Origin of the sequence: Bdellovibrio bacteriovorus, from assembly GCF_048286975.1 — a bacterium.
Lineage (GTDB): Bacteria > Bdellovibrionota > Bdellovibrionia > Bdellovibrionales > Bdellovibrionaceae > Bdellovibrio > Bdellovibrio bacteriovorus_H.
In genome coordinates this window covers 1075897-1537269 of sequence record NZ_JBLVRT010000001.1, presented here as the reverse complement: position 1 = coordinate 1537269, position 461373 = coordinate 1075897, and the positions used below count along the sequence as shown (strand labels likewise).

Genomic DNA, 461373 nt, shown 5'->3' with positions numbered 1-461373 from the left:
TGTACCGCTTGGGACAGAAAATTCAGGAACAATACCACCGCCCTCAGGATATCGAGTGGGCCGTGGAAAGTGGCAAGATCTATATTCTGCAAACCCGTCCGGTCACAAGCCTTGATCAGGATCTGATTGGTTATCCGAATCTTTGGGACAACTCGAACATCATCGAATCCTATGGGGGATTGACGTCGCCACTGAGTTTCAGCTTCGCGCTAAGAAACTACAAAGCCGTCTATGTGCAGTTCTGTGAGGTTCTGGGGGTTCCCAACGACATCATCAAGGACATGGACTCGTACCTAAGCTATATGCTGGGGTCTTTGAACGGACGCGTTTACTATAATCTGTTTAACTGGTACAAGCTGGTCGGTGTCTTGCCGGGCTTTAAACAAAACCGCGAGTTCATGGAAACCATGATGGGTGTTTCTGAAGCACTCAGCGATGAAATCGCCAATCGTATCAAGCCCCATCCTTCCTGGGACACTCCGGTGGGCCGCCTGCGCAAGGCGATCACGGGCTTTAACTTTATCAAATACCACTTCACTATTCAGACAGTCGTTGATGACTTCCTGACCACCTTCCACAAGGACTATGACCGTTTCCGTGCCATGCCGCTAAAACGCATGCGCGGAGATCAGTTGATCCGCGTGTACATGGATGTGGAAAGAAACATGCTGGGCCGCTGGAAGGCGCCGATCATCAATGACTTCCTGTGCATGGTGCACTTTGGTCTTTTGCGCAAACTGACGACCACCTGGCTGAAGGAACTTGATTCCACCATTCAGAATGATCTTCTGGCTGGCGAAGGCGGACTGGAAAGTGCCGAACCCACCAAGGCGTTGTTGCGACTGGCAGCAAAAGCCAACCAGAATGAAGGCCTGCGCAAACTGATTGAAGAAACCGATCCGAAAGAAGGCCTTGAAGCCCTGAATCAGTCTCAATACACCGAGTTCTATAAGCTGGTGCTGGACTATCTGGATCGCTTCGGCTTCCGCTGCATGAGCGAAATGAAACTGGAGGAGATCGATCTTCTGACCGACCCAAGCTATCTGTTTGTGTGTCTGAAGAACTATCTGAAAGCCGGTCAGGTTGAGGCCCATGACGACACCCACGAAAAGAATCTGCGCCAGCAGGCCGAAGCCAAAGTGGCCGGGCATCTGACGGGAATAAAACAGAAAATCTATTTCTGGGTTCTGAAACACGCCCGCAAAGCGGTGAAAAACCGCGAGAACACGCGCTTTGCCCGCACCCGCATTTACGGGATTGCGCGCACGATCTTCCAGACTATCGGTGAAGACCTGGCATCTTTGGGTGCTCTGGAGAATCCACGCGATATCTTCTGGCTGACCATCGAAGAGGTCTTTGGGATTTACAACGGCACCCTGCCGTCATTCGATCTGAAAGCCTTCGTGGAACTTCGCAAGAAGGACTATGCCCGCTTCACCGAAGAAACCGACCCGCGTGTTATGACCCGTGGAGCGGTTTATTGGAACAACACATTTATCAAAGAAGAAGACCTGTCTCAGGCCAGCAGTGAAACTGGCGACTGGGATCTGAAAGGTCTGCCGTGTTGTCCGGGGGTGCTTGAAGGTGTGGTGAAAGTCATCATCAATCCAAGCGACAACCTGGATCTGAATGGCGAGATTCTGGTCACTGCCCGAACCGATCCAGGATGGGTTCCACTGTATCCGGCGATTTCAGGTCTGCTGGTGGAACGAGGAAGTCTGCTTTCGCATTCCGCCATCGTGGCCCGAGAAATGGGAATCCCGGCGATCGTCAGCATCCCAGGACTGACCAAGAAACTGAAAACCGGAATGCGCGTGCGGATTGACGCCAAAGCCGGAACCATCAAAATCCTGTCAGAATAGCGACGCTGCTTCAGCTTGCGCACCTGCTGGTGCTCCAGCACTGCCGGCGAAGCCGAAAAAAAAAGGGCTGCGAAATTTATCGCAGCCCTTTTGCTTTTTGGGGAAAGCATTTTTAGGGACTAAAGTTTCAAGGTACCAAGTTCAAACTGTTCAAGACCTTTGAAGATCATTTTCAGCTGATCAGAGAACACTGTGGACTTGCGGGAATCCAGATCCACCGTCGTGCAGGGAACTGCACCAACAAGTTTCTTCAAAACTTTACACTTCACAGTGGTGGAGCAACTGGTGTTGTTGCAGGCCACAGGTGTTCCATTAAAGAAGCTCAATGTCGGGTTGGTCATGAAAGCTTGAGTGTCAATAGCCTCAGAACAAGCTCTGCGGCGAACGCCGGACTTGTCAGAAGGACACATCCAGTCCTTCACCGCATCAATAATATCTGCACGGGAGGACTGCAAAGTCAGTGGCTTCACAGTTGGAGTTAACAATGTGAAGTGAATCATCGCTTGAGGAATCAAAGCATCTACCGGAGAGAACACTTTATAGAAACCCAAACCACGGCTGAATGTACCGAAGGAATCAACATAAGGAGAGTTTACTGGCTTCAAACGCAGACATTTTTTAGTCGTGCATTCCAGCGTCTGCTGGGTGATGCGGGACGTAGTGCCGATGCGAGTCAGGTTTTCTGGATAGTAGCCAACATCGTGATAGTACCAGTTGCCGTCAGTCATCATCTCTTGGAAATCAGAAGATGCGAAAGAACCAAACACCGGGCGACGCCACATTTTTGCCGCCGCCGGGGCCAACAGCCAACCCGAGTTGCAGGAATGGAACACCACAAAGGCATTCGGCGCCAAAACGCTGCCCAGTTGTGCGAACTCTTCGTCTTCATGATCCAAACGGTCTCGTTTGTCCTGAAGGCGGAAACCATTATAGGTATTGGCATGTCCATAGAACTGTAAAGAAGAAATCGGCGCATTCAAATACTGCAGAGCCAATACCAGGCGTTCTTTACCCAGATCGTCGTTGTCAGCCTTACGGAAGCCAAAGCCTGCATTAGCCAGCATCGCGCTTTCCGCGGACAGGGATTCATTCACCGCGCTGATAATCACGCGCTGTCTTTGTGGGAAACGGTCACGGGAGACTTTAGCGCCAATGATCGCGGACTGAAGGAACTGTGTCCCCTGATCATTACCAAATCCCGCTACAAATACGTCAGTAGGAACGCCTGCACGAAGCTTCGCCGGTTCAGAAGCAATCAGATAGGCCGCACTTTTTTGCGCCCAGGAACCCGCCACAAAGGCCAGAGCTCCCACAAGAAGCTTGAATTTCATTTAGACCTCACAAGTTAAAAACAGAGGCCACGTTCTACCACAAACACGAGGCGATCTGAACATTCTGTGATAATTCACAAAACCGCCTGAAAAGAGTTCAGTAAAACGTCACATTGTCAAAAACTTAGACAGCAAAGCCCGTTGTAAAGCCTGCGTTTTCCCTCTGAAATGGGCATAACTCTCGCACCTGTCCCCGTGTGACTTAAAAATGGAGATTATATGAAAATTCTGAAATCGCTTGTCCTTGTAGCTTTGAGTCTTTCCGCCGTGAACGCTTCCGCTTATGGCCTGGAGTGCACGACTCAGTCCCATATCATGGATTATTTAACTTTAGACCGCGATGGCGGTGAAGAAACCATCACTGTGAACTATCTGAGCGAGCAGAAAGAGCGCTTCCTGGTGATCAAGCACACCAACGATCACATCGTGGCAGTTAAAGGCCAAGTCAGCGAATCCAACCCTAATAAAGTGGAATTGCTGCTGGATGCCTCTGGAAACGGTCAAATGGCACTATACGGAAAAGTAGCCGATGTGAGCTGCAGCGAAAAATAAACCAAAAAAAGAGGGAACCTAGTGGTTCCCTTTTTTATTCTAAGATTTTCTAAAGATATGGAATTGGTACACGCCAGTTCCATCTTTGTTTTGAGCCCAGACATTCTTGTCGCCGAGCTCTTCCCACCCCTTCAGATCAATCGCCGTTGGCGCACGCATGAAGGATCGGATCACCATCTGGGTGCCGGCTTTGCTGTCTGTGTTCAGTCTTTGCAAAATCTGATTGGCATCACGCTGTTCAAGGTAAGAAATCGTGTCAGACAAAGAGATAAAGTCATAGGCATGCTTTGGCAGTTCTTCCAGAAGGTTGCCGTGCAAATAGCGCACTTCGGTTTTGGACTTCTTCACCGCCGCGACAATGTGTTCGTGCGCTTCCAAGGGAAGGCCTTCTTCATAGGCAATACGACCCAGGAAAAGGATCTGCATGAAATAGTTTTTGCGAACCAACTGCGTGCGGAAGATACGATCAAACTCTTCCATGATAAACTGCCACGGGGCCCGCTGCTCGGTTTTGTGATCGGCACGACCACTGAAGTGGCCTTTGTACAGATACTTGTTAAATACAAATTCACTGGCAGCTACACGGATGAAACTGTTCCAGCGGATTTTCGGCCAGTGCTTTTCATAAAGCTCGATTTGCTCGGACAAAGTTTGTGCGGCAAAGACCTTGCTGAAATCACACTGCAAGACATCACGGAAAAGATACCCCAGCTTCTGGAAATGGGATTCCCAGCGGCCCAACAGAATAAATCCACGCGGCTTCCAGCCTTCCACGCGATCTTGCCAGTAACTGGTGGCTGCAGCAGATAAGGTCAAACGCTTGAACAGCTCTTCACGACTGTCGCCTTCATCATGGCCGCCTTGTAAAGCCCCACGATAACCCATAAGGAACAGGTATTCCTCATAGGTCAAATTCTTCATGGCCTGCAGGCGCAGCTCGCACAGGTAAAGCTGACTGACCGACATGTCGATGACATCCAGATATTTCGGATTCTTTGCAATCAGCGGCAGACAGCGAGCCCCGGATCCGGCGATGCTGAATACGCGGTTGGCGCCTTCGGGCAACAGTTCAAATTCAATGCGCGTATCTTCGTTGGACAGGGTGTAGTTCAAATCAGAAAAGTATTCTTTTGCCATTGCTGACTCCCGTTAAAAAGGCAAACTGCCGGTAAATTCCAAACGCAAGCCGACGACATAACCGCCGGTGATTTCTTCATACATATCGTAAAGCCCGCCGTCTTTCCCCTGATAGCTCTGGGCAAAGATGGTGGAGGTAAAATAGTCCGTCCAGTTATAACCATAACTGGCGTTCATAAAAAGATCCTTGGTGGTGTCGTTCTGATAAAGCTGGAAAAACACGTCATGACGGTTTGGATTCCACTGCGCACTGACGTAATAAGACACTTGAGTTTGGGTCCCCGTCAGTGTGTTGACTTCATATGCCGTCACCTGTGGCAGCACCACCCAGTTCCCCAGGAACAGATCCATCCCCACCGTACCAAAGCTGCGATCACTTTTGATCGTGTCCGGCAAGGTGGTGTCGTCGACATAGCCGTACTCAAATTTGGGAACTGCGGTTTCAAAGGCATAGTTGGCGGTGAAACCATAGTGATTGCGATTCAGAATCTGCGCTGACACCAGCGACAGACCAAAACCTTTGACGTCCATCTTCAAACGGCCACCAAAACTGGTGTTTTTTTCTTCCACAGGCTCTGGTGCCGGGATGGGGTAGGTGGACTCTGCCACATCCCCGATTCCGACCAGATCCAAAGACCACGTTTCACGGGCATAAGAAAAAGACGCCCCGGTCGGATGAGTCAGCTGATCCTGGAACGGATCAAAGAACAATCTTGCCCAGCGACGGCCCGACCATACATCGAGAGAAGGCAGGGACCACATTTCACTCCAACGGATGGCCTGACGACCCACACGCACATAGAATGAATCCAGTTTGAATTCCAGATAGGCTTCCTGCAAGTATCCTTTGGACGGAGACCGGCGGATATAGGCCTGATCTTCATTGCCTTCAAAGTCGCCGAAGCCTTCAATGAAGATGCCGAAGGGCCCCAAGTTGCTGTTGAGTTTGCCTTTCAGAATCAAACGATTGGCAAGTTCGTCCTCCTGACCACGGATATACTCATAGCGAGGCGCAAACACCAGGTCTGCCCTCGCCCAAGGAGTCATCATCAGAAGCGTCAGAAGAACCAGAAATCTCACTTATTTCATGCTCTCCATATTGCGGACCGTGAAGAAGGAGTCACTGAAGTCCTTCTTGTCCATGGAAAGAATGCGGATGTAGCTGATTTGTTTGTTGGTGTCTTCGATTTTCAAAGTCGTTGGGCGAACTGCACCCGAGATGCTTTTATAGTCTTCAAAGCTTGCGCGCTTCAGGACCGTTTTACCGTTCAAACCCAGATATTCCGCACGCAATGGAGCAAAGCTCCCTTTCTTAAGCCACAGGCGAACCCACGCATAAGTCAGGTTGTCTTTATTGCCCTTCAAAAGCAGCTGAACTTCGTTGGCGTTTTCGCTTTCTTTGGTCACATCATAGTCACCATACCAGCGGGTGCGGGAAATATCCCCGTTCGCCACCTGACCGGAAAGCTTTTGCGCCAAAGAAAGGCGCATGGAACGCTTCAGATTCGGAACATAGGCATTGAAATCACGATCCAGCATCAGCATGTTGCGGCCCTTGTCGCGGGCCGGTTCTTTGGTGACGATCAGGGTTTTGTCCTGACCTTTCAAATAAACCTGGAACACCGAGGTGTTTTCAGAGGTCTCGACCTTGATTTTCATTTCATAGGATTCAGCAGGGTTGCGGATATTGTCCGCTTTTTTCACCCATTCAGCGGGATTTTCCGCCAGGGCATGCAAAGAGAATAACAAGCTGCTGATCGCCAAAAGTGTCTTCATGACATCTCCTTATTTTTTTCTTTTAGACAACGCCAGTTCACGGGTCAGTTCGATTTCCTTGTCAGTGATGATTCCGGTATGCCCCTGGATCGCCGCCAGTTTGACCCCGTGGCGTTTCGCCATCTGATATATCTGTTTTACTTTGTGCCACTCGATATCGCGGCCCATGGTGAACGGTTCATACTGACCTTCCAAAGTCAGCAGCGCTGTTTCCGCCAGACACGCATACACGGTGTTCCCCGGAAGACCCATATCAAAATTCATTTCCACTGGACCCGGCAAGACCACTTCACCGGATTCAATAATCAAAACATCCGGACGCTGTTTCGCATCTTCAATGTCGAAATCCAGAGGACGAGAACAATCACACACCACCGCGCCTGGCTTCAAGCGCATGACATCGACAATCTTGTGATCAAACGCCGAAGTCGCTGTCACCAGGACATCCGCATCCGCCGCCAGGTCATTGGCATCGGTGGTGATGATAACTTCACAGTTTGGTGACATCTGCTGGATTTCCTGGCGCAGCTCTTCCAGACGGTTGAGTCGTGGAGCCACCAGACAAAGGCGTTTAAAGATCATCGACAGCAACTTCGCCGAAACTTTACCGATGGAACCGGTCGCCCCGATCACCATCGCCATGCCATCGACATAGCCCGTGTTCGGATCCTGTTTCAACAGGCGCATTTTCTGCACCACATCGGCCAGGGCCCACAAGGTGGCCGAGGCACTGAGGCTGTTCCCGGTGGTGACGGGAATCGGGCTGTTTTGATTGATGGTGATTCCCTGATCGCCCACAATTTTCGTGTAAGCGCCAAGGCCGATCATTTTCGCCCCGCGATTGGCGGCATCGTAACAGATGCTTTCAATCTTGCGATAGATCACTTCCGGGTCCGAATTCTTCAGCACCTTCGGGGTCGCTGGCAAGGCATAGATAATCCCGTTGATTTCCTTGCCGTTGCTTTCACTGATGATGTGCTTGATATGACCATAGACGAACGGCGGCGCTTTCGCAGCCATACGGTCAAACGGATCATTCCAGGTTTTTGGCATGTGCTTCAGCACGCCCAGTCCCGGCACATGCATAAAGTCATTATGAGAAAGCGCATGAATCACGAAGGCAAAATCCGGCTCCGGCTGGCTGAAGACCTTATTTCGAACCGCATTGAAACCTTGAGAGATCTTTGTCTGCGTGGATGAGTTTCTGGTCATCACGTACTTGCGCGCCACCTGACGGATCTCGACGTCCTCGGTGATGAGCTGTTCCCATTCTTCGATGGACAAAGCCGCCGTGCGTTTGTGCGACAAGCGCAGCATGGCATCCAGAACGGAATAGTTCATGTACGGATGCACCCGGTAGTTTTCCGGAAACAGATTGATGATACTGCGTGGGGAATACTTTTTGGCTTCTTCCTCCATCGCCGGGTGCGCCGACCAGATCACCAGATCCTTGCCGCGCACAAAATCCGTCGCCTGATCGAACAAAAGCAACATCGGCAGATCACAGAACACGTACTGCACATTTTCAACCTGCGCGGCCAAAGAAGACCGGCTGATCTTTTGCATCTTGGTTTGCGCCAGCGGCGTGTTTCGCTTCATGTCTTTGATGTTCGCCACATTCAAAGCCAGCTTGGAAAGAGTCATCAAACCCGGGAAGGGCTGAATCATCCATGGCAGACCCAATAGCGAGTACGCATCGCCGATATAGACTGATTTGCGGTAACGGTGACGGATGTATTCTTCAAGCTCGGTGCAAAGAACAGCTGTTGGGAAGAACGTCCCGCGTTCCGGCTGAATGATGCCGGATTCGATATGTTTCACCAAAGAATTGATATTGGCGATTTCACGCAAACCCGTCCCGTCACATAGAGGCACCGGAGAAGGCGTTGCCATGATTTCCAGGTATTGCCGGTGAACGTAGCTTTTCTGATCCAGCTTGATCACTGGTGGCAAGCTGGTCAAGGCGAAGGCATCCACCTGATTGCGCAGGGTTTCGATCAGTCTGACAACCGCATCAACCGAGAAGTTGGCACTGAAGCGCTGAACTTCATAGTGATCCCCGGCAAAGTCAAATTCATAAGCGGCATCCCAGTGCGGGCGTCCGAAACTGATCTCAGCGATTCGATACGTACGCTTCATATCCGCTCCAGAATTTTTGTTCGTATTGGAAGAATTCAGGACACCATGTTTCACCCAGGATTTCCCGGGTGCTGGTGGTGTCATAAATCGGGAAGTTCATAAGATAATGCAGTTCTTCTTCCGGGAAACGTGCGATGAAACTGGAAAGCTTCAGCACCAGGGCTTCGGAAATCTTATCGACCAGGATCACTCCTTTGTGAGGAATTGCCTGGGACTTCAAGGCCGAAAGATAAAGATCACGAACCGCCAACCCCTGATTCGGGGTCACATGGAAGCTGTGATACCCCTGAGGTTTGGTCTGCACCGCCCACTCACAGAATTTCACAATGGCTTCAGCACACTTGTCGACCGGAACCAGCGGCAAACGGGTTTTGTCATTCCCCGGAAGAGGCAATGACGTCGGAATGGATTCAACCACCGAACGAATTTTATTAAACGCTTCCGCCGCATGATAGGGACCGTCAATGCGCTCAATGCTGCCGGTCTTGGTATCCCCGACCAAAACCCCCAGGCGCAGATTGATGCGACCCGTGGTGTGAACCATCGGCCAGTTTTGCAGGACTTGTTCGCCATGGGCTTTGGATTCCGAATAAGCATCCGGAAAAGTCTTTTGGAAGTTCAAATCGTTGGGTTTCACCACAGTCAAAGGGGAATTGATTCCCGCTGCCACGGTGCTGGTGTTTACGAAAAAGGGAATTTCAAGAGCTTCGGCGACTTTCAGAGCCGTGCCCATGGCCGAGATATTGTGTTGATAGCAATCCACTTTGGATGCGGTCAGCTCATACAGTCCAGCCATGTGCAGAAACAGGGCGTATTTCTTTTTGCGTAAAGCATCCAGATCCAGGCCTGCATTCCACTGACAAAGGTCCCCCTGGACTTCGGTCTTGCCTGAACGGGACAACACGTCCACTTCGAATTTTTCGCGAAGCAAAGGAATGACCCGTTTACCCAGGAAGCCTGTGCCTCCGGTAACGAGAATGCGTGGTTTGGTCACGATGACCTCCGAATAGAACTATTGTCGGACCATGACTGGCAGTCCGTGATGCAGGCAACGAACTGTGATTTCCTGAACATCTCTGAGAAGGATCTCGCCATCCCCAAAGAAAGTCAAAGCACGCTCGGGATTCTGGCTCTTTAGTCTGAACTCTTTGAGTTCAAAAGACTTAAAGACCGGAGATTTCTCGACGGAACCGCGACGAAGATGGTAAGCCGCCAAAGTGTGCCCAGGAATACTGTTGGTTTCAGAAAGCAGCAGGTTCACCGTGCCGTCTGTATTGGAGGTAAACGGCGCCGGGACAAAGCTGGATCCGATCTTTTGCTGATTGTTGATCAGAACGATCGGAGACGATGTTTCGACATTCACTTTTCCGGGAATTTCGATTTCCAGACCCCAGCCTTCAGGATTCCAGGTGCGAATCGCTTCGGCGGTCATCATGGAATAAACACTCGGCCCCATTTTTTTGACCGCGTGATAGCTTTTTTGTGCAAGGAAACGATAGGCTTTGGCAGACTTGGGACAGTTAGCCAGCGTCTGCAGATGAGAACGGAATTTATTGGCCAGTTCGGCCGCTTTGGCCGGAAGCCCCAAGCCTCCGTTAGTCAGCATGTAAGCGACTTGTTCACCCGAGCTGACTTCGATCACGTCGATGTTTTTCACAACACCTTCAAAGATGTTGCGAACCGCGGTATCAATTCTGGTGGATACACCGATTTCATGGGCCAGATCGTTCGCTGTGCCGGATCGAACGATGGCAATCGGAGGAATCTGCGCACCGTTTTGATATTTCATGATGGCCTGAATCGCCACATTGATAGTGCCGTCGCCACCGCAGATAATAAAGTAGTCCGTTTTCTTCGCTTGTTCTTCCTGAACAAAGTCAAACATCTCTGTCATCGTCGAAGGACGACAGAAACGCAGATCGCAACGGAAGAGCGCTTCACGCACTTTCGCCTCGATCAACTCTGCATTCACAGAGCCTGCTTTGGAATTAACAAGGACGGACACTCTCATATTATGGGTTCTCCGAGAGGACTATATAGCAAACCTCATACCCAAGTTGTATCAACCTGAGAAGCATTCAATTGGATCTCACAGGAATTAATCTGCCCCAAAACGTCATTTTGGCACCGCTGACCAAAAAGTGTTCACTTTGAGACAACACGCACTCAGATCTGCTGGCTACCATTACCGAAACGTCATCTTATGAGGACTCCTTGTATCTCGTGGAGCACTAAAAGCACCAAAAGTACTCTGATTATCTTGAGCGCTCTTTAACAAATCCCGAAAAGTATTATGAAACACGACGTAAAAACCTCGTAAACGGCACGTAGAAGGTACGCACTATGTTCAAGAAAACCTCAACTTCGCTCGCACTTCTCATTCTGGCCTTAACCACGTCGGCATGCACGATGAGTCTGGATCGCTTCGGCCAGCTTATTTCCCCATCCATCGGAGACGATGATCCAGCGCCTGCGGTCTCGGTTATTAAAGGAACCTTTCCTCTGGGACAACCGGCCTTCAATCTTCAGCACAAATCATTTTTGAGTGCCGCACCCGGAAACAAGTTTGTTGGTGCCTCTCTGTTTGACCACAAAATTTATGTTTTCACTGCAGAGGGAAAAACACTGAAAAGCATTTCTCTTCCTGTCGCCTCGAAGTGGCCGGATGGTGAAATAACCTCTTTGGGAGTGGACTCTACAGGCTTGATCTATGTTGGTCTTGTAGAAAGAAGCGGGGGCACCGCAGTTCGCGAATACATTCAAAAATACAATCTTGATGGAGTTTCTCAGGGTGTCTTTAAAGACTTTGTTCAAGAAGGCGGCACCTTCCCTTCTGCCCAAGACATTGCATTTGATTCTTCTGACAACGTTTATCTGGCTTTGAGCTATTTCTACCAGATTCGCAAATACAACAAAAGCACCGGCGCCCAAATGGCGGCTTACGGAGCCGGCACATCCGGCAGCGCTGATGGCGAATTTTGGGGTAACACCAAATTCACTCTTGATTCCTCTGGGAACGTTTATGTCGTGGATACCTGGTCAGATCGACTGCAAAAATTTCTGCCCAACGGAAGCTTCGACAGCAAGGTCACCTGGCCGACACAAATCCTGCCGGTCGCACCAGCAACGGTTGCATCCAGCAACGTCGCTGACCTGACACTTTTATCCAATGGCAACTTCCTGATCAGTCAAAGCGACAGCAACGGCTATCTTCTTTCATTTGATCCGACCGGAGCCTTGCTCTTTATCACTGATGGAAGCGCCGGAGCCACACAGTTCACGAGCAGCCCCGTTGTCTTTGCCGAAGCTGGAAATGAAGTCTATGTCATGAACAGTTCTACAACCCGAGTTTACAACAAAACCACCGGAGCTTTGGCCCGCAAATATGATCCCACCTTGTCAAATGCACTTGGACTGGCCCGAGACACCCTGGGTAACACTTATGTCAGCGATATGGGTGGCATCAAGCGCTTTGACACTACTGGGTTCAGTGACCTGTCCTTTGCGGCAGGCACTATGATGTACGATATCGACATCGACAGTCAGGGGATCATATATGGTTCAAACCTGCTTACCGGTAAGATCATGAAGTACAATCCGGACGGAACATCGGCTGGCGAGATCACTCCAACAGGCACAACGTACTTCCTGGATATCGTTTACGACAAAACGCTGGAAGCCGATGTTATCTATCAGACAGATGCCACCAATGGTGTAATTCGAAAGCTCACCACAGCGGGAGTGGAAATTGGAACCATTGGAGCAGGACAGATCATTTCACCCATCAGTGTTGCGGCAACGAGTGATGGTGGTGTGATTGTTTCAGATGCACAAAATACGGGTCCAGGCGCCCCATTCCGCGCATTGGTGAAAATCAACCCGGATAACAGTGTAGCTTGGACAATCTTGCCGGGTGCCGCAGGTAATATCACCACCATCTTCGGCATTGCCGTAGACAAAGACGGCAGTATTTTAGCAGCGGATGCCGCTGGAAATAAAATCGTTCGCTTCTCTGCTGACGGCGCGCACATGACCACCTATGGTCAGGCCGGTGCTGCCGCGGGCGAGTTTGCAATGCCAGTCGACATCATGGTCGACGCTGGCAGCAACTTCTATGTTTCAGAGGCCGGCAACAGCCGGGTGCAGAAATTCAGCTCATCTGGAGTCGTGCAGGCAGAATAAAAAAAGCGGCTTAAAAAGCCGCTTTTTTCGTTTTATGTGGAACGCAGAAGTTCCGGAATTGATTTCTTCAACAGCTTTTGGACCGGCCACAAGCTTGCCAGAACCGTCGCGATCATCGGCAAGAGCAAAGCCTGCAGATAGTGGCTGGGCTGAATATCCAGGAACACAAAGAACTGACGAGTGATCCCTGGGGCCGGTGGCATCGGAATCCCCTGACGAAGCAAGGTCGCATCCACCAAAATCGCAATACAAATCCCCAGGAAGCCGCCCAAAATGCCGAGCAAGCTGTTTTCGATCATCAGGATCTTGAACAAGCGACTGCGTTTTTCTCCGTTCGCACGCAACGCTCCCATCTCCCCCGCTCTTTCCAGCAAGCCTGTGGAAATCACATTGAAAATCCCCATCGCCACAATCACCAGAATGATCGAACGGATGAACGAGAACTGCGCATTCAGGAAGTCCACCGAGTTCTGATAGTAATTTTTATCCAGAATCTCAAACGGCACAGCTTCCAAAGACGGATTGGCTTTGCGCAAATCCGCATCCACAGCCTTCCACGCCTCAACCCCTTTTGTCGCCAGCGAGAACATCTCGACACGAGTGGTATCAAGCAGCGCCTGCGCCTGCTTCAAATCCACACGATAGAAGGAATCATCGATGACTTTTTTACCCGTGAAGAAGATCCCCGCCACCGTCAGGTCCGCCCCGTTCAGCTGACCATTCACCGTCTGGGTCAGCAAAGTCACCACATCACCCGTTTTTGCGTCGATGCTTTCTGCCAGGCCTTTTCCAAGGATGATCTGATCCTGACCTTGCAGGTCATGGCCTTCGATAAAGTTCATTTCAGTGAAGAACTTGTTTTCACGCTCTGGAATCACGCCCTCACCTTTACCGCCCAGGGTGATGCCACCTTTGACGATGAAAGAATAGAAGGACACACGCGGGAAGACTTCGGTGACAGAAGCAGAACTGCGAATCTGCTTTTCGATTTCATCGGCGTTTTCAAACCACAATTTCCACGGGGTTTCGTGAACTTTACCGAAGTAATTCTGCGGGAACACCTGACCGTAACCATAGTATCCATGAATCACGTTTTCACGGTACTGATTCATAACCCCGGTGTTAAAGCCCTGATAGATCAACAAACCTGCAGCGCCCAAAGCCACCGTACAAAGACTGGCCCACGTGCGGCGAGGATTTCTGAACAGATTGCGCCAGGAGATTTTCAACAGTTCCAACATTATTTAGCCTCCTGGTTTTTCGTGTTGTCGATCATGCCGTCTTTCATGCGATAAACGGATTTGGCGAAACTCACCAGGTGCGAATCGTGAGTCGAGAAAATGAAACTGGTGTTTTCAGACTTCTGCAGTTCTTTGAAGACGTTGATGGTTTTTTCTGCGGTCACCGAATCCAGATTCGCCGTCGGTTCATCAGCCAGTACCACCGCAGGCTTTTTGGCAATCGCTCGCGCAATAGCCACACGCTGACGTTGACCACCGGAAAGTTCCAGCGGTTTTTTCTTGGCGTGATCGGCAAGACCCAACAGATCCAAGGTTTCCATCGCCACCTTGTGGGCGTTGGCGTGGTTGTAACCCAAAGAAGGCAGGAAATAAGACGTATTTTCAAGCACCGTCAACGTCGGGATCAAATAGAAAGACTGGAAGATGAATCCAACCTTGTGCAGGCGCACGTTTTCTTTTTCAGATTCAGGAAGATGAGTGACGTCTTCACCCGCGAACTCAAGGTGTCCATTGCTGGGAGTATCAATCAAACCCAAAAGATTCAGCAAAGTGGTTTTACCCGTTCCGCTCGGACCCACGATGCAGGTGAAACAGCCTTTTTCCAGTTCCAGATCAATGCCTTTTAGAACTGGCACTTGTTTGCCGTTCCAAAGGTATGAATATTCCAGGCCCTTAAGACGATACAGAGCACTCATGTTGCTGACTCCTTGAAGTTAAAGATAGAAGCGGAAGCCGATGGCGATAAAGGCGCCGGACAGATTCAAGTCACGCTGCTCGCCCGCAGCCGTGGTGACTTTGTCACCGCTGCTCACCGGACCCTTAAAAGTGGTGACAGATTTCGTGTATTCCAGATTTTCGATATTCAACTGCCGATAGCCCATTTCCACAACAATGGTGGTGGTGTCGGTCAAAAGACCTTCATAACCCAAAGAGGCATTCAGCAAAGTGCCGGAGCCTTTGGCTTCAACATCATGGTTGGAAACACCCGGGAAAGCTGTCTGCCCGTCGGTCGTCAGGGTGTAGCTGTTCTTCATGGTCACACTGGCAGCGCCCACACCCAAAGCCACAAAGGAGCGGGATCTGGCGTTGCTTTGCAAATTGAATTCAACGCCAAGCTTCGGGGCATAGCCCAGAATCTGACTGTCGGCGGTATACAGTTCTGTTTCAGAAGCGTTGGTCGCCGAAGAGCCTTCAATCGCGCTGGGCCTGATGATCTCAAGACCGAAACGCAAACTCATGTACTGGCGCGTATACAGGAAACCGAACTCGCCGCTGTAATTGTAACCGGAACCACCGCTGTAACTTAAACCGGTGGCTTCACCGTCGAAGGCTCCCGTACCAATCGCGGAAGGCCCCGCCGACACGTCAAAGTAGGCGGCGAAAGTTTCGTTGTTGATATTGAAAACACGGGCCTGCGCCGAAGTTGCAGAAATCAGCAGTGCCGCGAAAAGAAGTCCCCGCACGATCACGACTACTCCGTGATCAGGTCAATGACGACCTTGCTGGTGCTTTTTTTACCCGCGACCTGATAGACACGAACTTTGGTGTTCTTTTTCAGATCCAGAGTCAGATTCAAAGAACTGTCGACAGGATCCAGGCTCATGTTGGTTTTCACCACGGCCAAAGAACCTTTCAGTCTTTCGGTCAGACGTTTTTGATCGATATTGGCATTCGGCATCTGAGCAAAGTCCACCACCAGACGCTGAGGATTTTTCTTCAGCTCTGCATAGTAATAACCCGGCCAGCCGCGCAGCATGCCGCCGTTGATATCACCGACATCAATCACGATACGCTCGACTTTTTTTCCCGCATCCGCAGTACGGCGAACATCCATCAAGGTGAAACCGGTTCCGGCAAGACCACCGAAACTGACACCTTCACCAGAAAGAATTTTGGAAGCAGCAGGTTTGCTTTGTTGTTTGGAGATGGCTGCTTGAGCAGGCAAAGCCAATAGAGCGGCCAATACACATCCAATGTACTTCATCATGATCGACTCCTTTCGAACACATCCCTTAAGCCTAAAGGGGAACACCCCTTCTGCCAACCCTAAATCCCCATTTTTACCCCCCTCGCCCCGTCTCAAACCTGGAACCTTTCGCGGCGCAGGGTGACGCTTTTGGGCCCTGCTTTTGTAAAAACGAGCCCTGAAATCGAATATAAGGCTCCTGAATAAAAACTCATAAGGCACAGAACTTGGAGTCCTAGGCATTGTTGAAAGATTTTTTAACCTTGGAGTGCTTTATGAAAAAGCTCATAACATTGGTTCTGACGGTATTTGCGTTGGCAGCCTGCCAACCGGATAACAACGGTGGAAACAACACCGTGACTAACCCCGGTCAGATTGCGACCACACCGTTGCAGCTAAACTGCATCAACGGAACTTCGTATTGTAATAACACCGCTTATTACAACTATTCGGGTTTCATCCCTTATCCAGGCCTGTACAACTATGCCTACAACTATTCGACTATCTTTGCTCAGCAAGGGTTCTGTGGTTGTCCGAATGGGTATCTGCCAACTTACAACGGCACATTTGGTTTGGGCTGCGTTCAGCAACAGCTGATCACCCCTTACTGGAATGACTATTTCTTCTGGTCTTACGGATACGGCTGGGGCTTCGGCTACATGTCCATTCCGTCAGCTCCGCAGATGACGATCAATCATCCGCAGTATTCCAATATTCCAACGAATTCTAACAGCTTCTCCAGCTGCTCTCAGACCCTCACTCAGAGCTGCGTTTTGAGCCAAGGGAACACTTGCGGTGTCGGGGCGACATGCCGTCAAGTTCTGTCCGGTTCGAATCTTGGAGTTTGTGTTAAAAACTAGAGAGGCGCGGCACTTCTCGACCGTTTTAACGGACTAATATGCCGCATCATACGCCCCCTTTGGAATAACCACCAAAGGGGGCTTTCCATTTTTACCCGAAGAGAATTTTAGACGGCGGCCTTGGGGAGAGGGGGAAGGCTTTCTTGGAGCACGGGCTCCTGCCCTCTGCCGGCGCTCGCTTCGCGACCATCCCTGGGCCGGAGGCCCCAATAAAGCCTCCCCCCTCTCCCCAATGCCTCTTTCCCGGCTTGTTCGGGTAAAAAACTTGAAATCCCCCTTTGCTGGTCACTCCTGCATTATTCACGGTCCTCACAGTTTGGGCGCTGGGTGGTCTTTTCGTCGGGGTTTGGGAGTTAAAAAGTACTGTCGTTTGACCCGTCTGGTGGCGTCGGGTTGAGTCATTTTTTTATCCGGGTTTTTCGCTTTATTTCGCAGGGGTTTCATGGAAGAAAAGAAGGGTGTTTTTACTCTATCCATGGAGGTTCCTATGAATACGACTAATCCTCTTTTGCAACCCTTCAAAAACAAAGATCAGGCAGTGCCTTTTGATTTGATCAAAGTTGAGCACTATGTGCCGGCGGTTGAAGAAGCCATCAAGATGGCTAAAGAAAATGTGGCTAAAATCAAAGCCAATCCGGCGGCTCCGGATTTTGAAAATACCATTGTGGCTTTGGAAGCGGCCAGCGTTCATGCTGATCAGATTTCCACGATCTACAGTAACCTGGAAGTGGCTCATGCGGATGAAGCGCTTCAGGCTTTGGCTAAAGATATTTATCCGATGCTGACGGCTTTAAGCTCTGACATCTCTTTGGATTCTGAGATCTTTGCGCGTGTGAAAGCTGTTTATGACAAGCGTGAATCTTTGAACCTGAATCTGGAACAGACTCGTTTGTTGGAAAAGACTTACTTGTCGTTCACTCGCAATGGGGCTTTGTTGAATGCGGCTGACAAAGAGACCCTTCGTCAGATCGATCAGGAGCTTTCTGTTCTTGGTCCGAAATTCTCTGAGAACGTTTTGAAAGCGACCAATTCTTTCGAAATGCTTTTGGATAAAAAAGAAGATGTTGATGGTTTGCCTGAAGGCACACTTGAAGGTGCGGCGGCTTTGGCGAAAGCCAAAGGTCACGACGGCAAGTGGATGTTCAATCTGCAGATCCCTTCTTACCTTCCGTTCATGACTTATGCAAAAAACCGCGCGCTTCGCGAGAAAATGTGGAGAGCGTTTTCTTCCAAAGCCTTCAAAGGTGAATTCGACAATCAGGCCAACGTTCTGAAAATTGTTGAGCTTCGTGACAAGCGCGCGAAAGTTTTGAAATTCACCACGCATGCTGATTTCGTGTTGGCAGAGCGTATGGCGAAAAACCCAAAAACTGTTATGGACTTCCTGAACAAACTTCTGGCGGCTTCCAAGAACGCGGGCCTGAAAGACGTTCAGGAACTGACAGAGTTCGCGAACAAGCTGGATGGCCTGAAAGAGATCAAACCTTGGGACGTGGCTTATTATTCTGAAAAGCTGAAGGAAGAGCGTTACGCTTTCAACGAAGAGGACCTGCGCCCTTACTTCAAACTTGAAAACGTGGTTGAAGGTGTGTTTGCTCACGCGAAGAAGCTTTACGGCCTGACGTTCAAAGAAAACAAAGAAATCCCGGTCTATCACCCGGAAGTGAAAGCTTACGAGATCTATGAAGATGCTTCTGGCAAATACATGGGTCTGTTCTATACGGATTACTTCCCGCGCGAGACCAAAAAAGGCGGCGCTTGGATGACTCAGTTCCGTTCACAGGGTCTGATCGACGGCGAAATGAAACGCCCGCACGTCAGCATCGTGTGCAACTTCACGCAGCCGACTCCGACCAAGCCGTCACTTTTGACGTATGACGAAGTTCGCACGCTCTTCCACGAATTCGGTCACGCTTTGCACGGTATGCTGTCTGAGTGTACATATCCTTCCCTGAGCGGTACCAATGTCTATTGGGACTTCGTGGAGCTTCCTTCCCAGATCATGGAAAACTGGGTGGGTGAAAAAGAGGGCCTGGACATCTTTGCCCGTCACTACGAAACCAACGAACCAATGCCGGCGGAGCTGATCGAGAAATTGAAACGCTCCCAGAAATTCCAGGCGGGTTACATGTCCTGCCGTCAGTTGCAATTCGGTCTGATGGATATGGCATGGCACTCAACCGATCCGGGCACTATCAAGGACGTGGATGCGTTTGAAGAGCTGGCAACGGCCGAAACCCGTCTGTTCCCGAAAGTGGATGGCGCGAATTCCTCTTGCAGCTTCGGCCACATCTTTGCTGGCGGTTATTCTGCGGGTTATTACTCTTACAAATGGGCAGAGGTTCTGGATGCGGATGCCTTTGAGTACTTCAAGGAAAAAGGCCTGTTCAATCAGGAAGTGGCCAAGAAGTTCAAAGACAACGTTCTGAGCCGTGGTGGCACCGAGCACCCGATGGATTTGTACAAGAAATTCCGCGGCCGTGAGCCGGATCCAAACGCTCTTTTGCGTCGTGATGGACTGATTTAATGAAGAAGAGTTCGATGGACAAAGAACACAAACAGAGCAAGCTGGTTTTGAAAGAAAACGGCAGCATTGGTTTGGTCTATCGCCTGGAGACTGCGCAAGCGGTCTCTTTGGCTAAAAAGGTCGCGGAGTTTTTGAAAGAACGCGGCTTTGACGTCTTCACCTGCCCTGATCAGAAAGTGGTTGCGGGCACGAAGGCGGCGAAAACCAAAAAGCACATGGACGATCTGAAACTTGTGATCGTTCTTGGCGGTGACGGAACCTACTTGCGTGCCGTTCGTTTGCTGGAAGGTCGCAGTGTTCCTATTCTGGGCTTTAACATGGGCTCTTTGGGGTTCCTGACGGCTCACAGTGCGGATTCCTGCTTTGATATCATCGAAAAAACTCTGGAAGGGAAAATGGTTCAGCGTCCGCGCTCCATGATCTATTCCAAAATTCTGCGCAAGGGAAAGGTTCGTGCCGAGTACCATGCGCTGAACGACATGGTGATTGAAAGGGGCTCGATGTCCCAATTGATCAACACGGCGATTTATTCTGAAAAGTTCCTGGTAAGTCAGGTGAAGGCCGATGGTTTCATCGTGGCCAGCCCTTCGGGTTCCACGGCGTACAATCTGGCAGCCGGTGGCCCTATCTGCCATCCGGAATCCCCGGTGTTTGTAGTGACTCCGGTGGCGCCGCACAGCCTGACTTCCCGTCCGTTGTTGTTCCCGGATGACCGGGAGCTTTCTTTCCGTCTGGAGGGTAAAACCCAGAAGGCCCACTTCATCGTGGACGGACAGAAGATGACGGAACTGACGGCCGATGACGAAGTCATCATCAGCCGTTCCTGTTATGACCACTGGATGGTTCGTGAAGCCAATCACAACTATTTCCATTTACTGCGCGAGAAACTGAAATTCGGCGATCGAAACTGAGCTTAAGGAAAGATTATGTTACTTGAGTTGAAAGTGTCCAATTTTGCGATTATCGAAAACCTTCATGTCTCTTTCAAAGAGGGACTGAACATCATGAGCGGTGAAACCGGGGCCGGTAAATCCGTTCTTCTGAAAAGTCTGTCCCTGTTGATGGGTGGCAAAGGTTCCAGCGACACCATTCGCACAGGCGCCACCCAGGCGACCATCGAGGGTTCATTTGATATTTCCTCCCGCCCCGACATTCAGAAAATGCTGCACGATATGGGCATTGAAGCGGATGAGCACACTCTGATCGTTCGCCGTGTGCTAAGCTCTGGCGACAAATCCAAAGTGTACCTGAACGGCAGCCTGAGCACCCTGAACAGCCTGCGCGATATCGTGGCGCCGATGGTGGAACTGGCGGGTCATTCAGCTCCTCTGATTGAAATGACCGGTCAGCATGAAAACCGCAACCTGATGTCCAAACACTATCATCTGGATCTTTTGGATCAGTACGCGGGCACCTGGGACAAACGTTTGCTGTTCACGGAAAAATTCAACCGCTATCACGCGATCTTTGCTGAAATCAAAAAACTTGAAAGCGATGCCAAACAAAAAGCCCAGCGCCTGGATTTTTTGACTTATCAGCGTGATGAAATCGCCAATCTGGATCTTTCCCCGGGCGAAGACCACGAACTGGAAGTCGAAGTCAAAAAACTGAAGAACTCAAACCGCATTGGTGCGTTTGTGGATCAGGCGGAATCGGCTCTGTACACAGACGATGATTCCGCGATCAGCCGCCTGAATGCGATCCTGAAAAAAGGCCTGGAGATTTCCAACGTCGACCCGCAAATCGCGGCGAAACTGGAAAACCTGGAACAGGCCAAGACTTTGATTGATGAAAGCATCTATGATCTGCGCCAGTACGCAAACAAGATCGATGCCGACCCCCAACGTCTGGAAGAAGCCGAAAGCCGCCTGAGCGATCTGCGCAAGCTGCAGAAAAAATACGGCGCGACCGTCGATGACATCCTGAAGGCTTTGATGGAGATGGAAATTGAAATCTCCAATCTGCAAAACTCTGAAAGCCGCGTCGAATCTTTGAAAAAAGAAGCTGCTGTTATTTTGAAAGAGCTTGAAACCCTGGGTGCGGATCTGCACAAACGCCGTCAAAAAGGAGCCGAGCTTCTGGCCGACAGCGTGAACGCAGAACTGCTGGATCTGAACATGAAAGGTGTGACCTTCCACGTGATGACCGAAAAGCTGCAGGAACTGGCGTCCACGGGCTTGAGTGATGTCGAGTTCCTGAGCCAAACCTCCAGCAAAGACGCCAAACGCCCTTTGGCGAAGTTTGCTTCAGGTGGCGAGCTGAGCCGTATTCTTCTGTCTTTGAAGCGTGTGGTGGGTTCCAGCAATCAGCCGCGCACTTATCTGTTTGATGAAGTGGATACCGGCGTGTCTGGCGAAACGGCAGAAAAAGTCGGACGCAAGCTGCGCACGATTGCCAAAGGACAACAGGTTGTCTGCGTGACTCACCTTCCTCAGGTGGCGGCCTTCGGGGATATTCACTTCTTTATCCAGAAGTCCCCGCAAAAGGATTCTGTTTCTATGGTTGTGTCAGAACTCAAACAAAAAGACCGAGTTCAGGAAATCGCCCGCCTTATCAGCGGTGAAAAGATCTCCAAAACATCCCTGGCCCACGCCGAGCAACTCTTGGCAGAAGCCAAACAAAACTAGCTGGTCCACACTCCGACCCTGTCGGAGTAGAACAAAACCAAAGAAAGGCTGCCCACAAAGCAGCCTTTCTTATTTGTAAGTTCCCCCCTCCGAAGCCGATCCCCTACCATTGAAGCCTACACTCATATTTTAAGGAGAACGGACTATGATTCTTGTTATGGGAGCTACAGGTCACATCGGTTCAAAAATCACCACTCACCTTCTTGCCAACAGCCAACAAGTGCGCTGCGTGGCCCGCAAGTTCCCGAACAAAGACGCCTTCCGTGGCGCCGAGCTGGCACAAGGGGACGCCAATGACGTCAGCTTTCTGATGGACTGTATGCGCGGCTGTTCTGCCGTGTTTACGATGATTCCACCGGACATGAGCGCCAAAGAAGTGCGCTTTTACCAGAACAAATTCGGTGAGGTGATCGCCGAAGCCATCGAAGAAGCCGGAGTTAAAAAAGTCGTGAATCTTTCCAGCGTCGGTGCGGACCTTGAAAGCGGCACGGGCCCGATCCTGGGACTGCACGACCAGGAAGAAAGACTGAACTCCATCACGCGCGCGGACATCGTGCACCTGCGTCCGACCTACTTTATGGAAAACCTGCTCAGCGGAATTCCCAGCATCCTTTCAATGAACCGCTTCTTCGGCACGATGTCCGGCGAAGTGCCGATTCCAATGATCGCCACCCGAGATATTGCCGCCCGAGCTGCGTTCCTGCTGATGCATCCAGAGTTCAAATCCCACAATGTCGAGTATCTTTTAGGAGAGCGCGATGTGACCTTCGACGAAGCCCTGCGCATTATTGGCCAGGCCATCAAAAAACCCGACCTGGAATACGTCGAAGTCCCAGAACAGGAAATGAGAAACTACCTGATCGGAGCCGGCCTGACTGAGGACTGGTCAGATGCCATGCTGGAAATGAGCCGCTCCTTTAACAACGGCTCGATCGCCGGCACCATCAGTCGCGATAAAAAGAACACAACCGCGACGTCTTTGGAGGAATTCGCCAGAACAACATTCCTGGATGCTTACACACGTGCCCAGCGCACTGACGCAGACAGAAAATCCCGCCCATCCTCGGAGCGTGAGGCCAGACCGTAAGGTCTTGTGCTTCCCAACTCCCGGAAGATGGTGATAGCCTTTTCGAATGAAAAAAAGTGTATTGGCTATCGCACTTCTGGGAGTTTCCTGCATGCACAAAAATTATCTAGATTATCCGAAACCTGAAAAGATCAAAACTGAGCTGTCCAAACACGGTGACATCCGTATGGACGACTATTTCTGGCTGCGTGAGCGCGAGAATCCAAAAGTCGTCGACTATCTGAAAAAAGAAAACGCCTACACGGCCGAGATGATGAAACCGGCTAAAGAGCTTGAGGAAAAAATCTTCCAGGAGCTGAAGTCCCGCGTGAAAGAGGACGAATCATTCGTCCCGGCCAAAGACGGCGACTATTGGTACTCCGCCCGCTATGAAGTGGGTCAGCAGTATCCCTTGCACACCCGCCACAAAGGCAGTCCGACAGGCCCGGAAGAAATTCTGATCAATGTTCCGGAGCTGGCAAAAGGGCACAGCTACTTCAGTTCAACCGGTCCGCGCATGAGTCCAAACCACAAAATGATGGCTTATGCCGTGGATACCGTGGGTCGTCGCTTCTATACGATTCATTTCAAAGATCTGACCACCGGAAAAGTTCTTGAAGACAAAATTGAAAATGTCACTGGCAATCTGAGCTGGGCCAATGACAACGAAACGATCTTCTATACTGAACAGCATCCCGAAACCCTGCGTTCCGAAAAGATTTATCGCTACAACATCAAAACACACAAAAAAGATCTGGTTTACCACGAGAAAGACGACACCTTCAGCGTTTACGTTTACAAGTCCTTGTCAGAAAAGTTCATCTTCATCGGTTCTTACAGCACCCTGACGACTGAAACACGCTTTATGTCTGCGGACACCCCACAAGGGACTTTCAAGGTGTTCAATCCGCGCGAACGTGCGCACGAATACTCGGTCACTGATGGCGGTGACAAGTTCTATATCGTTTCCAACAAAAACGCCCGCAACTATAAACTGATGGTGGCGGATCTGGATCACACGGAAGAAAAGCACTGGAAACCTTTGATCCCGCACCGTGAAGACACTTATCTGGAAAGTGTGACGGTGTTTAAGAACTTTATCGCTCTGGATGAACGCCACAACGGCCTGACTCAGGTGCGCATTGCGGATCGCAACGCCCAGAATCCTTATGAATTGAAATTCGCGGATCCAAGCTATCTGGCGTCTGTCGGTGACAATCGTGAATACGACACTGAATGGCTGCGCTATAATTATGAATCCATGCGCCTGCCGGATTCTGTTTATGACCTCAACGTCAAAACCAAAGAACAGGTTTTGAAAAAAGTGAAAGAGATCCCGAACTACAACGCCGATCTTTACAAAACCGAGCGTGTGTTCCTGACTGTTCGTGACGGCACTAAAGTTCCAGTGTCCCTGATCATGAAAAAAGACTTCAAGAAGGACGGCAAGTCCTCGATGCTGGTTTACGGCTATGGATCTTATGGCGCGAATATGGACCCTTGGTTCAGCAGCAGCCTGTTCAGCCTGGTGGATCGTGGTTTTGTCTATGCAAAAGCCCACATCCGCGGAGGCTCGGAAATGGGTCGTCACTGGTATGACCAGGGCCGTACCCACTCCAAGATGAATACCTTCAATGACTTTATCGACGTGACGGAAGCCTTGATCAAAGACGGTTATTCTTCGCCCGAGCACACTTTTGCCATGGGCGGAAGTGCCGGGGGTCTTTTGATGGGTGCGGTGATGAATCTGCGCCCGGATCTTTACAAGGGCATGGTTGCCCAGGTGCCATTCGTGGATGTGATTTCAACGATGCTGGACGATAGCATTCCACTGACCACCAGTGAATACGACCAGTGGGGCAATCCGAACGTGAAAGAAGACTACGATTATATTCGCAAGTACTCTCCTTACGACAACGTCAAAGACCAGGCATATCCGAATGTTTTGGTGACGACAGGTTTCCACGATTCTCAGGTTCAATACTGGGAGCCGGCGAAATGGGTGCCGAAGCTTCGTGAACACAACAAGGGGACTTCGATGATTCTGCTGAAGACCGACATGGAGTCAGGTCATGGAGGCGCTTCCGGCCGCTTCGATCAGTTGAAAGAAACGGCCACGGAATATGCGTTTATTCTGATGGTTAACGGAAATAAGAATTAGTCTCTTACGTCCTGCACGATGATCAGCGCACTGAAAGTGTTGAACTTCACAGTTTCGCCGGTCTTCTGGCTTGTCCAGTACTGAGAGTTGATGTACTTCACGCTGCCATCCTCATTCAACACCGGAGTTCCGTCCGGATTGATTTCAGGGATGGTGGCGCGCTCAGTTTCCTTCACACGGTTAAACAACTCTTCAGCGGTTTTTGCATCCTGACGGGTGCAACCACCGGAAGCGCGGCCTCCAAGATAGTCCGTGTATTTCTTGTAAACTTCGTGCAAAGCCAAACCGTTGTCCACGTCATAGAAGATCGCAAACGGCATGGATGAATCCCATGAGCTGGAATGGTGATCTTTGGACAGGAACTTCGGTGTGTAATAGCCTGTCGGCGTCTGAGACCAGTAAGATTTCGCCGGAGCGCCCGTGCACTCTTTGTTTTTACGTTTCAGCTCCAGACCTTCACGGCCTGTGGAAACTTTGGAATTGATCACAACACGGCCATACTCATACACGCGCATTGTCTGAGCGGTACGACCCTGTTCAGCCTTGTTGATCACGATCACATAACGGAAATCGCGCAGCCAGGGCTTGGAATAGAAATCCTGCTCACTGAAGGCCTGCTGCTGACGCAGGTATTCCGGCAGACGCGGCGTAATCGCTTTTTCATATGAATATACCTGGCTGTATTCCTGGTCTTCATACTTACAGTCATTAAACGCGTTTTTCACCTTACCCCAGAAAGAGGCCGAGGCGGATTGACTGACCACCAGAGCCGCGGCAACGACTCCGTACTTCATAACGTTCTTCATAATCACTCCGTTCTTTTTATGAAAAGACGAATTTCATACAGCAAAGACTTTGCCACATTTTGAGACACTGAACTGGAAACTGGGGGCTTTGAATGGAAAAGGCCCCTGAATGGGGCCCTTAAAAGTCACGTCGTAAAGAAGTTCAACAGCGGCTGTTTGGGGGCCTTAAAAACCCTCGATGGTACCCACCTGGCGGTCGTCATCAAAGGGAATCACGTCACTGGCGGCGGACTGTTTCGCAACCTTCTTTGGCGGAGCCGTTGGAGAGTGGGAAGCTTTCACAACCGGAGTTTTTTTCATGGTGCCTGCTGCAGCCACTGGCGCTACTGCAGTCACTCCGCCCTTACCGTGGATCACGTCATTCAATTGGGACGTCAGCTTCTGGGAGGTCGCCGCCATCGTGTCGATTTCGGCACTGGATGCGGCAATTTCTTCAGCGGATGCAGCATTGCTTTGCGCAGCCTGATCCAGTTGATTCATGGCTTTGCTGATCTGCTGAATGCCGGCTGTTTGCTCGGTGCTGGCGGTGGCAATTTCATTATTCAAATCCGCAACCTTCTTGACTGAAGTAACGATGTTATCCAGAACCACGCCGCTGGAGCTGGCGATCTGACCGCCCTCTTCCACTTGTTGTACGGATTGTTTGATCAGCTGAGTGATGTCTTTGGCGGCAGAGGCACTTCGTTGTGCCAGGGCACGCACGGCTTCGGCCACGACGGCGAAACCTTTGCCTTGTTCTCCGGCGCGGGCAGCTTCCACCGCGGCATTTAGCGCCAGCAGGTTTGTCTGGAAGGCGATATCATCGATGACATGAATGATCTCTTCAATTTTGCGGGATGAAGCGGAGATCTGATCCATGGAGGAAATAAGTTTTGAAATCTCGCCCTGACCTTTTTCCGCCACTTCGCGGGATGAGGCCGAAAGACTTGCCGCCTGTTTTGCATTGTCTGAATTCATCTGCACCATGGAAGAAAGCTCTTCCAAAGACGCCACGGTTTCTTCCAAAGATGCTGCCGCTTCCGTGGAGGACTGTGACAGACTCGTGCCCGCACTGGTCATCTGGGTCACCGCCCCCGCCACATGATTGCTGGCATTGGTCAGTTGTTCAGAGATACCGGAGATCTCTTTGGACATGCGGGACGCAATCCACAACAGGGTTCCGGAAATGAGAAGATTCCCGATAATAGTCGTCAGGATATTCCACATCTTAACAGACTGCTCGGCCTGAGAAGCCAGTTGCCCTTCGGTGGCCGCTTTACTTTCATAAATTTTCAAAGCCGCGGCTGTAAATTCACTGACCGGCACGCCAGCCACCGTGTAATCGCCACGCAGAAGCTCTTCCGCCCTTTCCAGACTGGTGGCTTCTTTGGCTTTCAGTTTTTTCAGAATGTCATCCATGATAGCCAAAATCGCGGGGAACTTATCCTGGGCTTTTTCGAACAGAACCTTTTCCTCTTCGGTGAAAGACGTTTTGATGTATTTTTCATAATCCTTGCGATAGGAATCCAGCGCCTGCTCGGCCATCGCCAGTTCACCATCAATGTCTTTGCCCGCTTTGAAAAGGCTTAAGGCAGAATAAGCACGAAACCCAAAAGCATTTCGCGAGATACGCATATCCGTCAGAATCAGAATGTTGGGAATGATCTCATTATGCGAACTCTTCAGAAGTTCATTCACACGACCAACGCCGTTAACTGAAATGACCCCCACCATGCAGAAGGCCACAACCGGAAGGGCTGCTGCGAATAAAAGCTTGCCTTTAATACCGCGAAACCAGGATGTGATGTTGCCCATAGATGTAAGAACCTCCAATACGTTCTGATCTACTCTTCGTTTTGATCGGAACTTTACTGAAGGGCTCAGGGTTGTTTCTTAAAGGAAGGTAATTTTTTGGACCTGGTCGGTGGAGACAGCTCTCGCCTGTTCAGGCGAGAGCTTGTGATTTATGCAAAGAACTAGACCAGCTTGCGAAGCACGTAATGGAGGATGCCCCCATTTTTGTAGTACTCAAGTTCGACGGCCGTATCGATACGAGAGCGCACTTTCACATCCTCTTTCTGACCGTTGGCGCGATGAATGGTCAACGTCAAATCCTGCTGAGGCTTCATTCCCGATTCAATTCCGGAAATATCGAAGGTCTCTGTGCCATCCAGATGCAAAGTCTTGCGATCTGTGCCCGGATGGAACTGCAAAGGCAATACGCCCATACCGATCAGATTGGAACGGTGAATTCGCTCGAAACTTTCCGCAATCACAGCTTTCACACCCAACAAGCGAGTGCCCTTGGCTGCCCAGTCACGGGAAGATCCTGTGCCGTATTCTTTACCCGCGATCACCACCAAAGGCGTCATCGTGGACTGGTATTTCACGGAAGCGTCGTAAATGGCCAGGGTTTCGCCGCTTGGCACATACTTCGTCATGCCGCCCTCCACACCCTGAAGCATTTCATTCTTGATGCGAATGTTGGCAAATGTCCCGCGCACCATCACCTCGTCATTACCACGACGGGATCCGTACGAGTTGAAGTCATGAGCTTCCACTCCATGAGACGTCAAATAACGTCCTGCCGGAGAATCTTTCTTGATACTTCCCGCCGGAGAAATATGGTCCGTCGTGATGGAATCACCCAGGATCGCCAAAGGACGAGCCCCCTTCACATCATGAACCGCTTCCGGCTTCAGGCCCATGCCTTCAAAGTACGGAGGATTCTTGATGTAGGTGCTTTTTTCCCAGCTGTACACCTGAGAGGAAGTCGTGTTAATTTTCTGCCAGTCTTCCGTGCCCGCGAAAACATTTCCATAACGAGTGTCGAACATTTTCGTTTCAACCGTCTTGTTGATGGTGTCCTGAATTTCCTGCGTGCTTGGCCAGATATCTTTCAGATACACCGGCTTACCGGCAGAATCTTCACCCAGAGCATCCTTGGTGATGTCGATCATCATATTGCCAGCCAAAGCGTGCGCCACCACCAGCATCGGGGACGCCAGATAGTTCGCCTTCACGTGCGGATTGATACGACCTTCAAAGTTGCGGTTTCCGGAAAGAACCGACGCCACAACCAGATTCCCTTTTTCGACTGCCCCTGCCACCGGCGCATCCAGCGGACCGGAATTTCCGATACAAGTCGTGCAACCATAACCCACAAGATTGAAACCCAGCTTATCCAGATAGGTCTGCAAACCTGCGCGCTCAAGATAATCCGTCACCACCTGAGACCCCGGAGCCAGGGATGTTTTCACCCACGGCTTCACGGTCAGGCCTTTTTCCACGGCTTTCTTCGCCACCAAACCGGCACCGATCATCACGGATGGATTGGAGGTGTTCGTGCAACTGGTGATTGCGGCAATCACCACGTCCCCGTGGCCCAAAGAATAATTTTTAGATTCAACGGTCACCGCCGAAGCTGATTTGGTCGTTTTGTCGGCTTCAACCTGGAAGCCCGCAATCAGCTGTTTCTTGAAATCTTCAGCAGCTCCTGCCAGTACCACGCGGTCCTGCGGGCGCTTCGGTCCTGCCAGGGACGGCACCACCGTGGACATGTCCAGATGAAGAGTGTCGTTGAAGTGATAGTGCTTTTCAGCTTCTTCCGAACGCCACAAACCGGTTTCTTTTGCATAGGCTTCAACCAAAGCAATCGTCGCAGCATCACGACCGGACAGACGCAGATACTTCATTGTCTGTTCATCCACCGGGAAGAATCCACAGGTCGCGCCGTATTCAGGCGCCATGTTGGCAATCGTCGCCCGATCGGCCAAGGACATGGACGCCAGACCCGGGCCATAGAATTCCACAAATTTTCCGACCACACCTTTTTTACGAAGCATTTGCGTGATGGTCAGAACAAGATCCGTCGCGGTCGTGCCTTCTTGCATCTTGCCGTCCAGCTTAAATCCGACCACTTCCGGAATCAGCATGCTCAGAGGTTGCCCCAGCATCACCGCCTCCGCCTCGATACCACCGACACCCCAGCCCAGTACGGCCAGACCGTTGATCATGGTGGTGTGACTGTCTGTGCCCACCAGCGTGTCCGGGAAGGCGTTGGCACCATCCGGCCCCTGATTGGACCAAACTGTTTTACCCAGATATTCCAGATTCACCTGATGACAAATACCTGTGCCCGGCGGAACCACTTTGAAATTCTGGAACGCATTCTGCCCCCATTTCAGGAAGACATAACGCTCGTGGTTTCGCTCAAATTCCATCTTGACGTTTTCATCAAAAGATTTCGGCGTACCGAAAGCATCAACCATCACCGAGTGGTCAATAACCAAATCGACCGGCACCAGCGGGTTGATCTTTTTCGGATCGCCACCCAGAGCTTTCATTGCATCACGCATCGCTGCCAGATCCACAACTGCCGGTACGCCGGTAAAGTCCTGCATCAGCACTCGCGCCGGGAAGAATGAAATTTCACGCGTCAGGGATTCGCTGCTCAGGCTCAACAGGGAATCAATGTCCTCTTTGCTGACATGCAGCCCGTCTTCGTGGCGCAGAAGGTTTTCCAAAAGGACCTTCAGCGACACTGGAAGCTTTTTGACATTGGGATGCTGGATTTTTTGAGCGTTGAAAATGGTGTAGCTCTGAGAGCCCACCTGAAGTTTCGATTTCGTCTTAAAACTGTCTTTGGATTGAATGAACATGAGAGGCTCCTTCCTCTCAATTCCACTCCCCTCTTAAGAATTTATCAAGCCAAAAAGCCCCGATCTGGGTTTTCACATCGCTGACTTTCCCCTCGAGAACAAGCTGCATCAGATCTGTTGGTTTTACTTCGACAACCTCAATAAACTCGCCCTGATCCAGACGCTGTTCGAGCTGAGTCAAATCCTTGGCCAGATACAAATCAATGTGCTCATTTGAATAGCCGATGACAGGATGAATTGTGGTCAGGAACTTCCATTCTTTGGCTTCATAGCCGGTTTCTTCCAGAAGCTCGCGTTTTGCTGTCACCAGGGTTTCCTCGTTGTGATCCCTTTTGCCAGCCGGGAACTCGAGAAAAACTTTCTTTACCGCGTGACGGTACTGATGAATCATCACCACATTTCCATTCGGCAAAAGCGGAATCATCATCGCGGCACCGGGATGCAGAATGTATTCACGGGTGTAAGTGCGCCCGTCCGGAGCCTGCACCTGATCCTGTTCAATTTTGAGGTATCTTCCTTTAAAAATCTGACGCGTGGAAAGCGTCTTTTCTTCCAAATGCTTCATGATGTTCAGAGTCTCATACAGAAACGCTGAAGTCGCTTTCATTTCGTCTGGACCAAAGATGGTCCCGCCTTTTGTCCAAAAGGTGTAGAATGGTTGTTGCTCATAGATGTTGAATTGAAGAGTGTTGTATAGACTTGTGTTAAATCAAATTTGAAAGATCAGGAGGATCACTATGAGAGCTTTGACCAAAGTGGGACTATTCGTGTCCACTGCAGTTCTTGCTTCGCTAATGTTTGCTCAGGATGCAAACGCTCAACGCCGCCTCAGTCGCGGTCCCAGCCTTTCAGGCGACATGTCTTTGGGAATTGGTTTGTCGACTGTGTCTGCCGGACAAAATGACATGAACTCCCTGATTGATGCCGCTCGTGCGAGCGCCGCCAATGCTGACACCAAATCCCTGGGCAGCGCCTGGGAATTTTATGCCAACTGGTCCTACCGCTTTAGCGGGACTTCCTATGCATTTGTCTTCCGTCCATCCTACTTCATGCAAAGCACTGAAGGCTCTGGCACAGACGGAAGCTACGACTACAAACTGACGGGTTTCACTGTCTTCCCGATCTTCCGTGTGTATCCTTTGGAAAACTCTTTCATCAAATTTTACATGCAGACAGGTCTGGGTTACGGCAGCCTGAGCGGTGAAATCACCGCCGGAACCAAGAACCTGGATTTCAAAGGCAGTGCCTTTGGTGCCATGGGTGGTATCGGTGTGGACTTCTGCTTCACCGACGCTCATTGTCTGACAGTGGAAGGCAACGTCCGTTACATGCCCATTGAAAGAAACCTGACAACCGGAGGCAACTGTACCGGAGCCAGCGACATCCCGGGCGTCAGTCAATGCGGTGGCGACTCCGAGGTCGAGCGCAATGGCAAGGACCTTTCCACGACCATGTCCGGTGTGCAGGGCCTGATCGGTTATACGATGAATTTCTAGCAAGACTCCTGTCTTGTTTCAGTACTGATCCGCTCAAAAGCCACCTCAACGAGGTGGCTTTTTTTTATTCCCAGCCTGAGACGCCCAACGACTTTAGAAGTCCCTGATTTTTGCCGATATTTTACAAAGCATGAACACACGGGACGTGAATAAAATCGCCATATTAGGGATGATCGTGTCGATCCTCTCTGCCTGCTCGGACGCCAGTCCGACAGTGTCGATTCTGCGTTCTATGGAAAGTCTTGAGTTCAATCCAAGTCACGTCGTCACCTCCAGCCTGAACAGCGTGCCGTTGCAGGCCTCTTGCGCCAACTTCATCGGCAATATTGATATGAGCCTCGACGGCGGAGTCACCTGGATCACGCCGACCAGTTATGACGTCACGGCTTCGTCATCCTGTGTGAACGGCAAGTTCACCGTCAATCTGTCCAACCTGAAATCACCGTGGAGTTCTTTGGCGATCTCACCCGGACAGACCCTGAAGGTAAAATTCCGCGCACAACCGCGCAAAAACAACTTCTTCTACAAAGAAGTCACAGTGCTTTACTCGCCGTCCTCGACGCGCAGTCAGGAAATTCTGATCGGCAGTGCGGAACAGGCTGGCGGGGGTTATCGCGTGAAAAGCCGTCTTCGTCATCAGCAACAGCATGTCGCCAGCGGCGGCAACTTTAAAATCAAAGGGAGAATCACAGAATGAAAAATCTGATTCTGCCCCTGATGCTGATTTTATCAGGCCTTGCGGCACATGCGGCTTCGCCTTCTCCAGGTCCCTTATTCACGTATGAGGGTCTGCTGACTGACGCCGGTGGCACTCCTATCACCACGACTCAAACCGTTCTTTTGCAGATTATCTATCCGTCCACTTGTGTGGTGTTTGAAGAAACCCACAGCATCACCCCTGGTTCCAGCGGTGAGTTCAGCGTGATTGTCGGTAGCGGCACGCGCGCAGATTCCACCGGCAACACCGCCGATCGCATCTTTGCATCTTCCGGCAGCGTGACCTGTGCCGACACCAGCACCGTGACGGCCTCGGGATTCACGACGCGTTCTTTGCGCGTGCGTGTTGGTGGAACCGATCTGACGCCGGATGTGGCAATCAATACGGTTCCGTTCGCGATCAATGCCGCGCGCCTTGCCGACAAGACCGCCGCAGACTTTGTGCAGATCTCAGCCTCGACAACTCAAACCAATGTCGACAGTGTCTTTAGCCGCTACGGAACTTTGAACAGTGTTTTGAATTTGTTTGGCACTGCCGGCACCAATGGTCAGGTTCTGATCGGCAACGGCACGGGCTATACACCCGCAACTTTGACGGCTGGTTCCGGAATCAATATCACCAATGGAGCTGGCAGCATCACGATTTCAGCCAGCGGCGGCGGCGGTTCGGTCACGGCAGTCACGGCTCAATCACCTTTGGGTGTCGCAGGAACCGCAGCTGTTCCGGATCTGTTCATCAGCCAAGCCAATTCAACCACCAATGGTTATCTAAGCTCGGCAGACTGGCAGGCCTTTAACAACAAACAAGGCAAAACCCTTTCCACTGGAAATATCTGGGTGGGTAATGCCGGTGGTTCTGCCGCCGAAGTGACCGTCAGTGGTGACGCCACTTTGAATTCTGCAGGAACACTGAATCTCGCTAACGTCGGCACCGCTGGCACTTATGCCAAGGTCACCACGGATTCAAAAGGGCGGGTGACTGCGGGCACGGCCCTTGCCCCTGCTGACATTCCGTCTTTGGACTGGAGCAAAATCACCACGGGCCTTCCCGGGACACTTTCCGGGTATGGAATTGTGGATGCTGTGAAAAATTTCGGTGGCGCAACGGGGATAATGACTGGCCTGGATGCCGCCCGTCCCACGGCTGGTAATGCCGGCCTTCTCTACATTTCTTCGGACAGCCACCAGATCTATCGCGACAATGGTTCCACCTGGAGCACTTTGGGTGGCGGTGGTGCTGCAACACCGATCAGTCTTACCACTCAAGTCACCGGAATTTTGCCTGTCGTGAATGGTGGTACCGGGGCTTCCTCTGTGGCTGGCGCCATGTCAGCACTTTCCCCTCTGACGAACAAAGGGGACATCCTTGTTCACAACGGCACCAACAACGTGCGTCTGCCTGCGGGCAGCAACGGGCAGGTCCTGACTGCGGACACCGCCGATACAAATGGTGTGAAGTGGATTTCAATCCCCACCGGCACCGTCACGAATGTGGCAGGCACCCCGCCGGTGACAGTTTCCAACAACACCACAACTCCGCTGATCTCAGTAAGTGATGCCACGGCCAGCACCAAGGGCGTCGTCCAGATCGGAAGCGGTCTGAACGTCAGCTCAGGTGTCGTCAACGTGAATCCGGGATCATTCCCGTCGATGGTACCAGTGACAAAAGGCGGTACCGGAACTGGCACCCTCGCAGCGAACAAAATGCTGATGACCAATGCCTCGGCCAGCGCCTTCACTGAATTTTCGTGCGGCATCGGTCAGGCCATTGCCTTTGACGGTGCAGGTGTTGCCGGTTGTTCCAACTATAGCTCTTTGGGTGTGATTGTAAGTTCTGGCAACTCATTGGGCATCCCGATGGTCGTCGGTACCAACGATGCTTTCAGTCTGTCATTTGAAACCAATAACACGACCCGAATGACGATCGACGATTCCGGGCGGGTGGGTATTGGTATAACCAACCCGGCCACTCCCCTGCATGTGATGGGATCCGGCGAAGTTGCGCGCTTCGTGACTTCAGCCACAGGTGGTGTTGTGATTGACTCCACAGCACTGAACTATAATCCGTCTTTGATCTACAGAAAAACCAACGTCAATCGCTGGTCGATGATGGTGAATGCAGCCTCTGAAACTGGATCCAACATGGGCTCCAATTTCAGCATTCTTCGTTATGATGACACGGGCGCCACTCTGGGCGCAGCGGTGACCATTGATCGTGCGACCGGGAACTTCGGTATCAACACCCCTGCACCAACTTACACTCTTCATGTCACGGGAACTGCCGGATTGAGCACCGGTACTGCGTGGACCAATGCCTCGGACCGACGCCTGAAAGACGTCCACGGGGACTACGAATACGGTCTGAATGAAATTCTGAAACTGCACACCGTTCGTTATAACTACAAATCCGGAAATGCCCTGAGCCTTCCATCTGATGTGCCTATGACTGGCTTCATCGCCCAGGAAGTGCAGCAGGTCATTCCAGATGCAGTAAAAACCCGTGCGGATGGATATCTGGAATTGAATGTGGACCCGATTCACTGGGCCACAGTGAATGCGGTAAAAGACCTTCATGGCATGTGCAAAGTCACACAGGAACAACTGAACACCATCACTCGCAAAGTGGCTTCGCTGGAAGAAGACGCTGCTGCGAAAGACCTGCGCATCAAAGCGCTGGAAGATGAAAACAAAAGTCTCAAAAAAGATCTGGAACTGATCAAAGCCAAACTCGGCCTGCAGTAATCTCAATTCGAAACTTCAAAATCATACCATTATCATACGACGTGCGGGGGATGCTTCCGCATTTTTTACAATTTTGTTAATCTTATATATAGCTGATTGTTGAGGTACGTAATGACTAAATCACTATTCATGGCTGTGCTTTTGGCGTCCCCGTTTGCTCTGGCCAAAAAGCAAAATGAACCGAATATTCGCGCACGCGGGCTGCTAAAAAAAATCACATGCAGCTATCATGGCAGCGGCAAAACTCCGACGGGCGAAAGCATCGGTCCGGTGGAATTTGCCGATCCGGAAAAAACGGTGTGTGAACCCCTGGGCAGTGGTTCTGCCAACAACAGCGAAAACGGACTGTTTGCCAAACTGTTCGTAAAAAGCCCCGAGATGCCCGGTCAGGTCAAAAGCGTGATGGACTATTACAACAAGGGTGTGAAACTTGAGCAGGATCTTTACTTCTCGGATGTGAATGTTCCGACGCGTGTTTTCACCGAAGGCTTTGCCACGAAAAATGGCGAAGTGCTGGTGGATGCCAGCGGCACCAAGCTGATTGAAAATTTTGCCATCGAATACACCTCCATCCTGAAACTTTCAGATCAGGATCGTGAAGGTCACTATGAAATTTCATTGCTGTCTGATGACGGCGCCCGTCTGTTTGTGAAAGAGGGAGACGTATGGAATGAACTGGTGAACAACGACGGCGTGCACCCGACCCGCCTGGGCTGCCCCTACCGCACTGTGGAAATGAAAAAGGACACCGAGCTGCCGATTCGTATTCTGTACTATCAAGGGCCGCGCTATCACATTTCCAATGTGATGATGTGGAAGCACCACAAGAAAGCCCAAAGCTGGAAGAGTCCCTCGTCCCACTCTCTGTGCGGAGTCCAGAGCAACAATTTCTTCTATAACCCGAACAATGGGAAAAAACAGGCGGCGGTGAAGTTCCTCGAGGCCACGGGCTGGGATGTTGTTGCTCCGGCAAACTTCCATATGCCTCCACTAAAGCCGAATCCTTGTGTCGAGCCAGACTTTGCCATGAGCGACTTCAAAGTGGCTTCCGTGGCTGCACCCAATGCAGAAATTACCTGGTCAACAAACTTCCCGTCCACAAGCCAGATCTACATCGTCAATATCTTCACGGGCGAGGAAATGTACACCACGGTTGATAGCGAGATGGTCACAAGCCACAAAGCGGTCCTAGGCGGACTGATCCACGGCTTGCAGTATCAAATCCAGGCCATCAGCGTGGATGCCAAGGGTAAAGAGGTCCGCAGCCCTGCCATCATGCTGCTGCCATAAGCTTATCATTCCTTCCGGGAATACTAAGTTTCCACCTGCATACTTGCCAGTCCCCCGGTTTTTAAATAGAAACCGGGGCCATGAAAGCACTTCCTTTCCTTCTTGTTCTATTCCTTTGCCCATCTGCCTGGTCTTTGCAATCGGCTTTTCTTGGCTCGGTTGAGGGGTTAAGCATTCCCAATTCGCACGAAGTGTATAACGACGCCAATGGCGCTCGTGTGGTGCGTGGGATGGAGCCCAGAAGCAAGGCCCAGATTCAGGAACTGCTGGATTCCGGCATCGAAGAAGTTCTGATCTTTAAAACCGACACCAAAGGCGAAGTGGCCAAGGAAATCATCCAGCTGCAAAATGCAGGGCTTTCTGCCACGGCGATCACTCATATACCCTTTCCTTGGAAAGACCTGTATGACTACAAGTCCGCCTGCCGCATGACGATTGAAGCTTTAAAAACAATCGAAAAGTCAGTAAAGGCCGGAAGAAGCATTTACTTCCACTGCACCGTGGGTGAAGACCGCACGGGGTATCTGGCGGGTCTGTGGGGCCTATGGACCGGAGAGTTTGAATCCGCAGCGCAAGCGTTCAAGTCCGAGATGTGCGCACGGGGCTATGAAGCGGGCAATCCACGCAAACCATACAAAGAAGTTGTCGCCAAGATTCGTGAAACACTGACACCGACCTATCTGAAAATAGCCATGGTGCTGGCAGAAGCCCGCGCACGCGGGCAGAACTTGCACGGGTCCCTGTGCAATCAGGAACCCGTGATTGAAAACGCAGCGGCTTTCCGCTGCGTCAGCAAAAGAAACTAAAACATGGTGTTTGTATTGGCGGCCTTTTCCGGAATCGCCTGAATCACATCCCAGTGTTCAACGATTTTGCCGTCTTCCACGCGGAAGATATCCACGATCGCACGACCGCGATCGTCTTTGTTCTGTTTGGACAAAACATGCAAAACCACCAGGTCGCCTTCCGCAATCACACGCTTGATTTCACTGCGCGCCTCGGGATTGGCTTTGAAGTGCGGAATGAAATACCCGGTGAACGGCTTCACCCCATCCGGCACCAGGGGATTGTGCTGAATGTACTTTGAGCCAAAGTACTTGTCGGCGGCTTCCTGCACTTTGTGATCCCGGAAGACCATGTTGTAGAAATCCGTGACAATCTTTTTGTTTTCTTCCACGGTGGTTTTCTTCGCCATTGCCGGAAGAGCCAATGACAGAATCAATGCGGCAGTAATTGCTTTAAATGCTTTCATGTAGGGGCCTTTCTAGTAACCGACGGTGAAGCGTTGTTTAAGGTGCTGGGGCTTTTCCAGTTCATCGACCATCGCCACCGCATAGTCTGCCGTCGAAATGCGGCTTTCATTTTTCGCATCAAAGACCGGATTGTCTTTGCCAAGACGGAATTTTCCCGTGCGAGGCCCTGGCTCGATCATCATGGCCGGGCTGAAGAAGGTCCAATCCAGATCATTTTGGGTGCGGATGAAGTTCAGTACTTCGCGCGTTGCACGGGCGCCGTCTTTCCATTCCGCCGGGAACTGAGGTGTGTCCACCAACTGAACCCCCGGAGAAATCTCCAAAGACCCGGCCCCGCCCACAATCAGCAGACGTTTGATGCCGGCTTTTTTCGTTGCAGCTGCATAGGATTTCGCGCCAGTCACACTCATGTCAGTTCCTGGATTATAGGCACTCACAACAGCGTCCTGACCCTTCAGAATTTCTGCCAGTTTGTCCGTGTCAGTGACATCGGCTTTTTTCACCAGCAGGTTTTCGCGGGATTTGATTTTTTCGGGATTTCTGACAATGGCGGTGACTTTGTGTCCACGGCTTAGCAGTTCTTCCAAAATGTCGGTTCCGATAAATCCGGAAGCTCCGATTAGTGCTACATTCATGGTTTTCTCCTTTGTTAAGTAACCATATTTGTTACAGTTTAATGCAAAAAAACAGAAGCCCTAGTCGACCTTGTGAACCAGATCCGAAAGCTTCGTCTGCTTCAGCTGATCTGCCACGCAGTCATTCACTTCCGAAAATACCGGCGTCAGCAGCTTCGCCATGCTGGTGCTGACAGGACATCTTGTATTGGGCCGGTTCGGGTTGAAAGCAAATACGTCGGATTCACCGACCGCCTGATAAATGTCACGCAAGGTGATCTTCTCTGCCGGTCGGGCCAGTTCGACTCCGCCGCCTTTTCCCTGATGACAAGTCAGCAGACCCGCTTTGGAAAGCTCGGCCATCAGACGGCGCACCACCACCGGATTGGTGTTGACGCTTCCCGCCACAATGTCACTCTTCAGAAGCTCGCCTTTAGGGGCATCGTGAGCGACCAGGGTCATAATATGAGTCGCTACTGCGAATCTGCTATTAGCTGCCATACTGTAACTATATTAGTTTCATTTAACCCCGTCAAGAGGTCATTTATCAGCCCCCGCGGTTGAGGGGCATCCCTGTTGATTTTTTACCTGGGACCTGATTATCTGTCCCATATGGAAACAAAATACTTATCAGGTTTCGGAAATCATTTTTCCACAGAAGCTCGCCCGAACTCTTTGCCTCAGGACCAGAACTCTCCGCAAAAGGCCCCGGCGGGTCTGTATCCTGAACAACTGAGCGGCACGGCCTTCACAGCTCCTCGCCATTCCAATATGTTTTCCTGGCTTTATCGCATCCGCCCGTCCGTGATGCACAAGCCTTTTGCCCCACTGAAGGATCTGACCTCCAAAACCTTCTTCAAGCCTCAGCACATCAATCCCAATCAAATGCGCTGGAATCCGCTGGCTGAAACTTCCGCGAAACAGGATTTCGTGGAAGGCATCCGCACAGTGTGTGGCACAGGCTCTGTGCACGAACAACGTGGTTTGAATGCGCACCTTTATTCTTTCAACAAGTCCATGGACACGCGTTACTTCATGAATGCGGATGGTGACTTCCTGCTGGTTCCGCAAAAAGGTGCTTTGCATGTAAAAACCGAAATGGGCTTTATGGAAGTTGAACCCGGCGAAATTGCGCTGGTTCCCCGCGGAATGAAGTTCCAGGTAAATCCACTAAAAGACGGCACCACTTGCACGGGTTATATCGGTGAAAACTTTGGTGCAGCCTTCAGACTGCCGGATCTGGGCCCGATTGGCGCCAATGGTTTAGCTCACCGTCGTCACTTCCTGACTCCGGTGGCGGCGTTTGAAGACAAAGAAGGAAAGTTTGAACTGGTCGGCAAATTTGCCGGTGAACTGTGGGGCGCTGAAATCGGTCATTCGCCACTGGATGTGGTGGCATGGCATGGAAACTTTGTTCCATTCAAGTATGACCTGCGCAAGTTCAACACCATCAACACCGTCAGTTACGATCATCCAGATCCATCCATCTTCACTGTGCTGACTTCACCAAGTGAAGTTCCGGGCACCGCGAACGTGGACTTTGCGATCTTCCCACCACGCTGGATGGTGGGTGAACACACCTTCCGCCCACCGTACTTCCACCGCAACTGCATGAGCGAGTACATGGGTTTGATCTATGGCGAATATGACGCGAAAACCGCTGGGGGCTTTGTTCCTGGTGGCGGCAGCTTGCACAACTTCTATTCCGCCCACGGACCGGATGTCGATGCCTTCGAAAAAGCCAGCAACGCGGATTTGAAACCGCACAAGATCGAAGCCACCATGGCCTTTATGTTTGAATCCCGTTCACCGTATATGGTGACGGACTTCGCGATGGGGAAAGACTTCCTGCAGGGCGATTATCAAAACTGCTGGCAGGGTTTTAAAAAGTACTTCAAATAAAGAAAAAGCCGGGGAACCCGGCTTTTTCTTTATGGATTGATGATGTCCATTTTCTTTTGAATTTTAACGGGTGTCATATGGCCGTTGCCGGATTCGGTGTACCCGATCAGTTCGACCGTGGCGGTGACTTTTTCGGGGCTGCCGATTGGCAAGCCGCCACACTTGATCGGGCAGGTCAGATCCAGAATTTCGTTATTGGTCATGCGCACCGGGATGCCAATAGCATCCAACTGATAATCAGAATAGGTGCAGGTGTAAGAACGAACCGATGATTTGAACGTCACCTGAATCATTGCCGGAGCAAAGAATTCACCACTGCGGTTGGCGATACGAATCTGTGGAATATCAATGTATGGCGAAGCGATATCACGGCGATTTGATCCGTCCTGATAAGCCATACAGCTGATGGAGTTGGAGTGAATGACGAAGGCCTCTTTTTGCACTGTCATTTCCACAAATGCCTGAGTTGTCATTGCGAACAATAATACCAAAGCGCTGACGGTTAATCTCATAAATCCTCCTCAGAAGGCAGATACACCCATTCGCCGACGCCATTTCGCAGGCAAAAAACTTTCACGCGCTCTTCAAACCACGATCCCAGATTCACCGAGCGAACCGAGTGGCCGTTGATGGTTTCGGTGTGATCGTCAAACACGTGCATGTGTCCAGAGACAATCAGATCAAAAGGTTTTTCCGCATAGGCCACCGGAGTGTGCTTGCGAATCATCGTGATCAGTTCACCTTCATTGGAAACACGATAGTGGCCGCTGCGTTCGCGGCTTTTTTTACTGGCTTTGTTACCTATATGATCCCAGAACTTGCCCGGCAGAATATTTCCCAAAGGTTTGATGTAAGGATTGCGAATGATGCTGCGGTATTTGAGATATTTCTCATCATTCATATTGATCAGATCCCCGTGCTCACAGCGCACGCGAACCCCGTCGATCAGATAATACTGAGCCTCGACAAAAACTTCGATCCCCAGACGTTTTTGGAAGTAACCTTCCACGTGAACGTCGTGGTTTCCTTCGATGAACGTGATGCGGGCCCCGGCTTTGCGAAGTTCCCCAAGGGTCTGCATCAAAGGCTCGAACTTTTTGGCGAAATAAGTGTGCCCTCCCACCCACAGATCGAAGATATCCCCGAGCATGAAAAGGTGAACTTGCTTGGGATTGCCCTCCAGCAAAGAACGCAAAAAGCGCAACAGGATTTTCCCATTGCGCTCTTCAGCGGTTTTCAAGTGAATGTCGGATATGAACCAGGCTTCCACTATTCTTTATTCAGATCGAATCCTTGTTTCTTGCGGATGAAGGCAGGAACTTCAAGATTCTGGCTGGAGAACGGAGAGCTCAGGACTTCACGAGCCATGCGGCGCGCTTCTTCCAAAGACTGCTGTTCGTGATCCACGTTCATGGACAGTTGTTCCGGGTTGTTGTGCTTGGATTTCAAGTCCTGGCTTTCTTTGAAAGCGCGGGCTTTAGCCAGCAACATGTCACGCGGAGACAAAGATGATTCCACTTGCGGCTGGATCGGGGTCGCAACTTCCTGCTGTACAGGGGCTTGCTGAGCCTGAACCGGCATCTGAGGCATCATGTTTTGTGCTGCCTGCTGAGCCATTTGTGGAGTCACGGCAGCTACAGGGGGAACAACCACAGTCTCAGTAACCTGAGGAGCTGCCTCTGTCTGCTGTGGTTGAAGCGTAAAAGACTGAACCTGAGTCTGAACCGCAGTGATCGGCGGAAGTTCAACCGCTGGCATCTGAGGCATAACAGGCATTTGTGGCATAGTCGGCATTACCGGCATTTGCGGGAACTGCGGCATTTGTGGCATCTGCGGCATTTGAGCCATCTGCTGCGGCATTTGAGGCATTTGCGGCATTTGCATATTCATGCCACCGAAGTGAGCTGCGTTCTGGTTCAGGAAATTCTGCATTTGATTTACCTGAGCCATGTCGTTCACAAGTTTCACATCGTGAGCATCGAAACCAGTTGCGATCACAGTTACACGAACTTCATCACCCATGCTTTCATCGATAACCGCACCAAAGATGATTTCTGCATCTTCATGAGCAGCTTCAGTGATCAGAGTGGAAGCTTCGTTCACTTCATACAAAGAAAGGTCCGAACCACCAGTTACGTTGATGATGATGCCAGTAGCGCCATCGATCTTTACGTTCTCAAGAAGTGGAGAAGAGATCGCCGCTGTAGCCGCTTCAACCGCACGGTTGTCACCTTTAGCTGCGCCAGTACCCATGATTGCAATGCCTTTGGAAGACATAACAGTGCGGATATCTGCGAAGTCCAGATTGATAAGACCGCGGATGTTGATCAGATCAGAGATACCTTTAACTGCCTGAAGAAGAACTTCGTCAGCTTTTTTGAAGGTTTCCAGAAGCGGAGTTCTTTCCGCAGCGATGGAAAGAAGCTTCTGATTCGGGATCACGATCAGAGTGTCCACGTTTTCTTTCAGTTCAGACAAACCGCCTTCAGCGTGTTTGCCACGTTTTTTACCTTCGAACAGGAAGGGTTTGGTAACAACACCGATAGTCAGTGCGCCAAGCTCACGCGCAATCTTCGCAACGATCGGAGCGCCACCAGTCCCAGTTCCGCCACCCATACCCGCAGTGACGAAGACCATGTCGGAGCCTTCCAATTTTTCAACGATTTCATTGTAGGATTCGATTGCAGCTCTGCGACCCACATCCGGATTTGCACCTGCACCAAGACCTTTTGTAAGGTCAAGACCCAACTGGATCTTATTCGGAGATTTGCTGGCGTTCAGGGCCTGGATATCTGTATTGGCAACGATGAATTCCACACCAGTCATACCGGATTCGATCATTGTAGCAACCGCGTTGCTACCGCCACCGCCGACGCCCACTACTTTAATATTTGCACCAATATTGATATTTTCTTCCAATTCAAACATTTGATCCTCCCCACAGAATCATCCGCCGTCGCCGAGGCTTGGGCGAACTCAGGCTATAAATTTAAAAAATCTGTCCAAAAAATTCTTTGATCTTCTTGGTGATCCCGTCCAGTGATTCACCAATGTTCACTTCCTGTTGCTGCTGGTGCGTCTGAAGCAGATCTTTTCTCTGCCCCAATGCATACTGCAACAGTCCAACAGCGGCGGAGAATTCTCCAGACTTCACCACATCCGTCAGACCACCGATTTCACGAGGAGCCCCTCTGCGAACCGGAATATCAAAGATAAACTCTCCCATTTCGATCAGACCATCCAGGTTGCTTGCGCCCCCGGTAAGAACAATCCCGCCACCAAGCATTGGCATCAGGCCGCTCATACGAATATCATTGGCAATCAGGTTCAGAGTTTCCTCTGCGCGAGCTTCAATAACATCCGCAAGGTCTTTGCGAGGAATCACGCGGGATTTTCTTCCGCCGACACCCTCGACCTCAACAGTTTCATTTTCATTCACCATAGAAGCCATGGCACAACCATGCTTCTTTTTCAGCTCTTCCGCCGCGAACTGTGGAGTTCTCAACCCCACCGCCACGTCGTGAGTGAAGTGCTGGCCACCCACTGGAATTACAGAGGAGTGAGCCACACTGCCGTTGACGAAGTAAAGGGCGTTACAAGCGCCGCCACCCATGTCAACCACGCACACACCCAGATTCTTTTCATCGTTGGACATCACCGCCGTTGCGGATGCCAGCTGGGAAAGAACCAGGCCTGCGATTTTCAAACCGGCTTTTTCAACACATTTTACAGTATTATTGATAGCACTCTGACCGCCGGTCACGATGTGCACATTGGCTTCCAAGCGGATCCCGGACATGCCGATAGGATCCGTGATCCCGTCCTGGCCGTCGACTTTGAATTCTCTTGGAAGTACGTGAAGAACAGAACGATCCGTCGGAACCGCAACAGCCTTGGCAGCTTCGATAACACGATCAATTTCAGAGGCCGTGACTTCGCGGTTCTTGATCGCAACCATGCCCTTGGAATCAAATGAAGAAATATGCGAACCAGCAACGCCCACCCACACTTCGGAGACGGTGTAACCGGACATCAATTCTGCTTCTTCTTTGGCTTTTCTAATGGAATCAGTCGTGGCTTCGATATTGACTACGACACCCTGGCGGATCCCTGTATTGGGAGCGGTGCCCACGCCTGCGACTTCGATTTTTCCTTCGGGATTAACTGTGCCGATGACAAAAGAGACCTTGGTAGAACCAATGTCCAAGCCAGCCAATACCGGAGCTTTGGGTTTTGATGTACTCATCCTTAAGTCCTCACGGATGCCTAAACTATAAAAGTTTCAGGAAAGACCACCCGTTAAAATCATTTTAAGGGGCTTCTAAGGGGGCATCTACCCGACTTTGATCGGTCTTCCAGACTTAAGCTTAGGGATCCTTACGCAACCTGACAAGGACTTTCTTTGACAGATTCGCGTCTATGACGCGCGCGTCAAACTGGCGGGATTCGAGATAATCGACGACTTGGCTGACTCGTGCAGACTTCAAAGACACTTGGTCTTCGCCCATCTTCACCTGGATTCCAGTTTTGATCATGGTCATCCAGAAGCCTTCTTTATTGTCGTAACGAATTTCAGAAATTGTTTTTCTGCTGAACGATCCTTCAGCAGGAATTTGTTCAACCACATCAACAGCCTTCTTGCGAAGTTCTGTTTTTTTCACAAAGCCTTCTCCGTCAAGCAGCACAACATCAGGAGCCTGCTTGCTTTCAACCGGATCCAGGAAAGTTCCATCTTTAATGATGGGAACAAGCTTTCCACCCTTGGCCATGAACAGAAGCTTCACTTCATGCGGGCGCACGCGCACAGACAAAGTCGTCGGCCAGCTTCTTTTGATATTCAAACCATCCACCCAGTTCAGGGCGTCGACTTCACGGGATACTTTTTTAAGTTTGATATTCCAAAGTGAAACACCTTTGTAACGGGCAAGACTTGCCTCCAGGCGATCGACGTGAGGGCGTAAAAACTGCTCCTGCCCCGCGGGTGGATTTTCAAGCACAACCTCGACCGAACGAATGTTGAAAAAGCCGTTTTCATTCAGATAAAAGAGCGTTCCCGCAAGTGCTGCAGGCAGAACAATGAATCCAAAGATAAGTTTCAAAACGAGCTTCTTCACAGTCGGAAATCCTCTGCTGTCGTGAATTTTAGATTAGCAACAAGATCGCCAACAATGAAACGCTGTCCGCAAAACAAGACCAAGGTCTTTCACTGGACCTTCATGCACTTACGTTTTCAACACGCAACAAAACGAGCTTTAGTCCATATTGTTTTCAACCTCATTACCGATAGATAGCAGGTGAAGGAGACTGTATGAAATTTGGCAGCAAGGTCATTTTAAACGTCGCTCTGTCCTGCGTGGTCTGCACGCTGGCAGCCGTCGGAATATCCTCTTCCAAGATTCATGAACAGGGACGCGACCAACTGGTCGACAAATCCCAGGCCATCCTTTCACGCCTAGAATCCATGCGCGGCTACGTCGCCACCTCAGGAAACCTGAAAGAGGACTTCACTGCCGCCGTTGAAAAATATCCGGACGGCAACCTTCCTGAAGACGTGCGCAAACAACTGTTGCGCAAAGTTCCTATTGTGGCCTCCATGGCGGTGGGTTTTGAAAATGCCGAAAAAGACGGATATAAGTTCCGCGTTTTCACCGCAGCCCCGCGCCGCGAATCCAACAAAGCCACTGCCTCGGAACTGGAAATCCTGAAACGTTTTGAGGCCGACCCGGAACTCAAAGAAATTGTCGCCGGTGATGATCACGAAGTTGTGGTCTATCGCCCTGTGCGCCTTTCTGAAGCCCAAGGCTGCCTGCTGTGTCACGGACATCCGTCCAAAAGCCCCTGGGGTAACGGCAAGGACATCCTGGGCTACCCGATGGAAAACTGGAGCGACAACAAACTTCATGGCGTCTTTGCCGTGACATCTTCCACCGAACGCGTGGCGGATGCCGCCATTAACACGACATATTCAATCCTGTTATGGGCCCTGCTGATCACCGTTGTGATCCTTGCTGTTTCCTATGTGCTGTTGCGCTCACCGCTGGGAGCCCTGCTTGAAGCCATCAGTACTTTGAATCGCGCCGGAACCCAGGTGTCCACGACCGGCAACGAAATCTTCAGCTCCAGCCAAAGCCTGAGCAATTCAGCCGTCAAAGCGGCCGCCTCCATTGAGGAAACATCCGCTTCAACAGAAGAGGTTTCGAGCATGGTGAAAATGAATTCCCAGCACGCCTCCAAAGCCCGCGATCTGGCGCACACCGCCCAGGAAAAAGCGCGCATCGGTGAACGCGAGGTTCAAAAGCTGACCACGTCAATGGACGAGATCACTTCCAGTTCCAAAAAGATTGAGGAGATCATCACCGTGATTGATGACATCGCCTTCCAGACAAATCTGCTGGCATTGAATGCATCGGTGGAAGCCGCTCGCGCTGGCGAGCATGGAAAAGGTTTTGCGGTTGTTGCCGAAGCGGTTCGCAGCCTGGCACAACGAAGCGCCACCTCCGCCAAAGAGATTTCCAATTTGATCAACGACAGCGTTGAAAAAATTGAATCCGGTCACGAAGTGGTTCGCTCCAGCGCAGATTCTTTGAAAGAGATCGTGACCACCATTGAAAAACTGTCAGCCCTCAATACCGAGATTTCTGGCGCCAGCTCTGAGCAGGAACAAGGGATCTTGCAAATTAACAAGGCTTTAACAGATATGGATAAGATCACTCAAGCCAATGCCGCAGCCGCAGAAGAATGCGCAGCTGCTTCAGAAGAGCTGACACGCCAATCATCCGTCATGGAGGAAGCAGTCCAGCAACTGAATGTTATCATTAACGGAAATGCGGACCAGAGCGCTTCCTGACCCAAAAATAGACAAATGATGACGGGAATCATAGACCCATCCAGTTAAAGTGCTATCCTTCAAAACAAGGAGGATAGCATGACCACTCACTCACTTCTTATTGCCGACGAATTGGAACACAAGGACGAAGCATCCTTGAAACGATCCCAAGTGAACCGTCGCTTTGCCTCGGACCTGTCTGTCCGCCTGAATTGCCCGGTGTCTTTGCTGTATATCAAAACCCTGAAAGACATTCCCGGACGCCTGGCTCTGTCTTATGCTGAAAAAGCCAAAGTCATCAGCCACAAACATCACCAACTGGCGCCAGTGATGAACAACTTCGCAGTGCCCGGAAAGCTGATTGTAAAGTTTGGTTCACCAGTCAAAGAAATCTCTGATGCCGTCAAAGACACCAACAGTGTTGAAGCTCTGATTGTCGGATCACGCGCATTGAAGGGCATGGACCGCTTCTTCCTGGGAAGTGTTGCCGAAGAAGTTGTGCGCAACGTAAAACGGCCGGTCTACATCCTGGGTCCCGGCACTCAGCGTGACGACTACAGCCTGCCAACAAAAAAGGACCTGCGCATTGCCATCGTCACTGATCTGACAAAGAAGTGCCGTGCCTCTGAAACCTATGGCGTCAGCCTTGCAAAACGCCTGGGGGCTCACGTGGTGCTTTATCATTCGGTGGCAGAAACTCTGCGCACTGTGGAGCAGTACATGTTTGCCGCAGGTGAAGCAACTCCAAGCATTGATACCATATACGCCGACATCAAAAAAGATGCACAAAACTCCATGGAGAAAAAGCTGGAACGCCTGCGCACCAAGGGCATTTCCTGCGAAGGCCTGATCGAACAGGAAAAAACTCCGCTGGTGGATACGTTCCTCGCAGGCCCTGCTGGAAACTGCGATTTGATCTGCATGGGTGATGAAAGTCACGGCGGACTGCTGGGCACACTGCTGGGATCCAACCTTCGCGACATGATTGCAAAATCCCCCGTACCTGTGATTGTTGTGAGATCTTAACAGCTCGACCTTTTATTACAAATTCATTGTCCAGGGCAGGTGACTCTTTCACCTGCCCTTACTAGTTCAAATATAACGGCACGCCGATTGAGCTGTTAAGAAAAACCCCCCGTCCGGTGGAGATGGCTTGTCACATTTGTAAGGAAGATTACAGAACCTTCGTTCGATAAGAACCTCATTCCAATTAAACAAGAAAAGGAACAAGAGGTTTCATGTGAAGTTCAGCACAAAAGTTATGATCAGTATTGGCGCTGCTTGCGTGATTTGCACGACCGCAGCTGTAATCGTGGCATCATCACGCATTTCGCACGAAGGCGAATCCCATCTGGTGGAAAAATCAGAAGCTATTCTTTCCCGTCTGGAAGCAGTCCGTTCTTACGTGGCCTCCCAAGGCGGATTAAAGGGCAGCATTGAAAAAGCCATCGCCGATCATCCGGACGGCAATCTGTCCAAAGAATCCAAGCTGGCCATCCTGAAGCAAGTTCCTATCTTTGCCGCGATGAAAGTCGGTGCCGAAGGGGCCCAAGCCGAAGGCTACACCTTCCGCATCTTCTCTGGTGAACCACGCAATCCAGACAATCGCGCCACTCAGGAAGAAATGGAGATCCTGAAAAAGTTCGAAGCCGATCCAAAGCTGGAGGAACTGACGGCGGCTACGGACAATCACGTGATCGTATACCGTCCTGTGCGCCTGTCTTCAAATCAAGGCTGCATGAACTGCCATGGCGCCCCTTCCCAGTCCCCGTGGAAAAACGGCAAGGACATTCTGGGTTATCCAATGGAAGACTGGTCTGACGGAAAACTGCATGGCGGCTTCGCCGTGATTTCAAGCAAAGACAAAGTGAAAGCCGCAGCCGCGGATGCCACCATGTACATCGTCCTGGTTGCGGTGGGTTTATCCATCCTTGCCATGGGGCTGGCCTTTGTGGTGCTGAATCGTCCGATGAAGGCTCTTTCCGGTATCGCGGTCAAACTGAAAGAAACCGGTACCAGTGTTGCGCAAGCCAGCTCTGAGATCTCAAAATCCTCTCAGGATCTGAGCAGTGCCGCCACCACAGCTGCAGCGTCCATCGAACAGACCACCTCGGCGACCGAGGAAATGTCGAGTATGATCAAACTCAATGCCGGTCACACCAATGAAGCCCGCTCCCTGGCAGAAACAGCTCAGGTGAAGGCGCGCCATGGAAAAGACGAAGTTGAAAAACTGATTCTTTCCATGGATGACATTGCAAAAAGCTCAAAGAAGATTGAAGAGATTATTTCCGTCATCGATGACATCGCTTTCCAGACTAATTTGCTGGCATTGAATGCCGCCGTGGAAGCAGCCCGCGCTGGCGAACAGGGTAAAGGCTTTGCGGTGGTTGCCGAAGCTGTGCGCGCTCTGGCACAAAGAAGTGCCACCTCCGCCAAAGAGATCGCCACCCTGATCCAGGACAGCGTTCACAAAATCGAAAGTGGCCACGAGGTCGTCCAGGCCAGCGGCACGATGCTTAATGAAATCGTGGTGCAGATCGAAAAGCTGACAGCGCTGAATATTGAAATCTCAACGGCAAGCTCCGAGCAGTCCCAGGGGGTCAGCTCGATCAACATGTCCATCAACGAACTGGATCGCGTGACCCAGAACAACGCTTCGGCCGCAGGTGAATGTGCCTCTGCCGCAGAAGAACTGGCGCAGCGGTCCCGGCAGATGGATTCGATGGTCCAAGACCTGATTTCGGTCGTTGAAGGCCGCAAAGCCGCCTGATTTACAACGCCAAAAAGGGTGTCTCAAATCGAGACACCCTTTTTTTCGTCTTCCCCATTTTGTCATGTGCGCAAGCTGTGGACGCTCTTCTTTGCCTGATTCTTAACTGACACTGGACGGGACTTTGCAGTTTTTGCGAGTATGAAACTCAAAGCCCTCTTCTGCCTTGGAATGCTGTTTATGCTTGGGAGCCCTTCTGTTGAAGCGGCCACCAAGCGCATTTGCACGATGACCCTGAATTCCGCCGATGAAAAAGAGGCGCTCAGGCAGCTCTATGCCTCCCAGGATGTTGAAATCACGGAGCTGGTTCCGTCGGAAGGCAAGAATCCCCGCTGGCTGCAAAACGCGTGTGAGTCCGGCATCCAGTGCGACGTGCTTTTGATTTCCGGCCACTTTGGAGGCGTGTTCTTTGGTGAAGGCAACAGCACCACTCTGGATTTGAAAGAAATCGAAAGACTGAGCTGCGAAAACTCCTGCCCGGGAATTTTGAGCAAACCCAAGGATGTCTTCCTGATGGGTTGTAACACACTTTCCAGCAAAACCCCGGACAAACGCTCTATCGAAGAATATGTGGAAGTTCTGATCAAGAACGGCTTCCCCCGTGATCTGGCTGAACGCGTGGCCTTTTCCCGGTATTCAGAATACGGCATGAGCATCAGTCAGATTTTCTCTTCAGCTTTTAACAACGTGGAACGCCTGCATGGCTTCACCAGTACTGGCCCCATGGGAAAAGTCGCAGGTCCGCTGCTTAAGAAAGCTCTGCGCGACACCAGCGCACAGACCCTGTTCACAAAAGGCCCTGACACAAAAAAACTGAATCAGCTTTTTTCCGGAATGAGCTATCGTATCGTCACGCCCAAAACTGAGTCCGACCCGAACTACAAGGCCCTGACTTGCAATGCGTATTCTGAAAGCATCAACGAAAACCGCGAAGCCATTGGCTTCCTGTCCAAAAAACTGCACCTGAAAAAATACTATGAACCGCTTTTGGAGGCGACCCAGAATCCGTTGTTCATGTCCCTGCTGCAGGACACCCTGCGCTCCTCCCCGGATGCGACCCGCAACTTTGAAAACTTCTTCCTGGAAATTGGTTCTGCCCGATCTTTGCCTTTGAAAATGAAAATGCAATTCCTGGATCTGCAGGCAAAACTTGGTCTTTTGCCTGAGATGGTGAAAGCCGAGCAGCAAGTGCGCCTGATCCGTCAGCGTCTGGCAGATGGTTTGAACTTCATCGTGACTGATCAGTTCTGCGCAATGAAAGACCTGCTGAAGAATACCGAGCTGAAAGCCGGCTGGCTTCACTACACTTCGGATGCATGGCAGTTCATCCCACGCCTGTCCCAATGCTTTGGCACCTATGACATGGGTATCGAAGGGCTGCTGAAAGAGATGATGTACAGCAACGAATCACCGATTCGTCGCGAAGCCCTGCGCGCACTTAAAGGCCGCCTGTATTCTCATGACTTCAGTCAGTTATTGAAAGCCTCTGCTCAATGGCCACAGCGCGACCGCCTGGACATGAGCTACAGCATCGGGTTGAAAGCTCCGACGGAAATGCTGCCACCAATGGTTGAAACTTGTCTGGTGAAAGCAGCTTCTGGAGACAATGCCGAATCCCGCGATGGTTATCGCTGGTACTGCTATAATCAGTTTGAACCGTTGATTGACAATCCTTTGAAGTGTCATCTTTTCGCCCGCAGTTTCGAAACACAAAGTGTGACCGGTGTGGACTGGAATTGCCTGACCCGATTTAACCACGATATCCACCTGGGGTCGTGTCTTGAAGCGGCCGATCGCAATGCCGATGTAGAGAGTTCCGACAATGTTCGCTGGTACTGCTGGTCCAAATTGTCTGAACAACAACAATTAAGCCGGTCCGAATGTCTTGCTTTGGCCTCTTCAATGAAAATTCAAGGCAACCGCTTCAAAGCCAACTGGAATTGCATGAATCGTATCGCAAATTGACCTCGGGGCCTGCCGGGTTTACAAAGTAAACTCTGGAGGCCACGCATGAAAAACACCCTGCTCTTTTCTTTTTTGCCACCGGCTTCGGTCCTTGAACGCGCACTCAGCCAGTTCAAGGCCACCATTTCCGCCAAAGAACTTTCCGTCGAAGAAATGCTGGATCAGGTTCACAAGATCCAGCCGGCCGCCATCGTCGTGGTCCCGCGCCAGAGAATCACCGCTGAAGTTATCAAAGCCCTGCCGGATTCTGTAAAGATCATCGCCACCTCCAGTGTGGGTTTTGATCATCTGGATATCGCGGCCGCCAAAGAACGCGGCATCCTTCTGAGCAACACCCCGGATGTGCTGACAGAATGCACGGCGGATCTGGGCATGATGCTGCTTTTGAACGCCTGCCGTCGCGGACGAGAATATCTGTCCATCATGCAAGAGGGCTGGAGAAAAACCTACAGCCAGACCGACATGCTTGGCCTGCAAGTCAGTGGAAAAACTTTGGGCATTCTGGGTATGGGTCGCATTGGACGTGCCCTGGCAGACCGCGCCCGCGGTTTTGGCATGAAGGTCATCTATTGCAACAACAAACGCCTGCCGCCGGAACTGGAAAAGGATGCGGTGTATTTCAAAAACTTCCACGACATGCTTCCGCATTGTCACATCATTTCTTTGAATGCACCCAACACACCGGAAACCAAAGGTATCATGAACAGCAAAAGCTTTTCCCTGCTGCCTAAAAACGCTGTGCTGGTGAATGTGGCTCGCGGAACTTTAGTGGATGAGGATGCTTTGATCAAAGCCCTTGAAAGCGGACACCTGTTCGCGGCCGGACTTGATGTGTTCTGCCACGAACCGGACTATAATCTGCGCCTGCGGGACTTTCCGAATGTGTTTTTAACTCCGCACATGGGAAGTGCGACGGTGGAAACCCGATCCGCCATGGGTCACCGGGCTTTGGACAATGTCACCGCGGCGCTGGAAGGCCAACGCCCCGGGGATTCTTTGTACTAAAGCTGATTCAGGACATCCAGTCCCAGCTTCCAGCCGTCTCCGGCTCCGAGGGTGACAAAAACGTCGCCCTCTTTCAGCATTCCCAGAATTTTCTGGGTCGCTTTTTCATCACGCACAAAGTACTGAGCGTGTTCGTGTTTCATTTCTGAAGCCAGCTTTTCACTGGTCACGCCTGGAATCGGTGCTTCACCTGCTGGATAGATATCTGTCAGCAGAACCTGATCGGCTTCCATAAAGGCTGTGGTAAAGTCATGCCAGCAATGTTGGGTGCGGGAATAACGATGCGGCTGGAAGAACACCACCAGTCTTTGTTTCGGATACTTTTCACGAAAAGCCTGCAACACCGCGCGCACTTCTGTCGGGTGGTGGCCATAGTCATCATAGACTTTGATGCCTTTTTTCTCGCCTTTGAAGTGGAAACGACGGTCCACACCTTCATAGCGCTGCAGACCCTTGGCACAAGTTGCAAACGGAATCCCGGCTGCCACACCTGCACAGATTGCCGCCACGGCGTTCAGGGCATTGTGACGACCCGGAACTTTCAAATTGAATTCTCCTACCAGGTGCTTAGTGCCCAACAGACGATCGTTGCGGTGAACCGCATAGTGCCCCTGCTCGCCCGTCACAACCAGATCGTTCTTTTCATCAAAGCCATAGAACAGAATTCTTTTCGGGAAATTCTCAAAGATCTGGCGCACCAGCGGGTCATCGCCACAGACAATGACTTTGCCATAGAAGGGAACTTTCATGGCGAAGTCATGGAAGGACTTCTGCACGTTTTCAAAGGTCTTGAAGTGCTCCAGATGATCCGAGTCAATATTGGTGATGATCGCGATTTCCGGAGACAGCTTGTGGAAGCTGCCATCGGATTCATCGGCTTCCGCCACCAGCCATTCACCAGAGCCCAGCATCGCTGTGGACTTGATCAGTTCAAAGCGGCCGCCGATCACAATTGTCGGGCTTAAATTCGCTTCCAGGAAGATCGCAGAGGTCATGGAAGTAGTCGTGGTCTTACCGTGCGTCCCGGCCACCGCGATACCGCGTTTCAGGCGCATGATTTCAGCCAAAGCCTCAGCACGCGGGATCAGGGGGATCTGGCGGGCGCGGGCTTCAGAGATTTCGGGGTTTCCGTACTGAATCGCACTGGAATATACCACGACGTCGGCTTCACCCACGTTGCTGGATGCGTGGCCTTTGAACACCTTCACGCCCAGTTCTTTCAGTCTTTCGGTGTTGGCGTTTTCCGCCTGATCACTGCCGGATACTTTCGCACCGATATTGTGCAACAGCTCCGCGAGGCCGCACATACCGATGCCTCCAATACCTACGAAATGGAATTTGGCGTGCTGTAACTTCATTGCAGGATTTCCTTTGCGATCACGGTCGCAGATTGAGGGATGTAGAAGTTCTTTATATTCCGAACCATCTGATCACGCAAAGCTTTATCGGCCCGCAAAGATTGGACTTCTGAAATCAACCTTTCCGGCGTTAAATCTTTCTGCAAGATCATACGACCGGCATTTTTTTCCACAAGGCTTTCCGCATTCTTTTGCTGATGATCGTCCGCTGCGGGCAACGGCACAATAATTGGAATGATGCCAAAGGCTGCCGCCTCGGCAATAGAACTGGCCCCACCACGGCAGACAATGATATCCGCCCACTGATAGTACTTTGCCATATCATAGATGAACTCAAATGGCTGCACCTCACAAGGCGCGTTTTTGTATTTATCAGTCACGCGCTGAAGATCCGCACTGCCCAACTGATGAACGACAGAAAGATCCTTGACCCAGTCACCACCGCTCATCACCGCGTCACTTAGACAGTTGTTGATGATACGGGAACCCTGACTGCCGCCAAACGCCAGCAGGTGGAACTTTTGATTGTCGGAAGAATCATGCACGGCCGCTTCAATTTCAGCCCGTACCGGCATCCCGGTCTGAATGATGCTATCACCCTTCAGATGCTTTTTGGCTTCGTCGAAAACCACAAAGCACTTGTCGACAAAGCGGGACAAGATACGGTTGGCCATGCCTGGCATCGCATTGGGCTCCCACACCGCCGTGTTAAAACCTATAATGCTGGCTGCCAGTACAAACGGACCGGAAGCGTAACCACCCACACCGATAACATACAAAGGCTTCAACTGGCCCAGCAGACGGATGGACTGCCACAGACCCACTGGAATCTTAAGCAGGGTTTTCAGTTTCTGAATCGGACTTTTCACATTCAATTGACCGGACTCGATCAGGTGCAGAGGGAAACCCTCGCGAGGAACAATCTTGCTTTCAAGACCACGAGCCGTGCCGACAAAGTGCACTTCGATGCTGGGATCCAGCTTTTGCAAAGCCCGGGCGATGGCAATACCCGGATAGATGTGTCCGCCAGTGCCTCCGCCGGCGATCACGATATTTTTCTTAACAGTCATTTTAATTTTTCACCTTTGAAGCTGTCCAACGGGAACCAAAGCGACGGGAAAACTTGTCTTCTTCGAAAGAGTTCTCGATGTTCAGAATTAGCCCAAACATAAAGCACAAGGACACCAAAGAGCTTCCACCGTAACTCAGGAACGGCAGAGTCAAACCTTTGGTGGGAAGAAGTCCCATCACCACCCCTGCATTGATAAACACACTCAAGCCAAATGTCACTGACAAACCCAGAGCCAATGCTCTTTTGAATGGCTCCTCAGCTTTGACCGCAATCTGCATTCCGCGGAACACAACAAAACCGTACAGTGCCAAAATCAGAACAAAACCAACAAAGCCCATCTCTTCACCCAATACCGCCAGGGTAAAGTCCGTGTGCGCTTCCGGAAGGAAGAACAGTTTCCCCTGTCCTTGACCCAAACCTGCTCCGGTCAAACCACCGGAATGGAAGCTCAGCATACTTTGAATCACCTGGAAGCCTTTTTGTGCCGGGTCCGCCCAAGGATCCAGGAAGGCCAGAACGCGGGCACGGCGATAAGGCACACTCATCACCAGGAAGTAGAAGGCCGGGATCATCACCGCCACTGCGCCAATGATGTATTTCCACTGCAAACCAAACGCAAACAGCAGGGTCACCGCCACCATCACAATGATGGCAAAGGTTCCAAAGTCAGGTTGTTTCAACAACAGTGCCATCGGTGCCACGAGCGCTACAAAAATCCAATGCCACTTAACACGACCCAGGAAGTTTTCCTGACGACACAATAAGCTTGCAAACCACACACTGAAGGCAATCTTCAAAAGCTCACCCGGTTCAAAGCGCACACCGAAAGGAAGTTGAATCCAACGGATCGCACCACCAACACGAACCCCCAGGCCCGGAACGAAGGTTGCCAAAACACCCAGGGTCGCCACGAACCACAACGCCCAACCGTATTTTTCAATGTAGCGGAAGGGAATGTGGATGGTTGTCACCAGAATACCCATGGCCAGAACCGTAAAGATCAATTGTCGTTTGAAGAAGAACAGACCGTCGCCGTAGGATTCGATCGCGAAGATGAAACTGGAGGAATAAACTTGAACCAGCCCGATTCCCAAAAGAGTGATGATGGCAAGAAACAGGCTGCTGGACAGATATCTCAACATAAACGTGGACTCCCCGAGAAAGTGGCTTCACGAGCCACTTTCTAAGTTAATCAGAAGTCCAGATTAAGGTCTATCGGGTCGGAAAAAAGCTGGACCCGATTACTCGGAGATCACTTCAGCGTCAGACTGCTCAGCTTCCTGTTTGGAAGGTGTCACTGGAGCTTTTTTCGGAGCAGCAGCTTTGCGCTCGCCACGTCCGGCTGTAGCGCAGCAATAGATCACACCGTTCTGATCGGAAGTGTTTTTATAGTTGGTGATGGAGAAGTTGCGGTTGGCGTCGCAGCGGTTGGCCATTTTCATGCTCAGCTCGACATCTAGATCGTGGTAAACGTCGCCACTTAGGAATTCACAGAACATGCCTGTGCTGGCTGCCATCTTTTCACGCTGTTCCTGACGGGCTTTGAAAGATCCGGAAGCACAACCGGAAAGAACCAATACGCTTGAAGAAAACAAAAGGAAAAGACGACGAGACACGGGAGCCCTCCTGGCAATGTTAATACTCAAAGGGCCTCATCCTCGAGGCCCTTTGCTTGTTTCTTGATTGTAAATTATCAGTGAAACTTTCTCACGATTTCTTTGAAATAATCGCCGCGTTCTTCGAAACTGTCAAACATGTCAAAGCTTGAGCAACCCGGAGAAAGCAGGACAACGTCCCCGATTCTCGACTTTTGGTAAGCGATCAAAACCGCCTCCTCAAATGTACCAATCAGGAAGGTTTCAGAGAAGTCACCAAGGTCGCGATTGATACGCTCTTTGGCTTCCCCGACCAAGATCAGGGTTTTTACCTTGCGTTTCACGGACGTGCGCAAAGGCTCATAATTCAGATTCGTATCTTTCCCGCCGGCGATCAGGATCACGTTTTCATCGAAAGTGTCCAAAGCGCGCAGGACCGCATGCACGTTGGTGGCCTTGGAGTCGTTGTAGAACATCACTCCACCCACTTTGCGCACGTACTCGATACGGTGAGGAAGACCGGTGAAAGTGTTGATCACTTTCTGAACCGCTTCACGGGTTGCACCATGTTCACGGGATGCCAGGATCGCCGCCATGATGTTTTCCACGGAATGTTTACCGCGCATTTTCATGCCCTTGATGTTGAAGCTTTCGATCTCTGGACCGGTGCGAACACGGATTTCGTCGCCGATATTCACAGCGCCACCGATGTTCATGATTTGAGGTTCCAAAGCCGGTTTGCGGGAGAAGTAGAAGATACGACCGCGCTGAACCGCCGGATCACGAGCCAGTTCAACAACCGCGTTGTCATCCGCATTCAGAATGCTGGTGGTTGCCTGGTTGGTGTTTTTGAAGATACGGCGTTTTGCGTTCACGTATTCTTCCATGGAACGGTAACGATCCAGGTGGTTTTCAGCCAAGTTCGTGAACACGATGTTGCCCGGATTGAAAGTGTCACAGTGTTCAAGCATGAAGCTTGATACTTCCGCGATCACAACCTGAGCTTTGTCATCCAGACGCAGGTAATCCACCAGCGGCTTTTCATTCGCCCCACCAACCCAGGTTCTTACACCGGATTCAGTCAGGATCGCCTCAGTGATTTTCGCCACTGTGGTTTTACCGTTGGTACCAGTCAAACCAATGATCGGCTCTTTAATGAAGCCGGCAGAGAATTCGAACTCACCAGTGATCTTGATACCTTGAGAACGGGCATAATCAAAGATCTTCAGATTGCTTGGAACACCCGGGGAAAGAATCACCAGATCCTGCGCAATGAAGGTTTTCGGACTGTGGCCGCCCAGTTCAAACTTGATTGGCAGCTCACCCAGTTGCTCCAGCTGAACAGAAAGTTCCGGCTTGGATTTATGGTCTGTCACTGTCACTTGTGCGCCATGTTTGGTCAGGAAATGAGCCAGGGAAACCCCTGTCTTGCCCAATCCCACAACCAAAATGCGTTTGTCTTTTAAATCGCTATACTCTTTATACATCTTCTTACCTCAACTTCAGAGTGGCCAAACTTAATACTGCAAGCAAAATGGAAATGATCCAGAAACGAACAATGATCTTGGTTTCGGTCAATCCGCCCAATTCAAAGTGATGATGAATCGGCGCCATTTTGAAAACTCTTTTACCGGTCATTTTGAAAGAGATCACCTGAGTGATCACTGACAATGCTTCGACCACGAAAACCCCGCCCAGGACAAGCATCAACAACTCATTTTGAGTGATGACAGCCATGGAGCCAAGGAAACCGCCCAGAGACAACGAACCCACGTCCCCCATGAAGACTTGCGCCGGATACGCATTGAACCAAAGGAAGCCCATACCCGCCGCCACGATGGTCGCCGCAACGATGCTCAGTTCCCCTGCACCCACCACGTGGGGGATTTGCAGATAGTTCGCAATCGAGAAATGGCCCGTGACGTAAGCAAACAGACCCAAAGTCGCCGCCGAGATCATCACCGGAACAATCGCCAGTCCATCCAGACCGTCAGTCAGATTCACAGCGTTCGCGGTACCAACAACAACCAGGGCAGCGAAGATCACATAGAAGTAACCCAGATCAATGGAAACAGATTTCATGAATGGAATGGTCACTGCGGTACTCAGACCATGGAAGTGAACCAGTGCCAGCACCACAAGTCCGCTGATCAAAAACTCGCCAGCCAGACGGATTTTACCGGACAGACCTTTGGAGTTCTTTTTGCTGACTTTCAACCAGTCATCCATGTAACCGATCAAACCAAAGCCCCAAGTGACAATCAGAACACCCCATACCAGCGGGTTCATCATATCCACCCACAACAGGCACGGAATCAAAGTGGAAAGCAGAATCAGACCGCCACCCATGGTTGGTGTGCCGGCTTTCTTTTTATGAGTCTGAGGACCATCATCGCGAATCGCCTGGCCAAAGTGCTTCAACTGAAGACGTTTGATAAAATGCGGACCCCACATCCAGCACAGCAAGAAGGCTGTGAAGAAGGCAATGAAGGTTCTGACCGTGATGTACCTGAATACGTTCAGTGGCGAGAACTCATCTGCCATTGAATAAAGCCATTGGTAAAGCATGCTGCGCTGATCCCCTGTTGTGACCTAAAAATTAAAATTTGCTAGGAACTTAAAGGATTTAGCATATTCACTGGACAAAAATCAAGCGGAAGTTTGTAAGTATATGTAATCACTGGTTTTTAATTAATTATCTGTGATATGACAGGGCTCATGTTTACTGCCCCTGAAAGTGCTAAAATAAGGTCATGCAAGGAGGTCGTTGTGAAAATTGCGTTGAAAGACCATATGACCCGAAAACTCGTCACTGTCAGTAAAGACGCGACAGCTGCAGAAGCGTTGCGCCTGATGAACAACTATTGGATTCGCCATCTTCCGGTACTGGATGAGGAAGAGGATTATATCGTCGGCATGCTTTCAGAGCGGGACCTGCTGCGCTCTCCGCACACTGAAACTCCCGTGGGAAAATTAATGAGTTCCCCTTTAAAAACTTTTCCTATCGAAGCGCCCATGAAAGCCGTGGTCGATGCGATGATCGAAGAAAAGGTTTCAGCCTTTCTGATCACCAAAGATGACGAAGTTGTGGGGATTGTGACTTCGGAAGACCTGCTGGTGCTGTTGGATCAGATTCTGAAAAAAGATGAATCCTCTGATGCCCCATGGGTCCTGGGAGATTTGTTCTCAAATCCCCTTTTACAACGAACCGCCTATCTTGTCGGACAAGCGGGCGTCTGACCTTTTATTGTTTTTCCGCGAAATCGAGAGGCTCACACGGGAAGACGAAGCGCTCCAGCTTTGTCCCGCGTGAAGCTTTGACCACTGCGATGTCGCCGGTTTTAAGAAATCCTGCCAGATCCTGGCCGGATGAATCTTTATAGTCCTTTTCAATCAGCGCCAGGTTTTTATATCCGGCGCTGCTCAAACCCTTGGCAAAGGCATCAGCGTCATCGCCGATAAAATAAACTTTATCAAAGCCAGCTTGCCCGACCCAAGTGCCCAGCTCTTCATGCAGACTTGCCGATGCGGATCCCAATTCACGCATCTGACCAAACACGCCGACCTTGCGGCCCGGAACGGTCAGAAGCTTCATGTTGTCGATCAAAGCTTTCATGCTGTCTGGATTTGCGTTGTAAGCATCAAAGATCATCTGCGCACCGGATTTCAAGTGCACCAGCTGGTTGCGTCCCCAGTTGGTTTTGCAAGCAGGCAGCCCCGCCCACACCTGTGCCGGAGTCATCCCGACCGCCAAGCCCACACTGGCAGCCGCCATCAGGTTCGTCAGGTTCTGCGCTCCAAACACCTGAACACGTGCAGTTCCAGCTTCACCACCGATAGAACCCTTGATGGAGATTTCATTCATGTTCATGGATGAAATCATCAGGTGCACATCGGCACGCGGATCTTCGGAAGAGAATGTCAGGATGCGTGCTTTCGGAAATTTTTCGCGCGCCTTCACGTACATGTTGTGAGTCTGCGTATTATCCAGATTGTAAATTCTCACGGTTTGGTCGCCGGCGGCTTCATAAATTTCTTCTTTGGCTTCAGCCACCTTTTCGATGGTACCGAAGAATTCCATGTGCGCACGACCCACCATAGTGCAAACCACCACATCGGGTTCGGCAATATGCACCAGCTCAGTAATCTCACCGGCGTGATTCATGCCCATCTCGATGATCGCCACGTCTTTATTCGGCGGCAGCTGCAGCAACGTAAAAGGAACACCCCAGTGATTGTTGAAGCTTCCTTTGTTGTAGTGAACATCCATGGAGGAACCCACCAGCGCTGCGGTGAATTCTTTGGTGGTGGTTTTACCGTTGGAACCGGTGATCCCGACAATGCGGGCACTGGATTCATGACGGGCCCAGTTGCCAAGTTTTTGCAAAGCTTTGAGGGTGTCGGGAACCACTAAGATGGTGGTTTTGTCTTTCAACTTTTCGGTGTGGGCATTTTCTTCGTGCACCAGCAAACCGGCAGCACCGGATTCAACCGCTTTATCCAGAAAGCTGTGGGCGTCAAACGCCTCACCTTTAAGCGCGATGAAAAGCTGTCCCTGTAACTGCGCGCGGGTGTCTGTGCCGATACCAGCGAAATTGGTTTCTTTCTGGCTCAGGATTTTTGCACCTGTGACTTTAACGATGGTTTGCAGGTCCATGGCTCTCATGCTTATCTCCCTTGCAAGGCCTCTTCGGCCACCTTCACATCACTGAAGGGGAACTTTTGTGTCCCGATAATTTGATAGTCCTCGTGCCCTTTCCCGGCGATCAGAATCACGTCGCCTTCCTGGGCCCGTTTCAGGGTCTGAGTGATGGCATCCTTGCGGTCCACCACAGTTGTGGCTTTGGCTTTGCTGGACCCACTGACACCAGCCAGAATATCCTGAATGATGCTTTGTGGATCTTCCGTGCGCGGATTATCAGACGTGATCACCACTTCGTCGGAATACTTCAAGGCCATTTCAGCCATCAAAGGGCGCTTGCCTTTGTCACGATCCCCGCCGCAGCCAAAGATCGTCCAGATGCGCGCTTTGGATTGCAGGTTTTCACGAACCTTGTTCAAAGCCGTCAGCACATTTTCCAGCGCGTCCGGTGAATGAGCATAATCAACGAAGACAGAAAGATTCTTATCATTCGGCACGGACTGCAAACGACCCGGCACACCCGTAAAGCGGTCCAAGGCCTCGATGCAGATATTCAACGGAAGGCCCGCAGACAGTCCTGCACCCAATGCCGCCAGAGCATTCATCACATTGTGTGTGCCTGACATCGGCAGACGCACTTCACCTTCCCCGACCGGGGTCCACACTTTGAAATGGGTCAGGGCAAAGTCCATCTTCAAAACTTCATAGCGAATGTCAGAATCTTTTTCACCGTAAGTCCACAGCACCGCCGGATCCGCCACACGCAAACGACGGCCGAACTTGTCAGCGGTGTTCACGATGGCAAAACATGGACGCTTGTGAGTCTTCCACAGCAAATCCGTGAACAGGCGCTGTTTCGCCTCCAGATAGCTTTCCATCGTGTTGTGATAATCCAGATGATCACGCGTCAGGTTCGTGAAGATCACAGTATTGAAAGGAACACTGTCCACACGGCGCTGATCCAGAGCGTGCGAGGAAACTTCCATCGCCACGGCCAATGCTCCGGCAGAGCGGAACTCACGCAGACGCTTTTGCAAAAAAACCGGATCCGGCGTGGTCATTTCGGAAGGCCATACCTGATCACCCAGATGGTGATTGACCGTGCCGATCACCCCGGTGGGAATTTTGCCATGATTCAAAATGGCTTCGGCCATATACGTGACAGAAGTTTTGCCATTGGTGCCAGTCACGCCGACGCAGAAAAGCTCCTGCCCCGGATCCCAATAAAACCGACTGGCCAGAACATCCAGCACTTCACGCGAGTTTGGCACCTGCAACACAACCCCTTCATAACCTTCAGGGATTTTCGCTTTGTCTTCCACCACCAGGGCCGCGGCCCCTTTTGCGACGGCATCAGGAATAAAAGTGTGCCCGTCCAGTTTGTTACCACGAATCGCGACAAACACCGAACCCGGCACCACGAGGCGCGCGTCGTTGAAGACCCCTGTCACTTCAATATGAGAGAATGCGTTTTCAGGAATCCCCGGCAGAATGGAAAAGAGATGTTGCAGTTTCACGCACTAAGAGTAACTTAGGTCTCAGATATGAGACAACTCGGAAAACTACATTGCCAAGAAATAAATCATAACGACGATGCGCCATGGGTCATCTTCTTCCACGGCTACGGTGCTGATGCCAACGATCTGTTTTCACTGGGGGAAATCATCCCCACAAAGAAGACATACAACTGGTTATTTCCAAATGGAAATCTGGAAGTGCCCATCGGCCCGGCCTGGATGGGACGCGCCTGGTGGACAATTGACATGATGGAAATCCAGCGTGCTCAAGAGCGCGGCGAACACCGCGACTTCAGCAACGACACCCCTAAAGGTATGAGCAAAGCCTATGACCTGGCCATGGAAATGATCCGTCAGATGAAAGTTCCATGGAACAAAATCGTACTGGGCGGATTCAGCCAGGGCGCGATGCTGGCCACAGAAATCTATCTGCGTGCACCGGAGACTCCGAAGGGTCTTGTGATCATGTCCGGAACACTGGTTCATCAGGACGAATGGAAGCAGTACGTTCCCAATCGTGCGGGCCAGCGATTCTATCAAAGCCATGGCATCAACGATGCGGTTCTGGGCTACAAACAGGCACAAAAGCTTGAGACCCTGTTAACCCAAAACGGCATGAAAGGCTCCCTGCAAGGGTTCCGGGGCGGTCACGAAATTCCAATGCCGGTCATCACCCAAATCGGGGAATATCTGAGCACTATTCCATAAGGACTGTCCCGGGTTGAGACGGAAACATTTCAGTTTCTTGCAACTCGGGCTTTCTGCTTCAGCCCCCTACAGAAAGCTCCGTTAGAGAGAGCATGAGCATTCTGATCGTACTGGCATCTCTCATTCTTACCGGCTGTGGCGGCATTACCGCCATTCTGGGCTCCTCCGACAGTCCCACTAAAACACCACCCACCAAGGTTATTTCCCTGGATGCCACGAACTATGTCGTTGCCTATGATGGCGAAGGCTCGGTCACTTTTGGATCCAGCGAAATCACTCTGGCGCCAAAGCCTGCAACGGCCGCCAATCAGACTCACGCAGCCCTGGTGTTTATCAAAGAAACTGTCGACACTCCCGTACAGGATTTCGAACTGACGGTGGATCTGGCCACCAGCCAGCAACTGCGCCAGAACACCGCCGCGAATGATTGGGAAGTTTTCTGGCTTTTCTTTGGCTACAAAGGCAACATCACTGACAAAACCACGAACTACTATATCTCCAAACCATCCACCGGGTCCGAACTGGGACTGGCGCACGGCGAACTGGGGCAGAAGTTTTTAGGCACCGACAGCGCCAGCAAAACCTCTGTCGGCGGCCGACACAAGTTTAAATTTGTGCGCAAGGGGACCTCGTTCAGCGTCTATCGCGACGACCGGCTTTTTTATTCTTACACTGACGGAACCTTCCCTGCCGCCCTTTACACTGGCAAAGGAGCTTTGGGGTTTTACTCTGAAGATGCCGAAGTTAAAATCTATTCTGTGCAACTGAAACGACTGGACAGCGGTACAGTGGCTTCGGAAGTACTGCCGCTGCTAACTTCCAACACGCTAGAGTCTCGATCGCCACAATCCGTTTCCACATTAAACACCACGGTCACAAACTCTGCCCAGACCGGCGATCTATTCTGGTCCTGCAACTATAAGAAAATCACCGGCGAAGTCACCGGTCTTGCCAACACCGACTGTCTTTCTGTCGGAACCATCGGCAGTGATGGTGTGTTTTCCTGGGTGCCGTCACTGGATCAGATCGGAACCTGGATCTTTAACTTTGAAGCTTCTGAAAAACGCGGGGGCTTTGGCAGCAAAGCCTTCCAGGTGCAGGTACGTCCCGATTGGACCAGCAACTCGCAACTGTTCTTGTTCGATCCCGAATTTTCCATCAGCAAAACTCTGGATGCCACAAACATCCTGACCACCCGGGCACCCGCCAGTGCCGATAACAACAAGACGGTGAACTGGCCAGCCTTGACCACGGCGGACTTGATTGATCTGTCGGGCTTAAGTGAAGCCACCCCTTGGCGCAATGACGGGGTGTCCTTGAAAAACGCCCTGCACTTTGATGCTCTTCATGATGATCAGGGCTTGCCGTTGAGTGTTGCCGGTCTTGGAACGACTCAAGAACTGCGCCTGTCATACTGGTTTAAACGTGACAACACAGACAGTAAAACGGCCGTACTGGCCAATCACTCCAACGGCACTTTGCAAAGTCGCCATTGGATCGGTGTGATCTCCAGCAGCTATACTGACGGAGGCTCGGAAGTCGTGTGTGATGACCCGAATGCAGCCAACAGCGGATGGATGTTCGTAACGACCCAGGTGACCGCCGGCAAGCTGAAGACTTTCGTCAGCGGCCGCGAAGTGTGCAGCCAGAATCTGCCGGCCACTTATAACTTTGCGTCACCTTTGCGGTTGGCGCCTCGGGTTCAAACCTTCTTCCCGTTCGCAGGTCAGATGTCTGAAATTGCCGGCTACACCCAGTCCACGCCAACAGAAATCTTTCATGACTTCACTGCAACAGCTGAACGCTATCGTCCGGTGAAGGTTGGCGCCATCACATCCAGCGATCTGGTTTTGCACTGGGATGCTGCCAATGCCGATCGCGGAATGGCACCATCAGCAAGTGCGCCCGGCTGGCTGGGTTGGTTTGATCTCGCCCCGAAAGCATTGGCGAAAACTCTGGGTGGTTTTGATGGCAACGCCTCTTCGGGTTTTGTTACACCAACCGCAGCGACGGCTCACATGCAGTTTGATGGTGTTGATGACTATATTCAGGTGACCTCACAAGCAGAGCTTTCAACTCTGGGGCCGGCGTGGACCATCGAAGCCTGGTTGCAACCCGGATCTGCTTTGGGTGTGGACAATAACTATGCTCCGAATGACGTGCGCCACGACTTGTTTAAAACCATCTTTGAAAAAGCGTTGTACGACAACGGCAACAAACTTTCCCATGGCCTGGGATTACGCATTGGAAAAGACAATACCGTCGACGCCTTTTACGTCAACAACTATGGTTCGACCGACACCGTCCATGGCGGAATCAGCCTGAATGCCAACCAGTGGTATCATGTTGCCGTCAGCTTTGATAAAGCCACATCAACATTAAAAAGTTACGTCAACGGCGCGCTTGAAAGCTCGAAAGTTGTGAATATCAAGCAGGACTCCAACAACGTGGTTCAAAGCGATGGCGATGTTATTGGCGGGATGTCCGATGCCTTTGTCGGTATTCCTTTTGACGTCGATGGCCGGCGCCGCTTTAATGGAAAGCTGGGAGTGTTGCGCGTTTACCAGAAATCCCTGGCAGACAGTGCCTTGAAAGCCCACTGCCTTGCGCAGAAAGACCGCTACGGCGTGACCTGCGACTGATCCTTCCCAATTGCAACGTGACAAAAGAAAGGCATGAGTCAATATAAAGCCATGAAGAAATTTATTCTCATGGCCATGCTGTTGTCCGCCTGTGTTGCCTCTGCTCACCGTCTGGTACTGGAGGAGCCTGCCGAAGTTCAGAATCTGGACGAGGGCGATTTCAATCTGGGTGCAGTGTTGTTTTCCGCCCCCGGCGCTGACAATAAAAAACTGCTAGAACATCCCGCTTACAATTCTCTGGTTGCAGATTTGGAAAAAGATCTGGAAGCCCTCAAGACCCAGGATTCCAAACTGGGTGTCGGCATGAACTATGTCCACCGTCTGTTTGATATTCGCTGGCTGAAGACTCCGTCCGCCCGATTTGAACTGGTGGGCGTCGTCAATCGCATGGATCGCGCCGTTTTTAATCCCGGCACCTGTGGCGAGGTCCGTTTGATCTATCGTCTGTCTTATGCAAAGACTCAGAATCAAACTTTGATTCAATCCCGCCTGCCGATGACCATCAATGCCGTATTTAAGCTGCCAGCCTCCTCCAACTGCCAAGCGATTGCAAAGCAGTGGTCTTCCCAACAGAAACCTCCTCTAAAAAGCTGGGTGACGCTGGCGAACCTAAAATCACTGGAAGCGAATCTTCAGGCCGTGCGCTGGCCATCGACCATTCGTGGCGACATGGGTGGGCATGCAGAATACTTCCTGCGCGTATACAAATTGAAAAATAAGACATTGGTTCCTTCGCCGATGGAAAATACGCCCGATGTCGCCCGCCTGCAAAACGATTCAGCGTTGCGCACAGAACTGCTGACTTGGATTTCTACAGCTGAAAACATCAAAGCTCTGGACGCTGGAACCTTGAATATTCCGGAAAAGTTTCTGACCAACAAAAGCTCTTCATTTGCTTTGCATGGAATGAACCGTCTGGCCAACCGTCCGTTTGATCAGATATTCAAAAAAGAAGACTTTAAAAATCTAAAGCTGTCCGATCTGGAAAACATTTATGGCCCTTCCTCGTTTCGTCGCCGCCTGAATGATCTTTCCTGTGCGGGCTGTCACCAAGGCCGCACGATTGCAGGCTTCCACTTTCTGGGGAAAGATCCGCAATCCACAATCTTTGCGAATTCTATTTTTTCCTCCCAGTCCCCGCACATGATGCAGGAACAAAAGCGCCGTCAGGTTTACTTCCAGAATATCTTCCACGGGAAAACACCTGACAGCTCCCGCCCGTTCTCGGAACGTGACCCAAAAACTCCGGGTGCGATGAACGCCCACTGTGGCCTGCCGGGTTCGGAATACCAGGCTTGGACTTGTGCTGCGGGTTTGAAGTGTGTCGCCGTGGTGAATCCTGAAACTTCTAAAGAGATCGGCGAATGTCTGCCGGAACAGCCGATGGCGGGCAATCCTTGTGAGCCCGGAACAGTCACTCAAACGGCCCACTCACATAAAGACCAAATGACAGCCTCTGCTCGCAGGGCGTGCGCTGGCCATCATATTTGCCAAACCACGAAGGTGGGATTCCCGGGCGGCATGTGTTCAGGCGGTTGCGAAAATCTGAGACCGGGTGAAGCGTGCGGAGCGATCGCGATTCTTCAAGGATTCAATGACTGTCTGGCACGCAATCGTCCGTTCGGAGAATGCCTGGCACAAAACACCCGTCCGGCGGGACTGCAAGCTTGTGACGACAAGACATCCTGCCGTGCCGATTACATCTGTAACAAGACCCAGTCGGGAAAAGGCGTCTGTATTCCACCCTACTTCCTGTTCCAGCTGCGTGTGGACGGCCACCCCAAACCAATCTAAGTTTCTTTTCACAGACGAAGGGCCCATTGCGGCCCCACTGTCTGCACCCTCATGCGGTACCTACGACCAGACCGATTCTTGCTCGGTGGAATGGCCAAAAATCCTTGATAATCTATGACCCTATGTTCAATTCAAAGGCTTCCAAGGGCAAAAAATTTATCGACCAGCAGGTTATCAAGCTGGCCGACGGCGAAATCCTTTTCCGCGAAGGGGATCTCAGTCGCGAAATGTACATCGTGCAAAAAGGCGCCGTCGAAGTCTTTAAAAGAGTCGAAGGCCAAACGATGATCCTCAGTCGCATCGACCGCGGCAGCATGGTGGGCGAAATGTCATTGCTGGAATCCCTGCCAAGATCTGCGTCTGCGCAGGCCGTGGGTGAAACGACCCTGCTGATGTTTGATCCGGGAAGTTTCTTGCTGAAAATCCGTCGTGATCCGACATTTGCTTTTGAGCTGATGAAACAGCTAAGTGGTCGCATCCGTCAGACCAATGAAAAGCTGATCACGCTGATGGCGGCAGAACAGTTTTCAAAAAATGCTCTGCAAGAAATCACGGAATCCTCTTTATGATTATTGATGTCACCACAGAAAAGATGGTGGTTATTTCTGATCTGCATCTGGGGAATCCCTTTTCCGAAGCCAAAAAATCCCTGATTGAGTTTCTGTATTGGGCAGCGGAAAACAAGTACGATGTCTGCATCAATGGCGACGGACTTGAGATTGCCCAGGTGTCTTTTCGTAAAATGGCCGAAGACGTACCCGAAGTTTTTCGGGCGGTAAAAGCCATCACCAAAGCCGGCAACCGCGTATTTTACGTCGTCGGCAATCATGACATCGTTCTGGAAAACTTTCTGGAAGACTGGGGTCCTTTGACTCTGGCGCCATTTTTAAACGTTCGGTGTGGCAAACAGCGCATCCGCATCGAACACGGGCACCTGTATGACCCCTTCTTTGTAAAGCGCCCGGATCTGTACGAATTTTTGACCTGGCTGGGTGGCTTTGCCCTGATGGTCAGCCCACGAATTTACAAAGCCTGGATTAAGTTTGAAGAAATAAAGTCCCGCCTGCGCCGTCGCTTCCGCGGAAGCAGCGAAGTCCCGTGCCTGCCCGGAGAACATCCGGACTTTGTGATCGCGGCCGAAGAAATCTGTTCCCGCGGCTTTGATGCCATCATCTTTGGTCACACTCACCATCCCGGCACCATTGATCTGCCCCAAGGAAGGTATTTCAACAGCGGTTCCTGGATGATTTCGCCGACCTATATCGGCATTACAAGCCAGGATGTGGTTCTGACTCAGTTTGAAGCTGATAAGGGGCTTTAGCCGCCACTAAAGGCGGCGTGTGGGATCACCGAGTTCCGCCAGAATATCCCATCCGAACTTTTCCAGCTTGGAATCCCCGATGCCATAGATGTTTTTCATCTCATCAAGAGTGCGTGGGTTTTTCACCGCCAGTTGGCGCAGGGTCAAATCACCGAAGACCACGAAGGCTGGCACATCCAGCTCTTTCGCCTTTTCACGTCTCCAGCGCTTCAGAAGCTCCATGCGTTTTTCCTGAATCTCATCCAGCACGATATCGTCGGTGTTGGTGATTTTTTTGGATTTGCTGGAGGCCTTTTTCAGTTTGGTGACAACCTGATCCATCTTCGCCAGCGGAGTCACAGACTTCTGGATACGACGACTTGATTTCGGATCACAACTGTCACAATGCCCACAGCGCTCGATGCGCTGGGAGTCTTTGTAGTAAGTAAGAATCTCGGCGTGACGACACTCTCCCCCTTCGGAATAGTTCACTAGGGCGTCCAGATTTCTCCAGCGCGCGTCTTTGATTTCATCCGGTGCTTCCGAGCTGTGAATGAAGAAGGACTGAAGACCTTTGTCTTTCTTGGAATACAAAGTCAGACAGGTCGAATGCTCGCCGTCACGGCCCGCACGTCCCATTTCCTGATAAAGAGCATCGATATTGGCAGGAATCTGGAAATGCACCACCAGACGCACATCCGGCTGATCGATACCCATACCGAAGGCATTGGTCGCCACCAGAATGCGCAGCTCCCCTTTGGCGTAAGCTTCCTGGGTGCTGGTGCGAGTTTCGGAAGTCAGACCGGCATGATAGTAGCCCACAGTTTTACCGAACTTCTTTTGCAGGAAAGCCGCAATACTTTCAGTGACCTTGCGAGTCCCACAGTAAACGATGATGCGCCCTTCAGGGGTTTGTTTGATACTTTGAAGCAGCAAAAGAAGCTTTACGTCTTCGTCTTCACACAGCTCCACCTGATAGTACAGGTTGGAACGGTAGAATCCGTGAACCATGCGCTCGGGCTTTTGCAGCTTCAGATGCTTGGAAATATCATCCAAGACGGTCGGTGTCGCCGACGCGGTCAGTGCCAGCACGGGAACATCCGGGCACAGCTTTTTCAAAACATTCAGCTGCGCATATTCTTCACGGAAATCGTGCCCCCACTGGGACACGCAGTGAGCTTCATCAATCGCAAAAAGGCCGACCTGACGGTTTTGCACCCAGCGATGGAAGCCCTCTTTCTGAGCGCGCTCCGGGGAAAGATACAACACGAAAGCGCCGCCCTTGTTGATCTCGGCGAAGACCTCACGTTTGTCGTCATCACTTTGTCCGGAGTGCAGGGCGCCTGCCGGAATACCATAACGGCGCAAAGAAGCCACCTGATCCTTCATCAAAGCAATCAGTGGGGAAATAACGATGACAAGCTTTTGTGTGGCAACCGCCGGATACTGATAGCACAGGGATTTTCCACCACCCGTCGGTAGAACGGCCAGAACATCACGGCCACCCATCACCGAATCGATGATCTCTTTTTGCCCGCGACGGAAACCGGAAAGATTGAAGTATTTTTTGAGCTGGTTTTCCTGCGGACTGGCGGCGATTTCCATAAACGACACTTTCATTCAAACACCCCTTGATTTCAACAAGATTGCACGGCTTCTTGTGCTGCCGCGCAAACAGGCAGCAAGAACAAGGCGAGGCCCTAAGTGCCCTGAATCCTTCGGAAGTTCCCGGGCGTTTCCGAATTCCAGTCGGAAAAATTTTGCAAGACCTGCCCCGCAATTTATGCGAACCTATAAATCCGAAGGAGTTTTTATGAAGGCATTCTCATTTCTAACAATTCCTGCCCTGCTGCTGGGTTGTTCCTCCCCTGCCCCGAAAGAGGCTCCAGCCAAGGAAGCCGCGCCAGTCGCAGCGGATCCTTACCCGGACAAGGCCGTCTGTTTTTTGCTGATTGATGCCCAAACCGGCCAGATTCAGAAATCCATTAATGAGGAAAACTGTCAGGTGCAGCGTCCGGCGTGTTCGACTTTCAAGGTTCCCTTGGCGGTGATGGGCTTTGATTCCGGCATTCTGAAAAATGAAAGCACGAAATTCAAATGGAACGGCAAAAAGCACTCCATCCCCGAGTGGAACAAAGATCAGACGGCCGCTTCGTGGATGAAAAATTCCACCGTGTGGTATTCCCAGGTCTTGACCGGCAAGATGGGCTTTCAAAAGCTGCAAACGTATCTGCGCAAGTTTGATTACGGCAATCAGGATATTTCCGGCGGAATCAAAACCGCGTGGCTGACTCCGGCCTCTTTCACCCCGGATGAAAAAGGCTTCTCTCTGCGCATTTCAGGATTTGAACAAACCGACTTCCTGAAAAAACTTTTGTACGATAAATTGCCGGCGACCAAACGCTCGCAGGAACTGACCAAGAAAATCATGTTCCTGGAAAAGACCCCGAAGGGTTATGACTTCAGCGGAAAAACCGGATCGGGCTATACGGATGAAGCTCAAAAACGCCGCATCGGCTGGTTCGTGGGATTCATCAAAACACCTGATCGCCAGTATGTTTTTGCAACAAACTACATCGACACCGTGGACGTGGAAAACGCCGAATTCGGCAGCCGCCTCGCCAAACAACTGACCATCAATCTGCTAAAAGAGGAAAACCTCTGGTAAGAAAAAAGGTACCTGCTTACTTTTTCCGAAGCGGCGCATCTGGCGCAATGCTTCTGCAAAAGTAAGCAGGTACCTTTTGGTTATTTCATGATGACGGTGATTTCTTTGCTTTCAGGGACTTGGGAGCCGGCGGTTGGGAAGACTTCGCTGACCGTGCCTTGCCCTACGAACTTCACTTTCAAATCCTGACCGCTGACTTTGCGAAGAACTTCGCGGGTCGTCAGGTTCATCAGATTTGGAACGGTATCGCCCGTTTCAATGTTGGTCACTTTATCCAGTTCGGTCGCAGTCAGAAGCGCTCTTGGAGCTTCGGCTTTCTTCACCACTTTGGGTTCGGAAGCCACTCGGCGGACTTTTGGATTCACCGTGGATTCTTCAGCCAGCTGCAAAGGAGCAATGCCTTCTTTACGAACCGCATAAGATGCGATTCTTGAGAACACCGGAGCAGCGACCGTTGCCGCATAATAAGATTTGCGCGGAGAATCCACCGCCACATAGATCACAAATTTTGGATCATTGGCTGGAATGAAACCACCGAAGCTAGAGATATAAGCTCCACGAAGGTACCCACGTCCGTTCGGATTTACTTTTTGAGCAGTCCCTGTTTTACCGGCCACCATGAAACCATCTACGCGGGCGTTGCCGCCCGTGCCGCCCTTGGTGGTCACACCCAAAAGCATCGCGCGCATTTGAGCAGCTTGTTCAGGGGACAGAATGCGGCGGATGGGTTTTGGCTGAACTTCAACCAACTCGCCTGTTTCAGCATCACGCATGCTTTGGACAATGTACGGTGTATTCAAAACACCACCGTTGGCAATCGCCGCAAATGCATTGGCAATTTGCAAAGGTGTCGTGGAAATCCCGTGGCCGAAGGAGATATTGGAAAGCAAGTGCTGTCTCCAAGGAAGACCCTGCACCATGCCGCGGGCTTCACCCGGCAGATCCACACCCAGGCGCTGGCCGAATCCGAAATCAAGCAGGCCCTGGCGCAAACGCTCCTGACCCATTTTGAAAGCGATCTTGGTGGTACCGACGTTGGAAGACACTGCCAGGATCTCAGAAACAGTCAGGTCCTCGAACTTCTCTCTGGTTTCGGCTTCTTTGATGATGCGGTCGCCGACTCTGAAGCTGCCTTTTTCACAATAGAACTTGGTGTTGGGCTGAATCAGGCCGTCACGCAAAGCTGCGGCGATCACAAAAGCTTTCATCGTGGACCCGGGCTCAAATGCATCGGTTACGATTTTATTACGGCGATACTCTGACGGGGCCTTGGCAGCTTTGTTCACATCAAATGTAGGCGCAGATGCCAATGCCAGAATTTTGGAAGTCTTCGCATCCAGAATCACACCCACCGCGTGGTCGGCTTCAAACTGGGAAACCGCATTGGCAAGTTCACTTTCAAGACGGTACTGCAAATCGGAATCCACAGTCAGTTTCAGCTCAGTTCCTTCCGGATTTTCGATGAACATCAAACCGTCGTTGATCAATGGACGCCCACGGGCATCACGCTTCACCATGACTTTTTTCTTGTTCCCCATCAACGCCTGATTGTAACCAAGCTCCAGACCTTCAAGTCCCTGCCCTTCGCTGCCAAGGAAACCCAGGGTTTGAGCCAGCAAAGTTTCATTCGGATAAACGCGGCGCCATTCCTCAACAAAAGAAAGACCACGGATGTCCCAGGATTTGATTTCGTCGGCTTTATCCTGTTCCAGCATGCGCTGAATCCACACGAAGCGGCGGTTGCCGTCTTTGATCTTTGCGTAAACGGATTCAGGAGACTGATTCAGAACTTTCGCCAGCTTCTTCGCCACTTGTTTGCGGTTTTCCAAAAGTTTCGGATCGGCATACAGTGAATAAGCCGCCGCCGACATGGCAAGGTCACGGCCATTGCTGTCAACAATCGCCCCACGGCGCGCGGGCAAAGAAACCTTGGTTTGGAACTGACGGTTCTGCAAAGCATTCAAACGGTCGTTGGGAAGAAATTGAAGATAGGCTGCGCGCATCGCCAAAGCGGACCACAACACCAGAATTCCGACGAAGATGACAACAATACGTGATTTCAACTTACAGATCCTTTTTTGCGATGCCTTTTTCAGCCACAGTGTTCATCTCAGAAGCCAGCGGGCCGGTCAGATGAATGATCTGATTGGCCTGAACCTTTTTAAGAGTGAATTTTTGCTGAGCCACGGAATCCAAAAGCTGAGGACGCGTGATTTTTGCCAAAGAGATTTCCTTGGTGCGTTTTTCTTCCCAGACTTTTTTGTGTTCGCGGGTCAGTTTCAGAACGCTGTATCCCATACGGCGTTCTTCCATCTGCAGGAACACAATTGAAAACAAAGTAAAGATGACAATAAGAATACTGAAGAAAGGTTTAAGCTGCTTAAAGTTTTGTGAGCTCATCCTGAGCACTCCTCTCGAATATTCTCAGCTTCGCAGAGCGTGAGCGAGAATTTCTGTCACACTCTTCCTGAGTGGGAACAATTACTTTCTTAGTCACCGTGCGGCCCAGATCCTCGGACTCACGGAAAATATTTTTTACGATACGATCTTCCAGAGAGTGGAAAGAGATCACCGCCAGTCGCCCGCCGGGATTCAGCGCGCGAATCATTTTCGGAATCGCCTCTGCCACCACTTCCAGTTCAGAATTCACCGCCAGTCGCAAAGCCATGAAATACTTCGTGGCCGGGTGATGGCCTTTAACCTGCCATCCATCCACGCGTTCAATCAGCCCTGCCAGGGCGCCTGTTGTCTGGAATGCTTTTGTTTTGCGGTCATTGACGATCGCACGTACGACTCGGGAAGGGCGATAGACCTCGCCGTATTCCTTGAAGATTCGAATGAGCTCATCCTCAGAAGCCGTATTAATAAGCACCTCAGCTGTCAGTCCCTGCTGCTGGTTCATTCTCATATCCAGGGGGCCGTCGTTATAAAAACTAAAGCCTCGTTCTCCCTGGTCCAATTGCGGAGAACTCACACCTAGATCTAAGAGCATCATATCAAAGTTATTTAGATTGTGTTCTGAAAACTGCGTGAAATTACCATGGATTACGTTTAACTGGCCCTTCTCGACTTCAGTCTGGAAACGGCTTTGCGCATAGGCAATCGCAGTCAGATCTTGGTCCATGACCGTGGCTTTCATCTGGGGGTACGCATACTTCATCGCCATATAGTGACCACCCCGGCCAAAAGTCCCGTCGAAGTAATGCAGCTCTTTCTTTTCACGCAGCGGATAGAACGCGCCCAGCACTTCCTGCAGTAAAACCGGATAGTGTTCAGGGGAAAATTCAAACGGAAGCTCGACCTTTGGCGGGATCACTTCTTCCTGACGTTCAATTCTTTCACCTGATTTGGGTTTGTACTTCTTCATGGGGCCGCGCTTTCACTATAGTTTTCGGGCTATTAGATGATTCAAGGTATGAATTATTCTATTGAGCGTCAAGTCGCTTTGCCTTAACCTGTTTTTAAGGCTTCTTCGTATTGAAAAGGATTTCGATGCTTATCAACTGCCCCCGCTGTGGTTTTCAACAACCTAAAGACAAATACTGCGCGCAGTGTGGCGTTGATATGGAGAGCTTTAAGCCGGCGACTCCTCCAGCCTGGAAACGTTTTTTTGGAAATCCGTTAATTCAATTGTCTTTGGTGGTTGTCATTGCCGGCGGTGTCGGCATCACTCTTTACAAAAAAGGCCAGCAAAACCTGGAACGCCGGGTGAGCTATCTGAAATCAACGGTGCAAATCAATTCCGCCGGCGGTCCTGTTGACGTGCCCCCGACAGAAGACAGCGCCAACTTTGCCAATCAAGACACCCAAGAATCGACTCAGTCTTCCGAAGCTGCTGACGGGACCATAGATGCTTACAAAGTAGAACCGCCCCCTGCCGCAGCGACGACCGTGGCTGCCGCGGCTGCACCGGAACTGACCGATCGTACGAGCCGCGCCGTTGCCAAAGCCGGAGCCCACCTGATTGTCTATTACACTGAAGTTTCCCGCGGACGCCTGAACGCCATCTTTGGTGCCAGCCGATCCACCGGGCAGTTTATGAATTTCAACGAGTACTCAGCTGGCATCCTGCCGGACTTTGAGAAAAACGTGATGAACCGCCCTGACATCAAGATCCTGCACAAGGAAGACCGTCCCTTGACGGCCTCCAGAACTTTGCAATGGTCTTACACCTTGAAGGACCGCAGAAATCCAGCCATCGAAATCGGCCTGACCACGTTCTTTGAACTGAATGACTTTGATAACAACAACCTGCGCGGCAACTTGGAAATCCAGAGAAACTGGCGCGAGCCGGCTCCGGGGGGCGGGTTTGAACTTCAGCGCAAGTCTTTCCCGGCGATCTTTGAAATCGGCGGCGAGACTGGTTTTTTCATGTCTGGCGTGATGCCTCCGATGTCCAACATGGGCCCGGAAGAAGACCAGCTGATGAACTTTGAAATCTACAAGATCCTGCGCTCCCCCCAGTTTCGTTCCGGCGAGAGCGACTTTGTGATCTTTGTTGAGTTCGAAAAAGGCAACTGATTCACCAAAGGCAGCAGCATGGCATTTCAACAGGAACTGAGTCACCACTATGGTCCTCAGGTACACATCATTGACAGCCCTTTCCTTAACGGTCTTTTAGCCAAACTCTGCCACCCCGACACTTATCAGCCTGAAATCAACCGCATCGTGGAAGTGCTTTACACCCACATGATTTCCATCACGATCAACAATGAATTTGCGATGGAAAAGTTCGAACAAGAAACCCGCATGACCGCCATGCACCCGGATAAAAAGCTGTCTGGCCTTCGCATCAACCCGGGGCAGAAAGCCGTCAGCGTGAACCTGGCCCGCGCCGGAACCTATCCCAGCCACATCTGTTACAACTTCCTGCACTTTTCTTTACCCGGAAAAAACGTTCGTCAGGACCATATCTTTGCGGCCCGGGTGACAAACAGCAAAGACGCTGTGACCGGAGCCGAGTTCGGCGGCATTAAGATCGGGGGCGATGTCAAAGATGCCCATGTGATCTTCCCAGACCCCATGGGGGCCACGGGCAACACCATGGTGACCGCCATCGACCACTACAAGACCCATATTGAAGGTCCGGCCCGCAAGTTTATAGCCCTTAACCTGATTGTGACGCCCGAGTATTTGAAGAATGTACTGGCTGCACACCCAGAGGTCGTAATCTATGCCTTAAGACTTGACCGGGGACTGTCCCCTCAGGCAGTTTTAGATGCAACTCCCGGACAATTTTGGGATCAAGAACGCGGCCTGAACGAAAAGCAATACATCGTTCCCGGCGGCGGCGGCTTCGGCGAAATCATGAACAACTCCTTCGTGTAGTTGGAGAAAGGGCGACCATGACAAATCTTTCCTTGAAACCTTACCTTACTGAAGAGCAGATCCAGCAAAAAGTGAAAGAGATTGGGGCTACCCTTTCCAAGAAATTCAAAAACGAAAAGGTCGTTGCGATCTGCGTTTTGAAGGGCTCTTTCATGTTCTACTCTGATTTGGTTCGTAACATCGAAGCTGACATCACTTGTGAATTCTTCGGCGTGGCGTCTTACCACGGTGGCACTTCTTCCTCTGGCGAAGTGAAAGTGACTCTGGACCTTGCTGGTCCGGTTGAAAACTGCCACGTGATCCTGGTGGAAGACATCGTGGACACAGGTCTGACCATGAACTATCTGAAAAACGCCATCCAGTCCCGCAAGCCAAAATCTTTGACGACTGTTGCATTGCTGGAAAAACCGGATGCATTGAAAGTGAAATGTGACATTGATCACGTGGGCTTCAAAATCGCCAACGAATTCGTTGTTGGTTACGGTTTGGATTATCAGGGTTACTACAGAAATCTTCCTTACATCGCGCAAGTTCAGAACTTCCAGTAAGCAAGACGACTGCAGAAATAAAAAAAGGAGCCCACAAGGCTCCTTTTTTTATTTCAGGATCTGCTGCTGATTAGAACTTGCAGTTCATTTCAGCCAGAACTTTTTCTTTAAAGATCGTCTTCACTGAATCCAGGGCGTAACCCAAAGAAATATCCTTCAGATCCGGGGACACCTTCAGCATCAGCACTTGGTAGTCCTGACCTTCCGGTCCCATCGCCGGTAGTTTCTCTTTCTTCGTCAGCACACCATCACGGTAAGTGATACTTAGTCCCGGACGCGCCACCAGCACGCCTTCTTTCAATGGTAACTGAGCGGCAGCAATACGGATGGAATCCTGAATCCCTGTTTCTTTATCTGAACGCAAAGAAACAACCACGGCACCTTTGCCGTCTTTTTGTTTTTCCACGGAATAATCACAAGACGTCGCATCTGTGTTCAACAGATTGGAAAACCCAAGGACCTCTTTCGTGGATTTGGAAACTTCTGTCGCAGCGAAAGTCACGGTCCCAAAAAACAGAATAACGGCGCTAATGGCAAAGATGTGCTTTTTCATAGGGCGCAGTATAGGGGTGCTTGAGGCCCCTTTAAAGAGGCAATAAACGGCCCTTCAGAAACCCTAAAGAGCCTTCTAATTTCATATACTTAGCCACCATGAAAAAGCTGCCTGTCAAAACTTCACACAGGCCTTTTCAAAGCTTTTAGCGCATCAGAATACCGACACCGAAAAGTACGTACAAAAGCGACGACCCGTAGTTGATCCACTTCATCTTGATTTTTTGAGTCAGCTTTTCACCAAAGGCCACGGCCAATCCGTCAGCAAACATCATCCCCGCCGTCGTCCCCAGGGTGACCAGGACGATGTTTTGATATTTTGCCGCCAAGGCCACCGTGCTGAGCTGGGTTTTGTCGCCGATTTCTGCGAAGAAGAACAACACAGTCGTTGTCCAGAAAGCACCCCACTTCATATTTTCAGAATTGGAGTCGTCCTTGTCTGGAATCAGAATCCACAAAGCAAAACCAAAGAACGTCAGCGCCAAAGCCCAGTTCAGCCATTGCCCCGGAACGGTGGCCGCGATCCATTCGCCCGCCCAGGCGGCCAGAGCATGATTTAGAACGGTGGCGGTAAAGATGCCGGCCATCACGTGCCACGGTTTTTTGAATTTCGATGCCAAAACCAATGCCAATAGCTGAGTTTTGTCGCCCATTTCTGTGGCGGCCACCAGTAAGAATGAATTGATGATTGCTTCCATTTGCCCTCGATACGGTTATGACCGTGGGGGCTTGCTTCAAAAAGAAAACGAGACCACACGGTGCTTTGTTAAAAAAACACTCGTGTCAGTCTCGTCAACAGAAGGACTTTTGGGGTCCTTAGGCATTTAAACCGGAGTTCATCACTCAGTATGTCGGTTTAAATCAAATCTTGGGAAAGATTGCGACTACTCCCTAACTACTCGGCCAACTTACGAAGGCCGCAGATGAAAGTCAAAAGAAAACTCCCCCGCAACTTGATGTTGCGTCTGACATTCTACACCTTGGCGAACCGGGCTGAATTCTCTATAACTGGGGGGATGAAGACTTCTCTAAAAACACAGTTAATTCGCTCGCTTGTCGCGGCTCTGACGGCCTTGGGGCTTTTGGCTTTTCTACTTTGGTACACTCAGCGTCCGCCGACATTGGGGGGCGACTTTGAACTGAACCACAACGGAAAGGCGTGGCAGTTTTCTGCAAACGCGAAAAAGGTGAATCTTCTTTATGTTGGTTACGCGAAATGCCCGGATGTGTGCCCGATGGCGCTCAGCTATTCAGCGCAAGCCTTAAAACAACTGACAGACAAAGAACGTGAAAATGTTCAGCTGATCTTTATCAGCGTGGATGCAGAAAATGACACGGCAGAATCGGTGTCTGTTTACGCTCACCAATTCAATCCGGAATTTATCGGCCTGACAGGGACCACGGCTGAAATCGATGCCGCGATCAAACCGTTTGGCGCCAGCTACATCGTGGAAAAAGATCCGAAGTCTTATCTGGGCTATTCGATCTCGCACACCGACCGCGTATTTGTTTTGAATAAAAAAGGCATTGTTGTCGACAGCATCCAAAGCCCGCGCTCTGCCGATGAAATTACAACCAAAATTAAGGAGAACCTATGAAAGCCATCGTACTTGCAGCTTTGACAGTGGCACTGAGCCCTGTTGCGTTTGCCGCGAAATCCACCGTCACTATTTCAGACGCCCGCATCTTTGCGCCGATCAAAGGCACCAATGCAACAGCAGGTTATGGCGTGATCACGAACACGACCGACAAGGAAGTGACTGTCACGGTTGAAAAGATCGAGCCGTTCAAAGCAGTTGAGATGCACGAAACCGTGGAAAAAGACGGTCGCATGTCCATGCAGAAAGTGGAAAAGCTGACCATCCCGGCGAAGAAATCCGCGGAACTAAAACCGGGCGGCAACCACATCATGCTGTTTGACCCAACCCGCGAAGTCAAAGCTGACGAGACACTGAAAGTATCCTTGAAAGTAAACGGCAAGATTGAATCCTTCGAATTCAAAGTCATCCCCCGCGTGGAGACCAAGAAGGACGAACATCATCACCATCACTAGTTCCAACAGTGATTTAAATAAAAAAGGCGGAGCATTCACTCCGCCTTTTTTTGTTTTTTAGACCTAGCGCAGGTCAAATAGTAAGAATTCGGTTTCCTTCAAGGCTTTGATCTTCAGGTTTTCTTCTTCCACCACCAGGGCATCCCCTGATTTCAGAATTTGACCGTTCACTTCCAGTTCGCCGTCGGCCAGTTGCAGCCAGGCTCCCCGTTTGGAACGCAGAGCGAATTCCTGCTCATACCCTTCGGTAAAAACCGACGCATACAGATCCGCATCCTGGTTGATCTTCTGACTGCCCTCGCGGCCGTCTTTGGAAACGATCAGTTTGAACTGATTCAGTTTCTGTTCACGGGTGAAGGACTGCTGGGTGTAACCCGGAGTCGCTCCAACCACGTCAGGCATGATCCAGATCTGGAACAGCTGAAGGTCCTCCGTCTCGGACGGATTGTATTCGCTGTGGCGCATACCGGTTCCGGCGTGCATCGTTTGAATTTCTCCGGCTTTGATCTGACCGACGTTGCCCAGACTGTCTCTGTGCTCCACGGCGCCTTTCAGCACATAGGTGATGATCTCCATGTCACGGTGCGGGTGCGCTGGGAAACCGGAGGATTTTGCAATCCAGTCCTGATTGATCACACGCAAGTCCCGGTAACCCATGAACTTTGGATCGTAGTAGTCGGCGAAAGAAAATGTGTGCATGGATTTCAGCCAGCCACCGAACTCTGCATAGCCTCTGTCCTCGGATTTGCGTTGATACATCATAATGACCTCCCACTTGAAACGGAGACTTGGTTGATTGTTGTCTGCTTTAGCTTGGGCAGGAACTCCATTTCTTCGTAAATAATATTACACAACTAGACGATCTAAAAAAATTATAATTTTTTGATTAACATGATCTAATTTTTTGATATACTTTTTGAGGTATGACACTGGATCAACTGCAAGTACTTCAAACCATAGTTAAATCGGGAAGCTTCCGGGCTGCTTCCCAGGAACTGCATCGCGCGCAAAGTGCGGTCAGCTATGCCATGCGCACCCTTGAAGGTGAGCTGGGCTTTAAAATCTTCAGCCGCGACCAGTACCGCCCGACATTGACCCCGCAGGGCCGTGCTTTCTTAAAGAAAGCCGACGACCTGATCCTTCAGTTCACTGAGCTGGGGGAAACTGCAGAATTATTGAAAAGAGGACATGAACCGATCATCCGTCTGGCCGTCAGCGCTCTGTGGCCCCTCCCGAACTTGGTCAGTGCGCTGAAGGAATTCTCCTCCCGTTTCCCCCAGACGGAGATCAAAATTATCCACGATGTTCTGAGTGCCGATGAACATCTGCTGGAGGATCATGCCGACATTTCCTTAGGCACAATTTTCAACGACAAAGGGCTTCTCATCACTGAGGAGCTTTTCACTGTGAACATGGTGATGGTGTGTGCCGCCAAGCATCCGCTGGCGAAGCTGAAAAAAGCCACCACCGAGGATCTGAAAAAATATCCTCAGATTGTTCTTTCCAGCACAGTGAAAAGCTCCAATCGCTCGGGAGGTGTTGTGAATCCCGCCAACACCATCAGCGTTCAGGATCTGCAAACGAAGAAGGCCTTCTTAGAGGGCGGTTTGGGTTACGGACGCATGCCAGATTTCGCAGTTAAAGAGGAAATCAAGCAAAAATCCCTCGTGACACTGGGGCAAAAAGCGATCCCGCTTCATGCCAGCATCGGTCGACACTCCGCGAAGGAGCTTGGCCCGTGCGGCAAATTCCTCTGGGACTATTTTTCACGTGGACAAGGCAAGAAGCTAAAATAGAATGTTCAGCGACACAGGGACCATAACTTTCCCACAGTACGGTACCCGCAAGGAGGCAGAATGAAGCAGTATCACGATCTCATCCAAACAGTTCTAGAACATGGCGTGAAAAAAGAGGACCGCACAGGCACCGGCACTATTTCCATGTTCGGTTATCAGATGCGCTACAATCTGCAAGAGGGCTTCCCTCTGCTGACCACCAAAAAACTGCACACGCGCTCGATCTTTCATGAACTGCTATGGTTCCTGAAGGGTGAAACCAACATCAAGTATCTTCACGACAACAAAGTGACGATCTGGGATGAATGGGCTGATGAAAACGGCAACCTGGGCCCGGTGTACGGAAAACAATGGCGCTCCTGGGAAACGGCTGACGGTCGCACGATCGATCAGATCACCAACGTGGTTGAACAAATCAAAAAGAATCCGAATTCCCGCCGCATGCTGGTGGTGGCGTTCAATCCGGGCGACGTTGACAAGATGGCTTTGCCGCCATGTCACGCCTTCTTCCAGTTCTATGTGGCGAACGGAAAGCTTTCCTGCCAGCTGTATCAGCGCAGTGCTGATATTTTCCTGGGCGTGCCGTTCAATATCGCCAGCTACGCTTTGCTGACTCATATGATCGCACAAGTATGCAACCTTGAAGTGGGCGACTTTGTTCACACGCTGGGTGATGCGCATCTTTACCTGAATCACCTTGAACAGGCGAACCTGCAACTGACCCGTGAATTCCGTCCATTGCCTCAGTTGAAACTGAATCCGGCAAAGAAAGATCTTTTCGACTTCACTTACGAAGACATCGAAATCATCGGTTACGATCCGCACCCGGCTATCAAGGCTGAGGTGGCAGTATGATTTTGACTCATGTGGTGGCTTGTTCGCAGAATCGTGTGATCGGCGCGCAAGGGGGCCTTCCCTGGAGTCTGCCCGAGGACATGAAGTTCTTCCGCGACACCACCAAGGGTCATATCATGATCATGGGGCGCAAGACGTTTGATTCTTTCAACGGCCGCGCCCTTCCCAACCGCTATCACATTGTGGTTACACGCGACCCGTCCAAACAAAGCTTTAACTCCACCGAATCAAGTCCTGTGGTTTTCGTTGCTTCCATCGAAGAAGCCGTGAAACACGCCGAACCTCTGACGGCAAAATGGGGTGATGAAGTTTTCATCATTGGTGGTGGCGAGATCTACAAACAAGCCATGCCAATCACGGACAAAATCTATCTGACGCTGATCCATCGCGAATTTCCGGGGGACACTTATTACCCTGAAATTGACGAAAAGGTGTTCACTCAGACAGAGCGACGTGACATCGAAACGCCTATTCCTTTTTCGTTTCTGACTTACTTGCGCAAGTAGGGTCCAGAATCAAGTCCCATCTTGAGACTGATTCAATTTGGACTCTACCAATGCGATATTTTTTCCGAGAATAGAGTTAAGACGCTAATCCCGGAGTGCCTTATGAGCTCAACAACCGCAAAACGATTCAGAACCAAAGAGATGGCTTCGATCGAAGTGTACGGCCACATCGGCATTCTGGTGGCCAAGCTTCGCAATATCTCGCAGACCGGTGCCTTTCTGGAAGTCTCGCAAGGAGACTACGTCCCGCAAAAAGGGGACCTGCTGAACCTTACAGTCAAGTTAGATACTGTCGATCGTACGCACAACGTGGCGGCCGAAGTGATCTGGAGCAAAGGACTGGGCCTGGGCATTTGCTTTATCAACAAGGATCAAATCCTTGAAAGAATGATGGCCAAAGCCGGAGCCTTCTAATAAGATCTCTGCATCATGCAGATCCAAAACTCTCACGACCTCAGCTCTTCCAACACACTTCAATTGCGCTCTCAAGCAGAACGCTTTGTCGAGCTGTACACCCCTGCGGATCTGTCCACCCTGCTGATGAATCCTGACCTGAAGAAACTGCCTTGGAAAATCCTGGGTGGCGGCAGCAATCTGGTTCTGCCTTCTCAAATCGAAGGCCTGGTACTGAAAGTATCTAACCTCGGTCGCAAGCTGATTCACGAAGATCCGGATTACTGGTTCGTCAAAGCCCAGGCCGGAGAAGTCTGGAACGACTTCGTTCAGTGGACCCTGGAAGAAGGCTATTGGGGCCTAGAGAATCTTTCTTTGATTCCTGGCACAGTGGGTGCGGCCCCGATCCAAAACATCGGCGCCTACGGCGTAGAGGTTAAAGACACCCTGTGGGAAGTCCACGCCCTGGATTTGCAGACTGGTGAACCCAGAGTCTTCAGCAATAAAGAATGTCAGTTTTCGTACCGCGACAGCTACTTCAAACAAGAAGGCGCGGGCCGCTATCTGATCTGGGATGTGACCTTCCGTCTGCCAAAGAAAAATGTGCTGCACTTGGAATACGGCGACATCCGCAAAGAAGTTGAGCGCAACAACTGGCCTCAGGATCCCCGTCACGTGGCCCAGGCCGTGATCAACATCCGCCAAAGCAAACTGCCGGATCCAAAAGTGATCGGCAATGCAGGAAGCTTCTTCAAAAACCCCATCGTCAGCAAAGAGCTGCGCGATGGCCTGCTTTCAAAACACAACGACCTGGTCAGCTTCCCGTACGAAGACCGCTATAAACTTGCGGCCGGCTGGCTGATTGATCGCGCCGGCTGGAAGGGCAAAAAGCTGGGCCCGGTGGGCATGTATGAAAAGCAGGCGCTGGTTCTGGTGAACCACGGTGGCGCGACCGCTGATGACGTATGGAAGCTGGCTCGCCAGGTGTCTTCTGACGTTCACTCCCAATTCGGCGTCGAAATCGAAGCCGAACCCATCCGGTGGTAACAGACATTCTTCACGACAACCTCAGTGCATGTATTTTTCTGCAATAAGGACCGCAGATCCCCGTGGAGCGCTTCTGTGGTCCTTCACCTAGACCTTAGTCTCAGCTCCCCTACCAAAGCCTTGTACCCTAACACATAAACCTCTCACAATATGGTATCTGAGTTCTGCCTCAGAAGCCCAAGGAGGGGTTATGAAGAAGACCACCATGTGGATGGCGGCTGTTGCCATTTCCGCTATCAGCTTTTTGCCGCTGCAAAACGCACAATCCGTAGATACCACTCAATATTGGATGAAGGTTCGCGCTGAAGACAAATTCCAGCGAAGCCTGGTTGCCAATACCGGCGCCTCCATCGAAGCGACTCGTGAAGACTACGTGATCGCTGTCGGCAGCCTGGAAGAAAAAAACGCGGTCGAAGAACTGGGACTGCTTGAAGTCAGCTTCCCGATGACCGACGCCATGGATTTCCCAGCGAAAGATGCCGCTTTCCATAACTATGCGGAAATGACCGACAAACTTAGAACTCTGACGTCCCGGCACACCGACATTTCCCAAATGAATTCCATCGGAAAGTCACTTGAAGGCCGTGACATCTGGGCGATTCGCATTTCCGGCGATCTTGCCAATGCTGACACCTTGCCAGCGGCGATCTTTATGGGGGGTCACCACGCGCGTGAACATCTGTCCATTGAGCTGCCACTGTACTATGTGGAATACCTGCTGACCGAATACGCCAACGGCAATCCGCGCATCCAGCGTCTGGTCAATGCGCGTGATCTGCACTTCATCCCGATGGTCAATCCGGACGGAGCTGAATTTGACATTTCCACGGGCAGCTATAAATCCTGGAGAAAAAACCGCAGACAAAACAGCAACGGAACTTACGGTGTGGATCTGAACCGCAATTATGGTTACGGCTGGGGCGGCGGTGGAGCCAGCACCAACCCAAGCAGTGACACGTTCCGTGGACCTGCGGCCTTCAGTGAACCTGAAACCCAAGCGATCAAACGCTATGTGGAATCCCACGAAAACATCACAAGCCTGCTTTCTTTCCATACGTTCTCGCAGTTGATTCTTTACCCTTGGGGTCACCAGTATGAAGGTATTTCCAACACTCGTGACAAACAAGTTCACGAAGTGATGGCAAAAAAGATGGCGGAGTGGAATGGCTATCAGCCACAGCAGTCTTCCGGTCTGTACATCGCCAGCGGGGACACGACAGATTGGTCTTACGGTGAACACAAGATTATTTCTTTCACCTTCGAACTTGATCCGGCCAACAGCGGCTGGGGCTCTGGTGGATTCTATCCAGGTGCGCAGATCATCCCGGAAGTGCAAAGAAAGAATCTGGAACCAGTCCTTTACATGATCGAGTACGCGGACAATCCTTATCGCGTGCTTGATGGCAATGGTCCGATCTTCAAACCCTAGTTTATTGAATCAAAATTAACTCTGAAAAAGGCGGCGCAAGTCGCCTTTTTTATTGCCGTTCAACATGGAATCCGTGACATAAACTTAGCGAAGGTCCAAAAAAATCCAATTGGACTGTCAGAATAAGCCCGACCGACTTCATGCTTGGTGTATGCCAAAGATCAGCTATCAAATCATTCCGCTTCACCATGTGTGCGATACTCAAAAAGAACTTCTGAACGAAGTTTACGGACTGTGGGAGGACACCTTCGGGCGCGTCCTGAACCGCGCCGGAGTCGAACTGGATCACGACGACTTCTTCCGATGTCATGCTGCCGGAGTACTGCTGTATAAAAATGAAATTGTCGGATTCAATCTGTTCACCACATTCGATCTGAATCTGCGTGCTCATCAAAATCACAACTATTTCAAAGAACTCGATCCGCAGTTTGTGAAGTCGGTCACCAAACAGGGCAACAAAATCATGACCATGGAATATTTCACGCTGGCCCCGCTGTGGCGCAAGCAGTCCCAGGAAATCCCCTGGGGTGAAATTCTAACGGGCCTGGGTTTGTTTTATATGGATCAGTCCCCCGCGGACTTTGTCGTCGGAACCCCGCGCGTGGACTTAAAAGTCGATTCGATGTGCGAGCGACTGGGAGCCACCATCCAGGGCCACGTCGAAAAAATGAACTACAAATGCGCCATTGCCGTGTTTGAGAAAAAAGTTGAGAGAAGCTTTGAAAACCCGCTGACTCACCACTGGGTGCGCAAGCTGTGGGAAAAGTACACTCACCACAAGGCCGAAAAGCTGCAAAAACAACAGCAAATGGTCAACACCGCCGAAAACTCTGCCTCACCGCCTCCATTTGAGCTGACCCTTGCCGAGGCGGCCGCGTAAGACTACACTCTAGGCCATTCTCATACCCGGAGGTATTGAAGTGGCCTATCACGTTCACAGCGACAAACCGTATTTCGACCTGATCATCGGAGACAAAACCTTTTCATCCTGGTCCATGCGTGCGTGGCTGGTGGCGGTTCAATCCGGTTTGCCATTCCGTGAAGTCAACATCACTCTGGATCAGCCAAAAACAGCGGCGCAAATCGCCAAGTTTTCTCCATCCGGCAAAGTGCCTGCGCTGAAGCAAGGCAAGATTGTTCTGTGGGACTCTTTGGCAATTGCTGAATACCTCAATGAACTTTCCCCTGAGGCAAAACTATGGCCTGAAGATATCGGCGCCCGCGCCCTGGCTCGTGCTTACGCGGCGGAAGTGCATTCTGGCTTTGCCTCTTTGCGCTCGCAACTGAGCATGGACCTGAAACACTCTGAAGAAGTCCGTCACCTGACTCCGGGAACTATCACCGACATCAACCGCATCCTGGAAATGTGGACGACCGCCTTGAAAGTCAGCGAAGGTCCTTACCTGTTTGGTGACTTCTGCATTGCCGATGCGTTCTTTGCACCGATTGTTTTCCGCTTCCTGTCTTACAAAATTCAGATCAAAGACAAGATGGTCAAAGCCTATATGAAGAACATCCAGGATCACCATGGGGTGCAATTCTGGGTCGAGGAAGCTTTAAAAGAAAAGACTCCCCGTAAAGTCTTTTGACACTCGGGAAAAGCTTTCATAAGCCCCCCACTGCCCCTTTACATATAGATGCGAAAAGGTGAACTTCTGTCCCATGAAGTTCACCTTTTTTTCTTTCCTGCTTGTTCTGGCAACAAACTCCGAGGCCCTGGCCGCGCGAGTGATTGTGATGATGAAAGATGAATCATCCTTTGAGCGCACCCTGAACACCCGTGGCACCTGGTCCCAGTCCTTGCCCGGCACGATTGAAAAAAGCCTGCCGCACATCAAAACCTTCATTGTCGACACTAAAAACCCCGCAGATCTTGAGCGCATCAAAGCGGCTCCGGGCGTTGCCTATGTTGAAAAAGAATACTTCCATCCGGCACCTCCGCGTGTCAGCGAAGGTGATGAACTTGCAAACACCGATGTTGTTTCTCCGGGGACCCCTTGGGGGCTGGCAGCCATCAGAGCCCCGCAAGCCTGGGAAAGATCCAACAAGGGCGACGGCGTCAGAGTTCTGGTTTTGGACAGCGGCATGAATGCCAGTCACCCGTCTTTGGCTCCGAACTTTGAAAGAGGTCGTAACTTCACCGAAGACTCCGAACCGAATGACTTCCACGACAGAACCGGTCACGGCACCCACGTGGGTGGCACCATTGCCGCGGCAGAAGACGGCAACGGCTTTTCCGGTGTGGCTCCCAAAGCAAAACTGCTGGCGGCCAAAGTCTGCGTGGACTCGGGATGTTCAAACACCGCAATCGTTGCCGGAATCTCCTGGGGCATTTCCCAGGGCGTGGATGTGATGAATCTTTCACTGGGAAGTTCTGGTGGATCTCCAGCAGAAAAAGCAGCCTTGTTGGAAGCGGACCGTGCGGGCATCGCTGTTGTGGCAGCCACGGGCAACTATGGCATCAACGAAGTCTTCTTCCCGGCATCTGCTCCTACTGTGATTGCAGTGGGTGCAGTGAATAGAAATTTAAAACACGCCGTCTTTTCCCAGTACGGCCCGGAAGTTTCTGTCGTGGCACCGGGAGTTCAGATCGTTTCCACCATTCCTGTGGGTTCAGGGCGCTTCAGCACCCTGACCATTGGTGAAAACAGCTCCCCGCAGAAGGCCTATCATCTGAAAGGCACCGCTTTGCCACTCACAGAGATTGCAAAAGCCGTGGTGGACTGCGGCGATGGTGAACCCGCCGACTTCGCAGGAAAAGACGTCAAAGACAAACATGTGCTGGTCACTGTCGGTGAAACCCCGATTGAAGATCAGATCCGCAATGCCATGCGCGCCGGCGCAAGCAGTGTGATTGTCGCCAATAACCGACCAGGCCTGATCGACACGCGCCTTTTTGAAAAAGACAATATGCTGTTTGCGGTGGGCATTTTTGTGGAACAATCCGTGGGTCAAAAAATCCGTGCAGCCATCCATACAAATCCTGAAACCATGATCGGACTGAAATCAGAGTTGACCAGTTTCAAGGAAACTTTCGGGACTTCGATGGCGACTCCGCACGTCGCGGGTGTTGCGGCGCTCATGAAGGCTGCCAACAAAAAAATAAAGCCTTCAGAATTAAAGGCTTTGCTGATGAAGACAGCCACGCCAATGACGCCGAACAATGACAACCGCTATGGCGCGGGTTTGGTCAACGCAGAAGCCGCCGTCAATTCCGCTTTAGATTTTAAATAATCCTTTTGGCCGCCATCTTAACCAGCGCTTTGTCAGTCATGCGTTTTTTCACTGCGCGCAGCAAGCTGTCCAGATTCACTTGAACATTGTCATTGGTGTCGACACAGACTCCACCCACCCATGTCTGATCATTTACCACATGAACGTCCTGATGGCTGGCGGCGGTCACATCCACCTTGCCCCCGTCAATTTTGATTTCTGCAGAAACTGACTCAACCGTGCCATCACCAAATTCGGATTCATCCCAGTCCACTTTGATAACGTGGGAATTGCTGACCTTGATCAGACAAAGTCCGGTCTTGCGGTTGATGATATTGATGTCCCCGCTGCCAGATGACTTTTTTTCGCTGAAAAGACTGTCCAACGCCCCGGCATACACATCCGCCGAATTCATGGACGCCAACACCAGGTCTTTCAGGTCGTCCGACTTCTGCAGCTGCTCCTGCGGCACCAGCTCCTGGATCCAGGATTTAAACTGGGAATCCGGCAGTTTCTGCAGCTTCTGAATCAGCGTCTTGGAATGACCATGATAAAGGGCCGCCAGTTGCACACGGAAATCCGAAATCGGATTGAAGAAGCTCCAGTTTTCCAGAACCTTCATGCCCATTTTGTCTTTCTGACTGCCAAAGTGAGCAAATACTTTCATGATCGCACGGGGAGTGCTGGCCTGCGATTGCGTCAGCAGCACATCGCCCGAGTTCCAAAGCTGCAGCAGATCCTTGGCTTTGATCTCGCGGTCCTCAGGCAGATTGATTCGCAGGGTCTGTCCGTCCAAAGCCAGCACACCTTCGGAACCTTCGACATTCAGGGCACTGATTTCAACGCGATTGAAGTTGAACAACAGCCCGTTCTTTTTTCCGAAGTTGCGTGCGTGGAAGTAGGCCACGAACTGCAGGGCCTCATGGGCATTTCGGCGCAGCAGCTTCTCGGCTTTGCGTTTTCCCACCAGGAAGTAAGAGTCTTTGATGATACGAAAGGTTTTCCCAGATCCGTCCAGACGAGAGCCGACCATTTCAACAGCGGGCATCTGATCCTGGGGGAAGTACTTGCTACGGAAAGAGGACAGGTCCCCCTCACCCACAGGCAGTTGATAGCTCTGGCTCAGGCGATGATAGTAGTCTTTGAAGGTCTGCTCGGCTGCGGGCACCAGCGAGGGGATCAGAGTCGTATTCAGGCACGACAGCATCTGCTGTTCATCGGGAAGAATGCAGGATTCCTGGTTTGAGGCGAAAGCCGCCGAACCGGAAGTAATCACCATGCCCGCCACGAATAGCTTTAAAAGACCTGTCCTTGCGCCCATGATCTGACCTCTCTTTATTATATAGAGGTCTTACAAAGCAAAGCCTGTGCCCCCTATTGGCTCCTTTAAGATGTTATGAATTGATTTGATTTGCACAGCTGACTATTTTCGCTTCCAAAGAATGTCGACTGTCAAATTATGAGACAGTCATTTGATTTTATAATAATCCTATTTGCTTATAGAACTGGCCGGAACCTTGCTTTAAAGGCCAGTGCTATTGGAGTGGGAACATGATGAAGCTCTTGTTGGTTGTAGCTGCTATTATCGGATTGGGTGCTTTCCAGACGGAAGCCGCCCCTCTTTGCCATGTGGCGAAGTCCACGAAGCTTGCCATGGATCAGCGCGATGATCTGCGCCTGAAGTGTTTAAAACAAAAAAAGAACCAGGTCTCTGTCACTCAGTGTTTGAGTGTGGCTTCATCCATGGAATATTCCACCAATGCGGAAGAAGCCCGCCTGGTGTGCCTGTATGACCTGCGCCAACAGCCGAATCTTAAAGAGTGCCATTCCATCACCAAGCTGATGGAATTCCCGGATTCAGGCGATGAAGCACGCTGGGAATGTCTGCGCAAGTTCAACCGAACTATCACCAAAAAGCAATGTCAGAAACTGGCGAAATCCATGAGCTACCCGGCCAATGAACAACGGGCGCAATTGTACTGTGACCAGGAGCTGCAGTAGTATTGTCCGGTTTTGAAACGAGAACTAGGCATCGCATTTTTCCCGGTCTAACATAAGTATGTGGGTAAGACGTTGCTGGGATCTTTTGTTACAATCTGTTTTCTGCTGACTGCAAGCTGCAGTGGTGGCAGCTCCGGTTCGGACTCAAGCTTTCCTTATTCCACCGCCAAAAACTACTTCAAAAGCACCGCCACAATCTCAATGGAAATTTATTATGAAACAGGCTCTGAGCCCTTCACCGGGGCCACCGCTGGCGGCATGAACTATTGGGACATACTGGAAGACAACTTGACGGCGATCTTCCAGTATCGCAGCACTCCTCCGACAATCACTGTTCCCAAAACCCTGGCCGAGATGACTTCTATCCCCGCCCAGGGAAAAACCGAATGGACCGGTATCGACATCGTCAATCTGCACAAGCAGTATCACGGCCAGCTTCCCAGCAGCAGGGACTCGCGCTTCTATCTGTATTTCCTGGATGGCAATTACAGCACAGGGTCCGGCCCAGAAACCGGCGTCATCGGAGTCAGCCTGAGCGGCACCCCGATCATTGCCATCTTCAAGGATGTGGTTCGCAGCTCAGGCATGAATCCCAACGGAGTTGTTCCAAGATACGTTGAACAAAGCACGCTGGTGCACGAAATGGGTCATGCCTTGGGATTTGTGAACAACGGGGTTCCGATGGTAACGGCTCATCAGGACACCGCTCATGGGGCGCATTCCACCAACACCGACTGCGTGATGTACTGGATGAACGAAGGCGCTTCGGACCTTTCCCAATTCCTGCAGAACTATATAAGTTCCGGCGACACAGTGATGTGGGGTCCCGAAGTTCTTCAGGATGCTCAAGGTTATAGCGAATAAATCCTCGTATTTTTCTTCATTATTTATTTACAAACATTACAGAATTGCAAAAAACCAGACTTGCCCCCGCGTCCAGTCCCCCCTATTCTGTCCTCATGGAACTAGGTCCTCAGAAAGGGTTTTCGTTGAACATGATGTCATCTGAAGAAAAAACGAAGAAAACTAAGATTATTGTAAAGGCTCCCACACAAGAACGTTCTCGCCAGACAGTCGCGACAATCCTTGATGCCTGCTCCCGCCTCTTGGTCAGTGAAGGTTTCTACTCAATCACGACTGACAAAATCGCCAAAGAAGCAGGCGTCAGCATCGGTTCTTTGTATCAGTTCTTTGGCAACAAAGAGTCTGTGGTTCAAGCAGTTGTTAAAAACATCCTTGAAGAAGACAAACGCATCTTCAGCGAAAAAATGCGCGCTATTTCCCCACTGCCACCTGAGCAGCGTGTGAAGGGAATGATTGAACTGGCTGTTGAAACCACTCGTCGCAACTCGGAACTTCGCTCTAAACTGACCACCATTCAGTACTATGTTGCCGAAGCTGCTTATATGTCCGAGACAATCCGTTTCTTCCAGGAAGTTGTCCGCTACAACCTTCCTCAGATCCCGGGCCGCGACATGGAAAAGATCTCTTACATCATGGTTAACGCCTTCATTGGCCTGACCAACACAATGGCGATCGATAACCCAACCGCCATCCACGATGCAGCCGTTGTTGAAGAGATCTATCAGCTCTTCCACAAGTATCTGGATCTGGGCGGTCCCGCTCCGGTAGCTGCGGTAAATCGCAATAAAGGCGATTTCATCTAAGTCATCCGCACATTCGAAAATAAAAAAGCCGGGATTGTCTCCCGGCTTTTTTTATTTCCAATTTCCAAGCTCTGATTTCTATTTTCTTTTATCTTCCATCGCCACCATGCGGTCACGGCGGGCCAGAGTGATCAAAGCGACATTGTATTTGTCCTTTGGAACCGCGATCACCGTCTTAGCCGGAATCGGGTGCCCTTTGCGGGCCTTGAAAGTCAGATGCGGATTGAATATCTGGGCCTTGCGATCATCACCATCAAACCAGCTGACGATCTCTTTATACTTTACAGACACCGGAAGCTTCAGATCCTGTGAATCCAAAGGCTTGGACCACACAACAGAACCGAAGTACTTGCCCGCATTCTTTTCCACTTCCAGTGCCGCCAGGAAGCTTGCATAGAAGTTACGGGACGCAAATCCAAAAGTCTTGCTGGATTTTACATCCGTCACCAACTGACCCAGCTCCCGCGTGCCGTACTTTTCAGTCAGCTTGCGCACTCCGGTTGGACCGTGATTGTAACCAGTCACCGCCAAAGGCCAGGAATTCAGCATGGAATAGTTCTGACGAAGAAGTTTCGCCGCCAGTTTTGTCGCTTCCATCGGATGATTGCGGTTGTCCACCGTCGGAGAAATCATTTTGTATGGCTTTGCCGTGTAAGGCATGATCTGCCAAAGACCACTCGCACCCACTTTGGAGCGGGCCATGATATTGAAAGAGCTTTCAACAAATGCCAGACGCGTCAGCTCCACCGGAACCTTGGCATCGCGGAAGATTTTTTCCATGTCTTCAAGATAACGACCGGAATAGAAGATCGCATCCTGCATGCGGTCTTTTTGCCCCAGCTGGAAGCGCAAGCGATCCGCAGCTTCCGGAGAATTCAATTTCAGGGCAATTTCTTTTTTCACTTCATCAACGCGCTTTTGCTTCGCACGCTCTGTGGTCAGGCCCGTCAGATCCACGATCTCGTAAACCTTCTCAACATTCTCAGAATCGTGAATCACACCCTGATTGGTGGAATACTTGGTGTAGATATCAATCCAGAACTGAACTTGTTTGTCCATGCCCTTTGGGATAGAGAACGCGGATTCATGATAACCCAGCGATGCCGTCTGATCAGAGAACACCGGAGCACGCCATGGACGACTTTCTTCCGGACTGCGACCCAAAACCTGTGGCACAACTTGCTCAGCAATATTTCCCTGTGCCATTGCCACAGGAGCGCCTAACATAAAAACGTATAGAACTGAGACACTGAGTTTCATCATGGGAGGTCCACCTTCCACCATTTCAATCGGCTTATTTTACAAGATAGATAAGTAAATTATCAAAAAACGCGCGAATCTTCGTCTCATCCGTGGAACCGTTGTAAACGAAAGAGAAAGTCACAACTCGCCCGTCCTCCAAACCCGCATAACCCGCTAATGAGACCACGCCCGTCAGGAATCCCGTTTTCGCACGCACCCAGCGTTCTGCCGGGGAATTCTTCATGCGTTTTTTAAGCGTGCCATCAACTCCCGCGATCGGCAAGGAAGTCAGGAACTCCGGCTGGACCCGGAAATCGTTGCGTAAATGCTGCAGGACCTTCCACATCGCGAAAGATGACAGCTTGTTCTGTCGCGACAAACCTGAAGGAGACTCCAGATTGTATTGTTCTGCCGGCACCCCCAGACTTTGCATGTGCTCATTGATAACAAGCACGCCATCCGCCAGCGTCGCACCCTTTGTTTTTTTCACCGCACCCAGATTCTTGGTCAGCATCTCGGCAACGTAGTTGTTTGAAAACTTGTTCATGTCGGCAACCATTTGTTCAATCGGTTTACTTTCCGATTCAGCGACCAGTTCGGCCTTCTCTGGTGTGACACCGTTGCGGATCGTACCGGTGAGTTGAATTCCTCTTTGCGCCAGAAAAGCCTTCAGATTGTAGCCTGCCCAAAGGTCCGGTTGCGTGATGTTCTTAAAGACCACCACTTCCTTCAAACCCTGACCAATACTGCCGCCGACGTGAATCACATCTCCCGGGAACTTCTTGTCTTCATCACGATCCGCCAGAAGATTGTTCGCCGAACCACCCACCGTTTTGGCTTTGTTCACCAGACGGATATAGTCATTTTCCGGATCAATCGTAACATCTGCGCCGTTACCTGCGCCATTTGCACGCACAAAAATGTTCACTGAATTCCAGTTAAAGCTCATCGCGCCGACCGGTGCATCGTAAGCACGATCCACGCGCTCTTTCTGTCGACTCATGTCGTAACGAACACTGTCGAACAGAGAATCATCGACGACGATATCCCCTTCAATTTTTTTGATTTTGGTTCTGGTGAAAGCATTCACCAGATACCACATGTTTTCAGATACAAATGAAGGATCCCCACCGCCTTTAAGGTACAAAGTCCCCTTCAAGGTTCCGTTTTTCAGCTCGCCGCTGATCAAAAGCTGAGTTTTAAATTTAGTCCCCGGAGGAAACGAAGCCAAAACCGCGGAAGCTGTCGCAATTTTCGAAATGGATGCCGGGACCATCATCTTGTTCCCATTCACATCCAGAAGAGTTTTCAGTTCTTCCCCTTCACCAATCGTCGCATAAATACCCAAATCTTTGGTGTTCACGCCGTACTTCTTAGCCAGCCCCTCAAACTCTTTGGAAATATCCTTAAACTTATCATCCGCGTGAACGTTGAAAGAAATCATCGCAACGACCAAAGAAATCAATAAAGCTTTCACTCAACTCTCCCCATAAAAACCAATCCGGAAACCGTTCCAAATCACCTGCAGAAAACGCAAGTCCGACAACGCAGTCAGATGAGCCTTTTTCACGCGTTCTGGACGATGGTAATGTTCTTAGTTTTCTTTCGCAAGTCTTGGAGTCACTTGTTAGACTGAAGTTCATGAAAAAACGTGAATGGCTAATTGTGATTCTGCCACTTCTGGCGACGTGGTCCTTGGACCGCATCACCAAGATCTGGGCGACGGGAATCACGCAGTTGAAATCCTATGGTCCTGTGCACTTCGTTCTTCATCATAACCATGGGGCTATGCTGGGGCTGTTTTCGGATTTACCGTCTGTGCTGCGTATCGTGTCCCTTTCCACTGGCGGCGCGTTTTTGCTGGCGACTTATGCTCTGATCCAATACTTGCTTCCCATCAAGTCCCTCACTTTGCGTTCCGGTCTTTCCATTTTGATTGGCGGAATCATTGGAAACGTCACTGACCGGATCATCTGGGGCTACGTGGTCGATTTCATCGTTGTCGGCACACCGTCCCTGTCCAGTCCGGCATTCAACGTGGCCGATGCCCTGCAATGGGTGGGTTATGGCCTGATCGTGTATGCGATCATCCGCGAGGGTGAACTGCTGTGGCCCGAAAACAACGTGCGCAAACAGTATTGGGTGAACATGCCTTTCCAGCTCAAATACTGCTTCATCCTGATGGGTGTGGGTTTAAGTCTGACGCTGATCTGCTCGGTGTTTTCCTATACCTACATGCGTGTGACGATTCAGGAACTGGTGGGCAACAACGCCTTTTTGCTGAACAAATTTCTGGTACCGTTTGTGATCACCTTTATGATCATCTCGGTTGCGTTCTGTGCGATCTTGTTTGCGGTGGGCCGTTTGATTTCCCACCGCATCGCCGGTCCGCTTTATGCCTTTGAACGCTTCCTGAACCAGGCCCTGGAAGGCAAAGCGGATGCCCATCTGAAACTTCGAACCGGCGATGAGTTCAAACATCTGGAAGAACTGGCAGATGAAATCAATAAACGTCTGCACCAGATTAAAAAAGAACGTACCGTCAATGTGATCGAATACAAAGAAGAGGGCTAGCCCCTCTTTTGGTCCTGATTTCCGCGTAAATCCACAGGTTTTCCCTCTGAATTCCGATAAACAAACCATGCGCAGTACATTGATCGCAATCCTATTTTTGACGGTGTTCCCTTTGGCAGAGGCTCTTGCCGAGAACTGCAGTATTTCCAGCATCCAAACGCAGGCCAAGCAAATCGCTCAAGGCTATCAAAAATACGATATGTCGATGGAGATCGACTCACTGACCAGCCGCATGCAGCGATGCAAGATTCCCAGCCGCAGACTGGGGGTGCCTGAGACTTTCTATCCGACCCTGCGCACTCAAACCCTTCGAGCTGAATTCAACCGTATCCAGGTCGATATGGAACAATATGCGAACACGGGCCGAATCAATGAATTTGTCGAGGCCTACACCGCCTATGGTAAAGAGCTGGGGTTTCCTCCGAATATTCTGAAGTCCTTCACGAACGGTCTTAAAGCCAAGGCTGAAAAATCCTATGCCCGCGAAAAGCAGTCCTGCAAACCCATGGACGTCAGCAAAGAAATGGGTCCCGTGCGAAATCAGGATTCCATCGGCTGGTGTTATGCATTTGCAGCCGCGGATGTACTGTCCTTCAAACTGAAAAAGAAAATCTCTGCGGCGGACATTGCCGTAAACTATAACGACAGCCTGTTCAACACCGGCGCCAAATATGTCGGCGTCAAGGCCGGCAGTCTTGAGGGCGGCTTCCCTTCCAGTGCGCTGGAAGGGGCCATCGAAAAAGGCCTGTGTCTGGAAAAAGACTTTCCCAGCGAGGACAACATCAACGGCGAATACCAGGAGCTGATCACCCAGATCGACAAACTGGGACGGGATGAGATCACCTCGTGGTCGACCCCCAACTGTGAAAAAGTCTATCAGACCTCGCGCCGCCTGTTCCCGAATGTAAGCACCAAGGACCTGGAACAAATCCTGAAAACCTCCTCACGCGCGGATTTCATCGACCAGATGGCCAACCGCACATGCAAACAGCGTATCAAGACAGACTTGAAAGTGTCTTCCCCGTGGACCTTCCGTGAAAAGTCCTTGGGTGATGAAATTGACGAGCAATTGAGCGCCAAAAATCCGGTTGTCCTCAGCTATGATGCCACTGGCCTTACCGACCGCCGGGACTATTCCGAGCTGGGCATGCATGCCAGTGTGCTGGTCGGTCGCAGATTCAATGAAAAATCCGGACAGTGCGAATATCTTCTAAGAAATTCCTGGGGCCGCAGCTGCGGTTACTATGATCCTTCTTATCAGTGCAAAGAAGGCAACATCTGGATTCCGAAAGCGGACATCGTAAAACGAGGCAAGGGTGCAACTTATGTTAAGTAGTCTGATTCTGTTTCTGACAACGCCTGTGTTTGCCGCGGATCTGACCTGCCAAAAAGGCAGCTTCCGCATGCCGTACAATGCTGAAACCAAAGTCGTTGAAGCGCAGACTTACTGCTTCAATGAAGACCGTACCGAGCTTTACTCCAAAGACTGCCAAAACCGCAAATGCACGGCTTTCACAGTCGATATCGAAGTTAAGACAGCGGACATTCTGGATCAAAAAAGCAATCCGGGCTTCAATCTGTGCCGCAAACTGGGTGGCAAGCCGGAGTTGCTGGAGTTTGAAGCGTCGAAAGAATGGTTCGCCCTGGATCGCTGTGTCTTCAAGGACGGCTCCTTTGTGAGCACCGGTGAACTGGTGCGCCACTATCTGCGCCCACGCAAATAGTTCGAACCCAAAAGCCCTCAGTTCGGTTTTATCCCTATTTCAGCCAACTGTCCTGAGGCTCACATTCCTTGGCATCGAATCCAGCAGGTATTTGCTACATCCTGAGGCAGCGATCCCCCTGGATTTATAAGGTTTTTTGAAGTCGCACTGGCTTTTGCAATAGCCTGTGCTATACCCTTCGCCATGAACGAAACCACGCCTCTTAAAGCCGTCCTTGTCGGTATCCAACTTCAACGCACTTCAGATCAGGAACTCAAAGGGTCTTTGACGGAACTTTCCCGTCTGGTCACCACTCTGGGGTATGAAGTTGTCGGCCAGATGTCCCAGCGTCGCAGTTCGACCAAAACCGCCACCGTCCTGGGTGATGGCAAATTGAAAGAACTGGCCGAGTGGACCGGCGGCACGGGCAAAATCAGTCCAAACTTCACCAAGAAAAAACACAAGGCCGCTTTGCGCTTTAAAAAAGACGAAGAGGAAGATGACTTGTTCGGCGATGACGTCGAAGAAGTTTTCGAAGTCGAAGAGGGTGCTGAGGATATGGACTCTACCGGCGACACGACACCTCAGGAAAAAGCTCAGGTTGTGGTTATTGACTGCGACCTTTCGCCTTCCCAATTGCGCAATCTTGAAAGCGCCACCGGCGCCCAGGTTCTGGACCGCACCGGGGTGATCATTGAAATCTTCAGCCGTCACGCCCGCACGCGTGCAGCCCGTCTGCAGGTTGAAATTGCGCGTTTGACGTATGTGGCTCCACGCATGCGTGAATCCACCGCTGGCGATGACCGTCAGGGTGGTGGCGGTAAAGGGGCCGGTGAAACCAGCATCGAGCTGGATCGTCGTAAGATCCGCGACCGCATCAAGGAACTGAAGCAGGAACTGGCTTCCATTTCCCAGGAGCTGGACACCCGTCGCGCGCGCCGTGAACAGGAACTGACCCTCGCCCTGGTGGGTTACACCAATGCCGGCAAGTCCTCGTTGATGCGGGCATTGACCGGCAGTGATGTGCTGATCGCCGACAAGCTGTTTGCAACCCTGGACACCACCGTTCGTATTCTTTATCCGGAAACCAAACCCAAAATTCTGGTTTCAGACACCGTGGGGTTCATCAAAAAACTTCCGCATGATCTGGTGGCGTCTTTCAAATCCACACTGGATGAGGCGGCGAATGCGTCGTTGCTTCTGTACACCGTGGACTGTTCCGATCCGACATTCCGCTCACAACTGGAAGTCACCCGCACCGTCCTGGCAGAGGTCGGCGCGCAGGATATTCCAAGCAAGCTGATCTTCAACAAGCGCGACCGCCTGAGCCCTGAAGAAGAAGCCGAACTGGCAAAAGAATTCCCGGAAGCTCACTTCATGTCGGCGAAAAACGCGGATGATGTGGCGACCCTGCATTCCATGCTGGTAAAACACTTTGAAAACGAGATGGTCGAGGAAGATGTTCTGATCCCCTACACCACTCAGGGTGCCATCGGTGAAATCCGCGGCAAAATGCGTGTACTGAACGAGTCCTATGAAGCCAACGGCGTGGTTCTGAAAATCCGCGCGCACCGCGAAGACCTGCAATCCATGAAAGAGCGCTATGGTCTGATTCCGGGTAAAGGTAAAAAGAAAAACAACCTAAGCTGGAACATCGACGAAGATTAGATCCTCGGGGCCGGCCTCACCACCGAGGGTGGGGCTCCCAAATTGAGACGAGCAACAGTTTCTTTCAAAACACGACAAGCGTTCTAAACTAGCAATCGCCTTTTACCGAATAGTTCACGAGCACTGCCTCCTGGAACTTTCGTGTAAAGGCGATAAATGACTTCATTACTCTGGCTTCTAATATTCAGTCTTGTCATTACTGGCTGCTCCATTGATGCCAGCATCCTTTCGTTCGACAGCTCCTCTGCAAGCCCGCCTTCACTCACACCAGACACAGACACATCATTGGTATTTGGCGACAACGGGTTTGTTAGATTTAAGCTGAAAACCGGCGGAATTCCCGGCGAAAACGATTCCAACGCCCTCACGGTTCAGGCCGATGGCAAGATCCTGCTGGCGGGTTATGCCGATGTTATTGACGGAGAAGATTTTGGAATCCTCCGTCTGAACGCTGATGGCACCCTGGACACCAGCTTTGCCGGAGACGGCAGCTGGACTTATGCTCCCGGAATAAACAACTTTGACAACCTAATGGATATCACCACCCAACCCGACGGAAAAATCCTGGGTGTGGGCCTGAGCAATGAAGGCAGTACGTCGTCTATTGCCCTGGTGCGACTCAATTCCGACGGCACTCCGGACGTCAGCTTTGGCACGGTGGGCTTCTCGTATCTTAACCTGCCTTCGGCGACAGAGAGCGAAGGAAAGAAAATACAGCTTTTGGCCAACGGAAAAATTCTGGTCGCTGGAATAGCTTTTGTCTCTCCTTACAACCAGATCTTTGTGGCCCGTTACAATTCAGACGGAAGCCTCGACACCACTTTCAACTCTGGATCGGGTTTCAATATTTTGACAATCGCCGGACGTAACAATGACGTTTACGACCTTAAAACCGACAGTCTGGGAAGAATCATTGTCAGCGGTTATACTTGGCCTACCGGAGACCTGAGCGGTGTGATCGCCCGTTTGAGCAGCGACGGAAGCCTTGATACGGCGTTTGGTGGCACCGGGATTGTCATCACCAACCGCAGCAGTTCGGCGAACGACAGCATCTACAGTATCCATCCTCTAAGCGATGGCAGCATCCTCGTCGCGGGAGCCCTGACCACGGCTGGAAACTCCAATTGTTATCTTTCAAAATACACAGCTGCAGGAGCGGTAGACGCCACCTTCAACGGAACAGGAATTTCTGTTGTGGACTTTGGAGGAAGCGATGTTTGCCGAGGCATGGATGTCATGAGTGATGGCAGCATTATGATGAGCGGGAACAGCGCCAACAACTTTGTTGCAGCGAAACTGACTGCCGCCGGGGCTCTGGATGCCAGCTATGGTGCCAGCGGACTCGTCAGTGTCGACGTCACGGGCAACACAAAGTACGACTACATGGCAGACTCGCACCTGCTCAGCGACGATAAGCTTCTAATTGCAGGTTATACGTTTACCGACAATGAAGAGTACTCCGTGGCCCGACTCAACCCTGACGGCAGCCTGGATACCACACTGAACGGCACTGGAACCGGATACTATGACATTGAAGGGGACCCCTACGATGCCATTGCCTGCATCACACTGCAGCCTGATGGAAAAGTTCTGCTCGGAGGCGCATCACAGAGCAATGACTGGGGCAAAACAGCTGTGGCACGCCTGAATCTTGACGGCACTCTGGACTCTTCATTCGGCAGCAATGGCTCCACCCTGGCTTATCCCTTGCCCAACGAGTACGCTTCCTTCGGCAATGTGCACGTCCTGGCAAACGGAAAAATTCTTGCGTCCGGAGACGTGGATGGAAACTTCCTGCTGGCCCGTTACAACACAGACGGCACCCTCGACACCACATTCGCGAGTGGAGCAGGATTTGTCCTGACAAGCTTGACCGCCGGAACCACTGAGTCTGTTTCCAGCATGCTGGTGCAGCCTGACGGAAAAATTGTGCTTATCGGCAGTGAAGATAACAACATCGCTCTGGCCCGGTACAATCCGGATGGCTCACTGGACGGCAGCTTCGGCACCGGAGGAACTTTGCTTTTGGATCTGGGCGATGTCGACCGGGCCCAAGACGGACGATATTTAAGTGACGGCAAGCTGCTGATTGCGGGCAAAACGCAAAATATGTTCATGCTTCTACGCCTGAATTCAAACGGAACTCTGGACACGACCTGGGGCTCTGGCACGGGCTATCTGACAACAAATTTTGGCGGCACAAATCACGTCCACGTAAAAATGGCGATTCTGCCGGACGACCGAGTCATTCTGGCAGGACAAGTGGACTCCCATTTTGGAGTGGCTAGATACAACGCCGACGGCAGCCTTGATTCCAGCTTTGGCACAACGGGCTCCACTCTTGTGACCATCGCAGGCAGCACCGCTGAGGACTTCTATGATATGGGCGTGCAAAGCGATGGCCGAATACTGCTTGCTGGCGGTGCGGTTCACGGAGCCCTCTATAAAGCGATAGTATTACGACTGAATACGGATGGCAGCCTCGACTCTGGCTTCGGCACAGCCGGAGTGGTTGTGGAACAACCTGCCGCCGAAAACTTTGAGTCTGACTTCAGGGCGATTGCGATAAACTCCGATGACAGCTTCTATGTCGCGGGTCTTCAGCACAAACACCGTAACTACAGCATCGTCTATAAATTCGGAAAAAACGGCACGCGCTAAGCGCCTAGATCCAAATGACCTGGGCATCGCTGATACGATTCAGATAATAGCGTTTGGCCGCCTGATCCTTGTGGCAGAACGCCTGCAGGTAATCCCCGTCCGGATTTCTGACAATGCCAATCGGGGTCACACGACGGGTGGAACCTCGGTCTGATCCGCCCTCGTAAACCATATCGACATCTTTTTTGGTCTGAATCGCTTCGATGATGGACTTGAACTGAGGTGCACTGAGTGACGCCAGGGAATAGTCCTTCCACCACAGATTTTTTCCCTGACTTTTGATGGCTCCGGCCAAAGTCATTTCCGGTGGCATCTTGGCAAAACAAGCCAACCCCACGTGCAGACAGGCTTTTGCATCGTCATAGGCCCGGTGGGCCTGGCCCCCGTCAATGTTCAGATGTCTGACCAGAGTCTGCAACTTGTGGTTTTCCACGCCATGAATCCATTTGCGCGAAAGCAGGCTGGTGCACAATGCCGGTTCCGGCAACAACGGCAGCTGATTCTTTTCAAAATCAATGGCCATGAAACCCAAATCAAAGGGCGCATGGTGGGCCATCACAATCGCCCCTTTGAAGAATTCATGGATCTCGCGGATCTTTTCGGTGATCAACGGGGCGTCGGCGACCATTTCGTTGGTGATGCCGTGAATCCCGATGATGAAATCAGTCATCGGCTCGCGCGGCTTGAAAAGAAACTGCAAGCGGCCGACTTCTTCACCCTTGTACCACTTCACGGCGCCAAACTCGACCACGTCATGCCCGACCGGATAAGCTCCGCTGGTTTCAGTATCAAAGGCGACATATGTGTATTCATTCAGTGGCAAATCAAGATTCATAGCGGGCCAATCTACCTTTCTTGGGGCTGTTGGTCCAGTTCCCCGTGCAGGCCCCGCGCGAAAACTTTGTTTTTCCGGCAGGACTAAGTCACAATTAGGCGAACTATCTATGCGAAGATACATTGCTTTTACCATTATTCTGATCAGCACTTTGGGGGCCTCCGCCGCCAAAGCCAGCACATCTCCAACCTTTGCGCTGTCCGGTGATGTGAGCCTGCTTTCACACTATGTGGAACACGGGCTTTCCCAATCCGACAATTCCCCGGCTTTGCAGGGATCGTTCTGGTTCAACTTTGGATCTCAATTCCGTCTGGGAGTTTGGGGTTCGAACACGAACTATGAACATGGTGACGACCACTTCAACCTGCGCATGAATGCAGAAGTGAAAGTGGACTTCTCGCAAAACGCGTCGATGGAAATTGGTTACACCAAAAGTCAGTACTATAACGGTGGAGACCACAACGGCGATCTGCTCAGCCTGCACCTGAATCTGTGGAAGTCGCGCATCATGTACGACACGAATTCCAACTGGGAGGCGACCCATGAAAAATCAGAACGTTTTGGTTTTGGCAATATCATGGATGTTTTTGGCGGCTGGAAATGGAACAACGAAATCGGCTATAACACACCGGACGTTGAAACGATCAATCCGTACTTTGATGCTCGAACCGGACTGGGTACAAAATGGGGTGTGATTTTCTTTGAAGGAGCCCTCACCGCGACCAGTGAAAGCTCCCAATTTGACGGGGCTGGCGACTATTTCTTTATTCTGTCTGCATCGACGGATCTGTAATTCCCGTCTCTTCTTTCAGGTCCTGATCCACTTGCTGTTTCAGGTCCTTCTTTTCAGCCTCTTTACGGTTGCTGATCTGATTCACAAAGCTGTCATACACAGACATATCCACACGGGAAGGACCGAACAGGGTTTCGAGCTTGCGCGGCTTGTGACCGTCGGAAGTGATTTCCTTCTGCGCGATCTTCACCCGGATAAAACCAATCAGCTTGGCTGGATCAATTTCACCGCGTTTTTCCTTCACACTGATACCACCTGTGACATTCACTGTGTTGTTTTCAAGTGAAGCCAGGATCTTGGCGCGAACAATATCAAAGCGCTCGGAAGCCACCTTGTTTGCAGACATCACACTGCCATCCGGAACCGCCTGAATAAACAGACCCGAAGTCAGTTTGATATCCGCATCCTTCAAACCGGTGGTGATGCCTTTGATCTTATCCATGACCTTTACAAAGTTTGCATTCGGCGTGGATGTGCCACGCTCAAACAGCATGTAGTCAGGAATATCAAAGTCATACCCGTCCGGAGTGACCGTGACGTTCTTCGCCACATCTGTCATCTGGTCCGCAAGATAAGCCGCCACCACTTTTGTGGAGCCCATATCCAGCAGGTTCGGAGTTTTATCTGCCGGTTCCATGAAACTCTGGAAGGCCTTCAACGGCTCATTCAGAATATCCAGGAAAAGTTTTTCCAGAGTGATTTCAGCACCGAAGTTCTGGAAGTTGTATTCAATAACAGAAGGTGTGGAGAAATAGTCAGAAACCGCTTTTTTGGTTTCCTCACTTTGCCCCACCAGCCACATAACCAGGAAGAACGCCATCAAGGCCGTCATAAAGTCGGCCAAGGCCACCTTCCAGGAACCCCCGTGGTGACCACCGCCAGAAACTATGATCTTTTTGATAACGATCGTCTGTTTCTTTTCTGCCATGATTATGCCGCTTTCTTGATTTCTTTGGTAGCCTTGTCGACTTCCTCGAAGGATGGACGCTCTTCAGGCATGATCGAGCGACGTGCGTACTCCACACATACAATTGGAGGTGCGCCACGCTGCAAAGCCACCATCGCAGCTTTGATACACTGAAGATAGCGACCTTCAGCATCGATATCCGCCGTCATTTTTGCCGCCGTTGGAGCGATCAGACCGTAGGCACAGAAAACCCCCAACATCGTTCCAACAAGGGCGCCCGCAACCAAGGCACCGATCTTTTCAACCCCTTCGGTCAAGTGGGCCATCGTTTTTACGATACCCAAAACCGCGGCAACGATCCCCAGACCCGGGAAACCATCGGCAACAGTCTGTACGGCGTGAGCCGCCATGTGTTCTTCGTGGTGAATTGCTTTGATGTCCGCATCCAGAAGGTCATCAACATCATACGGGGACATCTCTGCTGACAGCGTGATTTTCATCGTGTCGCAAAGGAAGTGAACCGCGTGATGGTTGTGCATGAAACTTGGATAGGCTTTGAAGATGTCACTCTTGTCCGGTTCCTCGATGTGTTTTTCGATACCTTGAGGACCTTCCTTACGAAAAGCCTGGAACAACTGGAACATCATCTGCAACAACTCAACATAGTCCTGCTTTTGAGGACCCTTTGCCGTCATTGCTTTGATGCTCAGCTTGAAACCGGATTTGATAATCTTCATCGGGTTGGCAATGATATATGCACCCAATGCCGCTCCCCCGATAATCATCATTTCAATAGGGGCCGACTTGATAATCACGGACATGTTACCGCCGGCTATGAGGAAGCCGCCGAACACCATCACGAATACAATTAATATACCTACAAAACCCATAAGATATGACCTCTCAGTTTCTCTATCGGACCGAACTGTGTTAATATTGAGTCAGTCACAAATAAACTTGCCCATGGTCCGTAGAGATACTAAGAGGAAACTCATGAGAATCAGCCTGTTTTACGTTGTAGCCATCCTGCTTTCCCTGATCGCAAGTCCAAGGTCTTGGGCTGATGATCCCAACGACACGGACCCATTGCTTGCTGACACCAAAGTCGTGCCCTACGAATGGAGCCCGGGTCAGGGTGGCAATATCGAAATTAAAATGACGCTCCCCGAAGGATATCACGCCTATGAAGACAAATTCAGCGTGGTGATTCTTGAGCCGGATGGTTTCAAAGTGGCCCCGTTCAAGATTGAGCCGATCGTTCAGTGGCATGACAAGTTCTCAAAAAAGATGCGCAGCGGGATGGAAAAAGCCGCAACGCTTACCGCACATATTGAAGCGCCTCACCGTTTCTTAAAAAAGCACACCAAAATGAAAATGGAGCTCACCTATCAGGCGTGTTCGGATCAGTTCTGTCTGTTCCCAACAACAAAGCTGATTGAAGTTCCGATTGTCGTGACTATGGTGGAAGGCGAAGCCCAAATTCAAGAGGCCGACGTGCAACCAATGGTTGCGCCAACGGAGTTCTTCGATACTGCCAATTTCCAGAAGTATCTGGGAAGCAGCATGATCGCGGGTTTGATCTTTGTGTTCTTCGCCGGGATCTTCACCAGCTTCACTCCGTGCATCTTCCCGATGATCCCGATCACACTGGCCGTTCTGGGCAATCATTCCAATGAAAGAACCCGTCTGCAGAACTTTTTCACCAGCTGCATTTACGTTCTGGGAATTGCCACAACATATTCGCTGCTGGGACTGGCCGCCGCTTCCAGCGGTGGCCTGTTTGGAGCAAGCCTCGGAAGTCCCTATGTCCTAACGGTTGTCTGCGCGATCTTCCTGGCAATGGCGCTGTCCATGTATGGCCTTTATGATCTGCAAGTACCGGCCTTCCTGCGCAACAAGCTGGGACGCGGAACCCAAAAACAAGGTGTCATCGGAGTTTACCTGACAGGACTGTTTGCCGGAATTGTGGCAAGCCCATGCGTCGGTCCGGTCCTGGTGGCAATTTTGACTTATGTGGCCTCTACGCAGAACAAGATGATGGGCTTCCTGTACCTGTTCGTTTACGCGCTGGGCTTGGGTTTGATTTTCATCGTGCTGGGTCTGTTCAATCAGCTGGCCAATTCCCTGCCTCGCTCCGGCCCGTGGATGAATGCGTTTAAGTTCATCCTGGGAACCCTGATGCTTTCGGCGTTCTATTACTATCTGGAACTGCTGCTGCCTGCGCGCTGGTTCGACGGCGCCCTTGCGATAGGTCTGATTGTCCTGGCCAGCATCTATGGAGCCTTCCTGCCGGTAAAAGGCCAAAGCGCCCTTCGCCACATTCAAAAAGGTCTGATGCAGGCTTTGCTGGTGGTGGGCATTGGTTACGCCGTGATAGCGGTGCTGGATCTGCGCCCTTACATCCGCGGGCAAATGATTGGCGGCGCAAGCATCAATCAGATTCAAAAACTGAACTGGCAGCCTTATTCTGACGCCGCCCTGGCCCAGGCCACCAAAGATCAGAAGCCGGTGATCATCGATTTCTGGGCGGACTGGTGTGCTGCCTGCCACGAACTGGAAGAACACACGTTCACCGATCCTCGCGTGCGTGCTATGTCTGAAAATTATGTGCTTTTGAAGTTTGATGCGACCAAGGATTCACCGGAACTGCGTGCACTGAAAAAGAAATACAGCATCCAGGGCTTGCCAACGGTGGTGTTCATCAACCCACACGGTGTGTGGATTGATGCTTTGACTTTGACTCAGTTTGAAAAAGCGCCGGAATTCCTAAGAAGAATGGAAAAAAGCCGCCAGTAATCAGCTGGCCCCCAGAACTTCGGAACTCAATATCTGAACCTGCTGCTGCAACTCGTGGGCGCGACGCTCGATTTCGCCGGCTGTTGCAGCAATTTCCTCGGAAGACGCCGCATTGCTTTGGGACGCCTGATCCAGCTGGTTCATGGCCTTGCTGATCTGGGAAATGCCTTGTGACTGTTCGCTGCTGGCCTGGGCGATCTCGCGATTTAACACCACAACCTGCTCAACCGAAGAAACGATTCGGGTCAGCACCTGGCCGGAATTATCCGCCACGACACTTCCTTTTTCAGTTCGCTCGACACTTTCCTTGATCAGGCCGTTGATTTCTTTGGCAGCGGTGGCTGAACGCTGAGCCAGGGCCCGAACGGCTTCGGCCACGACCGCAAAGCCCTTCCCCTGCTCTCCGGCGCGGGCCGCTTCGACTGCGGCATTCAATGCCAGCAGATTCGTCTGGAAGGCGATATCATCAATAACGTGGATGATCTCTTCAATTTTTTTGGAGTCACGGGAAATCTGAGACATGGAATCAATCAGTCCGTTGATTTCACGCTCCCCTTCTTTGGCGACAGAGGAAGAACCATCCGCCAATGAAGAAGCTTGTTTGGCGCTGTCAGAGTTGCGCGAAACCATGGAGGTCATTTCCTCCAACGAGGCCACGGTTTCTTCCAGCGAAGCAGCAGCTTCCGTGGAAGATGTCGACAAAGCCTGACCTGCCACGGACAACTGGGAAATGGCTCCTGAAACATTCTGACTGATTTCAGTCAGCGCCCCGACAACGCGGCCCACAGATCCCGAAACACGGTTTGCAATCCACAACATGATCAGGAACAGCACAAGTGAAGAGCCCAATGCCACACCCACGATCAAAGAGGCTTTTTGGGAACGCTCTTTCTTTTGCAGTTCATTGTTGGATTTACTGATAGCCGTGTACATTTCATATATCTTAGTGATGGTGTGATCGATCTGGATCTGCAGCACCTGCCAAGGTCCGCCCTTGTCCACAAGGCTTACCACAAATTCAAAATCCGCCGGCGTTCCGCGCAGCAGGGCCTCGCGCACCTGTTTGGTGTATTCAAGATACTTTGGATAGTTGTCCCTCATCGCCCGGAAAGCCTCGGCCTCCCCTTGGATGAAATTCTGCTTTTCATATTCTTCCATCGCGGCCTTATAAGACTCGACAGAACGATCCAAAAGTCCCACAAAGTTTTCGCGGCCCTTCATGTCGTCTTTGTTCGCCAAAGCCGCAAAAGTAAAATAGCCGATGTTGGCGCGATTCAGATTCAACTGACCCAACAGACGGATATTCGGCACATACACTTCGTAAGATTCATTCAGCATGGTCCCGATCTGACTGAAACCCTGAAAGCTGATCCACGCCGTCACCGACAGCGCAATCAGCGGCAACACCGCCACACCCAGAAGTTTTCCACGAAGACCTTTAAACTGTGCTTTTAAATTCATAGACGTTCCTTATCAAAAGATCCAAAGAAGCTTGGCCTGTGGCACATTTTCAACCACACCATTGATGCCGTATTTATTGTTCCAGTATTTGTATTCAACACCGACTTTCAATGGCACTTTGTTCTGCGTGCGGCGATTGAAGTCGTAAAGAAAATTAGCCTGGGTATGGATATTGTCCTTCAGCGGACCTTCCTGGCCAGCCCAGTCCACGAAACCGGAAAAATCCAGCGGGAAAACCTCGCCACCAAAACGCTTCGACCACACCACAGTCAGCTGACCGGTGTGTCCTTCAACGCCCAGGGCATCGCGATACAGGAACTGCGTGCCCAGGTAATCAAACCACAGATCTTTCCATTCGAAGGTCACCCCGCCCAGATTCACCCGGCGCGCCGGCCCCTGCGGAATCTCGAAATTCAATTGCAATAGTACGTCCTTCAACACCCCTTCAGGCGGCGTAAAGACACCGGTCTTACCCAGACTTAGGGCTGGCGAAAACTCTCCATAATAAGCGGTGCTGTTTTCTGTATCGGGGCTGGTGATATCGAAGAAAAAGAAATTAGATCCATAGGCCCAGGAACTTAAATGCTCAAAGGTCACGACGGTGGCTGAATAGCTGTCGTCGTTGCCTTTTTTGTATTCGTTCCCATGCAGGAATTGAATGTTGGTTTGTGACCAGTCTGCAGCAGAAGAGACCGCAGAAACAGATGTCGTTAATACGAATGCGAGCGCATGAAATAGGATTTTGTTTTTTGTCATTCCACCTAGGTTAGACAACCTAAGTATCTATAAACAACTCGCATTCATATATCCCTACGAAGTGCTGGCTATTCTGTATAGGTGACGTCGATGATATAATTCCCCAGCGACTTTACCAACGTCGGGCTCAGAGAAATCTTGCCGTCGACAACCGTGTAGTCAGTGCCAGGAATCAGAATCTGTCCATTCAGCGTAACGGACAGAACCTTTTTGACCTTCTCACTTTGCAGCGAATATTCCGTGCTTGCGTAGTCGACCACTTTTTCGGAAAGCTGGCTGAAATTTTTGCTCCAGTCTTTATCACACACGTTAAAAGCAACACCACCACTGGAAGATATCAAAGAACTATACACTGTACTTTCACGCGCACGGCATTTGCTGTCAGCTGCGGCAATAAATCCAAAAACCTTATAAGAACCATTTTTACCGAAGGCGCGAACCATGCGGTCCTTGAAGGTCGCCGCTGTGATGTAGTCTTCGTCAATTGTCAGACTCTTGATCGTAGCCACGTAACCGTTTGAATTTGCAGCGTCGTATTGAACAGTCGTATTGTTGTTTGCCGCAGAGTCATCGTCAGTCACAAAGACAAAAACCTTCTGGGCCTGAGGACGGAAGAAGTCATTCAGGGACGAATAGACTTTGCCGTAGCGGACGTTAGACAGAATTTTTTTACAGAAGGCATCCGTCGCCGTCTCCGGGCATGTGGCAGCAGCGGCCACCAGCAAAGGATTATAGCTGTGCACCATAAAGTCCACCTGCTGCCCGTTTTTCATCGACTCCGGCAAAGACACATGTGTTTTCAAAGAAAAGGCGTCTTGTTTGGAAATCAACGCCACACGCAGATCCACTTGGTTTTCCACCAAGTGCGCGAACTTTTCAAAGTTCTTGCGAATAATATCCGCCCCTGCGGTCATGGAAGCGGAATTGTCGATAACCCACACCATATCCACCGCTTTTTCCTTGGAGGCCGCCGTGAAGGTTTTGGTTTTGATTTCCGGAGCCGCTTCTTCCGCTTCGGCTTCAGTGTCCACCTCTGAAGAGATGACTACCGGTTCAGTCACAGAGGCCAGCTCACGAGTCTGTTCAAACTGAACTCCGGACGGAGAACAATTTTGGAAAAGAAATGTAGATGCTAAAAAGATCATGGTCAGAACAACGTATTGCTTTTTCATAATCCCCACCCCGTTACAACAACTGCGTGAAGACTTCTAAGGCAAGGGTCGTTCCAACCGCCAGATCGAACTCAATAAAAGAGAAACCCAGTGACCTGTCTAAAGTTCACCGGGTTTTGCGCTGTCTCATTCTGAATTTCAGCGGTGGTATTAACGACTTCCACAGCCGCAGGACGCAAAAACGGTAAAACCTGACACTGACTAAACTTCCGTCAGCCCCTTTTGGGTTAGGGCCCGACAGAGGTCCACGGACATAAAGCTGCTTTTGGCACGGGCAGTATGTCCGTGATCATGTTCTGGGGAACTGGTCGGCGTTATAATGGTTATGCAAGGAGGTTTTTATGTCTGTCTTTCCAAAAAATGAAGGTTCTCTGGATCGAACTCTGCGAGTGGTGGCGGGATTAGTGCTGATCAGCCTGGCTTTTGTGGGCCCCGCCAATCCATGGTTCCTGCTGGGAGCAATCCCCCTGCTGACAGGACTGATCGGCTGGTGTCCGGCATATCAAATTTTCGGTCTTAATACTTGTCGCTATAAAAAGATAATGAATATGTAGGATGCTACAGCAGAGGGGGCCCGAAGCCCCCCTTGCCGATTTCCAATTCTAAAGACGCTTCAGTCGCGCGATCTCCATTTTGGCTTCATTCAATGCCGCCTGGCTGGAAATCATCTGCGCTTCTTTTTCAGCCAGAAGCTTTTGCAGGTGGTTCATGCGCACTTCAAAGCTTTTAATCACGTTGTTGTGGCGATCGACCATCTCCTGAACTTTCAGGTCAAAACTTTTGCGTTCGTTCACACGCTGGGAAAGCTGGGTGATCTTCTGACCGGCCTCAGTGGCAAGGCCATTGTGGCTTTGCTCCAGGCGGTTCAAAAGGTGGTGTTGCTTTTCGAACTTGATGTTGGAGGTCTTTATCAGTTCGTTGACAGTGGCGACGACCTTGTTTAACTGGTCCGCCAGGGCCTGATTCTGGGCTTTGACTTCGAAAATCTGGCGGTCTGTATTCAGGTAGCTGTTCGGGGATGTCCCCACGGCAGAAACGCTGTCCATAGCGGTGTTCTTGGCCACTTTCTTTTCCCCAAACAATTCCGGATTCAATTCTTTATGCATATCGGGCCCCTCCATAGGACTTAAAAAATTCTTCTTTTCCATTATATTTTCTCTGGACTAAAAATTCAAATGTTCATACTTTAGGGCCCGAGGGAAGGAGACAGAAAAAAATGCTTAAAGTCGGACAACTTTTGAAGTTTGTTTCTGATCTGAATCCTCAGAATACACCGACGCGTTTGTCTTTCTTCAATTTCCTGCGCGGTTTCCCTCATCCCGACGACGTTCTGACCCCTGAATTGATCGAAATGTTCTTCAATTACTGCATGGATTACCCGCACTGGGCGTCCAATAAGCAGCAATTGGGTCATGAAGTTCAGTTTTTGCTGGAGAATTTCAACGGGTTCTACCAGCAGAAGTTTGACCTGAATCCGATTCGCTTCCCACAATCAGTTCAGCTGATTGAGATTGAGCACTTCTCCGACCTTGTTGACGCGGTGAGTTCTTATCTTAAGACTCAGTGCGCCGAGGGCGAGAAATTCCGCATCCTGCCGGATCAGAACAAAAGAGCCATCGCCATCATCCTGCGTGAAGACAAATCCCTGGAAGTTCGCACGTTCGACCGCAAGTTCACAATCCGTAACGGTCTTTTGGAGCCTCTTCGCAAAGATCTGGTTCTTTATTACAACTCCGACCTGGAACTGAGTTCGCAGCACACCCACAAAATCGAGGTGGCTCCGTATATTACTGCCCAGTTCCGCGTAGTGGGCGACAAGGTCACCGGTTCCCTGTTGAGAGGTTATGTTTTCCAAAAGCTGCTTGAAATGAAAAACGAGCCGCTGCAGGAACAGACCCGCTTGCTTTTCCCGATCAAGCGTCTGGAACAGTTCTTTGTCGACCGTCGTACCGATCCTTACTATCAAGACCTGGTCAGCCAGCTTGAAAGAACCTGCGCCCTGATCCAACAAGGCGATTCTGAGGCCCTGAAATGGTCCTCCATCGTTCTGAGCAAGGCGGAAACCGCGGTGGATAACGTCTTTTTGGGAGACAAACTCATGACTCTGCTGGCTCGCGACCTCCGCCATGCCATCGCCGAGTACAATCGTAAGAATATCTCCTCTTCCGGCCTGAGTGGTGATATATTGATCACTCAACAATTACCCGAGGCCGATGAAGAATGTCTGAAAATAACTCCTCTGAAAGAGTTCGACTTAATAAACTAATTGCTGACAGTGGACTGGCATCCCGTCGTCATGCGGACCGCATGATCGAAGAGGGCCTTGTGACCGTAAACGGTAAGCGCGTTTACGAGCTGGGTATCAAAGTTGATCCTCAAAGCGACCGTATTCTTGTTGATGGCAAGCCTCTGCGCAAGCCACTGTCTCAGAAGATCTATGCTATCCTGAACAAACCAACCGGCGTTCTGACCACCATGGATGATCCACACGACCGTCCAACGGTTGCAGAATATCTGACCGAGCTTCCGGTGCGCGTGTTCCCGGTAGGTCGTCTGGACTGGGATTCAGAAGGCATGCTGCTTTTGACGAATGATGGTGATTTCGCCAACAAGGTCATGCACCCAAAAGCTGAAGTAACCAAAACTTACCTTGTGAAATTGAACGGCAAACCAGAACCATTCCAGCTGGAAAAGCTTAAAAAAGGCGTTTCCATCGTGGGCGGTAAAGTGTCTGCCCGTCACATTGAAAAGATCAAAAAAACCGGCGAGAACAAATCTGAAAAGTACGAATGGTACAAAATCGTGATCACTGAGGGTAAAAACCGTCAGATCCGTCAGATGTTCGCAAAAATCGGTTTTGATGTGATGAGACTTCAGCGCGTGGCGATCGGTCGTCTGCGCATGGGTGCGGTAAAAACCGGACAGCTGGTTTACCTGAACGAAGCTGCGGTTCAACGCATCTTCCTTGCGGATGATCCGGAAGAGGTAAAAACAAAACGCACTTATAAAGGCCGCGCGACTTCTGAAAAGAAAACCGCAAAACCGGCTTCCAAAGTGAAAGCCACCAAGAAACCAAGCAAGTACAAAAACGGTAAAAAAGTTTAAAGCCATTTCATTATGAAAAACATGAACCCACGTCTTCGCGGATCTATTGAAATTTCCATTGCGAGCGTGGGTTTTGGTTTTTTGGGGATCTTCGGTAAATGGGCCTTTGAATCCGGAATGTCCGTCGGCGAGGTTCTTTCCTATCGTTTTACCCTGGCTGCAGTTTTGTTATGGATCTTCCTGCTGCTGTTCCGTCCGACTTGGGTGCGACTGAATCTGCGACAGACCATCATTGCCGCTTTACTGGGAATCTTTGGATACGCCTTCTTTTCTACCCTGTATTTTACCGCGGTGGATGGACTCAGCATCACACTGGCCGCCCTGCTGCTTTATACTTATCCGTTCTGGGTAAATGTGTTTTCCCACTTTTTCACTCAAGACAAAATTTCGCGTAAAGAAGCTTTGTGTCTGGTGGCCGCCTCATCGGGCCTGGTGCTTCTGCTGTGGGGACACATCGAGGTTAAAAACATCTGGGCGATTGCTGCGGGCCTTGGGGCCGCCATCAGCTACGCAATTTATGTCCTGCTGTCAGCTCGTCTGCAAAAAAATGTGCGTCCCATCACTTCCGCACTTTATGTAATCACCTTCGGGGCCCTGGCCCTTTCGCTGTTCCATCATCCTCATTTTGACCAGATCAAAAACCTTTCCACCATTCAGGCCTCCAGCATTCTTGGCCTGGCCCTGGTCTGCACGATCATCCCACTGACGATGGAGCTGGCAGCTTTGCAAAAACTGAAAAGCACTGAAGTGGCCCTGCTGATGATGATTGAGCCGATAACTGCCGCGTTGATGGGAGCTCTGATCTTTGGCGAACGACTGACTGGCGTGCAGCTGATCGGTGCTCTGATTATTGGTGTAGCACTTGTGATCAACACTCTGGCCACCCGCCCTGAGAAATCAAACAATCAGCCCTTAAACCCTTAAAGACACTTGGGGTTTTCAATAAATATCCAAGATATTCTGTTTCTCTGTTTCATCCTGAGACACTTATCCGCGCCTAAATCACAATTATATTAGTTCGCCGCAACAAACCGGACTTGGACTCTCGCAAACTGTTAAGAAGCCGATAAGAAATACATGAGAAACGGAACGTCTATTGTCTTAATTCTCGTGTTTCTTTGGACTGGGGTGGCCTTGGCCGCTCCAAATTCTCTGACATATCAAGGACGGATCGTAAACTCAGACGGCAAAGGGCTTGAGTACAACAACGTCAGCTTCCTTTTTGAAATCACAAATCCTTCAGGCACTTGCGTGCTTTATCGCGAACAGAAAAACGGTGTGAATCTTCAGAACTCGGGCGGCGTATTTGATGTGCCGATCGGCTCTGGCACGAAGATGTTCCCGACCGATCCGCTTTATACTCTGATTGATTCCTTCAACAATGCGCGCTCTCACGACTGCTCTGGCGGTGCCACTTACAATGCGGTTGCCGGTGATGCTCGTTTGCTGAAAGTGCAATTTCATGATGGCTCTGGCTGGAAAGTGATTTCTCCGGCGAATGAAATTCGTTCGGTTCCTTATTCTGCTTATTCCTATTCTGCTGAACGCCTGGGTACTAAAACTGAAACCGACTTCCTGGCTAAAGCCGGTCTGCCGACATGCGGAGCTGGTACTTATCTAACCTGGAATGGCACGACGATGACGTGCGCCGGGATCAGTGGCGCTAACGGCGGCACCGTTACCGATGTTACTTCTTCCAATTCATATATTACGATTGCCAACGGCACTTCCACCCCGGCACTGACCCTGAATGTGGGCACAACGGCGGGTACGGTGGCGGCGGGTAATGATTCCCGTTTCTCTGATGCCCGCACACCAACAGGTGCTGCAGCTGGAGACCTGGACGGCACTTATCCAAATCCGGCTGTGGTAAAACTTCAGGGCACGGCGGTTTCCAATGCCGCTCCGGCCAATGGTAATTTCCTGAAATACAATGGCACCGCGTGGACGCCTTCGGCGATCGCACAAAGTGATGTCACCGGTCTTTCTGCAACGTTGAATACTTATATGACTGATGCAGAGTTCAGCGCGGCTGTTGCCAATGCGGGTTGTGCGGCTCATGAAACCATGTACTGGAATGCAGTGGGTGGCTTTAACTGTCAGCCGATCAATCTGTCCTTGGCGGGTGATGTCGGTGGGACCATCGGTGCTTCTTCTGTTAATAAAATCAAAGGTGTAACTGTTGATACAACGGGCCTGACAACAGGTCAGGTTTTGAAATACGACGGCACCAAGTGGGCTCCAGCCGCCGACAATGATTCCAACTCTGGCGGTACGGTTACGAATATCGCGACGGGCACGGGCCTTTCCGGTGGTCCGATCACGTCCACCGGCACTATCTCTTTGGCTAACACGGCGGTCACGGCCGCATCTTATGGTTCCACAACACAAGTCGGTACTTTCACCGTCGATGCTCAAGGGCGTCTGACCGCAGCAGCCAATGCCAATATCGCCTTCCCAGTGACGACTGTTGCTGGTCGCACGGGTGCGGTTGTGATTGATGCTGGTGATATCGCTAGCGGTGCCGGCAAGTATCTGACTTATCGTCCGAACAACGCCGCATGTACTGATGGTCAGGTGTTGAAGTGGATTGATGTCAATTCCCGTTGGGAATGTGCGAACGACACTTCTTCCGGTGGTACTGTCACGAACATCGCGACAGGCACGGGCCTTTCCGGTGGTCCGATCACGTCCACAGGCACTATTTCTTTGGCTAACACGGCGGTAACACCGGGTGGATATGGTTCCACTACTTCAGTTGGCACCTTCACCGTCGATGCTCAAGGGCGTCTGACGGCGGCGTCGAATGCAGCTATCGCCTTCCCGGTAACAACAGTCGCTGGCAGAACCGGCGCTGTGACTTTGGATGTGGGTGATGTTGGCAACGGCGCAGGTAAATACTTTATCTATCGCCCGAACAACACGGCTTGTACTGACGGCCAGGTTCTGAAATGGGTTTCTGCGAACAATCGTTGGGAGTGTGGCACTGATACTGACACTTCTTCCGGTGGTACTGTCACGAACATCGCGACAGGCACGGGACTTTCCGGTGGTCCGATCACGGCGACAGGTACGATCTCTTTGGCTAATACGGCGGTGACGCCAGGTGGGTATGGCTCTACTACTTCAGTGGGCACATTCACCGTCGATGCTCAGGGGCGCCTGACCGCAGCTTCGAATGCGGCTATCGCTTTCCCAGTTACAACTGTGGCTGGCAGAACTGGTTCTGTGGTATTGGACGCTGCCGATATTACAAGTGGCGCTGGCAAATATCTGACTTATCGTCCAAACAACACGGCTTGTACTGACGGCCAGGTGTTGAAATGGGTCGCAGCCAACACACGTTGGGAGTGCGGAACTGATACTGACACTTCTTCTGGTGGTACCGTCACTAATATCGCAACCGGCACTGGTTTGACTGGTGGTCCGATCACTTTCACAGGCACAATTGCTTTGGCTAATACGGCTGTGACAGCGGGTTCTTATACTCGCGCTTCCATCACGGTGGATGCTCAAGGTCGTTTAACCGCAGCCTCCAGTGGTGCGGCGATCAATCTGGCTTCTGATGTGACCGGCACTTTGCCGATTGCAAATGGTGGTACCGGCGCTACGACAGCGATTGCCGCCTTCAACGGTCTTTCCCCGTTAACGACTAAAGGGGATGTTCTTGGCAACGATGGCACGAACGACGTTCGCCTGCCTGCGGGAACGAACGGTCAGGTTCTGACTGCGGATTCTGCTCAAGCTTCTGGACTGAAATGGGCGACTCCAACTGTGGGTACAGTGACTAGTGTCACGGGCACAGCTCCGGTTCAAGTTGCTACGGGTACTACGACTCCCGTTATCTCTGTGGACCCGGCAACAACGGGTGCGCGCGGGGTTGTTCAAGTCGGTTCTGGTATCGCGGTTTCTTCAGGCACAATCAGTGCGGATCCGGCGAACTTCCCTTCTGCTGTTCCTGTTTCCAAAGGTGGTACTGGTGCGACTTCACTGACTGCCGACCGTCTGTTGGTTTCTAACGGCACGGGTTCTGCTGTGATTCCATTTACTTGCGGTACCGCTCAGATGCTGACCTTCAATGCGTCGGGTGTGATGGGTTGTACCAACTTTGCTTCGACATCCTTCTTTGCCAACGGTGGTAACACTCTGGCATCGAATGCGACCCTGGGCACGAACGACGCTTATTCTTTGGCTCTTGAAACCAACAACGTCACTCGTATGACAATTTCCAATGCGGGTTACGTGGGCATCGGCCAGTCTCCTGACACGAATGCGGGTCTGGCAGTGATGGCACCGGCAACAACCAAGTCTGCGATCATTCTGAATTCTCCAGCGGCAGGTAAAGTTGAAATGGATTTCCTGCGCAACGGAACCTGGTTGGGTACGTTTGGTTACGCCAACACCGCAACGTCCGATCTTTATGTCACCAACGGCGCTAACGCGCACATTATCTTTGATACAAACAATACCGAAGTCATGCGCATCACCAATGATGGCAAAGTCGGTATCGACGCTGAAAGTCCGGGCGCCCGATTCCAGGTGGGCGAATGGAATGGTACTAATAACTATAATGCTGTGTTTGTGGGTTCTTACCACAATACAACTGGTCAGGCACAATTCGTTGGGAACTGGAACAGCGCTGGATACTGGGGTATCGGTCCGGTGGCCAATCCTGCGAACAGCACAGTGGGTATCGGAAATGCCAATGCTCAAGGTGACTGGCGTACGACTCAGGATTTGAAGCTCTATGTTCCGGGCGGTCTGGGGTTGGGTGATGCTCTTGCTCCGGAAAGAATCATTCACGTCAAAGGCACTGGCGGTGGAAATGATGACGTTTATATTCAAAGTATCGGTAACACCGGCGAGCCCGCTTACATCCTGACGAAAGCCCGCTCCAACTCTGGTGCGGAAGCAGCTGTTCTGGCGGGCGATTCTCTGGGCTTCCTGTCCATGCGTGGTTATGACGGCACGGCTTATCAGAGTGGCGCCTCGATCGCTGGTGTCGCTGAAGCAGACTTTGCCACAGCCAAGTCTGCCTATATGTCCTTTGCGACTTTGAACAACGGATCATCCGGTGAAAGAATGCGTATCACCAGCGGTGGTTTTGTTGGTATCGGTGCGACGACCCCGGCGGTAAGACTTCATGTTCAGGGTAACAGCTACAGCAATTCCTCCGGAGCTTTCGAACGAAATGAAGATGCGCAAGCCGGTCCTGGAGTTCAATTGATGAAATCCCGCGGGACGGCTTCAGCCAAAACAGCTGTTCAATCCGGTGATGCTCTGGGGAACATTCTGTTCAACGGTTACGGTGATGCCACAACGACCGGCCTCGGCTCACAAATTCAAAGTATCGCTTCAGCGACCTGGACATCCACAGCAGTTCCAGCGGACTTGGCGTTCCTGACCCACACGGGCACAGGCAACATCAATACGCCGACTGAACGCATGCGTATTTACAGCAATGGCTGGATTACGATGGGCGTAAGCTCCGGCTCGACCGGTGGGGCTCCTCTCCTTCTGAAAAATGCCACCGCTCCTTACATTGGCTTTGATGAAGTCGATACCTCTTCGAAATTCTTCATGGGGCTTGATGGCGGTAACTTCTGGATTCGTCCAGGTCCAACAACTTCCTCCAGTGACGCGATCACGGTCACCGCGGCCGGCAACGTCTATATTGGCGGCAACTCAGGTTCACGCAAATTCTTTGTTAACGGAACTTCCGGTGGTACAGCCGCTTGGGAAAACTTGTCCGATGCCCGCTTGAAAACCGACATTCAGGTTGTTCCGGATTCGTTGCAGAAAATTCTTTCCCTTCGTGGTGTCACTTTCAACTGGCGTCATGATGTCAGACCGGATCTCGATCTTATTGAGAAAAAAGACATGGGCGTGATCGCTCAGGACGTCGAACGTGTGTTCCCTGAAGCCGTCGACAAAGATGAGAAAGGCTTCCGTGCCGTGGCCTACACCAAATTGATCGGCCCGATGATTGAAGCCTTCAAAGAGCTTTATAAGTCTGTATCCGGCGTTAAGGCCGAAGTACTGGCCCAGAAGCGGGAAATCGCTTCATTAAAACAAGAGAACCAGGAGCTTCGTGAAGCGATTTGCGAGGTCAATCCTAAGGCCAAGGTCTGTATCAAAAAGAAATAAACTTCATTAAATCCCTGAAGAAACTCAGGGATTAGCCTCACGATTTCCTGTTAAAAAGCCGATAAGAACGACATGAGAAACGGAACGTATCTGATCGCAATACTCTCATTGCTCACGGGCTTTTCCGCGTTGGCTTCGCCCAACTCACTGACCTATCAAGGCCGCATTTTGAAATCAGACGGCCACGCGCTGGAATACAACAACGTCAGCTTCCTGTTTGAGATCACCAATCCTAATGGCAGTTGCGTGATCTATCGGGAACAAAAAGACGGCGTGAACATGGTGAACTCGGCCGGTGTGTTTGACGTGCCAATCGGCTCCGGCACCAAACTTTTCCCCGCCGATCCTCTTTTCACTTTACTTGAGGCATTTAACAACTCCAAAACTCACAACTGCTTCGGTGGTTCCACCTATGCTGCCCAGGCCGGTGACACTCGTTTGTTGAAAGTGCAATTCCATGATGGTTCCGGATGGAAGATCATCTCGCCATCCAATGAAATCCGCACGGTTCCTTATGCGGCCTATGCCCTGTCATCAGAAAAGCTCGGCACAAAAACGGAAGAGGACTTCCTGCAGAAAGCCGGAGTGCCAACTTGCGCAGCCGGTACGTTCTTAAGCTGGAATGGCACTGCATTAAGTTGTGCCGGTGTATCCGGCGCCAATGGCGGAACAGTCTCTGATGTGACTTCAGCCAATGCATATATCACTATCACCAATGGCACGACGACTCCCCAGCTGACTCTGAATGTCGGTCAGAATGCCAATCAGGTTGCAGCCGGAAATGATGCACGCTTTAGCGACGCCCGGGTACCGACCGGTGCAGCCGCCGGCGACTTGGGTGGAACCTATCCAAACCCGTCTGTTGCAAAGATCCAGGGCGTGGCAGTTTCTGCCGCAGCCCCAACGAACGGTCACTTTTTGAAATTCAACGGCACCCAATGGCTGTCTGCTCAAATAAGCACCGGTGATGTGAATGGCCTGACGGCCACTTTGAACAACTATATGACCGAGGCCGACTTCAACACGGCGGTGGCCAATGCCAACTGCGCAGCCCACCAAACGATGTACTGGAATGCAGTGTCGGGCTTTAACTGTCAATCCATCAACGTCTCTGTTGCAGGTGATGTCAGTGGCACCATTGGTGCCGTGGCCGTGAATAAAATCAAAGGCATCACTGTCGATACGACAGGTTTGGTCGCCGGACAGGTGCTGAAATATGACGGCACCAGGTTCGCACCCGCCGCAGATAATGACGCCAATTCCGGCGGAACTGTGACCAACATCGCAACCGGCACGGGGCTTTCCGGCGGTCCAATCACTTCCACCGGCACGATCTCGCTGGCTAATACAGCGGTGACGGCCGCATCTTATGGTTCAAGCACTCAAGTTGGAACTTTCACCGTCGATGCCCAAGGGCGTTTGACAGCGGCAAGCAATGCCGCCATTACTTTCCCGGTGACGACGGTTGCGGGTCGCACGGGTGCGATTACTTTGGATGCTGCTGACATCGGCAGTGGCGCTGGTAAATATTTGACTTATCGTCCGAACAACACGGCTTGTACTGACGGTCAGGTTTTAAAATGGGTGTCTGCGAACAATCGGTGGGAGTGCGGAACTGATACTGACACTTCTTCCGGCGGTACCGTCACTAATATCGCAACCGGCACCGGTCTGTCAGGTGGTCCGATCACCTCCACCGGGACAATTTCTTTGGCCAACACGACAGTCACTCCGGCTGTTTATGGTTCTACCACTGCAGTGGGCACATTCACTGTTGATGCTCAAGGTCGCCTGACGGCGGCTTCGAATGCAGCAATCGCCTTCCCGGTCACAACCGTTGCAGGTCGCACAGGTGCTGTGACGTTGGATGTGGGTGATGTAGGTAACGGTGCTGGCAAATACTTTGTCTATCGTCCGAACAATACAGCTTGTACTGATGGCCAGGTTTTAAAATGGGTGTCCGCGAACAACCGTTGGGAGTGCGGTACTGATACTGACACTTCTTCCGGTGGTACTGTGACCAACATCGCAACGGGCACTGGTTTGACAGGTGGCCCGATCACCTCGACCGGAACGATTGCGTTGGCCAATACGACAGTGACAGCGGGTTCTTACACTCGTGCATCCATCACAGTGGATGCTCAAGGTCGTTTGACTTCAGCTTCCAGTGGTGCGGCGATCAATCTGGCTTCAGATATCACCGGCACTTTGCCGATTGCAAATGGAGGTACCGGGACGACAACGGCTTTGGGGGCATTCAATGCGTTGTCCCCTCTGACAACCAAAGGGGACGTTCTGGTTCGTGATGCCACCAACAATATCCGTCTGCCGGTGGGAACGAACGGTCAGGTGCTGACTGCCGACAGTGCTGTTGCCGCGGGTGTAAAATGGGCGACTCCCAACGCGGGAACTGTGACCAGTGTCTCTGGTACAGCGCCGGTTCAGGTGGCTACGGGCACTTCAACACCAGTGATTTCCGTTGATGCTGCGACAACGGGAGCTCGCGGTGTGGTTCAGGTGGGCTCGGGTATCGCGGTTTCCTCAGGCACTATCAGTGCTGATCCGGCGAACTTCCCGTCTGCGGTACCGGTATCCAAAGGTGGTACGGGCGCGACGTCTTTGACGGCCGACCGTCTGCTTGTTTCCAACGGCACAGGTTCTGCGGTGATTCCATTTACCTGCGGCACCGCACAGATGCTGACCTTCAATGCGTCGGGAGTGATGGGTTGTACGAGTTATTCTTCTTCGGGGATTTTTGCCAATGGCGGCAATAGCTTTGGTACTGCGGCAGTCCTGGGCACCAACGACGCCCAGTCTTTGACCTTTGAAACAGACGCCAATCCCCGCATGACCATTCTTGCCACAGGCAAAGTCGGCGTGAACGAAACGGCTCCGACAGGGAACCTGCATCTTTCCAACACAGGGGCGGTGGACTTGCGCATTCAGGACAAGTCCGGCACTCCGGTCACCATGCGCATCCTTTCCCAAAGTGGTGCCAACTATATCGAATCTGGTACTGATTTCACCAACACCACTTCAGCGGACCTGCATTTCACCGACATGATGGGTGTGAACAAATGGATGACCATCAAAGCCGACGGTAAAGTCGGTATCAACACCAACGCCCCGGCAACGAATTTCCAGGTTAAGGGCGGCGCGGTGATTGGGGATATCACTCCATTCCCGGCGAATTTCAGCATTATCACAACTGAAACTTTGAATGCGACCTTGCGCAATCACACGGAAACAACTGGTAACTATGTGGCTGCCGGTGCTTATCAACGCTTCAGTCCTGCTGCCAATTCCACCATGTCGACACATGCTCTGGTCAGTATCGTTGTTCCAAATGTGCCTTCCGGCGTGACTGTAACAAGTCAAAATGAAGCCTTCCACGCCAATGCCACACGCAACCGCTATGCGGGGAACGTGGATGCGGGAACAGTGTCATACCTGGCTTCCGGACAATTCGTCTATGGACATGAAAACTATGTCGCGGGTAATGCCCCTACGACCACAGATGCCTATGGTATCCGTATCGTGCCTCATTTGCAGTCCGGTACAGTCACAAATATGTACGACCTGTTCCTGCAGAATCCAAGCACCGGCGGAACTGTCACCAATCGCTACGGGATCTATCAACAGAATACTGGAGCCAAAAACTACTTCGCCGGCGCTACCGGATTTAACACTGCCACAAGTCCGCTGGCGAATATACACATCGGAAGCTCGGGCACTGGAAACACGGCCTACTCGTCTTTCCAGATGGGTAATGACGCCACATCAAGCAACAACTTCCACATCGTCAATGAGTTCGCCACCAACCGCCGCCTGAACTTCTACAAAGGAAACCTGGGTTCCGGCGGTCTGCTAATGTCTTTAAGCGACACCGGCTATTTTACGGTGGGTGAAACCGCAGCCACGGGCGGTGGGGTCCTATCTCTTAAACCTGGTGGAATCGATCACACTTACATCCAGTTCTATGCCCGCACAGCCTCCCCAACTACACGCACGGGATACTTCGGAACTCCGGCATCTGGCAGCACAAACATGAACGTTGCCAACGAGATGGAAGGTGGACAGATCGATTTCCTCACCAAGAGTGGCGGCGCTGTCAGCGCCAAGATGACCTTGTCGGCGGTCGGAAACCTGACCACGGCAGGAACTGTGAACGGCGCCTCGGACATCCGTCTGAAAAAAGACATCCACGTTCTAAATGGCAGTCTGGACAAAATCCTGCAACTGAAGCCGTCTTCCTATCGCTGGAAAGATCCGAATGCAGATCCAAGACTGCAGATGGGTTTCATCGCTCAGGAGCTTGAAAAAGTTTACCCACACGTAGTGGACGAAAACAAAAAAGGCATCAAAGCGGTTTCCTACATCAACATGATCGCTCCGATCACAAGTGCAGTGCAGGAACTTTACCATAAATTCAAAGCGGTCCTCACGAATCATGACGAGCGGATTTCCACTCTGGAAACGCAGATGACCGCCTTACAAAAGCAAAATGAGCTTCTGCTCAAACAGAATGAAGATCTAATGAAATATATCAAGTCTCAAAATGAGAACACTCAACGTCTGCCGGCTTCAAGCCGATAAGATAGTAACACTGAGGTATTGCGTGAAAAGGATCGTTATAGCTTCACTACTAATACTCGCCACGGGATGTTCTATGGAAGCATCTCTGGAGCAGCTTGCTGAAATTGCTCCTCCGCCAGTCAAATTCCAGGATCCGGCAAAGACCACAGGTTTGGTGTCCGGCTCCACGCAAACAGGCACGGCCACGGGTGGTGGTGTGACCTATCACGTGCAAAGCACGGTGGGGAACTACATGTCCGGTATCGAACAGAAAACTGCCGACGACACCTACAAGGTGTACAGCTCGGTTCAGGGCGCGATCGTTTCCAACTAACCCCGGCCCCACATTCAATTTAACTTTGAAGCCCCTTGCGACCCAAGGGGCTTTTTGCTGCCTTGTAGCCAGAAAAAACAACCAGACACCTTTTCCCCGTTCTTTGGTCCAGTGGATTTAAGTTTCAAAATAAGACAGCCGATAAGGGATTCAGTGAACCATGGAAGGGTTTCTTATGATGCTACTGATTGCGCTAATGCTTGGATTATCGAATTCATCCCACGCCGCAGATATGTCCGTGGTGGATGTCCGCCGCAATATCACGCTGTCGGAAACCGACACCGTTTATAAAGACTTCTACATCAACGCCGGCCCCGGCTCGGGATTGAAAAAGAATTTGGTGGTTACGGCCGTTCGCAAGATCAACATCCGTGACGCCAGTGGCGCCAATGCCGTTGGTGAAATCCTGGTTCCCGTGGGGCAGCTGAAGATCATCGCCATTTACGACCGTGTGGCCGTGGCCCGTGAATTCACCCTGCTTTCCCGTGATGAGCTGCCAATGCTGGAGCAAATCGGTATCATGACCGGCGACCGCATCGACCTGGGTGGGTCCTTTATCGACAACTCCAAACCCAAAGCCAAAAGAAAGGTCGCTGAGGCTGAAACTCCGGCAGCCACCCCGGAAGCTTTGGTCACGGTAACTACGGTTACGACCCCGGCCCAAGCCACCCAAAACCCTGTAGTTTCTGCAAACCCCTCCCCGGCGGTTCCTGCGGCAAATACAGCTCCGGCGGCCCTGGCTTTGACCCCGGCCCCAACAGCGGAAAGACTTGATAATTCGGTGGTTTCTGATAACACCACTCGGAATGAGTGACACAAATTCCTACTTCCGAATCCGCCTAAGCCAGGTTCCTGCTGAACTTGAAGATATCATCACCACCCACTGCTTTGAATGTGGCGCTTCCGGCGTCACCGAGGCTTTGCCGTTTTCGCAGCCAGATCTGACTTACGATCCCAAAATTCTTCATGTGCGCGCCCACGAAATGGACGTGTTCTTCAACGAACGCCCGGAATGCAATTTCTTCGACGGCTTGCTTGAGCTGAATGAAGGCATCAAATGGCACATCCACGAGGAAGAAACCAAAGACTGGCTGGAAGAATGGAAAAAAGGCTTCAAACCTTTCAAACTGGTCGGCGACTTCTGGGTTGTTCCATCCTGGTTGACCCCTCCAGAAGAATGCAAACACCCGATCTATATTGATCCGGGCATGGCCTTCGGCACCGGCACTCACGCCACCACTCAGATGATGGCGTTCTTCATCCACAAGCTTTCTGAAAAATACAAAGGTGATCTGGCGAACTGGGCAATGCTGGATGTGGGCACTGGTACGGCGATCCTTGCGATGCTGGCACAGATGTCCGGCATGGGCTTGGTTGCGGGTATTGAGATTGATCCTGAAGCCCGCCGTGTGGCCCGTGAAAACGTGAAGCTGAACAAGCTGCCACAAATTGAAATTCCAGAAACACAAATCGAAGACATCCGCGATCAGTATGACGTGGTTGTGGCCAACATCATCGATGGTGTTCTGATCAACATCAAAAAAGATCTGCTGCGTGTATTGAAACCAGGCGGCAACATGCTGCTGACCGGGATTCTGGAAGAGCGTGACAATCACTTCTTTGAAAAGTTCATGGAAAACTCCGGCCTGACCGTGGTTCGTCGAATTGAAAAAGACGAATGGGTTGGATACTGGGTTCAGTCATGAGACGCTACTGGATCGAAAAAAAGGATCTGTTCCAGGATCAGGTGAATTTCACCGGCGACGTCTTTCATCATATCTTCGATGTCTGCCGTCAGGAGATTGGTTCCAAATTCGAAGTGCTGACTGAAGACAGCAAAGCGTACTTTGTTGAAGTCACTCACGTGTCCAAAAAGAACGCCACGGCCCGCGTTCTGGAAGAGCGAATCATTCCCGCGTTGAAAGAGCCACACCTGCATCTGGTGCTGTCGCTGTCGCGTTTCCCCGTGATGGACGCCATCATGGAAAAAGCGGTGGAAATGGGTGTGACCAGTATTCATCCGTTCTTTTCTGAATTCAGTTTCTTAAGAAAAGGCGAAAAGCTGTCTGACAATAAAACCGACCGCTGGGACAAGATCGTCAAATCCGCCACCCAGCAAAGTGGCCGCGGCGACCTGATGAAGGTTCACCCTGCCATCCCATTTGAAAAGATCTCGGATTTGATTAACCGAAATGGGTCCGGTGTGGGTCTATTTGCTTATGAGGGTCCGTCGACTCTAAGCATCAAGGAATACGTCAGCAAGGTCAAAGCCGACCACCCCGCCGGGATCAAAGACGTCTGGATTATCGTGGGCAGCGAAGGTGGGTTCTCTCACCGTGAGGTCGAAGAATTCCAAAAACTAGGCCTTCATCCAGTCACTCTGGGGCCCCAAGTTCTGCGAGTTGAAACGGCTTGCATGACCTTGGTCTCCGTCCTAAAGTATGACTTTGATCTGATGTGTTGATTTAAGGAGAAGGCATGGATCCTTTTGAGGAATTTGAGTTTAAGCCCCTCACGGATGGTTTGGGTTTTCACAAGAAAAAACAGGCAAATCCAGCTCCGGAAGAAAGCTTCGTAGCCACCCCACGCATCAAGAAGGACCAAGGTCTGGAGCTGATTGAAGAATCCTCCACCGATCCTCTTCGCCCACCATTGCCACGCAAAAAAGCGACAACAACTTCCCTGCCACCGACTCCAGGTGGTTTGACGGAAGTTGGCGGCGACGGCACGTCTTCTGCGGCAGTGGATGAGATCCTTAAAACTCTGCAGAAAAATCGTCGCCTGGATTTCGACAAGTCCACGGCGAAACAAAAGATCACGGGCACAGCTGCCAAAGAAGAATTCAAAAAAACCACCTTCAGCTTCTCGGCCGCTTTGTTGGACGGAATGCTGGTCGTGGCTGCAAGTCTTCTTTGCATGATCATCCTGTTGGTTGTGACGAAAGTGGACCTGATCGGCAATCTGACCAATCCGGACTCTCAAGGCATGATCTATCTGGCGACATTCAGTCTGTTTGCTGGCGTATCCTTCATCTATCTGACTGTGAACCGCATCTTTGTGGGTTGCACTCCGGGTGAATGGGCGTTTGATCAACGTATCGGAAGACCTGAAGAGCTGAACAAAGCCGCTTACTCTTTAAAAGTGGTTGCACGTTCTTTAGTGGTGATCGCAACGGGTTTTGTGATCCTTCCGATTCTGTCAGTTCTGTTCAATAAAGATATCACGGGCTCCATCACTGGCGCTCAGCTGTTCAAAAAGGCATAAGTTCCATGGGTCAGGTCCGTAATCTCGATAACATTGAAACGACTCTGGCCCCTCTTCGTGCTGCCGGCAAAAAAATCGTATTCACCAATGGCTGCTTTGACCTTCTTCATGTGGGTCACGTGCGCTATCTGCAAGAAGCTCAAAAACTGGGTGATTTGCTGGTGGTGGGCGTAAACTCGGATGCCAGCGTGAAACGCCTGAAAGGCCCTACCCGTCCGGTGCAGATCGAAGCCGACCGCGCCGAGATTCTGGCGGCGCTGAGTGCCGTGGACTTCACTGTCATCTTCACTGAAGACACTCCGGAAAATCTGATTCACAAAGTACGCCCTGACATTCTGGTCAAAGGCGGAGATTGGAAAATTGATTCCATCGTGGGAGCACCGTTTGTGATGTCCTATGGTGGCCAAGTCATGTCCCTGCAGTTTGTCGATGGCAAATCCACGACCAAGCTGATCGAAAAAGCGCAAAAGTAATTTTCAGCGATCTAGAAACGGAAGCCGATTTTTCCTGAGTATACAGAATCGGCATAGCGGTCGATCTGCATGGCGATGAACATCTTGGAGATGTCGACGTTGATACCAAAGACCGCGTGGTCTTCAACAATATCCTGAGTCACCGTATTTTGATCTGCAGTGATCCCATCCGGGCCGCCGATGAATGTGCCTGTCGCACGCAAACGTCCAGCACCCACATAAATCGCCAGACGATCCATGGTCACAGTCGCAATCAGGTCATAACCCATGCTGGACACATTGATCAGATTTGAAAAGTTCGCGCCCCCGCCATAAACCATCGCCGTCAACGTCAACGGGAAAAAGCCGGCCTCATAAAAACCCCAGCGCAGTTGCGCACCAAAGTTTTGCATCTTTTCATCCTGCACGGTCGGTGTGAAATACACGTGTGCATCGATATTGTAGTAAAGACCTTTACCGATAGTCAGGGTGTAGTAATTGAACTCGCCTTTGTCGGCGGTCTTGCTGCCCAGGGCAGAAAGATCTTCGGCCGGAATGAATTCTGTGGAAAGACCAACTTCAATCCCCGTGTAACCGCCCAGTGGATAAGGATTATCAAGAATTTTGGAGGCTGATCCAAATCCCAGAATCTGCAAAGTGCGGATCTGATCACCAACAGTCAGGTTGCGGGGCAAATCAGTGGCGGCATGGGAATAAGAAGTTCCCACCAATGCGATCATTAAAATGAAGCTGCGCCAGAAATTAGAAAAGCCCATAAATATGGGCTTATTCTCATCGAAAAAGACGGGGGCTGTCCAGTTTTAAAGAGACGCAACCGCCGCAGTTTGAATTTGACTCAAAGCTGCAGAAGCCAAGCCTGCAATTTCGCTGTCCTGGCTCTGTGCCAGTTGCTGGAAGATTGGAACAAATTTGCTGTAGCTTTCCACAGAGTTTGCCACCACGTCACCGCGGGAACCGCGTGGATCCGACAAGTTCGTGCCGGTTTTAGCTGCTGCATAACCCTGCATCACCACTTGAGTTGCTGCAGTCACCACTTCAGGACTGTTCGTTTGCAAAGCAGACATCAGGTAAGGCAAGCGACCGGAAGCCGCGTAAGTCATCATATAGCTTTGTACTTGAGTCTGAACTTCTGGAGCCAGGGAATCATGATACTGAGCTGCCACAGCGAAGCTTTTCGCGCTGTAAGCACCCTTCAAGGCCATCAGACCCAGCAGCTGAGTTTCAGATTTATTGCCACGAAGAAGATCCGTCACGATTGTATAGAAAGTCTGATCGTCCACTTCTTTGGACTCATAAGCAGCAATCAGCTTAGCCACGTTTTCTTTTGTAGGCTGAGCCTGCAAAAGAGCGCGCCACTGATCACCGGACAAAGCGGACTTGTTCGGCTCTGCTTGTTTGTTGTTACCGGAAGTGTCTTCAGCGATCTGATTGTTGCCATTGCCATCGCCCACCGTGATGTCTTCACCCAGGTTGGCGCGGTTTTCATCAGCACCCACCACATTGATATCAACGGATGGCTTTTTGATTTCAGTTGGAGCTTTGGAGTTTTCTTTCTTTTTAGCTGCAGTTTTAGTCGCCGCTGGCTTTTGACCTGCTGCTTGAGCTTCTGCTTTCTTCGCATCAGCTTTTTTCTTTTCAAACGGGTTCTTGTAATCACGGGAGATCTCACGGTCACCCAGATCAAACAACGCCGCCAAAATGGATTTAGGGCGAGGCATTTCGTAAACGACCTCAAGCTCCTTGATGGCATTTTGAACAGGGGATTTCAACAGATAGCTCATCCCGCCCACCATCACGATGGCAAAGCCGACGATTGCGATTTCGAGTTTTTTATCTGTGAAGCTCATTGGGGCCTCCTGTTCTTATCTGTATGTAAGAGCAGTGCCTGTGCCACCTATTGGCGAATATAGAGCATTTAGCGCAATTCACTCTGAGACAGAGCCGTACTTGCGCAACCCCCTGTCAGGTTTTTGATCATTTCTCAGACTGAGACGGCGGTATTAGACGTGGCTGGAGCCGGGGCAGAAGCCAGGGCGGGGGCCAATGGAAGGGAACTCGCGGCAGGTGTCCGGGCGTTTTTCATAGACCGTGCACAGGCGGGTTTTCGTGTCCAGGAACAGGCAATCGCGGTTCGCTTTTTGAGACAGCATGAAGAACTCGGTGCCTGACCGGTAGGACACGATAATGCCCTCTTTCATCAGACGCTTGGCTAATTTTTTGATGGAGCCCTGGGCCTCGTCTTCGGTGGCGACCCCCAGGCGGATCAGGTCAGAGATTTTGATTTCGACCGGCATCGTGCAACAGCCGCCATGGCAGCCATTGCACATTCCAGATTTATAGGGTTTCCACGTCGAAGGACGATCGATATCAGGCTTTTTCATGAACTTTAACTATGGAAGCTGCTGCTTTCTTTTAACCAGTTTGCTGTTGTACTTCGCAGACGGATCTGCGGCAGTCAGCAATACAACACTGTAACCACGGTTGTAAAGCTCACGCAAAAACTGAGGCATGATTTCAGCAGTTCTTCTTTGAATGTCGTGGAAAAGCACGATACCACGCCCCTGACTCTCAACGTTCGCAAGAACGCGGGCCAGCAACTGTTCATTGCTTTGAGTTCTCCAGTCATCACTTTCGATATTCCAAGCAAACTCACCGGTGGATTTGGTTTTCAGGAAAGCTTTCAAATCCTTGGAAGTCTCACCATAAGGGAAGCGGAACACAGGGTCCACCCAACCAAGTACATCAAAGACCGCCTGGTGACCACCGCGGATTTCCGCTGCGGCTTCATCGAAAGTCAGGTTGCGATTGCCCATTTGTTTGTAGCAGGCAACGCTGGTTCCCAAGCACGCGTGCGTGATCGAGTGACTGCCGATAACATGTCCGTCAGCGGCAACACGCTTCAAAGCGTCCGGATTGGTTCGTACAGATTTACCGGTAGCGAAGAACATTGCTTTCGCGTTCACTTCCTTCAACGCACGCAAAATAGCGTCGGTGTAAAGGCCGTGAGGACCATCGTCAAATGTCAGAACGATTTCTTTACGGGCCACATCACCCCTTACCGCCATATACCCATTGGACATATCACGCTTTTGGGTGTTGTCAGGGAAACGGAAAGAATTCTGTGACTGCACAGCCTTCAGAGCATGCCCCTGAACGGCCATAGTTTCGCGCTGTTCGTCGAAGTGCGCATCCACCTGAGCCAGAAGCTCTTCTTTACAACCGCTCACCAAAGCGCGGTTGTTTTCATCGCGGATTTCATTTTCAAACAAAGTCAGATCCTGAGCCGGAAGAGCTTTCAGCTCCTGGCACAGTTCGGTCTTCATGGATTCACGCTTGCTGGAATCAACCATAAATTCATGGCGCCAGTTAGCAAATAATGCTTCCGGGTTGGCTTCAGAGTTTTCCCACTCAACCAGCGTTTGCGCTGACTGGTTGTCAGACACCGCCTGACGAACACTGCTACCGATCTGGCTTCCACATCCCACCAAGGAAGCCGCAGACATGATTAACATTCCCCCGAAAACAAGATTCTTCATATTCACCTACTGAGAAACGTCAGTACCCTGACCTACATTAAGAACGTTCCAAGCAATCTTCTGCTGTTCGTCCACGGATTCGTCTTCCTTCTTGGCTTCCGGTTTCTTTAAACTGAATTTGATCTTGGAGTTTTCAATAATCACACGTGGATCCACGGAGTGATTGTCGAAGATAACCAAGTTGCGGGAGGCCTGCGCCGTCACCACATGCGGGTTCCACAGGTATCTGAAATAGATCACCAATGAACCAATAAACTGACTTAGCAACAAGGACAACAGCCCCAGACTCAGCAGACCGATCTGCGGCAGGGTTGTTTCCCAACGGGCTCTTTCCAGAACCTCAAAACGTGTGTCGATGGAAATCTTCATCGCATCCAATTTGGTTAACGCTGTGCTGAGTTCCTTGTAACGGTTGAACTCAAGCTCGGATTTCTTTTTCAGGTCTTCCACCATCTGGGCTGCAAATGGAAGGTCTTTCACTTCCTTTTTCAAACGGGCGATGGAGGCCTGCACCTGACCCAGCTTACCAGCCAGGATGTTGTTTTCGATTTTCAAAGCTTCGATACGACCACCCACGCCGTAAAGCGCGCTTTCTTTCTGCTTGCCTCGGCCGGCTTGCAGATAGTCGATCATCTTTTTGTTCTCGGCCATTTTCAGTTTGATCTCGTTGGACCGAACCAAAAGGTCAGAAACGTAGTCACCCATCTTGTCTTTGGAAGCCAAAGGCAGCAGATTTTCATCTTTGTTCTGCATTTCAGCCAGCTGTTTACCCAAAGACACCAGTTTTTCATCAGCGTCCGCTTTTTGTTTCACCATGAAATCTTCCACGCGGTTGATTTCACTCAGCTCACGGGTTTTCAGCTTTTCCGCCGCCAGTTCAGACACTGTGTTGGAAAGGAACAAGGACATGGACTTGATCGGTGTCACCGCAGAAACGCGGATCTCGAAATCAGAATCCAGATTGATTTTTGTCCAGGCATTCAAAACCTGCAGCAACTGAACTTTGCTTTCTGGATTGGCATCCAGACCTTTCAGGTACTTTTCTTTGAAGATCTCAAAGCCTTTGCGCTCTTCCAGAGTGATTTCTTTGCTGTTGCCACGGGCTTGAACACGGTTCAGCAGATCCTCATAAAACTCGCGGGTTTTCAGATACTCAATGTGCTTGGAAAGAACACTGCTGCCCTTTTTGGATTCCTGAACCGACTTGGACATGCCATAGAACTGGTTCGAGAACGCCTGCAAAGAGGAGTTCTGTGAATCGTGGATCACGATCGTGGAGTTGGCCACAAACGGAACCTTCACGGCATAAACCAAAGCGCTGATTGCAAAGAGAACTGCGGTAAACAGGGCAAACATCCGCCAATGCGACAGATATAGTTTGATAATTTCGCCAACTGTTAATTCCGGTTCAATATGTTGATCACTCATATTTCCCCACCTTCTAGTGTCACGAACCTGTAAGCATTGGTTGTGCCACCGAAAAATGGCTTTGGCCTGTGTTATATAAGCAATGAGGATTAAGAGTTTGAAATTACTTCACGGCAGAGCGCCCATTTGACAACTTCCACAGCAGGAGGACCGCTAGGATGAATAGGCTCCCAACCAGCGGACCGAAGGCAAGCCCCAGTCGGAAATGAGTTACTTCGGACTGCTCAGTCAGGGCCCAGGTCAGGATCTGTCCGGTAACAGCCAAAGCCACCCCCCGGGAGATCTTCCCGATCATTTTCCATACCCCGAAATAGAGCCCCAGCTCTTCACGTCCGGTCCGATCCTCTTCAGCCTTCACTATATCGGTCAGGAGCGACTCTAAAAGCACGGCAGAGCCTACCAGGACTCCTCCAACTCCCGAAGCCCATAACAGCGCCCACCCCACCTGTTCAGGCGGCAGCATCGGATATATGAAGGAGCTGACCATGCCCAGGACAAACACCCCCCACATCAGGGCCCGGCGCTTGGGCACGTATTTGACCAAAAACAGCCAGCCGGGAATGGCGATGGTGAACGACAGCAAGAACAGCAGCAAAACTGCGGTGATTTCTTTTTCGGAAAACTCCAGAGCTTCCCGATAAAAATACAAAGCCACCGACGAGTTGAAAGTCAGCCCGATGTTAGCGACAAAGTACGCTGAAAGCAGCGGCATGAAACTGCGGTTTTTCAATGGCTGGAACAATGAAAACTTAGACTGGGCCAGTCCCTGTCGGGCCGGACGATTGTACCGAAGGGCCGTATACCACGAAACCAGAGTGCCCACACAAAGCAGCAGCACAATCATCCACGCGGTCTGTGCATAGGGCTTTGATTCACGCGCAATCAGAAAGTATCCCGGCACGGCAATGCCAAAGATCGCCCCCAGATTGCCGAACGCCAGCCGCCAGCCAATCAACTTGGAGCGCTCGCGGGAATCTTCGGCCAGATCCCCCACCAGCGCCGAATAAGGCACACTCAAGCAGGTGTAGGCCGTATTCACCAGCAGCGAAAAACCCAGCAGATACAAAAACTTTGTCGTCATGGATTCCATGGGCGGCGGATTCAACAGTCCCATGATGCTCACACACAAAAATACCAGCCCCCAGGGCAGGAAAGAATAACGTTCGCCCCGCTTGAAGCGCACCCGGTCAGAATAGTAACCAATCATCGGATCAATCAGCGCATCCCAAAAGATGGCCAGTCCCAGTGCCAAACCGGCCAAGGAAGAATTCAGACCCACCTCTTGAGTGTAAAAGACGAGCAAATGCAGACGCAGGAAAATCTCAACACAGTTGATTCCCAACTCTGCAAAGCCGTAGCCGAAGCCTTTCATTATTTTCCTGTTCGAGAGACCGACGCAGCAATGAAGCCAAACACCATCCAGTAAAGACGATCGGCCATGCCTCCCAAAGACAAGTGTATGTGATAAATGACCAGAATAGGAATATGGGAAAGCAAATAGATCGCCACCTGTCGCTTGGAGATGTCAAAGCTCACAAGGGCTTTGAAAGAACCCACAACCATCAGGATCAACGAAATGCCAGCAAGCACAATCAGCGGCCAGCCCCCGATCACCCCGGCCGAGACAAAGATATTATGCGGGTCTTTCATGGCGTTGTAGTTGGAAACATCGACTTCGTTCCCTGAGGCAAATTTGGAAAGCAGCCCGTGCCCCAGCCAGGGCTGCTGCAGGAAGATCTGGCTGCCCCGTTCAACTTCTTCCCAACGGGAGGCAATCCCGTCTTGTGCCTCACGAGTACCCAAAGAATTTTGACCCGTGGCCACCCCGCGAGCGAAGTCATACACCTGCGGACCAAAGAACAACGCGAACGTCAGAAGGACCGACAACGAAGCAAATTTGAAAATGCGCCCCTGATTGGTTTCGGTTTTATGCAAAACCATCGTAACAATAAAAGCCACCACTGCCGCCGCGGCCGAAGACCGCGTGCCGGTCAGAATGATGGCAAAGAAACTCCCAGCCAGCACCAGTGCGCTGAAAACCTTATGTTTCATTTTCTGGTCTTCCAATAAAGTTCCCAGTGAAAATACAAAGGCCACCGTCGCACAGGTCACCATGTGCGGAATGTGCTTAAAGACGCCGACAAAGCGACCGCCTTTAAATACCGCGCCACCGGCAATCACCCACAGCACCAGAGAAATCAACACCAGCACTCCCGACCAGCGCTGCACAAAGTACATGAAATCTTTCACATCCCACAGGCTGGGAATGATCATACCGTAAATCACCACCATAAACAGCGACACGGCCAGGGCTCCGACCTGCATGACCGGAGATTCCTCGGTATTCACAAAGCTGATTTGCAAAAGGGTCTGGACGGTCATGGTCAGGATCAGGGCAAAGACAAAGAGCTTATAGAAGCCACTTAAATGATGCCGGTCGCGCACCTTCAACCACATCAAGCCCAGTGGCAGACCCAACAGGAAGCACAAAAACACATTCACGAACGGGTGCATGCCCTGCTGGAAAATCAAAAAAGAAAAACTGTAAGGAACGGGAAGCAAAAAGCTTCCCAAAGATATCTTGGAAAGGAACAACAGGGCCACCAGGGCTTTGATCAGAAATAGAATTCGACCATCGCGGGCCCGGATCATTATTTATCCCCAGTATTTTTATCGATCAGAACCGCTGTCAGCACGATACCCAAAACGATGGACACGATGGTGATACCGCGGGAAGCTTCGCTGCTGATCCAAGGCGTGCGTGGAGGAACATACACAAAGTCATCCTGTCCCAGCTTCAGGTTTTTGCCGCCACCGTACTTGATGATCTTTTCGGCATCAACCTCATAGGCGCCTTGATATTCGCTCAACGCTTTCATATTAAGATCAGACCAGGATTTCGGCTCGGTCTTACGAACCAGAACTTCAGAAAGGTCCCCACCGTTCGTGGTTCCACCCGCCAAAGTCAAAAGCTTCAGAAGTTCGGTGTTTGCAGGAACGTAATAGATGCCTGGTTTATAAACCGCCCCCAACAATTGAACACTGATCAGGGATTCTTTAGGGGAAGAACGAAAGATATATTCAGAGGCTTGAGCCGGGGGCTTGATGTCGCTTAACAAACCCAACTCTTGGGCATGAACAGCCGGGGTGCAAGCCACCCCAAAGACGAAAGCCACAAACAGGCGCAGGGACTTTTGGATATTCATTACTCTCTCCTTCTACACTCGTGCATATTCAACACTGGACCTAAATCGAGAGCCTCGACTCTTGTCAATAAATTTCGATGACTTGACTTCCGTCTGTGCTTCACAATGAAGTCTATGACGAACTCTGTTCCTGATCACGAAAAACTTTTTGATGAGATCTGCGGCAAACTCAATGAGCTAAGCACACAACCGGAAGACGGTCCAGTGCCAGCCCCACCAAAGTATGAGCAGATGCAAGTTCAGATGAAAAAATTCCATTCAGAGCTGGTAGGCAGCCAGGAAGAACTTCGCGAGAAGATCAAGTCCCTGGAGAACGTGTCTTACGGTGCTGAAACGTTGGACGCACAACTGCAGGGCCTTGCCAATCAACTGATTGCGGAGCGTTCGAACAACACGAAGCTGAGCGGCGATCTGGCGAAGTCTTTGGAACTGAGCCTGCAACTGCAGCTGGAAATCCAGGGCCTGAAAGCGCGCGCCCTGCAAATGCAAAGTGAAGAAAAGAAATACAGCCAGGCTTTGTTTGAAAAGAACAAACAACTGCAAAGAGACCTGGATCTGAATCAGGCGTTGAAAGACGAAACCGCCATGGAGCTGATGAAAGCCAAAAGCGCTTTCGCCAAAGAACAGTCTCTATGGGAAGAACAGCGTGAACATTTCGAAAAAGAAATCCACAACCTGAAAGGTGAACGCCAGAACCTTCAGAACAATGTGGAAGAGCTGCAAACCACCATCACTCAGCGTGATGAGACCATCAGCTCTCTGAATGAAGAGATCGAAAAGATCTCGACTTCCTTCAGCGAAGTGGAGTCTTCAGCGGCTCAGCAAAATGACGTTTTGAAGAACCTGATGTCCGTGGCAGAAACCAAGATTGTGGAAATGAAGCTGGCTTTGGATAAGAAGTCCCTGGAAGCTCAGGACTACTACAGTCACCTGCAGCAGGCATTGACTCAACTGGGTGTGCTGAAACAGGAAAACGGCGCGCTAAAGGAGTACGTACAGAAATTGAACTACTACCATCAGCAGGCGCAACACGCGCAGATGGCCGTGGCTCAGATGGCTCAGGTTGCAGCTGCTCAGGTCCAGGGAACTCCGGTTCCTCAACAGCAGCAACAACAGGTATCAACTTAGTTCTTTTTTTTTCTCAGGCCTCGATCACGCGGGACTATTTAGTGACCGCGTGGCGAGGAAGATCCGGATACGATCTGTATTCTTGGACCTGCTTCGCAGCTTCACCCTTAATTCGGAAATAAGGAATGTTGGTTTTAACATCTCCCAGACCCAGTTTTTTGAACGGGTTCTTGGAGTTGTTCCAGCTGTAGTGTCCAGTGAAGAAGTCAAAGCGGCCCAGACCCTTGATACCATGACCACGGTCACGGATCACAAAGTAACCACTATGCTTGGAACCATCAGGCAATTCCAAACCCACCACTGCGGGAATGTAAATCACTTCACCCGGCTTATAGATCGTCAGATCCGCAGCCAATGTATAGAACGGATCCAGGCATGAACTGCGCACACCGTAACCAAAACGGCAGCCGTCATGAGGGATTTCAAAGAAACGGTCCTGGCCCTGGAAGTTACCGATAATATTAAACGTGTGAGTCACACCTTTTTGCACGACACCGCAAGTGCCCTGCAGTGAGCAGGCTTCCGCAGTTTTCGGGCAGACCTTCAACAATGTTTTGCCGCCTTCACCATAAAGAGGTCTTTTGGTGTTGGCCGGGCACAAAGTTGATTTATCTTCATCAATAATCACAAAGTAGTAAACAGTCGGTTTCAATACACCAGGACCCACCATTTCACTTTTCGGAATGGAAGGAACTTCTGGTTCTTCTTCACTGTTATCTGGTGCTTCTTCAGCAATTTTTTCCGGCACCACAGGCTTGGCTACTGGTTTTGGTTCCGGTTTGGTTTCTGGTTTGGTCTCCGGCTTCGGAGTTACAACCTTTGGAGCTTCCTCTTTTGGTTGCTGTGGTTTTGGAGCTGGCGTCTTCGGCGTCTCCGCAGGCGGCGCCTGTTCCTTCACCGTTTCAGTTTTGGTGGCATTCGCATTTTTTGGGGCCTGAGTTTTTTTGGGAGCGATCACTTCGATCACTTCCTCTTCATCAGTGCCCATGGCTTCTTCATAGCCATAATAGCCGTAGCTGTCCTTATTCACTTCGGACGGCAACTGATTGGTACCTTGATTGGCGTGGAATGTATGAACGCCCGCCTTCATCTGCCCACAGGCCGACAACGCCAGCAAAGCAGCTAATAGACTAGGTATTGCAATATGTTTCTTACTCATATTCAAACTCCTGACCTTGAGACGGGCGCAGAATACCAAGGTCCCCATGAAACCCGGGATTTTTGTGTTCCCCTTGAAAAGATGAAAAACGAGGTGACGAAAATAGGTACCGATAAAAACCGGTGCCATGTTATTCTGCTGTAATGAGCACAGACACTTTTCTATCCATCGACTTCGGCACAAGTAATTCCCTGGTAGGCGCTTACCATCAAGGCAAGCGTTATGAGGCCCTGACTTTGGATGAAAAAGCCTCGGATCCGACCATGATGCGGACCCTGCTCTATTTCCCGAACCCGGATCTTTGCTACTATGGCGCTGAGGCAATTGAGCAGTATATTCAGCAGGATATGGAAGGCCGTCTGTTCCGCTCTTTCAAGTCCCACCTGCCCAATCAGAACTATCTGGGAACGGTTCTGGACAACCGCATCCTGACCCTGGAAACCCTGATCGGGGTTTTTCTGCTGGAGTTGAAAAAACGAGCTGAAAAAAGTTTAGACACTGAGGTCACCAAGGCCGTGATCGGAAGACCGGCAAGGTATTCCATGGACTCTGTGGCGGACGGCTTTGCCCTGCATAGAATGCAAAAGGCCGCGGCCTTTGCCGGTTTTAAAGAAGTGCAGTTTGTTCCAGAACCTTTGGCGGCGGCCTTTGATTATCGCCGCCAACTGACTTCAGAAAAGATCGTTCTGATCGGGGACTTCGGCGGAGGCACCTCGGATTTCACTCTGATCAAGCTGCGCCCTTCCGGGTTTTCGAAAGACGACGTTCTGGCCATCGACGGCTGCCCGCTGGCAGGCGATGCCCTGGACAGCGTGTTTATGAGTCACAAGCTGAATGAATATTTTGGTGCGAAGTCCCGCTATCGTCTGCCGATGGGAAGCAACGTGATGACCATGCCCAAAGGTGTGACCCTGCGCCTGAATCATCCCGCGCACATCGTGCACTTGAAAGAAAAAGACACTTACGAATTCATCCGTGAAGTTAAAAAGTGCTCTTTGACCGCGAAGGATGCCGAAGCCGTGGAAAGATTGTTCGTCCTGATCGAAGACCAGCAGATCTTCCCGTTCTTTGAAAACATTGAAAGAACCAAACGTGCTCTTTCCAACAGCAATGAGACGGATTTTGAATTCGATTATCCGGGTCTGGAAATCAGCGAACACTTCACCAGTCCGCAGTTTGTCGAATGGGCCAAAGACACCCGCGAAAACATCTTTGCGTCGCTAGATCAGTGCCTGAAGGACGGAAACGTCACCGCCGACCAAGTGGATCTGGTGTGCCTGACCGGCGGAACTGCCAAGGTGCCGTTCATTCAGAAGGAATTTGAAAAGCGTTTCGGTTTGGAGCGACTGCAAACCCAGTCTCACTTCCACTCGGTGCTTTCCGGCCTGACAGAAGCGGCGGGCTTTGTGGCACAAGGAACTCAGATTCTTTAAGCAGGAGCTATTTCTGCCCCTGCTTTTTTTGCGTAAGAATAAAGCGGACCGACATATCCTTGGTAAAACCAGACACCTTCAAGCTTGCGAAAGAACCCTCCTGCAGGCGCTGCACGGGGGTTTGGCCTTCGGCGACCTTGGAGCCGCCCATTGGGATTGCAGTGAAGCTTAACATGGTCGAAAAAGACTCAAGGCGATCCGGACGATTTTCAAGGCGGTAAGAAGTCGAATCCACGAACATACGTATTCCGTGACGCTCTTCCAATTCGCCAGGCGCTTCGTAGCGGTACGAAATTCCATAAAAATCAGATCTGCGATTGAACAACTGCTCGGCCTGATAGTCACTGTACTCGATCATCGCACAATCGCCATTCACACACCATTCAGCCGACAAACTGACTGTCGGCAACGGAGCTTGAGGAAAATAAAAATCAGGCAGCGCCGCGACGCGAGTGTGCACAGCGCAGTCCCGATCATCCAGACAGATCTGCAAATCCAGATTCTGCTCGGTGATGGTGAGGGTTTCAACAAGACCTGTCTCGAGGTTTACAAGTTGCCACTGACGGCCATCGTTGTTTTGAATTTGATACTTAACTTTATAGTAGTGCGCACCCAACGAGATCACACGATCCACGTGATCTTTGGCAAAGACATACCAAGAACGAAACAGACCCGGATATCCTTGGCCGCCAGAAATATAATTGTCCGCCAACCACGCGCCTTCAACGGCTCCGGCCCGGGCAGGCCCGCCAACGATACAAACCACCAGACACAAAAGAGATGCGGTAAAAAAGTTTCTCATAGAAATAAGCCTAACTTCGCTTCCCCACCGAGTCACAATGCAATGTGATAGAAGCGCACTGTTCCACCCGTGCAACAGTGATTTGCATTCCTGCGGCCTAGCGAAACAGTCAAAACTAGCCGATAATCAAAGCATGAAACTTCCTTCCCGGCCTTTCAGTCGCAGATCTTTGCTTTTCGGTGCCGGCAGCCTTGCTGCTGTCGCAGGGCTTAGTCAGCTGACCTCGGCCAAGGAGCTGCTTATGATTTTCGACCCCTCCCGCAAAAATGACTCTGCAAAAATGCCCGCTCTGTTTATCGGTCACGGCAGCCCCATGAACGCCATCGAAGACAATCAATACGGTCAGCGCTGGCTGGAGCTGGGCCAAGAGATCGGAAAACCCAAAGCGATTCTATGTGTGTCGGCCCACTGGCTGAGTGCCGGGACCTGGGTCACCCAAATGGAACGACCGCGTACGATTCATGATTTCTATGGCTTCCCCCAAGCCCTGCACGATATGCAGTACCCGGCTCCGGGAAATCCGGAACTGGCAGCAGAGCTTCGCCGTCTTTCCAGGAATCCAAAAATTCAAGCCGATGATAAATCCTGGGGCCTGGATCATGGAACATGGTCCGTGCTGGCCAAGATGTATCCCGAGGCCGACGTACCGGTGGTGCAACTGTCCATCGATATGTCCGAACCCGCAAGTTTCCATCTGGAGCTGGGGAAAACCCTGGGCCAGTTGCGTGAACAGGGTGTCTTGATTCTGGGCAGCGGCAACATTGTTCACAATCTTCGTCGCATGGACTGGAATCAGCCGCGCAAGGGCTTTGGCTGGGCCGAAGAATTTGATGAATGGGTGAAGGCTCGTCTGATCGATCGCGATTTCAAAGCGGTCGGGGATGACTATGCGAAAACTTTAGCAGGACAACTGAGCGTGCCGACGCCGGATCACTATCTGCCTTTGCTGTATGTGCTGGGTGCCGCCGATGAAAAAGACAACCTGAAGTTTGAGCTTGAAGGCTTTGATATGGGAAGCATCTCGATGCGCGCGCTGAGCTTTGGCAGAAAGGTTTAAGCCATGAGCCTGCAATACATCTATCGCCCGGCAAAAGTTAAATCCTCTGGAAAATCCCCCGTGCTGTTGTTGCTTCACGGGGTTGGCTCCAACGAGCAGTCACTGCTTTCACTGACTGAGGGACTCGATCTCCGCTTTGCGGTTTACAGTTTGCGCGCTCCTTTGGTTTTGGGGGCCGGAAGCTTTGCGTGGTTTCATGTGAATTTCACTGCCCAAGGTCCTTTGCACAACCAGCAAGAGGCCGAACAATCGCGAAAGATCCTGATTGATTTCATTCGTGACTTGCCAAAAGAAAATCCGGACATCGACGCTGAGAATATTTTCGTTCTGGGATTCAGCCAGGGCACGATCATGGGGCTTTCTTTGGCTTTGACCGAACCCGATCTGTTCAAGGGCCTTGTCGCCATTTCCGGGCGCACACTGCAGGAAATTTCCGCGCAAGCCAAAGAGCGCAGCTATCCCCGCTCACCGAAAGTGCTGCTGATGCATGGACGTCAGGACAGCAAACTTCCCTATACTCACGGCTTGAACACCGAGGCCGTATTGAAGGCCGCCTCATTTGATTTTCAATTTGAAAGTTATGAAGCAGACCATCACATCACGCCGCAGATGCTTCAGGACCTGCACCAGTGGCTAATAAAACGCATTTCAGCCTGACCGCAATGATTTGCTGCGGCCTCTCAGTTATATTTTAGCTGCACAATGCGCTAACATTGGGTATCTGAACGACTAAGAGGTGAACTTATGATTCAAGCATTCCGTATTTTGGGTTGGCTCGAAGGGGCTTCCTTCCTGATTCTTCTTTTGATCGCTATGCCTATGAAATACATGGCCGGCAATCCCGCTTTGGTTAAATCCATGGGTCCAATCCACGGTTTCCTGTTCATCGGTTACATCCTGATGGCAAACTTTATTGCCAGCGAACTAAACTGGTCTATGAAACAAAGAATTCTTTCCTTCGCAGCCGCCGTGCTTCCCGCCGGCACTTTCTGGTTTGAACGTAAATATCTCGATAAGAAAGAGACTGTTTAGGAAAAACGAAAAAGGCCCGGAAACGGGCCTTTTTTATTTCTTAGGGGACCTCGCCCGTAAGAACGAATTGCAACGGCTCCAGAAAATTTACACCGGTCTGCTCATAAGCTGCTTTGATAATCTGGGCGGATTTAAGACAGGTTAATTTCTTCAGAGCACTTTTAGCAGGCAGCCGGCAGTCATATTGTTCTATAGACGCCATGTTGGACTCCGCACCCGTGGCTTCGTAAATCGCGCGAGACAGTGACACGACAGGCTTGTGATTTTTCTCTTGAAGATGGGCCAGGCCGATATAAATCACTGCTTAAAGCGCATACAGAGTGACCAAACCTTAGCCAAGTGCCAATTATCGGAAACACTGGACATAAGCATATTTTTATCAAAACTCCCAAGAACAAATTCACAACCAAATGTAAATTAATTACTGTTTTCTAGATATGACGAAAGTAAACTTGTTGTTTATTGCCCTAATAGCAGTAGTTACTGTGCCGGTCCTTGGATTCTTCACATACCATTGGGGATTTACGGTATCCGACAAAATGGAATCATGGGGACAAGTTGGCGACTTCATTGGAGGGACTTTAAATCCAGCCATCTCAATCCTCAACTTACTAGCACTTGTGTATTTAACCAAAATCGTTCAAGAAAATGAACAAATCAGAACAAAAGAAAATTATAAAATGTCATACAAACCCATCGGAGTTGTATACGCATATGACTTTGAGAACTGTACACATGTCGAACTTCTAAACTGCGGAACAGGGCCACTTTTTATAAACGATGTATCGGCAATTAAAGGTGGCGAATCAAGGAAAAATCTTCTTGAACATATGCCGACGTTGCCTAAAACAATGACCTGGTCAAACTTCCTACTAAGTCACAATGACATTGCAATTGCACCCGGACGATCAATTGATATCTTAAAAATCGAATACCCATCGGAAAACAGAATCACGAGTAATATAAGGAAAAAGATCAGACTGACACTGGCAGAGTGCACACTAAAAATAACTTATTGTGGAATTTCAGAAGAGTCTACACAACTCCTTTCAAAGACTTTCACAAATTTCAGCAGACACAAAGCGGGCACATAGCGGGAAATAAAGTGTCATTTTTTCAACACCATTTTGCTATTTTGTGACCACCACCAAAGGCAGAGTAAAGAAATCATCACCAAAATATACTAAGAGCGAGAAGATCCATGGCGAAAATAAAAAAAAAGAAGACAGCGCCACCAGTAGTACGGAAAGAGAATTCTTACCGACACAATCCCGCACACAGAAATAAAATGGCAGGCAAAACACAATGGGCCGCTAGCATTTCTATCTCAACAGAAGAATCTATATGGAAAAATGGAATCCAAAAAACGTGGTTTTCCGAAGCCAACACTGTCGTCTTTGGACTACACAAAATAAGTAAAAAGTTAGCGTATCTTGATTCAAATAACCGCCTGAATTTTGCAAGATTTAAATCTGATAGCCAACTTGAGTGGCATGGATGGCCAGCAAATCCCAAAGAACGCTTGGAAGACATCCCGCCCGTCTCCGTAATTGATTCGTGGGTAAATAGTGGCTTTACTACGCGTTGTAGAGCAGAAAAAGTAAGGAAATTACAAAAATGCTCGATCTAAAAAGTTTGAAATTAAAAATTGAGGGACAATTTGACGACTGCTTTCTCCATGGCGACTACTTGTTTCTCGTCGATAGAAAAAATCTGTACCAAATCGACTTCACAAAATTGATTAGAAACTTAGCACCTACCTCCCCGGACAAAAAGTTGCTTTATGAATTTGCATTCTGCAGAAATGACTTGTTTTTCCAAGGCCAAACTTTTGCAAATACCCTCCTCAGTCTCTCCTTCGTAAAGGATAACCTTAAAAGGATATATGGAAAAATTAGTGAACTTACTTTATCTTGGAACGACGTTAGTAAATTTCTAAGTCACCCCGCCGTACCTCATGAGAGCCCAGGCATCCTGCATCTTGAAATATACAAAGGTAAAGTTTTTTTTAGTTCAGATGAGGGCGTATTCAACTTCAAATACAAAAACAAGAGATCAACTTCACGCAAGCAACTATTGTGCAATGACCGGGCACTCCATATTGGAGCCAACACTGGCAATGATCTAATTATTTCAGGTGGTCACTCTGGCACAAAAAGAATTCACATAGACAACTTCACGGCTTCGGTATTAATCACTAGTATAGATACAATAGACGACGCCCCGTGCCTAGAGTCCGAGATGGTTTATCAGGACTTTGTAAGTCGCGATTTAGATAACCGTTTATCATACTTTATAAATGACGACTGGAAGCCATCTAGAAGCGCGAGCAGATCCGGGAGACAGCAGAGGATCTCCCAACAGAAAAAAGATTCATTTAGAAAAGTAAATGTGCTTACTGAAGAAAACTCAACGCTTTTCACCAGTGAAGATTCTTACTACATGGCTGTTAATAGTCGAATAGTGGATTTAAAAAGCAATAAAGTTAAAATTTATAAACTAAATTGGAAAAACAGAGAAGAATTCGCAGAGAGGAAAAAGCTAAAGAAGAAAAGAGACTTTTCGAACATTGTATTATTCGAAAAGCCAAAAGAATTTTCTTTAATTGGCGACAATATCAACGGTCAAATCTTCAAAGTTTATCAGACGTCCTTCGGCTTAATAGTGGAAACTGACAAAGGACTTTACTGTGTGGATGACACAAACTCACCGCAGCATCAAGAACTAACTAGCAATGTAATCTCAAAAGATGAAACTTTAAAAGTTCGTCATTTTTATAGATCTCAAAGATATTCACACATACTCGCTATTATTAAGGAGAATCATCTTGAAATTCAAGCCGACCTATCGGACTACTTTATGAACCCTAAACTAAAGAACATTAGACTAAGGAAACCAGTCTAAATAAGGGGAGCTTGCTCAAACAATAGATCTGAGCAAGACACTTCCCTCATAGTTCGATCTGGCAACCGTGAAATCATTTTTGTAGTATTGAGTGTTTTCTTTATTCTTGATAAATCCGACTTCCGAATACCAATTGAGGTTGAATAAATTTCTTTATTTATCTCCCAATCATCAAACCCAAAAGAGGTCCTCAACAGCCTATTATTATCTTCGTCGAATCCATACCCCAAAAAATAGATCCTATTAGCTCTTTTATACTTCTCTCTTATTTCATCTTCTACCTGCTTCATATCGCTGCGGTCTTCACCGATTACTTTTATATTAGCAATTGCGGATTCAAAAAAATTAGGTAGTTCTGTTATTTCTTGCCACTCAACATAATCTCCTAAAGAACCGTAAACATGCAGAATATTTAACTGCTCAATCTCAGTTTTAGCTTTTAAGTGGGAGAACTTATGAAATTCCGTCAAATGCGTAAATAGCATCCGCTCAAAAATGCGATCATAGTTGAATGTTATAATTTTGGGGAAGAACTTAAATAGGTCATTCGGACTCTTACGAACAAAACTATTGATGAAATGATGTATCCAATCGTCCCTTCTTCCACCAAGGGGAGAAGATGACTCGAATGCCTGTATTACACAGGCAATTGTTAATTTGCCAAATAACTTAAAAACTTCACGAATAAACTCATCTTCTTCTTTTTGAACATTCGAAAGATAGGTATCGATAGATAGTACATGAGATTCTGAAAATGATTTTAAAAATAGCTCAAAGTACTGCTTATAATGAGTTTCAGAAAGGCCCGTATCAAATACTTTTTTATTAGAATTCCTCTCCGCTGTGGAAAGAACATTAAGCGACATTGCTGTCTTGAGAATATTCCATTTTAATTTTCCAACCTCATCTCGGGGCTGAATACTAAAATTTATGTAATCATTGTACGTATAGAGCTTTTTAATCTCAGCACGTAGTGCATGGCCGGATGGCATATCATAGGGAACATGCGCACCAGCTCCAATGATTAAAAGTGTATTTGAAAGATCCACATAAGTCATATTCAATCCTCCCCCTGAAACTCCAGCACTTTTTACAGTACACCTGGGATCCCATTACCGGGCTTTTTTTTAATGAACGTAGTGAACGTACATTTTTAGATAGAACCCTTCCGGGAACTGCATCAGCGTTGGGTGATCTGCCGCGTGGCCCCCGCGCAGAACGCTGCGAAGTTCGGCGTAGTTTCTCAGTGACGCCTTACGAATTGCATCGCGGAATTCTTCTTCTTCCAGCAAACCAGAACAAGAGCATGAAGCCACAAAGCCGTTCTTTTTCACCAGGCGGAATGCGTGCGTGTTCATCTTAAGGTAAGCGTGCTTCCCGATTGGGATGTCTTTTTTGGATTTGATAAACGCCGGTGGATCCGCAATCACGATGTCATAGTGTGTGCTTGGCAAGGCCGCCAAACCTTCAGACACGTCCATTTCGTGAACGATGACTTCCGCCCCTTCGCGTTCGGCATTCTTTTTCGCGAAAGCCAACGCGGTCTTGGAGATATCCGCCAAAGACACTTCGACCTCAAAGCCCAAAGACTTCAAAGCACGCGTGATCTGCGTGGACCAGTGACCGACATAACAGCACAGATCCAAAACACGGATCTTGCGCGGCTGTTGGGTTTTGGCCCAGTTCTTAAATAACCCCACTGCCAGGAAGATGTTGTGAGTCTGATCCAGGAAAAAGCCCGTTTTTTGGCCTTCTACTAAATCACAGCTCATGGTGATCGTGCCGTCATCACCTGCGGCGTTTAGCACGATTTCAACATCACGAAGGTTCATGTCCGGCAGATCCTTGATCAGGCGCGGTTCTTCAACCTGCAGGCCTTCAAGTTTGCGCACACCCACGTCGTTACGAATCACCACGGCGGTTTGATCCCAGCTAAACTCGGACAGACCTTGCGCTTGAGCTTTTTCAGCCAAACCTTTGAAGAAGCCTTCGGCATCCTTCAGGGCTTCATTCATTCCCGCCGTCACCAACTGGGCAGCAAAAAGCTGAGCACGTTTGCCGTTTTGTACGATCACATAGTAATCCAGAACCAAACCTGGGATGAAATCAGATTCGCCAAACGCCAGACGGAAGCTGCCACGGAAGCCCGCAGCCTTTCTTACGCGCCAAGAGTTGAAGATCTTTTCATGAAGGAAGTCAAAACTGGTAGGATCCTTGTCCTGGCTGTTGAAGCTCAACGCACGGAAAGAAATCAGGGAATGAGGATTGCCGTAACCGCGGGCCAAAAACTGCCCCTTGGAATCCTGAAGCTCCACCGCCGCACCTGCGGGATGACCCTTAGGGCTTACCAGCAGCTCGTTTGAGAACACCCATGGGTGTCCACTGCGAATTCTTTTATCGGCTCCCTGACGAAGACGCCACACTGTCATCATAAACTATTCACCCTCAACTGCGAAAACAACCAACTCGGTGATTTCTTTTTTTGAAAAATTATTGTCACTCATTATCAGCAAACTGCGCCGGCCATCCCGAAGTTTCGGCCCCCAGGCCAAAGCTTCAAAGTTCTGCACACGTTTGTCGCCACGTTTTTTGCCAAGATCAGATTCGAAATCCACCAGCTTTGTTTTTTCAACACCCGTGAACTTCGCACCTTCCAGCTTACTCACACCCGAAACGTCCGTGCCCTTGGCAAGGTCCACCAGATACAGCGTGATCGTATTGGCCCAGATCTTCTTCGGTAGCAGGCGCACTCCGCGTTCCAGCACAATCAGCTTTGTTTCACTGACAGCCAAAATTTCCGAAGCCCCGCGGAAGACTTCTTTTCCCCCATGCCCGTCTTTCAACGGATCCAGGCGATAGGCGTATTCCGCCACCGGCTGATAGCCTTTTTCAGGCTTGTCTTCGTACTTGAGAATTCGCAGCCAGTCGCCTTTTTCCTCTTCCCCGGCGACATAATCCTGGAAAAGGGAAGTTTCTACACTCGCAAACAGCACCTTCCCGTCATTGGAACTTGAGAGTCCCTCAAACGAAAGGTTGTTCTGCACGCCCTGCTTTTGCTGGCCGATGGATTCAGGTAAAAACTTGGCCGGAATGGGCAGATCGGCCTTCCACGCCCCTTGCGGGTTTATACGGAAGATCCGGGGCATTTCGCGGGGTTTGGAGTTGTTGTCGCCCTCAGAAGAAACCAGCAGATCCCCGGACGGCAACAGCGCCAGCCCCTCGGGATCCAAAATTGCGGCCCGCTCCCCGGTTTTAGGAAGACCTGAAATAAAGCTGACGGATTTAGGGTTTAAAGAAACGGACTTCCCCGAGATCTTCAGGTCAAAGCCGTAAAAGCGGGGCTCCCCGAACTTTCCACGATCATCAGAAAGCGCCCACAAGGTGTCGCCATTGAAGGCCATGCCGGAAAGACCACCGATGGTGGTCTTTTTGAACTCGGTTCCGGTCTTGATGGAGGTTTCACCGAAATATTCCAAACTCAAAGCCTGCGCTTTGAGCGAGAACAGCAAAACCAGGCAAATTCCGGTTCCTCGAAGCATCTTAACTTCTCCAGCGAAGCTCAGTTTCTTTCACAGGGTGATTGAATTCACGTTTGCCCTCAAGATGGTCATGGTACTCAGTTTTCAAAGCATAGTACCACTTGGCTTGAGTGTCGGCGTCCTTGATCAGCATCAGACTTGGATCATAGCGAAGACCATCTTGCTGTTTGGTCACCGCATCCATGTCCTGACCCAGGAACTTTTTAGAGAATTGATGAATTGCCGGCTTCAAAAGTGTCAGCCAAGGGATGTCCCAGTACGCCAACTGAGTCACACGGGTGTTGTTTTCATCCACCGGAGTCAGCGCCGTATAAGAATAGAAATTACGAGGACCGACTTCGATATGTTCTACACGCACGCAAGGAAGCGTGAAGGTGATCTCGGTCGTCGGAGTGCCGCCGAGAATTTTATAAGCCTTGGAATTTTTCGAAGGCTGGTGACGAACCATCTGGAAGCCATAGTTCACCGGAGCAAATTTCTTTTTCTTTTCCAGCATGGTTTTTTCAGAACGCCAGAACCAGCTTTTATGCACGTAAGGACCATGCGCCGGGTCCATCAGGCCGATCACCGCGTGATCGACGTGACATGGGAAGTTCACCACGTAAGTCAGATTCGGCTTCACATCGGCAGGGAAAGCTTTCATCACCGGAATCGCTGGCGCTTTGGAAACATCATAGTCCTTGTCACCCACAAAGACCCAGATCAGGCCTTGAGCTTCGTGAACAGGATAAGAGCGCACTTTGATTTTATTCGGATTCAGTTCCTGATCCGGGCACAGGGAAGGAATCTCGGTGCACATGCCAGTGCCGTCAAACTTCCAGCCGTGATAAGGGCATTCGATCTGATCATTCACCACGCGGCCATAGCTCAGCGGAATGCCACGGTGGGGACAGATATCACGCATCGCCGACACTTTGCCTTTAGAATCACGATAGAACACGATGGGCTCACCCAAGATTTTGCGAGCGGTGGCTTTATTGATCGCCAGCTCTGAACTTGGAATTCCCACATACCAAACATTTTTCAAAAATCCGCTGTACATAAATTCCTCTGAACTAGAATTGAGGGTCGCGGGCGCGTTGCTCCGCCAACTGGCAGGTGTTCTTCAGAAGCATGGCAATGGTCATCGGACCCACACCACCCGGAACCGGAGTCGCTGCCTTCGCCCAGCCATCAAGCTCTTCAAAGCGAACATCTCCACAGAGTTTTCCGCCCTGACCTGAGCCGTGCATACCCACATCAATCACGATCGCATCTTTTTTAAAATCTTCTTTACCCAAGAGTCGGGCCTTACCAGCCGCGACGACAACCAAATCCGCCTGCTTTGTGAGCTCTGACACATTGGAAGTTTTGGAGTGGCACAATGTGACTGTCGCGTTGGCTTCAGTCAAGAGCAGAGCCATGGGTTTCCCCACAATATTGCTGCGACCAACGACCACGGCCTTTTTTCCCTCCACCGGGATTCGATAATGTTTCAGAATCTCCATCACTCCCGCCGGAGTGCACGGGCTTACCAGGGGTTTTCCGGCAAAGAAATAACCCAAGGATTCGTAAGTCAGACCATCAGCATCTTTTTCAGCAGAAACAAGCTTCAAAACCTCATCGGAACTCAAGTGCTTCGGCAACGGGAACTGAACCAAAATGCCGTCCACGCCACTGTCGTTGTTCAGTTTACTAAGAATCTGATTCAGTTCGCTTTGGGTGGTTTCGGCCGGCAGAGTATGAATCGTGGAGGTCATCCCGATTTTTTCGCAGGCGATTTTTTTGTTTTTAACGTAAACGTGGCTCGCCTTATCGTCGCCGACAATGACGACCGACAGATGAGGAGCCCGGCCATAAGTTTCTTTAAACTTTGCCACTCGGGGCACAAGGGACGCACGCACCTCTTTCGCGACTTCTTTTCCGTCAAGAATCAGCACCATGACCTCCCCTGTTTTTTGAGCCTTAAATTTGCGTCATTTCTGAACAAAATTCAATACTTATTCCAGCTTCGTCCCATTCCGCCAAGGCCCTCTTGCGGGACCTTTTCACCCCTGCGAACCCTGTTTTTGCTTGATTCCTAAACCCCTATCAAGGTACAAACCCTTTAAAAGATTAGGGGATTTTCGAATGGCTGAAAAAGTTAAGCTCTCAAAAGATGGTAGTTCTATTGACTTCGTTCAATCTGACAGCCTTCCTACGTCCCTGAAGAAGTTCCGTCAAAGCCCGGAAATCGAAGGTTTCTACCGCTTTATCTTCGAAAACGACCTGCAAAAAGAAGCTTACGACATTTTGGATCGCATTATTATCCAGCGTAAGGCTAAAAAAGCCGGCGCTAAAAAAGAAGCTGCTGCTGCTGCCAAAGAAGAAAAGGCCGCTGCAAAAAAGGCTGAAACTACAAAAGCTAAAAAGAAGTAGTTCTCCAAAAAGTCCGGACCTCCGGACTTTTTTTTTGCTTTAATCGCATCCCACCGCTGTCCGATCCTTGCTTTCACCTCCTGACCACTGGAGGATTTATGAAAGCTCAAACCATCATCAAAAACAAAAAAGGCCAGGGACTTGTTGAGTACCTGATCATTGTCGCTATTGTTGCCGTCGGCAGCATTTCCGTTATTAAAGTTGTCGGCGCCAACATCGACGTGCAGTTCGCCAATGTGGCTCAAGCCCTGGGTGGAACCGACAGCCGCAAAAAAGAAGCCCACAAAGTCACGGACACCATGTACAAGAAACGCGACTTCAGCGATTTCTTTGAAGGCTCCGTCAACTCGAAATCAGACAGTAAATAACTATGAAGATCCTGAATCAAAAAGGACAAGCTTTGTTAGAGGCGGCTTTCGTGCTGCCGCTGCTGTTAGCCACCGGCACAGCGCTGGCGTTTCTATTCTATCGGACGTTGATTTTCTACTATGCTGACCACCAACTGCATGAGGCCCTGATCTGTGCTGAATCCGTGCAAGTATCCACGTGCAGAAATCATCTGGAAAAGAGTCTGCAAAAGCTGGTGCTTAAAAACACCCGCCTGAGTGTCCGTCTGAATAAATCGTTTTTAGGCAGCACCGGACGCGTTGAAATAGCGCTGCAACCAGAAATCCAAATCTCAAAAGAACTGCGTTTATAAGCGGCCCCGCCATGCATAACCAACAAGGCTTCGCTGCCATTCTGATTCTGGCTTTATTGCCAATACTGGTATCCGGACTGCTTCTGGTCGCAGCGATGATGGGATTTCTGCAGCTGGATCTGGCGATGAAGCACACTTGTCGCAGTGAGGGCCTTCGGACCCAGGATAATGTAAGACCACATTTGGAAAAACTGCTGTCGCTAAACCCAAGGGCCCTTAAACTAAAAGCTCAATGGATAACTGCCCAAGTCCAATTAAAGGCAGCGTACGCAGCAAAAAATCCCCCCCTCATTGCAGCGGCAAAGCTTCGCGTCGCACAAGTTGAAGCTTGGCGCCAAACCCTAGATGTCCAGCAAAAGCAACTGATCCAACAAAGCAACTTACAACTTCAGCGCGGGCACACCACAACCCGCAGTCATCTGTTTCGCGCCAGTCGCGAGAGCCAAAGCCGGTTGAATTTTCTCACTATCAAAACCCGTCTGCATAACGAACCCATTCCCCGCCTGGCGGTCCGTCCGGATGTCCCGGACATAGCGCCGACATACAGCCCCGAACCGGACTTTGAAGTTCGTCAGGCCCTGGCGCAACGCTGGCAGTACCGGATCGCGCTGCGCCCGCCTCTTTCGAATTTCCTCAAGGCGGATTTCGGCTTTGAAAAAGCCTGCGCCGTTACTTTGACCAAAGGACCTTTGCGATGGAAAACAAAAATAACCACGGCCAAGTACTCATTGAAGTCTGTCTGGTGATGGCCCTGGTGCTGCTGATTTTCTTCGCGGCCTTTTCACATCTTTCAAAACTTAAATCCGCGCAACAACGTCACCAATTCACAAAAGAGAAGTCTTATGTTTCAAAAGACCGTTTCAAATCTAAAAAGTAACTGGCCCCTTGTGGGTTTTCTGGTGATCGGCCTGATTGCCTTTCTCAGCAGCCCTTCCAAGTCTGAACAGGATCCGCTGGAAACCGTGGCGGCCCCCGCGTCGGTTGACACCTACATCCCCGCGGGCCATGTGCTTGTGCCGATCGAAATCGCCAACGCCGAATCGCTCGCATCCCTCGTCGGCGATATGGGTGGCGTCGTGGATCTTTATCTAGCCAGCAATGACACCCAAAAAGGCGGATTGAAAGTGGGCAGTAAGCTGAAGCTTCTGCGCGCGCCCCTGAACCCACAGCAATACGCCGTTCTGGTGAAAGACAGCGAAAGCCCAAGACTACTAAGTTTTAGCGGCCCCTTCATTGCCGTCGTTCAAAACCCTGAAGCTCGCGGTAACAGTGTCACCCCCGCCTCCTCTCCACGCAAAGCCGTGCGCATCGACTATCAAAACTAGGAGTTCCAATGAAAACCCCGATTGTAATTCTACTATTTCTTTTGGCGACGAATGCACAAGCCCAGGTGTTGATTCAGGCACCTTCTGCCTCCCCGACTGATTTTAAAAAGTTCTTACAGGACAACCCCAGCACTCGGTCCTACGGCGATGTGCAAATTGAAAAGCTGCAACAAGCTCCCGAACAAGAACAGCAGCTGTTTCAGCTGGCGGATCTTTCCCCCGGCGAAATCCCGCAAGGGCTAGAAACCCTAAATCGACTGAATCAGCAGTCTGCTCTTTCACCTTTAAGTCTGCAGTTTTTGCAGGATCTGACTTCAAAATGGCAAAGTGGAAAGTCCTCCCCGCAAGTGCAAAGCTCCGTGCGCACTTTGCACTGCAAATTCAGTCTGCTGCTGGACGAATCCAGCCCCACAGCCTGCGCGGTTGAAACGGTGTCTTTGGATAATCTAAGAAAGCTCAATCCATGGATGAAGGCTTTGGCGGTGGAAAGCCAGGTGATTCCGCTGGAAGAAAGCAGTCGACTAAGAATCGTGACCGAGGCCCCCTATCACTTCACTCTGATTTCAGACTCACATGCCAGTATCAGTTTCTATGGAACTTTTACGCAGCTATTACAACAGACCAGCAACCCGCAAGCCCTGGTTGACGGCGGCTGTGGCGGTTTCCATTCCCAGATTGACGACATCAGCCTGTCCCTGCAAGCACGCGTGTTTTTCACTGCCAGCTGCGTTCAAGCCACCAATCAGGCCGATGAAGAAACAGAAAAAAGCTGGGTGCAAAGAAATAAAAAGTGGCTGATTCCGACCGCCGCGATTTTAGTCGGCGGGGGCATCTATGCACTGAAAGACAAAAAGGTCATTATCGACAAACCGTCGTTTAAATGATCCTTTTGCCGTTAAAGACGACTTCTTTAACCACGCCGTCCTCGATCAACGAATGGCAATCCGGCGCAAAAGTTTTATCCGGGTGCGCGTGCACCACCGTGATGTCGCCGTTGAATTTGCGAATACGAGCCTGAGGGCTTTCCTCCAAGGCCAGATAGTTGCGCCAGAAAGACGATGGTTCCACCGGACTGTCGCAGCCAAAAGAAATCGGAATCTGCGCCAGGCGCAAAGCCTCCCACGGAAAGACATAAGGGTAAAGCTCTCTCAGCTTTTCCATCAACCACACACGGTCACTCAACCAGTGACATGGCTGCATATGACAGCGCACATGCAGAGGTTTCATCATCTGAATGGTTTCCGGGCGCAGGATCTGCGCATGCTCCAAATTCAAACGCCCCACGGCCCCTTGCGCGGAAATCTTGCGTGCGGCCTGCACAATGTGATGGGCAGCTTCATCACCAATGGTGTGAACTGAAAACTCAAGCCCCGCAGCCCACGTGCTCTTCATCATTGTCTCGATATCAGCGATGTCCCAAAGAATGCGTCCCTGATTGCCAGAACGCTCGCCGTTGTATGGACGACTGAGCAAAGCCGTCTCAGACCCCAGGGAACCATCATAGAAAACCTTGATGCCTTTGGAACGAAGCAAAGGACGATCCTGCTTTTTTGCCGCCAGGGCCGCATTCAGCATCGAATCAAAATCATTCATGTCGTGGGACGTGAAGTTTTCCTCGATCGCCAAGGTCAGATCACCCGCATCCGCCACTTCACACAGCATATTCCACAGGGATTCGGTACAGCTCAGGTCACGCACATGGGTGAAGCCTGCGGCGTTGAACGTGCGGCAGGCCTGCAGGATGTTGGCTCGTTGCTGGGATTTAGAAAATGACGGCAACTGATCCCAGGCACGCAGATGATCTTTTTCCGTCAGAATGCCGGTGGCGGATTCCAGACCCATTTCTTTCAATGCGGCAGAATTCAACCAGCTGCTGTGTCCGTCCATGCGGGCAAAATAAACGGGAATATCCGGAAATACTTTGTCCAGAAGATCCTTGTGCGGCTGTTCGTGCGCGGGCCACTGTCGCTCGTCCCAGCCAAACCCCACCAGCCAGTGCTGACGATAGTATCCCGGCTTGGTGCGATCCAGATTCTGCAGATCCTGCAGGGATGTGATCGATTCCAGACGAAGCCCCGAAGCGAATTCGCCCGTGGCGATAAAGTGAACGTGACTGTCGTAAAGACGCGGGATTTTAAAAAGCATAAGGCCCTCTGTTTTAGCAGAAGGCCTTAGTTTATTTAACTGTTTAATTTGTTATTTAGCGGGCAGAAGGGATTGGAGCCGGACCTGTTGTCCCGCCCGTACCCGGAACCGGGATTGGCTGAGGACCACCGATACCACCACCGATTGGTGTTGGACCGATACCTGTGCCACCACCGATACCAATACCGATAGAACCACCCACACCGCCTACACCGTATTGAACCTGCTGGATTCTATACAACAATCCGTAAAGTTCCTGCTGCAAGCTTGATACAACCTGCTGTCTTTGAACCTGCTGTTGCATGTAAGACTGCTGTTGTTGGATGTACTGTTGATACTGCTGCATTTGCATTTGCATCATCTGCTGTTGCATCTGAAGCATACCAAGGCTTCCCGCCATGCCACCGGCCATGCCGCCCATGCCAGCCATACCGCCAGCCATTGCGCCCATGCCCATCATGCCACCTGGATAAGCGCCCATCATTCCGGCCATACCACCCATGCCGCCCATCAAAGCGCCAGGGTAAGCACCCATCATGCCGCCAGCCATACCGCCGACCATTGCACCCGGATATGCGCCCATCATGCCGGCCATGCCGCCCATACCCATCATACCACCTGGATACGCGCCCATCATGCCAGCCATACCGCCCATCATAGCACCTGGGTATGCACCCATGATACCGCCGCCGATACCGCCAACCATGGCGCCAGGATATGCGCCCATCATTCCAGCCATGCCACCCATGCCGCCCATCATAGCGCCTGGGTAAGCACCCATCATACCGCCACCCATCATAGCACCTGGGTAAGCTCCGATAATTCCACTAGCCAATGCGCCCATGCCCATCATGCCACCTGGATACGCGCCCATCATGCCAGCCATACCGCCAGCCATCGCGCCCATACCCATCATGCCACCTGGATAAGCTCCCATCATTCCGGCCATACCACCCATCATCGCACCTGGGTAAGCACCCATCATGCCACCGGCCATACCGCCGATCATGGCACCCATGCCGCCGTATGGACCACCCATGCCCCATGGACCGGCCATACCCCAAGGACCCATCCCTGGCATATAGATACCGCCACCCATGCCGCCCATACCAAGGCCGGCCATCGCATATGGGTTGCCCCACATACCATTACCGTTCATGCCCCCATAAGGACCCATCATACCGTAAGCGCCACCGTTATTGCCGGCACAACCAAATGCACCCGCGCCGATACCACCACCGATAGAGCCATAGATACCACTGCCGCCACCGACCATCTGGCCGATACCGGTACCAATCGCGCCCAAACCGTAACCGTAGCCCATGGATGCCCAAGGGTCTGTCGGCCAACCAATGTTGGAGTTCGCGTCAGCAATCATTTGATTTGTTTTGTAACCAGCAAGGATGGACAAGCCACCCAAAGCGACGTTCCCGATTACAGAGCCCCAGTTTGTTTCTGGTTTCTGATACTGGTAACCGGAGCCGGACGCGATACAGTCAACGCACACGCCACCTTCAGAGATCTCACGACGACGTTCACGCTGTTCATCAGCGTAATCTTCCTTCGCGATCTTGATGTCTTCTTTTCTGTTGTCGATCAGGTTTTTCAAAGCATCAATTTCACGAGTGACTTTGTTTCTTTGAGAATAACCCTTTTTGTAATCAGAAAGACCTTTTTTACAATCTTCAGTCGTTGCACGACCTTTTTCACTTTGACGGAATTTTGGAGTGGAACACACCGTACCGGAAACAGAACCATTTTTATTCGGATCACAAACGCGCGCCCATTCCTGGATGCTGAAGCCGTGAACTTCACGAGTGCCGCCAGCCTGAACAGAAGCTTCACCTTCCTGACCTTGAGCGATGAACTCATCACTCGCGCCCATGCCTTTGTACTCTTTGCAGCTGACATTGTTCTCGATGTGCTCAAACATCAGTTCTGTGTAGTCTTCAGAAACCACGTCTTCAACATCTTTACGGGAACGAGTCAGGGATCTGTCGATCTTCTTCAATTCAGATTGTTTTGCACGAAGCTGCTTTTGTGCTTCGCTGATTTCAGCCTGAGCTTCTTTGATTTCATCTAGATAGCTGGAGGAACCGGCGCCAGCAGAGTAATCATACGGGCAGGCTTGCATCCCACCGTACATCCCTGTGCCCCACATGGAGGCTTGAGCACCAGCTGCAAAGCTCATCACCAAGGTGAAAAGAGCTGCAATGCGCATCCAAAACTTCATACACGATCTCCTGAAAAGGAATAAAAAAACTTCTATCGTTCCACTCTTCGTCAGAATAGCGCTTCAACTTGATGCATTCCCGGTCTAAATGTTGAAAGATTATGAATCTAGACTGTCGACCAGCATATTTCTCACATTTAGCAGGACTCGACCCGGACGGTACGTTGGACCAGCTGGAAATCCTTTGCACTGGCTATTTCCAGCTCCTACACTACCTCATATGATTAAAAGCACAATTTTGTGTGTCGACGATGAAGTGGACAATGTTGACGCCCTGGAACGCCTCTTCCGGAAGAAATACAACGTCTTAAAGGCCACCTCTGGCAAAGAGGCTCTGGCAGTGCTGGACGAACATCCGGGCCCTGTAGCATTGATCATCACCGATCAACGTATGCCGGAAATGACCGGCGTGGAATTCCTGGAAAAAACTCTGACGTCTCATCCTGAGACTGTGCGTATTTTGCTGACCGGCTACACCGATCTGGAATCCGTGATCAGTGCTGTGAATAAAGGTCAGATTTTCCGTTACCTGACCAAACCCTGGGACCCGGTGGATCTTTCAAACACCGTGGAACACGCCATCGACCGCTATGTTCTGGGCCAGGAACTGAAAACGAAAAACACGGAACTGGCGCGCGCACTGGAAGAACTCAAAAGCCTTGATGTCGCCAAATCGAACTTCATGATTCTGATCAACCATGAACTGAAGACGCCGCTGACTTCGATCTTGAGCTTCTCTTCCCTGCTGGCGGAATCAAAACTGAACGACGAAGACAAACTGATGGTGAACCGTATCACCCGCAGTGCCGAGCGCCTGAAAACCCTGGTGGAGGATGTTCTGCTGGTGGTGCGTGCGGAAACCAATCAACTTAAAATAGACATGCAGCAGGTGGCCTTCACCCAGTTTGACGAAGCCATCAGCAAAGAAGTGCACGATCTGCTGAACAAAAAGCAGCAAAAGCTTGTCAGCAAGCTGGAACCACTGGCCGTTTCGGCCGATGTTCGCCTGATCAAACAGGTCATGCTGCGACTAATTCATAATGCCGCAAAGTTCGGAACTGATGGCAGCGAGATTCATCTGGAAAGTATGAAAAGCGGCAACAACCTGCGCTTTGTGGTTTCCAATATCGGCCCTCACCTTCCCTCCTCCGTCGTGGATAAAATCATGAAGCCCTTCTTTATTGATGAAGACGTCATGCACCACTCCACCGGAACGGGCCTGGGCCTGACGATCTGTCAGTCTATTTTAAAGTCGCACCATTCCCACCTGCAGTTTAAAAACACGGCTCAGGGTGTGATGGTCTTCTTTGAACTGCCCCTGGCCTAGGGTGTCCGGCCTGCGGCCCTGACGCCGCACTATCCCGCCAACAACTCTGCACGGGCTTTGCTTCGAAGCCCGCACATGAAAACTTTGTTGTTTTTTCTGATGCTTATTTCTTTCCCGGCTTACTCTCAGACCGCGCTGGTGCTGGGGCTGGGTGAACAAAAGACCGTGCCTTTGCAAGGACAGGATCGCGTGTGGATTCAAGACCGCGAAATCCTGACCGCCGAAGGCCAGGGCGGAAGGCTTCTATTGGCGGGTCGCCGTGAAGGCGTCACCACGCTCAAAGTGGGCGCCGCCCTTTACAGCGTGCAGGTTCTGCATCCCTCCAAGAAAGACTCCTTTCAGGATCTGACAACATATTTGAAATCGCGCGTGGGTCTGCGGGCGTCCTTAAGTGAAGGTGATCTTTTGATTGAAGGTCAGCTGTACCGTATGCAGGACTGGATTCATCTGGCGGATTATATGCGCACAAAAAACCTGAACTATCAAATGCGGGCACGGATGACCGCTTCTTTGCAACAACAAGCTCAGGAGCATTTCAGCGACTTGTTTTACAAAGCGCATCTGCCGCCACAAACGCTGATCTTTGAACCTGCCTTGGAAGTCCGAGTCAGCGGCACCGATCAGACCTTCCGAAAATACAGCAAGATTTTGACGCCCTTTGGAGTCGGCCTGCTAAAGGACGAAACCAGTTTGGATGTCGCCCCGACCATCAAGGTGCAAATCACCGTGGCCGAAATCAAAAAGGACTTTTCCCTGAAGTACGGGTTGCGCCCACCGGCGGGTTATTCCGCCAAGCTTATGCCTGACGGAGTTTGGGAAAGGGATGAACTTCCCTTCAACTTGACCGCCTTGGAAGCTCAAGGCCAGGGGAAAATTCTGGCAAGCCCGAACATTCTTTGCCGCAGCGGAAAAGAGGCCGAGTTTCTGGCGGGTGGTGAATTTCCGATCAAGATCATGAACTATAAAATGCAGGACATCGTGTGGAAGCGCTATGGGATCTTACTGCGGGTCAAACCCAAAGCGGACGCCGCCGGACGCATGAGCATCTCGATTGAAACCGAAGTTTCCACCGTGGATGATTCACGCAAGGTCGATGATGTTCCCGGAATTTTGACCAACCGGGTTTCCAGCCACTTTGATCTGACCAGACCGCAGACCATTGCGCTGTCGGGACTTCTTAAAAGTGAAGATGGGAAAAGTTCCGAAGGCCTGCCGCTGCTTTCACGTCTTCCCATTGTCGGCGCGCTGTTTGCCAGCAAGGACTTTAAAGAAAACCGCTCGGAGCTTGTGATCTTTGTCCGCCCTTCCATCCTGCGCGAGGGCGAGGAAAATCCGATGCCACAGCATCTGAACACCTTGCAGGGACGTCGTCTATGATCAGCGAAGCCAAGAATATCTATGACCGCATTCATGAAGACATTCTGAAACTTCCTTTGAATGAGTTTTTACTCAGCTCAGAAGAACAACACAAACTGCGCTCTCAGCGCATCGAACAAATCCTGGAACATCACACCGCCTCGGTCACCGCCGAGGTCCGTTTGCGGGTGCAAAATGAAATGTATGCCTGGGGTCCGATTGAAAGCCTGCTGACCGATGAAAGCATCACAGAAATTCTGATCAATGGGCCTTCCGCGATCTGGCTTGAACGTGCAGGGAATTTGCTTAAACATCCGGACTGTTTTTTCTCTGAAACCAGCTATCGCAATTTCCTGGATCGCCTGAGCCACGCGGCCCATGCCCATATCACCACGGAATTTCCCTGTGCTGACGGGCGCTTTGGCGATTTTCGCTTAAGCCTGATTGGTGCAGAATTGACGCAGACTCATCCTCATGTGACTTTGCGCCGCCATCCCAAGAATCCCTGGAGCTTTGCCCGGCTGGCAGAACATCAATGGTGTCCGTCCGACTGCCTGCCCTTCTTTGAAGAGCTTGTAAAAAAGCGCAAAAACTTTTTGGTGGTGGGCCCCACCGGATCCGGAAAAACCTCGGTGCTGAATTCATTTTTGAATCTGATGCCGGAAAATGAACGGATGGTGGTCATCGAAGACACATCTGAGATTTCTCTTCCCAACAAAGCCAGCATGAAACTTTTAACCCGCGAAGATCCCCAAGGGGTTTTACCTTCCGTGGATCAGGCGCAATTGGTGCGACGCTCTTTGCGCTTGCGGCCCGATCGCATGGTCATGGGTGAAGTGCGTGGCGCTGAAGCCAAAGACTTTTTGATGGCCTTGGCCACAGGTCACAGTGGCAGCTTTGGCACCTTGCACGCGCAGGATGCGGGTCAGGCGCTGATCCGTTTAGAGATGCTGATTCAGATGGGGGCTCCGCAATGGAGTCTTTCTGCGATTCGCAGGCTTATTCAAATGTCTTTGGACTATGTGATTGTGGCGGAAAGAAAGACCGATGGTTCACGCCGCATGAAAGGCGTCTATCGTATCACTTCGTTGGAAGAAACAGGATTTCTGCTGGAGCAGGAAAAGTAAAAACCCGGAAAGCGAGGGGCGCCGTCCGGGTTTCTGAATTTAAGCTACAATTTTAGTATTATCTGTCTGCGGCTTCAGTGGAGCTTGCTCCGGTGCGCGCAGATCTTTTTCAACAAAGAACAGTCCTTCGTTCTCGGTTGCTTTGGCGAAGGTTTCTTCCGACTTCGTCTGGTCGCCTTCGCGGGCCACCGATTTCGGATTATTGAAGAACTTCTGATTCAGGTCTTCAATCACCTTCAGCTTATTCGTTTCACCAGCCGGTCTTTTATATACGGGAGAGGCCTCCGGCTGCAGTTGTTGTTCAGGAAGGTTTCCGGTTGCCCGCATTTCTTCCATCTGTTTGCTCAACGTGATGCGATCACCCAGGGAGTTCTTCCCCATCGGTCGGCCCAGGGCCAATGCTCCGGGACGGGCTGGCTGGGAAGCCGAAGTGTCTATCGCTCGAGTCCTTGCCGTTGCTGGCAGGATTCCGCTGATTTTTTCCATCTCACACCTCCGTGTGTATCCATGAAGTCCATCCTGGTCTTCACTTGATAGAAAACGTATCGGAATCGAACGTATAAACTTGAGACAGAATTGGAAGATCTGGACCTAGGACCAGCTGATAAACTGCCAAGGACTTGCCGGATGCCCTAGAAGCTTTTCGCAGATGGACTTTACGCGTGGATCATCCGAACCCGACCAGAATGTGCGCCCGATCAGGAAGCTCTGGGAAAAATCCATCCAGTTGGAAAAGCGGCCTTCAATCAAAGGCGCCAGTTTCAGAATCTCGGACCAGGCCTGAACATCTGAAAGGTGCCCGGCCACGAAGCTCAGTCTCACCAGATGAATATAGCGGGAAGCATCCCAAGCCAGAATTCCGGGTTCTTTTAAATACTTATTCGTGCGCTGAACCCACAAGGCAAGCTTGCTGTAATCAGCGTCACTCATTTGCATCTCCTGCCCTTCTTCCAGATCAAAACGGAAGATCTGACGGAACTTTTCCATGGAAACAGCGTCAATGCTGCCATCAGAAGGCAAAGCGGATCTTAAGACATTGAATTTCGTTCGGTGGCCTTGGGTGCGGATATTTTCAAGAGTCTTCTGGCAGGTTTCACGGTCGGCCACGCCCCAGAACTCTTCCAGAATCGCCAGACAATCCAGTTTGATGTCAGGGCCATAGTTCATGTCCAGGCGGAAGAAGTACTCACCGATTTCATCCATGACCTGTTCGCGAACTTCAGGCGAAAGCTCTTTGCCCTCTTCCAAATCAGACCCGACAACTTGAAACAGCTCATCAAGAACTTGATTTTCCTCGATAAACGGCGCACCCAAAGACATCAATTTTTTTTCAAGATCTGTTTCTGGCAAAATGCGCTGCATGGGAACCCCTTTCACCGGCCTTGTTCAATTCAAATACGTTTCAATTGCTTTTTCAATGTGTTAGTTTCTTCGCATGTTAAAGAAGCTCTTGCTTGCCGCTGCGGCATTATTCTTTATTCTTGCTGGCTCTTTGATGTTGTTGATGGGTTACGTCTTCAATAACCCCGGAACTGTCTTTAACGCCTTCAATTCCGTCGCTGACCGTTTTTTACAAGGTCAGACTCATGAAGAAAACGAGGAATTTTTTCTGCAGGGCATGGACGAGATTTTGATCTCATCCCGCCGTGTGGATGTTGAACTGCGCACCTACAATGGCAGCACCCTGAAAGTGCACCTGTCCGGCAAAGTGCCGCGCTTTGAAGAAGGCCGCTACATCCTGCAAACCGCAGAAAAAACCCGCCTGCACCTTGAATTCCAGGAACCACTGGCCAGCCATTGGATTCAAATGAACGTGAACGGCCAGGAGCTGAGTAAATCCACCGACTCGCACCTGAAAGCTGAAGTTTACGTGCCTGAGACTTTCAAAAAACAGATCCGCATTGAAACCCGTGAAGGTCATGTAACCCTGCGCCTGCCGCCAACAGCACTGTACGAGCTGGATTTGCAGTCAGTCTCTGGCCCCATCGATAATTCTATGAAGCAGGAACCGGTGACTGGAGTTGAGCCGACAGAAGTCGGTCGCATTCAGGTGCAGACGATCGAAGGCCCGATCACGGTGGAATCCGCACTGGAATAATTTGAAGTCATTTTAGAAATAAAAAAAGCCCGGAATGTTTCCATCCCGGGCTTTTTTGTTTTTATCTTTTAGCTCTTCTTCAGATCTTCCAGATGCTTTTCAGCCAGAGTGCTCAGACGAACACCGACTTCGGCCAGCTGATCACGGTTCACCTCGCTTGGGCAGTCAGACATCAAGTCTGTTGCTTTCGCAGTTTTCGGGAACGCAATCACTTCACGGATCGCATCTGTTTCACACAGAAGCATCACAAGACGGTCCATACCCCAGGCGATACCACCATGCGGAGGAGTTCCGTACTTCAAAGCCTCCAGGAAGAAGCCGAACTTGTGCTGAGTTTCTTCTTCGCTCATGCCCAACAGACGGAACATCGCCTGCTGAATTTCGTTACGATAGATCCGGATACTTCCGCCACCCATTTCGTAACCGTTGCACACAAGGTCGTAGGCTTTCGCCAGCATCTTGCCGTAAGCAGCTTCGTTGTTGTTTACCAGATCCTGCGCGAACTCATCTTTCGGGGATGTGAACGGATGGTGACGTGCCACCCAGCGCTTTTCATCCGGAGAGTACTCAAGCAACGGGAAGTCCACCACCCACAGGAATTTGTATTTGCTGTTGTCGATCAGATTCAATTCACGGCCCAGGTGCAAACGCAACGTGGACAGTGCCGCACAAGCGGTGTCGTAATCATCCGCAACAACCAAAGCACAGTCACCGGCTTCACCGCCGCAGGCTTTGAACATTTCAGCCAGCTTTTCAGGACTGAAGAATTTGGAAACAGAAGAAGACAGCGTGCCGTCAGCCTCTGATTTGATCCACACAAGACCTTTAGCGCCCGCGCGTTTCGCCATGTCAGTCAGTTTATCCAACTGACCACGGGAATAGCTGCCACCTTTCGGAGCTGCGATACCACGAACGATCCCGCCACGAGCCAGAACATCGTCAAAGACCTTGAAGCCTGAACCCGTCACGATGGATTTAAGATCCTTGATCTCAACCCCGAAACGCGTGTCCGGCTTGTCGATGCCGTATCGGTCCATCGCTTCCTGATAAGTCATGCGCGGGATGGCTCCCACGTCGATGCCTTTGATCTCTTTCCAGATCGTGCGCAGAAGTTTTTCGTTCATCTCCATGATGTCTTCCTGATCGATGTAGGACATTTCCATATCGATCTGGGAGAATTCCGGCTGACGGTCCGCACGCAAATCTTCGTCACGGAAGCAGCGGGCGATCTGGAAGTATCTGTCGTAACCGGAGATCATCAAAAGCTGTTTCAAAGTCTGCGGAGACTGAGGCAGCGCATAGAAGTGACCCGGATTCACACGGGAAGGAACAAGATAGTCACGAGCGCCTTCCGGAGTGGATTTGTAAAGGATCGGAGTTTCAACTTCCAGGAAACCGTTGTCAGAAAGGAAACGACGCACCAGCTGAGCCACCTTGTGACGGGTGATCAGATGACTGGACAGGCGCGCGCTGCGCAGATCCAGGTAACGGTATTTCAAACGCAGCATTTCGTTCACGTTCGTGTCGCTGACCTGGAATGGCGGCACCGCGGATTCATTCAGAATCTCGCAGCGGATCGCTTCCACTTCCACTTCACCGGTTTTGATTTTTGCATTCTTCATGCCGTCCGGACGGGCACGAACCACACCCTCCACGGCCAGAACAAATTCACCGCGCAGATTTTTTGAGGAAGCAGTCTCGGCTTTATTTGGATCCAGAACAACCTGAACGATGCCTTCACGGTCGCGCAAATCGATGAATACCAGGCTGCCGTGGTCACGTCGAACATCGACCCAACCCATCAGTACAACTTTTTGACCTGCCTGGGAAACGCCCAGACTTCCGCAATAATGTGTTCTTTTTAGCTCTTTAACAAACTTCATATGTCTACCTTGTTCGTGGGCCCCAGATTTACATATTGTGCCAATGCAGTCAAAAACCATATTCTTATACTCTCCATAACAGAACCTTAAGAGAGTCCCCCAGACCCAGCCATTCTGCTTCATTTACCAAGCATTTCCCCCTATAATTTCAAAACAGAAATAAGGAGATATCCGATGCCTAAGTTTACGATTGATCATTCTAGTAGCCATTCTGCGGAAGAAGCCTATAAGAAGATCAAAGAATTCCTCTCGAATGATCAGGATATTCGACGCTTTGACCCAAAAATTCAGTGCTCTTTTGATGACGGCACCAAGTGCGCCAATCTCAAGGGATCCCAGTTTAAAGCGGATATGACCGTGGCCACGGCTGGCGCAGGGAGCAAAGTCTCTGTCACCGTAGATCTGCCATTGATGCTGACTCCCTTCAAAGGTAAAGTCACCGAGACTCTGCAAAGGAAACTGGCTAAATACCTTGGCTAGTTGAGCTTATGGCGAAAACGAAAGCAAAAAGCACCTCCACCCCAAAAACCAAGTCCCCGTCCAAGACGGCTTCTGCCAAGAAGCCCACGGGCAAGGCTGCGTCTGGGAAAACCACAAAGCCCGCCCCCACTGAATCAAAGTCAGTCGTGGCCGAGCTGGTGGAAGATGCTCACAGCGACGAACTTCGCTCGCATGAAGAGGCTGAAAAAGCCTACGCCGTCCCAAGTGTCGAGGATGATCTTCCCGAATTGGAAGAAGACACCAAAACTCTGGCTGTCGCCGACACCTCCAAAGCCATTACTTCCGCTGATCCCTTGGTGATGTATCTGAACGAGATCCGTCGCTACAAGGTTCTGACCCGTGAAGAAGAAATGGCCCTGGCAAAAAAATACTTTGAAAGCAAGGACCCCGAAGCCGCCCAGGCCCTGGTGAAAGCCAATCTGCGTTTTGTGGTGAAGGTGGCCGCCGAATATTCCAAATTCGGTTCGAAAATGATCGACTTGATCCAAGAGGGCAACGTCGGCCTGATGCACGCTGTGCGCGAGTTCAATCCATATAAAGGGGCTCGCCTGATCACCTATGCGGTCTGGTGGATTCGCGGTTATATCCAGGAATTCCTGATGCGCCAGTATTCTTTGGTTCGTATCGGGACCACCCAGAATCAGCGCAAACTGTTCTATCAGCTGCAAAAAGAAAAAGAGGCCCTGGATGCCATGGGCATCGAACCAAACATTGGCCTGATCAGCAGCCGCCTGGGCATTCCGGAAGACGAGGTGCGCGACATGACCATGCGTATGTCCGGTCGCGATGTCAGTCTGGATCGTCCGGTGGATGAGGATTCCGGCACAACACTGGGGGACCTGCAGCGCGGCCCCTCCGACCAGCCGCTGGATGAAGCCATGGCTCACAATGAACAGCTGGAAATTCTGAAACAAAAGATTGAAGAAATCCGTCCGGAACTTTCCGAGCGTGAAAAAATCATTCTGGATGAACGTATTCTGAATGACGATCCACTGACCCTGCAGGAGATCGGCGAAAAGCACGGCATCACCCGCGAGGCCGTCCGTCAAATGGAGGCCCGCCTGATGAAAAAAATCAAAGCCAAGATGGAAGAAGACGCCTCGGAATAGGCGTCTTTCCTTTTAATAGTTCAACACTCCACGCCCGCGCAGATTCAGGACGACATCCTCTTGCGGGGTTAGTTCGATCTCCAATTCCGCCCGGTGCAGCCCCAGGCTGCGTGGTTCAAAGAACACACGGATACGGCACTGCTGACCGCGGAAAAGGATCTGAGGGCAGTTCTCAGAGTAATCAAAGGCATAGTCCCCGTTCATATCAAAGTCATTTATGTACATTGGGAATCCGCTGTTGTTACGCAGATAGAACGTCGCCCGTTTATCGTCAAACAAACGCACACGTCCGAAATTATAATAATAATCCCGGTCCAACGTTGTCGTGTCGTCTGTCACGTTGATCACATACACTTCATTGATATCGCTCTCGCTGAAGTCCTCGTAAGCCAAAACGGGTGAAGCGAGGAGAAGACCCAGAAAAAGACCTGTTAAGATTTTCATAAGCACCTCCTTAAAATCCATTTCATTCCCATCGCGATGGCGGCGCAAAATGAATCTCTTCAATGGTGGGAATTTCATAAAAAGGCGCGTCTGCTGTCAGCCCTCATGGGACATCCCGCCCCGGACCAGAGGGCACTCTGCCCCCGGTTTGAGGACAAAGATCTGAAAACAAAAAAGGACCTTCCGTTTTAAGGAAGGCCCCTTCTCGCTCGAAGACAAAAGGAGAACGGCTATCTGCTGTTTCTTCTGTCGGATCTATCTTGTTGAGGTCTTTGGGATGTCTGAGAACCTCTCTCGGAAGAGCGCTCTCTTTCCGAACGGCTGCTCTCTTCTCTTTGAGATCTGTCTTTGTTCAAATCACCCTGTTGTGGCCTGTTTGTTCTTTCTGTTCCCACGGTATCCTCCTTGTGGTTGTGATAAGCATTCATGCTTATAAAGAACCCTTAAGCAAAGACCCTGCCACCTTATGATGTGCCCTATAACAAAAAAACTCCCGGGATTTCTCTCCGGGAGTTCTCAAATATTTTTCTAATTTCGAATCTCTAATTTCCACCTGCCGTTTGTCAGGCGATTTCGAGTTCGCCGGCACCGATGGTTGCTGCCAGTTTCGCGCGCAGACGGGCTACGGCTTGAGCATGCAATTGGGACACGCGGGACTCTGTCACGCGCAGAACCTGACCGATCTCTTTAAGGTTCAGGTCTTCGTAATAATACAAAGACAGAACCAGACGTTGTCTTTCAGGCAGTTCTTCGATCGCCTGAGCCACAACTTCCTTGATGTTTTTAACATTCAATTGATTGAAAGGGCTGTTAGTGCGGGAACCTTCAAGAATATCCATGATGGATTTCTTGTCGGTATTGCTGAAGCTTGTCGCCTGATCGATTGGCAACAAACTGACCGGGCGAACCTGATTCACCAGATCGTGGAATTCATCAATATTTACATTAAGGGCCTTAGCCACTTCTTCGTCGGAGGGAGTACGACCAAGATCAGCTTCCAATTGCACCATGGTTTTATCCAGGAGCTTGGCTTTGTCACGGATTGAGCGGGGAACCCAGTCCTGTGCACGAAGTTCATCCAGTATCGCTCCACGGATGCGGAATTCGGCGTAGGTTTTGAATTTATTGTCACGAGTGGAGTCGTACTTTTCAATCGCATCCATCAGACCGATGACACCTGCAGAAATAAGGTCATCCAGTTCGATATTGGAGGGAAGTCGTACCGCAATTTTCTGAGCGATGAACTTAATTAGCGGAGCATATTCTCTGATAAGGTCATCTTTTTGCGTCGGAGCGAGCTTGCGTGGCTCTTCCTTGTACTTCTTCAACAATGCCGCGTTTTTCCCCATATTTTCCCTCTTGAAGTCTATGTTATCAAACAGGTCCGTGCCCTAAAAGTCCAATTCTCACATAACTGTGGAGTTGGACCTAAGCGCTCCCCACGACCTGATCCCAGAACATCTGCATGCCACCGGTGATCTCAATTTGTTTGGAGGATTTCTCCACCTGATTACAAATTTGACGAATCGCTTTGGAAGATTCAGCACCGATATCTTGTCTCACAATGAGACGCTGCATCTGGTTTGCTTTTCGCAGAACCACATCATTGGGAACCGAGCCCCAATAATCCAGACCAATGTAGAGGAACTTGTTCACCACATCGTTGAAGCGCTGGTAAAGTCCCAGTCCTTCCTGTTCATCACGCACTTGATTGCAAATAATAGAGAAGTGATTGACCTTGTACTGCTTGTGCAGAACCTTGATCAGCGCATAAGCATCCGCGAAACTGGCCGGATCCGGCGTGATCACCACCGACACCGTCTGCGCAGCCGAGTTCAGGAACAACACATTTTCAGCAATCCCCGGAGCGGTATCAATCAGCAGATAGTCAAAGCCCAGCGGTAAAGCACTGACGGCTTCCACCATGGCTCTTCGTTCGAAGTGATTCAGATGATTGAACTCAACCACACCACTGCCACCCGGAATCAGGAAGACGTCCTTGGACACTTCCATCAGGATGTCGCGCATCTCTTTGCGACCGGCGATAATGTCATGCATGTTTCCGGTAGGACGAACCCCAAAAAGAATGTCCACGTTGGCCATCCCCAGGTCCCCGTCCAAGATCAGCACTTTCTTTCCTTTTTGCGCCAGGGACAGAGCAAGGTTCGCCACCAGTGTGGTCTTCCCGACCCCGCCTTTGCCGGAGGTGATGCTGATGGTGCGTGTGCGCTGCATATCAAAAGAGTTCATGTTTCTCATACAGCTTCAGAGTCCTGTTGTTTAAATTTAGTGATTCTGAAAATCAGATCCAAAAGACGCTCTTTGGTTGCGAATTCAAAGTCCTCGGGAACACGCGGTCCGATACCAAAGGAATGCAATGGCACATCAAAGCGCTTCATAAAGTTGTAAATTGTTCCATGCTGGGTGGATTCATCCAAAGAGGTGAAGATCACATCTTTATAGCCCAGAACAGAATATCTGCGACCCAGCTCCGTCGCATCACCGTCTTTGGCGTTGGTCGACAACGTCAAATGAATGTTCGGATTCAATGCCGCCGGTGGCAGCAGGCTTTTCAGCATATGAATTTCTTCGTTGCTCTTAAGGCTCAGGCCCGTGTAATCCACAAGCACACAATCCACATTCGCCAGATAGCGCATCAGATTTGTCCAGTCATTCTGAGTGCGGATCACCGAGAATGGTACATTCAGAATCTGCGCATAAATCTTCATCTGATCAGCCGCGCCCACTTTGAAAGTGTCGGTTGTGAACAAGGCAATCTTCTTGCCTTCACGCACCACCATCTGGCTGGCCATTTTGATCAATGCCGAAGTCTTACCGCTGCCCGCAGGGCCAACAAAGCAGTGGATTTTCCCCTGCGTTGGGTTCTGGGCAATCTTGGTGTTGTCCAAAACATGGCGGGCCACATAGGCTTCAACCAGGGACTTATTTTTCAATTTCAATGCCGGAAGAGTTTCCTGAGCCGTTGTCAGGATCTCTGCCGCGATTTCCGGCGCCATGCCCGCTTTAGTGAGCTTTTCAAAGACAAAGCTCAGGTCATAGTTGATGCCATAGTCAGCACCCGGGTGAGAACCCGTGAACGTCTGAGGCATCTGCTGGAACTGCGTGATAACCTGCTTCAGACTGGCGATTTCATTTTTCAATGCAATCACCTCCGGGCTTTCCACTGCCACCACCGGTCTTGCCGCTGGAACCGCTTTTACAGGTGCCGGTGCCGGAGCTGCAGCTTTGCGTGGAGCCGCCGCACCACCGCGAGAGAAGATTTCATCCTGCTCCTGGAAGGCATTCAAAGCTCTTTGAGCGGCATTGCGAACGCGAGTTTCAGATTCGTCTTCAATGTCGATATAACGACGCTGAGTGATCGGAGCTGGTGCCGTGTTCTTTTGCACATGCTTTTCAACCATTTTGTGGATCAGCTCTTTTTGCTGACGAGCCGTGCTGTTGTTGAATCTGACACGATCCTGCTCGCGCAGGCGGGATTCAGCGAATTTCTTTTTCTGCAGGGTTTCCTCAGAGACGGCTGCGGTGATTTCCACGCTGCCTTCCCCGACAAGGCCGAAGCTCTTGTTGTTGTCACGAGCCGACAGAATGATGGCATCAGGACCCAGCTGGGTCTTGACCATCTCGAGGGCTTCTTTCATGGTACGCGCTTCAAATTTCTTAACCTGCATGGCTCATCTCCACGAGTGCAACCGATTTCACATCCGCATCCGAAGACAACTCATTGTGCGAAAGCACCACAAGCTGCGGGATAAAGCGGGACGTTAACTTGTACAAATGACGACGCGATGTCGGGCTGGTCAGCAGGATCGGCTGACCGGCCACTTCCGGATGGTGTTCCACCGTCCGCGCGATTTCGTTGATCAGACGATGGGCCGTCGTCGGATCCATAACCAGCTGAACCCCTTGCTCTGTCTGCAGCAGGGAATTGGCAATCAGCTCTTCAATGTGCGGGTGCAATGTCATCACCGGGATATTGCCCATATCCGTTGTGTATTTCGCGGTGATACCGCGAGCCAGTCCGCGACGAACCTGTTCGGTCAGAACCTCGATGTCTTTTGTACGAGGAGCATCGTCGGCCAAAGTTTCAAATATCGTCAGAAGATCACGGATAGAAACCTGTTCTTTCAACAGGTTCTGAAGCACGCGAACCACAGATCCCAGTGGCAGCAGATCCGGAATAAGCTCTTCAACCACTTTTGGATGAGACTTTTTGAAGTTCTCAATAAGAGTGGAGGCTTCCTGACGACCCAAAAGTTCATGCGCATGGGTGCGGATAATTTCTGTAAGATGAGTTGCCATAACAGTCGGCAGATCCACCACCGTGTAACCGGCAATTTCAGCGTCTTCTTTACGCACAGGCGAAATCCACAAAGCATCCAGGCCAAACGCCGGTTCTTTGGTCGGAATCCCCTCGATACGCTCGGCCACGTTGCCCGGATCCATCGCCAGAAGTGCTTCCGGACGAAGGGTGCCACCACCCACGCGGTTGCCCTTGATCATCAGACGGTATTCACCCGGGGCCAACTGCAGGTTGTCGCGAATGTGGATACTTGGAACCACGATCCCCAGATCCAAAGCAAACTGCTTGCGGATACTGACGATACGCTCCAGCAGATCGCCGCTATGATCGGATTCAACAATATTGATAAGACCATAACCCACTTCCAGCTCGACCATGTCCAGCGGAAGCATCGTTTCGATGTTTTCTTTTTTCGGCGCAGACAAAGCCGCGTCGGATTGCTTTTTTGCTGCTTCGGCCTGTTCAGCACGGGCTTTCTTAATGATCCAGGCCGTAGCACAAAGAACACCACCCATAAACAGGAACGGCAAGGTCGGAAGACCCGGCACCAGACCCATCAGGACCAATACTGCACCGGAAATCATCACAGCACGAGGCTTCACGAACAACTGACCAGTCACCTCTTCACCGACGTCTTTGTCAGAATTGGAAGTACGGGTCACGATGATACCGGCAGCGGTAGAGATCACAAGCGCAGGAATCTGGGACAACAGACCGTCACCGATCGTCAGCATGGTGTAGTATTTCGCAGCCGTGCCGACATCCAGACCTTTCTGGATCACACCGATGCCCAAACCACCGATAACGTTGATCAAAGTGATGATGATACCGGCGATGGCATCACCGCGTACGAACTTCGAGGCACCGTCCATCGCACCATAGAAGTCCGCTTCACCTTCCACTTGCTTACGGCGCTTGCGCGCTTCGGCTTCAGTGATATGACCGGAGTTCAGCTCTGCATCGATGGACATCTGTTTACCAGGCATTGCATCCAAGGTGAATCGAGCTGCAACTTCCGCCACGCGCCCGGAACCCTTGGTGATAACCATAAAGTTGATGATCATCAGGATCAGGAACATCACAAAACCGATTACATAGTTTCCGCCGACCACGAAGTTCGCAAAAGACGCGATCACGTGACCGGCCGCTTGTTCACCCTCGTGACCATGGGTCAGGATCAAACGGGTTGTTGCCACGTTCAGGGCCAGACGGAACAAAGTCGTCATCAGCAACAAGGACGGGAAGGAGGTGAAGTCCAGCGCTCTGTCAGTATAGATACTTACCAGCAGGATCAGGATGCTGATTGCCAGCGAGAACGTCAGTGCCAAGTCCAGCATCATCGGCGGAAGCGGGATGATCATCACGGCCAGGACGGCAAGCAAGCCCACGGCAATGAACAAATCCGTGTTCTTGGTGATCTTGTCAAATCGTTTTAAGAACTGAAACAACTGATCCATTATCTTTTCTTCCTACGCAAACGGTAAACGTATGAAAGCACTTCGGCCACAGCCACGAAGAGCTCCCGGGGAATAACCTGTCCAATTTTCAATGTCTTGAAGATCGTGCGCGCCAGTGGTTTATTTTCCACGATAGGCACATTGTTTTCGCGCGCGATTTCCTTGATCTTCTCCGCCACGTGATCCGCACCCATCGCCACGATTTGCGGCGCCGGCAGATTGTCCGAGTACTTCAGAACCACCGCGATGTGGGTCGGATTCGTGATGACAACGTCCGCCTTCGGAATCTCGGACATCATGCGCTTGCTCGCCATTTCACGCTGAATACGGCGAATGCGCGATTTGATCATCGGATCACCCTCGCGCTGCTTGTGTTCTTCCTTGACCTCTTGTTTGGTCATCATCATTTTCTTTTCAAGATCAAAACGCTGATAGAAATAGTCAGCACCGGCAATCACCAGCATCACCGCGCCAACACCACCCAGCAGCTTCACCACGATCACCCCGATGTAGGCGATGATCTGGTCGATGGAGTACGTCAGCATGTATGGGACTTGTGTCACTTCACTGCGCAGCAGGAAATAAAGAACCATCGCCACCGCGCCCATTTTCAGGATGGATTTCAACGCTTCCACAACGGCGCGCAGGCTGAAGATGCGTTTGAAGCCTTCAACCGGATTTACTTTTTCAAAATTAGGGGAAACAGCGTCTTCGACTTGCAGGAAGCCGATTTGCACAATCGAGGAAGCCGCGCCGATGATACCTGCAAACAGCAGAACCGGAGCAATCAGGATCATGACCTTCACACCGCAGTACTGAGCGGCTTCAGTGAAGTTTCCTTCACGCACCATTTTGACCATGTCGTCGCCGAAAGAGTGCTGGAAAACCTCGTACATTTCCTTGAAGAAGAAACGGCCCAAAGCATACACGCCACCAGCCGCCGCAAGTAACATTACTGCGGACGCCAGCTCCTTTGTATGTGCAACATTTCCGCGCTTCCGGAATTCTTCCCGTCTCGCGTCCGTTGCTTCTTCGGACTTTTCGCCGTTATCTTCAGCCATCTCGTTCCTTCCTAGAACTTAAAAGCCTTACCCTATAAGTGTTTCATCACATCAAACAGTTTGCTAGCTGTGATTTCAACAACCCCATTCATTTCCATAATCAAAAGCGGAAGGCAGATAAACACCACTGCCATACCCAGCATGATCGTCACTGGCATACTTGTTACCAGGACGTTGATCTGGGGCACCGCTCTTCCCAGAATACCCATCGCCAGATTGACAATCAGGATCGCCACCAGAACCGGGGCACACATCTTGATCGCCATCACAAATGCCACTTGCCCGAATACGGCGATTTCGGCAAACGGCCCAAAGTTCAAAGCCAAAGAACTGACCGGCACAAGCTCATAGCTTTGCGCGATCGCACTGATCAGCATGTGATGGCCGTTGATGGCCAAAAACACCAAAGTCGCCATGGCAGAATAGAACTGCTCGATCACCCCACCCTGGGAACCCATCATCGGGTTATAAAGCTGAGCCGCGCTCAGACCCACGCTCATGGAAACCAGATCCCCTGTCATACTGACCACAAAGAAGAACAACCGGGTTAAAAAACCCAGCGCCAATCCGACAATCAATTCCCGGACGGCCAAGCCAATGATTTCATTGGAAATTACGAGGTAGTCCACGTTGCCGACTTTAACCACCGGGTAAAGCACCATGCTCAATACCAGGGAAAGCAGGATCTTAACCGGCGTATTCACCAACGGAGAGCCAAAAACCGCGGAAGAGATCACATACGCCAGCATGCGCAGCAGAACCAGCGCAAACAGCAGAATCTGAGCCTCGGTCATCGCACTCCAGTTCAGCACTATTCCCTCACCATCACGGCAATATTTTCAAAAAGATTCACAGTGTAAGAGCTCATCACGTCCATCATCCATGGCCCGGCCAGAACGAACACCGCCGCCACCACAATCATCTTTGGAATGAAGGTCAACGTCGCCTCATTGATCTGAGTCAGAGCCTGGAAGATACTGACTGCCAAACCCACAACCAGCGTGCTGATCAAAAGTGGCGCCGCCAGCATGGCTGTCGTGCGAAGAGCGTCCTGTCCCAGTCTGATTACCAATTCATCTGTCATTTTTCACCTCACCCGAAACTCTTGACCATGGAACCGATGAGCAAACCCCATCCATCCACCAGGACAAAGAGCATGATCTTAAAGGGCAACGAAATCACAACTGGAGGAAGCATCATCATACCCATCGCCATCAGAACGCTGGCTGCGACAATGTCGATCACCAGGAATGGCAGGAAGATGATAAAGCCGATCTGGAAGGCCGTTTTCAATTCGGACACCACAAAGGCCGGAACCAAAACCATTGTCGGAACATCGGCACGGGTTTTTGGTTTTTCAACTTTGGAAAGTTTTATGAACAAAGCCAGATCCGAATCACGGGTCTGATTGAACATGAACTTGCGCAGAGGTGCGAATGTTCTTTCAATCGCCTGATCCTGGGAAATCGTGCCGGCCATATAAGGCTGGATGCCGTTGGTGTTCATTTCATTGAACGCCGGCTGCATCACAAAGAAAGTCAAAAACAAAGCCAGACCAACCAAAAGCTGGTTCGGTGGCATCTGCTGCACACCCATCGCCTGACGCAGGAAGGACAGCACAATAATAATACGGGTGAAACCGGTCATCATGATCAGGATCGCCGGCGCCAAAGTCAGCACCGTCATGACCATGATCAATTTCACCGCGTTCACAACCTCATTCGGGTTGTCGGTTGTCTTGAAACCCAGGTTCATTGTTGGCAATGTCACTTGGGCAAACGCACTGGAACCGAAGAAGAATACCAGAGGCAAAAGAAGCAGACTCCAAAGAGCCCATTTATTTCTGATCACTGAAAAGACCTCATGCCTTTAAGACGTTTGGAAACGATATCCTTGATTCCACTGATCGCAAATTCCTCGTCCAGATCCAGATCCTTAGCACTGCGCTTGTTGCGCGGAGCCGGAGCTTCCTCGTCAGCCGCTGCGTCGTCAAAGTCGACATTTTTGGAATTGGACTGACCCAGAACTTTGCCGAAGCTTTGTGGTGCTTCTTCAGGCACTTCGTCATCCAAAAGGGACAGGGACTTGATCATGGAGATGTTATGATCCGTCACGCCGATCAGGATGGATTCGCCCGCCACACGCACGATTGCCAGACTTTTCTTCGGACCCAGGTAATGCTGCTGCAAAACCTTGATCTGAGTCTGATGTTTCATCGCTTTGGGAACTTTATACTTGCGCAGGAAGAAGAACGCGCCCGTACCCACAACACCCAGCATGGACAGGGTGAACAGAATACGGAAAACGCCGCCGCCCTCAGAGGCTGCTTTCTTGTTGGATTCCAGATTCAGAAGAATCTCGGACTCTTTGCGGTTGTCATTTTTAGTGACATCCTTGGGCTCTGCTGTCGCGGCCGCGGAAAGCTCCTGGGATTCAGACGCCACTGCCGTCGCCGGGGACGTTTCTTCCGCCTGAGCCGAAACTGAAACTACAAAGATCAAAGAAAGCAACCAACGCATCTTCATACCTCTTATCTGAGCTGCTCTACGCGCTCAGCAGGTGAAATAATATCCGTCAAACGCACGCCGAACTTTTCGTTCACCACCACGGCTTCACCGCGGGCGATCAACTTGTCGTTCACATAAACTTCCATAGGCTCGCCCGCCAGTTTGCTCAGTTCGATCACGGAACCTTGAGTCAGGTTCAGCAGCTCGCTGACCGGCATTTTGGTGCGGCCCAGCTCCACAGACACTTTCAAAGGGATGTCGAGGATCAGGCTCAGGTTTCTGTCTTTATGTGTTGGCATCTCGCTGGAAGCTTTTCTTCCGCTGGATTCAGCCATACCAGCAGCTTCCGCCACCAGCTGATCCGCCAGATTATCCAATGTATCGTCGCTCATTCATCCCCCTACTTTTCCACCGGTCTGGTCACTTGCACAGCCACGGTTCCATGATGTATTCCGTAATAACCTTTAAACTTTCTGACACCTTCGACCGCCACGTCGAATTCACCCGAGGCATCCTGATCCAGCGGAATCACATCGCCGACTTTCAGGTTCATAAGATCCTTCAGCTTGATCTCGGTTTCGCCCAGGTTCACTTTGATCTCCATATCTGTTTCCAGAAGCTGTTCCTGGATGATCGCAGTCCAAAGCTTTTTGTCTGTCTGATCGGTCTCAACCTGGAAACCGGTCTGCAGTTTTTGTTTGATCGGCTCGATCGTCGCGTAAGGAATCACGATGGAGATCGTGCCCGTCGCGTTTTCAAGCTCCACGTCGAATGTGGAGGCAATAACCACGTCCGTCGGAGGCACGATACCCACGAACTGCGGGTTCACCTCGGTACGAACAAAAGAACAGCCGATCTTTTCAATGGAGGCCCAGGCCATTTCCATATCGTTGATCGCCAGTCCCACCACCTTTTGGACAATGGAAAGCTCAATCGGGGTGAAATCCTTGCCGTCGATTTTTGTATAAGGACGGTCTGCACCGCCAAAGAAACTGTCAACCAGTGCGTAAGCCAGCTTGCTTTCGATCACGAACAGTGCGGAACCACGAAGGTTTCCGAAACGCAGCACCGACATGCACGTCGGCATTGGCAATGTATTGATGAATTCCCCGAATTTCAGGAATTCAGTGGAGGTCAGCGTGATGGAGGCGATTTTACGCAGAGCTGATGACAAAGAAACGCGGAAGGCACGCATGAATTTCTCGTAGATAACTTCCAACTGCGGAAGGCGGCCACGAATAATACGGTCCTGGCTGGTAAGGTCATAAGATACGATCTTGCGCTCGTCGACTTTACCGACATTCTGCGCTTCGGGCTTGGACGCCTCTGGCGAGCCCACGTCCCCGTCAGAGACCGCGGCTAACAGAGCATCCACTTCACTTTGTGAAAGAACCTGATTCATAGTCCTGCCTTAGTTATAGATAAACTCGGTGAAGAACACGTTGGAAATCTTCCCCTGGACCAGGAAAGAATTGATGGTGTCCTTGATTTCACTGCGAAGACTGTCTTTGCCTTCCCTGGAGGAAACATCCTCGTAGGTCTTGCTGGATAGAATAATGATAATAATGTCGCGGATCTGGGCTTTGCGCTTTTCCAGCTCTTCCATGACGTGGCTGCCGGTCACTTCCAGCTCCATGTTCACCTTTGCGACTTTACGGCCTTTGGAGCCCGCCAGATTCACAATAAAGGTCTCCAGAGGAACGACCTTGCCGATGACCTCTTTTTCTTCAGTGGCCTCTTTGTGCTGAGCTTCTGCTTCGCCTTTGATCACTTGTTCAATTTTAGGTTCTGCCGCCTCTTTTTTGCGATTGGAATAGAGCATGAATCCAACACCTGCAACGACGAGCATATTAACGACCGCCAAGGCAATAAGTAGAATAGGCTTTTGTCCAGATCCCCCGCTCGGAGCTGACGATACATCCGATGCTGCCGCTTTTTCTTCAGCCACTTCATCCTCCATGATGAATGACCACATAGTGGTCCTATCAAGATTGAAAGCAACACGGATGCCAACAGGACCTTCGCCGAGGACCAATGACTGCGGTCCAACATATTTGAATTGGGGCAATTTTTGCCCCTGTGGTGAATGTTTGCCGGGTAGTAATTCTATGACAGGCGCCAAAGTTTTGGCGCGAAAATTTGACTATTTGGCCAAACAGGAGCCCCATAAAGGTAGCAACAATGACTAAGGAGGTTCTTATGAACAAAGATATCTTCCAAGGCAAAATCAAGGAAATATCAGGCGAGCTTCGCAAAAAATGGGGAGCCCTGACCGATGATGACATCCAGAAAACCAAAGGCAACATGGAGGCCCTCAGCGGATTGGTACAGCAGAAAATCGGACTTTCCAAAGAAGAAGCGTCAAAACAAGTTTCTGAATTCATGACCAGCATCGACAGAAAGTTCGAAAATAAAACAGAATCAGCTGCCGACAAGGTGAATTCAAAAATCGACGACATCAAAAACAAGCTGTCTCACTAAGCCCCCGACTCTGGTCGAGGCAAGGAGAGGTTATGGACAAGCAGCTATTTGAAAGCAAATTTGGCGATTTCTCAAACGCCCTGAAACAGAAATTCGCCGGATTGAATCTGACCGACGAGGAAATAAAAAAAGCGATGAAAAATCCCGATGAACTGGTGACTCTGGTTTCTGCAAAAACAGGAATCTCCAGAGAAGAGGCTGACAAACGTGTGCATCAGGCCATGAGCACAGTGGGCATTGATGACACCCAAGTCAAAGGCTTCATGGAAAAATGGGGCGACAAAGTCGGAGACAAAATCGCTGAAATCAAAAACAAATTCAGCCATTGAGGCTTCAGGGAGGAGCCACGACTCCTCCCCTGTCTTTCCGATATCCACCCCATGGCGCGTAAAAATTCTTCCCGGATGCCAATCCCTTTGTTGAAAAGCACATACACCTGGTGGTATTTAGAGGATCACTTTTAAGGGGGTATCCATGGCTCGTCTGGTTTTTTCTGTCCTATCCATGCTTTTGGCTGCTGGTGCGGCACACGCTGACATCACTTTGAACAAGGTTATCGATGGCTCTGTTGCTTATTGCGACTCTTCCCGTGGCACACCGGAAGCAAAGGCCAAAGTTGTCCAGTTGTCTTTGATCAACGCCTCTTCCAGCGACGAAGAACAACAAACCACCCTGCGCGTAGCTATGGTGAAATGCCAAAATGCCCAATGGGTTCTTGACTCCGCTCCGACGCACGAATCCTATGTTGCACCCAACGGCGCCAACGTAGAAGTCACTTACAGCAACTATGAAATGCTTCTAGTGAACAAATACTCTGAAGTTCTGCTGCAAACGAACCTTGAGCACCTGAATCAAGGCGCAGTGCAAGAGCAATCTGTGTCCTTCTTTAAAACCAGAGAAGTGCCTCAGGACGTGGATGTTATTATCCGCACCCGCAAGCACGTGAAAGCTGACAACGGTATTGAGTACTCCGAAACGGTGACCTTCGGTTCTTTCCGTATCCGTTTGAATTAAACGTATTTAGAGCGCCCTTTTTGTGTTTTATACCTGTCAAAAATCCTGACAGTTTCTTTCCTGAAAAGGGCGTACTATAAGGTCTCTTATTTACAAGGGGACCTTGATGAAAAATGCCTTGCCATTCATTCTGGGAACAGCGCTTTTCTGCACTGCCTTTTCTGCCTCTGCAGCCCAGCAGGACAACATCAATCGTAAAATCATTTCTCAGGGCGTTCCTGCCGACGCGGTCCATCGCCTCAGTAAATTCATGTATGAAAACCGCGGACGCAGCTTCCAGCAGGACACTTATACCTGTGAAGGCAAAGACCCGGCCAGCGTGCGGCCTTGCGAAGAAGAAAAACGCAATCGCAGCAGCAAGTACGTCACCCTGAACAGCCCACAGTACGTGGTCATCGTTGACTATTCCGCGCCTTCCACACAAAGACGTTTTTATTTTATCAACCTTCGCAATGGCGCGGTTGAAAAATACTACACCTCTCACGGTATCGGCAGCGGCGACGGGAACTATGCCTATCGCTTCAGTAACACCAAAGATTCTCGCCAAACGTCATTGGGGATTTATCTGACTGGTGAAGTGTATACGGGATCCTACGGAAAAACCCTGCGCATGTACGGCCTGCAAAGATCCAATGATCAGGCCTATAACCGTGACATCGTTGTGCATGGAGCCTGGTATGTCGGTGAAGAATTCATCAATTCCATCAACAAGAAGACCGGACAGCCTTACGGCCGCCTGGGTTTAAGCTGGGGTTGCCCGGCGCTGTCCTTGTCGATGGCTGAAAAGCTGATTCCGCTATTGAAAGGTGGCAGCGTGATTTATCACTACCACCCGGCTTTGGTGGATGAGGCCCAATCGGGCCGTCTGGTTTCCACGAAGAAAAAGAACTAGTCTGTGCCTTCGCTCAGGCGAGGCACAAGGACCTTTTGAATTTCTGTGACCATATCAGCATTCCCGGCCACGATTGAGTTCTTGTACGGCGTATAGGCTTCTCCACGATAAGTCTGCACAACGCCGCCAGCTTCCTCGACAAGAAGAATACCTGCAGCAGCATCCCACGGCTGAATGTTGCGTTCCCAATAACCATCAAACACACCGCGCGCCACTTGCGCCAGATCATAAGCGGCAGCACCAGGACGGCGAACACCACGGCACTTGCGAACCATGTCGTCAAAAATTCTTAGCTGTTCAGAAATCACGTGTTCATGCTCTGACACAAAACCCGTGGCCAGCAGGCCTTTCTTCAGTTCGGTGTTCTTGCTGACTCGCAAAGGCTTGCCATTAACGAATGCACCCTGCCCGCGAATCGCGGTGTATGTTTCATTCAACATCGGCACATCAATCACCGCGACCTGAATCTGACCGTCAATTTCCAAACCCAGGCTGATGCAGAAAATCGGAAAACGATGCACATAGTTTGTGGTCCCATCCAGTGGATCCAAGATCCAGCGCCCGTTTGCGCCAGCTTTGCTCCACGCGACCTTTGTCCCGGTTCCGTGAGAAGCCGCGAAGGTTTCCTCGCCAAGGAACTCGATTTCCGGAAAATTTTTCCTAAGATGCTCTGCAATGACTCTTTCTGATTCTTTGTCGGCTTCGCTGACAAGGCCCGCCTGGAACTTTTCCTCGACGTGCTCTAAGTTACCGAAATAATTGAGAAGCACCTTGCGACCCAAGCCCACAGCGGCTTCGGCTTGACTTAAGACCTGCTTCCAATCCCTTGATTTTACGCTGTTTTCCACGCTTTCCCCTTCGGGCAGGACCCTTGGATGATTGACCAGTTCAGAGGATTAACGCTAACATGTTTGCAGGGCCAAAGGAAGGGCCCGAAACTTAAGCATTCAAGCGGGTTTAAAAATTATGAGGATTGAAAAAATGAGTTCTAAAACGGATGTGATGGTGAAACTAGCTTTAGTTTTCTTTATTTCTTTGCTGTCTTTCTCTATCGGTACATTTGTAGGCAAGAAGTACAGTGACAACCAACATCAGCTGGCGGCTTTGGAACCACAAAAATCCTCTCACACCCAAGAGCGTGAAGTGGCTTCTGTTTCTGAACATGGGACCTCTGAAGGCAAAGTGGGCGCGATGACTGATGAAGAGATCGCGAAACTGGCTGAAGAATTCGTGGCTGACGAAACCACTCCTGCGACAACTGAAAATGAAGCCACACCAGTTCACGGTGAACACGCGGCTCCTGCCGGTCACCACGGTGAAATCGCTGAAACAAAAGTTGAATCCAAAGAACCTAAAGTTGAGACTCACAAACCAAATCCAACCAAAGGTGACAAAACTCCTGTAACCCAGCACAACGAACCTTCTGAAGCTGCGAAAAACGTAGCGGCAGGCAAAGCTCCAACAACTTTGGAAGCAGCAGAAAAGAAAGTAACGGCGAAAGAGGACCGTCTGCCTTCTTCCCTTCCTAAAGATGTGGCGCAATTCGCAGTGGGCAAATTCACTGTGCAAGTGGCGTCTTATGCTGATGAAGCTGAAGCTCAGAGAATGGCTTCTGACCTGAAAAACAAAGGTTACAGCGCGTTCTATATCCCGGCAAACATCAAAGGTAAAACTTGGTTCCGCGTAAGTGTCGGCCAGTTTGCGACTCAGAAAGAAGCTCAAGCTTACCGCACAGAGCTTGTGACTAAAGCGAAAGTCGGCTCTGCGATCGTTCAAAAGATCACTGAGTAATTGTTCACCCGCTTTTAATTAAATTCCTAAGGAAGCCTCGTTCGAAAGAACGGGGCTTTTTTTATAGAGGAACCACCAGGCCCGCACGCAGAACAGCACCCAGGGTTGGATTCGGATCGAAATCAGAACCCATCAAGGCTCGGCCTTCCATACCCACGGTCACACCAAACTGACTGGTGCTTAAGATAAACAACTCCAGGCCCGCGGATAGACCACCCATCACTTTCATTCCGGTTTTATCGGAACGACTGTCCGTCATAAATCGCGTAATAACCTCTTCTTCATAACCTCCGACACCCGCGCCAAAATAGATCACTCCGCGCATGCCGCCCTCTTTCCCGCTGAGGGCATTGTAACGGCCCCATACGGTCATATCCTGATGACGGCGCTCGATGCTGGAGGTACTGTTGCCGGTGGTGTCCGTGAAGTTTGCGTACTCCACCAGAAGGCTGTAGCGGTTGCGATGATAGCCGATGGAAAAGTTCTGCGGCTGACGGGCTTCCAGATCACCGGAATTGCCGCGTTCATAGCGCATTTCATAGCCGAACGGATAGGCCGCCAGCAAGGACACCGGCCCTTCGGCGGGCATCTTCATGCGAGACTCTTGCGCGAAAGCACTCACTGACAACAAGAACAACAACAAACCCGCGATGAATTTCATTTACTTCACTTCCCCAGCTTCAGGATTTGGGGCTGTTGCAGACTTGATCACCCAGCCGGTTTCTTCAACGCAGGAATAGACCATCGGAGTCTCAGCAGAAGTTTCCAAAACCTCGGAAAGGAACTCGCATTCTTTCTTTTTCATTTCGCCCAGCTCTTTAATGAAGCTTTGTACGAACTGATCGTGAGTGTAATAAGTGTCTTTCTTTTCAGCCAGTTCGGCTTTTAAAGACGGCAACATCTTAACGACCAACTTTGCCACTTCTTTGCGAGCGGCCAGATCCTCAAGACTGCGCTCTTTGGAATAGATGTCCGTGAACTTTTTCAACACGCGGGAAAACTGGGTTCCCACCGTGTAAGCATAACCGGTGACATAGTCGCGGAACTTCGCGCGTTCACCGGAAGCATGGAAAAGCTCCAAGTTATTGCGCACGACAGTTTTATTCGGAAGCTCATAGATACCAAACAGATCACCGACCTCAAGGGAACGAACCCGTTTCTGACTTGGCAGGGACTGGGCGATGAAATCAGGGTTCCCGGTGTACATCCAGCCCCAGAAATCAGCCAGGCCTTCATTCAGGCCGCGCATCATCGCCAGGCGGTGGAACTTCAAAAGCGTGGCTTCATCCAGTTCATCCCCGATCAGCACCGGTTTTTCGCGACGGCCACGACCGGACAGATCCTCTTGCACGATGGCCGCATCATCCATGAAAGATTCACGACTGTGAACACCCGTGTCTTCATCGACAACATCCTTCAGAACCAGTTTGAAGAACAAAGAATGGAAATGTTCATGCGCCAAAATTCCGGCGTTGATCGCAATCGCCAGACCATCTTGGGTGTACGGCACAACCAGCATGGAGTCCGTGGCTCCGTCATAGAATGCATTATTGGCTCCGGAAGAACCTTTCACTCTGACACCCACGCCGACATCACGAGGCCACTGGTTAACACCACCGGCCCCGAGTTCTTCATCAAGCAAAGCCAGCTTCTGCGTGTGAGCATAGATAGTGACCAGTTGTTGAGTCATTTCGTTGGCAGGTATGAAATCGCCCGAACCATTCTTGATAAAACGAGCCACAGCAGGTCGACCGTGAAGCTTATTGTCAGTAATACGAGGGCTCAGGAAGAAACGGACGAATTTACCGGAAACAGTCTGAAGATCCTCGATCCCCAGCAATTCCACGGTCTGGAGCGAATAACCGGACTTGGAGTTGTTCTGTGGCGCCAGTACGCGGACATTGCCGGACTGATCAGCACTCTCAGACTGCGGAGCACAAGCACCCAGGGCGCCTGTGACTAGAATTGCTGCTGTGATCCGGCTAAAAACGCGCTTCACAAAGTCCTCTCTAAGTTCTATAAACGGAGGGGTTTCCTCGCTCACTTGACTTATTGCGTTATAGTTATAGTGGAAAATGGCGAAAACCTCAATGAAAACTTAGAGATAGACAAACTTTGTCAGTCTCACCAGAAGTTCGACAGCCCCTGCAAACGCACATTAAGGAAGCCGCCATGGATGTACTTGATTTTGTTACGAAAAATCTGAACCCCGCGCAGAAGGATGCCGTCGAAACCCTGGAAGGGCCTTTGCTTATCCTTGCCGGCGCTGGATCTGGCAAAACCCGCGTCCTCACCCACCGCATGGCCAACATGATCGGCCAAGGGGTCGCAGCTTCCGATGAAATCCTGTGTGTGACCTTTACCAATAAGGCCGCCAAAGAGATGGAACATCGTATTTACAAGATTCTATCAGACATGGGCGCCATTGTTCACACCCAGCTTTGGATCAATACTTTCCACAGCTTCTGCGTTCGCGTCCTGCGCCAGCACATCACTCTTCTGGATTACAAGCCCTTCTTCGGAATCTATGATTCTTCCGATCAACTCAGCCAGATCAAGAAAGTCATGACCGCGCTGGATATCAACGACAAGATGTATCCGGCGAAGAATTTCCAAAGCCGTATCAGCAGCGCCAAGATGATGGGTCTTTCCCCGGAAGGTTTGGAAAAATCCTCGAAGCGTCTGATGGATCAAAAGACCGTTGAGGTTTACAAAGCCTATGAACGCGAAATGAAAAAGGCCAACAGCCTTGATTTCGATGATCTGCTTTTGAAAACCTATGATCTGTTCCGCATGTACCCTGATGTTCTGCAGATGTATCAGAAAAAGTTCCGTTACATCATGGTGGACGAGTATCAGGATACCAATCACATTCAGTATCTTCTGGTGCAGATGCTGGCTTCCGCTCACCGCAACTTGTGCGTAGTGGGTGACGAGGATCAGTCCATCTACAGCTGGCGTGGGGCCGACATCAAAAACATCCTGGATTTTGAAAAAGACTTCCGTGATGCGAAGGTGATCAAGCTTGAAGAAAATTACCGATCCAGCGCCAACATCGTCAATGGCGCCACGGCCGTAATCAAAAACAACTCGCAACGCAAAGACAAAACTCTTTTCACATCGAACGACCCGGGTGATCTGATTCACGTGCGCGAGGAAAAGAACGAATACGAGGAAGGCCGCTTTGTTGCGAAAACCATTCAGTCGATGATGAATGAGGGTGAAGGCTCTTACAACGACTATGCGATCTTCTATCGCACCAATGCCCAGTCGCGCGTTCTGGAAGAACAGCTGCGCACCATGGGAATTCCGTACCGCCTGGTTGGCGGCGTGCGCTTCTATGAGCGCATGGAGATCAAGGACATGATTTCCTACATGAAGCTGTCCATCAACCCGGCGGATGATATCGCCTTAAAGCGCATCATCAACGTTCCGGCGCGCGGTATTGGCAAAACCACGATTGAAAAAATCGAAGAATACGCGGCTCATAAAAACCTGAGCATGTTCGAAGCGGCCGAAAAAGCCTGCGAAGAGCGCCTGTTCAACGCCGGCACCACGGGCAAGATCCGTCGCTTTATCGACCTGATGAAAGACCTTCAGCAAAACGCCCAGCATTTAAAACTGCTGGAATTCTTTGCCGTGGTTTTGGATCGCACCGAATATCTGGCGGCTTTGAAAAAAGATGAATCCCCGGAATCCCAGGCCCGCATTGAAAACTTGGAGGAACTGGACAACGCCATTGCCCAGTTCGTGCAGGAACGTGGCGAGGAATCCACGCTGATCAGCTTCCTGGAAGAAATGGCCTTGGTAAATGACGTGGACTCTTTGGATCAGGAGCAGAACTCGGTCACCATGATGACCCTGCACATCTCCAAGGGTCTTGAATATCCTTACGTGTTTGTTGTGGGCCTGGAAGAAAATCTTTTCCCAAGCGCTCGCAGCGCGGAAAGCGACAGCGAAGAAGATGTCGAGGAGGAACGCCGCCTGGCTTACGTGGGCATGACTCGCGCTCGTCAGAAGCTGTGGCTGACCTATGCGAAAATGAGACGCGTGTGGGGCCAGGAGCAGTTCAACCCTCCGTCGCGCTTCATTAAGGAAATCCCGCAGAATCTGATCGACTTTAAAACCTCCGCCGAAGCGCCGCGCTTTATGGCCCGCTATGGCTCCAGCTCTTATGACTCTGACTTTGGCGGCACACCGAAATGGGGCGCCACCAGCTCGGATCGCAATCGCGCTCGCTCACAGAGTTACGATGATGCTCAAGACTTCCCGGATTACGACAACGAAGGGTCGGGATCTGCGCCATTCTCCAAAGGTATGCGCGTCAGACACCCGACGTTTGGCGTCGGCACCGTGTACGCAACGGAAGGGACCGGGGAAAATTTCAAGGTCAGCGTGATGTTCACAGATAACACTGTGAAGAAATTCGTTGTGAAGTACGCCCGCTTGGAGCGCGTGTAGTCATAGCTTTTTTGTTGCTAAAATGAGGATAACTGCCAAAATTCTTCGGGTTACTAACAAGGAGTAATTAATGAAAAAGTTGGTCGTTGTCCTTTGTCTTCTATCCTCTTCTGTTTCCTTCGCAGCTAGAAACGTTGCTTCCTACGGCGGCAAAACTGCCAGCATCAATCTGGGCATGAACAGCTCTGCATTGAACATCGGTGGCCGCTTGGAATTTGACGATGCTCAAGGTGCATTGGGTGCTTACTTGTTCCTGCAAACTGAAAAGAAAGATGCAGGCATTCCTCAAGTTCTAAGCTTCGGTGCTCACTCGATGTTGAGACTTGTTGAAGCTTCGAACGTTTCTGCGTTCCTGGCTCCAGGTATCGGCATTTCCATGATCAAAATGGATGGCGCTGATGATAAAACCGTCGTTGGCGCAAGCTTCCGTTACGGTGCTCAGTTCAAACTTCCTAATGGCGCAGGTGCCTTGGGTCTTGAGCGTTTTGAAGCTTGGAACTGGTTCGATGAAGACACGTCTTCCTCTGTTGCATTCACATCCGCTGTTTATTCTTTCAATTTCTAATTAAAGAATTTATCGCGATTCCCCAAAAGCCCGGCTCTGACCGGGCTTTTTTTCGTTTGGCCCCCGAATTTTAAAACGAATCCGTCTCGGGGAATCGTCCCCTTCTCGCTCAAAAGTCGTAGTCATAACGTCAAAGATTCCTCTCATTATTTTATTTCCCTTATGTTTGCTCCCTCCGCTCCGATCAAAGAGTGTCGTTAATTTTTTTTAACATCTGTTCTTCAAAGGGCGTTTATGAAAACTTGGAGTTTAAAAGCAAAACTGACCTTGATGGGACTGTCTGTTGCTCTGCTTGCAGCCACCAGCGGCGCTTTGGGGTTTTTCTTTCTAAATAAAGTCAGTGCCGAGTACGGCATCGTTGCGCACGAAAATCTGCCTTCTCTGAAAGAGCTTGCCGACCTTCGCGCAGCAATTCGCGAGCTTCGAATCCATGTTCGCAGTATTGGACTTGCGGGCAACACGCAGGACGAAGTGAACATTTACATCGAGAAATCCAAGGAACAGATCATCAATCTGGAAAAACACATTGAGGCCTACGAGAAGATTGATCCTGCCGCCAAAGATCGCGCCAGCTATAAAGAGTTCATCGCCGGATGGAATGAATTCAAGTCCTTTGGTGGTGAGGTTCTGGCGATGAGTGCGCACTTCAAAGAAAACGAAGATAAAGTCGTTTCCCTGATCCGCGAAGTATGCCCCGGAAAAGCCCAGAAAATCTATGAGCCCCTTTTGCGTGAAACCACCTATCAGATTCAGTATGCCGATCAGTCAGCCCACATGGCCACAAGTGCTGAAGAGCAGGCGCGCTTTTGGGTGACGGTCTTTGCCGCGGTTTCCATCGTTCTGGCGGGCCTGGTTTCATTCTTTGCCTCCTCATCCATCGCAAGAACTGTAAAGCAGATTTGTGATGCATTGGCAGACAATTCACAAGAAGTGCATAAGGCCGCCAGCTATCTTTCTGAAACCAGCATGACCGTGCAAAACGGCGCAAGCAAAGCCTCTTCGATGCTGGAAGCCAGCACGGCTTCGATCAGTCAGATAGAATCCATCGTGAAAATCAGCAGCGAACGCGCTCTGCTGGCCAAGGTCGCCTCTGAAGATTCCAAGACTTCAGCCGAAGACGGTTCGGGCGCGATCAAACAACTGATGAGCTCGATGGAAAAGATCAGCGACAGCTCCAAAAAAATGCAGGACATCATCAATATCATTGAAGACATTTCCTTCCAGACCAACCTTCTGGCCTTGAACGCCGCAGTGGAGGCCGCCCGCGCCGGGGAAGCAGGTCGTGGATTTGCGGTGGTGGCTGAAGCTGTGCGATCTTTGGCGCAAAGAAGTTCCGTGTCCGCCAAGGAGATCTCTGAATTGATCTCTAAAAGTGCCAGCTACATTGAAGAAGGGGTCTCCAAGGCCGGCCAAAGCCAGGATGTTCTGACTCGTATCCATAAAGACATTGAAAAAGTGTCGTCCTATAATCAGGACATCGCTTCTTCCAGCGAAGAACAGCGTCTGGGTATTCAGCAGGTCTCCGGCGCCTTGGTCAGCCTGGACACCACATCACAAAGCAACACCAAAGCTTCAGAACAGGTTTCCTCCATCGCCAAAGAATTGAATGAAAAAACCGAGGCCGTGGATTCGCTGATTTCTGACTTACGCGGCTTGATCGAGGGCCACAGAGCCGCTTAAGACCAAAAAAAAGGGGCCCCGGGAAAGGGCCCCCTTAACGGAGTACTTGCTAACCGATCAGCTTTAACGCCAACTGGTTTGCTTGATTTGCCTGAGACAGAATCGAAGTTCCTGCCTGCAGTAAAATATTATTTCTGACCATTTCACTGGATGCTGTTGCAACATCAGTATCACGGATACGGCTGTTGGCAGCGGACAGGTTTTCCTGAGTCACACCCAGGTTGTCCACGGTCGATGTCAGTCGATTCTGCAAAGCTCCCAGATAAGCCCGGGTGCCGCTGACATTCGTCTGCGCATCGTCCAGTCGTTTCAATGCTGTTTGTGCCCCTTCTTTCGAAGAGAAATCCAGTCCTTCCAAGCCCAGAGCATCCAGCGTCGCCGCGTGCTCGCCCGCATTAAAGCTGATGCGATCCGCGAAATCGTCGTTGCCGATACCCACTTGGAAATCAAACTTCGGCGCAGAGCCATCCAGCAGTTTGGTCGTACCCCAAGTCGTGGACTTGGCAATACGCTGCATTTCGCTGGTCAGCTGAGTCACCTCTTTATTGAGCATACCGCGCTCGGTTTCCCCGACGGTGTCAGAGGCCGACTGGATTGCCAGTTCGCGCAGACGCACAATAATGTTGCCGACTTCATTCAGGCCACCCTCTGCCGTCTGGATCATCGAAATACCATCGTTGGCATTTCGTTGAGCCTGAGCCGCAGAACGAATCTGTGCCTTCAACCCTTCCGAGATCGCCAAGCCCGCAGCATCATCTGCCGCTTTGTTTATTCGACTGCCCGAAGCGAGTTTGGCCATAGAATCATTTACGATTCTTTGCGAACCCGCCAGATTTCTTTGGGCGTTCAGGGCTGCAATATTGGTTGTTACTCTCATTCCCATCTATTTCCTCGCTACTTCGTCATAACCATGGCTTAGCCTCCTTGAATAGTTGACCGCCTACATCCGAGTTTGCGGTTGTGTTCTGCTGAACTATTCGGGTGATCCAGAAAGCACTTCACGAGACTATGGATTGAATTTTCACCGAACATTAACAACTGGCCAAACCGCGACTGTACCGATGGCCTAGAAAATCCACGAAAACTTGTTTTCTTTAAGCCAAAAATCGATCACGCTGTCTCATAGCGAGAAGGAGCTCTTAATGAAAACATCCCTGATGACCCTGCTGGTTTCCCTGCTGATGATCGGCTGCACCAGCACCCCGAAAAAAAATGAATCAGCTAAAACAGCCTCCGATTTCGTAAGTGCTTTCATTCAAAAACACAACATCCCCGGTGCTTCTGTCGCAATCCTTAAAAATGGCGAGATCGTTCACACTGCCAACTATGGTTTCGCGGATGTCGAAAACAAAACAGCGCCCACCGACACCACTTTGTGGCGCATTGCCAGCGCCAGCAAACCCATCACGGCCATCGCCATGTTCAAAGTGCTGGAAGATTCCGGTGTTGACCTTGAAACAGCTCTGAACAAACCTGTCTTCGGTCCAAGTGGTTATCTGCCAAAGTACCGCCAGATCCGCGATCAGCGCGTTTACAAAATCACCTTGCGTGATCTGCTTCAGCATTCCGGCGGCTGGGATCTGAGCGTCAGCGGTGACCCACAATATGAAGTCTACACCATTGCCAAAAAAATGAAGACAACGGCTCCGGCCAGTGCGGAAACAGTAATTTCTTATGTTTTGAAGTATCAGAAACTGGATGTGGCGCCGGGGAAAGAGTTCCATTACTCCAATCTGGGCTTCAATATTCTGGCTCGTATCATTGAGACCCTGTCCAAAATGCCATATGAAAAATATGTGCAGCAGAAAGTCCTGCAACCCCTGGGCATCACAGATATGAGAATTGCCGGGAACACACTGCAAGACCGCCTGCCAAACGAAGCACGCTATTATGATGATCCCCGCTCTGCACCCAACAAGTCTGTTTTCGACAATAAAACCATGGGGCCTCAATCCTACAACGGCTATGTCTTCCACACAATGGACGGACATGGAGGCTGGCTGGCGACACCGTCAGATCTGGTGAAGATTGCCAATGCGGTGACCCCTTGGAACAAAGGTGTGCAGATTCTAAAACCTGAAACGGTGGCAGTGATGACGGCTCCCGTGACTACCATCGGAAATCCGAATGCCTGCCTGGGCTGGGTGTGCATGGATGGCGGGAAAAATATCGGACACGCCGGAGCTTTGGAAACCGGAACACTTTCCTATTTCACCCGTCACGGTGATGGTTATGCCTGGGCCGTTGTTTTCAACCGCCTGCCGGTACAAAAGCTGGAAGAGATCGGCCTTCTGGGCAAAGAGCTTCTGGATGGCGTGAACGGAAAACTAAAGTAAGTTCTTGCTGTTTTTCAGGTGAGCCCACTCGGCCTCGTACATCGAGGCATCGGGCTTGCGGATCTTTTCGGGTGCAGGGCTGACGTATTCAGCCTTCACCCCGTCCCAACCGACATAGTGACGAGTTCGACCTTCTTGGCCGACTTCAAAGTTCGGTACCAGATAAGTTTTCCCCCCGCCATTGGGAATATCCAAAGACAGATTCGGCATCGCAAGGCCGGACAGGTGACCCCACAGCTCTTTCTGAATTTCCAATGAATCTTCCACAGATGTGCGCAAGTGATCAGTCCCCAACGATGGGTCACATTGGAACATGTAGTAAGGCTTTACACGCAGGAACAACAGGCGGCGGTTCAAGGCCTGCACCAATGCCGGATGATTATTGATGCCATTTAATAGCACCATCTGGTTCATGACCGGAACACCGTTATCCACCAGTCTTTCCAGCGCTTCGACCGCTTCTGCTGTCAGCTCGTCGGGGTGATTAAAGTGCGACATCAAAAACACCGGCTTGTGCTTTTTTAAAATCTGCACAAGTTCATCAGTCACGCGCATCGGGCACACAACCGGCATGCGGGAACCAATGCGGATGATCTCGACGTGTTCAATCGCACGCAAGTCACCCAGCACACGATCCAGTTGCTTGTCACTGACCGTCAGCGGATCGCCGCCGGAAAGAATGACTTCACGAATGCCGGTGTGGGAACGGATATAGGAAAGTGCTTGTTCGTATTCTTCGTTGCGGATGAAGGCCTGCTCTTGACCCGTGAAATGCTTGCGGGTACAGAAGCGGCAATAAACGCTGCAGATGTCTGTAATCAGGAACAACACACGATCTGAATAGCGATGGATCAAACGAGGTGCTGCCTTGTTCTGGCGTTCACCCAAGGGATCGAGCATCTGCTGATCACCTTCTTCGATTTCATATCGATGTGGCATCAGGATCTGGCGGATGGATTGACCGGCATCACCTTTGGCAAGGCTTGCATAATATGGCGTCGTGCGCACGTTGAAGAGCTCTTTCCCACCCACGAACGCCGCCTTTTCATCCGCACTTAATTCAAAGTGCTGGGCGAAATCATCCTGGGTTTTCAGGGAATGGCGAAGCTGCCAGGTCCAATTATTCCAATCGGATTCGGCGATATGTTCAGGCCTAGGGCTTCGCGGGAAATGAAACTTCATGGCTGTTTTATGAAGGAAAGTAGCCCATTTAGCAAGCGGAAGGGCCCTTTTTCCCTCTAAAAGTGACCGAAAGGGGCGCTTTTTCATGCTTTGCCTTTCGCCCCCTTAAACAGCTCTAAATAACTGAAATTGTGCAGGATTAAAGCCTTCTCACGATGGGACACCAGAAGTTCAACAGGGGCCCTCGCCCGTGCAATGAATCTCAACATGAGAACTCTTAGCTATTTCCTGTGTTTAGCGGTGCTGGCACGAACCTCGGGTTTTGGCCCGGCCTTCGCTTTACATAAGTGTAGATAAAAGGGACTGGATGCTCCCTTCATATAGGAGGACTTATGAAATTCACTTACCCGCAAAAGAAATGGGTTCTGACATCGGCTCTGCTGGCTGTCTTGGGATTCAATGTATCGTTCAACACTCATAATGACGGAATTGCTTCCGCTGACTTCGCTTCCACAAGCGGCGATCTGACTGAAAGCAAGGTTTACACCGCTGAAGGTGTGATGCCCGTTAAATACATTGATAACGGTGATGAAGAAGTCCTGGCTTTGGTTCCTAAAAGAACAACTGAAGGTAAAGTCTGCGAAGGCAAGTGTGGTTACGACACTATCGTCCTGAGCGCTAAAAATAAATCTGATATCGATGCACTGAATGTTGAGCTGATGAAAAAATTGGCCGAACAACCGGCTGCTGCGAAAAAGAAAGTAGCTAAAGAAGAAGTGGCGGAGGCAGATGCTGAGGCTACTGGAGAAGAAGAAGTGGTAGCCAAGAAGAAAGTCAGCCCGCTTGATCGCATCATGAAGCGTGACTGTAAATCTTCTTCCGACGACGCTTCATTGTTGGCGTGCGTGAAAGATGCTTATCTTGCGATCCTTGAAGATCCTAAAAAAGCCAAGGACATCACACCGATTGAGGCCCTGGATTTCTACAAAAAAGAAATTCAATCTCGCTTGGTTCGTGAATTGGCAGAAGTTCGCAGAATCACTTCAGCACAGAGAAGAGCTGCAACAAATCCAAGCGCATGGCAGTCCTACAGAGGCTCTGATGACTTCGGAGTTACTGCTACTGACATCAACGATATGATCAAAGAATCCCTGTACATTGTGGAAGACCTGATCACAAAAGTTCCTTCGAAATTCGAAAATGTCCGCTCTCGCGTAATTCAAACAGAGACTGACATCCTGAAATTCGAAGCGGCTCAGATCAAAGCACAAGAAAGCGCTGGTAACTACCCAGAAGCTTCTGCGAAGTTGAGCGAGACCACGTACATGCATGATCTGCTTCAAGCAGTAACCAAGCAGGCTCTGAGCGCAGCTGCAAGCGGCGACCGCATTACAGTAGATCAGGAATCTGCTTACACCAAGTATATGAACGATTTCTCGATCACGCTTGCAAACTTGCTTGCGCAAAAGGTGACTCCAGGAACTGCTCCTCAGATTGATCCATCCATCAATTTGTCGCAGCGCCTGCAGAACCCAGGTCGCACGAACGGCACAACAAGCACAATCGGCACTTTGCCTACGACGCCGACCACTCCAGGAACCATCCCATCAGGGGTTTCTTCAAGAACAGGCGCAACACTGAGCACTCAGCCTCAAGGCCAACTGACAGTGTACCCTAACAGCAGCGGTGGTGTGACTTTCGGAACTCCACGCGATGCAACTGCCGAAGCTTTGCAGCAAAGAGCACTGATCCGCGGTCGTCAGTAATTATCGACTGAAAAAATTGAAACGATCCTCCGAAGGGCCCACGATGGGCCCTTTTTTTCTTTTAGCGCATCATCACGCGCAGACGAACCGGTTCGCCCGGACGAAGAGTCGTCAAATAAGTACGGAAGATATTAACTTTGGCTTTTTGGAAGACGTCGGTTCTTTGCATGCCGAAGCGATAGTCGCCTTCAAGGCGCCAGACCGGTTTGGACCAGCCCTGTTCCGTGATGATTTCAGCTCTTTGGATGCGGGCCCCGTTAGGGTTCATGATTTGGACCATGACTTCCTGATATTCGGCTTTGCTTTTACGCAAAAACACCTGCTGAAAAGTCGGTTGATCAGCAAAAATCATTTCGTTGGCCACTTCCGTCCAGGCCTGAGCTGCAGGAGCTGATAACATCACCAGAGCCAACAAAGACCCTAAAAGCGCTTTCATAGAACCTCCGATTTGAGTTGCTGACCTGATATTACAAAGACAGGGGACAAAGTCTAACTGATTTTGGGCAAAAAAAATCCCGGGGGACTTTCGCCCCCCGGGCCCTGCTCACCACCAAACAAGATGTTTCAAGTAGTCATCAAGCTGTCGTACAAGTTGCAATCGTGCTGTAATCAAAAGCTGATGGCGGCTTTAGATGCAAATCCAAATGTAAACCCGTTATCCAGGTTTCCGTCTGCTCCAGACCCGTTTTTCCAAGCTTCGCCTGGGAACAGAAGACCGACCTGATTCACCCACTGAATTTTATCACTGTGTTTGTAAACCACGTCGATATCCCATTCTAGGCCCAGATCTTTTGTAGAATCAACAGAAGAATTCTGGGTCTGCATCAATTGTGCATAAACCAGAGTGTTGCGAAGGTCGACTTTTTCGGACCAGGCATAGTTCACGGATGGAGCAAGGTAAATTGCGTTGCTCACGTATTCGTCATCCGCAGAATTTCCAACAGTCAGGTTCGTATTGGAACGATAAGCGTTGGTATTCAGGAAGTCTTTCATGCCCAAACGATGATTGAACAACAACATCGCCACATCATAGTTCTGATTGAAGGCATAACCACCGAAACCGGAAGAACCACCGTCTTCACCCGTCGCCATACCAGCACGAACTCTGTAATCCCATTTGGATTCTTTAGCCGGAACTTCGAATTCCAAAGCCACACCGAAACCATTCAAGGACACAGAATCACCACCTGCGGTCAAAACACCTGTTTCACCGCTTTGGAAACCGGCTTCCAATTTGAAACCGAAGGAATCAAAACCGCGTCCAAACACCACGTTGGTGCGCTGAACGTTCATGCTTTCGCCAACAGTCGCGCCTGCGCCACCGATAGCTTCAACCTGATCCGGAGTTTGGTAACCCAAAGCCTCTTTCACACCTTTGGAAGTTTCCTGATAAACGCCCAAAGTGGTTTTGTTTTCTGCATTTTCATACTGAAGGTGCAAACCCATTGTGGAAATAGAACCACCCTGACCGTAGCCAGTGGACTGTTTGCGGCCCAAAGAAGGCATGAAGAACCAGTCTCCAACCACGATTTTGTAACCCACGATATCGCGAGTGTCATACCAGTGGTCGAACAGCCCTTTGCCGGCGTTGTAAGTCATACCCAAACCGAACTCAAACGGTGTACGACCCACGACCAAAGCGCCATATTCCTGATTCACTGTCAAATAAAGCTGGCTGACACGAACGTTGGTGGAACCTTGGTTCGAGGAAGAAGCCGCAGCCGTGTTGGAGTTCAAACCCCAGATTTCACCCAATTGAGAATTCGGATAATCCGCGCTGTTCAGGATATCAAAACGGGAAACAACGTTCACACCGTCAGCCGCGATAACGGTCGGGCTTAGATAAAGATAGTTGGTGCCGTAAGCTTTTCTTTCCGTTGGGGTACCCAAAGACGGACGGTCAATCTCAGTCCATTCAAAGCGGTAACCACCGCTCCAATCCAAAGACAGGGCGTGAGCCGCCGGAGTCGCCAATGCGACAGAAAGACCCAGTGCTTTCAAAAAGTTCTTTTTCAACATCTTCATTCCTTTACTTGGAAACCACGCCCATCACGTCCGCTTCACGCAGAATAATGAGGTCTTCATTTTGAATTTTGATTTTAGAACCGGCATATTCAGAGAACACAACTTTGTCCCCGACTTGCACGTCCATAGGACGCACATGACCTTTTTTGTTCATGTGCCCGCGTCCAACAGCCACCACGAAACCTTGCATGTTTCCGGAAGTGTCAGCCACAGAGTCAGGAATATACAAACCACCCGCAGTCATTTTCTCGGCACCAGAAACCTGAACCATCAGACGGTCGTCCAATGGAGTGACAAAGCCACTCAAATCCAGTTTTTTAACAGGGGCAGATTCACGCACCAAGTGAGCGGTTGGCATAGCGACTTTTGGAGCTGCCGCTTTAGCAGGTTTCGCTACCGCCTTCTTTGCCACAGGTTTGGCAGCTTTCACTGCCTTTTTAGCGACCGGCTTCTTCGCCACGGCCTTTTTCACCGCAGGCTTTTTGGCAGCAGCTTTTTTAGCTGGTGCTTTGGCAGCGGTTTTCTTGGCAGGAGCTTTCTTTTTTGCGGGAGCTGGTTTTTTAGCGGCTTTTGCAGGAGATTTTTTTACGCCGCTTTTTTTGACGGTCTTTTTAACGACCTTTTTTACACTGGCTTTTTTAGCAGAAGATTTCTTCTTAGCCACAAACAATCCTTTCACAAAGGCAACTTATGAAAAACATTTTCAAAGGTTGTTCACCGAGTGAGTTTCGTACTACTCTGTCATCTATGATGCGACCACGATTAAAGACTATTTTATTGGCTTTTACAATCCTTCTGACGCTTGTAATCATCTGCGGACTTGGGATTGGCGTCTATTCCTACTTTGCACTGGAAAAGGAACTGACCTCCAAGCTGGAGTCAAAAAAGTTCATCGTCCCGACTGAATTTTACGCAGCTCCACCGACTTTCCAGTCACACAGTCTGATTCAGATTTCCGACATCGAAAAACAGCTCCTGCGTCAGAACTATCGTCGCCGCGAGTTCGATCAACGATTGCTGTCTGGAGATTACTTTATTGCCACACGTGAGCAGTGCGCCGCCCGACTGCAGGTGGGGTTGGACGAAAACCAGGATGCCTGCATCGGCTGGGTCACGCAAGACACCCGCACTCAGGATGTTGACAGCTCCATTCAAGTTTTGGTCGTGCAAAAAGATCGTTTGATTTCCCGCATCTTCAAGGGCGCACCCTTTGAAGAAGTGCAAGAGGCCGTCAGCGAAGCTCCCCTTCTTGCTCAATATATTGGCAACGAACCCCTGATGCAAAAAACCGTCACCCTTGGTGAAGTTCCCCCGATGTGTTCCAATGCGGTGATGTCCATCGAAGACGCCCAGTTCCTGGAGCATGGCGGAGTCAGCTTCAAAGGCATCTTCCGCGCCCTGGTAAAAAACGTCACTTCCGGTCGCCGTGCCCAAGGGGGCAGCACCATCACTCAGCAGTTGGTGAAAAACTATTTCCTGACCAGCGAAAGAACCCTGAAAAGAAAATATCAGGAATTCATCATGTCCGTGCTGCTTGAGTCCCGCTTCAGCAAAGACCAGATTCTGGAAACTTATCTGAACGTGATCTATCTGGGACAAAATGGTGCATTTCAAGTGCGTGGTTACGGCGCTGCCGCCCGCTACTATTTTGGCAAAGAACTGACCGATCTGAACATCAGCGAATGCGCGTTGATGGCGGCGATCGTGAACAGTCCGGGACTTTACAATCCGTTCAAAAAACCTGAAAACGCCGAGCGCCGTCGCAATCTGGTTCTGACGAAAATGAAGGGCCTTGATTACATTTCCCAAGCCCAATTTGACGAAGCCGATCGCCAGCCACTTCCGGGCGCCCCGCGCACTATCGCTTCAGAGACAGCCCCCTACTATCTGGATGCGGTTCGCAAACAACTGACGGCTCAGGGACTCAGTCCCGATGGGTTGAAAATCTATACCGGCCTTGATCTGGAGGCGCAGGAAACCGCGCAGGATGCTTTGCGTGGCCACCTTGAAAATCTGGAGAAAAACAATAAACACATCTCCGGTCTCAAAGCCAAAGGTCATTCTTTGGAAGGCACCGTTCTGGTTGGCAACAATCAAACAGGTTTGGTCAGCGTGGTTGTCGGCGGCCGCAACTTCCGCATGACCCAGTTCAATCGAGCCATCGATGGGCACCGTCAGATCGGCTCGATCATGAAACCCTTTGTTTACCTGACGGCCCTGCTGAACAAAACCGAAACCGGTGAACCATACACTCCGGTGACTTTATTGAATGATGAAAAGTTCACTTACAAGTATGAAGGTCAGGCCTGGTCCCCGGAAAACTACGGCAAGAAATTCTTCGGCACAGTTCCGATGTTCTATGCACTGAAAAATTCCCTGAATGCTGCCACCGCCAGCTTGGGACTGGCTGTGGGCTTGGGGAACGTCATTGATGTGACCCATGAAATGGGTGTGACTTCACAGCTTAAATCATTCCCGGCGATGACTTTGGGTGCATTTGAAATGTATCCGAAAGAGGTTTTGCAAAGTTATATGACCCTGGCAGCCATGGGGCAAAAGCCCGCGCTGTCTTTTATCAGACGCGCTTTGAATTCAGACAATGTTGAAGTCTTCGTGCATGATCCCCGTCCGACAGCAACCGTCGATCCTGCCGCAGTGGCAAGTCTGGTCAGCATGATGAAACAAACCATTTTATCAGGCACTGCCCGTTCGATCACTTTGAACGGGTTCTTCAACCCGGCAGCCGGCAAAACCGGCACAACCAGCGACAACAAAGATGCGTGGTTTGCAGGCTTCACCCCTTATATCACAACTGTGGTGTGGGTTGGTTACGACAACAATCTTCCACATAAGCTGACAGGTTCGAATGGCGCCGTGCCGGTGTGGACCCAGTTTATGAAAAAGATCGGCACGCGATTCCCGGCAGATGATTTCCCATGGCCGGAAAATACGGAAAAAGTAATGCTGGATCAAAAGACACTTGAAGCTTTAAATGCCTACAAGGAAGGTGATCCAACTCAAGTGGAACTCGTATTTGACAAGGCCAAATCCCCCGACCTTTGATCTGAAAACCGCTCCCAGAGCGGCGGACGCGGCTTCGTCTGATAGAATTGACGAATGAATAGAATTCTTTTCGTCGTTCTGTGTGCCGGAGCTTTGACCTTGACGGGCTGTAATCATTTTGGCATCGCGTTCAAGTGGGCTGATACCTACATCGCTTCGAAGGTTGATGACTATTTTGATATTTCAAGTTCACAAAACCGGGACCTGAAAAAAGGCGTGCAAAAGGATCTTGATGAAATCAAATCCGACGTTCTGCCCCAATGGATCGCACGCCTCAAAGGACTTCAGCAAGAGGTGCAAAAAGGGACTTTAGATTCATCCCGAACCAGTTTCTATTTTGATCTTTTCCTGAAGGACGTTGAGCAAATCAATGCCCGTTTTGCCGACACCGCCGGACGCTTCCTTTCCTCGACAGAACCCAAGCAGCTAGACACCTTCGCGCGGGAATTTGAAAAGAAAACCCAGGCCGATCTGGATAAGTTCCATCAGACCTCCAAATACCGCAAAGAGATGCGCAACAAGTACACCGAATACTTTGAAATGTTCCTGGGTTCCCTGACATCAGAGCAGGAAAAAATGATCGATGCCCACCTGACCTCATCCCCCTTTCCCGGCGAACTGAAGGCACGCAATAAAAGCCACATTCTGACCCGCTATCAGCAGCTGATGACCACCCCCGAGGCGAAACGTGAGTTCCTGAAGACTTACTACAACAATCCCGCCGCCATGGATCTGCCAGAATACCAAACAGCCTTCAGTGAATACAAACTGCAGCTGCAAAAGCTGGTGATCGAAGTTCTGGGATCGATGGACTTGAAACAGAAAAAGAATCTGATCGAAAATCTGAATGAGAAAACAGCACAGTTGGAAAAAATAGCAAAGGCGGGTTGAACCCCGCCTTCTTCTTTAAAGTTTGATTTCCATGCCTTCGTGGGCAAAGTCCCACTCCACCGGCGGAAGTGAGTTCTGGTTCGCCGAGGCGAAACGCTGACGGGATTCAAAGTACTCCTTCGTCTGACGTTTCAGCTCCTGAACATGTTCAATGCGCGCCCCCGGATCGTGGTGGGCAAACATGACTTTCTGAATGCCTTCACGAATGGCAATATCCAAACCCACCTGAGCGGCACTGTGGCCCCAGTTGGCTTTTTCCGCCAGCTCCGGCAGGGTGTATTGCGCATCGAAGTACATCAGGTTCACGTTCTGATAAAGCGGCAGGTCTTCACCCAGCTCTTCGCGGGTGATACGAGTGCCCTCAGTATCCACACAGTGAGCGTAAGCCTTGCCACCACACTCCACTTTCAGGCCCCAGCACGGATCCGGATGATCCAGCTTGTAGGGGGTGATCGTCATGTCCTCAAGCTGATAAGGCTTGCGTGGCTCCATGACATGGAAATGGATCTTGGCTTTCAAGGCCTCAAACGGCACCGGAAAGTACGGACGCTGGAAGATCCCGCGGATCAGTTTTTCCAGCTCGGGCTGCACAGCATAGTAGTGGACTTCGCAGCCCGGAATAAAATGCGGAGTAAAGAATGGCAGACCGATCACATGATCCCAATGGAAATGAGTCATGAAGATATGGAACGGCCCCTTGCCGCGACCGGTAGTGCCGGTCATGATCCGTTCACTCAGATTGCGAATGCCGCTGCCGCCATCAAGGATCAACTGTCCTTTGGGGCTTTGAATTTCCACGCACGTCGTTGCAGCACCATAGCCGCCGACCTGAGGCACATCCAAACTTTGAATATAGCGGGAAATCTGGGATGGGTCGCGATAGCCCGCCGAGAAGAAGTTTCTAAGAACTCCTTCCACATGATAAGTCCAGTCCGTGGGTGGAGGTGCGGATGGCAGAGAGCCCCTTACCCCCCAAAATTTTACCGTGAGCGACATATATGGAACAGGATGAACTGTTTAGAAACACGAATCAATCTACATATTATTGGGTCGGGCTTTTGTCATAATTCACAATCACAAATTCAGACGATGGTATAGCCTGACAGGTGCGAACAACTCGACTTACCTCTTTATTTTCAGAGGTGGTTCCCTGCTCAATCAGGGCTTCGCAAGTTCCGCAATTGCCTTCCATACATGAGTACGGTGGGTTCAAGCGGGCGATCAAAGCCACATCCAGAAGCGTGCGTCCAGACTCTGCTTCGACTTCATATTCACGACCATTGAGGATGTATTTGATCTTCATTCTGTCATCACATCATCGCTGGGGGTGTACCGCCAAATACTTTCTACTGCTAAGCGGTATTTACCGGTAATTAAGCCCAATAGAGTTTTTACTTTGTGTTTTGAAAGATTCTTTACTACCACTCTTGCGGAGTTGTAACGTGCCCCGAAGTTACGGAACTCGCAGAGCGGCATAGATGACCGCTGTTTAATTCAAGGATGTATGTAGAGGAGAGCTTATCATGCTCAAAAAACGTGTTCTGACTGCCGCTTTGGCCGCAGCCCTTTCACTGATGATCACTTCCCCGGCCCAAGCTGGTTGGGAAGTTCTTAAACCTGCCAATGCCTGGGAAAAGATCAAAAAACAGGTGGCGAAACAGGAAATCGGCGGCAGCCTGACCCTGGTAAATGCAGATATCATCGACGGTATCTCCACTTCCCTTCGCTACAAAATTGAATCCGAGCCTTCTTATGTTGATGGCTACTACACTCGTATCGACAAATACATCATGGATTTCGGCGTGGATATCGGTGACCTGATCAACGATATGGACAGCCCGGTCAGCTTCGGCATCAACAAAGGCACTGAAATCATCTTTGCCCGTCAGTTCAAATCCCAAAAGGACTCTTTGCTGACTTTGCCATACACAATGAGAAACCTGCCTTTGACGGCAGAAAAAGCCATCACCCGTCTGGTGCCTGGTGATTTCGTGGCATTTGAAGGCAAAATCAGCCTGATCCTTTCTTTGGGCTATGACACCCTGAAAGGCTCCTTCGAGGCTGGTGCATCCACACACGCTTACCTGTCCGGCAACTTCATGGTTCACCTGTTCCGAATGGCCGACAATAAAATGCGCGTGAAACTGATCGCCGTTCGCGGCGAAGGCGTCGGTGCCAATGCCGGTGTTGAAGTGGAAGACCTGGAAGTTCTGGGTGTGAACCTGATCGACAACCGCATTGAAAAATGGCTGAACTTCGTGCCTTTAAAAGCCAGCGCTGGTTTGGGCAAAAACGACGTGATCATGCTTGATTACGTATTTGACCTGGACAACGCGCAAGCGGCTCAAGCCTACGACGGTCTGATGCAGAACAAAGTGATGTTCAAGGATGTTAAAATCCTGAATCCTCTGGCGTCCCGCAAAGATCTTCAGAACCAGCTTCTGGCTGACCTGACGGATGTTGAAGCCATCACGATGGAAGACGCGCAAGCTCCGGCTCAGCAGCGTCGTATCGACCGCGTGTTCAAAGGTTCTTCTGAAGGCGTGTTCCGCGATGCGAAGACCAAGTTCTCTTTGAGCCTGCTGAAATTCGAAGCCGGTCGCGCTTACGGTGAAAACAAGGTTCTTTCCTTCGACAAAAAAGATCAGGAAAGACACTTCCTGCTGGATACTTTCTCTAAATACAAAAAGTCCAAAATCCTGTTCGGTCTGTTCGGTGAAGAGACTTTGGCGACTTCCAACTTGCTGTTCACTTCTAACAACAAATGGGCACCTCAGCGTTTCGTAACCCTGACTTCCAGCAACGAAATGAAAATGCGTGACGTTTCCCCGCGTGATTTCCGCGAGATCCAAAAGATCGTTCAGGAAACTATCGGCCAGCAGGAATACAACAAAGTTCCTTGGCACCTGTGGACCTTTGAAAACGGCAAGATCGTGAATGGTTACTTCAAACAGGAAGTCTTCTTCAATCCGGATGCTTTGGCTTACCTGCCATACATGACGAAAGAAGCCTTTGTAGCGAAGTTCAAAGCGTACATCGCTACCAAAAGCCGTCCCCGTTCCACACCGATCATTGGTGGCCTGATCCCGCCTAAAGGTGCGATCGGCAACTGGATGGCAGCATTCACGGGCGATATCAAGCGCATCGCAGACCGTCTGCAGATCATCATCAATCCGGCAACCACAGTTGAAAAACGCTTCGAAGCGTTTGAAGACCTGCAGGAAATCGGCATTTGGCGCGAACGCGGCGTGGGCTTCCTGATGTCTTTGGTTCCAGAAACATCGCAGCACCAGTTGATGCGCTATGAAATGGTGTTGTCTGCAAAAGGCACCACACCGATCCAGTACAGCTTCGGCACTTTTGCTGAAGAAAGCCTGTATCGTTCCCTGATGTACATCCAGAACATCATCCACAACCGCAGCTTCGACCTGCGTCTGTTCACGGATGATGCTGGTGAGTACCGCACTCACACCAAACCAGCACCGCTGATGTAATTGTTTATAAAAGATGAAATTCAGAATCCCGGGTTGTGAAAGCAATCCGGGATTTTTTTTAAAACGAATCGACGAAGACCTCCAGGGTCTGCGAATTATAGGCATCGCTGGTGAATAACACCCGATTGGAGGTGGCCATAACACTGTTCCAGACCCCGGTATTGCCCTGCAGACCCGGCATGTGGTTCTTCAGGCCTGTCCCATCGCCCTTCACAGAATAAAGGCTCAGCACACCATCCTTGTCGTTGTCAGCCCGGTAGAACACTCGGTCTGCCAGAGCCGAAACAAAGGTGTCATAGATATCTGCATACGTATTCAGCGTGACCAACTTGCGGCTTCCCGTGCCGTCCCATTTCACTGCAAACAGATCCCACTTGCCCACTGTTTCAATCAAGCCTGTATACACGATGGTCTTGTTCGCATCATTCAGGAACTTCACAGAAGTCCCGTTGTTGGCATTCACCTGACCGCCTGCAATCGGGTTCTGACTGATTTTTCGAATGTCAGATCCGTCCAGATTCATACTGTACAGCTCATAGATGTCCGGAGAGGATTCACTCAGCGCAATCAGGCGCTTGTTCGCCCCTTCCGTCAGAGTCTGATACAAAGACGTGTGCGAAGTCGCCGGAAGACCTGGATTGATATCGAACTGAACCTGATCAGAAAGGCGGAAAGTTTTAAGTGATGTGCGTCCGTTGGTCACAAAGTCCCCCGGGATGACAGCGTACTCGGAATCCTCAGAGAATCTGCAACCAGAACCCATGCGATTGGCATCCACCCCTTGTGCCGCCATATAGTTCACGCCCGCCGGATTGGCCGCAGAAGCTACTTTCACATCGTAAACACCGTTAACAGAAGTGATACCCCAGTAACACACCCACTGAGAATCCGGAGAAATCACAAAGCTTGCCAGATCGTACCCGGCGGCGATCACACTGTTGACGCGAGTCACAGTGCCGCTTCCATCAACGGCGACTTTGCCGATTTCCCATTTTGCATCAATGTCATAATCCATGCGAATCACGATGTAGCTGCCATCAGGTGCGACATCCCAATCCGTATAAATCACCGGATGCGCAAAGTCCGGTGTGATTTTCAGCGCACCCGTTCCATCCAGATTCACCCGGTGGATCTCTGGAATCGTGTCCACAGTGATATCACCAATATAGTAAAGCTTCTGAGTCGCTTCATTGAACTTAAAGGCCGTGATCGCCCCGTTCGGATTGGTGATTGGAATGCTCACTTTCACCGGTGCCGCTCCATTGCTGTCGCCCACATAAAGTTCCTGCACTCCAGGAGTGTCCTGATCCGCCAGATAGATAATCTTTGTTCCATCATCAGTGAATGCAAATGTCGTCAGTTTACCGCCCCCTGCAGGATACGCCTTTGTCACTCGCACCAAGTTGCTGCCACTCGGGTCCGAAGCATACAGATGCATTTCTGCATCCACCTCAGGATTTCCGCGGAAAGCGACTTTGGTTCCGCTGGCTGGCGGAGTCACAAAGAAATAATCCCCGGAGCGAATCAGCGGCATATTGACCTTCACTGAGGCACTGACCACGAGGCTCAAGCTTGCGCGGTAAAGACCGTTTACGGCCTCGATATTGTCATCAGCCAACATCATCACTGTATTGAGATCCCAGTCAAAGAAGTACTGCAGGTTACCGGAAAGAACGTCACCATCAAGGTTGCTGATCACCGGACTCAACTTGCGATTGGAACTGCCGTCCACCGCAGAAAGATACATTTCGTATTTTCCGTCAACTTCCAGGTCGGCGATATACGCAACACGATCCCCTGAAGGGCTGACTTCCAGTACCGGATAATTTCGCACCACCGAGGCTTGTGCCTGTGGAGTCAACACAACCGGAATTCCACTGCCGTCTGTATTGATGGCAAGAAGATCATATTTCATCTCGCCAACTGCAGGAGGAGAAACCCCACTTACATCCGCTTGCCAGATAATTTTCTGTCCATTGGCGGTGAAGTTTATCGTATTCTTCTCAATCCCTTGATGTCCCCCATTGCGCACGACGGTCGTCGTAGTAAGTCGCAACAATCCGGTTCCATCCGGATTGGCAATGTGCAGATCAAATCGATAAGAACTGATCGCCTGGGTGAAAGCGATTTTTGAAGAATCCGGTGACCAAACAAAAGATCCGACATCCATTGTGGGTGCGGTACAAGGCACAGTCACACGGTTGTCTGTTCGAGTCTGCAGGTCATAGACCCACATCTCCAGGCATGTCGCCATCCCACGATCAATTCGGTAGGCGACATAGCGGGAGTTCGGACTGATTTCAGCCATCGCCGACACTCCATTAAATGACGTCGCCGAAACGTCAATCACTTCACCAGTCACCAACGATACCGCACCAAGAGCCATACCGACATTATTGAAAGTTTTGTTTTCCCTATAGACGACCCATTTGCTGTCCGCGCTGATGATATAGTCCGACTGCACCGCCTCATTGATTGCCATTGCAGGCCCCAGACGGCGCAGATTTGTGCCGTTTACATTCACAGCATACAGGTTGATTGCTTCATCAGTATCCTTGTCCATGCGGAACACAACGGTCGATCCATCTGGAGTAATTCTAAATTCACGCACATCCCCGCCGACCACCATCGAACCATTCAGTTTCGTTTGCGCCCCGGTCAGAACATTGATTGCATACAGATTGAATTCATTGTCTGTCGGACCCACGTCCCCCATGGCTATGACCGTGTTCTGATCCGGCGTCAAAGCGTAGGAAGTCACACCACCCGTTGGATTGACTGAAGTCGGACCCATCAAAACGCGATCACCGCTGCCGTCAATCTTTACTGAATGCAGCTCTTTCAATTGCACACGTCCGATTGAGAATCGCACATAAAGGGCACGGTTGTGCTTGGGAACAGGCGTGATCACCGAGCTCTGATCCAAACCCCACTGCCCTGACATCGGGTTGATTCTGGTCAAACCAGTGCCATCAAAGTTCACCAGCCCCAGATCCACCATATCATCGTTGCGCAAAGGTGATGACAGCAGTACGCGGCCAGAATCACCATACTGAGCGATCTGACGGACCGCCGGATAACCGGTGGACGTCACATCCGGGCTGATCTTTTGCCATTGTGGATAGCGGATGCTCACGGACTTGGTTTCGGAAATATTTCCGGCGGTATCAAAATGCTGGATATAAAAATCAATGGAACTTGCCGTCTGCGCCGACAAGTCCATGCGAAGCTCCCACTGGTTCAGCGCAGAGCACACCAGGAAATGTTCAGACGGCAGGGACGTTACAACTTTAACCAGATTCAAAGCATCAGAACAAGCGCCCGTAATCGGATAGTTCGCACGCAACGAAGATACCGGATAGTTGTCGGCATTGTCCGGAGCATTCACGGTCACTGTCGGCGGAGTCAGATCCACGAGGATGGTTTTTGTATCAAGCGATGTTTTTTTGATCTCGGTTTCATTTTGTGAAACCGTCATCTGGATTTCACCTTCCGTCAGGCCATCCAAATCCAGCACAACTTCAAAAGTTTTTGAAGCATCACAAAGGCCTTCGAAAGACCCACGCCCTTCCAGCGTGATCTGCACTGGTTCACCCACGTGCTGACACGAACCTTTGATGGCATAAGAACGAATGTTAGAGGAATTAATGGCCTTGTTGCTTTCATCCAAAACGATGAACAGCTGATTACGACTGGTCAGATCCTCAAGATTAGCCTCGAGGGAACAACCCGTGAAAATGAATATCGCCGCAAGGACGTACAGGATATGCAATACCATACAGATTTTATCGGCCTTCCAAGGACCCCACTGAAGGCTTTTTCCCTCTGAAAAACCGGTATTTACTTTGTTTCGAAAGATCTTTGAGCTGATTTGAGAATGGTGATTGTATCTCTCGCAAAAGTGCGAAGTATTCTCCGAAAAGCGCATCCTACTTAAGAGTTTCCTCGCCTTTGCCACCGACCAAGGGACCTAGGGACCTTTTAGACACCCCCTGAAATAGTTTCCTTTTGCTCCCAGCACCCCTAAAAGAGGCCAAAAAAACACCACCCTATGTATTCCTAACTAATTGAATTTACTTAATTATGTCAGAGGCCTGTCGTGTCTCATTATGGAACGCTTATTGCAATACCTTGGACTGACTATGGAACAAAGACGATTTAAAGACATTGTGGCATTCAAATGGAATCAAGGAGCTCCCTTGGCTTTCCACGCCCGCAATCTTGAAATCGCCGAGATCTCGGAAGACACCTGGAACCAGATGAGCCAGGAATCCTTGGGTGCTGACGACGCCGCCGTGGCGCTGAAAAGCTGGGAGCTGGAAAACAGCCCTGACGTTAAATCCGGCCGCCTTTCTGTGGGCATTCGCAGCCTGACCATCAACGTGACCCAGATCTGCAACTTGAAATGCACTTACTGCGCAGCCGGTGGCGACGGAACTTATGGTTCCGCTCAGACCAAAATCAATGTTGAAAAAACTTTGCCGCAGTTGAAGTTCTTCCTGGAGCGCGTTCCTGCCGGTGGCAGATTCAACATCACCTTCCTGGGTGGCGAACCATTATTGTATCCGGATGGCATCCAAGAGATCGGCAACTATGTTCGCCTGATGACCGCGGGCCAGAATATTCATGCGTCTTTTTCAATTGTGACCAACGGTACTTTGATCAATGAAAGAACCTTGAAGGTTCTGACTTCATTAAAAACCAACGTCACTGTCAGCCTGGACGGCCCGGCAGAAACCAACGACAAGGCCCGCCCATCCAAAGACGGTCGCGGCAGCACTTCGTTGGTTGTTGAAGGTCTGAAACAGCTTTCAGCCGTTCGTGAATCCCTGGGTCGTTTGACTTTGCACGGTGTTTTCAACCGCGAAAACCTGGAGCTGGTGAAAGCTTACGAGTTCTATAAAACCCTGAATGCAGACCGCTATGAGTTCACTTATTCAGTGGAAGAAAATGACGACGCCAGCAACAAGCTGTTCGTAGATCAGATGAATCAGATCGCTGAAATGGCTTACACAGCCGGCGGCGAAGAAGAGCTTCGCAAAGTGGGCATCTTCGACCAGTACTTCAATGCTCTGGACAATCAGCAGCAGACGGAAAACTTCTGCGGCTCTGGCAAATCCTTCCTGATGATGGATGCCAAAAACAACCTGTTCACTTGCCCTTGGGAAGTGGGAAATCAGGAAGAAAAAGTCGGACAAGGCACAGACGTTGACTTTGCCCGCATGGAGGCCGAACAGGCGCCATTGATTGAAAAAAACAACTGCCAAAGCTGCTGGGCGCGATTCCTGTGCGGTGGCGGCTGCATGTTCATCCACAAGAAAGGCACGGGCAGCAAGCACCAAAAGGACGGTCAGTTCTGCTTCCGCACGCGCAGCTTGATTGGAACCACTTTTATGTACTATAAATTAAGCAGGGCAACCTGCTAGAGGAAACTATGACACAGCAAACACATATCAAAAAAATCAAACCTCTGAAGCCCAAACCTTCATCCACTACCAAGCTGGCCGGTCCTGGCGGCGGTACTGGCGAAGGCTGCATCCCGGTTCGCTAATCAGAATTGATTAAACTTTAAAGACAGGTTGTATGACTCTTCCTCCCTCCCTTGAAGAGAAATCCGGAGCCTCCAAAAGACGCTCCTACCAGGCGCTTGCGCTGCGAATGTTGTTCGCAGTGGGGATTTCTTTTTTCATCGGCCAGACCAACCTGGATTATCTTGAGTCCTATCTTTACGATCTGCGCGTTCGCACGAAAGTCATCAACTCCACCTCCGGCAATGTCGAGCTGATCTATATCACTCCACAGACTGTTCAGTTCTATAAAGGTTATCCTTCCGCCACGGAACAGATCGCCCTTTTGAAGGCCCTAAACAACAGCGGCGCCAAAGCCATCGCCTATGACTTTGCCTTTGACGAGGTTCCTGGAACGACTGACGAAAAGAATGCGTGGGAATCCGCCATTGTTTCTTCCCCGCACGTCTTTGTCGCCGGTCGCACAACTCCCATGAAGGGTGAAGAAAACCAGATGTTCCTGCAGGAGCCTTTGGAGCAGATCTCCATTTCTCCGGCACCCAAAACCACCGACCTTGTGAACTTTGCCAAAGATGGCGTCACCCGCCGGATGATTCTGACCTATCAGGACCGTCCGATGCTGCCCGTGCGTCTGGCAAGTCTGGTGAATCCGCAGACCATGCAGGTGGAAAATATCCGCGGTCAGTTTGATTTCTATGGCACCGATCAAGCCTACATTGATTTCCATCCGGCGCGCTCTTATCCAGCGACTTCATTTGAATCTATTCTTAAAGGCGAGGCTGATTTGTCCCGCTTCAAGGACAAGATCATTCTGATCGGGACGGATCTGGGCTTGAACGAAGCTGAATATATCATGACTCCTTTCAGCCGCGAAGTGACGGCCATGACCCGCATTGAAATGCAGGCCAACGTCATCGACACATTGATCAAGAACTCCGGCCCGGTGAAAGTCTCTGGCTATTTAAGCTGGTTGTTCATTTTGGCGGCGTCCATTCTGACCACTCAGGTGGTGCTGACGATGAAACCAACACGCGGTCTGATCGTTCTGGGCGCAACCCTGTTGGGGTTTGTTGTTTTATGTGCGGGCGCTTACTGGGGCTTCGGACTGTGGCTGCCAATGGCCGCCCCACTATTAACGATCTTCCTGTGTTATTATTTCTTCATCCCTTACCGCCTGATCGTCGAAAACCGCCGCAGCTGGGAATACTATCAGAAGAACAAGCTGCTCAGTCAGGTGGAAGAACTTAAAACGAACTTCATTTCGATGATGTCCCATGACCTGAAAACACCGATTGCACGCATCCAGGGTATGACGGATGTGATTTTGACCGACTCGGTGGCCCTCAGCAACCAGCAGCGCGAGGCCGTGGACACCATCAAACATTCCTCAGATGACTTATTGAAGTTCATCAACGCCATCTTAAACTACGGTAAAATCGAAAGTCAGGGCGTGCAGCTGAACATGCAAAGCAAGGACATCAATAACCTTCTGCAAGAGGTTATTCGCAAGCACGAATTTCTGGCCAAGGTGAAGCGCATTCAAATCGTGTCCGAGTTGGAGCCCATGTTCCCGGTTCAGGTCGACCCTGAACTGATGAAACAGGTGTTCTCGAACCTGGTGGAAAACGCCATCAAATACAGCCCGGAAGACACGAAAATCATGGTCAGCAGCGAGGAAACACCATCCAAGGTGATCGTTCAGGTCGCCGACCAGGGGCCGGGCATCCCGCAGGATGAATTACAGAATATCTTTATGAAGTTCTTCAGATCGAAAAACGTCAAATCCTCCCCGATCAAGGGTTCAGGGTTGGGCCTGTATCTGGCGAAATACTTCACGGAATTACATCAGGGAAACATTTTTGTAGAATCTTCCCATGGTAATGGTTCCACATTTACGGTAGAACTACCCATCGAACAAGGGGGCACTCATGCTTAAGGTTTTGGTTGTAGACGATGATCAGGGCTTAAGACTTTCGGTAAAGTCCGCACTTGCGGTTACTCAGCGCTTCGAAGTTGATGAAGCTTTCGATGGCGTGAATGCCATGGAGAAAGTGAAAAACGGCGACAAGAAATACGACCTTGTTCTGCTTGATGTCGACATGCCTCGCATGAACGGCCTTGAAGCCCTTCGCCAGATCAAAGAATTCGATCCAGGCATCATCGTTATCATCATGACCGCCCACGCGACCTTTGAGTCTGCCATTCAGGCAGTAAAAGACGGCGCTTACAACTATCTGCAAAAACCAGTGGCGGGTGATGACCTGCTGGCTTTGATCGACAAAGCCGTTAACGCCCACAATCTAATTTCCAATATCGCAGCCTCTGCCCCCGTGATGGTGGAAGAAGGCCGCAAAATCATCGGTCACACATCCCAGATGCAGAAGGTGTTCAACATCATCCATCGTCTGGCGAAAGTGGAAACCCCGGTTCTGATCCGTGGTGCTTCCGGTACGGGTAAAGAACTGGTGGCGAAAGCCATCCACTTCAACTCGGCCCGCAAAGATGAAAAGTTCGTGGCGATCAACTGTTCTGCCATCCCGGAAAATCTGTTTGAATCAGAATTGTTCGGTCACGAAAAAGGCTCTTTCACCGGTGCTGACCAGCGCAAGATTGGTAAATTCCAGTTCGCTGAAGGCGGCACTTTGTTCCTGGATGAAGTGGGTGACATGCCTCAGCTGATGCAGGTGAAAATCCTGCGCGTGCTTCAGGAAAAGCTGTTCACTCCAGTGGGTTCCAACCGTGAATTCCCAACGAACGTGCGTATTATCGCTGCGACCAACCGTCCTTTGGAGGACATGATCAAAGCCGGCACCTTCCGTGAAGATCTGTTCTATCGTTTGAACGTTGTACCTATATTCCTGCCGGCTTTGGCTGAACGCAAAGATGACATGGAACACATGGTGAACATCTTTATCCGCAAGTTCAACCAGGCCCATGGCAAACGCATCACTGGCATCGCGCCGGATGCCATGGCTGTTTTGAAAAAACACAGCTGGCCAGGCAATATCCGTGAACTTGAAAACGTGATCGAACACGCTTTCGTTCTGGAAATGTCCAATGTGATCACGATCGCCTCTTTGCCGGAAGCTTTGTTGATCGCGACAGGCACAAACCTGATCGACGTTCCTCCGGTTCAGGAAACCGCTCAGAACGTGGCTTCTGCGGGCATCAGCTCTGCAGTTCAGGCGCACGCTTCCTTGGGCGATGACGAAGACAGCGATGTCGGCGGCATGGATCTGGACGAAGAAGACGGTGAAATGATCGCTTACTCTGGTGAAAATCTGGATTTCAACGCCCAGAAAGAGGCTTTCGAGAAAGAATTTATCATCAAGGCTTTGAAAACCTTCCGCGGACGCATCAATCAGACAGCATTGCATGCGAACATTCCAAAGAAGACTCTTCTCAGAAAAATCGAAAAATACGGCATCATCGCCAAAGACTATTCAAACTAGTTCTGAAGCTGATTTTCAATTTGAGCTGTGACGAACTGCCGGGACCCTCCCGGCAGTTCTTTTTTGTGCCACTCGTTTTCTCAGTTTATTTTCATCGGACACCGCTCTTAGCACTCCGTAATTTCAAATCGCAAACTCGATGATAAAGTGAGTGAATACATTCGAACTGAAAGAAAAGCGGTTGCGCCAAATCAACCCGCCTCCTAGATCTAAGATATTGGAGGTTCCTCGAATGGAAAATACATACAGACAACCTCAGTCAGTTCGCCACAATCTTAAGTTCCGACTGCTGCAGGTGAAATCCATCACTGATATTTCCCCGCGCATGAGGCGCATCACTTTGACCGGTGAAGACCTCGCCGATTTTTACAGCGCGTCCCCTGATGATCACGTCAAAGTCTTCTTCCCAAAGCCCGGCGAAAAAATGCCGGTGATTCCAGAGCTTGGTCCTCAGGGACCGGTCTTCCCGGAAGGCGAAAAGCCGATCATGCGTGATTACACTCCACGCCGCTTTGACAATGCTGCCCAAGAACTGGATCTGGAGTTCTTCCTGCACAAAGAAGGTCCCGCTGCGGACTGGGCTCGCACAGCCCAGGTAGGAAGTTATCTTGGTGTTGGCGGCCCCCGTGGCTCAACGGTAGTGCCTTATGACTTTGACTGGTACCTGCTGATTGGTGATGAGTGTGCGATCCCGTCCTTTGCCCGCCGCCTCAGCGAGCTTCCGGCCGCAACCGAAGCCGTGGTGATCATTGAGATCGGAGATGAATCTGAAAAACGCGAGTTTGAATCCAAAGCCCGTGTGACAACTCACTGGGTTCTGCGTGAAAACAACCCACCGGGAATGGCCGTAAAACTGAAAGAATCTGTGTTGAAAGCAACACTTCCACATGGTGATTATTTCTGCTGGATCGCCACTGAACTGCAAACATCCAAAGAGCTCAAAGAGCTGGTTGAAACAGTTCGCGGTGCAAATTCAAACTGGGTGAAAGCCACCGGATACTGGAAGAAAAACGAAACTACTTAATGCCCTTAGCGGCTGGAGCTCCCGGAACAGCAAGGGTTTCGGGAGTCACCAAAAAAATCTCTTCCGCCAAATCAAGAAAAAGTTTTTCATAAAAGAGCCCTTTCTGCGTCGCCTCTAGTTTTGTAATCACCTTAAATCCCCCCTATCTAGAGATGCATAATTTTTAAGCATTGAATTGTTTTAAATAGTGAGGTCTCTGCATTGACTCAATCTTACGAACTCTGTAGTTTCAGTCCCTCACTCCCGGAGATTTTTAGTTAATGACCATGAATCCGTTGCCACCACAGGCTTACACGAAAGAGACGATGCTCAAAGCCTATCAATGGCTTATGGTGCAGAACAGCTCTATCAAGGAAATGGCAACGACTCCGGACATTCTGGTCAGCCTGTATCTGAAGGCCACCCGTGATGGTGAACACTCTCTTGAAAGACCCAGCATCCAGAACTTCAAAAATGAGCTGAAAAGTCTGGCAGGCATGATGGGCGAATTGGATCGCGCTCCTCAGGCTAGCTCTGTTGTCGTACAGGCCGCCGCAGCCGCCGCTGTGCAGGCACAACCAATGATGGCTCCTCAACAGCCGGTTCATCAGGTTCAACACGTTCAGCACGTCCCTCAGATGCAACAGCAGGTGCTGCCACCGGCTCAGCCGATGATGACGATGCCACCGGCACCGACGACACAAACTCAAGTTTCCTACACAGAAAAGACTTTGACGACCACGTCCCGCACCCCGGAAACCCTTGATATGCTTGATTGTGGCTCCAAAGCTATGATTCAGGAAGTCAAAGACGAGTTCAACCTGAGCTCGGATCTGGAAGCCCTCAGAATGTTGATCAAGATCGGCTACAGCCGCTCCAAAGGTCTTCTGAAGTAAGCCATATCCCTACGAAATCATTTAATATCTTATTTAAATTAGGCTATACTCCCCCGCATGAAGAAAAAATATATCTGGCTATTGCTTATTTCCGGCCTTCTGGTGGCCATGGACCAACTGGTAAAAGTGTACGTTCACACGCACTTCCACCTGGGTGAATCCGTTATCGTGGTTCCGAACTTCTTCAATCTTACATATGTAAGAAACTTCGGTGCGGCGTTTGGATTCCTGGCTGAAAGCCATCCCTCTTTCCGTGAGATCTTCTTCCTGTCCATGCCGCCGATCGCATTGCTGATCATTCTGGGCATCTTGCGTGGAGTGAAAGATGACGACACAAAACAGATCATCGCTCTGTCCAGCATCTTTGGTGGTGCAATCGGGAACTATATCGATCGCGTGCGCTTCCGTTACGTGATCGACTTCCTGGATTTCCATCTGTACAACCGCTGGAGCTGGCCAGCCTTCAACATCGCCGATATGGCGATCGTGGGCGGCGTCGGACTGCTGCTGCTGTTGATGTTCCTGGAAAATAAAAAGAATAAAGAAAAAGAAGAAGGCGCCACATAGGCGCCTTTTTTGTTTGTGCTATTTGCGAGGGATGTTCTTGCGCAGTTTGCGCTGCAGGCTCTGGCGGTGCAGACCCAGTTTTTTGGCGGCCTGAGTGATATTGCCTTCGGAGCTTTGCAGGACATAGTCGATGTATTCACGCTCCATGCGCGCCAGGGAAATCTCTTCCTCCGGCAGCTCCATGTTTTCAGCCTGATCGCTGAAGGCTCTCAGAATCATCTCTACAGTCACTGGCTTGGCGATAAAGTTATGCGCGCCCAACTGCATGGCCTTCACGGCGGAAGCCACACTGCCAAAGCCACTCATCATCACGACTTTGACTTGCGGATGACGGGCTTTAAGATCCTTTAAAAGCTCCAGTCCGTTTTCACTGCCCACACGCAAATCCAAAAGCGCCCAGTCGATCTCCGCAAGCTCGGCCACGGCGGGCATGTCGGCATAGGCCTTTACCTGAAAGCCGCGTTCCTGAAGTTCTTCGGTCAACACTTCACGCAAACCCTGGTCATCTTCCACCAGCAAAAGTCGTTTTCCGTGTTGTTCCATTACTTTTCCTCCAAAGGCAGACGGATGCGGGCGGTAACGCCCTTGCCGCTGACGTTATTGGTGATCACAAAATCCCCACCACTGGCCTGAGCCATCATTTGCGCAGAATAAATGCCCAGTCCGTTGCCAGCTTCTTTACCGGTCACAAAGGGTTCACCCAAACGGGACAAAATCTCGGCCGAAATTCCTGAACCCTTGTCGACCACTTCCAGCACGGCCCAGGTGTCTTCCTGGAACAGGCGCACGTAAAGCGGACTTTGCGCAGACGAAGCTTCCAAAGCATTGTCCAAAAGATCAAAGAATGTCTGGGAAAAAGCCAGCGTTTGCAGCCGGCACCACAAAGAATCAGTGGTCAGATGGGATTCCACCACGATGCCGGGATTTTCCTTTTCCCACACGCCGATCAGATCCTTCACCAGCAAGGGAAGTTCCACGCGCTGAAGTTCACTTTGTGACGAACGCGAAAAGACTGAAGCCATGTGCTGGAATACACGAACGCATTCATCCAGTGAGCTTTGAGCTTTTTCAAACTCTTCACGCGCACTGGAGCTTTCTTCCGGCAATTTGCGCAAGCCACGCTCCATGCGAAGTTTCAGGGAATTCATCGGCGTCGCCAACTGGTGAGAGAACCCCGCCGTCAAGGCGCCCAGCGCTTTCAGGCGGTCGGCTTGATGCTGACGATCCTGCAAAAGACGAATGCGCTTTTCTTTACGCGCCAGCAGACTTGAAAAATAATGACTGACAAACCAGCTGGCCGTGATCAACACCCACTGGGAAAGAAAACGCAAAGACAGTTCAGAAAAATCAATACCCACGGTCTTCTGCGAATCCAGCCAGGTTTCATACTGCAACAGTGTCAGCAACAGCAACACGGACGCCCCAAAAACGTAAGAAGCTTTCTTGCGCAAAAGCATCCCGCCCAGGAACGAGTGAATACACAAAATGCTGACGAACGGATTGTCAGCAGAACCACTTACGAACAACAAACCCGAAGCCGCCAGCAAATCCACCCACAGGTGAACCAGCACTTGTTTTTGCCCATAGTCCTCTTGTTTGGGCCAGATACTGTGAGCCAGAACATTTAAAATGGCCAACAAAGTCAGCACCGCAATGATGTATGGGAAATGCCGCTTGTCCAAATAGCCCCACTTCAAAAGTGGGATGGTTCCAAGCAATAAAGAAACAATAGCGATCCAACGAAAACGAATCAGTCCTGGCATGCGCCCCTTGTAGCTTGTGCCCCCCGGGGGTGCAACCGCAGACTTGGATATGCAACGATTCGCTGCCCCTTATATCGTGATTTCAAGCACTTACGAGTTTCCAAACCCAAATTGATTTCAGTTCTTTGGTTTAAATGCAAATATCTTGCAATTAGAAAGTGGACTTGCTAGAAGCAAAAGAATCCAAGGAGTACCTATGAAATTCATCCTCTCTTTTTTGTTGGCCCTGCCAGTCTCTGCTTTTGCTCATGAACACGACCACGATCATGGCAACACCATTTTGAACCAGTCTCCGGTGACCTTGGCATCGGTGGCCGCTCTGGAACTTTTTGAAACCGGAAACATTGGAAACCTTGTTGGCTTTCAAACTTTCAAGGCCGATGACGACGCCGCAGTAAAACTGACCTATCTGGATAACTCCGGCACGGCTCGCGTGGTGGGTTATGACTGCCACTTCCACGCTCACGGTGATGCGCAGGAAGCTCACTGCCATGATTCTGCTGATTTGGGTGTGATCGACACTCCCGCCAATGATGTCAGCTTCGGTGTTGATGAATTCGCAGATTCCTTGGCTTATTCCGCTGACATCTTCGCCAGAAAAATTGCACCTTTGTCCCAGATCACGAACGTGAAAATGTGGCAGACTGGTGGCAACATCTGGGCAACACTGACTCACAATGCGGGCGCCGGTGAAGTGAAGTCTCATTTTATGTGTCACATGCACGGCGATCACTTTGACTGCCACCGCAACAGAAACCCGGGCCCGAACGAACCCCGCTATCAGGAGTAGTCCATGAAAACGCTTTTCGCTGTTTTATTCTGCCTGACCCTGGCCGCCTGTGGCGGCGGCCACAATCCCGACAAAGACAACCTAAGCAAGGCCCTGCAAGTCGGAGATTCCTCTTACTATGCTCTGGGTGCGGGCAAAGGTTTGATGACCGAAGGCATTTCGACTGTTTCTTCCGGCGCGAACTTTGAAGTCACCTTCACCCTGAATGATGGGGGATCTTTGAGCCTGCATACGTTTGCAAATTCCAGCCTGCAAAGTGGATTCACGGTGACGTTCACGCGCACCGGAACGACCCTGCTGGTGCAGGCCGACGCTCAAGGCGAAGTGCAGGACTGGAGTTCCATGTTTGCTGCTGTTGATGCCTCCGGAAATTTGACATTCACTCTCGACATTCACAACAATGAACGTCCCGCGCACGTGTTGATCTGGAGTGGTGCCAAATCCTCGGGCATGGATCACACCAACACAGTTTATAACAGCGCTGAAGACAGCCTGGATCTGAACTATGATGCAGCTCCGGGCAATGGCTCTGGCCGGGCTTGGGGCTTCACGGCCACGAATGCTCAACTTTTGAATGCGCGCCTTTCTTCCCCACAGGATGGACACTGATGAAAAAACTGATTCTAACTGCCGCTTTGATTTCCACCACCGTAACGACCGCTTCAGCCCAGGTTCTGCAGAACATGCAATCCGCGGCAGCTTTGGATCTGGTGGCGCCGCTGAACTTCGAAGACTCTGCTGAAAACAAACTCGATATCCGGGCGGCCGAACTGATGTTCTTTGGCCCGCTGGATCCGACCTTTGATGCTTATCTGAACTTTGCCGCTCACAATGAAGAAGGCGAATTCGTGGCCGAAGTTCACGAAGCCTATGTGGGCTCCAGCAAAGTGATCCCGAATTCCCGCTTCCGCGTCGGAAAGTTCTTTCTGGGCGTGGGGCGTCTGAATCAATTCCACCAGCATGACTGGGCCTTTGTTTCTGCACCCCGTGTGCAGGCGGAATTCTTTGATGAAGAAGGTGTTGCTGACACCGGGGCTGAGTTTTCGACTCTGCTTCCGACGGACAGCTACTGGGATATCACCATGGGTGTGACCAATGGTTACACTTATGGCCACAGCCATGATGCGGGTGAAAAGCCGCAAGTGCCCACTCACTATATTCACCCGGTGAACTTTGTCGATTTTGGCGAGGCCGGTGCCCTTCAATGGGGCATGAACTATCTGGGCCGCACGGATGCCGCCGAAACCAAAACCCAGCTGTACGGATTGGACTTTGTCTTTAAAAAAATGGAAGGCAAAACGCTGAGCTTTTTGTTCCAGTCTGAAATCTGGTACCGCAACTTAAGCGCACCCGGGGCTGAGACTCAGGAAGACATCGGGGCTTACTTCTATCCGCAGATGTCCTTGTCAGAAAGGCTGTTCCTGGGTCTTCGTGTGGATTTGTTCTCGGATCTGTCACGCAGCTTTATCAGTGATGGCTCCCGACAAAAGAATCTGGATTATGGATTTGTCCCGACTTTGACTTTTAAAAACAGCGAGTTCTCTTTGCTGCGTGTGGCATACACCTATGATAATCAAACTTATCAGGGCGAATCCGACACCATCAGCCAGAAAATTGAACTGCAGTGGGTGGCGATTTTGGGTGCCCACCCGGCCCATTCATTCTAGGAGCCTGTCATGAATAAATTTTTGCTGTTAATTCTGTTCGTATTCAGCGCTTCTGCTCAGGCCAAAATTAAAGTGGTCACCACTTTGCCAGATATTGCCGAAGTGGTGCGTGCCATCGGACAAGATCAAGTTGAAGTGCAAAGCCTGCTTTCAGGTTCTGAAGATGCGCATTTTGCCGAAGCCCGTCCTGACTATATTCTGAAAGTAAATCGTGCCGACATCGTCTGTTCCATGGGACTTGAACTGGAAGTCGGCTGGCTTCCGAAAGTTCTTTCCAAATCAGGAAATGCAAAAATTCAAGATGGCGGGACGGGTTCCTGCATTCTTGGTAACAGCATCAAACCTTTGGATATCCCGACCGGCGTTATCAACCGCTCCTTGGGTGATGTGCATGCACACGGGAATCCGCACTTCACTTTAAGTCCTTTGAAAATGGCTGAAGCCGGCCGCGAAGTGGTGCGAGTGCTGTCTTTGGCGCTGCCTCAAGAAAGCGCTGTCTTCGAGAAAAACTATGATGCATTCAAAGCCGACATGACCCGCCTGCAGGAGCGTCTGGCAAAAGCCGTGAAGAAAACCAAAGTGATGGAGTATCACAAGGAATTCACTTATTTCTTCAACGCTTATGGCCTTGAGTCTGCGGGTTCTTTGGAAGAAAAACCGGGAATGCCTCCGTCCGCAGCGCGCATTGCTCAGGCAGCAAAACTTGCCAAGGACAATAAAGTGACTGTACTTTTTGCGACCGCCTCAGCGCCGCATAAGACTTTGGAACGCTTCCAGGAACTGTCCGGTGTCCCCGTGGTGATTGTGCCGTCTTATGTGCCCGTCAAAGGCGATGCGAATTCCATTTCCAAACTGCAGGAACTGCTGGTGGGGTCTGTAAAATGAGTTCTTTGCTTTCTGCCCGTGATCTGCAGGTTCGAAGCTCGGAAGGCCTTGCGCTTTCACCCGTGGTGAATCTGGAACTAAACGAAGGCGAAGTGCTTTTCCTGCGCGGTGAAAATGGTGCGGGAAAAAGCACGCTGCTAAAGACCCTGCTGGGTCTGCATAAATACTTCGATGGCCGTTTTCAATTTTCAATTCCGCAAAAAGACATTCAGTATCTGCCTCAGCTGGGCACACTGCATTTTCACCTGCCGCTGACGTTGCGTGATCTGCTGGGTGATAACGAAGGATCCCACCCCCTGTTAAAGAATATGGATCTGGATAAAAAGTGGAACACCGCCAGTGGTGGTGAAAGACAAAAGATCCTGCTTTCCGCGGTACTGGCGAAAAAACCGCGCCTGCTGATTCTGGATGAACCGTTTAATCACGTGGATTCCGAGTCAACCCTGCAGCTGGAAGAAGCTCTGGGGAATTATCTGAAAGAAAATCCGCAAAGTTCATTAGTTTTGGTGTCCCATCGTGCGTTGACCGCTGAATGGAACCGCGTTCGTGTGCTGGAGATCCGATGACATCCTTTATTGAACTGCTGCAAATTTATAAGTGGTCCCTGCCGTCCTCTATCCTGATGGCAGCGGTGCTGGCATTGATCGGATCGCAATGGAGTGCCCGCGAAAAAAGTGCGCAGATTTTTGTTCTAGGACAAGGTGCTTCTTTGGGTATCGTTCTGGGGCTGGTGATCAATATTCTGCTGGGCACTGACTTTCACGGCATCAGTCTGGTGGCCGGACTGTCACTGGGTTGGGTTACTTTGCTCTTGATGGATCAGCTGATTCAGACCAAGTCCGATCGCAATCACATCTATCTGACCCTGTTCGTGTTCTTCCTGTCACTGACCTATCTGATCAGCTATCTGACCCCGGCTTTGGAAAGCCATATTGCCGCCTCTTATTTCGGCGATCTGGCGGTGATGAGCGATACGGGTGCTCAACTATGTCTGCTGGCGGCTGTGGCGTTTGGAATCTTTGTTTTGAAGTTCTGGCGATCTTTGTCCTTGGCTTCTTTCCAGATGGTCAATCACAGCTACATTCATCGCACCTGGCAAAACCGCGCCTTTGACGTGGGAACACTGCTGCTGACGACGATGGCGATTCAAAGCATGGGCTATCTTTTCACCATCGGATCTTTGTTCATTGCAACCAGCTTCACCGCCACGCGCAGCCGAAACTTGCAAAGCTATCTGATCAGAATGCTGGTGATTTCCGTGGGTGGAACCGCTTTGGGGTTTGCGATCTCGCTCTTATCCACAAATCTGCCCACAGTGCCTTGCGTGCTTCTGGGACAGATGTTGTTGGGACTTATCACTTATACGAAGAAATAGTGGAATGACGGCTGGGCTTCACGCTTTTGGCCGTCAATATTGAACATGCAGATGACTTCAGTGCACACGCCTTTTTTAACGTTGAACACTGTCAAATCCGCATTTTCGATGATCTGATGAAGGCCGCGCCCCGCGCCGCCTTTATTGGCATTCATGCTTCCTGCCGAACCATTGTAACAGCTGAGCAGATAATCAATGATGATATCCTTGGTCAAAGAACCGAATGGATCCTTCACTCCCACGGCCAGATAAACCCCGTCACTGGCGTAACGAAGCTGGGACTGCTGGTGGGTGTCGAGTTGGATTTCCTCTTTGCGGGATACATGATTGAAAATGGATTTTCCTGTTGAATCCACCGGTGCATCATAGATCGCATTCATCAGCATTTCTTCAACCACCGTATTCACACGGTCCAAAATGGTGGAACGAACCCCCATCTTTTTGAAGTAGCTGTACAGATCCTCACGCAGGGATTCACGGTGAGTGGAATTAGCCACGACTTTGCGTTGAACTTCCACTCCCCACGTCAGGTATTTTTCGATGCCGAAAAGATCTTTGTTCAGAAGTTTTCCCAGCGCCGTCAAAACATAGCGAATGGTGGCGTTGCGGTCTTCCGCATCCCGGGAAATGATATGATCCACATAACGATTGCCTTCCAGAATGCGCAGATTCCCCTGAACATCTTTACTGGTTAGCAAAATGGAATAAGGCGTTTTCTTGCCTTCGTGGACTTCTTTAAGCACGTCCACGCAGCCTTCTTCACACAAAACAACATCATACTGGTTGTCGCGCAGGAATTCGCGCGCACCATCAGAGTTATCCGCAATATCCAGCTGAACTCCGGTGCCCCCCAGAGCCATGCGGATCGGGAGTTGTTGTTTCTTTTCCGGCTCAACCAACAAGACCCGGCCACCCACTTTCTGGATTTTCTGCTGGGCTTCGTGAAGTTCGCGGTTCAGGATTTCAAAGAGTCGCGCTTTTTCGTTGGTTTTCATAAGACGTTCTGTAAGGACGTTGCAGTAAATCTGATATAACAAGGCCTGGAAACGGTCCTTGTCCTTGGGATGAACATGGCCAAAATCCTCGGAACGGATCACAAAACATTCCACCGGTGAAAGAGCTTTGACCGTGGTGGATGTCGGGTTTGTGGTGATCACACTCATTTCACCGAATACTTCGCCCGGAGTATCCAAAGTGGCAATCACTTCAGAAGCCAGGGAAATTTCGACTTTTCCGGATCTTAAAAAGAACAAAGAGCTGTTTTGTTTGCCCTCTTGCAGAATGAAGGACCCCGCTGCGAATGACTCGCAATGAACCATGGCCGAAGTCTGCAAAAGCAGATCGTCCGCAAAAGACTTGAAGAAAGAAAAGGCCCTAATTTCTTTGGCGATTTCAGCCGGGTGCAACTTCATATAGGCCTTATTATGTCTGTAGTTCCGGGCCCTTGACCAGAATCGTGTTGAATATTCTTGGTAATCAAAGAAAATTAAGTCTATCGTCGGTATAGCGGAGGCCGCTTGTTTCCATTCATTCCCCTGTCGCCCACTCTAAACGTTCCCACTTATTATCTCGTTCTGAGTCTGACGGTTTGCCTTTGCCTTTTCTGGATCAGCCTCCGGGCGGACAAGTTTGAACTTTCCCGCAAAGTCGCTCTGGACCTAAGTCTTATCATCATGGTGACGGGCTTTATCGGTGGGCGCCTGTTTCACGTCTTTTATGAAAACTTCGAGCATTATCAGGAAGACTTCGCCCGCATCTTTTATTTCTGGAATGGTGGCTTTGTCTTTTATGGCGGCGCAATTCTGGCGGGCCTGAGCTGTCTATTATATATGATCTTTGTGGTTCGAGTGCCGTTTGAAGACTACCTGGACCTGTTTGCGCCCGTTCTTTCCTTGGCTTATGTGCTGGGCCGGGTGGCCTGCCTGTTGGCGGGCTGTTGTTATGGTGGAGCCTGTGACCTCCCTTGGGCCGTGAATGGTCTGCATCCGACCCAGGCTTATGCTTCACTCTGGGAACTGGGTGTGCTTTTCATTTTACTGGGAACTGAAACCACGGCGCATTCGCTGCGCCCGAAATTGCTAAAGAATCCGGGCAGCATCTTTTTCCTGTGGATGGTTTTGCATGGGATGGGCCGTCTGCTGATGGAAGCTTTCCGTGATGATTTCCGAGGGCCTTCCTTGGGATTGTCAATTTCAAGCTGGATCAGCCTGACTATTATGGCGCTGGGACTATTCCTGATGATTCGCGAACCAGCACGCCGGAGCTGAACAACGTCCGCCCGTCTGACATAAAGCCCCTGCCAGATAAGTATCCAGACGACACTGATGAGACGGATACACGTTTCTTAAAAGCTCCGTCGCCGCCGGAGCCGGCGTCCACAACGAAACATCTGCGGATTTCTGGGAATCATACCGCTTGAAAAAGTTCACCATCGCAACTCCGGTCTGCGCGATGCGGGCACACAGTACATTGCCATCACAAAGCTCAAGCACGGCCGGATCCACCGGCAAAGCCCAATCAGGATGAGCTTTCAAAAAATGGGGCAGACATTCTTTCGTGGCAAAAAAGTCCGATTGACCTTCAGTGGATGACCACTCGGCCCACTGGATTGTCTGGCGTGGCTCTCCACCAAGGACATGACCAATTTCATGACACAGTATTCCTGCTAGTATTGCCAAGTCTGCACCGGGCGCTCGCGCCATTCCACCCCAAAGAGATACCTGCATATATTGATCTTTATCTTGGGCGAAGGCCGCAAAATATGGACTTTCCCATTCATCAGGAACCAGCAGGGGCTTTCCCGTGCCATGAAACACGGGCATGATATATTTCACCTGAAACTCATTCACCAAAGAGCGGTACTGATCATATGTGATGTCGGAAACCCGGGAACTGCCGGGCGGCAGGAAGAAGTATCCCGGCTCTTGAGCGAAAGAAGCCCCCGAGGTGCGCACCCTCAAAGGTTTTTGCGTCTGAACCATGGCAATGAGTCCAACCAGTAGAAGTGTCGCCAGAATGTAGGGTAAATATTTTTTTATTTCGCGGCTCATAGGGTCGCAACCTTACCACATTTGCCGGCACTTGTCGCAAATGCATTAAGTCGCATGAAAGTTTCCACCCACAGTGACGGAATTTGTTCTTGCTTCTGTGGCTTAGGCAGTGAAATCAAACAAAAGCTCATCTCCAGCAGGCACGCATTCTGCTAGGACTTAACATCGACAAATCATTTTGCAAATCCGGAGGATTTTATGCGCGCGCCAATGACTTTTCTATTGATGGCTTTTGTCTTTTCAACCCAGGCCTTTGCTTCTGCCTTTGATTCATTGAATGACCAGAAGCTGCAGGAGCAGGCATTGACTCTGCTGGAGCAAAATGCAGATACAATGCTTATCGATGGGGATGTTCGCCCTGATGAAAAACTGACGGATATTCTGGCTAAAGTCCAAGCCTACAATGACGAAATTCTGACCCGTCTTGCCGAAGGCCAGAATTTGGAAGACATGACGAGCTCGGTTTCCCATACAGACACCAAGTGCTCTGTTCAGAAAAGCGGCAGAACCGCCGTCTGCAATCTGCTGATCACCTACCGCCCCCTGGGAGAAACCAACATCCGCTTCACAGTGGATCTGGATGATGCGGGCAATGCAGTTGGCATTTCCAACACCGCCGACGTCACTCGCGGCGACTAGATCCACCAGTACTTTCAATATGTTCAAGCCCTGTCTCATTTTGAGACGGGGCTCTTCTCATTCTTTCTTCCACAGGCCACACGCAGCTCTTGCGACGCCAGTGACACAAATTGGCTGACCTTATAAATAAGTTAACAGTCTGGCTCTGCCCATCTGCATTTAAACCCTCTTTCAACATTCCCCTGCTCTGGCACGACTCATGTATTGCATTGTAAGTGAGGAAAAATATCGAGAGAGAGGTTTATTATGAAAAGGATTATCGTATCGTTTATTGCGATCTATAGCGCGCTGATTTTGGCGGCGTGCGGAAAAAGTGGCGGCGGCGGAAACAACAACACGGGAACAATTCCCAACTGTGCGGCAGGAACTGTCTGGAACGGTTCACAGTGTGTTGTGGTCAATGGCGGCGGCAACGTCGTAACCGGCCCAACCCAATTCTATGACTATAACTATTATGGTAATAACACGAACTACCGCGGCAGCCTGAGCATCGTGAACAGTGGTGCTTACGCCACCTTCCTGAAAGAAGCTTTGGCCGTGTGTGGTCGCACTATCTGGGGTATCGAAGCTGGTTTAGCCAAGTGTGAAAACTGGGCCTCCGGTTCATTGATGGTGTCTTTCTCTATCGACGGTTCCATGAGACCGGTATTGAGATTTGAAGCATACCCTGCTCCAAACTGGTATCAGTACACACTGAACCTGGGAATCAACGCTGGTGGAGTTGCTTTCAACCCGCTGATTCTTTCCAACAACAACACCTTCAGTCTGATCAACAACAGCAAAGGCTTTGAAATCCGCGCTCAGGGTTCTTACCTGAACGGTGGTGGTCTTCGCCTGATCCAGGTGATGGTGAAAGAAGGCACTTTGGCGCAGAATCAGTTCGCTTACGAACTTTACTTCCCGCACAATGGCGTTGCGACGAAGTTCGCAACCGGTGTTTTCAAGCGTTACTAAGCTCCGCGTCTTGCACTGGGTGCGGGACTTGGAATAAATTTCGACTATGACCGAATCTCAATCTCGACAGGTCAAATGCCCGCAATGCGGGCGTTTGGCTTTGTACTCAACCGACAATCCCTTCCGTCCTTTCTGCTCTGAAAGATGCAGACTTATTGATCTTGGCGAGTGGGCTTCTGAATCCTACAGAATTCCCGTCAAAGATTCTTCAAGTGATGCTTTAACTTCCATGGATGATGATGATTATCCAGGCGAAGACAAACATTAGCATCAGCCGCAAATCCACACTCAGAGACCTTTTCACATTTTGCAGTTGACGAAATTCTGATTATGGATTTTCATGTGGCTGTCATTGGATGACGAAGAGTTATCATCACGATTTTATAATCAACATCGGATACACAAACGTGTCCAGCAAGAGGAGTTCAAATGAACAAAGCTCAACTTATCGAAAAAATCGCTACTGAAACAAAAGTTTCCAAAGCTCAAGCAGAAGCAATCCTTGATTGCGCTGTAGAAAACATCAAAAAATCCGTTAAAAAAGGTGACGATGTTAAATTGGTTGGCTTCGGTACTTTCACTAAAGCTAAACGTAAAGCTCGCACTGGTCGCAACCCACAAACTGGTAAAGCGATCAAAATCCCTGCTGCATGGGCTCCGAAGTTCCGCGCAGGTGCTGAATTCAAAGCTATGGTTAAGTAATTAACCGAAGTCTTTCGATTTCTGAAAAGGCGTCCCGCAAGGACGCCTTTTTTATTTTGTCTCTATGATAATCCCGGGGTAGCCTCTATCCCATGGCTAAGTTTGATAAGAAAATTCAGAAAATTGGTGTGTACACAAGCGGTGGCGATGCCCCGGGTATGAACGCGGCAATCCGCGCAGTTGTGCGTGTGGGGATCTCGCAAAAACTTGAAGTGTACGGAATTCACAACGGCTATGTCGGCATGATCGAAAACAAGATCGAGCCCTTGCAACTTCGTGACATGGCCAACATCATCCAGCGTGGCGGTACGATCCTTAAAACCGGCCGCTCTACAGAATTCATGCGCCCTGAAGGCCGCGCGCGCGCCGCTCAGAATATCAAAAATTTGGGACTTGATGCCTTAGTCTGTATTGGTGGCGACGGCTCCTTCCGCGGTGCTCACGCCCTTTGGGAAGAACATCAGATCCCGGTGGTCGGCGTTCCTGGCACTATCGACAATGACATCTTTGGCAGTGATAAAACCATCGGCTTTGATACGGCTGTGAACACAGCTCTTGAAGCAATTGACCGCATTCGTGACACCGCTGCGTCTCACGACCGTTTGTTCATCGTGGAAGTGATGGGCAGAAACTCGGGCTTCATCGCCTCTCACGTGGGTCTTGCGGGTGGCGCAGAGGAAATCTTCACTCCGGATGCCAACACCACCGTTGAAAAAGCCATCGACCGTATCAACGAAGCCAAATCCCGTGGCAAAACCAGCAGCATCATTATCACCGCTGAAGGACAGAAACCGGGACGCGCATATGATCTTGCTGATGCCATCCGCAAAAAATCCGGCATGGACGCAAAAGTCTGTATTCTTGGACACCAGCAGCGTGGCGGATCTCCAACGGCGGCAGACCGTATTCTTGCCAGCCGCATGGGTGCTGCTGCCGTGGATGCTTTGTTCAAAGGGTATTGCGACGTCATGATCGGCACTGAAGGCGAACGACTTATTCAGGTGCCTTTGGACCTCGTGTACAAGAACGAAAAGAAAAACCAGCTTGATCTGATCTCGCTGGCGAGTGTTCTGGCAACTTAAACCCGTCCTCACGTTTTTACCTTGACCTCGACTGTAGGAGCTTGAATTCTATGGAGTATTCCATTTAAGCAACCCACAGCGAGGTCCACATGAAAAAACTCCTCTTGGCTCTGATTTTGGTTCTGCCACTCATCAGCGGCTGCACCAAAAAAGAAAATGAAATTGTTATCGGTGAATATGATTCCCTGACTGGAAGCGATGCCACGTTCGGCCTCAGCTCCAACAAAGGTGTGCGTCTGGCTTTGGATGAAATCAACGCCGCGGGCGGGGTCAAAGGCAAAAAAATCAGCCTGGTGACTTTGGACGATCAGGGTAAAAACGAAGAAGCAGCTTCTGCGGTGACCCGTCTGATCACTCAAAATAATGTTGTGGCGATCATCGGTGGCGTTGCCAGCGGCAGATCCAAAGCGGCAGCTCCGATTGCCCAGTCCAACAAAGTTCCTTTCGTTTCCCCGGCTTCCACGAATCCGGATGTGACCAAAGCCGGTGACTATGTCTTCCGCGTCTGCTTCATCGATCCATTCCAGGGTATGGTGATGGCAAAGTTCGCCAAAGAAAACCTGAAGATCAAAAAAGCTGCGATCCTGCGTGACGTGAAAAATGACTACAGCGTGGGTCTGGCGGATGTGTTCGCGGCAGAATTCAAAAAAGGTGGCGGTGAGATCGTTGCCGATCTGAGCTATCAGGCCGGTGACATTGACTTCAAAGCCCAGCTGACGCAAATCCGTTCTAAAAATCCGGAAGCGATCTATGTTCCGGGTTATTACACTGAAGTGGGCCTGATTGCCCAGCAAGCCCGCCAACTGGGCGTGAAAGTGCCATTGATGGGTGGCGACGGTTGGGATTCTGACAAATTGTACGAGATCGGCAAAGAAGCCATCAACGGCAACTACTACTCCAACCATTACACCACCGAGTCCACCGATCCTGCGGTGACTGAGTTCATCAAAAAATTCAAAGCGAAGTACAATGAAACTCCGGATGCTTTGGCGGCTTTGGGTTACGACGCTGCCAAAATCCTGGTGGCTGCAATTGAACGTGCGCCAGACTTGTCAGGCAAAGCCATTCGTGATGAACTGTCCAAGACAAAAGATTTCCCTGGCGTGACCGGGAAAATCAGCCTGAATGAAAACCGCGACGCTGTGAAAAGCGCGGTGGTCATCCAGGTGGACGGCAACAACCGCAAGTTTGTGACGACCATCAACCCATAAGGACGTGCATGCAGGATTTCGTACAGCATTTGATCAACGGAGTGAGCCTTGGATCCATCTACGCATTGATCGCCCTGGGCTACACGATGGTGTACGGAATCCTGAAAATGATCAACTTCGCCCACTCGGATGTTTACATGGTGGGCGCCTTTGCCGCCTACTATTTCGCCCGCTGGCTGGGAATTGAAAACAACCCCGGCTTCAGCACTCTTCTGACCCTGATTGTAATCACGATGATCTGCTGCAGTCTTCTGGGGCTGGTGATTGAACGTCTGGCATATCGCCCTTTAAGAAACTCCCCAAAACTGAATGTTCTGATCACCGCCATTGGTGTCAGCTTGTTTTTGCAATATTCCGGTCAGGTGGTTTTCGGAGCCGATCCCAAAGTCTTTCCTGAAGTCATGAAAGACTTTGTGATCTTCTCTATCGGCATCGTTGAAGTCCGCTCATTTGATGTGACAGTTCTGGGTGTGGGCATTGTTGCCATGCTGGGACTGCAGTTCCTGCTGTTCAAAACCAAAATGGGCCGCGCCATGCGTGCGGTGAGCGCCAACCCGATGGTGGCCAGCCTGATGGGAGTGAACCCGGACCGCATCATCGCTTTCACATTTATCGTCGGCTCTTCTTTGGCTGGTATCGGCAGCGTGCTGGTCGGCATGAAGTATCCTAAAATTGATCCCTTGATGGGCATGATGATCGGAATGAAGGCTTTTGTCGCCGCAGTTCTGGGTGGTATCGGCAACGTCGGCGGTGCGGTTCTGGGTGCGATGATCATGGGCCTTTCTGAAGAAATGGTCGTGGCCTATCTGTCCAGCACCTATCGTGATGCTTTGGCTTTCGGAATTTTGATTGTTATCCTGATCTTTAAGCCGGCAGGCCTGCTGGGTAAATACTCTGTGGAGAAGGTCTGATGAAAGCCTTTAAAAACCCGGCACTCACCCTGATCTGCCTTGCTGTTCTGGGAATCGGATTGGATTTTGGCGTTAATGCTTACATCAAACTGATCCTTCTTTTTGCCACCGTGAACTGTCTGCTTTCCATGAGCTTGAATCTGGTCAATGGGTATACCGGACAGTTTTCTCTGGGACACGCTGGCTTTATGGCCATCGGTGCATATTTCTCGGCATACGCTTCCACCAAGTGGGGCTTTTTGCCTGAATCCATGCAGTTGGTTCAATCCTTTGTCTTTGTGATCGGTGCGGGTCTTGCCGCCGCGGTGGCGGGATTCCTGGTGGGTCTGCCATCTTTGCGCTTAAAAGGTGACTACCTGGCCATCGTCACTTTGGGTTTTGGTGAAATCATCCGCGTGGCACTATTGAACATGGACTTCCTGGGCGGACCGCGCGGTCTTTCCGGCATTCCAAGCTTTGGCTCTTTCCCGTTTGCCTTTATGTTTGCTTCCGTGTGGCTGGTGATTTGCTTCTTCACCATCTGGAGGGTCATGCATTCCAGTCACGGTCGCGGATTCCTGAGCGTTCGTGAAGACGAAATCGCCGCCGAAGCCATGGGCATCAACACCACCCGCATGAAAGTAAAAGCTTTTGTACTTTCCAGTTTCTTTGCCGGTGTTGCCGGGGCTTTGTTTGCGCACTTTACTAATTTCATCAATCCGTCCTCTTTCACCTTCCTGCAAAGTGTAAACGCGGTGATCATGGTTGTTCTGGGGGGCATGGGGTCCATGACCGGATCGATCGTGGCCGCCATCATCATCACCGTTTTGCCAGAAGCTTTGCGTCCGCTGCAGGAACTGACGGGTGTCGATCTGCGTATGGTGATTTATTCCCTGGCTTTGATTCTTATGATGATTCTTCGACCAAAAGGTTTGTTCGGGGATATGGAATTCAGCGATGTTTGGAGAAAATATGTCCGACGTTCTGCTTGAGGCCCGCAAGATCACCATGCAGTTTGGCGGATTGAAGGCCGTCGACTCTTTGGAATTCCAAATCAAAAAAGGCCAGCTGGCCGGCTTGATCGGTCCGAATGGCGCCGGCAAAACCACCGTGTTTAATATGCTGACCGGGGTTTATCAGCCCACTTCCGGCGAAGTCACCATGGAAGGTCAAAGCCTGAAGGGCCTGGCCCCGTATGAAATTTCCCACCGCGGAGTCACGCGCACATTCCAGAACATCCGCCTGTTTAAAAACCTCACGGTTCTGGACAACGTTCTGATTGCGGGGCACCAGCATGTTCGCTATGGTTTGTTCGATACCCTGTTTCAGACCGATTCTTTCCGTGTGGACGAACAACGTCTGCAGGAAAAGGCCATCGATCTGCTAAAGATTTTCAAACTGCAGGACAAAGCCCACAAACCAGCCACATCCCTGCCGTACGGTGAACAGCGCAAGCTTGAAATCGTTCGCGCTCTGGCGACGGATCCGAAAATCATTCTGCTGGATGAACCGGCGGCCGGTATGAACCATTCAGAAACCCACCATCTGATGGAAACCATCGCGAAGATCCGCGAAGATTTCAAACTGACCGTGCTTTTGATTGAGCACGACATGAAGCTGGTCATGGGGATCTGCGAAAACATCATCGTTCTGGATCACGGCGTGAAGATCGAAGAAGGAGCACCGCAAAAAGTGCAAAGCTCCCAAAGAGTGATCGAAGCCTATCTGGGCGTCGAGGAGGCCGAATGAATCCATTGCTGACCGTCGAAAATCTGGATGTTTATTACGGCTCCATTCACGCTTTAAAAGGCATTAACTTCACCGTCAACGAAGGTGAAGTGGTGTCGCTGATCGGCGCCAACGGTGCGGGTAAAACCACCACCCTGCGTGCGATTTCAGGTATTGTTCCCAGCCAGGGCAATATCCGGTTTCGCGGTGAGGACTTGAATAAAGTTTCCACCTTCAAGCGCGTGGGCCTGGGCATTGCTCAATCTCCGGAAGGCCGTGGTGTCTTCCCGCAAATGAGTGTGCTTGAAAACCTCGAAATGGGAGCTTATTCCCGTTCAGACAAAGCCAAAATCAAACAAGACCTGCAAATGTGCCTGACTCTGTTCCCACGAATGAAAGAGCGTATTTCCCAGATGGCCGGAACTCTTTCCGGTGGTGAGCAGCAGATGCTGGCTATCAGCCGCGCACTGATGGCAAAGCCCCGTTTGCTGCTTTTGGATGAGCCGTCTTTGGGGCTGGCTCCGCTGATTGTGGCGCAGATTTTTGAAATCGTAAAAAAGCTGAATCAGGAAGAGGGCATGACCGTCCTTCTGGTTGAACAAAATGCGCGCATGGCGCTGAAGATTTCCCATCGTGCCTATGTGCTAGAGTGCGGTCGCATTGTGATGCAGGACTCTGCCCAGAGTCTTCTGAACAACGACGAAGTCCGTAAAAGCTATCTCGGAGTCTAGCTATTTCCTATGGGGGCCTTTACGTCCCTTACTATTTCAAGACCATGGCATTGCAAAGTATTCCGCGGACACTTTCTCTGGAACATTCATGTCGTTTCAGACTGAGATTGAACCTGCCTAAGTCTTTATAATTGCTTCCAAATATCCGACCAGAACAGCATGACTAGAACGTTCTTATACCTCGTGTTTGGTTTATTGCTTCTCAGTTCTTGCACCACCAAGAATGATCTTTCACTCATTTTCTCAAGCGAGAACACCCCCAGCATCACTTTGAAGGTCAACGACAACATTTCCTACACAGGACAAACCAGCGTTCCGGTCAAAATCATTTCAACTTCTGAAATTTCTGAACTGAGTTTTGTCGTTGGCAGTCTTTGCTCCGAGATGTGGGAACCCTACACATCTGAAAAAACGGCCCTGCTTCCCAACGTGGAAGGTGAACATATTATCTCCGTGAAGGTTCGCAACAAAGACGGCTTCTATAGCGACTGCACAAAAGCCAAAATCATTCTGGATAAGTCGGGACCGATCGTTTCTGACACACAAACTCTGGTCTCCACCCGCTCGCTATTGACTGTATCGCCACGCCTGAATGCGCCGGCCACGACCGATAATCTGTCCGGTATCGACAAGTATGAAATCAAGCTGGTGAAGACTGCCGGCAACGCAGTCATCAAAGACTGGACCGTAAAACCCAAAGATCAATTGTACTTTGATGATCTGAGCCTGCCGGACACAGAGGCCGACTCCTATTACTACATGGTTCGCGCCACCGATAAAGTGGGTAACGTCAGTGCCGAAAAAACTTCTCCAGCGTTCATTGCAGGTCCGGTGGTTACGCTTTCTACTTTAGGCAACTTCAATCAGGAACAGACCATGGGAAATGTGGAGCTGAATCTGTCCCGCACAAGCCCCGTAGCAACGACAGTGCTTCTGAAGTCCATTCCTGGAACCGCACTTGCCGGTATTGATTACTACTTCCCGGATATTATTGCGACGGAAGTTTCAATTCCTGCCGGTGCCGTTACCGCCAAAGTTTTTTACTCAATCATGACCAAGGTGACCGCGGCCCCTACCAAATCCTTTGACATCAGCATCACGGGAACGACCAATGCCGCCTCGGCACTTCCCAAAATTGCTGTGAATATTATCAACACTATGCCAGACACTAGCACCCGAGTGCACGCCACCGGATACAAAGCCCTGGCAGGCGCCGCGAAAGGCCATTCCTGCGCCTTACGACTGGATGGAAAGCTGGATTGCTGGGGTGCTTATCCTGTTCGTACAGGGCAAGTCACCGCGAAGTACTTCGCAACCGAGGTTCCAGGCGCCAGCAGTATTCGGGACATCGCAACCGGATACGCCGAGCACAACTGTTATATCGATACTGCTGGCGATGTTTACTGCTTCGGCGAAAACGCCACGCGCCAGCTGGGAAATGGTACCACCACTGCCACTGCCACCCCTCAAAAGCTTGCTGGCTATACCAACGTTAAAAAAGTCACTGTAGGTATGGGATTCACCTGTATGATCACCTCCAACGACGAAGTGCGCTGCTGGGGTAACAACGCCGATGCCACTGTTGGCCAGGCCACGACGACTCCGGTTTATTCGACTCCGACCTTATATGGATACATCACCAAAGCCATAGACCTTGCGGCGGGGACCAAAATGGCCTGCGCCATCGATGAGGTCACCGGAATCCGATCCGTCAAATGCTGGGGAAAAATGGGAACGGGTGCAACAGCCACGCCCGTTCCAATCACTATCACCGGACTTCCCAATGACATCCAGACCATTTCTGTCAATGGCAGCACCCTTGCGGATGTTCGCCATGGTTGTGGATTGACGGAGTCTGGTGATGTTTGGTGCTGGGGCAGTAACTATCGCTCGCGACGTGGAGCTTCATCAGGATCAGTGTCCTGGCAGAGCTCTAACCAAGTCGCCATGCCCGTAAAAGCGAAAAAAGTTAAAGTCGCCACAGACAGCTCCTGCGCACTGGGTGTGGATGACAACCTCTATTGTTGGGGTGTCGGTCTGCCATCAGCAACCAACCAGTACGAGCTTACTGAAAGCTATGTGCCACAGAGAATGGACAACTTCGGCGAAACCATCACCGACTTCCAGTTGGGTGAGATTGCCAGCTGCGCGATCACAGCATCAACCAGAATCAAGTGCTGGGGCTTTAACCGCTTCGGAGAAATTGGCAATGGTTTCTGGGGGGATGCTTACCTTGCTGCAGCATTTAGCCCAGGACAATCATCTGACACTTACTTGCAAGTCGTCGCCGGACTCGCTTCGACGTGTGCACTTCGCTCTAACAAAACAGTCACCTGCTGGGGACAAAATGAGGAAGGTCAGCTGGGGACCAACAACAGAAACAGCTTTACGCGTCCTCAATTCAACCTTCCGATCACCAACATTAAAAAAATCACTGGCAGATTTCAGCACTACTGCGCGTTGAGCGAGGTCGGCGCAGTTTATTGCTGGGGTTTGAACAGCGCCGGACAAATCGGAAACAACACAACCACGGGCGAAAGAGTTCTGACGCCTTATCAAATTCCAACGACCTATCCCAATGCCACCGCGGGTCTTCCCGGCAATATCAAGGACATTTCATCAGGGTACAATCACAGCTGCGCCGTCACCTCATCTGGTGGCGTTTTGTGCTGGGGAAACAACGGTGGAGGAGAATCGGGACATGCAAATATCAATGTTTCCTACGCCTATCCCACGGCCGTCCCAAATTTGACGTCCGGAGTGGAAAGCATTTACACTGGCATCAGCAATACATGCGCTGTCAAAGCCAACGCTACGACAAAAGAGATCTATTGCTGGGGCTACAATGCCAACGGAATTATCGGCGCTGGTGTTGCCATTGGAAACGCCACGCACGTGCCGATGCTGATCGATACAATTACGACAACCAAAGAAATCAAAATTTCAATGGGCAACGAAGGCGCCTGCTACATCCATGATGGTGTCACCAAATGCTGGGGTCGGCGCTCTGCTGCGGCCTCTATCCCGCTGACCACTGTGGCTACGGGAACTATAACGACCACTCCCCTTGCTGCTCCACAGCTGGCTGGGGCCACGGATATTTCTCTTGGATCCTTTGGTGGATGTGCCACCATGACCGGCCAAACGGTCAAGTGCTGGGGCACTGACAATAGCGGTGCTGTCAGCTCCACCTATCAAATCGTCAGCATACCCACTGCCAGTTATGCCTTTGGGTTTGGCCTGGCCAAATCCATCAGTATGGGGATGAATTTAGTGGATACGACACCACTGCACATTTGTGCCATCACCACACTGGGCGACCTGAAATGCTGGGGCGTCAGCAACTATGGCGAAGCTCACGACACCTTCATGCACAGAACGCCATCCTACGTTCTAAAATAACCAGCCGTACCTGAACTCAAGATGGGTTTCGAAGATAAAGACATCTGAATTGTCTTTGGAATCGGAACCCGCATGTTTCCCCTGAAACATGGTCCCATAAGTATAAACGCCGATGCTTCGTTCATAACTAAGCGGATGGGCAAAACCAAGTTCACCCGAAATTCCAATACCACTGTAAGTGTGATCCAAGCCAAAATAGAACGGATGCAATCTTAAAGAAACATCCGTGTACCATTTCTTGTCGTGGGAAAAAAGTTCGGCAAATCCACCCGCCGTCGCGCTGATATGCTGGCCGGTACTGATCCCACCGGAGTTTGCACTGGCAACATAGGCATAAGGGCGTCTTTCAAAATCACCACCCGCCAGATAACCGTATTGAACTTTGAAAAGAGCATTGCGATAGGTCCAATGACGTTTGGTGAAGGCCACCTCTCCCTTGATATCAAACAGGCGCTGACTGCCGGACACATCCAGGAAATTATTAAACTGGAAGGTGCTGGTGTAAGCACTGGTGCGAATCGTGCGATCCACTTTCCAGTTCCAGCGGCGTGCAAATGAAAGCGTGTCGAAGGTGAAGGACTGCAAGTCCAAGGTGGTCACAATCGGGCTGGTGTCCTGCTTCTGAGCAGCCCCCATCAAACCGGTCCCCACCCACATCACGTCACGGGAACAAAAATCTTTTCCAACCTTGTCCAGTACGGGCATAGCCTGCACCTTCATTTCCTGATTCACCCCGCGCACGTGGAAAAGATAACGGAAACTTTCATCCCCAAACAGCTCCAGTGGCACTGAAATAAAGTTGGCGTTTTCAGGAATATTCAAAGAGATCAGAAATTTTCCGGTTTCCGCCTTCAGCGGCAGATTCACCAGTGGCAGGATGACGGGCTTCAGGGCCTTTTTATCCTTGTCATACAGTAAAATTCTGCGGCTCCAGAAACGAATATCCAGATTTTCTTTCAGTTCACCGGAAATCTTCAGCTGCAGCGTGCTTTGTTCGGGAAATTTCACAATCTCGAACTGCTCCCATTCAACCCGAGGCTCGCGCAGAATATTGCGGCAATCCGTCTGAAAGGGATGGATATTCTTTTGCAATGAAGAAAACGGCACGACTTCAACGCGCGCCTTATTCAGGGTCTGCTGCGCCCCCGCAGGAACACCTAACATCAATGCAGCAACAAAAAATCCAAAAGCCTTATTGAGAGACGCCAAAATAGAACACCCCAGTGTCACTCCAAGCCGATGCCTGGTATTTGTTTCTGCCACGAACGCGATAGTACCACTGACCGTTTTTCATCGGCTTTTTCAGAATGTATTCCTGGGCTTCGACTTTAATTTCTGTATTCTTTGCGAAATTCTGATCCTGGGACATCTGCAGGACGTACCATTCATTTTCCGGTGACTCTGACCAGGTGAACTTGATCGATACCGGAACACCGCGAGGAACCAGGAATACTTCGTTTTTCTTGGGTGTCATGGTTTTCGGTGTAATCAGTGGACCGGGTTTACCATAGGAGACCGCCAGAATAGGGGTTGGCAAACCAAACAACCTGCTTTCATCCACAACCGGCCAGACGCGGAAATAGTACCAGCCTTCTTCCGACACAGAATGGAAGAATTCAACGTTCTCGGTGTCCAGCATTTGGGAGCCAGCCATCTTCGGATCGCGGCTCAGTTCAACACGGTACCTCTTTGCCGCTTCACGATGAGTCCACACAAGGTGGAACTGCGGTGTTGAATCCGCTTGTTCAAAGACCGGAGGCAAAACTTCCTTTTTCTCGATGGCCGGGCCCTTAATCACACCTTTGACCTGATAGACTTCGGACGGCGGGGAATACTCACCCTCCACCGACCGGGCCAAAAGACGCATGTAACCAGGAACATTTTCATTGTGCTTCAGTTCATAAGGCGCTTTTTCAACGACCACGTTTTTCAGAATCTTACTGAACTTCGGGCCATCAGCAATCTGCACCAGATAGTCGACGGCGTAGGGAACGGGACTCCAGGACAAAGTCATCTCGGAAAGCCCTGTGGCTCCGATCTTTTCCTCAGTTTTCGACAGCAGTGGCGCAGACAACGGTGGGCGCACGATCACTTTCGCCGGATCCGACCAATCAGAGTAAAGACTGTTCCCATATGCCTTGCGCACGCGGATGTTGTATTCACCCGACATATCCAGGAAGCTTCTCAAAGGCATTGCACCCTCGTATTCATCAAAGATATCTTCAAAGCCCTTGTTCTTTCCGACCTGCATATGGAACTTTTCACCGGGCTTTGCATCTTTGACCGGAACATTCAGTGTCCATTTTCCACGCTCTTTGAACGTCAAAGAAGGCTGACCGATTTGGGCAGTTCCCAGACGCTCAATACGGAAGGTGCGTGTCTCGGAAAAGTGCGGAATGCCGTCTGAGTTTTCCACCAGACGCCAATAGTATTCGCCGGTCCCCAGATCCTTGGGAATCACCGCCTCTTTCATTTCAGAAACATCCTCGGAGCGGGTTTCAGTCAGGAAGTCCGCCGTCCGGCTGGTCTGCAAAGTCAGCTTCTTTCCTTCAGCACCCTTCCAGCGGAAGAACTCAAGTCCCTGGCCATAAAGGACCTTTTTCGGAGCAGGTTCGATCAGAACCAGCTTTTCTTTTTCCACCGCTGTCATCGTCAACGCGGCTGGGACCTTCTTAACTTCAGATTCAGGTGCGATCTTTATATCGCCGCCGCCACCGGCAGAAACTTCGGAGGTTCCGGAGCCCCCCCCGCCTACAGCCCCCTGTATGCTGTCTTTATCAGCCTCTTTGCCTTCTTCGGTCGCCGCGGCAGGATCAGCAATGTTCAGGGCTTCTCCGGCCCCCAGGGTCTTCTTCTGATTTCCGTTTTCCAAAGTCACAGTACCTGAAGCCATTGAAAGGGTCAGATGGCCAGAAGCATCCTTTTTGGCGAAAAGTCCAAAGGGTGCATCGGCTTTCAGAACCAGATCAGAATTTCCAACCCGCACACTTAAAGATTTTCCCTGCCCTTTTCCCTCGACTTGCAGGCTTCCGCGCTCAAGATTCAAAGCCAGTGTCCCGGCCTGTGCATTTTCAGTGATACGCAAAAGAGTTTCCGCCGGAACGTGAATGACATCCTTGTTGCGCATTTCCAGCAGGGCCTCCGAAGAAGGGCCCGTGAATACTTCAGATCCATTATAAAGTTTTTGAGATTGGGCGGCGTCAGCCCAGAAGAATCCCGTTGAATGCTTATAGCGCAGTTCGTTTTTTACATTACGAACTTCTGCCAGCGTCGGGCCGAGATTTTCATTATTTACTTCGGCCTTGAACAGAAACTGCTTTGCCACAATGAAAGACAAGACCGAAATTCCAAGAAGACATGCTACGATGATTTTTTTCATGTGATGAAATCATTATGGCCGACGCCCGTGTAACCCCGCCACAAGATTTAGCGGAACACCGGACACCGCGACCTAGGTCACGACATCTTCTGCAGAAGAACTTCGAACTCCGTACCACGACCGTCTTTCACTGGGCTGCGCACAGAAACTTTACCGTCATGCGCTTCGACGACCGCTTTTACAAACGTCAATCCCAAACCCATGCCGTATTCAGAGCGACTCTTGTCACTGCGATAAAGCTTCTGCCAGATCATGCCGTGCTCATCCGCTGAAATACCCGGGCCCGAATCCGTCACGCGAATGATGACGTTTTCAGTATGATTGATGGTTTCAATCGTCACTTCACCACCTGGTGGTGTGTACTTGTGCGCATTATCCAGAAGATTGGCAATCACGCGACTGATAAGTTTCGCATCGACCATGGCCCAGTCATGACTGTCTAGCTTTTGAATGACTTTGATGTCTTTTTCTTCAAAAGCCATTTCATAAAGACTCATGATTTCTTTCACCAGGTCACTGATGAATTTCTTTTCAATCTTCAGCTTCTTGCTGCGGTTTTCTGCTTCGGTGATATCCGTCAGCACCTGCAGGAAATTCAGAATCTTGTCCGAGTTTTCAAAGCAGCTCTGCAAAGCCTCACGATAGGACTCAACATCCCCTTCGCTTGTCAAAGCCAGCTCAGCGCGCCCGCGCAAACGAGTCACCGGAGTCCGAATATCGTGCGCCAGGTGATCAAAGGCCTCTTTCAGGCCATTCACCAGATTTTCGATTTTATCGAGCATCTTATTGAACAGAACCTTTAGTTCCTCCAGCTCGTCATCACTGCCCCCGATCGGAACACGTGTGGACAGGGAACCGCCTTCGATCTTTTTCATTGAGGTGATCAACTCCCGCACCGGGCTGAGCGTTCTGTTGGACAGGAACAAGCCCCCCAGGAAGCCGATCAAAGCCACGGGAAGGAGTAGCCACCAGAATATCTTTTGCAAGTTGCGCAGCTGCAGACTCAGGCTTTCGGTGCTTTTACCCACGACCAGCCGGCTGCCATCTTTCAGGGTCGAACCCAGAATGATGACCGTGTCGCCCCCGTGCATTTCGCGCATGGCAAATTCAAAGATCTGACCGCGATGGCGATTCATCTCTTCTTTGAGCTTTTCCATGTTCAATTTGAAGCTTGGGAACGGCTCGTGATGGAAGGTCATTTCCCCTTTGGGACTGAAAACACTGACCAGCAACGCAGCGTCGCGGTCATAATTTGGAATATAAAGGAAGTAGTCATTGAATTCCCCCAGACCCCGCACCTCAATGCGATTGCGGTATTCTTCCAGCTTGGAAGAAAGCACGCCACGTTCCTGTTCTTGCAGGCCGTGACTGATCTGAAAATAAAGGAAACTAAAGATGACTGTGGAACTTAGAATCAGCACCAAAGAATACGCAAGCGTCAGCTTGGTGCTGATTCGGAAGAGTGTCGGTTTAAGACGACTTGAGGACATATCCTACGCCTCTAACCGTGTAGATAAGGCGTGTAGGGAAATCTTTTTCCAGCTTGTTTCTGAGTCGGCATACAAGTACGTCCACCACGTTCGTTTGAGGGTCAAAATCATAGTTCCAGACTTCCTTAAGAATCGTCTGCTTACCAATGATTTTATTTGGATTACTCATGAACAGGTCAAGAAGAACAAATTCTCTTTCCTGAAGGTCGAGTTTTCTACCGGCGCGAACCACATCACGATTCAAACGATTCAGCTTCAGGTCCTGGAATACCAGTTGAGTCACTTCGGATGCCTTCTGAGAGCGCTTCAACAAGTTCTTAACACGGATCTGAAGTTCAGCCATTGCGAAAGGTTTGGTCAGGTAGTCATCGCCACCCATACTTAGACCCTTCAGGCGATCATCCAGTTCGCGCAAAGCACTCAGGATCAAAATTGGTGTGTTGATTTCTTTTTCGCGCAAAGACTTTGCGAAAGTGTAACCGTCCATTTCAGGAAGCATCAAATCCAAAACGATAATATCGTAATGATTAGTCTGTGCTTTTTCAAAGGCGCGGCGTCCGTTGGATTCAACATCGACTTCACCTTCAAGTTCACCCAGGCCCTGTTTCACTATTGTTGCGATCTCGTTATCATCTTCGACTACTAAGCATCTCATCGAGAGTCACCTTTGTTACTGGTTCGTAAAATCTATATGCAATTTATAGCAGATTTGTTTCTAAACAAAAGTAGCAAATTTCATATTGGAGCCCTAAATAGCCATTATTACATAGATTTAATTGGTCACAGAGGTGAGATTGCAAAGATGAAACTAAACAACGTGGTATTCACTATTGCCAAACGAAAAAAAACAGGCTCCTGGTCAGGGAGCCTGTCGACATGGTCATGGTAGATTTAGACTAGCGGGAATTAACGTTTCAACTGAATAACTTCGTTCAGAAGTTCGTCCGTCGTCGTGATGGTTTTGGCATTGGCCTGGAAACCACGCTGATTCTGGATCATGTTTACGAACTCTGTAGCCAGATCCACTGTGGATCTTTCCAAAGATTTCGCGAACAATTTACCGCGGCCGGCAGCGCCTGGAGCACCTACGGAAGCAGTACCGGAGTCTCTGGATTCTTTCAAACGGTTGTTACCAACTTTGAACAGAGCTTCCGGGTTTTCGAACTTAGCCAAAGCAATTTGGGCAAGGTCATTGGCCTGACCGTTGGAGTACACAGCAGTCAAAGTACCTTCGTCATTGAAGGACAAGCCAGTGATTGTACCCGCAGCCGCGCCATCCTGGTGCCAGGAGATCAGGTCAGAGTTTTTACCGTACTGTTTAGTACCGTCCAAACCTTTACCGCCATCCTTGATCGCATCACCGAAGTTCAGCTTCACCTGCTGGTCCTGCAAAGCACCGCCTTTGAAGTTGAAGTTCGTGGAAGTTGTTTCCTGAGAATCAAGTTTACCGTCAACGGTGAACATCAATTTACCAGCAGCAACTTCAGACATTTTGCCTTCTTCGCCACCAGAAATCTCTTTACCGTCAACCAAACCTTTGAATTCCCACTCACGGTCGTTAACTTTGTTGAAGAAGAAGCTGACAAGGTGTTTGTTACCCTGAGAGTCATACATCTCAACACCAGTGGAGTAGTGAGAGGTGGAGTAAGGATCGTTGATATCGAATTTCTTCGTTGGCTCCATACGGGAGTCAAGGTTCAGATCCAGTTTCAGTTCTTTGGTGGCTTTAGCCGGGATCAGAGCGCGAGGGAACTTAATATCCGTCATTTTGTTAACGATATTGCCCTTTTCGTCTGTGGAGAAGCCCTGAACTTTTTGATTGTCGTTGGTTACCAGGTAACCTTCACGGTCAAAGTGGAAGGAACCGTCACGAGTGAAGGATTCACCGTCAGAACCTTTAACTTTAAAGTAACCGTCACCGGAGATAGCAAGGTCCGTCACTTTTTCAGTGGCGTCGATGTTACCCTGGGAAAGAATTGGATTTACGGCACCGATCTTCACACCGCGACCAATTTGGTTACCACCCACAATACCTTTTAGATTTTTGGAGATGATGTCCTGGAACTCTGCACGGCTTGCTTTGAAACCGATAGTGTTCGCATTGGCGATATTGTCCCCGATAACACCCAGAGCCTCGCCCTGTGCTGTCATACCGGATACACCAGTGTACAATGAAGAAAGAATACCCATGTGACCTCCATGTCGTTGGCAGAATTAGTCGAATTCCGCCGTTTGGAGGGCCTCCTCTACGAGGACCAGCCCTAATATTTAGTTTTTAAATCCAGCTGCTTATCTGTCTCTTCGGGACAGCTTCACAGATTAAAGAACCACTGTTGAGTCGATGTTGGTGAACACGTTCTCTTTGAGCGCATTCTTGTCCATCACCGTGACAACCGTGTTGTTCTTCACGCTGACAATCAGTGCCGAGTCATTCATCAAAATCAATGAATCCTTGGAACCTTTTGCCGCCGCTCTCGAAACCGCGTCTGAAAGTTTTGAGATGTCCTCTGGAGAATAATTTATTCCCCGGGTTCTCATACGCTCAATCGCATGATTCGAAAACTTAACCCCTTCCGCGCCCTTCACCGGGCCTGCAGGATTCATCTGTCCCAGGTTCTGAGGCTTCAGGCCTCCGAGCTGATCCAGCGTGTCCTTGAAGGAAGGTCCCGTACCATCCAGCTGAGGTTGTTTAACCTTGGCCGGCTGCTGCGGGATGAGTTGATCAAGAGTTTGTATCTTCTTTAAATCGACCATTACTTCGCTGTCTCCTTCGCGATCTTTTCCATCATGTCGCGGGACAAGCCCACATTGTTCATGATGTTAGATTTTGCTACAGGAGCAGGATTCATGGAAGAGTTTTGTAACTCTGCATTCCCCTCTTTCATAGTTTGTCCTTTAGCATCATCTTTCTTCAAGTCTAGGTTTGTTACATCATTTACTTTCTGGTCGGTGGTCATAAGACGTGGGTCTGTAATCTTCTTCACATCAGAGAAACGAATCGCCTGATTTCCCACGTGAAGCACAGGGCCTTCATTGGAATAGCTCACGCCAGTGATCATTCCGTCGAAGTCTGTTTTGATTCCCATCTTCTTACCGTCAGCAGTTTTGGCTTCTGCGATGAATTGATATTCACCAGGCAAAGCCTTCATTGCTTTTTCGTCTTCACCATTCCAGGTCAGTTTGTTTTCGCCCGCTTTCAGTGACTTCAGATTGTACGTGCGCACGACATTCCCTTCGGCATCACGAACTTTCACCGACACTTCGCTTGCAGCCATTGGCAGAGTGAATTTGAAATCATGCTCTCTGTCATTCGTGCCGCGCACCACTTTCGAAGAATCACCTGCGACTGCTTTACCGATCAGATTCAGTGCCTGGAAGTTTTCCGAAGGCTTCTGACCGTTCTTCATTTCATCAAGTGACTTGTTCATGTTCTGCATCTGCTCCAGAGAGGAGAAGCTTGCCAACTGTGCCGCCATCTCATGGCTCTTCAGTGGATTCGTCGGATCCTGATTTTTCATCTGTGTCAGCATCAGCTTGAAGAAGGCATCCTTGTCCAGGCTTGGATTACCGACCGCGCGAACTTTCTTGGAGGGATCTGTCCAGTTGGCATCGACAATTTTATTCAGAACTTCGCCGACGTTTTCACCGCCCAGCTTTTCTCTGTCTGCCACGCTCATGTTGGACGCTCCGGCGGTCTCAGGTTTTGTCTGAGTCGCTCCGAATGCATTCACTCCAAGTTTCGCGTTCACCATTGTCATGCTTAACTCCTTTTAAAGCTGCTTCAGCTTACGGCCCTGCCGGGCCTTCAGCTCTGCCGGCATAGCCGTTACGCTACAAGATTCAGTCCACTGCCACGGCCTTCAACTTTGCGGGACACGCTTTGTGTCTCGATCGGCTGAAGTGGATCACGGCGACTGCCATAACCTTTCAGTGAAGGCATGTCTGCGAAAGATTCCTTGCGGCCCTGGGAACCGAAGTTCTCGTTGAACTGGTTCCAGAACTGGCGCGTCTGGTCTCTTTGCTGATTGCCGTTCATGTTGGTCTGGTTTTGCATTGCCGTATCCGCGGATGTCGAGTTCACCACATCCACCTTTACATTCTCCATGGACAATTTGTGAGCAGCAAGACTGGTTTTCAGTTCAGCTAGACTGGACTCGATGGCTTTTTTAGCCTCCTGAGTATCTGCTGACATCTGCATGTTCACTTTACCGTCCTGAAGCATGACTTTCAGGTGAATGGTTCCCATACCCTCCGGGGTCATCTGAACCTTCATTTCGCCGCCACCGCGTTTGATCAGGTACTGGGCCTGATTCATCAGCTGCTTCACGGCCGCCTCGTTTTCCTTGGCATCAACCGGAGCCTGTGGTGCCGTCCCTGCCAGTGGCAAAGCCGCATCCATCTTCAGGGATTCACCCTTGATCGGAGCGCCGTGAACACCATGAAGGCCTTCCAAGCCCTGCTTGAATTCGCCGGATGTCAGAGTGGATTTTTCACCCATCTCCTTTTCGGCGCTCATGCCTTTCATGAAGTCATTGCCCTGTTGCATCAGATTGCCACCCTGGGATTCATTGCGCATGAATTCCTGGGAAAGCTTGGCCTGCACTTCCAGCGGATTCAAAGCCTGAGCCGTCGGAATCTTCGGAGCCTCCGGCGTTTTAACCGCCTGAGTAAACTCTGCCATCAATTCCGCGCCCTGTTCTGAGACCGCCGCTTCAGCCGCAACACCAGTTCCCTGGGCAGCCTGTGCCTCAGTCGCTTTCTTTGCCGCCAAGGCCGCCAGCAACGCCGGCGACATGGTGTCCTTCATCTGACCCTGCAGATGCGGTGGAAGTTCAGGAAGCTTTGGCGCCTGCTGCTGAGGCATTTCCGGAAGTGGCATCTCCATCGGGATTTCCTGTTTCGGAATATCCGCAAAAGACGCCTCATCCAGATCCATGTTCTGCATGGCCGCAGCATCAAGCTGCCCCAACGCCGCTGAAGGCAATGGTTTTGCCTGCGCGTCTGTCCAGAATTTTTGATTTAAACGGTCGACGGTATTACCCAGCATGTTCTGCTTTGCCTGCGCCTGTTCAGCACGCAGCTGCACACCGGCCTGAGTCACCACGCCAGCACCCACAGCAAATTCCGGAGCCTTCGCCGGCGCAGGAGTCTGCTGCAACTGCAGCAACAAGCCCGCATACATCGCCTGCGCTTTGTCTGCGTCCTCATCACTGAGTCCCAATTGAGAGATCACGGCTTGTGCCGTCTCTTCCGGGGATTGTACTAGTTGGGTGTCGTCCAGCTGGGACATCGCCTCCACGAGTCGCGTGGGGGATATTTCGAATTCACTCTCGAAGGAGTCCATGAATTCTTTTATTTTTTGCTGTCGAACCGTTCCCTTTCGTTCTGTTTTCCCATCGTTTTGGCTGACCTCGGGTTCCTTCCCCTTTTTCGCTTCGGTCTTTTCAGGCTTTTCATTCTTCGCCTTCATGTCCCGTTGCGGTGGCTCTTTCGTTTCTTTCGGGTCTTTCGAGGTTATTTTCTCCTCGAGAGCTTTGCCGAAGGATGAGCCGGATCCGGTTCCCTTGAAGTCTTTCTCCACCCCTCTGTCAGGTGGTGACTTCATCTCGGTCGCACCCACCATGGGGGGTACGATACTTTGTAACAAACCTTCCTCCTTCCCTGGAAAAAACTGTCGTTACTGTCTTACTTCGCGCTCGCTGGAGCACGACGCTTGTAGCCCGCAAACATCTCAGACAAAATCTGAGCTTTTTCAGGCTTCAACAAATTCATAATATCAGCAGCATTCTTCTTTTTCATACGACCAAGTATTTCAATTGCCAAATCCTCGTCCATCGTCTCAAAGACTTTGGCCGCCTGGGGTGGCTTCATATTGGTGTACATCTGTACCAAAGTATCGACTTTTTCGTCGTCCGCCTTGACCCGGTCTTCCAGAATGCCGGAGATCTTGCTGCGCATCTCTTCCAGCTCTTTCAGGCGTTTTTCAAGTTCCACCTTCTGGGTGGCAAGTTCGGTCTCCATGCGGTTCAGTTCTTCTTCACGCGCATCAAGCTCTTTGTTTCTTTCATTCAGCTTTTGCAGGTGATCAATTTCAGCCCCGCTCATCGCCGCCGTCACCGGGGCTTCCGCTTTCGGCTCTGCCGGAGTTGGCTCTGCTGGAGCCGCTGACGGCTGGGCAATCGCTTCGCCAGTCATCTGAACTTCGACACGTTTGATGATGTTTTCAACTTCTTCGTGATTCTGGAATCCCCAGATGGCAACCATAAAACCAAAGAAAGACACGCCAATCATTTTCCATGGCACCGGGGCTTTTTTCTTTTTCTTTGGTGCAGACATTTTCATGCGGCGGCGGATCTGCTGTTCAACGTCCTCGGAAGCCAGATCCAGATGCAGTTTCGGAGAAGGATTTCTTTTCTGAAACTTCACTCCGTTGTTCTGGTCGGCAACCTGGCGTGCATTTTTGAAGAACTGATCGTATCCGCTTTTCATCTGCCTATGATTCCTTCACAGCTTTAAACCGCAGGATGGACTGTTCATCCATTTCCTTCTGGTCATTGGAAAGACGCTCAGCCCGATATTCTTCGAACTTGTTTTCGCGCATCTTCTCCATAATTTTATATTCCAGAGCGGCTTGTCGCAAAATTTCTCTCTTGGCCTCGACCAATTTCTCGAATTCCTGAACTTTTTGCACTTGTCTCTGGATGCGGATTTGCTGACCTTGAAGAAACTCGTGGATCTGGGAAAGAGCTGGACCTTGGGCCCCGCCTTGGGAGGAAAGAGCACCTGCCTGCAAATGGGCATTTTGAATCTGCGCCGACATTTGATTCAGCCGCTCCTGTTCTTCATTGAACAGGTTTACAGCCTCTTGAAAGTCCTTTTGCGCCAGATTTTCTTTGATTTTACGATGTTCAAGAACCTTTTGAAGCGGGAATTTGAATTTCACGAACTACCCCCGCTTAAGCATTAATGAGGATCTGCTGCATCTGGCGCACGGTCTGTGTGAAGTTGGTCGGGTCCTCGACTCTTTGTTTAAGGAAGTCGTTCACCTGATCAATCACCTTCACGGCCCGGTCAATCTTGGGATTGGATCCCGGCTTGTAGGCACCGATGTTAATCAAATCCTCGGCGTCTTTATAGACCGCCAGGGTTTCACGCAGCTTTTGCGCCAGCTTGGAGTGCTCCGGCGAAGACACCGCCCGCATCACCCGGCTGGCACTTTGCATGATATCGATCGCCGGGAAATGACCCTTCTGAGCCAAAGAGCGGCTTAGAACGATGTGCCCGTCCACGATGGAACGAACTGAATCCCCGATCGGATCATTCATATCATCCCCTTCCACCAGCGTCGTATAGAAGCCGGTGATACTGCCTTCGCCCTCAAAGGACCCGGCACGCTCAAGGAGCTTAGGCAGGGTGGCAAAGACGCTGGGGGTGTAACCCTTTTGAGATGGCGGTTCACCGGTGCTCAGACCGATTTCCCTTTGAGCCATCGCAAAACGAGTCACGGAATCCATCATCAACAACACATTCTTCCCCTGAGAGGAGAAGTACTCAGCCAGAGCCGTCGCCACATAAGCACCACGCATACGCAGCAGCGGGCTTTGGTCACTGGTCACACAGACAACAACCGATCTTTTCATCCCTTCCGGGCCCAGATCGTGCTCGATAAATTCGCGCACCTCACGCCCACGTTCACCGATCATGGCGATCACGTTGACGTCGGCATTCGTATTACGGGCCATCATGCCCAGCAATACGGACTTACCCACACCGGAACCCGCCATAATAGCGACACGCTGGCCCAGTCCTGCGGTTAATGCGCCATTGATGGCACGAATCCCCAGGTCAATAGGCTCACGGATCGGACGGCGATCCAGAGGGTTGCGAACTTCACTGTACAAAGGAACTTCACGGAAATTTTCGACTTCGCCCTTGTCATCCAGAGGACGACCCAGGCCATCCACCACGCGGCCCAAAAGCTCTTCACCCGCGCGCACGGTGGCGATCTGACGGGCCAGAACGATTTTCGATCCCAGGGCCACGCCTCTCATGTCGTTCAGAGCCATCATCAGAACATGCTTGTCCTTGAACCCCACCACCTCGGCCAGGAAGGATTTTTCCATCCCGCTGGGATTGATGGACACGATACTGCCAACGCTTGCGCCCGGCAGATATCCTTTGATAAGCATCCCGTTCACTTCCGTGACTTTACCGCTGTCCTTCGTCAAATGGACAGACTGGATCACGTCAGAATACTTATCCAGGTTCAGTTCAAATTCGCTCATTAACCGGCAATCCTGTCTTTAACTTTGGGCATGTTTTCAGAAAGAACAGACCACAACTGTTCCACGCGCTGTTCAATGCGGGCATCGACTTCACCATAGTTGGTTTCAACAATGCAACCGCCGTCAGCCACTTCAGCGTTGGGTTCAAATTTGATTTTTTTGATGAATTCAAATTCACGGCCGGTCTCGGATTTAAGCTCCTCAAGGAAGTCAAACTGAGCCTGGGACACGTGAACGGTGATTTCTTCCTCGTCCTGAGCCAAACCAACCGCGTCGCGCAGGATTCCCACCATCGCGTCATTGTTGCTGTTTAGTTCGGTTTTGGCCAGACGGGAGGCCATCTGGAACATCAGTTTCAGCAGATGGGCTTCGTTGAATCCGGACATTTCTTTTTTAAGTTCTTTGATGGTCAGCAACAGGGTGTCCAAACCGGCCATACGCTCGGCGATATCCGCAGACACCTGTTCGAAGGCCTCTTTACGGCCCTCTTCCAGACCCAGGCGATAGGCTTCCTGATAGGCGCCTTCCTGGATTTCTTTCAGCTTTTCCAAAGCGGCCACTTCGACTTTTTCCTCGTCGTTGCCTTTTTCCACCTGATCAATACCTGTCTGCACACGCACGGCATCGTTCATGCGGAAGTCAGAGCCTTTGCTCTTTTCTGCCAGATAGTTCATGGCCTGCTCGGGAGTCCCCAGATCGAAACGCATGGGAACAAACTCGAGCACTGTTTTTTCAGCCACTTCCTTGGACAGAACGGACTTGGAGGCGCGATTAGACCATTGCATCTTCTGAACCACCTCTTGCGATCAGGATTTTTCCTTCGGCTTCCAGACGGCGTGCCACGTTCACAATCTCCTGCTGAGCCGACTCGACGTCGGACAGACGGGATGGACCCATGTTCGACAGATCCTCACGCAGCATCTCGGCCGCACGGGCAGAGATGTTCTTGAAGATCTTCGTACGAATCTCTTCGCTGGAAGTTTTGAGCGCCAGCAGAAGCTTTTCGTTCGCCACTTCCTTAAGAAGCGACTGAATACCACGGTCGTCGATTTTCACGATGTCGTCGAAGACGAACATCAGTTTGCGGATCTCTTCGGCCAGCAGAGGATCTTTTTCCTCCAGGCGGGACATGATCGCGGTTTCCGTGTTCTTGTCCATGACGTTGAGCATTTCCGCCACCGGATGTACGCCACCCAATGCCGCCTGCTCGACCGTCGCCGTATTGGACAACTGGTTCTTCAATACACGGTCAATTTCAGCAATCAATTCAGGATCGACGTGCTCCAGATTCGCCATACGCAGAACCACTTCGGCCTGCAGGGCTTCCGGAAGACGTTTCAGAACCTCGCCTTTTTTCTCGGGCTCAAGATGCGCCAGGATCACGGCTACGGTTTGCGGGTGCTCATTCACCAGGAAGGTCGCCAAAGATTTTGCGTCGACCATCTCCAGGGACTCCAAAGAACGGGAACCACCGGAAGTGATGTTCAAGCCCCCCAGGATGCCACGGGCTCTTTCCTCACCCAGGGCGTCCACAATGGTGTCCTTGGCAGAGATATTTTCAGAGAAAATGTAGTCTTCAGTTTCAGAGATCATTTCGTAGTACTCTTCCAGCACACGTTTGGTCACGTGAACCGGCACCACACGCAATTTGCTCATTTGGTTGATCAGCTTGCGGATGTCAGAGTCGTCCATACGGCGAAGCAAAACCTTCACCGCATCCTTGCCAAGGTAATTGATCAGGATTGCGGCCTTGTCGAAGCCCTTGAGATTTTCATACTCAATATTATCTGACTTATGAAGTTTCATTAGCCATCCTTCCTAACCAGCCACATGCCAAAGGCGTTGGCTGCTTTTTCCTCGTCACGACTCATTGATGACAGGATACGATCTTTCAGCAATTCAGATTCGGCCTTCTCAGGATCAATGGATTCCTGAAGGACCGGCAACGCAGTGGACATGCCCGGAAGGGTGTTATCCACAGACTGCAGTTCTTCCAGCTCTTCGATTGTGCGAGGAAGCATTTCCTCAACAGAATCCTGGAAGCTGTCGGTGATCCACTGCATGAACGGGCGCACCACGATGAAGAAGAACAGCGCCAAGCTGAAGCCCAGCAATGCCCACTTGAACAACGCGTGGATCAGCTTTTTTCTTTCCAGTGTCGTCAGGATTTTCTCTGCTTCAGAGAAGTCTTCCGGCTGGAACTGGATATTTTCAATTTTTACACTGTCGCCACGGGCGGTATTGAAACCGATCGCATTTTTAACCAGATCCTCGTACTTGCGCAGCTCTTCAGCCGAGCGCGGTTTCCAGGTCGTCTCGGTGGTGCCGTCGGCTTTGGTTGTCGTCGTCATCATGCCGTCAACAACAACCGCCACGCTCACGCGCTCCAGATTCCCTGCGGATTCACGGATATTACGCACGGTTTTTGGCACGTCATAGTTCGTTGTCTTGATTTCTTTTTTAACATCCTGACGGAAGCCCACAGTCCCCTGGTCCTCTGCCCCCGGCAGATTGGAACGGGAACCCGGCACACCGGCTGGATTGGTGCGGGAGCCGTCCAAAGATTCCTCTTCAGACTGCTGGGAACGGATGGCTGTTTTGTCCGGATCCACGGATTCTTCCACAGAAGAGATCACACGGTGATTCAGAGTCGCATCCACTTTCGCCACAACCTTGGCATGACCAACAACCTTTGTCAGGATGTCTTCGATACGGTCTTCCAGGTCGCCTTCAATTTTGGCTTTCAGATCCAGCAGTTCATTGGAACCACCGGTTGTCCCGTCAGCCACGCGGGTCAGAACTTTACCACGCTCATCCAGGACTGTGACTTTGTCCGCGTCCATGCCCTCAACAGAGTTCGCCACAAGGTAACGGATACCGCGCACCTGTTCCTGAGTCAGCTCTTTACCCTGGTGCAATTCCACCACGACAGACGCTGACGCCTGACCGCCCTCTTCAAGGAAGGTCTTTTTGTTTGGCAAAGCCAGAATCACTTTGGATTGTTTCACTGCTGTCAGCGTGTTGATCGCACGCATCAGCTCACCCTGAAGGGCCCGCTGATAGTTGATCTTCTGAGCATAGGAGTTCATGCCGAAATCCTGCTTGTCAAAGATCTCAAGACCGATGGAACCCATTTTCGGGGAACCGATTTCGGACATCAATGTCATCTGGGTTGAGTGCAGCAGTTCTTTTGGAATGGCGATTGTCTTACCGCCATCACGCAGCTGGAACGGCACATTCTTTTCGTTCAGCTTTCCAACGATTGTGGAAACCTGCTCCGTCGGAATGTTTGTGAACAATGGCACATAGTCTTTCCCTGAAGCCATAAACAGCATCGTGAAAAGTGCCACCGCCGCAATTACAGTAACCGCAATTACTGAAAGTCTTTTGGTCGGACCCAGGTTTTTGAAGAACTCGCGAAACTGGACAACCAATCCACCAAAAATCTTATTCAAGGAAACCCCTCCAGCCTAAGGAAAACTAAACCTGCATCTTCATAACTTCTTGGTACGCATCAATAATCTTGTTGCGCACTTGCACCATCACCTTCAGGGCGATGTCTGCTTTTTCCGCGGCGATCATCACATCGGCCACGTTGTCCGTTTTGCCAGTCGCGAGATTCTGCATGGCTTTATCTGAAGCCTTTTGCATTTCATTCACGCTGCCTACGGCGTCTTTCAGGGTGTCGGCGAAGCTCTTGCCCGTACCGGATGTCGAACTCGTTGAAGGGGTGTTCTCGATGCTTAGTGACTTGGAATCACGGACGATTCCATTATCGAGAAACCTGTTTGCATTTGATACAGTAAAACCCTCCATGGCTTCACCTTCTCCTCTGATAAAATTGTATTAAACTTGCGTAAAAAAGTCCTTAATTTTTGCCGGGGTCTAGGAAGGAATTACCTGCCTATCTCCAGCGCGGAAAGCGCCATATCCTTCGACGCCTGAACCGCTGTCACGTTGGCCTCGTAGGAACGCGATGCCTGTATCATATTGGTCATTTCTTCCATCAAATTGATGTTCGGATAAGCCACGTATCCGTCTGCATTTGCATCAGGATGGTCCGGTTCATACTTGAGCAGCGGCGCCTTGCGATCCGAGACCACATCTGTGACCTGGACCCGCTGGAAGCTTCCTGCCGGATCCGTCGATGTAATGATCTCGCCAAAGTTCTTGGCATCGGGCATCGCCTCGAAAACCACGTCCTTACGGCGATACGGACCACCTTCGGGGGTCTGGGTCGTATTAATGTTGGCAATATTGCTGGCAATGGTATTCATGCGCATTCTTTGCGCCGCCATACCACTGCTGCTGATTCTCATCCCCGTCAAAAAATCAGCCATCTATTACCGCCCTTCGGTTGCGGCATACTTCAGTGCCGCCATTTTCTTGTTGATCAGTTGCAGAGCCGCTTTGTACATGATCGCGTTCTCTGACAACGCCGACATTTCTTTTTCAACATCGACGGTGTTTCCATCGTTGTTCACAGCTCCTTCCGGATCATCATAAATGTCCGGTCGGGTTTTGTTCACAGAGATTCCGCCCACCGCGAAGTGTTCCGGATTGCTCGTGCTCAGGGAGTTTGCGCCATCCAGATCCAGGGCTCTTTGCAAAGCACCTTCGAAATCCATTTTCTTGGCGTGATAACCCGGAGTCTCGGCATTGGCGATATTCGAGGATGTCACATTGTGACGGAGCTGCCTCATGCTCAGTGAGGTCGCCAGCGCGTTGGTTGTTTTATCGAAGATATTACTCATAAAACACCTGCTTCCTTGTACTCATTAAGTTTGTTTCTCAAGGTACGAATACTGATTCCAAGCATTTGCGCCGCACGGGTGCGGTTCTGGGCGGTCAGCTCCAGAGTCTGAATAATTAGACGCTTCTCGACCTCAGAAAGGGACATGCCCGGGGCAAAATCCAGGTCCATATCCTCGACCACAGCCTCAAACTGAATGGATTCAGGCCCAATCAGTGAAGATTTTGCAAGAACCACGGCTCTTTCCAGCACGTTTTCAAGCTCACGGATGTTGCCAGGCCAGTTCCAGCTGTTCAGGCGATCGAAACCTTCCGCCGTCAAACGCAAGCCCGACTTGCCGTGCATGATCTGGGACACTTCCAGAATAAAGTTCACAATGTTCTGGAAGTCCTGACGACGGTCTTCCAGGCGCGGCAGTTCCAGATGAACAACCGCCAGCTTATAGAACAAATCCTGACGGAATTGTTCCTGCTTCACCAACGCGCGCAGATCGCGACGGGATGTGGAAATGAAACGAGGGCGAGTGCCGTCAGCTCTTTCCACCAGCTTCATCAGGTCATTTTGCAATGCCACAGACGCGCAATCCAGATCTTCAATCAGCAAAGTACCGCCATCCACGCGCGAGAAGTCAAAGCCACCGGCGTTTTTGCAATCCAGGCAGTACAGGCGTGCTGAACGGCTTTTGGTGTAAATGTAACGAGCCAGACTTGTTTTACCCACACCGGCTTCACCGACCAGAAGCAAACTTGCCTGCGTTGAAGCCAACTGCAAGCTCAGCTGTTTCACTTCGTGCATTCTTCTATCTTCGATGTGTAGAGCATCAAAATCAAAGTACGACATCCAAACTCCTATTGGCCTTGCTCGTTCTCAGACATAGCTGGAATTCTTTTGATATATTTCTTGTAACCGTCACGCCATTCTGAATTCTTCAACTGCTCCTGAGCCAGATTCTTCCAGAACCCGCTCTTGTCACCTTTGAAGTCATTCCAGACCTCGGCCGCTTTCTGGATCTCACCTGCTTTGAAGTAGATCTGACCCAGTTTGTATCGGATGGAGGAAAGCGGACGATTGTCTTCGTATTTTTCCAGCAGCTTTTCATAGGAACCTGTCGCCAGATCCTGCTGCTTTTTATTCAGATAGATATCCCCCATCATTTCCAGCGCCTTGACGTGGATCACCGGGGAAATCTTGCCGGAATCACTTTGCAATTTATCGATCATTTCCAATGACTGGATGGCTTCATCCGGTTTGCTTTGTTTCACCTGAAGTTCAGCCAGTTTCAGATAAGGTTCTGCCACCAGTTGCGGCTGGCCTTTCCATGTGCGCAAAAGTTCGCCCAGGTAACGAACCGCAGAATCATTGTCCCCGCGTTTTTCCAGCAAACGAACCGCGATGTTCACGCGTTCGATCTGGGATTGTTCGTCCATTTTTTCCGGCGTTTTGATGTTTTTCAGATAGTCATAGGCCTGATTGTATTTTTGCTCCTGAGTGAACACGTTGGAAAGACGCAGGTTCAGTTCGTCCTCGGAAGGAATCTGCTCTTTCACCTGAATTTCTTTGGCTTCTGCGGTACCACGAATTGCATAAATACGGTTCAAAACGTCTTTGTAGTATCTTTCCGCTTCAACCGGAACCCCGGCCATTTCAAATGCACGGCCCACGTTGTATTTGGTATCCAGACGCTTGGAGTTTTTCAGCCAGTTGTCAGCATATTGACTGTGGGTTTTCAATGCCTTGATGAAGTTGCCATCGTTAACTTCGGATTCCAGCTTGTCATTGATGTTGGAAACAATACGGTTGGTCAGCAGCGGAACATCCACAGAAGTGGGATGTTCTTTATAGTATTTGGAAAGCAGATCCACCGCTTTTTGGTGTTCACCACGGTGCGTGTAACCATCCGCCACCATCACAGTTGCAAACTGCTCGATGTTCGGAAGATCAATCTTTTTTGCCAATGACATGATTTCTTCAACGGCGTGGTTTACTTCCTTCGGCTTCATGCCCTTCATGCGCGCACTCAACAGACGCAAACGCGCAATCACCGCATTTGGAGTTTCACCATAACGGAAGTAAGTTTCAAGGTAAGCCCCCATCACGCGGGACTTGTCGGCACCGAAGATTTCAAGCAATTCACCCATGCGGGTCATCGCAAATGCCGAATGGTTGCTGCTTGGGAACTTCTTTACGAATTCACGATAAGTGTCCAGACTTTGCGGGTACTTGTTCATCATGAACAAAGATTCCGCCTGATTGAAGAAGGCATTCGGGTAAGAGCTCTGTCCCTCTGGATACTTCTTCAAAGCTTTCTGATATTCATCAACCGCTTTTGCATAGTTCTTGCCGCGCACCCACACGTCACCACGACGGTAGGCTGCTTCCACTTTCAAATCGCGGTTGAAAGCTTCTTTTTCAACCTGATCAAACTGGGCAATTGCATCTGTCCATTTATTCAACTTCATGAAAGCCAAACCCATGCCCAGACGCGCCAGATCCTTGGAAACAGATTCTTTGCCCGAGAAGTTTTTGTTGTCGATGTGTTCTTGGAATAAACGCAGGGAATTGAGTGCATCGCCTTTTTCCAGAGCCAGGAAGCCCGTCTTCACTGACGTTCTTTCCGCCAAAGGAGAACGCGGATACTTAGCAACTGCCTCTTTATATTTCTGCATCGCCTCGTCATAGTCTTTCATGCGGCCTTCTTCCTGCCACAGGGCCAGGTGAACGTCGGCGGTCATGAAATCAATGACTTCGTTGTATTCAGATTTTGGATATTTGTCTTTGAACCAGGCCTGAGTTTTCAGGTAAACGCCATAGCGCTGCTTTTCAAACAACGTCAAAAGCAAACGAGCCTGTTTGTTTTCTTCCGTGGACTGCGGGGAAATCTGGTAGATCGCCGGAGTGATCTTCATTTTCTCCCAGTAGCTGACCGGAGTTTCCAGCATCGGGAAAGGGATATAATAGTTATCCTTGGCGCGGATCATCGCCTCTTCTTTGATCTCGTAGTCTTTGACCGAGAAGCGGGAATAGTCCGGATCGCCACCGTCAAAGATACCGGATTTCACTGAATCATTAGCGGCAAAGCCCACGCCCTGATCTGCAATCGCCAAAGTGTCCGCCGCTGGTTTGCGGTTCTTGTCAGTTTTGACTTTCGCCACAGGTTTCACATCTTTAGCTGGCAGCTCGGTCGGAATCTGTGTGTCTTTTTTGGCAACTGCTTTGCCGTCTTTTTTAGGCTTCGCAGATGGATTCACATAGAAATCCATGATCAAACGAGAAGGCTGATCCGTCAGGTAATCAAATGTCTCGATGTCTTCACCAGAAAGGGTGAACTGAATCACGTTCTTGCCATCCGGACCCTTGCGGTCCACGGCAACAGCTGTCACGAAATCACTTTTAAAGGAGGAAAGAGAACCGATCGTGGATTCATCCAACGCCGGCACAGTCATTTCAACGACAACCTGACCTTTTTTATCAAGGCGTTTGACGTCGTAATCCCAATTTTGCTGGCCCGACAGTTCCATGTGAACAGTGTCGCCCTGAAAATTAATGATTCCATTGACCTTCGCCGCTTGCGCTGAAGCTAGACCAAAGAACAGGCATCCTGCCACAATCAAATTACGTAAAGTGTTCACTCCTTGAACCCCTTCTCTTCCCTTCGTTCTGCTATTGCACATACGGTGCCACCTCTTTCAAAGGTCCATTGGCAAATAATTTCCAGATGGGCAAAAAGTTTCATAGAATTTCCAACACCACCGCCAAAACACTGACGGCTGACTACCCGGCCCTAGGAAAGGCCACACCCAAACCAGCCGCTTCGGACAGTCCTCGCGGACGCCGTCCCTTTGGGACGTGCTGCTGCGGAACTTGCGTCTGGCTTGGGTGTGGCCTTTCCTAGAGCCTGGTGTGCCGGCAGATTTTGTGGGCTTGTGCACACGACGTGTGTTCTCTGTACTTTTTCTACGCGCTAACGAGAGCTCTCGATGGGGCGCTAGAAGCAGTGGGGAAATTCGGAGTTAGAAAGACGTTACAGCTTGGTCTAGGGAAGGGAGGGGGCCCTGCCGGATTAGCCCCAAGTTCCGCAGCAGCAGATCCCCAACGGGGATCGCGTCCGCGAGGATGTGTTCGCAGGGGATAAGCCGGTAGGGCCCCCTCCCTTCCCTAGACCGAGGCACTGTTTAGGCATTCTGGCTCTGAATTTTTCCTCAATTTATTCCGATGGATGGGTGCTATGAAGAACATCTTTGTTTGTTGCATCTTGAGTTTGCTTTTTGTTGGGTGTGTGTCGGTGAATTTGCCGGGGCGGAAATCTGTGCCTGCCAAGGGTGTGGAGTTTTCTTCGCCTGCTTCTCCGTTTAAATCCATTGATGCTGGTAACTCTGACAAAGCCTGGTTGAGTTCAGCTACGGGCAATACCATTTCTTTTGTTTCTGATTGTGGCGGGGCGGATCCTTCTTTGCAGCAAATGGAAACAGAGTCTTTGGCGGCGCTTTCCAATCTGGATGTTAAGTCAGATACTTTGATGTTCAATGGCCGCGAGGCTCGTCAATCCGTTGCTACAGGCACGGTCGACGGCATTCCGGTGCAGCTGGCTTTGTTGGTGTTTAAGAAAAACAACTGTAACTACACTTTGAGTTATGGTGGCGTTCAAAAGCAGTTTGCGGCTGAACAGAAACACTTTGAAGACTTTAAGGCTCAGTTTAAGGCTCCGTGATGAATAACCTCGCCCTGCCCTTCACAGTCTTTATGATGGAAGTCCTTCACTTTATTGGTGGAGTGGGGCTGCTGAGTCGTGATGTCTTCCGTGAAACCTTCCACGGAAAAATCTATTATAAACTGATCTCTGAACAAATCTATCAGATCGGCATGCGTTCTTTGCCGCTGATTGTGATCACGGCCGTCAGTATCGGCATGGTGATGTCCCTGCAGTTTGGTATGGGACTGGAAAAGTTCGGTGGTAAACTTTATGTTCCCAAGCTGCTGGCCGTGACAATCCTGCGTGAAATGGGCCCGGTGTTCACCAGTCTGATGCTGGCTGCACGTGTCGGCGCTGGTATTGCCAGCGAAATTGGCAGTATGGTCGTCACCCAGCAAATTGATGCGATTCGTGCCCTGGGCACCTCTCCGATCAAGAAAATCGTTATTCCCCGTGTTCTGGCTTGCCTGATCACGCTGCCGATTCTGGTGTCCATCGCCAATATCGTCGGAAACCTGGGGGGCTTGATCATTGGTGCGACCGAATTGAATCTGGATCCTAATTTCTATTATCTGAAAGTGATGACGACTTCCAACATTCAGGATTATCTGTCTGGATTTGCGAAGACCTTCTTCTTTGCCATCTTTATCGCGATTCCGTCCTGCTATTTCGGACTGAATGTGAAAGCGGGCACCAAAGAAGTCGGCATCGCCACCACCAAAGCAGTCGTGGTGTCCTCGATCCTGATCGTGGTTGGTGACTTCTTCCTTTCAAAACTATTCTGGATCGTGGAGAAAATGATATGAGTGAAAGCAAACAAGGCTTCATCGAAGTCATTGATTTCCACAAATCATTCGGCACCAAGAAAGTTCACCAAGGTGTGAATTTCTATGTGCGTAAAGGCGAATGCCTGGGCCTGATCGGTGGATCCGGAACCGGAAAAAGCGTTCTGTTGCGCAGTCTGGTCGGACTTGAAAAACCTGACAGTGGCAAGATCCTGATCGACGGCGTGGATATCACTCCGATGAAAGAAAATGCCCTGATCGAAATCCGCAAGAAAGTGGCCTATGCTTTTCAAGGCGGTGCTTTGTTTGATTCGATGTCTGTTTACGAAAATCTGGCTTATCCATTGCGTGAACACTTCAAATTCAGCGAAGAGGAAATCGCCCGTCAGATCACCGAAACCCTGCAGGAGTTTGGCCTGCCGGGTTCTGAGAACCTGCTTCCGGGAAATCTTTCCGGCGGTATGCAAAAACGTGTGGGCCTGGCCCGCGCGATGATGATGCATCCGGAAGTCGTTTTGTACGATGAGCCGACAGCGGGTCTTGACCCCTACAACACCAAACGCATCCAGGAATCCATCCTAAGCCTGAAAGCCAAGGGTGTGACCTCGATCCTGGTGACCCATGACATGCCGACGGTCTATGCCGTGTGTGACAAGGTCGCCCTGCTGCTGAATGGAAAAATCGGCGAGCAGTACACAATTGAAAAACTCAAACAAGAGCCCCCGGGGGCAATGAGCCAGTTCATCAACGGAGAAAGTGCTTAATGGAATCTCACTTCGGCACCCAAATCAAAGTCGGAATCTTTTTGACCATCGGGATCTTCCTGATTCTGGCGACCATCTTTATGCTCGGCGCAGACAAGGCTTTGTTCACAAGCTATGTGCGTGTGCATGCTCACTTTGATCAGGTTCAGGGCCTGGCGGTGGGCAGCGTTGTTTCCCTGTCCGGTGTGACGGTGGGTAACGTTGAAACCATCACCTTCCTGCCAGAGAAAAACTCTTTGGACGTAAAGATGAAAATCAACGAGGACTACATCGACCGTCTCCGTCAGGGTTCTCAGGTTGAAATCCGCACTCAAGGTGCCTTGGGTGACAAGTTCGTCTTTATCATCCCGGGTGACCCGCGCGCGGAAAGCCTGAAAGAGGGTGACATTCTGGAAGTGGCAAAACCGACAGACTTTTTGGGCATCGTTTCCGAGCGCGGCAATGAAACCAACAGAATCTTTGATATCATCAATGAACTTTACAAAATCACGCACGCGATGAACGCGGAAAACCGCATGGGTAAAATCATGGCAAATCTTGAAACCGCCAGCACGAATTTTTCCCAGACCAGCAAAGACAGTCAGAAGTTCGTGGCGCAGATGAATGCCCATGGTGGAGGCGAAAAACTGGGTAAATCCATCGAGAAGCTGGATTCCATTTTATCCAAGATCGACCGTGGCGAAGGCAGTCTGGGCGCGCTGATCAATGATCCGTCCATTCACAATCGCCTTAAAAACATGCTGGGTGGCTCCAACCGCAAGAACCACGTCGAGTCCTTGCTTCGCACTTCCATCGAAAAAGAAACCAAAGACTAGCCCTTTCAGCTAGTCCACTTCAAAGACTAGCTTTCTGCTGGTCTTTTCGGTTTAGTACCGTTTTAATTCTGCAAGCTTCCTCCACTTGGTCCAGAAATCCTGGAAACCCGAGTGGAGAATCGTTTCAAAGATCTTTAGTTTTAGATTCATGGAAAATTCAAAACTACTCGAAGCATTTTCAATAGGCGTCACTTTACTTCTTATTCTGGCCGGCACAGCTCAAGCCACTGAGCACCGCCTGAAACTTCCAATGGATGGACTGGGCGAAAACCGCCTCAGCTCCGAAGTGATCTACATCGACAACGAAGACACCACCGGCGACGTCCGCGAAATGAAGGTCAGCTGGTCTGAAAAGATCCCGGCCACCACCGCCACTTTGCAGGTGTCCAGCCTGATGCAGACCGAGGCTTTGGGCGCCGCTGCCCAAATTTCGTGGTCTTTTTAGGGCACTATCCAACTTTTTGACAGCCGAAATCCCATTGGCTTGCATCTAAGCTGAGTTGCATTTTTGCAAGCCAAACCCGGCATGAGAAAGTTGATCGTATTATCACTCATAATGACCGCTTGCCAGGGCCAGGTCTCCAAAGACTCCCTGGATAACTCCAACTTTGACGGTATTGTCGGCGGGACCGACGTCGCTGTGACTGAAGCCACGGCGAAACAAGCCCTGAACTTCCGGGTGCTGTATGACCCGCAAGTTACCGAAGACGAGCGCGGCACCACCACCCGCTATAAGGTGTCCCAGTGCACGGCCAGTGCTATTTCTCCCCGTCTGATCCTGACGGCGGGCCATTGTATTTCCAAAAGGGAAGACGCTTTAACTCGCATTGAACTTAAAAATGAACACGGCGACACCACCTATGTGAAGGCCATAAAGTCCATCGTTCATCCTGAATACGAAAACGGAAACAAAAAGTACGATCTGGCGCTGGTGCTGCTTGAGGCGGCACTGCCAGAAAATATCGAGATCATGAAACTGCCCGCCAAAGACGTGGATCTCGGTTTAAACAGCATCAAAGCGGCTGGTTTCGGTCGCATGGACGGCCGTCCGTCCTTCCCTGGCAATATCGGCATTCTGCGTACGGCAGATTTGAATATCGCCAAGTACAGTCCGACCGAACCTGCTTTCATCGTGGATCAATCGCAAGGAAAAGGCTTCTGTCAGGGTGATTCCGGCGGACCTGCGATCACCACGATCGGCAACGACACGATGGTGGTCGGCGTGGCTTCGAAAACTTTCTTTGACGACAAGCTGCCGAAGGAAGAATGGAACCTGTGCATCATGCAGGGTGAATACATGAACGTTCAATTCCACATGGATTGGATTGAAGCGACGGCAAAGATTCTTTCACAAGAGTAATACGCAGCGTGAGTGGCATGAGAATTTCAGGTTTTAGTTAGTAAGTTTCAGAAGAGACTTTTAAATACAATCTAAATGCTTTAGAAGGAAATGCTGTGAATATTCGGGCGTTACTTGTAACATTTTGCGGAATTTTAGGCTCAATTTGCGCCTATGGTTCGCTTATGGGAACAAGCACGCTGCCTGAAGGGATCAACAGCCCTTCCCTGCGCTTCGGGATGATCGACGGCATCAGCCAGAAATACACCGAAAGCGGCAGCCTGATGAATCTTGGGGACTACAAGTCTGTGGTCTTCGACGCCAAATCCCTGGCTAAATTCAATTCCGATGCAAAACGTCTGATTGACGCCTTGAACCGCTTTGGCGGACACAATCTGGGTGATGCCTTTAATCTGGGTGTCCTGCGCGTGGACACCATGCCGAAGGTTCAATACTATGCCCCGGTCTTTGCCCGTGGCATCACCAAGAACTGGACAATCGGTTTTGGCGTTCCAGTGGTGTCCTATACCAACAAAATTTCCCTGTCCCAGGAATTCTCTAACATCGAATACTATCGCCAGCAGTTCTCAGGACTGAATCCCGAACTGGATGCGGCTTTGAATACAGACCTGAGTAAAGCCACCAATGAAACTTTGACGGCAAAGGGGTACAAACCCCTGGCCAACCGTGATGAAAGCTTCATTGGTGACGTGAATGTGGTGAGCATTTACAAGTTCTATGAAAAAGGCGACATCACCATGGCCCATCAGGCCCAGTTGAATCTGCCGACGGGCCCTAAATACGACACCGATGACCTGGCGGCGCTGAATGTTTTCGGTCGCACGAACATCACCAATTCTTTCGTTTATTCCCACAAGATTTTTGCCGGTGCGTATCTGGTGCCTTATGTATCTTATCTGTTGAACATTCCAGATAGTATCACAGCGCGTGTTCCCACCGATGAAGATGACACCTTGCCTGACGCCAATACCAAAGAAGACGTGACCCGCACCCTGGGTAACATCGCCACTGTCGGTGGCAATGCCTTCTATGAATTCAGCGACAGCTGGACACTGGGGGCTGGTTATGACTATTCCACCAAAGAAAAAGACGTCTATCGCGGTGATCGCAACACCCGCTATGACCTGCTGGCTTTGAATTCAGCTTCAACCGCCCACCGCGTGAAAGCGGAACTGACTTACAGCACAGTGAATTCTTACTTTAAAAAGACCGCCTTGATTCCCATGATGATCAGCTATCAGATCTCTGACGTCTTTGCTGGCGTGAATATCGAACGCCAACTGGCGCAGGAAATGAACCTGATGATGTTCTTCTAGAAAGGAGGGCCCATGCTAAGAAAGTCTTTGCACATTCTAATGTCCTCGGCCCTGCCCCTGACCCTGGCTCTATCGGCGTGTGCGCCGAAGGTGGAAGAACGTGTCTTTGAAAAACCTCAAACCTCCTTCGGCCCGCAGTCCAAAGACACCCGTCTGAATCTGCGCGTTCGTCAGTTTGGCAAAGACACGCCAGCCTTGTACTGGGCTGGCACCATCGGCAGCGCCCGGTTCTTTGAAATCGCAGAGGCCCTGCACAGTCTGGGCACGTCCTCTGAAAATCCAGCGTTGCAACAAACCGGACTGTCCTGGATTCGCCAGTACTACAGCAACCCGCAATCGACTTTGACGACGGAACTTGCTGACTCGCCTTTTGCTGCCCTGGCCACGGGACAGACTCAGGAACAGGTGCGTGGGACTTTGACCGAAGTTCTTGCGGACATCGAAAAATCACGGCCGGTGATCCGCCGGCATATCGAGGCCCTGGGCCCGGGCCTGCCTCAGGTTCCGATAAAAAACCTGAATGAGATCCTTTCGCGCGCCGAGATGTTCACCAGGATGGTACTGGCCGAAATCCCGAACATGGGGCTGATTCCGGTCATTGAAAGCGGCCTGACGGAAGAATTCCAGAAAAAGACGACGCCGCTGTTTGCGGAAGTGCGCACGTTGCTGGCGAAGCTGGCGGCCACCAAAACCCTGACTGAAACTTTGCGCCTGATTGATGACGCCGTTAAGCAGTTTGAAGTCGAACTGACTCCGGAGCTTCAGACCAGCATGCTTCAGGGCCGCAAACTGGCGGTGGGCCTGGATCGCATGTCCGACGCCCAGAGTGCTTTGACTGTGATCGTGGATGTATGGCGCATGCTGACCCCGGCCGAGCGTGAACAGAACTTCAAACCGGTGAATGAAACTCTGTACGACTTCCTGTCAAAGCAGAACGAAGATGAATTGATTTGTCTGGCGACGGATGGCTGCAATGGCGGCATCATTGATGGCATCACTAAAAAGATCTTCATCCTTCCCAAGATCAAAAAATTCGGTGTTGAAACTTTGCAGCGTGATTTGAACAACGCCACCCGCCAGTACGTTGTGACTTCCATTGAAGCCTTTGCTGCCGACTTCGTAAAAACAATGCCCCAGACCTTTGCCGACAATATCGATGTGGGTCTGACCGACAAGGCTGCTGCGATTGCACGCGTGCGCGACGGCTATCAGAACTATGTGCGAAACCTGTTTAAGGTGTGGCAGAAGAAAGTCCTGCCTGCGACCGGCGGAGTTCTGCCGGGTTTTGAAAGCGCCCAAGTGCTGTTTGAGGCCTCTACCAACAAAGCTCTGAGTCTGAAACCGGCCGCAGCCTCTGCACAATTGCGCGCGGACTCCATTGGCCCTGCGATGGCGGCCAACGTGCTATTGCTGGAAGAAACCCCGGCGGATGACCCCAACGCCTTTGCCATTATGCTGGCACAAGTGAACAAGCTCGTGGCCATTGCCGGCTATCGCGATGCTGACAACAATCTGGTACCTGCATTGCTGGCGCCAGTGAATCACGAAGGCACATTGTTGGACATAATGAACTTTGATGCCTCCAAAGATCCTGGGCTTTCTTTCCGTGTTCCTGATGTCATCAAACTGCGCGACGCCTATCATGCAGATCATGAAATGACTTACGAAAAGGATTTCTCGGCAGCGGCTTTCGCTTCCCAGATTCGTGGATTAAGCCGCATGATGCGCCTGACGGCGGACTGGAAAAAAACCGCCTATGATGAACAGCTTGGCCCGATCAAGGCACAGGACCTGACTCAGGATGCCCAGCATGAAGACCTGCAACAGCCTCTGTTCCCGAAAGACATGCTCTTTGCTTTGAATTTGGGGAATGCGGCGGTTTTGCTTCAGGACATCACTAAAAAAGCGACACCGGTGTTCATGCTTAGCCTGAACAACAATCTGCTTTGGGCGGACAGCTATGGCACCACCAACGAAACCGCTGTGATGGCCGGAATCGTTGATATCAAAAAAGGTGAACGCACCAACACCGTCAGCACCCGCGACACCACCAACTTCCTGCTGGCGCTGAGTGAATTCCTGGATGCCACGGAAGGGGTTGAAAACACCAAGTCATCGATCCTGCTTGAAAAGGATGCAAATGGCGAAGCGCCTTTGGAAATTCTGAATGCAGGTCGCAAGGACATGCGTCTTTTGATCCTGGCAATTTCCAATTTTATTTCCAATCAGCTGATCACCGCCGACAAACTGGCTGTGACCAAAATGAATCTGAATGAGCGCACTCTGGAAATGAACAAAGACTATCGCGTCGAACAACAGGCGCTGGCAATTCGCGCCCTGCTGAAGGGCTGGCAGATCACGAAAATTGATTCCTACCTGTGGTCCGCCCAGGAAATTTACTATGCGATGAACCGCCAGATGTTCAACGCCAAAGAAGAATTCTATATCAACAGCGACGGCAGCAAACTGACGTTGCCGGAACGTGTGAACACTTTGCTGGCGCTCAGCGAACTGAAACCACACCTGCCGGAAGAAAGCCGCCTTCAGCTCGAAAAACTGATGAACCCATGGCTATCTGCTCTAAAAAACCTAAAATAATAATTGAGTAAACTGCAAGGCTGATAGGCCAGTCAGATGAGCCTTTTTCATCAGCCTTATTCGTCGTCGGATTCTGGTGCGATTTTCTGGATCATCTCTTTGAAAGTGGAGGTGTCCTCAGTTGGAACCTCCCGGCGATCCAGGGTGAACTTGATATATTTTACAAAGTTATTTTCAAACTTCTGATTGATGGTGTCGCGGATGGGATCTTTCATAAAGATCATCTGCTGCATCCAGGACGAGTTGCGCACCCAAACGTACAAAACACCCCTCTGAAAACCCACTGGCTCGGCATTTTTAGCGATGGTTGGGCCTACGACTTCTTCCCATTTTGCCCATAGTTTCCAGCGCATAAACTGCTCGGACAATGGCGACTTGCCATTTTCGAAAAGTCTCTGTAGTACTTCCGAGCCGATAGATAATTTGCCTTTGGGTTTCTGTTTGGGATCCATGTAAGAAAAGGTCTACCACAAAGATGACAAATATCACTCAAAATCAAAAAATTACAGTCGTTGGAGCAGGGCTTGCGGGCTCAGAATGCGCTCTGCAACTAGCTGACATGGGATACAGTGTCGTTCTTTACGAGATGCGCGATAAAACCATGACTCCCGCGCACAAAACCCACAAATTCGCAGAACTTGTGTGCTCCAATTCTTTTGGCAGCTTGGGTGAACATTCCGCCCCAGGCCAACTGAAGTGGGAGGCGAAAAAGCTGAACTCTCACATCCTGCAGGCCGCTTTTGAGGCACAGGTTCCGGCCGGCCAGGCGCTGGGCATGGACCGCGAGGTCTTTTCTGCCATCATGACTGAAAAAGTCAAAAATCATCCGAATATTGAAATCCGCAATGACGTGGTGAAATCCCTGAACGACATCCCCCGCCCGGCGGTGATTGCCACGGGTCCTTTGACTCACGATGATCTGGCCGAAAGCATGCGCCAGCATTTTGGTGATGAGTTCCTTTATTTCTTTGATGCCATTGCACCAATCATCGATGCAGATTCCATCAACACGGAAATTGCGTGGAAAGCCGACCGCTATGACAAGGGCACGGGGGACTACTACAACTGCCCGATGAACAAGGAAGAATACAACCGCTTCATCGAAGAAATCCAAAAAGCCCGCAAGATCGAACCGAAAGACTTCGAGACTACGGACTTTTTTGAAGGCTGCATGCCGATTGAAGTGATGGTGGATCGTGGCCCGCAGACTTTGCGCTTTGGTCCGATGAAACCCATTGGTCTGGATGATCCTCGCACCGGCCGTTATCCATGGGCCGTGGTTCAGCTTCGTCAGGACAATAAAGAGGGCACGGCTTATAACATGGTGGGCTTCCAGACCCGCATGGCTTACGGCGAACAGGTTCGTGTGTTCCGCATGATCCCGGGCCTTGAAAATGCAGAGTTCCTGAAACTGGGAAGCATTCACCGCAATTTATTCATCAATTCCCCGAAGCGTCTGAACAAAGACCTTTCCAGCAAGAATGATCCTTGGTTGTTCTTTGCCGGCCAGATCACGGGTGTTGAAGGTTACTTTGAATCAACCTGCACAGGCTTGATGGTGTCGCGATTCCTGAATCAGAAATTGAAAGACCAGCCGTTCAATCCTCCGCCGCGCGAAAGTGCCTTTGGTTCTTTGCTTGAAGCCATCACGGATCCAACCCGTGCTGAACACTTCCAGCCGACCAATATCAACTTTGCTTTGCTGCCACCTCTGGCGGAAAAAGAGCGCGACAAAACCCTGCGCAAAGAAAAACAGATCACCATCGCCCGCAATGCGATGGAGCAGTGGAATCCATAAAAAGCAAAAGGCCCCATCAGGGGCCTTTTTATTTAGGAGATTTCCATTTCGCGTTTTAGCTTCCAGTCCAGGGTGGGTGTATCCACTTCCGGCTTGAAGTGCTGACGGCAGCGCGCTTCGTAAGCGTCATGGGTTCCGACCAGAACCTGCCCGTCACCGCCCGCGGTTCTTTGCGTGCGACACGCCGGAGATCCGCACACCACACACACGGCATGCTGCTTGGTCACGCTTTCAGCCACGGCCATCAAAGTCGGCATCGGCTCAAAGGGTTTTCCCTGCCAGTCGGTATCCAAACCCGCGATGATCACACGCAGACCACGTTCTGCCAGATCCTGGGCGATCTGCACCAGGTTTTGACCAAAGAACTGACCTTCATCGATCCCCACCACTTTCGTGTTTGGCTTTAGTAGGTTCCAGATTTCTTCAGCATCGTGAATCGGAGTGGAATCAATGGTCGTCAGATCGTGGGAAGTCACGGCCATCTCGTTGTAGCGTTTATCTATAATAGGTTTGAACACCTGAATTTGCAGGCGCGCGAATTCCGCACGGCGCAGGCGACGGATCAGCTCTTCGGTCTTACCGCTGAACATGGAACCGACAACAACCTCAACCCAACCACGAGTGTGAACATAAGAAAACTCAGACACTAAAACCCTCCCTTTAGTGGCCATTGGCAAAAACGATCGTGGAATCTGACAGAGGAGTCAACGCCCCAAACGGGCTTTTTCGACTAGCTTGCGTCATAAAGACGAGCGATCTCTGGGTTTCTGACGCCGCCCTGTAACACCCACCGAGGACTGAGCTTTTTTACAATTTGCCGGGGATTTTGTGCACAAACCGTACAGTTTTCACATTTTAAGACACAAATTCGGTGCTTAATGCTTGCACTGGCGGCGCGCCAAAGGATAGCACTGCCCCACGCTATGGGAACGATTTTAAGATTAAGACAGAAAATCGCCCGGGCCTTTCTAATCGGAGGCCTTGGGTTTACCACGGTCGCCATGAATGGCTGCGACGCCATGATTATGGACGAACAGGAGAGCTTGGCTCAAGTTCAGTCCAAAGGTGAAATCGTGGTTCTGACCACGCAAAGTCCTCTTATATATAGTCAGCCCAAACGCGGCGATGCTTTCGGGATCGATCACGATCTTTTGGAAAACTTCGCCAGCCGCTACAACCTTAAACTGAGGTACGTGATACTTCCGGATGAGGACTCGGTGTTGCGGGCGCTGTCTAAAGGCGAAGGGGATATCGCCGCAGCCCGCTTGAGGACTCCTCACAATATGACCGGCTTCCTGACCGGCCCTGCTTACGAAGAAACTTATCTTAGCCTTTACTGCCACAAGAAGGCCCAGATCCAAAACATCCAGGATCTGAATGGCAAAAGCATCTCGCTGCTGCAAAAAGACAATTATCTGGGATTGTCGCAACGTCTGACCCAGCTTTCACCGCAAGTGAAGGTGGAGATTCAGGAAAATATCAAAACCCAGGATCTGATCGCCAGTCTTGCTCAACGCAAGAACGACTGTGTGATCGCAGAAAACTTCAGCGGTGATTTCTATGCCCGCTATCACACCTCGATCGAAAAGGTCACTGATCTGACCGCTCCTTACTCTTTGAGCTGGCAGCTTTCCCCGGACAACTCAAGTCTGCTGCATCTGATGCAACACTGGTATCAGCAGGCTTCCCGCGAAGACGAAATCATGCGCATCCTGGATCGCTACAAAACGTACCTGACCCAGTTGGACAAGCGCGATATCGCACAGTTCTTCAAAAAAATTCGCACGACTTTGCCGACTTATAAAGAAGCCTTCCGTGATGCTGGTCGCGAACACAATCTGCCTTGGCAGCTGATCGCCTCGGTGGCTTATCAGGAATCGCACTGGAATCCGGAAGCCCGCAGCTTCACCGGAGTGCGTGGATTGATGCAGTTGACGACTGACACCGCTTTGCATGTCGGTATTGAAGACCGCACCGATCCTCTGCAAAGCATCTGGGGCGGATCCAAGTATCTGCGCTCCCTGATGGACCGCGTGCCTTCCCACTTGAATTACAAGGACCGTCTGGCACTGGCGCTTGCCGCATACAATGTCGGCTGGGCTCACCTAAAAGACGCTCAGAAGCTGGCCGAAAAAATGGGCCGCAATCCTTATTCCTGGAGACACATGCGCGAGGTTCTGCCTTTGCTGGCGGATCCGGAATACGCCGCAGAGTTTGAATACGGACCGGCTCGTGGTTATGAGACGGTGGATTTCGTAGAACGCGTCAAATCTTTCTATAATCTGATGAACTCGGCCGGATGAAGACTCGCTCCCGTCATAAAACAGAATCAATTTAGTTTTCTTGCTGATCTAAAATTTGCCATCGCCTGCCTCTGTGCTGACAATAAACACGATGGCCCAACTCCCGTTGCGAATTTGCATTTTTATCTGCGTTCTAAGCATCGGATTGTTCGCCGGATTCGTGATGTACTTTGCAACGTTCGCCAGTCAGGTTTTGGCGCACATGCCTTTGGAACAATATCTGGAATTTTATCGTGTGGCGGAGCCTTTGTTTGAACCCAAGGTGCGGCTGATCTATATGACGATGATCGGCTCTGCCATCTGCTGGCTGATGCTTCGATACAGGAAGTGGCGTTCGTTTGAATTTATCTGTGTGGCCTCGGCCCTGTTCTGTGTACTGGACGAAATCATCCTGTCCTATCAGGGACACTATAAAATCAATATCATTTTGCGCGAAGCGGGACGCACCGGAACCATTCCATCTCAATGGTTATCGCTGCGTGAAGAATGGACTCAATTCATGTTCTTCCATTTGTTGATTATCACGGCGGGCTTCATTCTGATTTTGATGGCGCTGTATTTTTATCTGGAAGGCGAAAAGAAAACACCGTCTGAAACAAAAAACCCCGGGGGCCACCCGGGGTTAAAAAATCTATTCCACCGTCACTGACTTAGCCAGGTTGCGTGGCTGATCCACGTCGTAACCCAGATTGCTTGCCAGGTGATAGGACATCAACTGCAAAGGAATCACCGCCAGGATCGCATTCACGGTCCAGTGGGCCTTCGGAATCGCCAGATAGTGTTCACTGATCTCGCGCAGTTTTTCATTGTCACCAGTACCGATTGAAATCACCTTGCCACCACGGGCACGGGCTTCTTCCAAATTGCTGATGGTTTTTTCGTACAGATGATCCGTCGGAGCCACCATGACAATCGCCATGCGCTCGTCAATCAATGCCAAAGGACCGTGCTTCATTTCGCCGGCGGCATAACCTTCCGCGTGCATGTACGCCAGTTCTTTCAGCTTCAAAGCACCTTCCATTGCAATCGGGAAGCTGGTGCCACGGCCCATATACAGGAATCCGCGGAAAAGCTTCAGACTGGAGGCAGCTTCTTCAAAGTACTTATCGTAGGACAAAACACCTTCCATCTGACTTGGGACTGCCAGAAGGGATTTAACCAGCTCTTTTTCTTCAGATTCGCTCATCACACCGCGAGTGCGCGCAATCGCGATCGCCAAGGTGTTCAAAACTGCCATGGTGCTGGTGAAGGCTTTCGTGGACGCCACACCGATTTCAGGACCGGAGTTCATGTACAGATGTCCATGAGCTTCACGGTCGATAGTGGAGCTTTTCACGTTACAGATGCTCAAAGTGGTCGCGCCCATTTCTTTGGCCATACGGATGGCTGCCAAAGTATCAGCAGTCTCACCACTTTGAGAGATCGTGATCACCAGGCTCTTTGCCGGAATCACGGGATTGCGATAACGGAATTCGCTGGCGATGTCGCATTCGACCGGAACTTTTGCCAGTTGTTCGATCAGATATTTACCCACGTTACCGGCATAGTTACTGGTACCACAAGCGATGATGAACACGCGCTCAATACCTTTAAGAACTTCCTGGGTTTTTGCCCAGTCGGCCTTGGCATCAAGCTCTTCCAGTTTTTGCACGGACTGTCCGCCGAAGCCCACGTTTTTCAAAGCGACCGAGAACGTCTCTGGATTCACGTGCGGTTCAATCGCCGCAGCCACCGCGCGCGGCTGTTCGTAGATTTCTTTCAGCATGAAGTGGGCATAACCCTGCTTTTCAACCATTTCAGGATTCCAGTTCAGTTCGACAACTTTTTTCTGAATCGGGAAACCGTTGGCAGAGAAGAACTGAACATCAGCGCCCTTGATGGAAGCAACTTCACGGTCTTCAAGATAAACGAAGTTCTTGGTGTACTGGATCAGGGCCTGCACGTCGCTGGCCACGAAGACTTCTTTGCTGCCCAGGCCGACAACCAAAGGAGGGCCGTCTTTAAACGCCACCAAACGGTCCGGTTCCTGTTCCCACATCACCAGAATAGAGAAAGCACCACGGATTTTTTCCAGCACGTTCTGAACGGCTTTGAACAGATCTTTGGTCACTTCCACTTCATTGGCGATCAAGTGGGCCACCAGTTCAGAATCAGTGTCTGAAGTGATATCAGCACCCTGGGCTTTCAGCTCTTCACGGATATCAAGATAGTTTTCGATAATGCCGTTGTGAACCAGGCTGATCCCGCGCACCTGATGGGGATGGGCATTGCGTTCTGAAGGCTTGCCGTGGGTTGCCCAGCGGGTGTGACCAATGCCGATGTGACCGTCGAACTTTTCAGTCGCCAGTTTGTCTTCCAGGGCTTTCAACTTACCCTGAGCGCGCACACGTTTGGTTTTACCATGATCCAGAATGGCCACCCCGGCACTGTCGTAACCGCGGTATTCAAGTTTTTTCAGACCACTCACAATAATATCTTTCGGATTTTGTGGACCCAAGTAACCAACAATTCCACACATCTTACACCTGCTCTTTTTCTTCAGTTTCCGCAGTTTTCGCGGCGTAGTTTTCTTTTATAAATTGTTTTCCACGGGCGACGGCCAAAGCTTTCGCCGGCACGTTTTTGGTGATCGTGGAACCGGAACCGATGATGGCATCGTCACCGACTTCGATAGGCGCCACAAACTGAGTGTCGCTGCCCACGAAAACGCGATTTCCGATTTTGGTTTTGTATTTCTTTTTATCAGCGGCGTAATTGCAGGTGATAGTTCCGCAGCCCACATTCACCTCTTCGCCGATTTCTGCATCCCCCAGATAAGTCAGATGACCTGCTTTGGACTTCTTCCCGAACTTCACTTTTTTCATCTCAACGAAGTTGCCGACGTGGGCTTCTTCGAAGATCTCAGTTTCCGGGCGCAGGCGCGCGTAAGGTCCCGCAGACACCTTGTTGTGCAATTTTGAACTTTCCAGATAGCTGCCGCCACGGATTTGCACGCTGTCGCCGATTTCACTGTCCGAAATAAAGGCGTTGGATTCAATCACCGTGAACGAACCAATCTTAGTCCGGCCACGGATAAAGACATTCGGATAAATCACGGTGCCCGCGCCGATTTCAACACTGTCTTCCACATAGACAGTACGCGGATCAATCATCAGCACGCCGTCTTCCATCAGGCGCAAAGCTTTGCGCTTGAACAACAGTCGGGTTGCACGCGCCAGCTCCAGCTGGTTGTTCACACCCACGGCCACTTTTGGTGTGGATTGAATCGCCTGGACACGGCACTTGTCCTGAATGCACAAGGCAATCAGATCGGTGATGTAGTATTCTTTTTTCGCATTATTATTGGAAATCTGCGGCAGGTACTCGGAAAGCACAGACGCCTTCACGATGTAAATACCGGTGTTGATCTCGCGGATTTTCAAAGCTTCAGCTGAAGCGTCTTTTGCTTCAACAATTGCGGCAAGGTCACCCTTGTGGCGCACGATCCGGCCGAACTCGCCTGGATTCTTCAAAACCGCGGTCACCACCGCCAGATCACATTTTTCATCGCGGAAGATGCGCACGAAGTCCTTGATGTCGGAAGCTTCAATCAGCGGGTGATCCCCGTTCATGATAACCACAACACCTTCGATGGTTTCGGGTTTCGCGCAACGAACCGCGTGGGCCGTGCCCAGCTGTTCATCCTGCACGTAACAGGCAACACCCATAGGTTCAACAACCTGACGAACCAGGTTCTGACCGTGACCAACAATAACACGTACTTCGGCAGCGCCGGCCTGTTTGGAGGCTTGGATCACTTTTTCAATCATCGGACGGCCCGCTACAGGATGAAGGACTTTCGGAAGGGGGGACTTCATACGAGTTCCCTTGCCTGCCGCAAGAGCGATAACCGTCAACTTCTCAGATGCATTTGCTGACATTTCGAAACTTCCTTTTAAAAGCTTTTCTTATCTGAAAAAAACAGGCTTAATTGTCTCATGCAAGCAAAAATTTTTCACCAAACTTCTTGGGCCACCACCTCTCAGGGAACTTCCATTGAGCTGTATAAAAAATCACACAGCCTCAGTGACTTTTCTGAACGCCCGATCCTGTTTGTTGGCGGTGTGCATGGCGACGAACCCGAGGGGGTCCGTCTGGCAGAAGAATTTTTGCACTGGCTGAAGCAGGAAGAAGCTGCCAACAGCGGTCGCCTGCGCCCCTGGATCCTCATCCCCTGCATCAATCCCGACGGCTACGGCAAGAATCAGCGCACCAACGCCAATGGCGTGGACCTGAATCGCAACTTCCCGTGCCGCGACTGGAGCCCCGAAAGCAAAGCTCCCCGATACTATCCTGGCCCTTCGCCCGGGAGTGAGAGGGAAGTTCAGGCTCTGGTAAAACTCATTGAGGACGAAAAGCCACAGCTTATAGTACACTTTCATTCGTGGGAGCCTTGCGTTGTCTATACGGGAGCTCCGGGCAAACAGGCGGCCGAAACTCTGGCCACCGGCACCGGCTATGAAGCCCGCGAGGACATTGGCTACCCGACACCGGGCAGCCTTGGACAGTATGGATGGATTGAACATCAAATTCCTGTGATCTGCATCGAAGAGCAAGAGCACATCGATCTGAATCTGGTCTGGCCCCATTTCAAACCAGGCTTGGAACTTCTGATCACGGGACGGAATGCATAAATGACAAAGTACAAAAGCATCGCCTTTGATTTGGATGACACTCTGCTAGATACCTCGGGTTTGCTGGTGCCTCGCGCCTCCCAGCGGGCCTGCGAAGCTATGCTGGCAGCCGGTTTGCGATGCACTTTGGATGAATGCATGAGCGCCCGCGAAGAGCTGGCCAAGGAACTGTCCCACACCGAAATTTTCACACAGATTGCCAATCGCTTCGGCACCAACCAAAAAGGCAAAGCCATCCACGACGCGCTGGAAGAGTTTTACAATCCCCAGGTGCCGGAAACTCTGCCCCTGCTGGAAGGTTCTTTGCAAAATCTGGAAACCTTGCGCGGTCGCTATAAGCTATTTCTAGTGACGATGGGTTCACGCCCCTCCCAGGAAAAAAAGATCAAAGCCCTGAACATCGCCGGTTTCTTTGACGGTATTTACATCCTGAACGGCTTTATCGGCGAAAAGAAAGACAGCGCCTTCCGCGAAATTCTGCGCACTCAAGGTCATGACCCGAAACATCTGCTGAGCATCGGCAACCGTCTGTCCAGCGAGATTCGCGACGGCAAACGTGTGGGGGCTGACACCTGCTATTTCGCCTATGGCGAACACACCGGCGAAAAGCCGATGTATCCGGAAGATCATCCGGACTTTACCATCACTCACCACAAGGACCTGATCCCGACATGCGGACTTTGAAAGCCGGATTTCTGCTTATCGGTCCCTGGGATGCGCGCCTGCAAGAGCTGGGCGCCCACATCGCCACGGACTTAAATCAGGCCTGGCACTGGATTCAGGATTCCACCTATGATGTGGTGGCTTTGTCTGTGACTTTGATTCTGGGCAAAAAATTTCCGGAATTTTACGAAGAGGTCAAACGCGCCCATCCGGCCACGCAGTTTATCGCCGTGGTCCCGGCGGACTTTTCCGCCAACCAGCTGGCACTGCTGCATGAGGAATTCACTTTTCTTCGCGTGATGGAAAGCTTTCAGGATCCGGATCTGGAAACCCATCTGTTTTCCGCTTTGGAAGAAGCCAATCAGCGCAAGCAGGATGAAAACCTTGCCCTTTTGATTCGCGAACAGACGGCACAACTCAAGCGTCTGCAAATCGAGCTTGAAGAACGGGTTCAGAAAAGAACCAAATTCCTGACCGAAGCCCGCCGCAAACTTTTCCTGACCAATTCGCGCATTGAAGGTTTCAAGCGCGCGCTGATGGCGGTACACGAGGCCAGCTCGGTTGTAGAAATCGAACAGCTGCTGAATGATTCACTGGCGGCCACGGTGCAGACTTCGTGGATTCGCCTGTTCTTCCATCCGCAGGACGAACTCTTCGCCAAACAAGTCCAGACCCAACTGAGCTTCACCCAGTTTCAGGTGCCGCTGTTCCGGCAGCATGAAAAAGTCGGTTCGATCTTTTTCTTGCGCGCCCCGGACCATCCTTTTTCCAAGGATGAAAGCGACTTTTTAACCCGCGTGGCCGAAGCCGTCGCCCTGGCACTGGATCGTATCCAAAAGCTGAAAGAGTCTGAATCCATGAAAGAACAATGGGAGGCGACATTCAACTCGATGTCCGACCCTGTCGTTCTGATCGATACGAATTACGACATCATTCAGTCCAACAAGGCCCTGAATGAGCGCCTTAGTGAAAACAAGGAAGAGACCTCGCGCAAGTGCTTCAAGGTTTTGTACAATCGCGAAGAGCCCTGCCCGGGTTGCCAGCGGGGTTCAAACTTCCGCGTCCAGTCGCGCAGTTCCGCACGCACCTTTGAGGTCTATTCTCAAAGCCTGGTGCTGGATTCTGAAAAGCCGCCGGTCTTTGTGAATCTGTACCACGACGTCACCCAGCAACTGAAGATGGAACGCCAGATCCTGGAATCCGCCAAAATGGCCGAGCTGGGCACCATCGGATCGAGCATCGCCCATGAACTGAACAATCCCCTGGGTGGGATCTTGTCCTTTACTCAACTGATCAAGATGGACATGGATCCGAAACATCCACTTTATCCAGACGTGGTGGAGATGGAAGCCGGCGTTCAGCGCTGCAAAGAAATCGTCCAGAACCTGCTGGGCTTCACCCGGGACCCCAATGCCGATCGCGAAGGCGCTGTCAGCCTGAAAGAAGTCTGCTTAAGGTCCCTGAAAATCGTCGAGCTTCAGACCAAATCCCAGGGAATCGAGGTCAAGCTGCACTTCCCGGCCGATGACATCGTCATTCGCGGACACCTGAATATGCTGGCGCAGGCTCTGAAAAACATCCTGCAGATCTCCATTGACCGGGTCACAGATCGTATCCGCCACAACAAGGACTTCAAAGCTCTGATGGATATCGAAATCCAGATGACTGAGGCCGGGCCCGAAATCCTGATCCACGACAATGGTTCTCCGGAAAAAAGCACCTCCATGCCTTTGGGTTTGGGGCTTTCCGTTGCGTCGCAAATTCTGCGGGATCATGACGCCAAACTCGAAATTCTTCCTGACAAAGCCACGGGCAACAGTGTTAGGATTTCCTTCACTCCAGCCGGCACATCCTAAGTCGTAGGACGCTTGTTAGAGAAGAGTCTTTCTCTTATCATATAGACTCGGAAACGAGGACCACCTTGATATTTAAAATGAATCGCACTTTGACACTGCTGCTTTTCTCTGCCGGTGTCGGGGCCACTCTGACCGTATTTATTCTAAAATTCCTGGCCCTGACGGAATATCGCGAAACCATCGCCCTGTATGAAAAAACAGAGGCTCTGATTTCACTGGTCCAATCCGTTGAAAAATCCACACTGGATCTGGAAACCGGTCAGCGCGGTTACGTGCTGACACAAAATGAACAGTTCCTGAAGCCCTACATGGATGCCAACGATGCGATCGAAAAGGAATTTGAACTCCTTGAAAAAAGCGCACCAGAATCCCTGAAGGCCCGTCCGGAATATCAGGCTTTGTCGAATCTGGTTCGCCAAAAAATGGAGATTTCAGAAAATGTGATCAATCAAGTTCGCGTTGGCAAACTAAGTTCCGCCATTGCATTGGTCAAATCCGGTGAAGGCAAACAAGTCATGGACCAATTGCGTGAAGCTGTTAACGCGGTCATCACCAACGAACGCGCCCGCGTGCTGGCCTTGAAAAAGGGCTCTGAGATCACGGCCGAACGAAATCAACTGTGGCAGGCCCTGGGCACAGGCATGGCCTTTGTGCTGATCGTCATCGCCTTTGCCATGATGGAGTTTGAAGGACGTCAGCGTCGCAGACTGGAAAAACAGCTCGTGGATGCACGCAATGAGGCCCTGCAGGCATCGCAGATGAAATCCAGCTTCCTGGCCAATATGTCCCACGAAATTCGTACACCAATGAATGGAATTCTGGGCATGACCGAAGTTCTGCTGGATCAGAATCCTGAATCCGGAATCAAAAAGAAAATCCAGATCATCCGCGAATCAGCCCTGAATCTGCTGTCACTGATCAACGGCATTCTGGATCTTTCCAAAATTGAATCCGGCAAGCTGGAGCTGGAAGAAAGCTACTTTGAACCACGCAAGCTGGTTCAGGAAGTCATCAACACAGTCGATTATTCTGCAAAGTCCAAAGGGCTTGAATTGCACGCCTCTGTCAGTGAACAGACTCCGGCGGCATTTTCCGGTGATGTTCTGCGCCTGCGCCAGATTCTGATCAATCTTCTGGGCAATGCCATTAAATTCAGCTCGAAAGGCACCGTCAGCCTGATTGTGAATTCTTTCCGCAGCGAACAGTCCCGCACCATGCTGCAAATTCAGGTCAAAGACCAGGGCCTGGGCATGGACGAAGCGACGCTGAAAAAAATCTTTTCTCCGTTTGAACAAGCCGACAAGTCCACCACCCGCAAATTCGGGGGCACCGGCCTTGGGTTGTCCATCACCAAACAACTGGTAGAGCTGATGAATGGAAAAATCGAAGTGGAAAGCAAGGCAGATGAAGGCTCCACCTTCTGGGTGACATTGCCACTTGAAGCAATCAACGTGATGCCGGAAAACCAGCGTCCAAGTGAATCGCAAAGCTATTCATCATCTCAAGCCCCGCTAAAAATTCTGGTGGCCGAAGACAACATGACCAATCAGGAAGTCGTGAAAGTCATGCTGAACCGCCTGGGCCACAAGTTTGACATCGTCAACAACGGCAAAGAGGCTTTTGAAAAAACCATTTCCACCACTTACGACATCATCCTGATGGACTGCCACATGCCGGTGATGGATGGCTATGAAGCCGCTCAGAAAATCACCGAACGTCTTCCACAGTGGTGTCAGGGGCCGGCCGTAATTGCCGTCACTGCCAACGCCATTCGTGGCGACAAGGAAGCCTGCCTGGCCGCAGGGATGTGCGACTATCTGTCCAAACCTCTGACCCTGGCCGAACTTGATGAGAAGCTTGGTTTATGGTCGCGCCGTCTGAAATACGCTGCGACTCAGGTGGTGGATCCCAAAGCCATGGAGAACCTGCGCCAGATCAGCCCGGACATGGCTGAGGACCTGATGAAACAGATTCTGCAGGCTTGGGGCAAAGACGCTCCGACCTATGTTCTGGCGATGATTGAAGCTGAAAAAAGCGGAAATCTGAAAGATCTTGCGGATCGCGCCCACTATCTGAAGTCCAGCTGCGCGAACGCGGGCCTGCGTGCCATGGGTCAGCTGTGCGGCGAGATCGAAAAGCAGGCTCGCGCCGGCACCAAGGAAGAGCTTCGGTATCTGCTGCTGCAGCTTCGTTCTGAATACAAGATGGCCTGCACTCACTTGTGGCGCTCAGAAATGCTGGCTGTACCCCAACAAGGAATTACTTCATAAGACCGATCACACTAGACCAGGGATTTTTATGAATCCCTGTCACATCTGCCCGCCTTTTAATCAGACCTGTTCAGACAATTCAGGAAATACCAAGTCTTCTTTAGCTGTTAGCAAATTCCATGAGCTTTAGCAGGGGTTGCTACGCGAGATAAAGCTCGAATTTTTCTCGCCTCTGGGCCAGTGAAATCTGGCATTTTTTTCCCACCCCCGTCCAGTTTTATGGTCCTGAAAGCCTTGCCAGGCGCGGATTTTTTGACAGTCCCGTCAAAATCCCCTTATCCTGAATCCAGGCGGTTTCTTCCGCCTAGAACCCACCATGGAAGGAAGGTTCATGCGTAGCCAACGTGTCCTGATATTAGATGATGAATCCTCACTCCGCACCGCTCTGTTCAGGGTGCTGGATCGCAAAGGCCTGAACGTCATCACTGCCAACAAAATCGAAGAGGCCAAAGTTCTGTGCCAGGGCGACAGCCCGGTGGATCTGGCTATTGTCGATTTGAATCTTCCGGATGGCGACGGCATCGAGTTCATGACTTATCTTAAAGCACTCACGCCTGCGACTGAGGTGATCATCCTGACGGGTCATGCCACTATTGAGTCCGCGATTCGTGCGACGCAAAAAGGGGCCTTCCACTTTGTGACCAAACCCTTCAATCTTGAAGAGCTGATGAGTCTGATTGAAAAAGCCCTGACGCACAAAAAACTGCAGCAGGAAAATCAGCAACTGCGCTCTGAACTGAACAAGAAATACAAATTCGACCAGATCATCGGCACCAGCGATCAGATTCAGAACGTTCTGCGCATGATTGAACGTGTGGCAGATTCTGACTCGACAGTTCTGGTGACCGGGGAATCCGGGACCGGTAAAGAGCTGATTGCCCGCGCGATTCACTATAATTCCCCACGCGCACAAGGGCCATTTGTACCGATCAACTGCGGTGCGATCCCTTCTGAGCTTCTGGAAAGCGAACTGTTCGGTCATATGAAAGGGGCCTTCACCGGCGCCATTGCCAACCGTGTGGGCCGTTTTGAAATGGCTGACGGGGGCACGATCTTCCTGGATGAAATCGGTGATCTTGAACCATCCCTGCAGGTGAAACTTCTGCGTGCTTTGCAGGAAAGAAGTTTCGAGCCGGTGGGGTCCACCAAAACTGTCAGCGTGAATGTAAGAGTGATCGCGGCAACGAATCTGAATCTGGAAGACGCTGTCGAAAACGGCCGCTTCCGTGAGGATCTGTTCTATCGCCTGAACGTGATTCCAATCACCGTGCCGGCTTTGCGTGAGCGCAAAACCGATATCCCTCTGCTGCTGAATCATTTCATGGATATCTTCAACAAAACCAAGGGCCGCGGTCTGACGGGTATCACTTCTGATGCTTTGGACTGTCTGGTGAATTACCCTTGGCCAGGCAACATCCGTGAACTTGAAAACCTGGTGGAGCGCATGACGATCCTGAAAGGCCAGGGTCAGGTGGATATTTCCGATCTGCCTTTGAAATACAAATCCGGCAAGACGGCGTCGACAGAAATCGGCGGACTGGAGATCCCGGATGTGGGCATGGACTTTAACTCGGCGGTGGATGCTTACGAAAATGCCCTGATTCTAAAAGCCCTGGAAAAAACGGGCTGGAATCGCAATCAGGCGGCGGCTTTGCTAAGACTGAATCGCACAACATTGGTAGAGAAGATCAAAAAGAAAGGTCTGACCCCGCCAAACGAAATCATACCGACTTAAAAACAAAAAAGCCCGCTGTTCAAAGCAGCGGGCTTTTTCTTTTCAGGGAGCTCTGTTCAGGTTATCCATGATCAGCGGATACTTTGAAAGATCCCCGGTCAGCGCCTTTCGGAAAGCCTCTTCAATTTTTGGCATATCCGGTTCAAATTTCTTTGCGAAAGTCATATACAGCGGGGCTTCCAAAAACACGGTCTTTCCCATGACCACTTTGCCTTTGGCTTCCGGATGGGATTCGACCACGCTCAAGCCCACCTCCTGGATCGCGACAAAATAGTCGATCTTGCCTCCCAGAAGATCCACTACACTTTGCAGGGGGCTGGAGGTATTGATGTACTTCAACTTTCTTCGCGCTGCTTCTTTGTTCAAAGAAATATTATTGGTGGAAACTCCACCTTTGAATTTTCTCAGCTTTTCTTCGTTGAACTTTTTGTTGTCACTTAGATAAAACACACGAGCCCGGGTGCGGATGATCGGAAAAGAAACCGACACGGTTTTGTTCCTTCCCTCGGTCCAGCTTTTGTCATCGTACATGATGGCGTCAAGTTCTCCATCCACCAGCATCTGACTGACCAACCTGCCTTGGGACGTCTGCACTGTGACTTTAAATCCGGCCTGAGCCAAGGTGCCAGTCAAAAAATCCTGGTATTGCTGGATGGCCTTCACACGCTTCACATGAAATGGTAAACCCATGATCAGAGGCCTCAGCTCTGCAGTACGCGCATCGGCTGAAATGGAACCCAGAAGAAACACCATAAGCACCAAAAGTTTCATGGCCTTATACTAACAGACTCCCTTACCAAATTCCAAATTGCGAAAAGTAAAATTTAATCCATTCCTCGGACATCCTTGATGCTCAATACTCATTCAAAGTCCCCCAATGTGGTGACGACTTTGCAGCAAGATTGTCTTCAGGAGGTTTCTGATGAAATTTGTGAGTGTACTCATCTTAGTGCTGAGCTTCTCAAGACCGCTCTTCGCCCTGACAGAGATTGAACCAGGAGCCAGTCTGAAGGCTCTGCGCACTGAATGCGACCGGGTCGAGGAATCGTTTTCTGACTTCGCCTGTCTGCGTTTCGAACTTTACCAAAGCAGTGCGTCCGAATTGCAAATGGACCTGAAAGAACTGGCTGACCTCAATGACTGGCGCCTGCGCACAGCCTCTTGGGCTTTAATGATGCAGACGCTGCTTTCCTCCATGGAGGGTCAGATCCAACGCTACGATGATGCTGATCACATTCAGATCATGCAGCAAACCAAAATAAAAAATCATTGGGAATTATTGCGACTCAAAGAAGGGCTGGAAAAGTTTTGGGTAGACCCGGACACGTATTGGTATCCGAGTGTCAATGCGATCAGTTTTATCGCCGTGAATATCACCCAATCCCAGATCCTGGTGATATCCCACGGCGAACGAAACTAATTACTTCTTGATGGGAAACAGGTGCAGCATTTCAAAAAGAGCATCCATGCCGGCCAACGCAGTGATGTCAGCGTGGTCAAAGGGAGGAGAAATCTCCACCACGTCGCCGCCCACCAGATTCGGAATCTTCAACGCACGGAAGATGCGCTGAACTTCGTAAGTCGTCAGGCCCCCCGGAACGGGCGTGCCGGTACCCGGCGCACAGCTTGGATCCAGATTGTCGATGTCATAGCTGATATAAGTCGGAGTTTCGTCAAACGTCGGCAGGGTTTTCAGGAATTCTGTGATTGGCTGATTGCGGATTTCATCCACGGTGATCACACGGATACCGTGTTTGTTCACGAAAGTCAGATCATCGCCCCCGGCCAACGGGCCACGAATACCAATCTGTACCATTTTCTTTGGATCCACCAGGCCTTCTTCCACCGCGTGACGGGCAAATGCCCCGTGATGGTATTCCTGCCCCCAGGCCGCCGGATAAGTGTCCAAGTGCGCATCAAAGTGAATGAACGCCAAAGGCTTGCCGTATTTTTTTCTTAAAGCACGCAGCACCGGCAAAGTCGTGGAATGATCCCCGCCCACTGCCAGGAAACGTTTGTTGTGACTTAGAACCTCACCCACAAACTTTTCAATTTTTTCGTAAGTCTGTTTTTGATCAATCGGCACCGTTGGACAGTCGCCGATGTCGGCCACCTTCAGGTTTTCAAAGAAGTTTTCCATGCGGGTCATATGGAAGCCACGACCCAAGCTGGAAACATCACGCACTTTCGCCGGTGCAAAACGGCCGCCCGGACGATAAGACACCCCACCGTCATACGGGATACCAAAGATCCCGACTTCATAGTCGGCTTCGATAGAAACATACGGCAATCTGAAGAAAGTTTTAATTGCAGAAAAACGCGGAAACTCGCGCCCGCTTAACGGTTTGTATTCCATGGGTGCTCCTAACTGACAAAAAAACCGGGTTACAGCCCTATTCTACCCCTGTGTCGAGCCTCGGGCAATGACGCCCCTTGACTCTGCCTTGGGCTGTTGACTACATTACCGCGCATGGCGGCCCAACACGATTACAAGACAGATCACAAGCAACTGACCCAGTGGTACAACAAGAACAAACGTTCTCTGCCATGGCGGGAAAACAAGAACCCGTATCGTATCTGGCTTTCAGAAGTCATGTTGCAACAGACCACTGTTGTTGCTGTCATTCCTTACTTCGAAAAGTTCCTGCAAAAGTTCCCGACCGTACAGGATCTGGCAAACGCCCCCGAAGCCGACGTGATGGAGGCCTGGGCGGGGCTTGGTTACTATTCCCGCGCCCGCAATCTGCACAAGGCAGCCAAAGCGCTGGCCGCCGGTGGTTTTCCAAAAACCGCCGCTGAATTGCTGGAGCTTCCGGGCTTTGGCCCTTACACCTCCCGCGCAGTCGCAAGCATCGCCTTCGGTGAAAAGGTGGGTGTGCTGGACGGAAATGTCATTCGAGTTTTGTCCCGCCGTTACGGCCTGAAACTGGAATGGTGGAACGGCAAAGGTCGTGATCAACTGCAAAAGATCTCTGACGAGCTTTCCCTGCTGGGGCAGGCGGATGTCGTCAATCAGGGCCTGATGGAGCTGGGTGCGACTGTGTGCACTCCACAGAAGGTCATGTGCATGCTATGCCCGTGGGCCGCGACTTGTGTGTCCCGCGAAAAAAATCTGGTGGAAAAACTGCCGCTGAAAAAACCGCGCAAAGAATCCGAGGTCTGGGTCTGGAAACCGCTGGTCGCCATCAAAAATAAAAAGGTGGCTTTAGTACAGAACGACTATGCCCCCTTCCTGAAAGGCCAGATGATTTTCCCCGGGGAAATCAGCATGGAAAAAAACAAGCCCAAAGCCTATGATGCCAAACACAACATTACCCATCATGATATCTTTATTCAGATCACTGAAAAGAAATCGCTGACGGGCAAAAACCTGCAGTGGGTTGATTTGAAAGAACTGAAGAAGGTCAATCCTTCTTCCTTACTCCAGAAAGTACTGCACAAGGTTGAAATATGAAGTGGATGAATCCGGCGATCGTGGCCCTTTGTTTTCTTGCAATGGGTTGTTCACATTTGAGTGTCACCAAAGACGTTCTGACTCCGGATTATCTGCTGGCCAAAGGCTCCAAACAAATCACGTTTCTGGGTGACAACGATCATCCCCGTTTTTCTGAAGACAACGATAAACTGATTTACACCAGCCGTGGCCGATCATCTCACAAGGGCTCACAAATTTACGAAATGGATCTGGCGAAAAACAAAGAACGCCGGGTGACGTTCTCTGACGGTGACGCCTTTGATGCGATCTATATCAGTTCCGCAGAAATTCTTTATTCTTCCACTACCGATGAAATTAAAGAAAGCCCGCTGCTGAACAAAACTTTCGACAAAGAATATCCTCCGTCAGATCTGTACATGAGCGATCTTTATGGCACCGAGATTGTGCGACTGACCCAGCAACCGGGCTATGACGGACAAAGTCTGTTCGTGACCCATGCTTTGAAGCCTGCAATTCTGTTCACCTCCCGCCGTGGTGGCCTGACGGGCATCTATCGTCTGGATCTGAAGAACCTGCCGGTCAGTTTAATCTCTGCAGAAAAAGACAAAGAAAAACGCTTCCCAACAATTTCCCCCGACAGCAAACAACTGGTATGGGTGGAAAAGGATCTGAAAGCCAACACGCAAAGTCTGGTGGCCTTTAAGCTGAAAGAAAAAATCCCCGTGGTTTTAAAAAGCCAGGAGGGTGAATACCGCGATCTGCAGTTTGCCCCAAGATCCCCGGCCCGTCTGTTTTACAGCATCCTGCGCAAGGGTGAAAAACAGTGGCAGCTGGAAGTCTATGATCTGGAAAAGCAGTGCACGCAGGTTGTATTCAAAGGCAATGACTCTTTGGCGTCCCCGGTGGTTTCCAATGAATCCCAGGAGCGCCTGGCATTTACTCGCAGTTTTCAGGACAAGAAACAAATTTACATTGTCGCCTTGCCAGCGGATTTAGGCCCTTGCCTGGAAGCCGCCCCTTCAGATACCCTGAAGAAGTGAGAAATCTGCTTGGTTTATTGATCCTTTTACCGATGTCTGCCCTAGCGGCGCCTTATCCGGCGACGAGCTCTTCGGCATTGACCAATCCGGAAAAGGGTCTTTATTTCCTGCACAAGGGTTTCACCCTTAAAACCGAAGGCACATCCTGGGTCCCGGTTGCCACCTCTGAACAAAGCCTGCTGGACACGGTCCGCTTTGCCGCCAAAGACAACGGAAAAGGAGTCTTGAGCATTCGCACCGACAAGGTGGCCAAAACCGCGTCGCTGGAGCTTTACACGCGCAAATGGATGCGGGACTACCCGAACTATGGCTTTGAGGTGATCTCGGCCAAGAATTTCGAATTGAACGGCAGCCCCGCTCTGGTGGTGGATATGCTTTCCCGCTCCAAGAACAAACAGATCCGTCAGGTGATCCTGAAAAATCAGGACCGCGTGGCGATCATGACCTGCCTGGATGACAAAGCCAGCTTCAGCAAGTCCCTGCAAAGCTGCAATCAGATCATGAAATCCTTCTCTTGGAATGAAGAGGAAAAAAAGCCGGTAGCGGCTCCCGCGGCCCCTGCTCCAACCACTCCGACAACGAAACAATAGCCCCTTTGAAAGCCCTCACTGGCGCGTGTTCCACGTAAGTCCACGTCATTGCGAAGTTAAACCGGCTGAACTTTAGACGACGCCTTGGAAAAAGGTGAATCCGAAGCCCCCGCCTTGTGAATTACCCACTTGTGCTTTAACTCTATTAAAAATTCGCAAGGTGGATTCATGATTTCAAAAAGATGGGGCTCGTTGGTTCTTTCTTCCGTTCTTGGTCTTTCTTCAGTGGCCCATGCTGAAGAGTTCTGGAAATTCCAGGATTTGTATGCCGAGAACACACAGCCTGATATCTTCAGCCATAGATATTCCTACAACAACGCCGCTCGCCCGGAAAAGCTCGGTGGTGTGATCCACATCCGATTCAAAGACGCCCGCGATGTTCCTGAAATGTTCAGACAATTCCTTCCAGGTGAAGACTTTGAACGTCCACGTGGTATCAGCGTTTATCTTGCCGTCACCAACGACTACAACCTGCTGAATCCAATTGCGGTGGGCGCTGACACTGATGACAACGGTTATACTCATGGATCAAAACTTTCCATCGGTGGCTTCCTGCCGACGGGTCATTACCTGCAGTTTGATGCGACTTCTGATTTGTACACTCGCGAAATCGAAGGCACCGCCAAACAACTTCCTGACGGTGGCCGTGGGATCGACCAGCACTTCACCAATGAAAATATTCTGAAGTTCGTTATCGACAATATCGACAGCGCCCGCTCTGAAACTTTCTACTGGAAAGCCGAAGCCGGCTGGCAGCAACTGCAGTCTGATTCCCGTGGCAACGTGCTGACGGCCGCCAACCAGCAGGACAAGTTCCACCAGATGGTGAACAACCTGAAGCCAGGTCAAACCAAAACGCCAACCTATATCAGCGACGGGCAGAAAACCCGTGACGGCATGATCATGGGTCTTTATCTGGGTATTGCGAAAGAATACGTGAACGCGAAAAACACCTGCCGTGCCCGCGCGTTCACCGAACTTGGCGGTCGTGGCTCCACCATTGATGGCGCAAGCTACGTGGCGGCCAATGTCGGTGGGGTTTTGTGGTGCCAGGCCGGCCCAAGAACACTGACTTACCGAGCAGAGATCGGTCACAACTCCAAAGGTTTCCAGGATGGCTATCAGGGTTCAGGCTATGTGGATCTGTCCACAGGTAAAAAGAACTGGCGCATTGGTTTCCGACTGGAACAAACTCACGGAACTTTGCACAACTATCAGACCTACAACGGTCGCAACGTTGAAACCGGCAAAATCGATCCCACTTTCACGATCTATTACCGTCACTACTTTCAGTAATTTCCGGTCCAGTGTCGAAGGACATCGTGAATACGCGTGTTAAGAAGTGATAAAGTTAAGACTGGCGAGGTATTAATGCAATTATCGCTGGTTTTCTTCTTAGCTCTGTTTTCCACATCCGGAGCGGTTTCTGCCCAGGTGGAGAAATCATATCAAATCAGCACCGAGGACTACCCGCCCTACAATTACTATAACAGCAAGACCAAAGCCATTGTCGGACTTGCCACCAACAAAGTCCGAAGGGCCATGGAAAAGTCCGGCGTGGAGTACCAGATCCGACTTTATCCCTGGTTGCGTGCTTACAACCGCGCTTTAAGTGCCCCCCGCCACTGCGTGTACTCCACCGCCAGAACACCAGACCGAGAAGCCCTGTTTCACTGGATCGGCCCTTTGGTCACCGTCGAATGGGCCCTGTTTGCAAAGAAGGGAACCCCCGCGGCCTCCATTCAAAAACTGGAAGAAGCCCGACAGTTTGTGATTGGGGGACTTGAAGGAGACGCTTCTTTAAGCGAACTGAAACGACAGGGCTTTAAAACGGAATCCGTCGTGACCAACTGGCTGAACAAAGACAAGCTTGTCGGGCAAAGAATCCAGCTTTGGATCGATGATCCGGTCTATATTGATTTTGAAAAACAAAAGGGCACTGAGTTTTTCGACTACGTCAAAGTCGTGAAAATTGCCAGCGTGGACCTGTATCTGGCCTGCAACATCAAAACACCGTCAGCAGAAATCGAACTGCTAAAAAAGTCCGTTGCCGCCAGCGACAGTCGCTGATGCGCCTTGGTTGTCACCGTGTCTGTGGCTTTTTCGCGCGCCACACCCTCAAAATCAATTTATTCATTTCCCCTGTGGCACGATCCGCGCAATCCCTTGTTTCGACACCAAAAAAACAAAGGAGCTTTTATGCGCAAGTTTATCGTTCTAGCGGCACTGTCCCTGATGTTCTCTGCAACGGCACAGGCCAAACAAAAGGCCGTTATTATCGTCAGCGCCTACAACGAAATCACCATCATCGACAAGGCGACAAAAATTCCCGCCAATTTTCTTTTCACCGATAAAATCTGCTACACGGGAACTCCGGAAGAAGCAGAACAGATCATTCAGAAAACAATCAAGAACAGAACAGGCTTTACACTGGTTGATATCAGAGTCTGGGATAATTTGGGCAAAATCATATTGTTTGCGCAGATCGAAACTGACAGACAGGCGACAGTCGAAGTCGTGCTAAAACCTTGCAGCAAATAAACGACTGAAAAGAAAATGCCGGCAACAGTTCTGTCGCCGGCATTTGAATTAATTGCGATTATCGCGAAGCCACTGGGCCATATCCAGGGCGAAGTATGTGAAGATCACATCTGCACCAGCGCGACGGATGGAATAAAGAGTTTCCACCATACCGCGGGTTTCATCCATGATTCCGGCCTTGTGACCGGCCTTGATCAAACTGTATTCACCACTGACATTGTAAGCCGCCACTGGCAAGTGCGTGTGGGCTTTCACTTTCGCGATCACATCCAGATAACTCAAAGCAGGCTTCACCATGACCATGTCAGCACCCTCGGCCACATCCAGGTCAATCTCACGCAAAGCCTCACGCGTGTTACGGTAATCCATCTGGTAAGTTTTTTTGTCGCCGAATTTTGGCGCAGAATCCAACGCCTCACGGAACGGGCCATAGAAGCAGGAAGCGTATTTCACCGAGTAAGAAAGAATCCCCGTGTTGGTGAAGCCCTCGTTGTCCAAAGCTTCACGAATCGCCCCCACACGGCCATCCATCATGTCCGACGGGGACACGATATCAGCCCCGGCGCGCGCATGGACCAAGGACATCTTCGCCAGCAGTTCAACGGTTTCGTCATTCAGGATTTTGCCGTTTTCGACCACACCATCATGACCGTCAGAAGAATACGGATCCAAAGCCACGTCGGTGATCAAAGTCACGTCCGGAAATTTGTCGCGGATCATTTTGAGAGTTGTTGGCATTAAGCCATTCGGATTCAAAGATTCTGTTCCGTACTTGTCTTTTTTGGACTCTGGCAGGGCGGGAAAAAGGTCGAAGGACTTAACCCCCAATGCCACGGCTTTTTCGATCAGTTTCAAGGTCAGGTCCGGGCTTAGACGATAAATCCCCGGCATTGTGGAAATGGCCTGCTGTTGGTCCTTTCCATCCACCAAAAACAGAGGTAAAACCAGCTGCGATGCACGCAGTTCTGTTTCAGCCACCATTTGGCGCAAAGCCTCTGTCGTGCGATTTCTTCTCGGTCTTTGAGTGAGTTTCATAATCAGTCTCCACCCTGGGGTCTTAAATTGGGTCATCTGCTTAAATAACAGGCAGACTTTTGCAAGAGCCATGACATTTCGATGACACTTTAATGAAAGGTTAGTGATAAACCTAATCCTACATGGAAGATATACTTCTCGTTCACAGAAAATCCAATAGAAACTTCTCTGAAGAATTCGCAGCTCTGCAAGACGCCGCGATCTTCAAGACGTGTCTGCGCAAGATCCTTTTCTGCACAGAAATGGAACTGGGCAACTATGCGGATGTGATTGAACCGGAAGACACTGTTCTTCGTGGCGAAAAGGCACTGAGTCTTTTGCTTGAGATTCTGTGCGGCCTTCACTCCCCGATCGTGGGCGAGACTGAAGTCTTCGGTCAGTTCAAACTTTTCGTCGATTCCCGCAAACAAATTCAGGACCCCTTGTTCGGAGATCACCAGAAATGGCTGAACTTCATCATGGCGGAAGTGAAGAAAACGCGCGCCCAGCATCTTGTGGGCCTGGGATCCCAAAGCTACGGCAGTCTTTTGCGCCGCTACACAAAAGACATGGACTCTGTCACCATCTGCGGTTCCGGCCATCTGGCTCAGGAAATCCTTCCGTGGCTGGCTTTGAAAAAGTCCGTTCAGGTGATCTGCCGTGAACCTGCAAAAATGCAGGCCTTCGCCGATAAATACGACAATCTTACCATTTCCACTTACAATGATGCTTTTATTCACGGCGAAGCTTTGGTGATTGCTGCACCACTTACTGATGAGCGCATTGTGGAGCTGATGAACAAACAAGACACTCGCCCTCACGCGGTCTATGACCTGCGCGGGGAAGCGAACGCCCTTTCGGACATCGTTGCATCGCAATTCTCTCATGTGGGTTTCATGGGTCTTAACAAATTCTTTGCTGAGATCGAGGAAACCAAAAAAGACACCACCACCAAACTGGAGGCTTTGAAAGCCGCTCTGCTTGAGCGCGCATTGGCCTTCACACAAAGGACAGAGCTTCGCCCACTTGGTTGGGACGACATATGCGCTTAAGAATTTCCGCAAGGAAAAGTGATCTGGCCCGTCTCCAGGCCTACATGGTCGGAGACGCTCTGAAAGAAAAAAATCCACAGATCGAAATCGACTACCGTTTTCGCGAATCCCTGGGTGATAAGAACCTGACCGATCCTCTTTGGAAGATTCCGGAAAAAGGCGTCTTCACCGAGGACTTCTTCGGCGAGCTTTTGCGTGATGAAACCGATCTGGTCGTGCACTCCTGGAAAGACCTGCCCACCGAGCACAAATCCGAAACTGTGATTGCCGCGACATTGCCGCGTGCGGATCAGCGTGACCTGCTGCTGGTGAAAAAATCCCATTTCGACAAAATCAAGGGCAGCAAAACACTGAAAGTGTTCAGCTCGTCCCCACGCCGCGAATACAACCTGACAGGGTTCTTCAAAGAACACCTGCCCTTTGGTTTGCAGGACGTGAAATTTGAAAGTGTGCGCGGAAACATGCTGACTCGCGTGCGCAAGCTGATTGAGTCCCCGGAAACCGACGGCCTGATCGTGGCCAAAGCCGCCTTTGACCGTTTGTTCTCTGCGACCTTGCCGGAATTCCTGGAAGGCCAGCAGCAGCTGCGCCAGTATTTCAACGAATTGAACTGGGTGGTGCTGCCACTGAGTGTGAATCCCAATGCCGCGGCCCAAGGGGCCTTGGCGGTGGAAGTCCTGAGGTCCCGTCAGGACCTGCAGGATCTTTTGCAGTCCATCCACCATGCTGACACCTTCCATTGCTCCCAAAAAGAGCGTGATGTTCTTTCCAGCTTCGGCGGCGGCTGCCACCAGAAAATCGGCGTTGCCGTGCTGGCCCGCCCTTATGGTCAAATCACCCTGCTTAAAGGGCTGACTGACGCAGGCCAGGTTCTGGACAAACGCGAGCTGAAATTGAACAATCCAGCGCCACAATTTGCTGCACAGGACCTGTGGTCTTCTGAAGTGACTGCCGAGCGTGAAGCCCTTAAAAGCTATCAGATTCCAGCTGGCACCAACGGACTGTTTGTCGCCCGCAGCGAGGCCTGGCCGGCGGACCTGAAGTGGTCTGATTTTGTATGGACGGCAGGTCTAAAAACGTGGAAAAACCTCTCTCAAAAAGGTATATGGGTGCACGGATGTGCGGAAAGCCTGGGCGAACAGGAAGAAGCCCGTATGGATATCCTGGCCGGCAAGAAGCTGGCTTGGGCCAAACTGAGCCACGAGGACGGTTACGCTTCTGATCAGGAAAACATGACTCTGGTGCCGACCTACACGCTTAAAGCGCAACAGGAATACCAGAATCTGTCGGGCAAGAAGTTTTACTTCTGGAGCAGCGGCAGTCAGTTCCTGAAAGCGGCTGAGCAAGAGCCGGGAATTTTATCCCAGCACCACGCCTCCGGACCGGGTAACACCCATCAGGTGATCCGATCCTATTTGCAAGAAAACAAGAAATACGATCCAAGCCGACTGCATGTCTTTTTGGATCAGGAAGACTGGAGAAAACAATGCACAAAGTAACTTCTGAAGAACTTTTCCAACGCGCTTTGAAAGTCGCTCCAGGCGGAGTTCACTCCCCGGTTCGTTCCTTCAAGGGTCTTGACCGTGCGCCAGTCTTCTTCAAAAAAGCTGAAGGCGCTTTCCTGACTTCTGTTGAAGACAAAAAGTACATCGACTTCTGCCAAAGCTTTGGCCCGCTGATCCTGGGTCACCTGGATGCGGAAGTGAAAGAAGAAGTTCACCGCATGGTGGACACAGCTTGGACTTTCGGCGCCACTGAAATTTATTCTTTGGAACTGGCTGAATGGATCACCAGCACTTTGCCGTTCATGGAAAAACTGCGCTTTGTATCTTCCGGCACTGAAGCCGTGATGAGTGCTTTACGTGTGGCGCGAGCGGCAACAGGTCGCACCAAGATTTTGAAATTTGAAGGCTGCTATCACGGCCACGTCGACAACCTGCTGGTCAAAGCCGGCAGCGGTCTGGCTGGTGCATCTGCCTCTTCCAGCGCGGGCATCCCGGCTGAAGTGGCAGCTCACACTGTTGTGGCTCCGTTGGATGACGAAGCTAAATTGGCTGAAGTGTTTGCAGCTCAAGGCAAAGACATTGCCGCTGTGATCATCGAACCACTTCCAGCCAACTATGGCCTTTTGGTTCAGCGTCCTGAGTTCCTGAAAAAAGTGGCTGAGCTTTGCGAAAAGAACGGCAGTCTGTTGATTTTCGATGAAGTGATCTCGGGATTCCGTGTGGGCTTGGGTGGCATGGTTGAACAAACTGGCATCCGTCCGGACCTTGTGACTTACGGTAAAATCATCGGCGGCGGCTTCCCAGTGGGTTGCTACGGTGGTAAAGCGGAACTGATGAATATGGTGGCCCCTAGTGGTGACGTTTACCAGGCCGGCACATTGAGCGCAAACCCAGTGGGCATGCGCGCAGGTCTGACCACACTTAAGAAAATGCAGCGTGTGGACGGCTGGAACGTGCTTGAACAAAGAACCAAAAAATTCGCTGATGCTATCCGTGTTGGTTTTGCGAAAAAAGGTGTGAACCTTGAAGTCAGCCAAGTGGCATCCCTGTTCTGGATCCACGGCCCGACAGCGAACCCAATCCGCTCCATCGACCAGATCCCGGCAAACCAAGGTGGCACCTTCAAGAACCTGTTCCTGAAGTCCTTGGACAAAGGTGTTTACCTTGCACCAAATGCCTACGAAGTTGGTTTCGTGTCTTTGGCTCACTCCGATGAGCTTTTGGAACAGGCAGCACAGATTATCGTGGATGCGGCGGAGTAAATGACTAAATCCTTCATCAAACCCCATATCAAGACGGCATTGGCGATCCTGTGGTTCGCCTTTACCTTCTCGCTGGTGGGTTGGTGGTGGGTTTACTTCCTGCTGAAACTCAGTCCTGAAAACGCTTCACTTGAACAGATGAGAACCTCTCACCGCATGTTTGCGTGGGAAGGTTCGATCCTGCTGGCGGCGATCCTGTTTGGCGGGATTGCTTTGGTGATCTTCACTTACCGCGATCAAAAGCGCCATCAGCGCCTGCGCTTCTTCTTTTCAACGTTCAGCCATGACATCAAAACCTCTATCGCACGCCTGCGCCTGCAGGCCGAAGTGCTGGAAGAGGATTTGAACACAACATCCCACCCGGTGATGAAACGTCTGATTCAGGACATTCAGCGTCTGGATCTGCAGCTTGAAAATTCCCTGCTGCTGGCCAACCTTGAGGCCGGTCAGCTCTTGAAAGAACAAGTGTCTTTAAGTGACCTTCTGTCCAGTCTGCGCAGTGAGTTTTCCGAACTTACTGTGGAGCTTGAACGTGAAGCCAAAATCCTGGGTGATCGTCGCGCGCTGCTGAGTGTTCTGCGCAATCTTCTGCAGAATTCAGTCCTGCACGGCAAAGCCACCACGGTAAAGATCCGTGTGCGCCCGCACGGCGAAGGCCGCATTGAACTGGTGATCCAGGATGACGGTCTGGGCTTTAAAGGCATTCTAAAAAAACTAGGCTCCGAGATTCTGATGTCCCAGGACGTTCGCAGCAACGGCATTGGCTTGCTGCTGACAAAACGCCTGCTTGAAAAGATGAACGGCGACATCTGGTTTGAATCAAAAGAAAATGAAGGCTTCAAATCCCACATTGAACTTCAAGGAACTTTGCCATGAGAAAAATCCTTCTGGTTGAAGATGACATCTCTTTGGGTGAAACCCTGAATGAACGCCTGAAAAGGGACTATGAAGTTTCCTGGGCAAAATCCTTGAGCGAGGCCTGGTCCCTGTTTTCAAAAACCAAGGACTATGACCTGGCAATTCTGGATGTGGGCCTGCCTGATGGCAGCGGCTTTGAACTTGCGGCAAAACTAAAGGCCACCGCTCCCATCCTGTTCCTGTTCCTGACGGCGCAAGCCGATGCGGAATCCCGCCTGCAGGGGTTTGAACTGGGCGCGGAAGAATACATCCCCAAGCCTTTCCACCTGAAAGAGCTTTTAATTCGCGTAAAGCATGTGCTGGATGCCCATGCCCCGACCCGCGAACTGCAACTGGAATCCTGTGTGGTGAACTTCACGCAGATGTCCGTGACCAAGAAAACCGGGCAGATTGAATATCCGCCGGTGACGGATCTGAAGATCCTGCAGCTTTTGATTGAAAAATCACCACGGGTGCTAAGCCGTGATGAAATTATGAACGAAATCTGGGGCGTTGATAAAAACCCCAGCCATCGCACTATCGACAATATTATCGTACGCCTGCGCCAGCTTTTGGGCGATGACGGAGAAAAACACATCCGTTCTGTTCGCGGCGTCGGCTATCAATGGTCCACTGAGGAGGCAACATGAACACTTTATTCCACAACGCACTTAAAAGAACTCCTCAGGCTGTCCCACCGATCTGGTTTATGCGCCAGGCAGGCCGCTATCACAAACACTATCAGGGCATGCGCGCCAATCATTCTTTTGACCAGCTTTGCAAACGTGCGGATTTGGCGGCGGAAGTCGCCCGGGGCCCGGTAGCCGAATTTGATTTCGACGTTTCCATCCTTTTCAGCGATATTTTGTATCCGCTGGAAGCTCTGGGTATGGGCCTGGAATACACCGATCACGGCCCGCAACTGGGTTTCAAACTGACTCCGGAAACCATTGGCACGTTGGGTGGTGTGGAAGAAGCAGTTAAGTTTATGCACTTCCAGAAAGAAGCCGTGCAAGCGACTCGCGCGGTTCTGCCTTCCAATAAAAGTCTGATCGGCTTTGTGGGCGGTCCTTGGACATTGTTCGTTTACGCAGTGGAAGGATCCCACGCAGGTTCTTTGATCCAGTCCAAGAAACTGGCTCCGATGTTCCCGCAGTTCCTGGAAAAAATGTATCCGCTGCTAAAAGAAAACATCCGCCTGCAACTGGAAGGTGGCGTTGAGATCGTGATGATCTTCGATACCGCTGCAGGTGAAGTTTCACCTCTGTTCTTCCAGGAATGGATCCAGCCGGTATTGACCCGTCTGTCTCAGGACTATCCGGGCAAGATCGGTTACTATTCCAAGGGCACCCAGGCGGTGTTCTTCAATGACGCCTTCAAGGCACTTCCATGGGCAGGTCAGGGCTTCGACCACAGAAATTATCTTCCGGATTGCTTCAACATCCAGAACAAAGGCTTCGTTCAAGGCAACTTCGACCAAAGCTTGCTGTTTATGGATGATGCTGACTTCAAAAAGGCAATGCACACTTACCTTGCGCCAATGAAGAACATGAGCAAAGAACAGCGCGCCGGCTGGGTCAGCGGCCTGGGCCACGGTGTTTTGCCGAAAACTCCTGAAAAGAATGTAAAACTGTTCGTAGATACTGTTCGTGAGGTGCTGTCATGATGAAAGATCTGCTGGCTAAATACGACGTACCGGTTCCTCGTTACACTTCCTATCCGACCGTGCCTTACTGGGAAACCAATCCCACCACGGATCAGTGGGTGCAGCATCTGCGCGCCACTTTGAAAGAAGGCACTGGCGGCTGGTCCCTGTACCTGCATATTCCTTTCTGTGAAAGTCTTTGTACTTTCTGCGGCTGCAACAACATCATCACCAAAGACCACAAGCGTGAAACACCGTATGTGGATATGGTTTTGAAAGAATGGCAGCTGTATCTGGATCAGGTTCCTGAGCTTTTGGAAAAACCCCTGAAGCACATCCACTTGGGTGGCGGCACGCCGACCTTCCTTTCCGCGGATGCTTTGACTCAGCTTTTAAAACCGATTCTTTCCCGCGTGAAAATCGACACAAACGATTTTGAAGGCTCCATCGAAGTGGATCCTCGCCGTACCAATGCGGCTCAATTGAAAGCTTTGCGAGAGCTGGGCTTCAACCGTGTCAGCATGGGTGTTCAGGATTTCCATCCCGAAGTTCAGCGTCTGGTGAATCGTATCCAGCCTTTGGAAATCACCCAGAAGCTGACTCAGGACGCGCGCGACATGGGTTATACATCCGTGAACTTTGACTTGATCTATGGATTGGCTCGCCAGACCCCGGAATCCATCACGGAAACGGCAAAGGCAACCGTGGCTTTGCGCCCGGATCGTATTGCTTTGTACAGCTTTGCCCTGGTTCCTTGGATCAAACCGGCGCAGCGTCTGTTTAAGGACGAGGACCTGCCAAAGGCTTCTGAAAAGCGCAGACTGTATGAAATCGCCCGTGGCATCCTGATCGAAGGTGGTTACGTGGAAGTGGGCATGGATCACTTTGCCCTTCCGACGGACAACCTTTGCATTGCGATGAATGAAAAACGCCTGCACAGAAACTTTATGGGTTACACCGATCAGCGCACGGATGTGTTGCTGGGCATGGGTGTTTCTTCGATCTCTGAAACTCCGTTCAGCTTCCATCAAAACGAAAAAGTGCTGCCGCTTTATGAAGCCGCTTTGAACGAAGGTCGTCTGCCAACTTTGCGCGGACACATTCTGACTGAAGAAGACAAAGTCCGTCGCGAACAGATCCTGAATCTGATGACGAACTTTGAAGTGTCATTCATCAATGAAGCTCAGGAAAACCAATCCAAGGAATTCCTGGCGGAAATGATCAAAGACGAACTGGTAGAGATCAAGGACCACAAGCTGATGGTGAACGAAGCCGGACGCCCGTTCCTGAGAAATGCCTGTGCATTTTTCGATGAGCGCTTGAAAACCAAACAACCTCAGACCAAAATCTTCTCTCAATCCATATGAAAACAGTGCATGTGATCGGCGCGGGCTTTGCGGGACTGACAGTGTCCCTGAGGCTCGCCCAAAAAGGCTTTCAGGTAGAACTTTATGAATCCTCTGACCGTGTCGGGGGATTGCTGGGTACTGACCAGACACCTTATGGAATCGCCGAACGTGCCGCCAATGCCCTGATTCGCACTGAAAAAGCTGAAGGCCTTTTCAATGAACTGGGCATCACGCCCAGTTATCCCCTGGAGTCCTCTAAAAAACGTTTCCTTTTCCGCAATTCACCCAAGGCATGGCCGCTGACTTTCCTGGAAACACTGACCCTGATCGGCCGTGTGCTTCCCCGTGTTTTGATCAGCGGAAAAAAAGTCCTGGGCCCTCAGGCAGGGGAAACTCTGCTGAACTGGGGCGAACGCAAAATCGGCAAAGCTCCGACAAGATTTCTGCTAGGCCCTGCGATGCAGGGAATTTACGGCAATGAGATCACCCATCTTAGCGCCAGTCTGATTCTGGGGCCGCTGTTTTCCGGGAACAAGCGCAGCAAATACAAAGGTCTTCTGACTGGTCCAGGGGGAATGCAGGATCTGGTCGATCATCTGCAAACCCGCTTGCAGGAACTGGGCGTAAAGATTCATCTGAATTCTCAGGTGAATCTTGAGTCCCTGCAGGGACCGGTGGTGGTTGCAACCTCTGCAAAATCTGCGACCCAACTGCTGGCTAAAAAACATCCGGCCTTTTCCAAAGTTCTTTCCAATGTTCAGATGTCGTCGCTGATGAGTGTGACGCTCTTCTTTGCCAAGCCCCAGGAAAAGTACAAGGGCTTTGGCTGTCTGATCCCGCGCGGATTTGACCTGAAGGCTTTGGGTGTTCTGATGAACTCCTATATTTTCAAGGACCGCGACAAAACCTACAATGAAACCTGGATTCTGGGCGGCCAGCAGGAAGAAGCTCTTTTGGATCTTTCAGACAGTGAATTGCTAAAGCTGCTGGCTGAAGAACGCTTCCGCATCCTGGGTCAGAAAGACACTCTGCTGGATTACCGTATCAACCGCTGGAAAAAAGCGTTGCCTTACTATGATCTGAACCTGGAAAACGCACTGGCGGATCTGGCGGAAGTGCCGGAACCCCAGGATCTGTTCCTGCATGGCAATTATTTGAGCGGTATTGGTTTAAGTAAAATTCTGGAACGCAGCGATTTGATCGCCGAAAAGATTGCGAGTGCACATGGGTAAAAAAGGTCTTTTGTTAATCAATATTGGCAGCCCCCGCTCTTACGAAGTCCCGGATGTTAAAAAATATCTGACTGAGTTTTTGATGGACGAAGAGGTCATCAACCTGCCATTCGTTCTGCGCTGGCCGCTGGTGAATCTTTTGATTGTTCCCCGTCGCGCGCCGTTCTCGGCTGAAAACTACAAAAAAGTCTGGATGAAAGAAGGCTCTCCGATTGCTGTTTACACACGTCGCTTTGCCGGGCTTTTACAGGATGAACTGAAAGACCAATTCGTGGTGAAAGTCGGTCTGCAATACAGTGAACCCTCTGTGGAATCCGCACTGAAAGAACTGCAGCAAGCCGGTGTTGATGAAATCCTGATTGCCCCGATGTTCCCGCAGTACGCTGAAGCCACCAATGGAAGCTCTTTCAAACTGGCTGAAAAAACGGCCAAAAAGCTTCATTTGACAACACCGCTGCGCCGTCTGCCCGCGTTCTTTGACGATGCATCTTTTATCGGAACGTCAGTCAAACTGGCGGAAGAAACCCTGCAGGATAAAAAGGTCGACCACTATCTGTTTTCCTTCCATGGTCTGCCTGAAAGCCATGTGCGAAGAATTCCCGGCTGCCTGACCACTGAAGACTGCTGCTTTGACAAAAATGCCTGTGCAAAAAACTGCTATCGCGCCCAGTGCTTTGCCACAGCGACGGCAATTGCAGAGTCCTTAAATCTGACTCCAAGCCATTGGAGTGTTTCTTTCCAATCCCGCCTGGGCCGTGCTGAATGGCTGAAACCTGCAACCGATCACAGTCTGGAAGTCCTGGCAAAAACCGGCAAAAAGAACATTGCCGTTATCTGCCCGTCTTTTGTAGCGGACTGCATTGAAACGCTGGAAGAAATCGGCATCGGAGGGCAAGAGACCTTCCACGAACACGGAGGAGAGCAGTATTATCTGGTCCCTTGCGTGAACGACAATCCAAAATGGGTTCAGGGCTTTGCCGATCTGGTGAAAAGCATCTAAGGAATCAAAGAAAGTATCAAAGGCACAATGATGGCGGTCATCAAACCGTTGAGCGCCATCGCCAGCCCCGCAAAGGCCCCGGCCATCTCGCCGATCTGAAAGGCCCTGACTGTTCCCAGTCCATGAGCCGCAAGTCCCATCGCAAACCCCTTCACAACCGGATCTTTTACCCGCACCAGTTTCATCACGGTGGTCGCCACCAAGGCGCCAACAATACCCGTGATCATCACAAAGACTGTCGCCAAGGAAGGCGCACCACCGATTTTTTCGGCAATGCCCATGGCAATCGGAGTTGTCACGGATTTCGGTGTCAGCGACAACAGCACTTCATGCGGAAGCCCCATGAAGGCCCCGATAAACACCGCGCTTAAAATCCCCACCGCAGATCCGATCACCAGGGCCACCATCAAAGGCACCAGCACCCGGCGCAGACGATCCAGTTGATTATATAGTGGCAAAGCCAAAGCCACCGTTGCCGGTCCCAGCATGAAATGAATCGGCCTGACGGCCTGGAAATATTCACGGTAGGGAATTTTAGCAATCAGCAAAACCGCGATGATCGCAAACATCGAAATCACCGGCGGACTTAACAAAGGATTGTCCTTTCCCCACGCACTGATGCGACGGGAAGCCAGATAAAACCCCAGGGTCATGATCAGGGCGCATAGTTCGATCATGGGGCCCCCTTGGTGCCGACTTTCATCAGTTGGTGAAACACGAAGGCTGTCATTCCCAGGGTGATGATCGTGCTGATCAGAACCGTGACCACCATGCCCACGCCGTATTTGCCGAAAAGGTCGAAGTATTCAATCACCCCGACGCCAGCCGGAACAAAGAACAAGGCCAGATGGGCCGTAATGGACCGGCTCAGGATTTCGACCTTGTCTTTTAAAGAAGGGCGCAACAACAGGGCTATAAAGAAAAAGACCATACCCAGCACCGGGCCGGGTATAAAGAGCTTAAACAGGGCTACAACGGCTTCCCCAAGCAACTGGAACACTAATAGGATAACAAAGGCCTGAATCATGCCCTCGACTGTATCCTCCCCCGTTTGGGCCGTCAATTTGCGGCACTCCTGACAAAGACCTGAACAGTTCCATAGTCTCCAAATCAATTAGAGCCATCTCAAGGTGGTACAGATCATGAAATACAGCCAGTGTCTCAAAGGAGAGGTAGTAATGATTCCAGCTTTGGCCAAAAAAATATTGCACGTTACTGTTGGTACGCTTCTAATCAGTTCCGCCGCTTCTGCGAAGGTTTATCTGAATTCCATGTGTCATATGGCCGCGAATTCCAAAACCCAGCAGATCCAGGGTGATGACAATAAAGATGACAAGTTCCCGCTGGCTTCCATCTCCAAAGTTGTAACCACATTGTGGGCTATCGACCGCTTGGGTCCTGACTATCGCTTCCAAACCAAACTGCATATCACACCAACTGCAAATGGTTCTTACGATATCCATATCGAAGGCAGCCGAGATCCATTGTTTGGGCGCAACATGTCCTATTTCCTGATCTCTGAACTTAACCGCATGAAAATCACCAAGATTGAAAAGCTGACTTTCGATGAAAACTTCCTGTTGGCTTGGTTGGCGGAAGAAAAGCCGATGATCGGCGGAACGACACCTAAATATGACACCGTTGAACAACAGGCCTCTGTCGTGCGTGCGACTTTGACGTCCTCTTTTGCGACGGCTATTAATCCAGGCTATTACACTATTCTGAAAACCAAAGCGGCTCGCATTGGCGTGCAAATGTCCATTCGTCCGAAGGTTGACGTGCGCACCGTCAGCTTCGTGAAAAAAGCTGAGTTCCAGAAAAACGAAAAGGCCACCACTATGGTCTTGTTGTCAGCTCCACTGAAAACAATCCTGAAGCGCATGAACAACCAGTCCAACAACTATATCGCTGACAACCTGTTCTGGAATCTGGGTGGCACTGAAGCTTTCAATGCTTACATCGCCGGTAAAATGCAGGCTGATGAAACAGACATCGTCTTCCACAATGGTTCCGGCAACAACGAAGGCTCTGTGGCAAAACCGGTTTACAACGAAGCCACTTGCGAAATGATGATCAAGGTTCTTTACTCTTTGGATAAATCCCTGTCTGCCAAAGGTTACGACCTTTCTGACGTGATGGCGGTTGCGGCGAAAGACAAGTCCTCCACCGTAGGCGGTTACGGCGGCGTGATGGCCGGCTCAACGACGGCAAAAACCGGAAGCGTCAACAAAGCCAAAACTCTGATGGGCTCTGTATCCACAAAGAACGGCGAAATTTACTTCGCGGTTCTGATGCACACGGATTATGACAAGTCCCGCTCTGACTGGGGTGTGGCTTCTCAACAGATCAAAAACAAGGTCAGCCAGTTGATCAATCAAAACGGCGGACCGAAAGTGATCAAATACACAGAACAATTGCCTTTGCCGTTTGATAAATATTCTTACCTGACTAAAGTGAACACTATCACTACAGCGAAGAAATAGGTGAAGTATGAAAAAGTCTTATTTGCTGGCAGCCTTGGTTTTCTTCCTCGCGGGTCTTCTTCATGGAACGGCTTTCGCGGCGGCAGGAAAATCCAACAAGGCCCTGAACGAGGCGGCTGAACTGGGTGACTTGGCAAAGGTGAAAACCCTGGTTCAGAAAAACAAGATTGATCTGAATGCCCAGGACGAAACCGGCATGACCCCGCTGATGAATGCAGCGCTGGGTGGAAATCTGGATATCGTCAAGTTCCTGCTTTCCAAAAAAGTGAATCTGGAGCTGAAAAACAACGGCGGCGAAACCGCTTTGGCTTTCGCTGTGACCAACGACGCTTACGATGTGGCTGAAGAGCTGATCAAAGCCGGCGCCAACGTGGACATCATCGTGGCGGGCGACGAAGGTGACACTCTGTTCATGCGTGCCGCCCAGAACAACAAAAAGACGGCTGAAACGATCCTTTCCAAAAACAAAGCGTTGGTGAACAAAGCCAACTCGCAGGGTGAAACTGCTTTGTTTGCGGTGGCTCGTTACGGAACTCCGGCAGACATCGACTTTCTGGTTAAAAAAGGCGCTGATCTGAAAGTGAAAAACAAAAAAGGTCAGACCGCTCTGGATGTGGCAAAAGAAGCCTCCAACCAGGACACGGTAAAAGCTCTTTCGAAAAAGAAATAAGACGCAAAGACCCCCTCAGGGCATAAAAAAAGCCTGCTTCCATTATGGAGCAGGCTTTTTGCTTTTCAGGGATTTGAAATACCTGATTAAGAGAACAGACGTTTGAAGAATCCTGCGACCTTCTGGCCGATGGATTTTTGCGCTGCCATTGGCACACGCTTCTTCGCAGAAGCCCCCTGGCGCGGTTGCTGTTGACCGTGCGGCTTGCGAGCCTGGTCGTTTCTTGGTCTTTGTTCGCCACGTTTGGCATCGTGAGGACGCTTCGGACCACCCTCTTGTCTTTTTGGACGGTTGTCGGGACGTTGACCGCCACCTTGAGTCTGCTGAGCACCTGCGCCTTGAGCAGACTTCTGCTGACCCTCTGGACGCGGACCACGATCCTGACGAGGTCCGCGATCACCACGCTCGCGACGTGGACCACGGTCACCTTCACGGCGAGGACCTCTGTCACCACCACGTCCACCTTCACGAGGCGCACGTGCACGATCCAAAGATTTCGGATAATGACCGTCGAAATTGGAAGTCATCGGTTTGAAGTCTTTCAGCAACTGGTCGTTTTCAAGATAGCCGACTTCGATTTTGTGTTTCAGATAATCTTCGATGCGCCCCAAAGACTCGATGTCCTTGTCGCCCACCAAAGAAAACGCCTGCCCCGTCGTGCCCGCACGGCCGGTACGACCGATACGGTGAACGTAGGATTCAGAGTCCATCGGCAGTTCATAGTTCACAACCATGTCCACGCCTTTGATGTCCAGACCGCGGGCCGCAACGTCCGTTGCCACCAGCACGTTCATGTCATTTTCAGCCTTGAACTGCTCAATCACGCGGTTGCGCTGAGCTTGAGTCAACAGACTTGAAATCGCCATGGCAGGAACACCGTTTTCAACCAGGAACTTCGCGATGCGCTCGACGCTCATTTTGAAGTTGGTGAAGATGATGGCCTGTTTTGGATTGTGCACTTTCAGCAAAGACAGAAGATGCTGGGGCTTTTCATCAGAGCCCACGTGGAAGATCTGATCTTTCACGTTGTCCGCTTTGGCCTGGTCACGGCTGATGTTGATTTCCACCGGCTCGGAACCGAACTGATAGATGGTGTTCAAAACATCAAAGTTCAAAGTCGCACTGAACACCAGCAACTGACGCTCACGAGGAACGCGCTGAAGGATGTACTTCATGTCGTCTTTGAAGCCCATGTCGAACATACGATCCGCTTCATCGAAGACGATTGCACGAACCTGCTTCAGGTCCACCAGATGTTCTTTGTACAGATCAATCAAACGGCCCGGAGTCGCCACGATGAATTCAACACCGTTTTTCAACGCCTCTTTTTGTTTGTCGTAACCTGTACCACCATAGATCGCAAACCCACGAAGGCCGGAATCAACGCTCAGCTTGTTGATGTTGTCCTGAACCTGTTCAGCCAACTCACGCGTTGGAACCAGGATCAATACGAAGTTCTGAGGCTTCCAGTCTTTGTAGGCTCTTTTTTCAATCAGGGCTTTTTGCTCTTCAGTCACTTCACCCTGAACTGGGCGGGCTCTAAGGATACGTTCCATCACTGGGATTACGAAAGCGGCAGTTTTACCTGTTCCGGTCTGAGCAAGGCCGGCAACATCTTTACCGTCCAGAACCGGCGGGATGGCCTGTTCCTGGATCGGCGTGCAATCATCATAGTTCAATTTCTGGATTGCAGATAACAATTGGGAATCTAAATTCAATTCTGAGAATTTCAAGTTTCTATACTCCGGTCTGAAGCTCCCAAACTACTTAGCAGGGAGCCAAATGTCAAAGCAGGCGCTTAAAAGCCGCCCACAAACAGTTTCACGGCCTCCGTAAAGGCCTGAGGTTGATCTGAGTGGACCCAATGTCCAGCTCCAGATATTACGACGCCCTTAATCATAGGGTTGCTAGCCAGCATTTTGTCGTAGTTCTCCTGGCTGAGCTCCTTGGAGTTTCCTCCACGAACCAGCAGGGTTGGCACTTTCAGGGATTTCACTTCATCCCATCTGTCATCCGTGCGCCCCAGGCGGACAGAGTCCAGAATGCCTTGCTTCGAAAACCGCCAATCCACAGTTCCGTCAGGTTGTTCCACCATATTCGAATAAAAGTAGTTCGCCATCACCTGGATGTTCTCCCGAGTCTTCGCCGTTTTGACAAAGTCCTCGAAGAAATAGCGCTTGGCCTCGTCTCGGGAGGCAAAAGGGCTGGGAACCAGATTCAACAAATACTCGTAATACTCATGAGCCGTGGGATTGGCCTCGGGCCCAATGTCTTCGATCACCAGGTGGGACACATACTCGGGGAATCTGGAAGCAAAGTTCAGGACGTTACGGCCCCCCATCGAGTGCCCGACCAGAACAAACTTCCCCCACCCCAACTCATCCACAATCTTTTTAAGGTCGTCCGCATAGTCTTCGGGGCTGTAACCCTCGGGCGGCTGGAAGGATCTTCCGTGCCCGCGCTGGTCATAGGCCAAACACCGTTCGGTCGCCTCAATCCCCTGAATGATCCGGCGCCAGTTCTGCCCATAGCCCATCAGACCATGAACAAAGACCCATTTGCGCCCGTCTTCGGGACCATACAAGAGATGATAGAAATTATTGAGGTAAGACATACCCTTTTATACTCCCGGGCGAGGGTGACGTCATGTTGATTTATTCAAAAGACCCTCAATTATTTCAAGGACTTAAGATCAAAGACTTGTCCTTCCGGTCTTTTGTTATTCAGGTTTGAATTTTGATGCGAAGGGATGTAGATTCAGCCTCAATGACTGCCCAGCAAAAACCCCAGCTCCACGAGGACTGGATCGACTCCTACGCATTAAGAATTGTTCGTAACCTTCAAGACGCCGGTTTTGAAACCTATCTTGTTGGTGGGTGCGTTCGCGATTTGCTTGTTGGGATCCATCCGAAAGATTTTGATATCGCCACCAGTGCTCACCCGAATCAGGTGCGCAAAAAAGTTCCCAACGCTTATGTCATCGGCCGCCGTTTCAAGCTGGTTCTTGTAAAACGTGGTGATCAGCAGTTCGAGGTCGCAACTTTCCGCCGTAACGTGACTCAGGAAGAACTGGCCGATCAAGGTGATGACTCTGTCGAAGGTGACAACTACTTCGGCACAGTGGAAGAAGACGCCGTTCGCCGTGACTTCACCTGCAACGCTGTCTTCTACGATCCGGGTCAGCACAAACTGATCGACTATTGCGGCGGCATTCAGGACATTGAAAACCGCGTCCTGCGCATGATTGGTGATCCGAAAGCCCGTTTCATCGAAGATCCGATTCGTATTTTGCGTGCGATCCGTCTTTCTCACAAACTGCATTTCTCGATTGAAACCACGATGCGTGCAGCGATTGCTGAATGCAGCAGCGAACTGAAAAAATCCGTTCTTCCGCGCCGTCGTGAAGAGTGGCTGAAATTCCTGCGCCTGAAAGAACCCCACCTGGCATTCATGGAATTGTTTGACCTGCACATTCTGGAACAGATTCTGCCGGGCCTGCATTCCGTGTTTGCTGACGCCCATAAAATGGAAATCTTTGAAATCCATCTGGCGCGTATCAATCTTTCCGGCATCGACAAGAACGATCCGATTGAATTGTTTGCAGGATTTATGATGGCCTTCATGAAAGCCCAGTACGGCGAAGAGCCCTGGAATCATGACGAGCTTTCCAATGATGCAAAGCTTGCCTACTTCATGCGTGAAGAAATGGGTATTTTCAAACAGGAGATCGCGATCTTCTTCAAGGCTTTGTATCTGATGCAGGGCCTGCACAAGATTGAAAGCTACAGCCGCAAAGGCGAGCGCCGTCAGGCGGCCTTTGTGATGAATGAATCCTTCGTGCTGGCGATGAAGCTTGCGAAGATGGATTATTCCCTGTCCCCTTCTCAGATGCACTACTGGGAACAGCAGTATGAAAAGTTCTCGCGTGGCCCGGCTCCGCGCCAGAAACCTGAGGAAACCCACCACTAAGTCCGCTAAGGGTCTCAGTTCAATACACTCAAGATTGAATTGAGACCGGTCTATTGAAGCCACCGCTCAAAAGCCTGATAATAAGACAATGTCACCCAGCGTGGATTGTCTTAAAAATCCACGTAAAACAACGGAAGGTTTTTGATATGGGACGGAACGACCAAAAGAAGAACACTTTCCTTATTATCAGCGGCGATAAAACCCGCATCCATAAATGCACTGACACCCTCAATCGAAACTTTGAAAACTGCTCTGTGTTTCATGGCTCTGAGTGGTTTGAAGCCAAGTACAAGCTGGACAACGTTCATCCCAAAGCGGTGCTGGTGGATGAATATCTGCCCAAGGGTTCAGGCTTTGACATCGTCGCCAAAATTCTGAAAGAAAAAAACAACGACGACATTGCGATCATCATCATGTCCTATGTCGCCGACCACGATATTTTCAAACACGAAGTCGCTTCCGGGCGCATTCAGTTTTTAACAGAACCCGACCGCGAAAAAGCCCTGGTCGACTGTGTTTCAAAAATCATTTCCCCGAAAGTCGATAGCAACCAGGCCCAGTACGAGCTCAAGCAACTGCAACCGGGCGATGTGCTGTTCAAAGAGGGCGACATGACCGAGGTCGCCTACATCGTTAAAAAAGGCAGCCTGCGCGCCTATTCTGAGGGCCCGGACGGAGAAAAAATCATGTTCGGAGAAATTCTGCCCGGCGAATTCGTGGGCGAAATGGGGCACTTTAATCACGAACCCCGATCGGCCACGGTGGAAGCCATCACGGAAGTGGAACTGATCGCGATTCCGAATGGCTCGTTGGACAATGTCATCTTTGCGCGCCCCTCGTGGGCAAAAGCTCTGGTCAAGACCCTGTCGCTGCGGCTGAAGAAAGCCAACAAGGCCCTGACCGGCTGACAACCTACTTCAGCTTTTCCCAAAGATAGGTGTACTCAAGACTGTTCCACAGGATCGCTTGTTCGATATTCGCGCTGCCTGCGTGGCCGCCCTCCATGTTTTCATAATAGTAAACCGGATGCCCCTGTTCTTTCATGCGTGCCACCATCTTGCGTGCGTGGCCCGGGTGAACGCGGTCGTCCTTGGTGCTGGTCATGATAAACACTTCCGGGTACTTTGCCTCTTTGCTCAGGCGCTGATACGGCGAGTATTTCAGAATGGCTTCACGCATCTTTGGATCATCCGGATCGCCGTATTCGGCCATCCAGCTGGCGCCTGCCAGCAGCTTGTGATAGCGAAGCATGTCCAGCAAAGGCACACCCACAATCACCGCATTGTACAGATCCGGACGCTGCGTGAAGGTCGCCCCCGTCAGCAGACCCCCGTTGGATCGGCCCGAAATACCCAGATGCTGCGGCGACGTGAAACCACGTTTGATCAGGTCTTCTGAAATCGCGATGTTATCTTCATAAACCTTGTAGCGGTTTTCTTTCAGCACGGACTGATGCCATGCCGGACCGAACTCGCCCCCGCCGCGCAGGTTGGAAATCACATAGACCCCGCCCTGTTCCAGCCACACTTTACCGACCGTGCCCAGATAACTTGGCTGCATCGGCGACTGGAATCCGCCATACCCGTAAAGCAGCGTCGGATTTTTACCATCCATCTTGATGTCTGCCTTGGAAGTCACAAAGTACGGGATCTTCGTTCCATCTTTGCTGATGGCCTCAAAACGCTGGGTCTTCATGCCCTGGTTGTTGAAACGGTCCGGAGATTTCTTCAAAAGCTTGAGCATGTTTTTGCCATCACTCGCATCACCCAGGTAGGTCGATACCGGAGTGAAGAAATCCATGTACTGAGCCAGATACAGATCACTCTCCTCTTCCGTGGAGGTGACATAGGCCATGCCGTTTTCACCCAAAGGCACAGACTCGGTTTTGAAGGTGTCCTCATTGGTGAAGGTCACTTTTTCGATTTTGGAAAGCACGTTGTCTGTCACATGCAGCATGATGTGGTTTTTGGTTGGATTCATGCCTTGAATGAATCTTTTGTCGGTCGGGACAAAGATCGCCTTCAGGGAGGCTTGAGCTTTTTCGCCTTCGAAGATTTTATCGAATGGCATGAACACGATGCTGCCCGTTTTAAGATTTCCCAGATCAGACTTCAGCTCAAAGAACAGTTTGTTTTTGAAAACACCCCAGAACTCGGAATCGGTCGGCATCGGCAGACGCGTCTTCACACCCTTGTCATCTTCGTACCAGTTTTCGCTCGAATAGAAGCCCGTGCGGATGGAATGGAAGACACGCTTGTGATCGCCGTCTCTTTGCACGTAGGTATAAACAGACATATCGGTGGACTTGCCTTCCATCACCAGCTTGGCTTCACTCAGTGGTGTTCCGCGCTTCCAAACTTTGACAAGACGAGGATATCCCGAATCCGTCATCGTACCGGGGCCAAAATCAGTGCCCACATAAACGGTGTTGTCATCCTTCCAGTCAATACCACTTTTTGCCTCTGGAAGACTGAAGCCATCAGCAACAAACTGGCGGGTCTTCATATTGAACTCACGCACCACAATGGCGTCTTTGCCCCCACGGGACAGATACACCAAAGCTTTCTCATGCGCCGGTGGCAGCGTGCTTGCCCCCTTCCACACCCAGTTTTCATTTTCTTTCTTCGCCAAAGCATCCACATCCAGAATCACATCCCAGTGCGGGTGTGACGTCAGATAGCTTTGCAGGGTGGTTTTTCTCCACAAGCCGCGCACGTGCTTTCCGTCCTGCCAGAAATTGTAAAGCTCCCCGTTCTTCAGGTGCACCGCCGGCACGCGGTCTTCCGCCAGCATGATCTTTCTTAGGTCATGCTCGATGCTTTTAAAGCGTGGATTCTGCTGAAAGTGCTCTAGTGTGCGTTTGTTTTCCGCCTTGGCAAACTCCAGGGCTTTTTCGCCTTCCACTTCTTCCAGCCACAAATACGGATCGTGCATGAGGGACTCCTTCTTGAGTTGATTCGTTGTCGTACAAGCCACCAGCAGCAGGGGGCCCAGGATCAAACTTTTGCGGAACTTCATTGATGTCTCCTGACGGATTTCAGGGACTTATTCTAACCGGACGGCGGAATGAAGCAAGAAAGACAATAAAAAAGCCCGAAGTTTCCTTCGGGCTTGGGTAAAATATTTTTTAAACTTTGCTGGACTAAGCGGCGTTACGCGTCTGCAGTTGCTTCAGCAGATCCCCTGCGATGCGATCCAGCGGCAGTACTTTGTCAGCGGCACCCAGTGCCACCGCCGCGGCCGGCATACCGTACACCACGCAGGTTTCTTCGTTCTGAGCCACCGTGTAAGCACCGGCATTTTTCATTTCTAAAAGCCCTTCAGCGCCGTCCTTGCCCATTCCGGTCAGAACAACACCCATGGCATTCTTACCGACGTACTTCGCCACTGATTTCATTAAATAGTCCGCCGCTGGGCGAACACTGTGTAGGGCTGGACCCTGATGCAGCTTCACGTAATAGAAGGCACCACTGCGCGTGATTTCCATGTGATAGTTGCCCGGGGCAATCAGAACACGACCCGGCACAACCTGATCGCCTTCTTCTGCTTCTTTGACTTCAAACGGGAACATTTTATTCAGATTTTCAGCGAAGGATTTCGTGAAACCCGGTGGCATGTGCTGCACAACCAAAGTTCCCGGAATATCCGCGGGCATTCCGCTTAAGAACACCTTCAGGGCCTCAGTACCACCGGTGGAAGAGGCCACCGCCAGCAACTGGTGCGTCGTTCGCGCCAAAGAGGTGCTGGCAATCTTCTGAACCGGAGCGCCCGGATTCGGTATCACCGCTTTAATCGGGTTAATGCGGGCTTTCGCCACGGCTTTTACTTTCTCAATGATCGCCGCCGACAGTGTTTCCAGGGACTGGGACACGTCGATGGACGGCTTTTCCATGATTTCAATCGCGCCGGCTTCCAGAGCACGCAGGTAAGTCTCAGAGCCGGTCTTCGCCAAACTTGAGAAAATGATCGTGCGGGTCGGGAAGTGCTGCATGACTTTTTCCAGGAAGCTGATGCCATCCATACGAGGCATCTCCACATCCAGAGTCATCACATCAGGCTTTAGCGCCACCAGCTTGTCGCGGGCGATGTAAGGGTCCGATGCTGTTCCCACCACTTCGATATCCGCGCAGGAGGAAAAGATTTTTTCCAGCAGTTTACGAATCACTGCGGAGTCATCAACAATAAGGACACGAATCTTTTGTGCCATTAGGGCCTTCTATAATTAAAGTTTTTGATAAACTGCGCGAGACATCGGCTTCAAACCCGGATGTTTCACGTTGCCTGATTCGGAGTGCCCCAGAACCAGATATCCGCCCGGTGCCAAACAGGACACCAGATTGTCGATCACACGTTTTGTCGTCGGCTCATCAAAATAAATCAGCACGTTACGGCAGAAGATCACATGGAACTTATGCTGGAACTCGTACTTGGGATTCATCAGATTGAATGGCGCAAAACGGATCATGTTATGAATCTGATCCTTCGCTCTCCAGTATTCATCACCGTCAGCTTTAATTTTCTCAAAATATTTGGTGCGCTGAACCGGCGGCAGTCCCTGCATTTCGCGTTCTTCATAAGTGCCGGTAGAGGCTTTTTTCAGAACCTGCAGGTCAATGTCCGTCGCCAGCAAGCGAGGCTTCGCAGAAGGCATTTCAGCCTGAGCTTCACACGCCGTCATTGCGATCGTATACGGCTCCTGGCCCGTACTGGCCGCCGCACACCACAAGCGCAGATCAGAACCGAACTTACGGGACAGTTCTGGCAAAATGGATTTCAGGAAGTCGAAGTGATTCGACTCACGATAGAAAGATGTCATATTCGTGGTCAGGGCTGAAATGAATTCAGACACCATCTCGTTGCCACCGGTTTCAAGCTTGGACCAGTATTCTTCATAGGTTTTCAAAGAATGACGACGCAACAGTTTTACAATTCTATTGCGGATCAACGCATGATTCTTTGGCGTCAGTGGCAGATCCACCCCGGCCAGGTCATACATGCGCTCAGCAAACTTCATGAACATTTTGTCCGAAAGTTTGATGTCTTCAAAGTCATACAGAGCACCTGTGGCCTCGTTCTTCTTTACAGCGGTCATGCGGCCATTCCTCTTCCGTTAGCAACGTTATTCACAAGAGCACCTGGCTCCAAAATCAATACTGTACGGCCATCACCCAGGATCGCGGCACCAGCCACTTCCGGGATGTCCTGACCGGTGGTGATTGGTTTTACAACCACCTGCGCCTGCCCCAGGACATCGTCCACCGGGAAGGCCATCTGACCTGTCATGGATTCAATGATCACCAGCATGGTTTCCTCACGACGGGCACTCAAAGAGTTTTCACGGCGTTGAGCCAATTGCTGGTCTTTTTTGTTCAGATTCCAGTTGATCGAGCCCAGAGTTTTAGAAACATCAATCACCGGCAACAAGTGACCACGGATGCTGGCCACTTTCCCCGCGCCGGAGATATTCGTGTAGTCCTTTGGAAGGACACGCACGATCTCGCGGATCGAATGAATCGGCAGAATGTAACGAGCGCCATCCAAAGCCACGATGATACCGTCAGTGATTGCAGTACTCAGAGGAATCGTCAGACGGAACGTCGTTCCCTGACCGGCCTTGGAGTAAATATTGATCTTACCGTTGATTTTATCCAGATTGGATTTCACCACATCCAGCCCCACACCACGACCGGACAGATCCGAAATCTTGTCAGCAGTCGAGAAGCCCGGATAGAAGATGTACTGGAACACCTGTTCATCAGGGATGGACGCCGGGTCCACGCCTGCGGGCACAAAGCCTTTTTCAATGGCTTTACCCAGAACCTTGTCACGGTTGATACCACCACCGTCGTCTGAAATATCGATGATAACGTTACCGCCGGATTGTTTCGCCGACACGGTGACTTTCGCCGTTGCGGGTTTACCGCGCTCCTGACGAAGCTCCTTCTTTTCCACCCCGTGGTCCATCGAGTTACGAACCAAGTGAACCAAAGGATCGCCCAAAAGCTCGAACACGGTTCTTTCAACCTCGGTTTCTTCACCGATCAGTTGCAGGTCCACTGGTTTATCCAAAGTCAAAGACACGTCACGCACAATACGCTGAATCTTGATGAACATGGATTTCAGCGGGGTCATGCGGATGCTCAAAGTCTTTTCATACAATTCACGAACAGCCTTGTCGAGCTGATCAACAATGGCCTCCAGACGCAGATTCACACCGCTGCGAACTGTTTCGTCATGCACCAGCTGATTTTTCAATACAACCAGCTCACCCACAGCATCCAGAACCGAATCCACACGACCGGTGTCAACTTTGATGGCGCTGGTCGCATTCTTGGCATTCTTGTTATTACCACCACCTCCAGATGCGGCTGCCGCCGCTGCTGGTTTGGGTGCCGCAGCTGGAACTGCTTTTGCAGCTGGTGCCGGAGCTTCAACCGGTGTTTCCACCACTTTCAGAACCGGAGCCGTTTTTACTGGCTCTGCTTCCGCCACCGGGGCCGCTTCTGCAATGGCCGTTTTAAGTGCAGCCTCTGCCGCCTCTTTGGCATGGAATTCAGCCTGATCTTCAGGAGACATTTGAGCCAGCAGTTCAGCCAGCAGATCATGATTGATCAAGTCGTCTTCAGCTCCCGCAGATGCTTCCGCGACAGGTGCCTGGGCAAAGAAGTCATCCGGAGCTTCCACTTTGGGTTCATCTGCGGATGGCGCCGGAGCATGAGCATGCTTGGAGGCTTTCCCGGAAAGCTGCTCCGTGATCGCAATCAGTTCCGCGGTCAACGCGGATGGATCCCAAGGACCACCCTGTTGCTGCTGAAGGGCCGCCACGCGATTCTTCAGTTCGTCACCGGATTGCAACAACAAAGAAATCACCGTGGAATTCACCAGCTCAGGACGCGAACGCAGAAGATCCAAAAGGTCTTCCATCACGTGGGCAAATTTGCACAAGTCTGCAAGACCGACGGCGGCAGCACCACCTTTTACGGAATGGGCCACCCGGAAGATATCTGTCAGGTCTTTCGCTGGATCTTCACTGTTTTCCAGCCTCATCATGTATTCCTCGTACTGCTCCAGCATAAATGCGGATTCGTTCAGGAAATCCATTTGTAGTTCTTCAAAGAAAGAATTGTCACCGCTCATTGTGCGCTCCATAGAGATTAGAAAATCACATTGATGTATCGGTGATCGAACATCTGAGCTATTTAGACCCTTGGTCCAGAATGAGAACCAATCCACCCTCTGGTGTAAAGAATTAATGAAAGACAAGACCATTGTCCCAATATGAGCCAACAAATATCCGAGAATATTATTTTTTCCATCCCACCGAGAAATCCACTTAAGTCACCTTGGTTTTTTCGCGAAGAGTCTGTTGTTAAGATTTTTAATCACGACTTTGAAAGGCGTAATACGATGAGCGATGTATCCTTGAAAGCAAAACCCGGTCAGTATCTAACTTTCCAATTGATGGCAGAGCAATATGGCGTGGCCATCGAAACAGTGCGCGAAATCAATCAGTTCGGCGAAATCACGCCGGTGCCTCGCACTCCAGATTATGTAAAAGGAGTGATGAATCTTCGCGGAAAGATCATTCCAGTAGTGAATTTGCGTATTAAATTCGGGATGCAGTCCCAGGACACAACCCGCGACACTTGCATCATTGTGATCGATACTGAAATCGGTCAAGTGGGCATGATCGTGGACTCCGTAAAAGAGGTTGTGGACCTTCAGGAAAACCAAATCGAACCATCCCCGGTTCTTGGCAACGAACACGCAATGTCTTTTGTTCGTGGTATGGGTAAAGTCGACAACAAAGTCGTCATCCTTGTGGATATTGTGTCTGCATTCAATCAGGACCAGATGGGTCAGATGGCGCAGTTCTCTCACAACGACGAAGCCAAAGCCGCTTAAGAGCTTTTTTAAAAGATTCCAATACAAAACCCGTGGGTCCAAAGCCCGCGGGTTTTGCTTTTCAAGAACCCGCCAAAATCACCTAAAAACGAATACTTACGCGTGTCCCGCACCCTCGCCCGCTCCGCCAGGTTCCATCTTGGACTTGGGCAAATTCTTCACTTTCAGAAATCAAACAATAAAATCAAAGACTTTTCGCCCTAAACGAGATAGCAAGACGCCATTAAACAAAGGACAAAATCATGAAATCTATCTTTTTTGTGACTGCGATGCTTTTCTCCAGCCTGTCTTTCGCCGGCCAGAGAGTTTTTGACTGCCAAGCTACCAAACTTTCCAAGAGCCCGGATGTTTCTGAAGATTTCAACATCCAAAAAAACCCAACTGTTCTTCTGATCGAAGACGCGAAGAACTGGTCTTTGAATGTTGGTGATTACTCTGTTTCCACTCTGGACAAAAACGGTCCGGCATTGGCTCGTGAATCCAGCGCTGCATCTGACACTGAAGTTCGTTATGATTTCTGGGTTGAAGCTTCCTACGAATTCGAACTGGTTATCAACGTTGTAGACCACACTGCCAAAGTTTACTGGTGGGGTCTGGGCGAACAAACCGAAATCGGCACCTTCCAGTGCGAAGTTTCCATTAAGTAAAAAGGTACCTGCTTACATTTGCATAAACGCCGCGTAAATCGGCGTTCATTAAAGGCCCTTGGAATTCCCCGGGGCTTTTTTATTTTCTTTCGCTGACGGGATTAAACTTCAGATAAAGTCCCCAGGCTTCGATCATCGAGCCGTCTTTAAACAGGCAATAGTCAAACTCGGCACCCTTGTCTGATTTGGCGATGCGGTTTTCGCCCCCGGCATCCAGACAATATCTGGCAGCGGGATTTCCCGCGAGGGCTTGAGGCAGATTTGCGCGAGGGGCCTGTTTCTGAGCGGCCTTCCACGCGTCACAACTTGGGGTTTTTCCCTTAAAACAATCCACTGACAATTTCAATTTCTGGTATTCCTGCACCTTCAACGGCTTATATACTTTGCCATCATAAATCTTCAGATCAGCAAAGGCTGCCGATACCACCAAAATCCAAACTGAAATCATCGCAAGCATTTTCATTATTTGTCCTTTGGTTTGTCTGAAAGCCAGGCCAGCATTTGTTCGGGATATCCCGTATAGTTCAACAGCGTTTCAGCATCGACCCAGCCACCGTTATAAGTGTCCTGCCACGCCTGCCCCCAGCTGTTATGAATCTGAAGTGCATCATAGCACTTGTTGGCTTTGTCACACATGCGGCGATAACCCGAAATCACCGCCGCATGTTTGTTTCCACCCTCAACACCCGGAACGGGACAGTCATCGGAGTATTTTTCATTCAGACAAATATTTGAAAGCAGTATGGGATGCCCGGCAGACAATTGCTTTTTAATCTCTGCAATAGAGTTCGCATAATTGGCCTTCTGCCCCTTCTTGGGAAACAGACTTATCTCAGTGGAGCCCATTCCTTCAAAATAAGCACGATTCTTGGCCCGAGCACATTCTTTCGGGGTCACAAGTCGGTCAAAGAACTTTTCATAGGTCTCTTCGCTGAAAGCCTTTAGCAATCTAGCCGGATCTGTGTCGACAGCAAAATCCTTATCCACTTCGGTCTTGGCCGTGGCAAAAAAATCAGACAGACAGGTCTGGCAGTTTTGATCAATCTTGCGGTATTCATCGTATTTTTTGCGCAAACGCTTGAACGCCGCCACCTGAGCCTCGGTCCCCATCTGCGCTCCGCCGATTTTTGTCAGAACTTTATCCAGAGACATGCACTGCTGAGAAGCCGAGTTGCCGACAAACGTTGCCGCCACCTCCAAAGTGAAAGCCCCCGGACCGCCCTCGCGAATACCACGGTAAGACGACTCGTAGGTATTCTCTCCGTCCGGATCATTTCCAAAGCGTGCCACGTCCAGCGGGGAAAACACCTCTGAGTCCGGCAGATTGTTACAATCTTTTTTTTCGATTCGGCATTTTTCCGCAGTCATGATCGCGGCGGCGGCAAAAGAATAACAAAGCCCCAAAGTGTCCTGGGACATCACTTTGGGCATCGTGACTTTTTTCTCGGTCTTGGGCTGAGCCGTGAAGCCTTCACCAAAACGCGTGAAGGCCGGCATTGTTGCCGCCACGACTGACTGTCCGAAAATCACAAACACAATCACTCTGGCCAGAAGTTTCATGAACCCCTCAGAAGTTTGGATATATATCCATTTTCACCGAAGGAATTGACGCCTACTAGTGGCAATATCTGTTTACGGACCTTGGACCTGCAAATAAAAAACCCCACAGCCATTCGACAGTGGGGTTTCATTTTATTTCACACAGCCTAGCGCAGTGTAGGCCAAAAAAAAGAACCAGGAACCTTTTTTACCAGGCGCCGCTTTTTTGAAAGAAGGTGCCTGTGGTTTCGACGATCGCGGAGGCATCCACCTTGTGTTTGCGATAAAGATCTGCCGCCGTGTAAGCACTTTGACCGAACTCACCATGCACACCCAGGCTTTTCACCTTGAATGTCACATCGGCATTCATCAAAGCGTGAGTCAGAATCTGACCGAAGCCACCCAGCAACTGGTGATCTTCCACCGTGATCAAGTGGCCTTGAGTTTTTTCCAGAACCGTTTTGAAAGTCGCGATGTCCACGTGATTCACACAGGCACAGTTCACAACAACCGCGCCCACACCTTTGGCTTCAAGATCTTTCGCAGCTTGCAAGGCCTGAGGAACCAAAGAGCCTGTTGTCGCAATTGCCACAGACTTCGTTTTACCCGCTGTCGTGTCGGCCAGAACCTGCGCTTTACGCAAGTCATAGGAAGTACCAGCCACATAGGTCTTAGGGAAGTTTTCACGCCCCAGGAAGAACACTGCTGAATTTGGAACTTTGCCTTCCTTGCGGGCTTTGGCGAAGTTTTCAATCACTGTGTACATCAAAGCGTCTGCTTCTTCACTGCAGGACAAAGAATACACATCCACATGCGGGATGGAAGAAACCATCGCCACATAGCTCAAAGCCTGGTGGGAAGCCCCGTCCGCCGCATCCTGGAAACCGGTGTGAGAAAACACCGCAATCACCGGAGCTTCAGACAACGCCCCCATGGTCAAAGGCAACGCCCCTTTGGTCACACCAAACTGCGCAAATGTATCCACCACGGGGATATAACCAAGTTTGGACAAACCTGCCGCTGTAGAAACCATGTTGGATTCGGCGATACCCACGTCGAAGGAATCTTGAGGGAATTCTTTACGGAAGCCCGCAACCCCAGTGGAACCCGGCAGATCCGAAGTCACACTCAGAACCGGGAAACCGGCCTTGCGTGCACGCACCATCGCGGAAGAAATACCGACTTGAATTTTTTCACCAGAATCTTTCACACCGCTGGCTTTGATGTCCGCTTCCCATTTGTTCAGTTCAGCAATCCAGGTATTGAAAACATCCGGCAAAGCCGCACCACCCAGAATTTCACCAACGAAAGCTGGCAATTCAGAAGGGCTTTTCAGAGGGAAACCGTGACCGCCCGTTGCGGATTCTGCGGTTTTCTTGGTGCCGATGCCTTTCACGGTTTTTGCGTGGATTACAACAGGCGCCATCGGGTTGGCTTTCGCCTGCTCGATAGCATTAACAATCGTGTCGTAACACTTTTGCAGATCATTGCCTTCAGCAAGGTTGATCACATTCCAACCCAGATCCTTCAAAGAATTGAAAGTCGGAGTCATGGAGAAAGATTCCGCATCAATACGCCCGGAAAGTTTCGTGTTGTTATCGCTGATGATCAAAACATAAGGACCCATTTTGCCGGTCTTAGCCAGACCCGGAATTGCCGCGAAAGCTTCTTTCGCTTCACCTTCCATACAGGCACCGTCAGAGATCGTGGTCACCGTCACGCGGTTCTTGCCAGAGATCGCCTCGCCCATCGCCACACCTTGAGTTTGCGGAAACGCAGAACCCAAAGGGCCGTTGGAGATAAACACGCCTTCCGGGAAGCAGTGAACTTCACCGTGGCCCGTCAGACCGCTTTCGATAGAGCGGAATTTTTTTAGGCTGTCCAAAGTCAGACCCGCCATCTTGTAATTGGCTTTCAACGCATACAAACCGTTTTCGCAGTGACCTGCATCGTTCACGATGTGGAACAGGTCATACCACTGTTTGCCTTCGCGGCTGGAAACATCGAACACGTGACCATGCAGTGCGGACATAAGTTCCGCCAAAGCAGCAGGACCACCATAGTGAGAAGCCGCGCCACCAAGGACGGCGTTCATATCCATCAAAGAAACAAGGGCGCGAGTCGCGTTAGGATCGGCCACTGGAATCTGACGTCCGTCTTTGCTTTTAACAAAGCTTTTGAATTGAGGTTCTTGGGTAGGATTGCCTGCGAGTTTTGTTTTGATCTGAATCGGTTCTGTCATAGGATATAGTTTTACTGCCCAGAGCGAGGAACATCAAATGGAAAGGCTCTATTCTCATAATATTCGCGACATCCTAAAAGTGGATCTGCACCGGCATTTGGACTGCTCAGTGCGTTGGAGCACCATTCTGGAACTGGCTCCGCAAGTCGGTATTCCGCTGGCCCCCACCTCCCAGGGGCAAAAGGATCAGTTTTTGATTACGGGCCCCATGAAAGACCTGGGTTCGGTGCTAAACAAGTTCATGAACACGCAGAAAGTTCTGGCCAGCGAGGAAATCCTGACCCGCGTCGCCTATGAAGCTTGTGAGGACGCCTTCAATGACGGAGTTCGTCTTCTTGAGTTGCGTTATGCGCCGACCTTTATCGCCGACGGGCACAAATCCCTGACTTTCGAAAAGATCCACCGCTCTTTGCTGAAAGGCATCGAGCAGGCCCGCAAACAATTCCCGATGCTGATCGGTCTGATCTGCATCGTTCAAAGAATCAAGTCCTTTGAGGTTGCGGAAAAAGTTGTGGATTTCGCCATCGACCATAAAGACAGCTTTTTGGCTCTGGATCTGGCGGACAACGAGGAAGGCTTTGATCCAAAGGTCTTTGCACCGCTTTTCCAAAAGGCCAAAAAAGCGGGTCTGCGCATCACCGTGCATTCCGGCGAAACTCCGAATCCGGTCTCCGCCACGTGGGTTCATGACAGCATCGACATCCTGGGCGCGGAACGCATCGGGCATGGCATTCAGATCATAAACGATCCGACCGTTCTGGAACTGGTGAAAGACCGTCGCATTCCGCTGGAGATCTGCCCGATCAGCAACTATCTGACCCAGTCCTTCCCGACTTACGAAGAACACCCGATCCGCAAGCTGATGCAGGCCGGTGTTCTGGTCACCATCAACTCGGATGACCCGGGGGTATTCGCCACCACTTTGAGTGATGACTATGAAGTCCTTCACCGCGTGCATGGCTTTACCAGAGAGGACTTCCACAAGTGCAATCAGATCGCGTTTGATGCCAGCTTCATTCCGGACATCGAAAAAAACCGCATCATGGGAGAATTCTTCGGATGAGCTACGCAGAAGAAATCCTGCACCTGATGCGTGAAGACGAAGCCGTGCGTGAAGCACTGGCCGCCACGGGCGAATTGTTTCAGGGCTACAATGCCCAGATGGAAAAAGTTCACCTGCGCAACGCGCGCAAGCTGAATGACCTTATTGTGGAGAAAGGCTTTCCGACAATTCCACTTGTCGGCGAAGAAGCCTGCACCGCCGCTTTAAGAATTATTTTGCACGCGATCAGCTGGCCGGAATTCATGCGCATGCAAGAGCCCGTTCTGATTGATCTGGCGAAGAACGGAAAAGTCCCGAAAAGCTATGTCGCCATTCTTATCGACCGCATTCGCTTCTATGAGGGACGAAAACAGGTCTACGGCACGAATGCCGACTGGGATGAAAACGGCATTCTGCGCATTACCGATGTTGAGGATGAAAAAAATCTCAACAGCAGAAGAGCCGAAATGGGACTGGATCCCGTAGAAAGTCTCGTGATCACCCCGATGGACGGAGAATATCATCCGCCTGAACCAGAAAAACGACACAAAGAATTCATTGAATGGACCTTTAAAACCGGATGGAGAAACAATGACTAAATCAAAACTTCTCGTGCTTTCAATTTCTCTGCTGGCACTGGGTTGTCAGACGACTTCAACTTCACCTGTGATCCTGACTGCCAAAGAGCGCCCGGATCATGCCACGGCTGAAGCCTATGGAACGCAGTATGCGATTTCCACACAAGGGCGCTATTCCAGTAAAGCCGCTGAAAAGATGTTCGCCGACGGTGGAAACATCATCGACGCAGTGGTGGCGGCGTCCTTCGCGGTTTCGGTCGAACGCCCCCAGTCCACCGGGATTGCTGGTGGCGGTTTCATGCTTTTCCACGAAGCCAAAACCGGTGACACTTACGCGATTGATTTCCGCGAACGTGCCCCGCTGAAAGCCTCTGAAAACATGTACATTGGAAAAGATGGCAAAGCCATTTCCAATCTTTCCAAAGACGGCATCCTGGCTGTCGCTGTTCCAGGCATGGTCGCAGGTCTGTTAGAGATTCATCAGCGCTTTGGGTCTTTACCGCTGAAACAAGTCATTCAACCAGCAATCGATCTGGCAGAAAACGGTTTTGAAATTTATCCTGAATTCCACAGAGCTCTTGAATACCGCGCCGATGTTCTGGCCCAGGACCCGGCGGCCAAAGCCATCTTCCTGACGAAAGAAGGCAAAGCCCCGGCGCTGGGGACTTTGCTTGTTCAGAAGGATCTGGCCAAAACCCTGAAGCTGATTGCAGAAAAAGGCAAAGATGGTTTCTACAAAGGAACTGTTGCGCAATCCATCCTGAAGCTTTCCAAAGAACGCAAAGGCCTGCTGACACAAAAAGATTTCAACGACTATCAGGTGAAATGGCGTAAACCCGTTGAAGGAAAATTCCACGGCTATGAAGTGATTTCGATGCCACCACCAAGTTCTGGCGGTATTCACGTGATTCAGTTCCTGGATACCTTGGAAGATGACAACCTGGCAAAGTCAGGCCCTCTGTCCACGAAGTCCATTCACTTGGCGGCTTCCGCTTTACAATCCGCCTTTGCGGATCGCGCGGCTTATCTGGGTGATCCGGAGTTCACCGATGTGCCTGTGAAATCATTGCTGTCTCCGGAATATCTAAAAGACCGTCGTCAGCAGATTCCTGAAGACCGCGCCCGCAAAGCCTTTGAAGTTTCTGCTGGCAAAGTCACTGGATATGAATCCACCGAAACCACACACATCTCGATGATCGACGCCAAAGGCAACGCGGTCGCCACCACTCAGACCATCAACGGCTGGATGGGGGCTGCGATTGTGGCGCCGGGCACAGGCATGGTTTTGAACAATGAAATGGATGATTTTTCTGCGCAGGTGGGAGCTTCCAATTTGTTCGGTGCCATTGGTGGAAAACCCAATGCGATTGCTCCGAAGAAGACTCCGCTAAGCAGCATGTCCCCGACAATTCTGCTTCAGAACAACAAACCGGTTATGGCCGTGGGCGCTCCGGGTGGCACTCGCATCATCAGCTGTGTGGCGCAGACGATCTTGAACTATGTCGAATTCAAATTGCCGTTATATCAATCCGTCACCATGGTTCGCTATCACCAGCAGTGGCAGCCGGATGTGCTGTTCATCGACCCGCCAGGGCCGAAGCCGGAAGTTTTAAAGCAACTGAAGGACATGGGCTATGATGTGAAGATCGACCCGATCCCTTGCAACGTGATGGCCGTCTCAAAAGAAGGCGACAAACTGCATGGCGTGGCGGACCCACGCGACATTGGCACCAGCATCGCCAAGTAACTCCATGCCAAAGCCCTCCAACCTCCCCGGAGGGCTGATCCAGCTTGATTCTCAACGACCTTTCATCTTTTGATAATTGTTCTCAATAAATGGATTTAAACAAAACTTCCCGCTTATCCTGAATGGGCGGGAGGTGCTCAGTGCGAATCGTTCATTTTGTATCCGGAACCGAATGCCAAAGTACTTTGTTGTCAGTGGATGCCATGAATCTGTTGCATGCAATGATGAACAAAACCACCGACGCCAAAGAGCTGGCCAAGCTCTGCTGCCGCGCCGGCCTCTGCCCCCTGATCCTTCGAGAGAAGCTCTCCAAAGATAACTAAGAAGTCGACTGATCAAAAGTGTGCAGACGCAAGGCGGAGGACGGCCCTCGCAGCGCAGGCGTGCTCCAAGCACGTCGAAGCGAGAAGGCCGCCCGACAACGCAGCCGGATGCGCGCTTTTCATCAGTCGGGCGGCGCATTTTGACTTCACAACGCTTTTGCGCGAGGCTTTTGCTTTCCAAGCGAGGTGCCCATGCGCGAATTTTATCCAGCTCTAGAGCCTTTCAACAAAGGCATGCTGAAAGTTTCTGATCTTCACACCCTGTACTGGGAAGAGTGCGGAAATCCACAAGGAAAACCTGTGGTGTTCCTGCACGGCGGCCCGGGCGGTGGTGTTCACCCGGATCATCGTCGTTTCTTTGATCCTAAAACTTATCGCATTATTCTTTTCGACCAGCGCGGCAGCGGTCAGTCCCTGCCATGCGCTGAGCTGCGTGAAAACTCAACTTGGGATCTGGTGAAAGACACCGAAACCATCCGTGAGATGCTGAAGATCGACAAATGGGTTGTCTTCGGCGGCAGCTGGGGTTCGACCCTGGCGCTGGCGTACGCGATCACTCATCCAGAGCGCGTGAAAGCTTTGGTTCTGCGCGGGATCTTCCTGTGCCGTCCGTCTGAGATTCAGTGGTTCTATCAAGAGGGGGCTTCCCACATCTTCCCGGATGTGTGGGACGAGTACTTGAAACCAATTCCTGAAAATGAACGCCATGATCTGGTGGCTGCGTACTACAAACGCCTGACTCACGAAAACGCCGACGTCCGTTTGGAAGCTGCCAAAGCGTGGAGCAAGTGGGAAGCCGCAACCTCCCGCCTGATCGTGGACCCGAAAGCGGTGGATGAATTCGATGATCCGGAATACGCGCTGAGCTTTGCGCGCATCGAATGCCATTACTTTACCAATAACGCCTTCTTTAAAACCAACAACTGGCTGCTGGAAAACGTGGATAAAATCCGCCACATTCCAGGGGCTATTGTTCAGGGCCGCTATGACGTGGTTTGCCCGGCGAAGTCCGCCTGGGAACTGCACAAGGCATGGCCTGAGGCAAAATTTACAATCATCCCGGATTCAGGCCACGCGGCCGCCGAGCCCGGAACCCGCTCAGCTCTTATTGAAGCCACAGACAGTTTCAGAGATCTGTAAGACTTTCAAAGCCATAGGGGGTTTTTCCCCTTATGGCAGGTATAAGCATTATCATCTTGTCACGCAGTGCCAAAAAGGGTTTATTCAGTGCCACGAACCACAAGCTTTGTGGGGCGAAATCCGGGGGGATTTTAGTGAAACTGAATAAGTTGCTAATTTCGGGGATCATGGCAAGTCTGGCACTTTCAGCCTGCGCGCCACAGAAAAACGACTCCAGCATTCTGACATCTGGAGACGGAATCATCGGGGGAACGGAATTAAAGTCCGAAGACTCCATGAGCCAAAGCATCGTGGCTGTATATGACGCCTTCGAGGGTCAAATCTGTACAGGTTCACTTCTTACCAACAATATCGTTCTGACAGCCGCTCACTGCATCGGTCTTTTCCAGGAAGACATGTACGTGTTCTTCGGCACAGCAATCACTGCCACCAGCGAACACCGCAAGGTTGAAAAAGTGGAAATTTCCCAGTACTGGGAAAACCGCCAAGGTGAAGACTTCGACACCGGTGACATTGCTCTTATCAAATTCTCGGGCGAACTTCCGGCAGGCTATAAGCCAGCCACGCTTCTGGGCAACAAACGCAACATCAAAAAAGGCGCAGAGATCGTTCTTGCAGGCTATGGCATTGCTGACGGCAAAACCGGCGCGGGCATCGGCACTTTGCGCACGACAAAAGTTAAAATCGACAATCCAAACTACAGCACTTCTGAATTCCTTGTGGATCAGACTCAAGGCACAGGAGCCTGCCACGGTGACTCCGGAGGACCTGCGTACCTTGAGCAAAACGGCAAACTGTACCTGATGGGCATCACCAGCCGTGGTGTAAAAGATGAAAACAACGACTGCTCTCAGTACGCAGCTTTCACCAGCACCCTGTACTACAAATCCTGGATCAACCGCATGGTCACCAGACTAACCAGTTCTCTGGTCGATCCGAATCAGCTGATGCCTAAATAGTCCGGGGAATTATGAAAACGAAGTTGTACGTTAGCTCTTTCATCGTTTTGATTCTTTCGGCTTGCGGAGGCTATGAAGCAGCCTATTCCCCGACTCCGGACGACACGGCCATTGTCGGCGGTACCATAACCGCCAAAGACAACATCGTTTCCCAGTATGTGGTTTTAATCTATGACAACCCGACAAAAACATACTGCACTGGCGCCTTGATTTCAAAGCGCCTGATTCTGACCGCCGCTCACTGTGTGGGTAAAGGCGCCGAGGGTCTGACTTTGGCTTTCGGCCTGAACCCGCTGGCTGGTCAATACGTCATGAAAAAGGCCCACAAGGTGGCCACTCACGACAAATACAAAAAACTAAACTCTACAGAACGCAACGACATCGCCTTGATCTCGATGAAAGAGGATGCACCGGCATTCTATCGTCCATTGACCCTGCCGGATTCCAAATTCCCTATCAGCAAAGATCTGATTTTCACCGCGGCTGGTTACGGGCGCATCTCGGGCAAAAAAACTTCGGCGGATGACACTCAAGGTTCAGGCAAACTGCGCCACGTGGATCTGACCATCAGTCATTTCAGCAGTGACGAAACTCAGTTTTATATCAATCAAGAAGACGGCAAAGGCATCTGCAATGGGGATTCTGGCGGTCCGGCCCTGATGCGCTATTCAGGCAAAGACTATGTAGTCGGCGTGGCATCTGCGATTTCGTGGACTGTTCCTGGTGAAGTCAAAGCCAGCCAGAAAAGCCAGTACATCGACAATAAAGACCTTTGCAAAGACAAATCCATCTACATGAATGTGATTAAATATCGCCAGTGGATTGATGATAATTCAAAGAAGCTTCTGTAAAAGCTGACGAATTCTTTCGCCCAGTTCTTTGGGGCTGTCGAACAAAACCCGGTGACTGGAAGAGGGCACTGTTTCAAAGTGGAACCCCGGGACCTCTTCCGTCAGTCGACGGGACATATCCAGGAACTTTTCGTCACGTTCCCCGACCATCCAGATCAGCTTTTGATTCTGCTTTTCCAGCAAACCGCGCATGTTTTTCTGCTGCGCCAGGGACCACTGAGTCAGAGCCAGACTGAGCGTTTCGCGGGAGTATTCTTTTTCTGAGCGCGATGGCTCAGCCTCAGCCCCGCCAAACACCGGCTGGGCATTCCAGTTGCGCAAAACCATGTCCCACGGGGCCTTTAAAAACTCCTCAGCCCAATAGGAGTCATTCATCCAGCGCTGACGGCGTTCTTCAGAAATAGGATCAAAGGATTCATGCATGTCATTAAAGCCGGGATTGGTGGACACCAGCATGACTTTATAAAACAGAGCGGGCTTTTTCTCGAGCGCATGCAGTGCCAGACGACCACCCAAAGAATAACCGACCACAACATTGCGGGAAGCACTGCCACCGCCGTGAATTTCGACCCATCTGACAAAGTTCTCGGCCCAGGTCTCGAACGAATGCGTCGGTCCCAAGGAAAGCTCTTTGAAATAATCAGGTGTAAAAATGCGCAGTCCTTCAGTTTGCGGCAAGTGCGCCTTTACAAGCGCCCAGTCCGTTGGTCTTCCGAGGAAGCCATGAAGGAAGAAGAGATTCACTCTTTCCACAATGAGTCGTACTCCTTCCAGAATTCTTGAGTGTGTTCCCAGTTAGGACTCAGCTCAATGATCTGATGGTCCGCCAGGTTCAACTCTTTGTTGTCTTCTGGAATAGTATGCCATTTGTCGTAGGACCAGTTCCACATCTTTGCCCACGATTCGAAAGAAATCTGGTGTTTGTTTATGAAAATCTCTTTCTTAAACATGCGGTGGAAAATCTGCCCCCCGCCATTATTAATCACAACAACGCGGAATTTTTTCGCATCCAGCTGGGAAGTTACCCAAAGTGACGATAAATCATACAGCGCTGTTAAATCTCCAACAAGGCACCAGTTTTCAAGCTCTGGATGAGCCCAGCCCAGGAAGGTTGAGATCTGTCCGTCGATACCGTTGGCGCCACGGTTGGCCGCCACCCGCGCCGGAGGGAAATCATGCGAAGAGCTGGAGTCCCACTCACGGATCGGCAAAGAATTTCCAAGATAAACCGATGAGCCCTTCATGCGTTTTGAAATCGCATAGATCATGCCCTGCTCGGAATCAGGATACTTGTCCAAAAGCTGACGAATCTGCGTCGCGCGAGCCGCGTCCTCGATATTCACCTTCACGTTTTCGTGATGCGGATACGAGAATTCCACCTGACTTAGCAAATCCAAAGAATTGCAGTGCTGAACCGGACGGCTCAGGCCTGTGAAGTGGTTGAAGCTGACCGAGAACACCGGAAGCTCTTTGTACTTGTCTTCCAGATCACGCCACACACGCGCTGTCGGAATACCCCCGATACGCAGGATGGAATCGCAAACGCCCATCTCCAGAATACGATGAATCATTTTTTCACCGGATCTGATTTCAACATCCTTCAAGTCCGGATGACCACGCAGACTGGAAATGCCTTCGCAATAAACCGGCGCTTTGTACTGCTTCAGGAAATCCAAAACAGTGCCGTAAGCTTTTTCCGGCAGGATCCCCACCATCACCAGTGGCTTGTGGGTGTTGACGAAAGTTTCCATTTCTTTCAGCGTGCCCAGTGGAATTTGCACGGGCAGCTTGGTGCGTTCAGAAACACTGGGAATATGAATTTGTGGTACCGGACCGTCGATCAGCGGTTCTTCAAAGCTGACGTTGACGTGAATTGGTTTTTTCCAGGACAGGGACTTGAATGACAGATGCGAGTTTTCGCTGTCCAGATCCAAAGCCACTTCGTTGTAGTAAGAGAAAATACCAACCTGTTCAATCGTCTGCGGAGCCCCGGAACCACGATAGTGCTTCGGACGATCCGCCGTCACCATGATCAGAGGCAAAGAGGAATAAGTGCCTTCAACGGCTGCAGGCAAAAGTTCCGCCACGGCAGTGCCAGACGTGGTGATCACCGCCACTGGACGACGGGTGCTGGCAATACGACCCAGAGCAAAGAAGCCTGCGGCACGTTCTTCAAAGAATGAATAAACCTTCAGATTCTTGCATTCATCCAGAATGTGAACCATCGGACTGTTGCGGGCGCCGGCACAAAGAATAAATTCTCTGACTCCGGTGTGCACCAGTTCCTGAATGACTTTTGCTGCAAGTTCCATGTTTGTCATACTTCAAGCCCCAATATCTTTTTCACGGACAGGCGCTTTTGGAAAAGCTCCCGCCATTCTCTTTCCAGTTCACTGGCCGCGACTACACCACAGCCGGAACCAATCATCGCAGAGTCTTGACTCCACTGCAAATTGCGAATGCCGACAAGACACAGGGCCTCCTCAGCCCCGATAAAGGCAAAAGGCCCCCCATACCAGCGGCGCCCCTGCTGCCCCGGCAGTGCCTGCATCCAGGTGTAACCCGCGGATCGTGGCGCCACCCCCAAGGCCGGCGTCGGGTGCAGGGCTTTCACCAGCTCGACAAAGTCAGGCTGTTTCTGGCAAACCACGCTAATGTCGGTTTTCAGGTGATACAGGGTCGGCAGCTCCAGAATATAAGGCGCAGACGCCTGCACGGTGCCCCACGCAGACAGACGCTCGGTGATGTCTTCCACCACCAGGCGGTGCTCAAACATTTCCTTGTCATCATTCAAAAGCGATTCACGCTCGGTGCTTTCACTTTTCGGGCAGGTGCCCGCCAAAGCCATGGTCTTCAAAACACCTTTGGAAAAATCAAAGAGTGTTTCCGGCGTCGCCCCCAGCACACCTTCGCCGTCTTTCCAGAATCCATAAACAAACAAAGTCGCAGGAGCTTCGGACAATTTCAGCAACAAACGCGCGCGATCCCGAGCTGTCACCGTCTGCGCCGAACGCGCAAACACCACTGGCACCGCTTTCTGAATTTCATTTTTTTCAATGCGGGATTGGATTGCGGAAAGGGCTTCGGCGAAGTCCTCCAGACGCGGTTCTTCCCAGCGTGCGGTCATTAAGGGCTCCGCAGTACGAGGCCCTTGAGCCAAGTAGACCTCACAAATGCGACGCAAATCCTCTGTTGAGAGGGTATAGCGGGCCTTCCCGAACCAGCGGGCCGGGGCCGTCAGATCATAGAAATCGGGGCAAAATACTGAAATTTCGACACTATTTGGGGTTGGCTCTGCAGCGAAAGGCCCCTCAATGAGAATCCATTGGTTTCCATGTCGCAAGAGGGCCCCTGCCTGCAAAAAGTTTGTAATGCCTTCGAGCGTTATGCTATTCTGCCGATCCACAAAAGGACCCTCTTTTTTCAACTTAATAGTTGTGAAAATGTTAAAACAAGGGCGAGAAGAAGTTCGTATTATGGAAACGCAAACTATGCAAACAAGTCCCTCAACCCAAATTGTCAATGTCGGCGGTTTTGATATCGGGGGACCTAATTTCACCGTGATCGCCGGCCCTTGTTCTATCGAAAGCCAGGCGCAGTTCATGGAAACCGCTTCCGGCGTAAAAGCCGCGGGCGCACACCTGCTTCGTGGTGGCATTTGGAAAATGCGCACCTCGCCGACCGCTTTCCAGGGTCTGGGCGCAAACTCTTTCGACATGGTTCGCACTGTTTGCAAAGAACTGAACATGAGCCTTGTGTCCGAAGTGACTGACGTTCGTCAAATCGAAGAAGTCTACGATATCGTGGAATGCTTCCAGGTCGGATCCCGCAGTATGCAAAACTACGAGCTGCTGAAAGAACTGGGCCGCCAGAAAAAGCCTGTGTTGTTGAAACGCGGTCTGGCTGCTTACATCGACGAATGGATCAAAGCCTCTGAATACGTCACCAAAATGGGCAACCAGAATGTGATCCTGTGTGAACGTGGTATCCGCACTTTCGAAACTGCGACCCGCAACACTCTGGATCTGAATGCCGTGGCTTACGCGAAGAAGAACACACACCTTCCGGTGATCGTGGATCCTTCTCACGCAGTGGGCATCCGCGCTTTGGTTCCGGATCTGGCTTACGCAGCAGCCGCTGTGGGAGCAGATGGTATCATCGTCGAAGTTCACCCTCGTCCGGCAGAAGCGCTGTCTGATGGTATGCAGGCACTGACCCTGAATGACTTCTCTATGATGATGAAGAAGCTTGATAGAATCCTGACGGCTATCGACCGTCCACTGCACAAAGCGCACAAGGCGGAAGTTTATGTCTAATCACTCTCCAAATCCTGAAATCATCAGAAACATGTTCTCTAAAGTGGCGGCGAACTATGACAAGGGCAATAACGTCCTTTCCATGGGCATCCATCACCTGTGGAGAAAAAAACTGGTGAAGTACAGCGGCGCCAAAGCCGGTGATCAGGTTTTGGATTGTGCCACCGGCACAGGCGACCTGGCGATTGAGTTCAAAAAAACTGTCGGCGCGGGTGCTGTGACTGGAACTGACTTCTGTGCAGAAATGCTGATCCCGGCTCCGGGCAAGGCCAAAGAGCGCGGTTTGGACATCACTTTCGAGCAAGCCGATGTGACCCAGCTTCAATACGCTGACAACAGCTTTGATGTTTGCAGCATCTCTTTCGGTATCCGCAACGTCGGTGATCCGGTGAAAGCGCTGAAAGAAATGGCCCGTGTCACTCGCCCAGGCGGCAAAGTGATGGTTCTTGAGTTTGGTCAGGTGAACATTCCGGTGTTCGGTGCTTTGTATAACTTCTATTCCCAGAACATCCTGCCTAAAATCGGCGGCATCGTAACGGGTCAGAAAGAAGCTTACGAGTACCTGCAAAAATCCTCGGCGGCATTCCCTTGCCGTGAAGGTTTCCTGGATCTGATGAAGGAAAGCGGCGCTTATTCCAAAATGGAATACATCACCCTGACCGGTGGTATCGCTTACATCTATAAAGGCACCGTAAAATAATTTATGAAATTCCTGTTAGGCGTTCTTCTGATGGCAGTGGCTCTTCCCGCAACTGCCGCGGACACCGTATGGTCTGCGGTCTTTGAAAAAGCGCGTCCCGCAGTGCCGGTGATCCGCTCCAAAGGCGGCGTTTGTTCCGGCGCCCTGATTTCCCCGACTGAGATTTTGACGGCCCGTCACTGTGTCTTTGATCTTCGTCCCATCACGGTTCAATGGCTTGAAAACGACAAGGTCGTGACCCAGCAAACCGCCACGATCAGCCGCTGGGACAAAGACAACGACATCGCGATTCTAACCCTGGATGCTCCGGCGAAAGCCACGCCCCTGAAGTTTGCAAACCTTGCTTCCATCAAAGTGGGCCAGGAATGCGCCACGATCGGACACCCTTTCGGCACCAAGCTTGATTTCGATACGAACCTGAACAGTGATATGCTGTTTAACTTCACCAAAGGCATGGTCACGAAAATCAATTCTGACAAAAACTTCCTGACAGACATGTCGGTGTCCCCGGGGAATTCCGGCGGTGCGGTTCTGAATGATCAGGGTGAAATCATCGGCGTCGTTTCGGCGAAGTACGTGCGTAAAGCGGCGGGCAGCATTGGGCGCATGATTCATCCGGCGAAACTGGCGATGCTGAAAGACCAGCCGTCGCGCACGTTTACCTCTCTGGACGCCAAAGCCAGCATTGACTTGAACGTGAAAGAAACCTTCGTCAACCTTCACCACAACGGCAAAGAAATCAAAGACAATGCCCTGGCTTTGGACTTGAGTATCTGGATGCGTGACCGCTTCCTGGTGGGTGTTGAGCGTTCCGTGTCTTCATCCAAAGAAGACATCGAGTATCGCGGTTTGGCTTTGGCTTATCGCTGGTACTTTGAAACTTCGAACTTCCTGCCGTTCTATGCCGGTGTTGGCTACAAACGCCTGACGTTTAAAGAATACAACGAACGCAACTTTGCAATGATCTATCTGTCAGGGATGGGCTTTAACATTGAAGCCGGCATGAGCCCGCAGGATTCTTCCGAAACCTTCCTGTCTGTGGGAATCAGTATTTTCTAATTATTCATGGCCAGCATTCGCCGCTGGTCCTGACGAGGTCCCACCCAAGGGGCCTGCCCGTGTTGTCTTAATACTTCATCATAACGCATGGATTGGATCTGCACTTCAGGTTTTGGAGGTGTTGGGTCAGGGATATACTTCTTCGTCGGGCATCCCCAGAATGCCAGTCCTACGAACGCTAGCAGTACGAAGAATATAGCAAGTTTCATGACCCTATTGTCCTCCCGCCTCACAAACAAATACAGCTGTATTCAGGCACTGGCACTTGATAGGGATTTTCAAATCGTTGGGCTGGTTTTAAATAAAAAAACACGGTCTTTCGGACCGTGTTTTCAGAGTTTATTATTTTCTGTATCTGAGCCCTAGTAATGCCAAGGGAACTTAGAGAAGTCCTTCGGACGTTTTTCAACGAAGGAATTTCGTCCTTCCACCGCTTCTTCAGTTCCGTAAGCCAAGCGAGTCGCCTCACCCGCAAACAGTTGCTGACCAACAAGACCGTCATCGATCATATTAAAGCCATACTTCAGCATGCGCATCGCGGTCGGGCTTTTTGAGTTCATTTCTTTCGCCCATTCCAACGCCACTTTTTCAAGATCCTTGTGCGGAACCACGGCGTTCACCATGCCCATATCGAAGGCCTCTTGAGCTGTGTAATTGCGGCCCAGGAAGAAGATTTCACGAGCCCGCTTTTGACCCACCATACGAGCCAGGTACGCAGAACCGTAACCAGAATCGAAGCTGGCCACGTCCGGATCCGTTTGTTTGAAGATCGCATGCTCTTGGCTGGCGATCGTCATATCACACACCACGTGCAAAGAATGACCGCCACCCACGGACCAGCCGGGAACAACCGCCACAACCACTTTAGGCATGAAACGAATCAGACGCTGAACCTCAAGAATATGCAAACGACCCAGACGAGCCAGATCCATCTTGCCTTGAGCTTCTTTTTCTTCGTACTTGTAGCCGTCTTTACCGCGAATGCGCTGATCACCACCAGAACAGAACGCCCAGCCACCGTCTTTCGGGGAAGGACCGTTGCCTGTGATCAGAACCACACCCACGTCAGCCGTGATGCGGGCGTGCTCCAAAGCTGTGTAAAGCTCGTCCACCGTTTGTGGGCGGAAGGCATTGCGCACCTCAGGACGATTGAAGGCAATACGAACTGTGCCCTGATCTTTGGCGCGGTGATAAGTAATGTCCTTGAAGTTAAAACCAGGAACTTCCGTCCACCACTCTGGATTGAAAATATCAGAAACCATTTTAGTACCTCTTATTTGAATTTATTTAAAGGCATCAGATGCAAGGCGAGAGGAGGAAGGCGTACCAGAGGTACGTCGACGACGATCAACGCCGCAGCTGATGTCTTTAAATAAATTCTAGATGCGATCAGTTTTAGACCACAAATAGTGGTCTGCCAACACCAGCCATGTCATGGCCTCCAGCACCGGGATCGCACGGGTCACGATGCAGGGATCGTGACGGCCTTTTTTTGCCACATCCAGAATCGAACTTGTGGGCTTGAAAGAAACCCGCAGCAGAATGCTTTCCCCGGTGGAAATCCCGCCACGGATGCCGCCATAGGCATCCTGTGGGCCCTGATGGAATTGTGTGCCTTTGACTTCGGCGGCTTCAAACCCCAGTCCCAATTCAAAGCCGTTGGTGGCCCCCACACTCAAGAAGGCCATGGCCAGATCGGATTTCAATTTATGAAACACCGGCTGACCCAAATGTGCTGGTGGATTCTGAATCAGAATCTCGGCAACGCCGCCGTGGCTTTCGCCGTTGTCCTGGGCTTTCTTTAAAAGGTCAGCCACTTCCTGATCGCGGCTGGAAGGGAATCGGGCTTGGAAGGAATCAATGTCCTTTTTGCTGACTTCCGCGCGTTCTGCGTCGGTCAAGGTCATCGGACCAATTTGTGAGGCATAACCAATCACCTTGGTTGGCGCACTGACGTGTTTCATCATCATCTGAGCCACGGAACCCGCCATCACGCGGGAAACCGTCTCACGACCGGAAGACCGACCACCCCCGCGATGATCACTGTGACCGAATTTATTCTTCCACATGTCATCGGCATGACCCGCACGCGGGGAATTCTTGATAACAGAATAATCCTGAGATCTTGCATCCTGATTGCGCACGATGATCGCCATCGGCGTGCCCAGGGTTTTGCCATCGAAAACGCCGCTCAGAACTTCCGGCGCATCCGTTTCCTGACGGCCGGATACAATCTGACCCGAGCCATGATGGCCGGGACGACGGCGCTCCAGTTCTTTTTTCAGAAGTCCTTCATCAAAATTCACTCCGGCCGGACAGCCGTCAATCACCACGCCCAAAGCGGTCCCATGACTTTCACCGAAAGTCGTGATCACAAAACGGGAACCGAACTGACTTGCACTCATGCGTTCTCCTCGGACTGGCGCCAGAACATTCGCTGTCCTTGCGCCTGGGCTGTGAACATCACAAGCCCGGACTGATAATTCGCGCCACAGCGCTGGGCATATTCACGGCCCATGGAATCTTCTTTGTAATTTAAATCAAACACCATCGCTGGATTCCAGTGTGCAGGTGGCATCTGGGTTTCAGGTCCGCGAGGTGCAGCCCAGATCACAATCTTGGGCAAAAGGGTTTCGGCATCTTCAGATCCTGCGCGAGGTTTCCCCGTACGCGAAGAAATGAAGCTTGCGTGCGGCAGGGCTTTTTCAATCATTTCCAGCACGCCGCCCCCGCCCCAGACGGAAATTTCTTTCTGCAAGGGCGCGATCATACCGACACCTTCGATCAGCTCCATAAAGCCCTGATCGTCGGTGGAGGTCCCCTGCCAAGATTTGGTCTTTTCATTCCAGAAAAGAGTGTTCACAGCCTTCAGGGTTTCATGCTTGCAGACTTTGGCGGCGTTTTCTTTGTGAGGAGACGTGACCGCCGCATAACGAAGCCCCATGCCTTGCACCACCGGGAAGGCCTGATCCCATTCGTCACGGGAAATAGCGACAGCAAAGACCGGCAGGCTTTTTTTATGGAAGAAATCAGAATGCTCTAGCGGAGTAAAGCTGTGACGAACAGGGTCGCCCAGAACGGCAGCGAAATCTTTCACCACTTCCGGGGTCATCATCCAGGCCCAGAGCGAAGGCTGATCCCCCGCGGTGCCGTCCCCTTCGCGCCAGAAATTGATCAGTTGATGACCTTTTTGCAAACGGCGATACCATTCCCAGCGACCATCCGGGGACCGCGGCAGGAAACTGCGGCGGGAAGGTTCGCCTTGCTGCCATTCATGGCCCTTCTTCAGATCACTGAAGGTGTCGACCATCGGCGCATATTTCAAATGTGCGGCTTGCTTTTCAAACTGCTGCCACAATTCTTTGCGGGACTCATCGTGCAAAGACAAAATCAATTTATCAGATGAAATCACCCGCAAAAGATCTTCGGGTGATCCCAGCTCCACCGGCCAGTCAATCCAGGCCACACGGTTTAAAACCGCAATCAAAGGCTCCTGCATCAGAGCTTCGGCGTTTTCAGGCTTTGTGCGGAAAGAATAAAGCAGACGCTCGCTGGCCATTTCCTGCACCACGCGCTGAATCTGCTCAAAAGTCAGCAGATCATCGCGCAGCTCAAACAAACCCACGCCTCGGTTCAGGAAGCGGGCTTTGAAAAGCTCCCAGCGTTTTTCCGTCGCAAAGATTTCGGCCGGGATCGTCACCGCGCCACCGATGTCATGCAGATTGTGAGTCAAAAGAGCTTTTTCAACGGCCATGGCATGATGGCGATTTTCAAAAAGACCTTCCGGCATCAGATAGACTTCATCGGCTCGTTCACGATAACGGGCTTCGCGCACAACGGCACGCTTGTGGAATTCTTCCAGCGGGGACAATTCGGGGTTCAGGCGTGGGCGGTTTAAGAAGATTCTGCCATCAAGATCGGTGTTGCGACGAACCCACAGCACGCGCACGTTTTCTGGGATCACAGACAGATCAAAGCCCGCCCCCAGCACCAGGAACATCTGCGTGTGGGGCTTTTGCAAAGTCTCAAGGAAAAGCTGGCGCTCCAACTCACGGAAATAGGCCTCGCCGTGCTCTAAAAAAAGCTCAGGGATGGTTTTTCCGATTTTTTCTTCGATGGATTCATCCAGGTCGATGATTTCCGCGGATTCGTCTCGCAGGTATATCTGCAGACGTTTCATCATTTCAGTTTTTCCGGTTCCGCGGTGGCCAACGACGACTGTAATCATGCCTTGATACCTATCATGTCCCAGAACTCTGGAAAACTCTTATTGATGGCCTCGGGGTTTTCAATGGTGATGTCATGGCCTTTTAGCTTCATCAAAGTGGCCGCCATCACCATGCGGTGATCCTGATCGGAATCAAAAGTGATGCCTTTTTTAAGGCTTTGCTGGGGGTTGCCGTGAATGATCATGCCATCCGGCAAGACTTCATGGGAAATGCCCAGGCGTTCAAACAAATCAGCAATCTTGGCAATGCGATTGCTTTCTTTCGCCGCCAAATGAGGCGCATTGTAAAGCTTGGAGCTGCCGTTGGCCCAACTGCAAAGCACCGCCAGCACCGGGAACAGATCCGGGGACTGATAAAGATCCCAATTCACCGCACGCAAGCCTGTGGAAGGCCTTACACACAAAGCGCCTTCGACCATTTCTGTTTCGATGTTCATTTGCTTGAAGATCTCGATAAAGACGCCGTCCGGCTGGGAGCTTTTCACCGGATAGTTCAAAAGTTTGGCTCCCCCCACCAAGGCGCCAGCAGACGCCATGGTGAAGGCCGAACTCAGATCCGATTCCACACGGTATTCAAGCTTGCTGATACGCTGGCCTGCCGGGATCAGGTACTTGTTGCCCTGAACCTGCATGCGCATGCCCAATTCTTTCAGCATCTGCACGGTCAACTGGAAGTACGATTCAGAAACCTTGTCGCCGACCAGTTCAAATTCCAGATCGAAATCCAAAAGCCAGCAGTTCAGAATCAAAGCCGAAGCATACTGACTGGATTCAGAGGTGTTTACTTTCAATGGGGCGCGCGGACGCCTCCATCCTTCAGACACCACGAACATTTCGCGATTCTTGATTTGGGTTTGCACACCCAACTGAGACAACAAATCCAGCAAACCTTTTTGCGGTCTTTGCAACAGACGAGGTGTGGCCTCTAAAGTATGGACCCCGCGCATGCGTGACGCCCGAAGCGCCATAAAGCGAAACGTGGTGCCGCCTTCGCCGCAATCAATGCGGCTGCGTTCGCGGATCTCTTTAAGGCCTTCACGCATGTGAACGACGTCGTCACATTCGGAATATCCTTGCAGATCCAACACGGGGAAATAGCTTTTTACGATCAAAGCGCGATTGAAAATGGATTTAGAACCAGGAATCTCGCCCTGAAAACGAAAATCAGCCATTGAGTTCATCTTCTTTCTGGCGGCAGACTTCCACCAGGATGTCATCCACACTGACTTCACGCACGACACACCGGCCGGGCTTTTTCAGGAAAACGAAACGCAGAACTTCAGACGACGTCTTTTTCTTGTCACTCAGAAGCTGCTTTCTGAATTCGCGCAGAACCGATTCTTTGGTCTGCAGCAATTCATCACGCACTGGTGACAGCAGATAGCCCATCACAGGCGACAGCATCAGCTTTTCGTATTCAGCAGGTGTGATGATCTTTTTGTGCAAGCTGAAGCGCAAAGCAAACTCCAGCCCGTAATTAATCGCCACCCCGTGTGGCAGTTCGTACTGGGTTTCCAGCACATGACCCAAAGTATGCCCCAGGTTCAGGATATGACGATGACCGGATTTTTCCTCCGGGTCTTTGGCGACAACCTTGTATTTGGCATTAATGGCACTGGAAAGGTATTTCCACAGCACCGTCGCATTCACTTCGTATTCTTTGGACAGGTCCCGCCACAGCGGTCCCCCGGCAATCAAAGCGATCTTAAGAAGTTCGCCAAAACCTTCAAAGGCACGGGCATCTGGCTGAGCCATCAGCAACGAACGAGACAAAACAATCTTGTCAGCAGGATAGAAAGTGCCAATCTGGTTTTTCGCAGATCCCACATTCAAAGCCGTCTTGCCACCATGAGCAGAATCAATCGCCGAAAGCCAGGTGCTGGGCATGTGCACCAGACGCACACCACGCTTCAGGATGCTGGCAACAAAGCCGCCAAAGTCCCCGACACTGCCGCCTCCGGCCACCACCACGGTCAAACGACGGCTGGAAGCGCCTTCACACAGCTTCACGATCTTGGTGATGTGTTCGGGAAAGTTCTGAACGGACTTAAGAGATTCCCCGGCCTTCACCGGATAACGAAGTGGGAACTGCGCCATCCATTTTTTGAAGGTCTTGGATTTACGAGGCAGGATCTCGTCGTGGATCAACAACAGCTCTTCCCCCAGGTCTGCGGGACGAGGCAATTCGGTGGTGAAGAGCAGTGCGCTTTTTTTCATTATTTTTCTTCTGACAGGTGGGCTTTGGCTTTGCCGTAGGAATCAGAGATCGCATCCCACGCTTTGCTCATGCCATTTTTCATTTCGCCCCAGGCTTTGCCAGAGCTTTTCTTCATCTTCGCCAGATCTTTCTTCATTTCTTCCTGCTTTTTTTCCAAAGCTTTGATCTGATCGTTGTACTCGGTTTTTGCTTCGCCGGTTTTCTTGGAGGCAGCTTCTTTCATCTCGGCGATTTCTTTTTTCATTTTCGCCAGATTTTCTTCCATGTCTTTTTGGAACTGCTCTTTTTGTTCTTTGGTGTAATCAGCCGCAGCAGTGGCTGCTTCAGCGGTTTTGGTTTTCACTTCTTCAGCGGAAGTGGCAAAGGATTGGGAAGCCAGGGACAACACTACAAAAGCAGCAGCAATATGACGCATAAAAGGTCTCCTTACGACGGAGACCAGTTTACAACGGGGCCTTATTTTACTTCAACAATATTGAGCTGATGCTGCTCGGCCTTGACGCTGACAGGCTTCTGATTTTTCAGACTTTCTTCCAGCTTTCTGCGGTAGGTCTCAAAGTTGATGACATCACGATCCAGATAATAGGTTCCGGCTGTTTTCGTAAAGACCACCAGCAGCCCGTTGCCATCAGCACGGATGCTTTTAACGGTGTCTGCGGTGATGGTGGAGTGTTCACTTGCGACCAAACGGATCGACGGACCCGCCTGTGCCGGATTCAAGCCTGTAAAGACGGGTGCCACGAAAGCCACCATAACAAGCCATCTCATAAATCCTCCCGGTGAATAATTGAGACCTTCTTATATCTTAGCCAAGGTCCCCAGCGAAGACTAGAGCTTTTACCCTTGCAGGCTTGATATAAAACACCGGGATGGATCTATTTTGGACGCCCCCCGAAGGAGTTAAACCAGGTTCCAGTTGATTTCGCCAATACCCTTGGATTTCAGATAGGCATTGGTTTTGGAGAAGGGCTTGGTCCCAAAGAATCCGCGGTGAGCGGACAGCGGTGATGGATGCACGGCCTCAAGCACCAGGTGTTTTTTGCGATCCACGAAGGACGCTTTTTTCTGTGCGTAAGAACCCCACAGGATGAACACCAGATTTTCTTTTTCTTCATTCAGCACGTGGATGATCTTATCGGTGAACTCTTCCCAGCCCTTGCCTTGATGGGCAGCGGCTTTTCCGTCCTCGACTGTCAGCACGGCATTTAGCAACAACACACCTTCTTGAGCCCACTTGGTCAAGGAGCCACTTTGTGGAATGGTCGCGCCCACGTCGTCGTGAAGCTCTTTAAAGATGTTTCTAAGAGACGGAGGAAAACGAACGCCGTCTTGCACAGAAAAACAAAGTCCGTGCGCCTGACCAGGGCCATGATAAGGATCCTGCCCGACGATCACCACTTTCACTTTGTCAAAAGGAGTCAGATTCATCGCCGCAAAGTAGTCATCGCCACGAGGATAAATCGTTTTACCCGCTTTGTATTCAGCAGATAAAAATTTATTCAGCTTCTGCATGCGCGCGGTTTCAAATTCGAGATGCAGATGCTGCTTCCAAGATGAGTCTAATTTGATTTCTGAGTTAATATTTTCCATCTCAATCTGACACAGGTCCATGGTCCAGGTTCGGGATTCTAATGCAAACCTATTCGATTTCAAATTATTTTTTCGGTGCCAGTCTTCTTGACCAGACAAAATTCGACCCCATTGTTACACTATAACTACGAGGAAAAGGAGGCCGCCTATGACGACCCTTCTCAACCCCACCATTGAGCTTATTGAGCAAAATCCTGAGGTTAAGTCCTTTATCTACCAGCAGATCGCAGAGTTTGAACACTTTGTGACTCCACAGACTGTGGTTGCGGTAGTAGCCCGGGATCCCCGAAAACTTGCGCTCCAGTATGAAACAGATGGGCGCGAATTCACCCGCGAGGGTCTGAAGAAACTGTATCGTATTGCCATCGTCTTAAACGAGGGCGGCGCGAAGGCAGAGGCTGAAGGCGTCCACGAGGATATCTTCGAAGCCATTAGGCTTGCTAAAGACAATCTGATGCAAAAGCTGGTGGCGATTCAGGATTCCGTGGTCAGTCAGCAAGACCGAATCATCGAAATCAATCATTACTTGCAACATCCGGTTCTTCATTAAGATAATGGGGCTTCTGCAAGGAGGCCCTGATGTTCAATCCCAATATGCCTTACCGCAGCGTTGGCCGTTGCGGTCTTAAAATCGGCACCTATTCTCTGGGTGGATGGACCACCTTTGGTGGCACCGTCAAAGACTTCACTTCCGTCCGCAGTATTCTGCGCCTGGCCTATGAAGCCGGAATCAATTTCTTCGACATCGCCGACATCTACGCCAAAGGCGAATCCGAACGCATCATGGGCGGAGCTTTAAAAGATTTCCCGCGCCACGAGCTGGTGATTTCTTCAAAAGTCTTCTGGCCGATGAGCGAAGACATCAACGACAAGGGTCTTTCCCGCAAACACATTCTGGAATCCGTGAACAAGTCTTTGCAACGAATCGGCACGGACTATCTGGATATTTATTTCTGCCATCGTTATGACCCGGAAACCCCGGTGGAAGAAACCGTGCGCATCATGGATGATTTAATTCATCACGGAAAGATTCTGTACTGGGGAACCAGCGAATGGACCGCAGAACAGATTCAGGAAGCCATGGATATCTGCGACAAGGGTGGTTATTATAAACCCCAAGTCGAACAGCCCCAATACAACCTGCTTGTGCGCGACAAGTTTGAAACCAATGTGCAACCCAAAGCCCAACAACACGGCATGGGCCTGGTCACTTGGTCGCCGTTAGCGTCTGGCATGCTGACCGGAAAATACGACAAAGGCGTCAGCGAAGGCCGCCTGTCGCGCATCGACTGGTTGAAGGACACCTTCTATACCGAAAAGAACAGTCAGCGCGTGTGGGAACTTAAAGGCATCGCCGACAAACTGGAATGCAGCCGAACGCAGTTGGCATTGGCATGGACTGCCGCCCAACCGGGCGTCAGCAGCGTGATCCTGGGCGCGACCAGCATCGAACAACTGCAGGAAAATCTGGGCGCCCTGAAAGTTGAAATCACACCCGAGATCGACAAGGACATTAAAAAGATTTTCGCTTACTAATGAGACAAACAAAGGGCTGCTGGGAAGTCCCCCGCAGCCTTTTTCTTTCACTGCTATTTGACTGTACCCGCCAAAATAAATCACAGAAGATAGAACCATGCCCGCCTACAAAGAAAAATCAGCCATATTTTTCTGCCTTATTATTCTACTAATCCCGATCGTTATTTTATTCGATTACTCGTTGGATCAATGTATCGCGAGTGGGTTAGGTACTTGGGAAACTACATGCGGCCCCGAAGCTAAGACACATGTGCTATATTCATTCATTATTTTTCCAGCATTTGCTGCATTATCGTGGATCGCCCATAAACGAAGTGGAAAGAACAACAACGAGACCGACCAATAACGGGAGTTTTTAATTGAAAGAAAAAGTTATCCTCACCCTGATGATGCTAGCTCTAGCCTCTTGTTCGAATATGCCTACGCGCGAAGAACGTTTGGACGCGACGGAAAAAGCGACCAACCGCACGCTCGATCAGAACCAGAATGCTTTCAAGTCCTGCATTCAAGATGCAGTGAAGAGATCGCCGGGCCTGGATGGAAGGGCAACACTTGTTTGGATTCAAAATGAAGATGGCTTTGTAAAGAATCCGCGCATTCGCGACATGAACTTCAAAGACCCAGCATTTGAAGACTGCATTATCTCCAAAATCAAGGCGATGAAGTTTCCACCTTCCGCGGAAGACTCACGAACCAAGGTCAGCTTAGAGCTGATAGTCAAATAGGCTACCGATGGAATTACGAAACAAAGACTTGTGGGAATTAAATGCTGAAAAATGAAACAGATCCCAAGAACACATTCTTACTGGCACAAACACGTGCCCAATCCGAGAAAGCCGAAGACCTTTGTAGACTGGCTAATTGTTATGACTTTGGAATTGGGACTCGAAAAAACATCAAGCATGCCTTTGAACTATACAGAGAAGCGGCAAACAAGGGTAATCCAATTGCCCAGTACAATTTATCCCTGCTTTACCAAGATGGAAAAGTCATACCAAAGAATCTAAAGCAAGCTTTCGAATGGATGAAAAAGTCCGCAAAAAAAGATGCCGAAGCGATGTCCGATCTTGGCTACATGTACGTTCAGGGTGTCGGAACGAAGTGCGACCTGAAAAAGGCCGTGGCTTGGTACAAGAAAGCTGCAAAGAAAAAGGTTGCGAGGGCATCCTACAATCTCGGCTTGATGGCATACTCTGGTGAAGGGATGAAACAAGACGATAAGGCTGCTATCCGCTATTTTAAAAATGCGGAAAAACTAGGCCACAAAGATTCCATTCTTGAACTTGCCAGAATCTATTCTGATAAGGCCTCAAAAGAACAAAACAAGCGACTTAGTAAGCTTTATATAAAAAAGGCAATATCTCTCAGCTTTAAAGAGGCAAAAATGTTCTAAGTTCCACCACCCCATCGCACGAATCTCGGTGCTCGGGTCTCTAACTCGTCGGAGCAATCCGCAGCCTTTTTCTTTCACTGCTATTTGACTGTACCCGCCGCACTCAATCTTTCAGAATAGATCAATGATCAAGCGACTTAAAGCATTCTTAATGTACATCTTGGTATTTGTCGGCGGCATCTTGGCAGCTTGGGCCTTTTGGTTAGAACCAAGCTCTCTCACCACCCAAAGATATAGCCTTACAATGGCTCACAAAAGCAACTTCAGTCCTCTTCGGATTGGAATCGTTTCTGATATTCATATTGGAAGATTTTTTGGTGATGAGAAAAGACTCGAACGAATTGTAGGAACCTTAAATGACGAAAAACCAGATATAATCGTCTTTCTCGGCGACTTCGTTGCCCAAAAAAGCGCCGAAGCATTTGTTAAATCAGCTCATCAGCTAAAGAAACTTGAAGCACCATTGGGTGTCTACGCAGTCCTTGGGAATCACGACTGGTGGTCAGGCAAAACAGACGTAGTGCAAGCCTTAACTACAAACAATGTCCAACTAATAGACAATCAGCACATTGATCTTAACTGGAAAGGAGCGCAGCTTCGACTTATTGGCCTTGGCGACTACTGGGAGGATGAACATATGTGGGACTATATAGCCGCACACAAAGCTTCTGAAATTCCGTCTATCGCAATTACACATAATCCCGACGTTTTCCCCCGCATTCCTTCTGATATTTCTTTAGTGCTTGCAGGCCATACCCATGGAGGACAGGTCAACTTTCCCATCATCAACTCACCGATTGTCCCTTCGCAGTTTCAAGATAGGTATCGCTATGGCCTAATTCATGAAGATGACCACCACCTTCTAGTAACAAGTGGTACGGGTAACAGTATCTTACCTGTACGCTTCCGCGTTCCCCCAGAGGTAGTCATCGCTGAAGTCGCTTTTACGTCAGCCAACTAATGAAACATCGTTATACGCTCACTCTCAGGAGTCTCGATTGAAAGAAACAACTCTCTTTGTTCTGATGATATTACTTCTTGCTTCTTGTTCAAATGTACCTACGCGCGAAGAACGATTGGACGCGACGGAAAAAGCGACCAACCGCACGCTCGATCAAAACCAGGATGCTTTCAAGTCCTGCATTCAAGATGCATTAAAGAGATCGCCAGGCCTGGATGGAAGGGCAACGCTTGTTTGGATTCAAAATGAAGATGGCTTTGTAAAGAATCCGCGCATTCGCGACATAAACTTCAAAGACCCTGCATTAGACTGCATTTAGGACGACAATGAACGCAACTAAGGAAAGCCTTAAATCCCTACTCTATCTTATTTCTCCTTTGCTATTTGGCTTTATTGCCACCATCACATTTCCAGATGGAGCACTGGAAATTATTTCTTATTTCTATGGCAATATCGACTCCACGAGCGAGGCAGGCGGCAGCAGTGATGCTTTCTCCGCTCGCTACTTTATTTTTGCGACCTTACTTACTTATTTTGTCTTGTGGGCGGGCATTAGATTAACTAGATGGTGGAAAAGAAAAAAAGCTCGACTAAACTTTTGGAAGTCCCTAGCGGTTTCGTTGGCATTTCCAATCCTAGGATATGGCTATGTGATATCTGACGTTCTGAATTCCGTCAATGTCACTACTGGGATGTACCTGGCGGTCTTCAAAAACAATCCCGAGCAACTAAGACGACTTCTCAAAGTAGGGGGTGATCCAAACAGACTTTTAGACAATGGCAACGAGCATGGCCATACATTGTTAATGATAGCCGCGTCGAAAGGACACGAGGAAGTCGTAAATGTATTACTCAAACACGGAGCAAATAGACATGCAAAGAACTCGAAAGGCGAAACGGCACTAGATTTTGCAAACGAAAAAGGGCATCATTCGATTAGCAGTATTCTGCTTTCGAACTGACACAGAGGCCCACCTACCACCCCATCGCGGGAATCTTACGATACCCCGACGGAATCTCCGAACTCTCGGTCTTGATAATGATCTCATCCCCTTCGGTCTCGAATTCATCCGGGCCGAGGGTCAGACTTAGGCGGAAGTCGCCTTTGTATTCCAGATTCAGCGGCAGAAAACCTTTTGGTTTGTCGTCGATTTCCAGTTGCCCTTCAGACACGTAGCCCACAGGTGGCACGCGGTTCAAGCGGGGATTTTTGATGGTGATTTTAGTGGTGACACTGCTGTTGGCTCTTTCCAGAACGTCGGTGGTTTCATCCACCACACTCAGAATGCACTCCAGATCCAGCACCAGGCTGTTGTTGTCATGCACAGCCTTCATAAGCTGAGACTTTTCAATCTCCATCATCAAATACTTAACCAAGGAACCCCTCCAGAAACATCGGCAGTATTCCACAACGCTTTGACAGCGACAAGATTCACCGCGAAAGCCGCTGTCACCTGTCTGAACCTTAAGCAGTTCGGAAAGTTTTTCAGGCGCACGGCCCGTGATCTGGAAGGCCCACAGGCTTTAAGGTATAACCTGCGCTTTCTGGAGTACTCATGAACCGCCTGCTTGTACTTGCGATGCTTTTATTCCCTGCCCTGTCCTGGGCCCATAACTGCCAAGAGTTTCTGACATCCGACTGGCCCGCCGATGAAGGTTATGCCTGCGAAGTCACCAAAACAGATCTTTCCAAACTGCAAATGCACAAGGTGGAAGTCTGCATTGGTTCGGTGCCTTACCGTGATGGCCAGCGCTATGCCAAGGCCGAACTGAAACACATCCCGTTGTCACAGTATGAAAACATCTATAATCGGGCCGAGGGTCTTCACACGAAGTTCCTGAGCTCCACCTACATCCACGCCTGGGCCGGTGAAGAAATGCAGGAATCCCCGGAGTTCCTGAAAATGAATGCCCTGGAAGAGGGCTCTTCCCTGACCTACACACCGGATATCTGGAATCAACTGCAGTTGGATAAAAAGTCCCTGCAAGCCCGCCTTGTGATTCAGTCCCGTGAAGCGGCTTTGATATTCCAGAATGAGTGGCAAAAAATCTGGGACCTGCGCCTGAAATGTCAGAGAGTTTTCTGAAAAAATCTTAAAAAGCAGGGCTAAAAACCGCCCTGTTTCCGATAATTTGTCGAATATGACACCTCCGCGCCGCGCAAATTTGTTTGTAAACGGTTGGTTTTCATTAAGTTGTTGCAACCACAGTTTCTTTGGAAATAACTTCACTGTGTTTCCCCGTATATGTTGCGAATAGGGCGCAGCGTTTCTACCAGGCACCTCAAATGCCTGACTATGGAGGTTCTTTGTGAAGTTGACCGCAGTTTCTCTTCTGGTGCTGGTGTCCACGCTTTGTGGCCAATTCGTTTTTGCAGCTCCTTCTTCCGGCGATGTTCCTTATTATGGCGAAAAATTCCATCACGATCTGGCGACTGGAGTTTCCAACGACGATCTGAAAAAGAACATTCAGTTTGTTCTTCGCAGCTTCCACCTTCGTGTGAACGGCAGCTACGATCAAATCGTTAACGGCTGCAGCGGCGACAACTGCTATCAGCACGTTTCTTTGGGTTACGACGGTGCTCGTACCTTCCTTCTGGGTTCTTTCTATTTGGTTGATGAAGGTCACGGCGAATATGCAGTGAAAGACGTTTACTGCGACTCTATCCGCGGCGCCAGCGACTTCCGCGGCGGCAATGCTCCGGCTCCGGGCAAAATCCCAGACGGCAACATCGTGAACACCGAGCACACCTGGCCACAATCCAAATTCTCTGGCCGTCACAACAAGAGCATGCAGAAAGCTGACATGCACCACTTGTACCCGACTGACAATGAAATGAACTCTATCCGCGGCAACAACCCATTCGGCGAAGTTGTTCAGGACAGAAAACCATTGAAATGCCGAGTATCCCGCTTCGGTCGCGCTTCCCAGGGTGGAGCTGACGTGTTCATGCCACCGGCAAATCACCGCGGCAACGTGGCTCGCGCTTTGTTCTATTTCTCAGTAAGATATGACCTGCCAATTGATTCCCGTCAGGAAGCGACTTTGCGCAAATGGTCCAAAGAAGATCCGATCGACGATGAAGAAATCAGCCGCAACGACGAGATCCATAAGATGCAAGGGAACAGAAACCCGTTCATCGATTTCCCGGGTCTTGAAGAATCTATCAGTGATTTCTAGAAAGCCCTGGAACTAGTGTTCCAAGGCGACAGGTAAAAAGCTAGTTGGAGAGGAGGCTGTAGAAGTCTCCTCTTTTTTTTGCTCTGCAGAGGTCTCGTATTTCACCAAAGTCCCGATGATATCCTGAAGCTGCTCAAACGGCGTCAGGTTCGGCGGCAGATTGTCTTTTAGTTCCATCGTCAGCACCGGTGTTTGACGTTCCACCCACATATAACGGCCCAGACTTCCCGGATAGTTCCCCAGGGATTTCCAAGGCAGGTAATCAAACTTTGGCGGGGCTTTTACTTTCGGTCCGTCATAGTCCAAAACTTTTAGCGGCGTGTGGACTGACACGATAAAGTCCGGCTGGAAGTCACCAAGGTGCTTCATCGCGCACTTGGTTTCAGGCTCACTGCCACCTTCTTTACCCGGGAATCGACGCGGATTGGAACCCGTAGAGCGTCTCCACGCAGTCAAAGCCCCCGCTTCCCAATCTTTTGTGGGGAAGTTGCGGTTGATATCAATCTTGTTTGCGTTGTAGCGGGTTTTGTATTTCACACCATCCGGGTTCAGCACCGGAATCACACGCCAGGAATTGCGCGGGTCGATGCCTTCCAAACGCTCCATCCAGTAACGGCCCACGGTGCCTGCTGGCGTTTCATCCCCGTGAATCATACTGAACACCAGAACTTTTTTGGCTCCTGGTGTGGAAGAGATCTTTTCGTAGTGATAGATAGGACGACCTTCAGCGCTCACGCACTGAGTATCGATTTGCACTCTGGCACAGGCCTGTTGCAAAAGCTTGTCGTCCCAAGCTCCCGGAAATTTTTTGAGCTCATTGATACAGTCTTGCTGAAGATCAGGGAAGTTCGCCTTCGCCCCAACAACTGTCATAAGGATCGCGCTAAAAATTAATGCTTTCATAGTCCTCTTAACCACTCAGCAATCATTATCGCTGTGTCTGTCCATTCTCTCAAGATGAGAAAGTGGCTTTTTTTGAATCAAGCTGAGAATCCTTACAAATTGACTAAAGTCTTGCAGGCTTTCGTCCGTAAAAGAAAGGGTGTGACCATTAGGACTCAGTGTGGAGGCAAGTATGTTGAATAGAGGTAGTTTTAGTTTCGTAGCGATGCTGGTAATCAATCCCGTCGTGATACTGTTTTATCAAAACTGCTCGATGGCGCCGGTAAGCCACGCCAAAAACTCCACACCAATCCCTGTGATCACCCGCCAAGTGGCTTCCGAGTCACAGCCGGTGGTTGCTGATATCAAACCAGCCTGCAAAGACGAAAAGAAAGAGTGCCCACGTAACGAATAACATTCGTTACGTGCATATCTGAATTCTTTATATACCTTTTACCTATGATGTCCTGCTTGTTAAAACTAGCTCTTGAAGCATAGTTAGAAACAAGGAGGCTTCTATGAAACAAATCACTATCGCACTTGCCGCAATCATGGCTTTGGCAGCATCTCCTGCCCAGGCCTTTTTGTCGTCTCAGGACGAGACCACGCTGCTGGCGACCCTGAATCAGGAAAACCTGACTCCAGGAGTTCATTACAACGACATCCGCTGCTCTGTGCGCAACAAAAAGTGCCTGGTTAAAATGGAAATCAAAACCCAGAAGGCCGGCTGCCTGATTGAGCATATGAACGACGTCAGCGATCTTTATACTGAATCCACCACCCGCGACAACCAAGTCCGCATGGTTCTATCCCCTTACGCTGAACAAGCGCTGGCAGCTTGCGTGGCGGGTCTGCTGTAAAGCTGGACTTGCCCGTCTTTGGAAGGTCTCCTAGCCTAAACAGCGCTAGGAGGATCCATGCTTAAGTACGTTATCTCAAGTTTGTTTGTTTCCATTCTTACTCTGTCCCAGGCGTCTGCTGCCGACAAAATCAAAATGTATTTCAATAACGAGGAACTGACCAAGGTGATCGAGATTTACTCGAAGGCCACGGGTCAGAAGTTCATTATTGATCCGGGCGTGCGCGGAAAAATCTCAATCTATAATCAAGAGGCTCTGGAGTCGGCTGAAGCGTTCAATCAGCTTTCCATCGCACTTGCCACCAACGGCTTTGCGATCAGCAAACAAAACGACGTGATGGTGGTGAAATCCGCGCGCAATGTGCAGCGTGATTTGATCGAGGTCAGTTCGGAAGTTCCTGCAATTTCACCTCAGCGCATGTACACCTGGGTGGCGACGCTGAAGCATGTTTCTGTTTTGGATCTGAATCGCGATCTGCGCATCTTGCCTTCCCGTGATGGCGAGATGAATGTGAATGCGGCGGCCAACCAGATCATCTTCACCGACTGGGCAACGAACCTGAACCGCATCGCTGAAATCCTGAAGGCTGTTGATAAACCGGTGGACCCAGCCACCAAAAAGCTGGTGGATGCTTCCCGCCGCCATCATGGCCCTGCAAACGGCCCAGCGCACAAAGGCCCGGCACCGAAGCATGACGAGGCTGGAAAAGCCCCTGAAAAGCAATAAAACCCACTTCCAGCGCGAAAAACGACGAAGGACTGGCCCAAGGGCTGGTCCTTTCTTTTTTTGAAAATAGGCTATTGACTTACATATAATTTACACTGTAAGTTCATATGTAAGTTATGACGATGAAAACGCCCCTCCCACCACTGACACCGAAAGAAAAATCCGTCCTCGAGTTTATCGAGGCGCACATCTTAAGTTCAGGAGTTTCGCCGTCATATCAAGAAATTAAGGATCACTTCGGTCTGGCTTCGTTCAACTCGGTTCAGAATTATCTGAAGCAGCTGACGAACAAGGGATATATCTCAAATCCCCAGAACTTGAAGCGAGCCATTCAGGTGCTCCACTCCGCTTCGGCGGTTCAGGATCAACTGCAATCAAAAACGGTCTCGACGAAGACAGGGTCTCCTCGCACTCAGCTCCTCCAGGCTCGTGACGAGATCCTGTCACTTCCCCTTCTTGGGAAAGTGGCGGCAGGCCAACCTATTGAAGCCATCAAACACGACGAGTTCGTGGACGTCCCCCCTTCCATGGTCAGAAATCCTTCCAAATCCTTTGCGCTGAAGGTGCAGGGCGATTCCATGATCGAAGACGGGATCTTTGATGAAGACATCATTTTGATTCAGAAACAAAATTCCGCCAACAACGGCGATATCATTGTGGCAACGGTAGATAATGAAGCCACCGTGAAACGCTTCTATCTGCGCCCCCGCCCGGAAACTGGGGACGCAGATAAGATGGTGGAATTGCGCCCATCCAATTCAACGATGAAATCCATGTGGTACACCCCTGATGAGGTTGAAATCCGTGGTATCGTTGTCGGCCTGATCCGCAAGTTCTAATCTCTATTTAAATCCCTGGCACTGCCATTGCTTTTACGTCTCCGCGAGTCGTCCATATCGGATACCGCAGCGGGGACGGATAAAACCCGCTGTTTTTCTAAAATTTAGTTCCAGCTTCTAAAAGCTGGGACAGGAAACAAAGGGGATTTAAAATGAAAACCATCCAACTTCTAAGCGCCGTTCTTGTAATGTCCATGCTGACTGCCTGTGCCGGCGGTGGCGGCAGTGATTCCAAAGATTCTGCGAAAGCTCAAAGCGTTGATGCCAACGGATACTGCACAGCCGATTACCTTACACTTTATAATGACGTAGCAATTGCATTCGTCCAGTTGCAAACCCTGCTTAACGGCATTCCAAATGAACAATTGGTTCTGAATCAGATGAAAGCCACGAATGCAGCCTGCAAAAGATTGTTCCCAAAATATGCGGACGTGACTTGTAAGGCGGAACTTCAAAACCAGGTTCAGGAAATCGGCAGCGGTATCTATAAAGAAGGGTGCCAGATGCTGAAAGAAGGCATGGCAAGACACGGTCTTTAATTTCAAAAAAAACAAAGCGCCCCGTTTATTCAACGTGGGCGTTTTTTTTTATTTTCTAAACCATGCGGCTTGTGATGGTGACCTTGCTTTCAAGCAGGCGATGAATCGGACATCGTCCGGCAATATCATACAGGCGCGCTTTTTCCTCGTCAGAAAGTTCACCCCGGAAAGTGATTTCGCGACTGATGGAAGTTTCCGGCCCTTCAGACTCAATCTTCACTTTCACATCGGTGGATTCAAGCTTGTACCCTTTGCGGTTGGCGTACAGCTGCACAGTCAGAATCGTGCAGGCTGCCAAGGCACTTTCCAAAAGCTCATGCGGATCCGGAGCTTCGTCTTTGCCACCCAGAGTTTCAAGCAGGCCCACAAACACTTTGTGTTCGCGGACCGACATTTCAGCCACCAGGTTTTCTTTTCTTTTTCCTTCGACCATACCAAAGCTCCCTGCGATTAAGGCATATCAAACAGAATGAACTCAGCACCCTTGCCCCAGGAAAGCTTCAGGGTTTCCACATCCGTGATCGCAGCGCCATCGCCGTCCGTCAGGGACTTGGAATCCACCTGCACGTCACCTTTAATCACCTGCACCCACAGATGTCTGTGCGGATATGTCTTGTGATTTTTCTCGCCGGCATCCTGAGCTTTCGCCACATACATGTCGACGTCCTGGTTCATAGTGATAGAACCACCACGGCCTTTGTGCGAAGCCACCAGAATCAAATCACTGCAACCAAAACTGTCAGCAAAATTCTTCTGTGCATAGCCCGGCTCCACCCCGATCTTATCCGGCTTGATCCAGATTTGCAGGAAGTGAGTTTCCTTGCCCGGGATGTTGTTGTATTCGGAGTGACGGACCCCTGTGCCTGCACTCATGCGCTGCACTTCGCCCGGTTTGATCACAGCCACGTTACCCATAGAGTCTTTATGGGCCAACTCTCCGTCGATCACATAAGAAATGATTTCCATGTCACGGTGAGGATGGGTGTCGAAACCTGTGCCGCCCTGAATGCGGTCTTCATTGATTACGCGAAGAGGGCCATAGCCCATGAAGTTTTCGTCATAGTATTCCGCAAAAGAGAAGGTGTGTTTGGAATTCAGCCATCCGTGTTGTGCCAGACCGCGCTCGTTGGATTTTCTTACTTGAATCATATGTTGCTCCCTTTTTTTTAAAATCGTGTTTGTCTTTCTTGATAGACTTTACGGCTTTCAGACGATAAATAAAATTTGAAAGATTTAATCATCTTGATAAGTAAAGATTATCATTAGGGGTCCTATGAACTTAGACCAGTTGGAATTCGTCAGAGCCGTTATCGAATGTGGAAGCTTCCGGGCCGCCGCCGACAAGGTGGGACGCTCCCAGCCCGCCTTGAGCGTCGCTATTAAGAATCTGGAAGACGAACTGAGCCTGACCATCTTTGACCGCTCCGAATACAAAGTAAAACTGACCCCGGAAGGCCAGGCGTTTTATGCCGTGGCAAAAGCCACCTTGGAATCCGCCCAATACACGGCCCGCGTGGGTATCGAACTGGGACGCCACAAGGCCGACACCGAACTGCACATTTCTGCCGACCCACTGATCTCTACCGAGATTCTGGAGCTGATTGCCCTGGAATGTGCGCGCCCCGTGCTGCCGGTGAATCTGATCATCAGCAAGTCCATTCTTCAGGGCGGCTATCAGCGCCTTTTGGATGGCGAGATTGACCTGGCCATCGCTCCGACCCCCAAGAACAACGAAGACCTGGAAAGCATCTTCCTGGAAGACGTGATCCTGGTGACGGCCGTGTCCCGCCGCCTGCTGCAGGAAAAGCGCACACCGACCAAAGAGTTCCTCACAAAACATCCTCAGATTCTTGTCTATAACAGCCAAACAAATGAACGGCCCGATGCCACGATTCGCAAAACCGGCAAAGAGGCAGGTCACAAGATCTATGTTCCCGATCACCACACCAAAGTGAAAATGATCGAAGGTGGTGTCGGCTGGGGCCGCATCGCCAAAAGCGAATGCACCAAAGAAAAAAATCTGGTGCTGATTGATAAATCCATCGCTTCCGAGACCCATCTTGAGCTATGTTTGGTCCGTCCCAAAAACCGCCCTATCGGCGTCACGGCCCGTTCAGTATGGAATGCCTTTCAGAAACGGTCCACTCAAGGGAGATAGATATGCAACAGCACACGTCCATCAACTATTCAGATAAAACCAAGTTCTATAAAGAGCTGCACTCCGAAGCCGATGGCCTGGCGGAAAAAGAATGGTTCGTGAATCTTGCGAACTTTTCTGCCCTGCTGAAACAGCACCTGCCCGAGATCAACTGGGTGGGATTTTATTTGCTTCATAACAACGAACTGCTGCTCAGCTCTTTCCAGGGACTGCCTGCCTGCACGCGCATCGCGATCGGAAAAGGTGTGTGCGGAACCGCGGCGAAAACACTGCAAACTCAACTGGTGGCAGACGTGGATCAGTTCCCAGGGCACATCGTGTGTGATGCCGCCTCTAAATCTGAAATCGTGGTGCCGTTGATTCATAACGGAAAACTGCTGGGAGTTTTGGATGTCGATGCGCCGGTTTTAAATCGTTTCGACAGCGAAGACCAAAAGGGTCTTGAAGGCCTGGTGCAGATTCTGATCGGTAAAACTGCGTGGCCGGACAGGTTTGCTTAAAAGCCCACCTCGGGCTCAACCCACCGAAAACAAAAAAGCCGGTTCGTTTTGCACAAACCGGCTTTTAATAAAACTCTTCAATAATCAAACTAGTAAAGATCGCGAGAGTCTTCTTCGATCGGAGAAGTCGTCGCACCTTCAACATAAAGAACAACGCTGTTGTTGTTCAAAGAAGGGTGTTGAACCTGAACTGTGCAAGAGCTCCAGTCCGCGCCCGGAGTCCAGGACACTTTCAATTCATAATCCTGAGTATAAGTTTTGGAAGCGGAATCATAAGAGCTGTTCAGAAGGATCACGCGTTCAACATCACAAGTGAAACCATCTTGTTCGGAAGTCACAACACCTTTTGGATCAATCAGATTCAAAGCCTGGTTTTTAACAACCACGCGCAAAGAAACGATGCCATCCTGATTGGAAGCATCCACGGCTTTAACAGCCACTGTACGGCCATTTTGAACGTCTACGTATTTATTGCTCCAGGCCTGAGCGGAAGAAGCCACCAACAATGCAGCGACAGCGGAAAGAACTTTCATCTTTTAACTCCTTGGTTGTTTTGATGAGGGCGTTCTAGCACAGCCCCATCTCAAAACCAACGCAACGAGTTAAGTAGTGGTAAATTTACAGGTAATTACGGTCGGTCAAAAGGGCCTCAGCGCAAGGCGGAGGCCCTCGCCCACAGCTCAGGTGTGCTCCAAGCACGTCGAAGCGAGGACGTGGGCCGACAACGCTGTCGATGAGGTCCTTTTCACCGACCGTAGAAAAAACAAAGGGATGGTCGCAAGCGCACACCACCCCTCTAATCCCCTCGAGATAATTCTAAATCAAATACGTTTGAGCTGACGGTTTAGCCGCGAGCGTAGCGTTTATTCATGGATTCGCGAATTTCAGCACCTTCGATGCTTAGGCGAGTCCAAGGAATAGCGCGAAGTCTCTCAGGCTCAATCGCCTCTTCAGTTTCTTCGCAGTAACCGAATGTGCCGCCCTCAATGCGAGCCAAGGCGCTTTCGATTTCCATCAGCTGCCCACGCATTCTTTCGTGCATGCTTAGGAATTCTTGCTCTGCTAGAACGCGAACCGTTTGATCGCCTTCGTCGCCGCCTTTTTCCTCATTCTGGTCCAAGTTCAAACGAGCTTCTTTCACTCTGTTGAGGATGTCTTGCTTCGATTGAAGAAGCTTTGTTCGACATTCCGTCACCAGCTTTTCAGAGATAGCCATATTGCCCCCTCGAGTTCCTTCCAGCTTAAGTGCCAATTTGGAACTGACCTATTAAGTTCTAGACCTGTAATTTTTGCAAGCAAAAAATCTTACATTAACTTAAAATTAAATAAAGCGTTGTAAACCCTGACGAATCCCTGACTGCGGCCATGGGAGCGCCATAGCGGCTGACCCCAGAAACCCATCTCCAAGTCATCTTCTTACAATTATAATCCCAAATTTGATTAGACCGCCCGCCCAAATTCGCATCGCGTTAGAATTCTAGCCTTGGGTTTATGAAATGAAAATAGAAAGGGGCTTTTTCTCTCGAAGATTCTCAGATTGAATCAGATTTGCCGACTGACACTGGCAGATAATCGGAATGAACAAGGCCCAGAAATAAAGAAGGCGACCTACTAAGAGGTCGCCTTGCACGATTCAGGATCGCTTCTCCCCCGAGAAGCGTCCCACAGGCATATATAAAGACTAATTAAGACAAGAAGCCACACGCGCCAGCAAATCCCCGGTTGCGGCGTTAAGCTGTGTGGCCATCTTTTTCCCCTGAACTCCGCGCGTGCGGAAGGCTTGAGCGGACTGATCCATCTCCTTAGACACGGCTTTCACAGACAACCCCTTGGCTGTTTTCACCGTGGTGGAGTATTCCTCCAAAGAAGAAGCGAACGTCTCGTGGTTGTTCACCAGGCTGGCCATGATCTGCGCTTGAGCCTTTTGCATGGCCTGAAGTTCTTTTTTAAGCTCTGCACACTGAGACGCCGCCATCGAATTGGAAGCAAACAGAATAACTGCGAAGAATGTGGCGATGGTTTTCATGTCAGAGCCTTTCGTTGATGACTCTGACCTAAAGCAATGAGTCTGCCAGCTGAGAACGGCTTATATTCGCCCTCAGGTGACATTTTAGGCTAGGACTTTAGAAATTTTTCAAACTCGTTCTTTGTTTCGCCAGAAGTATACGGCAACAACAGACGGGCCACGTGGCGTTTACCACGCTCGATGCTGCGCTTGCCGGGCTGCTTTTCTGCGGATTCAAAGAACTGCAGGAAGGTCGTCGCCATCGCCAGCAGGGATTCGGCGATGTACTGCATTTCAGAAACTTCGGCTATTTTCATCATCTTGCCGTCCTTCACCCACTGGCGGTAAAGGATGACCATCAATTTCATCATTTTTTGGATGTGGTTTCTCCACATTTTCGCCAGCTGCTGGTCACGGCGGCGAAGGGCGTACATTTCGCGGTGGAAGAAGCGATAGCGCCAGTACAGCTCGAAGTTGTCACTGATGAAGACCAGAGGCGTCGACTTCTTGGCGCGACTGGGGCGCCAGACATCGTAGGTCTCTTTCGCCATTCTCTTAAACAGCTCAATCAGGATCTCTTCCTTGTTGTCATAGTGAAAATACAGGTTGCCTGGGCTGATATCCATGGCTTTCGCGATATGATTTGTCGTGATTGCCACGACTCCACTGCGATTGAAGAGTTCGATAGAAGTGACGAGAATGCGTTCTTTGGTCTTCATGCTTATTAGTCTTTAGTCCAAGTCCCCTCGAGAGTCACGAGGAATAGGCCTGAAAAGCGCACCAGAATGGCATTTCCAGTGCCTTCTTCTGAGAATGCCCTTGAAAGCGTTAAAAAATTGGTGCTACCATAAAACAATGTCATCTAAAAACAATACTAAGTTGCTAAAACTGCTCGTTTTTTCCGGAGCTTGCCTGGTCGGCCTTTATTCTCTGTTAGGCTTCACGTCCTCTGCGGACAGCCAAGAGGTTCAAGCTCACAAGAAAATCAAATCTCAACTTGAACAGCGCACGCAGCTGGCAAAAGCCATCGGTGAAAAAGTTCGCGCCAATGATCTGCCAGAGTCTCTTAAGATCCCATGGAATGGCGAAGAACACGCCGTGAAAATGAATTACACGATCGACGACACCCTTCAACGCGAAGCCGATCGTCTGCTGAAGTCCTACAAGCCTGACTACGGCGCGGTCTTCATGATCGACGCAATGACCGGCGAAGTTCTGGTAATGTCGAGCTTCCAGCGTGACGATGCCGATGCTCCGAACCTGAACCTGCAAGCGACCTTCCCGGCAGCTTCCGTGTTCAAGGTTGTCACGGCCACTGCGGCAGTTGATAAAGCCGGTGTCAGCCCTGAAAGCAAAATCCGCTACAACGGCGGCGCATACACTCTGTACAAGAAAAACGTTCTTTCTGACAAAGTGACCCGTTGGACCAACGTGATCACCCTGAAAGACGCCTTCGCCCGCTCGATCAACACCGCTTTCGGTCGTCTGAGCATCGAAAACCTGCACCCGGAAGATTTGAACGAATACGCCAACCGCTTCATGTTCAATCAGGAAATCCCCGCGGACTTCCCGGTTGAAATGGGTGTCGCTTACGTTCCACCAGGCAAAGGCTTTGAAATGGCCGAAGTGGCTTCCGGTTACAACAAAACCAACCGCATGAGCCCGGTTCAAGGTGCGATGATCGCTGCTGCTGTCGCCAACGACGGTCAAGTTGTGATCCCCTACCTTGTGCGCAACGTGACTGATGAAAAAGGCGAATCCCTGTACGAGGGTTCAACTTTGAACAACGGCACCATCATGACCAAAGAATCCGCCGCCAAAGTGCGTGAGCTGATGGAAAGAACTGTTCTGGCAGGAACCTCCCGCCGTTCATTCCGCCCGATCACCAAAGACCGCAAATTCCGCGAAATCGAAATGGGCGGCAAAACCGGCCACCTGACTGGCGACAACCCACGTGGTCGCACGGACTGGTTCGTGGGCTACGCCCAGGATGGCGAGCGCAAGATCGCCGTTGCGGCCATCACCGTGAACAAAAAATTCTGGACAGTAAAATCCGCGCACCTGGGTCAGTCCATGTTCCGCAAATACTTCGGCCCAGTGGTTTCGAACCAACCTAAAAACGGGCGCGTGGTTTCTTCCACCAAGTAGGCTCCCGGATGCGGCAGAGAGAGGCTAAAGCCGACCCCGCCGCTTCGAACACATCCTCGCTCTACACTATCAACGCTGGCTTCCGCCGGCGTTTTTTGTTTTCGCTGCGGAACTTGCGGCGGATTCGTCTTTATCCTCCCTCTGCCACAACGACAGCTTGGTAGGACAATCATATCATTTTAGGTTGGAGCGAAATTGCGCACGAGCGCGATGAGACTGCTTCGAGCGTTTGGGAAGATTGGGTATGTGAAATGCAAAAAGCGAAATGAGCTTCCTCATTTCGCTTTTTATGGAATTTGAGCCTCTTCGCTTTCCGAGGAGGTTCAAATGCCGAACACAACTTCGCAAGTTACTGTTCGTCGTTTTTTGAGGAGCTTTAAACGGATCTTAAGACTAGTTTTACTGGTTCTTGAAGTCCTGAAGAAGCTTCTCGATCTTTTTCAATAAGCTACTGAAGGTCCTTTGAGCTTCGCTCAACGTGTACACAACCCAAGGTAGGGTGAAAACCTGGAGAGGTTCTCGTTCATGGAGAAAGAGGCCCTTCAAAGGCCTCTGAATTGGGGAAGCTCGCTTATTTGTCTTCTTTTGGTTTGCTGTCTTCGTGGGTGATCTCTAAAGGTGTTACGTCCAATACTTCGGCCTGAATTTCGCGCTCTTCGCGGACTTCTTCGAAGCCGCCGCCTTGATTTCTGAATTCGTAGTAGCGGAAGCCGTTGTTGGCTTGGCCGTTACCCATGCCGCCCATTCCGGCGCCGAAGCCGAAAGGTCCGCCGCCGAAATTGAAGACTCTGGCAGAGCCTTGGGTCATTTTTTTGGCCATGTAGGTTTTGAATCTCCAGACGGCCAAATGGCGAAGGCCTGGAAGGAACAAAACTACCGCGATAACTCGGGCGAAGAAGCTAGGGATCAGGAACAGCAAACCTGACAGGAACAAGGCACCGGAGTGAAGGATTTTATTTCCTGGCTGTTGCCCGCGCATCATGGAGGTTTGCAGGCTCATCAAAGCCACGCGGCCCACGGTGGTCATGATCAGGAAACCCAGCAGGCACGGAAGCAAGTACAGGCCCAGCGTGTTCAGGAAACCCCATTCTTGTACGGCCAGGAAAAAGATCACCAGCTCGGCAACGATGAATGGAAATGGAATCATGATCATTTGTGGACCCCTTTTTCTAGATATCCAAAGTAGCTACGACCGGACAGTGGTCCGAGCCTTCGACTTGGTCGAGAATATCTGCTGAAGCCAGGTATTTCTCAAGGCCTTTTGAGATGCAAATGTAGTCAATTCTCCAGCCGCGGTTTGAAATGCGCGCCATTTGGCGATAATCCCACCAGGAGTAACGCTTTGCTTCGGACGGCTTGAAATAACGGAAGGTGTCGATGAAACCAAGGTCCACGAATGAATCAAACCAGGCACGCTCTTCAGGGAAGAAGCCGCTGACTTTGGACAGACGGACAGGATCATGGACATCGATGGCCTCGTGAGCCACGTTGTAATCCCCGACCACAACCACCTGGCGTCCTGTCGCCAGCTTTTCTTTCAGATGATGATTCAGATCTTTCAGGAATTGCTGTTTGAAGTTGTGGCGGATTTCTCCGGAACCACCATTCGGGAAATAAATATTGTACAGATCAAACGGACCGTGATCCGAAATGATGATGCGCCCCTCTGATTCGTATTCCGAGATGCCCCAGCCATAATTCACACTTTGAGGTTCGGTATTCACGAAAGTCGCCACACCCGAATAACCTTTTTTAACAGCCGAAGACCAGTAAGAATGATTCCAGGTGAGTTTTTTCAGCTCGTTTTCAACCTGATCAATGTGAGCTTTTGTCTCCTGAATACAGAAAATATCCGGCTTTTCCCTGTTCACAAAATCGAGAAGACCTTTCTTGTGACAAGCCCTAATTCCATTCACATTCCAAGAGATGATTTTCACAGTTTCTCCTTGAGTTTCCACACCATCAAAGGCATCAATTAATAGCAAGGAGACACTTCTATGCCAATGATTAATCAACCCGCTCCGCACTTTGCAGCTCAGGCTGTATTTGACGGTGGCGAAGTTAAAGATATTTCACTGAACGACTTCAAAGGTAAATGGGTGGTTCTGTTCTTCTATCCACTGGATTTCACTTTCGTATGCCCGACGGAACTGACGCAGTTCCGTGAACATCTGAAAGAATTCCAGAATGCTAGTGCCGCCGTTATCGGCTGCAGTGTGGATTCTGTTCATTCTCACAAACGCTGGTTGCGCGATGACCTGGGCAATCTGGGTTACCCGCTGATGGCCGATCTGACAAAACGTATTGCACGTGATTACGGCGTTCTGTTTGAAGATCGTGGGATCGCAACTCGCGGCACTTTCATCATCGATCCGGATCAAAAAATCCAGTACATGGGCATCCACAATACATCTGTGGGTCGCGACGCCAAAGAAATCCTGCGCGTGCTTCAGGGCTGCCAGACTGGCGAGCTTTGCCAGGCCGGCTGGAAAGCGGGCGATGAACACATCACCCCAATCAAGTAGCCATGAATCAGAAGGCTGACTATATCCAGCAGCTTCGTTCTTCCTACAAGGGGCTTGAAAAAGAGCCCCTTGAGGACATCGTTTCCGAAAATCTGATTTCGCCGTTCGCCGTGACTTTGCCCTCGGACGTGATTCAGAAGGCGCAAAAGATTATCTCTGCTTTGTACAACATGCGCCAGCAGCCGTCTTATCTGCAGCACTACCAGTCTTTGATTGCCGAAAAAGGTCTGAAGGACCCTGGCAACAAATCCATCATGATGAGCTATGATTTTCACCTGGACGAGCATCAGAACCTGAAGCTCATCGAAGTGAACACCAACGCCGCATTCCTGATTCTGGGTTATGAAATGTACCGCATGAAGGGTCATGCCCTTCCGGTTCCTGATTTCAATCCGGAAGAAATTCGCCGCTCCATCGAAACGGAAATGGAGCTGCAGGGTAAAAAAGCCGGACCTGGTTTCAAGGTGGCGATCACCGACGATACGCCTTCTCAGCAACGACTGTATGTCGAGTTCCTGGCTTACAACGAACTGTTCAAATCCTTCGGCTGGGATTCCCGCATTGTCGATTATCGCGAGCTGTACAAGGACTTCCATCCGGACTTTATCTACAATCGTCACACGGACTTTTTCCTGACCGAACCTTCAAGTTCTGTTTTGCGCACAAAGTTTCTGAATCGTGATGTGTGCCTGTCACCAAATCCATTTGAGTATCTGATGCTGGCTGATAAGCAGCGCCTGATTGACTGGGGCACCCCGGGCTTCCTGGAAGGCCAGGGTCTTGTTGGCGAAGATCTGAATCTGGTTCGCACAGCGGTACCGGAGTCCTATGATATCAGCACCAACCGCGCGGATGAAATCTGGGCCAATCGCAAAAAGTACTTCTTTAAACCCAAGAACGCCTTTGGCTCCAAGCAGTCCTACCGGGGTGGAACCATCAGCCGCAGCACCTATGACAAAATCGTGGGTCAGGATATGATTGCCCAGGAATACATGCCTGCTCCGGAACAGACCTTTGAAACACCGGAAGGCCCACAGGCCTTCAAGTATGATCTGCGCTGTTATGCTTATCAGGGTCGTATGCAGCTGGTTCTGGCAAGAATCTATCAGGGTCAGGTCACAAACCTGCGCACCCCTTACGGCGGCTTTGCCACGGTCGTACAGGCTTAAATCAAAAGCTTTTGCGTGAACGGATCCACAGACGAAGGGGCGTCAGCTCTTTTTCCGTCAATCCAACAAAGTGAACCTGAATGCGATAGAAAGTCTCTGTCACAGTTTTGGTTTCTTCACAAGCGGTGATCCTTAACGGTACCTTGCTGATGCCAATGTCATCATAAAGACTGCTGGAAATTCTTGTCACCATTCCCAAAGGCATCGGGATGTTGGATTTGATCGTCATCCCAAGTTCGGACACGCTCATGATTTCGGTCTTGGTTTCCCATTCAGCCTTGGCGTGCACTGGAGCCTCGACAAAGTGAGCCGTGTCCTTTTCACTTTTCGCCAGCAGGTTTTGAATCTTGGCAGAAAGCAGTTCCGGATCCACCGGTTTCACCACATAGTCATTGGCACCGGACTCAATGCCTCTTTCGATGTCAGCCTTTTCGCGCTTTCCTGTCAGTAAAATCACCGGCAGCTGCGCCAGTTGCGGATTGCTGCGGACGGTCCGGATCAAAGCATAGCCCGTGGCCCCGCCGGGCATGATGGCGTCGGTGATCATCAGATCGAAATGTTCATTGGTCAGCTTATCCAACGCATCAATGGAATTGGTGCAGGCCGTGACCAGGTGGTTGTCCTTGATCAGCAGGGCCTCTAAAGTCAGCAACACACTTTTTTGATCATCCACGATCAGTATTTTAGCCATCTTATGCCGCCCTCACTCTGGAGGAGTATGTCTTTAACTCCGAAAGACTTTCAAAAAACTTGCGTTCAGTTTGCTTCAGCAAAAACTCTGCTTCGGTGAAATCCTGCAGATCTTCCAGCTTCTGACAAAGCTCGGACACCTGTTTGGCCCCCAAAGTCGCCGCGCTGGATTTCAGAGCGTGCGCGGATTCAGAAACCTTTTCCAGACTTCTGCTTTCAATGCCCTCACGGATTTCATGCAACAACACAGGGCCTGATTGCTCCAGATCCTCGATCAGCACTTCCGTCAGACTGCGGTCGTGCGAAACAAGGTCTTTCAGACTTTCCAAGGCTTTCAGATCCAGATTTTTTTCTGACGGTTTCAACCAGCGATGCAAAGTCTCAATCAGTTTATGAAGCTCCAAAGGCTTCGTCAAAAAGTCGTCCATGCCCGCTTCATAGCAGCTCTTTCGTTCACCACTGGTGCCCTCGGCCGTGAGCGCCACCACGGGGGTTTTGCGGCCCAGGGTGTTTTCCAACAGACGAAGCTGCTTTGTCGCTTCATAGCCATTTAAGACTGGCATCTGGCAGTCCATAAAGATCAGGTCATAAGATTTACTGCGGGCCTTTTCCAAAGCGATCTGACCATTGCCGGCGATTTCAACTTTCAAACCCAGTTTGGTCAGATAGCTTTCCGCCACTCGCTGATTGACGATCTGATCTTCAGCGACCAGCACGTGGCCCGAGAAGATCCTGGCAAAACGAACCTCTGAACTTTGCGGCTGCACTTCCCCCGCGCATTCTTCAAGATTCACCATAAACCAGAAATTCGATCCCACACCCGGCACACTTTCAACACCGATATCGCCACCCATCAGATCCACAAGCTGTTTGCAGATGGAAAGCCCCAGGCCGGTGCCGCCAAATTTCATTCCGGCCTTCGCCTGGAAGTATTTCTGGAACAACGAGCGTTTTTCATGCTCTTGCAATCCCTGTCCGGTGTCCTTCACTTCAAACAACAACGCGGTCTTGCCGTCCTGGTCGCCGCGACTGGAAACCTCCAGACGCACGAAACCTTTTTCGGTGAACTTCACCGCGTTCCCCATCAGATTCACCAGAATCTGGCGCAGGCGTCCGGCATCGGCGCGGTAATGCCACAGGTTCTTGCCATCAAACCGGCACTCAAGGCCGATGTTCTTTTCCGCCACGGTGGGCTTGAACATTTCCAGCACGTCTTCCACCAGGAACTGTAAATCCAAAGGCTGGGGATCCAGACGGATCTTGCCTGCCTCAATTTTTGAATGATCCAAAAGATCATTGATCAGCATCAACAGGGATTCCGCCGAACGTTTGATATTTCCGACATAGTCAGTTTGTTCTGGATTCAGATGTGTGTCCGCCAAAAGCGTCGTCATCCCGATCACACCATTCATGGGCGTGCGGATTTCGTGGCTCATCGCCGCCAGGAAGTCAGACTTTTTCTGAGACGCCTCCAAAGCCGCCTCGCGGGCGCGGATCCATTCCTGTTCGACCATCTTGCGACGGCTGATATCCTTAAACACAATCAAGGCTCCGGATATGCCGCCGTCAATGTCATTCAATGGACGGCTGGAAAGCGAGATATAAATACCCTCGGGATGCTCGGAGTTTTGAACAAAGATTTCCAGATCATCCACACGATCCCCGCTGAGCGCACGGTACAGCGGCAGCTCTTTGCGTGTGAACGGACGGCCCTCAGCCTGATTAAAGAAACCCAACTGTTCTACACTGGAATCGGTTGAAATTTCTTTGATCTTGGAGCCAATGATTCTTTGTGCGGCTGCATTGTAGTGGGTGAACCAGCCATTCTGATCCACAACGATCAGGGCCTCGCTCATGCTGTTCAGGATCGTATCCAGCAGAATAGATTTTCCTTGCAGGGCTTCCACGGCTTTGCGGGTTTCGTGCTGTTCTTTTCTTTGCAGAACTCGGCTGGCAATGATCAACGTAATTGCCGCACACAAACCCAACAGGAAGTTCTGGCCTTCTTTGGTGGGTTTGAATTTGATCGCGGGCGCGGAAGCCGCCTGCATCTCGACCAGCTGATGACGAATCTGATAGCGGGTTTTATCCAGGGACTCTTCAGTTTGGGCCGGACGGCGCTGTGGATTCATCACTTGCGTGTTGGCTGTTTCAATATGCGCCCGGATCAGGTGCCCCAGCTTTACCGCCATGGCGTGTTCACGGGGTTTGTTGCGGACCAGTTGCGACATTCTTGCCAGCTGCCCGTTCAAAGCGGTGATTTCGCTGTTATACGATTGCAGATCAGTGGGCTGACGGGACACCAGGAATCGATCCTGCGCCGCTTCGGCCCGCACCAAAATCTGCTCTGTTGTGCGAAGCACTTCGGTCATTTCATTGGAAGGTCTTTCGGAGTACTGGCTCAGCTTTAAAAGCTCCGGACGCTGGAATGTGAGGAACCCCAGCCCGATTAATCCAATCAGACCGAATTCGACTCCAAAGCGAGTCAGCAGATTTTTAAGGAACGATGCTGAGCCCATATGTACTTATCGGCTTTTGGATCTCAGCATGAAGCCGAAATACGAGCTGTCGAAACCTTTGGCAGTTTCACCAACATTTTCCCCGACCAAGCAAACTTCCCTGTGTTATCCTGTGAGCCGTACGAGGTGGTGGGTATGCAATTGCAGGACGTCGTTTGGGAGTCCCTCAAAGGGGTCGGATTCGAGCATCTGGTGCTGAAGAAAGCCGGAGAAAACATCTTCGCGGATTCTCTGTTGGTTTATCCCGATTCTTCCGGAAAACTTCAGCGTATCAAATACAGCATCACCATGGATGATTCCTACAGCGTTCAGAACTTTCACGTGCAATCCCTGACCCATCCCAATCAAAAAGTCGGCGTGTCTGACCTGATCGATTCGCTGTTCGTCGATATTTTCCCGTCGCCGTTCACCAACACTTTGCCGATTCAGTGGATGCGTTCGCAGTTTTTGCAGGTGTATGAGATTGAAGTGACCTGGGTCGATGCTTTGCAGTTTAAAACCAAAAAAGCCAGCCAGCGCTACACGGAGCTTAAAAACACCCCGGAACAAAGCGTTTACCGTTTTGAGTCCATCGACGCCAAAACAAAAGAGGTCCACTTCAGCGCGGACCTCACGGTCGATAAAGACTGTCTGGTGCTGGAATACCCCGGCTATTTCCGTCGCCGTCTGTAATCGCCCCACCAAAGCCCAGTGACTATTTCAGATTCGGAACCGAGTCATAACGAACGGACAGATACTGGGTCACGTTGCCTTCGGTTTTGATCAGCATCAGTTCGTACTCGGTGTGAGTCTTCTGATAGATCTTATACTGTGCCCCGCTGCTCTTGATCCAGTCTTCCAGGCTTTCACCGCCACGAAGCCCTGCGGTTTTCAGATTCCAGAATGAAAAGCGCTGGGAATCCGTCAGCAACTGGAACTGCCACAAACTTTGTCCCACGCGGTTTTCCTTGTGTGTGTCGATCAAAGTGGGCGCCATCAATGAAAACCTCTGGCTAAGGTCCTGAGCGGTGCTGCCACAAAGGACCTTGGCAGGCGTTGCGGGAGCTTTCAAAAAGGACTGATACCCATGCATACGCAGATTTTCTGCGTCAGCCTTGCCTTCCACATAATATTCCACATCCCGGGCCACCAAAACCGTCTCTGGCAGGTGTTTCAGGGAACCCACAAACTCGCTGCGGATCTCAGTCAGGAAGTCAGGACGACTCTCGCAAGGTTGAGAAGTTGAAAACTGCGGGCGCAACAGCTTTCCGGGCGGATCGCGCTTCAGGGCAAACGAGGTTGTTGAGATCAACACTAGAAGTAAAAAGCCAGATGTCTTCATGAAGTCCCCTTATTATGTCCAGTCTAGTATTCGGAATAACTTTTTTAGGGCTTAATATTAAAGTGCAGGCCTGGCTTGCCGATATGAAGAGTGTCTCATTTTTCTACAAGGAGTGTGGAATCTCATGACGATGAAACATAGCGGCGCGAGAAAGTTACAACAAGTGACGAACTTTTATTCGTCCTTTGATCAGCTCAACGGCGTGCATCCTTGGATGGAAGCAGTAAAAGACGGTTTCGTATCTTATAAAGTGCGTGAACTGCAAACTGGCAAAGTCGCCTACTTCAACTTCATTCTCGCCAAAGAAATGGGACTGATCCCTGCGGACCATCCTCATCAGATGACGGATGACCTTCAGGAAAAACTGATCGAGACTTTCTCTCTGCAAATCATCAACGAATACGACGAACTCACTCATCGTCGCATCGATCCTGAAACCATTAGGCCTCATGAATACATGGCCACTCGCTATCTGCAACTGCAGCACTCTAACAAACAGGGTAAAACCTCGGGCGACGGGCGTGGCATCTGGAATGGAACTGTTTACCATCGTGGCACAACCTGGGACGTTTCCAGTCGCGGCACGGGGGTGACGTGTCTGGCTCCAGGAGCGGTAGCAGCGCAGAAGCCCCTCAAAACCGGCGGCACTGAATTTGGTTATGGCTGCGGCCTGGCTGAAATCGACGAACTGCTGGGAGCTTCCATTCTGGCGGAAGTGATGCACCTTCAAGGTGTGCGCACAGAGCGCATGTTGTGTGTGATTGATCTGGGTAAAGGTTACGGCATTGGTGTGCGTGCGGCACAAAATCTGATCCGCCCGGCCCACTTGTTCCTGTACCTTAAACAAGAGCGTCTGGACAACCTGAAATCCGCCACAGACTATCTGATCGACCGCCAGGTGATGAACAAAGCCTGGGACATCAAATCCAAAGGCAACGCCAAGTACGATGAAATGCTGCATGAAGTGTCCAAAGCCTTCGGTGAATTCACCGCGCTGCTGGATACGGACTATATCTTTGCCTGGCTTGACTGGGACGGCGACAACGTTCTGGCCGACGCCGGCATCATCGACTATGGCAGCGTTCGTCAGTTTGGTATTCGCCATGATAAATACCGCTATGATGACGTGGAAAGATTCTCAACCAATCTGAACGAGCAAAAACAAAAAGCCCGTCTGATCGTGCAGGTCTTTGCCCAAATGGTGGACTACCTTAAAACCAAAAAGAAAAAACCTTTGCGTGAATTTGCCCACCACCCGGCGGTGCAAAACTTCAACAAGGTCTTTGACAACAAACGCGCCGAAAGACTTCTGTATCGCATGGGCTTTAACGAAACCCAGCGCGGCCACATTCTGGCCAAAGACGGCCTGTTTGCCCGCTTTGACAAAGAGTACTCTTTCTTTGAAAGATGTAAAGTCAGCGGCAACACGGAAAAAGTCGCTGACGGTGTAAATCACCCGGCGCTTTACAATATGCGCACGATCATGAGGGACTATCCAAAGTTCCTTCAGGACAGTCCGCTGCCTTTTGAAAAACGCTGGATGACTGAAAACAACTTCTTTAAGACAGTGCTGTCGGGCTTTGCCAAGGCCCGCGACGCCCGCATGGGTGAAAAACAGCGCCGTCATATTGAAAACTTCCAGTCCCTGTACCGTGAACTGGTTCAGACGGCGGCTGGTAAAAACAAGCCCGAGCATATTCTAAAAGGCATTTCAGAACGCGCAGAAAAGCTGAATTCTGAAAAACGCATCACCGGCAACGCCCTGATTGAGATGGTTGAAGAAATCATCACTGAAAAGAAAAAGGGCCTGAGCATGGAGCAGATTCAGAAGATCATCGACAAGCTGGTCTTTGACCAGAACGGAATGCCGGAAATTCCAACCGGTCGCTTCTATCGGGAGTTGCAACAAACCCCGGCGGTCAAAATGGATCTTTACGCCCGGCTGCTCAGTCTGGTGGAAGAACACAAGGAATCCATCTAAAACAAAAAGGCACCCACCCGGGTGCCTTTTTTGTTTGTCTATTAAGCCGACTTTTTCGCGGCGATTTCACCGTACTTGGTATCAATCCCCATGATGTGCGCCGTCAGCCAGGTCTTCAGAAACTGAAAGAATGCCGGTGTCAGCACTCCCGATTTCTCAAATTCAGCCTGGTGCCCCTTCAGTCGCTCGATCAAATCGCGGTGGATTTTCTTGTGAACCGCGGCCTGCGAATACGCCAGCGTATCGAAGAACTTTTCCTCGTGATCAAAGTGCGTGACAGTCCAGCTGGCCAGCTCACGCACGATGGAGGAAAGCTCAGATTTTGTCGCCTTGGCTTCGTTGCGCTCATACAGGCGATTCATGATTTGAATAAGTTTTTGATGTTCATGGTCCATGGCGTCCACGTGTGTGGTCAGTCGCTCCTGGTCCCATTTAAAGAATGATTCGGCCATCTTTCACCTCGAACAGTTGTAGTGTTACCTCCAACTTCTCGGTGGGGTTGATCTACCTCTGCATGATGGCCGTCATGTTGTTCAATTTTTTCTTAAATCGGAAAGCTGGTCCCGGACCCAGCGTCTTATAATGGGATACTCTTCATCCTTCAGGGAGTGATCCTTGTCCATCTCGACCCACTCCACTTTAAGACCGGCATCTTTCAGTTTGTCGACACCGTACTTGGTTTCTTCCAGTGGCAAAATGTCATCCTGGTGACCGTGCGTGAATAGCCAAGGGGTTTTCTTCGCATCCAACGAAAGATTGTTTCTCCAACGGGGATAGAAGTTGAAGTAGCCGCTGATCCCCACCACGCCGGCAAGTTTCTTGGGATAGTTCAACCCCACGTCGGCACTGATCAAACAGCCTTGGGAAAAGCCAAACAGGAAGATCTTTTTGCTGTCCCAGCCCTGGTTTTCCAGATCGTTCAAAAGATCAAAAAGTTTTTCACGGATCTTCATCACGCCGTTGGCCTGATATGGAGGCTCGCCATACCACGTATAACCGTCCAAAAACTTGCGGGGCGCATTTAGCAGAAGATAATTCATCTCCGGCAGATTCAGTTCCTCATCAAAAGAGAAGAATGGTTTGATACTGTCACCACGTCCGTGCAGAACGATCATCAGGTATTCGGATTTTCTTTTTGCCGGAATGAATTTGTGTTTAAAAAGTGTCGTCGTAATCATAGCCCCGCCCTCGCCACAGCCTTTGTACAGAAAAGAACCTGACGAGCTTTTGTCAGTTGTAAATCATCAGAAGGAGAACCGTCTTCCAAGTCCAGACATTCACTGCTGGACATGGATTGCGCCATCGCACGCACCTGACGTTCCGGTGCACGCAGAGGATTGATGAACTGCTCCGCCTCTCGCACAACGGAGATCTCTTCAAAATTAACTGCCACATCCGGCTCCAGCCCCTTCATCTGTGGGGAACGTCCCGATGGCAGGTAATAAAAACCTTTGGTTTCAAACAATGCAATTTTCTTGTTCTGGGACCAGTATTCACCCTCTTGGAAAGAGCCTTTTCCGAAAGTTCTTTCGCCCACCAGCACGGCGCGATTCAGGTCACGCAAAGCACCCGCCACGATTTCTGACGCGCTGGCGGAAGCCGCATTCACCAAGACGGCCATCGGCATGTCAAAGTGCTTCTCTTCACCGCCATAGAAGACCTCAGCCTTTTTGCTTGGATCCAGGTAACGAACTTCGAAGATTTTATTTTCCGGGCCCACGAACAGACTGGCGATACAAGCGGCTTCTTCCATCTGACCGCCTGGATTGTCACGCAGATCCAGCAACAGACCGCGCACATGGGAACGCTTCACGATCTCAAGCGACTCTTTCACTTTTTCACAGGCACCACGGGCGAACTTGTTAATACCAATCACCGCAATCGGCTTGATGCCTTCAATCACTCGTGTGGAAACAGTCGCCACGGTGATTTCCTGACGGCGCAGGCGGAACTTCATGATTTCACCATCACGCTCAACACGGATGCGAACCACATCGCCGACTTCACCTTTTAACAATTCAGAAACACGCGGCTGCATCAGGCCTTTAACAGGGGTGCCGTTGATGGAAATCAGCACATCCCCTTTTTGAATGCCGGAAATTTTCGCCGGACTGCCTTCGGTCAGCTTGCGCACGACGTACTGGCCTTTGTGGCTGCCCAAGGTGATTCCCAAAGTCACCGAACGACTGTCGGCGCGGGAGATCACTTCCTGGAACTGATTTACTGGCATGAAGTACGTGTGCGGATCACGGAAGACCGAGATAAAACCATTCAACCCCAGGCCCACCATCATGGAGCTTTGTTTGGGTTTGATGTATTCAGATTTCAGTTGTTCCCATGCTTTCAGGAAAGAGATCTGCGTGGCTTTGGCCGTTTGTGAAGTGAAATATTCCTTCCAAGGCTCCAGCTGTTTTTTCTCAGAGCTCATGTCGGCAGACAGGGCTTCGTGAACTGGGACCAGCTCCCCTTGCAGGTTCAGGCTTAGGTTGTAGCGATTGGCAACTGTCAGAATGGCATTGGCACACGCCAGGAAGTAGCGTTCGGAACTGCCACAGGTCTGATCCTGAAGCAGGTCTTCCAGGGCTGCCGGACCCAGGCCCGTCTCGGCCCAATAGTCTTCACCGGACTTCACCTTGCTGACGTCTTTACCCGAAAGACGCACAAGATACAGGCTGGCCCCCAAGACCAAAACCATTAAAGAGATTATGAAAAAACGTGGTGAACTGAGCACTTCGGCCCTCCCGACCCGCTCCAAGAGAGCAACGGGCGTGCCCGCCCAGATCGAATTAATTGGCTCTAGGTGCCGATTTTCACCCCCGTTTTGGAAGAAATTTCCTGTTCGCACAGGCCCTGAACAACGCCCCCGGCCTTGAGCTTTTCGACCCCCTGTAATACCTTAAAATCACTATGATTATTGTAACAGGCGCAAACGGTTTTATTGGCAGTGTGATGGTGTGGGAACTGAACCAAAAAGGTCTTACCGATATCATCGCGGTGGACTCGGTAGGTCTTTCCGAACGCAATCTTCTTCGCAAACAAAAAATCACCAAGTTCCTTTTGAAGGATGACCTGTGGCCGTTCCTTGAAACCGAGGAAGCAAAAAAGAAAGTCACCTGGATCATCCACATGGGCGCCTGCTCTTCCACGACAGAAACCAACAAAGAATTCCTGTGGGAGAACAACACTTACTACACACAAAGAATCTTTGAATGGTGCGCAGAACATGGCAAGTCCATGATCTATGCTTCCAGCGCTGCAACTTACGGAGCTGGCGAACTGGGCTTTGACGACACCACCGATCCTGAAAAACTGCGCCCACTGAATCTGTACGGTGAATCCAAAGTCCTGTTTGACCGCTGGGCGGTGAAACAGACGAAAACGCCTCCACACTGGTACGGCCTTAAGTTCTTCAACGTCTTTGGTCCGAATGAATACCACAAAGGCGCGATGTCCAGCGTGGCATTCAAAGCTTACAATCAGATCAAGGACACCGGCGCTTTGGGGTTGTTCAAGTCCGCAGACCCGAACTACAAGGACGGCGAATTCATGCGTGACTTCGTTTACGTCAAGGATGTTACGGGCTGGATGGCCGAGTTGATGGAGAAAAAACCAACGAACGGCGTTTATAACATGGGCTTCGGCAAGCCGCGCACCTGGCTGGATCTTGCCGGTGGTGTTTTCAAAGCCATGGGTAAAGACATGAAAATCAACTGGCTGGAGATGCCTGAAAACATCCGCGGTCAGTATCAGTACTTCACCGAAGCTAAAACCGACAAGTGGCTGGCAGCGGGCATGAGCCCGGCAAAATGGCCTTTGGAAAAAGCCGTCGCTGATTATATTCAGAACTATTTGTCCAAAGACGACAAAGACCTGTAAGAGAGCAGACCACTATGGAGACGGACTTTTTACCGCCACACTTAAGAAAATACGTCGTAGAACAACACTACGAAAAATACACTCCGGTTGATCAGGCTGTGTGGCGCTATGTCTTGCGCCAGCTGAAAGCCTTTTTATCCAAACACGCCCACGAATGTTACGTTGAGGGTTTGAATAAAACCGGCATCGACATCGAACGCATTCCACGCATTGAAGACGTCAGCAAAAAAATCCAGGAATTCGGCTGGCGCGCATTGCCTGTCAGTGGCTTTATTCCACCGGCAGCCTTCATGGAGCTGCAATCCCTGGGAGTTCTTCCGATTGCCTCGGACATGCGCACTCTGGATCATTTGCTTTACACCCCGGCCCCGGACATTGTTCACGAAGCTGCGGGACATGCGCCGATTCTGATTCATCCTGAATTTTCCGATTACCTGCGACAGTATGCTCAGGTCGCGAAGAAAGCCATCATCAGCAAAGAGGATCTGGATCTTTACGAAGCCATCCGTGATCTTTCTGATATCAAGGAAAACCCAGCCTCCACACCTGAACAGGTGAAGGCGGCGGAAGAACATCTGGACAAGGTCGGCAAAAGCATCAGCCATATCTCGGAAGCGTCTGAGCTGTCGCGCATGAATTGGTGGACGGCGGAATACGGTTTGATTGGTGAGCTCGACAATCCAAAGATTTTTGGTGCGGGCTTGCTTTCCAGTGTTGGTGAATCCAAGTGGTGCCTAAGTCAGAAGGTGAAAAAGATCCCTCTGACTGTGGACTGCATTAAAACTTCCTATGACATTACTGAACCTCAGCCGCAATTGTTCGTGGCGAAGGATTTCAAAACTTTGGTGCGAGTGCTGGATGAAATGGCGGACCAGATGGCCTTCCGTATCGGTGGCCTGAAGGGCTTAAACAAAGCCATCGAAGCCCAGTCCGTGAACACGGCCGAGCTGAATTCCGGTCTGCAGATTTCCGGTCAGATCGTGGAAGCGATCACCGACAGCAACGGCACCCTGGCTTATTTGCGTTTGCAAGGGCCATCGCAGTTGTCCTATCAGGATCACGAACTTCCGGGACATGATCAGAAATATCATGCCCATGGATTCGGAACTCCGGTGGGCTTCCTGAAAGCTTATCCAAATCAGTGCCCTTCCACATTCACAGCCGACCAGTGGTCTGCACTGAATGTGGTTCCGGGCAAAGAAACGCGTCTTGAATTTGTTTCCGGCGTGGTTGTGACTGGCAAGGTTCAATCCGTTCTTGAAAAGGATGGAAAGACGCTGGTGCTGGCTTTGACGGATGCCAAAGCAGAACTCAACGGGCGCATACTGTTTGCGCCTGAGTGGGGCACATTTGACATGGCCGTGGGATCCACGGTCCCGTCGGTGTTCGGCGGGCCTGCGGACCGCGAAGCTTATGGTGAAACCACGGACTTTGTTGCCAAACGTGTTCCGGCCCCGAAGTATTCTACCGAAGAACTGCAAAGACAAAACCTGTACGGTCAGGTTCGCAAAATCCGCGAAGATAAACTTCAGGGTGCTGCTTTAACTGACGCTTTGGAAAAAGTTCTGGCAGCTCACAAAACCCTGATGCCGACCGACTGGTTGTTGCTGATGGAATCTTTGGAGCTGGTTTTGTCCCGTCACCCTGAATCAAAACTAAAAAAACAGATCGAAGACGATCTGACGACTCTGTCCAAGAAGGATGAAAAAACCCACGGCCTGATTCAAGACGGCCTGGTATTGGCTGGAGCCCTGTAAAATGAAACGTCCTTTTGAAATTCGTATTGTTCTGGTTCGCACTATCTATGAAAGAAACATCGGCGCCACATCCCGTGCCATGTCCAATATGGGGATTGAAAAGCTGATCCTGATTGATCCCAAGTGCGAAATCACCTATGAAGCGCAGCAAGCAGCAGCAACCGGCCAGACCGGTCTGCAGAACCGCACGACTTATGCTTCCTGGGACGAATTCATGAAACAAGAACCGGAAAGCATCAAGGTCGCCTTTACTGCCCGCGATGGCAAAGGCCGTCAAGTGCGTGATGTCGATGAAGTTCTTAAAGACATTGCCGACAAAGCCCCTCAGTTCCAGGTGGAAAGTGACGTGCCTTACGTCGTTCACTTGGTCTTCGGCCCCGAAGACTGGGGACTTGCCGGAGAAGACCTTGAGCACGCCAACTTCTGCGCCTGCATCCCGACATTCGGAAACAACTGGAGTCTGAATCTGGCGCAAGCCACGTTGCTTGGCATGTACAGCCTGCGCCGCACCTGGGGTGGACAGCGCACGAAACTGGATGGCGGAAAAGTGCGCCGGGCTCCGCAGGGAATCGATGGCATCGATCCGGAAGCGACACTGAAAACGTGGCTGGAAGAAATGGGCTTTGATCTGACTCGCCAAAGAAAAATCAACGTCTTTACGGTTCTTCGTCGTATGCTTTTGCAAAACACGCCGACAAAAAAAGAACTGGTGATTCTGGAAACAGTTTTGCAGCAAAGCATTCGCAAGCTGCGTGAGTGGAAAGAATTCCAGAACCGCGATCGTTAGTAACAATTCTGTCATCTCTGTTTTTTGAACAGAGGCCTCCCCAAGCAGGAACTCTTACCGCGATGATAATGTGATGAGCACGTCACGCCGCGAGTTCCTGGGTAACGCCACCAAATCCATGCTGATATACACAAGTCTCCCCGCGGGGCTTGCTCTGGCTGGTAATGAATACCAATCCGACCTTTACACTGGCAAAGTTCCCATCTGCCAGAACATGACCAATGAAATCTCGGCCCAGTTCACGATCTTGACGGAAGGAAAAAACCCTTACGCCTATCGAGTGAAAGATTCGCAAGGGCGCGACCTTCCCGTGCGCAAATGGGACGAAGAGCACCGCAAGCATTCGGGATATGGCATCGACAAGCTGATCGCGGAAAAACTGCAGGCCGACCAATTGTACCGCCTGCAGGTCATCGACAAGGACCGCGGCACTGTGTTGGACGAACGGATCTTTAAAAGTTTACCTTTAAATCGAAAAACAAATCTGCGCTTTGCAATGATCAGTTGTTCCTGCGACATCTATCACAGCCAGAACAGCAATATGTGGGACCGGATGTTTGCCGAACTTCCCGAACTGGTGTTTGTGCTGGGGGACTCGGTGTACTGCGACCTGGGCAGTGACGGGACGGAAAAAGACCTGTGGCGCCGCCACTGTGAAACGCGCATGACCTTGGCGCACTTCCGACAACCGCGGCTGATTCCAACCTTAGCCACCTGGGATGACCATGACTATGGCCGAAACAATGAAAATCGCCACTATGCCATGAAGCATGTCTCGCGACGGATCTTTGAATGCTTCTTTGGCTCCACACCTGTCGCTGGCTATCGCAAGGGTCATGGGGTCGGTTCGGTGCTAACCGGATTTGGACAAAGATTCTTTCTTATGGATGACCGGTTCTTTCGCGATGAACCCAGAACTGGCGGCATGATGTGGGGATCAGATCAGCAGGAATGGCTGCTTCAGACTTTAGGTGAAAACGAAAAGCCCGCATGGCTGATGAACGGCAGTCAGTATTTTTCATCCTATATCGGCAACGATTCGTTTCAGAAAGAATACATGCGCAACCTTTCTGATCTGACCGGAAAACTTCGCCGGTTGGAAGCCCCGGTGGTCTTTGCTTCGGGGGACGTGCACTTCAGTGAAGTTTTAAAAATTGAACCTCAGCTGCTGGGGTATCGAACCTTTGAATTCACCTCCAGCGCCATGCACAGTATTAATTATCCCACCGCCTGGTACATGCGAAACCCACGAAGACTGACACACACCTGGAAGCATAACTTCATGATTATGAAAACAGAGACCATCAAAAATGGAATTTCAACGGACCTGTACTGCCTCGGACGAACGGGGAAAATGTTGATCAGTCACGCCGGGACTGTGCAAAGATAGAAGATCAGACTACAGCTTGCAGGTGCGGATTTTAAACAGACGCGCATCGAAAGTGAAAAGCACCGGATCCTGCGACTTCATGGCCTTATGCAGACACAGATACTCGGGGCCCTTGTCGACTTCCAAAGGACTGTCGACACTTTCCATGCGAACCAGATAGTTGTTTTTCAGGGGATTCTTTTGCAGGCTCACGACTTTGCCCGTGAAGGCAAAGTCAGCCGAAGCGATAAAAGGAAGAAGCAACCACCATCCCATCAGGATGTCAGAAGCTCCTCATTCAGTTTGTCTTCCTGTTCACGGATACTGCGAAGCTGCTTGTCCAGTTTCTGCAGGGCTTGCGCCATGCTTTGACCCAAGTCATGCAGCTCATTGATACGGACCATGGTTTCATCCTCTTCACCACCGACCAGGCGCAGGCTTTCCAGCTTCGCCGAATTCAGGTCGATCTCTTTGGACAAGGATTCCAGTTTTTGATTGAGCTTTTTGCGGTCCTCGACCAGAGCCTTGGTCATCTCGCGGATCTGTTCCAGATCCAGAACTTCCAGTTGGCCCGTGGCAAAGGCGTCTTGCGACGGTTTGGTTTCATCAGCGTCTTCGCCCTGGAAAGCTTCCAAAAACAAAGACCATTCGTTTTTCAGGGATTTTACGATCGACCTACTACTGTCATCACCCATATATATTAAAATACTCCTGCGCTCTTTGAGCGACTTGCGGGTTCGTCAGCCTTGGGAATAAGAAAGTAACAAAGGCCGTAACCCAGGATCGCAGCACCGAAAGTGACCAGCATGAACAGAACAAATCCTGTTCTTACTACTCCCACTTCGATGTGGTACCGTTTAGCTATTCTAGCACACACGCCAAGAAGCTTTCTATCTAGAGCTTGGTCCAGTCTGTCGACACGGGGCAAGCAAACTGCCAGGATCAAATAAAACAGGATCCCACTGCCAAACCAGAGAACCGCAACCAGCCAAATGACGCGCAGTATCCAAGTTTCGATACCCAAAGCGTCGCCCAAACCCTTACATACGCCAGCTAAGGCGCCTTTATCGGATCGAACCCAACGATAGTCCAGTTTCTGTGTGTTTTGCTCGGTCACTTACGGCCTCCATCAATACAGCTTCAACAAAAGGGAGAGTTTTAGCACCCCTGCCTTCGAAAAGTAAGCTGTACCTATAAGGTCCCCGTGATCATGAAATCGTTACCGAAGGTCAGATAACGAGGGTTCTTCAGTTGGATCTTGTCCGTCATAGCGGAAATACGAACACTTTCCGTCCAAGAGCGGGAGCCTCCAGAGCCCATGATGATAGGGGCCTGGAACATATAAAGTCGATTTACAAGGTGGTAACTCACAAAGGAGCTGGCGGTGAACGCGCCCCCTTCAACCATCACGGAACGAAGCCCCTTTTGGTAAAGCTGCGCCAGCAGGTCTTCCAAATCCAAATCGCCACCGACACGGGTTTTTACGTAAACCACATCCGGGGATTTCACCAAAGTGCCGCGCAGTTTTTCAACCTTTTCACGCAATTCTTCCGCCACACACCAAATAACATCCTCGGAAGCGTGCACTTCTGAAAGCTTCAGCTTGGTGAAATTCGGAAGCAGCTCGGCTTCACCATCGACCACGATCACTTTGTTCTTTTTCGTGATCTGCGGGTGACGGATGTTCAAAGACGGATTGTCAAAATCAATGGTGCCCTTACCAACCAGAATTCCATCATGGCAGGCACGGATATAGTGAACGTATTCACGGGACTCAGGCCCCGTGATCCACTGGCTTTCACCCGAACGAAGAGCCACCTGCCCGTCAAGGCTGGAAGCCATCTTCAAAGACACGAAGACTTTCTTTTTGCGGAAGTTCCACAGGAACGCTTCGCAGACTTCTTCCAGTTCGGTTTTGATTTTTGCATCCAGAACCGGATTCGCGGAAGAAAACACCTCGGCCTCAATCCCCGCCTGGCGCAGGATTTCAGCCCCCTGACCGGCCACCAATGGATTGGGATCGATCAGACCGAAGGTTACTTTTTTCAGAGGAAGTTTTGCCATCATCTTGGCGCAGGACGGGGTTTTCCCTTCGTGCGCGCAAGGCTCCAGCGTGACAAAGGCATGGGCGCCTTTCAGCTGTTCCGGCGAAAGATTTTTCAGCGCATTCACTTCCGCATGGGGGCCGCCGTAAAATTCGTGATGACCGGCAGACAAAAACCCGCCCTGAGCATCCAGAACCACCGCACCCACCAGCGGGTTGGGACTGACTCGCGCTGCTCCCTGATAGGCCTCGCTGATGGCAAGGCTCATGGCTTCTTCAGCCGTGAGCTTGGTTCCAATAGCAGGCAAAGACAAAGAGCGAATCAGTTCCATCAGATCACCTACGTCAAATAGCCGCGTTCGCGCTGATCGCGTTCGATCGCATCAAACAAAGCCTGGAAGTTTCCGTCGCCGAAACCATCGTGGCCTTTACGCTGAATCAATTCATAGAAGATCGGACCGAAAGTGTTTTTCGTGAAGATCTGCAGCAGGTACTTTCCTGTTTTGTCGCCATCCACAAGGATCGCATTCTTTTCAAGACGGCTGATGTCTTCAGTCACGCCCGGAACGCGCTCAGGAATCATCTCATAGTAAGAGTGCGGCGGCGGAGTCAGGAACTGAATCTCGCTGTTTTTCAAAGATTCCAGTGAATAGTTAATATCATGAGTCAGCAAAGCAATGTGCTGGATGCCGGAGCCTTTATATTCATCCAGATATTCCTGGATCTGGGATTTTTCCTCGGTCGGTTCATTGATCGGCACCGAGAATTTTCCGCAGGGAGATCTCATCGCGCGGGAAAGAAGACCTGTCTTGCTGCCGCGGATGTCGAAGTACTTCGCTTCATAGAAGCCGAAGATGTCTTCATAGAAGTGCTGCCACTTGTCCATTTCACCTTTAGGCACGTTGTTCGTGAAGTGATCCACCACCGTGAAGCCCACGCCCACGGGTGCTTTGTCTTCCGGTTTCACCTGGAAGATTTCATTGTAAAGCTTGTCCTGGTTTTTCTGATCCATGAAATAGATCAAAGAGTCACCGATACCATAGATCGCCGGGAATGGAGTCGCACCTTTTTGGTGTTCGTTGCCCTCGTAAGGGCGCGCACCGCGAGCCACAGCTGTTTTGAATGCCTGCTCAGCATCCACTACGCGGAAGCCGGTCGCATTCACGCAAGGGCCGTGAAGTTTTGCAAAGTCAGTAGCGAATGTCTGAGGTTCGCAGTTCAGGATAAAGTTGATGTCGCCTTGACGGTAAAGTTTGATATTTTTGCCGTGGACCTGGCCAACTTCTTTAAAGGCATAGCGTTTGAACACTTGTTCGAAAAAGTGGGCGTCAGGACCGGAGTATTCGATAAAATCAACTCCGTTAAGACCCACTGGATTTTTCTCGGTAACTTGAGCCATGGCTCCTCCTAAAACTTATATACGATGCGGTGACAGTAGCCCCAAATTGAGCATTATTCAAGCATGAATAAATTAAGGTATATCAAACACTTAGGGCATTTTTGCAGGCCCAACCTGGGGGCTGGATCAGACATACAGGCGATGTTCACAAAGGTATTACAGTGGTGAAATTTCAACCACATCCAGTTTACACATTCCGAACTAAACCCGATGAAGATTATCAAGAGGGCTGATGTCGAAAGCACCAACGAAAAAACAACCCACCTGGTTCTACATTGTGTTGGTACTGCAAACACTGGGAATCATCATTGCGATTGGAATGCTTCGCGACCTGATGTGGATTTTTTAGTAAGCCACATTGCTTGAGAACATAAATCCGTAACTCGAATACTCAAATGCATCATCACCCTTTGGCACTGACGCCATGTAATAGCCACCCAGAATCAGCTCACTTCGACCACGCACAATCGCAACTCCGGCACTGGTCAGATGATTTGTACTGTTATTGATTGAAGTATGACTGTAGCCCGCCATGGGCTGCCAGCTTTCAAAACTTTTGTTTCTCCAGCCAACAGAATAGACAACGAACGACTCTTCATTTTCGACAATACCATCTGCGTCCCTCAACGAGGATTCGGAGGTATAGGTCACATCAACAAACAGGTCATTCCCTGCAAGCAAACTAAAGCCATTGGCCAAACGCAGATAATAGGGGGACTGCTTCACAGGTTCATAGGAAACCGTCTCTTCATTCACCGTGTTTGGCGTCGCCACATAGTGAACAGCGGTATATTCAACCGCCTTTGATTCCAGCATCACAGGCATGAACTGCACAGAGAAACCCACCGTCCAGTTTGCCACAGGCTTTATCTGAATTCCCGGCAGAACAAAAAGGCCTTTGTTCTTGTTTTCTGTTTCAGTAAACATGGTGGCATAAAGATTTCCCCCCGTGCTGATCTTGTTATAGCTGTGCGTTCTGGAATCACCCAACTGCAAGCCTGCAGAAATCCCCCAGGCAAGACTGTCATTGACAGCCGCACCAAATGCCGCCCCGACCTTCAGAAGCTGACTGTCCAAACTGGTCAGTGAGGACGTATTGTAGGAACCACCCTGCGTATTCATCAGGCCACCCAGGCTTAGCATCATCGGGCTTGCCACGAACACAGCCCCCGTCCCCCACTCTGTCGGATAAATTCCAGAAGCCAGCAAGGGGCGCACAGAATAATCACTGGGACTCAAATCGCTGCTGTTATTTTTCATTTGGTGACTGGTGAGCGCGGTCCCACTGACGGAAAGTGACAACTTATTCGTCGAGCGAAACCCCAAGCCTGCAGGATTGTACAAAGTATTTCCCGGCGAAGACTCCATCGCACCACCGGCATTACCCATAAAGGCTTCACGATGCCCCGCTGGCAAAGGAAAATAAATTGCAAAAGCAGAGGACGCTACAGATAGAAACCCGGTGAAAAGCACTACTTTCAAAAACATTAAAGACCTTCAAACTGCTTATAAAACTGCAAAACTTTTGGATCGACGATGATCGATCGGGGATTCCACCCAATCAGATGCAATCCTTTCGCGCTTCTCAGACGGCTGAGAGCCACATATGCCTGTCCCGGCTCCCACAGCTGACTGAGATCACACCACAGGTCATCCAGGGTGGCGCCCTGGCTTTTGTGAATGGTAGTGGCGTAAGCCAGTGTCAGCGGGAACTGTTCCACCTGTGCCATGATGTTGCCTTCGGCATCCTGAATGGCAAAAGAGGATTTGCTGACCTGAACTTCGCGGCCGCGATCCTTGCGCACGGTGATCTGGTCCGCCGTGATATCAACCACGGATCCGCGTGTGCCATTCACCCAGCGTCGTTGGGGATCATTTTGCAGAAACATCACCTGACAGCCGATTTTTAAAATCAGCTTTTCCGCGATCGGCGAGGCTTTTTTCAAAGTTTCAATGTGACGTTCAGATCCGCTGTAAATGGATTCAATCACCACTTCGGTTTCATCAATCTCAGCAAGCTTTCGTTCGTTGAACTTTTCGGCGTTGATCTTGCGCGGGAACAGACGTGTGCCGGGATCATCTTCATCGTGATCCTGAACGTGTTCATTCAGAAACTCCCGAACGCGCTCGGTGACCTTGCCATGGCGAACGTCGCTTAGAACATCCAAAAACAGATTATCCGAAACCCGCTGGTTGTGTGAAAGCATTACGGTCTGAAAACCGCTGACTTCCCAGACGCCATTCAGAAAACACCAGTCGCGCTGTCCCGTATGAGTCACCGGAGGCAGCTGGGCAAAATCCCCCACCGCGATCACACGCATGCCACCCCAGGGAAGTTTGGATTCACGCGCTCGTTGTGACAAAGCTTCGGCGATCATCAGAGCCTGGCCGGGAATCATCGAAATTTCATCAATAATCACACCTTCGACCTTGCGCAGACGTGACATCAGGCGCTTGTCTTTACTGGCACGTTCATAAGTGGCATCAGCGCCACCTTCCATGATGCCCAGACCAAAGAAGCTGTGAAAAGTCCGGCCGCCCAGTAAAACGGCGGCAGCCCCTGTGCTGGCCAGAATCGGCATTTCTTTCGGATCCAACTCACGCATGAACTGGCGAATCAAAAAACTTTTTCCGCTGCCCGCTCCACCCGTCAAAAAAACATTCTCTCCGGATCTTAAAAGATCCAAAGCAGAGGATTGTTCGGGGGAAAGCTCAATGTTGTGTACAGGCATAAGTCCTGCGATCATGCCACTTCCCAGTCTTGCGAAGCAAATATAAAAACGATAGCATTTGGACTCTGAATTCATAACAAAGGACTGTTGTTGATGCTGAAGCTTCTCTTACCCCTGCTGGTGACTCCTCTGATGGCGCAGGCCACAAAACCCGCCCCAAAATCCAGCTCTGAAATTCCGGTAAAACGTGAATTCCCCCTGAATTCAGAGATCAGCCCATGCCAGAACTTCCATCAGTATGTGTGCTCAAAGGCCGAATCCGCTTTCAAACTGCGCGAGGATCGCAGCCGTCACCTGTTTGCCTTCAGCGACTCCCGCGAACGCCTGCTTGAAACCCAGATGAAATTCATGAAAGAGCTTCCGCACCAGAAAAATCTGGATGCGCGCACCGCCCAGGTTCGCGATTACTATCTGGCGTGCATGGATTCCACAGCCAAGGCTCGCGATGAAAAGGCGGAAGTCAAAAAGCTAAAAGCCGAGCTGGATCAGATCAAATCCCTGGAGGAATTCATCCTTTACACCCACGCCCAGATGCCGCGCGGATTGGGAGGTCTGATTCGCCTGTGGCCGACGAACAATCTGGACAATCCCAAAGAAATCGACGCCATGCTGTACTCCAGCCTGATGGAGCTTCCAGATCACAAGTACTATGAGCAAAAAGACCTGATGGCTGAATATGAAAAGCAACTGGTGCTGTTCTTCCAGTCCGTGGATCCTAAAATCAAAAAAGCCGATGCCGTAAGAAAAGCCCAGGCGCAAATTGCGCTGGAGCAGGATTTCATCAAAGTCTTCCCGGTGACAGCGGTTCGCCATCAACGCTGGAGCGAAAAGCGCGTTGCTTCCCAGAAGGATCTGGTTAAAAAGTATCCGAACCTGAAGCTGGATGTTTTGTTCAAATACGCGCCGGAAAAACTGGCCGTGAACACGCCGATTCCAGAATCGTTGGACTTCCTGAATGCCGAACTGCCAAAGCGTGATCTGCAAATCTGGAAAGATGCCTATTTGTACGGCGCCCTGAGCGGCGTGATGGATGACGGTTATCCGAAATTCTTTGCTTCGCAATTTGCTTTTGAAAAGAAGTTCTTCGGCGGCCCGGCCCAGCGCCCGGTTCGTCAGGAGCGTTGCACTTCGGAAGCCACCCGTTTGTTCTCGAAAGAAATCGATGCGGTTCTGATTGAAAAAGTGTTCCCGAATTTTGACGAAAGCAAAGTCCACGAAGTGGCGTCCCGCATTCGCACGAGCATCCTGCAAGGCTTGGAAAAGAACACCTGGCTTTCCAAAGATGGCAAAAAAGAAGCTCTGGCCAAAATCCGCACGGCACGCCTGCAATTGGTGAAACCCCACAACGACCGTGAATGGGACTTCCTGCCGGTGAAAAAGTATTCCACCAAACAGGCCATTCAGAATCTGCGCACTTACCGCGAAGCCCGCTGGGAAAAATCCATGCAGGAAATGCGCGAACCCGCCAACATGGATGCCTGGGGCATGAGCCCACTGACCGTGAATGCTTACTACAGTTCGAACGAAAACAAGTTCGTGCTGCCGATCGGGATCCTGCAGTTCCCGTTCTATGACAAGGATGGCTCTGTGATTGAAAATCTGGGTGCTGTCGGCGCTGTCGTCGGTCACGAACTGGGTCACAGCATTGACGACAGTGGTTCCAAGTATGATTCCCAGGGTCGCCTGCGCACCTGGATGACCACCAAGGACATCATGGAATTCAATCTGCGTGGCCAGAAGATGATTGATCAGTTCAACAAGGCCGATCACGATGGAAAACTGACATTAGGTGAGAACGTGGCCGACCTTGTCGGGCTGACTTTTGCCTACAACGCCGCTTTCCCTGAAGGCAAAGGCAGTGAAAAAGACAAGAAAGACTTCTTCGTCGCCTATGGACGCCTGTGGTGTGAGGTGATCCGCCCGGACAATGCCAAACTGCTGCGCAAAACCGACCCGCATTCATCTGGTTTGGCGCGCATCAACGAACAGGTGAAACAACAGCCAGCATTTGCGGAAACCTTCCAGTGCAAACCCGGAGATCCGATGACTCTTCCGGAAAAAGACCGCGTTCAAATCTGGTAACACAAGAATTCTCACAGAGCTGTTTCATACTGAAACAGCTCATTTAGTTTCTCACGGAATTTGCCGAGGACTCATCGCATAGGTCTTTACGAATCTTTGACGGACTCCGAAGAGTCCAGCATGACCGAACGCAACCTGCCACTGACAATTTTATCCCTGATTTGCCTGCTGGTTTCCGCCTGCACCCTCGATCTTAAAAAAGAGGACGGCAGCACGGAAGAAGACGCGGTGATCGAAGAAACTCTTTATTCCTGTCCTGACAATTATGTCTATGTGCCGGCTCCGGCCGGTTCGCCTCCTCCGGGTTTCTGTGTGGCCAAGTACGAAATGAAAGACGTGGGTTCCGTTGCGACTTCTCAGGCGGGCGGGGCTCCCTGGGGCGCGATTGACCGTGATGATGCGGCGGCAGCCTGCCAGGCTCTGGGTGCGGAATTTGATTTGATTTCAAACGCTCAGTGGAATCAACTGGCGCAGAATCTGGCTTCGGTTTCCACCAACTGGAATTCGGGTGCGGTGACTTCGGGGGCTTTGAACCGCGGTCACTTCAACGATGATTTCGGATACTTGCTGGCTGCGGGCGGTGATGATCATCCTTGTTATGGCCTGGATCTGGATGAGGACTCGAACCCCGACAGCTTGGCCGCTTTGGATGCCGTGTGCAGCCCGACGCTGTGGCATGAAAACCGTCGCACGCACCAGCTTTCCACGGGTAAAGTTTTGTGGGACTTTGCAGGAAATTCCTGGGAATGGACGAAGGACGACTATTCTGGGGGAGCTGCCACTTCGAATGTTTACATCTCGGAGCTGATCACTCTGGCTGACTCGTTCACCACACTGTTTGCTCCGGCGGCCAGCCTTCAGTGCGCCGACCCCACGACCAACGACTTCTGCGGAATGGGTTTTGCGTGGATCAACGGTCCTGGTGGAGCCGTCGCCCGCGGCGGCAGCCTTTACAACGGTACACAATCAGGGATCTTCTCAATCGACCTGGACAACAGTGCGTCTTATACCGCCAATCATCTGGGGTTCCGCTGTGTCTCTGCGGCCACTCCTATCCTGCCATCTGCTTCCAATTGAGTTTCAGGTCCTAAAACAACTTAGGACCTAAATCTGCTACGCGCCGAGCCTGACTGGTTCTTGCTGTATTTTCCGGCAGGTGCTATGGTTAGAGTCTTGGCTCTGATGCCGGAGGAAGACGTTACAATGAAATTCGTCAACTTTACTTCAAAAACTGAAAATCCTCATTTTGAGGGAATCTACGATATTGGCCCTGCTGAGCTTCTACAGAACAAGGCAAATGTGGTGATGATCGACGTGCGCCAGCCTGATGAATATATCGGCGAACTGGGTCATGTTGAAGGCTCCTCCCTGATGGTACTGGACACTCTCCCTGAGCAACTGGGCACCCTGCCCAAAGACAAAACTGTGGTCTTTATCTGCCGCAGTGGCGGTCGCTCTGCCAAGGCCACAGCCTTTGCCAAGATGAACGGCTTCGAAGAAGTATACAACATGCAAGGGGGCATGCTTCTTTGGAATGATCTGCAGCTCCCTGTTACTAAGTAAGAAAAGAAAATATGCCTGGAAAAGTATTTGTTAACAGAACATTGAATCTGAAAAAAATCCGCTACATCGGCGTGGACATGGACCACACATTGGTTCGCTATAACAGCGAAAACTTTGAGCGTCTGTCCCACACCACGATGATCGATAAACTGGTGAAACGCGGTTACCCTGAAACTTTGCGCAAACTGGTCTTCGACTATAACTTCGCCATCCGTGGTCTGGTTATCGACCGCAAGATGGGAAATCTGCTGAAGCTGAACCGCTACACGGCCATTCGCGCCAGCTATCACGGTCTGAAGCCGCTGGATTTCAAAAGCCACCAGAAGCTTTACAAGTCCACTTACATCGACCTGTCCAATTCCGACTATCTGGCGGTGGACACGTCTTTCTCGATCTCTTTGGCGAATCTGATCGCTCAGATCGTGGAATTGAAAGACTCTGACACAACCAACAAGTATCCGGAGTACGCGCAGATTGCTGACGACGTGCTGGATGCTTTGGATGAAGCTCACCGCGACGGCTCTTTGAAAGACGTTGTGAAACAGAACCTGGATCATTTCATCATCAAAGATCCAACCCTGGTGCACACGCTGGAAAAGTTCCGTCGTCACGGGAAAAAGATCTTCGTTTTGACGAACTCGGATTTCCACTACACGAAATTGCTTCTGGACTATGCGATTCAGCCATTCCTGAAAGAGCACAAGTCCTGGGAAGATCTGTTTGAGTTCGTGATCACGTTTGCCTCCAAACCAAAGTTCTTCTATGAGAACCAGAAGTACCTGCGCGTGAATCCGGCAGATGGCACCATGACCAACATGGAAGGCAAACTGACTCCGGGGATCTATCAGGGCGGTAACGCGAAGAAATTCACGGCCGATCTGGATCTGGCGGGGGATGACATCCTTTACGTGGGTGACCATATCTATGGCGATATCCTGCGCTTGAAAAAAGACTGCAACTGGAGAACCGCGATGGTTATCGAGGAACTTGACGTTGAAGTTGAAAACAACAAGCAAGCCGAACCGATCAATCAGGAAATCGAAACCCTGATGAAGAAAAAAGAGCCCCTGGAAGACGAACTGACAGACATCATGACCCGCAAGATTGAAAAATCCGTGGCGGCCAATGAACCTCAGATCGAAACTTTGCAGAAGACTATTTCTGAGATCGACGCCCAAATCAGCCAGCTGATCAAAAAGCAGCAGGCCATGTACAACTCCAACTGGGGTCAATTGATGAGAGCCGGCAACGAAGAAAGTTACTTTGCCTACCAACTGGACCGCTATGCCTGCGTTTACATGCAGAAGCTGAGCGACCTGCTGGACCTGTCGCCAAGAACTTACTTCCGTGCGCCTCGCCGCCCGCTGGCCCACGAAATCTTCTAAAAGGTTCCTGGTTCTAATTCAGGTCCCTGCCGCGTCAAAGCCATCCCTTCGGGGATGGCTTTTTTATTTTCTTTGAACGCTCCCCAAAGTACCATTTTCAAATGAAGAAAATTTCCTCGCAGATTCTGGTCGTCGTGGTTGTTGTTGCCGTCGCAGTTGTTTCATTTTCTCTCGGACGCTCTTCCGCACCGACTTCGACCGCGTCAGCAGTCATTGCCGATCAGATCAAATCCGAATTGATTTCCCTGACTCAGAAAGACTTTGAAGAATACCAGAATCTAAAAACTCTCGAAGAGAAGTACAAGAAAGCCGATGAGATTCTGGGAAAAATCGTCACCGTCTTTCTGGCTGACCTGGGTGTGAAGCTGGCGTTTAAGTCCACGAGCCCGACAATGCTTGATGGCACCTGCAACATTCCCGCAGCACAGACGCAGAATCCAACTGCTATGACATCAAACCCAGCACCGGCGGAAGCCAATCCGACAGCCCCGACTCCGGCACCAGCAAAGCCCGTAAACGAATGGATCAACCACGAAAAAACACTTCTTGAAGTCCGTGATGAAACACTGGCCCTTGAAGAGCTGAAAAAGATGGAGATCAAAGACTTGTTCTCAACACTGAAATCAAGCTCTGCTCTTTCAACAAAAAATTCAAATGGCATTCAGGGTTTTTACGCCGGAGAAATCACCTTCTTTGATCGCAAGACACACAAAACAGACTGGCTTATCACTTGGGACGTCCGCCTTCGCAAGCCCAATAAAGAAGATGCCTATGCCCTGGTGATCCTTGCTAAAAAAGACAATGGCGAAGTCATCAGCCGATCCCAGACATCCAGCGGACCTTTACAGGATTATATGACCGTTCCCGGCAGCGCGGGCCTGATAGTCAATATCCGCGCCGACAAAGCTTACATCCAAATCTATCCTTTGAATGGAAACACGCAAATCTGGGTGGGTAACGTCTATGAACAGAAGAATCGCGGTGAATACACCATGACAGGACAGGTTCGCCTGAACAAACAATAGAAAGATTCAGATGAAATCCGTTTTATACGCTCTTTTACTTCTTCTGATTTCATCAACGGCACCGGCGCAAATCCTGCCGGTGGGTCTTTATGAAGGCATGATGGCCAACACCGGTGTGGCCACGACAAGATCCAAGGCCGCGTCTTACTACAATCCCAGCCTGCTTCGCCAAAGACAGGACAATGCCTTCAGCCTGAACGGAAACTCCATTGGGGCGATCAATTCCAAAAACGAAGGCCAGACATTTTCATCGTCCTTGGGACTGGCACCTTCTTACCTGAGCAATCTGGTGGTCGGCGAAGATCTGGTGCATGAATTCTTTGTCGCCAACACTTTGCAGGGTTTGTTTTCATGGCAGTCCAACAAGAATGAGAGTTCCTTTGATGCCGAGGCCAACATCAACCGGATGGTGTCAGGCTACTCGATGGCCTTTAAAGCCATTCCCCTGGCCATCCAGTTTTTGGCTCGCTATTCCGAGGCAAAAACATTCGGAGTCGGCGAAAGCTCTTTCCCCGCACAAGACATCTATGTCGTTTCAAAAACCAAGTCCGAATACAAAAATCTGAACGTCGCCCTGGGGCTTTCGACGCACTTTCAGTTTGAACACTACACACTGGGTGTGAACTTCAATTCGCGGGGCTTGTCCTTGTACAACCAGAACAAGGGTTCTTCCAAAGTCTTCACCCATGGTTCACCCCCAGGCGACTTTACGGTCACCGAAGATGACGACGCCAGATCCAGTGTTACCAATGAAGAGGGCAAGCTCTTGATTGGTCACGGCTTCAAAGTGGGGCATCACGAATTTCTGACTGATTCCTCCTTTGTGGAGGTGTCCGGGAATCTGGACCGCTACACGTTCTCGCAAAGTTTCGGCTATCGGTACGGAGCAGCCGATGGCCATCAGCTTCTGTGCGGGATTTCTCACCGCTTCGGCAATGATGTGGACTATTTCGGTCAGAACTTCAATACGTCCGTAGGGTACTCGTGGAAGACGCGGGCCTTGCGGTCCGCAATCGGCTTTTACTATGGCAAAGAAAGCACAACAGTGGAAAGCTCTACGGTCGGAATTGTTTTCGGAAGTGAATACGAATACTAGACCTGGGCGAATTTCAATTTGCCGGATGCTCTCGGCTTAATCACAATAAACTTCATGATTCTGCTGAATGTCCTTTTTGCGTTGATGTTTGCGCACGCCAATGACCTTTGCGAAAGACGCTTCGTTCTGGCTTTTATGGACAATGAGCCTTCCTACTTCATCGAAAACGGCGTTAAAAAAGGTCACTCGTATGTTCTGATGACTGACGTTATTAAGCAGCTTGAATGCCGCGAAACAGAGATCCCGGGATCCTATGCCGCCAACAAAGAGAAGCTTCTTAAAAACCGTGTCGACATCATGGGACTAGCGATTCGCGACGCCGAAATGGACAAAGTTGCGGAATTCATTCCCGCTTACCGCGTTCCGCGAATGCTGATAGTTGATAAAAAAGCCTATAATCCGTCTTTTAAGATCGAAGACTATCTGAAGAACTCCAAAGCCGTTTTTTCAACCTTGATCGGAGCTGGATTTTTTATGTCCGATCAGGAGCGGGAACTACTTTTCAAACAAAAGCGCCTGTTTGAAGTCCCTGGCCCCAGTGACATCTTTGCCAGCCTGATTAAGGGCCGAGTCCAGGCCACGTTCTCGACTCCGCTGTTCACCCACTACTATTTATCGCGCAAGGGTCAGGACGGCGGCTTTGTGATTTTGCCCGACCCGAATCAGGCGCAAGATCTGGGTATCTATGTCTCGAAGGCCCGAGTGACAGAGAAAGATCGCAACAGAATCAAAGACATTATCAAACGCATGAAGTCCGATGGATCCATGGCTCGTTCTGCGAAGGACTATGTCCGTGCGGAAGACCTGAAATACTATAAAGATTAACTACCAGCTTAGGGATTCGCCATCCTGGAAGAAACCGCCGTTGGGACCGCCCTTCGGCAGCGTGGCCGCCCAAAGAAGGCCTTTGATCCCCTGTTCAACTGAACGATCCGCATGCGGGCCACCCATATCAGTGCGCACCCATCCCGGCGATACTGAATTCACGCAAATGTCTTCGCCGGAAACTTCCGAGGCAAAAAGATTCGTAACCATATTCAAGGCCGTTTTGGAAATACGGTAAGACGCCGAGGCATTCTGTTTTTCAGAAAGCTGAGCCATGCCGCTGGAAACATTCACGATGCGCCCATAACCTTCCTGCTTCATCAGCGGGAAGATCTTCTGGGTCAGCAGGAATGGTCCCATGGTGTTGGTGACAAAGGTCTTCTGCAGCGTAGAGGCTTTGGTTTTAAACAGCGAGGAATTTCCGCCATCTTCACTGTCGATCAGAATGCCGGCATTATTCACCAGTACATCAACAAAACCGTATTCACGTTTGATCACTTCAACAAAGTCCGTGATGCTTTTTTCCTGGGACAAGTCGAGCTTCATCGGCACGACATCCAGGCCCTTCATGGCCAGACCGTTCAGGGTCTTTTGCGCTTTGTCCGGGTTTCTCATGGCCATCAGTACCTTGAAACCCCTTTGCGCCAGGGCCTCACTCAAGGCAAGACCCAAACCACGATTAGCACCAGTGACAACAGCGATCTTTTTCACGCAAAAATCCTTTAGTTCGGACGAGGCACCGGGCGTTCACCGACCGGGAACAATTCATTGGTCACCCAGTTGCGCTGGTTGATCACGCATTCGGAAGAAATCACTCTCCAGCGTTCAATAGGGTAAGAGTAAACGGTTTCAACCCAGCCCCAGCCGTTCCAGTCGATCACACGACGATAATGGCGGCCTCCGTTTCCATCACGCACAGAGCGTGTTTCGCGGTGGAAGGTCAAAAGAGGATAATGAACTTTCAAAGTGCCATCCATCGTCAGCTGAGCTTGCGCGTGTTCATCAAACACACAACCATAATAACCATCCAAACTGCGCAGACGGCCTTGGATTGTTTCACCCGGGCGCACATCACGGCCTTCCGGCATCCAGAACTCAAAGAAGTAATCAGAAGGCGCGCCGTTGGAATAATAGCTGCGCGTGTTCAGCGTCAATTTGCCGTTGAACTCAACGAAACGAACAATCGCACGGCCATCAGCCGACTGCCATGGTTGTTCAAGAACGCTGCGGGCTTCAGCAGTGAAACCTGCCAACAGAGACAAAACAAGCATCATCGTTTTCATCTATCTTCTCCTCTTATAACGCTCTGTGGACCCGAAAAAGAACCGGGAACCTTTTTAGCGGGGGCTGGCGTTGCGGTTCAGCAGCACGATGTAGTCTTTGGCGCCGGTTTGTTCCATCATGCCTGAGTATTTGTTTTCTTCAAATTTCTTGCGATACGTTTTGCGAGCCACTTCGATAACCATGCAGCCCAGATGTCCGGTACCTGCAAGATCTCTTGTGCCATCCAGATCACACACTGGCTGGAAGGCTTCTTCCTGCTCGCGGGTCACTGGGAACTTCATGACCGAGAAACTGGTCACGTCCATTTTGTACTCTTCCTTCAGGCGATTGGCAGGACCTTTTTTCACAAGTTGCGAAGAATAAATGTAAGGGACAATCACTGCCACTCGCAGACCCTGCGCACGAGCGTTGTTCACACCCTCTACAAAACGGGACATTTCATTTTGGACATCAAGGCGCATGGTGGAGTTGAAAACCTCCACGTAAGGCAATTGCGGATCCACAACAATCACGTCGTACTTGGATCCCTGCTCTTGATTGGCTTCCATAAAGCCTCTCCACAGTTCCAAATCCTCAATCTGTCCCGGGGTCACACCCAGGAATACGATCGGCGCATTTTTGATTTCCATGCGCAGGCGATCATAGATGCCTTTACCCAGCTTCTCTGGAACTTCAACCTGAGAAAATTTGATCTTAGGGATGGAACGTTCCTGAATCTGAAAATTCATGGAGAAAAACACACCCAATGCAATCACAGCGACGGCGCTGACCCAGTACAAGTATTTCATGAGCGGAACTTTACTTAGTTTAAGAGCTAAGTCCAGCGCCCACGGCCGCATTTACGCATATTGGCAAGAATCGTTGAAATCTGCTAGAATTGTGTTAGGTTGCGAACATTACAGAGGACTTGATCCCGCAAAGGACAGGTACCCACATATGAATGCGACAAAGACTGTACCTACATATCTTATTATTGGCTCTGGCCGTGTCGCACGACATGTTGCCCACTATTTTCATTTACTCAATTTAAAATATCAAACCTGGGACCGCAGCGAGGACATCTCTGCTTTGGCGGGCAAAGTTTCTGCGTGCTCGCACATTCTGCTGGCGATCAGCGACAGCTCTTTGGAGTCTTTCTATCAAGAGCATCTGGCAAAGCACGAGGATAAAACGCTCGTGCACTTCTCGGGTGCTTTGTATTTCAAAGGAATGATCGCGGCACACCCGCTGATGACCTTTGGTCCGGACCTTTACGATCTTTCGACCTACCAGCAGATTCATTTTGCTCTGACTGGATGTGATTCCCTGGATGAAGCCCTGCCGGGACTTTCCAATCCTTATTCCAACATCTTCGCCTTTGAAAAAGCCCGCTATCACGCCTTATGTGTGCTGGGTGGGAACTTCACCACTTTGTTGCTTGCCAAGATGCTGGAAGGCTTTGCCGAGATGAAAATACCGCAAAGTGCCGCCAAGCCTTATATTGAAAGAGTGATACAGAACACTTTGGCGAACCCTGGAGATGCCTTCACCGGCCCGTTGGCGCGCAAAGATGCTGCCACAGTCGAAAAGAATCTGCAGGCCCTGAAAGACGATCCTTATCAGGCTGTTTACAAAGCCTTTCTAGAAACCCTTTGGCCTGAGTATCCGCGAAAGTGAGGGCCCTATGAAAACCATCCTCGATTTCCACGACAAGAAAAGCAAAAAGCAAAAGATCTCGATGATCACCTGCTACGACTATTCCTTCGCGCGCATTGTGGCCGACAGTGATATTGACTGCATTCTGGTCGGAGACTCTTTGGCGATGGTGATGCTGGGACATTCCACCACGCTGGATGTTTCAGCCAGTGTCATGGCTCATCACACAGCTGCCGTTGTGCGCGGGGCTGGTGATAAGTTTGTGATCGCGGATCTGCCATTCATGAGTTACCGCAAAGGCCTGACCGCCAACATGACGGCTGTTGAAAAAGTGATGAAGGCCGGTGCTCACGCCGTGAAACTGGAAGGCGCTGCCGGAAATTTGAAACTGGTCCGCCATCTGGTGGATTCAGGTGTGCCGGTGATGGGACATCTGGGCCTGACTCCGCAATCAGTCAATCAACTGGGTGGATTCAAGGTTCAGGGCCGTGATGAAAAAGCCCAGAAGAAGATTCTGGAAGCCGCTCTGCAATTGCAAGAGGCTGGCGCCTTTTCCGTGGTTCTTGAATGTGTCCCTTCGAAACTGGCCAAAGAAATCACCGCAGCACTGGAGATTCCAACTATCGGCATCGGTGCGGGCGTGGATTGCGACGGACAGGTGCTGGTACTGCAAGATATGCTCGGCATGAACCAAGGCTTCAAACCGAAATTCGTGAAAACATACCTTGATGGCTTTAATACCATCAAAGGTGCCTTGAACCAGTATCATCAGGAAGTCAGCACCGAAATCTTCCCGTCCGAGAAAGAGAGCTACTCATGACCCAAGTCCTGCGCTCTCCTTCCGAATTTCAAGCCTGGCGCCGCAAACAATCCGGCACGGTGGGTTTTGTTCCCACTATGGGGGCTTTGCACACCGGACACGAGGAACTGATCAAACAAGCCCGCATGAACAACGACCTTGTGGTGCTTTCCATTTTCGTGAACCCGACCCAGTTCAATGACCCAAAAGATCTGGAAAAGTATCCGCAGACCTGGGATCAGGATCTGGCGATGGCCGAAAGAAACAACGTCGACGCGATCTTTTTTCCGCGCTATCCTGACATGTACCCGGACAATTACCGCTATAAAGTTTCTGAAAACGAATATTCCACCCTGCTGGATGGCGCCCACCGCCCGGGTCACTTTGACGGTGTGTTGTCGGTGGTGATGAAACTTTTCAATGTGGTTCGTCCGACCAAGGCGTATTTCGGAGAAAAGGACTTCCAGCAACTGACCCTGATTCAAGGCATGGTGGAAAGCTTCTTTATGGATCTGGAAATCGTTCCGGTTCCCACCGTGCGTGAAGAAGACGGCCTGGCAAAAAGTTCGCGCAATCTGCGCCTAACCCCGGAAGAGCGAAAGAAAGCACCGGCCATCTTTAAAGCCATTACGAAAAGCAAAACCGCTGCGGAAGCCGCGGCTTCTTTGTCAGCTCAAGGATTTATCGTGGATTATGTGACGGATGTGGGAAACCGCCGCTTCGTCGCCGCCAAACTCGGTGAAGTGAGGTTGATCGACAATGTCCAAATCTAAAGTTCTTTTCATGATGACGGGCTCTATTGCCTGTTACAAAGCCTGTCATGTGGTTTCCCGTCTGGTGCAAAATAACTGTGACGTTCAGGTTGTGGCATCCCCGTCCGCCTTGAAATTTGTCGGCAACGCCACCCTGGAAGGCCTGACGGGCAAACCCGTCATCAGTGACATGTATGCCACCGGCAACGTCATGGATCATATCCACCTGATGCGTTGGGCGGATGTGATTTTGGTGGCACCAGCCACCGCAAATTTCATCAACAAGGCCGCGCAAGGTGTGGGTGATGATTTGTTGCAGACTCTGTTCCTGGCACACGACTTTAAAAAACCATTCCTGGTGGCGCCAGCCATGAACACCAGCATGTACCTGCACCCGGTGACACAAAAATCCCTGACCGCTCTTAAAGAAATGGGCGTGCAGATCCTGGACACCGCTTCCGGCATTCTAGCCTGTGGCGAAGAAGGCTGGGGCAAACTGCTGGAACCGGATCTGATTCTGAAAATGACTTTGGAAGCGCTTCATAAACCTGCACAGGATACCGCAGTAGCTTCGGTCGCACCGAAGTCTTCCGCTCTTTCCAAAGTGAAAATCCTGATCACCGCCGGGGGCACGCAAGAGCCCATCGACACGGTTCGTGTGATCAGCAATCTCAGTTCGGGCCGCACCGGCATTGCCCTGGCTGAATACATGACTCAGATGGGTTTTGATGTGACTTTGCTGCAAGCCCACGCTTCACCCAAGACGGAACACGTCACCCGCCGCGACCAGTTTGTCAGTTTTGCGACTTTGGATGAAAAGATGAAACACTACCTTTCCACCGAGGATTTCACCCACGTGATCCATGCGGCGGCCGTCAGCGACTACTCTGTCGACCACATCGAAGTCGACGGCCAAAGCTTCCGTCCGTTTGAGGTGAAAAAAGTCAGCTCTGACGCAGACAAGATGAGCATTCACCTGAAGCGCAACCACAAGATTGTGGACCGCCTGAAAGACTATTCCAAAAACAAGGACCTGAAGGTGATTGCGTTTAAACTGACCAGTCACGCCACTCCAGAACAACGAACCCGCGCCGTGGAAAAGCTTTTTGCCAACTCCCACGCCGACTTCGTCGTTCACAATGATTTAAGCGAAATTGATATCGTCAACCGCACCCACAAGTTCACGCTGTTCAATCACGCAGGCTTTGTTGCCTGTGAAAATCTGGATCAACTGACCAGTGAACTGATTCGTGTGGTTCTGCCAAAGGATTCTTTATGATTTTGTGTCTTGATGTGGGGAACACCCAGATTTATGCCGGTCTTTTTGACAAGGACAAGATGGTTCTTTCTTTCCGTAAGAACTCCAAAAGCGGGGCTTCTTCCGATGAAACCGGCATTTTCCTGCGCACGGCCATCCGCGAAAATGGATTTGATCCGGCAAAGGTGAAACAAATCGCGATCTGCAGTGTCGTGCCGGAAGTGATCTATTCCCTGCGCGGCGCCTGCATGAAGTACTTCAATATCAATCCGTTCATCCTGCAGGCCGGGGTTAAAACCGGTCTGAAGATCAAGTACAGAAACCCACTGGAAGTCGGTGCCGATCGTATCGCCAATTCCATTGCGGCGACTCACCTGTACCCGGGTAAAAATCTGATCCTGGTGGACTTGGGCACGGCCACCACATTCTGTGCGGTTTCCAAGGACAAGGACTATCTCGGGGGATCCATTGTGGCGGGTTTGCGTCTTTGCATGGAGGCTCTGGAAAGCAAAACGGCCAAGCTTCCGTCCGTGGAAATCGTGGCGATGCACGAGGCCCTGGGTCGTGCGACCATCGAAAGCATCCAGTCCGGTCTGTACTATGGCCATCTGGGCACCATCAAAGAACTGACGGAACGAATCACCAAAGAATGTTTCCAAGGGGAACGTCCGATGGTGATCGGCACCGGTGGTTTTTCCTATTTGTTTGAAAAAGAAAAAGTATTCGACGAAATCGTGCCGGACCTTGTTCTTAAAGGCATGCTGATCGCTCTGCAACACAACGCTTAAGGATTTATTTATGAACATCTCATTGCTTAGAACCAAAATTCACCGCGCCACCGTTACCGGAGCTGATTTGAACTATGAAGGCTCCGTCAGCATCTGTCCGGATCTGATCAAAGCCTCTGGTTTGCTGATAAACGAACGTGTGGATATTTACAACTGCAACAACGGTGCGCGCTTTTCCACGTACGTGATCAAGGGTAAAAAAGGCGAAATCTGCCTGAATGGGGCTGCTGCCCGTCACGTACAAAAAGGTGATCTGGTGATCATCTGTTCTTACTGTGGTCTGAGCATGGATGAAGCCAAGAAACATGAGCCGACAGTGGTTTTTGTAAACGCAAAAAACAAAGTCACTGAAAAGCGCAAAGAAGACCGCAAGAACAACAAGTAGCCTTAAAAATGCGGGAAGCCCGCCAAATGGCCTTCCCGCTCTTGACCCCGCGACGAAATTCCTTCAGTTTAGGCCGTATGGCTATCACTCTTCTGCAACTGCAATCCGGCCACAAGGCCTTTGGCGCCAAAGTTCTCTTTGACGATGCCACTTTCGCTATCAACGAAGGTGAGCACGTCGGCGTTATCGGCCCCAACGGCGCCGGCAAATCCACTCTGTTTAAAATTCTGGTCGATCAGGAACATCTTGATGAAGGAATCGTGACCAAATCCCAGCAGCTGCGTCTGGGCTATCTGGAACAGGAATCTGACTGGGACGTCGATCAAAAAGTCGAAGAATATCTGGAAAAGAACTGCATTAAACCCCTTTGGGAGCTGAAACAGTTCGGACTGAAACTGGGTCTGACGGAAGGCCACTTCCAGTCTCATCTGAAACAGCTCAGCGGTGGCTACCGCATGCGCGTGAAACTTTTGTACCTGATCGGACAAGAGCCGAACCTGCTATTACTGGATGAGCCGACGAACTTCCTGGATTTGGAAACCCTGCTGGTGCTGGAAAGCTTCCTGCAAGAATACAAGGGCGCGTTCCTGCTGATTTCGCACGACCGCGAATTCCTGCGCCGGGTGACGGACCATATTCTGGAAGTCGAATCCGGCGACATCGTGAAGTTCCCCGGAAGTCTTGATGACTACTTCGAACAAAAACAAATGCTGGCTGAAATCCTGCAAAAGCAGGTTCTAAGCCAACAAGCCAAAAAGAAATCCATCATGGACTTTGTGACCCGTTTCGGAGCCAAAGCCACCAAAGCCCGCCAGGCGCAAAGCCGCTTGAAGGCTTTGGAAAAAATGGAAGTCATCGAAGTCAAAGCCGCACCCACCCATTCACATATTTATATTCCACCAGCCTCCCCGACCGGGAAGATGATCCTGGAAGTGGAAAATGTCGAATGTGGTTATGGCGACAAGGTGATTCTGAAAGATGTGACCCTGCGCCTGGAGCGCGGCAACCATCTGGGCATCGTCGGACTGAACGGCGCCGGCAAGTCCACTTTGTTAAAATCCCTGGGCGAGCAGATCCCGCTGGTGCGTGGATCCATCAAATGGGGCCATCAGGTCAGTCTGTCTTACTTTGCCCAGCATACTCCGGAATCCCTGAACCCGGAACACACAGTGCTTGAAGCCATGACTTCTGCCGCCCACAAAGAGGTGACCCAGCAGGATGTGCTGAACATCGCCGGAAGTTTGCTGTTCTCGGGCGAAAATGTTCACAAGAAAGTAAAAGTCCTTTCCGGTGGCGAAAAGTCCCGCGTGGCTTTGGGGCAGATTCTTTTACAAAAATCACCGTTGCTTTTGCTGGATGAACCGACGAATCACCTTGATTTTGACACCGTCGAGGCCTTGACCACCGCTTTGGAAAAATACGAAGGCACCATCATCACGGTCAGCCACGATCGTGGATTTATCGGCCGCGTGGCCAACAAAATCTTAGAGGTGAACCACGGGAAACTGACCTTGTATCCTGGCACCTATGATGAATACGTCTGGAGTCTGCAAAAAGGCTTCCTGGCAGAACGTGATCTGACAGAGGGCGCGGCAACGCAAAAAGTCAGTTCCGAAAAAGCCGCTGAGGCTCCGAAGTTCAACTACAAAGAAGAACGAAAGAAGCTGGAGACCCAGATCAAAAAGGCCCAGAAACTGATTGAAGACTGTGACAAGAAGATTGCCGATCTCACTAAAAAGAGAGACGCTTTAAATGAAAATCTGATGACCGCGGCCGGAGACAAAGCCGCAGGCCTTGCCAAAGAGCTGCATGAACTGAGCGGGGCCATTGAAGACCTGGAATCCTCCATGCTGCAAGCGATGGAAGACCAGCAGAATTTTGAAAACGAGCTTAAACAGCTTGTGGGGTAATGACGATGTTGCGTGTATTGATATTGACGGTAATGGCATTTCAATTGGCGGGTTGTGCAAGCTACTTTAAAAAGAAAGACTGCGAATCCATCAACTGGTTTGAACACGGACAAAAAGTAGCAATGCGCGGCCAGTGGCTGAATGCCGACCCGGTAGTGAACGAATGCCGCAAGGTCGAAGCCGACATCCAGGAATCACAGCTGGATAAAGGCTTTAAAAGCGGCGTTGAAAAGTACTGCACGAACACCAACGCCTACATCATCGGTAAAAGTGGTGATTTCTTCTCTCGCGATATCTGCGAGGGGCCACAGATCAACGTGTTGGTTGCCGAACACCGCAAAGGCACCGTTGATTACTGCGCAAAATCCAACGGATTTGTAGCGGGCACTTCCGGCAAAAAGTATCAGAATGTCTGCCCGAAGGAACTTGAGCCTGCTTTCCTGACGGAATACCGCAAAGGTCGCAAAAAATACGTGCAATCCCTTATCGACAGCAAGTCTTCAGAGGTCCGCAGTCTTGATATGGATATTCTGCACAAACGCAACAACTTGAGTTTCGCGCGCAGCAGGCTCAGCGCTATGGAAGCGGAAAAGAGCGGTCTGGAATCCAGCAAGTCCTCTGCCATGATCAACCAGCAAAGCCAGCTTGTGACTCACTTCAACTCTCAGATTTCGGTGCTGGATACGCATATCAACAGCAAAAAATCAGAAGTCTTTTCATTGCAAAGTGATTTAAGCAGCTTGGAAAACAACCGGGACAAACTGCAAAAGGACATCTCGGCCTTCAAGGAAGAGTTGCCAAGTCTGGACAACCCTTAGTTTGGCACGCGGAACCACTCAATAGCGTCGACAAAGGCCTTTGGCTGATAAGCATTGGCCTGCTCACTCCAGTGAACCTCGCGCCAGCCCAGGCTTTTGAAAGGCGCACTTTCCACATCGCGCTTCTGAATGAATTCAAAGACATTTGACACCTGCTCAAGCTCGGCCTTCTTCATCAATAAAGACGGCAAATGGAACTGCACAAAAGCTGTTCCCTTGTTCTGGGCGCCAAAGCCTTCAGCACCTTCCGACAAATAGCGGGAATACTGAATCTCTTTTTCAGCGTCGCAATGGTCCACTACCAGCAGTTTTTCAGTTTCTTCGGCATAGTCCATGACATAGCTAAAGTTGTAACCACCGCACTTTTCCACCACCGTACGAACCGATTTGATCTGACCAAAGGACTTCACCGGAACCGGATAACGGGATGGCAGCATCCACAAGTTAGCTCCATCACGCACGGCCATCTGCAGTTTTGGCTGGGCTTTGGCAATTTTCATAAACTGCTGCAAAACTTTGGATTTTTCGTTCAGTTCTTCCTGCGCCACATACAAAACATCAAAAGACGCTTCCGCAAAGGCGTCATGGAACCCATTCATACGAAGTTCATTGGTGAAATTCGCCAGGAACAGACGATGTGTTTCCGAATCCTTGATGGCATTGGTCTTTGAAACAAACAGATTCACGTTCTTGATGGCTTCCGCCGCTTTCATCAAAGCAGTGTCGGACATCATGGCTTCGGCGCTGCCCACGATCGGCAAAGGCTCGGAATGATCCGCGCGCAGCAATTGCGGCAGATTCTGCGTGAATTCGAAACGCTCTTTCATCGTCAACTGACGGTAGGCATTCACCCAGCTCGTGACAAGCAGCGGGCGCAGACTCATCTCAACCACCTGCTGATTCAGTTCGTGAGCAGCTTCGGCTTTGTTCTGACAAAGAGCAAAGTGTTCAGACTGCTTCCACGGCGAATCACAGTATGCCGCCACAGACTTCAGAACAAACGGCCACTTCACTTTGCGAAGCGCTGTTTTCAGACGCGTATCCGGATCACCGATATCAAGGTCACCCAAATCCAGATACACAAGGAAGTCCGTGAAAACTTCTTCCATCAGATCCTGCTGCACAAACAACGAGTCATTGCGTTCATGATACCAGACTTTTGCCAGCGCTTTTTCCAGATGTCCCGGGGCTTCCAGCATCTTTTGTCCAATAAAGATGTGCTGACCCTGAACGCGGTACAAGTACGGACGATCCGGGAAAATCGTCAGCTGCACTTTCTTGCGGAAGGGCTCAAAGCTTTCCAGCAGACGTTCGGTCTTTTGAATACGATAAGTCAGGTCCCGGCTTTGCTCCCCAAAGTAGGTGCTGTAAGCCGTTTCGCGGTTCACGGCACAGCGATAGATGGTGTCCGTCGTCTGAGGCCCCAGTCTGTCAATTCTTTCGACAACCTTGGATTCAATACAGAGCGGCCTTCTTGTCATCTGAACGACAAAAAGGCTAAGTAGGCCAAAACACACAAAAGATAGAACGGTGAACCAACGAGCAAACATAGCGAAGCTGGAACATTGCAAAGGGTGGGCCCCGTTTTAGGGACCCTATCCGATCTCCAAAACCGCTTCCACTCCGATGTTTTGCAGGAATACTTCATCGTGGGACACCACCAGCAGCGCCCCGGCGTATTCTCCCAAGGCAGATTCCAGAACATTCAAACTGGCCAGATCCAGATTATTGGTGGGCTCATCCAGAATCAGCAACTGCGGCACCGGCTGGGACATCAGGATTTTCGCCAAAGAGGCCTTCAGCCTTTCGCCTCCGCTCAGGTCCCGGGTCTTGCGATGAACCATATCACCAAAAAACTGAAACTGAGCCAAACGGTTGCGAGTCTCAATCAGATCAAACCTTGATTTTTCCATCACATTTTCAAGCACCGAATGATCCGCACTCAGCAGGGAATACTTTTGATCCAGCACCTGCACGGGCACTTCACCCAAGCGACAGACACCTTCTGTGCGCACAGCTTGTGAGCGGCTGAGCAGACAATCCAGCAACGAGGTCTTACCGGCTCCATTTCTACCATACAAAGCCCAGCGGCGCGGTCCGCGCATGGCACAGGTCAAAGCCTCTTCCCACAGGAATGCCCCTTCAGCAGAATAACTTAAGTTGAACTGATCCAGTTCAAAAACCAGCTTCCCTTCCGGCAGGGCGGCGACGCCCAAATCCAGTCCCAGACGGCTTTCCGGCTTCTGAGCCTGAACCAGTTCGCGTAAGTTTTCCTGCGACTTTTCCACACGCTTTTCCTCATTCACGTTGATACGCGCGTGGGTTTCCTGCGCCCGGCGCTTCAGTCCTCCGACAATAATCCGGGGAATACCGCCCTTGGCGGCTTTGGCGTCGCCTGCACGCATGCGTTTTTCCTGGGTTTGCAGTTTTTCGTGGTGTTCGCGCTCCAGTTTCTTTTTTTCACGTCTTGCGCGGTCGATCTTTTCTTCAAGCAATTCGCGTTCAGCCTGTTTTTGCACTTCGTAAAAAGAATAGCTGCCGCCATAACTTGAAAGTCCCTGACTGGAAAGCTCCCAGATGCCGTCGACTTCTTCCAACAATTCACGGTCGTGACTGATCAGCAGCAAACATCCCGGATATTCACGCACGAAACGATAAACCAGTTCCCGCGCCTCACGATCCAGATTGTTTGTCGGCTCATCTAGAATCAGCAGGCCACCACCGCGCCCCAGGGCTTCGGCAATACGCACACGAGTCCACTGGCCACCGCTCAGGGATTTAAGATTTTGCTCCAGCGGAATGTCCTGAAGCAGCAAGCCCCACACTGCGGGGTCGGCCACCGGGCTTTCCCACAGGCCCATCAGATATTCACCGACAGTTTGATCCGTCGGTTCAATGACCTGCTCCAGATACACAACCCCTTGCGAGCAGCGCAGTTCGCCGCTTTTGGGCTCCAGAACACCTGCCAGAATTTTTGCCAGCGTGGTTTTCCCCACTCCATTGGGACCAACCAAGGCGCACCGGCGAAAGTTCCACGTAAATGAAATGTCATTCAGAAGCTTCGCCCCGTGGGGAAGCTCATAGAACAGGGACCTTCCGGTCACCTGAAATAAATTGTTTTGCATAGTAAATAATCCGTCCAAGCCCGATGGGGCCGATGTGAGTTCTTAAAAAAAGAATAAGATGACGGATTAATTTCTCATAGACGCCGGATTTAGAGCCCGACAAGAACCACTCTACACCATCTGAGGCCATCCCACAATAGCCCTGCCGGGCATTGACTTAAAATTGGATTGTGAGAAGGTCTAAGGGCTTGAAACTTAAACTTTGGATCTTATTATCAGTTACTTTGCATCTGTTGGCAGTCACAGCCCTGCAATGGGGTACCTCGCCGGTTTCTCCAGATCTGGGAACCGTGGTGGATCTGACTGTCACAAGCCCCGCAGGTATTTCAGGCCTGCCGCCAGGACCTCCGGTTTCTGTCAGCAAACCCGCGCCAACTGTTCCATCGGAATCTGTAAAGAGTGAAGCCCCTGAAACAACTGCCAACGCAGACGCGGGTGCTGCGGACGGTGGCGGAGATTCCACCACCCCGGTGGGCTTCAGCGAAATCACCCGACTGCCAAAAGTAAAACGTGAATTCAAAGCCCAGTATCCGGAAGAAGCCAAGAAAGCCGCTGTCGACGGGCCCGTCATTCTTGAAATCCTGATCGACCGCGAAGGAAAAGTCCGTCACGTGCAGGTTCTGAGCGGACCAGGTCATGGCTTGAATGAATCTGCCGTGGAGGCACTGAAAAAATTCGAATTTCAACCAGCTTTCAAAGGCGAAGAATCTGTTGCTGTTAAGATCCGTTACACCTATAGATTTAAGTTAGAAGTAAATTAAGTCTTGCACCGGTTCAAAGGATTTATCAGTGAAATATTCAGTTCTGCTAGCCAGCCTGTTCCTGGGTTTGGCCGTTCACGCTCAAGAAGCCGTTCCCAGTTTTGAAACCGTTGTTGAGGATGTTGTATTTAACACCTCCAACAAAGTTGTGATCGACGAAAAGACCATCAAGGACTCCCGCGCTCCGAATATCACCAGCCTGCTTTCCAGTCAGGCCAACATCACCGTTGTCAGCACTCCTTTTCAACCCAATTCCATCTTCATTCGTGGCGGTGACTCTGGACACGTGATGATCATCGTTGATGGTGTTCCGTTCTATGACGCCTCCACGGTGCAAAGAACCTTTAATCTGAATTCTCTGGATATCAAATCAGTCCGTCGTATTGAAATCATCAAAGGTGGCCAGACGGTGCTTTACGGCGGTCAGGCTTTGTCCGGTGTTATCAAGATCGACACCATTCCTCAGGAAATCAAAAGCCAAAGTTCCCTGCAAGGCCAATTGGGCACGCAGAACTTCCGTGACGTGACTGTCGCCCACACTGAACCCCTGGACGAAAACAATGCCCTGGTATTGCGTGGCCATGGCGCATGGAGAGACGCTGAATCCCCAGTGCTTGATTCCACAGAAACCTATTCCCGCAACAACTGGAATGCCGAAGGCGCCTATGTCTGGAAGGGCGCAGTTGATGGAAATCTGAAAGCTCTGTTCCTGCAGGACTTCAACAACTCTCCAACCACGGATCGCACCACCAACCAGCTGATGGACACCGAGGATCTAGAAATGTTCAGCCGTCAGATTGGTGGCTCCAGTTACTTGAAGTTCAACGAGCTTCCGTTCGAACCACGTCTGGCTTTGAGCATGCAAAATTCCCTGCGCACTTATGACTGGCCGGTTGTCCCGGTGCAGAACCCAACAGGCACAGATCAGGATTATGGCGCGAACCTTCGCACGGCCCGTCTGGATCTGACTCCGTACAAGTCCGAAAAGATCAGCGTGGTTGCGGGCCTAAGCTATTTGTATGAAGACTTCACTTACCGCGACAAGGGTGTGGAATCCGTGAACACGTTCTCTGAACAGCGTGGTGTCTTTGCCAAGGCTGATTACGAAATCCGTCCGGGCTTTTCTTTGGCTGTCGGTGGTCGCGTGGAAAACTGGGCCGATCAGGATGCGGTCAGCACTTATCAGATTGGTCTGACTTTATTTGAGCATACAAAACTTGAAATGGCGTCCGGCTATAAGATTCCATCCCTGTTCCAGCTTTATTCCTCTTATGGCAATCCGGATCTAAAAGCCGAACGCGCAGTTCAATACAGTCTGATGCAGGAATTTGAGATCTCTGAAAGCCAAAGCGCCTCCATCACGTTCTTCCGTTCTGACTTCACGGATCTGATCCAGATTTCCGGGTCCTTCCCAAGCATCCAGTACGAAAACGTTTCCAAAACCGAAACCCGTGGCGTTGATGTCAGCTACACGATCCGTCCGTGGACTGGTGGCACATTCATCGCGACTTACGGTTATCAGGAACCACGCAATGTCGACACCGGCACTTGGTTGCTGCGTCGTCCTCTGGTGAACGGCAGCCTGAAGTACATCCAAAACCACGACAAACACACTGCTGCTTTAGAGCTGGTGGGTGCCGGCGAACGCATGGATAACGGTGCGCCTATCTCGATGACGGCTTATGCCTCCACTTCAATCCCGGGCTATGTGACTGCCAATGCTGCTTATTCCTATCAATGGAATAACAACATCAATGTCTTCACCCGCCTGAACAATCTGGCGGACCACCGCTATGAAGAAACCTACAGCTTCTATTCAGAGGGCTTTTCTGGCTCTCTGGGAGCGGAATACCTGTTCTAAGCAAGGCAATTTGCATCTGAGGGGTCCAGTGCCCCTCAGACTTTCCCGGAACAGGACCTTCCCCGCCATTTGACAGAAACTGGCCTTAATTTCAGAGTCTTTTTCATTTAAATTAAGACTATGAGACCGTTCATTGTTGGCGCTTCAATATTTCTGTTACAAGCAGTCAGTTATGCATCCACCGAGGCGGTCATGCCTATCGGGGCCTTGCCAAAGAATTCTTCAGTCAAACTACAGGCTGTCAAAGAAGGCACTCGCTTTATCACCCCTCAGTACGAAGGCAACAGCGGTTTCCTCAAAGACGTTGATCAGAACTCTCTTTATCAGGTCACCGATATCAGCGGCACGGAAGACACCTCCGACAACGCCGATCTGCAAGCTCTGGCGAAATCTTCAAGCCTGGTCGTGCAAAAATCCGATCTGGGCACCGACTCTGCCACCTGCTCCAGCGGCGATGGCACGACAAACTGTACATTAACCAGCGACGTGCCTGCCTACAAAACCGGAAGTTTCAATCTGATTGACTGGTTCCTGAATCTTTTCGGCTTGGGATCCAAACCCCAATCCCTGGTGACTCCAAGCAAAGGAACTGAAGTAGCAGAAGCTGATGCCATGGCTTCAGCGATGACTGAAAAAATCGACAGCACCAACCGCCTGCTTAATTCCCGCAGCACCACAGCCAATTGCGAGGAAAAGAAGTTCCCGGAAGTCATTCAGAACGACAAGACTCTGAACTGCGGCTTGAAGCAGGCTCTGGAGGCCTTGAAAAAGAACAAAGACAAGGTCAATCAGGACAAGTTCATCTTCAATGACTTTTCCAGTGGCGGCGTGATGGGAAAAATGTGGATTCTGAATGCCGACGGCTCCCTTGCCAATGTGGTGGATAAAAACCCACTGTGGGTTTCCCGTGGCGAAGGTGGCTTTGGTAACGGACGCGGTTCTTTGAAAACCCCGAACGGCGCGATCATGACCAAGGCCTACAGTCCTCCCCGCGGCGGCAATATTCGTGACGGGATTGAGCTTGTGGGGCTGGAGCCAGAAAACAAGGATATTCACAGTCGTGGAGTTTTGTTGCATGGCTGGGATCCGTACACCCCAACACAAGGCTGCCTGGGAGTTGCCGGCTCTCTGGACACCGTTCGCCACGGCCGCAGCAAACTGGGAACTCCTCCACCGTATTTGGATCAGCTGAAGCAAGGCTTCCTGAAAGAGGGCGGCACGATGATTTACAACTTCACTCCATCCAAAGTGAAATCCTGTCAGTAGCCTATTCGTAGGACACTGACGACAACTGATCTATGGTAAGATACTTCGAAAGAATCTTTTCAATCGTTCCATCCTTCTTCATCTTGAGGACGATTTCTTCCAGCCTTTGACGCTCTTGCAGCCCCACTCGCTTCCGGGAAACGTAAATACCCAATGACGTTGTGAAGTTCCGGTCCGCGACCGTTACCACGTCATTTTCAATTTTTAAATCTTTGACCAGATAATTGTTTAAAAGAGGTGTTGCAATCACGGCATCTGTCCGGCCTTTTTGAATCAGGGCAAATACACCCGCGGCATCAGGGACCTGGATAAGACGCTTGTCTTTGATCAACAACTGATACTCGGACTCCGACATCACGGCCCGCGACCCAATCAGATTGCCAAATATAACTTTCTTATTTGCAAACACATCAGCGACTGTCTGCCCTTTTTTATACTTGGACTTACGCACAACCAGTTCCCGCACGGAACGAAACAAGGGAATGTAATCCGCGCCAGCGTCGGAATAAATATTGTTTTCTGCAACCAGCAAGATCAGATCCGATTGATTCCGCTTCAAGGACTCAACGGCCACTGGCCTGGACATTCCCCGGGAGTTGTATCCACACTCCCGCCGCGCCATGATCGCCGAGATCAACTCCTCATCAACTCCTCCCGCTTGCCCGCCAGAGTTGCGAAAATACATCGGCTGATAGTTATTGGTACCTACAATAAACTGCCTTGAGCAGATGTCCTTGGCAAAAGCCGTCTCAACAGCAAATCCCATCACAATGACTAAAAGCGCTTTCAAAATCTGCATACATTTCATCTTAACCAGGTCGTCTCAGTCTGACACGTTTCAAAAGCATTTTAAGTGGAATCCACGGCTCAGCTGCTTAGCCTCCAAAGGGTACGGTTAGTGCAGTTAAACCTCTTTAACAACTATGCAGAAAAACCGGTTTAAGACTTTATTAATGATTTCAAGCACCTTCGCCCTGACCCTGGCGGCGGCAGGTTGCTATTTCGATGCCGGTTTTGGGCAGCTGTTACAAAATGTACATGCCAGCCCCACCCCCGTTTCCCAGGAACATAAAGAAGCCGCCGAGCTCTTTATTCAACTGAATGAAAAGCACAACTTCTTTGCCGCCCGCTATAAGGGCTGCCATATCGAACGCAATGCGGTTCTTTGCAAAAGCTTCTATAAGGACAAATCAGCAGCCGAGAAAAACAAAGACACCCGCCTGAAAGCTGCCCAACTGACAAAGCTGATTCGTCAGCAAAAGTGGACCGAGCTTACAAACACTTCGGAATCTGAAAGTGTGCGCGCTGTTTCGACTCTTTCAAACAAAGACCGTCAAAACCTGACCGAGCATATTCTAAACGACAAAACCTGTATTTCCCCACACCTGGCAACGGCCATGGCCTTCAAGCTGGAAGAAAAGCTTCCGGATGCAAAAGTGCTTTCCACGGTGCGTGCGCTATATGCCCGTACTTTGGAATGCAGCACAGATAAGGAATTCAGCGATCTGGGTCTGTACCGCGGCGGTCTGTTTGAGATCTGGCAGGACAATCCAGAACAGGCCACAGACTTCCTGAAAAAACTTTCCAAGCTTTCCAAAGACATAGCACTGACTTCCCGGGCGCAGTTCTGGATAAATCATGCCGCACGCGAGCAGGGTAAATCCGTATCTGCCAACACCATGGAAGATCATTTCACGAACTTCCCGCTGAGCTATCACATTCTGACGGACTACGCGACGATGGAAGACGGCCCCTATCAGACAGTTTCTGACCTGCGCGAACAGCGCATTCAAACCCGCAGTTCATTTGAAGATCTGAATGGCGCCATCCAGCTGGTTGAACACTTCCTGGCTCAGCAAAAAGACTCGCTGGCCAAACGCACACTTGAATTTATTGATTACGCTGAACTGAGCGAGGCAGAACCCGGCTTCCAGCTTTATGTGGCGACACTGTTGGCGAAGTTCGACGACATGAACCACCAGCGTTTCATGGTGCTCAGCCGCTTGTTCCAGAATCACCCTCAGTTCAAGACACTGAAGAATCTGAATATCTATTACCCATTGGCGTTTGAAGACCTGGTGATCAAACATCACCGCGATCAGGATCCATTCCTGCTGCTGTCTTTGATCCGTCAGGAAAGTTCATTCAATCCGAACACGAAAAGCCCGGTGGGTGCGACGGGCCTGATGCAAATCATGCCTCGCACAGCAAAAGACTTAAAAAAACGCGTGGTCACCGACAAAGAACTATTGGATCCTTCCAGCAATATCCAGCTGGGTGCACGTTACTTTGCAGCGTTAGTCAAAGAATTCAAGAATGATCACATGAAAGCCCTGGCGTCTTACAACGCCGGCAGCGGCAACGTGCGCAAATGGATGAAACGCTATCCGGTGGACAATCCTTTGTTGTTTGTGGATCTGATTCCGTTTGATGAAACTCGTGAATACGTTGCAGGCATCCTGCGCAACCAATACTGGTATTCCAAACTGTATCCGGAACTGCTTGTGACACCGCAAATGGCATCACAAGTTTCTGCACAGAAATAGTTCACACAAGACTTTACTTTTGAACTTTACCCAAAGGTTTCAGACGGCCGACTTTGCCGACCTTTGAAGGCAGTGGATGCTGGATTTTTTCCGCCATCCATGGATTGATTTCAATCAGCTTGTCCAGATTCAGACCCGTCTTCACACCCATGCCATGGAACATGTAAACCACGTCCTCAGTCGCAACGTTGCCCGTGGCCCCCGGAGCATAAGGGCATCCGCCCAAACCACCCAGGCTGGTATCAAAGACATTGATCCCCACCTTGTACGCCGCAAGGATATTGGCCAAAGCCTGCCCGCGCGTATCATGGAAATGCCCGGCAAGTTTTTTCACCGGAACAACTTTCTTTAGCTTTCTGAACAGGGATTCCACCTGCCCCACATCCGCCACACCGATAGTGTCGCCGATGGAAAGTTCGTACACGCCCAGCTTGTGCATACGCTGGGCAAGCTTCACCACTTTGGCTTCAGAAACTTTGCCTTCAAATGGACAGCCAAAACACGTGGACAGGTATCCGCGCACTTTGATCTTGTGCTTCTTCGCCAAAGCCATCACCGGCTCAAAACGTTTGAAGCTTTCATCGATAGAACAGTTGATGTTTTTCAAAGAGAAGGATTCAGAACACGCCGCGAAGATCGCAACTTCCTTCACCCCGCTGGCGATGGCATCCATCATCCCGCGTTCGTTGGGTACCAGAACTGAAAATTCTGTCTTCTTGGGGATAGAACCGGACTTCACAAGAGCAAATGTCTTTTGCACCACTTCCGCAGTGCCCGCCATTTGCGGAACCCAGGTCGGGGAAACAAACGCACCGATTTCAACACGCTTGGTTCCAGCCAGAATCAGTCGTCTTGCAAATTCCACACGAGTGTCAGCATCCAGAACCGTTTTTTCGTTCTGAAGGCCGTCTCTTAATCCCATTTCCACAATGACAACTGACTTTTTCATAGGTCCTATTTATCGGATGCTGGTTTGATTTTCACAAGGGCTTTACCCAAGGCCACTTGTTCGCCAACCGTACAGTTCACACTGTCGATAGTCCCGGCGATTTCTGCCTTTAAAGTGTACTCCATTTTCATGGCTTCCATCACCAAAACCGCCTGGCCTGCAGCCACAGCCGCCCCTGGCGCCAAAAGCAATTTGGTCACTTTGCCCGGCATAGGGGCCATGATCTGATCGGAAGAACCACCCGCACCGCCCTTTTTACGGGACTTTCGTCCTGTCGTTGCGTCCTGGGTGAAAACACGGCCGTTATAGTGAACCCACAAAGTCCCGGCAATCAGCTGGGCTTGGGCTTTGTGATCAACACCGTCGATTCTTACTTTCACTTCCATTAGATACCTCTCCAGTAAGAAGCCCAAGGGGATGCGGAAGTTTTCGCCGTTTCACCAGCGCCTCCGCGAAGTTGCAACAATGCACCCGCCGCCACGGTTTTTTCAATTTCAGTCAATGCTGGTTCTTTCAGTGATTCACTGAAGTAAGTTTCAATAAATCGCGTCGTCATCGTGCCCATGACGAACTCTTTGTGAGAAAGAATTTCGATCAGGTACGGGATGTTCGTGTGAACACCAAACACCACGGAATCCTTCAATACGCGGATCATTTTCTGAATCGCACGCGGACGGTTTTCATCCCACACGATCACTTTGGCGATCATCGGGTCATAGTACGGCGTAATGGTGTCGCCGGAATCAAAGCCGTATTCATAACGACGGCCCGGGCCTTCCGGCCATTCCACATGACCCAAAAGACCTGTGGAAGGAACGCCACCCAGGAATGGATTTTCAGCATAGATACGGCATTCGATGGAATGGCCCTTCGGTGCGCGGATCTGTTTGTTGTCATGAACGAAATCACCCTGCGCAGTCAGGATCTGCATTTTCACCAGATCCACGCCCAGAACTTCTTCCGTCACCGGGTGCTCGACCTGCAAACGGGTGTTCACTTCCAAAAGATAGAACTCCCCATCTTGCAGAAGGAACTCCACCGTGCCCGCCCCTTTGTATTTACCCAAAGTTGCAATGGCACAAGCCGCCTCTCCCATACGGCGGCGCAGATCATCGGTCAAAGAAGGCGAAGTCGCCTCTTCGATGATTTTCTGGTGACGGCGCTGAACAGAGCATTCGCGGTCAAAGAAGTGCTGTACGTTTCCGGTGCTGTCACCGAAGACCTGGAATTCAATGTGTTTGGCACGATCCAGATATTTTTCCAGGAAGACTTTCGGAGAACCAAAAGCCGACTGTGCTTCACGCTGGGCGGATTCAATCAGCTCGTGAGCTTCTGCGGAAGACTTCAAAAGTTTCATCCCGCGGCCACCACCACCTGCAGCGGCTTTCACGATCACCGGATAGCCGATCTTCTCAGCCTGCGTGATCAAGTGAGCCACATCCTGGTTTTCACCCTGATAACCCGGCACCAGCGGCAAACCCGCCTGCTTTGCCAGCTCTTTACAGTGAACCTTGTCACCCAAAGCACGGATCGCTTCCGGAGAAGGTCCAATGAAGGTCAAACCGGCTTTATTCACAGCCTCTGCGAAATCGGCGTTTTCAGACAGGAAACCAAAACCCGGATGCACCGCTTGCGCACCACCGGCCAAAGCGCCGTTGATGTTGGCTGGAATGTTCAGATAACTTTCCGCCGTCGCCGCCGGCCCCACGCAGATGGTTTTAGTCGCCATACGATAAGCGCGGGTGTTGATGTCGGCTTCTGAGTGCAGAAGAACGGTTTCAATACCCATTTCCTCGCAGGCTTTGATAATACGAACAGCCACTTCACCGCGATTGGCGATGGCAATACGTGTGAACTTTTTCATTAATTCAGTCTCCATACGGGCTCACGCTTTTCAAGGAAGGATTTCAGGCCTTCCTGCCCTTCATTGCTGGCACGACGTTCTGCGATCACCGTGGTTGTACGGCTGCGCTGATCGGCCCAGTTCAAGGTATCAAGATCATTCAATAGTTTTTTGGTTTCACGAACCGCATCCGGACCGCACTGCATGTAGCCGTGCAGAACCTTTTGCAAAGCCGTGTGGCCTTCACCCACTGGAACCACTTCAGTTACCAGACCGGCTTGCTGGGCGATGTGCGAGTTAAACACCACACCTGAAAGCATCAACGGACGAACTTTACCGGCAACAGCTTTCTTGTTCACAAAGGCACTGATCACCGCAGGCGCGATTCCCAGCTTCACTTCACTGAAACAGAACTGGGTGTTTTCTTCAGCAATGACTTCGTCACAAACCGCCACCAGTCCCAAAGCGCCGCCAAAAGCCGCGCCGTGAATCATGCCAATCACCGGCAGACTGCACTGAGCGATGGCTTCAAACATACCGAAAAGCTTCAAAGAGTCTTCACGGTTTTGTTCGAAGGTGAAATTCACCATCTCTTTCATCCAGTTCAGGTCAGCTCCGGCGCAGAAGACTTTGCCTTCCCCTTGCAGAACCACGGCACGCAGATCTTTGCGCGCTTCCAGATCGGTGAAAATCTTGGTCAGCTCCGCGATCATCTCCGGGTTGAAGGAGTTACGCACTTCGGGCCTGTGAAGTTTCACATAGGCCACCTGATTCATTTCTGTAACTACAACAAAAGACATAATTACATCCTGAAGACGCCCTGAGTTTTTTCACCCCAGGACTTGTTAAGGCTTGCGGAAATCCCCAGTGCCAGCACACGGCGGGTGTCAGCCGGATCAATGATCCCGTCATCCCACAGGCGCGCTGAAGAATAATAACAAGCACTTTCTTTTTCGTATTTTTCCAAAGTCGGGCGTTTGAATTCCGCCTGCTCTTCAGCAGACATCGTTTGTTTTTTCGCCGCCATCTGATCCATCTTCACAGTCAGAAGAACATTGGCCGCCTGCTCGCCCCCCATCACGCTGATTTTGGCGTTAGGCCACATCCACAACTGACGAGGCTGGAAGGCACGACCGCACATGCCATAGTTGCCGGCGCCGTAAGAGCCACCGATGACCACGGTGAATTTCGGCACATGGGCGTTGGAAACGGCCATCACCATTTTCGCCCCGTGTTTGGCGATACCTTCGTTTTCATATTTTTTACCGACCATGAAGCCGGTGATGTTTTGCAGGAAGATCAAAGGCACTTCGCGCTGTTCACACAGTTCGATAAAGTGCGCGGCTTTCAAAGAGCTTTCGCTGAACAAAACGCCGTTATTCGCAATGATACCCACAGGCATACCCCAGATGTGGGCAAAGCCGGTCACCAAAGTTTTACCGTACAACGGTTTGAATTCATGGAAACGGGAACCGTCCACGATGCGCGCAATCACTTCACGCACATCAAATGGCACACGGCTGTCTTTCGGGATGATACCGTAAAGCTCTTTCTGATCGAACAGGGGTTCTTCCACCGGAAGGGTTTTCAACTGCACGGCACGCTTGTGGTTCAGGTGAGCCACGATCGAACGCGTGATTTCAATGGCGTGTTCGTCGTCTTCCGCAAAGTGATCCGTCACACCGGAATTTTCACAGTGCACTTGCGCCCCGCCCAGTTCCTGAGCATCAACAACCTCGCCGGTTGCGGCTTTCACCAGTGGAGGACCACCCAGGAAGATGGTTCCGTTTTCTTTTACGATCACGGTTTCATCACTCATCGCCGGAACATACGCGCCACCAGCAGTGCAAGAACCCATCACCACCGCGATTTGCGGGATGTTGGCGGCCGACATGCGGGCCTGGTTGTAGAAGATTCTGCCGAAGTGATCACGATCCGGGAACACATCCGCCTGCATTGGCAGGAAGGCGCCGCCGGAATCGACAAGGTAAATACATGGCAGACCGTTTTCAAAAGCGATCTCCTGCGCGCGCAAGTGCTTTTTTACGGTCATCGGGAAGTACGTGCCGCCTTTGACTGTCGCATCGTTCGCCACGATCACACATTCAGTGCCGTGAATGACACCGATACCAGTGACCACACCCGCACCCGGAGCCTGGCCTTCGTACATGTCCCAAGCCGCCAGGGTTGAGAACTCAAGGAACGCGGTTCCGCCGTCCACCAAAGCCTCGATACGCTCGCGCGCCGTCAGCTTGCCACGGGATTTGTGTTTTTTAGTCGCGTCTTCGCCGCCACCTTGTTTCACAAGATTTACGCGTTCACGCCATTCGTTGACGATACCAAGCATGGCCTCGCGGTTGAGCTTGAAATCACTGGAACTGGAATCAATGTTTGTCTCTAAAATTTCCATAGAACCTTGTACTATCCCTCACTGCCAGGCAAAGCCGGAGTGTGTTTAAAACTCAAATGCAAACGGAACTCTGCCACAGCCTGATCGTTGCTGTCGAAAACCTTCAGCTCCACTTCAGCTTTGGCTTCGCGGCGATCACGGACTTCCGCCAGCACCACTTCGCGGACTGTCTCTGGAAGCTCCATGCGCACACGGCACTCTTCACTGGTGACTTTGAACAATTCAGACTCAAGACGGGTCACGTTGATTTCAAAAGAACCCATCGGGGCATGGCGCATCCACAGAAGTTTGGCCGCCTCAATCGCCGCCGTCACCAAAGCGCCTTCGTGCATGGTTTTGACTTCGTTCAGGTTGCGGGTGCGGGCCGGAACCACCATTTCGACCTGAGTGTCTGACAAGCGAGAAATTCTCAGACCCATGCCTGCCGAGAACGGGCGCACGATATCCAGGGCATAACTAAGCGCAGCATGAGAGGCCTTCGGGGAAACCTCTTCCAGCAAGGCTGCCAGGTCCGCGGCACTCAGGCGAATACCCCGTTCTTCAAGCTGGGACTTCAGCCCGTCTTTGGCGTTTTGCAACTGCTGACGCAGGTTCTGCTCCAGCTCAATCCCCTTTGACATTAAGATTGTCAGCCATTGTTGGTTCATGAGATACCCTCTCTGTGCGAGTGTTGAAAAAAACTGAATATCATGCTCGGATAACGATGTCAGTTTTATCACACTGAGTAAATGGAGAGAGGACTCTAGAGATGAAGAAAATTGTAAGCCTGGTTATTTTCATTGCTGCCTTGGTTTGGACCTGGAATGTGATTCACACTTCCCAAGCCGTTGGATTTGAGACGCACTCCGGCATTCAGGTGAAATTGGCTGAACTTATCACTCAAACTTTGGCTGCAAAAAAGCCACACGCCAAAGACCTTTCCATCTCCCGTTTGTGGACTGAAACCCTGAGCGACAACAAGGTTCGTGCGGTGTTTGCTTACAAGTTCACCGACGTGGCTGAAGACGGCGAATCCATGGAACAAGTGATCGAAGGCGAAGCGGTTCTTTACCGTGATGTTTCTGATCAGGAAAACGTGGATAAATGGGTTCTGCAATCCGTAAAAACCACCAATGATATCGTGATTTTCACTGAAGGCTCGACTATCACTCCGGGCGCGGACGAAGTTACAACTGAAGCTGCTCCAGAGGCAACTCCGGCAGCCACTGCGACTCCGACTCCTGCTCCAACCGCAACTCCTGGCCACTAATGGCTATTCCCACAAATTTCATCCAGATTGATGAAGAGGGTTTTGCTCTGAGCCGCGAGGTTCGCATCCAAGACCCGATTGTGGGGCAGGAAATCCTGCAAAATCTGAAAATTCACGAGGGCGGAACCCTGCTTTCCACCTTCGGCGATGTCCCGGTGATCGTTGAAGCTTTCGACGAACCCTACGTAGCCGCTCAAGTAAATCTGAAGGACGACAAAACCTGGGAAATCCTGCTTCCGTATGGTGTGCATTATGCCTTCGAGTTGGAATCGTTGTCTTTGGACGAATGGGACCGTTTTCACGGTTATGCCGCCAACAAAATCCCGTTCGTGATGTCCCGCAAGGCCCAGGCCACGTTCTTCAACTTGCTTGAAGAATTCGGCGACGACTTCATCGAATTTAACGGTAAAACCTACGACATTCCGGCTTACTGGCCATCCCACAAAGACGTCGAAAAAGAAACCTACTGGAGTCAGATCTACCAGCAGGAAGAAAACCCGGGCTGGAATCTGGGTGAACCCGCCGAAGCTCTGAAAGACATGATTCCCCGCCTGAAAATCAGCCGCTCCCGCGTGTTGGTTTTGGGTTGTGGTGAAGGTCATGATGCAGCTTTGTTTGCAGCCGCCGGCCACTTTGTCACTGCTGTCGACATCTCCCCATTGGCTTTGGAACGTGCCAAAAAACTGTACGGCCATCTGCCGACTTTGACTTTCGTGGAAGCCGACCTTTTCAAGCTGCCACAAGACTTTGACCAGTCCTTTGATGTCGTGTTTGAACACACTTGTTATTGCGCCATCAACCCGGAACGCCGCCAGGAACTTGTCAAAGTCTGGAACCGTGTGCTGGTACAAGGCGGCCATTTAATGGGCGTATTCTTCACCTTCGAAAAACGCCAGGGCCCACCCTACGGCGGCACCGAGTGGGAACTGCGCCAACGCCTGAAAAACCATTACCACCCGATCTTCTGGGGCCGCTGGCAAAAATCAATCCCCCGCCGCCAAGGCAAAGAGCTTTTCATCTACACCAAAAAGAAGTAACTAAAAGGTACCTGCTTACTTTTTCCGAAGCATTGCGCTAGATGCTCCGCTTCGGAAAAAGTAAGCAGGTACCTTTTGGGAGAAGCTATGCATATTGAATTTACTCAGGCTGATTCTAGTCATGTTGAAGACCTTGTTGATCTGGTTAACTCCGCTTATCGCGGGGACAGTTCCAAACAAGGGTGGACGACTGAGGCTGACTTGTTGGATGGACAGCGTGTGGATGCTGAAGGCATTCAGGCTTTGATCGACAAAGAAGAGTCCGTGATTCTGGTCGCGGAAGATGACGACACCGGCGATCTTTTGGGGTGTGTTCACGTTGAAAAACAAGGTTCCAAAATGTATCTGGGCATGCTGACTGTGGCTCCGGAATTACAGTCGAAAGGCCTCGGAAAATTGTTGTTGAACGAATCAGAGGCACTTGCACAATTCTGGGATTGTAATACCATTTTCATGACAGTGATTTCCGTTCGCACAGAGCTGATCAAGTGGTACGAAAAGCATGGCTTCCGCAACACCAAGGAAACCAAGCCGTTCCCTTACGGCGATGAGCGCTTCGGGATTCCAAAAGTCGAAGGACTGCAGTTCACAGTTCTGGAAAAGAAAGTTTAAAAATCCTAAAGCCCTTCACTGATGAGGGGCTTTTTTGCAAGGAGCAAAAAATGATCAAGGGATTGATCCTGGCACTGGCCCTGTCCATTTCCTCGTTCGCGTTCGCTGAAGAGGTTCAAAAAGAAATTCCCGCTGACAAAGACGTTCACACTCAGTTTGGCCAATGCCAGCACGAGTTTCTGCCGTCCAACTTTGACCTGTTCGTCTGGAACATCAAAAAGGCCGAAGCCAAAGACCGCTGGGCCCGTGACTTTGAATACTTTGTTCCCAAGAACGATCTGATCCTGATTCAGGAAGGCATGATTGATTCTTATGTTCCGAACGTGATCCTGCGCCAGAAAAACTTCTGCTGGGATTTTGCCACCAGCTTCCTGGAAAAAGACGGCGATCAGACCGGAGTCATGAACGGCTCTTACGCCCGCCCCTCCATGGTTCACTTCCTGCGCAGTCCGGGTCGCGAGCCGGTGATCAAAACCCCGAAAATGGTTCTGGTCAGCGAATACGCCATCGCCAACAGCCCGTTCACACTGTGGGTTGCGAACATCCACGGCTTGAATTTCGTAGCCAACAAACACAACCGCGAGCAGATCGAACAGGTCGCGGCTTTCCTGAAAAAGCACGAGGGCCCGCTTATTTTTGCCGGAGACTTCAATTCCTGGAATGGCGAACGCCTGGCCTATCTTGATGAAATCCTTGGAAAACTTAAGATGAAGAAGCTGCCGTTTGCCAACGACAACCGCAGGTTCAAATTGGATCATATCTACGTCCGCGGACTGGAAGCCACCTCCACAACCCTGCACAACAATATCGAAACCTCGGATCACAAGCCGCTTTCAGCCTCGTTCCGCCTGAAATAGCTTCCCCTGGGCCGGCTTCGTTATGCGCGGTCGGCCCCCGGTTGATTCATTTTTTGTATAATAAGTTCTTTTGTATGTATTAAAAGTTTCCTCGATTTCGGAGCATATTCACCTCACAGGAGGTTTCTATGTCTTTGAAAACTGCACTCACAGCACTTTTGGGGCTTTTGGTTTCCTCTGTGACCATGGCTGATCAGATGGGCCCGAACGGCGACAAATTCTATGAAGAAGCGGCTCACTACGAACACGCTTGCCAGAGTCAGCCGTGCAAATCCAACTATTCCCACCAGATCGTTTACAGCCAGAAAACCCGCATGAACAAACTGAACGATCCCACCCGCGACAACTTGAAGGCCATCGCGGTTGAGCAAGCCCAGGTTTGGGGCGACACCATTTTGGAAGGCGATTATCACGCTGCCGGACGCACTCGTCTGGATGAAGTCCTGGCGTTCTACAAAGGTGCGCGCCTGATCGGATACAAAATCAAGTATTCTGAAAAAGCATGGTATGTGGGCGACTGCAACTATAACGGCAAACGCGAGTCTTTGAAGGATTGCAGAACAGGCCGTATTATCGAAGGCAGCTACGTTTCTGCAGACCAGAAAACTTTCTTCAGTGATGAAGAACGTTACGCTGAGTTTTCTTTCATCAACGAGTAGTTCTAGGTTATAGTCGCCGACATGGCGATAGTAATTGAAACCACCGACCTTTCCCGCGTCTATCAGACTTACCAGAAGCCCGAAGGATTCATCAACTCCCTGAAGGGCTTCGTCAATCGTAAGCATGTCTCCAAAGTTGCTTTGGACAAAACCACTTTGACAATTGAATCCGGCCAGATCGTGGGCCTGGTAGGCGCCAACGGCGCCGGCAAAACCACTTTGCTGAAAATGCTTTCCGGTCTGGTGACACCCACCAGTGGTGATGCGCGTGTTCTGGGCTTCAGACCCTGGGAACGCAAAAACGAATTCCTGCGCCAGATCAGCATTCTATTGGGACAGAAAAATCAGCTGTGGTGGGATATTTCTCCGGCGGATTCTTATTCTTTACTGGCGCGTATTTATGATCTGGATCCGGCACAGGCCAGAAAGCGCGTGGATCATCTGGCAGAGATGCTTCAATGCACCCATGTTCTGCACACACAGCTTCGCCGCCTGAGTCTGGGAGAGCGCATGAAGATGGAAATCATCGGCGCTCTTTTGCATGAACCCAAAGTACTGTTCCTGGATGAACCGACCATCGGTCTGGACATCGTGGCCCAGGAAACCATTCGGGAGTTCCTGGATCAATACGTGAAAGAAAAAGAACCAACCGTGATTCTGACCAGTCACTACATGGACGATATCGCCAAGCTTGCTGACAAATTGCTTCTGATCAGCAAAGGCAACATCGTCTATCAGGGCACGGTTCCTGAGTTCGTAACCAAATCCAACACTGAACTGACTGAAAACGAAGAGGTCGATTTTGAAGATGTCATTCGCCGCTTTTTGGAAGCGGAATCTCGCGTTCGCTAAACTCGCGATTCTGTCCAATCTTGAATACCGGCTGAATTACTTCGTTGATGCGATCGTTCAGCCGACCCTGACAACAGGAATTGAAATCCTTTTGTGGTTTGCCGTCTTTAAAGGGGCTGGCGCCACAGAAATCGCGGGCTTCGGCCGTGAATACTATCTGGCCTATGCGATGTGGGGCGCTTTCTTTGCGCGTATCTGCACCAGCTGGATGTATGAATACCGCATGATTCAGGAAATTGATTCCGGAAGCATCAACAGTCTGCTGGTGCGACCGATGACGTTCTATGAATACTATTTTTCGCAGCTGATGGGATACAAGTTCATCACCACTCTGGTGTCGATGCTGGTGCCTTTCATCGCGATTTTTATCTTTGATCTTCCGACCAAGTTTGAACGTCTGCCATTGGCATTCGCTTTGGAATTCTATTATCTGATTCTGGTGCATTCGATCAGCTTTGTGATCGCGGCCGGCGCCTTTTACCTGAATAAGGTCTATGCCGTGACCGGAGCGAAGAATCTGGCTTTGTGGCTGATGACCGGAGAACTGTTCCCACTGGATCTGATGCCGGAACCGGCGAAATCCATCATGATCGCTTTGCCGTTCAGCGCCGGGGTTTATGTTCCGGTGGGTTATCTGACCGGGCGACTTGAAATTGCCACCGTCTGGCAGTCCTTTGCCTCTGTCACTGTTGGCATTGTCGTGGTGAATCTTATCGGCGCTTGGCTGTGGCGCAAAGGTGTTAACGTGTACACCGGAACGGGGGCCTAAATGTTTCTGACGCTCAAGAAATACCTGTCCCTGTACGCCGCCCTCTTCCGCACAAGCTTCATCGCGGATCTGGAATACCGCGTGAACTTCATCACCCGTATCGCGACAGACATCTTCTGGTATCTGGCGCAGATCATGACCTTTGAAGTTTTGTTCCGTCATACCCCCAAGATTGGCGACTGGAATCTGGAACAAATGCGTGTGTTCCTGGGTGTGGTTTTTGTCGTCGACGGCCTTTACATGATCATTCTTTCCGAGAACCTGGATCAGTTTTCTGAAAAAGTGCGCAAAGGCGATCTGGATCTGCTGCTGGCAAAGCCCATCAACTCGCAGTTCATGATTTCACTGCAAAAAGCATCGACCGCGATGATCGGCAATCTGATTATTGCCTCAAGCTGGTTCATCTACAGCATCATCCAGCTTTCAAATTTTGAGTGGCTGCGCCTTTTCTGGCTGCTGCTTCTGATCCCTTGCGGACTGGTGGCATTGTATGCCATGAGATTCTTTATGGCTTCCACCGCGGTGATCTTTGCCCGTTCCGAAAACCTGCAATTCATCTGGTATCAGATCTATCGCCTGGGGATGCGCCCTGATTCGATCTATGTACCGTGGTTTAAATGGATGCTCTTGACCGCACTGCCCGTGGGAGTGATTGCCAGCGTCCCGGCCCGCGCGCTGTTAGAACCACCGGATTTCGCCCTGTTTGCATGGGTGGTGGTGCTTTCAGGAATTTTGATTTATCTAACAAACAAGTTTTGGAAATTTGCCCTGAGATTTTATTCCAGCGCAAGTTCCTAAGGAGATATTCATATGATTAAAATCTACGGATCACCAATGTCCAGCGCCGGCCGCTGCTACTGGATGCTTGAAGAACTGGGCCTGCCTTACGAGCAGATGCCGATGAATATGCGTGAAAAGCAGCACAAGTCCCCGGACTATCTGAAAATCAATCCGAACGGAAAAATTCCGGCGATCATTGACGGTGAATATGTGTTGTGGGAATCCATGGCGATCACCAACTATCTGGCTAAAAAGCACAACAGCCCGCTGGCACCACAAAACTTGGAAGAAGAAGGTCATATCATGCAATGGAGCTTCTGGGCCCTGGTGGACTTGCAGACTCCTGCGGTGAACTGGCTGATTCAGGCTTTGTTTGTTCCCGATGAGTTCAAAAATCCGAAAGTCATCGAAGATGCGAAAAAAGTTCTGCCAAATTATCTGAACACTTTGGAAGCCGGCCTTAAAGGCAAGACTTACCTTGTCGGCAACCGTTTCACCGTAGCGGATCTTAATGTGGCTTCTGTGGCGGGCTTGCTGTACGCCCTGAAATTCGACATGTCCCCTTATCCTGAAATCAACAAATGGATGGGACTTTGTACCAGCCGTCCAGCCGCTCAAAAGCTGGACAAACTGCGCGCCGCTGCTCAGGCTCACTAGATCGGAAAGCCTCTGGGGAATGCATTTTCCTTAGAGGCTCCATCAAATTTATTAATTTGTCCTGCGGCCTCTTTTCGCCGATCTTAAAGATCACCAAAGGAGGTCCAAATGGCTTTGCATGAAACCCGCACCATTCAGCTGAAAAACGGCAATTCCATCATTATGAGGCCTGCTTTGGTCAGCGAAGCCGAGGCATTACTAAATGCCTTTCTGGAGGTTCTGCCAACATCACCCTACATTCTGTCAACGGTGGAGTCAGCGGCAAAGAAAACCGTGGAAACTCAAGTGAAGTGGATAACCGATGCCAATGAAGATCCCAAGGGGGCTTTGATCATCGCCGAACACCAGGGCCGCATCATCGGCATCACCAACATGGTGGCGTTCAAAGACAGCAAACGCGGCCACCGCGCGGGTTTGGGAATGTCAGTGCATCATGATTATCGCGGCCAGGGATTGGGCGAAGCTTTATTGCGTCGTCTGATTGAAGTCGCTCAAAGCATCGAAGGCCTGAGCTTTCTGGAACTGAACGTGATGAGTGCGAATCAACCGGCGTTCAAACTGTATGAAAAACTGGGATTCCGGCAGGTTGGCTATTTGCGCGAAGCTTATCGCCAACCCGATGGAACTTTCACCGATGACATTTCCATGTCACTGGATCTAAGAGCTCGCCCTAGCTAAGGGCGAGTTTTTCGAATTCTTCAATTTTGCGATTAATGACCGCGATGGATTTTCTCCAGAACTCCGGTTTACGGATGTCTTCGCCCAGATGCTTTTGCACCAGTTCTTCCGCCGTCATACGACCGGTGTCGCGCAGAATGTTGACGTAAGTCTTCATAAAGTCCTTACCCAGCTCTTCACGACGGGCATAAACACTGATGCTGAACAGGTAACCGAACGTGTACGGATAGTTATAGAAGCTGATACCAGACATCGAAAAATGCAGTTTGGTTGCCCAGTACATTTTGTCGTTCTCGCTCAAGGTGCTGCCGTACCACTTGCTCCACGCCTCGTCTGTCAGCTTGCTCAGTTCATCCGCGCTGACAGAGCGTTTTTCACGCATTTCATAGAAGCTTTTTTCAAAATCATATCGAGCCGGGATATTCAGCAGGAATGCCGTCGCACGCTCCATCTCACCCCACGCAAATTCGATCTTCTCTTCACGGGTTTTGGAGTTGGTCAACAGCACATCATGCAAAAGGGTTTCCGAGAAAATGCTGGCCGTTTCAGCCAACGTCATCGGGTAACCACATTCAGCAATCGGCATATCACGCATCACCCAGGAATGATAAGCATGTCCCAGTTCGTGCGCCAATGTCGAAATATCACTGTTAGAACCCATATAGGTCATGAACACCCGCGGTTCTCGTTTCTTACGGAAGCCGGTGCAATAAGCGCCGTTGCGTTTGTTCGGAAGAACTCGCGCTTCGATCCAGCGCTTATCAGCCATCATGTCCACGAACTGCGCCATATCTGGCGACGCCTGACCGAAGGCATCCTTGATCATGTTCAAGCCTTCTTCATAGCTGCGCTCTGTTTTGGAGGCTGAAATCGGGCTTTGCGCCAGCAGATCCCACGGGTCCAAAGACTTTTTACCCATCAGCTTTGCCATCGCCAGATTCGCACGACGGGACATATCGACGTTTTCATAACAAGCCGTCAGCATCGCATCCAAAGTTTCCTGGGTGATACGGCTATAGAACAAGGACTGATCCAGATAATGGGCTGGTTTCACCTGAGAACGTTTCTTGATCACCTCGTGGCGCCAGCCAGCCAAAGCATTTAAGATCGAAGAAGCTGTTTCCTTGTGCGTGGTCCATGCATTTTGAATGGAAGTCCACGCCACACGACGGGTTTCTTCATCCTGACTGCGAATCAATGCGGATGCTTTCGCCAAGCCCACAGTTTCTGTGCGATCTTTGAATTTCATCTCACAGCGCATGGTGCCGCTCAAATTGGTGTAAAGCTCGCCCCAAGCATGCAAGCCGGGCATTGAAAGTGCCTGCAACAAAGTTTCTTCGTCATCAGAAAGCATGAAAGGTTTTTGTGTGCGTTCCTGGCTCCAGTCAAATTTTGCTGGGGTCAGTTCCGGGTGGGAAAGAATCTTGTTCAGAGTTTCCTCTGAACAACGTTTCATAAAGTTATCCACCGGGATCAGGATCTGCCACATACGGGAGCTCAGCGCCATCACCTCGGACTTCTTTGCCTGCGCCTCATTCAAAGTGCTGTCCACCGACAGATGACAATTCAGGAAGGTCGACATATTACCAAGCAGAACTTGGGTGTCTTCCACGTCGATCCAGACTTTCTGGATCTTTTCCACTTCGTTTTCAAACGGAGTCTTCAGGGATTTAACGTCCTTTTCCAGCTGATCGACCTTGGATTTTACCAGGTCAAATTCAGACTGAAATTCAGGAGAGTTGTAAGAAGGATATTCAGATTCCAGATTCCAAGCCATTTTTTCCATGGGAATTATCTTACCGCATGGACAGAAAAACAAAAAGGGCCTTTGGGGCCCTTTTTGTTTTTAACGCTTTTCGATGTCGTCTTTGGCTCTTAGCACCGTGGAACCGAGATCATTGATGATCTTGCTTAGTTCCGGTGAAAGGGTTTTACCCATCACCTGCAGTTGCAGGCGCTCGCCTTCATAGAACGGACCAACAAGCTTGTCGTCGCTCCAGGCATCCAGGAACTCTTCCTCGAAACCGCCGATAACTTTTTGATCAAACAGCTGAGCTCCGAACTCACGGAAACTGCCCTGCAAAGTATCCGGATTCAAGTTCGAAGAACCCACCAGCATCACTTTGCCGTCAACGGAAGTGATCTTGCGGTGATTTTCCTGGTGATAACCTTGTGTTTTTCCATTAGGGAACTTCGCCTCGATACCCAAAGTACGACGAGCACGAACTTCAACCCCATGACGCAGCAACTGATCCAAGTACAACGTATTTGGCAATCCACCCAGGCTGAAGTTTCCGTTGTGGTCAGCCAGAATACGGATTTTCAGACCCGGAACCTGCGCCTTACGCTTCATCAGGGCGTCGTTGATATACTTGTCATAAATGAACAGATGCTCCATATAAATATGGCTTTCGGCTTTCATAATCATATCCACCAGCATGTTGCGGGTGTCTTTGATTTTGCCATCCACATTGGCTTCCGCCAGACGTACAGACTGATTCCCCACGGCCGGGAACGAAGTTCTATCCACGCGGAACCACGCCAAAATCTGATCACGGTTTTTCAGGTAAGCTTCGTTGCCGTAGCCTTCTTCCTTATAGAAGAACCATTTCTTTTCATTCGGGTCTGTCGTCAGGGCCGCGTCCACGTCGTCATAGTACGCCGCCTGAACCAGCGCAGCCGCAGGGCCTTTCACGTACAGGGCATTATCATAGTAATAACCACCGCTGTGATCCGACCAGTTCTTGGAACCAAAATACGCCTGAGGCTCATCAGATTCGGCATCTACCACGATCACTTTACTGTGATCGATCTTGGACTCGTAATACGTATTACGTTTTTCAAGAGCTTTGAAGGTCTCTTCAGTTTTAGGCACCAGGTTGGTGATGCCGAACGGAATGCCTGGCGGATGGCGCTGAATATTGGCCTGAAGCAAATACACAGAACCCTTCAGACCCGGGTCAGTCGCGGCACGATCCTTGATGTATTTAAAGATCGGCATCATCTCATCCTTCATATTGTAGTTCGTTGCATAGTCATGCAACAGAAGCACTTTGAAGTTCGGATTGGCTTTTTTCTTTTCCACCGCCTGATCCAGAAGGAACTTGCTCAAAGTTCCACCCATGGTTCCACCAAACAGGAAGATATCGATGAACACGGATTCTTTCGCGGAAAGAATCATGTCACGGATTTTGGCAAACATCGGATCCTTGAAAGACGGATGTCCTTCATCATCCTTATGCAAAGGCATCTTCATATAGGGCTGATTGAAATCCAAAACCCCACCGGCAAAGATCACGCGGTCATTGAACCACTGGATTCTTTCCGGAGAAATCTCATTATGACTGACCAGTTCTACGATGTTGCCAGGGACAAAGCCCCCAGCCGACAAAGAGTACGGGTCCATCTGCGGGAAACGCTTCTGCAGATTTTCAGTCAGCTCACGGCTGGTCAGATTCAAATTGGAAGCCGTGGCCCACGAAGTCATCAAAGAGCGCGCTTCGTTCTGAGCCGCCTTGTCTTTAACCAAAGGATTGTCAGCATAGTCACGCAGGGCTTGCAAACGCATCTGCAGCCAGTACTGCATCACTTTACCTTCGTTCGCCGCGTTCTTTTTCACAAACTTCCAATAAACCAACGGAAGCAGGATTTTTTCAGGCACGATGGAATCATTGGCTTTCACAAAAGCACGCGCCTTGGTTTGCTCGGCCGCTGGGAGCTTTTTGATCTCCTGAAGCAAAGTCTCAGGACGGCGGCAAGCTTCAGCCGCAAACATCATGTCATGATTTTTCTTATAATAGTCCATGGCAGCAAGGCGCTCTTTCAAGGAGACCTGTGCTGTTTGCGCCACCGCAGTCGAGGCAAAAACCACAGAACTAAGAATCAACAAGGTCTTTTTCACAGGACACCTCCGTTCACCAGAGCATCCAGATTCAGGAACTTCTCCATCGAAGACTCACATTTTTTCAAATATTGGATGCGCGCGGAATAAAGAGCCTGGGTCTCGTTTGCCATGTTGTCGCTATCGCGGGAGGAGTAGTATTCCACCAGCTTGACTCGGGAACGATCGCGATCCAGCTTTTTCTCTTTCAGGTCGTAAACAATCTTCTCCAGATTGAAGCTGATCTCTTCCATAAAGGATTTTTTGCTTTCCACCAGGAACTGGCCCGTTGGAATGGACTTGCCGGTTTTCTCATATTTATCCGGCATCAACTCAGAACGTCCCTCGTTGTTCGAGGCCACAAGGCCCGGGAAGACTTCGATGGTTTCTTCAGTCGGAATGATGTCTTTCAGGCTGAAGTTCTTATACAGATCCACCGTATAGAACAACGGCACTCCGGAGCCGGCCTTCTTAGCGGACAGCGTGAATCCTTCACAGGTAACTGACTTTTGTACTTCGCGGTTCAGGCGATAGTATCGGCGATAACGGGCAAAGCCTTTGACGCCGTTCTTTTTAATGCTTGGCAGACCGAATTTAGGACGGGTGTCCATAATCTCGACATAAAAGGTCACTGTACCGCCGATATAGTCGGCTTTCCCCTGGTTGACCGGGATGTATACTGAGTTGTTATAAACTGTACTGGTGTCGGTGGATTTTTCCAGCTGATCCCACTTGGAGCTCAAGGCGCCGGTTTCATTGAAGCGAACCAGCTGATTGCTGTTCAACTCGGTCGCATAGTCATTCTTTTGATTCGGCTGGGGCAGGAAAGTCAGATCCACCTGCAGTCCGGTGTTGATGATCTTGTAAACACGCAGGGTCTTTACAAAGTTTTCGATCATCGCGTCTTTCAGATTTCCTGCCGCCAGTTTGGCAAGACCCTGTTCCGGATTCTCCACACCCAGCGTTTCAATAATCGCCTGATTCAGCGCCTTACGGGCAGTTTCAGAAAGATACTTTTGATCGCCATTGGTGTGGAAAGAAATCTTCATCGGATGACGATACGGCTTCAAAGGGGAATCCCCCCCGATCAGATCAGCCAAGGCCTGAGTCTGACCATCCGAGATCGTGTACTTCTTTTCACTGGCTGGTTCACGCACCTCTTTGTGGGTGCAATGCACAGCCATCAGGGCTGTGCAGGCAATCAAAGCGGATTTCATCGTCATCTTCATGATTACTTCCTACAGATTCTGGAATTTTTTAAATTCAGCGTAGTGTTGGTCGTCGGCTTTCAACAAAAGACCCAAAGAATAAGGCAGATCCTTGTAAACGCGCTTACCGTCGTAATACATGATCACCGGTTCGAAAGTTCTTTGGTTGCCAATCGCCAGCTGAGCCACGTTGTCCGGGCTGATGGTGTAACGGCGCAGAGTTTCCTCCAAAGGCCATTTCACATCACCAAAGACCACATACGCGATCTCGGAACAAACGATACGGGTGTGAGTGTGAACGTCGAAGTTGAAGTCATACTCTTTACCGATCTGGGCAATCGCCTGCAGAACGGCCTTGCGACGATATTCATCCGTGATGTTGGAACGAGTGTCACGCACCACCAGGAAGTCATCGATATTCAGGAAGTGTTCCAATGTGTTCAGTTCCACACCCGGGCGCAAAGCTTCCACGATGCGGTGACCGGCGCGGATCTTCGCCTGAATTTTGGCCGGGATCTGGTCCCAAACCTGCAGGTCTTTAAGCTGTGCTTCAGTGCCCAACCAGATCGCCACGTGACCATAGTGGCCCGGGATCATCTTGTCGGTCAGACGGAATGGAGTTTTCTCCATCAGAATGTCCAGAGGTTTCATTTCGCCAATCAGATTGGCTTTTTCGGATTCAGACATGTTGTAAAGGAAGCCCTTACGGGTTTCTACCAGGCCGACCATGTTACCAAAGCCCATGCTCACCCCGTAAGACACCGCACGCACGCCGCGTTTTCCACGCAACGTCAGACGATTCCACAGGTTCGCAATGGCATCTTTAAAGCCAGTGCCGGTCTTGTCATTCTTAACTGCAAGATACCAGATACTGGATTGAGTCAGAGTATAAAGCTGAGCTTCTTCCGGGCTGGTTTTTTCACCGTTGGCGCGACGCCAAGCCATCACAGAGTCGATGAACTTGATCGCGTCTTCGATCTGATCACGACGATGCGTGGAGGAATAGGAATCCGCAATCGCCTGTAATGCACGTTTTTGAGGAACGTCATAGTTCAGAACATAACGCAAAGAAGAGTTTTCGTTGAATGGCTGGATGGCAACCAGATAGTTGTCCATCAGAAGCAATGCGGAAGCCAAAGCCATCTGCATGCGGAATATCTGCTTTTCGCCCTGAGCATCTTTTGGATCCACATTCAAAACATTATATGTTTCGTAGGTATCCTTGCGAACATTGCGCTCTTTCTTTTCGGCTTTGGTGCCTTTATACGGCGCCAACTTCACCTGATTTTTACCCGCGAAGTACTCACCTTCAGCGATCGCCAAATCCATCAGTTTTTTGCGTGTTTCCAGATACTTCGCGCCCATGGCGCGAACCCATTCACCCTCAGAACGACTCAAGGACACGTCACCTGTTTGACCCAGCTTTTTTTCATCAGCAAAGCGCAAGGCTGTCGCACGGAAGTCCAAAGCTTCCGCCATCAAAACCTGCAGGTCATAGTATTGAGGATCTACATAGTAGGTCGCTGCTGGCGTTCTTTCCGTGGAAGATTTGAACGAAGAACAAGCGCCAACAAATGCTGTGAGTGCACACAACAGAACAATAGCGAAACGCATGGGATTTCCCTCCATACAAATCAGATTATCTGAGGTGTACTAACTTCTCGCTTTAAAGATGTTTAGCGACACAAAATCTGGTCCAGAGGACCAGTGCAAAAGGACACCAACAAATCCTTCTCTGGACAAGGTACCAATCGATAATCGGTAAACCTAGACCAATGTAATTTCTGCGGCTGAATTGTGGACTCTATTCATATTGATAAACTTTGATTTATCAATCAGAGGAGACATTCCGTGAAGTCTTGGATCGCGGTCCTTCTTTTTCTGACTCTTCCGTTTATGGCAACAGCTCAGGACAAACCCGCACAAAACCGCCCCTGGCCCCAGGAAATAAAGCTCGCCAACAATCAGACCGTCGAGATGTATCAACCCCAAGTTGAATCCCTGAATCAAAACGACATCAAGGCGCGAGCGGCTTTTAAATTAACCCGCGATGGCAAAGACTATTACGGCAGCTGCAAAATAGAAGCAAAGGCTGCCATCAACAAGGAATCCGACCTTGTCGAATTAAGCCGCATCCGCATCAAGAACCTGCAGGCTCCCACCGCCAATATCACCAACAACGATTTGCAAACCGAGATCGAAAACAAACTGGATGGAAAAACCGTGACGGTCTCTTACCGGACCTTGGTCGATAATCTGTCGGCATCCACCAGCAGCAGTGCCCAGCAGCCCAAGTTGCACAATGCACCCCCGGATTTCGTCTTTGTCTCGCAACCTTCAATCCTGATTATGATTTCCGGTGAACCCCGATGGACCGAATCTGCCGGCGCCAAAGAGGTTAAACGCGTTGTGAACTCCAGCGCCCTGTTCCTGCATCAGGAAGACTCAAAGGACTTCTATCTGTGGGCCCTGGGAAAATGGTTTCAAGCAGCGGACTTCAAAGGCCCTTGGCAGGTCTCTAAATCCGGACCGACTTCGAAGTTCGTGATGATCAAAGACAAGCTGGTGAAGGATAAAAAGATCGATCCGCTGGAAGGCAAGGGCCCCGACGGCAAACCTTTGTACCAACCCGGAGTCACACCGAAAATTATTGTCGCAACAAAACCCACTGAACTTTTACAAAGCACCGGTGAACCCAAGTACTCGGCCGTCGATGGCACGGCTTTGCTTTACATGTCGAATTCACCTAATTCCATCTTCATAGATTCCAAGGATCAGAATTACTACACACTTGTTTCAGGACGCTGGTTCCGTTCTGCCAGCCTTCAAGGGACATGGAGCTATGTCAGCGGCAAACAGCTTCCCAAAGATTTTGCCAAGATCCCAGTGAAAAGCCCCGTAGCCGAAGTGCTGGTGTCTGTTCCGGGCACCCCTCAGGCAAAAGAGGCCGTTGTGGTCAGTCAGATTCCCCAGACCGCTCAGGTGAAAAGGGACCTTAAACCCAAGGACATCGCTTGTGACGGCACCGTAAAGTGGCAGTCCATTCCCGGCACCAATTTAAAGTTCGCGCAAAACTGCAACAGCCCGCTGATTGAAGTGACAACGGAATCCTTCTATCTGGTTCAGGACGGTGTGTGGTTCACCGCCACCTCGGCAAAAGGTCCTTGGCAAGTGGCCCTGGCCGTCCCGGATGAGATCTATAAAATTCCCGCCTCGTCCCCGCTTTACTATGTCACTTATGTTCACGTGTATGGATCCACCTCAGACATGGTCACGGTGGGATACACTCCCGGCTATCACGGCACGTTTGTTTCCGCCGATGGCACGATCGTATATGGCACCGGATACAACTATGACTCTTACACCTCGGGCAGTCAGTGGTACCCGGCGCCCAGCACTTACGGATTTGGCGTGGGATATGGCTGGGGCTATGAGGCCGGATTCTTTATGGGCTTTTCCATGGGTTCACTGATGTATCCGTGGGGTTGGGGATACTGCTGCTATGGCCCGACGTTTGTGAATGTCAACATCAACAACACTTACACCAACTGGGGTCGTCATACCGTCATCTCAGGACCGGGTGGCCACGGCATCACCACCAACACCATTGGACAGACCAAGTTCATCCGCGGCAACGACAGTTCCAGCATTTATGCGACCCACGATGGTCAGGTTTATCGCCGGACTGATTCAGGCTGGCAAAAGAATATTGGCCCGGGTTCCTGGGAAAATGTCGATCGCAAGAACACCGCAGATCTGGATCGCATGCACGGATCAAGGAATATCAACCGTGATGTGGCCCGTCCCCCGACCGGCCGTGATTTTTCAGGACGACCACAGCTGCAAGGAGGGGGCTTCCGCGCAGGCGGCGGCTTCCATGGTGGCGGGTTCCGCAGATGAATAAAAAAAGGAGTGCACCATGACTATGAAAAGGATTTTCTGTTATTTGGTTTTGACTCTGTTTACTTCAACCTCGATGGCCGCCATGGACTGGGGCATTGAACTGGGCGCGCGACAGCAGGCCGGTGATGTCGGTGGATTGAATTTTTCAGCCAACTCGCAGGTCGGCTTCCAGGGTGGCGTGTTTGTTCACGTCCCGATGGAGCAGGGCCCGGTTCATTTCCGCACCGGGGTTTTATACACGCAAAGACCCCTGCAGTCTGAAAGTGACATCACCGGGCAGACCATCGACTTCCATCTGGATTATCTGGATATTCCGGTGGATATCCTGATCAAGTCCGGTGAACAGTTCGGCATGTACATGGGTTTTCATACCAGTATCAATATCTCGAAGTCCTGCTCGGGCAGTGATTCCTGTCAGGTGAAGGATGTCGACACACCCACCTTCCCGATCATCTTCGGTGTACTGTTCAAGGCCACACCCAAGTTCGGCTTTAATTTCTACATTGATGGAGCCAACGGTGCTGTGGCGAAAGGTCTTGGCAACTATAAGGCAGTGGGTCTGAATCTGACTTACTCTATGGATTGATCGAAAATGAGGAAATCACTTTCGTTGATCATTTCTGGATTTATGTTTTCTTTTTCAGCGGAGGCTCAGCCGTCTTCCGCTGCGGAAGGACCGCGCATGCAATGGGACGAGTCTTCGGATTTACTGGATGACGAAAAAACCTTTCCGGTGAATGCCGTTCAACCCACACCCTTCAATGCCGTTCACAAAAAAGACAAAAATGAATTTGTCATCGCCCCCATTCCATTTCTGAATCCCAGTCAGGGATGGGGCCTTGCACTGATGGGGCAATACATCTTCACCCTGAAGGATGATGAAAGTCCGCCCTCTATTGTCGGAGGCGGTGCTTTCTATACCGAAAAACATTCTTATGGCGGAGGCCTTGCCTATTCCGGAAAGCTGGCCAATGACCAGTGGCGCGTGGGCTTGGCTGTCGGAATGGCCACAGTCTTTTACGACTTTTACGGCGTCGGTTATGACCAGAACAAGCAAGACATCTCCATTCCGCTAAGACAAGAGGTCGACTTCGCCGGATTACGGTTAATGAAACAGGTAACCAACAAATTATTCCTGGGAATCGAACTGATCGGTGCAGAAATCAAAACCGGCATTGAATCTGAAAATATTCCTGGCGACCTGGCCGATGAAATCGTCGCCAAAACAGATTTCATTGCGCCGAATCTGAAAGCCGAACGTGACACCCGCAATGACAGCTTCTATCCGACGGAAGGGTCCCTGTTTGATCTGCAGGCTGAATTTCACAGCGAAGACCTGCACGACAACACCACTTACCAGACTTATAAAATCTCCTGGAATCAATATCTGCAACTGGCACCTTTTTCAGTTTTTGCCTATCGCCTGATGGCGCGTTTTTCCTATGGTGATGTGCCCTTTTACAGCCTGAGCATGTTTGGTCAGGGCGGCGACCTGCGCGGCTATGAAACCGGCAAGTACCGAGACAAGATGATGTGGGCCGCACAAACCGAATATCGCTATCGTTTCACCGATCGCTGGGGTGGTGTCGCCTTCGTGGGGGCCGGACAACTTGCCCCGAAAGTTTCAGACTTTGACGGAGCCGCCTTCCTGGGAAGTGGCGGCCTGGGTGTGCGATTTCGGATAGCGGAAAAGAATCCCGTGGACTTCCGCTTTGACACCGCCTATGGCGACCAGAAAGTCAGCTACTACTTCAGTGTGGGACAGGCATTCTAAAAACTTCAAAAGACAGGCAAAATCTTATATTTGTTTTTTTACCGTCTTCGTCATTGCAAGTACCCATGACCGGCACCACCACGGAATAATAAACCTTCATGCAGTGGAGGATTCATGAAGCTTAAGTTCAGAAAAATTCTGGCGGCCCTCGCAGTTGTAACATCTACCTCTAATGCCCTGGCCGATGCCTCTGCTGATGACATGAACAAGTCCAACAATCCACTGACTCCGATGGTTGCGCTGAATTTGCACGACTACATAACCTCCTCCATCTTCGGCACGGATGAAACATCCAATTCATTCAATCTGCGAGGGGCCATGCCACATCTGATGGGAGGACTTCCGCAAATTGCCCGTATGACCATCCCTTACCAAACAGTACCGGGTCCTGACGGAGATCAAGTGTCCGGACTGGGTGATATCAACCTGTTTGATATTTTTCTGCTTAAAGGTATAGAAAGTGTCGAGTTCGGTGTCGGTCCCTATTTTGTCTTCCCCACCGCCAGCGAGGATGAAACCGGCGCTGGCAAATGGCAAGTGGGCGCTTCAGCCATGGTCATGAGCCCGCACCCTTGGGGTCTTATCGGAGGCCTACTGACTTATCAGCACGATGTTGCTGGTGACGAGGATCGCGCAACCCAGAACATCGCCACCCTACAGCCTTTCGTCATCTACAATCTGCCGTCGGCGGTTTATCTGCGTTCAACTGGGATCTGGTTCTTTAACTGGGAATCCGGTGACTATTACATCCCTATTGGCGTGGGTGTCGGTAAAGTTTGGAAGCTCGAAAGCGGAACCACCATGAATCTTTTCGCGGAACCCCAGTGGACCGTCGCCCATGAAGGCCTCGGCGTTCCGAACTATCAGACTTTTGTGGGTTTGAACTTCCAGTTCCCTATAACAAGACATTAAAAACGAACGTGGATCTTTAGGAATGAAGATCCTGTGAGTTGAAAACCCGCCCTCAGAACGAAGGCGGGTTTTCTTTTTTATTTCAGAATGGTTGAATTGCGGTCGGCTTTGGCCAGAGAACCACCAACCTTCACCAGAGGTGGTGGGAAGTATCGGCCGCTTTCAAGCTCTTTTGTGGGCCCATAGAACCGCAAAGTCAGATGATAGTTCTTCCCAGACGGAGTGGGCAACCAGTTGGTCTGCGCATACCCTGATGGAAGTTTGTTTGCAAACACCACTGTCAACGAACCATCGGCATTGGTTTTCAGGCCGGAATGATCGTTCAGGTTGTAGCGGTTCAGGGGGTTCGACACCACTTGAAACTTTTCGGCATCCACCACAATGACCGACCAGAAATACCGCACCAAAGACTGCGGCAACTGATCTTTCGGGAAAGTCATAGTATAGACATTGGAACCATTCAGCTCGGCTCGCTGCCCGTCAGTGTTCGTTTTATAATAAATGACTTCTTTGCTGTCGTTGGCCCAGATGCCACCAAAATTTACCACCGTGCGGGCGCGATAGTCAGAACCATAGTTCCCCACCACCTTGGGATAATGCCAGCCATTGCCTACAGTTCCAAATTTTGCAAACTGACTGACAAAATCAGGAATAGCCCGCTTGCGAATAACTTCATTCAGTCGGTTTCGCTCAGTCCCCTTTGCGGCATTTTGAATGGCGCGAACCTTCACCTGCAACTCATCCATTCCCGGATTGATGTCAGCCTCACTGGCAAGCACAGCCGAGGCATTATCAAAGACAGCAATGCCAGGAAGATTTTTATTGGTAAATATCGGTGTCACCACCGTTTTTGGCAGGACCGGTGTGCCTGTCGCGTACAGTTTTATTTGCTTCTGCAAGGCCACGGCCTGCGCCGGATCAGCTGCCAGCTCGATCCGCGCCAGAATGCGTGACTTCGCACTTGGCAATACCACTTTCTGCACATCCGCGCCTAAGGCCACCGTGCTGTCAGGCAGACAATAAGCAAATTTTCCCGAGGCATGACGAGGGAAGGTTCGTTCATTGATGTTCGAGGTGGTTTCACCCCAGCCATTCAGAGTTTGAATGGTGTAATAGCGTCCCGTGATTTTTGGAACCTCCAGCATGGTGCAGGAGTTTTTATCCAGACCCACCCAGGCTTCACTGTAAGCCACATCCAGATTGGGATTGGCCCACTTCACCCCACCGACGGAGCGATGGATGATTTTGTTCCAGCGGAAACCTTCATCGCGAAAATCAAGATGCTCCTGACGCAACACCAGCAGGCGTCCCAGATAATAGGCGTAGGCATCCACCACATCCTTGTCACTGATACGATCGGTTTTATCCGCGGCGATGACTGCCGATCCCGCAAACAGGGACGCTGTCAGCACGAAAACAAAAATACACTTCGACCACTGCCACATAAAGACCTCCTTGTCTTTTAAGCAACGATCTCTATTTTAGCCCCGTGGGAACGTGAAAACAGATTCATTCAAAGGCCGGTGCCGACAAACAAGCGGCCCCGACTTCAGTTGGAAGTGTAAGCCCAGAAATGGCCGCTGGCTTTTTTCATTTCAGAATAAAGAGACTTGGGAATTGGCAAACCCTTCATCGCATAATCAAAAATCTGCAACTGTTGTGGATTTTCGTACAGGATTAGTTCCAGATTCGGATTGTGCCCGCCACGCACCAGAATCGCCAGCTGCTTGAATCCCACCGGAACATTTTCGTAATGACGAATTCCCTCTGGAGCCGCGGTCGCCCCGTCGTCAGATCCCTGGAAATATGTGACCGGCACTTTCACCGGATAGTTTTCCGCTCGATAGGTCTTGTCGCCTTTGGCGCGAAGGCGTGCGCATTGTTTCAACGAATCAGTATCCACCTTACGTACCAGTTGACCCTTGATAAAAGAATCCTCGATACTGATGTCCGGTGTCGCCATTCCCAGCTCCTGACAGGAAATCATCATGTAGGCGATGTCGTTGGAAGCAAACAGGATGTGCGGAGTATACGTGATCGGCTCATAACTTTTGCGAACCTCGGTCAAAAAATCTTTGAAGACCTTGTCATCAGTTAAAAGCTCCAGGCGCTCTTTCAGTTTTTTCACGCCGTCATTGTACATCAACTGCGTGCGTGCCTGGCGGGACAGCCATGTGTCGGGAATGCCATGAATCGCAGAAACACTTTCAAGTCTTGCCATCAGCGAAGGCGGCAAAGAGTTTAACATCTTCTGCAGCAGCTTGCGACGATGAGGTGCATCCCACAGCTGCAGGCCCCCGTCATAAACGACACCTTCTAAAATCGCGGCGCGGGTGTTTTGTGGGAACAGTGATGCATACATCGTCGCCGGAACCGTGCCGTAAGAAATTCCGTACACGGTCCATTGATTGATCATCAGGTGCTGACGAACCACCTGGGCGTCACGAGCAACATTTTCAGAGGAATAATAAGAGGGATCAAGGAACATGGCCCGCGTGTCCGGACGGGAGCAGCCAATCCCCCGGTGCTCCATAATCAGAACGTTATAGGGCATCGGATTGCGGAACAGGCCCCAATGCGAGGTTTGCCCGGGTCCGCCGGTGAAATAAATCATGGTTTCTTTGCTGGGATCAAATCCTCGGTGGAAATAAGAGTAAACCTCAGTCATTCCCCGTTCCGGGCGGGAATAGTCCACCGGGACTCGGACATAGAACCCTTTTTCATGGGCGATCAAAGACGCATAAGTTTTCTGGCAAAGGGATTTGCCTGATTCATAAGTCGATTCAGAAGGAATGTTCAAAGAAACTTGGGCCTGAGCCTCAAGGCGCGAAGCCATGCCCGCAGCCATGATCAGGACAGACAACAGTGTTTTCATGGCGGGGAATTTAGCCCAAATAGGGATCCTAAGGGCACGAAAACTCTCAAGTTTTGGAAAACTTGCAGAGTTGTCTATAAAGAAGGCGGGATCTCGGTTTTGCTATAAGCCGGATTCTGTCCAAACTACCAGGTCCCATAATTTACCCGATAATCGTGGATGATCATTCCTCTGGGAGTGGCATTACTGACACCCTCAAGCGATCTTACCCGGTGACTACGGGCTGGCCGCCCTACTAGTGTCACCCTATTTGATCTTGCTCCGCGCAGAGTTTGGCTGTTTTCACTCCAGCAGCTCCCCAGACCCTCCCGTTCCCGGTGTCTGGCTCAATGCCCTGGACATTCTCTCTGTTCCACTGTTCCTTACATTACTGTAGAGGGGCGTTACCCCTTGCGCTGCCATATGGAGTCCGGACTTTCCTCTCTAATTTCAGGAATTTAGAGTATTATTAGAGCAATCATCCGCAAAACCGTGGGGATTTCTAACACCGTCCAGCATTTCGTGCAAGAAGGTTTTCTTAATCCCGGTTTTATTTTACTTTCTAAGCATCGTTTACAAAAGGATTAAATCATGAAGATCTTGGTATCTCTATTCGCGTTCGCTATGACTTTGACTCTTGCTTCTGCTTCTTTGGCTGAAGAGGCTCATGGTGGTGGTGGTCACGGCGGCGGCCACGGTGGTTTGACTGAAAAGATGAACTCCCTGTTCCCACAGCCAAAAGCCGATCCTGCGAAAAACGAAGTTCCCGCAAAACCAGAGCTTGTGAGCCCGGCTTATTACACTTCCGTCAAAGCTGACAAAACAACTTTGACTTGGAAATCCGTTGCAGGCGCGGACGAGTACCATGTTCAAGTGGCTACAGATGCTAACTTCAAATGGTTGGTGGCAAACGAATACGCTGTTAAAGGCACGACGTTCGAAGCAACTGGTCTGGAAGCTGGCAAACATTACTTCTGGAGAGTCGCGGCTGTGAAATCCACAAACTGGAGCACATTCCGCAAGTCCTTCTTTGCAATGTCCATGTTCGAAACACCGGCTGCAAAGTAACACGTCCTTAGTTTTCTCGTTCTAAGTTTCTCAAGAGCCCTCCATACTTCTCTTCAGAGAGGGCTCTTCTAAAAAAATCTCCCCTTTCAAAACTGAATAAACAACTTCACTGGATGGCATTGATCACTCCGGAGGTTTCGCCATATGGAAAATCGTTTCATCGTCGGCGTGCTGACCCTGATCTTTACGCTGATTTTTATATTCTCTATTGAAGCCCTGGCCCAGATGGAAAAAACCGCTCTGGATCCCTGCCGCGCAGATTTAAATCGCTATTGCCAGGATATTGAACCCGGCGGCGGAAACTTTTTAAAGTGTTTGGATGATCACAAAGACAAACTGACGACGGACTGCCGTCAGCGCAGCCAACGAGTCCATCAGCTGATGGTGGAGCTTCGCCGCGCCTGCAACAACGATCTGCTGCAGTTTTGCGATATGCTTAAACCGGGCGAGGGACGCATCTTGCGTTGTTTGAAAGACAACAGCCGTCAGCTTTCCAATTCCTGCACAGTTGGAATTCGCAATGCCTTGGAGGCACGCAAAAATTTGCTTGAAAACCAATGGCCCTAAGATTTCAGCAGAAAACGCTTGTTAAGCTGCAGTGAAATTCAATCATTCATCATCATTCTGAAAATTATTGTCTGTCGAAGCGCAGGACTCATAGCGTAATTACAAAACTTTAATCCCCAGGGGATTTTGTAATTTTATTAATAAACATGACTGTAGATACACTTATGTCATGACTCATTCTGTTTATGAGGCTCTACTAAATTCAAATGCAGTGATCGAGTTCGACAACCAGGGATATATTCTCTGGGCCAACCCGAACTTCCTGAATCTCATGGAGTACGAACTCGAAGAGATCGAAGGACGTCATCACTCAATATTCCTGCCGGAGTTTCACCAACATGAGCTGGAATATCAAGAAATGTGGAACCAACTTGCTGAAGGACAAGCCCAGGCAGGAGAGTTCAAGCGACTTACCAAAAAAAATCGCGAAGTTTGGATTCAGGGATCTTACACTCCAGTAAGAAATCTGCAGGGAGAAGTATCCAAGATCGTAAAAATGGCCGTCGATATCACTGAAAAGAAAAGTCTTTCCGACAATCTTGAAAAGAAAAACAAAGAGCTACTGGGTGCAGCCATCAAAGCCAAAGCGGCCACCGACGCCAAAACTGTATTCCTGGCAAATATGAGCCACGAAATTCGCACTCCGCTAAATTCCATCATCGGCATCACCGACACTTTGGCGGAAACTCCCCTTGATGATCAGCAGTCTTCATTCGTGGAAATCCTTCAGCGCGCCAATCACCAGCTGATGACAATCATCAACGACATTCTGGATCTTTCCAAAGTGGAGGCTGGCGAAATGGAATTGCGCCCTCTTCCCTTCAACCTGCCACGCCTGCTGGATGAGCTGAATGCCGTGCTGGGTTTCCGCGCCAAAGAAAAAAGCCTGAAGCTGTCTTTGGCCATTGATCCGGACGTCGAGGAATATTTCGTGGGTGATGCCGATCGTCTGCGCCAGGTATTGATGAATCTGGTAAATAACGCGATCAAATTCACCGACAAGGGTGAGGTTTCACTGCAAGTGTCAGTGAATCGCAGTTCTCATAAAGGCAATCTGCTGTTCTGTGTGACCGATACGGGCATCGGCATATCGAAACAGAAGTTCAAAGACATCTTTCAGCCGTTCACACAGGCAGACACCACCGCCACCCGCAAATACGGCGGCACAGGGTTGGGGCTTTCCATTACTAAAAATATCGTGCAAATGATGAACGGTCATATCTGGTTTGAATCTCAGCCAGGTCAGGGCACATCGTTCTTTTTCACGATATCTGTACCTTCCACAACTGAAAGGAAAACGACCATGCACAATCCTTGGCAGGGCCGCTACCAGCTCAGCGACATCAGACACAACATCTCTCAAAGCCGACTGCGTATTCTGGTCGTCGACGATGTCGAAGACAACCGCCATCTATTCGGAATTTATCTGCAGAAAACCGCCCACGCCGTCAGCTATGCCAATAGCGGGGCAGAAGCCGTCAAAATGGTCGCCAAAGAGCACTACGACATTATCTTTATGGATGTGCAGATGCCGGGCATGGATGGCTATGAAGCCACCCAGCGCATCCGCGAAATGGAGCGCCAGTTGAACCGCACTCCCGCTAAAATCTTTGCCTGCACCGCCAACGCCTTCCAGGAAGACGTTAGAAAAAGCATCTCTGCAGGTTGTGATCTGCATCTGTCCAAGCCTGTGCGCAAGGACACCATGCTGAAAGCGATCTCTTCATATTTTAGCGATGCGCCCGAAGCTACTTTCTAAGGTGTTGATTCAGACCGTGCTGATCCAACACTGTCTGCCGTGACAGCCCGCCCTTTTCCTCTACCGAATAGTACACCTTCATTTGCGAAGGATCTTCGCACCAGTGATAAATCATGCCTGCGCACATCTTGCACGGCTTGTGGGTCGAATATAGAACCGCACCCGCAGGAATTTTCTTTCCGGTTTCACGATACAGGCGCTGCACCAGATTCACTTCAGCATGCAGGGTTTTGTTTTTGGAATTTGAGTTCACCCCGTAACTGAGCAACTGCCCCTGATCATTCAGCAGGAATGCGGCAATATCGCGGTCGTAGTCGTGCAGCACGTCCCCGCGGGGGACCAAATCAGCCAATCCCGACGCCAGCTCCAGCTGTTGTCCAGGGGTTTGAGCCTTCTGGGACTGCAACCATTTTGAAACTTCACTCACCGGCTTTTGATTTTCCTGATTCAGATGCGCCACCGGCAATAAAATCTGCCCAGCGCTGCTGATTTCCACAAACTGAAGACCTGGCTCGCCGCCGTGATTGTGAGGTTTGATATTTTCAGTGATGCGTTTGGCGACGACCTTGACCATGCCCCGGCACATTTCAGTCAGGACCGCCGTTGTGTAAATACGCTGGCGCAATATAAAGAAGCTATGATCAACAAAGCGGTCAAAAAGCCCCTGCAGCAGCTTCACCACCGCCGACGATGGCGCCGCCACTCCGCCGGGGAATCGGGCAAAATAAACGATCCCCTTGTCTTCGACAAAGGCAACCTCTCCGCCGTCTGAAGCGAGTAAAAATGCTATATGTTCTGCCCTTTTTTCTGCCAACATCGAGGAATTGGTACCATATCCCGGCTAAATTGTCTAAAAAGCCCCCATGGACATGATCAAAAACCGCCTTGAAAAGAACTACAAAAAACTGAAAAACTGGGCTGAACGCGCCCAGATCGAGGCGTACCGTCTGTATGACCGGGATATTCCCGAATACCCGTATATCGTCGATATCTACAAGGATCACTTCCTGATCTACGACAAGAGCGACCTGCGTGATCTTGAGAAAAACCACCTGCCCCACGTGCAAGAGGCCCTGAAAGCCCTTTTTAAGTGCGACGACAATAAGATCGTGATCAAAAAACGGGAGCGCCAGGAAGGCCTGAAACAATACGAAAAGCTCGACGCCAAGGAAGAAACCTTTGTCGTGCGCGAATCCCAGGCGCTGCTAAAAGTGAACCTTTACGACTATCTGGACACCGGCCTGTTCCTGGATCACCGCCCGATGCGCCAGAAGGTGTTTAAATCCGTCAAAGACAAGAAGTTCCTGAATTTGTTCTGCTATACCGGCTCTGTGAGCGTGTTTGCCGCCTTGGGTGGCGCCAGCACCACCAGCGTGGACATGTCCCAAACCTACCTGCGCTGGGCCCAGGAAAACTTCCAGCTGAACAACCTCGATCCGGCCAAGCACAACTTCATCAACGCCGACGTTCTGGATTGGCTGCGCACAACAAAGTCGCCGAACACTTTCGACGTGATCTTCCTGGATCCGCCGACATTCTCGAACTCCAAGAAAATGGACGAAAGCTTCGAGGTTGAAAGGGATCAGGAATTCCTGGTGGAAAGCTGCATGAACATGCTGCGACCAGAGGGAATACTCTATTTCTCGAATAACAAGCGAAAGTTTAAAATCTCCCCGGCGGTGCTGTCCAAATACAAAGTGAAAGAAATCACCACCGAGAGCATCCCGCAGGACTTCCACGACAAAAAAATACACAACTGTTTCGAGATCAGAAGCAACTAGGGGCCAAACGGCCCCTTTTCCATTTTGGGGACAAAAATACCTTGCCCCACAGGTAAAAACGCCCTAGAACCCCCTAAATTTTACTTATTAAGGCCACTTCGAGGGGCCGTTGGAGGACAGGGAATTGAAAGCACTTGGTCGTCATATTTTGGTTGAGTTCAGTGGATGTAACGCAGAAGTTCTGAATGACGTTTCCATCATCGAAAGAAGTATGGTCGAAGCGGCGCAGATTGCTGGTGCGACAGTCATCAACTCCACTTTCCACCACTTCTCCCCATGGGGTGTAAGCGGTGTGGTTGTTATTCAGGAAAGCCATTTGGCTATTCACACCTGGCCTGAATACCGTTATGCGGCCGTGGATCTGTTCACCTGCGGTGATTCAGTGGATCCGTGGGTTTCTTTCGAGCACCTGAAAAAAGCTTTCCAGGCGAACTATTCGGCCATTGAGATGAACCGTGGTTCTTTGCACGTCATCCAAAAATCCGACTTCCAGCCTAAAATCATGCGCGAAAAGCCATCTTTCGATCTTTCCAAGGGTCATCAGATCGACCGCAACGTATGGTTCACTGACAAAGACGAAAACCAGGCGCTTTCTTTGCGTTACACGGGCGATGTTTTGTTTGATGAAACAAATCAGTTCCAGCGCGTGCGCGTATTGGATTCTTATTCTCACGGTAAATTCCTGGCGATCAATAACATGGTTATGTGCACCGAGCGTGACGAATACCATTATCACGAGATGATCACTCACCCGGTGATGCAGACCCACGGCAATGCGAAAAATGTATTGGTTATCGGCGGCGGTGATGGCGGCACCATCCGTGAATTGTTCAAATATAACGTGGACAACGTGACCATGGTTGAAATCGACGAAGCGGTGGTTCGTGCTTCCAAAGAACACCTGCCAAACATCGCTAGCGAATTCAACAACCCGAAATTGAATCTTATTATCGGTGACGGCATCCAGTTTGTTAAAGATGCTCCTGCGAACTCTTACGATGTGATCATCGTGGACGGTTCCGACCCGGTGGGTCCGGCAAAAGGCCTTTTCACTGCGGAATTCTACAACAACTGTAAAAACGCATTGAAAGACGGCGGCTTGGTGATCACTCAAGGTGAATCTCCAATGTTCCATGAAGGCACATTCGTTGAATTGAACCACTGCCTGAAAGGGATCTTCGGCAAACAAAGCGTTCACACTATGCTATTCCACGCGACAACGTACCCGTCTGGCATGTGGAGCTTGCAGGTTGCCGTCAAAGGATCCAAACATCCGGCGAAGGACTTCAACAAAGACCAAGCGGCCAAGTTCTCTCAGGACAAAGGTCTTAAGTACTACAATGAAGACCTGCATACTGCGGCCTTCAGTCTTCCTACTTTCGTCAAAACAATGCTTGGCGATAACGCTTAATTGATAGACCGCCTCCTGTTTTCATTATAGTTTCATTTAGAAAACTAAACAAAACAGGAGGCGTAATGTTCAAACTTCCAAATCTTCCCTACGCAAAAACCGGTATTGCTCCATTGTTCAACGAAGAACAAATGACTTACCACTACGACAAGCATCACAAAGCTTACATCGACAATCTGAACAAATTCATGGAAACAGATGCATCCCTGAAAGGTAAATCCCTGGAAGAGATCACTTTGACTTCCACTGGTGGCGTCTTCAATAACGCCGCTCAGGCGTGGAACCACACCTTCTTCTGGTTCGGCATGAGCCCGGCGGGTCAGGGCGGCCAGCCATCTGCAGAACTAACTGCGGCGATCACTCGTGATTTCGGTTCTATGGACGAATTGAAAGCGAAGTTCGTTGACGGTGGTGTAAAAACCTTCGGCTCTGGCTGGATCTGGTTGTGCATGGATACTGCGGGCAAATTGAGCCTGGTATCCACTTCCAACGCAGCGGTTCCGTTCACTAACAACGGTCCAACTCCATTGTTGGTTGCTGACGTTTGGGAGCACGCTTACTACGTTGATTACAGAAATCTTCGTGCAAAATATCTTGAGACTTTCTGGGCGCAAGTAAACTGGAACTTCGTTTCCGAAAACTTCGCTTCCAAAAAAGTTCGCGACCTTACCAAGTCCATGACATAACCAAAAGGTACCTCTGCGGCACCCTCCACAGGGGGGGCCACCGCAGTTTTGCATAAGCAGTGCACCACAAAAACAAGAAAAGGAACTGCCTTCATCAGCAGTTCCTTTTTTTTATGGCCAAAAATGAAGCGACGCTTCGGAAAAAGTAAGCAGGTACCTTTTAGAGTTCGAAGAAGGTGGTGGAAAGCAGGAACAGGGTGTCTTGGGTGTCGGGAGTGTAGTAGACGCCGACAGACGGGCGCGAGAACATTTCTTTCGGGCGAAGCTGCGACCAGGCCAGACCCACACCGGTATTCATCTGCTCGTAAGGCGAAAGACCCGCTTCACGCAAATGACCATAAGCCAACGTGATCCACTCACGATCTTTAATCTGATACTGAATGTCCAGACCGTATTCTGCCTCGCACTTCAGTGAATAGACGAAAATCAAACCATTGGTGGAATCGATGTGCCCGCACACCTGCGTGATAAACGGCGACATCGTCACGTTTTCATTCCAGTCGGGACGATAGTTGAATCCCAGTTGGGTCGAACGCAAGACCAGATCCGGTCTTTCGACAACCTTGCCCTCTTTTTTCACTTCGGATCTAAAGCGTGTTTCGGTGAACGAAGCCGCCCAGTCAAAGTTCTCACCGCGATAGAAATTACCTTTAACGGTGTAATTGCGGCTGCCGGATGCCGTCGCATAGAACATGGGAACCGTACCGATTTCCAGACGAGGCAATACACCCATGCTCAAAGCATTCGTCAACATGTGGGAATTGACATTGGCGCCACCGGCCCGCTGATAACCGAACTGCCACTGCGGCAAAGTGCGCGCAGAAGTACTGACCACCGGATTGAACACCACCCGTTTTTCAGGAATGACATCGTCAAACCCTGCCAGGGATTGAATACTGAAAGCCAAAATGATGAATGAAATCAACGCGCGCATACCCGCACGCGATACAAGATAAATGCCAAAACAAAAGGGCCCGAAAGCCCCTCATTTCCCTCTGAGCGCCGCCATCCCCCGCAGACCGGGTAAATAGTTCACGGCGACCAAAAGCTGATCAGATTATTTCAACCATTTACGACGGGGGTCTTTTTTGTCGACGGGCCACGTGGTCCACGTCACCTGCAGATCACAGGCCTTCAGGAAATTTTCCACAATCAGCTCGGCGTCCTCTTTTTGCCAGAAGTCCTTGGCGTGAGAGCTCGGGCTTCTCAAGGCGATATCCGAAACCAGGGAATAGACCATGCCGCTCATCGGAGGAATCAAAAAGCCCATCGTCGACAGGGCCCCTTGCAGACGGGACAGCACCCCTTTACCACCCACCGAATGCATCAGCACAAAGACCGCCGCAGGCTTTCCCATAAAGGCGGCCGAGCCTTCAAGTTCAGTCATGTCCTCCATCAACTTTTGCAGCGGGCTTCCCCAGGAATCCCAGTAAGTTCCCGTCACAAAGAACAAGCCTGAAGCTGATTCGAGTTTCTTTCGCAGTCCCGGCCCGTAAGACGTCTTCGCCAAATGCACAACTTCCACTTCGGCTTGCTTACCAAATATTTTCACCAGTCCCTTGATCCACTGGGCACAGTTGCCTTTATCACCCGTCGGACTGCCATTTAAGATCAAAACTTTTTTCATGCTTCCACTTCCCCGTTTCACTCGAAAGCAGGATTTCTTTGCCCCGTGTCCATGGTGGTGTTACCTCTGTGGCGCGAGGGGCTTTTCATGATTCAATTCCTGCTTTCCACATTATTGTCTGTTTCAACGGCTCAGGCCAAGGACATCCGTCCACTTTTTGAAGCTTTGGCGGATTCCGGCGCACGCTATGAAATTGTCGGCACCGTTTGCGAACAAGTGGCCAAGCTGAATCTGGAGCAGGACTATCCAGCCCCGGACTATTATGTGGTGACCGGCATCTATTATGGAAACAAGAAACACGTCATCGGCGAGCTGGATGTCGTGGTCTTCCGCTCCAACGACAACAAAGCTGTGCTGGTGGGCGAAGTGAAATGCTGGACAAATCTTTCCAGCGCCCGATCCAAAGCCATGGATCAACGCCAAAGATTCAAAGCCGCTTTGTCAAATGGCGGTGGCCTGATCATGGGTTGCACGTCCCAACAAGCCGGCTGCAGCTTCAGCAAAAAGAACTTCAAGGCTGTGGAAAAGTTTGTGTCCATCTCTCAGGATGGTGGCGAGAAACGCGGTTTTGACATGACTCTGGGTTATTCTCTGGAAGAAATGATGGACCTGCGTGAACAGCTGATGCAATGCCAGCAACGCGGTGAATGCGAACGCCCATAAACATTTGTCTGTACACTGAGGTCCGCCGAGAGCCACAATGAAAGCAAATGAAAGGACGTTCATGAAACACCTGATTCTTCTGCTTTCACTGCTGCCTTGCTCCGCCTTTGCGGTCACCGAAACCCTGCAAACTCTGGCACCCAAAGCGGGTCAGAATGAATTCAAAGGTGGCATCGCCTATTCCCACGTTTCAGCTGAAGCTGATCTGGGCGGCTCCGCCACTTCCAATCAGGTGGTGATTCCTGTTTCTTACTTCTATGGCATCTCCACTCATCATGCGGTGGGTATTGAAACATACTATCTGAAAAATGATTCCAACTTTTCCAAAGCCGGCCTTTCCGGCAGCGGTGAAACTCAAGACTTCGGCAATATCGACATCACTTACAAAGGAAATCTCGATACCGAAAGCGGGACTGTCTATTTGGAAGCCGGGGTTTCTTTCCCCAGTGAAAAGTACGAGTTTAATTCCAACGACGCCAAATTCAGCGCCAGCACGGGTCAGACCACGGTCACCTTGGCTGCGGGCTATGTGCAAAAGCTTGTCGATTTCACTCTGGGTGGTATCGCCGCTTATGACATTGCCATGGAAGGGGATGCGGATCTTGATGTCGGGGCTTTCTCTGACTCGGGCAAAGTCAAAGGTGGCAGCCAGGTGCGGTTCTCGTTCTTTGGTGAAATTGAAGGGGAAAATCATCCAAACTTCAGTCTGACATATGCCCGTACCTACAGCCGCAGCTTCAGCTCCGACACAGTTTCCGGCACTATCGATGATGACCTTGAGATGTTCTATGCAAACTTCAGCGCGCGCATGCCCGTGGCTGAAAGACTGGAATTCATCCCGACCGCAGGACTTGCCACGGTGATGAATCAAAGCGATCGCAATCTGGAAAAGTACAATATGTTCACGGCAGCAGCCCAGCTGCGCTACTTGTTCTAAAGAAAATTCCTAAAAAATGACAGGCGTCTGATTCAGACGCCTGCACATGGAGGGATGGGAAAAGGACCGCACATTATGTTGTGTCTACTTTCATCAAGAGACCTCCTTTAGTTTGTCTTCGAGGATCTCTGTCCCCTTGTTCAAAGGGAACAGTACTTCAAATTGAAAACCTACAGTCATGGGAACCCGTCTTGGCGGCTCTTTGATTTCAATGGCGTTAACAACGTCATGAACTCCGGAAAGCTCCCAGGCAGCGCCAACCGCTGTCGCTTTCAGACGTGGACGGAATACCTCCCCTTCCAGTCTGACGACGGCGTCTTTGACGAACACCTCAATATGCTCTCCGCCGATCTTGATCATGTCTTCGACCTGAGCCTCCAGGATACTCTTGATTTCTTCATCCGAGCGGTAATAATCCGCTGGCACAACGATGCGATCTTCGATCGTCCAAACACCTTCCGTTTCAGAGATGACCTCCAAAGCGGCGTTTTTCTTATAAGAAGTGTCGACGAATCCACTGACCACAATCACGCCGTCACGAATGACGATATCCAGATCAGCCAAGCTCACTCTTTTGTCCCATTTAATGCGGTCCCGGATCTTGCGACCCAGTTCACCGTCACTTTGGTTTTTCAGAAGATGAGTTTTCATAAAGCTGCTCCTTGCCTCTGACGGGTCTTTGTCTTTTTGGGTTATGCCACCCCTTCGAGTGGCATAGGTTGGAATTCCAGCATAGGGTCATTACGACGGTGCTGGGATTTGCGAGAGGAACGTTTACTTAGAACGCCCTTCAAAGCAGATACCGTTTTAGCTACACATCGCTTGAAGTTCTCGTCTCGTTTGACCACTTTGATGACGGTTTTAGAGCGAGATGGTTTCAAGATGACCTCACACACATAACTGGGTTTGCGAGTCTGCGATCGATGTCGATCGGTTTCCACACGCACTGTGAGGTGAGCACCACTGTCATACTTGAAGAATTCTCCAACAGCCCCTTCGACTGTTTCCAACAAGTAAGATTCGAGATTTTCAGTTTTAGTGATGTCTCTGTAGTAGATGTCTGTTTGCATATCTACCTCCTTCTTGAGTCTATTATCGTTCATATCAACAATTTCGTTAAATATATAATTTAGAAGACATAATTAGGTTAAAGTTATATATTAAGAGGGTCCTGTTTAGAAATTCGCTGTAAAGGTCATCACTTACAGAGTCGCAGCGAAAGACCAGTTCCAAAAGGGCTCCAAAAAAGCCATGTTATTAGGAGGTCTAGTATCATGTTTAACTACAATCACCTGTACTATTTTTATGTAACCGCCCGGCTGGGTGGAGTCAGCAACGCTGCCAAATACCTGCATATCAGTCAGCCATCACTGAGTTCTCAGATCAAAGTGCTTGAATCCAGCATCGATCAGAAGCTCTTTGAAAAACGCGGCAGAAATCTGCATCTGACTCCGGAAGGTGAACGCACGTTTGCTTACTGCAAAAAGATGTTTGATGTCGCGGCGGACTTTGCCGAATCACTGAAAAGCCCGACTGAAAAACAAAGTCAGCGCATCCGTATCGGAGTCAGCGATCAGGTGGAACGTCCTTTCATCGCCGACTTGCTGGCACCTTTGATTCGCGAACAAAAGCGTGGTGTGGAGAAAATATTCTTCGTCAGCTCGGCCCCTTCTGATGCCCTGGTTATACAGCTGCGCAGCCGGGAAATCGATCTGCTGCTGACCAACAAGCCCATCTATGCCGATGACGTCACTGAACTGGCTGCCGCTGAAATGCCAGTGAACCTGATGGTGTCCACTAAAAATCTGAAAGAACGCAAGATGCGCATTTCACGAAACACCTCGGCCCTGGATTTCCTAAACGCTGTGCCGTGGGGACTGATCATTCCGTCCTACAAGATGAAGCTGCGCCATGAAACAGATCTGTTCTTTCAGGAAATCCGCGCCCGCAAGAAAGTCGTCTTTGAAAGTGACATCATGTCTGTCGTGGGCCGAGCCATCGTTGACGGCGCCGGTGTGGGCTTCCTGCCAGTGCCCTACGTAATGGACGAAGTACAATCAGGCATCCTGACCCTGCTGGGACCCAAAGCCGGGTACTGGAAACACACCTTGTACCTACTGGGAAGAAAAGACGAAAAGGAAGACGAAACGATTCAAGATTTGAAAAAGACCATCAAACGTCTGGAGAAGATTTAGAATAAAAAAAGGGAGCCATCAGGCTCCCTTTTTAATTCTTATCGCAAGTCAAACTTAGTAAGGTTGTCTGGCCGTGCTATTAGCCAAGTCCATCCCCATCACCAGTGCAATCTTTGTATATGCAGCGGAGTGTTTGAAGTTGGATTCTGGAGAAATCACATCACGTGTCGTGTGGATGTTCTTGTTGCTTTTGCTGAAGGTCGCTTCAAACGGCATCAACGCCGGATAACCCTGACGATTCCATGAAGCATGGTCACTGCAGCCATATCCGCACTTGTCATCAACAATGCGTGCGTGGATGTAGGTTTCATTCGCCGCTTTCAGATAATCACGCAACCAAGAGCTGGTGAAATCCGTCATGCTGCCGATAACCAGCTCGCCGGAACCAGCGAACAACGTCATATCCAGTTGCAGAACTGCGACCACGTCTTTTTTCTCAGCTTTGTATTGCTTGGCAATTTCAGCTGAACCCAAAAGGCCGGACTCTTCACCCGCGTACCAGAAGAACTCCACCGTGCGTTTTGGCTGAGCTTTGGTCATCATGATACGCAAAGCTTCAATCAGATTCGCGGAACCCGAAGCGTTGTCGTCAGCGCCCGGCGCGGTCTTGCCGCCACCCCAGCTTTGATTGATGGAATCAAGGTGACCACCCAGAACCACGATCTCGCTTGGACGCTCGCTGCCGACCAGACGAACTTTCAGGGTTCTTTGTTTGGTCGACGTGTGGTTGATCTCGGAGATCTCGTAAGGGATTGTGGATTCCGCCAGCATCGCTTCCAGGCGGGTTTTCATTTCCACCACGTGGCGGTTTGGATCCGCATCACGGTTGCTGCGGCTTGGGAAGGAAGAAAGCCAGGTCACATAACTGCGCAGGTTGTCTTCGCTGACCTCGGTCATCGCAGATTCGATGATTCCGTTTTTCTCCAAAGCCAAAGCTGCAAATGGAGCACGCTCATAAAGGGCGTTCTTTTCCTGAATAGCCGCAAGACTTTCCAAAATGCTGTTAAAGCCTGTGCCTTGGATATGCATATCCAAAGTCAGATCTTCAAAGCCGCCGCATTTACCCACTTGGTGGGAACGCTCTTGAATTCTTTGTTGCATCAACGGGGTCACGATCGCGTAACCGACTTCGATGCGTTCATCTTTTGCCAATACCGGGATATTCAGGGCACGCAAGTCCTTAAGATCCGCCAGAATAGGTTTGGTTTCAAAATTCTCTAGCGTAGGCACATGCGCTGTTGCCGTCATAGCAACCAACGTCACAAAAGCCATCGTGGCAGTTTTCATCATTTTCAATCCTTTGAAAAAAGCATTACCGCAAAGTAATGGTAGCTAAATTGTCCTCATGTTGGCAAAGACAATTCGCTTATTTTTTCAACATGCATTAGGATAGCCCCCTATGACGACAGACATTTTGCTTGTGACCCTGAACTCCACCTATCAACATAGTTCGTTCGGACTGCGTTATCTGTACGCCAATCTTGAAGAGCTGCAAAGCCGCGCTCAAATCATGGAGTTCACGATCGCCAGGGATCCCCGCGATATTGCTGAAATTCTTCTGCGCCAGAAACCAAAAATTATTGGTTTGGGGGTGTACATCTGGAATGCCCAGGAGTCTTTGGAACTGGTGTCCCTGCTAAAAAGAATCAGCCCCGAAACCCTGGTCGTTCTTGGAGGCCCTGAAGTCAGCCATGAAGCCGAAACCAATCCCATTTGTCAGATCGCAGATTTCACCATCAAAGGTGAGGCGGACTTCCTGTTCCGCGACTTCTGCAAAAGCTTCCTGACTGACGGAACACTGCCGGCCCAAAAGTTTGTCACAAACATCCTGCCGGATATTAAAACCATCAAAACCCCGTACGAATTTTATTCTGACGAAGACATTCAGAACCGGGTTTTGTATGTCGAGGTTTCCCGCGGCTGTCCTTACCGCTGCGAATACTGCCTGTCGTCTTTGGATAAAGCCGTCCGAAACTTTGATGTCCCGGCTTTTTTGGCCGACATGCAAAAGCTGATGGACCGAGGCGCCCGTCAGTTCAAATTCATCGACCGTACTTTTAATTTAAGCCCCACCACCTGCACCCAGATTCTGGAATTCTTCCTGGAGCGTGTGCACCTGGGACTGTTCCTGCACTTTGAAATGGTGCCGGACAGGTTGCCGACCGAAATCAGAGAATTAATCAAAAAGTTCCCGGCCGGAGCCCTGCAGTTTGAAATTGGCATCCAGACCTGGAACACCGATGTGGCTCGCTTGGTCAGCCGCAGAAATGACCTGGAAAAAGTAAAAGACAATTTCCGCTTCCTGGCTTCAGAAACCGGCGTGCACACTCATGCCGATCTGATCGTGGGTCTGCCGGGCGAAGACATCCACAGCTTTGCGCGTGGGTTTGATACTTTGGCGGAACTTCGACCGGACGAAATTCAGGTGGGTATTTTGAAACGCCTGAAAGGGGCTCCGATCGCCCGCCACGACAAGGAATGGGAGATGGTTTATTCCAATCATCCTCCGTTCCAGATCCTGCGCACCAAATCCATGGACTTTGCCACCTTGCAGGTGATGAATCGTTTTGCAAAGTACTGGGACCTTTACGCCAACAGCGGAACATTCAAAAAGTTCGTCGAAAGTCTGAAAGAAAAAGCGCAGGAGCAGGAACACAAGTCCTTCTTCTGGCAGTTCTATGACTTCAACGACTTTATGTCCAAGCGCCATGCCCAGTCCCACGGGATTTCCCAGCTGAATCTTTTTGAATCGGCTTTGGTCTATTTGACCGAAAGCCAGCAATGGCCGGAAGAACAAGCCAAAGACCTGCTGGCCGAAGACTATTTGGCTACGGGAAAGAAAGAAATCCCTCGCTTCCTGAAAAAGGGCGAAGAAAAGAATCAGAAAATGTTCGGAGACGGTTCAAACAAGATCAATCTACCTAAGCGACAGCAAAGACATCTTGCGGGGAAGCCGGAGACCGTTTCATAAAGAATGTTGACGCCAACAGCAGCGCAAATCCTGACACCAACAAAGCGCTGCGAATGTACATGAATCTAAGCCACTGCGAACGGATCTCCATCCAATCCGGTGGCGGAGCGATCAGATCCCACTGGCTGATCACGTGATTCAACGGCAGATTCCCAAAGCGGGTCATCAAAAGTTCATCCACCACACACAGAAGCGCAAAAGTGATCAAAAGAAATTCCATCGATTTCCACGAATGACGGATCTGAAAAAGACTGGCCACCAAAGTTGCGATAGCCAGCAAATAGATCAGGGGACTGAAGATATTGAACGGAGTTTCCATCGAACGGTGAAACTCCATATAGGAGGTGATGGACAGTTGCTCCATCGCCGGGCCCATGCCCAGAACGAAGGCGAAAGAGCTGCCCGCCATCATACCCACCAAGAGCAAACCGCAATATCTAAGAAGAGTGGAAACATTCATGCCGAAATCTATATTCCTTTGTTTACCACTCCACAAGTTGCTTTTTGTTAATTAAATCGCGACTTCTTTGCAAAGCCTGTGTACGCAATTAAAGGTGCTCGCGAAAATGTGAATTTAAAATCTTTTGGCACTTCACCCGTGCGAATCAGCTGCCATAAAGCTTTTTGGGCGAACACCGGACGAATACCACGTATTTCATTGGTTTCCAGGCCAAAATCCTCCAGCCACAGTTTCAGCTTTTTGGGTTCAATGAATAAAGAATACACGTGATAGTCATTGGGTGTGTTCTTTACGAACCACTCCATGCCTTTAATGACCACAAGCCACGCCAAAGGATTTTTATTGAACGTGTTGAAGAAGAAAAGCCCCCCCGGACGCAGCACCCGCGAAGCTTCTGCGATCACCCGCTGGGGATCGGACACATGCTCCAGCAAATCCATGGCAGCGACCACATCGAAACTTTCATTTGGGAACGGCACTTGATAGACATCACCCTGACTATATTGCACCGAATGGGTGTGATCGCGGGATTCCGCCACCTTCAGGCTGGATGTCGACAGATCAATCCCTGTCACCTTGTGACCCGCGGCCGCAAGATCATTCGACAGAAAACCCGCGCCACAACCCATATCCAGAATTTCGGCTTTGTAACCAATGTTGCGTCGGATGGCTTCCAGAATCCATGGCATTTCCACCTTGTGCTGATTGCGCAAAAGAGCAATAGGGTCATCCTGCGCCTCATACCACCGGTCCGCGAGATGATCATAAGCTTCATTATTTATAATCTCGCGATCCACTTTCGCCAATTCCATATCCACGTCGACCTCCCTGTCTTTCCCAAAGCTATCAAGGGGTTCAGGGCAATTGGAGGTTTGGTGAAGTCCAGTGGTAAGAATCATGCAAGAATCCCGCATTGATCTGACCTGGCCCTTCCGCTACACTGACAGCATGATTGAATACATCGAGATTGTCTGCCGGTGGATTTTTGGGCTGCAAATGTTTTTCTGGGGCCTGAACGGCTTCTTCCACTGGGTGAAGATTCCACCCTCTGATCCCAAGATCGATGCCTTTGTGAACGCGTGCATTGAAACACGCTTTATCATGCCCACAGTTAAATTGATGGAAATCGTCGGTGGAGCTGTTCTGTTGCTGAACTTTGCCGTGCCAGCCACCCTGGTGGCGTTTGCCCCCCTTATTTTTGTCATTTCTGGCCTGCACATCCTGCACAACCCAAAACCCTGGGGTGTTCTGGTGACGACCACCGTGCCTTACCTGCTTTTGGTCTTCTTCCATAACATGTCTCTATTACGACTTGTTCACTAAGGGTTTCGTAACTTGAGGGCAGGGACTTCTTCTCAGTAGATAGTCCCCAGCCATGAAAAACTCTTTGAAATCCAACGTATTCTTCGGCCTGGGCCTTGTCCTTTTCACTCTGGCAATGAGCTGGCTGTTTCTGCTGACTCCTCGCGCCCACAATATTGAAATCATCAAACCGGATCTAAACACCGTTCAGGACTCACTGGCGAGCTTTCAGTTTCAGGACATGAATCCCGAACGCGAGGGCCTTTACTGGGTGAAGTTCACCACCTCCCCGATGATCTATCCTTTGAAGCATCTGAAACTGCGCACGATGAACTGCGTGCATGAGATGAGCACCCAGCACGGCGACTGGAATCTGCCTACGAATCTGAACACCCGCTGCGACAACTTTGCCGGATTCAAACTGAACAACACCGCCCCGAGCCTTGCCAAAGAAACCACTTGGCACTTTGCGGGCAGCACCAAGGGCGACAGCTATGGTGTCTTGCTTGAAAAGGACTGGAAAGATCTTCCGGTGGCGTTGGGACTGTTCCTGGTTGCAGGCTCCCTGATGCTGATGCTTTTTGCGAAACTGCCGGCCATGCCTTTACCCGAGCGCACTGTTGTCGTTGCAATTCTTGGTGGCGCCTTCCTGTTCCGCTTCTGGCTGGTGTTTATCAAAGCTCCGCCCGAGTTCAGTCTTTTTTCTGACATGGCCGGGTATTTCCACCGCGGCGAAGAAATCCTGCGCGGGGAATACACCTTAAGCCAGCTTTTCCAGCCCGCGGGTTTTACTCTGTGGAGTCTATGGTTGCGCCAATTGGGTGGCTTTGAACTTTTCAACTGGTCCCAGGTGTTCTTGTCGTGGGGAACGGTCGTTTTGATTTATCTGATGGTGCGGGAACGTTTCGGGGCGCTGGCCGGAGCTTTTTCCGCACTGATTTCGGCAAGCTATATTCCCCTGGCGGGATTTGCCACGTTCCACATGGCTGAAAATGCCTATGCCTTTTTGATCACGCTGTTCTTGTGGCTGATGATGAAAACCTTCAAACACGAAAAGCTGTCAGGCTATTTCGCGATGGGAATTTTGCTGGCCCTGGCATTTTATTTTAAGGGCAATCACGCTTTCTTCATCCCGATTCTGGGATTGTGGCTGCTTTATCGCGAACGCCATCAATTTACGCGCGCATTTATAAAAGTGACGGTGATGGCCATCGGCTGTCTGCTGATCGTGGTTCCCCACATGGCCTGGACGTGGAAACACTATGACAGGCCTCAACTGGGACCGACCGCCGGAGCCTTAAACTTTATCGAAGGTAAATGCCCGTCCAAAGACAATGCCGATTCGTCCGGCGCGCGCTGGATGTCTCCGCTGTTTCACTTTACCAATGAACGAACATTCAAACAGTGGGATCAGCCTTTCACCAATCAGGCCTATTTCTGGAAAGAAGGCATGAAGTGTGTGGCAGAAAATCCGGCCGTGCTGGTTTCAAGTCTGCGATATATCTACTATCTGGCGTGGGGAAATCCACTATGGCCGATCATTTCAAACCCCACCAAGGAACTTTACTATCCTTGGGAAAGCTTTTTCTATTATGCCATGCTGCCACTGACCCTGCTGGGTCTGTTGGTGCTGCGAAAGTCAGAAGAACCCTTTAACAAAGCGACAATTCTTCTGATGCTTTCGCTGTTTTTGACGGTGTGGTTCTTTAAATCTGAAAACCGCTTCCGCGTTCCCTTTGATGCGCTTTTAATCAGCTGGGGATCGCTGGGGGCTGCGTGGTTAAGCCGCCTCGCGGTTCACGTCGGAAATCTGCTCATTCAAAGTCCAATAGTCATACAGGTAACCGATCAGGAAAAGACCGCCGGTACAAAGCCAGACCAAACCTGACAGCCATTTGCCCATATAGAATCGGTGCACACCAAAGATCCCCAGGAACGTCAGCAGAATCCAACTGACGTTATAGTCCACACGTCCACTGCGATAGCTGCGCTGAGCGCCTCGGCTCATGCTTGGGATCAGAAAGATATCAATCAGCCAGCCAATACCCGCCAGGCCGAAAGTGAAAAACCAGATGGTCCCAGTTATGGATTTGCCGAAATAAAAACGGTGCGCCCCCATAAAGCCGAAGATCCAAAGAATATAACCGATGAAGCTGGAATGATCTGATTTGGCCATGCGGGCCTCCTTGCACTTAAGACTAACGCGCTGACTTGGGTCGATTCAAGTAAAGTCCGAACTGACGCATAACCCAGATATGAAACAATGCCTGGGTCCACCGGTACAAGAACCACGGCATACGGGGCTTGAACTCGTGAATGGCAGCGATAACAGCCTTTCCACCCAGGGTTTCCCTGAACTCCAGGCGCCCCCGCACTGTTTTTTGCGCCAGCAGTCCCCCGCGCACATAAAACAACTGACGATGCGACCAGCTTCTTTCAGGAGAATACTCCAGAATTAAGAGGCGCACATACGGAAAGCTCCAGCAGAAGTTCACCCAGCGTCCGTTGACTTCCACCTTCATCAGGCCTGGTCGCATGCTGGGTAAGAATTCCATGTAAGCACGCGCCACCTCATCCGCAGTGACCCCTTCCGGAATCAGCAGCCTTTGCACAGAGCGCACTTCATAGCTGCCCAGGGGGCTTTTTTGAAATGCCAGCGGCGTCTTCTTTTCTGTAAATTCAGAAAGAGCCTCTTCTAGCGCTTCAGCTACCGGCATGAACTTGTATCCCGGAATATCCAGTCGACGCTTGTCACTGACCAACAAGGTCGATCGCAATCCTTCCACCAAAGGTGCCACCAGGGCTTTCGGGGCGCCAGTCACAAGGCACACCCATAAGGTGGACAGTCGCGGGCTTAAAAGGGGAATTGGCAACAGCGCCCGCTTAAGCCCCTGCATGCGCGCGATCATCTTCATCATATCAAGATAGCTGATCACATCCGGACCGCCGATATCATAAATATGATTCTGGGTTTCTGCGGTTTCAAT

The 461373-nt window shown here is 50.6% G+C and carries 435 protein-coding genes, 1 other RNA gene, 1 pseudogene and 1 riboswitch (2 of these 438 cut by a window edge); of the genes and pseudogenes, 238 read left to right on the top strand and 199 right to left on the bottom strand.

The genetic code is table 11. From position 1 onward, the window contains the following. On the top strand, positions 1 to 1862 hold the 3' portion of the coding sequence (locus ACNQKP_RS07565) for a phosphoenolpyruvate synthase (protein ID WP_417863885.1). 823 nt of this gene lie to the left of the window's left edge; only the last 1862 of its 2685 coding nucleotides appear in the window; the start codon falls outside the window, past its left edge; it ends in the stop codon at positions 1860 to 1862. Between the two features lie 119 nt (positions 1863 to 1981). Here ACNQKP_RS07565 and ACNQKP_RS07560 read toward each other — a convergent pair whose 3' ends face one another. Beyond that, a complete protein-coding gene (locus ACNQKP_RS07560) occupies positions 1982 to 3193 on the bottom strand; it encodes a hypothetical protein (RefSeq protein WP_417863883.1) in 1212 nt (403 codons plus the stop codon). A gap of 219 nt (positions 3194 to 3412) precedes the next feature. Between ACNQKP_RS07560 and ACNQKP_RS07555 the strand changes: the two genes are divergently transcribed. Next, positions 3413 to 3745, top strand: coding sequence for a hypothetical protein (locus ACNQKP_RS07555; protein WP_417863882.1), 333 nt, complete (start codon positions 3413 to 3415; stop codon positions 3743 to 3745). A 39-nt stretch (positions 3746 to 3784) separates the two neighbouring features. Here the strand turns inward: ACNQKP_RS07555 and ACNQKP_RS07550 are convergent, their stop codons facing one another. The 6 genes from ACNQKP_RS07550 to ACNQKP_RS07525 are packed head-to-tail and all read right to left on the bottom strand — an operon-like array spanning position 3785 to position 10808. Beyond that, positions 3785 to 4882, bottom strand: coding sequence for a BtaA family protein (locus ACNQKP_RS07550; protein WP_417863881.1), 1098 nt, complete (start codon positions 4880 to 4882; stop codon positions 3785 to 3787). A gap of 12 nt (positions 4883 to 4894) precedes the next feature. Beyond that, positions 4895 to 5962 carry a hypothetical protein gene (locus ACNQKP_RS07545; RefSeq protein WP_417863880.1) on the bottom strand — a complete coding sequence of 356 codons (1068 nt, stop codon included), beginning with the start codon at positions 5960 to 5962 and terminating at the stop codon, positions 4895 to 4897. Beyond that, a complete protein-coding gene (locus ACNQKP_RS07540; protein WP_417863879.1) occupies positions 5963 to 6658 on the bottom strand; it encodes an outer membrane lipoprotein-sorting protein in 696 nt (231 codons plus the stop codon). It lies immediately after the preceding gene. A gap of 9 nt (positions 6659 to 6667) precedes the next feature. Further along, complete coding sequence (locus ACNQKP_RS07535; protein WP_417863878.1) at positions 6668 to 8797, bottom strand: dehydrogenase; 2130 nt, start codon at positions 8795 to 8797, stop codon at positions 6668 to 6670. Beyond that, positions 8772 to 9791 carry an SDR family oxidoreductase gene (locus ACNQKP_RS07530; protein WP_417863877.1) on the bottom strand — a complete coding sequence of 340 codons (1020 nt, stop codon included), beginning with the start codon at positions 9789 to 9791 and terminating at the stop codon, positions 8772 to 8774. The genes ACNQKP_RS07535 and ACNQKP_RS07530 overlap by 26 nt, the downstream gene beginning before the upstream one ends. An 18-nt stretch (positions 9792 to 9809) precedes the next feature. Further along, positions 9810 to 10808, bottom strand: coding sequence for a diacylglycerol/lipid kinase family protein (locus tag ACNQKP_RS07525; protein ID WP_088564328.1), 999 nt, complete (start codon positions 10806 to 10808; stop codon positions 9810 to 9812). A gap of 332 nt (positions 10809 to 11140) precedes the next feature. On the opposite strand from ACNQKP_RS07525, the gene ACNQKP_RS07520 reads away from it, so the two are divergent. After that, complete coding sequence (locus ACNQKP_RS07520; protein ID WP_417863876.1) at positions 11141 to 12979, top strand: NHL repeat-containing protein; 1839 nt, start codon at positions 11141 to 11143, stop codon at positions 12977 to 12979. A 32-nt stretch (positions 12980 to 13011) separates the two neighbouring features. Here the strand turns inward: ACNQKP_RS07520 and ACNQKP_RS07515 are convergent, their stop codons facing one another. The 4 genes from ACNQKP_RS07515 to ACNQKP_RS07500 are packed head-to-tail and all read right to left on the bottom strand — an operon-like array spanning position 13012 to position 16207. Next, on the bottom strand, positions 13012 to 14220 hold the full coding sequence (locus tag ACNQKP_RS07515; protein ID WP_038448337.1) for an ABC transporter permease: 1209 nt from the start codon (positions 14218 to 14220) through the stop codon (positions 13012 to 13014). Continuing rightward, positions 14220 to 14915, bottom strand: coding sequence for an ABC transporter ATP-binding protein (locus ACNQKP_RS07510; RefSeq protein WP_417863874.1), 696 nt, complete (start codon positions 14913 to 14915; stop codon positions 14220 to 14222). The genes ACNQKP_RS07515 and ACNQKP_RS07510 overlap by 1 nt, the downstream gene beginning before the upstream one ends. Positions 14916 to 14933: 18 nt before the next feature. Then, positions 14934 to 15689 (bottom strand): hypothetical protein, encoded by a 756-nt coding sequence (locus ACNQKP_RS07505; RefSeq protein ID WP_417863872.1) that lies wholly within the window; start codon positions 15687 to 15689, stop codon positions 14934 to 14936. Between the two features lie 2 nt (positions 15690 to 15691). Then, positions 15692 to 16207: a hypothetical protein gene (locus ACNQKP_RS07500; protein ID WP_417863871.1), complete on the bottom strand. Its 516-nt coding sequence runs from the start codon at positions 16205 to 16207 to the stop codon at positions 15692 to 15694. Positions 16208 to 16461: 254 nt separating this feature from the next. Between ACNQKP_RS07500 and ACNQKP_RS07495 the strand changes: the two genes are divergently transcribed. From ACNQKP_RS07495 to ACNQKP_RS07470, 6 genes are all read left to right on the top strand, one after another. Next, on the top strand, positions 16462 to 17046 hold the full coding sequence (locus tag ACNQKP_RS07495) for a hypothetical protein (protein ID WP_417863869.1): 585 nt from the start codon (positions 16462 to 16464) through the stop codon (positions 17044 to 17046). A gap of 487 nt (positions 17047 to 17533) precedes the next feature. Further along, on the top strand, positions 17534 to 19573 hold the full coding sequence (locus ACNQKP_RS07490) for a M3 family metallopeptidase (protein WP_417863867.1): 2040 nt from the start codon (positions 17534 to 17536) through the stop codon (positions 19571 to 19573). After that, entirely contained in the window at positions 19573 to 20484 is a 912-nt protein-coding gene (locus ACNQKP_RS07485; protein ID WP_088564320.1) for an NAD(+)/NADH kinase, read from the top strand. The genes ACNQKP_RS07490 and ACNQKP_RS07485 overlap by 1 nt, the downstream gene beginning before the upstream one ends. Positions 20485 to 20499: 15 nt before the next feature. Next, positions 20500 to 22200: a DNA repair protein RecN gene (gene recN / locus ACNQKP_RS07480; protein WP_417863866.1), complete on the top strand. Its 1701-nt coding sequence runs from the start codon at positions 20500 to 20502 to the stop codon at positions 22198 to 22200. 145 nt (positions 22201 to 22345) lie between these two features. After that, positions 22346 to 23287 (top strand): NmrA family NAD(P)-binding protein, encoded by a 942-nt coding sequence (locus ACNQKP_RS07475; RefSeq protein ID WP_417863864.1) that lies wholly within the window; start codon positions 22346 to 22348, stop codon positions 23285 to 23287. Positions 23288 to 23333: 46 nt separating this feature from the next. Beyond that, positions 23334 to 25427, top strand: coding sequence for a S9 family peptidase (locus ACNQKP_RS07470; protein ID WP_417863862.1), 2094 nt, complete (start codon positions 23334 to 23336; stop codon positions 25425 to 25427). Here ACNQKP_RS07470 and ACNQKP_RS07465 read toward each other — a convergent pair. The 4 genes from ACNQKP_RS07465 to ACNQKP_RS07450 form a co-directional block, all read right to left on the bottom strand. Continuing rightward, positions 25424 to 26233 (bottom strand): L,D-transpeptidase, encoded by an 810-nt coding sequence (locus ACNQKP_RS07465; protein WP_038448348.1) that lies wholly within the window; start codon positions 26231 to 26233, stop codon positions 25424 to 25426. The genes ACNQKP_RS07470 and ACNQKP_RS07465 overlap by 4 nt on opposite strands. Positions 26234 to 26398: 165 nt before the next feature. Continuing rightward, complete coding sequence (locus ACNQKP_RS07460; protein ID WP_417863860.1) at positions 26399 to 28027, bottom strand: HAMP domain-containing methyl-accepting chemotaxis protein; 1629 nt, start codon at positions 28025 to 28027, stop codon at positions 26399 to 26401. Positions 28028 to 28188: 161 nt separating this feature from the next. Next, positions 28189 to 30873 carry an aconitate hydratase AcnA gene (gene acnA, locus ACNQKP_RS07455; protein WP_417863858.1) on the bottom strand — a complete coding sequence of 895 codons (2685 nt, stop codon included), beginning with the start codon at positions 30871 to 30873 and terminating at the stop codon, positions 28189 to 28191. A gap of 16 nt (positions 30874 to 30889) precedes the next feature. Continuing rightward, positions 30890 to 31438, bottom strand: a complete 549-nt coding sequence (locus tag ACNQKP_RS07450) for an NUDIX domain-containing protein (protein WP_417864096.1) — start codon at positions 31436 to 31438, stop codon at positions 30890 to 30892. A gap of 172 nt (positions 31439 to 31610) precedes the next feature. Between ACNQKP_RS07450 and ACNQKP_RS07445 the strand changes: the two genes are divergently transcribed. The 5 genes from ACNQKP_RS07445 to ACNQKP_RS07425 all read left to right on the top strand — a co-directional run bounded on the left by ACNQKP_RS07445 (position 31611) and on the right by ACNQKP_RS07425 (position 37924). Then, positions 31611 to 32369, top strand: a complete 759-nt coding sequence (locus ACNQKP_RS07445; protein WP_417863856.1) for a hypothetical protein — start codon at positions 31611 to 31613, stop codon at positions 32367 to 32369. Between the two features lie 130 nt (positions 32370 to 32499). Continuing rightward, positions 32500 to 33066, top strand: a complete 567-nt coding sequence (locus ACNQKP_RS07440) for a hypothetical protein (protein WP_417863855.1) — start codon at positions 32500 to 32502, stop codon at positions 33064 to 33066. Beyond that, entirely contained in the window at positions 33063 to 35828 is a 2766-nt protein-coding gene (locus ACNQKP_RS07435) for a tail fiber domain-containing protein (protein WP_417863853.1), read from the top strand. Before ACNQKP_RS07440 ends, ACNQKP_RS07435 begins: the two co-directional genes overlap by 4 nt. Before the next feature lie 111 nt (positions 35829 to 35939). Next, positions 35940 to 37118 carry a PA14 domain-containing protein gene (locus ACNQKP_RS07430; protein WP_417863852.1) on the top strand — a complete coding sequence of 393 codons (1179 nt, stop codon included), beginning with the start codon at positions 35940 to 35942 and terminating at the stop codon, positions 37116 to 37118. An 80-nt stretch (positions 37119 to 37198) separates the two neighbouring features. After that, positions 37199 to 37924, top strand: coding sequence for a hypothetical protein (locus ACNQKP_RS07425; RefSeq protein ID WP_417863850.1), 726 nt, complete (start codon positions 37199 to 37201; stop codon positions 37922 to 37924). Here ACNQKP_RS07425 and ACNQKP_RS07420 read toward each other — a convergent pair. The 3 genes from ACNQKP_RS07420 to ACNQKP_RS07410 all read right to left on the bottom strand — a co-directional run bounded on the left by ACNQKP_RS07420 (position 37921) and on the right by ACNQKP_RS07410 (position 39486). After that, entirely contained in the window at positions 37921 to 38313 is a 393-nt protein-coding gene (locus tag ACNQKP_RS07420) for an ester cyclase (RefSeq protein ID WP_374035879.1), read from the bottom strand. The two genes, ACNQKP_RS07425 and ACNQKP_RS07420, sit on opposite strands and share 4 nt — an antisense overlap. Before the next feature lie 69 nt (positions 38314 to 38382). Beyond that, entirely contained in the window at positions 38383 to 39006 is a 624-nt protein-coding gene (locus tag ACNQKP_RS07415; RefSeq protein WP_417863848.1) for an NAD(P)-dependent oxidoreductase, read from the bottom strand. Between the two features lie 60 nt (positions 39007 to 39066). Beyond that, positions 39067 to 39486 (bottom strand): Rrf2 family transcriptional regulator, encoded by a 420-nt coding sequence (locus tag ACNQKP_RS07410; protein WP_088564309.1) that lies wholly within the window; start codon positions 39484 to 39486, stop codon positions 39067 to 39069. A gap of 111 nt (positions 39487 to 39597) precedes the next feature. Here ACNQKP_RS07410 and hmgA point away from each other — a divergent pair, with 111 nt between their 5' ends. Next, the gene (hmgA, locus tag ACNQKP_RS07405; RefSeq protein WP_417863847.1) at positions 39598 to 40887 is read left to right on the top strand and encodes a homogentisate 1,2-dioxygenase; all 1290 of its coding nucleotides are present in this window, start codon (positions 39598 to 39600) and stop codon (positions 40885 to 40887) included. A gap of 29 nt (positions 40888 to 40916) precedes the next feature. On the opposite strand, the gene ACNQKP_RS07400 is transcribed toward hmgA, so the two are convergent. From ACNQKP_RS07400 to ACNQKP_RS07380, 5 genes are all read right to left on the bottom strand, one after another. Further along, on the bottom strand, positions 40917 to 41399 hold the full coding sequence (locus ACNQKP_RS07400; protein WP_417863846.1) for a hypothetical protein: 483 nt from the start codon (positions 41397 to 41399) through the stop codon (positions 40917 to 40919). Next, positions 41396 to 42157, bottom strand: a complete 762-nt coding sequence (locus tag ACNQKP_RS07395; protein ID WP_417863845.1) for a UDP-2,3-diacylglucosamine diphosphatase — start codon at positions 42155 to 42157, stop codon at positions 41396 to 41398. The genes ACNQKP_RS07400 and ACNQKP_RS07395 overlap by 4 nt, the downstream gene beginning before the upstream one ends. Further along, on the bottom strand, positions 42157 to 43815 hold the full coding sequence (gene ftsZ / locus ACNQKP_RS07390) for a cell division protein FtsZ (RefSeq protein ID WP_417863844.1): 1659 nt from the start codon (positions 43813 to 43815) through the stop codon (positions 42157 to 42159). The genes ACNQKP_RS07395 and ftsZ overlap by 1 nt, the downstream gene beginning before the upstream one ends. A gap of 61 nt (positions 43816 to 43876) precedes the next feature. Continuing rightward, the gene (gene ftsA / locus ACNQKP_RS07385) at positions 43877 to 45133 is read right to left on the bottom strand and encodes a cell division protein FtsA (protein WP_011165549.1); all 1257 of its coding nucleotides are present in this window, start codon (positions 45131 to 45133) and stop codon (positions 43877 to 43879) included. Between the two features lie 121 nt (positions 45134 to 45254). Beyond that, positions 45255 to 46001 carry a cell division protein FtsQ/DivIB gene (locus ACNQKP_RS07380; RefSeq protein ID WP_417863843.1) on the bottom strand — a complete coding sequence of 249 codons (747 nt, stop codon included), beginning with the start codon at positions 45999 to 46001 and terminating at the stop codon, positions 45255 to 45257. A gap of 194 nt (positions 46002 to 46195) precedes the next feature. Here ACNQKP_RS07380 and ACNQKP_RS07375 point away from each other — a divergent pair, with 194 nt between their 5' ends. The 5 genes from ACNQKP_RS07375 to ACNQKP_RS07355 all read left to right on the top strand — a co-directional run bounded on the left by ACNQKP_RS07375 (position 46196) and on the right by ACNQKP_RS07355 (position 53453). After that, entirely contained in the window at positions 46196 to 47734 is a 1539-nt protein-coding gene (locus tag ACNQKP_RS07375) for a methyl-accepting chemotaxis protein (RefSeq protein WP_417863841.1), read from the top strand. Positions 47735 to 47812: 78 nt separating this feature from the next. Further along, positions 47813 to 48739: a universal stress protein gene (locus tag ACNQKP_RS07370; protein ID WP_417863840.1), complete on the top strand. Its 927-nt coding sequence runs from the start codon at positions 47813 to 47815 to the stop codon at positions 48737 to 48739. Between the two features lie 214 nt (positions 48740 to 48953). Then, positions 48954 to 50483 (top strand): methyl-accepting chemotaxis protein, encoded by a 1530-nt coding sequence (locus tag ACNQKP_RS07365; protein ID WP_417863839.1) that lies wholly within the window; start codon positions 48954 to 48956, stop codon positions 50481 to 50483. A 180-nt stretch (positions 50484 to 50663) separates the two neighbouring features. After that, positions 50664 to 52448, top strand: a complete 1785-nt coding sequence (locus ACNQKP_RS07360; protein WP_417863838.1) for a hypothetical protein — start codon at positions 50664 to 50666, stop codon at positions 52446 to 52448. A 45-nt stretch (positions 52449 to 52493) separates the two neighbouring features. Beyond that, a complete protein-coding gene (locus ACNQKP_RS07355; protein WP_417863837.1) occupies positions 52494 to 53453 on the top strand; it encodes a 2-hydroxyacid dehydrogenase in 960 nt (319 codons plus the stop codon). Here the strand turns inward: ACNQKP_RS07355 and murC are convergent. The 6 genes from murC to mraY all read right to left on the bottom strand — a co-directional run bounded on the left by murC (position 53450) and on the right by mraY (position 60046). After that, positions 53450 to 54811, bottom strand: coding sequence for a UDP-N-acetylmuramate--L-alanine ligase (gene murC / locus ACNQKP_RS07350; RefSeq protein WP_417863836.1), 1362 nt, complete (start codon positions 54809 to 54811; stop codon positions 53450 to 53452). The genes ACNQKP_RS07355 and murC overlap by 4 nt on opposite strands. Then, positions 54808 to 55881 carry an undecaprenyldiphospho-muramoylpentapeptide beta-N-acetylglucosaminyltransferase gene (murG, locus tag ACNQKP_RS07345; RefSeq protein ID WP_417863835.1) on the bottom strand — a complete coding sequence of 358 codons (1074 nt, stop codon included), beginning with the start codon at positions 55879 to 55881 and terminating at the stop codon, positions 54808 to 54810. The genes murC and murG overlap by 4 nt, the downstream gene beginning before the upstream one ends. A gap of 1 nt (position 55882) precedes the next feature. Further along, positions 55883 to 57025: a putative lipid II flippase FtsW gene (ftsW, locus tag ACNQKP_RS07340; RefSeq protein WP_417863833.1), complete on the bottom strand. Its 1143-nt coding sequence runs from the start codon at positions 57023 to 57025 to the stop codon at positions 55883 to 55885. 99 nt (positions 57026 to 57124) lie between these two features. Continuing rightward, positions 57125 to 57499, bottom strand: coding sequence for a hypothetical protein (locus ACNQKP_RS07335; protein WP_088564294.1), 375 nt, complete (start codon positions 57497 to 57499; stop codon positions 57125 to 57127). 77 nt (positions 57500 to 57576) lie between these two features. Beyond that, entirely contained in the window at positions 57577 to 58965 is a 1389-nt protein-coding gene (gene murD, locus ACNQKP_RS07330; RefSeq protein WP_015092222.1) for a UDP-N-acetylmuramoyl-L-alanine--D-glutamate ligase, read from the bottom strand. A gap of 4 nt (positions 58966 to 58969) precedes the next feature. After that, complete coding sequence (gene mraY / locus ACNQKP_RS07325) at positions 58970 to 60046, bottom strand: phospho-N-acetylmuramoyl-pentapeptide-transferase (RefSeq protein WP_417863832.1); 1077 nt, start codon at positions 60044 to 60046, stop codon at positions 58970 to 58972. Between the two features lie 201 nt (positions 60047 to 60247). On the opposite strand from mraY, the gene ACNQKP_RS07320 reads away from it, so the two are divergent. Next, a complete protein-coding gene (locus ACNQKP_RS07320) occupies positions 60248 to 60718 on the top strand; it encodes an HPP family protein (RefSeq protein ID WP_417863831.1) in 471 nt (156 codons plus the stop codon). A gap of 4 nt (positions 60719 to 60722) precedes the next feature. Here the strand turns inward: ACNQKP_RS07320 and ACNQKP_RS07315 are convergent, their stop codons facing one another. After that, positions 60723 to 62144, bottom strand: coding sequence for a UDP-N-acetylmuramoyl-tripeptide--D-alanyl-D-alanine ligase (locus ACNQKP_RS07315; RefSeq protein WP_417863829.1), 1422 nt, complete (start codon positions 62142 to 62144; stop codon positions 60723 to 60725). A gap of 2 nt (positions 62145 to 62146) precedes the next feature. Next, complete coding sequence (locus ACNQKP_RS07310; protein ID WP_417863828.1) at positions 62147 to 63637, bottom strand: UDP-N-acetylmuramoyl-L-alanyl-D-glutamate--2,6-diaminopimelate ligase; 1491 nt, start codon at positions 63635 to 63637, stop codon at positions 62147 to 62149. Between the two features lie 27 nt (positions 63638 to 63664). Here ACNQKP_RS07310 and ACNQKP_RS07305 point away from each other — a divergent pair, with 27 nt between their 5' ends. From ACNQKP_RS07305 to ACNQKP_RS07285, 5 genes are all read left to right on the top strand, one after another. Beyond that, entirely contained in the window at positions 63665 to 64345 is a 681-nt protein-coding gene (locus ACNQKP_RS07305; protein ID WP_417863826.1) for an alpha/beta hydrolase, read from the top strand. A gap of 92 nt (positions 64346 to 64437) precedes the next feature. Further along, positions 64438 to 66987 (top strand): LamG domain-containing protein, encoded by a 2550-nt coding sequence (locus ACNQKP_RS07300; protein ID WP_417863824.1) that lies wholly within the window; start codon positions 64438 to 64440, stop codon positions 66985 to 66987. Positions 66988 to 67038: 51 nt separating this feature from the next. Beyond that, positions 67039 to 68781 carry a hypothetical protein gene (locus ACNQKP_RS07295; protein WP_417863823.1) on the top strand — a complete coding sequence of 581 codons (1743 nt, stop codon included), beginning with the start codon at positions 67039 to 67041 and terminating at the stop codon, positions 68779 to 68781. Between the two features lie 122 nt (positions 68782 to 68903). Continuing rightward, the gene (locus ACNQKP_RS07290) at positions 68904 to 69350 is read left to right on the top strand and encodes a Crp/Fnr family transcriptional regulator (RefSeq protein WP_417863821.1); all 447 of its coding nucleotides are present in this window, start codon (positions 68904 to 68906) and stop codon (positions 69348 to 69350) included. Beyond that, the gene (locus ACNQKP_RS07285; RefSeq protein ID WP_417863819.1) at positions 69347 to 70102 is read left to right on the top strand and encodes a UDP-2,3-diacylglucosamine diphosphatase; all 756 of its coding nucleotides are present in this window, start codon (positions 69347 to 69349) and stop codon (positions 70100 to 70102) included. Before ACNQKP_RS07290 ends, ACNQKP_RS07285 begins: the two co-directional genes overlap by 4 nt. A gap of 6 nt (positions 70103 to 70108) precedes the next feature. Here ACNQKP_RS07285 and ACNQKP_RS07280 read toward each other — a convergent pair whose 3' ends face one another. Then, positions 70109 to 71701 (bottom strand): RecQ family ATP-dependent DNA helicase, encoded by a 1593-nt coding sequence (locus ACNQKP_RS07280; RefSeq protein ID WP_417863817.1) that lies wholly within the window; start codon positions 71699 to 71701, stop codon positions 70109 to 70111. A gap of 193 nt (positions 71702 to 71894) precedes the next feature. On the opposite strand from ACNQKP_RS07280, the gene ACNQKP_RS07275 reads away from it, so the two are divergent. Continuing rightward, complete coding sequence (locus ACNQKP_RS07275) at positions 71895 to 72749, top strand: penicillin-binding transpeptidase domain-containing protein (protein ID WP_417863816.1); 855 nt, start codon at positions 71895 to 71897, stop codon at positions 72747 to 72749. Between the two features lie 80 nt (positions 72750 to 72829). On the opposite strand, the gene ACNQKP_RS07270 is transcribed toward ACNQKP_RS07275, so the two are convergent. The 3 genes from ACNQKP_RS07270 to rsmH are packed head-to-tail and all read right to left on the bottom strand — an operon-like array spanning position 72830 to position 76116. Beyond that, positions 72830 to 74812, bottom strand: coding sequence for a penicillin-binding transpeptidase domain-containing protein (locus tag ACNQKP_RS07270; protein WP_417863815.1), 1983 nt, complete (start codon positions 74810 to 74812; stop codon positions 72830 to 72832). Between the two features lies 1 nt (position 74813). Beyond that, entirely contained in the window at positions 74814 to 75149 is a 336-nt protein-coding gene (locus ACNQKP_RS07265) for a hypothetical protein (protein ID WP_011165571.1), read from the bottom strand. Further along, a complete protein-coding gene (rsmH, locus tag ACNQKP_RS07260) occupies positions 75130 to 76116 on the bottom strand; it encodes a 16S rRNA (cytosine(1402)-N(4))-methyltransferase RsmH (protein ID WP_417863812.1) in 987 nt (328 codons plus the stop codon). Before rsmH ends, ACNQKP_RS07265 begins: the two co-directional genes overlap by 20 nt. 197 nt (positions 76117 to 76313) lie before the next feature. Here rsmH and ACNQKP_RS07255 point away from each other — a divergent pair, with 197 nt between their 5' ends. The 3 genes from ACNQKP_RS07255 to hpt are packed head-to-tail and all read left to right on the top strand — an operon-like array spanning position 76314 to position 78625. Next, positions 76314 to 77270, top strand: coding sequence for a hypothetical protein (locus ACNQKP_RS07255; RefSeq protein WP_417863810.1), 957 nt, complete (start codon positions 76314 to 76316; stop codon positions 77268 to 77270). Between the two features lie 18 nt (positions 77271 to 77288). Beyond that, positions 77289 to 78077, top strand: a complete 789-nt coding sequence (locus tag ACNQKP_RS07250; RefSeq protein ID WP_417863809.1) for a uracil phosphoribosyltransferase — start codon at positions 77289 to 77291, stop codon at positions 78075 to 78077. A gap of 17 nt (positions 78078 to 78094) precedes the next feature. Continuing rightward, a complete protein-coding gene (gene hpt / locus ACNQKP_RS07245) occupies positions 78095 to 78625 on the top strand; it encodes a hypoxanthine phosphoribosyltransferase (protein ID WP_015092239.1) in 531 nt (176 codons plus the stop codon). Between the two features lie 70 nt (positions 78626 to 78695). On the opposite strand, the gene ACNQKP_RS07240 is transcribed toward hpt, so the two are convergent. Then, positions 78696 to 79178, bottom strand: a complete 483-nt coding sequence (locus tag ACNQKP_RS07240; protein WP_417863807.1) for a hypothetical protein — start codon at positions 79176 to 79178, stop codon at positions 78696 to 78698. 145 nt (positions 79179 to 79323) lie between these two features. Further along, the gene (locus ACNQKP_RS07235; protein ID WP_417863805.1) at positions 79324 to 79875 is read right to left on the bottom strand and encodes a TMEM165/GDT1 family protein; all 552 of its coding nucleotides are present in this window, start codon (positions 79873 to 79875) and stop codon (positions 79324 to 79326) included. Positions 79876 to 80193: 318 nt separating this feature from the next. On the opposite strand from ACNQKP_RS07235, the gene ACNQKP_RS07230 reads away from it, so the two are divergent. Next, a complete protein-coding gene (locus ACNQKP_RS07230; protein WP_417863803.1) occupies positions 80194 to 80775 on the top strand; it encodes an SCO family protein in 582 nt (193 codons plus the stop codon). Beyond that, the gene (locus ACNQKP_RS07225; RefSeq protein ID WP_417863802.1) at positions 80772 to 81230 is read left to right on the top strand and encodes a copper chaperone PCu(A)C; all 459 of its coding nucleotides are present in this window, start codon (positions 80772 to 80774) and stop codon (positions 81228 to 81230) included. The genes ACNQKP_RS07230 and ACNQKP_RS07225 overlap by 4 nt, the downstream gene beginning before the upstream one ends. Before the next feature lie 63 nt (positions 81231 to 81293). Here the strand turns inward: ACNQKP_RS07225 and ACNQKP_RS07220 are convergent, their stop codons facing one another. Further along, a complete protein-coding gene (locus ACNQKP_RS07220; protein ID WP_417863801.1) occupies positions 81294 to 81992 on the bottom strand; it encodes a pirin family protein in 699 nt (232 codons plus the stop codon). 161 nt (positions 81993 to 82153) lie between these two features. Between ACNQKP_RS07220 and ACNQKP_RS07215 the strand changes: the two genes are divergently transcribed. From ACNQKP_RS07215 to ACNQKP_RS07175, 9 genes are all read left to right on the top strand, one after another. Further along, complete coding sequence (locus ACNQKP_RS07215; RefSeq protein WP_417863799.1) at positions 82154 to 83026, top strand: LysR family transcriptional regulator; 873 nt, start codon at positions 82154 to 82156, stop codon at positions 83024 to 83026. 60 nt (positions 83027 to 83086) lie between these two features. Further along, a complete protein-coding gene (locus tag ACNQKP_RS07210; RefSeq protein ID WP_417863798.1) occupies positions 83087 to 83881 on the top strand; it encodes a thymidylate synthase in 795 nt (264 codons plus the stop codon). After that, positions 83878 to 84387, top strand: coding sequence for a dihydrofolate reductase (locus ACNQKP_RS07205; RefSeq protein ID WP_417863796.1), 510 nt, complete (start codon positions 83878 to 83880; stop codon positions 84385 to 84387). The genes ACNQKP_RS07210 and ACNQKP_RS07205 overlap by 4 nt, the downstream gene beginning before the upstream one ends. A gap of 102 nt (positions 84388 to 84489) precedes the next feature. After that, positions 84490 to 84801 carry a PilZ domain-containing protein gene (locus ACNQKP_RS07200; protein ID WP_417863795.1) on the top strand — a complete coding sequence of 104 codons (312 nt, stop codon included), beginning with the start codon at positions 84490 to 84492 and terminating at the stop codon, positions 84799 to 84801. Positions 84802 to 84816: 15 nt separating this feature from the next. Next, complete coding sequence (gene murB / locus ACNQKP_RS07195) at positions 84817 to 85827, top strand: UDP-N-acetylmuramate dehydrogenase (protein WP_417863794.1); 1011 nt, start codon at positions 84817 to 84819, stop codon at positions 85825 to 85827. Positions 85828 to 86017: 190 nt separating this feature from the next. After that, positions 86018 to 87256, top strand: coding sequence for a M14 family metallopeptidase (locus ACNQKP_RS07190; RefSeq protein ID WP_417863793.1), 1239 nt, complete (start codon positions 86018 to 86020; stop codon positions 87254 to 87256). Positions 87257 to 87407: 151 nt separating this feature from the next. Then, a complete protein-coding gene (locus tag ACNQKP_RS07185; protein WP_417863791.1) occupies positions 87408 to 88136 on the top strand; it encodes a hypothetical protein in 729 nt (242 codons plus the stop codon). 40 nt (positions 88137 to 88176) lie between these two features. Continuing rightward, positions 88177 to 88845 carry a glutathione S-transferase family protein gene (locus ACNQKP_RS07180; protein ID WP_417863790.1) on the top strand — a complete coding sequence of 223 codons (669 nt, stop codon included), beginning with the start codon at positions 88177 to 88179 and terminating at the stop codon, positions 88843 to 88845. A gap of 73 nt (positions 88846 to 88918) precedes the next feature. Continuing rightward, positions 88919 to 90490 carry a S8 family serine peptidase gene (locus tag ACNQKP_RS07175; protein WP_417863789.1) on the top strand — a complete coding sequence of 524 codons (1572 nt, stop codon included), beginning with the start codon at positions 88919 to 88921 and terminating at the stop codon, positions 90488 to 90490. Here ACNQKP_RS07175 and ACNQKP_RS07170 read toward each other — a convergent pair. Next, positions 90483 to 91790 (bottom strand): hypothetical protein, encoded by a 1308-nt coding sequence (locus ACNQKP_RS07170; RefSeq protein ID WP_417863787.1) that lies wholly within the window; start codon positions 91788 to 91790, stop codon positions 90483 to 90485. The two genes, ACNQKP_RS07175 and ACNQKP_RS07170, sit on opposite strands and share 8 nt — an antisense overlap. 230 nt (positions 91791 to 92020) lie before the next feature. On the opposite strand from ACNQKP_RS07170, the gene ACNQKP_RS07165 reads away from it, so the two are divergent. From ACNQKP_RS07165 to ACNQKP_RS07155, 3 genes are all read left to right on the top strand, one after another. Then, positions 92021 to 92470 carry a hypothetical protein gene (locus ACNQKP_RS07165; protein WP_417863785.1) on the top strand — a complete coding sequence of 150 codons (450 nt, stop codon included), beginning with the start codon at positions 92021 to 92023 and terminating at the stop codon, positions 92468 to 92470. A 60-nt stretch (positions 92471 to 92530) separates the two neighbouring features. Beyond that, on the top strand, positions 92531 to 93334 hold the full coding sequence (locus ACNQKP_RS07160; RefSeq protein ID WP_417863784.1) for a hypothetical protein: 804 nt from the start codon (positions 92531 to 92533) through the stop codon (positions 93332 to 93334). A gap of 95 nt (positions 93335 to 93429) precedes the next feature. After that, positions 93430 to 94137 (top strand): TetR/AcrR family transcriptional regulator, encoded by a 708-nt coding sequence (locus tag ACNQKP_RS07155; RefSeq protein WP_417863782.1) that lies wholly within the window; start codon positions 93430 to 93432, stop codon positions 94135 to 94137. 78 nt (positions 94138 to 94215) lie between these two features. Here ACNQKP_RS07155 and ACNQKP_RS07150 read toward each other — a convergent pair whose 3' ends face one another. Together ACNQKP_RS07150 and dacB are read right to left on the bottom strand one after the other, a co-directional pair. Beyond that, the gene (locus tag ACNQKP_RS07150; RefSeq protein ID WP_417863780.1) at positions 94216 to 95343 is read right to left on the bottom strand and encodes a lytic transglycosylase domain-containing protein; all 1128 of its coding nucleotides are present in this window, start codon (positions 95341 to 95343) and stop codon (positions 94216 to 94218) included. Between the two features lie 88 nt (positions 95344 to 95431). Further along, positions 95432 to 96856 carry a D-alanyl-D-alanine carboxypeptidase/D-alanyl-D-alanine-endopeptidase gene (dacB, locus tag ACNQKP_RS07145; protein ID WP_417863779.1) on the bottom strand — a complete coding sequence of 475 codons (1425 nt, stop codon included), beginning with the start codon at positions 96854 to 96856 and terminating at the stop codon, positions 95432 to 95434. 164 nt (positions 96857 to 97020) lie between these two features. Here dacB and ACNQKP_RS07140 point away from each other — a divergent pair, with 164 nt between their 5' ends. The 5 genes from ACNQKP_RS07140 to ACNQKP_RS07120 all read left to right on the top strand — a co-directional run bounded on the left by ACNQKP_RS07140 (position 97021) and on the right by ACNQKP_RS07120 (position 103985). Next, positions 97021 to 97953 carry a signal peptidase II gene (locus ACNQKP_RS07140; protein ID WP_417863777.1) on the top strand — a complete coding sequence of 311 codons (933 nt, stop codon included), beginning with the start codon at positions 97021 to 97023 and terminating at the stop codon, positions 97951 to 97953. Between the two features lie 67 nt (positions 97954 to 98020). Further along, positions 98021 to 99289 (top strand): C1 family peptidase, encoded by a 1269-nt coding sequence (locus ACNQKP_RS07135; protein WP_417863775.1) that lies wholly within the window; start codon positions 98021 to 98023, stop codon positions 99287 to 99289. Beyond that, complete coding sequence (locus tag ACNQKP_RS07130) at positions 99279 to 99677, top strand: hypothetical protein (protein ID WP_417863774.1); 399 nt, start codon at positions 99279 to 99281, stop codon at positions 99675 to 99677. The genes ACNQKP_RS07135 and ACNQKP_RS07130 overlap by 11 nt, the downstream gene beginning before the upstream one ends. Positions 99678 to 99860: 183 nt before the next feature. Further along, positions 99861 to 101324, top strand: a complete 1464-nt coding sequence (gene hflX / locus ACNQKP_RS07125) for a GTPase HflX (RefSeq protein ID WP_417863772.1) — start codon at positions 99861 to 99863, stop codon at positions 101322 to 101324. Between the two features lie 156 nt (positions 101325 to 101480). Beyond that, positions 101481 to 103985 (top strand): delta-60 repeat domain-containing protein, encoded by a 2505-nt coding sequence (locus tag ACNQKP_RS07120; RefSeq protein WP_417863771.1) that lies wholly within the window; start codon positions 101481 to 101483, stop codon positions 103983 to 103985. A 4-nt stretch (positions 103986 to 103989) separates the two neighbouring features. Here ACNQKP_RS07120 and ACNQKP_RS07115 read toward each other — a convergent pair whose 3' ends face one another. Then, the gene (locus ACNQKP_RS07115; protein ID WP_011165604.1) at positions 103990 to 104820 is read right to left on the bottom strand and encodes an exonuclease domain-containing protein; all 831 of its coding nucleotides are present in this window, start codon (positions 104818 to 104820) and stop codon (positions 103990 to 103992) included. 109 nt (positions 104821 to 104929) lie between these two features. On the opposite strand from ACNQKP_RS07115, the gene ACNQKP_RS07110 reads away from it, so the two are divergent. Further along, entirely contained in the window at positions 104930 to 105613 is a 684-nt protein-coding gene (locus ACNQKP_RS07110; RefSeq protein WP_417863769.1) for a TorF family putative porin, read from the top strand. Here the strand turns inward: ACNQKP_RS07110 and ACNQKP_RS07105 are convergent. Both ACNQKP_RS07105 and motA read right to left on the bottom strand, forming a co-directional pair. Next, positions 105585 to 106541, bottom strand: coding sequence for a flagellar motor protein MotB (locus ACNQKP_RS07105; RefSeq protein WP_417863767.1), 957 nt, complete (start codon positions 106539 to 106541; stop codon positions 105585 to 105587). The genes ACNQKP_RS07110 and ACNQKP_RS07105 overlap by 29 nt on opposite strands. A gap of 2 nt (positions 106542 to 106543) precedes the next feature. After that, positions 106544 to 107410: a flagellar motor stator protein MotA gene (gene motA, locus ACNQKP_RS07100; protein WP_374033987.1), complete on the bottom strand. Its 867-nt coding sequence runs from the start codon at positions 107408 to 107410 to the stop codon at positions 106544 to 106546. 103 nt (positions 107411 to 107513) lie between these two features. On the opposite strand from motA, the gene ACNQKP_RS07095 reads away from it, so the two are divergent. Beyond that, a complete protein-coding gene (locus ACNQKP_RS07095; RefSeq protein WP_417863765.1) occupies positions 107514 to 109316 on the top strand; it encodes a protein-disulfide reductase DsbD family protein in 1803 nt (600 codons plus the stop codon). On the opposite strand, the gene ACNQKP_RS07090 is transcribed toward ACNQKP_RS07095, so the two are convergent. The 3 genes from ACNQKP_RS07090 to ACNQKP_RS07080 form a co-directional block, all read right to left on the bottom strand. Then, positions 109317 to 110777, bottom strand: a complete 1461-nt coding sequence (locus ACNQKP_RS07090) for a methyl-accepting chemotaxis protein (RefSeq protein ID WP_417863763.1) — start codon at positions 110775 to 110777, stop codon at positions 109317 to 109319. A gap of 12 nt (positions 110778 to 110789) precedes the next feature. Next, entirely contained in the window at positions 110790 to 111533 is a 744-nt protein-coding gene (locus tag ACNQKP_RS07085) for a DUF5020 domain-containing protein (protein ID WP_417863761.1), read from the bottom strand. Positions 111534 to 111601: 68 nt separating this feature from the next. Further along, positions 111602 to 112705 carry a VWA domain-containing protein gene (locus ACNQKP_RS07080; protein WP_417863759.1) on the bottom strand — a complete coding sequence of 368 codons (1104 nt, stop codon included), beginning with the start codon at positions 112703 to 112705 and terminating at the stop codon, positions 111602 to 111604. 341 nt (positions 112706 to 113046) lie between these two features. Between ACNQKP_RS07080 and ACNQKP_RS07075 the strand changes: the two genes are divergently transcribed. After that, complete coding sequence (locus ACNQKP_RS07075) at positions 113047 to 113259, top strand: DUF2892 domain-containing protein (RefSeq protein ID WP_417863757.1); 213 nt, start codon at positions 113047 to 113049, stop codon at positions 113257 to 113259. Between the two features lie 48 nt (positions 113260 to 113307). On the opposite strand, the gene ACNQKP_RS07070 is transcribed toward ACNQKP_RS07075, so the two are convergent. Continuing rightward, entirely contained in the window at positions 113308 to 113811 is a 504-nt protein-coding gene (locus tag ACNQKP_RS07070; RefSeq protein WP_235046161.1) for a hypothetical protein, read from the bottom strand. Between the two features lie 110 nt (positions 113812 to 113921). Between ACNQKP_RS07070 and ACNQKP_RS07065 the strand changes: the two genes are divergently transcribed. The 11 genes from ACNQKP_RS07065 (at position 113922) to rfaE2 (ending at position 130603) form a co-directional block, all read left to right on the top strand. Continuing rightward, positions 113922 to 114971, top strand: coding sequence for a hypothetical protein (locus tag ACNQKP_RS07065; RefSeq protein WP_417863755.1), 1050 nt, complete (start codon positions 113922 to 113924; stop codon positions 114969 to 114971). After that, on the top strand, positions 114926 to 115810 hold the full coding sequence (locus ACNQKP_RS07060) for a pseudouridine synthase (protein ID WP_374033995.1): 885 nt from the start codon (positions 114926 to 114928) through the stop codon (positions 115808 to 115810). The genes ACNQKP_RS07065 and ACNQKP_RS07060 overlap by 46 nt, the downstream gene beginning before the upstream one ends. A gap of 21 nt (positions 115811 to 115831) precedes the next feature. Then, complete coding sequence (locus ACNQKP_RS07055) at positions 115832 to 116734, top strand: EamA family transporter (protein ID WP_417863754.1); 903 nt, start codon at positions 115832 to 115834, stop codon at positions 116732 to 116734. Between the two features lie 153 nt (positions 116735 to 116887). Further along, the gene (locus ACNQKP_RS07050) at positions 116888 to 121957 is read left to right on the top strand and encodes a tail fiber domain-containing protein (protein WP_417863752.1); all 5070 of its coding nucleotides are present in this window, start codon (positions 116888 to 116890) and stop codon (positions 121955 to 121957) included. Between the two features lie 72 nt (positions 121958 to 122029). Beyond that, positions 122030 to 126553: a tail fiber domain-containing protein gene (locus ACNQKP_RS07045; protein ID WP_417863751.1), complete on the top strand. Its 4524-nt coding sequence runs from the start codon at positions 122030 to 122032 to the stop codon at positions 126551 to 126553. Positions 126554 to 126626: 73 nt separating this feature from the next. Further along, positions 126627 to 126866 (top strand): hypothetical protein, encoded by a 240-nt coding sequence (locus ACNQKP_RS07040; RefSeq protein WP_417863749.1) that lies wholly within the window; start codon positions 126627 to 126629, stop codon positions 126864 to 126866. A 175-nt stretch (positions 126867 to 127041) separates the two neighbouring features. Further along, a complete protein-coding gene (locus ACNQKP_RS07035; RefSeq protein ID WP_417863747.1) occupies positions 127042 to 127680 on the top strand; it encodes a hypothetical protein in 639 nt (212 codons plus the stop codon). Further along, positions 127673 to 128572 (top strand): 50S ribosomal protein L11 methyltransferase, encoded by a 900-nt coding sequence (locus ACNQKP_RS07030; protein WP_417863745.1) that lies wholly within the window; start codon positions 127673 to 127675, stop codon positions 128570 to 128572. Before ACNQKP_RS07035 ends, ACNQKP_RS07030 begins: the two co-directional genes overlap by 8 nt. After that, positions 128569 to 129330 (top strand): RsmE family RNA methyltransferase, encoded by a 762-nt coding sequence (locus tag ACNQKP_RS07025; RefSeq protein ID WP_417863743.1) that lies wholly within the window; start codon positions 128569 to 128571, stop codon positions 129328 to 129330. Before ACNQKP_RS07030 ends, ACNQKP_RS07025 begins: the two co-directional genes overlap by 4 nt. Before the next feature lie 14 nt (positions 129331 to 129344). Further along, complete coding sequence (locus ACNQKP_RS07020) at positions 129345 to 130130, top strand: metalloendopeptidase (RefSeq protein WP_417863741.1); 786 nt, start codon at positions 129345 to 129347, stop codon at positions 130128 to 130130. Positions 130131 to 130135: 5 nt separating this feature from the next. Further along, positions 130136 to 130603: a D-glycero-beta-D-manno-heptose 1-phosphate adenylyltransferase gene (gene rfaE2 / locus ACNQKP_RS07015; protein ID WP_088564246.1), complete on the top strand. Its 468-nt coding sequence runs from the start codon at positions 130136 to 130138 to the stop codon at positions 130601 to 130603. A gap of 11 nt (positions 130604 to 130614) precedes the next feature. On the opposite strand, the gene ACNQKP_RS07010 is transcribed toward rfaE2, so the two are convergent. From ACNQKP_RS07010 to ACNQKP_RS06975, 8 genes are all read right to left on the bottom strand, one after another. After that, a complete protein-coding gene (locus tag ACNQKP_RS07010) occupies positions 130615 to 131358 on the bottom strand; it encodes a hypothetical protein (RefSeq protein WP_417863740.1) in 744 nt (247 codons plus the stop codon). A 45-nt stretch (positions 131359 to 131403) separates the two neighbouring features. Next, positions 131404 to 132450: a hypothetical protein gene (locus ACNQKP_RS07005; protein ID WP_417863738.1), complete on the bottom strand. Its 1047-nt coding sequence runs from the start codon at positions 132448 to 132450 to the stop codon at positions 131404 to 131406. Between the two features lie 153 nt (positions 132451 to 132603). Then, positions 132604 to 132984, bottom strand: a complete 381-nt coding sequence (locus ACNQKP_RS07000; RefSeq protein WP_011165627.1) for a YkgJ family cysteine cluster protein — start codon at positions 132982 to 132984, stop codon at positions 132604 to 132606. A 9-nt stretch (positions 132985 to 132993) separates the two neighbouring features. Continuing rightward, positions 132994 to 134139, bottom strand: a complete 1146-nt coding sequence (locus tag ACNQKP_RS06995) for a polysaccharide deacetylase family protein (protein ID WP_417863737.1) — start codon at positions 134137 to 134139, stop codon at positions 132994 to 132996. Between the two features lie 6 nt (positions 134140 to 134145). Then, positions 134146 to 135567, bottom strand: a complete 1422-nt coding sequence (locus tag ACNQKP_RS06990) for a hypothetical protein (protein ID WP_417863736.1) — start codon at positions 135565 to 135567, stop codon at positions 134146 to 134148. A 103-nt stretch (positions 135568 to 135670) separates the two neighbouring features. Next, on the bottom strand, positions 135671 to 136939 hold the full coding sequence (locus ACNQKP_RS06985) for an MFS transporter (RefSeq protein WP_417863734.1): 1269 nt from the start codon (positions 136937 to 136939) through the stop codon (positions 135671 to 135673). After that, entirely contained in the window at positions 136939 to 138219 is a 1281-nt protein-coding gene (locus ACNQKP_RS06980; RefSeq protein ID WP_417863733.1) for an O-antigen ligase family protein, read from the bottom strand. The genes ACNQKP_RS06985 and ACNQKP_RS06980 overlap by 1 nt, the downstream gene beginning before the upstream one ends. Next, positions 138219 to 138773, bottom strand: coding sequence for an SLBB domain-containing protein (locus ACNQKP_RS06975; RefSeq protein WP_417863731.1), 555 nt, complete (start codon positions 138771 to 138773; stop codon positions 138219 to 138221). Before ACNQKP_RS06975 ends, ACNQKP_RS06980 begins: the two co-directional genes overlap by 1 nt. A 114-nt stretch (positions 138774 to 138887) precedes the next feature. Here ACNQKP_RS06975 and ACNQKP_RS06970 point away from each other — a divergent pair, with 114 nt between their 5' ends. Continuing rightward, a complete protein-coding gene (locus ACNQKP_RS06970; protein WP_417863730.1) occupies positions 138888 to 139901 on the top strand; it encodes a hypothetical protein in 1014 nt (337 codons plus the stop codon). Between the two features lie 34 nt (positions 139902 to 139935). Here ACNQKP_RS06970 and ACNQKP_RS06965 read toward each other — a convergent pair whose 3' ends face one another. Continuing rightward, positions 139936 to 141060, bottom strand: coding sequence for a 3D domain-containing protein (locus ACNQKP_RS06965; RefSeq protein ID WP_417863728.1), 1125 nt, complete (start codon positions 141058 to 141060; stop codon positions 139936 to 139938). A gap of 143 nt (positions 141061 to 141203) precedes the next feature. On the opposite strand from ACNQKP_RS06965, the gene ACNQKP_RS06960 reads away from it, so the two are divergent. Further along, entirely contained in the window at positions 141204 to 142493 is a 1290-nt protein-coding gene (locus ACNQKP_RS06960; protein ID WP_011165635.1) for an Hsp70 family protein, read from the top strand. A gap of 7 nt (positions 142494 to 142500) precedes the next feature. Here the strand turns inward: ACNQKP_RS06960 and ACNQKP_RS06955 are convergent, their stop codons facing one another. Continuing rightward, entirely contained in the window at positions 142501 to 143295 is a 795-nt protein-coding gene (locus ACNQKP_RS06955; protein ID WP_417863727.1) for a hypothetical protein, read from the bottom strand. 280 nt (positions 143296 to 143575) lie between these two features. Between ACNQKP_RS06955 and ygiD the strand changes: the two genes are divergently transcribed. The 3 genes from ygiD to ACNQKP_RS06940 all read left to right on the top strand — a co-directional run bounded on the left by ygiD (position 143576) and on the right by ACNQKP_RS06940 (position 145384). Beyond that, a complete protein-coding gene (gene ygiD, locus ACNQKP_RS06950) occupies positions 143576 to 144352 on the top strand; it encodes a 4,5-DOPA dioxygenase extradiol (RefSeq protein ID WP_417864095.1) in 777 nt (258 codons plus the stop codon). Positions 144353 to 144355: 3 nt separating this feature from the next. Continuing rightward, entirely contained in the window at positions 144356 to 145009 is a 654-nt protein-coding gene (locus ACNQKP_RS06945) for an alpha/beta hydrolase (RefSeq protein ID WP_417863725.1), read from the top strand. An 87-nt stretch (positions 145010 to 145096) separates the two neighbouring features. Continuing rightward, entirely contained in the window at positions 145097 to 145384 is a 288-nt protein-coding gene (locus tag ACNQKP_RS06940) for a DUF3817 domain-containing protein (RefSeq protein WP_011165639.1), read from the top strand. Between the two features lie 40 nt (positions 145385 to 145424). Here the strand turns inward: ACNQKP_RS06940 and ACNQKP_RS06935 are convergent, their stop codons facing one another. Further along, positions 145425 to 145685: a hypothetical protein gene (locus tag ACNQKP_RS06935; RefSeq protein WP_417863724.1), complete on the bottom strand. Its 261-nt coding sequence runs from the start codon at positions 145683 to 145685 to the stop codon at positions 145425 to 145427. Between the two features lie 136 nt (positions 145686 to 145821). Between ACNQKP_RS06935 and ACNQKP_RS06930 the strand changes: the two genes are divergently transcribed. From ACNQKP_RS06930 to ACNQKP_RS06920, 3 genes are all read left to right on the top strand, one after another. After that, positions 145822 to 146478, top strand: coding sequence for a hypothetical protein (locus ACNQKP_RS06930; RefSeq protein ID WP_417863723.1), 657 nt, complete (start codon positions 145822 to 145824; stop codon positions 146476 to 146478). A gap of 107 nt (positions 146479 to 146585) precedes the next feature. After that, positions 146586 to 147014 carry a hypothetical protein gene (locus tag ACNQKP_RS06925; RefSeq protein ID WP_417863721.1) on the top strand — a complete coding sequence of 143 codons (429 nt, stop codon included), beginning with the start codon at positions 146586 to 146588 and terminating at the stop codon, positions 147012 to 147014. Further along, a complete protein-coding gene (locus ACNQKP_RS06920) occupies positions 147002 to 148288 on the top strand; it encodes a hypothetical protein (RefSeq protein ID WP_417863720.1) in 1287 nt (428 codons plus the stop codon). Before ACNQKP_RS06925 ends, ACNQKP_RS06920 begins: the two co-directional genes overlap by 13 nt. On the opposite strand, the gene ACNQKP_RS06915 is transcribed toward ACNQKP_RS06920, so the two are convergent. From ACNQKP_RS06915 to folD, 5 genes are all read right to left on the bottom strand, one after another. Next, on the bottom strand, positions 148285 to 149346 hold the full coding sequence (locus tag ACNQKP_RS06915) for a hypothetical protein (protein ID WP_417863719.1): 1062 nt from the start codon (positions 149344 to 149346) through the stop codon (positions 148285 to 148287). The genes ACNQKP_RS06920 and ACNQKP_RS06915 overlap by 4 nt on opposite strands. 69 nt (positions 149347 to 149415) lie before the next feature. Continuing rightward, positions 149416 to 150720, bottom strand: coding sequence for a class I SAM-dependent rRNA methyltransferase (locus tag ACNQKP_RS06910; RefSeq protein ID WP_417863717.1), 1305 nt, complete (start codon positions 150718 to 150720; stop codon positions 149416 to 149418). 3 nt (positions 150721 to 150723) lie between these two features. Then, entirely contained in the window at positions 150724 to 151827 is a 1104-nt protein-coding gene (locus ACNQKP_RS06905; protein ID WP_417863715.1) for an esterase-like activity of phytase family protein, read from the bottom strand. 1 nt (position 151828) lies between these two features. Further along, on the bottom strand, positions 151829 to 152869 hold the full coding sequence (locus ACNQKP_RS06900) for a Rieske 2Fe-2S domain-containing protein (RefSeq protein WP_417863714.1): 1041 nt from the start codon (positions 152867 to 152869) through the stop codon (positions 151829 to 151831). Positions 152870 to 152882: 13 nt separating this feature from the next. Next, entirely contained in the window at positions 152883 to 153749 is an 867-nt protein-coding gene (gene folD, locus ACNQKP_RS06895) for a bifunctional methylenetetrahydrofolate dehydrogenase/methenyltetrahydrofolate cyclohydrolase FolD (RefSeq protein WP_417863712.1), read from the bottom strand. A 187-nt stretch (positions 153750 to 153936) separates the two neighbouring features. On the opposite strand from folD, the gene ACNQKP_RS06890 reads away from it, so the two are divergent. The 6 genes from ACNQKP_RS06890 to ACNQKP_RS06865 all read left to right on the top strand — a co-directional run bounded on the left by ACNQKP_RS06890 (position 153937) and on the right by ACNQKP_RS06865 (position 157133). Next, positions 153937 to 154224 (top strand): hypothetical protein, encoded by a 288-nt coding sequence (locus tag ACNQKP_RS06890; RefSeq protein ID WP_088564229.1) that lies wholly within the window; start codon positions 153937 to 153939, stop codon positions 154222 to 154224. Positions 154225 to 154322: 98 nt separating this feature from the next. After that, positions 154323 to 154592: a Flp family type IVb pilin gene (locus ACNQKP_RS06885; protein ID WP_011165646.1), complete on the top strand. Its 270-nt coding sequence runs from the start codon at positions 154323 to 154325 to the stop codon at positions 154590 to 154592. Positions 154593 to 154594: 2 nt separating this feature from the next. Next, entirely contained in the window at positions 154595 to 154924 is a 330-nt protein-coding gene (locus tag ACNQKP_RS06880; RefSeq protein WP_417863711.1) for a hypothetical protein, read from the top strand. A gap of 11 nt (positions 154925 to 154935) precedes the next feature. Further along, positions 154936 to 155670, top strand: a complete 735-nt coding sequence (locus ACNQKP_RS06875; RefSeq protein ID WP_417863710.1) for a hypothetical protein — start codon at positions 154936 to 154938, stop codon at positions 155668 to 155670. 96 nt (positions 155671 to 155766) lie between these two features. After that, positions 155767 to 156249, top strand: a complete 483-nt coding sequence (locus ACNQKP_RS06870; RefSeq protein WP_417863708.1) for a hypothetical protein — start codon at positions 155767 to 155769, stop codon at positions 156247 to 156249. A gap of 8 nt (positions 156250 to 156257) precedes the next feature. Beyond that, a complete protein-coding gene (locus ACNQKP_RS06865) occupies positions 156258 to 157133 on the top strand; it encodes a hypothetical protein (RefSeq protein ID WP_417863706.1) in 876 nt (291 codons plus the stop codon). On the opposite strand, the gene ACNQKP_RS06860 is transcribed toward ACNQKP_RS06865, so the two are convergent. Further along, positions 157126 to 158394: an amidohydrolase gene (locus ACNQKP_RS06860; RefSeq protein WP_417863705.1), complete on the bottom strand. Its 1269-nt coding sequence runs from the start codon at positions 158392 to 158394 to the stop codon at positions 157126 to 157128. The genes ACNQKP_RS06865 and ACNQKP_RS06860 overlap by 8 nt on opposite strands. A 55-nt stretch (positions 158395 to 158449) precedes the next feature. After that, positions 158450 to 160627, bottom strand: a complete 2178-nt coding sequence (locus ACNQKP_RS06855) for a hypothetical protein (protein WP_417863704.1) — start codon at positions 160625 to 160627, stop codon at positions 158450 to 158452. 220 nt (positions 160628 to 160847) lie between these two features. On the opposite strand from ACNQKP_RS06855, the gene ACNQKP_RS06850 reads away from it, so the two are divergent. The 3 genes from ACNQKP_RS06850 (at position 160848) to ACNQKP_RS06840 (ending at position 164437) form a co-directional block, all read left to right on the top strand. After that, positions 160848 to 161954, top strand: a complete 1107-nt coding sequence (locus tag ACNQKP_RS06850) for a response regulator (RefSeq protein WP_417863703.1) — start codon at positions 160848 to 160850, stop codon at positions 161952 to 161954. 75 nt (positions 161955 to 162029) lie between these two features. After that, positions 162030 to 163331, top strand: coding sequence for a pilus assembly protein (locus tag ACNQKP_RS06845; protein ID WP_417863701.1), 1302 nt, complete (start codon positions 162030 to 162032; stop codon positions 163329 to 163331). Continuing rightward, complete coding sequence (locus ACNQKP_RS06840; RefSeq protein ID WP_417863700.1) at positions 163328 to 164437, top strand: CpaF family protein; 1110 nt, start codon at positions 163328 to 163330, stop codon at positions 164435 to 164437. Before ACNQKP_RS06845 ends, ACNQKP_RS06840 begins: the two co-directional genes overlap by 4 nt. 39 nt (positions 164438 to 164476) lie before the next feature. Here ACNQKP_RS06840 and ACNQKP_RS06835 read toward each other — a convergent pair whose 3' ends face one another. Both ACNQKP_RS06835 and ACNQKP_RS06830 read right to left on the bottom strand, forming a co-directional pair. After that, positions 164477 to 164923 carry a hypothetical protein gene (locus ACNQKP_RS06835; RefSeq protein ID WP_417863698.1) on the bottom strand — a complete coding sequence of 149 codons (447 nt, stop codon included), beginning with the start codon at positions 164921 to 164923 and terminating at the stop codon, positions 164477 to 164479. Positions 164924 to 165028: 105 nt separating this feature from the next. Continuing rightward, positions 165029 to 165799, bottom strand: coding sequence for a DUF1266 domain-containing protein (locus ACNQKP_RS06830; protein WP_417863696.1), 771 nt, complete (start codon positions 165797 to 165799; stop codon positions 165029 to 165031). Positions 165800 to 165872: 73 nt separating this feature from the next. Here ACNQKP_RS06830 and ACNQKP_RS06825 point away from each other — a divergent pair, with 73 nt between their 5' ends. Continuing rightward, a complete protein-coding gene (locus ACNQKP_RS06825) occupies positions 165873 to 166535 on the top strand; it encodes a hypothetical protein (RefSeq protein ID WP_417863694.1) in 663 nt (220 codons plus the stop codon). 68 nt (positions 166536 to 166603) lie between these two features. On the opposite strand, the gene aspS is transcribed toward ACNQKP_RS06825, so the two are convergent. Next, complete coding sequence (gene aspS / locus ACNQKP_RS06820) at positions 166604 to 168418, bottom strand: aspartate--tRNA ligase (protein WP_038448450.1); 1815 nt, start codon at positions 168416 to 168418, stop codon at positions 166604 to 166606. 174 nt (positions 168419 to 168592) lie between these two features. Here aspS and ACNQKP_RS06815 point away from each other — a divergent pair, with 174 nt between their 5' ends. Beyond that, positions 168593 to 168898: a polyhydroxyalkanoic acid system family protein gene (locus tag ACNQKP_RS06815; protein ID WP_015092324.1), complete on the top strand. Its 306-nt coding sequence runs from the start codon at positions 168593 to 168595 to the stop codon at positions 168896 to 168898. An 8-nt stretch (positions 168899 to 168906) separates the two neighbouring features. Next, a complete protein-coding gene (locus ACNQKP_RS06810) occupies positions 168907 to 170028 on the top strand; it encodes an RNA polymerase factor sigma-32 (RefSeq protein WP_417863692.1) in 1122 nt (373 codons plus the stop codon). A gap of 12 nt (positions 170029 to 170040) precedes the next feature. Here ACNQKP_RS06810 and ACNQKP_RS06805 read toward each other — a convergent pair whose 3' ends face one another. From ACNQKP_RS06805 to ACNQKP_RS06745, 13 genes and pseudogenes are all read right to left on the bottom strand, one after another. Further along, positions 170041 to 170472: a hypothetical protein gene (locus ACNQKP_RS06805; RefSeq protein WP_417863690.1), complete on the bottom strand. Its 432-nt coding sequence runs from the start codon at positions 170470 to 170472 to the stop codon at positions 170041 to 170043. Positions 170473 to 171035: 563 nt separating this feature from the next. After that, positions 171036 to 171821: a FliA/WhiG family RNA polymerase sigma factor gene (locus tag ACNQKP_RS06800; protein ID WP_041577976.1), complete on the bottom strand. Its 786-nt coding sequence runs from the start codon at positions 171819 to 171821 to the stop codon at positions 171036 to 171038. A gap of 79 nt (positions 171822 to 171900) precedes the next feature. Beyond that, a complete protein-coding gene (locus ACNQKP_RS06795) occupies positions 171901 to 172731 on the bottom strand; it encodes a MinD/ParA family protein (protein WP_011165665.1) in 831 nt (276 codons plus the stop codon). Continuing rightward, the gene (gene flhF / locus ACNQKP_RS06790; protein ID WP_417863688.1) at positions 172728 to 174161 is read right to left on the bottom strand and encodes a flagellar biosynthesis protein FlhF; all 1434 of its coding nucleotides are present in this window, start codon (positions 174159 to 174161) and stop codon (positions 172728 to 172730) included. The genes ACNQKP_RS06795 and flhF overlap by 4 nt, the downstream gene beginning before the upstream one ends. Continuing rightward, positions 174151 to 176250, bottom strand: coding sequence for a flagellar biosynthesis protein FlhA (gene flhA, locus ACNQKP_RS06785; RefSeq protein ID WP_417863686.1), 2100 nt, complete (start codon positions 176248 to 176250; stop codon positions 174151 to 174153). Before flhA ends, flhF begins: the two co-directional genes overlap by 11 nt. After that, positions 176250 to 177311, bottom strand: a complete 1062-nt coding sequence (flhB, locus tag ACNQKP_RS06780; protein ID WP_417863685.1) for a flagellar biosynthesis protein FlhB — start codon at positions 177309 to 177311, stop codon at positions 176250 to 176252. The genes flhA and flhB overlap by 1 nt, the downstream gene beginning before the upstream one ends. Positions 177312 to 177343: 32 nt before the next feature. Next, entirely contained in the window at positions 177344 to 178123 is a 780-nt protein-coding gene (gene fliR, locus ACNQKP_RS06775) for a flagellar biosynthetic protein FliR (protein WP_011165669.1), read from the bottom strand. Further along, on the bottom strand, positions 178123 to 178395 hold the full coding sequence (gene fliQ / locus ACNQKP_RS06770) for a flagellar biosynthesis protein FliQ (protein WP_011165670.1): 273 nt from the start codon (positions 178393 to 178395) through the stop codon (positions 178123 to 178125). Before fliQ ends, fliR begins: the two co-directional genes overlap by 1 nt. 8 nt (positions 178396 to 178403) lie before the next feature. Next, positions 178404 to 179162 carry a flagellar type III secretion system pore protein FliP gene (fliP, locus tag ACNQKP_RS06765; RefSeq protein ID WP_011165671.1) on the bottom strand — a complete coding sequence of 253 codons (759 nt, stop codon included), beginning with the start codon at positions 179160 to 179162 and terminating at the stop codon, positions 178404 to 178406. Next, positions 179159 to 179836 (bottom strand): FliO/MopB family protein, encoded by a 678-nt coding sequence (locus tag ACNQKP_RS06760; protein ID WP_417863683.1) that lies wholly within the window; start codon positions 179834 to 179836, stop codon positions 179159 to 179161. The genes fliP and ACNQKP_RS06760 overlap by 4 nt, the downstream gene beginning before the upstream one ends. Before the next feature lie 5 nt (positions 179837 to 179841). Continuing rightward, positions 179842 to 180093: pseudogene (gene fliN / locus ACNQKP_RS06755) on the bottom strand (flagellar motor switch protein FliN); the annotation flags it as partial. Between the two features lie 125 nt (positions 180094 to 180218). Next, positions 180219 to 181220, bottom strand: coding sequence for a flagellar motor switch protein FliM (gene fliM / locus ACNQKP_RS06750; RefSeq protein ID WP_015092335.1), 1002 nt, complete (start codon positions 181218 to 181220; stop codon positions 180219 to 180221). 9 nt (positions 181221 to 181229) lie between these two features. After that, positions 181230 to 181793 carry a flagellar basal body-associated FliL family protein gene (locus ACNQKP_RS06745; RefSeq protein WP_232469051.1) on the bottom strand — a complete coding sequence of 188 codons (564 nt, stop codon included), beginning with the start codon at positions 181791 to 181793 and terminating at the stop codon, positions 181230 to 181232. Between the two features lie 224 nt (positions 181794 to 182017). Here ACNQKP_RS06745 and ACNQKP_RS06740 point away from each other — a divergent pair, with 224 nt between their 5' ends. The 4 genes from ACNQKP_RS06740 (at position 182018) to ACNQKP_RS06725 (ending at position 184205) form a co-directional block, all read left to right on the top strand. Beyond that, on the top strand, positions 182018 to 182299 hold the full coding sequence (locus ACNQKP_RS06740; RefSeq protein WP_417863681.1) for a CsbD family protein: 282 nt from the start codon (positions 182018 to 182020) through the stop codon (positions 182297 to 182299). A gap of 32 nt (positions 182300 to 182331) precedes the next feature. Then, a complete protein-coding gene (locus ACNQKP_RS06735; RefSeq protein WP_417863678.1) occupies positions 182332 to 182628 on the top strand; it encodes a hypothetical protein in 297 nt (98 codons plus the stop codon). Between the two features lie 145 nt (positions 182629 to 182773). After that, positions 182774 to 183313 carry a hypothetical protein gene (locus ACNQKP_RS06730; RefSeq protein ID WP_417863676.1) on the top strand — a complete coding sequence of 180 codons (540 nt, stop codon included), beginning with the start codon at positions 182774 to 182776 and terminating at the stop codon, positions 183311 to 183313. A gap of 106 nt (positions 183314 to 183419) precedes the next feature. Next, positions 183420 to 184205: a murein L,D-transpeptidase catalytic domain family protein gene (locus ACNQKP_RS06725; protein WP_417863674.1), complete on the top strand. Its 786-nt coding sequence runs from the start codon at positions 183420 to 183422 to the stop codon at positions 184203 to 184205. On the opposite strand, the gene ACNQKP_RS06720 is transcribed toward ACNQKP_RS06725, so the two are convergent. Further along, positions 184202 to 185053 (bottom strand): inositol monophosphatase family protein, encoded by an 852-nt coding sequence (locus tag ACNQKP_RS06720; protein WP_417863673.1) that lies wholly within the window; start codon positions 185051 to 185053, stop codon positions 184202 to 184204. The two genes, ACNQKP_RS06725 and ACNQKP_RS06720, sit on opposite strands and share 4 nt — an antisense overlap. A gap of 133 nt (positions 185054 to 185186) precedes the next feature. Here ACNQKP_RS06720 and ACNQKP_RS06715 point away from each other — a divergent pair, with 133 nt between their 5' ends. Next, positions 185187 to 185996, top strand: coding sequence for an SPOR domain-containing protein (locus ACNQKP_RS06715; protein ID WP_417863672.1), 810 nt, complete (start codon positions 185187 to 185189; stop codon positions 185994 to 185996). Positions 185997 to 186057: 61 nt separating this feature from the next. Here the strand turns inward: ACNQKP_RS06715 and ACNQKP_RS06710 are convergent, their stop codons facing one another. Further along, on the bottom strand, positions 186058 to 186657 hold the full coding sequence (locus ACNQKP_RS06710; RefSeq protein WP_417863671.1) for a hypothetical protein: 600 nt from the start codon (positions 186655 to 186657) through the stop codon (positions 186058 to 186060). After that, positions 186658 to 187995, bottom strand: a complete 1338-nt coding sequence (locus ACNQKP_RS06705) for a hypothetical protein (protein ID WP_417863669.1) — start codon at positions 187993 to 187995, stop codon at positions 186658 to 186660. 173 nt (positions 187996 to 188168) lie between these two features. On the opposite strand from ACNQKP_RS06705, the gene ACNQKP_RS06700 reads away from it, so the two are divergent. From ACNQKP_RS06700 to ACNQKP_RS06690, 3 genes are all read left to right on the top strand, one after another. Further along, positions 188169 to 190457, top strand: a complete 2289-nt coding sequence (locus ACNQKP_RS06700) for an ATP-dependent helicase (RefSeq protein ID WP_417863668.1) — start codon at positions 188169 to 188171, stop codon at positions 190455 to 190457. Positions 190458 to 190527: 70 nt separating this feature from the next. Further along, the gene (locus tag ACNQKP_RS06695; protein WP_417863666.1) at positions 190528 to 191022 is read left to right on the top strand and encodes a hypothetical protein; all 495 of its coding nucleotides are present in this window, start codon (positions 190528 to 190530) and stop codon (positions 191020 to 191022) included. A gap of 234 nt (positions 191023 to 191256) precedes the next feature. Continuing rightward, positions 191257 to 192702 (top strand): methyl-accepting chemotaxis protein, encoded by a 1446-nt coding sequence (locus ACNQKP_RS06690; protein WP_417863664.1) that lies wholly within the window; start codon positions 191257 to 191259, stop codon positions 192700 to 192702. Positions 192703 to 192751: 49 nt separating this feature from the next. Here ACNQKP_RS06690 and ACNQKP_RS06685 read toward each other — a convergent pair whose 3' ends face one another. After that, positions 192752 to 193585 carry a flagellin gene (locus ACNQKP_RS06685; protein WP_011165687.1) on the bottom strand — a complete coding sequence of 278 codons (834 nt, stop codon included), beginning with the start codon at positions 193583 to 193585 and terminating at the stop codon, positions 192752 to 192754. Between the two features lie 259 nt (positions 193586 to 193844). Between ACNQKP_RS06685 and ACNQKP_RS06680 the strand changes: the two genes are divergently transcribed. Continuing rightward, on the top strand, positions 193845 to 195038 hold the full coding sequence (locus ACNQKP_RS06680) for a serine hydrolase domain-containing protein (RefSeq protein WP_417863663.1): 1194 nt from the start codon (positions 193845 to 193847) through the stop codon (positions 195036 to 195038). Here the strand turns inward: ACNQKP_RS06680 and ACNQKP_RS06675 are convergent. Beyond that, a complete protein-coding gene (locus tag ACNQKP_RS06675; RefSeq protein WP_417863661.1) occupies positions 195030 to 196220 on the bottom strand; it encodes a KamA family radical SAM protein in 1191 nt (396 codons plus the stop codon). The two genes, ACNQKP_RS06680 and ACNQKP_RS06675, sit on opposite strands and share 9 nt — an antisense overlap. Before the next feature lie 332 nt (positions 196221 to 196552). On the opposite strand from ACNQKP_RS06675, the gene ACNQKP_RS06670 reads away from it, so the two are divergent. Continuing rightward, positions 196553 to 197926: a hypothetical protein gene (locus tag ACNQKP_RS06670; RefSeq protein WP_417863659.1), complete on the top strand. Its 1374-nt coding sequence runs from the start codon at positions 196553 to 196555 to the stop codon at positions 197924 to 197926. 61 nt (positions 197927 to 197987) lie between these two features. Here ACNQKP_RS06670 and ACNQKP_RS06665 read toward each other — a convergent pair whose 3' ends face one another. From ACNQKP_RS06665 to ACNQKP_RS06655, 3 genes are all read right to left on the bottom strand, one after another. After that, positions 197988 to 198362, bottom strand: coding sequence for a hypothetical protein (locus ACNQKP_RS06665; RefSeq protein WP_088564184.1), 375 nt, complete (start codon positions 198360 to 198362; stop codon positions 197988 to 197990). 173 nt (positions 198363 to 198535) lie between these two features. Next, complete coding sequence (locus ACNQKP_RS06660; protein ID WP_417863657.1) at positions 198536 to 199945, bottom strand: hypothetical protein; 1410 nt, start codon at positions 199943 to 199945, stop codon at positions 198536 to 198538. Positions 199946 to 199955: 10 nt separating this feature from the next. Beyond that, entirely contained in the window at positions 199956 to 200615 is a 660-nt protein-coding gene (locus ACNQKP_RS06655; RefSeq protein WP_417863656.1) for a co-chaperone GroES, read from the bottom strand. Positions 200616 to 200728: 113 nt separating this feature from the next. Here ACNQKP_RS06655 and ACNQKP_RS06650 point away from each other — a divergent pair, with 113 nt between their 5' ends. Both ACNQKP_RS06650 and ACNQKP_RS06645 read left to right on the top strand, forming a co-directional pair. After that, the gene (locus tag ACNQKP_RS06650; protein WP_417863654.1) at positions 200729 to 203014 is read left to right on the top strand and encodes a transglycosylase domain-containing protein; all 2286 of its coding nucleotides are present in this window, start codon (positions 200729 to 200731) and stop codon (positions 203012 to 203014) included. Positions 203015 to 203068: 54 nt separating this feature from the next. Next, on the top strand, positions 203069 to 203905 hold the full coding sequence (locus tag ACNQKP_RS06645; protein WP_417863652.1) for a DUF6279 family lipoprotein: 837 nt from the start codon (positions 203069 to 203071) through the stop codon (positions 203903 to 203905). Positions 203906 to 203920: 15 nt separating this feature from the next. Here the strand turns inward: ACNQKP_RS06645 and ACNQKP_RS06640 are convergent, their stop codons facing one another. Then, positions 203921 to 204823, bottom strand: coding sequence for an MBL fold metallo-hydrolase (locus tag ACNQKP_RS06640; RefSeq protein ID WP_417863651.1), 903 nt, complete (start codon positions 204821 to 204823; stop codon positions 203921 to 203923). A gap of 124 nt (positions 204824 to 204947) precedes the next feature. Continuing rightward, on the bottom strand, positions 204948 to 205208 hold the full coding sequence (locus tag ACNQKP_RS06635; RefSeq protein ID WP_417863650.1) for a 2Fe-2S iron-sulfur cluster binding domain-containing protein: 261 nt from the start codon (positions 205206 to 205208) through the stop codon (positions 204948 to 204950). A 220-nt stretch (positions 205209 to 205428) separates the two neighbouring features. On the opposite strand from ACNQKP_RS06635, the gene ACNQKP_RS06630 reads away from it, so the two are divergent. Next, positions 205429 to 207399 (top strand): hypothetical protein, encoded by a 1971-nt coding sequence (locus tag ACNQKP_RS06630; protein WP_417863648.1) that lies wholly within the window; start codon positions 205429 to 205431, stop codon positions 207397 to 207399. 58 nt (positions 207400 to 207457) lie between these two features. On the opposite strand, the gene ACNQKP_RS06625 is transcribed toward ACNQKP_RS06630, so the two are convergent. Beyond that, positions 207458 to 211177: a TolB protein gene (locus ACNQKP_RS06625; RefSeq protein WP_417863647.1), complete on the bottom strand. Its 3720-nt coding sequence runs from the start codon at positions 211175 to 211177 to the stop codon at positions 207458 to 207460. Between the two features lie 331 nt (positions 211178 to 211508). Between ACNQKP_RS06625 and ACNQKP_RS06620 the strand changes: the two genes are divergently transcribed. The 4 genes from ACNQKP_RS06620 (at position 211509) to ACNQKP_RS06605 (ending at position 217403) form a co-directional block, all read left to right on the top strand. Beyond that, positions 211509 to 212825, top strand: a complete 1317-nt coding sequence (locus ACNQKP_RS06620; protein ID WP_417863645.1) for a radical SAM protein — start codon at positions 211509 to 211511, stop codon at positions 212823 to 212825. A 157-nt stretch (positions 212826 to 212982) separates the two neighbouring features. Then, a complete protein-coding gene (locus tag ACNQKP_RS06615) occupies positions 212983 to 214863 on the top strand; it encodes an ATP-binding protein (protein ID WP_417863643.1) in 1881 nt (626 codons plus the stop codon). Further along, on the top strand, positions 214856 to 216379 hold the full coding sequence (locus tag ACNQKP_RS06610) for a sigma-54-dependent transcriptional regulator (protein ID WP_417863642.1): 1524 nt from the start codon (positions 214856 to 214858) through the stop codon (positions 216377 to 216379). The genes ACNQKP_RS06615 and ACNQKP_RS06610 overlap by 8 nt, the downstream gene beginning before the upstream one ends. A gap of 232 nt (positions 216380 to 216611) precedes the next feature. Beyond that, positions 216612 to 217403: a siderophore-interacting protein gene (locus tag ACNQKP_RS06605; RefSeq protein WP_417863640.1), complete on the top strand. Its 792-nt coding sequence runs from the start codon at positions 216612 to 216614 to the stop codon at positions 217401 to 217403. On the opposite strand, the gene ACNQKP_RS06600 is transcribed toward ACNQKP_RS06605, so the two are convergent. Beyond that, positions 217396 to 217533, bottom strand: coding sequence for a hypothetical protein (locus ACNQKP_RS06600; protein ID WP_417863638.1), 138 nt, complete (start codon positions 217531 to 217533; stop codon positions 217396 to 217398). The genes ACNQKP_RS06605 and ACNQKP_RS06600 overlap by 8 nt on opposite strands. A 130-nt stretch (positions 217534 to 217663) precedes the next feature. On the opposite strand from ACNQKP_RS06600, the gene ACNQKP_RS06595 reads away from it, so the two are divergent. Both ACNQKP_RS06595 and lspA read left to right on the top strand, forming a co-directional pair. After that, the gene (locus tag ACNQKP_RS06595) at positions 217664 to 218278 is read left to right on the top strand and encodes a hypothetical protein (RefSeq protein WP_417863636.1); all 615 of its coding nucleotides are present in this window, start codon (positions 217664 to 217666) and stop codon (positions 218276 to 218278) included. A gap of 57 nt (positions 218279 to 218335) precedes the next feature. After that, positions 218336 to 218845 (top strand): signal peptidase II, encoded by a 510-nt coding sequence (gene lspA, locus ACNQKP_RS06590; protein WP_417863634.1) that lies wholly within the window; start codon positions 218336 to 218338, stop codon positions 218843 to 218845. Positions 218846 to 218863: 18 nt separating this feature from the next. Here lspA and ACNQKP_RS06585 read toward each other — a convergent pair whose 3' ends face one another. Together ACNQKP_RS06585 and ACNQKP_RS06580 are read right to left on the bottom strand one after the other, a co-directional pair. Then, positions 218864 to 219388 (bottom strand): response regulator transcription factor, encoded by a 525-nt coding sequence (locus tag ACNQKP_RS06585; protein WP_417863632.1) that lies wholly within the window; start codon positions 219386 to 219388, stop codon positions 218864 to 218866. Next, a complete protein-coding gene (locus tag ACNQKP_RS06580) occupies positions 219388 to 220608 on the bottom strand; it encodes a sensor histidine kinase (protein WP_417863630.1) in 1221 nt (406 codons plus the stop codon). The genes ACNQKP_RS06585 and ACNQKP_RS06580 overlap by 1 nt, the downstream gene beginning before the upstream one ends. A 196-nt stretch (positions 220609 to 220804) precedes the next feature. Here ACNQKP_RS06580 and ACNQKP_RS06575 point away from each other — a divergent pair, with 196 nt between their 5' ends. From ACNQKP_RS06575 to ACNQKP_RS06550, 6 genes are read left to right on the top strand one after another with little or no spacing between them, the layout of a single operon-like run. After that, positions 220805 to 221398 (top strand): hypothetical protein, encoded by a 594-nt coding sequence (locus tag ACNQKP_RS06575; protein WP_417863628.1) that lies wholly within the window; start codon positions 220805 to 220807, stop codon positions 221396 to 221398. A gap of 3 nt (positions 221399 to 221401) precedes the next feature. Further along, the gene (locus ACNQKP_RS06570; RefSeq protein ID WP_417863627.1) at positions 221402 to 222007 is read left to right on the top strand and encodes a hypothetical protein; all 606 of its coding nucleotides are present in this window, start codon (positions 221402 to 221404) and stop codon (positions 222005 to 222007) included. Then, positions 222007 to 223065: an outer membrane beta-barrel protein gene (locus tag ACNQKP_RS06565; RefSeq protein ID WP_417863626.1), complete on the top strand. Its 1059-nt coding sequence runs from the start codon at positions 222007 to 222009 to the stop codon at positions 223063 to 223065. The genes ACNQKP_RS06570 and ACNQKP_RS06565 overlap by 1 nt, the downstream gene beginning before the upstream one ends. Before the next feature lie 9 nt (positions 223066 to 223074). Further along, positions 223075 to 223950 (top strand): metal ABC transporter substrate-binding protein, encoded by an 876-nt coding sequence (locus tag ACNQKP_RS06560; RefSeq protein WP_417863624.1) that lies wholly within the window; start codon positions 223075 to 223077, stop codon positions 223948 to 223950. Further along, a complete protein-coding gene (locus tag ACNQKP_RS06555; RefSeq protein WP_417863622.1) occupies positions 223947 to 224516 on the top strand; it encodes an ATP-binding cassette domain-containing protein in 570 nt (189 codons plus the stop codon). The genes ACNQKP_RS06560 and ACNQKP_RS06555 overlap by 4 nt, the downstream gene beginning before the upstream one ends. After that, positions 224513 to 225325, top strand: coding sequence for a metal ABC transporter permease (locus ACNQKP_RS06550; protein ID WP_417863620.1), 813 nt, complete (start codon positions 224513 to 224515; stop codon positions 225323 to 225325). Before ACNQKP_RS06555 ends, ACNQKP_RS06550 begins: the two co-directional genes overlap by 4 nt. Here ACNQKP_RS06550 and ACNQKP_RS06545 read toward each other — a convergent pair. Continuing rightward, a complete protein-coding gene (locus ACNQKP_RS06545) occupies positions 225310 to 226737 on the bottom strand; it encodes a cyclic nucleotide-binding domain-containing protein (protein ID WP_417863618.1) in 1428 nt (475 codons plus the stop codon). The genes ACNQKP_RS06550 and ACNQKP_RS06545 overlap by 16 nt on opposite strands. Positions 226738 to 226842: 105 nt before the next feature. Between ACNQKP_RS06545 and ACNQKP_RS06540 the strand changes: the two genes are divergently transcribed. Next, positions 226843 to 227592, top strand: coding sequence for a prolipoprotein diacylglyceryl transferase (locus tag ACNQKP_RS06540; protein WP_417863617.1), 750 nt, complete (start codon positions 226843 to 226845; stop codon positions 227590 to 227592). On the opposite strand, the gene ACNQKP_RS06535 is transcribed toward ACNQKP_RS06540, so the two are convergent. After that, positions 227554 to 228375, bottom strand: coding sequence for a hypothetical protein (locus ACNQKP_RS06535; protein ID WP_417863615.1), 822 nt, complete (start codon positions 228373 to 228375; stop codon positions 227554 to 227556). The two genes, ACNQKP_RS06540 and ACNQKP_RS06535, sit on opposite strands and share 39 nt — an antisense overlap. 198 nt (positions 228376 to 228573) lie before the next feature. Between ACNQKP_RS06535 and ACNQKP_RS06530 the strand changes: the two genes are divergently transcribed. From ACNQKP_RS06530 to ACNQKP_RS06480, 11 genes are all read left to right on the top strand, one after another. Next, positions 228574 to 229014: a metalloproteinase domain-containing protein gene (locus ACNQKP_RS06530; RefSeq protein ID WP_417863613.1), complete on the top strand. Its 441-nt coding sequence runs from the start codon at positions 228574 to 228576 to the stop codon at positions 229012 to 229014. 246 nt (positions 229015 to 229260) lie between these two features. Beyond that, entirely contained in the window at positions 229261 to 229968 is a 708-nt protein-coding gene (locus ACNQKP_RS06525; protein ID WP_417863611.1) for a hypothetical protein, read from the top strand. A 46-nt stretch (positions 229969 to 230014) separates the two neighbouring features. After that, positions 230015 to 230236 carry a DNA gyrase inhibitor YacG gene (locus ACNQKP_RS06520; protein ID WP_417863609.1) on the top strand — a complete coding sequence of 74 codons (222 nt, stop codon included), beginning with the start codon at positions 230015 to 230017 and terminating at the stop codon, positions 230234 to 230236. Between the two features lie 161 nt (positions 230237 to 230397). Next, positions 230398 to 230670, top strand: coding sequence for an HU family DNA-binding protein (locus ACNQKP_RS06515; protein ID WP_011165719.1), 273 nt, complete (start codon positions 230398 to 230400; stop codon positions 230668 to 230670). Positions 230671 to 230762: 92 nt separating this feature from the next. Further along, on the top strand, positions 230763 to 231752 hold the full coding sequence (gene pfkA / locus ACNQKP_RS06510) for a 6-phosphofructokinase (RefSeq protein WP_417863607.1): 990 nt from the start codon (positions 230763 to 230765) through the stop codon (positions 231750 to 231752). An 89-nt stretch (positions 231753 to 231841) separates the two neighbouring features. Next, entirely contained in the window at positions 231842 to 232963 is a 1122-nt protein-coding gene (locus tag ACNQKP_RS06505) for an ABC transporter substrate-binding protein (RefSeq protein ID WP_011165721.1), read from the top strand. Positions 232964 to 232971: 8 nt separating this feature from the next. Next, positions 232972 to 233874, top strand: coding sequence for a branched-chain amino acid ABC transporter permease (locus ACNQKP_RS06500; RefSeq protein WP_417863605.1), 903 nt, complete (start codon positions 232972 to 232974; stop codon positions 233872 to 233874). Further along, on the top strand, positions 233874 to 234845 hold the full coding sequence (locus tag ACNQKP_RS06495; RefSeq protein ID WP_417863604.1) for a branched-chain amino acid ABC transporter permease: 972 nt from the start codon (positions 233874 to 233876) through the stop codon (positions 234843 to 234845). Before ACNQKP_RS06500 ends, ACNQKP_RS06495 begins: the two co-directional genes overlap by 1 nt. Then, complete coding sequence (locus ACNQKP_RS06490) at positions 234826 to 235602, top strand: ABC transporter ATP-binding protein (protein WP_417863602.1); 777 nt, start codon at positions 234826 to 234828, stop codon at positions 235600 to 235602. The genes ACNQKP_RS06495 and ACNQKP_RS06490 overlap by 20 nt, the downstream gene beginning before the upstream one ends. Further along, complete coding sequence (locus ACNQKP_RS06485; protein WP_417863600.1) at positions 235599 to 236312, top strand: ABC transporter ATP-binding protein; 714 nt, start codon at positions 235599 to 235601, stop codon at positions 236310 to 236312. The genes ACNQKP_RS06490 and ACNQKP_RS06485 overlap by 4 nt, the downstream gene beginning before the upstream one ends. Positions 236313 to 236495: 183 nt before the next feature. Then, positions 236496 to 239714: a hypothetical protein gene (locus tag ACNQKP_RS06480; RefSeq protein ID WP_417863599.1), complete on the top strand. Its 3219-nt coding sequence runs from the start codon at positions 236496 to 236498 to the stop codon at positions 239712 to 239714. Here ACNQKP_RS06480 and ACNQKP_RS06475 read toward each other — a convergent pair. From ACNQKP_RS06475 to ACNQKP_RS06385, 19 genes are all read right to left on the bottom strand, one after another. After that, positions 239706 to 240878, bottom strand: a complete 1173-nt coding sequence (locus tag ACNQKP_RS06475; RefSeq protein WP_417863597.1) for a hypothetical protein — start codon at positions 240876 to 240878, stop codon at positions 239706 to 239708. The two genes, ACNQKP_RS06480 and ACNQKP_RS06475, sit on opposite strands and share 9 nt — an antisense overlap. Positions 240879 to 240906: 28 nt before the next feature. Next, a complete protein-coding gene (locus tag ACNQKP_RS06470) occupies positions 240907 to 243093 on the bottom strand; it encodes a hypothetical protein (RefSeq protein WP_417863595.1) in 2187 nt (728 codons plus the stop codon). A gap of 77 nt (positions 243094 to 243170) precedes the next feature. Beyond that, positions 243171 to 244583, bottom strand: coding sequence for an ATP-binding protein (locus ACNQKP_RS06465; RefSeq protein ID WP_417863594.1), 1413 nt, complete (start codon positions 244581 to 244583; stop codon positions 243171 to 243173). Continuing rightward, entirely contained in the window at positions 244564 to 245238 is a 675-nt protein-coding gene (locus tag ACNQKP_RS06460) for a response regulator transcription factor (RefSeq protein ID WP_088564149.1), read from the bottom strand. Before ACNQKP_RS06460 ends, ACNQKP_RS06465 begins: the two co-directional genes overlap by 20 nt. Before the next feature lie 251 nt (positions 245239 to 245489). Then, on the bottom strand, positions 245490 to 246773 hold the full coding sequence (locus tag ACNQKP_RS06455; RefSeq protein WP_417863593.1) for a flagellar hook protein FlgE: 1284 nt from the start codon (positions 246771 to 246773) through the stop codon (positions 245490 to 245492). A gap of 129 nt (positions 246774 to 246902) precedes the next feature. Next, a complete protein-coding gene (locus ACNQKP_RS06450) occupies positions 246903 to 247337 on the bottom strand; it encodes a TIGR02530 family flagellar biosynthesis protein (RefSeq protein WP_011165732.1) in 435 nt (144 codons plus the stop codon). Beyond that, entirely contained in the window at positions 247337 to 248341 is a 1005-nt protein-coding gene (locus ACNQKP_RS06445; RefSeq protein WP_417863591.1) for a flagellar hook assembly protein FlgD, read from the bottom strand. Before ACNQKP_RS06445 ends, ACNQKP_RS06450 begins: the two co-directional genes overlap by 1 nt. A 68-nt stretch (positions 248342 to 248409) precedes the next feature. Further along, positions 248410 to 249873, bottom strand: coding sequence for a flagellar hook-length control protein FliK (locus tag ACNQKP_RS06440; protein WP_417863590.1), 1464 nt, complete (start codon positions 249871 to 249873; stop codon positions 248410 to 248412). Between the two features lie 395 nt (positions 249874 to 250268). Further along, the gene (locus ACNQKP_RS06435; protein WP_417863588.1) at positions 250269 to 251072 is read right to left on the bottom strand and encodes a magnesium transporter MgtE N-terminal domain-containing protein; all 804 of its coding nucleotides are present in this window, start codon (positions 251070 to 251072) and stop codon (positions 250269 to 250271) included. Between the two features lie 4 nt (positions 251073 to 251076). Further along, entirely contained in the window at positions 251077 to 251526 is a 450-nt protein-coding gene (fliJ, locus tag ACNQKP_RS06430; protein ID WP_417863587.1) for a flagellar export protein FliJ, read from the bottom strand. 13 nt (positions 251527 to 251539) lie between these two features. Beyond that, a complete protein-coding gene (locus tag ACNQKP_RS06425; protein WP_011165737.1) occupies positions 251540 to 252868 on the bottom strand; it encodes a FliI/YscN family ATPase in 1329 nt (442 codons plus the stop codon). Beyond that, on the bottom strand, positions 252868 to 253653 hold the full coding sequence (locus ACNQKP_RS06420) for a FliH/SctL family protein (protein WP_417863586.1): 786 nt from the start codon (positions 253651 to 253653) through the stop codon (positions 252868 to 252870). Before ACNQKP_RS06420 ends, ACNQKP_RS06425 begins: the two co-directional genes overlap by 1 nt. Then, positions 253640 to 254674, bottom strand: a complete 1035-nt coding sequence (gene fliG, locus ACNQKP_RS06415; protein ID WP_011165739.1) for a flagellar motor switch protein FliG — start codon at positions 254672 to 254674, stop codon at positions 253640 to 253642. Before fliG ends, ACNQKP_RS06420 begins: the two co-directional genes overlap by 14 nt. Further along, positions 254674 to 256323, bottom strand: a complete 1650-nt coding sequence (gene fliF / locus ACNQKP_RS06410) for a flagellar basal-body MS-ring/collar protein FliF (protein ID WP_417863584.1) — start codon at positions 256321 to 256323, stop codon at positions 254674 to 254676. Before fliF ends, fliG begins: the two co-directional genes overlap by 1 nt. A 25-nt stretch (positions 256324 to 256348) precedes the next feature. After that, positions 256349 to 256684 (bottom strand): flagellar hook-basal body complex protein FliE, encoded by a 336-nt coding sequence (gene fliE, locus ACNQKP_RS06405; protein WP_011165741.1) that lies wholly within the window; start codon positions 256682 to 256684, stop codon positions 256349 to 256351. An 80-nt stretch (positions 256685 to 256764) separates the two neighbouring features. Further along, positions 256765 to 257208 carry a flagellar basal body rod protein FlgC gene (gene flgC / locus ACNQKP_RS06400; RefSeq protein ID WP_015092407.1) on the bottom strand — a complete coding sequence of 148 codons (444 nt, stop codon included), beginning with the start codon at positions 257206 to 257208 and terminating at the stop codon, positions 256765 to 256767. Positions 257209 to 257211: 3 nt separating this feature from the next. Continuing rightward, entirely contained in the window at positions 257212 to 257622 is a 411-nt protein-coding gene (flgB, locus tag ACNQKP_RS06395) for a flagellar basal body rod protein FlgB (RefSeq protein ID WP_041577986.1), read from the bottom strand. Continuing rightward, on the bottom strand, positions 257619 to 258461 hold the full coding sequence (locus tag ACNQKP_RS06390) for a sigma 54-interacting transcriptional regulator (protein ID WP_417863582.1): 843 nt from the start codon (positions 258459 to 258461) through the stop codon (positions 257619 to 257621). Before ACNQKP_RS06390 ends, flgB begins: the two co-directional genes overlap by 4 nt. Before the next feature lie 8 nt (positions 258462 to 258469). Beyond that, complete coding sequence (locus ACNQKP_RS06385) at positions 258470 to 261250, bottom strand: tetratricopeptide repeat protein (protein WP_417863580.1); 2781 nt, start codon at positions 261248 to 261250, stop codon at positions 258470 to 258472. Positions 261251 to 261846: 596 nt separating this feature from the next. Between ACNQKP_RS06385 and ACNQKP_RS06380 the strand changes: the two genes are divergently transcribed. The 8 genes from ACNQKP_RS06380 (at position 261847) to ACNQKP_RS06345 (ending at position 269949) form a co-directional block, all read left to right on the top strand. Continuing rightward, the gene (locus ACNQKP_RS06380) at positions 261847 to 262329 is read left to right on the top strand and encodes a hypothetical protein (RefSeq protein ID WP_417863579.1); all 483 of its coding nucleotides are present in this window, start codon (positions 261847 to 261849) and stop codon (positions 262327 to 262329) included. Continuing rightward, entirely contained in the window at positions 262329 to 263117 is a 789-nt protein-coding gene (locus ACNQKP_RS06375) for an MlaE family ABC transporter permease (protein ID WP_417863577.1), read from the top strand. The genes ACNQKP_RS06380 and ACNQKP_RS06375 overlap by 1 nt, the downstream gene beginning before the upstream one ends. Next, positions 263114 to 263860, top strand: coding sequence for an ABC transporter ATP-binding protein (locus ACNQKP_RS06370; protein ID WP_417863575.1), 747 nt, complete (start codon positions 263114 to 263116; stop codon positions 263858 to 263860). The genes ACNQKP_RS06375 and ACNQKP_RS06370 overlap by 4 nt, the downstream gene beginning before the upstream one ends. Further along, positions 263860 to 264675, top strand: coding sequence for an MlaD family protein (locus ACNQKP_RS06365; RefSeq protein WP_417863574.1), 816 nt, complete (start codon positions 263860 to 263862; stop codon positions 264673 to 264675). Before ACNQKP_RS06370 ends, ACNQKP_RS06365 begins: the two co-directional genes overlap by 1 nt. A 148-nt stretch (positions 264676 to 264823) precedes the next feature. Beyond that, complete coding sequence (locus tag ACNQKP_RS06360; RefSeq protein ID WP_417863573.1) at positions 264824 to 265120, top strand: hypothetical protein; 297 nt, start codon at positions 264824 to 264826, stop codon at positions 265118 to 265120. 81 nt (positions 265121 to 265201) lie between these two features. After that, positions 265202 to 266035 (top strand): trypsin-like serine protease, encoded by an 834-nt coding sequence (locus ACNQKP_RS06355; RefSeq protein ID WP_417863571.1) that lies wholly within the window; start codon positions 265202 to 265204, stop codon positions 266033 to 266035. A gap of 164 nt (positions 266036 to 266199) precedes the next feature. After that, a complete protein-coding gene (locus tag ACNQKP_RS06350; protein WP_417863569.1) occupies positions 266200 to 267351 on the top strand; it encodes a hypothetical protein in 1152 nt (383 codons plus the stop codon). 12 nt (positions 267352 to 267363) lie between these two features. Beyond that, complete coding sequence (locus ACNQKP_RS06345) at positions 267364 to 269949, top strand: hypothetical protein (protein ID WP_417863568.1); 2586 nt, start codon at positions 267364 to 267366, stop codon at positions 269947 to 269949. 56 nt (positions 269950 to 270005) lie between these two features. On the opposite strand, the gene ACNQKP_RS06340 is transcribed toward ACNQKP_RS06345, so the two are convergent. Continuing rightward, a complete protein-coding gene (locus ACNQKP_RS06340; RefSeq protein WP_011165754.1) occupies positions 270006 to 270401 on the bottom strand; it encodes a DUF721 domain-containing protein in 396 nt (131 codons plus the stop codon). 23 nt (positions 270402 to 270424) lie between these two features. On the opposite strand from ACNQKP_RS06340, the gene trmFO reads away from it, so the two are divergent. Next, positions 270425 to 271747: a methylenetetrahydrofolate--tRNA-(uracil(54)-C(5))-methyltransferase (FADH(2)-oxidizing) TrmFO gene (trmFO, locus tag ACNQKP_RS06335; protein WP_417863566.1), complete on the top strand. Its 1323-nt coding sequence runs from the start codon at positions 270425 to 270427 to the stop codon at positions 271745 to 271747. Between the two features lie 32 nt (positions 271748 to 271779). Here trmFO and ACNQKP_RS06330 read toward each other — a convergent pair whose 3' ends face one another. After that, entirely contained in the window at positions 271780 to 272394 is a 615-nt protein-coding gene (locus ACNQKP_RS06330) for a thymidine kinase (protein ID WP_417863564.1), read from the bottom strand. Positions 272395 to 272625: 231 nt separating this feature from the next. On the opposite strand from ACNQKP_RS06330, the gene mltF reads away from it, so the two are divergent. Both mltF and ACNQKP_RS06320 read left to right on the top strand, forming a co-directional pair. Further along, a complete protein-coding gene (gene mltF / locus ACNQKP_RS06325) occupies positions 272626 to 274050 on the top strand; it encodes a membrane-bound lytic murein transglycosylase MltF (protein ID WP_417863563.1) in 1425 nt (474 codons plus the stop codon). A gap of 91 nt (positions 274051 to 274141) precedes the next feature. Beyond that, positions 274142 to 274699 carry a hypothetical protein gene (locus ACNQKP_RS06320; RefSeq protein WP_417863560.1) on the top strand — a complete coding sequence of 186 codons (558 nt, stop codon included), beginning with the start codon at positions 274142 to 274144 and terminating at the stop codon, positions 274697 to 274699. Here ACNQKP_RS06320 and glmS read toward each other — a convergent pair. Both glmS and glmU read right to left on the bottom strand, forming a co-directional pair. After that, positions 274682 to 276568 carry a glutamine--fructose-6-phosphate transaminase (isomerizing) gene (gene glmS, locus ACNQKP_RS06315; RefSeq protein WP_417863559.1) on the bottom strand — a complete coding sequence of 629 codons (1887 nt, stop codon included), beginning with the start codon at positions 276566 to 276568 and terminating at the stop codon, positions 274682 to 274684. The two genes, ACNQKP_RS06320 and glmS, sit on opposite strands and share 18 nt — an antisense overlap. Before the next feature lies 1 nt (position 276569). Further along, positions 276570 to 277970 carry a bifunctional UDP-N-acetylglucosamine diphosphorylase/glucosamine-1-phosphate N-acetyltransferase GlmU gene (gene glmU, locus ACNQKP_RS06310; RefSeq protein WP_417863558.1) on the bottom strand — a complete coding sequence of 467 codons (1401 nt, stop codon included), beginning with the start codon at positions 277968 to 277970 and terminating at the stop codon, positions 276570 to 276572. A gap of 57 nt (positions 277971 to 278027) precedes the next feature. Here glmU and ACNQKP_RS06305 point away from each other — a divergent pair, with 57 nt between their 5' ends. The 5 genes from ACNQKP_RS06305 to ACNQKP_RS06285 all read left to right on the top strand — a co-directional run bounded on the left by ACNQKP_RS06305 (position 278028) and on the right by ACNQKP_RS06285 (position 285247). After that, entirely contained in the window at positions 278028 to 278723 is a 696-nt protein-coding gene (locus ACNQKP_RS06305) for a M14 family murein peptide amidase A (RefSeq protein WP_417863557.1), read from the top strand. After that, on the top strand, positions 278724 to 279407 hold the full coding sequence (locus ACNQKP_RS06300; protein WP_417863555.1) for an HAD family hydrolase: 684 nt from the start codon (positions 278724 to 278726) through the stop codon (positions 279405 to 279407). Further along, a complete protein-coding gene (locus ACNQKP_RS06295) occupies positions 279395 to 281242 on the top strand; it encodes a histidine kinase dimerization/phospho-acceptor domain-containing protein (protein WP_417863553.1) in 1848 nt (615 codons plus the stop codon). The genes ACNQKP_RS06300 and ACNQKP_RS06295 overlap by 13 nt, the downstream gene beginning before the upstream one ends. 77 nt (positions 281243 to 281319) lie before the next feature. Beyond that, positions 281320 to 283512 carry an ATP-binding protein gene (locus ACNQKP_RS06290; protein WP_417863552.1) on the top strand — a complete coding sequence of 731 codons (2193 nt, stop codon included), beginning with the start codon at positions 281320 to 281322 and terminating at the stop codon, positions 283510 to 283512. Positions 283513 to 283843: 331 nt separating this feature from the next. Continuing rightward, positions 283844 to 285247, top strand: a complete 1404-nt coding sequence (locus ACNQKP_RS06285; RefSeq protein WP_417863550.1) for a sigma-54-dependent transcriptional regulator — start codon at positions 283844 to 283846, stop codon at positions 285245 to 285247. 42 nt (positions 285248 to 285289) lie between these two features. Here the strand turns inward: ACNQKP_RS06285 and ACNQKP_RS06280 are convergent, their stop codons facing one another. After that, entirely contained in the window at positions 285290 to 286018 is a 729-nt protein-coding gene (locus ACNQKP_RS06280) for a substrate-binding periplasmic protein (protein WP_417863548.1), read from the bottom strand. A gap of 151 nt (positions 286019 to 286169) precedes the next feature. Here ACNQKP_RS06280 and ACNQKP_RS06275 point away from each other — a divergent pair, with 151 nt between their 5' ends. Then, a complete protein-coding gene (locus ACNQKP_RS06275; RefSeq protein ID WP_417863546.1) occupies positions 286170 to 286667 on the top strand; it encodes a hypothetical protein in 498 nt (165 codons plus the stop codon). Here ACNQKP_RS06275 and speB read toward each other — a convergent pair whose 3' ends face one another. Further along, positions 286668 to 287603 (bottom strand): agmatinase, encoded by a 936-nt coding sequence (speB, locus tag ACNQKP_RS06270; protein ID WP_015092434.1) that lies wholly within the window; start codon positions 287601 to 287603, stop codon positions 286668 to 286670. Positions 287604 to 287717: 114 nt separating this feature from the next. Here speB and ACNQKP_RS06265 point away from each other — a divergent pair, with 114 nt between their 5' ends. The 6 genes from ACNQKP_RS06265 (at position 287718) to ACNQKP_RS06240 (ending at position 292854) form a co-directional block, all read left to right on the top strand. Beyond that, on the top strand, positions 287718 to 288701 hold the full coding sequence (locus ACNQKP_RS06265) for an A/G-specific adenine glycosylase (protein ID WP_417863544.1): 984 nt from the start codon (positions 287718 to 287720) through the stop codon (positions 288699 to 288701). Further along, complete coding sequence (locus ACNQKP_RS06260; protein ID WP_417863542.1) at positions 288698 to 289723, top strand: TolB family protein; 1026 nt, start codon at positions 288698 to 288700, stop codon at positions 289721 to 289723. Before ACNQKP_RS06265 ends, ACNQKP_RS06260 begins: the two co-directional genes overlap by 4 nt. A 32-nt stretch (positions 289724 to 289755) precedes the next feature. Further along, a complete protein-coding gene (locus tag ACNQKP_RS06255; RefSeq protein WP_048349887.1) occupies positions 289756 to 290313 on the top strand; it encodes a hypothetical protein in 558 nt (185 codons plus the stop codon). 168 nt (positions 290314 to 290481) lie between these two features. Next, complete coding sequence (locus ACNQKP_RS06250; protein ID WP_417863540.1) at positions 290482 to 291609, top strand: hypothetical protein; 1128 nt, start codon at positions 290482 to 290484, stop codon at positions 291607 to 291609. A gap of 75 nt (positions 291610 to 291684) precedes the next feature. Then, entirely contained in the window at positions 291685 to 292383 is a 699-nt protein-coding gene (locus ACNQKP_RS06245) for a substrate-binding periplasmic protein (protein WP_417863538.1), read from the top strand. 129 nt (positions 292384 to 292512) lie between these two features. Continuing rightward, positions 292513 to 292854 (top strand): hypothetical protein, encoded by a 342-nt coding sequence (locus tag ACNQKP_RS06240; protein WP_088564109.1) that lies wholly within the window; start codon positions 292513 to 292515, stop codon positions 292852 to 292854. Between the two features lie 48 nt (positions 292855 to 292902). Here ACNQKP_RS06240 and hemB read toward each other — a convergent pair whose 3' ends face one another. After that, complete coding sequence (gene hemB, locus ACNQKP_RS06235; protein ID WP_038448548.1) at positions 292903 to 293889, bottom strand: porphobilinogen synthase; 987 nt, start codon at positions 293887 to 293889, stop codon at positions 292903 to 292905. Positions 293890 to 294011: 122 nt separating this feature from the next. Here hemB and ACNQKP_RS06230 point away from each other — a divergent pair, with 122 nt between their 5' ends. Genes ACNQKP_RS06230 through hemH form a run of 9 tightly spaced genes read left to right on the top strand, consistent with a single transcriptional unit; the run spans position 294012 to position 303810 of the window. Continuing rightward, positions 294012 to 294920, top strand: a complete 909-nt coding sequence (locus ACNQKP_RS06230; RefSeq protein WP_011165779.1) for a hypothetical protein — start codon at positions 294012 to 294014, stop codon at positions 294918 to 294920. After that, the gene (hemC, locus tag ACNQKP_RS06225; protein WP_417863535.1) at positions 294911 to 296419 is read left to right on the top strand and encodes a hydroxymethylbilane synthase; all 1509 of its coding nucleotides are present in this window, start codon (positions 294911 to 294913) and stop codon (positions 296417 to 296419) included. Before ACNQKP_RS06230 ends, hemC begins: the two co-directional genes overlap by 10 nt. Beyond that, positions 296407 to 297687 carry a glutamate-1-semialdehyde 2,1-aminomutase gene (locus tag ACNQKP_RS06220; RefSeq protein ID WP_417863533.1) on the top strand — a complete coding sequence of 427 codons (1281 nt, stop codon included), beginning with the start codon at positions 296407 to 296409 and terminating at the stop codon, positions 297685 to 297687. Before hemC ends, ACNQKP_RS06220 begins: the two co-directional genes overlap by 13 nt. After that, on the top strand, positions 297688 to 298563 hold the full coding sequence (locus ACNQKP_RS06215) for a sensor histidine kinase (RefSeq protein WP_417863531.1): 876 nt from the start codon (positions 297688 to 297690) through the stop codon (positions 298561 to 298563). Further along, the gene (locus ACNQKP_RS06210) at positions 298560 to 299234 is read left to right on the top strand and encodes a response regulator transcription factor (protein WP_374031297.1); all 675 of its coding nucleotides are present in this window, start codon (positions 298560 to 298562) and stop codon (positions 299232 to 299234) included. Before ACNQKP_RS06215 ends, ACNQKP_RS06210 begins: the two co-directional genes overlap by 4 nt. Continuing rightward, the gene (locus ACNQKP_RS06205) at positions 299231 to 300250 is read left to right on the top strand and encodes a uroporphyrinogen decarboxylase family protein (RefSeq protein WP_416479913.1); all 1020 of its coding nucleotides are present in this window, start codon (positions 299231 to 299233) and stop codon (positions 300248 to 300250) included. Before ACNQKP_RS06210 ends, ACNQKP_RS06205 begins: the two co-directional genes overlap by 4 nt. Next, on the top strand, positions 300247 to 301596 hold the full coding sequence (hemN, locus tag ACNQKP_RS06200; RefSeq protein WP_417863528.1) for an oxygen-independent coproporphyrinogen III oxidase: 1350 nt from the start codon (positions 300247 to 300249) through the stop codon (positions 301594 to 301596). The genes ACNQKP_RS06205 and hemN overlap by 4 nt, the downstream gene beginning before the upstream one ends. Then, the gene (locus ACNQKP_RS06195; RefSeq protein WP_417863526.1) at positions 301593 to 302810 is read left to right on the top strand and encodes a protoporphyrinogen/coproporphyrinogen oxidase; all 1218 of its coding nucleotides are present in this window, start codon (positions 301593 to 301595) and stop codon (positions 302808 to 302810) included. Before hemN ends, ACNQKP_RS06195 begins: the two co-directional genes overlap by 4 nt. After that, entirely contained in the window at positions 302803 to 303810 is a 1008-nt protein-coding gene (gene hemH, locus ACNQKP_RS06190; protein ID WP_417863524.1) for a ferrochelatase, read from the top strand. The genes ACNQKP_RS06195 and hemH overlap by 8 nt, the downstream gene beginning before the upstream one ends. Here hemH and ACNQKP_RS06185 read toward each other — a convergent pair. Together ACNQKP_RS06185 and ACNQKP_RS06180 are read right to left on the bottom strand one after the other, a co-directional pair. Next, the gene (locus ACNQKP_RS06185) at positions 303807 to 304487 is read right to left on the bottom strand and encodes an LrgB family protein (protein WP_015092451.1); all 681 of its coding nucleotides are present in this window, start codon (positions 304485 to 304487) and stop codon (positions 303807 to 303809) included. The genes hemH and ACNQKP_RS06185 overlap by 4 nt on opposite strands. Next, the gene (locus ACNQKP_RS06180) at positions 304484 to 304837 is read right to left on the bottom strand and encodes a CidA/LrgA family protein (protein WP_417863521.1); all 354 of its coding nucleotides are present in this window, start codon (positions 304835 to 304837) and stop codon (positions 304484 to 304486) included. Before ACNQKP_RS06180 ends, ACNQKP_RS06185 begins: the two co-directional genes overlap by 4 nt. 151 nt (positions 304838 to 304988) lie before the next feature. On the opposite strand from ACNQKP_RS06180, the gene ACNQKP_RS06175 reads away from it, so the two are divergent. Both ACNQKP_RS06175 and ACNQKP_RS06170 read left to right on the top strand, forming a co-directional pair. Next, complete coding sequence (locus ACNQKP_RS06175; RefSeq protein WP_417863519.1) at positions 304989 to 306293, top strand: D-alanyl-D-alanine carboxypeptidase; 1305 nt, start codon at positions 304989 to 304991, stop codon at positions 306291 to 306293. Positions 306294 to 306300: 7 nt separating this feature from the next. Next, positions 306301 to 306963 carry an ankyrin repeat domain-containing protein gene (locus ACNQKP_RS06170; protein ID WP_417863517.1) on the top strand — a complete coding sequence of 221 codons (663 nt, stop codon included), beginning with the start codon at positions 306301 to 306303 and terminating at the stop codon, positions 306961 to 306963. A gap of 86 nt (positions 306964 to 307049) precedes the next feature. On the opposite strand, the gene ACNQKP_RS06165 is transcribed toward ACNQKP_RS06170, so the two are convergent. After that, positions 307050 to 308663, bottom strand: a complete 1614-nt coding sequence (locus ACNQKP_RS06165) for a DEAD/DEAH box helicase (RefSeq protein ID WP_417863515.1) — start codon at positions 308661 to 308663, stop codon at positions 307050 to 307052. A 98-nt stretch (positions 308664 to 308761) separates the two neighbouring features. Continuing rightward, entirely contained in the window at positions 308762 to 309577 is an 816-nt protein-coding gene (locus tag ACNQKP_RS06160; RefSeq protein WP_417863513.1) for an alpha/beta fold hydrolase, read from the bottom strand. 152 nt (positions 309578 to 309729) lie between these two features. Here ACNQKP_RS06160 and ACNQKP_RS06155 point away from each other — a divergent pair, with 152 nt between their 5' ends. Together ACNQKP_RS06155 and ACNQKP_RS06150 are read left to right on the top strand one after the other, a co-directional pair. Further along, positions 309730 to 310932 (top strand): poly(A) polymerase, encoded by a 1203-nt coding sequence (locus tag ACNQKP_RS06155; protein WP_417863512.1) that lies wholly within the window; start codon positions 309730 to 309732, stop codon positions 310930 to 310932. Positions 310933 to 311078: 146 nt separating this feature from the next. Further along, the gene (locus ACNQKP_RS06150; RefSeq protein ID WP_011165795.1) at positions 311079 to 311840 is read left to right on the top strand and encodes a cyclic nucleotide-binding domain-containing protein; all 762 of its coding nucleotides are present in this window, start codon (positions 311079 to 311081) and stop codon (positions 311838 to 311840) included. Between the two features lie 4 nt (positions 311841 to 311844). Here the strand turns inward: ACNQKP_RS06150 and ACNQKP_RS06145 are convergent, their stop codons facing one another. From ACNQKP_RS06145 to ACNQKP_RS06130, 4 genes are all read right to left on the bottom strand, one after another. Next, positions 311845 to 313950, bottom strand: a complete 2106-nt coding sequence (locus ACNQKP_RS06145) for a prolyl oligopeptidase family serine peptidase (RefSeq protein WP_417863509.1) — start codon at positions 313948 to 313950, stop codon at positions 311845 to 311847. Between the two features lie 124 nt (positions 313951 to 314074). Further along, a complete protein-coding gene (locus ACNQKP_RS06140) occupies positions 314075 to 315139 on the bottom strand; it encodes a protein-glutamate methylesterase/protein-glutamine glutaminase (protein ID WP_417863507.1) in 1065 nt (354 codons plus the stop codon). A 15-nt stretch (positions 315140 to 315154) separates the two neighbouring features. Continuing rightward, positions 315155 to 316024, bottom strand: coding sequence for a CheR family methyltransferase (locus tag ACNQKP_RS06135; RefSeq protein WP_417863505.1), 870 nt, complete (start codon positions 316022 to 316024; stop codon positions 315155 to 315157). Further along, positions 316021 to 318069 carry a chemotaxis protein CheA gene (locus tag ACNQKP_RS06130; RefSeq protein ID WP_417863503.1) on the bottom strand — a complete coding sequence of 683 codons (2049 nt, stop codon included), beginning with the start codon at positions 318067 to 318069 and terminating at the stop codon, positions 316021 to 316023. Before ACNQKP_RS06130 ends, ACNQKP_RS06135 begins: the two co-directional genes overlap by 4 nt. A 270-nt stretch (positions 318070 to 318339) precedes the next feature. On the opposite strand from ACNQKP_RS06130, the gene ACNQKP_RS06125 reads away from it, so the two are divergent. Together ACNQKP_RS06125 and ACNQKP_RS06120 are read left to right on the top strand one after the other, a co-directional pair. Beyond that, complete coding sequence (locus ACNQKP_RS06125) at positions 318340 to 318837, top strand: chemotaxis protein CheW (protein WP_417863501.1); 498 nt, start codon at positions 318340 to 318342, stop codon at positions 318835 to 318837. A gap of 242 nt (positions 318838 to 319079) precedes the next feature. Beyond that, on the top strand, positions 319080 to 319484 hold the full coding sequence (locus tag ACNQKP_RS06120; protein ID WP_417863499.1) for a hypothetical protein: 405 nt from the start codon (positions 319080 to 319082) through the stop codon (positions 319482 to 319484). A gap of 79 nt (positions 319485 to 319563) precedes the next feature. Here ACNQKP_RS06120 and ACNQKP_RS06115 read toward each other — a convergent pair whose 3' ends face one another. The 3 genes from ACNQKP_RS06115 to ACNQKP_RS06105 form a co-directional block, all read right to left on the bottom strand. Beyond that, positions 319564 to 319947: a DUF333 domain-containing protein gene (locus ACNQKP_RS06115; RefSeq protein ID WP_417863498.1), complete on the bottom strand. Its 384-nt coding sequence runs from the start codon at positions 319945 to 319947 to the stop codon at positions 319564 to 319566. Continuing rightward, positions 319947 to 321044, bottom strand: coding sequence for a hypothetical protein (locus tag ACNQKP_RS06110; RefSeq protein WP_417863496.1), 1098 nt, complete (start codon positions 321042 to 321044; stop codon positions 319947 to 319949). Before ACNQKP_RS06110 ends, ACNQKP_RS06115 begins: the two co-directional genes overlap by 1 nt. Positions 321045 to 321231: 187 nt before the next feature. After that, complete coding sequence (locus ACNQKP_RS06105) at positions 321232 to 323265, bottom strand: transketolase C-terminal domain-containing protein (RefSeq protein ID WP_417863494.1); 2034 nt, start codon at positions 323263 to 323265, stop codon at positions 321232 to 321234. A gap of 37 nt (positions 323266 to 323302) precedes the next feature. Here ACNQKP_RS06105 and add point away from each other — a divergent pair, with 37 nt between their 5' ends. The 7 genes from add (at position 323303) to ACNQKP_RS06070 (ending at position 329905) form a co-directional block, all read left to right on the top strand. Continuing rightward, positions 323303 to 324328, top strand: a complete 1026-nt coding sequence (gene add, locus ACNQKP_RS06100; protein WP_417863493.1) for an adenosine deaminase — start codon at positions 323303 to 323305, stop codon at positions 324326 to 324328. Then, entirely contained in the window at positions 324325 to 324906 is a 582-nt protein-coding gene (locus ACNQKP_RS06095; protein WP_417863492.1) for a DUF6624 domain-containing protein, read from the top strand. Before add ends, ACNQKP_RS06095 begins: the two co-directional genes overlap by 4 nt. Then, positions 324899 to 326632, top strand: coding sequence for a gamma-glutamyltransferase (gene ggt / locus ACNQKP_RS06090; RefSeq protein WP_417863490.1), 1734 nt, complete (start codon positions 324899 to 324901; stop codon positions 326630 to 326632). Before ACNQKP_RS06095 ends, ggt begins: the two co-directional genes overlap by 8 nt. A gap of 140 nt (positions 326633 to 326772) precedes the next feature. Further along, entirely contained in the window at positions 326773 to 326955 is a 183-nt protein-coding gene (locus ACNQKP_RS06085) for a hypothetical protein (protein WP_417863488.1), read from the top strand. Positions 326956 to 327147: 192 nt separating this feature from the next. Continuing rightward, entirely contained in the window at positions 327148 to 328095 is a 948-nt protein-coding gene (gene pip / locus ACNQKP_RS06080) for a prolyl aminopeptidase (protein WP_015092472.1), read from the top strand. Positions 328096 to 328229: 134 nt separating this feature from the next. Continuing rightward, a complete protein-coding gene (locus ACNQKP_RS06075) occupies positions 328230 to 329054 on the top strand; it encodes a S1 family peptidase (protein ID WP_235046178.1) in 825 nt (274 codons plus the stop codon). Between the two features lie 11 nt (positions 329055 to 329065). Further along, entirely contained in the window at positions 329066 to 329905 is an 840-nt protein-coding gene (locus ACNQKP_RS06070) for a S1 family peptidase (RefSeq protein WP_417863486.1), read from the top strand. Here the strand turns inward: ACNQKP_RS06070 and ACNQKP_RS06065 are convergent. From ACNQKP_RS06065 to ACNQKP_RS06055, 3 genes are read right to left on the bottom strand one after another with little or no spacing between them, the layout of a single operon-like run. Continuing rightward, on the bottom strand, positions 329888 to 330658 hold the full coding sequence (locus ACNQKP_RS06065; RefSeq protein ID WP_417863484.1) for an alpha/beta fold hydrolase: 771 nt from the start codon (positions 330656 to 330658) through the stop codon (positions 329888 to 329890). The genes ACNQKP_RS06070 and ACNQKP_RS06065 overlap by 18 nt on opposite strands. Then, entirely contained in the window at positions 330646 to 332226 is a 1581-nt protein-coding gene (gene menD / locus ACNQKP_RS06060; protein ID WP_088564076.1) for a 2-succinyl-5-enolpyruvyl-6-hydroxy-3-cyclohexene-1-carboxylic-acid synthase, read from the bottom strand. Before menD ends, ACNQKP_RS06065 begins: the two co-directional genes overlap by 13 nt. Continuing rightward, positions 332223 to 333032: a chorismate-binding protein gene (locus ACNQKP_RS06055; RefSeq protein WP_417863483.1), complete on the bottom strand. Its 810-nt coding sequence runs from the start codon at positions 333030 to 333032 to the stop codon at positions 332223 to 332225. The genes menD and ACNQKP_RS06055 overlap by 4 nt, the downstream gene beginning before the upstream one ends. Positions 333033 to 333219: 187 nt before the next feature. On the opposite strand from ACNQKP_RS06055, the gene aroF reads away from it, so the two are divergent. From aroF to ACNQKP_RS06040, 3 genes are read left to right on the top strand one after another with little or no spacing between them, the layout of a single operon-like run. Further along, positions 333220 to 334221 carry a 3-deoxy-7-phosphoheptulonate synthase gene (gene aroF, locus ACNQKP_RS06050; protein WP_417863482.1) on the top strand — a complete coding sequence of 334 codons (1002 nt, stop codon included), beginning with the start codon at positions 333220 to 333222 and terminating at the stop codon, positions 334219 to 334221. Further along, positions 334214 to 334921: a bifunctional demethylmenaquinone methyltransferase/2-methoxy-6-polyprenyl-1,4-benzoquinol methylase UbiE gene (gene ubiE / locus ACNQKP_RS06045; protein WP_417863481.1), complete on the top strand. Its 708-nt coding sequence runs from the start codon at positions 334214 to 334216 to the stop codon at positions 334919 to 334921. The genes aroF and ubiE overlap by 8 nt, the downstream gene beginning before the upstream one ends. Positions 334922 to 334924: 3 nt before the next feature. Then, the gene (locus tag ACNQKP_RS06040) at positions 334925 to 335980 is read left to right on the top strand and encodes a trypsin-like serine peptidase (RefSeq protein ID WP_417863479.1); all 1056 of its coding nucleotides are present in this window, start codon (positions 334925 to 334927) and stop codon (positions 335978 to 335980) included. On the opposite strand, the gene ACNQKP_RS06035 is transcribed toward ACNQKP_RS06040, so the two are convergent. The 9 genes from ACNQKP_RS06035 to ung form a co-directional block, all read right to left on the bottom strand. Next, the gene (locus ACNQKP_RS06035) at positions 335977 to 336189 is read right to left on the bottom strand and encodes a hypothetical protein (protein WP_417863477.1); all 213 of its coding nucleotides are present in this window, start codon (positions 336187 to 336189) and stop codon (positions 335977 to 335979) included. The two genes, ACNQKP_RS06040 and ACNQKP_RS06035, sit on opposite strands and share 4 nt — an antisense overlap. A 153-nt stretch (positions 336190 to 336342) precedes the next feature. Continuing rightward, entirely contained in the window at positions 336343 to 337242 is a 900-nt protein-coding gene (locus tag ACNQKP_RS06030; RefSeq protein WP_088564070.1) for a 1,4-dihydroxy-2-naphthoyl-CoA synthase, read from the bottom strand. A 117-nt stretch (positions 337243 to 337359) separates the two neighbouring features. Continuing rightward, positions 337360 to 338385: a chorismate synthase gene (gene aroC, locus ACNQKP_RS06025; protein WP_417863475.1), complete on the bottom strand. Its 1026-nt coding sequence runs from the start codon at positions 338383 to 338385 to the stop codon at positions 337360 to 337362. Beyond that, positions 338382 to 340208 carry a shikimate kinase gene (locus ACNQKP_RS06020; RefSeq protein ID WP_417863474.1) on the bottom strand — a complete coding sequence of 609 codons (1827 nt, stop codon included), beginning with the start codon at positions 340206 to 340208 and terminating at the stop codon, positions 338382 to 338384. The genes aroC and ACNQKP_RS06020 overlap by 4 nt, the downstream gene beginning before the upstream one ends. Further along, positions 340205 to 341380 (bottom strand): 3-phosphoshikimate 1-carboxyvinyltransferase, encoded by a 1176-nt coding sequence (locus ACNQKP_RS06015; protein WP_417863472.1) that lies wholly within the window; start codon positions 341378 to 341380, stop codon positions 340205 to 340207. Before ACNQKP_RS06015 ends, ACNQKP_RS06020 begins: the two co-directional genes overlap by 4 nt. Beyond that, positions 341373 to 342425: a hypothetical protein gene (locus tag ACNQKP_RS06010; protein ID WP_417863471.1), complete on the bottom strand. Its 1053-nt coding sequence runs from the start codon at positions 342423 to 342425 to the stop codon at positions 341373 to 341375. Before ACNQKP_RS06010 ends, ACNQKP_RS06015 begins: the two co-directional genes overlap by 8 nt. Then, positions 342425 to 342841, bottom strand: a complete 417-nt coding sequence (locus ACNQKP_RS06005; RefSeq protein WP_011165828.1) for a hypothetical protein — start codon at positions 342839 to 342841, stop codon at positions 342425 to 342427. The genes ACNQKP_RS06010 and ACNQKP_RS06005 overlap by 1 nt, the downstream gene beginning before the upstream one ends. A 41-nt stretch (positions 342842 to 342882) precedes the next feature. Then, positions 342883 to 343194, bottom strand: coding sequence for a hypothetical protein (locus tag ACNQKP_RS06000; protein ID WP_038448588.1), 312 nt, complete (start codon positions 343192 to 343194; stop codon positions 342883 to 342885). A gap of 132 nt (positions 343195 to 343326) precedes the next feature. Next, positions 343327 to 344016 (bottom strand): uracil-DNA glycosylase, encoded by a 690-nt coding sequence (ung, locus tag ACNQKP_RS05995; protein WP_417863470.1) that lies wholly within the window; start codon positions 344014 to 344016, stop codon positions 343327 to 343329. Positions 344017 to 344164: 148 nt separating this feature from the next. Between ung and ACNQKP_RS05990 the strand changes: the two genes are divergently transcribed. From ACNQKP_RS05990 to ACNQKP_RS05960, 7 genes are all read left to right on the top strand, one after another. Beyond that, positions 344165 to 344566 (top strand): hypothetical protein, encoded by a 402-nt coding sequence (locus ACNQKP_RS05990; protein ID WP_011165831.1) that lies wholly within the window; start codon positions 344165 to 344167, stop codon positions 344564 to 344566. A 29-nt stretch (positions 344567 to 344595) separates the two neighbouring features. Beyond that, positions 344596 to 345552, top strand: a complete 957-nt coding sequence (locus ACNQKP_RS05985) for an aldo/keto reductase family protein (RefSeq protein WP_011165832.1) — start codon at positions 344596 to 344598, stop codon at positions 345550 to 345552. Between the two features lie 359 nt (positions 345553 to 345911). After that, on the top strand, positions 345912 to 346277 hold the full coding sequence (locus tag ACNQKP_RS05980; protein WP_417863468.1) for an AgmX/PglI C-terminal domain-containing protein: 366 nt from the start codon (positions 345912 to 345914) through the stop codon (positions 346275 to 346277). 41 nt (positions 346278 to 346318) lie between these two features. Then, positions 346319 to 346945, top strand: a complete 627-nt coding sequence (locus tag ACNQKP_RS05975) for a tetratricopeptide repeat protein (RefSeq protein ID WP_417863466.1) — start codon at positions 346319 to 346321, stop codon at positions 346943 to 346945. A 124-nt stretch (positions 346946 to 347069) separates the two neighbouring features. After that, positions 347070 to 347906, top strand: a complete 837-nt coding sequence (locus ACNQKP_RS05970; protein ID WP_417863464.1) for a metallophosphoesterase — start codon at positions 347070 to 347072, stop codon at positions 347904 to 347906. 37 nt (positions 347907 to 347943) lie between these two features. After that, positions 347944 to 348225, top strand: a complete 282-nt coding sequence (locus tag ACNQKP_RS05965) for a hypothetical protein (protein ID WP_417863463.1) — start codon at positions 347944 to 347946, stop codon at positions 348223 to 348225. Between the two features lie 7 nt (positions 348226 to 348232). Next, positions 348233 to 348868: an ankyrin repeat domain-containing protein gene (locus ACNQKP_RS05960; RefSeq protein WP_417863462.1), complete on the top strand. Its 636-nt coding sequence runs from the start codon at positions 348233 to 348235 to the stop codon at positions 348866 to 348868. Positions 348869 to 348881: 13 nt separating this feature from the next. Here ACNQKP_RS05960 and ACNQKP_RS05955 read toward each other — a convergent pair whose 3' ends face one another. Further along, positions 348882 to 349283, bottom strand: coding sequence for a hypothetical protein (locus tag ACNQKP_RS05955; protein WP_374027639.1), 402 nt, complete (start codon positions 349281 to 349283; stop codon positions 348882 to 348884). A gap of 179 nt (positions 349284 to 349462) precedes the next feature. On the opposite strand from ACNQKP_RS05955, the gene ACNQKP_RS05950 reads away from it, so the two are divergent. Next, positions 349463 to 349993, top strand: coding sequence for a hypothetical protein (locus tag ACNQKP_RS05950; RefSeq protein ID WP_374027640.1), 531 nt, complete (start codon positions 349463 to 349465; stop codon positions 349991 to 349993). A gap of 133 nt (positions 349994 to 350126) precedes the next feature. Continuing rightward, positions 350127 to 350224, top strand: a riboswitch (purine riboswitch). Beyond that, a complete protein-coding gene (locus ACNQKP_RS05945; RefSeq protein ID WP_417863460.1) occupies positions 350217 to 351086 on the top strand; it encodes an endonuclease I family protein in 870 nt (289 codons plus the stop codon). (Overlaps the previous riboswitch by 8 nt.) Positions 351087 to 351098: 12 nt before the next feature. On the opposite strand, the gene ACNQKP_RS05940 is transcribed toward ACNQKP_RS05945, so the two are convergent. Further along, positions 351099 to 351989 (bottom strand): M14 family zinc carboxypeptidase, encoded by an 891-nt coding sequence (locus ACNQKP_RS05940; protein WP_417863459.1) that lies wholly within the window; start codon positions 351987 to 351989, stop codon positions 351099 to 351101. Positions 351990 to 352161: 172 nt separating this feature from the next. Between ACNQKP_RS05940 and ACNQKP_RS05935 the strand changes: the two genes are divergently transcribed. The 5 genes from ACNQKP_RS05935 to ACNQKP_RS05915 all read left to right on the top strand — a co-directional run bounded on the left by ACNQKP_RS05935 (position 352162) and on the right by ACNQKP_RS05915 (position 354932). After that, positions 352162 to 352383: a hypothetical protein gene (locus tag ACNQKP_RS05935; RefSeq protein WP_417863457.1), complete on the top strand. Its 222-nt coding sequence runs from the start codon at positions 352162 to 352164 to the stop codon at positions 352381 to 352383. Positions 352384 to 352486: 103 nt separating this feature from the next. Next, on the top strand, positions 352487 to 352828 hold the full coding sequence (locus ACNQKP_RS05930) for a hypothetical protein (protein WP_417863456.1): 342 nt from the start codon (positions 352487 to 352489) through the stop codon (positions 352826 to 352828). A 57-nt stretch (positions 352829 to 352885) separates the two neighbouring features. Next, positions 352886 to 353554: a hypothetical protein gene (locus ACNQKP_RS05925; RefSeq protein ID WP_417863455.1), complete on the top strand. Its 669-nt coding sequence runs from the start codon at positions 352886 to 352888 to the stop codon at positions 353552 to 353554. 122 nt (positions 353555 to 353676) lie between these two features. Continuing rightward, positions 353677 to 354393, top strand: a complete 717-nt coding sequence (gene lexA / locus ACNQKP_RS05920) for a transcriptional repressor LexA (RefSeq protein WP_226988073.1) — start codon at positions 353677 to 353679, stop codon at positions 354391 to 354393. A 152-nt stretch (positions 354394 to 354545) separates the two neighbouring features. Further along, complete coding sequence (locus tag ACNQKP_RS05915; RefSeq protein WP_417863454.1) at positions 354546 to 354932, top strand: hypothetical protein; 387 nt, start codon at positions 354546 to 354548, stop codon at positions 354930 to 354932. 55 nt (positions 354933 to 354987) lie between these two features. Here the strand turns inward: ACNQKP_RS05915 and ACNQKP_RS05910 are convergent, their stop codons facing one another. After that, entirely contained in the window at positions 354988 to 355365 is a 378-nt protein-coding gene (locus tag ACNQKP_RS05910; protein WP_417863453.1) for an OsmC family protein, read from the bottom strand. A 17-nt stretch (positions 355366 to 355382) separates the two neighbouring features. After that, positions 355383 to 356081, bottom strand: coding sequence for a pirin family protein (locus ACNQKP_RS05905; RefSeq protein WP_417863452.1), 699 nt, complete (start codon positions 356079 to 356081; stop codon positions 355383 to 355385). 124 nt (positions 356082 to 356205) lie between these two features. On the opposite strand from ACNQKP_RS05905, the gene ACNQKP_RS05900 reads away from it, so the two are divergent. Both ACNQKP_RS05900 and ACNQKP_RS05895 read left to right on the top strand, forming a co-directional pair. Continuing rightward, on the top strand, positions 356206 to 357090 hold the full coding sequence (locus ACNQKP_RS05900) for a LysR family transcriptional regulator (RefSeq protein WP_417863451.1): 885 nt from the start codon (positions 356206 to 356208) through the stop codon (positions 357088 to 357090). Positions 357091 to 357092: 2 nt separating this feature from the next. Further along, positions 357093 to 357590, top strand: coding sequence for a GAF domain-containing protein (locus tag ACNQKP_RS05895; RefSeq protein WP_417863450.1), 498 nt, complete (start codon positions 357093 to 357095; stop codon positions 357588 to 357590). An 89-nt stretch (positions 357591 to 357679) separates the two neighbouring features. Here the strand turns inward: ACNQKP_RS05895 and ACNQKP_RS05890 are convergent, their stop codons facing one another. The 4 genes from ACNQKP_RS05890 to ACNQKP_RS05875 form a co-directional block, all read right to left on the bottom strand. Beyond that, complete coding sequence (locus tag ACNQKP_RS05890) at positions 357680 to 358123, bottom strand: hypothetical protein (RefSeq protein ID WP_011165847.1); 444 nt, start codon at positions 358121 to 358123, stop codon at positions 357680 to 357682. Between the two features lie 311 nt (positions 358124 to 358434). Beyond that, complete coding sequence (locus tag ACNQKP_RS05885) at positions 358435 to 358806, bottom strand: TraR/DksA family transcriptional regulator (RefSeq protein WP_417863449.1); 372 nt, start codon at positions 358804 to 358806, stop codon at positions 358435 to 358437. 465 nt (positions 358807 to 359271) lie between these two features. Next, positions 359272 to 359616 carry a hypothetical protein gene (locus tag ACNQKP_RS05880; protein WP_417863448.1) on the bottom strand — a complete coding sequence of 115 codons (345 nt, stop codon included), beginning with the start codon at positions 359614 to 359616 and terminating at the stop codon, positions 359272 to 359274. Positions 359617 to 359705: 89 nt separating this feature from the next. Further along, entirely contained in the window at positions 359706 to 360314 is a 609-nt protein-coding gene (locus tag ACNQKP_RS05875; protein ID WP_417863447.1) for a TetR/AcrR family transcriptional regulator, read from the bottom strand. Between the two features lie 136 nt (positions 360315 to 360450). Between ACNQKP_RS05875 and ACNQKP_RS05870 the strand changes: the two genes are divergently transcribed. Continuing rightward, complete coding sequence (locus tag ACNQKP_RS05870; protein ID WP_417863446.1) at positions 360451 to 361743, top strand: penicillin-binding transpeptidase domain-containing protein; 1293 nt, start codon at positions 360451 to 360453, stop codon at positions 361741 to 361743. Between the two features lie 571 nt (positions 361744 to 362314). Here the strand turns inward: ACNQKP_RS05870 and ACNQKP_RS05865 are convergent. Both ACNQKP_RS05865 and ACNQKP_RS05860 read right to left on the bottom strand, forming a co-directional pair. Next, positions 362315 to 362896 (bottom strand): FxsA family protein, encoded by a 582-nt coding sequence (locus tag ACNQKP_RS05865; RefSeq protein WP_417863445.1) that lies wholly within the window; start codon positions 362894 to 362896, stop codon positions 362315 to 362317. Between the two features lie 16 nt (positions 362897 to 362912). Then, on the bottom strand, positions 362913 to 363680 hold the full coding sequence (locus tag ACNQKP_RS05860) for an exodeoxyribonuclease III (protein ID WP_417863444.1): 768 nt from the start codon (positions 363678 to 363680) through the stop codon (positions 362913 to 362915). Between the two features lie 60 nt (positions 363681 to 363740). Between ACNQKP_RS05860 and ACNQKP_RS05855 the strand changes: the two genes are divergently transcribed. After that, complete coding sequence (locus tag ACNQKP_RS05855) at positions 363741 to 364268, top strand: peroxiredoxin (protein ID WP_417863443.1); 528 nt, start codon at positions 363741 to 363743, stop codon at positions 364266 to 364268. A gap of 2 nt (positions 364269 to 364270) precedes the next feature. Continuing rightward, complete coding sequence (locus tag ACNQKP_RS05850) at positions 364271 to 365437, top strand: hypothetical protein (RefSeq protein ID WP_417863442.1); 1167 nt, start codon at positions 364271 to 364273, stop codon at positions 365435 to 365437. A gap of 1 nt (position 365438) precedes the next feature. Here the strand turns inward: ACNQKP_RS05850 and ACNQKP_RS05845 are convergent, their stop codons facing one another. Beyond that, entirely contained in the window at positions 365439 to 366128 is a 690-nt protein-coding gene (locus tag ACNQKP_RS05845) for a response regulator (RefSeq protein ID WP_417863441.1), read from the bottom strand. 1 nt (position 366129) lies between these two features. Next, on the bottom strand, positions 366130 to 368646 hold the full coding sequence (locus ACNQKP_RS05840; RefSeq protein WP_417863439.1) for an ATP-binding protein: 2517 nt from the start codon (positions 368644 to 368646) through the stop codon (positions 366130 to 366132). Positions 368647 to 368781: 135 nt separating this feature from the next. Here ACNQKP_RS05840 and ACNQKP_RS05835 point away from each other — a divergent pair, with 135 nt between their 5' ends. Then, a complete protein-coding gene (locus ACNQKP_RS05835; protein ID WP_011165858.1) occupies positions 368782 to 369318 on the top strand; it encodes a putative glycolipid-binding domain-containing protein in 537 nt (178 codons plus the stop codon). 22 nt (positions 369319 to 369340) lie between these two features. On the opposite strand, the gene ACNQKP_RS05830 is transcribed toward ACNQKP_RS05835, so the two are convergent. Beyond that, complete coding sequence (locus tag ACNQKP_RS05830) at positions 369341 to 369967, bottom strand: hypothetical protein (RefSeq protein WP_417863438.1); 627 nt, start codon at positions 369965 to 369967, stop codon at positions 369341 to 369343. A 124-nt stretch (positions 369968 to 370091) separates the two neighbouring features. Here ACNQKP_RS05830 and ACNQKP_RS05825 point away from each other — a divergent pair, with 124 nt between their 5' ends. Next, positions 370092 to 371948, top strand: coding sequence for a hypothetical protein (locus tag ACNQKP_RS05825; RefSeq protein WP_417863437.1), 1857 nt, complete (start codon positions 370092 to 370094; stop codon positions 371946 to 371948). A 41-nt stretch (positions 371949 to 371989) separates the two neighbouring features. Here the strand turns inward: ACNQKP_RS05825 and ACNQKP_RS05820 are convergent, their stop codons facing one another. From ACNQKP_RS05820 to ACNQKP_RS05810, 3 genes are all read right to left on the bottom strand, one after another. Continuing rightward, positions 371990 to 372400 (bottom strand): bacteriohemerythrin, encoded by a 411-nt coding sequence (locus tag ACNQKP_RS05820; protein WP_417863436.1) that lies wholly within the window; start codon positions 372398 to 372400, stop codon positions 371990 to 371992. A gap of 81 nt (positions 372401 to 372481) precedes the next feature. After that, a complete protein-coding gene (locus tag ACNQKP_RS05815) occupies positions 372482 to 373126 on the bottom strand; it encodes an alpha/beta hydrolase (RefSeq protein WP_417863434.1) in 645 nt (214 codons plus the stop codon). Then, positions 373123 to 374643 carry a S41 family peptidase gene (locus ACNQKP_RS05810; RefSeq protein ID WP_417863433.1) on the bottom strand — a complete coding sequence of 507 codons (1521 nt, stop codon included), beginning with the start codon at positions 374641 to 374643 and terminating at the stop codon, positions 373123 to 373125. Before ACNQKP_RS05810 ends, ACNQKP_RS05815 begins: the two co-directional genes overlap by 4 nt. Before the next feature lie 212 nt (positions 374644 to 374855). On the opposite strand from ACNQKP_RS05810, the gene rfaD reads away from it, so the two are divergent. From rfaD to ACNQKP_RS05790, 4 genes are all read left to right on the top strand, one after another. Then, the gene (gene rfaD, locus ACNQKP_RS05805; RefSeq protein WP_417863432.1) at positions 374856 to 375824 is read left to right on the top strand and encodes an ADP-glyceromanno-heptose 6-epimerase; all 969 of its coding nucleotides are present in this window, start codon (positions 374856 to 374858) and stop codon (positions 375822 to 375824) included. Positions 375825 to 375838: 14 nt separating this feature from the next. Then, complete coding sequence (locus tag ACNQKP_RS05800; protein WP_417863430.1) at positions 375839 to 377581, top strand: aromatic amino acid hydroxylase; 1743 nt, start codon at positions 375839 to 375841, stop codon at positions 377579 to 377581. A gap of 1 nt (position 377582) precedes the next feature. Then, on the top strand, positions 377583 to 378368 hold the full coding sequence (locus ACNQKP_RS05795) for an RNA methyltransferase (protein WP_417863429.1): 786 nt from the start codon (positions 377583 to 377585) through the stop codon (positions 378366 to 378368). Between the two features lie 73 nt (positions 378369 to 378441). Next, positions 378442 to 379758: an alkaline phosphatase D family protein gene (locus ACNQKP_RS05790; protein ID WP_417863427.1), complete on the top strand. Its 1317-nt coding sequence runs from the start codon at positions 378442 to 378444 to the stop codon at positions 379756 to 379758. A gap of 9 nt (positions 379759 to 379767) precedes the next feature. On the opposite strand, the gene ACNQKP_RS05785 is transcribed toward ACNQKP_RS05790, so the two are convergent. From ACNQKP_RS05785 to pif1, 7 genes are all read right to left on the bottom strand, one after another. Continuing rightward, positions 379768 to 380013 (bottom strand): hypothetical protein, encoded by a 246-nt coding sequence (locus tag ACNQKP_RS05785; protein WP_011165869.1) that lies wholly within the window; start codon positions 380011 to 380013, stop codon positions 379768 to 379770. Further along, positions 380013 to 380432, bottom strand: a complete 420-nt coding sequence (locus ACNQKP_RS05780; RefSeq protein ID WP_011165870.1) for a hypothetical protein — start codon at positions 380430 to 380432, stop codon at positions 380013 to 380015. Before ACNQKP_RS05780 ends, ACNQKP_RS05785 begins: the two co-directional genes overlap by 1 nt. Before the next feature lie 5 nt (positions 380433 to 380437). Further along, positions 380438 to 380854 (bottom strand): PspC domain-containing protein, encoded by a 417-nt coding sequence (locus ACNQKP_RS05775; RefSeq protein ID WP_038448630.1) that lies wholly within the window; start codon positions 380852 to 380854, stop codon positions 380438 to 380440. A 74-nt stretch (positions 380855 to 380928) separates the two neighbouring features. Next, a complete protein-coding gene (ribD, locus tag ACNQKP_RS05770; RefSeq protein WP_417863426.1) occupies positions 380929 to 382113 on the bottom strand; it encodes a bifunctional diaminohydroxyphosphoribosylaminopyrimidine deaminase/5-amino-6-(5-phosphoribosylamino)uracil reductase RibD in 1185 nt (394 codons plus the stop codon). 8 nt (positions 382114 to 382121) lie between these two features. Further along, on the bottom strand, positions 382122 to 383180 hold the full coding sequence (hppD, locus tag ACNQKP_RS05765) for a 4-hydroxyphenylpyruvate dioxygenase (protein ID WP_417863424.1): 1059 nt from the start codon (positions 383178 to 383180) through the stop codon (positions 382122 to 382124). Between the two features lie 345 nt (positions 383181 to 383525). Next, a complete protein-coding gene (locus tag ACNQKP_RS05760; protein ID WP_417863422.1) occupies positions 383526 to 384668 on the bottom strand; it encodes a hypothetical protein in 1143 nt (380 codons plus the stop codon). Continuing rightward, positions 384668 to 385987, bottom strand: coding sequence for an ATP-dependent DNA helicase Pif1 (pif1, locus tag ACNQKP_RS05755; RefSeq protein ID WP_417863420.1), 1320 nt, complete (start codon positions 385985 to 385987; stop codon positions 384668 to 384670). Before pif1 ends, ACNQKP_RS05760 begins: the two co-directional genes overlap by 1 nt. Before the next feature lie 18 nt (positions 385988 to 386005). On the opposite strand from pif1, the gene ACNQKP_RS05750 reads away from it, so the two are divergent. The 7 genes from ACNQKP_RS05750 to ACNQKP_RS05720 all read left to right on the top strand — a co-directional run bounded on the left by ACNQKP_RS05750 (position 386006) and on the right by ACNQKP_RS05720 (position 393888). Continuing rightward, complete coding sequence (locus ACNQKP_RS05750; RefSeq protein ID WP_417863419.1) at positions 386006 to 387994, top strand: M13 family metallopeptidase; 1989 nt, start codon at positions 386006 to 386008, stop codon at positions 387992 to 387994. Positions 387995 to 388114: 120 nt separating this feature from the next. Continuing rightward, positions 388115 to 389071: a hypothetical protein gene (locus ACNQKP_RS05745; protein ID WP_417863417.1), complete on the top strand. Its 957-nt coding sequence runs from the start codon at positions 388115 to 388117 to the stop codon at positions 389069 to 389071. Positions 389072 to 389155: 84 nt separating this feature from the next. Continuing rightward, a complete protein-coding gene (locus ACNQKP_RS05740) occupies positions 389156 to 389557 on the top strand; it encodes a rhodanese-like domain-containing protein (RefSeq protein ID WP_417863416.1) in 402 nt (133 codons plus the stop codon). A gap of 11 nt (positions 389558 to 389568) precedes the next feature. Continuing rightward, on the top strand, positions 389569 to 390942 hold the full coding sequence (locus ACNQKP_RS05735) for an HAD-IG family 5'-nucleotidase (RefSeq protein WP_088564024.1): 1374 nt from the start codon (positions 389569 to 389571) through the stop codon (positions 390940 to 390942). 101 nt (positions 390943 to 391043) lie between these two features. Next, positions 391044 to 391967, top strand: coding sequence for a hypothetical protein (locus ACNQKP_RS05730; RefSeq protein ID WP_417863415.1), 924 nt, complete (start codon positions 391044 to 391046; stop codon positions 391965 to 391967). A 10-nt stretch (positions 391968 to 391977) separates the two neighbouring features. Further along, positions 391978 to 393063 (top strand): hypothetical protein, encoded by a 1086-nt coding sequence (locus ACNQKP_RS05725; protein WP_417863414.1) that lies wholly within the window; start codon positions 391978 to 391980, stop codon positions 393061 to 393063. Positions 393064 to 393117: 54 nt separating this feature from the next. Then, on the top strand, positions 393118 to 393888 hold the full coding sequence (locus ACNQKP_RS05720; RefSeq protein WP_417863413.1) for a substrate-binding periplasmic protein: 771 nt from the start codon (positions 393118 to 393120) through the stop codon (positions 393886 to 393888). Here the strand turns inward: ACNQKP_RS05720 and ACNQKP_RS05715 are convergent, their stop codons facing one another. From ACNQKP_RS05715 to ACNQKP_RS05705, 3 genes are read right to left on the bottom strand one after another with little or no spacing between them, the layout of a single operon-like run. Continuing rightward, positions 393889 to 394599: an SDR family NAD(P)-dependent oxidoreductase gene (locus tag ACNQKP_RS05715; protein WP_417863411.1), complete on the bottom strand. Its 711-nt coding sequence runs from the start codon at positions 394597 to 394599 to the stop codon at positions 393889 to 393891. It lies immediately after the preceding gene. Positions 394600 to 394610: 11 nt separating this feature from the next. Next, positions 394611 to 395171 (bottom strand): hypothetical protein, encoded by a 561-nt coding sequence (locus ACNQKP_RS05710; protein WP_417863409.1) that lies wholly within the window; start codon positions 395169 to 395171, stop codon positions 394611 to 394613. Positions 395172 to 395225: 54 nt separating this feature from the next. Next, positions 395226 to 395960, bottom strand: coding sequence for a hypothetical protein (locus ACNQKP_RS05705; protein WP_417863408.1), 735 nt, complete (start codon positions 395958 to 395960; stop codon positions 395226 to 395228). Between the two features lie 148 nt (positions 395961 to 396108). On the opposite strand from ACNQKP_RS05705, the gene ACNQKP_RS05700 reads away from it, so the two are divergent. The 8 genes from ACNQKP_RS05700 (at position 396109) to ACNQKP_RS05665 (ending at position 403517) form a co-directional block, all read left to right on the top strand. After that, a complete protein-coding gene (locus ACNQKP_RS05700; RefSeq protein WP_041583638.1) occupies positions 396109 to 396828 on the top strand; it encodes a DUF2520 domain-containing protein in 720 nt (239 codons plus the stop codon). Between the two features lie 7 nt (positions 396829 to 396835). Then, positions 396836 to 397627, top strand: coding sequence for a 3-methyl-2-oxobutanoate hydroxymethyltransferase (gene panB / locus ACNQKP_RS05695; protein ID WP_038448650.1), 792 nt, complete (start codon positions 396836 to 396838; stop codon positions 397625 to 397627). Then, positions 397624 to 398379 carry a pantoate--beta-alanine ligase gene (panC, locus tag ACNQKP_RS05690; RefSeq protein ID WP_417863407.1) on the top strand — a complete coding sequence of 252 codons (756 nt, stop codon included), beginning with the start codon at positions 397624 to 397626 and terminating at the stop codon, positions 398377 to 398379. Before panB ends, panC begins: the two co-directional genes overlap by 4 nt. Continuing rightward, positions 398366 to 399637 carry a bifunctional phosphopantothenoylcysteine decarboxylase/phosphopantothenate--cysteine ligase CoaBC gene (gene coaBC / locus ACNQKP_RS05685; RefSeq protein ID WP_417863405.1) on the top strand — a complete coding sequence of 424 codons (1272 nt, stop codon included), beginning with the start codon at positions 398366 to 398368 and terminating at the stop codon, positions 399635 to 399637. Before panC ends, coaBC begins: the two co-directional genes overlap by 14 nt. Further along, complete coding sequence (locus tag ACNQKP_RS05680) at positions 399634 to 400404, top strand: type III pantothenate kinase (RefSeq protein ID WP_088564013.1); 771 nt, start codon at positions 399634 to 399636, stop codon at positions 400402 to 400404. Before coaBC ends, ACNQKP_RS05680 begins: the two co-directional genes overlap by 4 nt. Positions 400405 to 400414: 10 nt before the next feature. Further along, positions 400415 to 400789 carry an aspartate 1-decarboxylase gene (gene panD, locus ACNQKP_RS05675; protein ID WP_417863403.1) on the top strand — a complete coding sequence of 125 codons (375 nt, stop codon included), beginning with the start codon at positions 400415 to 400417 and terminating at the stop codon, positions 400787 to 400789. A 77-nt stretch (positions 400790 to 400866) separates the two neighbouring features. Further along, entirely contained in the window at positions 400867 to 402699 is a 1833-nt protein-coding gene (locus ACNQKP_RS05670; protein ID WP_417863402.1) for an ATP-binding cassette domain-containing protein, read from the top strand. A gap of 32 nt (positions 402700 to 402731) precedes the next feature. Further along, positions 402732 to 403517: a DUF2799 domain-containing protein gene (locus ACNQKP_RS05665; protein WP_417863400.1), complete on the top strand. Its 786-nt coding sequence runs from the start codon at positions 402732 to 402734 to the stop codon at positions 403515 to 403517. Here ACNQKP_RS05665 and ACNQKP_RS05660 read toward each other — a convergent pair. Together ACNQKP_RS05660 and ACNQKP_RS05655 are read right to left on the bottom strand one after the other, a co-directional pair. Beyond that, entirely contained in the window at positions 403514 to 404998 is a 1485-nt protein-coding gene (locus ACNQKP_RS05660; protein WP_417863398.1) for a hypothetical protein, read from the bottom strand. The genes ACNQKP_RS05665 and ACNQKP_RS05660 overlap by 4 nt on opposite strands. 114 nt (positions 404999 to 405112) lie before the next feature. Further along, positions 405113 to 406642: an ATP-binding cassette domain-containing protein gene (locus ACNQKP_RS05655; RefSeq protein ID WP_417863396.1), complete on the bottom strand. Its 1530-nt coding sequence runs from the start codon at positions 406640 to 406642 to the stop codon at positions 405113 to 405115. Positions 406643 to 406812: 170 nt separating this feature from the next. Between ACNQKP_RS05655 and ACNQKP_RS05650 the strand changes: the two genes are divergently transcribed. The 3 genes from ACNQKP_RS05650 (at position 406813) to ACNQKP_RS05640 (ending at position 410530) form a co-directional block, all read left to right on the top strand. Further along, entirely contained in the window at positions 406813 to 407403 is a 591-nt protein-coding gene (locus ACNQKP_RS05650; RefSeq protein ID WP_417863394.1) for a TonB family protein, read from the top strand. A 28-nt stretch (positions 407404 to 407431) separates the two neighbouring features. After that, positions 407432 to 409264, top strand: coding sequence for a TonB-dependent receptor plug domain-containing protein (locus ACNQKP_RS05645; protein WP_417863392.1), 1833 nt, complete (start codon positions 407432 to 407434; stop codon positions 409262 to 409264). Positions 409265 to 409384: 120 nt separating this feature from the next. After that, positions 409385 to 410530 carry a hypothetical protein gene (locus ACNQKP_RS05640; protein ID WP_417863391.1) on the top strand — a complete coding sequence of 382 codons (1146 nt, stop codon included), beginning with the start codon at positions 409385 to 409387 and terminating at the stop codon, positions 410528 to 410530. Position 410531: 1 nt separating this feature from the next. On the opposite strand, the gene ACNQKP_RS05635 is transcribed toward ACNQKP_RS05640, so the two are convergent. Further along, positions 410532 to 411329 carry a substrate-binding periplasmic protein gene (locus ACNQKP_RS05635; protein ID WP_417863389.1) on the bottom strand — a complete coding sequence of 266 codons (798 nt, stop codon included), beginning with the start codon at positions 411327 to 411329 and terminating at the stop codon, positions 410532 to 410534. Between the two features lie 154 nt (positions 411330 to 411483). Between ACNQKP_RS05635 and ACNQKP_RS05630 the strand changes: the two genes are divergently transcribed. Then, positions 411484 to 413076 carry a lytic transglycosylase domain-containing protein gene (locus ACNQKP_RS05630; RefSeq protein ID WP_417863387.1) on the top strand — a complete coding sequence of 531 codons (1593 nt, stop codon included), beginning with the start codon at positions 411484 to 411486 and terminating at the stop codon, positions 413074 to 413076. A 13-nt stretch (positions 413077 to 413089) separates the two neighbouring features. On the opposite strand, the gene ACNQKP_RS05625 is transcribed toward ACNQKP_RS05630, so the two are convergent. Genes ACNQKP_RS05625 through ACNQKP_RS05600 form a run of 6 tightly spaced genes read right to left on the bottom strand, consistent with a single transcriptional unit; the run spans position 413090 to position 418898 of the window. Further along, complete coding sequence (locus tag ACNQKP_RS05625; RefSeq protein ID WP_417863386.1) at positions 413090 to 414025, bottom strand: hydroxymethylglutaryl-CoA lyase; 936 nt, start codon at positions 414023 to 414025, stop codon at positions 413090 to 413092. A 5-nt stretch (positions 414026 to 414030) separates the two neighbouring features. Next, positions 414031 to 414411: an acetyl-CoA carboxylase biotin carboxyl carrier protein subunit gene (locus ACNQKP_RS05620; RefSeq protein WP_374027663.1), complete on the bottom strand. Its 381-nt coding sequence runs from the start codon at positions 414409 to 414411 to the stop codon at positions 414031 to 414033. Continuing rightward, positions 414411 to 415889, bottom strand: a complete 1479-nt coding sequence (locus ACNQKP_RS05615) for an acetyl-CoA carboxylase biotin carboxylase subunit (RefSeq protein WP_011165903.1) — start codon at positions 415887 to 415889, stop codon at positions 414411 to 414413. The genes ACNQKP_RS05620 and ACNQKP_RS05615 overlap by 1 nt, the downstream gene beginning before the upstream one ends. Then, on the bottom strand, positions 415889 to 416668 hold the full coding sequence (locus ACNQKP_RS05610) for an enoyl-CoA hydratase-related protein (RefSeq protein ID WP_417863385.1): 780 nt from the start codon (positions 416666 to 416668) through the stop codon (positions 415889 to 415891). Before ACNQKP_RS05610 ends, ACNQKP_RS05615 begins: the two co-directional genes overlap by 1 nt. A gap of 2 nt (positions 416669 to 416670) precedes the next feature. Continuing rightward, entirely contained in the window at positions 416671 to 418278 is a 1608-nt protein-coding gene (locus tag ACNQKP_RS05605) for a carboxyl transferase domain-containing protein (RefSeq protein ID WP_011165905.1), read from the bottom strand. A gap of 11 nt (positions 418279 to 418289) precedes the next feature. Further along, on the bottom strand, positions 418290 to 418898 hold the full coding sequence (locus ACNQKP_RS05600; RefSeq protein WP_338620980.1) for a PaaI family thioesterase: 609 nt from the start codon (positions 418896 to 418898) through the stop codon (positions 418290 to 418292). A gap of 128 nt (positions 418899 to 419026) precedes the next feature. Between ACNQKP_RS05600 and ACNQKP_RS05595 the strand changes: the two genes are divergently transcribed. The 10 genes from ACNQKP_RS05595 to ACNQKP_RS05550 all read left to right on the top strand — a co-directional run bounded on the left by ACNQKP_RS05595 (position 419027) and on the right by ACNQKP_RS05550 (position 426428). Then, positions 419027 to 419527 carry a hypothetical protein gene (locus tag ACNQKP_RS05595; protein ID WP_417863383.1) on the top strand — a complete coding sequence of 167 codons (501 nt, stop codon included), beginning with the start codon at positions 419027 to 419029 and terminating at the stop codon, positions 419525 to 419527. Continuing rightward, positions 419527 to 420564, top strand: a complete 1038-nt coding sequence (locus ACNQKP_RS05590) for a class I SAM-dependent methyltransferase (protein ID WP_417863381.1) — start codon at positions 419527 to 419529, stop codon at positions 420562 to 420564. The genes ACNQKP_RS05595 and ACNQKP_RS05590 overlap by 1 nt, the downstream gene beginning before the upstream one ends. An 87-nt stretch (positions 420565 to 420651) precedes the next feature. Beyond that, complete coding sequence (locus ACNQKP_RS05585) at positions 420652 to 421176, top strand: GNAT family N-acetyltransferase (RefSeq protein WP_417863380.1); 525 nt, start codon at positions 420652 to 420654, stop codon at positions 421174 to 421176. A gap of 50 nt (positions 421177 to 421226) precedes the next feature. Continuing rightward, positions 421227 to 422033 carry an endonuclease/exonuclease/phosphatase family protein gene (locus ACNQKP_RS05580; RefSeq protein WP_417863379.1) on the top strand — a complete coding sequence of 269 codons (807 nt, stop codon included), beginning with the start codon at positions 421227 to 421229 and terminating at the stop codon, positions 422031 to 422033. Between the two features lie 128 nt (positions 422034 to 422161). Next, positions 422162 to 422692 carry a hypothetical protein gene (locus tag ACNQKP_RS05575; RefSeq protein WP_417863377.1) on the top strand — a complete coding sequence of 177 codons (531 nt, stop codon included), beginning with the start codon at positions 422162 to 422164 and terminating at the stop codon, positions 422690 to 422692. A gap of 21 nt (positions 422693 to 422713) precedes the next feature. Continuing rightward, complete coding sequence (locus tag ACNQKP_RS05570; protein WP_417863376.1) at positions 422714 to 423544, top strand: ABC transporter ATP-binding protein; 831 nt, start codon at positions 422714 to 422716, stop codon at positions 423542 to 423544. Beyond that, positions 423501 to 424313, top strand: a complete 813-nt coding sequence (locus ACNQKP_RS05565) for an ABC transporter permease (RefSeq protein ID WP_417864093.1) — start codon at positions 423501 to 423503, stop codon at positions 424311 to 424313. Before ACNQKP_RS05570 ends, ACNQKP_RS05565 begins: the two co-directional genes overlap by 44 nt. Then, a complete protein-coding gene (locus ACNQKP_RS05560; RefSeq protein WP_417863375.1) occupies positions 424314 to 425111 on the top strand; it encodes an ABC transporter permease in 798 nt (265 codons plus the stop codon). It abuts the gene before it with no gap. 12 nt (positions 425112 to 425123) lie between these two features. Continuing rightward, positions 425124 to 425750, top strand: coding sequence for a glutathione S-transferase family protein (locus ACNQKP_RS05555; RefSeq protein WP_417863373.1), 627 nt, complete (start codon positions 425124 to 425126; stop codon positions 425748 to 425750). Positions 425751 to 425858: 108 nt separating this feature from the next. Continuing rightward, positions 425859 to 426428: a GNAT family N-acetyltransferase gene (locus ACNQKP_RS05550; protein WP_417863371.1), complete on the top strand. Its 570-nt coding sequence runs from the start codon at positions 425859 to 425861 to the stop codon at positions 426426 to 426428. Here the strand turns inward: ACNQKP_RS05550 and ACNQKP_RS05545 are convergent. Genes ACNQKP_RS05545 through ACNQKP_RS05530 form a run of 4 tightly spaced genes read right to left on the bottom strand, consistent with a single transcriptional unit; the run spans position 426421 to position 433130 of the window. Then, positions 426421 to 428214, bottom strand: a complete 1794-nt coding sequence (locus tag ACNQKP_RS05545) for a M3 family oligoendopeptidase (RefSeq protein WP_417863369.1) — start codon at positions 428212 to 428214, stop codon at positions 426421 to 426423. The two genes, ACNQKP_RS05550 and ACNQKP_RS05545, sit on opposite strands and share 8 nt — an antisense overlap. 60 nt (positions 428215 to 428274) lie before the next feature. Then, positions 428275 to 430329, bottom strand: a complete 2055-nt coding sequence (locus tag ACNQKP_RS05540) for a phospholipase D-like domain-containing protein (RefSeq protein ID WP_417863367.1) — start codon at positions 430327 to 430329, stop codon at positions 428275 to 428277. After that, on the bottom strand, positions 430326 to 431537 hold the full coding sequence (locus ACNQKP_RS05535) for a hypothetical protein (protein WP_417863366.1): 1212 nt from the start codon (positions 431535 to 431537) through the stop codon (positions 430326 to 430328). Before ACNQKP_RS05535 ends, ACNQKP_RS05540 begins: the two co-directional genes overlap by 4 nt. Positions 431538 to 431546: 9 nt before the next feature. Then, complete coding sequence (locus ACNQKP_RS05530; RefSeq protein ID WP_417863365.1) at positions 431547 to 433130, bottom strand: YiiX/YebB-like N1pC/P60 family cysteine hydrolase; 1584 nt, start codon at positions 433128 to 433130, stop codon at positions 431547 to 431549. 237 nt (positions 433131 to 433367) lie between these two features. Between ACNQKP_RS05530 and ACNQKP_RS05525 the strand changes: the two genes are divergently transcribed. From ACNQKP_RS05525 to ACNQKP_RS05510, 4 genes are all read left to right on the top strand, one after another. Beyond that, on the top strand, positions 433368 to 435416 hold the full coding sequence (locus tag ACNQKP_RS05525; protein WP_417863364.1) for a carbohydrate-binding family V/XII: 2049 nt from the start codon (positions 433368 to 433370) through the stop codon (positions 435414 to 435416). A 25-nt stretch (positions 435417 to 435441) separates the two neighbouring features. Beyond that, a complete protein-coding gene (locus ACNQKP_RS05520; protein ID WP_417863362.1) occupies positions 435442 to 436005 on the top strand; it encodes an outer membrane beta-barrel protein in 564 nt (187 codons plus the stop codon). 42 nt (positions 436006 to 436047) lie between these two features. Further along, a complete protein-coding gene (locus tag ACNQKP_RS05515) occupies positions 436048 to 437193 on the top strand; it encodes a BamA/TamA family outer membrane protein (protein WP_417863361.1) in 1146 nt (381 codons plus the stop codon). Between the two features lie 114 nt (positions 437194 to 437307). Then, positions 437308 to 438105, top strand: a complete 798-nt coding sequence (locus tag ACNQKP_RS05510; protein WP_417863359.1) for a hypothetical protein — start codon at positions 437308 to 437310, stop codon at positions 438103 to 438105. Between the two features lie 77 nt (positions 438106 to 438182). Here ACNQKP_RS05510 and ACNQKP_RS05505 read toward each other — a convergent pair whose 3' ends face one another. The 3 genes from ACNQKP_RS05505 to rnpB form a co-directional block, all read right to left on the bottom strand. Further along, positions 438183 to 439550, bottom strand: coding sequence for a DUF1214 domain-containing protein (locus tag ACNQKP_RS05505; protein WP_417863358.1), 1368 nt, complete (start codon positions 439548 to 439550; stop codon positions 438183 to 438185). A 104-nt stretch (positions 439551 to 439654) separates the two neighbouring features. Continuing rightward, entirely contained in the window at positions 439655 to 440980 is a 1326-nt protein-coding gene (locus tag ACNQKP_RS05500; protein WP_417863356.1) for an alpha/beta fold hydrolase, read from the bottom strand. A gap of 89 nt (positions 440981 to 441069) precedes the next feature. After that, positions 441070 to 441453, bottom strand: an RNA gene (gene rnpB / locus ACNQKP_RS05495) — RNase P RNA component class A. A 97-nt stretch (positions 441454 to 441550) separates the two neighbouring features. On the opposite strand from rnpB, the gene ACNQKP_RS05490 reads away from it, so the two are divergent. The 3 genes from ACNQKP_RS05490 to ACNQKP_RS05480 all read left to right on the top strand — a co-directional run bounded on the left by ACNQKP_RS05490 (position 441551) and on the right by ACNQKP_RS05480 (position 444353). Continuing rightward, positions 441551 to 442027 (top strand): fibronectin type III domain-containing protein, encoded by a 477-nt coding sequence (locus ACNQKP_RS05490; protein WP_417863354.1) that lies wholly within the window; start codon positions 441551 to 441553, stop codon positions 442025 to 442027. Between the two features lie 144 nt (positions 442028 to 442171). Then, a complete protein-coding gene (locus ACNQKP_RS05485) occupies positions 442172 to 442594 on the top strand; it encodes a cysteine rich repeat-containing protein (RefSeq protein ID WP_417863353.1) in 423 nt (140 codons plus the stop codon). Between the two features lie 169 nt (positions 442595 to 442763). After that, positions 442764 to 444353: an ATP-binding protein gene (locus tag ACNQKP_RS05480; RefSeq protein WP_417863351.1), complete on the top strand. Its 1590-nt coding sequence runs from the start codon at positions 442764 to 442766 to the stop codon at positions 444351 to 444353. On the opposite strand, the gene ACNQKP_RS05475 is transcribed toward ACNQKP_RS05480, so the two are convergent. Then, positions 444343 to 445170, bottom strand: coding sequence for a Bd3614 family nucleic acid deaminase (locus ACNQKP_RS05475; protein WP_417863348.1), 828 nt, complete (start codon positions 445168 to 445170; stop codon positions 444343 to 444345). The genes ACNQKP_RS05480 and ACNQKP_RS05475 overlap by 11 nt on opposite strands. 46 nt (positions 445171 to 445216) lie before the next feature. Here ACNQKP_RS05475 and ACNQKP_RS05470 point away from each other — a divergent pair, with 46 nt between their 5' ends. From ACNQKP_RS05470 to ACNQKP_RS05460, 3 genes are all read left to right on the top strand, one after another. Next, a complete protein-coding gene (locus ACNQKP_RS05470) occupies positions 445217 to 446134 on the top strand; it encodes a class I SAM-dependent methyltransferase (RefSeq protein ID WP_417863347.1) in 918 nt (305 codons plus the stop codon). 124 nt (positions 446135 to 446258) lie between these two features. After that, a complete protein-coding gene (gene speE, locus ACNQKP_RS05465) occupies positions 446259 to 447545 on the top strand; it encodes a polyamine aminopropyltransferase (protein WP_417863346.1) in 1287 nt (428 codons plus the stop codon). 65 nt (positions 447546 to 447610) lie between these two features. Continuing rightward, positions 447611 to 448231: a superoxide dismutase gene (locus ACNQKP_RS05460; protein ID WP_417863344.1), complete on the top strand. Its 621-nt coding sequence runs from the start codon at positions 447611 to 447613 to the stop codon at positions 448229 to 448231. A 160-nt stretch (positions 448232 to 448391) separates the two neighbouring features. Here the strand turns inward: ACNQKP_RS05460 and ACNQKP_RS05455 are convergent, their stop codons facing one another. Further along, positions 448392 to 449165, bottom strand: coding sequence for a hypothetical protein (locus ACNQKP_RS05455; protein ID WP_417863342.1), 774 nt, complete (start codon positions 449163 to 449165; stop codon positions 448392 to 448394). 123 nt (positions 449166 to 449288) lie between these two features. Continuing rightward, positions 449289 to 449858, bottom strand: a complete 570-nt coding sequence (locus tag ACNQKP_RS05450) for a flavodoxin family protein (RefSeq protein ID WP_417863340.1) — start codon at positions 449856 to 449858, stop codon at positions 449289 to 449291. A gap of 87 nt (positions 449859 to 449945) precedes the next feature. Between ACNQKP_RS05450 and ACNQKP_RS05445 the strand changes: the two genes are divergently transcribed. After that, positions 449946 to 450521 carry a hypothetical protein gene (locus ACNQKP_RS05445; RefSeq protein ID WP_417863339.1) on the top strand — a complete coding sequence of 192 codons (576 nt, stop codon included), beginning with the start codon at positions 449946 to 449948 and terminating at the stop codon, positions 450519 to 450521. A 61-nt stretch (positions 450522 to 450582) separates the two neighbouring features. Next, complete coding sequence (locus ACNQKP_RS05440; RefSeq protein WP_417863338.1) at positions 450583 to 451458, top strand: hypothetical protein; 876 nt, start codon at positions 450583 to 450585, stop codon at positions 451456 to 451458. 93 nt (positions 451459 to 451551) lie between these two features. Here the strand turns inward: ACNQKP_RS05440 and ACNQKP_RS05435 are convergent, their stop codons facing one another. Then, entirely contained in the window at positions 451552 to 452109 is a 558-nt protein-coding gene (locus ACNQKP_RS05435; protein WP_417863336.1) for a BON domain-containing protein, read from the bottom strand. Between the two features lie 41 nt (positions 452110 to 452150). Continuing rightward, positions 452151 to 452528, bottom strand: a complete 378-nt coding sequence (locus tag ACNQKP_RS05430) for an HPF/RaiA family ribosome-associated protein (RefSeq protein WP_041578067.1) — start codon at positions 452526 to 452528, stop codon at positions 452151 to 452153. Between the two features lie 204 nt (positions 452529 to 452732). On the opposite strand from ACNQKP_RS05430, the gene ACNQKP_RS05425 reads away from it, so the two are divergent. Continuing rightward, entirely contained in the window at positions 452733 to 453653 is a 921-nt protein-coding gene (locus tag ACNQKP_RS05425) for a LysR family transcriptional regulator (RefSeq protein WP_417863335.1), read from the top strand. Between the two features lie 54 nt (positions 453654 to 453707). Here the strand turns inward: ACNQKP_RS05425 and ACNQKP_RS05420 are convergent, their stop codons facing one another. Then, positions 453708 to 454943, bottom strand: coding sequence for a M20/M25/M40 family metallo-hydrolase (locus tag ACNQKP_RS05420; protein WP_417863334.1), 1236 nt, complete (start codon positions 454941 to 454943; stop codon positions 453708 to 453710). Between the two features lie 109 nt (positions 454944 to 455052). On the opposite strand from ACNQKP_RS05420, the gene ACNQKP_RS05415 reads away from it, so the two are divergent. Continuing rightward, positions 455053 to 456624, top strand: a complete 1572-nt coding sequence (locus ACNQKP_RS05415) for a DUF4080 domain-containing protein (RefSeq protein WP_417863332.1) — start codon at positions 455053 to 455055, stop codon at positions 456622 to 456624. On the opposite strand, the gene ACNQKP_RS05410 is transcribed toward ACNQKP_RS05415, so the two are convergent. Together ACNQKP_RS05410 and ubiG are read right to left on the bottom strand one after the other, a co-directional pair. Further along, on the bottom strand, positions 456575 to 457084 hold the full coding sequence (locus ACNQKP_RS05410; RefSeq protein WP_417863331.1) for an anthrone oxygenase family protein: 510 nt from the start codon (positions 457082 to 457084) through the stop codon (positions 456575 to 456577). The genes ACNQKP_RS05415 and ACNQKP_RS05410 overlap by 50 nt on opposite strands. A 47-nt stretch (positions 457085 to 457131) precedes the next feature. Then, entirely contained in the window at positions 457132 to 457896 is a 765-nt protein-coding gene (gene ubiG / locus ACNQKP_RS05405) for a bifunctional 2-polyprenyl-6-hydroxyphenol methylase/3-demethylubiquinol 3-O-methyltransferase UbiG (protein ID WP_417864092.1), read from the bottom strand. 73 nt (positions 457897 to 457969) lie between these two features. Here ubiG and ACNQKP_RS05400 point away from each other — a divergent pair, with 73 nt between their 5' ends. Together ACNQKP_RS05400 and ACNQKP_RS05395 are read left to right on the top strand one after the other, a co-directional pair. Beyond that, positions 457970 to 458407 carry a hypothetical protein gene (locus tag ACNQKP_RS05400; RefSeq protein WP_417863329.1) on the top strand — a complete coding sequence of 146 codons (438 nt, stop codon included), beginning with the start codon at positions 457970 to 457972 and terminating at the stop codon, positions 458405 to 458407. Positions 458408 to 458459: 52 nt separating this feature from the next. Continuing rightward, positions 458460 to 460274: an ArnT family glycosyltransferase gene (locus ACNQKP_RS05395; RefSeq protein ID WP_417863327.1), complete on the top strand. Its 1815-nt coding sequence runs from the start codon at positions 458460 to 458462 to the stop codon at positions 460272 to 460274. On the opposite strand, the gene ACNQKP_RS05390 is transcribed toward ACNQKP_RS05395, so the two are convergent. Both ACNQKP_RS05390 and ACNQKP_RS05385 read right to left on the bottom strand, forming a co-directional pair. Then, on the bottom strand, positions 460167 to 460562 hold the full coding sequence (locus tag ACNQKP_RS05390; protein ID WP_417863325.1) for an NINE protein: 396 nt from the start codon (positions 460560 to 460562) through the stop codon (positions 460167 to 460169). The two genes, ACNQKP_RS05395 and ACNQKP_RS05390, sit on opposite strands and share 108 nt — an antisense overlap. 22 nt (positions 460563 to 460584) lie before the next feature. Beyond that, positions 460585 to 461373, bottom strand: partial view of an NAD(P)H-binding protein gene (locus ACNQKP_RS05385; RefSeq protein WP_417863324.1) — the 3' portion only. The gene runs 582 nt beyond the window's last position; only the last 789 of its 1371 coding nucleotides appear in the window; its start codon lies beyond the right edge, outside the window — the gene reads right to left on this strand; the stop codon is at positions 460585 to 460587.

Coding starts and splice junctions, on each gene's coding strand:
- ACNQKP_RS07560 (WP_417863883.1), bottom strand. CDS start 3,193: ATGAAATTCAAGCTTCTTGTGGGAGCTCTGGCCTTTGTGGCGGGTTCC.
- ACNQKP_RS07555 (WP_417863882.1), top strand. CDS start 3,413: ATGAAAATTCTGAAATCGCTTGTCCTTGTAGCTTTGAGTCTTTCCGCC.
- ACNQKP_RS07550 (WP_417863881.1), bottom strand. CDS start 4,882: ATGGCAAAAGAATACTTTTCTGATTTGAACTACACCCTGTCCAACGAA.
- ACNQKP_RS07540 (WP_417863879.1), bottom strand. CDS start 6,658: ATGAAGACACTTTTGGCGATCAGCAGCTTGTTATTCTCTTTGCATGCC.
- ACNQKP_RS07535 (WP_417863878.1), bottom strand. CDS start 8,797: ATGAAGCGTACGTATCGAATCGCTGAGATCAGTTTCGGACGCCCGCAC.
- ACNQKP_RS07525 (WP_088564328.1), bottom strand. CDS start 10,808: ATGAGAGTGTCCGTCCTTGTTAATTCCAAAGCAGGCTCTGTGAATGCA.
- ACNQKP_RS07520 (WP_417863876.1), top strand. CDS start 11,141: ATGTTCAAGAAAACCTCAACTTCGCTCGCACTTCTCATTCTGGCCTTA.
- ACNQKP_RS07515 (WP_038448337.1), bottom strand. CDS start 14,220: ATGTTGGAACTGTTGAAAATCTCCTGGCGCAATCTGTTCAGAAATCCT.
- ACNQKP_RS07510 (WP_417863874.1), bottom strand. CDS start 14,915: ATGAGTGCTCTGTATCGTCTTAAGGGCCTGGAATATTCATACCTTTGG.
- ACNQKP_RS07500 (WP_417863871.1), bottom strand. CDS start 16,207: ATGATGAAGTACATTGGATGTGTATTGGCCGCTCTATTGGCTTTGCCT.
- ACNQKP_RS07495 (WP_417863869.1), top strand. CDS start 16,462: ATGAAAAAGCTCATAACATTGGTTCTGACGGTATTTGCGTTGGCAGCC.
- ACNQKP_RS07490 (WP_417863867.1), top strand. CDS start 17,534: ATGAATACGACTAATCCTCTTTTGCAACCCTTCAAAAACAAAGATCAG.
- ACNQKP_RS07485 (WP_088564320.1), top strand. CDS start 19,573: ATGAAGAAGAGTTCGATGGACAAAGAACACAAACAGAGCAAGCTGGTT.
- recN (WP_417863866.1), top strand. CDS start 20,500: ATGTTACTTGAGTTGAAAGTGTCCAATTTTGCGATTATCGAAAACCTT.
- ACNQKP_RS07475 (WP_417863864.1), top strand. CDS start 22,346: ATGATTCTTGTTATGGGAGCTACAGGTCACATCGGTTCAAAAATCACC.
- ACNQKP_RS07470 (WP_417863862.1), top strand. CDS start 23,334: ATGAAAAAAAGTGTATTGGCTATCGCACTTCTGGGAGTTTCCTGCATG.
- ACNQKP_RS07465 (WP_038448348.1), bottom strand. CDS start 26,233: ATGAAGAACGTTATGAAGTACGGAGTCGTTGCCGCGGCTCTGGTGGTC.
- ACNQKP_RS07460 (WP_417863860.1), bottom strand. CDS start 28,027: ATGGGCAACATCACATCCTGGTTTCGCGGTATTAAAGGCAAGCTTTTA.
- acnA (WP_417863858.1), bottom strand. CDS start 30,873: ATGTTCATTCAATCCAAAGACAGTTTTAAGACGAAATCGAAACTTCAG.
- ACNQKP_RS07450 (WP_417864096.1), bottom strand. CDS start 31,438: ATGAAGCATTTGGAAGAAAAGACGCTTTCCACGCGTCAGATTTTTAAA.
- ACNQKP_RS07445 (WP_417863856.1), top strand. CDS start 31,611: ATGAGAGCTTTGACCAAAGTGGGACTATTCGTGTCCACTGCAGTTCTT.
- ACNQKP_RS07440 (WP_417863855.1), top strand. CDS start 32,500: ATGAACACACGGGACGTGAATAAAATCGCCATATTAGGGATGATCGTG.
- ACNQKP_RS07435 (WP_417863853.1), top strand. CDS start 33,063: ATGAAAAATCTGATTCTGCCCCTGATGCTGATTTTATCAGGCCTTGCG.
- ACNQKP_RS07430 (WP_417863852.1), top strand. CDS start 35,940: ATGACTAAATCACTATTCATGGCTGTGCTTTTGGCGTCCCCGTTTGCT.
- ACNQKP_RS07425 (WP_417863850.1), top strand. CDS start 37,199: ATGAAAGCACTTCCTTTCCTTCTTGTTCTATTCCTTTGCCCATCTGCC.
- ACNQKP_RS07420 (WP_374035879.1), bottom strand. CDS start 38,313: ATGGCGAAGAAAACCACCGTGGAAGAAAACAAAAAGATTGTCACGGAT.
- ACNQKP_RS07415 (WP_417863848.1), bottom strand. CDS start 39,006: ATGAATGTAGCACTAATCGGAGCTTCCGGATTTATCGGAACCGACATT.
- ACNQKP_RS07410 (WP_088564309.1), bottom strand. CDS start 39,486: ATGGCAGCTAATAGCAGATTCGCAGTAGCGACTCATATTATGACCCTG.
- hmgA (WP_417863847.1), top strand. CDS start 39,598: ATGGAAACAAAATACTTATCAGGTTTCGGAAATCATTTTTCCACAGAA.
- ACNQKP_RS07400 (WP_417863846.1), bottom strand. CDS start 41,399: ATGAGATTAACCGTCAGCGCTTTGGTATTATTGTTCGCAATGACAACT.
- ftsZ (WP_417863844.1), bottom strand. CDS start 43,815: ATGTTTGAATTGGAAGAAAATATCAATATTGGTGCAAATATTAAAGTA.
- ftsA (WP_011165549.1), bottom strand. CDS start 45,133: ATGAGTACATCAAAACCCAAAGCTCCGGTATTGGCTGGCTTGGACATT.
- ACNQKP_RS07375 (WP_417863841.1), top strand. CDS start 46,196: ATGAAATTTGGCAGCAAGGTCATTTTAAACGTCGCTCTGTCCTGCGTG.
- ACNQKP_RS07370 (WP_417863840.1), top strand. CDS start 47,813: ATGACCACTCACTCACTTCTTATTGCCGACGAATTGGAACACAAGGAC.
- ACNQKP_RS07360 (WP_417863838.1), top strand. CDS start 50,664: ATGCTTGGGAGCCCTTCTGTTGAAGCGGCCACCAAGCGCATTTGCACG.
- ACNQKP_RS07355 (WP_417863837.1), top strand. CDS start 52,494: ATGAAAAACACCCTGCTCTTTTCTTTTTTGCCACCGGCTTCGGTCCTT.
- murC (WP_417863836.1), bottom strand. CDS start 54,811: ATGAAGTTACAGCACGCCAAATTCCATTTCGTAGGTATTGGAGGCATC.
- murG (WP_417863835.1), bottom strand. CDS start 55,881: ATGACTGTTAAGAAAAATATCGTGATCGCCGGCGGAGGCACTGGCGGA.
- ftsW (WP_417863833.1), bottom strand. CDS start 57,025: ATGTTGAGATATCTGTCCAGCAGCCTGTTTCTTGCCATCATCACTCTT.
- murD (WP_015092222.1), bottom strand. CDS start 58,965: ATGTATAAAGAGTATAGCGATTTAAAAGACAAACGCATTTTGGTTGTG.
- mraY (WP_417863832.1), bottom strand. CDS start 60,046: ATGCTTTACCAATGGCTTTATTCAATGGCAGATGAGTTCTCGCCACTG.
- ACNQKP_RS07315 (WP_417863829.1), bottom strand. CDS start 62,144: ATGAGAGCCATGGACCTGCAAACCATCGTTAAAGTCACAGGTGCAAAA.
- ACNQKP_RS07305 (WP_417863826.1), top strand. CDS start 63,665: ATGAGACAACTCGGAAAACTACATTGCCAAGAAATAAATCATAACGAC.
- ACNQKP_RS07300 (WP_417863824.1), top strand. CDS start 64,438: ATGAGCATTCTGATCGTACTGGCATCTCTCATTCTTACCGGCTGTGGC.
- ACNQKP_RS07295 (WP_417863823.1), top strand. CDS start 67,039: ATGAAGAAATTTATTCTCATGGCCATGCTGTTGTCCGCCTGTGTTGCC.
- ACNQKP_RS07290 (WP_417863821.1), top strand. CDS start 68,904: ATGTTCAATTCAAAGGCTTCCAAGGGCAAAAAATTTATCGACCAGCAG.
- ACNQKP_RS07285 (WP_417863819.1), top strand. CDS start 69,347: ATGATTATTGATGTCACCACAGAAAAGATGGTGGTTATTTCTGATCTG.
- ACNQKP_RS07280 (WP_417863817.1), bottom strand. CDS start 71,701: ATGAAAGTGTCGTTTATGGAAATCGCCGCCAGTCCGCAGGAAAACCAG.
- ACNQKP_RS07275 (WP_417863816.1), top strand. CDS start 71,895: ATGAAGGCATTCTCATTTCTAACAATTCCTGCCCTGCTGCTGGGTTGT.
- ACNQKP_RS07265 (WP_011165571.1), bottom strand. CDS start 75,149: ATGAGCTCACAAAACTTTAAGCAGCTTAAACCTTTCTTCAGTATTCTT.
- rsmH (WP_417863812.1), bottom strand. CDS start 76,116: ATGAAGAAGTACAAACCCAAATCAGGTGAAAGAATTGAACGTCAGGAA.
- ACNQKP_RS07255 (WP_417863810.1), top strand. CDS start 76,314: ATGGAGAGCTTTAAGCCGGCGACTCCTCCAGCCTGGAAACGTTTTTTT.
- ACNQKP_RS07250 (WP_417863809.1), top strand. CDS start 77,289: ATGGCATTTCAACAGGAACTGAGTCACCACTATGGTCCTCAGGTACAC.
- hpt (WP_015092239.1), top strand. CDS start 78,095: ATGACAAATCTTTCCTTGAAACCTTACCTTACTGAAGAGCAGATCCAG.
- ACNQKP_RS07240 (WP_417863807.1), bottom strand. CDS start 79,178: ATGAAAAAGCACATCTTTGCCATTAGCGCCGTTATTCTGTTTTTTGGG.
- ACNQKP_RS07235 (WP_417863805.1), bottom strand. CDS start 79,875: ATGGAAGCAATCATCAATTCATTCTTACTGGTGGCCGCCACAGAAATG.
- ACNQKP_RS07230 (WP_417863803.1), top strand. CDS start 80,194: ATGAAGACTTCTCTAAAAACACAGTTAATTCGCTCGCTTGTCGCGGCT.
- ACNQKP_RS07225 (WP_417863802.1), top strand. CDS start 80,772: ATGAAAGCCATCGTACTTGCAGCTTTGACAGTGGCACTGAGCCCTGTT.
- ACNQKP_RS07220 (WP_417863801.1), bottom strand. CDS start 81,992: ATGATGTATCAACGCAAATCCGAGGACAGAGGCTATGCAGAGTTCGGT.
- ACNQKP_RS07215 (WP_417863799.1), top strand. CDS start 82,154: ATGACACTGGATCAACTGCAAGTACTTCAAACCATAGTTAAATCGGGA.
- ACNQKP_RS07210 (WP_417863798.1), top strand. CDS start 83,087: ATGAAGCAGTATCACGATCTCATCCAAACAGTTCTAGAACATGGCGTG.
- ACNQKP_RS07205 (WP_417863796.1), top strand. CDS start 83,878: ATGATTTTGACTCATGTGGTGGCTTGTTCGCAGAATCGTGTGATCGGC.
- ACNQKP_RS07200 (WP_417863795.1), top strand. CDS start 84,490: ATGAGCTCAACAACCGCAAAACGATTCAGAACCAAAGAGATGGCTTCG.
- murB (WP_417863794.1), top strand. CDS start 84,817: ATGCAGATCCAAAACTCTCACGACCTCAGCTCTTCCAACACACTTCAA.
- ACNQKP_RS07190 (WP_417863793.1), top strand. CDS start 86,018: ATGAAGAAGACCACCATGTGGATGGCGGCTGTTGCCATTTCCGCTATC.
- ACNQKP_RS07185 (WP_417863791.1), top strand. CDS start 87,408: ATGCCAAAGATCAGCTATCAAATCATTCCGCTTCACCATGTGTGCGAT.
- ACNQKP_RS07175 (WP_417863789.1), top strand. CDS start 88,919: ATGAAGTTCACCTTTTTTTCTTTCCTGCTTGTTCTGGCAACAAACTCC.
- ACNQKP_RS07170 (WP_417863787.1), bottom strand. CDS start 91,790: ATGGGCGCAAGGACAGGTCTTTTAAAGCTATTCGTGGCGGGCATGGTG.
- ACNQKP_RS07165 (WP_417863785.1), top strand. CDS start 92,021: ATGATGAAGCTCTTGTTGGTTGTAGCTGCTATTATCGGATTGGGTGCT.
- ACNQKP_RS07155 (WP_417863782.1), top strand. CDS start 93,430: ATGGAACTAGGTCCTCAGAAAGGGTTTTCGTTGAACATGATGTCATCT.
- ACNQKP_RS07150 (WP_417863780.1), bottom strand. CDS start 95,343: ATGGCACAGGGAAATATTGCTGAGCAAGTTGTGCCACAGGTTTTGGGT.
- ACNQKP_RS07140 (WP_417863777.1), top strand. CDS start 97,021: ATGAAAAAACGTGAATGGCTAATTGTGATTCTGCCACTTCTGGCGACG.
- ACNQKP_RS07135 (WP_417863775.1), top strand. CDS start 98,021: ATGCGCAGTACATTGATCGCAATCCTATTTTTGACGGTGTTCCCTTTG.
- ACNQKP_RS07130 (WP_417863774.1), top strand. CDS start 99,279: ATGTTAAGTAGTCTGATTCTGTTTCTGACAACGCCTGTGTTTGCCGCG.
- hflX (WP_417863772.1), top strand. CDS start 99,861: ATGAACGAAACCACGCCTCTTAAAGCCGTCCTTGTCGGTATCCAACTT.
- ACNQKP_RS07120 (WP_417863771.1), top strand. CDS start 101,481: ATGACTTCATTACTCTGGCTTCTAATATTCAGTCTTGTCATTACTGGC.
- ACNQKP_RS07115 (WP_011165604.1), bottom strand. CDS start 104,820: ATGAATCTTGATTTGCCACTGAATGAATACACATATGTCGCCTTTGAT.
- ACNQKP_RS07110 (WP_417863769.1), top strand. CDS start 104,930: ATGCGAAGATACATTGCTTTTACCATTATTCTGATCAGCACTTTGGGG.
- ACNQKP_RS07105 (WP_417863767.1), bottom strand. CDS start 106,541: ATGGCAGAAAAGAAACAGACGATCGTTATCAAAAAGATCATAGTTTCT.
- motA (WP_374033987.1), bottom strand. CDS start 107,410: ATGGGTTTTGTAGGTATATTAATTGTATTCGTGATGGTGTTCGGCGGC.
- ACNQKP_RS07095 (WP_417863765.1), top strand. CDS start 107,514: ATGAGAATCAGCCTGTTTTACGTTGTAGCCATCCTGCTTTCCCTGATC.
- ACNQKP_RS07090 (WP_417863763.1), bottom strand. CDS start 110,777: ATGAATTTAAAAGCACAGTTTAAAGGTCTTCGTGGAAAACTTCTGGGT.
- ACNQKP_RS07085 (WP_417863761.1), bottom strand. CDS start 111,533: ATGACAAAAAACAAAATCCTATTTCATGCGCTCGCATTCGTATTAACG.
- ACNQKP_RS07080 (WP_417863759.1), bottom strand. CDS start 112,705: ATGAAAAAGCAATACGTTGTTCTGACCATGATCTTTTTAGCATCTACA.
- ACNQKP_RS07075 (WP_417863757.1), top strand. CDS start 113,047: ATGTCTGTCTTTCCAAAAAATGAAGGTTCTCTGGATCGAACTCTGCGA.
- ACNQKP_RS07070 (WP_235046161.1), bottom strand. CDS start 113,811: ATGCATAAAGAATTGAATCCGGAATTGTTTGGGGAAAAGAAAGTGGCC.
- ACNQKP_RS07065 (WP_417863755.1), top strand. CDS start 113,922: ATGCTTAAAGTCGGACAACTTTTGAAGTTTGTTTCTGATCTGAATCCT.
- ACNQKP_RS07060 (WP_374033995.1), top strand. CDS start 114,926: ATGTCTGAAAATAACTCCTCTGAAAGAGTTCGACTTAATAAACTAATT.
- ACNQKP_RS07055 (WP_417863754.1), top strand. CDS start 115,832: ATGAACCCACGTCTTCGCGGATCTATTGAAATTTCCATTGCGAGCGTG.
- ACNQKP_RS07050 (WP_417863752.1), top strand. CDS start 116,888: ATGAGAAACGGAACGTCTATTGTCTTAATTCTCGTGTTTCTTTGGACT.
- ACNQKP_RS07045 (WP_417863751.1), top strand. CDS start 122,030: ATGAGAAACGGAACGTATCTGATCGCAATACTCTCATTGCTCACGGGC.
- ACNQKP_RS07040 (WP_417863749.1), top strand. CDS start 126,627: ATGGAAGCATCTCTGGAGCAGCTTGCTGAAATTGCTCCTCCGCCAGTC.
- ACNQKP_RS07035 (WP_417863747.1), top strand. CDS start 127,042: ATGATGCTACTGATTGCGCTAATGCTTGGATTATCGAATTCATCCCAC.
- ACNQKP_RS07030 (WP_417863745.1), top strand. CDS start 127,673: ATGAGTGACACAAATTCCTACTTCCGAATCCGCCTAAGCCAGGTTCCT.
- ACNQKP_RS07025 (WP_417863743.1), top strand. CDS start 128,569: ATGAGACGCTACTGGATCGAAAAAAAGGATCTGTTCCAGGATCAGGTG.
- ACNQKP_RS07020 (WP_417863741.1), top strand. CDS start 129,345: ATGGATCCTTTTGAGGAATTTGAGTTTAAGCCCCTCACGGATGGTTTG.
- rfaE2 (WP_088564246.1), top strand. CDS start 130,136: ATGGGTCAGGTCCGTAATCTCGATAACATTGAAACGACTCTGGCCCCT.
- ACNQKP_RS07010 (WP_417863740.1), bottom strand. CDS start 131,358: ATGGGCTTTTCTAATTTCTGGCGCAGCTTCATTTTAATGATCGCATTG.
- ACNQKP_RS07005 (WP_417863738.1), bottom strand. CDS start 132,450: ATGAGCTTCACAGATAAAAAACTCGAAATCGCAATCGTCGGCTTTGCC.
- ACNQKP_RS07000 (WP_011165627.1), bottom strand. CDS start 132,984: ATGAAAAAGCCTGATATCGATCGTCCTTCGACGTGGAAACCCTATAAA.
- ACNQKP_RS06995 (WP_417863737.1), bottom strand. CDS start 134,139: ATGAAGAATCTTGTTTTCGGGGGAATGTTAATCATGTCTGCGGCTTCC.
- ACNQKP_RS06990 (WP_417863736.1), bottom strand. CDS start 135,567: ATGAGTGATCAACATATTGAACCGGAATTAACAGTTGGCGAAATTATC.
- ACNQKP_RS06985 (WP_417863734.1), bottom strand. CDS start 136,939: ATGAAAGGCTTCGGCTACGGCTTTGCAGAGTTGGGAATCAACTGTGTT.
- ACNQKP_RS06980 (WP_417863733.1), bottom strand. CDS start 138,219: ATGATCCGGGCCCGCGATGGTCGAATTCTATTTCTGATCAAAGCCCTG.
- ACNQKP_RS06975 (WP_417863731.1), bottom strand. CDS start 138,773: ATGAATATCCAAAAGTCCCTGCGCCTGTTTGTGGCTTTCGTCTTTGGG.
- ACNQKP_RS06970 (WP_417863730.1), top strand. CDS start 138,888: ATGACGAACTCTGTTCCTGATCACGAAAAACTTTTTGATGAGATCTGC.
- ACNQKP_RS06965 (WP_417863728.1), bottom strand. CDS start 141,060: ATGAGTAAGAAACATATTGCAATACCTAGTCTATTAGCTGCTTTGCTG.
- ACNQKP_RS06960 (WP_011165635.1), top strand. CDS start 141,204: ATGAGCACAGACACTTTTCTATCCATCGACTTCGGCACAAGTAATTCC.
- ACNQKP_RS06955 (WP_417863727.1), bottom strand. CDS start 143,295: ATGAGAAACTTTTTTACCGCATCTCTTTTGTGTCTGGTGGTTTGTATC.
- ygiD (WP_417864095.1), top strand. CDS start 143,576: ATGCCCGCTCTGTTTATCGGTCACGGCAGCCCCATGAACGCCATCGAA.
- ACNQKP_RS06945 (WP_417863725.1), top strand. CDS start 144,356: ATGAGCCTGCAATACATCTATCGCCCGGCAAAAGTTAAATCCTCTGGA.
- ACNQKP_RS06940 (WP_011165639.1), top strand. CDS start 145,097: ATGATTCAAGCATTCCGTATTTTGGGTTGGCTCGAAGGGGCTTCCTTC.
- ACNQKP_RS06930 (WP_417863723.1), top strand. CDS start 145,822: ATGACGAAAGTAAACTTGTTGTTTATTGCCCTAATAGCAGTAGTTACT.
- ACNQKP_RS06925 (WP_417863721.1), top strand. CDS start 146,586: ATGGCGAAAATAAAAAAAAAGAAGACAGCGCCACCAGTAGTACGGAAA.
- ACNQKP_RS06920 (WP_417863720.1), top strand. CDS start 147,002: ATGCTCGATCTAAAAAGTTTGAAATTAAAAATTGAGGGACAATTTGAC.
- ACNQKP_RS06915 (WP_417863719.1), bottom strand. CDS start 149,346: ATGACTTATGTGGATCTTTCAAATACACTTTTAATCATTGGAGCTGGT.
- ACNQKP_RS06910 (WP_417863717.1), bottom strand. CDS start 150,720: ATGATGACAGTGTGGCGTCTTCGTCAGGGAGCCGATAAAAGAATTCGC.
- ACNQKP_RS06905 (WP_417863715.1), bottom strand. CDS start 151,827: ATGCTTCGAGGAACCGGAATTTGCCTGGTTTTGCTGTTCTCGCTCAAA.
- ACNQKP_RS06900 (WP_417863714.1), bottom strand. CDS start 152,869: ATGTACAGCGGATTTTTGAAAAATGTTTGGTATGTGGGAATTCCAAGT.
- folD (WP_417863712.1), bottom strand. CDS start 153,749: ATGGTGCTGATTCTTGACGGAAAAGAAGTCGCGAAAGAGGTGCGTGCG.
- ACNQKP_RS06890 (WP_088564229.1), top strand. CDS start 153,937: ATGGCTGAAAAAGTTAAGCTCTCAAAAGATGGTAGTTCTATTGACTTC.
- ACNQKP_RS06885 (WP_011165646.1), top strand. CDS start 154,323: ATGAAAGCTCAAACCATCATCAAAAACAAAAAAGGCCAGGGACTTGTT.
- ACNQKP_RS06880 (WP_417863711.1), top strand. CDS start 154,595: ATGAAGATCCTGAATCAAAAAGGACAAGCTTTGTTAGAGGCGGCTTTC.
- ACNQKP_RS06875 (WP_417863710.1), top strand. CDS start 154,936: ATGCATAACCAACAAGGCTTCGCTGCCATTCTGATTCTGGCTTTATTG.
- ACNQKP_RS06870 (WP_417863708.1), top strand. CDS start 155,767: ATGTTTCAAAAGACCGTTTCAAATCTAAAAAGTAACTGGCCCCTTGTG.
- ACNQKP_RS06865 (WP_417863706.1), top strand. CDS start 156,258: ATGAAAACCCCGATTGTAATTCTACTATTTCTTTTGGCGACGAATGCA.
- ACNQKP_RS06860 (WP_417863705.1), bottom strand. CDS start 158,394: ATGCTTTTTAAAATCCCGCGTCTTTACGACAGTCACGTTCACTTTATC.
- ACNQKP_RS06855 (WP_417863704.1), bottom strand. CDS start 160,627: ATGAAGTTTTGGATGCGCATTGCAGCTCTTTTCACCTTGGTGATGAGC.
- ACNQKP_RS06850 (WP_417863703.1), top strand. CDS start 160,848: ATGATTAAAAGCACAATTTTGTGTGTCGACGATGAAGTGGACAATGTT.
- ACNQKP_RS06845 (WP_417863701.1), top strand. CDS start 162,030: ATGAAAACTTTGTTGTTTTTTCTGATGCTTATTTCTTTCCCGGCTTAC.
- ACNQKP_RS06840 (WP_417863700.1), top strand. CDS start 163,328: ATGATCAGCGAAGCCAAGAATATCTATGACCGCATTCATGAAGACATT.
- ACNQKP_RS06835 (WP_417863698.1), bottom strand. CDS start 164,923: ATGGAAAAAATCAGCGGAATCCTGCCAGCAACGGCAAGGACTCGAGCG.
- ACNQKP_RS06830 (WP_417863696.1), bottom strand. CDS start 165,799: ATGCAGCGCATTTTGCCAGAAACAGATCTTGAAAAAAAATTGATGTCT.
- ACNQKP_RS06825 (WP_417863694.1), top strand. CDS start 165,873: ATGTTAAAGAAGCTCTTGCTTGCCGCTGCGGCATTATTCTTTATTCTT.
- aspS (WP_038448450.1), bottom strand. CDS start 168,418: ATGAAGTTTGTTAAAGAGCTAAAAAGAACACATTATTGCGGAAGTCTG.
- ACNQKP_RS06815 (WP_015092324.1), top strand. CDS start 168,593: ATGCCTAAGTTTACGATTGATCATTCTAGTAGCCATTCTGCGGAAGAA.
- ACNQKP_RS06810 (WP_417863692.1), top strand. CDS start 168,907: ATGGCGAAAACGAAAGCAAAAAGCACCTCCACCCCAAAAACCAAGTCC.
- ACNQKP_RS06805 (WP_417863690.1), bottom strand. CDS start 170,472: ATGAAAATCTTAACAGGTCTTTTTCTGGGTCTTCTCCTCGCTTCACCC.
- ACNQKP_RS06800 (WP_041577976.1), bottom strand. CDS start 171,821: ATGGGGAAAAACGCGGCATTGTTGAAGAAGTACAAGGAAGAGCCACGC.
- ACNQKP_RS06795 (WP_011165665.1), bottom strand. CDS start 172,731: ATGAGAAACATGAACTCTTTTGATATGCAGCGCACACGCACCATCAGC.
- flhF (WP_417863688.1), bottom strand. CDS start 174,161: ATGCAGGTTAAGAAATTTGAAGCGCGTACCATGAAAGAAGCCCTCGAG.
- flhA (WP_417863686.1), bottom strand. CDS start 176,250: ATGGATCAGTTGTTTCAGTTCTTAAAACGATTTGACAAGATCACCAAG.
- flhB (WP_417863685.1), bottom strand. CDS start 177,311: ATGGCTGAAGATAACGGCGAAAAGTCCGAAGAAGCAACGGACGCGAGA.
- fliQ (WP_011165670.1), bottom strand. CDS start 178,395: ATGACAGATGAATTGGTAATCAGACTGGGACAGGACGCTCTTCGCACG.
- ACNQKP_RS06760 (WP_417863683.1), bottom strand. CDS start 179,836: ATGAAGATGCGTTGGTTGCTTTCTTTGATCTTTGTAGTTTCAGTTTCG.
- fliM (WP_015092335.1), bottom strand. CDS start 181,220: ATGAATCAGGTTCTTTCACAAAGTGAAGTGGATGCTCTGTTAGCCGCG.
- ACNQKP_RS06745 (WP_232469051.1), bottom strand. CDS start 181,793: ATGTGGTCATTCATCATGGAGGATGAAGTGGCTGAAGAAAAAGCGGCA.
- ACNQKP_RS06740 (WP_417863681.1), top strand. CDS start 182,018: ATGAACAAAGATATCTTCCAAGGCAAAATCAAGGAAATATCAGGCGAG.
- ACNQKP_RS06735 (WP_417863678.1), top strand. CDS start 182,332: ATGGACAAGCAGCTATTTGAAAGCAAATTTGGCGATTTCTCAAACGCC.
- ACNQKP_RS06730 (WP_417863676.1), top strand. CDS start 182,774: ATGGCTCGTCTGGTTTTTTCTGTCCTATCCATGCTTTTGGCTGCTGGT.
- ACNQKP_RS06725 (WP_417863674.1), top strand. CDS start 183,420: ATGAAAAATGCCTTGCCATTCATTCTGGGAACAGCGCTTTTCTGCACT.
- ACNQKP_RS06715 (WP_417863672.1), top strand. CDS start 185,187: ATGAGTTCTAAAACGGATGTGATGGTGAAACTAGCTTTAGTTTTCTTT.
- ACNQKP_RS06710 (WP_417863671.1), bottom strand. CDS start 186,657: ATGAAATTCATCGCGGGTTTGTTGTTGTTCTTGTTGTCAGTGAGTGCT.
- ACNQKP_RS06700 (WP_417863668.1), top strand. CDS start 188,169: ATGGATGTACTTGATTTTGTTACGAAAAATCTGAACCCCGCGCAGAAG.
- ACNQKP_RS06695 (WP_417863666.1), top strand. CDS start 190,528: ATGAAAAAGTTGGTCGTTGTCCTTTGTCTTCTATCCTCTTCTGTTTCC.
- ACNQKP_RS06690 (WP_417863664.1), top strand. CDS start 191,257: ATGAAAACTTGGAGTTTAAAAGCAAAACTGACCTTGATGGGACTGTCT.
- ACNQKP_RS06685 (WP_011165687.1), bottom strand. CDS start 193,585: ATGGGAATGAGAGTAACAACCAATATTGCAGCCCTGAACGCCCAAAGA.
- ACNQKP_RS06680 (WP_417863663.1), top strand. CDS start 193,845: ATGAAAACATCCCTGATGACCCTGCTGGTTTCCCTGCTGATGATCGGC.
- ACNQKP_RS06675 (WP_417863661.1), bottom strand. CDS start 196,220: ATGAAGTTTCATTTCCCGCGAAGCCCTAGGCCTGAACATATCGCCGAA.
- ACNQKP_RS06670 (WP_417863659.1), top strand. CDS start 196,553: ATGAAATTCACTTACCCGCAAAAGAAATGGGTTCTGACATCGGCTCTG.
- ACNQKP_RS06665 (WP_088564184.1), bottom strand. CDS start 198,362: ATGAAAGCGCTTTTAGGGTCTTTGTTGGCTCTGGTGATGTTATCAGCT.
- ACNQKP_RS06660 (WP_417863657.1), bottom strand. CDS start 199,945: ATGTTGAAAAAGAACTTTTTGAAAGCACTGGGTCTTTCTGTCGCATTG.
- ACNQKP_RS06645 (WP_417863652.1), top strand. CDS start 203,069: ATGAATAGAATTCTTTTCGTCGTTCTGTGTGCCGGAGCTTTGACCTTG.
- ACNQKP_RS06635 (WP_417863650.1), bottom strand. CDS start 205,208: ATGAAGATCAAATACATCCTCAATGGTCGTGAATATGAAGTCGAAGCA.
- ACNQKP_RS06630 (WP_417863648.1), top strand. CDS start 205,429: ATGCTCAAAAAACGTGTTCTGACTGCCGCTTTGGCCGCAGCCCTTTCA.
- ACNQKP_RS06625 (WP_417863647.1), bottom strand. CDS start 211,177: ATGGTATTGCATATCCTGTACGTCCTTGCGGCGATATTCATTTTCACG.
- ACNQKP_RS06620 (WP_417863645.1), top strand. CDS start 211,509: ATGGAACGCTTATTGCAATACCTTGGACTGACTATGGAACAAAGACGA.
- ACNQKP_RS06615 (WP_417863643.1), top strand. CDS start 212,983: ATGACTCTTCCTCCCTCCCTTGAAGAGAAATCCGGAGCCTCCAAAAGA.
- ACNQKP_RS06610 (WP_417863642.1), top strand. CDS start 214,856: ATGCTTAAGGTTTTGGTTGTAGACGATGATCAGGGCTTAAGACTTTCG.
- ACNQKP_RS06605 (WP_417863640.1), top strand. CDS start 216,612: ATGGAAAATACATACAGACAACCTCAGTCAGTTCGCCACAATCTTAAG.
- ACNQKP_RS06595 (WP_417863636.1), top strand. CDS start 217,664: ATGACCATGAATCCGTTGCCACCACAGGCTTACACGAAAGAGACGATG.
- lspA (WP_417863634.1), top strand. CDS start 218,336: ATGAAGAAAAAATATATCTGGCTATTGCTTATTTCCGGCCTTCTGGTG.
- ACNQKP_RS06585 (WP_417863632.1), bottom strand. CDS start 219,388: ATGGAACAACACGGAAAACGACTTTTGCTGGTGGAAGATGACCAGGGT.
- ACNQKP_RS06580 (WP_417863630.1), bottom strand. CDS start 220,608: ATGCCAGGACTGATTCGTTTTCGTTGGATCGCTATTGTTTCTTTATTG.
- ACNQKP_RS06575 (WP_417863628.1), top strand. CDS start 220,805: ATGAAATTCATCCTCTCTTTTTTGTTGGCCCTGCCAGTCTCTGCTTTT.
- ACNQKP_RS06570 (WP_417863627.1), top strand. CDS start 221,402: ATGAAAACGCTTTTCGCTGTTTTATTCTGCCTGACCCTGGCCGCCTGT.
- ACNQKP_RS06565 (WP_417863626.1), top strand. CDS start 222,007: ATGAAAAAACTGATTCTAACTGCCGCTTTGATTTCCACCACCGTAACG.
- ACNQKP_RS06560 (WP_417863624.1), top strand. CDS start 223,075: ATGAATAAATTTTTGCTGTTAATTCTGTTCGTATTCAGCGCTTCTGCT.
- ACNQKP_RS06555 (WP_417863622.1), top strand. CDS start 223,947: ATGAGTTCTTTGCTTTCTGCCCGTGATCTGCAGGTTCGAAGCTCGGAA.
- ACNQKP_RS06550 (WP_417863620.1), top strand. CDS start 224,513: ATGACATCCTTTATTGAACTGCTGCAAATTTATAAGTGGTCCCTGCCG.
- ACNQKP_RS06545 (WP_417863618.1), bottom strand. CDS start 226,737: ATGAAGTTGCACCCGGCTGAAATCGCCAAAGAAATTAGGGCCTTTTCT.
- ACNQKP_RS06535 (WP_417863615.1), bottom strand. CDS start 228,375: ATGAGCCGCGAAATAAAAAAATATTTACCCTACATTCTGGCGACACTT.
- ACNQKP_RS06530 (WP_417863613.1), top strand. CDS start 228,574: ATGCGCGCGCCAATGACTTTTCTATTGATGGCTTTTGTCTTTTCAACC.
- ACNQKP_RS06525 (WP_417863611.1), top strand. CDS start 229,261: ATGAAAAGGATTATCGTATCGTTTATTGCGATCTATAGCGCGCTGATT.
- ACNQKP_RS06520 (WP_417863609.1), top strand. CDS start 230,015: ATGACCGAATCTCAATCTCGACAGGTCAAATGCCCGCAATGCGGGCGT.
- ACNQKP_RS06515 (WP_011165719.1), top strand. CDS start 230,398: ATGAACAAAGCTCAACTTATCGAAAAAATCGCTACTGAAACAAAAGTT.
- pfkA (WP_417863607.1), top strand. CDS start 230,763: ATGGCTAAGTTTGATAAGAAAATTCAGAAAATTGGTGTGTACACAAGC.
- ACNQKP_RS06505 (WP_011165721.1), top strand. CDS start 231,842: ATGAAAAAACTCCTCTTGGCTCTGATTTTGGTTCTGCCACTCATCAGC.
- ACNQKP_RS06500 (WP_417863605.1), top strand. CDS start 232,972: ATGCAGGATTTCGTACAGCATTTGATCAACGGAGTGAGCCTTGGATCC.
- ACNQKP_RS06495 (WP_417863604.1), top strand. CDS start 233,874: ATGAAAGCCTTTAAAAACCCGGCACTCACCCTGATCTGCCTTGCTGTT.
- ACNQKP_RS06490 (WP_417863602.1), top strand. CDS start 234,826: ATGTCCGACGTTCTGCTTGAGGCCCGCAAGATCACCATGCAGTTTGGC.
- ACNQKP_RS06485 (WP_417863600.1), top strand. CDS start 235,599: ATGAATCCATTGCTGACCGTCGAAAATCTGGATGTTTATTACGGCTCC.
- ACNQKP_RS06475 (WP_417863597.1), bottom strand. CDS start 240,878: ATGTTAGGTGTTCCTGCGGGGGCGCAGCAGACCCTGAATAAGGCGCGC.
- ACNQKP_RS06470 (WP_417863595.1), bottom strand. CDS start 243,093: ATGAAAAAAATCATCGTAGCATGTCTTCTTGGAATTTCGGTCTTGTCT.
- ACNQKP_RS06465 (WP_417863594.1), bottom strand. CDS start 244,583: ATGTCCTCAAGTCGTCTTAAACCGACACTCTTCCGAATCAGCACCAAG.
- ACNQKP_RS06460 (WP_088564149.1), bottom strand. CDS start 245,238: ATGAGATGCTTAGTAGTCGAAGATGATAACGAGATCGCAACAATAGTG.
- ACNQKP_RS06455 (WP_417863593.1), bottom strand. CDS start 246,773: ATGGGTATTCTTTCTTCATTGTACACTGGTGTATCCGGTATGACAGCA.
- ACNQKP_RS06450 (WP_011165732.1), bottom strand. CDS start 247,337: ATGGTCGATTTAAAGAAGATACAAACTCTTGATCAACTCATCCCGCAG.
- ACNQKP_RS06445 (WP_417863591.1), bottom strand. CDS start 248,341: ATGACAATGGTGAACGCGAAACTTGGAGTGAATGCATTCGGAGCGACT.
- ACNQKP_RS06440 (WP_417863590.1), bottom strand. CDS start 249,873: ATGTCCCAGCTGGACGACACCCAACTAGTACAATCCCCGGAAGAGACG.
- ACNQKP_RS06435 (WP_417863588.1), bottom strand. CDS start 251,072: ATGAAAAGCGGATACGATCAGTTCTTCAAAAATGCACGCCAGGTTGCC.
- ACNQKP_RS06425 (WP_011165737.1), bottom strand. CDS start 252,868: ATGAGCGAATTTGAACTGAACCTGGATAAGTATTCTGACGTGATCCAG.
- ACNQKP_RS06420 (WP_417863586.1), bottom strand. CDS start 253,653: ATGCAATGGTCTAATCGCGCCTCCAAGTCCGTTCTGTCCAAGGAAGTG.
- fliG (WP_011165739.1), bottom strand. CDS start 254,674: ATGAAACTTCATAAGTCAGATAATATTGAGTATGAAAATCTCAAGGGC.
- fliE (WP_011165741.1), bottom strand. CDS start 256,684: ATGGAGGGTTTTACTGTATCAAATGCAAACAGGTTTCTCGATAATGGA.
- flgC (WP_015092407.1), bottom strand. CDS start 257,208: ATGGCTGATTTTTTGACGGGGATGAGAATCAGCAGCAGTGGTATGGCG.
- flgB (WP_041577986.1), bottom strand. CDS start 257,622: ATGAGTAATATCTTCGATAAAACAACCAACGCGCTGGCGACCTCACTG.
- ACNQKP_RS06390 (WP_417863582.1), bottom strand. CDS start 258,461: ATGTCGTACTTTGATTTTGATGCTCTACACATCGAAGATAGAAGAATG.
- ACNQKP_RS06380 (WP_417863579.1), top strand. CDS start 261,847: ATGAAGAACATCTTTGTTTGTTGCATCTTGAGTTTGCTTTTTGTTGGG.
- ACNQKP_RS06375 (WP_417863577.1), top strand. CDS start 262,329: ATGAATAACCTCGCCCTGCCCTTCACAGTCTTTATGATGGAAGTCCTT.
- ACNQKP_RS06370 (WP_417863575.1), top strand. CDS start 263,114: ATGAGTGAAAGCAAACAAGGCTTCATCGAAGTCATTGATTTCCACAAA.
- ACNQKP_RS06365 (WP_417863574.1), top strand. CDS start 263,860: ATGGAATCTCACTTCGGCACCCAAATCAAAGTCGGAATCTTTTTGACC.
- ACNQKP_RS06360 (WP_417863573.1), top strand. CDS start 264,824: ATGGAAAATTCAAAACTACTCGAAGCATTTTCAATAGGCGTCACTTTA.
- ACNQKP_RS06355 (WP_417863571.1), top strand. CDS start 265,202: ATGAGAAAGTTGATCGTATTATCACTCATAATGACCGCTTGCCAGGGC.
- ACNQKP_RS06350 (WP_417863569.1), top strand. CDS start 266,200: ATGGGAACAAGCACGCTGCCTGAAGGGATCAACAGCCCTTCCCTGCGC.
- ACNQKP_RS06345 (WP_417863568.1), top strand. CDS start 267,364: ATGCTAAGAAAGTCTTTGCACATTCTAATGTCCTCGGCCCTGCCCCTG.
- ACNQKP_RS06340 (WP_011165754.1), bottom strand. CDS start 270,401: ATGGATCCCAAACAGAAACCCAAAGGCAAATTATCTATCGGCTCGGAA.
- trmFO (WP_417863566.1), top strand. CDS start 270,425: ATGACAAATATCACTCAAAATCAAAAAATTACAGTCGTTGGAGCAGGG.
- mltF (WP_417863563.1), top strand. CDS start 272,626: ATGCTTGCACTGGCGGCGCGCCAAAGGATAGCACTGCCCCACGCTATG.
- ACNQKP_RS06320 (WP_417863560.1), top strand. CDS start 274,142: ATGGCCCAACTCCCGTTGCGAATTTGCATTTTTATCTGCGTTCTAAGC.
- glmS (WP_417863559.1), bottom strand. CDS start 276,568: ATGTGTGGAATTGTTGGTTACTTGGGTCCACAAAATCCGAAAGATATT.
- glmU (WP_417863558.1), bottom strand. CDS start 277,970: ATGTCAGCAAATGCATCTGAGAAGTTGACGGTTATCGCTCTTGCGGCA.
- ACNQKP_RS06305 (WP_417863557.1), top strand. CDS start 278,028: ATGCAAGCAAAAATTTTTCACCAAACTTCTTGGGCCACCACCTCTCAG.
- ACNQKP_RS06300 (WP_417863555.1), top strand. CDS start 278,724: ATGACAAAGTACAAAAGCATCGCCTTTGATTTGGATGACACTCTGCTA.
- ACNQKP_RS06295 (WP_417863553.1), top strand. CDS start 279,395: ATGCGGACTTTGAAAGCCGGATTTCTGCTTATCGGTCCCTGGGATGCG.
- ACNQKP_RS06290 (WP_417863552.1), top strand. CDS start 281,320: ATGAATCGCACTTTGACACTGCTGCTTTTCTCTGCCGGTGTCGGGGCC.
- ACNQKP_RS06285 (WP_417863550.1), top strand. CDS start 283,844: ATGCGTAGCCAACGTGTCCTGATATTAGATGATGAATCCTCACTCCGC.
- ACNQKP_RS06280 (WP_417863548.1), bottom strand. CDS start 286,018: ATGAAACTTTTGGTGCTTATGGTGTTTCTTCTGGGTTCCATTTCAGCC.
- ACNQKP_RS06275 (WP_417863546.1), top strand. CDS start 286,170: ATGAAATTTGTGAGTGTACTCATCTTAGTGCTGAGCTTCTCAAGACCG.
- speB (WP_015092434.1), bottom strand. CDS start 287,603: ATGGAATACAAACCGTTAAGCGGGCGCGAGTTTCCGCGTTTTTCTGCA.
- ACNQKP_RS06265 (WP_417863544.1), top strand. CDS start 287,718: ATGGCGGCCCAACACGATTACAAGACAGATCACAAGCAACTGACCCAG.
- ACNQKP_RS06260 (WP_417863542.1), top strand. CDS start 288,698: ATGAAGTGGATGAATCCGGCGATCGTGGCCCTTTGTTTTCTTGCAATG.
- ACNQKP_RS06255 (WP_048349887.1), top strand. CDS start 289,756: ATGTCTGCCCTAGCGGCGCCTTATCCGGCGACGAGCTCTTCGGCATTG.
- ACNQKP_RS06250 (WP_417863540.1), top strand. CDS start 290,482: ATGATTTCAAAAAGATGGGGCTCGTTGGTTCTTTCTTCCGTTCTTGGT.
- ACNQKP_RS06245 (WP_417863538.1), top strand. CDS start 291,685: ATGCAATTATCGCTGGTTTTCTTCTTAGCTCTGTTTTCCACATCCGGA.
- ACNQKP_RS06240 (WP_088564109.1), top strand. CDS start 292,513: ATGCGCAAGTTTATCGTTCTAGCGGCACTGTCCCTGATGTTCTCTGCA.
- hemB (WP_038448548.1), bottom strand. CDS start 293,889: ATGAAACTCACTCAAAGACCGAGAAGAAATCGCACGACAGAGGCTTTG.
- ACNQKP_RS06230 (WP_011165779.1), top strand. CDS start 294,012: ATGGAAGATATACTTCTCGTTCACAGAAAATCCAATAGAAACTTCTCT.
- hemC (WP_417863535.1), top strand. CDS start 294,911: ATGCGCTTAAGAATTTCCGCAAGGAAAAGTGATCTGGCCCGTCTCCAG.
- ACNQKP_RS06220 (WP_417863533.1), top strand. CDS start 296,407: ATGCACAAAGTAACTTCTGAAGAACTTTTCCAACGCGCTTTGAAAGTC.
- ACNQKP_RS06215 (WP_417863531.1), top strand. CDS start 297,688: ATGACTAAATCCTTCATCAAACCCCATATCAAGACGGCATTGGCGATC.
- ACNQKP_RS06210 (WP_374031297.1), top strand. CDS start 298,560: ATGAGAAAAATCCTTCTGGTTGAAGATGACATCTCTTTGGGTGAAACC.
- ACNQKP_RS06205 (WP_416479913.1), top strand. CDS start 299,231: ATGAACACTTTATTCCACAACGCACTTAAAAGAACTCCTCAGGCTGTC.
- hemN (WP_417863528.1), top strand. CDS start 300,247: ATGATGAAAGATCTGCTGGCTAAATACGACGTACCGGTTCCTCGTTAC.
- ACNQKP_RS06195 (WP_417863526.1), top strand. CDS start 301,593: ATGAAAACAGTGCATGTGATCGGCGCGGGCTTTGCGGGACTGACAGTG.
- hemH (WP_417863524.1), top strand. CDS start 302,803: ATGGGTAAAAAAGGTCTTTTGTTAATCAATATTGGCAGCCCCCGCTCT.
- ACNQKP_RS06185 (WP_015092451.1), bottom strand. CDS start 304,487: ATGATCGAACTATGCGCCCTGATCATGACCCTGGGGTTTTATCTGGCT.
- ACNQKP_RS06180 (WP_417863521.1), bottom strand. CDS start 304,837: ATGATTCAGGCCTTTGTTATCCTATTAGTGTTCCAGTTGCTTGGGGAA.
- ACNQKP_RS06175 (WP_417863519.1), top strand. CDS start 304,989: ATGATTCCAGCTTTGGCCAAAAAAATATTGCACGTTACTGTTGGTACG.
- ACNQKP_RS06170 (WP_417863517.1), top strand. CDS start 306,301: ATGAAAAAGTCTTATTTGCTGGCAGCCTTGGTTTTCTTCCTCGCGGGT.
- ACNQKP_RS06160 (WP_417863513.1), bottom strand. CDS start 309,577: ATGTCTTACCTCAATAATTTCTATCATCTCTTGTATGGTCCCGAAGAC.
- ACNQKP_RS06155 (WP_417863512.1), top strand. CDS start 309,730: ATGACTGCCCAGCAAAAACCCCAGCTCCACGAGGACTGGATCGACTCC.
- ACNQKP_RS06150 (WP_011165795.1), top strand. CDS start 311,079: ATGGGACGGAACGACCAAAAGAAGAACACTTTCCTTATTATCAGCGGC.
- ACNQKP_RS06145 (WP_417863509.1), bottom strand. CDS start 313,950: ATGAAGTTCCGCAAAAGTTTGATCCTGGGCCCCCTGCTGCTGGTGGCT.
- ACNQKP_RS06140 (WP_417863507.1), bottom strand. CDS start 315,139: ATGGCACAAAAGATTCGTGTCCTTATTGTTGATGACTCCGCAGTGATT.
- ACNQKP_RS06135 (WP_417863505.1), bottom strand. CDS start 316,024: ATGACCGCTGTAAAGAAGAACGAGGCCACAGGTGCTCTGTATGACTTT.
- ACNQKP_RS06130 (WP_417863503.1), bottom strand. CDS start 318,069: ATGAGCGGTGACAATTCTTTCTTTGAAGAACTACAAATGGATTTCCTG.
- ACNQKP_RS06125 (WP_417863501.1), top strand. CDS start 318,340: ATGAGCGATGTATCCTTGAAAGCAAAACCCGGTCAGTATCTAACTTTC.
- ACNQKP_RS06120 (WP_417863499.1), top strand. CDS start 319,080: ATGAAATCTATCTTTTTTGTGACTGCGATGCTTTTCTCCAGCCTGTCT.
- ACNQKP_RS06115 (WP_417863498.1), bottom strand. CDS start 319,947: ATGAAAATGCTTGCGATGATTTCAGTTTGGATTTTGGTGGTATCGGCA.
- ACNQKP_RS06110 (WP_417863496.1), bottom strand. CDS start 321,044: ATGAAACTTCTGGCCAGAGTGATTGTGTTTGTGATTTTCGGACAGTCA.
- ACNQKP_RS06105 (WP_417863494.1), bottom strand. CDS start 323,265: ATGACAGAACCGATTCAGATCAAAACAAAACTCGCAGGCAATCCTACC.
- add (WP_417863493.1), top strand. CDS start 323,303: ATGGAAAGGCTCTATTCTCATAATATTCGCGACATCCTAAAAGTGGAT.
- ACNQKP_RS06095 (WP_417863492.1), top strand. CDS start 324,325: ATGAGCTACGCAGAAGAAATCCTGCACCTGATGCGTGAAGACGAAGCC.
- ggt (WP_417863490.1), top strand. CDS start 324,899: ATGACTAAATCAAAACTTCTCGTGCTTTCAATTTCTCTGCTGGCACTG.
- pip (WP_015092472.1), top strand. CDS start 327,148: ATGCGCGAATTTTATCCAGCTCTAGAGCCTTTCAACAAAGGCATGCTG.
- ACNQKP_RS06070 (WP_417863486.1), top strand. CDS start 329,066: ATGAAAACGAAGTTGTACGTTAGCTCTTTCATCGTTTTGATTCTTTCG.
- menD (WP_088564076.1), bottom strand. CDS start 332,226: ATGACAAACATGGAACTTGCAGCAAAAGTCATTCAGGAACTGGTGCAC.
- ACNQKP_RS06055 (WP_417863483.1), bottom strand. CDS start 333,032: ATGACCGCACGCTGGGAAGAACCGCGTCTGGAGGACTTCGCCGAAGCC.
- aroF (WP_417863482.1), top strand. CDS start 333,220: ATGAGAATCCATTGGTTTCCATGTCGCAAGAGGGCCCCTGCCTGCAAA.
- ubiE (WP_417863481.1), top strand. CDS start 334,214: ATGTCTAATCACTCTCCAAATCCTGAAATCATCAGAAACATGTTCTCT.
- ACNQKP_RS06040 (WP_417863479.1), top strand. CDS start 334,925: ATGAAATTCCTGTTAGGCGTTCTTCTGATGGCAGTGGCTCTTCCCGCA.
- ACNQKP_RS06035 (WP_417863477.1), bottom strand. CDS start 336,189: ATGAAACTTGCTATATTCTTCGTACTGCTAGCGTTCGTAGGACTGGCA.
- ACNQKP_RS06030 (WP_088564070.1), bottom strand. CDS start 337,242: ATGGTTTCTGATATTTTCAATCCAGAGTGGTGGACGGAAGTTCCTGGT.
- aroC (WP_417863475.1), bottom strand. CDS start 338,385: ATGAGTGCAAGTCAGTTCGGTTCCCGTTTTGTGATCACGACTTTCGGT.
- ACNQKP_RS06020 (WP_417863474.1), bottom strand. CDS start 340,208: ATGATTACAGTCGTCGTTGGCCACCGCGGAACCGGAAAAACTGAAATG.
- ACNQKP_RS06015 (WP_417863472.1), bottom strand. CDS start 341,380: ATGGCTGATTTTCGTTTTCAGGGCGAGATTCCTGGTTCTAAATCCATT.
- ACNQKP_RS06010 (WP_417863471.1), bottom strand. CDS start 342,425: ATGAAAAAAAGCGCACTGCTCTTCACCACCGAATTGCCTCGTCCCGCA.
- ACNQKP_RS06005 (WP_011165828.1), bottom strand. CDS start 342,841: ATGCGTCATATTGCTGCTGCTTTTGTAGTGTTGTCCCTGGCTTCCCAA.
- ACNQKP_RS06000 (WP_038448588.1), bottom strand. CDS start 343,194: ATGAGATGGCTTGTTATGGTGGCTTTCGTGGCACCCGTCTTTACAGGC.
- ung (WP_417863470.1), bottom strand. CDS start 344,016: ATGGAAAATATTAACTCAGAAATCAAATTAGACTCATCTTGGAAGCAG.
- ACNQKP_RS05990 (WP_011165831.1), top strand. CDS start 344,165: ATGACGACCCTTCTCAACCCCACCATTGAGCTTATTGAGCAAAATCCT.
- ACNQKP_RS05985 (WP_011165832.1), top strand. CDS start 344,596: ATGTTCAATCCCAATATGCCTTACCGCAGCGTTGGCCGTTGCGGTCTT.
- ACNQKP_RS05975 (WP_417863466.1), top strand. CDS start 346,319: ATGCTGAAAAATGAAACAGATCCCAAGAACACATTCTTACTGGCACAA.
- ACNQKP_RS05970 (WP_417863464.1), top strand. CDS start 347,070: ATGATCAAGCGACTTAAAGCATTCTTAATGTACATCTTGGTATTTGTC.
- ACNQKP_RS05960 (WP_417863462.1), top strand. CDS start 348,233: ATGAACGCAACTAAGGAAAGCCTTAAATCCCTACTCTATCTTATTTCT.
- ACNQKP_RS05950 (WP_374027640.1), top strand. CDS start 349,463: ATGAACCGCCTGCTTGTACTTGCGATGCTTTTATTCCCTGCCCTGTCC.
- ACNQKP_RS05940 (WP_417863459.1), bottom strand. CDS start 351,989: ATGAAAGCATTAATTTTTAGCGCGATCCTTATGACAGTTGTTGGGGCG.
- ACNQKP_RS05935 (WP_417863457.1), top strand. CDS start 352,162: ATGTTGAATAGAGGTAGTTTTAGTTTCGTAGCGATGCTGGTAATCAAT.
- ACNQKP_RS05930 (WP_417863456.1), top strand. CDS start 352,487: ATGAAACAAATCACTATCGCACTTGCCGCAATCATGGCTTTGGCAGCA.
- ACNQKP_RS05925 (WP_417863455.1), top strand. CDS start 352,886: ATGCTTAAGTACGTTATCTCAAGTTTGTTTGTTTCCATTCTTACTCTG.
- lexA (WP_226988073.1), top strand. CDS start 353,677: ATGAAAACGCCCCTCCCACCACTGACACCGAAAGAAAAATCCGTCCTC.
- ACNQKP_RS05915 (WP_417863454.1), top strand. CDS start 354,546: ATGAAAACCATCCAACTTCTAAGCGCCGTTCTTGTAATGTCCATGCTG.
- ACNQKP_RS05910 (WP_417863453.1), bottom strand. CDS start 355,365: ATGGTCGAAGGAAAAAGAAAAGAAAACCTGGTGGCTGAAATGTCGGTC.
- ACNQKP_RS05905 (WP_417863452.1), bottom strand. CDS start 356,081: ATGATTCAAGTAAGAAAATCCAACGAGCGCGGTCTGGCACAACACGGA.
- ACNQKP_RS05900 (WP_417863451.1), top strand. CDS start 356,206: ATGAACTTAGACCAGTTGGAATTCGTCAGAGCCGTTATCGAATGTGGA.
- ACNQKP_RS05895 (WP_417863450.1), top strand. CDS start 357,093: ATGCAACAGCACACGTCCATCAACTATTCAGATAAAACCAAGTTCTAT.
- ACNQKP_RS05890 (WP_011165847.1), bottom strand. CDS start 358,123: ATGAAAGTTCTTTCCGCTGTCGCTGCATTGTTGGTGGCTTCTTCCGCT.
- ACNQKP_RS05885 (WP_417863449.1), bottom strand. CDS start 358,806: ATGGCTATCTCTGAAAAGCTGGTGACGGAATGTCGAACAAAGCTTCTT.
- ACNQKP_RS05880 (WP_417863448.1), bottom strand. CDS start 359,616: ATGAAAACCATCGCCACATTCTTCGCAGTTATTCTGTTTGCTTCCAAT.
- ACNQKP_RS05875 (WP_417863447.1), bottom strand. CDS start 360,314: ATGAAGACCAAAGAACGCATTCTCGTCACTTCTATCGAACTCTTCAAT.
- ACNQKP_RS05870 (WP_417863446.1), top strand. CDS start 360,451: ATGTCATCTAAAAACAATACTAAGTTGCTAAAACTGCTCGTTTTTTCC.
- ACNQKP_RS05865 (WP_417863445.1), bottom strand. CDS start 362,896: ATGATCATGATTCCATTTCCATTCATCGTTGCCGAGCTGGTGATCTTT.
- ACNQKP_RS05855 (WP_417863443.1), top strand. CDS start 363,741: ATGCCAATGATTAATCAACCCGCTCCGCACTTTGCAGCTCAGGCTGTA.
- ACNQKP_RS05850 (WP_417863442.1), top strand. CDS start 364,271: ATGAATCAGAAGGCTGACTATATCCAGCAGCTTCGTTCTTCCTACAAG.
- ACNQKP_RS05845 (WP_417863441.1), bottom strand. CDS start 366,128: ATGGCTAAAATACTGATCGTGGATGATCAAAAAAGTGTGTTGCTGACT.
- ACNQKP_RS05840 (WP_417863439.1), bottom strand. CDS start 368,646: ATGGGCTCAGCATCGTTCCTTAAAAATCTGCTGACTCGCTTTGGAGTC.
- ACNQKP_RS05835 (WP_011165858.1), top strand. CDS start 368,782: ATGCAATTGCAGGACGTCGTTTGGGAGTCCCTCAAAGGGGTCGGATTC.
- ACNQKP_RS05830 (WP_417863438.1), bottom strand. CDS start 369,967: ATGAAGACATCTGGCTTTTTACTTCTAGTGTTGATCTCAACAACCTCG.
- ACNQKP_RS05825 (WP_417863437.1), top strand. CDS start 370,092: ATGACGATGAAACATAGCGGCGCGAGAAAGTTACAACAAGTGACGAAC.
- ACNQKP_RS05820 (WP_417863436.1), bottom strand. CDS start 372,400: ATGGCCGAATCATTCTTTAAATGGGACCAGGAGCGACTGACCACACAC.
- ACNQKP_RS05815 (WP_417863434.1), bottom strand. CDS start 373,126: ATGATTACGACGACACTTTTTAAACACAAATTCATTCCGGCAAAAAGA.
- ACNQKP_RS05810 (WP_417863433.1), bottom strand. CDS start 374,643: ATGGTTTTGGTCTTGGGGGCCAGCCTGTATCTTGTGCGTCTTTCGGGT.
- rfaD (WP_417863432.1), top strand. CDS start 374,856: ATGATTATTGTAACAGGCGCAAACGGTTTTATTGGCAGTGTGATGGTG.
- ACNQKP_RS05800 (WP_417863430.1), top strand. CDS start 375,839: ATGGAGACGGACTTTTTACCGCCACACTTAAGAAAATACGTCGTAGAA.
- ACNQKP_RS05795 (WP_417863429.1), top strand. CDS start 377,583: ATGAAACGTCCTTTTGAAATTCGTATTGTTCTGGTTCGCACTATCTAT.
- ACNQKP_RS05790 (WP_417863427.1), top strand. CDS start 378,442: ATGAGCACGTCACGCCGCGAGTTCCTGGGTAACGCCACCAAATCCATG.
- ACNQKP_RS05785 (WP_011165869.1), bottom strand. CDS start 380,013: ATGGGATGGTGGTTGCTTCTTCCTTTTATCGCTTCGGCTGACTTTGCC.
- ACNQKP_RS05780 (WP_011165870.1), bottom strand. CDS start 380,432: ATGGGTGATGACAGTAGTAGGTCGATCGTAAAATCCCTGAAAAACGAA.
- ribD (WP_417863426.1), bottom strand. CDS start 382,113: ATGGAACTGATTCGCTCTTTGTCTTTGCCTGCTATTGGAACCAAGCTC.
- hppD (WP_417863424.1), bottom strand. CDS start 383,180: ATGGCTCAAGTTACCGAGAAAAATCCAGTGGGTCTTAACGGAGTTGAT.
- ACNQKP_RS05760 (WP_417863422.1), bottom strand. CDS start 384,668: ATGTTTTTGAAAGTAGTGCTTTTCACCGGGTTTCTATCTGTAGCGTCC.
- pif1 (WP_417863420.1), bottom strand. CDS start 385,987: ATGAATTCAGAGTCCAAATGCTATCGTTTTTATATTTGCTTCGCAAGA.
- ACNQKP_RS05750 (WP_417863419.1), top strand. CDS start 386,006: ATGCTGAAGCTTCTCTTACCCCTGCTGGTGACTCCTCTGATGGCGCAG.
- ACNQKP_RS05745 (WP_417863417.1), top strand. CDS start 388,115: ATGACCGAACGCAACCTGCCACTGACAATTTTATCCCTGATTTGCCTG.
- ACNQKP_RS05740 (WP_417863416.1), top strand. CDS start 389,156: ATGGTTAGAGTCTTGGCTCTGATGCCGGAGGAAGACGTTACAATGAAA.
- ACNQKP_RS05735 (WP_088564024.1), top strand. CDS start 389,569: ATGCCTGGAAAAGTATTTGTTAACAGAACATTGAATCTGAAAAAAATC.
- ACNQKP_RS05730 (WP_417863415.1), top strand. CDS start 391,044: ATGAAGAAAATTTCCTCGCAGATTCTGGTCGTCGTGGTTGTTGTTGCC.
- ACNQKP_RS05725 (WP_417863414.1), top strand. CDS start 391,978: ATGAAATCCGTTTTATACGCTCTTTTACTTCTTCTGATTTCATCAACG.
- ACNQKP_RS05720 (WP_417863413.1), top strand. CDS start 393,118: ATGATTCTGCTGAATGTCCTTTTTGCGTTGATGTTTGCGCACGCCAAT.
- ACNQKP_RS05710 (WP_417863409.1), bottom strand. CDS start 395,171: ATGAAAACGATGATGCTTGTTTTGTCTCTGTTGGCAGGTTTCACTGCT.
- ACNQKP_RS05705 (WP_417863408.1), bottom strand. CDS start 395,960: ATGAAATACTTGTACTGGGTCAGCGCCGTCGCTGTGATTGCATTGGGT.
- ACNQKP_RS05700 (WP_041583638.1), top strand. CDS start 396,109: ATGAATGCGACAAAGACTGTACCTACATATCTTATTATTGGCTCTGGC.
- panB (WP_038448650.1), top strand. CDS start 396,836: ATGAAAACCATCCTCGATTTCCACGACAAGAAAAGCAAAAAGCAAAAG.
- panC (WP_417863407.1), top strand. CDS start 397,624: ATGACCCAAGTCCTGCGCTCTCCTTCCGAATTTCAAGCCTGGCGCCGC.
- coaBC (WP_417863405.1), top strand. CDS start 398,366: ATGTCCAAATCTAAAGTTCTTTTCATGATGACGGGCTCTATTGCCTGT.
- ACNQKP_RS05680 (WP_088564013.1), top strand. CDS start 399,634: ATGATTTTGTGTCTTGATGTGGGGAACACCCAGATTTATGCCGGTCTT.
- panD (WP_417863403.1), top strand. CDS start 400,415: ATGAACATCTCATTGCTTAGAACCAAAATTCACCGCGCCACCGTTACC.
- ACNQKP_RS05670 (WP_417863402.1), top strand. CDS start 400,867: ATGGCTATCACTCTTCTGCAACTGCAATCCGGCCACAAGGCCTTTGGC.
- ACNQKP_RS05665 (WP_417863400.1), top strand. CDS start 402,732: ATGGCATTTCAATTGGCGGGTTGTGCAAGCTACTTTAAAAAGAAAGAC.
- ACNQKP_RS05660 (WP_417863398.1), bottom strand. CDS start 404,998: ATGACAAGAAGGCCGCTCTGTATTGAATCCAAGGTTGTCGAAAGAATT.
- ACNQKP_RS05655 (WP_417863396.1), bottom strand. CDS start 406,642: ATGCAAAACAATTTATTTCAGGTGACCGGAAGGTCCCTGTTCTATGAG.
- ACNQKP_RS05640 (WP_417863391.1), top strand. CDS start 409,385: ATGAGACCGTTCATTGTTGGCGCTTCAATATTTCTGTTACAAGCAGTC.
- ACNQKP_RS05635 (WP_417863389.1), bottom strand. CDS start 411,329: ATGCAGATTTTGAAAGCGCTTTTAGTCATTGTGATGGGATTTGCTGTT.
- ACNQKP_RS05630 (WP_417863387.1), top strand. CDS start 411,484: ATGATTTCAAGCACCTTCGCCCTGACCCTGGCGGCGGCAGGTTGCTAT.
- ACNQKP_RS05625 (WP_417863386.1), bottom strand. CDS start 414,025: ATGAAAAAGTCAGTTGTCATTGTGGAAATGGGATTAAGAGACGGCCTT.
- ACNQKP_RS05620 (WP_374027663.1), bottom strand. CDS start 414,411: ATGGAAGTGAAAGTAAGAATCGACGGTGTTGATCACAAAGCCCAAGCC.
- ACNQKP_RS05615 (WP_011165903.1), bottom strand. CDS start 415,889: ATGAAAAAGTTCACACGTATTGCCATCGCCAATCGCGGTGAAGTGGCT.
- ACNQKP_RS05610 (WP_417863385.1), bottom strand. CDS start 416,668: ATGTCTTTTGTTGTAGTTACAGAAATGAATCAGGTGGCCTATGTGAAA.
- ACNQKP_RS05605 (WP_011165905.1), bottom strand. CDS start 418,278: ATGGAAATTTTAGAGACAAACATTGATTCCAGTTCCAGTGATTTCAAG.
- ACNQKP_RS05600 (WP_338620980.1), bottom strand. CDS start 418,898: ATGTCAAAGGGGATTGAGCTGGAGCAGAACCTGCGTCAGCAGTTGCAA.
- ACNQKP_RS05595 (WP_417863383.1), top strand. CDS start 419,027: ATGAAGAAAATTGTAAGCCTGGTTATTTTCATTGCTGCCTTGGTTTGG.
- ACNQKP_RS05590 (WP_417863381.1), top strand. CDS start 419,527: ATGGCTATTCCCACAAATTTCATCCAGATTGATGAAGAGGGTTTTGCT.
- ACNQKP_RS05585 (WP_417863380.1), top strand. CDS start 420,652: ATGCATATTGAATTTACTCAGGCTGATTCTAGTCATGTTGAAGACCTT.
- ACNQKP_RS05580 (WP_417863379.1), top strand. CDS start 421,227: ATGATCAAGGGATTGATCCTGGCACTGGCCCTGTCCATTTCCTCGTTC.
- ACNQKP_RS05575 (WP_417863377.1), top strand. CDS start 422,162: ATGTCTTTGAAAACTGCACTCACAGCACTTTTGGGGCTTTTGGTTTCC.
- ACNQKP_RS05570 (WP_417863376.1), top strand. CDS start 422,714: ATGGCGATAGTAATTGAAACCACCGACCTTTCCCGCGTCTATCAGACT.
- ACNQKP_RS05565 (WP_417864093.1), top strand. CDS start 423,501: ATGTCATTCGCCGCTTTTTGGAAGCGGAATCTCGCGTTCGCTAAACTC.
- ACNQKP_RS05560 (WP_417863375.1), top strand. CDS start 424,314: ATGTTTCTGACGCTCAAGAAATACCTGTCCCTGTACGCCGCCCTCTTC.
- ACNQKP_RS05555 (WP_417863373.1), top strand. CDS start 425,124: ATGATTAAAATCTACGGATCACCAATGTCCAGCGCCGGCCGCTGCTAC.
- ACNQKP_RS05550 (WP_417863371.1), top strand. CDS start 425,859: ATGGCTTTGCATGAAACCCGCACCATTCAGCTGAAAAACGGCAATTCC.
- ACNQKP_RS05545 (WP_417863369.1), bottom strand. CDS start 428,214: ATGGAAAAAATGGCTTGGAATCTGGAATCTGAATATCCTTCTTACAAC.
- ACNQKP_RS05535 (WP_417863366.1), bottom strand. CDS start 431,537: ATGAAGATGACGATGAAATCCGCTTTGATTGCCTGCACAGCCCTGATG.
- ACNQKP_RS05530 (WP_417863365.1), bottom strand. CDS start 433,130: ATGCGTTTCGCTATTGTTCTGTTGTGTGCACTCACAGCATTTGTTGGC.
- ACNQKP_RS05520 (WP_417863362.1), top strand. CDS start 435,442: ATGAAAAGGATTTTCTGTTATTTGGTTTTGACTCTGTTTACTTCAACC.
- ACNQKP_RS05515 (WP_417863361.1), top strand. CDS start 436,048: ATGTTTTCTTTTTCAGCGGAGGCTCAGCCGTCTTCCGCTGCGGAAGGA.
- ACNQKP_RS05510 (WP_417863359.1), top strand. CDS start 437,308: ATGAAGCTTAAGTTCAGAAAAATTCTGGCGGCCCTCGCAGTTGTAACA.
- ACNQKP_RS05505 (WP_417863358.1), bottom strand. CDS start 439,550: ATGTGGCAGTGGTCGAAGTGTATTTTTGTTTTCGTGCTGACAGCGTCC.
- ACNQKP_RS05500 (WP_417863356.1), bottom strand. CDS start 440,980: ATGAAAACACTGTTGTCTGTCCTGATCATGGCTGCGGGCATGGCTTCG.
- ACNQKP_RS05490 (WP_417863354.1), top strand. CDS start 441,551: ATGAAGATCTTGGTATCTCTATTCGCGTTCGCTATGACTTTGACTCTT.
- ACNQKP_RS05485 (WP_417863353.1), top strand. CDS start 442,172: ATGGAAAATCGTTTCATCGTCGGCGTGCTGACCCTGATCTTTACGCTG.
- ACNQKP_RS05480 (WP_417863351.1), top strand. CDS start 442,764: ATGACTCATTCTGTTTATGAGGCTCTACTAAATTCAAATGCAGTGATC.
- ACNQKP_RS05475 (WP_417863348.1), bottom strand. CDS start 445,170: ATGTTGGCAGAAAAAAGGGCAGAACATATAGCATTTTTACTCGCTTCA.
- ACNQKP_RS05470 (WP_417863347.1), top strand. CDS start 445,217: ATGGACATGATCAAAAACCGCCTTGAAAAGAACTACAAAAAACTGAAA.
- ACNQKP_RS05460 (WP_417863344.1), top strand. CDS start 447,611: ATGTTCAAACTTCCAAATCTTCCCTACGCAAAAACCGGTATTGCTCCA.
- ACNQKP_RS05455 (WP_417863342.1), bottom strand. CDS start 449,165: ATGCGCGCGTTGATTTCATTCATCATTTTGGCTTTCAGTATTCAATCC.
- ACNQKP_RS05450 (WP_417863340.1), bottom strand. CDS start 449,858: ATGAAAAAAGTTTTGATCTTAAATGGCAGTCCGACGGGTGATAAAGGC.
- ACNQKP_RS05445 (WP_417863339.1), top strand. CDS start 449,946: ATGATTCAATTCCTGCTTTCCACATTATTGTCTGTTTCAACGGCTCAG.
- ACNQKP_RS05440 (WP_417863338.1), top strand. CDS start 450,583: ATGAAACACCTGATTCTTCTGCTTTCACTGCTGCCTTGCTCCGCCTTT.
- ACNQKP_RS05435 (WP_417863336.1), bottom strand. CDS start 452,109: ATGAAAACTCATCTTCTGAAAAACCAAAGTGACGGTGAACTGGGTCGC.
- ACNQKP_RS05430 (WP_041578067.1), bottom strand. CDS start 452,528: ATGCAAACAGACATCTACTACAGAGACATCACTAAAACTGAAAATCTC.
- ACNQKP_RS05425 (WP_417863335.1), top strand. CDS start 452,733: ATGTTTAACTACAATCACCTGTACTATTTTTATGTAACCGCCCGGCTG.
- ACNQKP_RS05420 (WP_417863334.1), bottom strand. CDS start 454,943: ATGATGAAAACTGCCACGATGGCTTTTGTGACGTTGGTTGCTATGACG.
- ACNQKP_RS05415 (WP_417863332.1), top strand. CDS start 455,053: ATGACGACAGACATTTTGCTTGTGACCCTGAACTCCACCTATCAACAT.
- ACNQKP_RS05410 (WP_417863331.1), bottom strand. CDS start 457,084: ATGAATGTTTCCACTCTTCTTAGATATTGCGGTTTGCTCTTGGTGGGT.
- ubiG (WP_417864092.1), bottom strand. CDS start 457,896: ATGGAATTGGCGAAAGTGGATCGCGAGATTATAAATAATGAAGCTTAT.
- ACNQKP_RS05395 (WP_417863327.1), top strand. CDS start 458,460: ATGAAAAACTCTTTGAAATCCAACGTATTCTTCGGCCTGGGCCTTGTC.
- ACNQKP_RS05390 (WP_417863325.1), bottom strand. CDS start 460,562: ATGGCCAAATCAGATCATTCCAGCTTCATCGGTTATATTCTTTGGATC.